This is a genomic window from Streptomyces sp. NPDC042371, from assembly GCF_056437465.1.
This window is the reverse complement of record NZ_JBWKAP010000002.1, coordinates 113083-567145: the sequence shown is the minus strand read 5'-3', so window position 1 is coordinate 567145 and position 454063 is coordinate 113083. Positions and strand designations below refer to the sequence as shown.

Genomic DNA, 454063 nt, shown 5'->3' with positions numbered 1-454063 from the left:
GGACGCATGACACACGAGTCGGAATCAGGACTACCTATCGAACCCGTGTACGGTCCCGATGATCTGGCGGGCTGGGACCCGGCGGAGCAGCTCGGCGCCCCCGGCGCGTACCCCTTCACGCGCGGCGTCTATCCCACGATGTACACCGGCCGCCCCTGGACCATGCGCCAGTACGCGGGCTTCGGCACCGCCGCCGAGTCGAACGCCCGCTACCGGCAGCTGATCGAACACGGCACCACCGGCCTGTCCGTCGCCTTCGACCTGCCGACCCAGATGGGGCACGACTCCGACGCCCCGATCGCGAGCGGCGAGGTCGGCAAGGTCGGTGTCGCCGTCGACTCGATCGACGACATGCGGGTCCTTTTTGGCGGAATCCCGCTCGACGAGGTCTCCACGTCGATGACGATCAACGCCCCGGCCGCGCTGCTGCTCCTCCTCTACCAACTGGTCGCCGAGGAGCAGGGCATCGCGGCGGACCGGCTGACCGGCACGATCCAGAACGACGTGCTCAAGGAGTACATCGCGCGCGGCACGTACATCTTCCCGCCCCAGCCGTCGCTGCGCCTCGTCGCGGACACCTTCCGCTACTGCAGGGCCGAGCTGCCGAAGTGGAACACCATCTCGATCTCCGGCTACCACATGGCGGAGGCGGGCGCCTCGCCCGCGCAGGAGATCGCCTTCACCCTGGCCGACGGCATCGAGTACGTCCGTACGGCGGTCGCGGCCGGGATGGACGTGGACGACTTCGCACCGCGCCTGTCCTTCTTCTTCGTGGCGCGTACGACGATCCTGGAGGAGGTCGCCAAGTTCCGTGCGGCCAGGCGCATCTGGGCCCGCGTCATGCGCGAGGAGTTCGGCGCGAAGAACCCCAAGTCCCTGATGCTGCGCTTCCACACGCAGACGGCGGGCGTCCAGCTGACCGCGCAGCAGCCCGAGGTGAACCTCGTCCGGGTCGCCGTCCAGGGCCTCGGCGCGGTCCTCGGCGGCACCCAGTCGCTGCACACCAACTCCTTCGACGAGGCCATCGCGCTCCCCACCGACAAGTCGGCCCGCCTCGCCCTGCGCACCCAGCAGGTCCTCGCGTACGAGACGGACGTGACGGCGACGGTGGACCCCTTCGCCGGGTCGTACGTCGTGGAGCGGATGACCGACGACGTGGAGGGGGCGGCCCTCGACCTGATGCGGCGCGTCGAAGACCTCGGCGGCGCCGTGCACGCCATCGAACAGGGCTTCCAGAAAGGGGAGATCGAGCGCAACGCCTACCGCATCGCACAGGAGACGGACAGCGGCGACCGCGTGGTGGTCGGCGTCAACCGCTTCCGGCTCGACGAGGAGGAGCCGTACGAACCACTGCGCGTCGACCCCGCCATCGAGACCGAACAGGCCGCCCGCCTCGCCCGCCTCCGCACGGAACGCGACGGCCCGGCGGTGACCACCGCCCTCGCCGCGCTCCAGGAGGCGGCGAAGGGCGAGGCGAACGTCCTGCCACCGATGAAGGAGGCACTCCGGGCGCGGGCCACCGTGGGCGAGGTGTGCGATGCGCTGCGGGAGGTGTGGGGGGCGTATGTGCCGACGGATGCGTTCTGAGGAGTCGCGTTCTGAGGGGCCTGGGCCACCAGGGGACATCGGGACGGTTTCCCCCTCCCGTGTCCGTCAACCGGACACTGACGTCCCCATGCCGTACACGCGTGCGACACTCCGGCCATGCTGGGTGTCACCGATCTTCCGACCTATCTCGTGGGCCTCGCCCTGATCATTCTGCTGCCGGGGCCGAACTCGCTGTACGTGCTCTCCGTCGCCGCACGCCGCGGCATACGCACCGGCTATACGGCCGCCGCGGGCGTCTGGTGCGGCGACACCGTCCTGATGACGCTGTCGGCGGCCGGTGTGGCCTCGTTGCTGCAGGCCAACGCCCTGCTCTTCGGGATCGTGAAGTACGCCGGCGCCGGATATCTGACGTGGCTCGCGATCGGCATGATGCGGGCGGCGTGGAGCATGTGGCGGGCGCGGCGGGAGCAGAGTGCGCAGAGCGCGGGGCAGGACGAGCGGGAGGCGGCGGGGGAGCGGCCGTTCCGCAGGGCCCTGGTGATCAGCCTGCTCAACCCGAAGGCGATTCTGTTCTTCATTGCCTTCTTCGTGCAGTTCGTCGACCCGGCCTACGCCTATCCCGCGCTGTCGTTCGTCGTGCTCGGCGCCCTGGCCCAGCTGGCCAGCGTCCTCTACCTGACCGCCCTGATCTTCAGCGGCACCAGGCTCGCGGCCGCCTTCCGCCGTCGCAAGCGGCTCTCGGCCGGGGCCACCTCGGCGGCGGGTGCGCTGTTCCTCGGGTTCGCGGTGAAGCTGTCGGTCACCAGCGTGTGATGACAGCCTCGGTGAGCGGCGGGTAGCTGTCGCCGCCCATCCGGTCGGCCGCGTCGATGTAGGTGGCCAGGGCCTCGCGGGACTGGGCGATCTTCTCCATCTGGTCGTCGAGGCGCCGCAGCCGCGACCGCATCGCGGTCAGCAGCTCGGGGCAGCCGGGCAGCTCAGGGACCTCCCCGACCGCGCAGGGCAGCACGTACGCGATGTCCTCGGAGGACAGTCCGGCGCCGAGCAGGTGCCGGATCTGCCGCACCCGCAGCACGGCGTTCTCGCCGTACTCGCGGTACCCGTTCGCGCCGCGCTCCGCCTCCAGCAGCCCCTGGGCCTCGTAGTAGCGCAACTGGTGGGCGTTGACGCCCGTCAGGCGGCCCAGTTCCCCGATTCGCATCGAACCTCGCTTGACCTTCATACCGGTATCAACGTTGACGATGCTGACATGAACAACGAACCCGTGATCAAGCATTCCGCGCACGCCGCCCCCGTGACCGTCGTAGGACTCGGCCTGATGGGGCAGGCCCTCGCCGGTGCCTTCCTGCGAGCCGGGCACCCCACCACCGTGTGGAACCGCACGGCCTCCAAGGCCGGGCAACTGGTCGCCGAAGGGGCCCGGTTGGCGCCGACCCTCGGCGAGGCGCTCGGAGCGTCCCCGCTGACGATCGTCTGCCTCACCGACTACGACGCCGTGCGCGACCTGCTCGGCACGAGCGGAGCCGAGCTCGACGGCACGACGCTGGTGAACCTCACCTCCGGCGACTCGGCCCAGGCCCGGGAGGCCGCGCAGTGGGCCGCGAAGCTGGGCGCCCGCTATCTCGACGGCGCCATCATGGCCATCCCGTCGGCCATCGGCACCGCAGACGCCGTGATCCTGCACAGCGGCCCCGCGCCGGACTTCGCGGCGCACGAGCCGACCCTCGCCGCGCTCGGCACCGTCACCCACCTCGGCGCGGACCACGGTCTCGCGTCCCTCTACGACGTGGCGGGCCTGGCCATGATGTGGAGCGTCCTGAACGCCTGGCTCCAGGGCACCGCCCTGCTGAGGACGGTCGGCGTCGACGCCGCGACGTACGCGCCGTTCGCACGGCAGATCGCCGCGGGGGTCGCCGCATGGCTGCCCGGGTACGCCGAGCAGATCGACAGCGGTTCCTTCCCCGCCGAGGTGTCCGCCCTGGAGACCGACGCGCGCGCCATGGCGCACATGGTCGAGGAGAGCGAGGCGGCGGGCGTCAACGCCGAACTGCCGAAGCTGATCCAGGCGATGGCCGCCCGCTCGATCGCCGCGGGACACGGCGCGGAGCAGTACCCCGTCCTCATCGAGGAGTTCGGCAGGCCCTCCGGCGGCTGACGTCAGTGGTGCCAGGCCGCGCCCCCCACGTTGTGGATCATGCGCTGGAGGACCTTCAGCGTGCGGACGTAGTCCTCGTCCGTGATGCCCTCGTGGATCTGTGCGCGGACGGCCTTCTGGCGCTCGGCCACGCGGGCCTGGAGGGCGCGGCCCTCGTCGGTGAGGGCGATGCGGCCCGCGGGGTCCTCGGTGACGAGGCCGCGGTCGCGCAGGGCGCCGATGTTGTGCACCAGGGCGCCCTCGCCGACCTCCAGGTACCCCTTGAGCACGGATACGACCTCGTCGCGGGGGCGCCCCTCCGGTGCCTGGACCAGTTGGCTGAGGGTCCACCACTGGGGCTGGGTGAGGCCCATCTCGGCGAGCATGGTGCGGATGTGGTGGACGACGGCCGTACCTGCTGCCGAACTCCAGTAGCCGATGGGCTGGTTGACCAGGTCCTGATCGCTGTGCGAGTACGCGAAAGCTGTCATGTCCTTGAACGTAGAACCTCAAGGGGGCTTGAGGTCAAGGGGCGCGGAGGGCGGCGCCGCACCGTGCCAGGTACTCGGTGAGGCCGTCCCGGGCGTCCGTGCCCGCCCACCCCACGTACCCGTCCGGACGGATCAGGAAGAGCCCCTTCCCGTACGGCTCGTAAGCGGGGACGGCGTGGGAGTGGACCAACTCGTCGTCCAGTAGGGGCAGTTCCGTGTCCGTGCCCACCGCGAGGAGCGTCCAGTGCGGGCCGCGGAACGCGTCGAACAGGGTCCCGGTGCCGCACGGGCCGTCCGGTGCCCGGTCGCCCGCCCGCAGCGCCTCTTCCGGCCCTCCGCGGGTGTCCACCGCCAGTGAGCCTTCCCGGTAGCCGATGCCGAGCTGCCGGGTGGCGGCGCCGCGGCGCGCCTCGCCGCGGTGGATGCGGGTGGACAGGCCCAGCATCTGCGCGGCGTTGGGCAGCCGCTCCTCCTCGTAGGTGTCGAGGAGGGCCTCGGGGGCGCCGTGCCCGAGCACCGCGCCCAGCTTCCAGCCCAGGTTGTAGGCGTCCTGGACGCTGGTGTTCAGGCCCTGGCCGCCCGCCGGTGAGTGGACGTGCGCCGCGTCCCCCGCCAGGAGGACGCGGCCCTCGCGGAAGCGGTCCGCCAGCGCCGCGCGCGGCCGGAAGTCCGAGGACCAGCGGACCTCGGTCACGTCGTCCGCGGCCAGGTGCGTACGGGCGGCGACGAGGTCGCGTACGCCCTGGAGTGAGAGGTCGGGCGTCGTCCCTGCGGGGAGCTGGACCGTCAGCTGGAAGTCCGGGGTACCGGCCAGCGGGCAGATCGCCGCGTACGGGCCGCCGTCCTCGGCGGCCGGGAACATGTGCCAGTGGTCGCGGTCGAGCGCCGGGATGCGGACGTCCGCCACCAGGACGGGGTTCGGGTCCACGGTCTCGCCCGCCATGGTGATGCCCAGCTCCCGGCGCAGGGCGGAGCGGCCGCCGTCCGCCGCCACGGCGTACGCCGCACGCAGCGTCGCGCCCGTCGACAGCTCGGCGGTGACCCCGTCGGCGTCCTGGGTCAGGCCCGTCACCTCCGCGTCGAACGTGACGTCGCCGCCGAGCTCCCGCAGCCGGGCCAGGAGGATCTCCTGGGTGCGCCACTGGGGGAGCATCCACGGCGTGGTGTACGGCGCGGTCCCGGTCGGCTCCGGGGCGTCGAACATCCGGTGCTCGCCCTGCCGTCGGCCGTCCCGCCACACCATGCCCACGGGGATGGGGCCGCCCGCCGCAAGGACCGCGCCGATGACGCCGAGGTCGTCGAAGACCTCCAGGGTGCGGGGCTGCAGCCCCTTGCCGCGCGAGCCCGGGAACAGGGCGGGGGCCCGCTCGACGACGAGCGCGCGCACATCACGGCGCGCCAGGTCGCAGGCGAGGGCGAGCCCGGTGGGGCCCGCGCCCACGATGAGCACACCGGTTTCCTTAACGCTGTTAAGTGCCATGCCCGGAGGATGCGCTTAACGGTGTTAAATTGTCAAGGTGGCGACGACGAAGCTGGACCGCACCCGAGTGGCGCGCACCGCGCTCGACCTGCTGAACGAGACGGGGCTCGAAGGGCTGACGCTGCGCGCCATCGCCCAGCGCCTCGACGTGAAGGCACCCGCCCTGTACTGGCACTTCAAGGACAAGCAGGCGCTGCTCGACGAGATGGCGACGGAGATGATGCGGCGGATGGGCGAGGAGTTCCTGTCCACGCCGGACGCCGACTGGCGGGCGGCGCTCACCACCGCGATGCGGGGCCTGCGCGAGCATCTGCTGCGCTACCGCGACGGCGCGAAGGTGTTCAGCGGCACGCACTACACGGATCTGTCGTACGCGGCGCCGATGGAGGCCCATCTGCGGGTGCTGGCCGGGGCGGGATTCGCGCCGGGGGCGGCCGCGCGGGCCTGGTTCACCGCGTACAGCTACACGATCGGGTACGTCGTCGAGGAGCAGGCGGCGGGCGGGAGTCCGGGCGACGGTGACGGCGGTGGCTATGACCTCGTTGCGCGCGCCGAGCGCCTCGCCGCGTACCCCCTGGCCGCCGCGGCGGGCGAGGAGATGTTCCGCGCCCACGACCGCGGCTTCGAGGAAGGACTCGCCGCGGTCGTGGCGGGGATCTGCGCGACGCTCGCTCTCCCCGGGCCCGCTGCCCCCGGACCCGCTACCCCCGGGCCTGCTGCTTCCGGTTGAGGCCGTTGCGGATCATGGGGGTGAGCCGCTCCTCGACGTACCGGTTCAGGAGCCACGCGAGGGCCAGCATGGCGACGATCGTCAGGCCGAACGTCGCGTAGGACGGCAGGCCCATGCGCTGGTGCAGCGTCTCCACCGTCACCCAGCCCAGGTGCTCGTGCACCAGGTAGAAGGGGTACGTCAGCGCACCGGCCACGGTCAGCCAGCGCCAGTTCGCCCAGTCGAGGTGGCCGAGCGCGATGAGGAGCACGGCCGCGAAACCCGCCGTCACCACCGCGATGATCCCGAACGAGGTGCGGTAGGAGAAGAAGTCCGGGTTCGGCGCGTGCCAGAGCCGGTCGACCGCGTAGTGCTGGCCGATCAGCCAGCTCACGCCCGTGATGCCCCACGCCGTGAGGTCGCGGCGGTCGCGGTGGATCAGGTAGATGCCGATGCCGCCGATGAAGAACGGGGCGTACTCCGGCATCAGGACCAGGTCGAGCAGCGGCTCGTTCGCGGCCTCCGCCACGGCCGCGGCCAGCGTCCACACCGCGCAGAACAGCACCACCCGCGCGCGGGTCGCGCCCGGCATGACCACGCACAGCGCGAACAGCGCGTAGAAGCGCAGCTCGGCCCAGAGCGTCCAGCACACGCCGAGCACCCGGTCGACGCCCAGCGGCTGCTGCAGCATGGTCAGGTTGACGAGCGCGTCGCTGGGCGAGACCGCCGCGTACGTGACCGCGGGCAGTGCGAAGACCGCCGTGACCAGCACGATCGCCGCCCAGTAGGACGGCAGCAGCCGGGAGGCCCGGGACGCGAAGAACGAGCGCATGGGCCTGCCCCAGCCGCTCATGGAGATGACGAAGCCGCTGATCACGAAGAAGATCTGCACACCGAGACAGCCGTACGCGAACCACTCGCTGGCCGTCGGGAACTGCACCTTGGGCGAGCTGCCCCAGGCCTCGGCGATCTCGCCGTCGCGGCCGCCGTAGTGGTACGCGGCGACCATGAGCGCGGCGACCAGCCGCAGTCCGTCCAGGGCGCGCAGCCGTGGCTTGCCGCGGGTGGGCCGGGGCGCAGGAATCGCATGACCGGTCTGTTCCGTGCCGTGCTCTGTGGCATGTTCCGTGCCGTGTGCCGCGCCCGGTGAGACCTTCGGGAGCGTGGGTCCGGGAGTGGTCATCCGAGGGCGGTCCGCTTGAGCGAGCGCTGCACGGAGCGTGCGCGGCGGGCGACGCGCCGGACGGCCGCGTTGCGCGGGATGAAGGCGAGCTGCGAGGGGACGGCGCCGGGCAGCGCGAGCGCGGTGAGGCGGCGCCGCTTGAAGTAGCGCCAGGTGGTGGCGTCCAGGTTCCGGGCGAGATAGCGCTCGGCGTCGGGGCGCAGCCGGGGGTAGATCTGCGGCTGCATCGCGAAGCCGACGGCCTTGAGGAGGTTCGTCAGCTCGCCGGTGCCGAGGTCCGCCTCCTGTGCGGCGACCGCCGCGCGGTCGGTGAGCTCGGGCAGCAGCGCGTCGACGATCGTGACCGGGACGCGGTTGCTGTTCTGGTAGGGCGCGAGGCGTTCCAGGAGGAGGTCCGTACCGGCGCGGGCGGCGGGCAGGCCGTACAGCGCGGAGGCCGTGAGCAGCGCCGTGGAGAAGCAGCCGATGACGAGCGCGGGCCGCATCCGCTGGTAGAGCACCTCGGCGAGCACCGGGGTGTCGAGCACGGTCAGCTCGACGCCGATCGTCCGCGCCTCCTTCTCCAGGGCGCGCGACCAGCGGGCGGGCGCCGTGGGGTGGGGCTTGAACACCACGTGCGTGTGGCCGAGCGCGGCGGCGCCGCGCACCATGCTGATGTGCAGCTCCTCCTCTTCCTCGGGGGTGAGGATGGAGAGCGCGGAGAGGTACTGGCCGAGGACGAGCGCGGGCGCCTCGATGTCCGGCAACTCGGTCTCGTCCTGGCCGAGTTCGGCGAGCACCTTCACGAACGCGTCGGTCGGCACGACCTCGGGGTCCACCCCGAACTCGGTGAGGAGCAGCGGGGTGAGGCCCGGCACCAGGTCCAGGTGGAGCAGGCGCCGCACCCGCGTGCCGACCAGCGGGTCGATCTTGCTGCGGGTGGGTCCGTAGCTCATCAGGCCGTCGGCGTAGACGTCCACGGGGACGCCCGTGAAGATCTGCGCGAGCGCCAGCGCGGGATTGACCTGGATGGACTCGACGGCCAGCTCGACGTCGTCGTCACCGAGGTCCCACAGCATCCGTACGTAGCGCTCCCACAGCACGACGTCGTCGCCGCGAGGGGCCCAGCCGCCCGGGTGGAAAGGGGAGATGGCCTCGTTCCAGGAGCGCACGTCGTCGAACCGGCCGCGCAGCCGCCCGAAGCCCGGCATCTCGTCGAGGGGCGTCGTCGTCTCGGGGGTCGCTGCGTTGTTGCTGACCAGGAGGATGCGCCGGTCGGCGGGGCCGAAGCGGTCGGCGTCCAGGGCGGCGGCGAGCGTCGCGGCGCCGTACAGCGTGGACGCGAGGAAGATCTGCGTCTTGCGGGGCGTCGTACGAGGCGCAGCCGTAGCCGAAGAGGGCGTGGTCGCGGGCGAGGTCGCCATTACGCGGCCACCTCCGCCGACACCGGGCGCCGCCGCAGCCTGCGCAGCCGCGTCGCCCGCTGGACGTCCATGGAGTCGAGCGCGTCGTCGAGAACGCCCTGCGGCATCCGCTTCAGCGCGGCCGCACTCATTGACTTCAATTTCCGCGCCACGGATGGCTCGAACCTTTCGATGGATCCCAAATGGTGGGAGATGATCGCACAGTAGGTGCGCACGGCCTTCGGCAGGAGTTCGTCCGCGTCCCGGTCCTCCGCGGTTTCCCGTACGACCTGGTCGAATGCCTTGATGAAATCGAGCTGGCGTACGTCGCCGATCTGCGTGAGCGAGGACGCGACACCGCGCCGGTAGAACACCCCGAGAAGGCCGACCGCGGCGAAGGATTCCGCCTCGCGGTGCAGTCGCCAGATCCAGGGCCGGTCCTCCGCGGTGCGCAGACCGTCGGTGAAGTGCAGCAGCCCCGCGTCGGCGAGACGGCGGTGGTAGATGCCCGCCCAGGCGTACGCGTAGTCGACCGAGGTCGACCGGTCGGCGGGCAGTATCACCTCGCGCGGGCTCATCACGACGCCGCGCCTGCCGTGCGGGACGCGGTGCACGGTGCGGGCCCGCGCGGTGCACTGCACATGGTCGGTGCGCACGAAGTCGCAGCCCAACTCCTCGATGGAGGCGACTAGTTGGGAGAAGTAGCCGGGCGCGAGCCAGTCGTCACCGTCCAGGAAGGTGAGGTACTCGCCACGCGCCGCGTCGAGGCCCGTGTTGCGGGCGGTCGCGAGGCCGCCGTTGGTCTCATGTCTGAGGTGGACGGCGCCGGGCAGCTCGCGCGCCGCACGCTCCAGGATGTCCGGAGTCTCGTCGCGCGAGCAGTCGTCGACGAGAATGAATTCGAAGTCGTCACGTGCGTTCGCACGCAGACTCCTCAAGGTGTCGGGCGCGTATTGCTGCACGTTGTAGAACGGCACGATGACGGAGAGCTTAACCACGTGGGTGACGTTAGGTGTCGGCCCGTCATTCGTGTCGACCCGCAGTGGTATGCCAGGTGAACGACGCGTGGCGGAATGGTTAACCGGGCTGCCGAGAAGGCATTTCCCGAGCTGATTCGCCATTCGTCGGCATGCTGTTAACCGTTTGTTGCACCTGAGTTGGGCCGCGAATCGAAATGCCTTCCTAGCGTCTGGGACGTGCAAGGAAGTCATCGAAACCCACTGCGGGTCGCCGTACTCGCCGACTCCGATACGCGATGGAAATGGGGCGCTCTCACCGCGAACCGCATCCTATCGGACAGTCGGCTCAGCGGCTTCCTGCTCCGCGGCCGGGCCACCCCCACCCCCCGGCAGCTCGAAGAGGTGGGCGTGCGCGCGGATTCCCTGCGCGAGGTCACCGCCGTCGAGTTCCTGCGCGAGATGGAGCGGGACGCACCCGACGTGATCGTGCTCGCCCTGGTGGGCGGGGCGGTCCAGGCGATCCTGCACGGACTCGCCCGCGTCACGCAGGACGCCCGCCTCACCGGCGGCCCGGCGCGCCGCTCCGTCGTCGTCACCGGCTACGTCGGCGTCGTCTACGAGAAGCTCGCCGACGGCCTGCTCCTGCGGCACGGCGCGGACGTCGTCCTCGCCAACTCCCGGCAGGACGCCGAGCGCTTCCGCGCGGTGTACGAAGGAGTGGGCGCCGACGCCTCATCGGTGACGGAGGCCGCGCTGCCGTTCCTCGGCGGAGCCTCGTACAGGGAGAACGACCCGGACCGGAAGAACGACCCCTACACCGTCGTCTTCGCCGCCCAGCCCTCCGTCCCCGACACCGGCGCACACCGCACCTACCTGCTGCGCCGCCTCGCCGAGCACGCCAGGCTGCACCCCGACCGCGACGTCCTGCTCAAGCTGCGCAGCAAGCCCGGCGAGCACACCACGCACATCGAGGAGCTGCCCTACCAGAAGCTGGCGCAGCGGCTCGACGGCGGACTGCCCGCCAACTGCCGCCTCGTCTACGGGCACATGGGCGAGGTCCTCGACCGCACCGACCTGCTGGTCACCGTCAGCTCCACGGCCGCGCTCGAATCCCTGCACCGCCGCATCCCCACCGCCGTCCTCACCGATCTCGGGGTGCGCGAGGCGCTCGGCAACCACCACTTCACCGGCTCCGGATGCCTCGCCTCCTGGGACCAGCTGGACGCGGGCCACCTGCCCGTGCCCGACGAGCGGTGGCTGGCACGGCAGGGCGTCGCCGCCGACGGAGCGTACGAGAACGCCTTCGACACGGCGCGCGAGCGGGTCGCCGACCTCCTTGACGCCGCGGCCACGGGCGGACTCCCGCCCATCGCGCCGTACTACAGCCCCAGCACGGCAGGCGGCTATCTGCCCGGCATCCTCGCCCGCCACCATCTCGGCCCCGACGGCGCCCCGCTGCCGGGCGCCCCCACGGCCGACAAGGACCCGGGACCCGTACGGCAGATCGTGCGCCGCGCGGCGCGTGGTGCCTACCGCCACGGAGTGCAGCGCGTGGCCCCCGTCATCCGGCGGATGGGCGAGCTGTGAGCCCTCACCCCCTCCAAGGAGCCCCCATGTCCCACCCCGGCCCCGCAGGTACGCAGGCCCGCCGCGTGCTCGCCGTCATCCCCGCCCGCGGCGGCTCCAAGGGCGTGCCCGCCAAGAACCTCGCCCCGGTCGGCGGCGTGCCGCTGGTGGCCCGCGCCATCCGCGCGTGCCTGGCCGCCCGGCTCGTCACCGACGTCGTCGTCTCCACGGACGACCACGTGATCGCCGAGGCCGCCCGGCTCGCCGGCGCCGAAGTGGTGCTGCGTCCCGCGGCGATCGCCGGGGACACCGCGACCAGCGAGGCCGCCGTGCTGCACGCGATGGACGCCCACGAGGGGCTGCACGGCGCGACCGTGGACGTCGTCCTGCTCGTGCAGTGCACCAGCCCCTTCCTCACCAGTGAGGACGTCGACGGGGTGGCCTCCGCGGTCGCCGAGCACGGCGCCGACACGGCCGTCACGGTGGCGCCCTTCCACGGCTTCATCTGGCGCGACGCGGCGGACGACGCCACGGAGGACGGCACCGCGGGCATCGGCGCGCACGGCAACGGGGCCGCACACCGCACCGACTCCGTGGGTGGCACGGCGACCCTCGCCAACTCCACGCAGACGCGGACGCAGACACAGACGCGCGGCGGTTACGGCGTCAACCACGACAAGTCGTTCCGCCCGCGCCGCCAGGACCGCCCCCAGGACCTCCTGGAGACCGGCGCCGCCTACGCCATGGACGCGGCGGGCTTCCGCGCCGAGAAGCACCGCTTCTTCGGCCGCACCGAGCCGGTCCGCACCGACCCGGCCCGCGTCCTGGAGGTCGACGACCCGCACGACCTCGCCCGCGCCCGCGCGCTCGCCCCCTTCTTCGACGCGGCCCGCCCCGAAGGCGGCGCCGCCCTCCCGACCGCCGCCGACATCGACGCGGTCGTCCTCGACTTCGACGGCACCCAGACCGACGACAGGGTGCTGATCGACTCCGAGGGACGGGAGTTCGTCTCCGTGCACCGCGGGGACGGCCTCGGCATCGCGGCCCTCCGCAGGAGCGGCCTGAACATGCTGATCCTGTCCACGGAACAGAACCCGGTCGTCGCCGCGCGGGCCAGGAAGCTCAAGCTTCCCGTCCTGCACGGCATCGACCGGAAAGACCTCGCACTGAAGCAGTGGTGCGAGGAGCAGGGCATCGCTCCCGAGCGCGTGCTCTACGTCGGCAACGACGTCAATGACCTCCCGTGCTTCGCCCTCGTGGGCTGGCCCGTGGCGGTCGCGAGCGCCCACGACGTCGTACGCGGCGCCGCACGCGCGGTCACCACCGTCCCCGGTGGTGAGGGCGCGATCCGAGAGATCGCCACCTGGATCCTCGGCCCCTCTCTCGACTCCCTCCACAGTTAAGGAATTTCCCCATGAGCAACATCACCTCCATCGGCGCCGACTCCCGCCTCCGCCGCTTCGGCTCGAAGACGGCCGGTCCCGGTCAGCCCGTGTACATCACCGGTGAGATCGGCATCAACCACAACGGCGACCTGGAGAACGCGTTCGCGCTCATCGACGTGGCCGCCGACGCGGGCTGCGACGCGGTGAAGTTCCAGAAGCGCACCCCGGAGATCTGCACCCCGCGCGACCAGTGGGACATCGAGCGCGACACCCCCTGGGGCCGCATGACGTACATCGACTACCGCCACCGCGTGGAGTTCGGCGAGTCCGAGTACCAGGCCATCAGCGAGCACTGCGCCAAGCGCGGCATCGACTGGTTCGCCTCCCCGTGGGACACCGAGGCCGTCGCCTTCCTGGAGAAGTTCGACCTGCCCGCCCACAAGGTCGCCTCCGCCTCGCTCACCGACGACGAGCTGCTCCGCGCCCTGCGCGCCACGGGCCGCACGGTCATCCTCTCGACCGGCATGTCGACCCCGAAGCAGATCCGCCACGCGGTAGAGGTGTTGGGCTCCGACAACATCCTGATGTGCCACGCCACGTCGACGTACCCGGCGCAGGCGGAGGAGCTCAACCTCCGTGTGATCAACACCCTGCAGGCCGAGTTCCCGAACGTCCCGATCGGCTACTCCGGCCACGAGACGGGCCTGCAGACGACGCTCGCCGCCGTCGCGCTGGGCGCCACCTTCGTGGAGCGCCACATCACCCTCGACCGCGCCATGTGGGGCTCGGACCAGGCCGCTTCGGTGGAGCCGCAGGGCCTCACGCGCCTCGTCCGCGACATCCGCACCATCGAGGCGTCCCTCGGTGACGGCGTCAAGAAGGTCTACGAGTCCGAGCTCGGCCCGATGAAGAAGCTGCGCCGCGTCGCGGGCGTCGTGGCCGAGGCCGAGACCGCCGCGGACGCCGAGCCGGTCGCGGTCTGAACACGCGGCCCGCATTAACGGGAGACGGACACACGACGATGAGCCCCCGAGTCGGCCGAGCCGCCGACACCACAGCCGCCCCGGACGGGGCGGCGGAGTCCACGCTCGCCTTCGTGGAGAGCCCGGTCCAGCTGCTGAACGTCCTGGAATGGGCGCACGCCGCGGCCGCGACCGGCCCGGCCGGGGGCCTCACCGTCGTCGTCCTCTCCCCGAACGACCCCATGACGCGAGGCCAGTTGCGCCGCATGGCGCAGCTCGCCCGCGACGAGGGCGTCGAGGTCCGCTGGGAGGAGGCGCGCGGCGGCGCATCGGCACCCTTCCACACCGTCGGCGGCCTCACGGGCGCCCTGCGCAGGGCCGACCGGGTCGTCATCGGCGACCCGTTCTCCCGCTACGTACAACTCCTCCTCACCATCACCCGGGCCCGCTCCCTGGTCGTCGTCGACGACGGCACGGCCACGATGGAGTTCATCGCCCAGCTGGCCCGCGGCGAACGCCTGCAGCGCTGGCACCGCAAGGGCGGCCGCCCCGGCCCCCGCGACCTCGTCTTCGCCCCCGTCTCGGCCGCCGCGCGGCGCCGCCTCACGCCCGGCGGGACGCGGACCGTCGAGGTCTTCTCCTCGATGCCGATCGACAGCGCGCCGGACGGCGTGGAGGTCACGGTCAACGCCTTCGCCTGGACCCGGGAACGCTTCGGCCCGCCCCGCATCACGCGCGGCTCCGACCTGGTCGGCACGTCCCTGGTGGAGACGGGCGTGGTCGACCCGGACCGCTACATCGAAGCGGTCATCGCGCTCTCCCGCACCCACGGCGCCACCCGCTACTTCGCCCACCGCCGCGAGAGCGCCGAGAAGCTCCACCGGCTCGCGGTCGAGACGGGCCTCCAGGTGGTCCGCCCGGACCTCCCGCTGGAACTCATCGCCCGCCGCGGCCCCATCGGCCGTACGATCCTCAGCTTCCCCTCGACCGTCGTCCACACCCTGCCCCTGGCCCTGGCGGGCACGGAGGTCAAGGTGGCGGTCTGCGACATCGACCCGGCCTGGCTCACGGAGACGGCGTCGCCGCGCGCCCAGGGCTTCCTGTCCGGTGTGACGGGAACGGCGAGGGACGTACACCGCCTGACATCAGTACGCCACACGGCACCGGCGCAACTCCTCACCCCTAACCCCTAACCGCTGAACCGCCGGACGTACCGCCGCTGCCAGGGAGTCTCGACCGCATGCCGGTCGTAGTGCGCACGCACAAACGCGACGGCCTTCTCGGCGGGCACCCCGTCGAGCACGGCGACACAGGCGAGGGCGGTCCCGGTCCGCCCGCGCCCACCCCCGCAGGCGACCTCGACGCGCTCGCCCGCCGACCGCGCCCACACCTCGCGCAGCACGTCCCGCGCGAGTTCCCGATCACCGGGCAGCCGAAAGTCCGGCCAAGGCAACCACCGCGCCTCCCACTCCACTTCCGGCGGCCGCTTCCCGAGCAGATACACACCGAACTCGGGCACGTCCCCGTCGGGCAGCGGATGCCGCAGCCCCCGCCCCCGCACGAGCCGCCCGGAGGGCAGCCGGAGTACGCCGGGAGCAGTGGGCTGCCAGGTCGCTGTCGCAGGGCCTCGGTTCTCCGTCATGGCGTCATTCTCACGCTCGGGCCCGTTCGGCGACGACGGTTCCCGGATCGCGTTTCTCAGACCGCGCCTCGCAGCCACTGCCAGGTCCTGGGGCCGACGATGCCGTCGTCGGCCAGGCCACAGGAGCGCTGGAACTTCTTCACGCCGGCGCGGGTGTCCTTGCCGAACTTGCCGTCGACGGCGATGTAGATGGAGTGATAGCGGAGCAGCGCCTGGATCTCCTTGACCTTGTTGCCACTGTCGCCGTAGTCGGCGTAGTCGTTCCAGAGGTCATAGCCGCAGTACATGCCGATGCCGCCCCACCAGGAGCAGTTGGCCGAGACGGACGGGGCGGCGGTGGGGGCGCTGGTGGCCGACGCGGTGGCGGCCGCCCCGGTGACGGCGGTCGCGGCCAGGACTCCGGCGGCCAGGAAGGCCGCGGCCTTTCGGTGTGCGGACATGGCGGACATGGACACTCCTTCGGCAGGGCGGCGCGAGGCCGTCTCGGACAAGGTGGTCCGGACGGCCGTCGACTGGTTCCGCGGACATCGCCCGGACACGATTCACGCTAGGGACCCGGCCGATGCAGCGCGTCCAGCAGGAGGCTGACGTGCGCCTGCACCCACGGGGGCAGGGCGGTCAACCCGCGCGGTAGCGCTACCGCGTGGGGTGGAGAAGAACGCTTGATGAGTGAATGAGGCTGGGAAGGAAAGGACGGCAATAGCGAACAGTGCACTCCTGGTGATGGACGTCCAGCGGGATGTCGTGGCGGGGCGGTACCGGAGGCGGGGGATCGGTGCCGGGCTCGTCGCCCGTGCCGTGCGGGGCGCGCGGGACGCCCGCTGCGAGTGGCTGCACGTCGACTTCGACGACGAGCACCGCGGCTTCTCCTTCGACGCTTGCGGCTTCCGTGAGACGGCGGCTGGGCTCATCACGCTGTGATGCCCTGCAAGTTGCCGCCGCCGGGCACGCGCACCGGCTCCTCCGCCGACAGAATGATCCTGGGCAGTGTCACCGGCCCGTCCACGTAGCGGGCAGTCCGCTTCCTCGTACGTCGGGCTCGTACATCAGCACGCACGAGGGCGCGGCGTGCTGCGCGGGCGCGGCGGTTTCCGTCACGCCGCTGCAGTTTCCACTGCCGGTGCTGGATGCGGTTGGCCTGCATCGCGACGGCGTCCGCGGATTCTCCGGGGTGCATCGCCTTGATGACCTTGGCCACGGCGGCGGCCCCGGCACGAACGAGCAGTACCAGAGCCAGGACCAGCAGGAAAGGGAAGACGAACTTCATCGAGACGCCCGACGCGATGAGCTCGGAGATCAAACCGTTCAACGTTGGCCTCCACGGTCCGAGGCCCTGGGGGAGCGGCTGGCTCACCATCAACTCGGGCCTGTTGCCCACCTTCAGACACGAGAAGGGCCCCCGGTCACCGGGAGCCCTTCTGTAGCGGTGTTCGATCAACGCGAGACCCCCCTTGGACCCACGTCGATCGGCCCGCGCCTACAACCTCACGACCTGGCCGGGAAGATCAGTTCGCACGGCCTCCCCCATCTCCGGCGCGAGGATGACGCGAGGCAGGCGCACGCCGGAATCCGGCGTGATGGCCTTCATGAACCATGAGACGACCGCGCTCCAGATGACTGCTGGGACAGCCATCGCGATAGCGATGCAATTTCGCACTGAGGCTCCTTCGCGGCAGGAGAAGGTTAGCGAGCCGATGCCCTGCCGCTTCATATCGTGGCGGCCTCATCACCCCTCCGACGAGGCCTATCAGTAACTACCCTTCTGGTGTTGGGCGAGCTCCCGGCTCACCCCGCCACCGCACGGGCCGGGGTCGCCGTACCGTGTGGCAGCGGGACGTTCCAATCCCTCGTCATGGAGCAGTTCCTACTTCGGCGGTTCGAACCCCAGGTGCGCGAGCCTGCCGTCGCGATAGGCCCTGTTGATCTTCCGGTTGGCCCGCCACTTGAGCGTCGCGACGGCCCGGGCCGTGGTCGGCGGGTCGAGCCACTCCGCGATCATCTGGTTGTCCTCGCCCAGGATCTGCCCGAGCACGAAGACGTCCATCTGGCGCGGCGTGAGGAGATCGAGCGCGCGGATGCCCCGCACCGTTTCGATCAACTCATGGTTGAGCCGCAGGACGTCGCCCGTCAGGTGGTCGCCCTGACGCGCACGCAGCATGTCCAGAGTCTCGTCGCCGACCAGGATCTCCACTGTGGCGCGCAGCTTGCTCAGCTGGTTGGTGACACAGCAGTTGAGGTACTTGTCGAGGTCTTCAACGGGCCCACGGTTGACGAGCCGCGAGTGCAGACCCCGAAGGACGTTCCCCCACATCTCATCGGCAAGCTCGGGGCCGGCCTTCTTGGCCATACGCCCACGGTGCATGCCTGCCTGCTCCGTGGCACGAAGCAGCTGATCGCGCGCGTCGGGGGACAGCTCGCGCACGACGGTGGATGATGCCGGCTGGCTTCCGCCGCGCATCTCTTCGGGCATCGTTGCTCCCGGAGTGGTTCCGAATGGACACCCACTCTCAGTCGCCGCCGGGGGACCTCATCACGCATCCACGAAATCAGAGTTGCGTGTTCCTGACGGCGCGTATGAGCAAGCCGAGTTGAGTGCGGGTCGCTCTGAGGATGACGTCCGGGTCGTCGCTCTCGCGGAGGCGGATCGTTCCGTCGGGGGCGGTGGCGATGTTGACGCAGGAGGAGGCTTCCGAGCTGTACGTCGATTTCTGCCAGGTGAGTTCGGGCACGGTTCTGTGATCCTTCACTTCTGGGTGGTGGCTGCCTGGGTGATCAGTTCTCGGGACTCGTCAGCTGTGAGCGCGAGCTTCTCCAGGCGGTCGAGGACTGTGGCATAGCGCTCCAACTGGGCTGCTGCATCGAGGAATTCGCTGCCGTGCTCGGTGTCCAGCTGAACCGTGTCGAGCTGGGCGACGGGCCCGTGGGCGTAGTCAATGCCCTGTCCCGAGCCGGGGAAGGCGCCCCGGCCGAAGGGGATGACGAGCACCGAGACGTGGGCCCGTTCGCTCATCTCCACGAGGTGGTGGAGCTGCTCTGCCGCGACGGCCGGACCTCCGACCCGCATGTGGAGCGCCGCTTCATGGATCAGGGCGGTGTACGGGAGCGGAGTGTTCCGGTGCAGTACGGCCTGACGCTTGATCCGGTACGACATCAGGTGCTCGACCTCATGGGGGAGGCGAGGCGGGACGGCGTCTGTGAACAGTGCGCGGGCGTGCTGTGCCGTTTGCAACAATCCTGGGATGTGCAGGGCCTGTGCGACACGCAGTGCGTCGGTGTGGTGTTCGAGTTCTGCGAGGTCCAGCATGCCGTTCGGCAGGTTTCCCCGGTACTCCTCCCACCAGCCACGTGTACGGCCCCCTGTCATGTCGACGAGAGCGCTGATCAGAGCCTCGTCCGAGCAGGCGTAGTTGCGGGCGATCACGCGGACGCGGTCGGCGCCCACCGCGTACCGGCCCGCCTCGATGTTGCTGATGCGTGACTGGTTGACGCCCAGCAGTGCGGCGGCCTGGATGGTGGAGAGTCCGGCGCGCTCGCGCAGTTTTCGCAGCTCGGCACCGAGGCGCTGCTGGCGGAGCGTGGGGATCTTGCTGGGAGGCATTCAGTTCCCTTCGGGCCCGGAACAGGGGAGGCGTGTCACCCACAGGAGTGGCTATGGCCTCCCTTACTCCATACCGATGGAATATAGGCCACTCGCAAGCCTGCGGTGTGACTCGACCCGCTCAACTGCCCCGCCCCGCAAGCCGGAAGCGCACCGCACCCAGAGGCGCGGCATGCCACCGCCGGGCCACGGCAGGGAGCGAACCGAACTCTGCCCCCAAGGAGGCGACATGGAAACCGTATCCCCGCCCCACACCTGGTCGTACGCCCTTCACCTGCCCCACGACCCCCGGGCACCCCGCATCGCCCGCATGACCTCCCGCGCCGTCCTCCCCGCGTACGGGATGTCCGAACTCGTCGACGTCGCAGAGCTGCTGACGGCCGAGCTGGTCACCAACGCCTACCGGTACTCCGAAGGACCCGCCGCGCTGCGCCTGCGCGGTACCGCCGCCCCGTACGGGCTGCGGGTCAGTGTGTGGGACACCAACCCGCACATCCCCGCTCCCTTCGGCAAGCCACCCTGCCGCCGTGGCCCACTGCGCCCCGTCCCGCACGAGGGGGACGGTGGGCGCGGCCTCGATCTGGTGGCGTGGTGGGCCCAGGCGTGGGGCGGCTACCCCCTGGGGGACGACCTCTTCGGGCGAGGCGGCAAGCTGCTCTGGTTCGAGCTGAAGCTGCCCGGCGCGGCAGCCTGAGCCCACGCCCCCGGACGGAGGCTAGGCGACCGCACCCGTCGACGCGCGCTCCTCCGAAGGAAGGCCCTGCGCCACCGGCGTGCTTCCCCTCCTCGTCCGCAGCCCGAACGCGCTGATCGCCGCGGAGAGCAGGGCGGCGGCCAGCGGGACCCACAGGGCGGCCCGGTAGCCGTCCAGGAGCGCGGACGGTGAACTCGACTCCGTGGCCGCGACGTTGACGGCCGTGACCGTCGACAGGCCGAGCGCGGCGCCGAACTGGAAGGACGTGTAGAGGAGCGCGCCCGCCAGGCCCTGCTCCTCCTCGGCCACGCCCTCCGTGGCCACGATGGTGAGCGGACCGTACGCGAGGGAGAAGGCGATGCCGAGGACGATCAGGCTCGGGAACATCATCGCGTACGTCCAGTCCGCGCCGACCGGCAGGAACAGCGCGTACGCCAGCGCGGCGAGCAGCAGTCCGCCGAAGATCACCCGGGCGTTGCCGAAGCGGCTCACCAGCCTGGGGGTCAGGACGGGGGAGAGGAGCGCGTCGACACCGATGACGATCATCGCGAAGCTGGTCTGCAGCGTCGACCACTCCCGCAGTTCCTGGAGGTACAGCACCACCAGGAACTGGAAGCCGAAGAAGCCCGCGGCGAAGAGCAGCCCCGAGAGGTTGGCGCGCACCAGCGGACCGCTCCGCAGGATCCCGAGCCGCACCAGCGGAGCCGCGGCCCGGCGCTCGACCGCGACGAACACGGCAAGCAGCACGAGCCCCGCGCCGATCGTGACCGCGGTCCACACGAACGCGGTGTGCGTGGCGCGCTCCACGCCGAGGACCAGCAGCACGATGGCGGCCGTGATCGTGAACCCGCCCGCCAGGTCGACGCGCTGCCCCGTCCGGTCGGGACGCGGCGACTTCGGTACGAAGGCGAGGGCGGCCAGCAGGATCACGGCGGAGAGCACCACGGGCGCGAAGAACACCCAGCGCCAGCCCACCGAGGCGAGCAGCCCGCCGACGACCAGGCCGACCGAGAAGCCACCGGCGGCGGTGCCGGAGTAGAAGAGCAGTGCCCTGTTGCGCCGCGGGCCCTCCTCGAATCCGGTGGTGATGACGGAGAGCCCGGCCGGGGTCATGAACGCCGCGGCGACGCCCGTGACGAAGCGGGCGACGATCAGCATCCAGCCCTCGGTCGCGAAGCCGCCGAGCCCGGAGAAGAGCAGGAAGACGGAGAGCCAGAGGACGAACATCTGACGGCGCCCGAAGAGGTCGGCCGCCCGCCCGCCGAGCAGCATGAACCCGCCGTACCCGAGGACGTACGCGCTCATGACCCACTGCAACGAGCCGGTGGACAGGCCGAGGTCGGCCCGGATGGAGGGGAGGGCGACGTTGAGCATCGCGACGTCGATGCCCTCCAGGAAGATCGCGCCGCAGAGGACGAGGAGGATGCCCCACTCGCGGCCGGTGAAGGGTCTGTCGGGGGACTCGGGCGCGTGAGGCGCAAGGTTCTGACTCATGCCGTAACCCTCGGCCGGGGCCCCGGTGCGGAACAACGGCGAACATCGCAACGTTCGTTCAGCCAGGCTGACCGATCCGCAACGACCTGGGGGTACGTCGATGGAGCGTGACGAACTGGAGTGCTTTCTCCGGCTCGCGGAGGAGCTGCACTTCGGCCGCACCGCGGAGCGCATGCGGCTGTCCCGGGCCCGGGTGAGCCAGCTCGTACAGCGGCTCGAACGCCGGGTCGGCGCACCGCTGTTCATCCGCAGCAGCCGCCGCGTCGGCCTCACCGCCCTCGGCAGGCAGCTGCGGGCCGACCTCGAACCGCACCACCGCGCCATCGACGCGGCCCTGGAACGCGCCGTGGCCACGGCGCGCGGCATCGACTCCGTGCTGCACGTGGGCTTCGCCAACCCCCTCACCGGCGAGATCGTCATGAAGGCGACGGAGGCCCTGCGCGTCAGCCACCCCGGCCTGGCCGTGGAGGTCTGCGAGGTGCCGCTCGGCGATCCGTACGGGCAGCTGCGCAAGGGCGAGTTCGACGTGCAGCTCACCGAGTTCCCGGTACGGGAGGACGACCTGGGCGGGGGATCGGTGCTGCTCTCGGAGGACCGGGTCCTCGCCCTGCCCGCGGCCCACCCCCTGGCCGCCAGGGCCTCCGTGACCCTGGAGGACCTGGCGGACGTCCCGCTCCTCACCATCGCGGGCGAGGTCCCCGACTACTGGCTGGACCACCACGTCCCCTCCCGCACCCCGAGCGGCCGCCCGATCGGCCGCGGCCCCGCGGTGACGAACATGCAGGAGGCCCTGATGCTGGTGGCGGCGGGCCGGGGCGCGCTGCCCGCCCCCGCCCACACGGCCACGTACTTCGCCCGCCCCGGCATCACGTACGTCCCCTTCGCCGACGCGGAGCCGACGGGCTACGGCCTGGTCTGGCGGCTGGGCCACGAGACGGGAGCGGTGGCGGCGTTCGCACGAACGGCACGAGAAGTCACGGCGCAGGAAGCCACGGAAGGACAAGCGATCGCATGACAACCGGACAGAACAGCGCACTCCTGGTGATGGACGTCCAACGGGACGTCATCGCGCTCGCGGACGACGGCTCCGGATATCTGCCGCGGCTGCGCGCGGCGATCGACGCCGCACGGACGGCGGGCATCCCGGTGATCTACGTGGTGATGGGCTTGCGCCCGGACATCCCGGGTGCCACCCCGCGCACCCACATCCTCGCCAACGTCATACAGGCGGGCCTGTTCACCGAGGGCGCCCACGGCAGCGAGATCCACCCCGACGTGGCGCCCCTGCCCGGCGAGACCGTGGTGACCAAGCGGCGGGGCAGCGCGTTCTCGGGCAGCGACACGGAGCTGGTGCTCAGGGCCCACGACGTCGACCACCTTGTCCTGACGGGCATCGCCACCAGCGGCGTCGTCCTCCACACCGCATGCCGCGCGAACGACATGGACCTGCCCCTCACGATCCTCTCGGACGCCTGTCTGGACCTGGATCCGGAGGTCCACCGCACCCTCACCGAAAAACTGTTCCCCCAATGGGCGGAGGTCACCACGGCCGAGGCCTGGGCGGAGTCGGTGGGCCGGTGATCACGTACTCGTGGCGGGGCGACTTCGCGGACCCCGAGGTCAACGCCCTGCACGCCGAGGGCTTCGGGCACCCGGTGCTGGACATCGGGTGGCGTGAGCAGCTGCACCGGCACAGCCTCGGGTGGGTCTGTGCGCGGGACGAGGGCGGGGAACTCGTCGGGTTCGTCAACGTCGCCTGGGACGGCGGCGTGCACGCCTTCGTCCTCGACGCCGTCGTGGCGGGTCGGTTCCGGCGGCAGGGTGTCGGGGCCGGACTCGTCGCCCGTGCCGTGCGGGGCGCGCGCGAGGCCCGCTGCGAGTGGCTGCATGTCGACTTCGACGACGAGCACCGCGGCTTCTACTTCGATGCCTGCGGCTTCCGCGAGACGGCGGCGGGACTCATCGCGCTGTGAGCCCGTGCAAGTCACAAGTCACCGCTGCCGAGCACGCACCCCGGCCACCTGGTCTTGACGGCGCATATGAGTGCGCTGAGTTGGCTGGGGAGGTGGTGAGGATGACGTCCGGGTCGTCGCTTTCGCGGAGGCGGATGGTTCCGTCGGGAAGCGGCTGAAACGGGGAGTGGCATGTGCCCCTCGTGGCAGCTCGCTCGGAACCAACCGGCGAGGAATGTGGTCAATGCATGTGTAGGCACTGAATGGCCCGATGCTGTTCGAGAACGGGAGTCTTGAGTTGAGGTTCACGGTCCGTCCCCTGTTGTCTGGCAGACCCGCTGTGGCTGTGTTGGCCGCGGTCGGTATCACCGCGGGTGTGCTGATCGGCCGGGAGGGGCTGCGCACTGTGGTGGGCTGCGGCGCGGCCGACGACCCCTACGCCTCCCGGACCGCGGCGGACTGGAAAGCGGGCGCGGACCACGTGGTGGTGGCGGTACCGGCCTCCGAGCGGGAGAGCAACAAACAGGTGGTCGCCAAGGGGGCGGTGCGGTACACCATCGACCGGGCGGTGACGTTCCGGAAGGAGAAGGTGCTGTGGTCCGCTGCCACCCCTCGGCATGAGCTGGGCACCGAGTTCGACATGACCGCCCCGGGCTGGTCGGTGTACCGCAACGGCAAACGGATCAAGCGCACCGCCCCGGAGGCGCCCCGGCTGGAGACCGGTCACACCTACGTCCTCGCCCTGCGCTGGGACGCCGACCAGTGGATCGTCCTCGGCGAGGGCGCGGCCGTGCCGTTCGACGACCATGTGGCGGGGCGAGGGGAGTGGTGCGGCCAGGTGCTGAGCGAGGAGGACTTCGCCAAGGGCGAGCGGTTCTCGCGGCGCGACGACCACAGTCTGGAGCAGGCCGTGCGCGGACAGGACGAACACGCCATCTCCCGCGAACTCGCGAAGGCGAGCGGCGGGAAGGGGTCGTAGCCCAGCTGGGCAAACGCACCAGCTGGGCAAACGCACCGGGCCGTCCGTCAGCTCCCTCGCGGAGGGCCTCAGGCAGACGGTCCCGGAGTGACACCGGACCCGGGACCGAACCGCCAGGCTGGGCAACGGACTTCATTCTGAAACCGTCAGGCAGAGCCGTGCGTTCTTGACGGCGGGTCTCCTAGACGTCTCGGACGAGCTGGGTGATGAAGTCGCGGGACTTGTGCGGCGTGAAGGCGGCACGCTCCATACGGCCCGCCCCGCACCTGGTCGTACGCCCTTCACCTGCCCCACGACCCCCGGGCGCCCCGCATCGCCCGCATGACGTCACGCGCCGTCCTCCCCGCGTACGGGATGTCCGAACTCCTCGACGTCGCCGAGCTGCTGACGTCCGAGCTGGTCACCAACGCCTACCGGCACTCCGAAGGGCCCGCCGCCCTCCGGCTGCACGGTACCGACGACCCGTACGGGCTTCGGGTCAGCGTGTGGGACAGCAACCGCACGAGGCGGACAGCGGACGCGGGCTCGGCCTTGTGGCGCAGTGGGCCCAGGCGTGGGGCGGTCATCCGCTCGGCGACGACCTCTTCGGGCGGGGCGGCAAGCTGCTGTGGTTCGATCTGCGGCTGCCCGGCGCGGCCGCCTGAGCCACCCGGCCTCGGCGGGATCGCGGCTTCCTGGTGGAGACCCGTCTCGGCGGAGACTCGTCCTGGTGGCACGCCGCCTCCCCCACGTGGCGGACCCGCCCCCTCCTGTACGACGACGTGGCGGCGGCCCCGCCGCGCCAGCATCAGAACCATGCTGAAGATCGACGCATTGCCCGACGTGCCCCGCTGGGCCGTCCTCGCCGCCCACGCCGTGCCGCTCGCCACGCTGCCCTCGGGGCTGTGGCGGGTGGCGCTTGTCGCCGGGCTGCCCGTGGCCGCCGAGCCCCAGCAGGGCGCGGGCGAGGCCGCGTACATCCTCATGCTGAGCCTCGTCTCCGAGGGGCTTGCGCTGCTGACGCTCGGGCTCGTGCGAGGGTGGGGCGAGGTCGTGCCGGGGTGGATGCCCGTCATCGGGGGTCGGCCCGTGCGGCCCCTCGCCGCCGTCGTCCCCGCCCTGCTCGGCGCCACCGGGCTGTTCGCGATCATGGGCTGGGCGTTCTACGCGCAGGCCGCGGGCCTGGGCGAAGGGCAGGGCGTCACCGACAGTGCGGCCCAGACGGCGCTCCTGGTGGGGTGCTATGTGCCGCTGCTCGCCTGGCCGCCCCTGCTCGTGGCAGTGACAGTGGCCTATTACAGGCGCCGGGCCGTCCCCGCATCCCCCTTGGCGGCCTAAAAGTTTACCCAGTGCGACCAATGGTCATGCGCCACGAGGCCACGAATTCTTCCCCTATCGGGCTGAACTTTTGTTGATCGTGGGTCAGTTGGCCCCGTCGTCGCCTTACCCTTCACAGGGTGAACCATTTGATGTCCCGCGAGTCCGAAGCCGAGCCGGGAGCCGAGTCCGCCCCCGCGGAAGCACTGCCCGGCGCGCTGCCCGAAGCGCTGCGCGCCGAACTGGTCACCTTCCGCCGTGACTTGCACATGCACCCCGAGCTCGGCAACCAGGAGTTCCGTACGACCGCGGCCCTCAAGGCCCGGCTCGAGGAGGCGGGCCTGGAGCCCCGTGTGCTCGCCACCGGCACGGGGCTCATCTGTGACATCGGCGAGCCCCCGGCCGCGGGGCGCGGAGCGCGGCCCATGCTCGCCCTGCGCGCCGACATCGACGCGCTGCCCATCCCGGACACCAAGCTCGGCGTTCCGTACCGCTCCACCGTCCCCGACCGCGCCCACGCCTGCGGCCACGACGTGCACACCACCGTCGTCCTGGGCGCCGGGCTCGTCCTCGCCGAGCTCGCGAAGAAGGGCCAACTGCCCTTTCCGGTCCGGTTGATCTTCCAGCCCGCCGAGGAGGTGCTGCCCGGCGGCGCGACCGACGCCATCGAGTCGGGTGCCCTCCAGGGGGTCGGCAGGATCATCGCCGTGCACTGCGACCCCCGGGTCGACGCGGGCCGCATCGGTCTGCGGCACGGCGCCATCACCTCCGCCTGCGACCGCCTGGAGGTCTCGCTCGACGGGCCCGGCGGACACACCGCGCGGCCGCACCTCACCACGGACCTCGTCACCGCCGCAGCCAAGGTCGCCACCGAGGTCCCCGTCCTGGTCTCCCGCAGGGCCGACGCCCGCTCCGGGCTCGCCGTGACCTGGGGCCGCATCGAGGCGGGCCACGCCTGCAACGTCATCCCGCAGCACGCCGAGCTCTCCGGGACCGTGCGCTGCCTCGACCTCGACGCCTGGCGGGACGCGCCCGACCTGGTGCACGGCGCCGTCCAGGAGGTCGCCGACCTCTACCGCGCCAAGTCCGAGATCAACTACATCCGCGGTGTGCCGCCCGTCGTCAACGACGCCCTGGTCACCGAGCTGCTGCGGGACGCGATGAGCGAGCGGCGCGGCCCGCACTCCGTCGAGGACACCGAGCAGAGCCTGGGCGGCGAGGACTTCTCCTGGTACCTGGAGCGCGTGCCCGGCGCCATGGCCAGGCTCGGCGTGCGCAAGCCTGGGGAGCGCACCGTGCGCGATCTCCATCAGGGCGACTTCGACGTCGACGAGACGGCGATCACGGCAGGGGTGGAACTCTTCACCGCCGCGGCCCTGTTGGATGCGATGCGTTAGGGGCACGACGGAGACGACGTACGGAACAAAAGCACGAAGAGGTAACGGCACTGCGAAAACCCGTTCCCCTCCCTTTCTACGCGCGTTAATGTGCGCCGAAATCAGCGCCGTTTGCGGCGCGTTGGCGATCAAGGGGTGCTTCCTGTGCGTCGTCTCTCTTCGAAATCTCGGAAATCTCGCGCCACTCACATCACCGCCGCACTCGCCGTCGTCGCCCTCGCGGCGGCAGGCTGCGGCAAGACCAGCAACGAGGCCTCGCAGGACGACGAGGGCAAGGACAAGGGATCCGCGGGCTCGTCGTACAAGGGCAAGGGCATCGGACTGGCGTACGACATCGGCGGGCAGGGCGACCAGTCCTTCAACGACGCCGCCTACGCGGGTTACAAGAAGGCCCGCGCAGAGTTCAAGATCGGCGGCGTGGACATGGAGCCGGGTGACGGCGAGTCCAGCGCCGACAAGGTCCAGCGCCTCGAACAGCTCGCCAGGCAGGGGTACGACCCGGTCATCGGGGTCGGCTTCGTCTACGCGCCCGCGGTGGAGGCCGCCGCCAAGAAGTTCCCCGAGACCAACTTCGGGATCATCGACGACAACACCGTGAAGGCGGACAACGTCGCCGACCTCGTCTTCCACGAGGAACAGGGCTCCTATCTGGCGGGCGTGGCCGCGGCGAAGGCGACCAAGGTCAAGCACGTCGGATTCGTGGGGGGCGTGGACATTCCGCTCATCCACAAATTCGAGGCCGGATTCGTACAGGGCGTGAAATCCATCGACCCCAAGATCAAAATTGAGAAGCGGTATTTGACCGAGAAGCCCGAGGAGGGTGGATTCTCCAGCCCGGACAAGGGGCAGAACGCGGCGAGCGGGCAGATCGAGGCGGGCGCCGACGTGATCTACCACGCGGCCGGTCTTTCCGGTCAGGGCGTCATCCAGGAGGCCGGTTCGCAGAAGAAGTGGGCCATCGGTGTCGACTCGGACCAGTACAAGCAGAAGGCCCTCGCCAAGTACAGGGACTACATCCTCGGCTCGGCGTTCAAGGACGTCGGCGGCGCGGTGTACGACCTGACGGAGTCGGTCGTCGAGGGCAAGCCGATGAGCGGCGAGCAGCGGTACGACCTGAAGTCCGGCCGCGTCGGCTTCTCCGACTCGAACCCGAAGTACCGGGAGATGAAGGACGTCGTCGCCGCCGTGGAGAAGGCGAAGAAGGACATTGTCGGCGGGAAGGTCAAGGTGAAGATCGTTCCGTAGGGCACGGTCCGGGACGTTTTACGTAGTACTGCGTGTGGCGACTGGGCGCCCCCTGTGAAGGGGGCGCCCACCCGTCGTTCGGCCCTCCGACACCCGGTGGCCACAGCTCGATAACGGAGCGGACAGAAGGGTTCTTATGTCAGGTCTACGCGCGTTACGCTGCGGCGAAATCAGCGCCAGGTGAGGCGCTCGTACGTGCTTGTGCTTGCTTGTACTAAGGAGTTCGTCTCTATGCGCCGGGTGTCTCGAATAGCTGTCGCGGGCGCCGCGACCGCCGCTCTTGCCGTAACCGTCTCCGCCTGTGGTGGCACGTCCAGCGACGCCGCCTCCAGCAAGGACGACAAGAACAAGGGCGTCGCCATCGCCTACGACGTCGGCGGCGCCGGCGACCAGTCGTTCAACGACGCCGCGACCGTCGGCATGAAGAAGGCCGCCGCGGAGTTCAAGACCGGCGAGAAGGCCGTCGAGCCGGTCGACGGCGAGTCGGACGCCGACAAGGCGCAGCGCCTGACGCAGCTGGCCAAGAAGGGCTACAACCCGGTCATCGGCGTCGGCTACGCGTACGCGCCCGCCATCAAGGAGGTCTCGGAGCAGTTCCCGAAGACCACCTTCGGCATCGTCGACGACGAGACGGTCAAGGCCGACAACGTCTCCGACCTGGTCTTCAGCGAGCAGGAGGCGTCCTACCTCGCGGGCGTCGTGGCCGCCAAGACGACCAAGTCCAAGACCGTCGGCTTCGTCGGCGGCGTGGACGTCCCGCTCATCCACAAGTTCGAGGCCGGCTTCGCGCAGGGCGTCAAGGACACCAACCCCAAGGTCAAGGTCGTCAAGCAGTACCTGACCGAGAAGGCCGAGGACGGCGGCTTCTCCAGCCCCGACAAGGGCAAGACGGCCGCGCAGGGTCAGATCGAGAAGGGCGCCGACGTGGTCTACCACGCCGCGGGCCTCTCCGGTCAGGGCGTCATCGAGGCCGCCGCCGCCAAGAAGGTCTGGGCGATCGGCGTCGACTCCGACCAGTACAAGCAGGACGCCCTCGCCAAGTACAAGAAGTACATCCTGACTTCGGCGACCAAGGACGTCGCGGGCTCGGTCTACAACCTGGCGAAGGCCGTCGAGGAAGGCAAGGCCAAGGGCGGCGTCGTCCGTGCCGACCTCGCCTCCGGCGGTGTCGCGCTCGCCGACTCGAACCCCGAGTTCCAGAAGATGAAGGATGTCCAGGCGGCCCTGAAGAAGGCCGAAGAGGGCATCAAGGGCGGCAAGATCAAGGTCAAGACCGCTCCGTAAGGCGTAGCCGCCTTGCCGACTGCCGTAACGGCAGCGTGATTCACGTGCAACGGGGTGTGGGGGACGATGGTTCACCCGCGCCCCGTTCGCGCGGACCCATCCCCGACTCCCCACGGCAGTGGGGGAGTCGGGACCGGGGAATTTCAGACCAGGGAAATTCGCCGAGAGCAGGGGCACTGCGCGCGTAGGCGGCCCCTTTCCCTCAGGCCCTTCAGGCCTTCCGGCCCCCGAGGAGAGTGCGCCATCGACGCGTCCACCAGCCCTCCGCCCACCGACAAGGCACCCACCGGCAAGGCGCCGACCGCCGTCGGTGGCACCGCCGTTGAGCTCAACGGCATCACCAAGCGCTTCCCCGGTGTCGTGGCCAACCACGACATCCACCTGACCGTCCGCAAGGGCACCGTGCACGCCCTCGTCGGCGAGAACGGCGCGGGCAAGTCGACCCTGATGAAGATCCTCTACGGCATGCAGAAGCCGGACGAGGGCACCATCACCGTCGACGGCGAGCAGGTCGCCTTCGGCAGCCCCGCGGACGCCATCGTCCGCGGCATCGGCATGGTGCACCAGCACTTCATGCTCGCCGACCAGCTCACCGTCCTGGAGAACATCGTCCTCGGCAGCGAGAAGCTGCACGGCATCGGCGGCGCCGCCCGCCGCCGGATCGCCGAGATCTCCGAGCGCTACGGCCTCGGCGTGCGCCCCGACGCGTACGTGGAGGACCTCGGCGTCGCCGACCGGCAGCGCGTGGAGATCCTCAAGGTCCTCTACCGCGGCGCCACCACGCTGATCCTCGACGAGCCGACGGCCGTGCTCGTGCCGCAGGAGGTCGACGCGCTCTTCGACAACCTGCGCGAGCTCAAGTCCGAGGGCCTGTCCGTCATCTTCATCTCGCACAAGCTGGGTGAGGTCCTCTCCGTCGCCGACGACATCACCGTCATCCGGCGCGGCACGACGGTCGGCACGGCGATCCCCTCCGAGACGACTCCGCGCCAGCTCGCCGAGCTGATGGTGGGCAGCGAACTGCCCACCCCCGAGACGGCCGAGTCGACCGTCACCGACCGCGCGATGATCCAGGTCGAGAGCCTCAAGCTGCTCGCCGACGGCGAGTCGGGGCGCGCGCTGCTCGACGACATCTCCTTCACGATCCACGAGGGCGAGGTCCTCGGCATCGCGGGTGTCGAGGGCAACGGCCAGACCGAGCTGATCGACGCGCTCATCGGCCTCAAGCACGCCGACTCCGGTGTGATCCGGATGGCGGGCGAGGACATCACCGGCACGGCGACGCGCAAGCGCCGCGAGGACGGCATCGGTTACATCCCCGAGGACCGCCACCGCCACGGACTCCTCCTGGAGTCCCCGCTGTGGGAGAACCGCATCCTCGGCCACGTCACCGAGAAGCCGAACGCGGGCAGCAAGCTGGGCTTCTGGCTGGACCTCAAGAGCGCGCAGGCCGACACCCGCCGCATCGTCGAGGAGTACGACGTGCGTACGCCCGGCATCGACGTGACGGCCGCCTCCCTGTCCGGCGGCAACCAGCAGAAGCTGATCGTCGGCCGCGAGATGAGCCACAAGCCGCGCTTCCTGATCGCCGCCCACCCCACCCGCGGCGTGGACGTCGGCGCGCAGTCGCAGATCTGGGACCAGATCCGCGAGGCCCGCCGCGAGGGCCTCGCCGTACTGCTGATCTCCGCCGACCTGGACGAGCTGATCGGCCTCTCCGACACCCTCCGCGTGATCTACCGCGGAAAGTTCGTCGCGGACGCCGACCCGGCCACCATCACGCCCGAGGAGCTGGGGTCGGCGATGACGGGTGCCGCCTCCGGTCACCTGGAACACGTCGAGTCCGGTGACGGCTCCGAGGAGGACGAGACCCGATGAAGAAGTTCGACAAGGAGCGTGTGCTCCTCGCGGTGGCCGGACCGGTCATCGCGCTGATCGCGGCCGTGGCGCTGACCTCGGTCGTGCTGCTCGCCTCGGGCAAGAGCCCGATCGAGCCGTACAGCCTGATGCTGGAGCAGGCCACGTTCTCCGACGTGCAGGTCCTGATCCTCAACCAGGCGGGCATGTACTACCTGGCGGCGCTCGCGGTGGCCATCGGCTTCCGCATGAACCTGTTCAACATCGGTGTGGACGGCCAGTACCGGCTCGCCGCGATGGTGACCGCCGTCGTCGGCACCCACCTCGCGCTGCCGTCCTTCCTGCAGATCCCGATGCTCATGGCGGTCGCCATGCTCACCGGCGCCTTCTGGGCCGGTATCGCGGGCGTCCTCAAGACCACCCGCGGCGTCAGCGAGGTGGTCGCCACGATCATGCTCAACGCCATCGCGACGAGCGTCATCGCCTACCTCACCCTCACCGAGAACTTCGGCGTCCCGGTCGGCAACAACCAGACCACCGGCGTGATGGAGAAGTCCGGCTGGTTCCCCGGCATCGAGGTGGCGGGCGGCGAGATCTACGGCTTCGTGATCATCTCGGTGCTCGCGGGCATCCTGTACTGGCTGGTCCTCAACCGCACCCGGTTCGGCTTCGACCTGCGCGCCACCGGCGCCTCCGAGTCGGCCGCCGCGGCCAGCGGTGTCAACGCCAAGCGCATGGTGCTCAGCGCCATGCTGATCTCCGGCGCGGTCTCGGGCCTCGCGGGCCTGCCGATCCTGCTCGGCGACACCCACACGTACAGCCTCTCCTTCCCCGCGGGCCTCGGCTTCACCGCCATCGGCATCGCGCTGCTCGGCCGCAACAACCCCGTCGGCATCGCCTTCGCGGCGCTGCTGTGGGCCTTCCTCGACAAGGCGTCGCCCGCCCTCGACTACGCCCAGCCGGAGGCGTACGACAAGGAGATCGCGGTGATCATGCAGGGCCTCATCGTGATCGCGGTCGTCGTCTCCTACGAGGAGGTGCGCCGCTGGGGCCTGCGCCGCCAGCAGCGCCGCGTCGGTGAGGAACTGGCCGCCGCCGCCCGCGCGAGCGGCAACAACGGCAACAACGGCAACAACGACTCCGTGAAGGAGGTGGCTGCCCGATGAGCTCGGCAACCGTCGCCAAGCCCCCGGCCAAGCAGCCCGCGCCGGGCCGCCGCCGCATCTCGCTCCCCGTCCTCCTGCTCATCGTCGCGGGTGTCCTGGTGCTGACCTCCGTGGTCCGCATCATCACCGGAGCCGACGGCATCACGTCCACCGGACAGATGTCGACGGCCCTCAAGCTCGCCGTGCCGATCGGCCTCGCCGGTCTCGGCGGCCTCTGGGCCGAGCGCGCGGGCGTCGTCAACATCGGCCTCGAAGGCATGCTGATCCTCGGCACCTGGTTCGGTGCCTGGGCCGGTTTCCAGTGGGGTCCCTGGACGGGCGTCCTGTTCGGCATCGTCGGCGGCGCGCTCGGCGGCCTGCTGCACGCGATCGTCACGATCACGTTCAACGTCAACCACATCGTCTCCGGTGTGGCCCTGAACATCCTCGCCCTCGGCGCCACCCGCTACCTCTCCACCTTCGCCTTCGAGGGCGAGGAGGGCGGTACGTCGAAGCAGTCGCCGCCCGTCGAGTCGCTCGGCAACTTCTCCGTGCCGGGCCTCTCCGACTGGCTGATGGACCTCAACGACAAGCACTGGTTCCTGGTCTCCGACCTCGCGGGCCTGATCGGCGGCCTGATCACCGACCTGTCACCGCTCACCGTGATCGCCGTCGCGATGGTCCCGCTGAGCTGGTGGATCCTGTGGCGCACGTCGTTCGGTCTGCGGCTGCGCTCCTGCGGCGAGAACCCGATCGCGGCCGAGTCGCTCGGTGTGAACGTCTACAAGTACAAGTACCTGGCCGTGGTCATCTCCGGTGGCCTCGCCGGACTCGGCGGCGCCTTCCTCTCGCTGGTCGCCTCCAACATCTACCTGGAGGGGCAGACCGGTGGCCGCGGCTACATCGGCCTCGCCGCGATGATCTTCGGTAACTGGATGCCGGGCGGACTCGCGCTCGGCGCGGGCCTGTTCGGTTACACCGACAGCCTGAAGCTCCGGGGTGGCGGCACGAACGTCCACGCGCTGCTCCTGCTCATCGCGATCCTGCTGGTCATCGGCGCGATCTACCTCGTGTGGCGCAAGCGGATCGTCCCCGCGGCGATCACCGCGGCCGTCTCCGCGCTGATGTTCCTGTGGTACGGCTTGACCGACGAGGTGCCCAACCAGGTCGTCACCGCCACTCCGTACGTGGTGACCCTGCTGGTCCTCTCGCTCTCCGCCCAGCGGCTCCGGATGCCGAAAGCGGACGGAATGCCGTACCGGAAGGGGCAGGGCAAGTGACGACCGCTGCCGCGGACACCGACTGGGACACCCTGCGGGAAGCCGCGCGCGAGGCGATGTCCCGTGCGTACGCGCCCTACTCGGGTTTCCCGGTCGGCGCCGCGGCCCTGGTCGACGACGGCAGGACCGTCTCCGGCTGCAACGTGGAGAACGCCTCGTACGGCCTCGGTCTGTGCGCCGAGTGCGGTCTGGTCTCGCAGCTCCAGCTGACCGGCGGCGGCCGTCTGACGCACTTCACGTGTGTGGACGGCAAGGGCGAGATCCTGATGCCGTGCGGCCGCTGCCGCCAGCTCCTGTACGAGTTCGGCGGCGCGGAGCTCCTCCTGGAGACGTCGTCGGGCGTGCGGTCGCTGGGGGACATGCTCCCCGACGCGTTCGGACCGCAGCACCTCAACTGACGGACGGCCCCGCCCCCTTGGAGATCTCGGGTGCGGGGCCACCTTCATCTCCCGGCTCTATGCGCGTAGAGTCGCGGCATATCTACGTACGTACGCCGTTGTACTGCTGGAAGGACTGCCATGGACGTCATCTCCGTCATCCGCACCAAGCGCGACCGGGGCGAACTCAGCGACGAGCAGATCGACTGGGTCATCGACGCGTACACGCGCGGCACGGTCGCCGACGAGCAGATGTCGTCCCTCGCGATGGCGATCCTCCTGAACGGCATGAACCGCAAGGAGATCGCCCGCTGGACCGCCGCGATGATCGCGTCCGGCGAGCGCATGGACTTCTCCTCGCTGTCCCGCCCGACCGCCGACAAGCACTCCACCGGCGGCGTCGGCGACAAGATCACGCTGCCGCTCGCCCCGCTGGTCGCCGCGTGCGGCGCGGCCGTCCCGCAGCTCTCGGGCCGCGGCCTCGGCCACACCGGCGGCACCCTCGACAAGCTGGAGGCCATCCCCGGCTGGCGCGCGCTGCTCTCCAACGAGGAGATGCTGAGCGTCCTGAACGGCGCGGGCTCCGTGATCTGCGCGGCGGGCGACGGCCTCGCCCCCGCCGACAAGAAGCTCTACGCGCTGCGTGACGTGACCGGCACGGTGGAGGCGATCCCGCTGATCGCCTCCTCCATCATGTCCAAGAAGATCGCGGAGGGCACGGGCTCGCTCGTCCTCGACGTGAAGGTCGGCACCGGCGCCTTCATGAAGAACATCGAAGACGCCCGTGAACTGGCTTCCACGATGGTCGAGCTGGGCACGGACAGCGGTGTCCGCACGGCGGCGCTCCTCACCGACATGTCGACCCCGCTCGGCCTGACCGCGGGCAACGCGCTCGAAGTCCGGGAGTCCGTGGAGGTCCTCGCGGGCGGCGGCCCCGCCGACGTCGTCGAGCTCACCCTCGCCCTGGCCCGCGAGATGCTCGACGCGGCGGGCCTGAAGGACGCGGATCCCGCGAAGGCGCTGGCGGACGGTTCGGCGATGGACGTCTGGCGCCGCATGATCTCGGCGCAGGGCGGCGACCCCGACGCGGAGTTGCCGGTGGCACGGGAGCGGCATGTGGTCACCGCCCCGTCGTCGGGTGTGCTCACCCGCCTCGACGCGTACGACGTCGGCGTCGCGGCCTGGCGCCTCGGTGCGGGCCGGGCCCGCAAGGAGGACGTGGTCCAGGCGGGCGCGGGGGTGGAACTCCACGCCAAGCCGGGCGACTCCGTCGAGGCGGGCGCGCCCCTCCTGACCCTCCACACGGACACCCCGGACCGCTTCGCGTACGCGCTCCAGTCCGTGGAGGGCTCCTTCGACATCGCCCCGTCGGGCACGGCGTTCACCCCGAACCCGATCGTGCTGGACCGGATCGGCTAGGAGCTCGGGGGTGTCCCGGGCACGCCGACTGCTGGGGCGTGGGGGTTGCTCGCGTAGTTCCCCGCGCCCCTGAGGGGCGCTCCGGTGCGGGGTCCGGGGCGGAGCCCCAGGCAGGTGCCCAGCAGCGCCGCGGCCTCATACCGATGAGTTCGGGTCGTTCCGGCAGTCACCCTTGCGTGGCTGCTGACGAAGAGAACCTCATCCGCATCGCGGGGCCGCTGGGCCCCGCCGACGTCCCGCACCTGTGCGAGCGCGTCGCCGAGGCCCGGCACGGGCCTGACGGAGGCGACGTGATCTGCGACGTCGCCGCCGTCACCACCGCCGACCTGCCGACCGTCGACGCCGTCGCCCGGCTGCAGCTCGCCGCCCGCAGGGCCGGGGGCCGGATCCGCCTCAGGAATCCCACCCCCGCCCTGCTGGCCCTGCTCGGCCTCGTGGGCCTCGTCGAACTCCTCGGCCTAGTCGTCGAGATGGAGGGGCATGCCGAACAGCGGGAACCACCGGGGCGTGTCCAGGAAGCAGTGGAAACCGGTGATCCGGCCCTCTGAGATCTCGATGACCTGGATCGCCCACGGAGCGAAGCCGCCGTTGTCCGGGTCGGGCTTGTAGTGCGCGAAGCCCGGGGTGCCGTTCACGTTCACCGGGACCAGGCGGCTGTTGGCACACGATGCGCCCACGGTGGTCATGAAGCCGGTGATGTCCGCCGTGCCGCGCAGCCACAGGTCGAACGGCGGCATCGTCATGACGGCGTCCTCGGCGAGCAGCGCGGTGAGCGCCGCCATGTCATAGCCCTCGAACGCGGTGACGTACCGCTCGAGGAGCTTCTGCTGGTCCTCGTCCAGCGGGTCGGAGACGGCCGTGTCGTCCTCCGGCCGCTCGGCGAGGGTGGCGCGGGCCCGCTGCAGTGCGCTGTTGACCGAGGCGACGGAGGTGTCGATCAGCTCGGCGACCTCGCTGGCCTTCCACGCGAGGACCTCGCGCAGGATCAGCACCGCGCGCTGCTTGGGCGGCAGGCTCTGCAGGGCGGCGACGAACGCGAGCCGCACCGACTCCTTGGCGATCGCCGCCTCCGCGGGGTCGCCGGGGGTGGGCAGGACGCGGGCGTCCGGGATCGGCTCCAGCCAGGTGTTGTCCGGGCGCGGGTTGAGCGCGGCCTGCGCCAGCGGGGCGGCGGCGGTCAGGTCCATGGGACGGGCGCGGCGGTTGCCCGCGTTCAGCATGTCCAGGCAGACGTTCGTCGCGATGCGGTACAGCCATGAGCGGATGCTGGAGCGGCCCTCGAACTTCTCGAAGCTGCGCCAGGCACGGACCATCGTGTCCTGCACGGCGTCCTCGGCCTCGAAGGCGGAGCCCAGCATCCGATAGCAGTACCCGGTCAGCTCGACGCGGTGTTTCTCCAGCGTGACGTCCAGATCGGCCGTCGTCCCTGCGATGTCGCTCATCCCAACCCACCCCTGCGTTGCGAGAAGAGCCCGATGCGAGGCCCAACACATCGGAAGCTACCGCAGCCCACTGACAACGGCCCCCGGAGTGGGAAAACCCGCAGGTGAAATCAGCAGGAGCGAGCCACGAGAGCACGCCGCTCCTGCGCCCGCGCCGCGTGCGAGCCCCACACCGTGACCGACACGACCCCGAGCACCGCGAGGATGCCGAGCCCCACGGTCCCGGCCCAGCCGCCCGCGTGGAAGGCGACCGCGCCGAGCGTGCCGCCCGCGCTGGAGCCCAGGTAGTACGCGGACTGGTAGAGCGCCGACGCCTGCGCCCGCCCGGTCGTGGCCGTCCGGCTCACCGACGAGGACGCGACCGCGTGACCCGCGAAGAAGCCCGCGGTGATCAGCACGAGCCCGAGCAGGACCAGGACGAGCGAGGAGGAGAGGGAGAGCAGCAGCCCGCCCGCCGTCGTGCTCACCGCCAGATACAGCGCGCCGCGCCGCCCGAGCCGGGTCACGAGCCGCCCGGCGGCCGCCGAGGAGACCGTGCCGACGAGGTAGACCAGGAAGATCGAGCCGATGACGCCCTGCGGCAGCGAGAACGGCGCCTCGGTGAGGCGGTACCCGATCACCGTGTAGACCGCCCCGAAGACGGTCATGAACAGCGCCCCGATCGCGTACAGCCTGCACAGGAGCGGGTTCGACAGATGCGTACGCACCGTGCGCGCGAGGGACTTGGGGCTCAGCGGCCCCGGGGCGAAGTGCCGGGGCGCGGGCAGCAGCACGCGGAAGGCGACCGCGCACAGCACCGCGACGACACCGACCACGCCGACCGCCGCGCGCCAGCCCCAGGCCTGCGCGACCCAGCCGGTGACGATGCGCCCGCTCATCCCGCCGATGGAGTTGCCCGCCACGAACAGGCCGATCGCGGCGACCAGCGCCTTGGGCCGCACCTCCTCGGCGAGGAACGCCATCGCGGACGCGGGGAGTCCCGCGAGGGCCGCGCCCTGCACGGCGCGCAGCGCGATCAGGACCTCGACCGAGGGGGAGAAGGGGACGAGGAGCCCGACGGCGACGGCGATGGTCAGCGAGGCGGTCATCATCGTGCGCCGCCCGTAGCGCTCGCTGAGGGCGCTCAGCGGAAGGACGAAGAGGGCCAGCGCGCCGGTGGCCGCCGACACCGTCCAGCTGGCCGTGCTCGCGCTCACGCCGAAGTCGGCGGAGACGAGGGGGAGGAGGGCCTGTGTGGAGTAGAGGAGCGCGAAGGTCGCGACGCCCGCGAGGAAGAGCGCGAAGCTCATCCGGCGGTAGCCGGGCCCGCCCGGGGTCAGCCGTGTGTCGGCGGAGGCGGGGGCGGGGGTGGCGGGGGACGACGGGGCAGGGGCGACCGCGAGGGTGGCGGACGCCCCACTACTGTCAGCAGGCATGCGAAGAACGTACGGCCGGTTTTCTGATGCGTCCAATGCATGGAAACCCCATAATCGTTCCCATGCAGCATCAGCAGAGGTCACAGCGGCGCGTGTCACAGAACAGTGATGCGCAGGACATCGTGACGCTGCTCGCGCCCCGTCTCGCGTACTTCGCGGGAGTCGCCCGCACCGAGCACGTCACGCGCGCCGCCGAGCAGCTGCGGATCCCCCAGTCGACGCTGTCCCGCGCCCTCGTCCGGCTCGAACGGGACCTGGGCGTGGACCTCTTCGCGCGCAGCGGCCGCACGGTCTCGCTCACCCCGGCGGGCCGCACCTTCCTCTCTTCGGTCGAGCGGGCGCTCGGCGAGGTGGAGCGCGCCGCCGAGTCGGTGCGGGCCGACGCCGACCCGGCGTCCGGCAAGGTCGCCTTCGGCTTCCTGCACACGATGGGCTCGGAGACGGTGCCCGGACTGATCCGCGCCTTCCGCGCCGACCATCCGCGCATCCGCTTCAGCCTCGTCCAGAACTACGGCGAGGCGATGCTGGAGCGGCTGCGCGCGGGCGAGCTCGACCTCTGCCTCACCTCACCCGTGCCCGACGCGCCCGACCTGGTCGCCCGCAGGCTCGACGAGCAGCGCCTGCGCCTGGTCGTGCCCGACGACCACCGGCTGGCCTCCCGCAAGCGGGTCCGCCTCGCCGAGACCGCCGAAGAGGCCTTCGTGACCCTGGAGCCGGGGTACGGCCTGCGCCGCATCACGGACGACCTCTGCCGGGAGGCGGGCTTCAAGCCCCGCATCGCGTTCGAGGGCGAGGAGGCGGAGACGCTGCGCGGCCTGGTCGCGGCGGGCCTGGGCGTGGCCCTGCTGCCCCCGCCCGCGGTGCCGCGCCCGGGGGTGGTGGAGCTGACGGTGACGGGGCAGCGGGCGGTGCGCGAGATCGGCGTGGCATGGCTGGACGGCCACCCGGACACGCCACCGGTGGCGGCGTTCAAGGAGTTCTTGCTGAGCAGAAAGGGCAAGCTGCTGCCGGATATCAGCCTGTCCGGCGATTGAGGACGAACTCGGCGAAGCCGGTGATGACAGAGCCCCGTCGCGGGGTCACCTTCGAAGCGACTGCCCAAAGCCGGAGGCAAGAGGCATCCGCAACCCCAACGGCGGCGGAGCCGCCAACGCATCCTCCAAGGGTCGGGCAAAGTCCGCCCCGAACAACGTGCCCATCACGAAGTCCGAGGCCAGCGCCAGGACTTCGGACTGGTGCTGGTGCAACCGGTGCCCGTCCGAGTGCACCTCGAACCGGCACACGTCCCGGTTCGCCTTCTTGGCCCGCTCGGCGAGCCGGAACGACAGCTCGGGATCGGTCCGCTCGTCGTTCGTGCCGTGCACGATGAGCACCCGCCGCCCCGCGAGCTGCTTCACCGGCTCGGGCGGCGCGGCCACGTCGTCCTCCGGCAGCCAAGGGGCCATCGCCAGCACGGAGTTGACCGCCGTGTGCCCGCCCGCGCGGAGCGCCGCGCGGCCGCCCATGTCCACTCCGGCGAGGCAGACGGGGACGTCGCCGTAGAGACGTACGATTTCGTCCACCGCCCAGTTCGTGTCGCGGGCGAGCTCCGCCTGCGCGCCGTTCCAGCCCCGGCAGCGGTAGTGCACGACATGCGTGGCGAGGCCCGCCTCCCGGCCGTCGTGGGCCAGTCTCCGGCCGAGCGCACGCACACCGACTCCCGCCAGCGGCGACGGCTTGCGGCTCGACGTCTCGGCGCCGCCGGGGAGCAGGAGCACCACTCCGCCGACCGCCGAAGGCGCCGTCCCGATCACACGCCCGAGCCTGGCCGCGCCCGCCGGCCCCGCGGTCCCTTCCTCTGCCATGACAGAACAGTGTCAGAAGCCATGGTGTACGCCACCCTTCCGCAGGGTCACTGTTACGTATCGACCAGTGAGTTCTACGCGCGTAGGCGCTAGAGTGCCGAAATGACGAGCCAGACACACACAGCCGGTCACACGGACCGTGAAAAGCCCAGCGCCGAGCAGATCCGCCGCGCCCCCAAGGTGCTCCTGCACGACCACCTCGACGGTGGCCTGCGCCCGGGCACGATCGTCGATCTCGCCCGGGAGAACGGGTACGAGGGCCTGCCCGAGACCGACCCCGACAAGCTCGGGATCTGGTTCCGCGAGGCGGCCGACTCCGGCTCCCTGGAGCGCTACCTGGAGACCTTCGCCCACACCTGCGCGGTGATGCAGACGAAGGACGCCCTCAAGCGCGTGGCCGCCGAGTGCGCCGAGGACCTCGCCGAGGACGGCGTCGTCTACGCCGAGATCCGGTACGCCCCCGAGCAGCACCTGGAGGACGGCCTCACCCTCGAAGAGGTCGTCGAGGCCGTCAACGAAGGCTTCCGCGAGGGCGAGCGCCGCGCGAAGGAGAACGGGCACCGCATCCGCGTGGGCGCCCTGCTCACCGCCATGCGGCACGCCGCCCGCGCCCTGGAGATCGCCGAACTCGCCAACCGCTACCGCGACTTCGGCGTGACCGGCTTCGACATCGCGGGCGCGGAGGCGGGCTTCCCGCCCACCCGTCACCTCGACGCCTTCGAGTTCCTCAAGCGCGAGAACAACCACTTCACGATCCACGCGGGCGAGGCCTTCGGCCTGCCGTCGATCTGGCAGGCCCTGCAGTGGTGCGGCGCCGACCGCCTCGGCCACGGCGTGCGCATCATCGACGACATCGAGATCGCCGACGACGGCACCGTCCGCCTCGGCCGCCTCGCTTCGTACGTGCGTGACAAGCGCATCCCGCTGGAGCTCTGCCCGACGTCCAACCTCCAGACGGGCGCCGCCACTTCCTACGCCGAGCACCCCATCGGCCTGCTGCGCAAGCTGCACTTCCGCGCGACCGTGAACACCGACAACCGTCTGATGTCGGGCACCAGCATGAGCCGCGAATTCGAGCACCTGGTCGGCACGTTCGGCTACACGCTCGACGACATGCAGTGGTTCACAGTCAATGCGATGAAATCAGCATTCATTCCTTTCGATGAACGCCTGGCCATGATCAACGACGTGATCAAGCCCGGATATGCCGAGCTGAAGTCCGAATGGCTGTTCCGTCAGACCGTCTCGACCAGCGCTTCTGTAGAGAGCTGACGTCATTGCGTTCGCGTTGAGCGACGCGTCGGCGGCCGGGGTTTTCGCACCCCGGCCGCTTTTCGTTTGCCCTTGGACCGTGATCCGGGCTGCTTACGGTCGTTGAACCGCTCAAACCCCCCTCCCCACATCCGTAAGCAATGACGCAAGGACACATTGAGATGAAGCAGTCTGTCGCCAAGTCCCTCGGTGTCGCCGCTCTCGGCGCCGCTTTCGCCGCCGCGGGCGCCGGTGCGGCGAACGCCGCCCCCGCCGTCGCCGACCCCGCGGCCGCCCTGGGCCCCGTCTCCTCCGTGGTGCCCGCCGCCGGAGCGACCGAGTCCCTGACCGCCGGGCAGAACGCCCTCGGCACCGGCCTGAACGCCGCCAAGCCCGTGCTCGAGAACGTCGCGAGCCCCAAGCCGGGCGGCCCGACCTCGCCGGTCTCCGGCCTCATCGGCGGCCTGCCCCTCGGCGGCAGCGGCGTCAACGGCCTGCCGCTCGGCTGACCGGACCCCGTCCGAACGCCCGATGGGGCGCCCCTCTCCGGAGGGGCGCCCCATCGTCGTGTCGTGACCACTAGGTGGTGACCACTAGGCCGTGGCCGCGGTCACCAGGCCTGGCGGGCCTTGCTCTCCGAGGGCAGCAGGAACCACAGCGCGATGTAGAGCAGGAACTGCGGGCCGGGCAGCAGACACGAGATCACGAAGATCACGCGCATCGTCGTCGCGGAGGTGCCGAAGCGCCTGGCAAGGGCTGCGCACACTCCGCCGATCATCCGGCCGTTGGTGGGGCGGGCAAGGGCGGTCATGTGGGGCTCCTTCGCGAACCGTGGAAGCGAGGCCTCTCTGTGTGCCTCGATACTTCGACAGTACGTTCACGAAGCAGGTCAAAGCATCGCTCTACGGTGCGATACCGACCCTGGGAATCGTCGGGGTCGGTCCCTGAGGGGCCTCCTCCCGGGGGAGGGCCGTGCGACGCTCCCCGTCATCTCCGCGACGGAGCCGCGCCCTGGCCGCGGGCACGACCGCGACGTGCGCCAGCGCCACCCCGAAGGTGTTCAGGAGCAGCGAGTCGATGTCGACGACCTGACCGGGCACGCCGGTCTGCAGCAGTTCGATGCCGAGCGAGAGCATCGCCCCGGCCGCGACCGTACGCACCAGCGAACCCCATGGTGAAACCACGAGCCTGCCACCGGCCAGCGGAAGCAGCACGCCGAGCGGGGCGAGCAGCAGCACGCTCTCGCCGATCCGGCGGGCCGCCTGCACACCGCCCAGCGCCAGGTCCGCCTTGATCCCGGCGAGCGGCTGCAGATTCGCGGCACTCACCCAGGGGACGTCCAGCGGGCGCAACGTGATCCACCCGACGAGCAGGAGATGTGCGACGAGGAGGAATCCTCCTGTCGCACGGAAGCGGATGGCGGGACTGTGGCCGCCCGAGCCTTGACGCACGTCCCCCAAGACGTCGGGGGCGGCAGGATCGGTTCCGCGTACTCGGTGGTGGTTACCGGACGGTTTTCACCGGGGGCGCCACGGTCCCTGGGCGGGAGCGCACCTCCGGAGTGCACTCGTAGCGCCGCAGCGGACTGCCCGCGGGGCCGCCCATGACGACCGTGCCGTCGTCCGACGACGCGTTGTCGGCCAGTGTGCACACGATCTGTGCGAGCGCGAAGGCGGACAGGTCCTCCGGCGGCGTGCTCAGGCGCAGCGCCTCCGCGGGGTCGCCCTTGCGCGCCCCGGACACGGTGGTGCCGCGGCGCACGTCCGTGGCGAAACCCGCCTGCTTCTCGGCCTCCGAGGGAGGCATCGCCAGCTCGTCGAGGAGGGCCTGCGCGATGCGCACCCGGTCAGTGGTCGCCTTGTCCGTGCGGAGCTGCACGTCGCGGTCGACGGTCACCAGCTGGGCCGCGCACACCAGGAAGACCTGCACCGGCACACCGCTGCCCGACTGCGACGCGATGCTGGAGCCCGACATCACACACGGCACCCGCGACGGCGCAGCGCCGTAGTCGGTCGGCACCTCGGTCGACCTGATCCCGCACCCGGCGAGCACGGCGGTGAGCCCCACGGCGGCGGCCACGGCACGGATACGACGCCCGTTCACGCCTGGTCCCCTTCCGCAGGCTCGTCCTCGTTGCCCTCGGTCTCGCCGCTGTCGCGCGGCAGCCACAGCGTGAAGACCGCGCCGCCCTCCGGCGAGTTGGCGGCGGTGATCTCGCCGCCGTGGATGTGCGCGTTCTCCAGGGCGATGGACAGGCCGAGGCCGCTGCCCTCGGACCGCGGCCGGGACGCGCTCGCCTTGTAGAAGCGGTCGAAGACGTGCGGCAGCACGTCCTCGGGGATGCCAGGACCGTGATCGCGTACGGCGATGACCAGCTTGGCGTCCTCCAGGCGGACCGACACCTCCACCGGGGAGCCGCCGTGCTTCAGGGCGTTGCCGATGAGGTTCGCCAGGATCACGTCGAGGCGGCGCGGGTCGAGGCGGACCATGATGCCGCGCTCGGCGTCCAGCTCCACCGCGTCCAGCCAGGCGCGGGCGTCGATGCACGCGGTGATCTGGTCGGCGATGTCGACGTGGTCCAGGACCAGGCGCGCGGTCCCCGCGTCGAAGCGGGTGACCTCCATGAGGTTCTCCACGAGGTCGTTCAGGCGGCGGGTCTCGCTCACCACGAGCCGTACGGCCGGTTCGATCATCGGGTCCACGGAACCGGTCTCCGCGTCGAGCTCCTCCTCGAGGACCTCGGTCACGGCGGTGATCGCGGTCAGCGGGGTGCGCAGCTCGTGCGACATGTCGGCGACGAAGCGCCGGGACGCCTCGTCACGGGCGCTCATGTCGGCGACCTTCTTCTCCAGGTTCTCTGCGGTCCTGTTGAACGTGCGGGACAGGTCGGCCAGCTCATCGGTGCCGGACACCCGCAGCCGCGTGTCCAGCTTCCCCTCGCCGAGCCGCCGCGCCGCGACACCGAGCCGGTGCACGGGTTTCAGCACGGTCGTCGCCGCGGCCTGCGCGAGCAGCGCCGAACCGATCAGCGCGAGCCCCGTCGCGATGGCCAGGGACCAGCCGAGCGAACTCAGGTCCTTCGCCTCCGGTTCCAGCGACTTGAGCATGTAACCGGTCGGGCCGCCGCCGATCACCTTGGCACCGCCCACCAGATACGGGGTGTTGTGGTCGACGGTCCGCTGCCAGTACAGGTGGTAGGGGCTCTTGTTGCCCGAGGTCAGCGGCTGCTTCTTGGCCACGGCCTTCTGCAGCGTGCCCGGCACCTTGGCCAGCGTGAAGGCGTCCAGGTCGGAGTAGCCGACGAGCTGGCCGCCGCCCTTCTTCTCCGCGACCAGGAGCACGCTGTAGCGCTGGCTGCTGTTCGCCATCTGCTCGGCGGTCGCCTGCAGTTCGGCCTGCGACACGTCGGCGGGCAGCGCGCCCGCACGGTTCTGCATCTGCTGGCGGAAGTCCTTGAGCGCCGCGTCCTGCGCGCGCGTCAGCACGGCCTCGCGGTTGAGCCAGTACGCGATGCCGGACGCGGAGACCGCCGCGGTGAGCGCCACGAGCCCGAACACCACGACGAGCCGCAACCGCAGACTCGTGAAGCGCAGCCCCGCCAGTATCGCCTTGCGCGCCGCGGCCCAGCCGCGGAGCTTGTCGTGCGGTTTGGTCACTGAGGCGTGTCCAGCCGATATCCGACGCCGCGCACCGTACGGATGAGGGTCGGCGACGAGGGCACGTCCTCGACCTTGGCGCGCAGCCGCTGCACACACGCGTCCACGAGCCGCGAGTCGCCGAGGTAGTCGTGCTCCCACACCAGACGCAGCAACTGCTGCCGCGACAGGGCCTGGCCCGGCCTGCGGCTCAGCTCCAGGAGCAGCCGCAGCTCGGTGGGTGTGAGCTGCAGGTCCTCGCCGTTCTTCGTCACGGTCATCGCGGCCCGGTCGATGACGAGCGAACCGAACGTCGCCGCGTCATTGGCCTCGCGCTCACCGCGCCGCAGCACGGCGCGGATCCGGGCGTCGAGCACCCGGCCCTGCACGGGCTTGACCACATAGTCGTCGGCGCCGGACTCCAGTCCGACGACCACGTCGATGTCGTCGTTGCGCGCGGTCAGCAGGATGATCGGCAACTGGTCGGTGCGCCGGATGCGACGGCACACCTCGAACCCGTCGATGCCCGGCAGCATCACATCCAGCACGATCAGGTCCGGCCGCTGCTCGCCGAGCAGCTTCAGGCCGTCCTCGCCGGTGGCAGCAGTGGCCACCCGATGCCCCTGGCGCGTGAGCGAAAGCTCCAGGGCCGTCCGGATGGCGTCGTCGTCCTCGATCAGCAACAGGGAAGGCACGGACGTCATTCTGTCCCATGTCACGGCCCCAGTTCGACTGCTGGAGCCTCCCCGGGCCCGTAAAGGGCAGGTAGATGCCCGCACCCACACGTGACCTTCACAGGTGGAAGGGGTCCCCAACCCCTGTGACAGGCCTGTGACAGTCGACGGACACCGTCATGAAGTGGCTGGGGCAGAGTTCTGGTCACACGGAAGAAGCCGGACTCCACCGACGGGGGGCGCAAGATGAATTCGCTGCACAGCACCAGTTCGAGCGCAGTTGTCACGCGTCTCCACGGCGTCGGGAGGGGGTCTGAGAAGTCCGGTGCCGTGAGCGGGCGGGGGTGCGCTCGCGGCACCGGGCGTCAGCACACCGGTTTGATGACGGTGGTTGACCAGGCTCACGGGGGAGCCGCGTACGGGGAGGGCTCGGGGGAGCGGAAGTCCCTGTCGGAGGCGGAGTTCACCGCCTACGTCCAGGAGCGCCGTGCCTCCCTGTACGCAACCGCCTACCACCTGACCGGCGACCGGTTCGAGGCCGAGGACCTGCTGCAGAGCGCCCTCTTCTCGACGTACCGGGCCTGGGACAGGATCAGTGACAAGGCCGCGGTCGGGGGCTACCTCCGCCGCACCATGACGAATCTGCACATCAGCGCGTGGCGCCGCCGCAAGCTGAACGAGTACCCGACCGAGGAGCTGCCGGAGACGGTCGGCGACACGGACGCGATGCGCGGCACGGAGCTGCGCGCGGTTCTCTGGCAGGCGCTGACCCGCCTTCCCGAACTGCAGCGCACGATGCTGGTCCTCCGTTACTACGAGGGCCGCACCGACCCGGAGATCGCGGACATCCTCGACATCAGTGTGGGCACGGTGAAGTCCAGCATCTGGCGGTCGCTCCGCCGGCTGCGCGAGGACGAGGTCCTCAGCTTCGGCCGTGACCAGGAGGAGTCCTTCGGCGAGTTGGTCGCCTGAGGGGCAGGGGGAAACGGGGGCCGTCGCTCCGGGGGGATGCGGCGGTGGCACGGGGGAAATCACGGGGGAATCAAGTAGAGGACCGGAAGGCCGGGGGGTCTTTCCGGTCCTTCTGCTTTCCCGTTCTGGCCGCACCTCGTGGCCTGCCTACGACGAGGCCTTGGCCTGCGCCTTCACGCACCGGCCCGCCGCCGCGGCGGCGACCCGCCCGAGCGCCTCGTCCTTCGCGCAGGGATGCGCACCCAGCGCCGTCTGCCGCGCCACGATGGCGCGCTCGGCCCGCATCAGCCGCCAGCCGCGCCGCAGCAGGAACGGCACGGACTTGCGCCCCTCCCGCAGATCCCGCAGCAGCCGCCGCCGGAACGTGGTCGAGGGCCGCCCCCGCAGGCAGATCGCGTCGGCGAGCACACCGAGCTCACGGCACCGCTCCACGATGTCCGCCGCGAAGATCCCCTCCGCGACGAAGAGCGGCGTGCGCTCGATGTCCAGGGCCTCCTGCCCGACGCGCGCACTGATCGAGATGTCGTACACCGGCACGTTCGTGCGCCCCGTCCGGCACAGCTCCTCGATGGCGGCGACGGCCACGTCGGCGTCCCAGGAGGCCGGGGAGTCCCAGTCGATGTCCGAACTGCCCGGAACCTGCGGCAACGTGGGGTCGCCCGCCTCCTTGTAGAAGTCGTCCAGACAGAGCACGGGCAGCCCCGAGCGGGCGGCGAACGACGACTTCCCCGAGCCGGAGGGGCCTGTCAGCAGCACGACGCGGGTCGGTATCGGGGGATGGGAACCCAATTCTCTGAGCCTTTGCAGCCGGGGTGGACCGCATCTCCCGACACGGTGTGTCCGCGTGGACGGGAGCCATTATCAACCGAGGCGCCCGGGATCGGACTCCCCCGTCGCCACGCGGGCCGTCCCGCGAGTCGCCCTTTGGTTCCGACGGGGCCGGTCAACTACGCTACGTGCTCGCTCGATTACTCAACGACGCATGGATGTGAGCGGTACCCATGGCACGACACGCAGTGAAGAAGCTTCCCCGGCCCGGCTCGCGCGCGCTGCTGCGGGCGGGGCTCACCGTCACGGCGGCGGGTGCGGCCCTCGGGGTGGGGGGCACGGCGAGTGCCGGTGCGGTGGAGCCGGGGCCCGCGGCGTCTCCGATGCAGGCCCTCACGACGGCGGTGCACCATTCGGCGGCGGGCGGACTCGCGCCGGTCAAGGACCTCCAGCTGGACCCGCTGGCCAACACCGGTGCCGATCCGCTCGACAACACGCTCGGGACGCAGGTCGCGGACTTCAAGCCGGTCGACACGGGCTTCGTCACCGGCCCGCTGACCTCGGGGGCCTCGCTGAGTGAGCTGCCGCTGGTGGGCCGGGCGACGGGGCTGCTGCCGAGTTAGGCGGCGGAGGGGGTGGAGGGGGTGGCCGTCGTCTTCGGCTCCGGCGGCTCCGGCGCTTCCGGCGGCTGTGGTGCCTTCGATCGCAGGGGGACCTCGCGGATCAGCCAGGCCGCCGCGAAGGTGAGTGCGCACAGCACGGCCGTGCCTGCCATGACGCCGTGCAGCCCGCCGGTGACCCCGGCCCGGAAGGCTTCCCGCGCCGGTTCGGGGAGGTCGTGCAGGAGTGCGGGGGTCAGCTCGCCGCCCGCGAGGCGCTCGCCGTCCTGGCCGAGCCGGTCCATGAGGGTGTCGGTCATGCGGCCGGTGTAGACGGATCCGAGCACCGCGACGCCGAGCGAGCCGCCGATGGTGCGCAGGAGCGCGTTGGTGCCGCTGGCGGCCCCCATGTCGCGGAGCTCCGCGCTGTTCATGGTGATCAGCAGCGACGGCTGCAGCAGGCAGCCGAGGCCCGCGCCCAGGACGAACGTCAGCGCGGACGCCACGGCCGTGGCCGTGTCCACGCCCACCGTCAACAGGGCCAGCGCGCCCACCGTGGCGACGGCCCCGCCCACGATCGGATACGCCCGGTACGTGCCGCCGTTGCCGACCACCCGGCCGATGTAGAGCTGCGCGCCCATCATGCCCAGCATCAGCGGGAGCAGCAGGAGGCCGCTCTCCGTCGACGACGTGCCGCGGACGAACTGCACGTACTGCGGCAGATAGCTGGCCGCCCCCATCATCGCCGCGCCCGCGAGGAAGGTGAGGACCTGGGCGAGCGTGAAGTTGCGGTCGTGGAACAGGCGGGGCGGAACGACCGGTTCGGGGGCGCCGCGCTCCACGCGGGCGAAGGCGGCGAGCGAGACCGCCGCGAGCAGCGCGAGGCCGCCGATCTGCGGCGAGAGCCAGTCGTACGTCGTGCCGCCCCAGGTGCCGAGCAGCGTGAGCGCCAGGATGCCCGCCGTGAGGAGGCCCGCGCCCGCGTAGTCGATCCGGGCCGTGCGGCGCTCGCCGGGCAGCCGCACGAGGAGGCCGACGAGCAGGAGCGCGGCGGCGCCGACGGGCAGGTTGACGTAGAAGACCCAGCGCCAGTCCAGCTGGTCGGTGAGGAAGCCGCCGAGCAGCGGGCCGCCGATCATCGCGACGGGCAGCATGACGCCGATCATCGACTGGGAGCGCCCCGCCTGTGCGGGTGTCAGCAGCGTCCCCATGAGGGACATCGCACCCACGAAGAGGCCGCCCGCGCCGAGGCCCTGGAGGGCGCGGAACGCGATCAACTGCTCCATGTTCTGGGCGAGTCCGCAGAGCACGGAGCCGATGAGGAAGGCCGTGATGGAGGTCAGATAGCTGCCCTTGCGGCCGTACAGGTCGCCGACCTTGCCCCAGATCGGGGTGGAGACGGCGGCGGCGAGCAGATAGGCCGTCACCACCCACGAGAAGTGACCGAGGCCGCCGAGGTCACCGACGATCGTCGGGAGCGCGGTGCCGACGATCGTGCCGTCGAGCGTCGCCAGGATGATGCCGAGCAGCAGGCCGAGAATGGCGAGAGGGGAGGGCGGGGCGGTTGTTTCCGTACGCTGGGTCATGGCGTCCTCGATGTGGGTGACGTGGCGTCAGGCGGCGTACGGGCGGGCGGACCTGGCCTCGCGCAGGGACAGCGCCCACCAGGCGAGCTGGTCGAGCATGGTCTTCACCGCGGCGTCGCTCGCCGGTTCCGTCATCTGCTGCGCCTCGTCGAACAGGCCCCACACGTTGTGCAGGCTGACGGTGTTGCGGATCGTCGTCGCGTGCAACTCGGCCATGACGACCCGGAGGTGCTCGACCGCGCGCAGGCCGCCGGAGATGGCGCCGTAGGAGACGAAGCCGATCGGCTTGGCGTGCCACTGCTCGTTGTGCCAGTCGATGGCGTTCTTCAGGGACGCCGGGTAGCTGTGGTTGTACTCCGGCGTGATGAAGACGAAGGCGTCGGCCGCCGCCAGGCGTGGTGTGACCAGCGCGAGGGCCTCGGTGGTGCCGGGGGCGGGCGGCTGCCCGAAGGCGGGCAGGACCATGGGCAGCGGGGTCTCGGCCAGGTCGATGACGTCCACGGTCATGTCGTCGCGCTGGTCGAGGTGGCCCTTGATCCACCGGGTGACGACGGGCGCGAAGCGGCCCTCGCGGGTGCTGCCGACGAGGATCGCGATGCGGAGCGGGGCCGGGATCGAAGTGGAAGTGGAAGTGCTGGTGGTGGTCATGGGGTCCCCCTGGGGTGAATGTGTACGGCGTATCCTTCGCGTACAACGTACACACAGATGTGTACGGCGTCTACAAGAGATACGGTGTACGCATGGCCACACAGAAGAAGGTCGAGCCCGAGGTCTCGCTCTGGGAACGCATGGAGCGCCCGGCCGCCACGCAGCGTGCCGCGCTGACGCCGCAGAAGATCGCGGAGGTCGCGGTGAAGGTCGCCGACGCCGAGGGCTTCACGGCCGTCACCATGCGCCGCCTCGCCACCGAGCTGGGCGTCGCGCCCATGGCCGCGTACCGCCATGTCTCGGGCAAGGACGACCTGTGGGCGCTGATGGTCGACCGGGTCACGGCCGAGGTCGTCGTCCCCGACGACCTGACCGGCTGGCGGGAGGTCCTGCGCGCGTACGCCGTCGGCAGCCGTCGGCTGATGCTGGCGCACCCCTGGCTCGCCCAACTGCCCACGCCGCACTTCGCCCTGACGCCCAACCGGATGGCCATGGCCGACCGGCAGCTGGCGGCACTGGAGCACCACGGCCTCGACGCCGACACGATCATGACGGCCTTCCGTACCGTCGGCGCCTATGTGCACGGCGTCGGGCAGGCGGAGGTGGCACTGAGCCAGTACATGCAGGACAACGGCTGGACCAGCGGCGACGATGCGCGCCGCGGGCTCGCGCCGCAGATGATGTATCTGATGAGCACCGGCCGCTACCCGGCCTACAAGCGCTATGCCCTCGGGGCGGGCCGCAAGGACGACGCCGCCTGGCAGTTCGAGACGGGGCTCGACTGCGTCCTGGACGGCATCGGGGTGCGGCTGGGCCTCGATCCGCGGGCATGACGGAGCCCCGGCCCCCTGGACGGAGGGGGCCGGGGCTCCGGTGCGCGGCGGTTGGCTAGTAGGCCGAGCCGGACGCGCCGAGCGAACCCGTCGGGTGCCAGACCGTCTTGGTCTCCAGGAAGGCCGTCAGGCGGTGCGTGCCGGGGTCGGCCGACCAGTCCACAGGCTGTGGACGGAGCACGCGCTTGAGGTTGTCCGCCGCCGCGACCTCCAGCTCGCGCGCCAGCTCCGCGTCCGCGCCCGTCAGGTCGATCGCGTTGACGTCCTGGTGGGCGGCGAGCGGGGCCGCGATCTCGGCGGTCTTGCCGGTGAGGATGTTGACCACGCCGCCGGGCACGTCCGACGTCGCGAGGACCTCACCGAGCGAAAGCGCGGGGAGCGGGGACTTCTCGGAGGCGATCACGACGACCGTGCTGCCCGTCGCGATCACCGGGGCGATCACCGAGACCAGGCCGAGGAACGACGACTTCTGGGGCGCGGCGACCGCGACCACACCCGTCGGCTCCGGCGTCGACAGGTTGAAGAACGGGCCCGCGACCGGGTTCGCCCCGCCCACGACCTGGGCGATCTTGTCGGTCCAGCCCGCGTACCAGACCCAGCGGTCGATCGCCGCGTCGACCTGGGCGGCGGCCTTGGACTTGGAGATGCCCTCCGCGTCCGCCACCTCCCGTACGAACTGGTCCTTGCGGCCCTCCAGCATCTCCGCGACGCGGTAGAGGACCTGGCCCCTGTTGTACGCGGTCGCGCCCGACCAGCCGCCGAACGCCTTGCGCGCGGCGACGACCGCGTCACGGGCGTCCTTGCGGGAGGAGAGGGGCGCGTTCGCCAGCCACTTGCCCTTTGAGTCGGTCACCTCGTACACCCGGCCGCTCTCGCTGCGGGGGAACTTGCCCCCGACGTACAGCTTGTAGGTCTTGAAAACCGTGAGTCGGTCAGACATCGAGGTACGCCTCCAGCCCGTGCCGGCCGCCCTCGCGGCCGTGGCCCGACTCCTTGTAGCCGCCGAACGGCGACGTCGGGTCGAACTTGTTGAAAGTGTTGGCCCAGACGACGCCCGCCCGGAGCTTGTTCGCGACCGCGAGGATGCGCGAGCCCTTCTCCGTCCAGATGCCCGCGGAGAGCCCGTACTGCGTGTTGTTGGCCTTGGCGACCGCCTCGTCCGGCGTGCGGAACGTGAGGACGGACAGCACCGGGCCGAAGATCTCGTCACGGGCGACGGTGTGCGCCTGCGTGACGTTGGTGAAGAGCGTCGGCGCGAACCAGTAACCGGAGGACGGCAGTTCGCACGGCGCCGACCAGCGCTCTGCGCCCTCCGCCTCACCGGTCTCGGCGAGCGCGGAGATGCGGGCGAGCTGCTCGGCGGAGTTGATGGCGCCGATGTCGGTGTTCTTGTCCAGCGGGTCGCCCAGGCGGAGGGTGGAGAGCCGCCGCTTGAGGGAGTCGAGCAGTTCGTCCTGGATCGACTCCTGTACGAGGAGACGCGACCCGGCGCAGCAGACCTGGCCCTGGTTGAAGAAGATGCCGGTGACGATGCCCTCGACGGCCTGGTCGATGGGGGCGTCGTCGAAGACGATGTTCGCGCCCTTGCCGCCCAGTTCGAGCGTGACCTTCTTGTCGGTGCCCGCGACCTGGCGCGCGATGGACTTGCCGACGGCGGTGGAGCCCGTGAAGGCGACCTTGTTCACGTCCGGGTGGGCGGTCAGGGCCGCGCCCGCGTCGCCGTACCCGGGAAGGATGTTGACGACGCCCTTGGGCAGACCCGCCTGGCGGCAGATGTCCGCGAAGAACAGGGCGCTCAGGGGGGTCGTCTCGGCGGGCTTCAGGACGACCGTGTTGCCGGTCGCGAGCGCCGGGGCGATCTTCCAGGCCAGCATCAGGAGCGGGAAGTTCCACGGGATGACCTGGCCCGCGACGCCGAGCGGCGCCGGGTTCGGGCCGTACCCCGCGTGGTCGAGCTTGTCGGCCCAGCCCGCGTAGTAGAAGAAGTGCGCGGCGACCAGGGGGAGGTCGGCGTCGCGTGTCTCCTTGATGGGCTTTCCGTTGTCCAGGGTCTCCAGGACGGCCAGCTCGCGGCTGCGCTCCTGGATGATCCGGGCGATCCGGAAGAGGTACTTGGCGCGCTCGGCGCCCGGCAGCGCCGACCACTTCTCGAAGGCCTTGCGGGCGGCCTTCACGGCGCGGTCGACGTCTTCGGAGGAGGCCCGCGCGACCTCGGAGAGGACCTCTTCGGTGGACGGGGAGACCGTCTTGAAGACCTTGCCGTCGGCGGCCTCGGTGAACTCGCCGTCGATGAACAGGCCGTACGAAGGGGCGATGTCGACGACGGAGCGGGACTCGGGCGCCGGAGCGTACTCGAAGGGGGAAGTCATGGTGATCAGTCCACCGTCACGTAGTCGGGGCCGGAGTAGCGGCCGGTGGCCAGCTTCTGGCGCTGCATCAGCAGGTCGTTCAGGAGCGACGAGGCGCCGAAGCGGAACCAGTGGTTGTCCAGCCAGTCGGGACCCGCAGTCTCGTTCACCAGCACGAGGAACTTCACCGCGTCCTTGGTGGAGCGGATGCCGCCCGCGGGCTTCACGCCGATCTGCACGCCGGTCTGCGCGCGGAAGTCGCGGACCGCCTCCAGCATGAGCAGGGTGTTGGCCGGGGTGGCGTTGACGCCGACCTTGCCGGTCGAGGTCTTGATGAAGTCGGCGCCCGCGATCATGCCGATCCAGCTGGCGCGCTTGATGTTGTCGTACGTCGAGAGCTCGCCGGTCTCGAAGATGACCTTGAGGCGGGCGGTGCCGCAGGCTTCCTTCACGGCGCGGATCTGCTCGAACACCGTCATGTAGTCGCCCGAGAGGAACGCGCCCCGGTCGATGACCATGTCGATCTCGTCGGCGCCCGCCGCGACGGCCTCGCGCACGTCGCCGAGCTTCACCTCGATGGCCGCGCGGCCCGCGGGGAAGGCGGTCGCGACGGACGCGACCTTCACGCCGCTGGTCCCGACGGCCTCCTTGGCGGTGGCGACCATGTCCGGATAGACGCAGACGGCGGCGGTGCGCGGCGTCTCACGGTCGGTGGGGTCCGGATGCACGGCCTTCGCGCCGAGCGCCCGGACCTTGCCCGGGGTGTCGGCGCCCTCGAGCGTCGTCAGGTCGATCATCGAAATGGCCAGGTCGATGGCGTACGCCTTCGCCGTGGTCTTGATCGAACGGGTACCGAGCGAGGCGGCACGCGCCTCCAGGCCGACCGCGTCGACGCCGGGCAGTCCGTGAAGGAAGCGGCGGAGCGTGCTGTCGGACGCTGTCACGTCAGCGAATGCAGTGGGCATGGTCACGAGGGGAGCATATCTACGCGCGTAGCTGCTGTACAGGGGTGGGGCCCGGGGCCCCGGGCCGGCCTTCAGGCAGAATCAGGGTATGAGCGACCCCCAGAACCCCGTGGCGGAGCCCGCGTACAAGGACCGCACCTTCCGGTCCCCGGCCGGTATCGCCGGCGGTGTCCTGCTGCTCGCCCTGGGCGCCTGGCTCGGCATCGACGCGGCGATCCGCGGCGAGGGCCGCACCCCGTGGCTCGCGCTCGCCGGACTGCTCTTCGCGGTGCCGCTGGTCGTCGCGTTCACCGTGCGGCCCGCCGTGTACGCGAACGACGACCGGATCCGGATCCGCAACCCCTTCAGGACCGTCACGCTGCCGTGGGCGTCCATCGCGACGCTCCGCTCCGGCTACTCCAACGAGGTCCTCACCAACGCCGGAACCAAGTTCCAGCTCTGGGCGATCCCCGTCTCGCTGCGCGGCCGCAAGAAGGCGGCGCGCAGGCATTCGCAGGCCGCGGCGTCCGGCGACCCGACGACGGGCGGCCGCCGCTTCCTCGACCCCAGCGCACCGCCCACCCGCGCGGCGGGCGACCAGTCCATGGACGAGCTCCGCGAACTCGCCGAACAGCGGGCCGACGCGGAGTCCGCGCAGGGCGAGCCGGTGGTCCGCTGGGCCTATGAGGTTGTCGTGCCGTGTGTTGTGGGTGCGGTGTTGCTGGCTGTGTTGCTCGCGGTGACCTGAGGGGGTGCGTGGGGCGCTTGAGGGGGGTGGGTTTTACGGAGGGCCGTGCCACCCCAGGAGCATGTGGCCGCCGAACACCGCCGACATGAGCGCCGCCGCGGTCAGCAGCGTCACGAGCACGTGCGTCCTCGCGCGCGCCAGGGCCACCGCGACCGGCAGCAGCAGTGGGAAGCCGGGCAGCAGGAAGCGGGCCCGGGGGAAGTAGACGCCGCTGCTGCCGAGCACGATCACCAGCAGCAGACCGCTGAAGACCAGCAGCGGCAGCGGCTGCCGGTCGCCCGCCGACAGCACGAAGAGCACGACCGCCCCCAAGAGGACCGCCGTCACCATCGCCACGAACAGCGCGGGGCGCTCGGCCAGGAACAGGTCCCGCATCCGCCGCAGCGTCCCGACGCCGCCGTCCCACTCGTTGCGCCACAGCTTCTGTACGGCGAAGTAGCCGTCCCAGCGGCCGAGGCGCAGGCCCACCCAGCCGACGTACGAGAGCCAGCCGAGGGGGGCGATGAGGGCGCCCAGGAGGGGGCGGGCCGTGGAGGGGCGGGGCGGAGTGGTGGTCTGGCGCTCTGCGAAGGGGCGGTGCGGAGTGAAGGGGCGGTGTACGGCGAGTAGCGCGGTGAGGGACACCGCCGCGGCCACCGCCACGCCCGTGGGGCGGGTGAGCCCCGCCAGTGCGGCGAGGGAGCCCGCCCACAGCCAGCGCCCGCTCAGCACCGCGTACAGCGACCACGCGCAGAGGGCCGTGAACAGCGACTCCGTGTAGCCCATCCACTGCACGAGAGCCACGGGCAGGCTGCCCCAGAGGACGGCGAGGACGACCCCGGCCCTGCGCCCGTACAGCCGGTCGCCCACCGCGAAGATCCCCCACGCGGCGAGGAGCGAGGCGGCCAGCGACACCGACAGGCCCGCGGCGCCCCTCGGCAGCCACGGCATGACGGCGTCCCCTGCCCTGACGAGCAGCGGGTACAGCGGGAAGAAGGCGAGGTTGTTGCCGTCGACGCGGCTGCCGAGCTCGTGGGCGTAGCCGTTCTGGGCGATCTTCAGGTACCAGTCGCAGTCCCAGGACTCTATGAGCAGGTGCCGCACGCCGCGGTGGTCGCGGTGGGCCCACACGGTGAGCACCAGGAGGCCGAGGGCGCGTACGGCCGTGTATGCGGCTAGGGCGGGGGAGGCGTGGCGCAGGGCGTTGGCCGTGCGTGCGGCGAGGCCGTGGGGCGTGCGTGCCGGGTTGTGGGGGTTCCTGGACTCGGGTACGCGGGAGGGGGCTGCGGTTGTGTCTGTCGCTTTGGTCGACTCGGAGATTCCGTACGGCACTGCGGCGGCTCCCGGAACGTGAAAGTGCGCTACCGGTCGTCCCTTCCTGGGAAGACCGGTAGCGCACCGGGTCACTGCGGCAGTCGCGTCAGCGGAACCACTCGGACGGGTGGTTCGGTGCGGTACGCGCTTGGGCTCGGGCTCGGGGTCTTGTCAGATGCCCGCTGCCGCCGACAGGTCGCGCTTGATGGCGGAGAGGAGGTCCGTCGCTCGGGCGTGGGCCGCGGGCAACGCGGCCTTGTCCACCACCGGGACGACCACTTCGAGGTAGCACTTGAGCTTCGGCTCGGTGCCGCTGGGGCGGACGATGACGCGGGCGCCGTCGAGCGTGTAGCGCAGGCCGTCCGTGGGCGGCAGCGTCTCCGTGCCGCGCGTCAGGTCCTCCGCCTTCGTCACGGGCAGGCCCGCGAGCTCCGTCGGCGGCTGCTCGCGCAGGCGGCCCATCGCGTCCGCGATCACGGACAGGTCCTCCACGCGGACCGACAGCTGGTCGGTGGCGTGCAGGCCGTGCTCCACGGCCAGGTCGTCCAGGAGGTCGAGGACCGTGCGGTTCTCCTCCTTGAGCTCGGACGCGAGCTCCATGAGCAGGAGCGCCGCCGTGATGCCGTCCTTGTCGCGTACGCCCTCGGGGTCGACGCAGTAGCCGAGCGCCTCCTCGTAGCCGTAGCGCAGGCCGTCGACGCGGGCGATCCACTTGAAGCCGGTCAGGGTCTCCTCGTACGGGAGGCCCGCCTTCTCGGCGATCCGGCCCAGGAGGGAGGAGGAGACGATCGACTCCGCGAAGGTGCCGTGGGCGCCGCGGCGGACGAGGTGGGCGGCGAGGAGGGCGCCGACTTCGTCGCCTCGGAGCATGCGCCAGTTGTTGCCGTCCCGCACCGCTGCCGCGCAGCGGTCCGCGTCCGGGTCGTTGGCGATGATCAGGTCGGGGGTGGGGGTGGTGCGGGCCGCCGTCGCGAAGGACAGGTCCATCGCGCCCGGCTCCTCCGGGTTCGGGAACGCGACCGTGGGGAAGTCCGGGTCCGGCTCGGCCTGCTCGGCGACGAGCGTGGGCGCGGGGAAGCCTGCGCGGGCGAACGCGGCGAGGAGGGTGTCCTTGCCGACGCCGTGCATCGCCGTGTAGACGGCGCGGGCGGTGCGGGGGGAGCCGGGGGACAGGACGGCGTCCGTGCGGGCCAGGTAGGCCTCCAGGACGCCTTCGTCAAGGGTGTCCCAGCCGGTGTCCGGGCGGGGGACGTCGTGGAGGCTCGCGATGGCGTCGATCTCGGCGGCGATCTCCGCGTCGGCGGGCGGGACGATCTGGGAGCCGTCGCCGAGGTAGACCTTGTAGCCGTTGTCGCGCGGAGGGTTGTGGCTGGCTGTGACCTCTACGCCTGCCACCGCGCCGAGGTGCCTTATGGCGAAGGCGAGGACGGGGGTGGGGAGGGGGCGGGGGAGGACGGCCGCGCGGAGGCCGGCGCCGGTCATCACCGCGGCGGTGTCGCGGGCGAAGTCGGCGGACTTGTGGCGGGCGTCGTAGCCGATGACGACGAGGCCGTCGGTCTGGCCCTTGCTCTTCAGGTACGCGGCGAGACCGGCGGCGGCGCGGATCACCACGGAGCGGTTCATCCGCATGGGGCCCGCGCCCAGTTCGCCGCGGAGGCCCGCGGTGCCGAACTGGAGGGTGCCTGCGAAGCGTGCGGTGAGCTCGGCGAGGTCCTGGGCGTCGATGAGCTTGCCGAGCTCTTCGCGGGTCTCGGGGTCCGGGTCCTCGGCAAGCCAGGACTGGGCCTGCGCGATGAGCTCTGAGGTGGCGGAGGTGTCCTGCACGGGTTCTTCAGCCTCTCGTTACGCGGTGTCTGGCGGGGGCGCCTTGGGCGGGGTGCGCTTGGGGTTCGGTTGTGGGGGCGTCTCGTGCGCGGCTGGGAGCCGGTGGGGCTCGGTGCGCCTGGGGTTCGGTTGTGGGTGCGGGGCCGCGGGGGTATGTACGTACTCGCTATCCCTGCGCCACGTCGGATGTTTCTGAACGTCGGGGTGTGCTCGGTGCTCCGTGCGCACATACCCCCACGTCCCCTCCGGTATCGCTCGCGGCTGCGGACCGGTGGGGGTGCCCGCGGTGTCTGCCGTCTCGCGTGCGCGTACGCGTACGGGGCGGTGGGGGTGCTGCGCTGTGCCCGCGGCCCTTGTTGTCGTATCGCTTGCGGCTGCGGCTGCGGCTGCGGCTGCGGCTGCGGCTGCGGGGCGGGCCGTCGCGTCGCTGCCGCCCCGCCACGTGGCAGGTCGGTTGCCTCTTGCCTCTGCTGCCTCGGTGCGGTGCAACTTCTGGCCCTGGTCTGGTGGATGCGGGGCGAACCGTGCCCGCCCCGGCCCGTCCCGCTTTCGCGGTGCGGTGCGGTGCGGTGCGAGAGAGACCGAGCCTGCCCACCCCGCTCTCGCGGTGCGAGTGGATCCGGTCCGCCCCGCTCTCGGGGTGCGAGTGGATCCGGTCCGCCCCGCTCTCGGGGTGCGAGTGGATCCGGTCCGCCCCGCTCTCGCGGTGCGAGTGGATTCGGTCCGCCCCGCTCTCGCGGTGCGAGTGGATTCGGTCCGCTCCGCTCTCGCGGCGCGGAGCCGGTGCCCCGCTGGCCACGCCCCCGCGGTGCGAAGCCGAGGGGTGCCCGTCCCCACCGCTGCGGTGCGAAGCCGGGTGCCCCGATAGTTCCCACCCCCGCGGTGCGCGGAGTCGAGAGACCCCGCCCCCACCCCCGCGGTGCGCGGAGTCGAGAGACCCCGCCCCCACTCGCGCGGGTGTGGAACTGAGAGACGTCCGCCCCCACTCCGCGGTGCGGGACCGAGGGACGTCCGCCCCCACCCCGCGGTGCGGGACCGAGGGACGTCCGCCCCACCCCGCGGTGTGGAACCGAGGGACGTCCGCCCCACCCCGCGGTGTGGAACCGAGGGACGTCCGCCCCCACTCCGCGGTGCGGAACCGAGTACCCCACCCGCCCCCCCACCCCCGCATGCGGAGCCGGGTGCCCCCCACCCGCCCCCACCCCGCCGTGTGGAGCCGGGTGCCCCCCCGCCCCTACCCCCACCCCGCGGTGCGGGGTAAACGGGTGGGTGGGTGGGGAGCATCCGCCGCGGAGCGGCGGGGCTGGTTGGGCGGGGCTTTGTGGGGCGTGGAGGCTAGGTGGGGGTCGGGCGGGGATGGGGAAGGCGCGCCCCGTCAGGGGAGTCAGACGCGGCCCAGGACCTTGCCGAGGAGTTCGCCCATGCGGGTGGCGCTGTCGCGGCCCGCCTGGAGGACCTCCTCGTGGTTGAGGGGCTCGCCCGTCATGCCCGCGGCGAGGTTCGTGACCAGGGAGATGCCGAGGACCTCCGCACCCGCCTCGCGGGCCGCGATGGCCTCGAGGACGGTGGACATGCCGACCAGGTCCGCACCGATGGTGCGGGCCATGCGGATCTCCGCCGGGGTCTCGTAGTGCGGGCCGGGGAACTGCGCGTAGACGCCCTCTTCGAGGGAGGGGTCGATCTCCTTGCAGAGGGCGCGCAGCCGCGGGGAGTAGAGGTCGGTGAGGTCCACGAAGTTCGCCCCGACGATCGGGGACGTCGCCGTGAGGTTCAGGTGGTCGCTGATCAGCACCGGCTGGCCGGGGCGCATGCCCTCGCGCAGGCCACCGCAGCCGTTGGTCAGCACGATGGTCTTGCAGCCCGCGGCGACGGCGGTGCGGACGCCGTGCGAGACGGCGGCCACGCCACGGCCCTCGTAGTAGTGGGTGCGGCCCAGGAAGACCAGCACACGCCTGTCGCCGATCTTGAAGGAGCGGATGCGGCCGCCGTGCCCCTGGACCGCCGGCGGCGGGAAGCCGGGCAGCTCGGTGACGGCGAAGTCCGCCTCGGGCTCGCCCAGCGCGTCGACGGCCGGCGCCCAGCCGGAGCCCATCACGAGAGCGACGTCGTGGGTCTCTGCGCCCGTGAGCTCGCGCAGGCGCGCGGCGGCGGCGTCGGCGGCGGCGTAGGGGTCGCCCTGGATGTCGTCCGGAATAACTGAAGCGTTCACGCGGACGAGAGTAGCCGCTCATGGCCTACGCGCGTAGATGACGATGCTTACGGGATTGGGATCGTTGTCTTGTCGTTTCCGACGAGGGGGACGGCGGTGGGCCGCTAGCAGGGGCGCTTGCGGAGTTCCATCACGTAGTCGTGGGGGGCACCGGCCGATTCGGCGGCGTCCGCCAGTTCTCCCAGGTAGCGCGCCGAGGGAAGCCCGCCCTCGTAACCGTTGAGGACGTACACCCAGGCGGGTTCCTCGCCCTCCAGGGTGTCCACGCGGACCCGCATGCGCCGGTAGATGTCGAGGCCGACGCCCTCCCAGCGGTCCATGGAGTCCTCGTCCATGGGGGCGATGTCGTACAGGGTGACGAAGACCTGGGAGCGCGGCGCCTCGACGAGCGTGGCGAGCGCGCCTTCCCAGCCCATGTGTTCCCCGCCGAACGTGAGCCGCCAGCCGGTCAGCCACCCGGTCGCGCGCAGCGGTGAGTGCGGTGCGCGGCGTGACATGAGCCGCGGATCCAGATTGCCGGCGTACGCGGCGTAGAGCGACATGTGGTCGAGGGTACGGCAGCAATCAAGTGCACCCCTCCTGGAACGGAAGGACCGCCCGGACGAGGGGCCGTCGCACGAACGGAGGCCCCCGGGGCGTGAGCACCTTGAAGCGTGCGGGACAATGGAGTACGTGACTCGGATCGTGATCATTGGCGGCGGACCCGGCGGATACGAGGCGGCTCTTACGGCCGCCCAGCTCGGCGCGGAGGTGACCGTCGTCGATTGCGACGGTCTGGGCGGGGCGTCGGTGCTCACCGACTGCGTGCCGTCCAAGACTCTGATCGCCACGGCCGAGGTGATGACCACCTTCGATTCGTCGTACGAAGAGCTCGGCATCATCGTCGCGGACGACACCCCGCACATCGACACCCCCGCGCGCGTGGTCGGCGTCGACCTGGGCAAGGTCAACCGCCGTGTGAAGCGGCTCGCGCTCGCGCAGTCCCACGACATCACCGCGTCGGTGACGCGGGCCGGTGCGCGCGTGCTGCGCGGCCGTGGCCGGATCGAGGGGCAGCAGGACGTCGACGGGTCGCGGAAGGTCGTCGTGCGGGCCGCGGACGGGAGTGAGGAGACTCTTGTTGCCGATGCGGTACTGATCGCGACCGGCGGGCATCCGCGTGAGGTGCCCGACGCCCAGCCCGACGGCGAGCGGATCCTGAACTGGACGCAGGTCTACGACCTCGACGAGCTGCCCGAGGAGCTCATCGTGGTCGGCTCGGGTGTGACGGGTGCCGAGTTCGCCGGTGCCTATCAGGCGCTCGGGTCGAACGTGACCCTGGTGTCGAGCCGTGACCGGGTGCTTCCCGGTGAGGACCCGGACGCCGCCGCCGTCCTGGAGGACGTCTTCCGGCGCCGCGGCATGAACGTGATGTCCCGCTCCCGTGCCGCTTCCGCCAAGCGCGTCGGCGACCGGGTCGAGGTCACCCTCGACGACGGACGCGTCATCTCCGGCTCGCACTGTCTGATGGCCGTCGGCGCCATCCCGAACAGCAGCGGCATGGGCCTGGAGGAGGCCGGGGTCAGGCTGAAGGACTCCGGGCACATCTGGACCGACAAGGTGTCGCGGACGTCGGCCCCCGGCGTGTACGCCGCCGGTGACGTGACCGGGATCTTCGCGCTGGCCTCCGTCGCCGCCATGCAGGGGCGCATCGCGATGTACCACTTCCTGGGCGACGCCGTGCAGCCGCTGAACCTGAAGGCCGTGTCGGCGAACGTCTTCACCGACCCGGAGATCGCGACCGTCGGCTACAGCCAGGCCGACGTCGACGGCGGAAAGATCGACGCCCGCGTGGTGAAGCTGCCGCTGCTGCGCAATCCGCGCGCGAAGATGCAGGGCATCCGCGACGGCTTCGTCAAGATCTTCTGCCGCCCCGGCACGGGCATCGTGGTCGGCGGTGTGGTCGTCGCACCGCGCGCTTCGGAACTGATCCACCCCATCTCGATCGCGGTCGACAACAATCTGACGGTCGAGCAGATCGCGAATGCGTTCACCGTGTACCCGTCCCTTTCGGGGTCGATCGCGGAGGTGGCGCGTCAGCTGCACACGCGGAAGACGGCGGGCGAGGGCTGATCGGGCCGACGGCCCGAATCAACTCTTTGCAGGTCACGCACTGTTGTCGCCCATTCGCGCGGCATAGGCGGGGAGAGTAGGCACCTATACCACTTCCCACCCTGCTGTGCGAACAACTTCTGTAATTCGGCGCAAACTGCTGAAAGCAGACGGTCGTTGGGGTTACTGTCAGTTTCGTGTTCGCTGCAGAACGTCGTCAATTGATCCTCGAAATGGTGCGAGCCAACGGGGCGGTATCGCTCCGTGAGCTCGCCCGCGTCGTCCAGACCTCCGAAGTGACCGTACGGCGGGACGTGCGCGCACTGGAGGCAGAAGGACTCCTCGACCGCCGACATGGCGGTGCGGTATTGCCGGGCGGATTCACGCGGGAGTCCGGCTTTCCGCAGAAATCACATCTCGCGACCGCCGAGAAGACGGCCATCGCCGATCTCGCGGCGGGCCTCGTCGAAGAGGGCGAAGCCATCGTCGTCGGGGCGGGTACGACCACGCAGGAGCTGGCCCGACGGCTCGCGCGGGTACCCGGCCTGACCGTCGTCACCAACTCTCTCCTGGTGGCACAGGCGTTGGCCCACGCCAACAGGGTGGAAGTCGTCATGACCGGCGGCACCCTGCGCGGCTCGAACTACGCGCTGGTGGGCAGCGGGGCCGAGCAGTCCCTCCAGGGGCTGCGGGTCTCACGGGCCTTCCTGTCGGGCAGTGGTCTGACCGCCGAGCGCGGCCTCTCCACGTCCAACATGCTCTCCGCGAGCGTGGATCGCGCACTGGTCCAGGCGGCGGCCGAGGTCGTGGTCCTCGCCGACCACACCAAGCTCGGCACCGACACGATGTTCCAGACGGTGCCGACGGACGTCATCACCCGCCTGGTCACGGACGAACCGCCGGGGCACGACGACCGTGCCGCGACGGAACTGCAGGCCCTGGCCGACCAGGGCGTGCAGATCACGGTGGCGGGCGGCGCCACAGGCCCTAACTCCGCGCCCGGTGTCGACTCCGTCCCGGCGGGGCGCCAGCCGCGCCGGGACGTGCCCCTGCCGGGTCAGCGTCGCAATCACGGGGCGGGCCCGGGCCAGCAACTGCGCAGCGCGCTCCTCGGGGAACAGCCCCCCGGGGAACGGGCGGCGCGGGTCGCGGACCTGCGCCGCCGCTGAACCCGGCGGCCGCGGGACCGTCGGGCAGGGTCTCCGTGCCGTCACGGACCGTGACGGCATACCGGGCAGGCACGGGCGTTATGCCGGTGTCTGCCCGTCGGCCTTCAGCCCCCGCAGGGTCAGCGTGAGCAGGCGGTCGGCCAGCTCCGGATCGTCCGGAGTCTCCTCGGCCGCCAGGGAGATCGCGTTGGTCAGCTGGAGCAGGTCGCCGATGGAGACGTCGGGGCGCACCGCCCCCGCCTCCTGCGCGCGGACGAGCAGCGCCGTGCCCGCCTCACGCATGGGCATGCTGCACTGCGCGAGCGCCGAAGTGTCGTCGTGCGACGCCGACATGAGCGCGCTCGACAGGCCGCGATACTCACCCGCATGAGTGATGATGGCGCGCAGCCACGCCACCAGCGCGGAGCAGGGCTGCGGGTCGTCGAGCAGGGCGTGCGAGCGCGTGAGGAGGTCGCACACCGCGTCCTTCCAGACCGCGCTCATCAGCGCGTGCCGGTTGGGGAAGTGCCGGTAGAGCGTGCCGATGCCCACGCCCGCGCGGCGCGCCACGTCCTCCAGGGACGTGCCCGTGCCGTGCTCGGCGAAGGCGGAGCGCGCCTCGGCGAGCAGCCGGTCGTAGTTGCGGCGGGCGTCGGCCCGCATCGCGCGCGCCGACTGTGCCGCCTGCTGCGGCGCTCTCGCCTGCTGGCCCGTGCCGGTCGTCATCCCCGCACCCTTCGTGAACGTACGCGTCCCTCAAGGATGCCACTGCCCGTGCTCAGGGATCCTGGCGGGCGAAGAAGGCGTCCAGCTCCGCGCGGGCCCTGCGCTCGCGGCGGTGCGGCGGCAGCGATCCGCCGCTCACGTTCCGGGTCAGCCACAGGACCAGCGGATACGTGACACAGGTGCCGAGGACCAGGCCGCTCAGCACACCGGTGACCAGCTCACTCATGATCATCAACTCACCTTCGTACGGGACTTCTTGGAGCCGCGCCCGGCTGCCGCGGCGGGACCGGGGTCGCGGAAGCCGTCCCGGGCCGTCGCGATCATCGTGGCGCCGTTGTCAGGGACCACCGCGCCGTAGCCGAGCAGCCGCCAGCGTGCGTCGACGGCATCGCTTTCGTAGTACGGCACCGGGCCCGCGTCCGACGGCACCAGGAGCGGCTCGGGCCCCTTCGCGCAGGCGTGGCAGGCGGCGACCTCCTCGGTGCCTTCCGGGGCGCCGGGCAGCGCCACGCGGGCGTGCCCGCGCTCGTGCAGCGGGTTGAAGTAGCAGGGCGGGTCGGGCCGCAGCGGCCGCTCCGTCACCAGGGCCTCCAGGGCGCGCATCCCGATGCGGCTGAACTCGACCGCCGCCACGAGCTCGCCGAGCGCGTGGGCCGCGTCGTACGCGGGGTCGGGGCTCCGTGGTCCTTCGCAGGGCGGGGCGATCACCGAGTTGCTGGCCTGGATCGACGCCGTGACCGCGAACGAGGCGAGCTCCGCGCGCAGTTGCGGGGTGAGCGAGCAGGTGTGGCGCAGGGTGTCGCCGAGCGCGGACGCGTCGCCGAGCAGCCCGGCCTGCCGCTCGGCGTGCGGGCGCAGGGCCTCCGGGTCGCCCGCCGGGTCCGGCGGCGGGGCCGCCCAGTCGGGCGCGGGCAGCGGCAGGGCGAAGGTGTAGGGGCGGCGTCTGCCCAGCGGAAGGTGGGTGAAGCGGCGCAGGAGCGCGACGGACAGGGCGGCGGACAGGCCTAGGACGAGCCCGGCCTCGTAGCGCTGTCCGGTGTCCGCGGTGGCCGCGAACCAGCCGGTCGTGGTGATGGCGGCCGCCGCTGAGAGCAGCCCTAGTACGTCCCCCGTGCGTTTCACTGAAGTCCCCCCGTGGCCTTCGGTTCTACGCGGGGGAGGACGCGGGGCGGGCCTGGGGCGGTTGCGCTTCTTCCGGCCGGAGTGAAGCCGGAGTGAAGGGACTGCCGCGCGGATCGGTACGGAACGCCGCAGGGCCGGGCTGGAAGAACCAGCCCGGCCCTGCGGCATGTGCGTTGCTGCGGTCAGTCCTTGATCTCGCAGATCACCGCGCCGGAGGTGAGGCTCGCGCCGACCTCCGCGGTGAGGCCCTTGATCGTGCCCGACCGGTGCGCGTTCAGGGGCTGTTCCATCTTCATGGCCTCAAGGACGACGACGAGGTCGCCCTCGTTGACCTCCTGGCCCTCCTCGACCGCGACCTTCACGATCGTGCCCTGCATGGGCGAGGCGAGGGTGTCGCCGGACGCGGCGGGACCGGACTTCTTGGCCGCGCGGCGCTTGGGGCGGGCGCCGCCCGCCGCCGCGGTGCGCGCGATGGTCATGCCGAGCGAGGAGGGCAGCGAGACCTCCAGGCGCTTGCCGCCGACCTCGACGACGACCGTCTCGCGACCGGGCTCCTCGTCCGTCTCGGTGTCCGCGGACGCCGTGAACGGCGGGATCTCGTTGACGAACTCGGTCTCGATCCACCGGGTGTGGACCGTGAACGGGTCGCTGGAGCCGGTCAGCTCGGGCGCGAACGCCGGGTCCGTGACGACGGCACGGTGGAAGGGGATGGCCGTGGCCATGCCCTCGACGTCGAACTCCGCGAGCGCGCGGGCGGCGCGCTGCAGCGCCTGCTCGCGGGTGGCGCCGGTGACGATCAGCTTGGCGAGGAGCGAGTCCCAGGCCGGGCCGATGACCGAGCCGGACTCGACGCCCGCGTCCAGGCGGACACCGGGGCCCGAGGGCGGCGCGAACGTCGTGACGGTGCCGGGCGCGGGCAGGAAGTTGCGGCCCGGGTCCTCGCCGTTGATGCGGAACTCGAAGGAGTGACCCCGCAGTTCCGGGTCTCCGTAACCGAGCTCCTCGCCGTCGGCGATGCGGAACATCTCCCGGACGAGGTCGATGCCCGCGACCTCTTCGGTGACCGGGTGCTCCACCTGCAGACGGGTGTTGACCTCCAGGAAGGAGATCGTGCCGTCGACACCGACGAGGAACTCGACGGTGCCCGCGCCGACGTAACCGGCCTCCTTGAGGATCGCCTTGGAGGCGGCGTACAGCTCGGCGTTCTGCTCGGCGGTCAGGAACGGCGCGGGCGCCTCCTCGACGAGCTTCTGGTGGCGGCGCTGCAGCGAGCAGTCACGGGTCGAGACGACCACGACGTTGCCGTGCTTGTCCGCCAGGCACTGGGTCTCGACGTGCCGCGGCTTGTCGAGGTAGCGCTCCACGAAGCACTCGCCGCGGCCGAAGGCGGCCACGGCCTCGCGCACCGCGGAGTCGTACAGCTCGGGGATCTCTTCGAGGGTGCGGGCCACCTTCAGTCCGCGGCCACCACCGCCGAACGCCGCCTTGATCGCGATGGGCAGGCCGTTCGCCTCGGCGAACGTGACGACCTCGTCGGCGCCGGACACCGGGTCGGGCGTGCCCGCGACGAGCGGGGCGCCCGCGCGCTGCGCGATGTGGCGTGCGGCGACCTTGTCGCCGAGGTCACGGATGGCCTGCGGCGGCGGGCCGATCCAGTTCAGGCCCGCGTCGATGACGGCCTGCGCGAAGTCGGCGTTCTCCGAAAGGAAGCCGTAGCCGGGGTGGATGGCATCCGCCCCCGCGTCCTTGGCCGCTGCCAGCACCTTGGAAAAGTCCAGGTAGCTGGTGGCCGGAGTGTCACCGCCCAGCGCGAACGCCTCATCGGCTGCCCGTACATGCAGAGCGTCCCTGTCAGGGTCTGCGTAGACGGCTACGCTCGCGATCCCTGCATCCCGGCATGCCCGGGCAACGCGGACAGCGATTTCGCCACGGTTGGCGATGAGCACCTTGCGCACGATGGCTCCCTCCTTGAAACAAGCCGAGTTTAGGGACTGCCGACACGGCCTTACGACCCGTCCCCAATGGTGAGCTTGCCCACACGGAGTGTGACTCGAGACCGGCTAGGTTCGCGAAAACCCTTGTCGCACCGCGGTACGCAGGGTCCCTTGACGGCAGCGTAGCCCTCCGGTGTGGCCAAGGTCTCTGTGAGTCAGCGCTGCGGACGCGGGGCTTTCTTTGTGGAGTCCCTACGAATGGCCCAATGATTCTTTGCCTGCGGCACAGCTCTTGTCCCGGGGTTTACCCGTTAGTAGCGTTCGCGATGGCTCGAACGTACTAGGGGTAACAGCAGCGGAAAGTGGGTGGGGCGCCGTGGCGCGCAGACCGGTGGCCTGGGTGGGCGCGATCATTCTCCTGGTGGAGGCGGTCGGCATCGCCCTCTTGAACTGGTTCCTCGGTCTCGTCGTCGACAAGCAGGACATGTCGCTCGCGGGCCTCGACCCGCACGCGATGACCGTGTCCACCTGGATCGCGGGCATCCTCTTCGGCGGCTACCTCGCGCTGTGCGGCATCGTCCTGATCCGCACCGCCGTGCGCGACCGCGCCCCCGGCACCTTCGGAAGGATCCTCCTGATCAGCTGTGCCGTCGTGCACGGGCTGCTCGGGGCCTTCTGCGTCGGCCTGGTGGGCTGGGCCGCGTTCGCGTTCATGATGGTCGTGCTCGGCCTGGTCGTCCTCACGCTCGTGGCGTACGAGAAGAAGGCGCAGCAGGAGGGCGCGGTGGCCGCTCCACAGGCCGCCTGAGCCGGGTTTCTGAGCCGGGTTCCTACTGCTGCCACAACTCCGTGATGCCGACGCCCAGTTCGCCCAGGAGACGGCGCAGCAGCGGCAGCGACAGGCCGATGACGTTGCCGTGGTCGCCGTCGATGCCGTCGATGAACGGCGCCGAGCGGCCGTCCAGCGTGAACGCCCCGGCCACGTGCAGCGGTTCGCCGCTCGCGACGTACGCGGCGATCTCGGCGTCGGAGGGCTCGCCGAAGCGGACCACGGTGGACGCCGTCGCCGACGCGTACCGCCCGGAGACGGTGTCGCGGACGCAGTGGCCGGTCTGCAGGACGCCCGCGCGGCCGCGCATGGACTTCCAGCGGGCGGTGGCCTCCTCGGCGTCGGACGGCTTGCCGAGCGCCTGGCCGTCCAGTTCGAGGACCGAGTCGCAGCCGATGACCAGCGCACCCTTGGCGTCGGGCCGCGCGGCGACCACGGACGCCTTGGCCTCGGCGAGGGCGAGGGCGAGCTCGGCGGGGGTGGGCGCGGACACCTTGTCCTCGTCGACGCCGCTGACGATCACCTCGGGGGCGAGGCCCGCCTGCCGGAGCAGGCCGAGGCGTGCGGGCGACTGGGAGGCGAGGACGAGACGGCGGGGCTGATCACTCATGCGCTCAGCGTAGCGAGCGCCCGCGCGGGCGTGGTTTGCGCGGGCGTGGTTCGCGCGGCCGTCAGTGGAGGCCCAGCACGAACATCGCGACAACCATGGCCAGGGCGAGGACGAGGCCCGCGCGGCGCATCTTCGCCTGCAGGTCCCGCATGTCCTTGGGAGGGTTGTTCTCCGGGTCCGACCACAGCATGCCTTCGATACTGCGGCCGGGTGGGCCGGGGCGCCTGAGTACGCGTACTCAAGTTCCCCCGGCCCACTGGGCTGCTACTGGCCCGCCTACCGCCGGGCGGTCCTAGCCCGGCCAGTAACTGCGGCCCCACGCCGTCGGCGAGGGCGCGGGCAGCCGGTGGCGGGCCACCCGCGCGGGGTCCGCCCAGGAGTCGGGCAGCGCGGGCGCGCCGGACGGCCGGTCCGCCACCGCCGCGGCGCGCACCTGGACCACCGCCAGGGCGGCGGCGAGCTCCTCCGGGGTCGGATTTCCGCGTACGACCTTGATCATGAGGGCTCCTTACGGGATCGCGGCTTACAGGGGGATGTTGCCGTGCTTCTTCGGAGGGAGGGATTCCCGCTTCGTCCGCAGCTGACGCAGGCCGCGCACGAGGTGGGACCGGGTCTCGGACGGCATGATCACCGCGTCGACGTAGCCGCGCTCGGCCGCCGTGTACGGGTTGAGCAGGGCGTCCTCGTACTCCTGGATGAGCCGCGTCCTGACCTCCTCGACGTCGTCCCCGGCCTCGGCGATCGTGCGGCGGTGCAGGATGTTCACCGCGCCCTGCGCGCCCATCACGGCGATCTGCGCGGTCGGCCACGCGAGGTTCAGGTCGGCGCCCAGGTGCTTGGAGCCCATCACGTCGTACGCGCCGCCGAAGGCCTTGCGCGTGATGATCGTGATCAGCGGGACGGTGGCCTCCGCGTACGCGTAGATGAGCTTCGCGCCGCGGCGGATGATGCCCGTGTGCTCCTGCTCGACGCCCGGCAGGAAGCCCGGCACGTCGACGAAGGTGATGACCGGGATGTTGAACGCGTCGCAGGTGCGGACGAAGCGGGCGCCCTTCTCCGAGGCGTCGATGTTCAGGCAGCCCGCGAACTGCGTCGGCTGGTTGGCGACGATGCCCACCGGGTGGCCCTCGACCCGGCCGAAGCCGGTGAGGATGTTCGGCGCGAACAGCGGCTGCGTCTCGAAGAACTCGGCGTCGTCCAGGACGTGCTCGATGACGCCGTGCATGTCGTACGGCTGGTTGGCGCTGTCCGGGATCAGCGTGTCCAGCGCCAGGTCCTCGTCCGTGGGCGCCAGGTCCGCCTCCTCGGGGAAGGCGGGCGGCTCGCTGAGGTTGTTCGAAGGCAGGTAGGACAGGAGGGACTTGACGTACTCGATCGCGTCCTTCTCGTCGCCCGCCATGTGGTGCGCCACGCCCGACGTGGAGTTGTGGGTGCGGGCGCCGCCCAGCTCCTCGAAGCCCACGTCCTCACCGGTGACGGTCTTGATGACGTCGGGCCCCGTGATGAACATGTGCGAGGTCTGGTCGACCATGACGGTGAAGTCGGTGATCGCCGGGGAGTAGACGGCGCCGCCCGCGCAGGGCCCGACGACCAGGCTGATCTGCGGAATCACACCCGACGCGTGCGTATTGCGGCGGAAGATCTCGCCGTACATCCCGAGGGCCATGACGCCCTCCTGGATGCGGGCGCCACCGGAGTCGTTGATGCCGATGACCGGACAGCCGGTCTTCAGCGCGAAGTCCATGACCTTGACGATCTTCTGGCCGTAGACCTCGCCGAGGGCGCCGCCGAAGACGGTGAAGTCCTGCGAGAACACGGCGACCGGACGGCCGTCCACGGTGCCGTATCCGGTCACGACGCCGTCGCCGTACGGCCGGTTCTTCTCCAGGCCGAAGTTGGTCGACCGGTGCTGGGCGAACTCGTCGAGCTCGACGAAGGAGCCTTCGTCGAGCAGGAGTTCAATGCGCTCGCGCGCCGTCAGCTTCCCCTTGGCGTGCTGCTTCTCGACCGCGCGGGCCGAGCCCGCGTGCTTGGCCTCCTCGATGCGGCGCTGCAGGTCGGCAAGTTTTCCCGCGGTCGTATGGATGTCGATGGCGCCGTCTTCGGCGGTGCGGTCTGACGCGGGCACGTTGGGCTCTTCCGGCTCGGACATCGGGATGCGGCTCCCTGCCTGCTCAAAGGTGCTTGTCTACGGCTGTGCGGCTGGCTACTGACCCGTAGCGTATCGGCGCCGATACCGTTCGGCAGTGCGTCGTTTACCACACCTAAGGTGGCTTGCATGACGCCGTCAGATGCTGAAGACAACCGCTGGTCCGACCTCGACAGGCCGCCCCTGAACGCCGCCTCGCTCCGCAGGACCCTGCTGAGGGACGGCGGGCTGTGGTCCTCGCTCGACGTGGTGGCCGCCACCGGCTCCACCAATACGGACCTCGCTGCGCGGGCCGACGAGCTCCCCGAGGGCGCGGTGCTCGTCGCCGAGGAGCAGAGCGCGGGGCGGGGCCGCCTCGACCGCCGGTGGTCGGCGCCCGCCCGCTCCGGCCTCTTCTTCTCCGTGCTGCTCAAGCCCGCCGAGGTGCCGGTCGAGCGCTGGGGGTGGCTGCCGCTGCTCACCGGTGTCGCCGTCGCCACGGGGCTCTCGCGGGTGGCGGGCGTCGACACGGCACTCAAGTGGCCGAACGACCTCCTGGTAACGGTCGGTGAACAGGAGCGCAAGGCGGGCGGCATCCTCGCGGAGCGGGCGGGCTCGGCGTCCGGCGGGGGCATCGTCGTCGGCGTCGGCCTCAACGTCACGCTGCGCGAGGACGAGCTGCCCGTGCCGACGGCGGGGTCCCTCGCCCTGGCAGGCGCGAAGGTCACGGACCGCGATCCGCTGCTGCGGGCCGTGCTGCGCTCCCTGGAGCAGTGGTACGGCGACTGGCGCGCGGCATCCGGCGACCCGGCCGCCTCCCGCCTCCAGGAGGCCTACGCGGCAGGCTGCGCGACCCTCGGCCGCCAGGTCCGCGCGGAACTCCCCGGCGACCGCTCCATCGTGGGCGAGGCGGTAGCGGTGGACGGCGACGGCCGCCTGGTCCTGGCCACGGAGGAGGGCGTGCAGCAGCCGGTAGGCGCGGGCGACATCGTCCACCTGCGCCCGGCGGGGTAGCGAAGCACCTCGCAGGGGCGCGGGGAACGGCGCGGTCGACCACGATGCACCCGCGGGTGTCGGACGGCCTAGGTACGCGCCCCGCAGGGGCGCGGGGAACGGCGCGCCCAGCCACGACGCGCCCGCAGGTCTCCGACGGCGTGGCGTGGTGTGGTGAAGGGGCGCGGGGAACTGCGCGATCAACCACGACGCGCCCGCGGGCGTCGGACGGCCTGGCCGGGCACACGCGCGGAGCGCCTCGCGGGAGTAGGGAGTGAGCTGCGGCACACCTGCCGTGCTGTGTTTGCCCGGGGGCGACCCCCGGACCCCCGGCCGTCAAGAAGCGGGTCGAGGGAGTAGGGAGTGAGCTGCGGCACACCTGCCGTAAAGTTGGCGCCGGTCGATACCTGACCGCGGCAGATCGGAAGGGCAGCAGGCGTGACCGTCGACGACACGGGCTCAGGCGAGGGCGTACACCCCGCCCCCGACGGCGGGTCCGGCCGTACCGCTGGGTCCGTGGCCGCCCGTGACGGCGGGCCGGAGGGCGCGAGGGACATGTCCGGGGTGCCCGAGGTACCCGACGTGGACGAGAAGAGCGAGGACGACGCGGAGAGGGATCCGCTCGCCCTCCGCCTCGAACAGCTCATCCTCGGCGCCGACCGCAGGTACACCCCCTTCCAGGCGGCCCGCAGCGCGGGCGTCTCGATGGAGCTGGCGTCCCGGTTCTGGCGGGCCATGGGCTTTCCGGACATCGGCCAGGCCAAGGCGCTGACCGAGGCGGACGTCCTCGCCCTGCGCCGCCTCGCGGGCCTCGTGGAGGCGGGCCTGCTGAGCGAGGCCATGGCCGTGCAGGTGGCCCGGTCGACGGGGCAGACCACCGCCCGGCTCGCCGAGTGGCAGATCGACTCCTTCCTGGAGGGGCTCACCGAGCCGCCCGAGCCCGGCATGACCCGCACCGAGGTCACGTACCCGCTGATCGAACTGCTCCTGCCCGAGCTGGAGGAGTTCCTCGTCTACGTGTGGCGGCGCCAGCTCGCCGCCGCCACCGGCCGCGTCGTGCAGGCCGCGGACGACGAGGAGATGGTGGACCGGCGCCTCGCCGTCGGCTTCGCCGACCTCGTCGGCTTCACCCGGCTGACCCGGCGCATGGAGGAGGAGGAGCTCGGCGAACTCGTCGAGGCCTTCGAGACGACCGCCGCGGACCTCGTGGCCGCCCACGGCGGACGGCTCATCAAGACCCTCGGCGACGAAGTCCTCTACGCCGCCGACGACGCGGGCGTCGCCGCTGAGATCGCACTCCGCCTCATCGAGACGATGGCCAACGACGAGACGATGCCGGAGCTGCGCGTCGGCATCGCCTTCGGGACCGTGACGACCCGCATGGGCGACGTCTTCGGCACGACGGTGAACCTCGCGAGCAGGCTGACCTCGATAGCGCCCAGGGACGCGGTCCTCGTGGACGGGGCGTTCGCGGAGGAGCTGACGCGCACGGGCGACGCGCCCGCCTCCGAGACCCAGGCCGCGGAGGAGGCCGCCGCGGCGGAGAAGGAGGGCGAGGAGCCCCCCTCCTACCGTTTCGCCCTGCAGCCGATGTGGCAGCGCCCGGTCCGCGGCCTCGGCGTCGTCGAGCCGTGGCTGCTGGCGCGAAGGGGCTGAGGAGTCCCTTCCCCCGGGGCGGGCCCGGTGACATGATCCCCGGGTAACGGTCGTTAACCGGAGGTGGAGGAGCGTCATGGGCGACGAGCAGCGGTACGGGGAGTACGTGGCGGTCAGGCGGCACGGCCACGTCGTCGAGCTCGTCCTGGACCGCCCCAAGGCGATGAACGCCGTCTCCTCGGAGATGGCCCGGTCCATCGCCGCCGCCTGCGCCGCCCTCGCCGAGGACCACGACGCCCGCGTCGTCGTCCTGACCTCCACGCACGAGCGGGCCTTCTGCGTGGGCGCCGACCTGAAGGAGCGGAACTCCTTCAGCGACGACGAGTTGCGCCGCCAGCGCCCCACGACCCGTGCCTCGTACACCGGTGTCCTGGAGCTGCCCATGCCCACCGTCGCGGCCGTGCACGGCTTCGCGCTCGGCGGCGGGTTCGAGCTCGCGCTCTCCTGCGACATGATCGTCGCCGACTCGACCGCGGTCGTCGGACTCCCCGAAGTCTCCGTCGGCGTCATCCCGGGGGGTGGTGGCACCCAGCTCCTGCCGCGCCGCGTGGGCGCCGCCCGCGCCGCCGAGCTGATCTTCTCGGCGCGCCGCGTGGAGGCCGCCGAGGCGCGGGAGTTGGGCCTGGTGGACCTGCTGGCGGAGGACGGCGAGGCGCGTACGGAGGCGCTGGCGCTCGGCGCCCGCATCGCGGCCAACTCGCCGGTCGGCCTGCGCGCGGCCAAGCGCGCCCTGCGCCTCGGGCACGGCCTCGACCTGCGGGCCGGTCTGGAGGTCGAGGACGCGGCGTGGCGCACGGTGGCGTTCTCGGGCGACCGGGCGGAGGGCGTCGCGGCCTTCAACGAGAAGCGGAAGCCGCAGTGGCCCGGGGAGTGACACCCCCCGGCTAGCCGAGCAGCCCTGGGGTAGGTTCGCCATGTCCCGAAGTTCCAAAATGCCGCAAACCTCCTAACCTGGGGAAATGGGTGAGGATGTCCGGCTGCGGGCCGTGGTCGAGCTGGCGCAGGGAATGGCCGCCGCGCACACTCCGCGCGAGTCCTGGCGGGCGGCCGCTCTCGGCACCTGTCGCGCGCTGAGCGGGAGTTTCGCCGCACTGTCCGTCTGGGAGCGGGACATGGGGCGCCTGCGGGTCCTGGTGAACGCGGGCCAACGCGTCCACGGCGAGGAAGAGTTCCCGGAGAACGAGGCGTACCCCGTCCACCAGTTCCCGGAGATCACCGAGTTCCTGCACGAGCACTGGGCGGGCGGCGGCGAACCGCACGCCTGGGTCGAGACCGCCGAGGGCCCCGCGGACGCCCGCGAGCCCGGCTACTGCCACCAGCGCGTCGCCGCCCTGCGCCGCCGGGGCCGCGGCTGCTGCGTGGTCGCCCCGGTCGTGCTGCACGGGCGCGCATGGGGCGAGCTGTACGTGGCGCGTCCGCCGGGCGCGTCGGTGTTCGAGCGGGCCGACGCCGACTTCGCGACGGTCCTCGCGGCCGTGGTGGCCGCCGGGATCGCGCAGACCGAGCGCCTGGAGGAGGCGCGCCGCCTGGCCTTCACGGACGCGCTCACGGGGCTCGCCAACCGCCGCGCGGTCGACCTCAGGCTCGACGAGGCGGTGGAGCGGCACCTCGCCGAGGGGGCCGTGGTGAGCCTGGTCGTCTGCGACGTCAACGGGCTCAAGCGGGTCAACGACACCAAGGGCCATGCGGTCGGCGACCGCCTCCTCGAGCGCTTCGGCTCGGTCCTCTCGCTCTGCGGTGCGATGCTGCCGGGGACGCTCGCGGCGCGTCTCGGCGGCGACGAGTTCTGCCTGGTCGCGGTGGGGCCCACCGCCGACGAGGTGGTGCGGGTCGCCGACGAACTCTGCGTACGGGCTTCGGAGTTGGAGCTCGGCGACGGGGTCGCATGCGGTGTGGCGTCGACCGGGGACCCGATCGGGGCGGTGCGCTCGGCCCGCCGCCTCTTCCGGCTCGCCGACGCGGCGCAGTACCGCGCCAAGGCCGCGCGTGCGGCGAAGCCGGTGGTGGCGGGGCGCGAGGGCGTGGACGACCCGGTGGTACGGCTCGCGGACGCGCCCGCGGGGGCGCACCGGGCGGGGGAGCGGCGCACGTTCAGGGGGCGGGGGTCGCGGCCTGCTGGGGGGTAGTGGGGGTGGCTGACCTCGGCGTAAGTGGCTCTTGCCAATTCCACCCGTGACACCTGGCGATTCAGTCCGTACGCTGCTGAATATGGATATGCACAGCGTGGGTACCGTGGCCCTTGGGACGTCCGGGACGACCGCGGCGGACGTCGTCGCCGTCGCGCGCGGCAACGCACGGATCGAACTCTCCGCCGAGGCGCTGACGGCGCTCGCCGCGGCCCGCGGGATCGTCGACGCGCTCGCGGCCAAGCCCGAGCCCGTCTACGGCGTCTCGACCGGCTTCGGCGCCCTGGCCAGCCGCCACATCGGCCCCGACCTCCGCGCCCAGCTGCAGCGCAACATCGTGCGCTCGCACGCGGCAGGCATGGGCCCGCGCGTGGAGCGCGAAGTGGTGCGCGCGCTGATGTTCCTGCGCCTGAAGACGGTCTGCTCCGGCCACACGGGCGTGCGCCCCGAGGTCGCGCAGACGATGGCCGACGTACTGAACGCGGGCATCACGCCGGTCGTCCACGAGTACGGCTCCCTGGGCTGCTCCGGCGACCTCGCGCCGCTCAGCCACTGCGCGATGACGCTGATGGGCGAGGGCGACGCCGAGGGCCCCGACGGCGAGCTGCGGCCCGCGGGCGAGCTGCTCGCCGCGCACGGCATCACGCCGGTCGAGCTGCGCGAGAAGGAGGGCCTGGCCCTCCTGAACGGCACCGACGGCATGCTCGGCATGCTGGTGATGGCCCTCGCCGACCTGGAGACCCTCTACAAGTCGGCCGACATCACCGCCGCCCTGACGCTGGAGGCCCTGCTCGGCACGGACAAGGTCCTCGCGCCCGAGCTGCACGCCATCCGCCCCCACCCGGGCCAGGCCGCCTCCGCCGCCAACATGCTCGCCGTCCTCGCCGGGTCCGGCCTCACCGGCCACCACCAGGACGACGCGCCGCGCGTCCAGGACGCCTACTCGGTGCGGTGCGCGCCGCAGGTCGCGGGCGCGGGCCGGGACACGATGGCCCACGCGCGGCTCGTCGCCGAGCGCGAGCTGGCCGCCGCCGTCGACAACCCCGTCGTACTGCCCGACGGCCGCGTCGAGTCGAACGGAAACTTCCACGGCGCCCCGGTCGCGTACGTCCTGGACTTCCTCGCCATCGCGGCCGCCGACCTCGGCTCGATCGCCGAGCGCCGCACCGACCGGCTGCTCGACAAGAACCGCTCGCACGGCCTGCCGCCGTTCCTCGCGGACGACGCGGGCGTCGACTCGGGCCTGATGATCGCCCAGTACACGCAGGCGGCCCTGGTCAGCGAGATGAAGCGGCTCGCGGTCCCGGCCTCGGCCGACTCGATCCCGTCCTCCGCCATGCAGGAGGACCACGTCTCCATGGGCTGGTCCGCGGCCCGCAAGCTGCGCACCACGGTCGACAACCTCGCCCGCATCGTGGCGATCGAGCTGTACGCGGCCACGCGCGCCGTCGAACTCCGCGAGGGCCTCACCCCGGCGCCCGCGACGCAGGCGGTCATCGAAGCCGTCCGCAAGGCGGGCGTCGAGGGCCCCGGCCCGGACCGCTTCCTCGCGCCGGACCTGGCGGCGGCGGACGCGTTCGTCAGGTCGGGCGCGCTCGTGACGGCGGTCGAGCCGGTGACGGGGCCGCTGGCCTAGCAGCTCGGGGCCCTAGCGCACCGGGAAGCCGAAGGTGTAGCCCTGCGCCTTGAGCTGCGGGAGCAGTCGGCGCAGGGCCTCGACGGTCTGGGTGCGGTCGCCGCCGGCGTCGTGGAAGAGGAGGGTCGGACCGTTGGGCAGTTCACGCTCGACGGTCGCGACGATGGCGTCCGTGCCCGGGCGTTCGAAGTCCTTGGTGTCCACGTTCCAGCCCAGCGGGCGCATGCCGCGGTCGGCGGCGAGCTTGCGGCTGTAGGGGGTGAACGCCCCGCCGGGCGCCCGGTAGTACATCGGCCGGACGCCGCCGGACGCCTTGGTGATCATGCGTTCGGCGTCGAGTATCTGCTGGGACTGGTAGGCCTGGGTGTCCTTGTCCATGCCGGTGTTGTGCGACACCGAGTGGTCGCACAGCCGGTGCCCGGCCGCGACGACCTTCTTCACGACGTCCGGGTTGGCCTGCGCCTGCGTCCCCACCATGCAGAACGTGGCCTTCACCCCGTTCTCCCGCAGCAGGTCGAGCATTTGAGGGGTCCACTTGGGGTCGGGGCCGTCGTCGATGGTGATGTTGACGCCGCGCTTCCCCTTCTCCGAGGCGTGCGCGATGGTCGACGAGACCGGCTTGACGCCGGGTCGGGCCGGTGCGGTCGCCTCCGGTGACGCGTCGTCCGCGTCACCGGCCTGCGCGGTCCACACCGAGGCGCCGGTGGCGAGCATCGTCACCCCGAGCGCAGCCCCGATCAACTTGCCGTACCAGCCCCGCCCACCGCTGTGCCGTGCCATGCCCGCCCCTTTGCCAAGTCCTCGCCGAACCCCCGGTCGCCGCGTTGCGGCCACCCGGCAGGACGAGTCACGGAGCCGAAGGGATGCGCCTGTTACGGATCACGGACAATTCCGATGAAGATCGCGGACAACTCCCCGCGGGCGGGGGCGCCTCCCGGAGCCGCTAGCCGCCGATCATCGACATCAGCAGCCCGTGGGTCCCGGCGTCGGCCGCCACCACGAGACCGCGGCCCGCAGGCCCCGGCGGGGCGCCGTCAACTCCGGTGACCACGCAGCCCGCTGCCCGGCACAGGGCGATCCCGGCGGCGAAGTGCACGCTCTCGGACAGGTCACCGCCATCGGTGACGTACGCGGCCCGCCTGCCCGCCGCGACCCACGCCAACGCCAGCGTCGTGGACACGACCCGGGGCCGGAACCGCGCCACGAAGCCGGGGTGGGCCAGCAGGTCCACGCCGCGGAATCCGGGCGCACCGGGGAACGGCGGATCGAGGTTGACGTCGACGAGCCGGGTGTCGGGGGTGGGGGCCAACAACGCGTCGACACCCTCGGATCCCTCGTAGTGCCGCACGCGGGCGGACGTGCCGTCCGTGTGGAAGACCTCGCCGCTGAACGGGTCCGCCACCGCCGCCGCCCCGTCGCGCAGCGCCACGTTGACGGCCACGAGCATGGTGCCGACGGCGTAGTTCAACGTTCCGCAGAGGGGATCCACCATCCACTGGCGCGCGGCGTCGGCGGCGCCCCGCTGCCCGCCCTCCTCGCCGAGCACGGAGTCGTCGGGCCGCGCGGCCCGGATGACGTCGAGGATCGCCTTCTCGGCCGCCAGGTCCGCCTCGGTGGCGAAGTCGCCCGCGCCCTTGTCGATACGGGCGAGCCGTCGGCCGTACAGGCCGCGCACGACGTCCGCGCCCGCACGGGCCGCGGCTATCGCGACTTCGGCGTCACCGGATCTACCGGAGTCCGTATACGTGTCTGAGCTGGTCATACGGCGCAGAGTAGCCGTCGGCGGGCTTGGTCCACTTCCCGTGACAGGGTGGACGGATGACAGTGAACCGAGCGTGTCCTTCGGCCGATCTCATGGCGGCGAAGGCACTCGTCTACGACCCCTGCGGGTTCGTCTGGTCGCAGCCGGTGCCCGAGGCGGAGGGCGCCGACTACGCCGCCCAGATATTCACGCTCGACGGTCTGCGCGTCCGCTTCCGCGAGGCCAGGACGACGCCGACCAAGGTCGGCCAGTTCGTCACCGTCTGGCTGAGGTCCGCCGCCGGACCCATCCGGCCCTTCGACGGCACGGACCCCGTCGACCTGTTCGTCATCAGCAGCCGCGATCAGGGCCACTTCGGCCAGTTCGTCTTCCCTGTGGACGCGCTCCGCGCACACGGTGTCGTGGCGACGAACGGCTCCGGCGGCAAGCGCGCCTTCCGCGTCTACCCGCCCTGGGTGGCCACCACCAACCGGCAGGCGGAGAGGGCGCAGTCGTGGCAGGTGGAGTTCTTCCTGCCGGTGTACGAGAAAGAGAACGAGGCCGGGAAAGCGAACGGCTCCACCGACCTCGCCCGAGCCCGGGAGCTCTACCACCCGCAGCGAGGCGCCCTCGGGCCTCAGTAGGCCGCGCTGCCGCGCCCACCGCTCTCGCCGTCGCGTTCCCTGCGTACCGAGAACACCACGAAGCCCGCGCCCAGGCCCAGGAACGCCGTGCCGCCGACGACGTACGGCGTCGTGTCGAAGCCGCCGCCCGTCTCCGCGAGGCGCCCCGAGGCCGCGGAGGCCGTTTCGTGGCGGTTCGAGGGAGCGGAGGGATTCGAGGAATTCGAGGAATTCGAGGAGGGGGCCGCGTCGGGCGACGTCGCGTTGGCGGAGGGGACGAAGCACAGGGCGCCGAGCAGGGCTCCGGCGGCGGCGGTGGTCAGCAGTGATCGGCGTGCGGACACGGAATCGGATCCCCCTTGTGGCGCTGGCGAATTGGCCGTGTGGGGCGATGCTAATGAAAGGTGCGGGTCGCGGGAAAGTCGCGAGCTCCCGGGGCCGTACCCTCCGTCGTATGAGTGGAGACGAGACATCACGGTTTGTACGGCTGCGGGTGGAAATGGTCGTCGAGGTGGGTGACGCCGAGAAGCTGACCGGCGCCGCGCTGGCCCACATCGGCGAGGACGAGCAGATGCCCGGCGAGGAGCGGGCGCACGCCGAGGCCGCCGTCCAGGAGGACGTCGCCGAGGCGCTCGCCTACCTCGTGGACCCCTTCGACCTGGTCAGCCACGTGCCCGGCACCGAGCTCACCCAGGCCTCGTGGAGCAGCGAGTCGATCGACTACGACCCCGATTCGCCGGACTGGGACCCGGACGAGGATGATGGCGAGAACGACGAGTTGTAGCCCGGATTGAAGAATCCGGAACCGGGAACCCCGGGCAGCAACCGCCGCCCGGGGTTCCGTCGTCTCACCCTGCACGGACGGCACGGGGGACGACGCGAGACAATTCCAGTACCGCGAACGTGGTGTTCCCCACACTCTTCGCGGTTGTGGAACGGGACGAACCGGGCAGGACGTTATGCGGGATTGCAGGGGGACTCTCGGGGTTGGCTCTGGGGATTCGGCAACTATGGAGATGCGTGTGATGACGGACAGTAGGCGTCGCGGGCTCGGGCGCGGGCGCAAGAGCGTCGCGGCCGTATCCGCTCTGGTGAGCGGCGTGCTCGTGCTCTCGGCGTGCAGCAGCGACGACGGCGACAAGGCTTCGGGCGGCAAGGAGTCGCAGAACCAGGTCGACGAGGCGGCGGCCAAGAAGACCTCTGCCGCCCAGATCAAGATCGCGCCGAAGAACGGCTCCGACAACGCAAGCATCAACAGCGCGGCCGCTGTCACGGTCAGCGACGGCACGCTCACCGACGTGACGATGAAGAGCGACGGCGGCACCGCCGTGGCCGGAAAAATATCTGCGGACAAGAAGAGCTGGAAGCCCAGCGCCCAGCTCGAGCGCGCCACGAAGTACAAGATCTCGGCGACCGCCAAGGACTCCGAGGGCCGCAAGGCGCACGAGAACTCGTCGTTCACGACCGTCTCGAAGGCCAACAGCTTCATCGGCAGCTTCACGCCCGAGGACGGCTCCACCGTCGGCGTCGGCATGCCCGTGTCGATCAACTTCGACAAGGCGATCACCAACAAGAAGGACGTCCAGTCCTCGATCAAGGTGTCGTCCACCGGCGGGCAGGAGATCTCCGGCCACTGGTTCGGCGCGAACCGCCTGGACTTCCGGCCCGAGGACTACTGGAAGGGCAACACCACCGTCACCCTGAAGCTGGACCTCGACGGCGTCGAGGGCTCCGACGGGGTCTATGGCGTGCAGCAGAAGACCGTCCAGTTCAAGATCGGACGCAACCAGGTATCCGTCGTCGACGCCAAGACGAAGCAGATGAAGGTCATGCGGGACGGCAAGGTCGTCAAGACCATCCCGATCTCCGCGGGCTCGCCCGAGAACAAGACGTACAAGGGCAAGATGGTGATCTCCGAGAAGTTCAAGGAGACCCGGATGGACGGCGCGACCGTCGGCTTCAAGGACGGCGACGGCAAGGGCGAGTACGACATCAAGGACGTGCCGCACGCCATGCGCCTGTCGAACTCCGGCACGTTCATCCACGGCAACTACTGGGGCTCGCCCTCCATCTTCGGCGGCGCCAACACCAGCCACGGCTGCATCGGCCTCCAGGACGCCAAGGGCGCGGGCGACAAGAGCACCCCGGGCTCCTGGTTCTTCGAGAACTCGATCACCGGTGACGTCGTCGACGTCCGCAACACCGGCGACAAGACCATCTCCCCGGACAACGGCCTCAACGGCTGGAACATGGACTGGGCGCAGTGGAAGGCCGGCTCCGCCGTCTGATCCCTGAGCACGGTCGTACGGAAGCGGCCCGCACCCCGTGAAGGGTGCGGGCCGCTTCCTGCGTGCCCGGCTCTCATGCCCCGGTCGGCGTGAAGACCGCGCTGATCGTGTACGGGCGGTCCATCGTCATCGTCACGTTCTCGTCCGTGATGTCGTGGCGCCTGCCGTCGACGATCCAGCCGCTGACGCGGTATCCGGCCGCGGGCTTCGCCGTGACGCCCACCGTGGTCCCGGGTGCGTAGGGGCCGTGGACGGCGGGGCGGACCGTGCCGTTCGGGCTCGCGTCGATCGTGAGCCGGTGCCGGACGCGGTCCACCTTCAGCTCGCGGTAGCCCGCGACGATGGGGGCGGTCCTGCGGGCCAGCGCGGCGTTGTTGTTGTTCTCGTCGCCCAGGGGCTGACCGTCGACCGTGTTCTCGGTGTTCGAGTACTGGTTGACGGGGCTGCACGGCTTGCCGCAGCTGTCCGCGTAGGCCATCAGGGAGTGGTAGTCGCGGCGCGGGGTGATCCACCCCGTTCCCGCGGGGGAGTTGAGCAGCTCGCGGTAGCCGCCCGAGGGGTCCTGCCGGTCGAGGGTGACGCGGTCGTGGAACAGACCCAGGTTGTGGCCGAGTTCGTGCCCGAGGTTGTACCACTCGCTGAGTGACTGGACGTCGACGGCCGAGTAGGCCAGCTCGTCGTCCAGGTGGCCCCTGGTGGGCAGGCTGGCCTGGCCCGAGGAGCCCACGGGCACGTCGTTGATGACGGTGACCAGGTCGACGCCCAGCTCCTCGCGGTGGCGGTGTGCGGTGGCGCCCAGGTCGCGGTCCCGCGGGTCGGAGAGCTTTTCGAGCATGCGGGCGGCGGTCTGGTTGCCGCTGTAGCCGGTGTCGTAGCGGCCCACGACGTCGATCCTGGCCGCGACGTTGCTGTCGGCCAGGGCCTGGTTCATATAGGACTCGGCCATCCCGATGCGGGCCGCCATCGCCTGCTCGCCGCCCACCCGGCGCATCGCGGGCGGGGTGTACCCGGCGAGGACGTCGATGACGACCGGGTTCGCCGGGTCGGCCGGGGCGCGGTCCTCCAGGGAGTCGTGCAGCTCCCGGGCGGCGCGCTCGTCGAGGGTGCCGTTGTCGGGCGCGGGGTGGCGGCGCGCGCCGGGGTTCTCCTCGGTGATCCGCAGTCGCGGGCGCTCTCCCGGCAGGGTGGTGACGTGGTACGTGCGCGCCCCCAGGTCGACCATGGCGTCGACGGCGGGCCGGTTCTGCTGGTTCTGCTGGTTCTTCTGGTTCTGCTGGGCGGGCCGGGACTCGATGACGGGGCGGGTCGCCTTCGTGGGGCGGCACACGTGGCTCGCCGAGATCACCGCCTGCTGCTCAGGGGCCCCCTTGACGTGACCGGTCCACGTGACGGTGTCCTCCTTCGCCTCGCGGCCGTCCTGGACGAGCGTGATCCGCACGCCGGGGAACAGGTCGAGGGCGTGCTCGGTGGCCCGGCCGAAGCCGCCGGCCGAGCACAGCCACCGGTAGTCGGCGACGTCGAGGGCGACCGTGCGCTCTCTGAGGACGTCCTTCTCGTTCGCGGTCGGTCTTGGGCCCGAAGGGTGGGGTTCGGCGACCGCCACGGCCGTGGTGAGGGTCAGGGCGGCGGCGCACAGGCAGGCCAGCCGGATCGCGCCGCGCGGGCGCAGGGAGGGCATCGGGATCATGGCGCTTGTCGTTCCACTGCGGGGGTGTGCGGCAACCGGGGGCCGCGGGTACGTCACCCGAGCGCGCGCCCGTGGCACTCACACGGCTGCGTCCATTCCGGCCACCGGGAAATGGGGAACGCGGTGATCCGCATTTCGGAATTGCCCTGATCCGGCCAATTGCCGTTAAGGCGTCATGAATTTCGGTCAGCCTCAACTCTGTACTTCTGTCCCGCTATTGAGCAGGTGTAGCCCCCTCGGCATACTTCGACATCCAGGGGGCGGGAGCCCCTATACCTCCAGGGGGAGACTTGCGCAGACAAGTGAAGAGAGCATGCGGGGCCAGTATCGCCGCGGCGGTGGCCGTGGCGCTCGCGGCGGGCATGACCAGCCCGGCTGCCGCGGACCCCGCCCCCGCGGGGCACACGGTCCAGGCCGAGGGCGGCCTCGGCAAGGGCGCGGGCAAGACCCGCGTCACGCTGATCACCGGCGACCGTGCCGTCCTCGACGCCAACGGCCGCGTGGTCGGCATCGACCGTGCCAAGGGGCGGGAGCACATCCCCGTACAGGTGCGGCGCAGCGGCGGACACACGCTGCTGATACCCGCCGACGCGCAGCGCCTGATAGCCGACGGCACCCTCGACCGGCGCCTTTTCGACGTCACGGAGCTGAACAAGAAGCGCAACCGTGCGGCCCAGAAGAAGGCCCTGAAGGTCATCGTCGGCTACAAGGGAGCCGCCGCCACGACCAAGGCCGAGGTCCGCGGAGCCGGTGACACCACCGTCCGCAGGAGCCTGAAGGCGCTGAACGCCGACGCGGTCAGCACGCCGAAACAGGACGCGACCGACCTGTGGGCCGCGCTCACCAGCGGCAAGGACGGCGCCCGCACCGCGGCGTCCGGCATCAGCCACGTCTGGTTCGACGGCGTCCGCAAGGCGAGCCTCGACAAGAGCGTCAAGCAGATCGGCGCCGACAAGGCGTGGGCCGCCGGATACGACGGCAAGGGCGTCAAGATCGCCGTGCTGGACACCGGTGTCGACGCCACCCACCCGGACCTCAAGGACCAGGTGATCGCCGAGAAGAACTTCACGGAGTCGGCCGACGCCAAGGACCGCTACGGCCACGGCACCCACGTCGCGTCCATCGCGGCCGGGACGGGCGCCAAGTCCGGCGGGAAGTTCAAGGGCGTCGCGCCCGGCGCCAAGCTGCTCAACGGCAAGGTCCTCGGCGACGACGGCTACGGCGAGGACTCCGGCATCATCGCCGCCATGGACTGGGCGGCCGCAGAGGGCGCCGACGTCGTCAACCTGAGCCTCGGCGGCTCCGACGCCCCCGGCATCGACCCCCTCGAAGCGCAGGTCGACAAGCTCTCCGCGGAGAAGGGCATCCTCTTCGCGATCGCCGCGGGCAACGACGGCGAGCCCGGCTCGGTCGGCTCCCCGGGCAGCGCGGACGCCGCCCTCACCGTGGGCGCGGTCGACGACAACGACAAGCTGGCGGACTTCTCCAGCCAGGGCCCGCGGGTCGGCGACGGCGCGATCAAGCCCGACGTGACCGCGCCCGGCGTCGACATCACGGCCGCCGCCGCGCCCGGCTCCGTCATCGAGAAGGAGGTCGGCCAGAACCCCGAGGGCTATCTGACGATCTCCGGTACGTCGATGGCGACCCCGCACGTGGCGGGCGCCGCCGCCCTGCTCAAGCAGCAGCACCCGGAGTGGAAGCACGACGAGCTCAAGGGCGCGCTCACCGGTTCCACCAAGGGCGGCAAGTACACGGCGTTCCAGCAGGGTTCGGGGCGCATCGCCGTCGACAAGGCCATCAAGCAGACCGTGATCGCCGACCCGGTGTCGGTGAGCTTCGGCACGCAGCAGTGGCCGCACACCGACGACAAGCCGGTCACCAAGAAGGTGACGTACAAGAACCTCGGCAAGGACGAGGTCACCCTCGACCTCGCCGTGGACGCCACCGACCCGAAGGGCAACCCCGCCCCCGCGGGCTTCTTCACCCTCGGCGCGAAGAAGGTGACCGTCCCCGCGGGCGGCACCGCCTCCGTCGACCTGACGGCCGACTCCAAGCTGGGCGGCACGGTCGACGGCTCGTACTCCGCGTACGTCGTGGCGAGCGGCGGCGGCCAGTCCGTGCGCACGGCCGCCGCGGTCGACCGCGAGGTGGAGTCGTACGACCTCACGGTGAAGCACCTCGGCCGTGACGGACAGCCGACGAAGCACTACAACGACTCGGTCCAGGGCCTGACCGGCGCGGCCAGGGGCGCGGACTTCGACACGTACGACCCCTCCGGCACCTTCAAGGTCCGTGTGCCCAAGGGCAGTTACGTCCTCGACTCGAACATCGCGGTCGACCTCGCGGACCTCAGCAAGGGTGTCGACTGGCTCGCCCAGCCGAAGGTGGACGTCACCAAGAACACCACGGTCACGGTGGACGCGCGGACCGCGAAGCCGGTCGACATCAGCGTGCCCGCGACCGATGTGAAGGGCGTCCTCGCCGCACCCGACTACACGGTCGAGACGGCGGACTTCAGCAGCAGCTTCGGCTGGCTGATGGACGAGTACAAGAACTTCCGCACCGGCGCCGTCGGTGCCGCCCCGACCGGCGTCAAGCTCAGCCAGACGTGGTCGGGCGTCTGGACCAAGGGCGACAACACCGAGTACAACGTCCTCTCCGGCACCGCGGTGAAGCACGTCGCCACGGGCTACACCAAGCACTACAAGGCGAGCGAGCTGGCCACGGTCAAGGCCGGGCTCGGCGCGGCCGCGAGCGGCAAGACGGGCTCGCTGCGCGCGGCCGGTGAGCTGCCCGTCGGCAGCGGCACCTGGTCCGTCTCCGTCCCGACGAAGCTGCCCACGGACCGCACGCTGTACGTGTCCACCGGGGACAAGGTCAAGTGGGGCCTGGAGTTCGAGCAGGACGGTCCGGTCGACCCGGAGGGCTGGCCGACCGTCGAGGCCGGGTACTCGCTGGGCACCCCGCAGACCTTCAAGGCGGGCACGACCTACGAGAAGACGTTCAACACGGCCGTCTTCGGCCCCCGCATCGGCGGTCAGTACGGCGTCTACCGGCGCGGCAACGAGATCGAGGGCTACCTCCCGCTCTTCGCCGACGGCAAGACCCACGCGGGCTACTCGAAGTTGACGTCGGTGAAGACGACGCTGTCCCGCAACGGCACCCAGATCGGCGAGAACGACGACCCGCTGGTCGGCGACAAGCCGTTCAAGGTGCCGTCGGGCGACGCCGCGTACAAGCTGTCGACGTCCGTGAAGCGCAGCGTCAAGGTGGGCGCGGCCTCAACGCGGATCGACGCGAGCTTCAGCTTCCGCTCCAAGAAGGTGGACGAGGCGAAGCTGCCGGTCTCCACGGTGCGGTTCGGCCCGAAGGTCGGCCTGGACAGCCGTGCGAAGGCCGACGAGAAGCAGTCGGTGCCGGTCACGGTCCAGGGCGCGGCGGCGGGCTCGAACCTCAAGTCCCTTGCCGTGTACGTCTCCTACGACTACGGCCAGACCTGGAAGAAGGCCACGGTCACCAACGGCAAGATCTCCGTGAAGAACCCGGCGAAGAACAAGGCCATCTCGTTCCACGCCAAGATCGCGGACAAGAAGGGCAACAAGTCGACGCTGTCGATCTACAACGCGTTCTACAGCAAGTAGACGCACCCCCGGCGTCGGCTAACGGCTGACACCTGACGGCGCGGCACCGAACGGACTGTCGATCACATATCGCCAGCACCCGTCGGTGCCGCGTCGTACCACGTCGGTGGCCGTGGACCGGGCCTCACCCGCGCCGATCTCCCAGTCGACGACGAGCAGCGCGACGTCCCCCGCGACGTGCACGTGCCGGGGCCGCACGGAGATCGGCAGGCCGAGGGCGAGGAAGGGCGCGTTCGCGGCGGCGATCTCCGCACCACCGTGCACGGCGTCCCCCGACTCGGGCACGAAGGCGGCCCGCTCCTCGTAGAGCTCGCGCACGGCCTGCGGATCCCCGCTGTTGAACCGCGCCGCGAAGGCCTCGGGGACGTCCTCGGGCCGCGTGGGCAGGGCGGACACCGTCCGGTCGGCCGGGCTTTCGGTCATGCTGTTGCTCATGCTCTCGGTCATGACCGAACCGTAGGAGGCCCCCTCGTGACTCACCGAACGGTAAGCGCCGCACGCCCCGGGCTGCCCGACGACGCCCTGGCCGAGGTCGCCGCCCCGAGCCCCGACTGCCCCGTGGAGATCACGCTTGCGGCGCTGCGCGGCCGCTGGACCACGCTCGTCGTCCGCGAGCTGCTGCGCAGAGACACCCACACGTATGGCGAACTGTCCGCAGCGCTCCCGCAGTTGTCCGACAAGACGCTGACCGAGCGTCTGGCGCAGTTGGTCGCAGCGGGCGCGGTCCACCGCACCCGGACCCCCGGCTGGCCCTCCACGGTGACCTATGAACTCACCGCGCGCGGCCGCGAGCTGGGGCCGGTTCTGCAGGCGCTGTGGGACTGGGGAGAGATCAGCTCCCGGAGCCGTAGGGCCTGGTGATGATCTCCAGGTTGTGGCCGTTCGGGTCGTCCCAGTAGACGCCGCGGCCGCCGTCGTTGGTGTTGGTCTCGTTGACGCGCTGGTGGTACGGGTCGGCCCAGTAGGTGAGGCCGCGGCTCTTGATGCGCCCGAAGATCTCGTCGAACTCGTCCTCGGAGACGAGGAAGGCGTAGTGCTGGGTCGCGATCGGCCCGCCGTCGCTCTCGTAGAAGTCGAGGGTCACGCCGTTGGGGATCTCCACCGGGATGAAGGGGCCGTACTGGGGGCTCACCTCCAGGCCCAGGATGTCCGCGAGGAACTGGGCGGACTCCTTCTTGTCCCGCGCCGCGACGATGGTGTGGTTCAGCTCGATCGACATCGTGTGACCTCCCGGGTCTGCCGTCCTACCGTTGCCCTGTGCCCTGTGGTGGCACGGGCAACGGTAGGACGGCAGAGCGGGCGCCGTATCGGTCGGCGGGTCCGGCGCGGTGCGCCATGGGGCCTAGGCCCCACGGCCGAGACGGCTTCAGGCCACACGGATCGCCGGAAGGCGGATCGCCGACGTCAGATCGTCGCGGTGTCGATCACGAAGCGGTAGCGCACGTCGCTGGCGAGGACCCGCTCGTACGCCTCGTTGATCTGGTCGGCGCGGATCAGCTCGATCTCCGAGCCGAGCCCGTGCGCGGCGCAGAAGTCCAGCATCTCCTGCGTCTCCTGGATGCCGCCGATGCCGGAGCCCGCGAGGGTCTTGCGGCCTGCGATCACGGAGAACAGGTTGAGGGAGACCGGCTCCTCGGGGGCGCCGACGTTCACGAAGGCGCCGTCCGTGCGCAGCAGGCCCAGGTACTTGTCCAGGGGAAGCGGCGCCGAGACCGTCGAGAGGATCAGGTCGAAGGAGCCCGTGAGCTGCTCGAACGTGGCGTCGTCGCTGGTCGCGTAGTAGTGGTCGGCGCCCAGCTTCAGGCCGTCGTCCTTCTTGCGCAGGGTCTGCGAAAGGACGGTGACCTCGGCGCCCATGGCGTGCGCGATCTTGACGGCCATGTGGCCGAGACCGCCGAGGCCGACGACGGCGACCTTCTTGCCGGGGCCCGCGTGCCAGTGCGCGAGCGGGGAGTACGTCGTGATGCCCGCGCAGAGCAGCGGGGCGGCCACGTCGAGGGAGAGCCCGTCGGGGATGCGGACGGTGAACGCCTCGTCCACGACGATGTGCGTGGAGTAGCCGCCGTAGGTCGGCTCGCCGTTCTTGTCGAGCGCGTTGTACGTGCCGATGTTGCCCTGCGCGCAGTACTGCTCCAGGCCTGCCTTGCAGTTCTCGCACTCGCGGCAGGAGTCGACCATGCAGCCGACGCCGACGCGGTCACCCACGGTGAACTTGGTGACACCGGGGCCGACCTCGGTGACGACACCGGCGATCTCGTGGCCGGGCACCATCGGATAGATGCCCTTGCCCCAGCCGTCGCGGGCCTGGTGAATGTCCGAGTGGCAGATACCGGCGTACTTGATGTCGATCAGGACGTCGAACTCGCCGACGGCGCGGCGCGGCACGGTGGTCCGCTCCAGGGGCGCCTCGGGGGCGGGAGCGGCGTAGGCGGAAACGGTGGTGATCTGCTCAGTCATGTCCTCGAGGCTGCCACTGACCTGCGGTGTCACCCAGACACCCGTTCTGCCTACGACCACTGTGCCTACCACTGGCGGGGTCAGGCTCGGGCACGTACGAGCCTGGATACTGGAAGCATGGACGAGAACCCCGCGCTCCTCGACAGCCGGGCCGAGCTGAGCGAATTCCTGCGCACCCGCAGGGCCCGGCTGCAGCCCCAGGACGTCGGCCTGCCGAACTTCGGACGGCACCGCAGGGTGCCCGGCCTGCGCCGCGAGGAGCTCGCGCAGCTCGCCGGGGTCTCCGTCGCGTACTACACCCGGCTCGAACAGGGCAACGGCCGCAACGTCTCCGGCGAGGTGCTCGACGCCATCGCGCGGGCCCTGCGGCTCACCGACGCGGAGCACGCGCACCTGACGCGGCTGGCGAAGCCGAAGACCCTGAAGAAGAAGCGGGCGGCGCGCCAGCAGCACATGCGGCCCGCCCTGCAGCAGCTCCTTGACTCCATCCAGTCCGTGCCCGCGTACGTGGTCGGCCGCCGGACGGACATCCTCGGGTGGAACGCGCTCGCCGCGGCGCTCTTCGGCGACTGGGGCGAGCTCGCGCCGGGCGACCGGAACTGGGCGCGCATCTGCTTCCTCGACCCGCGCTCGCGCGAGCTGTTCGTGAACTGGGAGCAGAAGGCGTCGGACATCGTCAGCTATCTGCGGATGGACGCGGGCTGCTATCCCAACGACCCCGAGCTGTCCGCGCTGGTCGGTGAACTCTCCGTGAAGAGCGAGGAGTTCAGGGGCCTGTGGGCCACGCACGACGTCCGGGAGAAGGGCCACGGCGTCAAGCACATGCGCCACGCCCTGGTGGGCGACCTGACGCTGTCGTTCGAGACGCTGCGGCTGCCGGACGACTGCGACCAGTCCCTGATGATGTACCACGCGGAGCCGGACTCGGCGTCGGCGCAGGGGCTGCGGCTGCTGGCGAGCTGGGGGCGGGACGCGTCATCGGTGGGCTCGTCGAAGACGTAATGGGTGCCTGGCCCCAGGGCAGTTGATCCGGGATTTCGCGGGCGGCGGAACGCTCCGCACTGCGCCGACGGCCGTACCCCTCCTACGCTGGGGAAGTGAGCAGCCAAGAGCGCCAGAAGGCGAACGAAGCCCGCGTCATCCACCTGCGCCCGGTCAAGGCGGCGCCGAACCCCGCCCCGTCCAGGGAGGCAGCGGCGGGCAAGGAACCCCTCTGGCGCGACGTCGTCGGTGACGTCCTGCGTCATGAGCGCCTCGCGCAGGAGCGCACGCTCAAGGACGTGGCCGAGGCCGCCCGGATCTCCATGCCGTACCTCTCCGAGCTGGAGCGCGGCCGCAAGGAGGCCTCGTCCGAGGTCCTTGCGGCCGCCGCCCGCGCACTCGGCCTCGGCCTGCCCGACCTGCTGTCCCTGGCCCAGACCCGGCTGGCCGGCCTTCCCCGCGTGAGGCCGGCCAGGGCTTCGTACCAGGGCGAGGTCCGCCTGGCTGCCTAGGGCAGGGCCTAGGCTGCGGCGGGCAGCGCGCGCCTGCTGAGCACCTGGTCCGCGAGGCCGTACGCGACCGCTTCCTGCGCGGTGAAGAACTTGTCGCGGTCCATGTCGGCGCGGAGCGTCGTGATGTCGTGGTGCGTGTGGTGGGCCAGCACCTCCTCGACCTGCGAGCGGATCCGGAGCATCTCCTTGGCCTGCAGGCTGAGGTCCGACACCGTGCCCTGCTGGCCACGGCTCGCGGGCTGCCCGAGCAGCACGCGAGCGTGGTCGAGCACGAACCGCCGTCCCGGGTCGCCGCCCGCGAGCAGTACGGCGGCCGTCGAGGCGGCCTGGCCGACGCAGAACGTCGAGATCGGCGCGGTGATGAAGCTCATGGTGTCGTAGATGGCCATGAGTGAAGTGAAGGATCCGCCGGGCGAGTTGATGTAGATGGAGACCTCGCGCTCGGGGGCGGACGACTCCAGATGCAGCAGCTGCGCGATGACGACATTGGCGACGCCGTCGTCGATCTCCGTGCCGAGAAAGATGATCCGCTCGGAGAGCAGCCTGCTGTAGACGTCGTATGCGCGCTCGCCGCCCTGCGGAGTGCGCTCGATGACGGTGGGAATGGTGTACTGACTCATTTCTTCCTCCTCCTCAGATTCCCAGTCCGATACGGCGCTTCGACCCGGCGGGCCGCACGTCGTCCAGCGAGGCGACCACGTGGTCGACCATTCCGTACTCCTTGGCCTGCTCGGCGGTGAACCACCGGTCGCGGTCGCCGTCCCGCGAGATCGTCTCCGGGCTCTGCCCGGTGTGCTCGGCGGTGAGCCGCTCAATGGTCCGCTTCGTGAACTCCAGGTTCTCCGCCTGGATGGCGATGTCCGCGGTGGTGCCGCCGATCCCGGCCGAGGGCTGGTGCATCATGATCCGCGCGTTGGGCAGCGCGAACCGCTTCCCGTGCGTGCCCACGCTCAGCAGGAACTGCCCCATGCTCGCGGCGAACCCCATGGCGAGGGTGGCCACGTCGTTCGGGATGAGCCGCATGGTGTCGTAGACGGCGAGCCCGGCGGTGACGGACCCGCCCGGGCTGTTGATGTACAGACTGATGTCGGTCTTCGGGTCCTCCGCCGACAGCAACAGCATCTGTGCGCACACGCGGTTGGCGGACACCTCGTCGACCTGCGTCCCGAGGAACACGATCCGCTGGTTGAGCAGTTGCGCGGCGAGATGGTCGTCGAACCGCGAGGGGGCGGTGTCCCCGTCCTCCCCCCGCGGCCGCGAGCTCTCCCAGCCACTCTCCCGCACTGACATAACGCCTCCCAGGTCCCCAGCGGCACCCAACGCCCCGCTCTCCCTCCACTGTTGCCCGCGCCCCCCGCCCCTGTCCGAAATCTCGGCTGGCGGCAGATTCGCTGAGGGCAGAGGGGCGGGGGGGCGGGGCGTTAGGGTCCTGTCCTCGTGGAGTGGATATCGCCTGTAAGCACGCTGCTCGGCGCGGGAATCGGCATCGGCGCCACGCTCCTGGCCGACCGGATCCGGTGGCGCCGGGAGAGCGGGGAACGCGAGACGGCGACGCGGCGGCAGCTGTACGCGGAGTACACCGCGGCGCTCTCCCGCGTCCGCACGGCGCTGCACGAGGCGGCGCAGGCCGGAGGCGGCCCCGCGCCCGGCAGCGAGGAGCACGCGCGCGGGGTCCGGGACGGCTTCCTCGCGCCGGGCGCCTACGAGATCCGGCACCAGCTGGCGATCATCGCCCCGTCCGACGTCGTCGAGGCGGCCAGATCCGCCTTCATCGCCCTGCGGACGACCCGGGACCGCGTCCTGGAGGGCGTGACGGCCGACAGCGAGGCCTACGCGGAGCTGGAGGCGGGGAACGACGCGGCCGTCGCCGAACTCCGCCGCGTCATGCGGCGTGACCTCGGGGTCGACTGAGGGGCCCGGTGGGAGGAAGGAGGGCGGGGGAGGCGTCGGGTCCCGGTTCCGCCTCCCCGGCACGCCGCGCTCAGCCCTCCGCTCGGGCCACCCCGGTCGGGCAGGAGCGGCCCCAGTTCGTCTCCGACGGGGAGTCGAGCGTCGCGCCCGTGCCGCCGATGCCGCAGTAGCCGTCGGGGTTCTTGTCCAAGTACTGCTGGTGGTATGCCTCCGCGGGCCAGAGCGTGCGGTCGGACGCCGGGAGGATCGTCGTCGTGATCGTGCCGTGGCCCGCGGCCGTCAGGACCTTCTGGAAGGCCGCCAGGGACGCCGTCGCCGTCTCCTCCTGCTCGGGGGAGTGCGTGTAGATCGCCGAGCGGTACTGCGTGCCCACGTCGTTGCCCTGGCGGAAGCCCTGCGTGGGGTTGTGGGACTCCCAGAACAGCTTCAGGAGCTCGGCGTACGTGACCTTCGACGGGTCGAAGACGACGCGGACCGCCTCCGTGTGGCCGGTCAGGCCGGAGCACACCTCTTCGTAGGAGGGGTTTTCCGTGAAGCCGCCCTGGTAGCCCACGTACGTCGTCCAGACGCCCTCGGTCTGCCAGAACTTGCGCTCCGCCCCCCAGAAGCAGCCCAGCGCGAAGTCCGCCACCTCCAGGCCGTCGGGGTAGGGGCCGAGCAGCTGGTTGCCGAGGACCGTGTGGCGGGAGGGGACCTCGAATTCCGGAGTCGCCCGGCCCTTGAGGGCCTGCTCGGCGGTCGGGAGCTCGGGCGTGCGGCCGAAGATCATGGGGTCTCTCCTCGTGCGTGACAGGGGTCTACGACGTCAACGTACGGACGGGGTGACGCATTCCGGCCGGGGCTGCCCCGCTCAGTGCGAGAGCGTCGCCGGGCTGCCGCCGTTCGCCTCGTACCCCGCGACCGCCAGCGCGCGGTACACCGCGTAGTCCGAAGCGGGGTCCTCGGACAGCGTCCAGGGCAGCGCGCCCACGTGGCCGTCCACGTGCACCAGCTGGTTCATCGCCTCCGACCAGCGCTGGCTGCGGACCAGGAAGAAGACCAGGAGATGGCGGACGTGCGCCAGCATCGGGTCGTCCGCGCGCGCGGAGTGCACCGCGAAGAGCGCACCCTCGACGGCCTTGGTGACGACCTCGCTCTCGTAGAAACCGCGCACCAGGTTGACCTCGGGCAGGTGCTCGTAGACCCCGAAGAGGGGGAGCGCCGCGAGCAGGGAGCCGCGGGGCGCGCGGGCGGCCGCGGCCTCCGCGAAGTCGTACGCGAGGTCTCGCGAGCCGTGCCACTTCTCGCACCAGTAGTGCAGCGCCGCGAGATGGGCGCCCATGTGCGCGGGCGCGCGGTCCAGGATCTTGAGCCAGAGCTGCTCGAACTCCTCGCGGGGGTAGGCGAGTCCGCGGGCGATGGAGAGCTCGATGATGTAGGGCACCGGGTCGCCGGGGGAGAGCAGCGCCGCCTGCGCGCAGGCCTCCTTCGCCTCCTCCAGGATGATCCGGAACTCGTCCGTCCCCTGCGCCGCCGTGCGCCACGCCTGCTGCACGAGGAACTCCGCGTGCACCGCCGCGCCGCCCGCGTCCTTGGGCGTCTCGGCACGCCACACCCGCAGCCACTGCCCGCCGGGGTTGTCGCTGACGCCGCCGGGCCGCTGCTGCAGCTCCAGGGAGGCCGCGCCCGCGAAGGCCTGCACGCGCTGCCAGCGCCGCTCGCCGTGCGTCTCCGTGCCCGCGAGGAGCTGGGACGCGGCCTTCCACTCCTGCGTGCGCTGCACGAGGTCGAGCACTTCGAGGAGATCCGCGTCGGGACCCGGCATGCGGATGTCCAGCTCCTCCTGGCGCAGGAAGCCGTAATTCGCCGGGTCCGCGGCGTCCGGCGAGCCGGGGGCTACCTGCCGGATTCCGCCGCGCCTGCGCAGCAGTACGGGCCCCAGGACCGCACCGATCATGATCACCGCGAACAGGAACCAGAGAATCTCCATGACACAAGCGAACCAGACGCGTCGGACAATTGGCCAACCTGCCGGGACGTACCCGGACCGACCCGGCAGAAGGACCCGTGCGCGCACTACGCTCAGGCCGCATGAGTGACTCGCACAGCACGCAGAGCTTCGAGACCGTGGCGATCCACGCGGGCAACACCGCCGACCCCCTCACCGGCGCCGTGGTCCCGCCCATCTACCAGGTCTCGACCTACAAGCAGGACGGCGTCGGCGGTCTGCGCGGCGGCTATGAGTACAGCCGCAGCGCCAACCCGACGAGGACCGCCCTCGAAGAGAACCTGGCCGCACTGGAGGGCGGCCGCCGCGGACTCGCCTTCGCGTCCGGACTGGCGGCCGAGGACTGCCTCCTCCGTACGCTGCTCGCCCCCGGCGACCACGTGGTGATCCCCAACGACGCGTACGGCGGCACCTTCCGGCTCTTCGCCAAGGTCGTCTCGCGGTGGGGCGTGGAGTGGTCCGTCGCGGACACCTCCGACCCGGAGTCCGTGCGGGCCGCGCTGACCGACCGCACGAAGGCGATCTGGGTGGAGACCCCCTCCAACCCGCTGCTCGGCATCACCGACATCGCCGCGGTCGCGCAGATCGCCCGCGAGGCCGGGGTGCGCCTCGTCGTCGACAACACCTTCGCGAGCCCCTACCTCCAGCAGCCGCTCGCGCTCGGCGCGGACGTCGTCGTGCACTCCATGACGAAGTACATGGGCGGCCACTCGGACGTCGTCGGCGGCGCGCTCGTCGTCAACGACGCGGAGCTGGGCGAGGAGTTGGCGTACCACCAGAACGCGATGGGCGCCGTCGCCGGGCCCTTCGACGCCTGGCTGGTGCTGCGCGGCATCAAGACCCTCGCGGTACGCATGGACCGGCACAGCGAGAACGCCACCAAGGTCACCGAGATGCTGACCCGGCACTCGCGCGTGAGCCGCGTCCTGTACCCGGGCCTTCCGGAGCACCCCGGTCACGAGATCGCCGCCAAGCAGATGAGGTCGTTCGGCGGCATGGTGTCGTTCCAGGTCGACGGCGGCGAAGAGGCGGCCGTCGAGGTCTGCAACCGCGCCAAGCTGTTCACCCTGGGCGAGTCCCTGGGCGGCGTCGAGTCCCTGATCGAGCACCCGGGCCGCATGACGCACGCCTCGGTCGTGGGCTCGGCCCTGGAGGTCCCCGCGGACCTCGTGCGGCTCTCGGTGGGCATCGAGTCGGCTGACGACCTCGTCGCCGACCTGCAGCAGGCGCTGGGCGGCTAGGACCTGTCCTGGTCACCAGCGGGTCAGGGGTGGGGTCGTGTCCGTCGGCGGCTCCACCCACGGCCGGGTGACGGACGCCCACACGACGAACGCCACCGCGGCGGCGAAGAGCAGCGTCCACAGGGCCCGCCGCACCGCCCTGCGGCGCCGCAGCGAGCGGCTGCCCCGCCGTACCGCGTCGTGGAGGAGTTCGGGCGGCACGGCGGGCGTCGCGCCCTCCAGGAGCCGCCGGATCGCCTGTTCCTTGCGCTCGTACTGACTCATGAGGGCGCCGCCCCGCTCAGCGTCCGGGCGGGCGCGGGCCCCCGCGGCGGGTGCAGCACCGTCGCGGTGGCGCGGGCACAGACCCCCCGGACCCGCTCGGCGGGCAGTCCGAGGAGCGCCGCCGTCTGCTCCTCGGCCACGCCCTCGTACATCCGCAGGACGAGAATCAGCCGCTCCTGGGGCCGCAGCCGGTCCAGGACCCCGCCGTGGCCGCGGCGGAGGCGCCAGGCCGCACGGCCGAAGCGGAGGGCGACCTGCTGGCGGGTGCGGTCGTAGGGGTCCTCGCCGCGCAGCCGGTCCCACGACGCGTAGGTGTGCGCGAGCGCCGCGGTCAGCAGGGCACGCGCGCGTGGATTGTCGTCCGGGGGCTCGGCGGTGAGCAGGGTCGCGGCATGCAGGAGCCGCCCTGCCGCGCCCGCGACGAACGCCTCGAACTCCCGGGCACGGCGGGCGCTCTGGAGCGCCTGCCGTTCTCGCACCGCACCTCCCGGCCACGAGGAAGGGGGATCCCGGTCTCATATGAGGCCAGAGGCGGGGCCGGGGTCAAGACTCCGGAGTGGCCGGAACCTCTCCCACGGGTGCCGTCTGTGACGTCTGACGCGCACTGAGGGCGGAATTGAAGCGTGTGAGGAGCGCACAGAAGCTCTCGCGCTCCGCCGGGGCCCAGTCCTGCGTCAGCTCGGCCATCAGCTCGCGCCGCGAGGAGCGCACCTCGTCGAGTCTGGCCTGACCGCGCGGGGACAGCTGGAGCACCACGGCGCGGCCGTCCTCGGGGTGCGAGGTCCGCTTGACGAGGCCCGTGTCGACGAGCGGGGCGACCTGCCTGGTGACGGTCGAGGAATCGATGCCCATGCTCGCCGCGAGCGCCTTGACGCCCATCGGCCCCTCCTTGTCGAGGCGGTTGAGCAGCAGATAGGCGGCGCGGTCCATGGAGTTGCGGACCTGGCCGACGCCGCCGAGGCGAGTCTGCTCCGCGCGGCGGGCGAAGACCGCCACCTGGTGTTGCAGGCTGTCCAGGAGGGCGGGATCGCTGGCGGTCGTCATGTCCGGAGTTGTGGGCATGGCCGGGGGCTCACTTCATGCGAGGGCGATGGGTTGGGGGACAGGGTACGCGGCCGCGGCGGGTACCGTACCTGCGCTGCGCAAACCCGGGGGAGAACGGTCTCGTTCCTTGGTCATCCCAGGAGGACCGGGGCGTCGGCTGCAAGACTTGCCGTCATGAGCTACCGCACGCCGCACTCCTTGCCGAAGCCCCTGCCGACGGTGACCCTCGACGATGTGCGCGGTGCGCAGAAGATGCTCTCCGGAGTGGCCCGGATGACGGCGATGGAGGGCAGCAGGTACCTGTCCGGGCTGGTCGGGGCCCCTGTGCACCTCAAGTGCGAGAACCTGCAGCGGACGGGTTCGTTCAAGCTGCGCGGCGCGTACGTACGGATCGCGGGCCTGCTCCCCGAGGAGCGCGCCGCCGGTGTGGTCGCCGCCAGCGCGGGCAATCACGCCCAGGGCGTGGCGCTGGCGTCCTCGCTCCTCGGCGTGCGCTCCACGGTGTTCATGCCGGTCGGAGCGCCGCTGCCCAAGGTCGCCGCGACGCGCGACTACGGCGCGGAGGTGCGGCTGCACGGCCAGGTGGTCGACGAGACGCTGGCCGCCGCGCAGGAGTACGCGGACCGGACGGGCGCGGTCTTCATCCACCCCTTCGACCACGCGGACATCATCGCGGGGCAGGGCACGGTCGGCCTGGAGATCCTGGAGCAGTGCCCCGAGGTGCGCAGCCTCCTCGTCGGCATCGGGGGCGGCGGGCTCGTGGCGGGCATCGCGGTCGCGGTCAAGGCGCTGCGCCCGGACGTGAAGGTGATCGGCGTGCAGGCGGCCGGGGCCGCGGCCTATCCGCCCTCGATGGCCGCCGGGCACCCGGTGTCGGTCAAGAACCCCGCGACGATGGCCGACGGCATCAAGGTGGGACGCCCCGGAGACGTACCGTTTCGGCTGGTGGAGGACCTGGTCGACGATGTCGTCACGGTCTCCGAGGACGAGCTCTCCAGCGCCCTGCTGCTCTGTCTGGAGCGGGCCAAGCTGGTCGTCGAGCCGGCCGGTGCCAGCCCGGTCGCGGCCCTGATGAGCGACCCGAAGGCGTTCGAGGGCCCGGTGGTGGCGCTGCTGTCGGGCGGCAACGTGGACCCGCTCCTGATGCAGCGCATCCTGCGGCACGGCATGGCGGCGGCGGGCCGCTACCTCTCGCTGCGGCTGCGCCTGACGGACCGCCCCGGGGCGCTGGCGACCCTCCTCGGTGTGCTGTCGGAGGTGGACGCCAACGTCCTCGACGTGAGCCACGTGCGCACGGACCCCCGCCTCGGGCTCACGGAGGCCGAGGTGGAGCTGCACCTGGAGACGAAGGGGCCCGAGCACTGCGTCGAGGTGGGCGTGGCGCTGCGGGCGGCGGGCTACACGGTCATCGGCTGAATCCGCGCCACCCGGTCGTGGCCGGAACTTTGGAAAAACAGCTGAGCCAACGCGATGTATCGCGTTATGGTGTGCCTCTCGTCACCTGTCGCCGGGCGCACGAAGTCCGGCAAATCTAAGCTTTTCCGTAGGAACTTCACCCGAAGCAATCCACATCAGGGGAGAACCCACATGCCAGGCGCGATCTACGCCGAAGGTCTGGTGAAGACCTTCGGCGACGTACGGGCTCTGGACGGCGTCGATCTGGATGTCCCGGAAGGAACCGTGCTCGGCCTCCTCGGACCGAACGGCGCGGGGAAGACCACGGCGGTCCGCTGCCTCACGACGCTGCTCAGGCCCGACAGCGGCAGAGCGGTCGTCGCGGGCATCGACGTCCTCAAGCACCCCAACGAGGTGCGGCGCTCCATCGGTCTGTCCGGCCAGTTCGCGGCCGTGGACGAGTATCTGACCGGCCGCGAGAACCTCCAGATGGTCGGCCAGCTCTACCAGATGCGGGCCAAGCAGGCGAAGGCCAGGGCGGCCGAGCTGCTCGACCGGTTCAACCTCGCCGACGCCGCGGACCGCCCCTCCAAGACGTACTCCGGCGGCATGCGCCGCCGCCTCGACCTCGCCGCCGCGCTCGTCGTCTCGCCCCCCGTGATGTTCATGGACGAGCCGACCACCGGCCTGGACCCGCGCAACCGCCAGCAGCTGTGGGAGGTCATCCAGGAGCTCGTCCAGGGCGGCACGACCCTGCTCCTGACCACGCAGTACCTCGAAGAGGCCGACCACCTCGCGCACGACATCTGCGTCGTCGACCACGGCCGCGTCATCGCCCGCGGCACCTCCGACCAGCTCAAGGGCCAGACCGGCGGCGAGCGCGTCGAGGTCGTGGTGCACGAGCGCGAGCACATCGCGACCGCGTCCGAGATCCTGCGCGGCTTCGGCAAGGGCGAGGTCGCCGTCGCCCAGCACACCCGCAAGCTGACCGTCCCCGTCACCGGCGGCGCCAAGCTGCTCGCCGAGGTCATCCGCGAGCTGGACGCCCGCGGTGTGGAGATCGACGACATCGGCCTGCGCCGCCCGACCCTCGACGACGTCTTCATCTCCCTCACCGGGCACGTCGCCGAAGTCGCGGACGAGACCAAGGGAGAGGGCGCCGACGCCGACGCCGAGAGCCAGAAGGAGACCGCCAAGTGAGCACCGTCACCGACGCCGTGCCCACCGCCGGGCCCAGGCCCGCCGGCGGCATCGGCCAGTCCGTCAGGGACTCCCTGGTCGTCGCCAAGCGCAACCTGATCCGCATGACCAGGATTCCCGAGATGATCCTCTTCGGGATCATCCAGCCGGTCATGTTCGTGGTCCTGTTCACGTACGTCTTCGGCGGCTCGATCGCCATTCCGGGCGCGGGCGTCAGCGCCGGGGCGTACAAGGAATTCCTGATGGCGGGCATCTTCGCGCAGACCGTCACCTTCGCCACCGCGGGCGCGGGGGCAGGCATCGCCGACGACATGCACAAGGGCCTCATCGACCGCTTCCGTTCGCTGCCCATGGCGCGCGGCGCGGTCCTCACCGGCCGCACCCTCGCCGACCTCGTGCAGACGGCCATCACGCTCGCGGTGCTCGCGGTGGTTGCCCTGCTCGTCGGCTGGCGCACCCACGAGAACATCGGCAAGGTGCTCCTGGGCTTCGGCCTGCTTCTGCTGCTCGGTTATGCATTCACCTGGATCGGCGCACTGATCGGCCTGTCCGTGCGGACACCGGAGGCGGCGACATCGGGTGGCCTGATCTGGCTGTTCCCGTTGACGTTCATCTCGAACGCGTTCGTGCCGGTCAACGGCATGCCACGGTTCCTGCAGTACGTCGCCGAGTGGAACCCCTTCAGTGCCACGGTGGCCGCGGCCCGTGAGCTGTTCGGCAACACGATCGACGGCGTCCCGAAGTCCGTGACCGGGGCGTGGCCGATGGAGCACCCCGTGTGGGCCTCGCTGATCTGGTCGGTGCTGATCATCCTGCTGTTCCGCACGCTGGCCGTGCGCAAGTACCGCTCGGCGACGGCCTGAGGCACACGGCCCGGGACGGGGCCTGAGACGCGACAGGGCCCCGGCGCTTCACGCGCCGGGGCCCTGTCGTATCCGCGATACGGGTGTCAGGCCGAGTACGGCTTCGCCTTGAGGATCTTCACGGAGGCGAACTTGCCGTTCGGCAGTTCGTACTCCGCGTCCTCGCCCACCCGCTTGCCGTTCACGCCGGTGCCCAGCGGGGACTGCGGTGAATACGTCTCGATGTCGGCGCTCGCGTACTCACGAGAGGCGAGCAGGAACGTCAAGGTGTCGTCCTCGTCGCCGTCGAAGGCGATGGTGACGACCATGCCGGGCTCCACGACGCCGTCGTCGGCCGGGGCCTCGCCCACGCGCGCATGCTCAAGGAGCTGCGTCAGCTGGCGGACGCGGAGCTCCTGCTTGCCCTGCTCCTCCTTGGCCGCGTGGTACCCGCCGTTCTCACGCAGGTCGCCCTCCTCGCGCGCCGCCGCGATCTTCGTCGCGATCTCGGTGCGCGCAGGACCAGACAGGTACTCCAGCTCGGCCTTGAGCTGGTTGTACGCCTCCTGGGTCAGCCAGGTGACGTTGTCGCTGGTCTGGGTCACAGGTGCTCCTCGTAGGTACTGGGAATACAAAGCATCGCCCTACCCAGAAGGATGTTCCTTCTCGGGTGGGCGAAACCACGAGCCTAACAATTCGGGAGGCCGAGGGGGAGGACATAAGCCATCAGATTTGCGTCAACGCAGGTGGGCGCGGTAAAGCCGTCCGACCTCAGTCCGAGTGGCAGCCCAGCAGCTCGACGCTGGTGGCCTTCTTCGTCGTGCGCAGCGTGACGACCTTGTCGATGCGGTCCGTGCGCTGGTCGAAGCGGAAGTCCGCGCGGCCGACCTCGGCACCGGACTCGGCCTGCGAGCGCAGGGTGCAGTAGCCCTTGGCCCCGGTGTCCTTGCGGACCTCCAGATGGGCCTCGACGGCGTGGTCGGAGACGACGTCGAACTTGATGACCTCGCCGCTGACCTTCGTACCGTTGACGTAGTCGTAGCCGAACCATCCGATGACGCCCAGCAGGAGCACGCCGAGCACCGAGCCGATGATCTTCAGCTTGCGGTCGGCGGCTTCGTCGGCCGTGCGCGCGCGGCCGTACCGCCCTTCGGGAAGCCCGCCGGGAGGTCCCGCCGGGAGCCCCTCCGAGTGCCCCTCGGGGAGCTTCGAGCCCGCCGCCGCCATGATCGTCCTCCAGGAACAGGGGATGCCGGAATTTTCCGCCCCCCGGTTCCGTCACTATAGAAGCCGCCTGATGCGCCGGAATCACGAGGGCGCCCAATACCTTGAGGATCGAGTCTTGACTCAGCAGCTGCGACTGATGGCCGTTCACGCCCACCCCGACGACGAATCGAGCAAGGGCGCGGCCACCATGGCCAAGTACGTGTCCGAGGGGGTGGACGTGCACGTGGTGACCTGCACGGGCGGGGAGCGCGGCGACATCCTCAACCCCAAGCTCCAGGGTGACAAGTACATCCAGGAGAACATCCACGAGGTGCGCAGGAAGGAGATGGACGAGGCGCGCGAGATTCTCGGCGTCAAGCAGGACTGGCTCGGCTTCGTCGACTCCGGCCTGCCCGAGGGCGACCCGCTGCCGCCGCTGCCCGAGGGCTGCTTCGCCCTGGAGGACGTCGACAAGGCGGCCGGTGAGCTGGTCCGGCAGATCCGCTCTTTCCGTCCGCAGGTCATCACGACGTACGACGAGAACGGCGGGTACCCGCACCCCGACCACATCATGACCCACAAGATCTCGATGGTGGCCTTCGACGGCGCGGCCGACGCCGAGAAGTACCCCGAGAGCGAGTTCGGCCCGGTCTTCCAGCCGCAGAAGCTCTACTACAACCAGGGCTTCAACCGGCCGCGCACCGAGGCGCTGCACCACGCGATGATCGACCGCGGCCTGGAGTCGCCGTACGGGGACTGGCTCAAGCGCTGGGACGAGTTCGAGCGGGTCGAGCGCACGCTGACCACGCACGTTCCGTGTGCCGACTTCTACGAGACCCGCGACAAGGCCCTGATCGCGCACGCCACGCAGATCGACCCCGACGGCGGCTGGTTCCGGGTGCCGATGGAGATCCAGAAGGAGGTCTGGCCCACGGAGGAGTACGAGCTCGCGAAGTCGCTCGTCGATACTTCCCTCCCCGAGGACGACCTCTTTGCGGGCATCCGCGACAATGCCTAGCGTGAACGCACATCTGGCAATGACGCATCTCGTCCCTCTTGCCAAGGAGGTCGACGACGACAAGGTGACGCCCGGCGTCCTCGGCTTCATCGTCTTCGCGGTGATGGCACTGGCCGTCTGGGGCCTCATGAAGTCGATGAACCGGCACATGCGCAAGGTGGACTTCAAGGACCCCGAGGAGGAGTCGGCGAAGGAGCCTGTCGGCGCGTCGGCGGGCGAGGCCGCCGGTTCCGCGCCGAAGAAGAAGCCGGGCGCCGGGAAGTAGCGCCCGAAAAGACCGGACCCCTCCCGCCCGAAGGCGAGAGGGGGCTGAGCTGTCTGCTGGTGGTGCCGGTCAGACAGATCAGTCGAGGACCATGTCGCCGAAGGACGCGACGTTGACCTCGTGGTGCTCGACGTTGACGGCGTCGTTGTCGACTCCGTAGGGGCCGTCGTTGGCGGAGGCGATGCCCGCCCCGCCGAGGACGGTGATGGCGGCCAGGACAGTGGTGGCTACAGCAGTACGCAAACGCATGAAGCAGTCCTTTCTTGTGGGTGTGAAGATCGCAAGAAGGCTTTTCCGGTCCGTTCGAGCCGTACACGGCCTTCGGGAGAAGCCCACCCGTCCGCATGGTTCATGCGGCCGATGCGCGGAGCGCGTCCGGGGGGCGCACGCGGGGCGTCAGGCCGTTTCGGCCGTCAGCCGTTCTTGCACTGATTGCCGAGGGCCGGGTTGAGCAGGCCGATGACGTCAACGCTGTTGCCGCACAGGTTGAGGCCGAGGTCGACGGGGACCTGCAGCGAGTTGCCGCTGAGGACGCCGGGGGAGTCGCTGACCGTGGCTTCGGCGTTGGCGTCGGGACCCGGGTCCGCGACCGCGGTCGCGGCGCCACCGAGAACGGTGACGAGGGTGAGGGCGGCTGCGGTGACGATGCTGCGCGTACGCATGGATACCTCTTCACAGAAGGAGAAGGCGGTCCATGCGAGCCTCACCCGGGGCGGCCGCGGGCGCTCACGTTCGTAGGCCGTCGGTGCGATCAATGCCCCTATTGGGGGAGATCCGCTCACTCCCGGCCCGGTACGTCCACCCCCATGACCTCCCTCGCGTGCCGACTCGGCACCATGCCCAGACGCCACGCCTGCCAGCCCGTCTCCAGGTCGGCGCCGCGCTCCAGGAGCAGGGCGTACGCCTGGACGCAGTCGGTGAGCTTCCCGTCGCGGGTCGGGTGGTCGGCGCGGGCGAGCTGGCTGAGCTCCTCCTGGGCGACCGCCGTGCCGATCTCCCAGCCGCCCGGCGAGGCGTACGGCAGCAGGGTGCAGCGCAGGAAGCGGGCCCAGTCGGCGCCGCGGCGGTCGCCGTACGAGGTGAAGAGCTCGATGGCCTCGTCGCACAGGGCGAGCGCCTGCTGGCTGCGGTTGTTGCCCGCGTCCACGACCACCAGCTCCAGACACGTCCAGGCCTCGCCGTGCGCGACGCCGATGCGCTGGAAGTCGGCGCGGGCGTCCACCAGGAGCTGGCGGGCGAAGCCGGAGTTGCGCAGCGAGCCCGTCTGCGCCGCGCGCTGGTCGCGGGTGACGCGCGCCGAGTGGTGCCGGGCGCAGGCCAGGCCGTACACGTCCCGCATCCGGGAGAACATCGTGCGGGCCCGCTCCAGGTCGCGCACCGCCTGGTCGAGGCTGCCCGCCTCCTCCAGGGCCTGCCCGAGGTAGTAGAGGGACCAGGCCTCGCCGCGCGCGTCGTCGTTGTCCCGGTGCCGGGAGACCGCCTGGCGCAGCCCGTCGACGGCCGGTGAGGGGTCGCCGTCGACCAGCCGGGCCCGCGCGAGCTGCGTGAGGGCCCAGGCCTCGCCGCGCGGGTCGCGGGTGCGGCCGTACAGGTCGAGGGCGCCCCGCAGCTCCTCCTCCGCGCGGGGTACATCGCCCATGCGCAGGCAGAGCTGGCCGAGCTGGAAGTGCGTCCAGGCCTCGCCGTGCACCGAGCCGCTCTGGTGGTGCAGGGCGAGCGCCGTCTCCAGCATGCCGAGGGCGTGCGCGAGGTGGGCGCGGTCCCGCTCGACCGCCGCGAGCGCGTGCAGCGTCCAGGCGCGGTCGCCCGCCAGCTCGTCGGTGTCCTGCAGATCGAGCGCCTCCGTCAGGCGTGCCGCGGCCTCCGTGAGATTGCCCTGGTGGTGCAGCGTGATGCCGAGGGAGCCGAGCGCGCGGGCGGCGGCCGCGTCCTGGTGGGCCTCGAAGTACAGGTCGACGACGGAGTTCAGCGTCGTACGCGACTGGTCGAGCTCGCCGAGCTGGCGGGCGGCGATGCCGGTGCGCCACTGCACGCTGCGGCCGAGGAGGCCCTGGTCGATGGCCTGGGTGAGTTCGTTGATCTCGCCGAGTCGGTAGAGGTCGCCGCGCAGCAGGCAGTAGTCGCACAGGGCGCCGAGGAGGTTGAGCACGGCCGTCTGGTCGACGCCCTCCGCGTGCCGCAGCGCCGCCGTGATGAACGTCGACTCGTCGTCCAGCCAGCGCAGCGCCGCGTCGAGGGACGTGAAGCCGTGCTGCCCGAACTGGTCGGCGCGCGTGGACGTCTTGCCGTCGACCAGGCGGATCACCGTGTCGGCCAGCTCGCCGTAGCTGGCGATGAGTCGTTCCTGCGCGGCCGTGCGCTCGGCGGGCTCCTCCTCGTCGAGGAGGCGGGTGCGGGCGAAGGAACGTACGACGTCGTGCAGGCGGTAGCGGCTGCCGGGCGGGGCGCCTTCGCCCTCGTGGTCCCGGGGGCGGGGCACTTCGACGAGGCCTGCGCGGGAGAGCGCCGTCAGCTGCCGGTCGGCCTCCTGCTCGTCCGCGCCGAGCAGCGCCGCCGCGGCGGCCGCGCCCAGCGAGGCGCGCCCGGCCAGCGCAAGGCGGCGCAGCAGCCGCCTGGCCTGCTCGGACTGGTCGGCGTAGCGCAGCCACAGGACGCGCTCGACCGGGCCGACCTTCTCGAAGGGCCCGTACGCCGACAGGTCCGAGGCCAGCTGACGCGGCGTACGCGGACCGAGCGAGGAGCCCGCGGCGCGCAGCGCCAGCGGCAGCCCGCCGCACAACTCCCGCACGGAGTCGCCCGATTCGGCGTCGTAGGGCCCGGAGAGGTCCTCGGCGGACTCGCGGAGCAGCCCCTCGGCGGCCGCCTCGTCCAGCGCCTCGACCGGCAGCACGTGCACCCACGCGGGCAGATCGCCGGGCAGCTCCAACGGCTGCCTGGAGGTGACGAGGACGAGGCTGTCCGAGCGCTCCGGGACCAGCGTGCGGACCTGCTCGGCATCGCTTGCGTCGTCGAGCACGATCGTCACCGCGAGGCCGGTCAGATACTGGTGATAGAGCTCGCTGAGCCGCTTGACCTGCTGCTCCTGCGAGGACCGCTCGCGGAAGAGCAACTGCTCGCGGGGCGCGCCCAATCGGTTCAGCAGATGCAGCAGGGCGTCGCGCGTGGACATCGGCGACTCGTGCGTGGCGCCGCCGCGCAGGTCCACCACGCACGCGCCGCGGAACTGGTCCCGCAGGTCGTGCGCCGCCCGCACCGCGAGGGAGGTCCGCCCCGAGCCCGGCACGCCGTGCAGCATGACCACCGTGGGCCGGGTGTCGGTGCTGGCGCGCGCCGCGTGCACCCACTGCGCGATCCGCCCCAGTTCGGTCCTGCGCCCCACGAAGGGGGCCGCCGTCTCGGTGAGTTGGGTGAAGGACTGCCGCAGCACGTTGCGCCTGCGCGCCGCCGCGCTCTTGTCCGTGCCGCGCAGCTGGGGCGCGGGCTTCTTCGCGGCGTGCGCGCCGGTCGACGCGGCGAGGACGCGCTGCTGGTCGAGGAAGGGCCGGATGCCGCGCACCTCAAGCGCCGTCAGCCACTGCAGCCGCAGCTGCTCGGGGCCGCCGGGCCTGCTGAGCTCCCCGGCGCGGCGGCTGGCCGCGGGGACGTGGGCGGCCGTCACCTTCACTACGGTGGCCGCCGCGCCCGCCACGGCGACGACCGCGCCGGTGCCGAGGGCGGTGCCGACGCTGGTGCCGAACGACAGGTCGGACACGCCTGCCGCGAGTGCCGCAACGACCGCCACCAGCAACGGAGTTCCGGCACCCTCCTTCGCGTACCGCTGCCCGAAGGTGAGCAGGCCCGCCTGTGACTCGTCGAGCGCCCCGGTGTACGCGGCGTACTCCTCGTCCGCTGTCTGAGCCATGGCGTCCAACGCGCCGCGCGCCCGCGAGAGCAGCACGCCCCCGTCGACGCGCCCGCCCGAACGACGGACCTCCTCCTCCACGGCCCGTCCCAACAGCCGCTCGGCCTCGGCCCGATGGCTGTCCCGCATATGGGTTCCCCCTCCGAGAGCAACAGTTGCCTGCGGTCACAAGTGTCCTGCGTACGGGGCCCGGGCGCGAGGGCGTCCCCGGATCAGGGCCGGGTGTGCGCGAGGATGGGGGCATGCCGAACCGACTGGCCCATGAAACGTCCCCCTATCTCCTCCAGCACGCCGACAACCCCGTCGACTGGTGGCCCTGGTCGGCCGAGGCCTTCGACGAGGCGCGCGAGCGCGGCGTGCCGGTGCTGCTGAGCGTCGGCTACAGCTCCTGTCACTGGTGCCAGTAGATGTGCACAACCCAGTAGATTTGAACGGGGATTGTTTCGGGGAGTATTGCTATGCATACGCATGGCGAGCTGCTGGAGCAGGACATAGAAGCCGGGTTGAAGGAAAGCTGGTCGCCTCGACCGAGTGGGTGCCCGAGCGGTACGCCACACTCCGTCGGTACTCGGTGGGAGGTGCTACCGCTCCGCCCGGCGTAGAAACTGCCAGCCCAGTACGATCAGGGCGAGCGTCTGCGCGAGAGAAGTGAGCACCAGCAGGGGCTGAACGGTGGGAGAGCACCAGAACGCGGTCGTGCAGACCATTGGCAAGACCAGGTACGCGGACAGGTCCACCACTGTCTGAAGCCGTTTGCGCATGGTGCGGCCTGCAACGCTGCGGTGGTAGACCTCCCAGCCGAACACCGTGCCGTTGGCAGAGGCGAGTTCCCCCAGGCGCGGTCCCAGTTGGTCGCGGACGTAGTAGCTGATCGCTGAGACCTTCTCGTCGTTGACCAGGTAGGTCCATCCCAGGATCAGGCAGATCGCGGGGACGGAGAGCAGCAGTTGGAACTGTCCGCTCTGGACGGTGACCGTCACGACCGCAGTGGCCGCGGCGAGCGTGAAGTAGAGCAGGTTGTCGCGGAACCCTATGCGGGTCTTCTGCTCCTCCTTGAGGCGGTCGTACTCGATCAGCAGGATTTTGCTCTCGGTGACATCGTCCGTGGAAGTCACAGGCATTCCCATACTCGAGTTCAGGATCAGCCAACTACCTGAAAGGGAGTCAGGTTGTTGGGACTGTGTCGTTCGATCCAGCCCTTCCCGTCCGCCGCTACCCCCTCCAGGAGGCGGAACGTGTGGGTGGATCCGGCCGCGCTGAGGTTGATCTCGGAGATTTCCTGAGAATTCTCGTCCGGCGCCAGTTGATGGGCATCGGCGTCCTTGACGCGGATCTTCCTGGCTGGTCCGTTAGTGAGGACGAGTTCCAGTTCGTAGCCTCCATCGGCGTTCTCCGTCACCTGCACGGAAGATAGAGCGTTGAACCGGTAGTTGCTCCGCTGCTCGTTCTTGCGCGTTGCGTCGGAGAAGTTGAACTCGGAGCTCATCTCGCGGATGCCGTCCTGGGTGAACAGGAACAAGCGGAATACGTAGTGCGAGTACCGCCAGGGGCCGCGTCTGACCCGGCCTCGTTTGTAAGAAGGGGCGGGGGACACCAGGATGGTGTGGGTGATCAGGTCGCGCCAGGTGAGCCGGTGGTGCCGGAGTGCTTCATCGACAAACGAAGTCTTGTCGCAGGTGAGCCAGGTCTCCATTTGCCGCTCGCTGGGGCGCGTGGCATCCAGGAGCGACTGCCAGCGCTGGTGTGCGTCCTGTCGTGCGGTCAGCTGCTCACGGTATTTCTGGGTCTCCCGGGTCAGTCGGTATTCCTCACGCTGGACCTCCAGCCACAGGGATGCGGTCGCGTGCCCGGACCAGGCCGCACCGAGCACGGCCAGGAACGCCAACAGCGACCGTGGCGAGGTGGCACCCGAGACTGCCGTGCCGAACGCGGTCAGAGCCGTGACGCCGAGCACGGTCAGGGCCGCCACGGTCAGGGCCTTCGTTCTGAACGGAGTCCGGTCCTGGCGGTCATCTTCGAACAGGGTGCCGTTGGTGTGGCGGTTCCGGGCGTCCTCAGCGAGGTACCGGATCAACCAGGTGATCCGGTCCACACTGACGCGGCTCTCCCGGTAGAGGTCCGCGATCTCGGCGGCGAGGCTGCTGCGGACCTGAGCGGTGTGGGCGAGCCAGGCGTTCGGCGTGAACTCGTGGGGCGTGCGAACGCTGAAGTAGTGATCGAACGAATGGCGGACGCGTTTGGTGAACCCGTCCTCGCCAGAAGACGGATTGTGCGTGTGCGGGACGCGGGTCCCAGCAGTGAGGTCCAACCGGGGTTCCCGGCCCCACCACCGGTCGCTGAATTGGGCCGCAGTCAGACTTGCGCCGACCGCCACCAGCAACTCGACGATCGCCTTGGCCGGATCCGCGAGCAGCGCCAGGGCCCAGAGCAGCACGCTGCTGACGACGAACAGGACCGTCCGGAAAGGGAGAGCCGCCTTGGCGGCGGCAGCGGTGCTCGGGTGGGGCGGAACGGCCCGCGCCCCGATAGGGGCAGGTGCGAAGTAGGCCCAGACCCGCTGCCCCCGGTCGTTGCCGAAGCGCTCCGCCCTGGCTCGTTCGCGGGTCTCCGCCCACAGACCGTCCTTCAGCCCTCCGGTGAGCATGAGGTCGAGGTGGCGGAGGATCGCGTTGTGCTGCCTGAGCGGCAGGTCTTGCAGCTGCTTCAGCACGGGTCCGGTTTCCCCTTCGGCGGTGCTGAGCACCGCCAACAGGCCGAACGTGACGCGCAGGGCTTCCTTCCACTCGTCCTCGGCGAAGTTCCGTACGAGCCCGGAGACGTAGTGCAGCCGTTGGACCTCTTCGGTGCTGAGGTCGTCATAGGTGCGTGCGCTGAGCGCGGCGAGCACCCAGTGGAAACGAACCTCCGCGCTGTCGTACCCGTGGGCGATCGCATTAGTGATCATTTCGCGGGCGCGGCTGGGGATGCCGTCCTCGAGCAACCGCACGCCCACCCTGTACTTCTCCTGCGGCGAAGCGTCCGGGTGGACGAGGTAGACGTTGGAGTTGTGTACGGTCTCAGCCTGGATTCCGACGGTGGAGTCGTAGGCGGCCGAGTTGTATGCGGCATCGTTGCTATGGCTCATGCCAGGTCACCGGCCGCAGCCACCATGGGGGCCAACTCGGCCACCAGTACGGGGCACTCCGCGACCAATCCACGCAACCTTCTGAGCGTCATGGCCGTCCGCTTCCACGATTCAGGGGTGTTCCGCCCGGCCGTCTGGAGGGCGGAGTCCAGATCGTTCAGGGCCTCTCGGTAGGTGTCCTCGTCGAGGGCGCCCTCAGCACGGTGCCGCCCCAACTGCTCGCGGAAACCGTTCAGCTCCGCGATCAGGTCCGTCGTGCCGGGTGCCCTCGGGGCCGAGTTCATGTGGACGCTGCTGCCCGTGACCGAGCTGGCCATGATGCCGACAGTGCTGTGGTGGGCGGTGTTGCTGACGTGTCGGTCGAACTGGTCAGCCGAACGGACGCTGTCGTCCTGGGACATTGCGGTCCCCTCCTGTTCCCCCACCAGCTCCACTGCTAACCGGGTGGCGAACGCAGCCGCGTTCGCTGCGGCCCGCGGCTGCCAGTTGCGGTCCTCCGCGCTGCTTTTCGTGCCGTCCGCCCGGTCGCTGATCCCTCGGACGATGGCCACCGGTGCCCCGTTGAGATGGCCGGCCTGTGCCACACCGGCCGCCTCCATCTCTATGGCGAGTGCGTCGTTGTAGTGCTGTCGGATCCACTTCGCCTCGGCCGAGATCCTCGAGTTCTGGACAACCTCGCCAGCGGCGATTGCCCCGAAGCGCACTTGCGGCACGCCCTCGTGACCGGACACGGGGTCCGCCCAGTCGTTCAGGCGGGCCAGGTGCGAGGCGAGCTGGCTGATGCCGTGCGGTGCTTCCCATACCCGAGGACGGGCTTTGAGTCCGTTGTCCTCGCTGGTGCCGCCGTGGTAGGCGTACACGTGCGTCGCCATCACCACGTCGCCCAGCCTGGCGGTGTCCCACAGGGCTCCGGCGACCCCGACGAACAGCACGGCCGTCGGCGAGAACTCCTGAATCGCGCGTTCGGCGATCACTGCTGCGGAACTGTTCCCCTTGCTCGTCAGGCCGAGTGCGACACGGCACGATGTGCCCTGCACTGTTCCCACCTCGAACCGGGTACCACGCTTGTGGCGATGCACCTGCGTACCCGCGAGCTTCTGGCGCACAGCCTGGTATTCAAGATTGAGGGCGGTGAGAACCACCACCTGGCCACTCGGCATCTATTCCTCTTTCGCGCTCGTGATCTCGTCCATCGCGGATGGCGCGGGTCGGATCAGCGGTGGGAACAGCACAGTCTTCGGACCGGCCCGGTACAGCCGTGCGGGCCGTCCTCCTGTGGTCCTGCGATTCGTGCCGACTGGGACGATGAATCCCTTCGCGGCTTGGACCTTCCGGTAGAAGTTCCGGGTGTCGAGTTCGGTGCCCCAGACGGCTTCGTACACTTGCTGCAGCTCTGCGATGGTGAAGATCTCCCTGCAGAATGCTGTGGCCAGAGCCGAGAACTCAAGCTTGGTGCGCGCGTGCTCGATCCCGTCCGTAGTGATTCGGCGGTGGTCGAAGGCGAGCTCTACCTCGCCGGACAGGACGGCTTCCGCGGGAACCCACGCGGCATCGGTTGCATCCGTTCCCGCGACCGGCTCGGGCAGCCCCGGCGCGATCGCCAGGTGGGCTACGGAGATGACCCGGCCTCGCGGATCACGGCCCGAGTCCCCGTAGACGGCCAACTGTTCAAGGTGCACCCAACCGGCGGTCAGGGCCGTTTCCTCGCTCAGTTCGCGGTGGGCGGCATCCAGAATCTCCTCACCGTCGTGGTTCAGAAATCCTCCGGGTAGGGCGGGCATGCCCCGGAAGGGATCTTCACCCCGCTCCACCAGGAGCACGTGGAGGCGGCTCTCCTTCAGCGTCAGGATCACGAGATCGACCGTCAGTAGTACAGGAGGAGGTGACCACACGTCATCTTGCATGTCCTGCAAGGTACTTCAGTTACTGTCACTTGCACAATAAGAAGGGGTGGGGGTCGCTCTGTCGCTCGACTGTCTGTCGACTGGAGGGAGTGGTCCCCGGAGGCGTTCGAGGAGACGCGGCGACGGAACGTGCCCGTGCTTCTCGCCGTCGGGTACGGCTCGTGCCACTGATGCCAGTGCACTTGTTGAGCCCGTAAGGGCCGACCAGATGTCGCACGCCATGGGCGCCGATGGTGACGAACTCGATGTGAGGATCGACGTCTTGGTGCAGGAGCAGCTTGCCGCGTCACCGGCCTGGTCCAAGGAGGAGGGGGACGCGATCGTGGCGACCTTGGAGCCGGGCGGCGCCTTTGGAGTGCTCCTACAGTCGGCCTGGGATGCGGCTCGGACGGACGCCGACCGTCAGATGGACCCCAGGTCGACAGTGATGGAGAAGGGCACGGCAGCCTTGATCGCGCCAGTGAACATCTCGCCGTCCCTGTAACCCTTGGTCGCGGGGTCGAGGACGTAGGTGTAGACGATGGGAACACCGGTGGCGGCCTGTTCCACCCGCCAGTAGAAGGGGATCCCTCCCTTGGCGTACTGGTCCACCTTCACGATCCGGTCAGTGGTCTCCGAGCCGGGCGACACGACCTCGACGACCAGAAGGACGTGTTCGGGGCGGGTGGGCGTGAGGTCAATGGTCTCTGCCCGGTACACGATGACGTCGGGACGCCGGTTGGTGAGAGGCACGTCCTGCAGGCGGACGTCGAAGTCCGTGTCGGCGTTCCAGTCCGGACCTGCGGCGGCGTCCAGGGCGTTGGCCAGGATCCGGGCCACCCGGTTGTGCCTCTTGGACGCACTCGGGCTCACGACGACCATCCCGTCCACGATCTCAATGCCGGCGCACTGCTCCTCGGACCAGGAGTCGTACTGTTCCGCGCTGATCTGCGTGTGCATCCACGCGGGTGCGACCATCTCGGCGGTCATGGCGTACCTCCTTCGAGGATGCTCATCAGGTCCCGTGCTGCTCGCCTCAGCGTACTGTCCCCTCCCTATCGGGACACCTGATCCAAGCGGGAGCAGAAGCCCATCGTCCACATGGACGACCTGGGCGCAAATAGGGTGATGCACCCATCAGGTGATGGCAGATGAGTGCAAATCGACTAAGCAGGACAGAGGGCCTGCGGGCTGAGCTGTCAGGGTTGGGCGCTGTGAGAGGCTGGATCGCATGAACCGGCTGGCTGGTGTGACCTCGCCTTATCTGCTTCAGCATGCTGACAATCCGGTCGATTGGTGGCCTTGGACACCAAAGGCTTTCGAAGAAGCACGACGGCGCAATGTACCCGTACTGCTATCGGTCGGCTACTCAGCGTGCCACTGGTGCCATGTCATGGCGCACGAGTCCTTCGAGGACGAGGCGACGGCCGCGCTCATGAACCGGAACTTCGTGAACATCAAGGTCGACCGCGAGGAGCGGCCCGACGTCGACGCCGTCTACATGGAGGCCGTGCAGGCCGCGACGGGCCAGGGCGGCTGGCCCATGACCGTCTTCCTCACCCCCGACGCCGAGCCCTTCTACTTCGGCACGTACTTCCCGCCGGAGCCGCGGCACGGCATGCCGTCGTTCCCTCAGGTCCTCGACGGCGTCCAGCGGGCCTGGACGGACCGGCGCGGCGAGGTCGACGAGGTGGCGGGCAAGATCGTGCGCGATCTCGGCGAGCGGCAGCTGACCCACAACGCCGACGAGAAGCCCGGCGAGGACGAGCTCGCCCAGGCGCTGCTCGGCCTGACCCGTGACTACGACGCGGCGCACGGCGGCTTCGGCGGCGCGCCGAAGTTCCCGCCGTCCATGGCGGTCGAGTTCCTGCTGCGGCACTACGCCCGCGTGGGCGCCGAGGGTGCGCTGCAGATGGCCGCCGACACGTGTGAGCGGATGGCGCGCGGCGGCATCTACGACCAGCTCGGCGGCGGCTTCGCGCGGTACTCGGTCGACCGCGAGTGGGTGGTGCCGCACTTCGAGAAGATGCTGTACGACAACGCGCTGCTGTGCCGTGCGTACGCCCACCTGTGGCGGACCACCGGCTCGGAGCTCGCGCGCCGCGTCGCCCTGGAGACGGCGGACTTCATGGTCCGAGAACTCCGCACGAACGAAGGCGGGTTCGCCTCCGCGCTCGACGCGGACAGCGAGGACCCGGCGACGGGCGAGCACGTCGAGGGCGCGTACTACGTATGGACCCCGGAGCAGCTGCGTGAGGTGCTCGGGGAGGCCGACGCGGAGCTGGCGATGTCCTGCTTCGGCGTGACGGCTGAGGGCACCTTCGAGAAGGGCGCCTCCGTCCTGCAACTCCCGCGGACCGAGGGCCCGCTGGCGGACGCCTCACGGCTTGCCGCCATCCGGGAGCGGCTCCTCGCGGCGCGCGCAGGGCGTCCCGCGCCGGGCCGCGACGACAAGGTGGTCGCCGCGTGGAACGGCCTGGCGATCGCCGCGCTCGCCGAGGTCGGCGCGTACTTCGACCGGCCGGACCTGATCGCGGCCGCGGTGGGCGCGGGCGATCTCCTCGTACGTCTCCACATGGATCCGCGCGCCCGGCTCGCCCGCACCTCCAAGGACGGCAGGGTCGGCGCGAACACGGGTGTCCTGGAGGACTACGCCGATGTGGCCGAGGGCTTCCTCGCGCTGGCCGGAGTCACCGGAGAGGGGGTGTGGCTGGAGTTCGCGGGGTTCCTCCTCGACCACGTCCTCGCGCAGTTCGTGGACGCGGAGAGCGGCGCGCTGTACGACACGGCGGCCGACGCGGAGCAGCTCATCCGCCGCCCGCAGGACCCGACCGACAACGCGGCGCCCTCCGGATGGACGGCGGCCGCGGGCGCGCTCCTCTCCTACGCGGCGCACACGGGCGCCGAGCCGCACCGCACCGCGGCGGAGCGGGCGCTGGGCATCGTCAAGGCGCTCGGCCCGCGCGTGCCGCGGTTCATCGGCAACGGCCTCGCGGTCGCGGAGGCGGCGCTCGACGGGCCGCGCGAGGTGGCCGTGGCGGGCGACGTCCTGGGCGACCTGCACCGCACGGCGCTGCTCGGCACGGCGCCGGGAGCGGTCGTCGCGGCGGGCCCGCCGGGCAGCACCGAACTCCCGCTCCTCGCCGACCGCCCCCTGGTCGACGGCCGCCCCGCGGCGTACGTCTGCCGGGGCTTCGTCTGCAGCGCCCCGACGACGGATCCGGCAGAGCTGGCGGAGCAGCTCTCCTAGGCCTGCGGTTAAGGTCCCGGGATGGTGCGTCTGAAGATAGAGATAGCCGTCCCGGAGAGCCATGTGGAGCAGGTGATCGACGCTCTGCACGCGGCCGGTGCGGGCCGGGTCGGGGAGTACGCGCGGTGCGCGAGCTGGTGGCCCGTCAGCGGGACCTGGCTGCCCCTGCCCGGCGCGCAGCCCTACGACGGGGAGGTCGGCGTCGTGCAGCGGGGCGCGGAGTGCCGGGTCGAGTCCGTCTGCGGGCAGGAGCAGGCCCGCGCCGTCCTGGAGGCGGTGCGGGCGGCCCATCCGTACGAGGAAGCGGTCATCAACTTCCTGCCGCTGTACGAGCCGTGACCCCGCCCTCCGCGTCGCCGAACTCCGCGAGCGCCCGCTCCACGATGGCTTCGAGACGGTCGTGGTGGGCGCCCCGCCAGAACACGCGCTCGCAGGTCCCGCACTGGGCGAACACGTCGTACGTGCCGCGGGTGCCGCCCTCCAGGCGGTCCGCCACCTCGTCCTTCGTGGCCGGGCGCAGCGTGCCGTTGCAGGCGCTGCAGCGGGTCCAGGGGCGCAGTTCGGGGGCGAAGCGGCCCAGGACGTCGCGGAGTTGGTCGTCGGGGCGGTCGCTGTAGACGTACGCGCCCGCCCACAGCTCGCGGCGGCGGAGCAGGCCGCGGTCGCGGCTGAGCAGGACGCGGCGTTCGGCGGCCGAGCGCGCCGCCAGGGCCGGGTCGCCGATGTCCGTGCTCTCGTACGCCGTGTCGACGCCCAGCAGCCGCAGGCGCCGCGCCAGCGTGCCGAGATGGACGTCGAGGAGGAAGCGGAGCGGGGCGCCGGGCACCTCCTGGGGGCGGGTGACCGCGCGGACGGTGACGGTTTCGCCCGCCGCGGGGATGTGCCCGACGGCGACCTCGCGGCCGTCGACGACGAGTGTGCCTGCCTCCGTGAGCGGGACGCCGAGCGACTCCACGACGTGCCCGAGCGTGGACACGCCGTCCGTAACGGCCTCCGTGGGGCCGCCCCTTCGCTCGTGCGGGACGAAAATCCCCAGCTCGGGGGCGAAGTCGATGAGGATCTCCGGACCGTTCATGCGGTCAGGATGGCATGCCGGGGGCGGTGACCACCCGGGGTTTTTCCGCCTGCCCTCACGCGTCCGAGGGCTCCGCGAACCCGCTCGTCAGCATGTCCAGCGTCCGGTCGACCAGGGTGGGCAGGTCGTCCTTGTGGCCGCGCTCCGCCCAGTACGCCGTCGTCTCGGTGAGCGCGCCGATCAGGCCCATGGAGAAGGCCCGCACCTCCAGGTCGCCGGGGTCGCGGCCGGTGCGCTCCGCGATGCTCCGGCACAGGATGCCGCCGGTGACCGACATGCTCTCCAGCATCCGGGAGCGCACGGCGGGCACCTCGATCATCAGCTGCGTCCGCAACCTGGTGACCTCGGGCTCCTCCGCGAAGTCGAAGGAGAGGGCCCGGCGCAGCACGACCCGCAGCGACTCCACGACCGGCTCGTCGGCGGGCCGCTCCCGCAGCTGGCGCTCCAGGAACGGGTCGAACTCATCGGTGAGGACGATGTCCTCCTTGGTCGGGAAGTAGCGGAAGACGGTGGACGGGGAGACCTCCGCCGCCTCCGCGATCTGCTCGACGGTCGTCGCCTCGTACCCCTGCTCCCGGATCAGCCAGTACGTCGCGTCCCGGATCGCGATGCGGGTCTTGAGCTTCTTGCGCTCGCGAAGGCCCGGCTGGGGGGCGCTCGCGGGGGCGGAGATCCGTGCGGCCGTCATGACGTCATTGTCGGCCATCGCCCCGCCCCGGCAGGAGAGTCGCCACGAACAGCGCGGTCACCAGCGCGCCGAGCTCCCCCAAGCTCTTAAAGAGAAGGGGGACCCCCTCCCAGCGGCGGGGGTCCTGCCGCGCGACAGTCGGGACAGTGACCGTGGCCATGAAAAAGTGGCCACGGTCGGACCGCGGCCACTGGAGTGGAAAGGGGGGATCAGCCGTGCTGGTAGGCCACCAGGGAGATGCCGACGTAGTGGATGACGAAGGCGGCCAGCGTCAGCGAGTGGAAGACCTCGTGGAAGCCGAAGAACCGGGGGGAGGGGTTCGGGCGCTTGATTCCGTAGATCACGCCGCCCACGCTGTAGAGCACTCCGCCGACGATGACCAGGACGAGGACGGCGATGCCGCCCGTCCGCATGAAGTCCGGCAGGAAGAAGACGGCGGCCCAGCCCATCGCGATGTAGCACGGCGTGTAGAGCCAGCGGGGGGCGCCGACCCAGAAGACGCGGAAGGCGATCCCGGCCAGGGCCGCTCCCCAGATGCCCCACATCAGCCACTGTCCCTTGGCCTCGGGCAGGAGCAGCAGCGTCAGCGGGGTGTACGTGCCCGCGATGATCAGGAAGATGTTGGAGTGGTCGAGGCGGCGCAGGACGGCGTCGGCTCTGGGGCTCCAGTTACCCCGGTGGTACAGCGCGCTGATGCCGAACAGCAGGCAGGCGCTCAGCGCGAAGATGCCGCAGGCCAGCCTGCCGCGGGGGGAGTCCGCGAGGGCGGTGAGCACCAGGCCCGCGACCACTACCGCGGGGAACATGCCTGCATGCAGCCAGCCGCGCATCTTCGGCTTCACGGGGAGCGGCACGGAGTCCGGAGAAGGGACGAGCGAGGGGGTGTCCGCGGAGTGCGGCATCGCTTCAGGGACATGGGCGGTCATGTCGGCATCGTACCTACGGCCTCGTAAGTCGAGCGTCAAACGGACGGATCGTCGCCCAGGCACCCGTACCCGTACAAGTGGCGATGCTCACGCCGCTCAAGTGTGAGGCCCTCTGGACAGATGCGCGAACGCGTCGGATGATCAAATGAGTGCGGTCGGCACCGGATGAGCGCCAAAGTAAGTACACGTGAAGCGTCCGGGTCGCAGCCCCCACGGGGCATACATTCCAAAAACCCCTCGATTAGGAGCAATCGTGGCGCGCGACATCGCGGCTCCCCTTCTCGCAGAGCCCCTGGGCACTGCCCCGACCAACCACCAGGACCTCGTCTCCTGGGTCAACGAGATCGCCGAACTGACGCAGCCGGACCGGGTGGTCTGGTGCGACGGGTCCGAGGCCGAGTACGAGCGCCTGTGCGAGGAGCTCGTCTCCAAGGGCACCTTCAAGAAGCTCGACCCGATCAAGCGCCCGAACTCGTACTACGCGGCCTCCGACCCGACCGACGTCGCGCGCGTCGAGGACCGCACCTTCATCTGCTCCGAGAAGGAGGAGGACGCGGGCCCGACCAACCACTGGAAGGCCCCCGCCGAGATGCGGGAGATCTTCGCGGGGGAGAAGGGTGTCTTCCGCGGCTCCATGCGCGGCCGCACCATGTACGTCGTGCCCTTCTGCATGGGCCCGGTCGGCTCGCCGCTCTCCGCCATCGGCGTCGAGATCACCGACTCCGCGTACGTCGCCGTCTCGATGCGCACCATGACCCGCATGGGCCAGGCCGTCCTGGACGAGCTCGGCGACGACGGCTTCTTCGTGAAGGCCGTCCACACGCTGGGCGCCCCGCTGGCCGAGGGCGAGGCCGACGTGCCGTGGCCCTGCAACTCCACGAAGTACATCTCGCACTTCCCCGAGGACCGCGAGATCTGGTCGTTCGGCTCGGGCTACGGCGGCAACGCCCTGCTCGGCAAGAAGTGCTACGCCCTGCGCATCGCCTCCGTCATGGCCCGCGACGAGGGCTGGCTGGCCGAGCACATGCTGATTCTGAAGCTGACGCCGCCGCAGGGCGAGTCGAAGTACGTCGCCGCCGCCTTCCCCTCCGCCTGTGGCAAGACCAACCTCGCCATGCTGGAGCCCACGATCTCCGGCTGGACCGTCGAGACCATCGGCGACGACATCGCCTGGATGCGGTTCGGCGAGGACGGCCGTCTCTACGCGATCAACCCCGAGGCGGGCTTCTTCGGCGTCGCGCCCGGCACCGGCGAGCACACCAACGCCAACGCCATGAAGACGCTGTGGGGCAACTCCGTCTTCACGAACGTCGCGCTCACCGACGACGGCGACGTCTGGTGGGAGGGCATGACGGAGGAGACTCCGGCGCACCTCACCGACTGGAAGGGCAACGACTGGACCCCCGCGTCCGGCGTCCCGGCCGCGCACCCGAACGCCCGCTTCACCACGCCCGCCTCGCAGTGCCCGATCATCGCGCCCGAGTGGGAGGACCCCAAGGGCGTGCCGATCTCGGCGATCCTCTTCGGCGGCCGCCGCGCCTCGGCCGTGCCACTGGTGACGGAGTCCTTCAACTGGCAGCACGGCGTCTTCCTCGGCGCCAACGTCGCCTCCGAGAAGACCGCCGCCGCCGAGGGCAAGGTCGGCGAGCTGCGCCGCGACCCGTTCGCCATGCTGCCGTTCTGCGGCTACAACATGGGCGACTACATGGCGCACTGGGTGAAGGTCGGCGCGGACAAGCCCGATCAGTCCAAGCTGCCGAAGATCTACTACGTCAACTGGTTCCGGAAGAACGCGGACGGCAAGTTCGTGTGGCCCGGCTTCGGTGAGAACTCCCGCGTCCTGAAGTGGATCGTGGAGCGCCTCGACGGCCGCGCCGAGGGCGTCGAGACCCCCATCGGCATCCTGCCGACGGTCGACTCGCTGGACACCGACGGCCTTGACCTGGCCAAGGACGACCTGGAGTTCCTGCTCACGGTCGACAAGGAGGTCTGGCGCGACGAGGCCTCGCTGGTCCCCGAGCACCTCAACACCTTCGGCGACCACACGCCCAAGGAGCTGTGGGACGAGTACCGCGCCCTGGTGCAGCGGCTCGGCTGACCCCAGTCGTTCCGTTTCCGGCCGGGCCCCCGCACAACGGCGTGCGGAGGCCCGGCCGTGTGACACACCCGCATCTTGAACACCTTGCCTTCACACTCCCCTCACATGTTTCATGGGTCCGCATGACGGCCCGCTGCACCCGGCGGGCCGTCGATCGATCCTGTGGGGGGACGAGTTGAAGAGATCTCAGGGCTTACGACGGGCCACGGGCGCCACGATCGCGGTGGTCCTCGGCTCCGCCGGTCTGGTCGCCCTCGGGGCGCCCGCCGCGTCCGCGGCGACACCCTCGGACGAGGCGGCGAAGCTGCCCGTCTCGTCGTTCGGAGCGATGGTGGTCGACGACGCGCACGAGCGGGTCTACGTCACCGACGGGCGCAGGACCGGCTCCGGGGCGGACAAGGTCCTGGTCTACAACTTCCAGGGGCAGCGGGTCGGTTCGCTCGCCACCGACGAGAACGTGTCCGGCATGGCGCTCAGCGCGGACGGCGCGACGCTGCACGTGTCGCAGTCCAACCGCATCCTGGCGTTCGACACGGCGACGCAGACCAGGACCGGCGCCGCGTTCACGCCGTACGACGTGACCTGCGGCCGTGAGGTGGCGGTCGCGGGCGGCAAGACGTGGTTCACGGAGACGCCGTACTCCGGCTCCTCGTACTGCGACCGGCCCGACAACATGGCCCTGCTGTACGGGGTCAACGGCACGGCCTCGGTCAACACCGGGTGGAGCAGCCAGGGGCGGCTGCGGCTGGAGGCCGGGCCAGGGGCGCCCGACCGGCTGGTGGTGGGGCAGGCGGGTGCGGGTCCCACGGCCGACCCGTTCCTCACTACGTTCGATGCGAGCGGCGACACCCTCGTGCGGGGCCCCTCGCGGCGGTTCGCCGACGCCGAGGGCAAGGGCGCGCTCGACCTGAAGGACATCGCGCAGAGCGCCGACGGCAAGCGCATCGCCGTGGCGGACGCCGCGTACGGCACACGGCTGCTCGACGCCGGTGATCTGGCGGACGCCCCTGCGGGCTATCAGCCGCTGCCCGCGGGCGCGAAGGCGTCGGCGGTGGCGTTCAGCGGCGACGGGAAGTACGTGGCGCGGGGCGCGGCCGCCACCGGCAGCGCGGCGGACCTGCTGATCCAGCCCGCCGACCCGAAGGACGGCACCACGCCGCTGGAGTTCGCCTTCGAAGGGGACCTCGACGGGACGCGGGTCGTGCCGCAGGGGCTCGGCTGGGCCAAGGACGGCTCGCGGCTCTTCGCGGTGACCTCGGACGGCGGCAGCGGCCACTGGCTGCACGTCATCAAGCCGCCCGCCGCCCAGTACGACTCCCGCTTCACCGGCACCCTCACCACCACGCCCTCGAAGCCCGTCGTCGGTGAACCCCTCGGCATCCGCGGCAAGTTGGAGCTCGACGGGCCCGCGCCCGCCGAACCCGTGAAGGTCGCCGCGGTCCGCAAGGACGCCGACGGCACGCAGGAGGTGGCGGCCGCCAAGGTCGCGGCCGACGGCAGCTTCACCGTCCTGGACGTGCCGGACCGGCTCGGCGAGGCGACGTACACGCTGCGGTTCCTCGGCGACGTCACGCACCGCCCGGCCGAGGACGTCACGGTCACGGTGGACGTGGCCAAGGCCCCGACGGCGATCGAACTGACCGCGCCCGCCGAGGCCACCCGCGCGGGTGGCGTCCAGATCACCGGCACGCTGACCGGGCAGGGGCGCGCGCTGCCGTCCGGGATCGGCCTCAAGGTGACGCGGACCGACCGGTTCGGCACGACGGGTGAGCTGACGTCGGCGCAGGTCGCTGCCGACGGCACGTTCAAGATCAAGGACCTGCCCAACAAGCGGGGCAGGACGCTCTACACGGTGAGCTACGAGGGGGACGCCCTGCACCAGGGCTCGTCCGCCGAGACCACCGTCAAGATCACCGGCTAGGCGGCCGGCACCCCCAGCTGTCGCCGGGTTGGTGGCACCCGGTCCGTGGCCTCCCCGGCCGCGGACCGGGGCCGATCAGGGGGCGCCGACCAGGCGCGAGGCGTCCGCGTGGGCGTCCATGCGCCCGGCGGCCAGGATCGCCGCCGCGGTGTCGGCACGGGAGGCCGCCACTACCAGGGCGCGGCCCGCGAGGGCGTGGGCGCGCTGGTGCAGGGCGGCGAGGTGGGGCTCGTGAATCGCGGCCGCGACGGCGGATCGCGGCGGACGCACACCGTCACGCAGGCGCGCCACCTGGTGCGCCAGCTGCTCGGCGGCGTCGTCGAGCGCGGCGGCCGGGGACAGGGCGCGCAGCTCGTCGGTGAGGGCGAGCAGCGCCGCGAGGTGTCCGGCGAGCTGGATGTCCAGCTCCTCCTCGCGGGTGCGGTGCGGATAGCTCGTGTCGTCGGCCATCGTGTGGACCGACTTCGTGCGGATCGGCTCGTACATGGGATGGCCTCCAACCATTGCTTGAAAACCATCCTAGCTTAGATTCTGTCTAAAGTTGAGTCGGAGCCAATTCCGGGTGGTCAGGGCTGGCTGTAGCCGTCCAGGAACGTGCCGATCCGGGTGACCGCCTCGGCGAGGTCCGTCGCGGTCGGCAGCGTGACGACGCGGAAGTGATCGGGCTCGGGCCAGTTGAAGCCCGTGCCGTGCACGACCATGATCTTCTCGGCGCGCAGCAGGTCGAGGACCATCTGCCGGTCGTCCTTGATCTTGAAGACCTTCGGGTCGAGCCGCGGGAAGAGGTAGAGCGACCCCTTCGGCTTCACGCAGGTCACGCCGGGAATCTGCGTCAGCAGGTCGTACGCCGTGTCGCGCTGCTCCAGGAGCCGCCCGCCCGGCAGCACGAGGTCGTTGATCGTCTGCCGTCCGCTCAGCGCGGCGACGACGCCGTGCTGGCCCGGCATGTTCGCGCACAGGCGCATGTTGGCGAGGATCGTGAGGCCCTCGATGTACGAGGACGCGTGCGCCTTCGGGCCCGAGATCGCCATCCAGCCGACGCGGTAGCCCGCCACGCGGTACGCCTTCGACATGCCGTTGAAGGTGAGGGTCAGCAGGTCGGGGGCGATGGCGGCGGTCGGCGTGTGCGTCGCGCCGTCGTAGAGGATCTTGTCGTAGATCTCGTCCGAGCAGACCAGCAGGTTGTGGCGGCGCGCGATGTCGGTGAGGCCGCGCACCATCGCCTCGTCGTAGACCGCGCCGGTCGGGTTGTTCGGGTTGATGATCACGAGCGCCTTGGTGCGGTCGGTGACCTTGCGCTCGATGTCGGCGAGGTCCGGCATCCAGTCCGACTGCTCGTCGCAGCGGTAGTGCACGGCGGTGCCGCCGGACAGGGAGACGGCCGCGGTCCACAGCGGGTAGTCCGGCGCCGGTACGAGGACCTCGTCGCCGTCGTCCAGCAGGGCCTGCATGGCCATCACGATGAGCTCGGAGACGCCGTTGCCGATGAAGACGTGCTCGACGTCGGTCTCGATGCCCAGGGTCTGGTTGTGCATGACGACCGCGCGGCGGGCGGCCAGGAGGCCCTTCGCGTCGCCGTAGCCATGGGCGTCGCCGACGTTGCGGAGGATGTCCTCGAGGATCTCGGGCGGGCACTCGAAGCCGAAGGCCGCGGGGTTGCCGGTGTTGAGCTTGAGGATGCGGTGTCCGGCCGCCTCCAGCCGCATCGCCTCCTCGAGCACCGGGCCCCGGATCTCGTAACAGACGTTGGAGAGCTTCGTCGACTGGATGACCTGCATGTCCGCGAGCTTACGGGCGGGTATCGCGCGCCGCCTCGTGTTTTCGGACACAAGGGGTGTCTCCTCGGCCCTGGCGGAGCGTCTCGTTCCGCTCTCTGGCGTCCTGTCAGCGGTCAGTTGTGTCCGTTTGTGGTCTTGTCCTGACGGCGCGGCACCCCAACAATGCGCATGACAACACCGAAGAAACTTCGGTCACTTAGTCATCAGAGGGGACCCCCACATGAACAAGCCTCTCGTCGGTGCGTGCTTCGCCGCCCTGCTCATCGGAGCAGCCGCGGCGCCCGCGACAGCCGTCGGCGACCAACCGCCCGCCAAGCCGAAGACCAAGGCCGTCGACCTCGCGGGGACGGTGGCGCTCAGCAACTGTTCCGGCTCCGTGGTCCGCGTGCCCGACTCGAAGCCCGGCGACCCGGCCCTGGTCCTGTCCAACGGCCACTGCCTGGAGGACGGCTTCCCCGCGCCGGGCGAAGTCATCGTCGACCAGCCCTCGTCCCGCAGCTTCAAGCTGCTCGACGGCGCGGGCGGCGAACTCGGGAGCATCAAGGCCAGCAAGATCGCGTACGGCACGATGACCGACACGGACATGTCGCTCTATCAGACCACCAGCACCTACAGCGACATCGAGAGCAAGTACGGGATCAAGGCGCTGGAGCTGAACTCGGCGAAGCCCGAGCAGGGACGGGCGATCACCGTCGCGTCCGGCTACTGGAAGAAGCTGTACAAGTGCAGCGTCGACGGCTTCGCGTACCGCCTGAAGGAGGGGAACTGGACCTGGAAGGACTCGGTCCGCTACACCCCCGACTGCAAGACGATCGGCGGCACCTCGGGCTCCCCGGTGATCGACGACGAGACCGGCAAGGTCGTCGCCGTCAACAACACCGGCAACGAGAGCGGTGAGGAGTGCACGGACAACAACCCGTGCGAGGTCGACGAGAACGGCAAGGTCACCGTGCGCGAGGGCATCAACTACGCGCAGCAGACCTACTGGATCGTGCCGTGCGTCGGCGAGGGCAACAAGATCGACCTGAGCCGCGAGGGCTGTGAGCTGCCCAAGCCTTCCGGCGTCCGGGCCCGGTAGTCGCCCGCACGGTTCGCACACTTCACGCAGTCCGTACGAGTGCCGCCCGGACCCGGTCCGGGCGGCACTCGCGTGTCCGGGTCGGTATCAGTGGTCGGAGTAGCTGAGATCCCCCACGGTCCAGGCGCTCACGTCCTGGAGGGCGATGCGGTACATCCCGCCGGTCTCCGGGAGCCCGAGGCTGCCCTGGAGGATCCGGGCCAGGTGGAAGTGGAGATGGGCGGGCGGCGCGGTGTCCCGGGGCGGGCCGGAGTCCGCCTCGGGCGCCGCGAACGCGGCGGCGAAGGGCCCCAGCCGGGAGGAGTCCTTCAGGACTTCGGCGACGCGCCGCCGCCACAGGGCCTCGGGGGCCAGCCGTCCGGTGATGACGGCACCGCCGACGACCACGGTGAGAGACATCTGATTGCTGTGCTCGGACTCCACCAGGGCGGCGATGTCAACGAGCAGCTCGTCAGGCTTCGACATGACTGGTCAGCCTACCGAGGGGCGGGTGGGCACAGGGTGTCGGATCCCCCTTCCCTCGCCATCGAAAATCTATCGTGGCTGAAGTAGACATGCGCGACTCCCGTTGTTAGAGTTCGTGGTATAGCCAACGGCGCCGACATGCGAAGTCGGCGAATGGTGTGAAACCCCTCGGGGCCTGGTGCCGCACGCGCCAGGCCCTTCGACGCGTTCCGGAAAAGGTGCAGATGCCCCCAGAGAGCCCCTCGCGCGGCCAGGACAGGTTCGATGACGACGACTACCCCGCCTACACGATGGGACGGGCCGCCGCGATGATCGGTGCGACCCCCGGGTTCCTCCGGGCGGTCGGCGAGGCCCGTCTGATCACGCCCCTGCGGTCGGAGGGCGGTCACCGCCGCTACTCCCGCTATCAGCTGCGTGTCGCGGCGCGCGTCCGTGAACTCGTCGACCAGGGCACGCCCATCGACTCGGCCTGCCGCATCGTCATCCTCGAGGACCAGCTGGAAGACGCGCTGCGCATCAACGAAGAGCTGCGCCGCCCCACCGCCGGGTCCGAGGGGGCGTCCGCGTCCTGAGGCCGCCCGCGTCCGGGGGCCGCCGCCCGCGAAACGCTGTGCCTGGTGCCGTCGGATATCTGTGACGGCAAATGCAGAATTTCGCGTGATGCGCACTGAGGGTTTATCTCCCGACTGGCGGAGTGATATCGAAACCCCTGCATCGACGGCCGTCGCGTGCTACTGTCGTTATCAGTTGCAGTTGTGGTTTCCAAAGACTCCAAGTGCTCGGCCGACTTTATGTGTCGGCAGGGCACTTTGTTTTGCCGGTCATTTCCGGACAGGGTAATCATCGCGGCGACGTGGAGTCCGCACAGTGTGGGCTTCCGGGCAATGCCCCGAAGGAGATATGACATGGCTACTGGCACCGTGAAGTGGTTCAACGCGGAAAAGGGCTTCGGCTTCATCGAGCAGGAGGGTGGCGGCGCGGACGTCTTCGCCCACTACTCGAACATCGCCACCCAGGGCTTCCGTGAGCTGCAGGAGGGCCAGAAGGTGACCTTCGACGTCACGCAGGGCCAGAAGGGCCCGCAGGCCGAGAACATCGTTCCCGCCTGACGCTGACGCGTACTTCGTAGCTGGGGCCCGCACCTTGGGTGCGGGCCCCAGCTCGTTGTGTTTTCCGGGGAGGAAATCCCCTTTTGTATTACCGGCCCGAACCGGAATCATTTCCCGGCGGCCGGAATTGTTTTTCATTTTTCCCGGCCGTTCCTGCGGTTCTCGGCACCGGACGGTGCTCGGCGAGAATTCCTCGATACGCGCCGCATCGAGGAAGGTTCGAGGTTTACATGAACCGCTCAACTCGCACAAACGGCCGATATGGCAAGGGTCAGAGCCAGAGCCGCCGCCCCGCCGCGCCCCAGGGGGAGTTCACGCTGCCGGTCACGGTCACCCCGGCCCTGCCGCCCGTCGAGGACTTCGCCGCGCTCGGCCTGCCGGACGGCATGCTCAAGACCCTCACCGGCCTCGGCGTCACCACGCCCTTCCCGATCCAGGCGGCCACGCTGCCGAACACCCTCGCGGGCCGGGACGTCCTGGGACGCGGGCGCACCGGATCCGGCAAGACCCTCGCCTTCGGGCTCGCGGCGCTCACCCGCACCGCCGGGCAGCGGGCCGAGCCGCGCCGCCCGCTCGCCCTGATCCTCGTCCCCACCCGCGAGCTCGCCCAGCAGGTGACGGACGCCCTCACCCCGTACGCCAGGTCGGTCAGGCTGCGCATGGCCACCGTGGTCGGCGGCATGTCCATCGGGCGGCAGGCCGGGGCCCTGCGCGCCGGTGCCGAGGTCGTCGTCGCGACGCCGGGTCGGCTCAAGGACCTCATCGAGCGGCGCGACTGCCGTCTCGACCAGGTCGCCGTCACCGTGCTCGACGAGGCCGACCAGATGACCGACATGGGCTTCCTGCCCCAGGTCACCGAGCTCCTCGACCAGGTGCGGCCCGACGGCCAGCGGATGCTGTTCTCGGCCACCCTGGACCGCAACGTCGACCTTCTGGTCCGCCGCTACCTCAACGACCCCGTCGTCCACTCGGTCGACCCGTCCGCGGGCGCGGTCACCACGATGGAACACCACGTGCTGCAGGTGCACGGCGCCGACAAGTACGCCGCCACGACGGAGATCGCCGCCCGCGACGGCCGGGTGATCCTCTTCCTCGACACCAAGCACGCGGTCGACCGCCTCACCACGCACCTGCTGAACAGCGGGGTGCGCGCGGCCGCGCTGCACGGCGGCAAGTCCCAGCCGCAGCGCACCCGCACCCTCGCCCAGTTCAAGTCCGGCCAGGTCACCGCGCTCGTCGCCACGAACGTCGCGGCCCGCGGCATCCATGTCGACGACCTCGACCTCGTGGTGAACGTGGATCCGCCCGCCGACCACAAGGACTATCTGCACCGGGGCGGTCGTACCGCACGCGCGGGCGGCTCCGGCAGCGTCGTCACCCTGGTCACCTCGGCGCAGCGGCGCTCCATGTCGCGGCTGATGATGGCGGCGGGCATCAGCCCGAACACCGCGCAAGTGCGCTCCGGCGAGGCAGAGTTGGCGCGCATCACCGGCGCGCAGGCCCCCTCGGGCATCCCGGTGACCATCCCGGCACCGCCGAAGTCGGCCGCCCCGCGGGGCGAACGGGGCGGCGCCCGCGGCCGACGCCCCCGCGACGGCCGTGCGCGCCGCGCCTACGCCGTCCGCACCCGAACCGAAGCGGCCGCCTGAACCAGGGTTCCAAGTCCCCGCTCCCTCCCCCTCTGCGACTCTGTGAGGCACCATGCGCTGTGTGATCGCCCGCTTCCCCTTCGACCTGTTCAAGAACGAGGTCGAGGAGGTCATGAAGGGCATCAAGCCCGAGACCGTCACGGGTGAGTCCGTGCTCATCGGCCGCCGCCACTACCCCGTCAAGCAGGTGGGGGAAGTGATCACGCGGCAGGACCGGCGTGACTTCTCGGCGCGCGAGGTGACCAGGGCGCTGACCGGCCTCGGCTTCACCTGCAAGGCGGCTCCCGCCCCCGCGGCCCCGGAGCCCGTCCTGGCGGACTGGCCCACCTCGCTCGTCTAGGGCCAGCAGGGCTCTAGGGTCCGTCAGCAGAACCCTGGAGTGAGACCCGGGGCGGCCGCGCTGTCGTCAGCGCCGCCGCCCCGGGCAGCCAGCCGAGCAACACACCCCACAGCGCGCCGAACAGCGCGCCGGTCAGGGGGAGCAGCAGCCACCCCCACAGGCCCGCCTCGACCATGCGGGCCGCGACCATGCCCCGCCAGACGCCCGCCACCGCCGCGCCCGCGATCAGCGCGGTCCAGCCCGCGAGCAGGCGTCGACCCTTGCCCGCGTCAGGGCGTACGCGCAGATGACGGCGGATCCGGGCGGCGGCCGCGGCGATCAGGAGCAGCGCCGCGAAGTTCTCGCAGAGCTGCCAGGGCCAGTCCGTCGTGCCCAGCGGTGTCGCCCGCAGACCCGGCAGCGCGAAGGGCACACCGAGCGCGCTCGGTACGACCGACAGACCCGCCCGCGCCGTGAACGCGGTCAGCAGGGTCGCGCTGCCGTGCGCCAGGACCAGCACGAGACAGACGCACGCCACCACGGCCGTGGCATCCGTCCGCGCCCGCAGCGCGTCCATCGTCGTCCGCATGGCGCGCCACTTTAGGCGGCACCGGTCGCGGGGGACAGGGTCCGGGCCGAAGAAAGTGAACAATGCTCAGGTCTGTTGCGGCACGGGTTCCGCGATCTACCATCCCGGCCATGAAGTCCGTTGCGGCATGGCGTACTTGGGCGGTGGGCGCGGTGGTGCTCGCCGTCGCGGCCGCGCTGCTGGTCGCCGTGGGGCCGCAGGGCGCGGGCGCCGCGCGCGCCGACACCGCGAGCGGCCACCGGTGGATCACCGACCGGCAGGGGCGCGCACTGGTCCTGCGCGGTCTTTCCACGGCGAGCAGCGCCAAGGCGGCGCCCGACGGCATGCCGTGGATCCAGGAGAAGGACGTCGCACGCGAACGACGTGACCTCGGCACCAACTTCGTCCGCTTCCTGCTCCAGTGGCGCAAGGTCGAGCCGTCGCCGGGGACGTACGACAGGACGTATCTGCGGCAGGTCGCCGAGCGGGTGCGCTGGTACGGCGAGCGGGGCTACCACGTCCTGCTCGACATGCATCAGGACCTGTACGGGCCGCGCGTGGGCGGCAATGGCGCCCCCGCGTGGGCCACCGAGACCGACGGGCTGACCTCGGCCCCCACCGACCCCTGGGAACTCGGCTACGTCGAGCCCGGGACCGTCCGCGCCTTCGACCGTTTCTGGGGGACGGTCGAAGGCGACGGGCGCGATCTGCGCGAGCACTACGTCGGCGCCCTGCGCGAGGTGGCCAGGCACTTCGCCGACGACGACACCGTCATCGGGTACGACCTGATGAACGAGCCGTGGGGCGGCAGCGTGCAGGGCCCCGCCTTCGAGTCCGGCCCGCTCGCCCGGCTCTACCAGGACGGCATCGACGCCATCCGCACCGTCGACCGCGACCACTGGCTCTTCGTCGAACCGTCCGCGATCGGCTCCAACTGGGGCTTCGCCACCGGACTTCCCCGCCTGGCCGACCCGCGCGGCGACGGCGACGCGGCACGCATCGCATATGCGCCACATCTCTACCCCCTCCCCATGGACCTCGGCGGCGGCTACACCGGCGGCGCCAAGGAGCAGGTCGACCGGTCGCTGAAGGCCTGGCGCGCACAGACCGAGAAGACCGCGAGACGGCTCGGGGCGCCCGTCGTCATCGGGGAGTTCGGGCTCGACACGGGGCTGCCCGGCGCCATGGAGTACGTCGAGAAGGTGCAGCGCATGGCCGACGACATGGGGGCGGGCTTCGCCTACTGGTCCAACGACCTCGGACCCTGGGCGCCCTGGGACGCGAAGCTGAGGCCGACGAGGCTGCTCCCGGTGCTCGACCGGCCCTCTCCCCTCGCCGTGGCGGGAGATCCGATCGCGTACCGCTGGGACGGCACGAAGAAGACCCTGACGGTGCGCTGGCGGGGGCAGACGGGTGTGCGCGGCGGCACGGAGGTCAGGCTGCCCGCCCGGCACTTCCCGGACGGCGGCCGGGTGGCGGGGGGATCGGAGCGCGCCTGGGACCCCAAGTCCCGCATCCTCACGCTCGGTTCGGGACCCGGCACGCACTCTGTCCGCATCACACCGCGTCGGTGAACTGGAAGAGCTCCCACCCCTTGTCCGGCTGCACAGGCACCCCAAGAATGCCCTCTGACAAACGCACGACACGTGTACGTCGTCATGAGGGGGGCTCCACAGATGGGAAAGAAGAGCTACGCGGTCGCGGGCGGACTGCTCGCCCTGGCACTGGCAGGCGGAGGAGCGGCACCGGCCTTCGCGGGCAACACCCAGCAGGCGGAGGAAAGAGGGCCCGCGGCGAAGACCAAAGCGGTCGACTTCGCGGGGACGGTGGCCCTCAGCAACTGTTCCGGCTCGGTCGTCCGCATGCCCGGGTCCAAGCCGGGCGACCCGGCGCTCGTCCTCACCAACGGCCACTGCATAGAGAGCGGCTTCCCCGCCGCCGGTGAGGTCATCGTCGACCAGCCGTCCACCCGCACCTTCAAGCTGCTCGACGCGAAGGCCAACGACGTCGCCACGCTCAAGGCGTCCAAGGTGTCCTACGCGACCATGACGGACACCGACATCACGATCTACCAACTGACCGAGAGCTACGGCGACATCACGAAGAAGTACGGCATCAAGCCGTTGGAGCTGGCGGACGGCCACCCGGTGAAGGGACGCGCCATCACGGTCGTCTCCGGCTACTGGAAGAAGACCTACAGCTGCAACATCGACGGCTTCGTCTACCGGATGAAGGAGGGCGAGTGGACCTGGAAGGACTCGGTCCGCTACACCTCCGCCTGCCAGACCATCGGCGGCACGTCCGGGTCGCCCGTCATCGACCACACGACCGGCAAGGTCGCCGCGATCAACAACACGGGCAACGAGGACGGCGAGCGCTGCACCCTCAACAACCCCTGTGAGATCGACCGCAAGGGCAAGGTGACCGTCCGCAAGGGCATCAACTACGCCCAGGAGACGTACGGGATCGTGCCGTGCGTCGGCAAGGACAGCAAGATCGACCTGACCCGGAAGGGTTGCAAGCTGCCCCGGCCGACGGCGGCGGCCACGAGGTAATACGCGCCGGTGCGTCAGGGGGTCCGGCGTACGGAGCGTCCCGCGAGGACGTCCGTGCGTCGGCCGTCCCGCATCACGAACCGCCCGTCGATCAGGACGTGCGGGATGCCGACAGGCAGCGTGCGGGGAGCCTCGAAGGTGGAGCCCGCCGCGACCGTGTCCGGGTCGAAGAGGACCAGGTCGGCGCGGTAGCCCTCGCGGACGACGCCCCGGTCGGGCAGGCGGAGGCGGGCGGCCGGGCGCGAGGTGAGGTGCGCGACGGTCTCCTCCAGCGACATGACGCCCAGCTCCCGCGCGTACCGCCCGAGATACTGCGGGAACGTGCCGTACGCGCGCGGGTGCGGCTTGAAGCCCTGCAGGATGCCGTCGCTGCCGCCCGTGTGCACCCGGTGCTGCATGATCGCCCGGACGTTGTCCTCGTGGCCGACGTGCTGGAGGATCGTCGAGCCGAGGTTGTCGTTGATCAGGAGCCTGCGGGCGGTGACCCACGGCTCCTCGCCGCGCTGGGCCGCGGACTGGGCGATGGTCTTGCCGACGCAGGAGGCGAGCCCGGGGTCGCTCACTCCGGAGACCTCGATGGTGTCCCACTCGATGGGCACGCCGTGGCAGCCGTCCGCGCCGATGACCTCCATGTGGTGGCGGATCTTCTCGGCGATCCCGTCGTCCCGCAGCCGGGCGAGGATCGCGTCGGGCCCGCCCTCGCTCGCCCAGCTGGGCAGCATCGCCACGAGCGTCGTACAGCCCGGGGTGTAGGGGTACGTGTCGAGGGTGATGTCCGCCCCGGCCGCGAGTGCGTCGTCGAGGAGGGCGAGCAGATCCGGGGCCTTCCCCTTGTTCACACCGAAGTTCATGGTGGCGTGGGCCAGGTGGAGGGGGCAGTGCGCGGTCCGGGTGAGGTTCACCATCTCCTCGTACGCCTGGAGGGCGCCCGCTCCGTAGCTGCGGTGGTGGGGGCAGTAGTAGCCCTGGTGGGCCGCGACGACCTTGCAGAGCTCGGTGAGCTCGGAGTCGTCGGCGTACATGCCCGGCGTGTAGGTGAGCCCCGACGACATGCCGACGGCGCCCTCCCGCATCCCGTCGGCGACGAGCTGCTTCATCCGGTCCAGCTCGGTGGGGGTCGCGGGGCGGTCGTCCCAGCCCAGCGCGTACATGCGGACGGTGCCCTGCGGGATCAGGTACGCGGCGTTCACCGCGATGCCGCGGCCGCCGTGGGCGGTGTCGAGGGCGTCCAGATACCCACCGACGGTGCGCCACGTGAAGTCGATGTCGCTGCCATCGCCGTTCCAGCCGGTGATGGCCTGGCGGACCTGGGCGAGGGTGCGGTCGTCCACGGGGGCGTAGGAGAGGCCGTCCTGGCCGATGACCTCCAGGGTGACGCCCTGGGCGGCCTTCGCGGAGTGGTCGGGGTCTCTGAGGAGGGCGAGGTCGCTGTGGGCGTGCATGTCGATGAAGCCGGGCGCTAGCGCTAGGCCTTGGGCGTCGAGGTTGGTCTGCCCCGTGGGGCGGGGGCCTGTCGTCTCCCCCTCCCGGTGGATCGTGGTGATCCTGCCCTCGTGTACGCCGACGTCGGCGCGGTAGGAGGCACCTCCGGTGCCGTCTATGACGCGTGCGTCCCGGATCACCAGGTCCATGGGGGGCCTTTCCTCTGCGTTTGGCTGCGACTCGTGTAGTGCTGCACCCGGCCTCCGGCCGGGTCTTTCGCTCCCACCCGCACCACCCGTGCGGCTTTCGTCGCCGGGTGCGGGTGGCCCCTGCGGGGGGCGCCCGCCGTTGGCGGCGAGGGGGTGGGGTGGAGGCTGAGGGGGGGGCCACCCGCACTCACCGTGCGGTGCGGGGTTGCCCCGACCCGGGCCGGGGGGGCCAGGCTCCTACGCCCACCCGGCGTCGCGGGGTGAACGGGTGGGTGGGGATGATCCGTCGCGGAGCGGCGGGACAGGGATGCCACCTCCCGCGGGCGGGAAACCCGGCGCGCCCCGCGCGGAGTCCGCCGCGCAGCGGCGGGGCAGGACACCGCCCAAGACCCCCAGGTCAGAAATACGTTCGGATGTAGTCCGTTACCGTCCCGTCCCCCTCCACCACCGGAATCAACTCCCACTTGTCGAACGACGTGCAAGGGTGCGAGAGCCCCATCCCCAGCCAGTCGCCGACCACGAGATCCGCCTCCGGCGACGTCCGGAGCCACCCGTGCTGGTCGGAGAGACCGGTGACGGTCACCCCCGTCGCGGGCCGCGACACGCCGTCCCGGCGGACGACCTGCGCCTCGGGCAGGTCGAGGTCGTACGCCGCGTCCCGCTTCCCCGCGTTGGTGAACGCCTGCTCGGCGCAGGGCCGCGACACGACCTGCGCCCAGAGGCGGAAGGCGGGTTCGAGGGCGCCCTCCTCGGGGACCCGGTTGAACGGGGTCAGATGCTTGTAGTGGCCGTCGTCGTGCGAGACGTACGCGCCGGAGCGCAGCAGCTTCAGTACGGGCCGCGACAGCTCGGGGATCTCCGCGAAGACCGACGCGACCGCGTCGAACCACGCGCTGCCGCCCGCGCTGACCACGATCTCGGGCAGATCCGCGAACCGCCCGGACCCGTCGAACTCGCAGAGCAGCGAAACGAGGCGGCGCAGCCACGCCGTCACCGTCTCGCTCGACGCCTCCGGCACCTCCCCCTCGTACCCGGCGACGCCCACGAGCCGCAGCGTGTCCGCGGCCGCGACGGCGTTGGCGATGTCGAAGCACTCCGCCTCGGTCCGCGCGCCGGTCCGCGCGCCGTCGCCCGCCGCCAGCTCCACCACCACGTCGACGGGGCGGCTCGCGCCCGCCTCGCCGAGGGCGGCGTGCATGAGCTCGACGCCGCGTACGGAGTCGACGTAACAGACGAAGCGGAAAGAGGGATCCGAATCCAGCTCGCCCGCCAACCAGCGCAGCGCCGCCGCGTCGACGAGTTCGTTGGCGAGGAAGATGCGCTCCACCCCGAACTGCCGGGCCACGCGCACCTGGTGGGGGACGGCGAGCGTGATGCCCCACGCGCCCCGCGCCAGCTGGCGGGCGAAGAGCTGGGGGGCCATCGACGTCTTGCCGTGCGGCGCGAAGGCGAGGCCGTGGCGTTGTGCGTACGTCTCCATGAGTGCGAGGTTGTGTTCCAGGCGCTCGGCGGAGAGGGCGAGGACCGGGGTGGTGAAGCCGTCCGTGAAGAGGTTCCTGCGCTGGGCCGCGAGCTCGCCGACCGTGAGGCCTTCCGCGTCCGGGGGCAGACCCTTGAAGCGGTGGTCGACCCGCTCGTCCGCGAGCGCGGCCAGCGGATCGGCGGACCGGTCGAGGGCGGTGTCGGCGTTGTCGGCGGCCATGGGCGCCTCCTCCAGGAGTGCGTTGCACAATGTGCAACGGTCATTGCGTATGTCGCTTACTGCTGTCTAACATCCGAGCCAACGCCGGGTCAACGGATCCGGACAGTCGGTTGAGGGGTTGGCAGATCGTGACCGCACAGGCAGCAGTGGACGTCGTGGCGCTCGGCGAGTCCATGGTCACCTTCCTGCCCGCCCGGCCCGGCCGCCTCGCCGACGTGCCCTCCTTCGACCGCGGGATCGGCGGCGCCGAGTCGAACGTCGCCTGCGCGCTCGCCGCCGCGGGACACAGCGTCCGCTGGGTCAGCCGCGTCGGCGCCGACGGCTTCGGCGACCACCTCGTCGAGACGATCGGCAGCTACGGAGTCGACACCTCCGCCGTCGGCCGCGACCCGCACCGCCCCACCGGCATCTACTTCCGCACCGCCGACGACCGCGACACCGACGCCCACGAGGTCGTCTACTACCGCGCGGGCTCCGCCGCCTCCGCCATGTCGCCGGGCTCCGTGGACGAGGACGCCCTCGCCGCGGGACGCATCCTGCACCTGTCGGGCATCACGCCCGCGCTCTCCGCCGACTGCCTCGCCCTCGTACGCCACCTCTGCGCCCGGCGCGACGACCGCCCGCTCGTCTCCTTCGACGTCAACCACCGCCCCGGCCTCTGGAAGGGCGCGGCGGCGGGCCCGGACGTCCTGCTCGACCTCGCGCGCGGCGCCGACCTCGTCTTCGTCGGCGAGGACGAGGCCGCCGCGGCCTGGGGCATCACCGGCGGCCCCGACGCCATCCGCGCCGCCCTGCCCGAGCCGGCCACCCTCGTCGTCAAGCAGGGCAGCCGCGGCGCCACCGTCCACCGCCACGGCGAGGACCCCGTCTTCCAGGCCGCCCTGCGCGTCGACGTCGTCGCGCCCGTCGGCGCCGGTGACGCCTTCGCCGCCGGTTTCCTCTCCGCCACCCTGCGCGGCCTGCCCGCCGCGCACCGGCTGCGCCACGGCCACCTGATGGCCGCCGCCGCACTCACCGTTCCCGGTGACCTCGCACCGCCACCTGCCCGCGCACACGCCGACCGCCTCGCCGCCCTGGACGACGCAGCCTGGGAGACACTTCGTCTCGGCCCCGGCTGGACGGAACGCGTCCCGGAGGAAACCGAGGCCGAGGAGGAGGTACGTACCCCATGAGCCAGACCGTCGACCGCGCGCTCTCGATCCTGCCGCTGCTCGCCGAGGGCCCCGCCGACCTGGGACAGGTCGCCGACCGGCTCGGCGTCCACAAGTCCACCGCGCTCAGGCTGCTGCGCACCCTCCACGAGCACGGCCTGGTCTTCCGCCAGTCCGACCAGCGCTACCGCCTCGGCGCGCGCCTCTTCGCGCTCGCCCAGGAAGCCGTCGAGAACCTCGACGTGCGCGAGATCGCCCACCCCCATCTCCAGGCCCTCAACGAGAAGTGCGGCCACACGGTCCACCTCGCCGTGTACGAGGAGCAGGAGGTGCTCTACATCGACAAGGTCGAGAGCCGCTATCCGGTGCGGATGTACTCCCGCATCGGCAAGCCGGTGGCCATCACCGTGGCCGCCGTCGCGAAGCTGCTGCTCTCCGACTTCCCGGAGGCCGAGCGCCGCGCCATCGCGGAGAAGCTCGACTACCCCACCTACACGTCCCGTTCGACGCCCAACGCCGCCGCGTTCCTGAAGGAACTGGCGGCCGTGCGCGAACAGGGCTGGGCCACCGACCTCGGTGGCCACGAGGAGTCCATCAACTGCATCGGGGCCCCCATCCGCGGTGCGGACGGGCGCGTCGTCGCCGCCATGTCGGTCTCCGCACCGAATGTCGTCGTCACCGCCGAGGAACTCCTCACCCTGCTCCCGCTGGTCCGCCGCACGGCGGACGCCATCAGCCGCGAGTACTCCGGCAACGCCCCTCTGAAGGAAGCAAGTTCATGACCGAGAAGACCGCCCTCACCCCGGCCACCCACACCACCCCGCCCGCGAAGTTCTCCCACGGCGTGAAGAAGGGCAACATCCTTCAGGTCGCAGGACAGGTCGGCTTCCTCCCCGCCGAGGAGGGCAAGGCCCCCACCCCCGCGGGCCCGACCCTGCGCGAGCAGACCCTCCAGACGTTTGCCAACGTCAAGGCGATCCTCGAAGAGGGCGGCGCGACCTGGGACGACGTGATGATGATGCGCGTCTACCTCACGGACGTGGACCACTTCGCGGAGATGAACGAGATCTACAACTCCTACTTCGAGGAGCAGGGCCTGAAGGCCCCCGCCTCCGCCCGCACCACGGTCTACGTCGGTCTCCCGGCGGGCCTCCTCATCGAGATCGACGCGCTCGCCGTCCTCGGCTGACGCACATCCCTCTCCACCAGCAAGCCGTACGTCGTCACGGCGCGGCGCCTCTCCCCGGGGCGCCGTGCCGCGATCCCCCCTGCTCCGAAAGTCCCATGCACTTACGAGGTCAACGATGTCCCCGTCCCACACCGCCGTGCTCGCGGCTGCCCCCGCCGCCGAGACGCCACCGCACACCGGCGGCTTCCTCGCCCTGATCGACGGCACGGCCGGTCTGCTGACCGTCGCCGCGCTCGGCATCCTGCTTCTGCTCTTCCTGATCATCAAGGTCAGGCTGCAGCCCTTCGTGGCGCTCCTGGCGGTCTCCATAGCCGTCGGCCTCTCGGCCGGGCTCTCCGTCACCGAACTCTTCGGCACCGTCCAGAAGTCCGACGCCGTCTCGGTCATCGAATCGGGCATGGGCGGGATCCTCGGCCATGTGGCGATCATCATCGGCCTCGGCACGATGCTCGGCGCGATCCTGGAGGTGTCCGGCGGCGCCGAGGTCCTCGCCTCCCGCCTCCTCGGCCTCTTCGGCGAGAAGCGCGCCCCCCTGGCCATGGGCCTGACGGGTCTGATCTTCGGTGTCCCCGTCTTCTTCGACGTCGGCATCTTCGTCCTCGCACCGATCGTCTACGCCGCCGCCAAGCGCTCCGGCAAGTCGATCCTCCTCTACTGCCTCCCCCTGCTCGCGGGTCTCTCCATGACCCATGCGTTCCTGCCCCCGCACCCCGGCCCGGTGGCCGCGGCGGGCCTGCTGAAGGTCGACCTCGGCTGGGTCATCCTCATGGGCATCGTCTGCGGCATCCCGGCCGTCCTCGCCGCCTGGGTCTACTCCGCGTGGATCGGCAAGCGCATCTTCGTGCCCGTGCCGCAGGACATGGTCGAGGCCGCCGACGAGGCCAAGGCGGCGGTCGTCGCCGAGCAGAGCGCGGCCGGTGTGGCCCCACAGGAGAAGCCGGTGCCGCTGGGCATCGTCTTCACGATCATCGGCACGCCGCTGGTCCTGATCCTCCTCGCCACGTTCTCCTCGATCGCCTTCGACCCCTCCACCTTCCGCTCGGTCATCGAGTTCTTCGGCAGCCCCTTCGTCGCCCTGACGATCGCCCTGCTGATGGCGTACTACCTGCTGGGCATCCGGCGCGGCTGGTCCCGCAAGTCCCTGGAGACCGTGTCGACTTCGTCCCTCAAGCCGGTCGGCAACATCCTCCTGGTGGTCGGCGCGGGCGGGATCTTCGGCGCGGTCCTGAAGGCGAGCGGCGTGGCCGCCGCCATCTCGGACACCTTCCAGGACGTGGGCCTCCCCATCATCGTCCTGGCCTACCTGCTCTCCCTGATCCTGCGCGTCGCCCAGGGCTCGGCGACGGTCGCGATCGTCACGACGGCAGGCATCGTCGCGCCCCTCCTCTCCGAGGGCGACTACTCCCAGGCGTTCGTGGCCCTGGTCATCATGGCGATCTCGGCGGGCTCCATCTTCGCCTCGCACGTCAACGACGGCGGGTTCTGGATGGTCGCCAAGTACTTCGGCATCAGCGAGCGGGACACGTTGAAGACGTGGACGGTTCTGGAGTCGGTGCTTTCGGTGGCCGGGTTCGCGGTCGCGGGCGTGGTGAGTCTCTTCGTGTAGGGGGAGCTGGGGTTGCCCCCCTCGAGAGTGGGGGGACAGCCGTAGTGAGTGGGGGTAGTCGCTCCGCTTAGCGTCTGACGGTATGAGACACATACGGATCCCGGCCCTGGGCCTCGCCCTCGCCGCCTGCCTCGGCGCGGCACCCGCCGCGACCGCCACGGCGACCCCTGCCGCGTCGAAGTCCGGTACCGGACTGGACCGTTACTACGACCAGCGGCTGAGCTGGGGCGACTGCGCCAAGGGCCCGGACGACGCCATGGGCCGCGATCTGGACGGGGCCGGTGTGCGGTGCGCGGACGTCACCGTGCCGCTCGACTACTCCAAGCCCAAGGGCCGCACGGTCACCGTCGCGATATCCCGGCTCAAGGCCACCGACACCCGCCACCGCGTCGGTTCGATGCTGCTCAACAACGGCGGGCCCGGCAACGGCGCCGTCCAGTCCCCGCCGGAATTCCACGCGTGGATGAAGAAGACGGGCCCGCGGTACGACATCGTCGGCTTCGACCCGCGCTTCGTCGGCCGCAGCACCCCGCTGGACTGCGGCTGGAACGTCGGCACCACGCTCTTCTCGGCGGGTCTCGGCCGGGCGAGCTTCGAGCGCCAGGTCGACCTCCACAAGGGCCTGGCCGCCAAGTGCCGCGCCACCAACGCCGACGTACTGCCGCACGTGAGCACCCGCAACACGGCCCGCGACATGGACGTCATCCGCGGCGCGCTCGGCGAGAAGAAGATCTCCTACTTCGGCTATTCGTACGGCACTTACCTCGGCACCGTATACACCCAGATGTTCCCCGGCCGTACCGACCGCATGGTCCTTGACGGCGCCATCGACCCGCGCAAGTTCGGCCCCCGGCTGCTGCGGGAGGCCGTCGGCGAGAACGAGCGGGCGCTCGCCGACTGGGCCGCGTGGGCCGCCGCCCGCGACGACACCTACGGACTCGGCCGCACCCGCGCCCAGGTCCTCGCCACCGTCGACCGGGTCATCAAGAAGTCCTCGCGCGGCCCGCTGACCGTCGGCACCGCCCCGGACGCCTTCCGACTCGACGACACCCAGGTCCCGTTCGTCCTCCTCGCCGGGCTCGACAGCGACACCGACACCTCCCGGGCGTCCCTCGGCGAGCAGGTGTCCGTCCTGGCGAAGGCCGCGGCCGGACAGCCGCCGACCGAGCTCTCACCGCAGTTCGCCGGGCTCCTGCGGCTCGCGACGACCGGCGACCAGTCGAACATGGGCAGCTCGCAGACCGCGGTCATCTGCGGGGACGTGGCCGCACCGCGCGACCCCGAGGTCTACTGGCGCGACATCCGGCGCAGCCGCGCCGCGTACCCGCGCTTCGGCGCGGTGAACAACAACATCGGCCCGTGCGCCTTCTGGGACCGGCCCCGCGAGCGGCCCACCCAGGTGAAGCACGACGCCAAGGCGCTGATCGTGTCCGCCACCGGTGACCCGCGCACCCCGCACAAGGGTGCCGTCGCCCTGCACGACCAGCTCCCGAGCTCCAGGCTGATCACCGTCGAGGACGCCAACCGGCACGCGGTCTACGGCCTCTACGAGAACGTCTGCGTCGACAACAAGGTCAACCGCTACCTGGCCACCGGCAAGCTCCCCGCCGACGACCGGACCTGCACCAAGGGGCCGCGGCGCTAGATCGCCGGTGCCGATGCGGAAGCAGGGGGGGCAGCACGGCAGACGGTGCCGTATGCCGGGGGCGTGGCGAAACGATGTGGCAGGGACCGGGCGGGTGACGCGGCAGCGTGTTTGCCGTCGGGGTGTGGATGCCGCACCCAGCATGGGGGCGACCGGCGGTCGCCGGTCGCCCCCATGTCCCGTCTGGAGCCGCCGCATGCGCGTCCGCAACCTGCGAAGCAGACTCTGTGCCACCGTCCTGACCGCCCTGCTCTCGGTCGCCGCGCTGCCGGGGGAGGCGTACGCGAGGGCCGGGACCGTCTCCGTGACCGCCGCCGACGTCCGCGGCGAGGCCGACCGCATCATGGGCCTCAGCAGGCTCGACTTCATCAATCACGACCACATCCCACCGTTCGACTGGGAGACCGACGGCTGCACGTGGTGGCCGGACGGCGTCTTCTACGAGGCCTGTGCTCAGCATGACTTCGGCTACCGCAACTACGGCAACCACGGCGCCACCGGACTCAGGCTGAGTCCGGTCCCGGAGACCAAGGCGTGGCTCGACGAGCGCCTCTGGCATCAGCTGCGGGCCGCCTGCATCGACAACTATCCAGAGGGCAGTGCCGCGCGGAACCTGTGCCTCGGCGAGGCGAAGATCATGTACGACGGGCTCTCGGCGGGCATCGGCAAGGACGCCTTCTACTAGGCCCGGCCCAAGGCGTGCCGCGGCCCCGGACCCCTGTGTGGGCCCGGGGCCGCGCTGCCGCGAGCGTCAACTCGCGCAGTACTGCTGCTCCTTGCCGATGGACCGGTACATGCAGTCGGAGTTCTCCAGGAGCTGGAGCACCGCGTCCCGGTTCCTGGACGTCTCGCGCTCGATCACCTCGTCGGGCGGGTAGAAGCCGCCGCCGCCGGACCGCGGGTACATCTCGAAGGTGTAGCTGAAGATCTTCTGGTTGCCCCACAGCCAGTCGTCGATCGTGCCGTCCGTGATGTAGAGGTCACTGGACTGCTCGGGCGTGTAGCCGTTGCTCGCGGCCATCTTCTTTCCGACGGCGGCGTGCGCGTCACGGTCGTCCTGGGTCAGGCCGGGAGCCGTGTCGTTGTACGTGTAGCCGTACGGCCACAGGACCAGTTCGCTGTACGTGTGGAAGTCGATCGCGGCCTTGATCTGCTGCTTGCCGCCGACGACGCGGCTGCGCACGAAGTTGGAGACGACCTTCACCTCGGGTGCCGACTCGGCGGCCGATCCCCGGTAGGTCTCGGACCCGGGCGTGCCCGAGGAGCCGCCGCAGCAGCCCCACTTGTAGTCCCAGTTGCGGTTCAGGTCGGTGCCGGTGCGGCCGTTGGAGTTGGGCTGCCGGTTCAGCCGCCAGCTGCGGTAGGAGCCGGTCGCGATGTCGTACTCGCCGCCGTCCGGGTTCATGTCCGGGACGATCCAGATCTCGCGCGAGTCCACCATCTTCTTGATGCGCGCGTCGGAGCCGTAGCCCGCGCCGAGTTCGCGGAGCAGGTACAGCGCCATCTCGACCGTCAGGTGCTCGCGGGCGTGCTGGTGGTGGGTGAAGAGGACTTCCGGCTCGGCCTCGTCGGTGCCGATGTTGTCGCTGATCTTGATGGCGACGATGTCCCTGCCGGAGTACGACTTGCCGATGACCTTCTTCGTCATCAGGCCCGGGTACGCCGCGATGCGCTGGTCGATCTCCGCGTTCATCTCGGCGTAGTTGTGGTACCTGGCGTCGGCGGGCGGGAAGTCCTTGACCTTCACCTCCTGGCCGTTCGTCCGCTTCGGGGGCCCGGCGAGCGGCTTGAGCTCGTAGCCCGCCTTCCGGAGCGCCGCCGCCTCGGTCGCGTTCGCCGAGACGACCACCGCGCGGGCGTCGACCTCGTCGATCGAGACGCCGGTGCGGGCGAGGGCGGTGCGCGCTGCGCGGTCGTCGCGCAGGGGGATCTCGTACTGGCGCGTGTCTTCGTCGGCGGCGGTCGCCGCGCTGCGGGGGGCCGGGTCGGCCTGTCCTGTCGAGGCGTTGGCGGTCAGGGGGGCCGCCACGGCCAGGGCGAGAAGGGTCGCGAGGGCCGCGGATCTCCTGCCGCGTATGCGGAGTCGCATGAAGTCTCCTCAGGGGTGGGGGGTTGTTCAGTGCGACGTGCGGGGCTGTCGTCACGTGCGGGTGCGACGTGCGGGTGCACCGTGCGGGTGTGCCGTGCGGACGTGCGGGTTGCGGGCCCATCGTCGACGCATGGCATGCACCGGTCAACGCAGTCTTTGGCCAACCTCTTGTGTCCGGGACCGTGATGCGCTTTCTTGATCGGCATGGCTGAAAGCACAGGCAGTGGCATCACCGCCGACGAAGCGGAACCTCGGCTCCGCAAGGCGAGCTGGAAGTACGTCGGTCCGGGCATCGTCGTCGCGGCCACCGGAGTGGGCGCGGGCGACCTCGTCGCGACCCTGATCGCGGGCAGCAAATTCGGCTACACCCTGCTGTGGGCCGCGATCATCGGCTGTCTGGTGAAGATCTCCCTCGCCGAGGCGACCGGCCGCTGGCATCTGGCCACCGGACGCACTCTCTTCGAGGGCTGGCGCAGCCTCGGCCAGTGGACCACGTACTACTTCGCGGTCTATGTCGTCATCTGGGGCTTCGTGTACGGGGCCACGGCCATGTCGTCCAGCGCCCTGCCGCTGGTCGCGCTCTTCCCGGACGGACCGAGCCTGAAGACCTGGGCGGTCCTCTGCGGCCTGCTCGGCCTCGCCTTCGTCTGGTTCAACCGGTACGCGGTCTTCGAGAAGGCCATGACGGTCGTCATCGGCATGAAGTTCCTGATCGTCGTGTACGTCGCGATCCGCGTCGCCCCCGACCTCGGCAACGCCTTCGCGGGCCTCGTCCCCGCCCTGCCCGACGGCTCGCTGCTCTACACGCTCGGCCTGATCGGCGGCGTCGGCGGCACCATCACCATGGCCGCGTACGGCTACTGGGTGAACTCCAAGGGCTGGACCGACATCAGCTGGCTCAAGGTGATGCGGCTCGACAACCGCGTCGCGTACATCACGACCGGCGTCTTCGTCGTCGCGATGATGATCATCGGCGCCGAGCTCCTGCACTCCACCAACGTCGCCCTCAACTCCGGCGACCGGGGCCTCATCGACCTCGGCAAGGTCCTGGAGGACAAGTTCGGCGCGGTCACCGCCGACCTCTTCCTCATCGGCTTCTTCGCCACGTCCTTCGGCGCCCTGATGGGCGTGTGGCACGGCGTGAGCCTGATGTTCGCGGACTTCGTGGAGCGGCTGCGGCGCGAGCGCGGCGGCTCCGGTGACGCCGCGGCCCGGGGGGACATGGTCGAGGAGGTCGCGGCAGGCAAGCGCGAGAAGTCGGCGCCGTTCCGTGCGTACCTGCTCTGGCTGACCTTCCCGCCGATGGGCCTGCTCTTCCTCGACGAGCCGTTCGGCCTCGTCATCGCCTACGGCGTGCTCGGCGCGTTCTTCATGCCGTTCCTGGCCCTGACGCTGCTCTGGCTGCTCAACTCCTCGCGCACGCCGGGGCAGTGGCGCAACGGCTGGCTCAGCAACGTCATGCTGGCCGCCGCGGGCCTGCTGTTCCTGATCCTCTGCGTCAAGCAGATCATCGACCTGGACTGGGGCGGCATCTTCTGAGCCGTTGCCCCCCGGCCGAGACGTCGCTCCCCGGTACCGGGGGGACGTGGACGTTCCGGGGGGCGGGTTCGGACAACCTCGGTTCCGGGGGCTGTCCCCGCCGGGCGGCCTCAGTACTGTCATGGCCCACTCAAGCCCGGCTGCCGTTCAGCCGGGCGAACGGGGGAGACCATGACCACGAGAGCCACCAGTACGAGAGCCACCAGTACGAGAGCCACCAGAAGGACGTTCCGCCCGGCACGTACGCTCGTCTCGCTCGCCGCGCTGCTCGGCAGCGCTCTGCTGTGGGCCGGACCGACCGCCTCCGCGGACCCGGCCGACCCCGGCACCGCCCCGGCCGCCGCGGCGTCGTACACCATCGGGCAGTTCAACATGGCGGGCGGCAACGCCCAGCACGGCGACGACGGCGACGAGGCGCCGGACGCCCTGGTGCGCAGCGTCCAGGACCGCAAGCCCGCCTTCATGACGCTGAACGAGGCCTGCGCGGACTGGTCGAACCGGCTGCAGTCGCAGCTGGGCGGCGAGTACCAGGTGCTGTTCGACCCGGTGACGAGGAGCGCGGGCGGGCCGAACACCAAGTGCTACCACCCGGTGGGCGTGCCGGACGACCAGCGCACGGACTTCGGCAACGGGCTCCTCGTCCGCAGCGACCTGGGCTTCGACACCTCGACGCTCGTCGGCCACAGCCTGGGCACCTCGGCGGACCGGGAGCAGCGCGAGATGCTCTGCATGACCGCTCCCGCCCGGCAGCTCGCCCTGTGCAGCGTGCACCTCACCCATGACAGCAAGTCCGAACGCCGCAAGGAGTCCGCCCGGGCCAGGGAGATCCTGGACACCACGTACGCCGGATACACGAAGTTCCTGGGCGGCGACCTCAATGCCGAGCCGCTGCACCAGGCGCCGGACAACTTCTACCACTCCGACTACGGGCGGGGCGCGCTCGGCCAGTTCAAGGAGGCCGACAGCCACTGCGGCAACAACCCGCACTGGGGTGACGTGATCGGAGGCTCGCCCTTCCCGGTGTTCCTGTGGTGCCGGGACGGCGAGGCCACGATGGCGGGCGACAACAAGAAGATCGACTACCTCTTCGTGCCGATGTCGACGCACGTCGACTGGGCCGACGCCACGGACGCGCTCCACTCCGACCACAAGCTGCTGTGGGCGGGAGTCACCTTCTGACCCGGCCCGATTCCGATCCGGGCCGACAGTGATCGACAGCGGCGCCTCCGGGGGAGCGGAGGCGCCGCTGTCCGTATCCGTCGTGCTCCGGCTACGGCAGGCCGTGCACGTGCGCGCCCACCGACTTGGACCAGGCGCTGCCCGAAGAGGCGTCCCAGTTGGTGGACCAGGTCATCGCGCCCCGGATGTCGGGGTAGGTCTTGGACGGCTTGAAGGAGCCGCAGCCCGTGCCCTTCGCCAGACAGTCCAGGGCGTTGTTCACGACGTCCGGCGCCACGTATCCGCCACCGGCCGCGCTCGACGACGCGGGGACCCCGATGCCGACCTGCGACGGCGCGAGGCCGCCCTCCAGCTGGATGCAGGCGAGCCCGGTCAGGAAGTCGACCGAGCCCTGGCTGTAGACCTTGCCGTCGCAGCCGAGCATCGAACCGCTGTTGTAGTACTGCATGTTGACGACCGTGAGGATGTCCTTCACGGCGAGCGCGGTCTTGAAGTACTCGGTCGACGTGGACTGCATGTCGATGGTCTGCGGCGCCATCGTCAGGACGAGACCCGAACCGGCCTTGCCCGAGAGCGACTTGAGCGCCTGCGACATGTACGTGGAGTTGACGCCGTTCTCCAGGTCGATGTCGACGCCGTCGAAGCCGTACTCCTGCATGAGCTTGTGCACGGAGTCGGCGAAGGCGTTCGCGGACGCCGCGTCGTTGACCGACACCGCGCCCTTCTCGCCGCCGACCGAGATGATCACGGACTTGCCCGCCGCCTGCTTGGCCTTGATGTCGGCCTTGAACTGGTCGACGGTGTAGCCGCCGAGACCCGCCGAGTCGAGGTTGAAGGTGACCTCACCGGGCGTGCCGGTGGCGTCCGCGAAGGACACCGCGATGATGTCGTACTCGTCCTGCACGTCGCCCAGCTTCTGCACCTGGGCACCGTTGTTGAAGTTCTGCCAGTAGCCGGTCACCGCGTGCTTGGGCACGGCACGCGTCCCGGCGTCGGCGGCGCTCGCGGTGCCGACGGTCAACGGGCCGGACAGGCCGGTCAGGGCGAGGGTGAGGGCGGCGACGGCGCCGGTGAGAGCACCGGTCCTTCTCCTGCGTGTGCGGTCCACTACTGCCTCCGGTGGGGGGAGAAGTACTTCGGAACGGTGGCCACCGCTGCCTTGCTTGGTCGTACAAGCTGGTCCAGACCAATTGAGTTGTCAAGGGCTCAAGCACCACTTGGTTCCCGCCGACCCGTTCCCACCTCCACATGAACAGTGCGAAGTTGGGTGTTGAGGCGACCATGACGTGGATATGGTGCTGAGGCAGGAGTGCACGACCACCGGGGGTGTACGCGTTGCCGACCGCCATAGCCGTCACCGGCCCCGATCTCGTGCTGCCGTCACCCGACCGGCACACCCCGTCGGCCGCCGTCCTCCAGTCCGCCGTGCAGTCCCCGCGGACGTACTCCCTGGACCAGGCGCTCACGGAAATGCACACCCTCATCGAGCACCACGGCTACGTGATCGCGCTGTGCCCGTCCTCCGCGCCCGCCTCCGTCGCCCAGCGGCTGCACGCCGTCCGCTCCGTCCTGGAGAGCGACCGCATCGCCATCGTCCGCTCCGACCTACCGCCGCTCGGCCTGGCCGTACTCGCGCTCCAGCTGCGGCAGTTGTCGGTCTGCGACTTCAGCCCCGGCGTCCTGGCCTCCGCCGCCCGCCTCCTGTCCCACTACATCCACGCGGGCGCCCTGCTCGGCTCCGTCGCCAGGCTCGACCGCGACCGGATCGACGTCAGCCTCCAGTCGCACGCCAAGTCCTGGATGCCCGGCACCCAGTTCGCGGTCCTCGCCACGCCCCGGCCCGAGCTCGTGAAGGTGTCGGGCGGCGAGGAAGTCCACCTGGAGGGCCCCGGATTCGGCACGCGGCTGCTCTACGCCACGGGCCGCCTCGCCCCCGACTGGGTGACCGGCACCCTCGCTCCCGCGTGGAAATCCCAGGAGGTCACCGAGGCCCGGCTGCCCGCCGAGTCCGAACGCTGGTGGGCCACCGGCAAGCTCGTCGAGTTCGCCGCGGCCATCCCGGACATCTCCGTCCTCTACCAGCTGGTGTCCTCCGTGCGCCGCGACGACTGCCACTGGTGCGGCCTCGAACTCATCGGTGACCGCTGCGCGTTCTGCGCGGCGCCCCTGCCGCCGCCCGGCGAGCGCCCCGCGCAGCCGGTGCGCGCCCTCGTCCCCCCGAGCCACCGGCTCCGCCCGGCCGGTACGGGCTCCGCGCCCGGGACGACCGCCCTGCCCCGCGGCGCGACCTAGGCCGGGCCGCCCGCCTCAGCTTCCGCTTCTCGTACGCGACCGACGACCGCACGTGCGCCACCCCGCTCACTGTCCGTAGCCATTCGCTCTCGATCGAGGTAGTCCGGCCCATGAACTCACGCCAGCGCCGCGGCGTCATCCTGCTGGTCCTTTCGGTCCTGTGCGCGTTGGGCGCGTTCGCGGGCGTCCTCTCGGTGATCCGCGACGCGAACTCGAAGGTGGGCCCCGAGGTCCCCGCGTACAAGCTCAAGGGCGACATCGCGCCCTACAAGGAGCTGACCGCCGAACAGTTCGAGAAGGTCGAGATGCCCGAGCGGTGGCTGTCCGACAACGCCGTCACCGACCTCCGCGAGATCCGCGGCAAGATCGCCGTCACCCAGCTGCGCAAGGGCTCGCTGCTGCAGTCAGACATGATCGTCGGACGGCCCGAACTAGGGCCTGGCCAGCAGGAGATCGCCATCATGATCGACGCCGCGACCGGCGTCGCGGGCAAGATCACACCCGGCTCGAAGGTCAACATCTACGCCACCTTCAAGGGGGAGACCGACAAGGCGGAGGACCAGTCCAAAGTCATCGTGGAGGGCGCCAAGGTGCTCGACGTCGGCAAGCTGACCCCGCTCGAACCCGATCAGGACGACCGCACGCGCCGCAGGGCCATGGAAGCGGTCCCGATCACCTTCGCCCTCGGCACCGCCGACGCCCAGCGCGTCGCGTACGCCGAGTCGTTCGCCACCCACGTCCGGCTCGCCCTGGTCGGTGCAGGCGGCGACGCGACCGTGCCGCCCAGGGACCGGACGTACACCCTCGACGAGGACAAGTAGGAGGGCACCGTATGACCACTCGGATCCTCCCCGCCGTCGGCGACATCGACGCGGCCCGCGCACTGTCCACCCTCACCGGCCAGCTGCCCGACACCGAACCCGCGCTGCCCGTCGGCGACTCCACGGCGCTCCTCGACACCCTCGCGCGGCTCGCCGCCGAGTCCGTCGACGAACTGCCCGAGGTCGTCCTCGTCCACGAGCGCATCGGCCCCGTCCCCGCCCTCGACCTCATCCGCGATCTCGTCCTGCGCTTCCCCGCGGTCGGCGTCGTCCTGATCACCGCCGACACCAGCCCCGGGCTCCTCACCGCCGCCATGGACTCCGGCGCCCGCGGCATCGTCGGCCTCCCGCTCGCCTACGACGCCCTCGCCGAACGCGTCCAGGCAGCCGCCGCCTGGTCCACCGGGATGCGGCGGCACCTGGGCAGCGGAAACGGCGGCCTCGAGCTGTACGGGGGCGGCGGCGCCGGGCCCACCGGCGCGGGCACCGTCGTCACGGTCAGCGGCGCCAAGGGCGGCGTCGGCACGACCCTCACCGCCGTCCAGCTCGCCCTCGCCGCCCAGGCGTCGGGCCGCTCCGTCGCCCTCCTCGACCTCGACCTGCAGTCCGGGGACGTCGCCTCCTACCTCGACGTGCAGTTCCGCCGCTCCATCGCCGACCTGGCCGCCATCACCGACATCACGCCCCGCATCCTCCAGGACGCCGTCTACACCCACGAGACCGGCATCGGCCTGCTCCTCGCCCCCGCCGACGGGGAGCGCGGCGAAGAGATCACCGACCGCGTCGCCCGCCAGACCATCGGCGCCCTGCGCGCCCGCTACGACATCGTGATCGTCGACTGCGGCGCCTACGTCACCGCGGCGGGCGCCACCGCGGTCGAACTCGCCGACCAGGCGCTGCTGCTCGTCACCCCCGACGTCGTCGCCGTCCGCGCCGCCAAGCGCATGGTGCGCCTCTGGGACCGGCTGCAGATCCGCAAGGCCGAGGAGACCGTCACCGTCGTCAACCGGCACGGCAAGGGCGCCGAGATCCAGCCCGCCCTCGTCGAACGCGTCACCGGCACCAGGACGGCCCGCGGCACCGTGCCCGCCTGCTTCAAGGAGCTGCAGGCCGCGGTCGACGCGGGCCGCATGCAGGACCTCGACAGCCGCTCCTCCGTGAAGCAGGCCCTGTGGGGCCTCGCGGGCGAACTGGGCCTGGTCGACCCGGACGCGGCGGCCGCGGGCGGGAAGCGGGGCGGGCTCGCCCTGCGGAGGAAGGCGGCGAGCGGCGACCGGGGCGCGGTCACGCTCGAATTCGCCGGGATGTTCCCGCTGCTGCTCGTGGTCATGGCGATCCTCTGGCAGTGCGCGCTGTACGGCTACACGTACTCCCTCGCGGGAAACGCGGCGGACGAGGCGGCCAGGGCGGCCACCGCGGCCTATGCGGCGGGCGAGGGAGCGGCGGGGGCCTGCTCGGATGCCGCCCAGAAGCACCTGCCCGGCGCGTGGCAGGACGCGGCGGTGGCCTGCACGGACGAGGGCGCGGTGTGGAAGGCCCACGTCTCGGTGGACGTACCGGTGTTCTTCCCGGGCTTCGACGCGGGATGGCACGTGGACGGGGAGGCGGGGGCGGCCAAGGAAGGGGAGGACGGGTGAGCCGGTCACGGATACGAGGTGGTCCTCGTCGCAGTCACCGTCATCGTCGCCGTCGCCGCTGGGGCGACCAGGGCGTCTCCATGCTGGAGTTCGCCGGGTTCCTGCCGATCCTGCTGCTCATCGGCCTCGCCACGATCCAGCTCGGCCTGGTCGGCTACGCGGCCAACCAGGCGGGCTCCGGCGCCCGTGCGGCGGCCCGCGCGGCCTCGCAGGGCGACTCCGGCGAGGCCGCGGGCAGCGCCGCCATGGACAGCGGCCTCACCGCGTTCGTCGGCGTCAGCAAGGGCGGCGCCACGACGACAGCGACCGTGGAGGTGCAGGTCCCGACGCTGCTGCCCTTCGTGGACACGGACTGGAGCGTGACCAAGGAGGCCACGATGCCGAACGACGACGCGGCGGACACCGACTGACCCGACTGCCCCGCCCACGATCCCTCGTACCCCCGAAGGAGGTTGAAGGACGACATGAGTCTGCGCGACCGCGTGGCCCCGACCCACCAGACCGAGCCGAGCCGCGACGACGGCCTCGTCGCCGTCTATCGCTCCAAGCTCCTGGAGGAGATCGACCTCGCCGAGATGTCGTCGCTCACGGCCGCGGACCGCCGCGTCCGCCTGGAGCGCGTCCTCGGCCACATCATCAGCCGCGAAGGCCCCGTCCTCTCCACCTCCGAGCGCGCCCAGCTGATCCGCCGCGTCGTCGACGAGGCCCTCGGACTCGGCGTGCTGGAACCGCTCCTCGCCGACACCTCCATCACGGAGATCATGGTCAACGGCCCCGACTCGATCTTCGTGGAGCGCGCGGGCCGCGTCGAACAGCTCCCCCTCCGGTTCGCCTCGAACGACCAGCTGATGCAGACGATCGAACGCATCGTCTCCACCGTCAACCGCCGCGTCGACGAGTCGAACCCCATGGTCGACGCCCGTCTGCCCACCGGCGAGCGCGTCAACGTGATCATCCCGCCGCTCGCCCTGACCGGCGCCACCCTCACGATCCGCCGCTTCCCGCGCGCCTACACGCTCCCCGAACTCATCGGCCTCGGCTCCCTCGACGAGCACATGCTGATGCTGCTCTCCGCGTTCGTGCGCGCCCGCTTCAACCTCATCGTCAGCGGCGGTACGGGCACCGGCAAGACGACCCTGCTCAATGCGCTCTCCGGCCTGATCCCGGCCCACGAACGCATCATCACCATCGAGGACTCGGCGGAGCTCCAGCTCCAGCAGGACCACGTGATCCGCCTCGAATCCCGGCCGCCCAACGTCGAGGGCAAGGGCCAGATCACCATCCGCGACCTGGTCAGGAACTCCCTGCGCATGCGCCCCGACCGCATCATCGTCGGCGAGGTCCGCGGCGGTGAGACGCTCGACATGCTCCAGGCCATGTCCACGGGCCACGACGGCTCGCTCGCCACCGTCCACGCGAACACGGCGGAGGACGCCCTGATGCGCCTGCAGACCCTCGGCTCCATGTCAGAGGTCCAGATCCCCTTCGAGGCACTGAAGGACCAGATCAACTCGGCCGTCGACGTCGTCATCCAGCTCGCCAGGCACGGCGACGGCTCCCGCAAGGTCGCCGAGATCGTGCTGCTCGTCTCCCACGGCCGCCAGCACTTCCGCATCGTGCCGGTCTCCCGCTTCGTGCCGCGCCCGCTCGGCGCCGACCGCGTCGTGCACGGCTACTTCGAGCATCTGCCGCTGCCGCGCGAGATCGCCGACAAGCTGTACGTCGCGAACGAACCGGTGCCTCCGGCGTTCGGCGTGGCGGAGGCCATCGACGTCATGAACACGAGGGAAGCGATCGGATGAACAACCCCGCCCTCCTCGCCCTGGGCGCCACCATCCTGACGGGCACGCTCGCGGTCGCGGGCGTCCACACGTACGCGTCCGGCCGCGCCCAGCGCCAGGCCCTGGTGGACCGCCTCGCGCTCGGCCCCGGCACGGGGGACGGCGGCCCGCCCGCCCACTCCCGCCGCTTCGCCGCCGTCGACCGCCGTCTGCGCCGCACCCGCCTGGGCCGGGCGATCCACCTGCGCCTGTCCGCGACGGGACTCGACCTCACGGCGGGGGAGTTCTTCACCTACGTCGTCGCGGTCGTCGCGGGCCTCTGGCTGGTCGCGGCCGCGACCCTCGCCCCCTTCTTCGGCCCGATCGCGGGCGGCGTCGCCGTGTGGGGCGCGGCGGCCTTCCTCAACTGGCAGCGCCAGAAGCGCATCGAGGCGTTCATCAACCAACTCCCCGACGTGGCCCGCATCCTGGCCAACGCGACGGCGGCGGGCCTGGCCCTGCGTACGTCGCTCGCGATGGCGGCGGAGGAACTGGAAGCCCCCGCAGGCGAGGAACTGTCCCACGTGGCCGACCAGTTGACCCTGGGCCGCTCCATCGACGACACCCTCGGCGAACTGGCCGAACGCCTCCCGTCCCGCGAACTGATAGTCCTCGTCACGACCCTCGTCCTGTCCAACAAGGCGGGCGGCACGGTGGTCAACTCCCTGCGCAACCTCACCCAGACCCTGGAGGACAGGAAGGAGACCCGGCGCGAGGTCCGCACGATGCTGTCGGAGGTCCACGCCACGGCCTTCACGGTCCCGCTGCTCGGCCTCGGCTCCCTGCTCCTCATCAACTCCTCGAACGAGGGGGCGCTGGAGCGGGTGACGGGTTCACCGCTGGGCCAGACGCTGATCCTGATCTCGCTGGGCCTGTACGGCGTCGGATTCTTCGTGATCCGCCGCCTGGGCAAGATCGAAGTCTAGGAGGGAGTGACCGTGCTGAGTCTGCTCCTCGCGGCCGCGATGGGCCTGGCCGTGGCCGGGGTCTGTCAGGGCATCCGCATGTACCGCGCGGACGCGAAGCTGCCCTCCGACCTGGCCGTGGCCCTGGAGGTCGGCGCGACCCGAGTCTCGGTGGCGGGCTCCGCGGTGGACCGCCTCGGCATGCGCTTCGCGCCCGTGGTCCTGCGCCTGATGGGCCCGAAACGCGTCGACGCCAAGCGCCGCAGGATCGACATGGCGGGCAACCCGGGCGGCCTGACGATAGACCGCTACGCGGCACGGCGGGCGGTCTACGGCGTCTTCGGCCTCGTCCTCGGCCTCGTCTTCCTCACCAACGGCTCCCCGCTCTTCGGCCTGCTCACCCTCGCCTTCGGGGCGGTCGCGGCGGACGCGCTGATCTGGCAGGCGATCCGTGAACGCCGCGAGGTCATCGACCGCACGCTGCCCGACTTCCTCGACGTCCTCGCGGTCGTCGTCTCCGCGGGCCTCGGCTTCCGCCAGGCACTGGACCGGGTCGCGGAGCGGTACGCGGGCCCGTGGGCGGACGAACTCCGCATCACCCTGCGCCAGATGGACATGGGAGTCAGCCGCCGCCAGGCCTTCGACGACCTGCGCCGCCGCAACGCGTCCGAGCAGGTCGCCCAGTTCGTCTCCGCGCTCCAGCAGGGCGAGGAGCTGGGCTCCCCGATCGCGGACACGCTGATCCAGCTCGCCACGGACATGCGCCGCACGGACGCGCAGAACTCCCGCCGCAGGGCGGCGAAGACGATCCCCAAGGCCACGATGGTGACCCTGGTCTTCATGCTCCCGGCCACGATGATCCTCATCGCCGCCGGTATGTTCCTCGGCTCCGGATCCGACTTCGGCTCGATTCTGGGCCGTTGAGAAGAACGACTTCGCGAAAGCTCTTCGCGGATGCAACTCGATGTGGGACAGTCAGGGCTGAGTTCACGGTTCGCGTGAGGGGACTTCGTGCATGGTGATCTCAACGAGGGGGAAGAGAACCCGCCAACTTGCGGTTCGGGCACCCCTGATACCGCTTGCGTTGCGCAGAGTTGCTGCCGATGCACGCCGTGTGGCGTACGTTGCCTCTGACCACAAAGGGCGCGGTATCGGGTGGGAGAGAAGGGGCCGTCGTGCTGAAGGAACGCGTGCTCAGAGTCTGGGTCGACTGGACGGTCTCCGTGACGTCCCGGGTCCGGGGGAAGGACCGGGATGCGGGGGCGGGGTTTGTGGAGTATGCGGGGCTGATGATTCTTATTGCGGGGATCTTCACGCTGATCGACCAGCTCGGACTGGACGGCGTGATCTCCAGCGCCATCGGGGACGCGGTCGACGACGTTGTCGGCGGCTGACAGCCGAATGCCTGAAGAGTGACCGAGGGCAGACTCTTCCCATCTACATCTGGTTGACGGGCATTCTGCTCTTCGTCGCGTTCGCCTTCTTTGCCTTCGCCCAGGCCGCTTCCGCGCGCAACGGCGCTCAATCAGCCGCTGACGCAGCCGCATTGGCTGCCGCGCAGGATGCCAGGGACGAACTCATGGACGGGTTGGAACTGTCCATAGGTAAGGATGACGGCTGGCTGGACTGGCTCACGGGTGACAAGTTCACCGGCGTGAGTGCTCGGGATGCCGCGGATGCCCTGGCCGCCGAGAACGACTCGACCGTTATCGGCTTCGGGCCTGATCAGGTAAACGGCTTCCCGGGCTTCTGGGCGAAGATCGAGACCGCGTACACCGTCGGCGACTCGATCATCCCGGGCACCGAGTCGAAGCACGCGAAGGCCGAAGCCACGGCCGTCATCAGACCTCGCTGTGACATCCCTGATTCGGCCGATCCGGCAAAGCCCGTGGAGCTCACGTGTGATGGCGGCGAATCCTTCGAGATCGATCCGGACGACTTCGAACTGGGGGACCTCCCCGATGCGTCCGCTCTCTTCTCCGTGCATTTGGCCGACTGACAAGCGATCGACAAGAGGGGAGCCGTAGCGATGGAGATTCGGCGTACCGCGACGACCCGCAGGGCAATGACCGCTGTGGCGATCACGACTGGGCTGGTCCTCACGGTCGTCGGCTGCGGCGGTGGGGGAGATGACGATAAGCCCGCAAAGGCCGGGCGTTCGTCATCAGCGGAGAAGGACCGTGGAGATGAAGAAGCGGAGAAGGGCGGATCCCCCTCGACCGATGAAGTGTTGGCGGAGACCAAGGACGGCGATGTCGGCGTAAGGATCACTTCGGCTTCCCGGGACGGGGGAGGCTTCGTCACTGTCTCGGGAACGGTGACGAACAACGGCAGTCAGTCCTGGATGGGCGCCAACTGGGCCAGTGACGAACGGGAGCTGCGTTCCAACGGAGGGTCCCTGTCAGGTGCCGCTCTCGTGGATACCGAGGGCAAGAAGAAGTACCTCGTCCTCAGGGATACATCTGGCCGTTGCCTGTGTACCAAGTTCAACGGACGCGTGAAGCAGGGAGAGACGGCAAGCTGGTTCGCCCAGTTCCCCGCCCCACCGGAAGGAACGGACAAGGTCACCTTCCAGGTTGGCTCGATGCCCCCCGCCCCCATCGAGATCTCCGAGGGCGAGTGACCCATGACCCGCCACCTCCGCCTCGCGGGCGCCGCCACCCTCACGACCCTGGTCCTCTTCGCGCCCCCGGCCCTCGCCGACGACGACCCCTCCGCCCCACCCGGCAGCACCACCACCTCCCCACCCCCCGAAGTCGACTCCAACAGCCCGGGGCTCAAGCTTGCCGACGGGGCGACCCTCGCGCCCGCGAAGGTGCTGGACATCAAGTCCGTCGTCGAGGACCTCGGCGGCGAGGAGCGGCGCGAGGACACCAACACCGACGTGAAGTTCGCGCTGCAGGCGGAGGTCCTGTTCCCCAAGGACAGCTCGAAGCTGAACCCGGAGGCGAACGCCCGGATCCAGGCCATCGCGGAGGAGGCCGAGAACCAGAAGGCCACGGACGTCAGGGTGTTCGGCTTCACGGACAGCCTCGGCTCCTACAGCCACGGCAAGAAACTCTCCCGCGAACGCGCGGAAGCCGTGCACGACAAGCTGGCGAGCTACCTCGGCCCGGACGTCACGTTCTCCGTGCGCGGCTACAGCGAGGACTACCCGATCGCGGACAACGGCTCCGAGGAGGGCCGCAAGAAGAACCGCCGCGTCGAGGTCTCGTTCCCACGCGGAGCGGCAGGCACCCCGGACACCCCGGACGCCTCGGATACCGCGGACGCCCCGGACACGGGGGCCGGTGACTCGCTCTGAGAAGGGCGGGACCGGCGAGCGTCTGCGCCCCCGCAGACAGCCCGCACCGCCCCCCTCGGCGAAACTCAGATGTGCCCCACGCACCCCCAATGTCACGATTGCCCCATGAACAGCAACACGGGCCAGGCCCCCCGCACCTTCGAAGACCTCGTATCCGAAGCCGAGGCCGCGCCCACCGAAGGGTGGGACTTCTCCTGGTTCGAGGGCCGGGCCACCGAGGCACGGCCCACCTGGCGGTACGCCGAGGCCATGGCGGGCCGTCTCGCCGCCGCCTCCGCGAGCCTCGACATCCAGACCGGCGGCGGCGAAGTGCTGGCCTCCGCCGCCACGCTGCCCCCGCTCGCCGTCGCCACGGAAGGCTGGCCCGCGAACGTCGCGAAGGCCACCGCCCTGCTGCATCCGCGCGGCGTCGCGGTCGTCGCGTCGCCGGAGGACGCGCCGCTGCCGTTCGCCGACGGCGCGTTCGACCTGGTCACGAGCCGCCACCCGGTCAAGGCCCACTTCGACGAGATCGCCCGCGTGCTGCGCCCCGGCGGTTCGTACTTCGCCCAGCACGTCGGGCCCGCCAGCGTCTTCGAGGTCGTCGAGTACTTCCTCGGACCGCAGCCGGACGACGTCAGGAACGCCCGGCACCCGCAGCAGGAGCGCGCCGAGGCCGAGGCGGCGGGCCTCGAAGTGGCGGACCTCGAGGTGGAGCGGCTGCGGATCGAGTTCCACGACGTCGGCGCGGTCGTCCACTTCCTCCGCAAGGTGGTGTGGATGGTGCCGGGCTTCACCGTGGAGGCGTACCGGCCGCGGCTGCGCGAGCTGCACGACCGGATCCAGGCGGAAGGCCCCTTCGTGGCCCACAGCACACGGCACCTGTTCGACCTCCGCAAGCCGGTAGTGTCGAACACGTGAGTGATCGGGGAAGTGGCCCTGCGGGTTGGGGGAGTTGACCGTGCCCAAGGATAGAGAGCCGTACGCCTGCGGGCTGGAAGCCGCGGTGGACGTCGTCGGCGGCAAGTGGAAGCCGATGATCCTCTGGGCGCTGCACGCGGACACGACCCTGCGCTTCGGCGAGCTCAGGCGGCACATCGTCGGTGTCAGCGAGAAGGTGCTGAGCCAGCAGCTGCGGGAGCTGGAGTCCGACGGCGTCGTGCACCGCGAGGTCCATCGCGAGGTGCCGCCGAAGGTCGAGTACTCGCTGACCGCCCTCGGCGAGTCCCTCAATACGGCCCTGATGCCCCTGGGGCTGTGGGGGGACCAGCACATGCAACAGGTGATGGCGAACAAGGCCGCAGCCGACGGCGGGCCCGACGGCAAAGCCGATAGCGCCGCTTAACTCTTCAATCAGGGTGTGACGGTCGAAGCGGGCTCATGCCTCGTACCGCGACATACGCGGGACATAACCCTCGAAACTGAATCCACGATTCCGCATCGTTATCAATACTGGCTCGTTTCGCCTCCGGGCGTCACGTAAGTTCAGACCAAGGCTAATTCGCGTGAGCAAATCGCGCGTGCGGTGCCGCGCGGTGGAGGGGGCCGCGCGGCACCGCGAGCCGTCACTCCGCACCCCTCCCGGTGTCGCCCACGACGATCCGCGCACCCCGGCGCACGCCCCACCGGGCCATCGCCCCGGCCTCCGCCTCGATCACGTGCCTGGCCCGCAATCGCGGCAGCCCGAGGCGCCCGGGACGCATCGTCCGGACGGACAGCACGCGCCACCCGCGGTCGAGATGCGCCACATCAATGGCGAACCGCATCCGCACGGTGTGCACGCCGCGCGCCGGAGTCAGCAGAAGCGCCCCCGACACGCCCGTGCGCCCGAGCAGTCCCCTCCGTCGCGCCCGCGCCGAGTCCGCGATCTCCAGAGGGATGGCCGCCGGGGTCTCCGAGGGGAGTGTCGGCCCGGAGGCCGGCGGGGGAGCGGACACCGTCATCGTCGCCATGCCCGCGAAGTTAGCGGCCCGGCAGCCCGGGACGTCAAGCACGCGTCCCCGGAGGGGTCCCTCTTGGGGGTTACCGACTCGCCCGGCCGAAAAACGCCCTCGAACCCGTAATTCCGCCGGTAGAACGGGATCGCGCAGTCGTCGGCCGGTCTCGGAGAGTAGTTGTCGGGCGCCAATGCACCCAGCAGCACTTACGAAGGGTTATGGTGGAAACCCCCCCTCGGGCCGGTCCGTCTCCCCCCCACGGACCGGCCCGATTTTTTGTGCCACGGGCGCGAAGGATCCGGACGTCACCGGAAGATCGACATCCGGTTATCGTCAGGGACATGTCGAACCAATTCCCCCCGCCCTCCGCTCCCCAGCCCGGCCAGCCGCCGCACCCCGGCTCCCAGCCCGGCCAGCCGCCCCAGCCCGGCCTCCCCACGTACAACGGTCCCGCCCAGGACCCCGCATCCGCATATGGGCAGGGCTACGGACAGGCCTATGGCTACGGGCAGGGCCCGATGGGTCCGCCGCGGATGCCCGGCGTCGTCCGCGCCGCGCAGATCGTCATCTGGGTGCTCGCCGGTCTCACCGTCCTCGGCAGCATCCTCCTGATAGCCATCTCCAACCCGGAGACCGCGGGCGCCGCGCTCGGCGTGAACATCTGCCTCCTGGTCGCGGCCGGCATGGCCTTCCGCTTCGGCACCGCGGGCCACGGCATCCGCGTCACGTGCATCGTCCTGATGAGCGTGCAGATCCTCTTCGGGCTCGGCGGCGCGGCCTCGGGCAACCCGGGCGGCCTGCTGCCGCTGCTCGGCGCCATCGCCACGGTGATCCTGCTCTCGCAGAGCGCCGCGGGCGCGTGGTTCAAGCGCCCGCGCGTCTGACGGAGCGCGAAGCATCCGGGCGGCGCGCGACAGGCCCGGACATCCGGACAGCGAAGAGCCCCGGGCCGGAACACATCCGGCCCGGGGCTCTCTCGCGTCGGCCCGCCGGGTCAGCCCCGCCCGGCCCAGATGTTGGTGCCGGGCGTCGACACCGCGAACGTGTCGATCGCGGACAGCTCGGCGTCCGTCAGCTTCGGGCCCGCGAGCGCCGCCACGTTCTCCTCAAGCTGTTTGACGCTGGAGGCGCCGATCAGCGCGGAGGTCATCCGCTCGTCGCGGAGCACCCAGTTGAGCGCGAGCTGGGCCAGGGACTGGCCGCGGTCCGCCGCGATGTCGTTCAGGCCGTTGAGGCGGCGTACGACCTCGTCGCTCAGGAGCCCCGGGTCGAGGGACTTGCCCTGCGTCGCGCGCGAGCCCTCCGGAATGCCCTTCAGGTACTTGTTCGTGAGCAGGCCCTGGGCGAGCGGCACGAAGGAGATGCAGCCCATACCGGCCGCCTCCAGGGTGTCGAGCAGCCCGTCGTCCTCGGTCCAGCGGTTGATCATCGAGTACGACGGCTGGTGGATGAGCGCGGGAACGCCCATCTCCCGCAGCAGGCGGGCCGCTTCGGCGGTCTGCTCGCTGTTGTACGACGACACGCCTACGTAGAGCGCCTTGCCCTGCCGCACGGCGGAGGCGAGGGCACCCATCGTCTCCTCGAGCGGGGTGTCCGGGTCGAAGCGGTGGGAGTAGAAGATGTCTACGTAGTCGAGACCCATCCGCTCCAGGGAGGCGTCGAGCGACGAGAGCAGGTACTTGCGGCTGCCCCACTCGCCGTACGGGCCGGGGTGCATGAGGTAGCCCGCCTTGGTCGAGATGACCAGCTCGTCGCGGTGGGCGGCGAAGTCCTGGGCGAAGAGCTTGCCGAAGTTGAGCTCCGCCGAGCCGGGCGGGGGACCGTAGTTGTTCGCCAGGTCGAAGTGGGTGACGCCCAGGTCGAAGGCGCGGCGCAGGATCGCGCGCTGCGTGTCGAGAGCCTTGTCGTCGCCGAAGTTGTGCCAGAGACCGAGCGAGACGGCGGGCAGCTTCAGGCCGCTGCGGCCCGTACGCCGGTACTCCATCGAGTCGTACCGGTCCTGTGCCGCGCGATACATAGACGTGTCGTTCATGGGTACGAAGCTACTTCAGCAGCCTAGCCCCCGACTGTGGAGGGACGCTTGAGCGGCGGTAGGGTGTCGCCCTCGGGGTTGCTCTGGGCGCACCCCTTGAGGATCGCCATCTGCTGGAGGCTGACACACGTGAACCTGCGCGACCTGGTGTACGGACTTTACGCACGCCGGGTGGAAGGCCGCCTCGACCACGACCAGGTGCCCAAGCACATCGGGGTCATCCTCGACGGCAACCGCCGCTGGGCGAAGGCCGCGGGCGGGACCACCGCAGAGGGCCACCAGGCGGGCGCACACAAGATCGAGGAGTTCCTCGGCTGGTGCGCCGAGACGGATGTCGAAGTCGTCACACTGTGGATGCTCTCGACCGACAACTTCGACCGGCCCGAGGACGAGATGAAGCCGCTCCTCGGCATCATCGAGGCCACCGTCCGCTCGCTCGTCGCCGACGGCCGCTGGCGCGTGCACCACGTCGGCGCGCTCGACCTGCTGCCCGCCCACACCCAGATGGTGATGAAGGAAGCGGAAGAGGCGACCCGCACCAACACCGGAATACTGGTCAACGTCGCCGTCGGCTACGGAGGCCGCCAGGAGATCGCCGACGCGGTCCGCTCACTGCTCCTGGAGCGGGCGGAGAACGGCGTCAGCCTGGAGGAGGTCGCGGAGAACGTCGACATCGACCAGATCTCCAAGCACCTCTATACCAGCGGCCAGCCGGACCCCGATCTGGTGATCCGAACGAGTGGTGAGCAGCGTCTCTCCGGATTCATGCTCTGGCAGTCCGCTCACTCCGAGTACTACTTCTGCGAAGTCTTCTGGCCGGCCTTCCGAAAGGTCGATTTCCTGCGTGCGCTGCGTGATTACGCGGCCCGCCACCGCCGTTACGGGGGATGACTCCACAGCGCCCCTGAGGTCGGGGCAACCCAGAGTTAACCAACGCGTCGTCATATGCCCTGGCATGGCTGCGCATGTTCGAGGGAATACCCCTTCCAGGTCGACGTCCGAGCAGTATCCGACAGGGACGTCGTATCTCAGCGGGCGGCATGAGCCGTCCGCCCGGGAGGCCCTTTGCACCAGGACGACCGTGTGAGCAGCGCGGGCGACGTGGAGGGCCGGTGCTCGGCCCGCGCATCGCGGCCCGCGACCGGTCCGGTTCACGCCCGCCGGATCGTCCCCGGTATCCCTCCCGTCGCTCCCCGACCTCATCCGAGGGGGTACGTCCTTCCGTGGTGACCAGCACAAAGCGCCGCATGCCCGACAGGCGCACCTACGTTCTCGACACCAGCGTCCTGCTGGCCGACCCGAACGCCCTGACCCGCTTCGACGAGCACGAAGTCGTGCTGCCGGTCGTCGTGGTGACGGAGTTGGAGGCCAAGCGGCACCATCCGGAGCTCGGCTACTTCGCCCGGCAGGCCCTGCGCCTGCTGGACGACTTCCGCATCCGGCACGGCCGCCTGGACGCCCCGATCCCCATCGGGGACCTGGGCGGCTCGCTGCGCGTCGAGCTCAACCACTCCGATCCCGGCGTGCTCCCGGCCGGCTACCGGTTGGGGGACAACGACTCACGGATTCTCGCCGTAGCACGCAATCTCCAGGCGGAGGGGTACGACGTCACGGTCGTGTCCAAGGACCTGCCGCTCAGAATCAAGGCGTCGTCGGTCGGTCTCCTCGCCGAGGAGTACCGGGCGGAGCTCGCCATCACGGACTCCGGCTGGACCGGAATGTCCGAACTGACCCTCTCCGGTGAGCAGGTCGACCTCCTCTTCGAGGAAGACACGCTGTACGTCCCGGAGGCCGCGGAGCTGCCGGTCCACACCGGCCTCACCATCCAGTCGGAGCGTGGCAAGGCCCTCGGCCGCGTCACGGCCGAGGGCAACGTCCGGCTCGTGCGCGGCGACCGGGAGGCCTTCGGGCTGAAGGGGCGGAGCGCGGAGCAGCGGGTCGCGCTCGATCTGCTCCTCGACCCGGACGTCGGCATCGTCTCGATGGGCGGCCGCGCGGGCACCGGCAAGTCGGCGCTGGCGCTCTGCGCGGGCCTGGAGGCCGTCCTGGAGCGCAGGCAGCACAAGAAGGTGATGGTCTTCCGGCCGCTGTACGCGGTGGGCGGGCAGGAGCTCGGCTATCTGCCCGGCACCGAGGCCGAGAAGATGGGCCCTTGGGCGCAGGCGGTCTTCGACACGCTCGGCTCGGTGGCGGGCAAGGAGGTCATCGAGGAGGTCACCGCGCGCGGGATGCTCGAAGTGCTCCCGCTCACCCACATCCGCGGGCGCTCGCTGCACGACGCGTTCGTGATCGTGGACGAGGCGCAATCCCTGGAGCGGAACGTCCTGTTGACCGTTCTGTCCCGAATCGGGGCGAACTCCCGGGTCGTACTGACCCATGACGTGGCCCAGCGCGACAACCTCCGCGTGGGGCGGTACGACGGGGTGGTCGCCGTCGTCGAGAAGCTGAAGGGGCATCCGCTCTTCGCGCACGTCACGCTCACGCGCTCGGAGCGGTCGCAGATCGCGGCCCTGGTGACCGAAATGCTGGAGGACGGTCACATCTGAGGTAGTTCAGGGCAGTTGCACCACACGAGACGCCGTCCGGCAAAGCGAAGGAGCCTAGCCGGGCGGCGTCTTGCTGCACCCCTGTTTCCGAAAAACTCCTGGGGCAAACGAGGTGTGAGCTTTCCCACGCAACGGAGAATTGCCTTGCGGTGTCGAGCTGGGGCAGAGTCTGGGTCCTGTCAGGCCCCGCATGCGACACACGTGTACCCCCAGCGGTACGACAACTCGAGCACCACAGAACTTCATAGTGACCGTCGCATGCCGCCCGAGCACCACGCGGCGCTCCCACCACGGGAGTTGTCCACCGGGTCCGTGCCTCCCGTGACCGATCAACAGCGGAGGCCAGCGCCAGGGGCACGATTGCGTCCGCGAGGTCACCTATGCGGGCGATGCTGGAAGGAAACCGTGTGAGCCGGATTTCGGTCCGGGGATTCGCCGTGGCTTCTGCCACCGCGGTCACCACCGTCGGCGCTGTCGTGGGTGTTGCCTCGGGCGACACCCAGCCCTCGAACACGAACGACCTCGAGGCAGCGGCAAGCGACGCGACGCTCCTCGCAGACATACCCGCGGGCCAGCAGGCCCAGGTCCAGACCGCGTCCCTGACGCAGCAGGCCGACGCGCAGGCCATGGCCGCCGACACCGCCGCGAAGAAGACCGCCGCGGAGGAGGCCCGCAAGCAGGCCGCCGCCTCGGCGATCGAGAAGCAGCAGGCCGCGGAGAAGGCCGAGGCCGCGCAGAAGGCCGCGGACAAGAAGGAGCGTGAGGAGAAGAAGGCCGAGACCAAGGCCAGCCGCTCCTCCAGCCGCGACGCCTCCAGCTTCGCGCCCCAGGGCTCTTACACGGTCTCTCAGGTCCAGGCGATGGCACGGCAGATGATCCCCGGGGATCAGTTCCAGTGCTTCAGCAACATCGTCAACCACGAGTCCACGTGGAACTACAAGGCGACGAACGCCTCTTCGGGTGCCTACGGCCTCGTCCAGGCGCTGCCCGGTTCCAAGATGGCCTCGGCCGGTTCCGACTGGCAGACCAACCCGGCCACACAGATCAAGTGGGGCCTCAACTACATGAACGACCGCTACGGAAGCCCGTGCGGAGCCTGGAGCTTCTGGCAGGCGAACAGCTGGTACTAGGCCGCATTCCGGCCGTACCGCGCTCAACCTTGCGAGGCCCCTCACCGTCATACGGTGAGGGGCCTCGCCCGTGTACGGTCGGTCCGGACAGCTCCAGGGGGGAGTGGTGGGGAAAGACGGGGGTAAGGGACGGATCATGTCGCGAGTGCCAGGGTGGCTCGGCCGGCTCGGCGCCGGACTGAGTGGATTGGGCGAGCGGTTGGACGAGCGCCGCGACAAGCAGGACCGGGCGGATGCCGACGAACCGCGGGCCGGATTGCGCGTACGGACGCGTGCCGACGACGACGGGCTCGACGAGTCCTTCGCCGAGGACGGGCGCGAAGGCGCGGGGGAGCACGAGCACGTGCCGCCGCCGCCCGCGTACGCGCCCGATGTGGCGGCCAGGCCCGACCCCGTGAACGCCGTGCCGTGGGGCATGCGCGTCGCGGCCGAGGCAGGCTGGCGGCTGCTCGTCCTCGCGGGCACCCTCTGGGTGCTGATGAAGGTCATCAGCGCGGTGCAGCTGGTGGTGCTCGCCTTCGTGGCGGCCCTGCTGATCACCGCGATGCTGCAGCCCACCGTGTCGCGGCTCAAGAAGCTCGGACTGCCACGGGGTCTGGCGACCGCGGTCACCGCGATCCTCGGCTTCGTCATCATGGGCCTGGTCGGCTGGTTCGTGGTGTGGCAGGTCATGGACAACGTCGACGAACTGTCGCGGCAGGTCCAGGACGGCATCGAGGATCTGCGCAAGTGGCTGCTCAACAGCCCCTTCCACGTGACCGAGGACCAGATCAACGACATCGCCAAGAGCCTGCGCGACGCGGTCGGCGCCAACACGGAGGAGCTCACCTCCGCGGGCCTCGAAGGCGTCACGGTCATCGTCGAGGCGATGACCGGCATCCTGCTCGCGATGTTCTCGACGCTCTTCCTGCTCTACGACGGCAAGCGCATCTGGCAGTGGACGCTGAAGCTGGTGCCCGCCGAGGCGCGGCCGGGCATCGCGGGCGCGGGCCCCAGGGCCTGGCGCACGCTCACCGCGTACGTCCGCGGGACGGTGATAGTGGCTCTGATCGACGCCATCTTCATCGGGCTCGGCATCTACTTCCTCGGTGTGCCGATGGCCGTACCGCTCGCCGTGTTCATCTTCCTGTTCGCGTTCATCCCGCTGGTCGGCGCCGTCGTCTCGGGCGCGCTCGCGGTGGTCGTCGCGCTGGTCACGCAGGGCGTGTTCACGGCGGTGATGGCGCTGGCCGTGGTGCTCGCGGTGCAGCAGATCGAGGGCCACATCCTGCAGCCGTTCATCCTCGGGCGTGCGGTGCGGGTGCACCCGCTGGCCGTGGTGCTCTCGGTGGCGGCGGGCGGCCTCGTGGCCGGGATCGGCGGTGCGGTGGTCGCCGTTCCGCTGGTGGCCGTCACGAACACGGTCGTCGGATATCTGCGGGCGTACTCCCGTGAGGCCGCGCTGAAGCAGGCGCCGCAGCCGCGGGGCGCCACGGCGGTGGACGCGTCGCCGGTCGATGCGTCGCCGGTGGATGCGGCGTCCGCGGATGCGGCGTCTTCGGATACGGCGCCTGCGGAGCAGCCGAAGTAAGCAGGTCCCACCAACGCGAAACGCCGGGCGGGCTGGAGGTATCCAGCCCGCCCGGCGTTTGCGGACGAACCCGGCGGAGCCGGTGATCGACGGTGCGGAGAACTACTCCGCGAGGTGTGCCTCGGAGTCCAGCGTGACGCCGACGGCCTGGATGACCGCAGCGATCTTGAAGGCCTCCTGGATCGTCTCGCGGTCGACACCGGCCTTGCGCAGGACCTGCTCGTGCGAGTCCAGGCACTGGCCGCAGCCGTTGATGGCGGAGACCGCGAGGGACCAGAGCTCGAAGTCGACCTTCTCGACGCCCGGGTTGCCGATGACGTTCATCCGCAGACCGGCGCGCATCGTCCCGTACTCCGGGTCGGAGAGCAGGTGGCGCGTGCGGTAGAAGACGTTGTTCATCGCCATGACGGCGGCGGCCGACTTGGCGGCCGTGTACGCCTCGGGGGAGAGGTTCGCCTTCGCCTCGGGCTCCAGCTCGCGCAGCACCTTGGGGGAGCGGGACGCGATGGCGCAGGCCAGCACGGTGCCCCACAGCTGCTGCTGCGGCAGGTCGCTGTTGCCGATGACCGAACCGAGGTTCAGCTTCAGGTCCTTGGCGTAGTCCGGTACGGCGGACTTCAGTTCGTCGAGTGCCATGTCAGAAGGCTCCGTTCACTCGCCGGAGAGCAGCGCGACCGGGTCGAGGGTCTCGTCGCCCTTGCTCCAGTTGCAGGGGCAGAGCTCGTCGGTCTGCAGGGCGTCGAGGACCCGGAGGACCTCCTTGGGGTTACGGCCCACGGAACCGGCGGTCACCATCGTGAACTGGATCTCGTTGTTCTGGTCGACGATGAAGACGGCGCGCTGCGCGAAGCCGTCCTCGCCCTCGATGCCGAGGTCACGCATGAGCTCGTGCTTCGAGTCGGCCAGCATCGGGAAGGGCAGGTCGGTCAGGTCCGGGTGGTCCTTGCGCCAGGCGTGGTGCACGAACTCGGAGTCACCGGAGAAGCCGAGGACCTGGGCGTCACGGTCGGCGAACTCGTCGTTCAGCTTGCCGAACGCCGCGATCTCGGTCGGGCACACGAAGGTGAAGTCCTTGGGCCACGCGAAGACGATCTTCCACTTGCCCTCGTAGGTCTTGTGGTTGATCTGCTCGAACTCCTTGCCGGTCTCCAGGGAGACACAGGCAGTGAGGTCGAACTCGGGGAACTTGTCACCGACAGTGAGCACACGTACTCCTTGCAGCAAAGAAAATCCCTTTTGGGGAGTTTCCTGTGGGGTTGGACTGATGTCGATGGTGGCACAGGGTGCATTGATTAGGGAAATAGCTAGAGTGGGTCGTGTTGATCGGAGGTGGCTATCAGTGCGAGCCATAAATAGGGGCAAGCAGCCCAGCGGCAAACAGCCGAGCCTGGCGCAGCTGCGCGCCTTCTCCGCCGTGGCCGAGCATCTGCACTTCAGGGATGCCGCCTCAGCGATCGGGATGAGTCAGCCCGCCCTCTCGGGGGCCGTGGCCGCGCTGGAGGAGGCACTGGGTGTCAAGCTCCTGGAGCGGACCACCCGAAAGGTGCTGCTCTCGCCCGCGGGCGAACGCCTCGCGATCCGGGTCGAGGCGGTCCTCGACGAGGTCGAGGCGCTGATGGAGGAGGCGGACGCCGTCAAGGCGCCGTTCACCGGGGCGCTGCGGCTCGGCGTGATCCCGACCGTCGCGCCCTACCTGCTGCCGACGGTGATCGCGCTGGTCCACGACAAGTACCCCGACCTGGACCTCCAGGTGCACGAGGAGCAGACCTCCTCGCTCCTCGAAGGGCTCACCGCCGGACGGCTCGACCTGCTGCTGCTCGCCGTGCCGCTGGGCATGCCGGGCGTCACCGAACTGCCGCTCTTCGACGAGGACTTCGTGCTCGTCACGCCCCTCGACCACTGGCTCGGCGGCCGCGAGGGCATCCCCCGCGAGGCGCTGAAGGAGCTGAACCTGCTGCTCCTCGACGAGGGCCACTGCCTGCGCGACCAGGCCCTCGACATCTGTCGGGAGGCGGGCCGCGCGGACGCGCCGGTCACCACGACCGCCGCCGGGCTCTCCACCCTCGTCCAGCTGGTCGCGGGCGGCCTCGGGGTGACGCTGCTGCCGCGCACGGCGGTGCGGGTCGAGACGACCCGCAGCAATCAGCTGCTCACCGGGTACTTCGCGGATCCCGCGCCCACCCGGCGGATCGCGCTCGCGATGCGGACGGGGGCGGCGCGGGCCGCGGAGTACGAGGAGTTGGCGCGGGCGCTCCAGGAGGCGGTGCGGCCGTTGCCGGTGCGGGTCGTCTGAACCCGCACCGGCGTTCCGGGACCGTCCGGAGCTACTCCGTGCGCAGCCCGTCCGGGCGCATCATCCGCCGCAGCGGCGGCAGGCTGAGCAGGGTCACGGCAAGGACCATCGCCGCGCCCGCGCCCGTCAGCGGCACGAACGACCACCAGTCGGTGACGCCCTTGTCGATCATGCGGGTCATCACCACGCCGAGGCCGAGGCCGCCGCCGATCGCGAGGGCGAGGCCCAGGGCGACCGGGATCGCCGTCTGCCACAGGAGCGACCAGCCCATCGACGAGCGGCGCGTGCCGAACGCGGTGAGGACCGCGAGGAGCCGCTTGCGCTCGCGCAGTTGCTCGATCATCGACACCAGCATGGACGCCGCGATCAGCGCCATCGTGGCGCTCGCGCCGATCTGCAGACCGCGCGAGATGGAGGCGTACTGCTTGTCGCGGTCGACCGCCTTCAGCGAGTCCACGCCGACGAAGGGGCCGATCCGGGCCGCCGCGTTGCGCACGTACTCCTCGGCGTCCGGCTCCTTCGGGTCGAGCTTGACCCAGGAGGTCGTCGACGCGTCGTCCAGCTTCTTGATGTCGACGGCGCCGGGCGTGGCGAAGATGCCGTCGATCTTCCGGCCGGACGGGTTGTTCCTGGCCTGGACGGTGGGCGTGCCCTTCGGCAGCGTCCACAGGACCGGCTTCGCGCCCTTGTTGAAGTCGGGGTCGGGTCCGACGTTGATCGGCTTGCCGGGGCGTGCCGTCTCGTCCACCCAGCCGTTCTGCTCCTTGCTGCCCGTGTGCGCGACGAAGGTGTCGCCGTCCTTGCAGGAGCCGAGGTGCGCCAGCTCGCGCAGGGTCGCGCAGGTGCCGATGGTCAGCTCGGTGGTCGGCGTCAGGTCCCTGACCTTCTTGCCGCCGGGCCGGGTGACGTACGCCTGCACGGTCCCGACGACCTTGGTGACGCCCTTGGTCGCGGTGAAGTCGTCGATCATCCGCTGGGCGAGCGGGCCGCTGGCGGTCCCGCTGCGGACCGTGAGCTGGGCGCGCGAGGTGTCCTGGCCCGTGACCTGGTTGAAGTCGTCGTGCATGGACGTGAACATCATCTGTAGTGCCACCGCTCCCGCCACCGCGACGGTGATCCCGCTGACCGCGCGGGACGCCGTGCCGGTGGTCAGCTGCAGCCTGCGGACGGCGAGCTGCCAGGGCACGGGACCGCCGCGGAGCCGTCCCACGACGGCCTCGACGAGCCAGGGCAGCAGCGCGCTGAGCCCGATCAGGGAGAGCGCCGAACCCACCGCGATCGCCGTCACGTTGACGGAGTCGTTCCCCATGTCGCGGTCGATGCGGCCGGAGAAGAGCAGGATGCCGATGCCGAGGACCGGCAGCACCACCCGCCACCACAGGCGGCGCTTGCGCTGCTTGCCGCCCCGGAACACCCCGAGCGGTTCGATGGCGACCGAGCGCAGCGAGATCAGCGTCACCAGGACCGCCGACACCGGCACGGCCACCGCGACCAGCACCGCGAGGCCCGCCGACGGCACCATGTCGGACGGGTAGGCGCTGACGTTCGTCAGGTCGACCACGCCCACGAGCTGGCGGAGCAGCAGGAAGAGTGCGGCGCCCGCGGCGAGCCCGAGGAGCGCGCCGAACAGTGCCTCACCGGCCGCGATCCTGCGCACCGCGCGGGCGTCCGCGCCGACCAGGCGCAGGGCCGCGAGCCGCCGGTCGCGCCGGTCGCCGCCGAACCGCACGGCTGTACCGATGAAGATCGCCACCGGGGTGAGCAGGACGACGCAGATCAGGACGACGAGTGCCATCAGGAACGGGTCGAGGGGCAGCGAGTTGTCCTGCCCGAAGCTCTCGACGCGGTAGTTGTTGCCCGTCGCGGTGATCTTGTCGCTGCCCACGTAGTAGTAGAGCTCGACCGGTGAGAGGAGGCCCGCCTTGCCGATGGTGCCGGTCACACGGAAGTTGCTGAAGCGTTCCTTCAGCAGCTTGTTCGCCGGGTCGTCGAGCAGGTCGCGCATCGCGGGCGAGACGACCATCTCGCCCGGCCCGGGGATCTTGTCGAGTCCCGGCGGCAGCGCCGGGCTCTTGCCGTCGGCACGCAGGAACAGGCCGGTCGGGCTCTTCCCCCGGAAGGTGGTGCCGGTGTTGCGCATGACCACCGTCGAGTCGCTCGCCTTGACCGGCTCGCCGTCGAAGGAGGAGTGCGGTGTGCGCGCGACCGACCGGTCGTCGCGGTTCTGGAGCATGTTCGGCACCGACGCGGCGCCGAGCAGCAGCGCGACGCCGAGGCCGACGCCGAGGGCGGTCAGGATCGTACGGATCCAGCCCTCGCGCCCGCCGCCCGCCGCGAACCGCATGCCCATGCCCAGGTCGCGGATCCAGGCACTCATACGATCCGCTCCATGTCGCGGGACTTGCCGTCGCGGACGATGACTTCGCGGTCGGAGTAGGCGGCGACGCGGGTCTCGTGGGTCACCAGGACGACGGCCGCGTTGGTCGAGCGGGCCGCGTCGGTCAGGAGCTCCATGACGCGCTCGCCGTTGAGGGAGTCGAGGGCGCCGGTCGGCTCGTCGGCGAAGATCACGCGCGGGCCGGTGGCGAGCGCGCGGGCGACGGCGACGCGCTGGCCCTGGCCGCCGGAGACCTCGCCGGGCCGCTTGGCGGCGACGTCGTCGACCTCCAGGCGTGCCATCCAGGTGAGGGCGGTGGCCTCGGCCTCCTTGCGCTTGGCGCCGTTCAGCCGCATCGGGAGCGCGACGTTCTCGACGCAGGTGAGCTCGGGGACGAGCTGGCCGAACTGGAAGACGAAGCCGAACTCGCTGCGGCGCAGGGCGCTCAGATCGGCGTCCGAGAGGCCGGTCAGCGAGCGGCCGTTGTACGTGATGGAGCCCTCGTCGGGGCGGACGATCCCCGCGAGGCAGTGCAGCAGGGTCGACTTTCCGGAGCCGGACGGACCCATGACGGCCACGACCTCGCCGGGATGGATGGAGAAGGCCGCGCCGTCGAGCGCGGTGGTCGGGCCGTACGCCTTGCGGAGTCCGTTGGCCACGAGAAGGGAACCTGCGGGGGTCATGCGGAGCGCACCTCCAGGGCGAGCTTGCCGAGGCGCGCGGCGGTGAGCTCCAGCCAGCGCAGATCGGCTTCGAGGTGGAACAGCGCGTGGTCGCAGATGAGCTGGTCGGCGAGGTCGCCCTTGCGCTTGCGGTCGGTGAGGATGCGCATCAGGCGCAGGTGTTCGGCGCGCTGTACGTCGAGGAGTTCGGCGGCGTCGCGTTCGGTGAGGAGCGCGAGGACGACCTTGGTGTAGAGGGTCGACTGGAGATAGGGCTCCGGCTTCTCCGGGGTGGCGAGCCAGCGCTGGACATCCGTGATCCCGGCTTCGGTGATCGCGTACCGCTTGCGCTCCGGGCCGCCGCCCGCCTCTATGCCGTCGACCTCGACGAGGCCGTTCTTCAGCAGGCGGGACATGGTCGAGTAGACCTGCCCGTAGTGCAGTGGCTTGTCGTGCCCGAACTTCTCGTCGAAGGCGCGCTTGAGGTCGTAGCCGTGTCGGGGGCCGGACTCCAGGAGTCCCAGAAGGGTGTGGCCAATGGACATGCGGAGCACTCTACACGGCGTGTATACGTGCTGTGTATACGCCTCGTGTATACGGCTGACGTGGAGCACACTTGTGCGATGACGAGCAACCATCCAGGCCCTGGGATCGTCGGTTCCTAAGGGCAGGTGCTCATTGTCACGTCCGCAAAAGACCGGATCGGCAGGAGTTTGTCCCAGGGTGCGGTGTTAGCTTCATGAGCTGACTCGACGTACGCATGTTGACTAGACCGAAGCGGAGCACTCTCAGTCATGGGCCGAGCCGAAGAACGACAAGCGCGGCAGCGCGGCGCCCGCCGGGCAGCGCGCAAGCGCCCGTCCGGCGGCAAGCGCACCGGCATACGCCGCTTCTTCACCTGGAAGAAGATCCTCGGGACGTTCTTCGCGTTCTGTCTGCTCGGCATGCTCGGCTTCGTGGTGCTGTACCTCGTGGTGGACATACCCAAGGGCAACGCCGCGGCGAAGATGCAGAGCAACGTCTACAAGTACAGCAACGGCGACGTCATCGCGCGGACCGGCGACGTGAACCGCGAGATCGTCGACCTGGACAAGGTCCCCGAGGACGTCCAGAAGACCTTCGTCGCCGCCGAGAACAAGTCCTTCTACAAGGACGAGGGCATCGACTTCAAGGGCACCGCCCGCGGCGTCCTCAACACGGTGACCGGCAAGGGCAAGCAGGGCGGCTCGACGATCACCCAGCAGTACGTGAAGAACTACTACCTCAGCCAGGACCAGACCGTCAGCCGCAAGCTGAAGGAACTGGTCGTCTCGCTGAAGGTGGACCGCGAGAAGAGCAAGGACGACATCCTCGCGGGCTACATCAACACCAGCTACTACGGCCGCGGCGCCTACGGCATCCAGGCCGCCGCCCAGGCCTACTACAGCGTCGACGCCAAGGACCTGAACGTGCAGCAGGGCGCCTACCTCGCCGCGCTGCTCCAGGCCCCGAGCCAGTACGACTGGTCGTCCGCGACGCCGACCGGCCGCAAGCTCGTCAAGGCGCGCTGGAACTACGTCCTCGACAACATGGTCGAGGAGGACTGGCTGGACTCCGGCAAGCGTGCGGGGCTGAAGTTCCCGAAGCCGCACGACCCCAAGGCACCGCCCGGCCGTGAGGGCCAGATCGGCTACCTCGTGGAGGAGGCCAAGCGCGAGGTCCTGCGCAACAGCAACCTAAGCGAGGCCGAGTTCGAGGCGGGCGGCTACACGGTCACCCTCAACATCGACCCCGACAAGCAGAAGCAGCTCGAGAAGGCCGTCGACGCCAAGCTGAACGACAAGCTCGACCGCAAGAAGAGCAAGGCGGACGCCCGCGTCCAGGCGGGCGCCGCGTCCGTCGACCCCAAGACGGGCAAGGTCCTCGCCATGTACGGCGGCGAGGACTACGTGAAGCACTACACGAACAACGCCACCCGCCGCGACTACCAGTCGGCCTCCACCTTCAAGCCCCTCATCCTCGCCGCGGCCCTGGAGAACGGCTCCAAGACGCAGCAGGGCCTGCCGATCACCGCGAGCACGGTCTACGACGGCACCAGCAAGCGCCCGGTCAAGGGCGGCGACGTCGCCTTCGCGCCGCCCAACGAGGACGACGTCAGCTACGGACCCGTCACCGTCCAGAAGGCGATGAACAAGTCCGTCAACTCCGTCTTCGCGCAGATGGGCGTCGACGTGGGCATGCCCAAGGTCATGGAGACGGCGGGCAAGCTCGGCATGGACGTCAAGGGCCTGCCCGCGGTGCCCGCCCAGACCCTCGGCTCCATGGGCGCGAGCCCGCTGGAGATGGCCGGTGTCTACGCCACGCTCGACAACCACGGCAAGAAGGTCACCCCGGCCCTGGTCGGCTCCGTCGAGCACAAGGACAACACGGTCGACCTGCCCGACCCGATCGGCGACCAGGTCGTCCAGCGCGGCACCGCCGACTCCATCACCTCGGTCCTGACCGGCGTGGTCGACGACGGCACCGGCCGCGCGGTCCGCAACTCCGCCCAGGACGTCGCGGGCAAGACCGGTACCTCCGACGACAACAAGTCGGCCTGGTTCACCGGCTACACGCCCAAGCTCGTCACCTCGGTCGGCCTGTTCGGCGAGGGCGTCAAGGGCGACCAGGTGTCCATGAAGGGGGCGGGCGGCTTCAAGCGCATCAACGGCTCGGGCTTCCCCGCCGACATCTGGGCGGCCTACACGTTCGACGCCATGGGCGCGCCCAGCTCGTTCGACCTCGACACGAACATGGGCGCCGCCATCGCGCCGGTCCCCGACCCGTCGTCGTCGGCCCCGAAGGACCCGTCGAGCACGCCGACGAAGCCGGAGGACGACGACGAGCCGTCCAAGAAGCCGACGAACACGCCGACCCCGACGAAGTCGTCGACGACGCCGACCCCGACACCGACGCCGACCAAGACGACTCCGCCTCCCACGACCGACCCGAACCCGACGGACTCCGACGGGCCGCCGGACGACCCGGAGGACCTGTTCGGCAGGGACTGACCCGCAGGCTCCGTACGAAAGGAAGGCGCCCCGGACCATCGAGGTCCGGGGCGCCTTCCCGTACGTACGTCGGCGGGGCCGGTCAGCTCCGGTTCAGTTCGAACCAGACGACCTTGCCGGTGCTCAGCCGCGTGGCGCCCCAGCGCCGCGCCATCTTGTTGACCAGGTACAGGCCGCGGCCGCCCTCGTCCGTGGCGCGGGCCTGCCGCAGCCGGGGCAGCTGCGGCACGTCGTCGCCGACCTCGCAGCGCAGCACGTCGGTGCGGAGCAGCCGCAGGGTGATCGGCCGCGACGCGTACCGCACGGCGTTCGTCACGACCTCGCTGACCAGCAGCTCCACCGAATCGGTCAGCTCTTCGAGGCCCCAGCGCGCCAGTGCGCTGCGGGCCAGCCTGCGGGCCCGCGACGGCGTCGCGCTCTCCGGTTCCAGGAACCAGTACGCGACGTCGCTCGGCGCGATCCCGTCGAAGCGGGCGGCGAGCAGCGCGATGTCGTCGTCCCGGTCGCCGGGGCCGAGCATGTCGAGCACCTCGTCGCAGAGGGCCTCCAGGGGCGGCGGATGGTCCGGTCCCGTCAGCTGGGCGGTGGCGGCGAGCCGCTCGCGCAGCTGCTCTATGCCGGTCCACACGTCGCGCAGCCGGGACTCGACGAGCCCGTCCGTGTAGAGGAGCAGCGTGGCGCCCGCGGGGGCGTCCAGCTCCACGGCCTCGAAGTCGACCCCGCCCACGCCGATGGGGGCGCCCGGCGGCACCCGCAGGACCTCCGCCCGGCCGCCCAGGTGCAGCAGGACGGGCGGCGGGTGCCCGGCGTTGGCGATGGTGATGCGGTGCGAGACCGGGTCGTACACCGCGTACAGGCAGGTGGCCATGCGGTCGGAGCCGAGCCGCTGGGCCTGCTCGTCCAGGTGGTGCAGGACCTCCTGGGGCGGCAGGTCGAGCCCGGCGAGGGTCTGCGCGGTCGTCCGCAGCTGGCCCATGATCGCAGCGGAGGTCATGGAGTGCCCCATGACGTCGCCGACGACCAGGGCGACGCGGCTGCCGGGCAGCGGGATGGCGTCGTACCAGTCGCCGCCGACCCGGGCGGTCTCGGCGGCCGGGAGATAGCGCGAGGCGAGCCGCACGCCGGTCGGGCGCGGCAGCGTCTCGGGGAGCATGGTGCGCTGCAGCTCGTCGGCGATGTACGCCTCGCGGCCGTACAGGACCGCTTTGTCGATGCCGAGCGCGCTGTGCGTGGCCAGCTGGGCGGCGACCAGCAGGTCGTCCGCCTCGAACGCGGGCCGGTCGGGGCGGCGCAGGAACACGGCCGCGCCGATCACCCTGCGGCGGCCCCGCAGCGGCGCGAGGATGCCCCGCTGTCCGCCCGGCAGGATGCGGCCCTCGCCGAGCAGTTCGGGCAGTGCGGCGCGCGCCGCCGCCGAGTCGGCGAAGACCGGGCGCACCCCGCGCAGCACCTCGGCGAGTGCGCCACCCGGCTGCACCTCGCACAGCTCGGCGCTGCCCATGACGTCGGTGATGTCGGGCTGCACCATCTGCAGCGCGGGCAGGGTGCTGCCGCCGTCGGTGTCCGGCTCCTCGCCGCCCTCCTCGATGGAGCGCAGCCGGTCGGAGCGGCGCAGCCGGAGGACCAGCGGGCCCGTGGGCCGCTCGTCGCCGACCGGCAGCGGATCGCGCAGATAGACCAGGATCGCGTCGGAGAACGTCGGCACCGTCGCCCGGCACAGCCCCATCACGATCTCGTCGAGGTCGATGCCGCGGGCGATGCGCCGGGTCGCGGCGCCCACGAAGCGCAGCCGGTCGCCGTCACGCCGCATCGACACCGGCCCCGCACCCGGCGGCCTCGGCTGCCCGGAGCGCCGCTCCTCGCCGTCCGGCGGGCCCACGGGCCCGGGACCCGACTGCGCGGGCACGCCGTTGTCCGGCACGGGGCGCGGCCGGTGCGGGTCGGGCTCGGCGGCCGAGTGGGCGGAGTACGCGGGGTACGCGGAAGACTGAGAGTGCTCGCCGGACGGCGGCACGTGGGCGTCCGAGGGCACGTCGCCCGCGTGTGCCTGTGCCTCCGCGGCACTGCCGCCGCCGTCCCGCGTGGGTTCGGGGGAACGCAGCAGCGCCCCGCGGGGATCCGCGGGGGCGGTCGTCCTGGCAGCTGGTGCCTTGCGACCCTCGTGGGGGGTGAGGTGCTCCGTCACGCGTTTCGAATCCGTCCGTCCGGGGCTGCGCGCGGTGCGCGCCGTCCAGCGTTGCACGTTGCTCAGCCGCGTCGGCAGTGCAGAAAGACCTGATGCTCGGGTGGTGCGTCGGTGCTTGCGGGGGCGTACGAATACGTGTCCTCGCCGGTGATCTCGAAGCCCGCGTCCCGCACGACCTGCCGCAGTTCGTCCCGCAGGTAACCCGATACCCGGATTGTGTGCCCCAGGAACGGAATTGCCGCGTCGTCCAGGTCCGCCTCGACCATGGACAGCTCCATCAGGCCGCCCGGCCGCAGCAGGCCGTGCAGCAGCCGCAGCGCTTCGGGGATCTCGGCGCGCGGCAGCATCAGGAGGGCGAAGAAGCACGCCACGCCGTCGAACCGGCCGACTCCGCCCGGCCCTTCGGCCCGGAGGTCGGCGATGTCGAGTTGCCGGAACTCGGCTGCCGGGACGTTCTTTCCCGCCAGCTCCAGCATGCCCTCCGAGATGTCCGTGCCGAGGACCGAGTGGCCGGATTCGGTCAGTTGCCTGGCGGTCGGAAGGCCGGTGCCGCAGCCCACGTCGAGGATGCGGGAACCGGCCGGAAGCGCCGCCGCGAGGTGGCGTCCCGCGGCCAGCTGGCCCTCCTTGTGCGGGAAGGCGTCGTCGTAGTGCTGCCCGATGGCGTCAAAGGCCTCGGCCTGACCTCTGCGGTCCTCGCTCACGTTCTGCCGCCCCTCGATGACTTCCTGTCAGGCACCGTGCGGACGCACGGAGTTGCTGCTGTGCGCCCTTGCGGAGGACGATCCTACGTTTGAACCACGGGGGCGCATCAAGGGTCTCATGAGGACACATGCGCGGGCGTACGGTCCCAGTCATCCGGAAGGGACGGTACGACCCAGGACGGATCGGGACGCCAGTGCTGCCAGCCGTCCGAAAACGGCGCCCCCCAGGCGTCGATCACGTCAAGTGCGGCCTGTCCCGCCGCGCGGACGTCAGCGGCCTTGCCCGCGTCCATCAGACCCGCCCTGCGGGCCTCGGCGAACTCGTCCTCGTCGTGCCAGCGCCAGCTGCGGTCCGGGCTCACGGAGATGTCCAGAAAGTGATCCTCGGAATCGACGCCGCCGGACCAACGGGTGCGCGGTTCCTCCAGGTTCACGTACCAGCTCCTGAACTGCCAGCCGGGCTCCCAGAACAGCCAGACCGACCACGGATCGCCCGGCCGGGCCAGCTTCAGGACGCCGGTGCCGAACCAGTGGTCCCTGCGGACGGTGCGCGGCTTGGTGTAGCGGGTGGCCAGCGGCTCGTCGTGGACGGACGTACCGTCGGCGAGCACCGGCTTCACGCACTCGGTGCCGGGCGCCATCCAGACGGCGAGCACCTCGTCGGTGTCCCGCACGACGGTGACGGGGCGACAGATGTGGACGCGGCTCCCGGAGTTCTCCCGGTACCGCCACAGGATGTGGTCCCCGGGCGCCCACCGCACCGCCCCGCCGCCCGTCGTCGTCTGCCCGTCGAGGTCTGTCATGCACAGATACTAGACGCCTCCCGGGACGGGTTACGGGGGGTGCGGCTCAGGGATGCGTCATGCGCAGGACGTCCAGCGCCTCGTCCAGCTGCTCCAGGGTGAGGTCGCCCCGCTCGACGTAGCCGGACGCGAGGACGACCTCGCGGATCGTCTTGCGTTCGGCGAGGGACTTCTTCGCGACCTTCGCCGCCTCCTCGTACCCGATGTACTTGTTCAGCGGCGTCACGACGGACGGCGACGACTCGGCGTACTCCCTGGCCCGCTCGCGATGGGCGGTGATGCCGTCGACGGTCCGGTCGGCCAGCAGGCGCGCCACGTTGGCGAGGAGCCGGACGGACTCCAGTACGTTCTTGGCGATCACCGGCAGCATGACGTTCAGCTCGAAGTTGCCCGCCGCGCCCGCCGCCGCGACCGTGGCGTCGTTCCCCGTGACCTGCGCGGCGACCATCAGGGCGGCCTCCGGGATGACCGGGTTGACCTTGCCGGGCATGATCGAGGAGCCGGGCTGCAGGTCGGGGAGGCTGATCTCGGCGAGGCCGGTGCGCGGGCCCGACGCCATCCACCGCAGGTCGTTCGCGATCTTCGTCAGGCCGACGCCGATCGTGCGCAGCTGCCCGCTGGTCTCGACGATGCCGTCCCGCGCGCCCTGCGCCTCGAAGTGGTCGCGCGCCTCGGTCAGCGGCAGCCCCGTGGCCCGTGCGACCTCGGCGATGACGGCTGCCGAGAAGCCGGGCGGGGTGTTGATGCCGGTGCCCACGGCCGTGCCGCCCAGCGGTAGTTCGGCGAGGCGGGGGAGCGAGGCGCGCAGCCGCTCGACGCCGTACCGCATCTGGGCCGCGTACCCGCCGAACTCCTGGCCGAGCGTCACCGGCGTCGCGTCCATGAGGTGCGTGCGGCCGGACTTCACGACGTCCGCGAACTCCTCGGCCTTGCGCTCCAGGGCGGCGGCGAGGTGTTCCAGGGCGGGGATCAGGTCGTTGCCGACCGCGCCCGTGGCCGCGATGTGGATCGAGGACGGGAAGACGTCGTTGGAGGACTGCGAGGCGTTGACGTGGTCGTTGGGGTGCACGTCGCGGCCGAGGCGCTCGGTGGCGAGCGTGGCGATGACCTCGTTGGTGTTCATGTTGGACGACGTGCCGGAGCCGGTCTGGAAGACGTCGACGGGGAAGTGGTCGTCCCAGCGTCCCTCGGCGACCTCGGCTGCGGCGTCCGCGATGGCCTCGGCGACGTCCTTGTCGACCACCCCGAGCTCCGCGTTGACCTTGGCGGCGGCCGCCTTGATCCGGGCCAGGGCGGCGATGTGGGCGCGCTCCAGGACCTGCCCGGAGATGGGGAAGTTCTCCACCGCGCGCTGGGTCTGAGCGCGCCATTTGGCGTGTGCGGGGACCCGGACCTCGCCCATGGAGTCGTGCTCGATCCGGTACTCGCCGGTCCGGCCGTCGCTGGTGTCGCTGGTCATGCGCTGAACCTACCTCTCCGCTCAAACCCCGTAAAAAGTTGAGCACTTGTCTTGTTCCAGGTATTCCCAAGCCTGCTACTGACCAGTAAAAACCCTGGGTAACACCACACCGGGGAGGCGCAATGAAGCGCATCAGACGCAGCAGCGGCCGGGGTCGGCTGCGATGTTCGTTCGCGGCGGCCGCCGCGCTGACGGTCGTGCTCGGCACGGCCGCGGCCGGGCCCGCCCAGGCGGCCGACGGGAGCGGGGCGAAGGCGCCCGCCGCGACGCCCCTGTCGCCCGAGCTGGAGAAGATCCGGGCGGCGGAGGCCACCAAGCTCTACGGCAGCCCGGCCGAGCGCCCCATGGCCGACCGCAAGACCGGCCTGATCTCGCTCGGCGACAGCGAGATCTCCGGAGAGGGCGTCGGCACGTACGAACCGGGCACGGACGGCCCCGACAACTGGTGCCACCGCTCGCCGGACGCCGCGATCCACCGCACCGGCATCCCGGCCGACGTGACGTACAACGTCGCCTGCTCGGGGGCGCAGACCGTCAACATCAAGATCGGCGGTCAGAAGCAGTACGCGGACGAGCTGGTGCAGAGCGACAACCTCGCCGTCAAGGCGCGCAACACGAAGATCAAGACGATCCTGCTCGTCATCGGCGCCAACGACGACCTCGACTTCTCCGGGGTGATGACGGACTGCGTCACCCGCTTCCTGCTCAGCCAGGGCGCGTGCGCGGGCAAGTACAACGACGGCTGGCAGGCGCGCGTCGACGGGCTTGTGCCCAAGGTCGAGCAGTCCATCCGCGACCTGAAGACCGTCATGAAGGACGCGGGCTACCAGGAGGGCGACTACAAGCTCGTCGCCATGGGCTATCCGAGCCCGATCGGCCCTGACTTCCGCGACAACCCCAAGTTCCCCGGCAAGCTGGCCTGCGGCGGGCTCGGCTACGACTCCGACACCGAGTGGGGCCGCAACTACGCGGTGCCCGCCTTCGGGACCGGCATGCGCAAGGCCGCGCGGAACGCGGGCGCGACCTACCTCGACAACTCGCGGCTCTTCCACGGCCACGAGGTCTGCTCCGAGGACACCTGGGCGCGCGGCCTCTACGTGGACCTGTCGAACCCGTTCCCGCCGGACTCCAACTCGGTGCGCCAGTCCTTCCACCCCAACGCCCGCGGTCACGCCGCCTTCGCGTCCTGCCTCACCCAGATCTACAACTCGGGTCAGCGGGAGGCCGGTTGCGCGGACCCGGCGAGCACGGGCAGCCCGAAGCTGTACGCGGGCGCCTGGGACGACGCGTACAAGCCCCTGAAGAACGAGGCCACCGGGACCTGCGCCGACGTCGACGCCTCGAAGAGCCGCAACGGCACCAAGGTCCAGGGCTGGGACTGCACGGGCAACCGCAACCAGACCTGGTGGTACGACGACGCCCAGCGGTCGCTGCACACCGGCCTGACCCAGGACCGCTGCCTGGACGTGCCGGACAGCGCGTACAAGGAAGGCACCGCGGTCACGCTCTGGAACTGCCACGGCGGCGGCAACCAGAAGTTCGTCCGTGCAGCGGGCACGGTGCGTCCCGCCGCCGACACCGGGCTCTGTCTGACCCTCGCGGGGGCGAAGGAGCCGGTGCGGCTGCAGAAGTGCACGGGGGCGGCGAACCAGCGGTTCGTCTGACCCCGGACATGCGTAGGGGCCCTCTCCGGGAGTGGAGAGGGCCCCTACGTAGTGCTATGCCAGGCCGGGACCCCGCACCGGGATGTGCGTGAACGTCGGCTCCGGAGCCGGGTTCTGGAAGAAGTCGTTGCCCTTGTCGTCGACGACGATGAAGGCAGGGAAGTCCTCGACCTCGATCTTCCAGACCGCCTCCATGCCGAGCTCCTCGTACTCGACGACCTCGACCTTCTTGATGCAGTCCTGCGCGAGGCGCGCGGCGGGGCCGCCGATCGAGCCCAGGTAGAAGCCGCTGTGCGCGTCGCACGCGTCGGTGACCTGCTTGGAGCGGTTGCCCTTGGCCAGCATCACCTTGGAGCCGCCCGCCGCCTGGAACTGCTCCACGTAGGAGTCCATCCGCCCGGCGGTGGTCGGCCCGAAGGAGCCGGACGCGTAACCCTCGGGGGTCTTCGCGGGGCCCGCGTAGTACACGGGGTGGTCCTTCAGGTACTGCGGCATCTCCTCGCCCGCGTCGAGCCGCTCCTTGATCTTGGCGTGCGCGATGTCGCGGGCCACGACCAGCGGTCCTGTGAGCGAGAGACGGGTCTTCACCGGGTGCTTGGTGAGCTCGGCGAGGATGTCGTCCATCGGCTGGTTGAGGTCGATCCTGACGACGTCCGCGGACTCGTCCAGGTGGGAGTCCTCGGTCTCCGGCAGGAAGCGCGCCGGGTCCGTCTCCAGCTGCTCAAGGAAGACGCCCTCGGCGGTGATCTTCGCGGTGGCCTGGCGGTCCGCCGAGCAGGAGACGGCGATGGCGACGGGCAGCGAGGCGCCGTGCCGCGGCAGGCGCACCACGCGCACGTCGTGGCAGAAGTACTTGCCGCCGAACTGCGCGCCGATGCCGATCTTCTGGGTGAGCTCGAAGACCTTCTCCTCCAGCTCCTTGTCCCGGAACCCGTGGCCGGTGGCGGAGCCCTCGGCGGGCAGCTCGTCCAGGTAGTGCGCGGAGGCGTACTTCGCGGTCTTCAGGGCGAACTCGGCGGACGTGCCGCCCACGACGATCGCCAGGTGGTACGGCGGGCACGCGGCGGTGCCCAGCGAGCGGATCTTCTCCTCCAGGAACTTCATCATGGAGGCCTCGTTCAGGACCGCCTTCGTCTCCTGGTAGAGGAACGACTTGTTGGCGGAGCCGCCGCCCTTGGCCATGAAGAGGAACTTGTAGGCGCCGCCGTCGGTCGCGTACAGCTCGATCTGGGCCGGGAGGTTGGAGCCGGTGTTCTTCTCCTCCCACATGTTCAGCGGAGCCATCTGCGAGTAGCGCAGGTTCAGCTTCGTGTACGCGTCGAAGATGCCCTTGGAGAGCGCCTTCTCGTCGCCGCCCTCCGTGAGGACGTTCTGGCCGCGCTTGCCCATGACGATGGCGGTGCCGGTGTCCTGGCACATCGGGAGCACGCCGGCGGCGGCGATGTTGGCGTTCTTCAGCAGGTCGAGGGCGACGAACTTGTCGTTGCCGGATGCCTCGGGGTCGTCCACGATGCGCCGCAGCTGGGCCAGGTGGGCGGGCCGCAGGTAGTGCTGGATGTCGTGGATGGCCTCGGCGGCGAGCTTGCGCAGGGCCTCCGGGTCGACCTTGAGGAACGTCCGCCCGTCGGCCTCGAAGGTGGAGACACCCTCGGCGGTCACCAGCCGGTACGGGGTGGTGTCCTCTCCCAGCGGGAGCAGATCGGAGTATGCGAACGCCGGGATGGGTGGGCGGGGGCTAACTGACATTACGGCCATTCCTCACTCGGCAGACAGCGGCGCGGCCTCCATTGGCGACGCGCCAACCAGCGTAGAGCGCGCTGACCCGGGCGGGTTTGTGAGGTAAGGCTCAGTAACCCGGCAGCCGGTTGTCCACAGGGGTAGTCGCGATCTATCGCGTTTGGGTACGCTGCTCGTGTGGACCTCGAAAAGCAGCAGCCCTCAGCGCTCCGTGCCTCCGACGCCGACCGGGACCGCACCGCGGACATCCTCCGCGAGGCCCTGGCCGAGGGCCGCCTGACCGCCGAGGAGCACTCGGAGCGGATCGACGGGGTCTATGGCGCCAAGACCATGGCCGAGCTGGAGCCGCTGGTGCGGGACCTGCCCGCCGCGCACGAGCAGCCGACCGCCCGCCGCCGCGCCCCCGAGCCCGCACCGTCCAGGCCGTCCCCGGGCGTCGTCCCGCCGGTCGCGGACGAGAACCTCGTCGCGGTGCTGAGCAGTTCCGTGCGCCGCGGCCGTTGGCGCGTGGGTCGGCGCACCCATGCGTATGCCGTGTTCGGCAGCGTCGAGATCGACCTGAGCGAGGCGCTCTTCGAGCAGCGCCAGGTGGTCATCAAGGCGGTCGCGATCTTCGGCTCGGTCGAGGTCCACGTCCCGGAGAACGTCTCGCTGAGAGGCAGCGGCACCGGCATCCTCGGGAGCTATGAGGTGGACACCCTCGACTCCCCCGATCACGACGCCCCGGTCGTCTTCGTGGACGGCACGGCGATCCTGGGCAGCATCGAGGCCCGGCCCAAGCGCGGCAAGCTCGTCCGGGATCTGCATCAGCAGCTGCGCAAACACCTCGGACGCTGAGAGCGCACGGACGGTTACGGGGAGGCCGGACTTCCGGACTCGGAACTCAGTGCATAGGCGCGCACACAGCGGGTAGAGCTTGCTGCATCGTCTCTCGCTCGCGAAGCCGTCGTCAGGAGTAGACCGTGCTGCAACCGTCGTCGCATCAGTCTCTGCAGGTAGCCGCTGTTCCGGCCCAGCGTGAGCCAGTGCGGGATCGGGACGATGACGCCCCGTGGCACACGGAGGCCGTGTGCCGCCGTGACGAGGCGGGCCTGTTCTTCGCCCCGTCCAAGGAACCGACCGCGGCCAGGCTGTCCCGCGAGGAAGCCGCCAAGCGCGTCTGTGCCCGCTGTCCCGTCATGGTCGAGTGCCGCGAGCACGCCCTCCTGCAGCCCGAGCCGTACGGCGTGTGGGGCGGCCTCACCGCCGCCGAGCGCCGCGTGGTCCTGGCCCGCCGCCGTCGGCGCGACCTGGAGCTGCAGAAGGCGGCACACGCAGCGGGCGCCGCGGGGATAGCGGCCGCGGGCTAGAGGTCTGCGTACGTCGATGGGGGCGTCCCCCGCACGGGGCGCCCCCATCGACGTACGGACTGCTTGGTGCTTGGTGCTGCTTCGCGCGGTCGGTGCTACTTCGCGCGGTCGAAGTCGATCGCGCTGTACGCGCGCAGCTTCGAGAGCCGGTGGTCGGAGTCGATCTTGCGGATCGTGCCCGACTTGGAGCGCATGACCAGGGACGACGTCGACGCGGTCGCCGCGCGGTAGCGCACGCCCTGCAGCAGCTCGCCGTCGGTGATGCCGGTCGCCACGAAGAAGACGTTGTCGCCCTTGACCAGGTCGTCCGTGGAGAGCGTGCGGTCCAGGTCGTGGCCCGCGTCGATGGCCCGCTGGCGCTCCGCGTCGTCCTTGGGCCACAGCTTGCCCTGGATCACGCCGCCCAGGCACTTGATCGCGCAGGCCGAGATGATGCCCTCGGGGGTGCCGCCGATGCCCATGAGCAGGTCGACGCCGGTGCCTTCGCGGACGGCCATGACCGAGCCCGCGACGTCGCCATCCGAGATGAACTTGATGCGGGCGCCGGTCTCGCGGATCTCCTTGACGATGCCCTCGTGCCGGGGGCGGTCCAGGATCATGACCGTGACGTCCTCGGGCGAGGAGTTCTTGGCCCTGGCGACGCGGCGGATGTTGACCGATGCGGGCGCGTTGATGTCCACGTAGTCCGCGGCCTCCGGGCCGGTGACCAGCTTGTCCATGTAGAACACGGCGGACGGGTCGAACATGGCCCCGCGGTCGGCGGCGGCGAGCACGGCGATCGCGTTCGGCTGGCCCTTCGCGGTCAGCGTCGTGCCGTCGATCGGGTCGACGGCGATGTCGACCTCGGCGCCCGTGCCGTCGCCGATGCGCTCTCCGTTGAAGAGCATCGGGGCTTCGTCCTTCTCGCCCTCGCCGATGACGACGACGCCGTTCATCGAGACGGTGTGGACGAGGGTCCGCATGGCCCTGACAGCGGCGCCGTCCGCGCCGTTCTTGTCGCCGCGGCCGACCCAGCGGCCCGCGGCCATGGCGGCCGCCTCGGTGACCCGGACGAGCTCCAGGGCGAGGTTGCGGTCGGGAGCCTCGGGAGAAACCTCGAGCTCGGAGGGGAGATGATGCTCGGTCATCGGAGCGCACCTTTCTGCTTGATACGACGACGGCCGGATGAGGGATTGTGAACGACTCTATCCGTAGGCCGACAAAATGAGCAGAGGGCCCCACGCATGAGCGGCGGGGGCGGCCACGGCGAGACCGGGGGAAGGCGCGAACCCGGCGCCTGAGACCATGGGGGCGTGGCAGGAAGACAAGGCACTCAGACCGTCAAGAACATGCTGTGGTCGTTGGTGGTGATCGCACTCGCTGCGGGCGTGATCTACATCTTCATCCCGCACAACGAGTCCAAGAGCTCCGTGAAGCGGGTCGACTACCGCGTGGAGCTCCTGACGGCCCGCCGGGCCGCGGCCTATCCGGTGGCGGCGCCCGAGGGCCTGGCCAAGGCGTGGAAGCCGACGTCCGTGCGGTTCAACGGCGCCGACCACGACACCTGGCACCTGGGCTTCCTCGATCCGGATGAGGAGTACGTGGCGATCGAGCAGTCGACCGACAAGGCGCGCACCTTCATAAAGAAGGTCACGCACAACGCCACGAAGACCAAGGCCACCGAGGAGATCGGCGGCCGCACCTGGCAGCGCTACGAGGGCGACAAGTACGACGCCCTGGTGACCAGCGAGAAGGGTGCCACGACGGTGGTCACGGGCACGGCGTCCTTCGGGCAGCTGACGAAGATGGTCGAGTCGCTGAAGATGTCCTGATTCCTTAGACGCGCGAAGGGCCCCCGGCGGTGTGCCGGGGGCCCTTCGCATGTCGCGTGAGCGGTGCGAGCGGGGTCGCTCAGACCGTGGTGACGACGTCCTCGTAGGACAGGCGCGGGGAGCGCGGGAACCAGGCGTCGTCGCCCGGCTTGCCGATGTTGACGATCATCAGCGGGGTGTGGTCGCCGTCCAGGAACTCCTTCTGGACGCCCGCGGCGTCGTAGCCCGTCATCGGACCGGCGGCCAGACCGGCGGCGCGCACGCCGACGATGAAGTACGCGGCCTGCAGCGAGGCGTTCAGCTGGGCGGCCTGCTCACGGACCGGGCGCTCCGTGAAGAAGGCGTCCTTGGCCTGCGGGAAGTGCGGGAACAGGGCGGGGAGCTCGTTGTGGAACTCGTTGTCCGCGGAGAGGATCGCGACGAGCGGCGCGGCGGCCGTCTTCGGGCGGTTGCCCTCGGCCATGTGCTGCACCAGGCGCTCGCGGGCCTCGGGGGAGCGGACCAGCGTGACGCGCAGCGGCGACTGGTTGAAGGCGGTCGGGCCGTACTTGACCAGGTCGTAGATCGCCTGGACCTGCTCGTCGGTGACCGGCTCGTCGGTGAAGGTGTTCGCGGTGCGGGCCTCGCGGAACAGCAGGTCCTGAGCGGCGGGGTCAAGTGCGAGAGACATGGATCAACCTTCTTGAACGTACGGGGTGTCTGCGAAACCCGTCACCGGGCCCGCGACTACGACAGTACGCCGCCACTGTTCAACTTTCAATCAAAACTGGAGCTGCGTGATCCGGTTCACAAACCGCAGGTCAGCGCTGTTTTGCGCGGAGCCCCGTAGAGGGTGGCCTCAGGAGTCGGGGTCGGCGTGCGCCTCCTCGTCCCCCAACTCCGGGCCCGCCAGGGCCGCGTCGAGGCGGGCGCGGGCGCCGTCGAGCCACCGGCGGCAGATCTTCGCCAGCTCCTCGCCGCGCTCCCACAGTGCGAGCGACTCCTCCAGGGTGGTCCCGCCGGTCTCCAGACGGCGCACCACCTCGATCAGCTCGTCCCGCGCCTGCTCGTAGCCGAGCGTGTCCGTGGCGCCCGTGGAGTCCGTGCCGCCCGCTGCCTCGTCCGTCTTGCTGGTCATGCGCCCACCCTAAATCTCGGCATTGTCGTCATTTTTTGCGGTTTCCGTTGCCGGTGCTGCTCGTACCGCTCGTACCGCTCGTACGGTGAAGGTGCCCTCGGCGACGCGGGCCTGCAGCTCGTCGTCGGCGGTCACCTCCGCGGGCGCCCGGACTACCGTGCCGTCCGGCTTCTGCAGCACCGCGTACCCCCTCTGGAGGGTCGCGGCGGGGGAGAGGGCCACCACGCGCGCGTGGGTGTGCGTCAGCTCCGAGCCCGCCCGGTCGAGAAGGTGCCCGAGCGTGCGCCGACTGCGGTCGACGAGCGCGGCGACCTGCTCCTCGCGCTCCTCGACCATGCGGTGCGGGTGCTCCATGGAGGGGCGGCCCAGAGCGTGCGCGAGGCCGCGGGCCTCCCGGTCGAGGAAGGCGTCCATGCTGCGCCGGGCGCGGTCCCGGAGCCACTGCACGCGCTCGTACTCCTCGCCGACGTCCGGCACGACCTTCTTGGCGGCGTCGGTGGGCGTCGAGGCGCGCAGGTCCGCCACGTGGTCGAGGAGCGGATTGTCCGGCTCGTGGCCGATGGCGGACACGACCGGCGTACGGCACGCGGCCACCGCGCGCACCAGCTGCTCGTCCGAGAACGGCAGCAGGTCCTCCACGCTGCCGCCGCCCCGCGCCACGATGATCACGTCCACCCCGGCGTGCGCGTCGAGCTCCTGCACGGCCTGCACGACCTGGGGCACCGCGTGCACCCCCTGGACGGGGACGTTGCGCACCTCGAAGCGGACGGCGGGCCAGCGGTGCCGCGCGTTCTCCAGGACGTCGCGCTCGGCGGCCGACGCGCGGCCGGTGACCAGGCCGATGAGCTGCGGCAGGAAGGGCAGTGTCTTCTTGCGCTCGGGCGCGAAGAGGCCCTCCGCGCCCAGGTTCTTCTTCAGCTGCTCGATCCGCGCGAGCAGTTCACCGACGCCGACCGGCTTTATCTCGGCGGCCCGCAGCGACAGCTGCCCCCGCCGCTCGTACCACTCGGGCTTGGCGCGTACGACGACGCGGGCGCCCTCGGACACGACGTCCGCCACCGCGTCGAACACCTGGCGGTAGCAGGTGACGCTCACCGAGATGTCGTGGGACGGGTCGCGCAGCGTCATGAAGACGACACCGGCGCCGGGCCTGCGGGACAGCTGCGTGATCTGCCCCTCGACCCAGACGGCACCGAGCCGGTCGATCCACCCACCGATGAGCCGCGACACCTCCCCGACGGGGATGGGCGCGTCCGGGGACGTGTTGAGAGCCATGCGCCGAGCGTAGTCGGCGGTTACGACAACGCGGTGGCGCCCGCGTCCGTCCCCCGGGCGCTTCGGGCGCCCGCCGCCCCGTCTCTCCTGGGCGCCGGTACCCGTCTCCCCGGGCGGCCCCTACCCGTCTCCCCTAGGAGTCGCCCCGCGCACCCACGAGGGTCCGCCCCTGCACCACCAGGACCACCAGCCCCACCGCCAGCCACACCGCGCCGACCACCTGCGCCGAGCCCGACGCCTCCCAGATGACCGCCACCACGATCGCCGCGCCGAGCACCGGGATCAGCACGTGCCGCCACCAGCTGAAGCCGTCGTCGCGGTGGCGCAGCGCGAACCAGCCCACCACGCTCGCGTGCAGCAGCAGGAACGCGGTGAGCGCCCCGATGTCCACCACCGACACCAGATGGTCCATGCCGTCGTCCCGCCGGGCCGCCCACACCGCGGCGACCATCGTGACCACGGCCGCACACAGGAGCGCGATCCGCGGCGTCCCGGAGTCCGTCTTCGACAGGACCTTCGGCAGCCGTCGGTCCCGCGCCATCGCGAAGAGCAGCCGCCCTGCCGCCGCCTGCCCGGCGAGCGCCGCGAAGGCCGCGCCGATCGCCTTGCTGACGGCCACCAGCTTGTGCAGCCACTCACCGGCCGCGGCCTCCGACGTGTCGTAGAAGGCGGTCCCCTGCTTGCCCGGATCCGCCGCGAGCTGCGCCGAGGACAGCGGCTCCAGGAGGGCCACCAGATACGTCTGGAGGATGAACAGGAAGCCCGCGAGCGCCAGACAGACGAGCACCGCCCGCGCGACCTTCGCCGAACCGCCCGTCACCTCCTCGGCGAAGGAGGCGATGGCGTCGAAGCCCAGGTACGACAGGACGGCGATGGACACCGCGCCCACCACCGCCGACAGCGCGAACGAGCCCTGCGAGCCGTCCCCGGTCAGCGGCGAGAGCCAGTCGCGCTCGGCCCCGTCCCTGGCCAGCACCACCACCGCCGCCACCACGAAGACCAGCAGCACCACCACCTCCATGGCGAGCACCGCGAAGCCCACCCGCGCCGCCATCCGCACGCCCCACAGGTTCAGCGCGGTCGTGATGAGCACCGCGAGCGCCGTCCACACCCACCGGGACACCGAAGGCACCAGCGAGTTCATCGCGATCCCGGAGAAGAGATACGCGACCGCCGGAATGAGGAGGTAGTCGAGCATCGCCATCCACCCGGCGATGAATCCGGGGCCCTTCCCGAGCCCCGCGCGCGCGTAGGCGAACACGGAACCCGCCTGGGGGACCACCCGCACCATCTGCGCGTAACTGAACGCGGTGAACGCCATGGCGACCGTGGCGATCAGATAGACCAGCGCGACCGCGCCGTGCGACTTCGCGTCGAGGGTTCCGAAGACACCCACCGGCGCCATGGGGGCGATGAAGAGCAGTCCGTAGACCACGAGGTCACGGAAGCCGAGACTGCGCCGCAGTCCGTCACCCCCCTCGCCTCCGGCGGGCTCGGCACCCTCGGCATGGGCTCCCGTACTGGTGGACTGTCCGGACATGGTGCCTCCGTAGATCAACGCAGGTCACCAGTGTCCCCAACCGGGCGATCTTTGACGCGCTGGATGCGGCCTTACGATGGTGGGCATGACTGCTACGCCTGGCTCCCGCCGTGTCCTGCTCGCCGCTCCCCGTGGCTACTGCGCGGGCGTGGACCGTGCCGTGATCGCCGTCGAGAAGGCCCTGGAGCAGTACGGGGCCCCGATTTACGTACGCCACGAGATCGTCCACAACAAGTACGTGGTGCAGACCCTGGAGAAGAAGGGCGCGATCTTCGTCGACCGGACGGCGGAGGTCCCCGAGGGCTCCATCGTCATGTTCTCCGCGCACGGCGTGGCCCCGACCGTCCACGCCGAGGCCGCCGAGCGCAAGCTCGCCACCATCGACGCGACGTGCCCGCTGGTCACGAAGGTCCACAAGGAAGCGGTCCGGTTCGCCAAGGACGACTTCGACATCCTCCTCATCGGGCACGAGGGCCACGAGGAAGTCATCGGTACGTCGGGTGAGGCGCCCGACCACATCACGCTGGTCGACGGCCCCGATGACGTCGCGAACGTCGAGGTCCGCGACCCGGACAAGGTCGTCTGGCTCTCCCAGACCACCCTCTCCGTGGACGAGACCATGGAGACCGTCGACGCCCTGAAGGGCAAGTTCCCGAACCTGCTCTCGCCGCCCAGCGACGACATCTGCTACGCCACGCAGAACCGTCAGATCGCGGTCAAGAAGCTCGCCGAGGACGCCGAGCTGGTCATCGTCGTCGGCTCCAAGAACTCCTCGAACTCCATTCGCATGGTCGAGGTCGCCCTCGATGCGGGCGCCGCCGCCTCGTACCTGGTCGACAACGCCGAGGAGATCGACGAGGCGTGGCTGGAGGGCGTGACCACGGTCGGCCTGACCTCGGGTGCCTCCGTGCCCGACGTGCTGGTGGACGGCGTCATCGAGTGGCTCGCCGAGCGGGGCTACGGCGACGTGGAGACCGTCAAGACGGCCGACGAGTCCATCACCTTCTCGCTGCCCAAGGAGCTCCGCAGGGACCTGCGCGCCGAGGCTGCCGAGCTGTCACAGCGCTGACCGCGCCGTACCGTGGGGGCCATGCAGATCTTCGGCGTGGACATCGGCGGATCCGGGATCAAGGGCGCACCCGTGGACCTGGACCGCGGAGAACTGACAGAGGAACGGCACAAGGTACTGACCCCGGACCCGGCCACGCCGGACGCCGTGGTCGACGTCGTCTGCGAGGTCGTCCAGCACTTCGGCTGGACTGGCCCGGTCGGCGCCACCTTCCCCGGGGTGATCACGAACGGCACGGCGCGCACCGCGGCCAACGTCGACAAGAGCTGGATCGGCACGGACATCCGCAAGCTGGTCTCGGACCGGCTAGGCGGTGTCCCGGTCACCGTCCTGAACGACGCGGACGCGGCGGGCGTCGCCGAGATGCACTTCGGCGCGGGCCGCGGCCGTACCGGCACGGTCATCCTGCTCACCCTCGGCACCGGCATCGGCAGCGCGCTCTTCACCGGCGGCCACCTGGTCCCGAACACGGAGCTCGGCCACCTGGAGCTGCGCGGCCACGACGCGGAGAAGAAGGCCTCCTCCAAGGCGCGCGAGGACGAGGACCTGAGCTGGGAGCACTGGGCGCGGCGCGTACAGAAGTACCTCGCGCACGTGGAGATGCTGTTCTCGCCCGAGCTGTTCATCATCGGCGGCGGCGTGAGCCGCAAGGCGCACAAGTTCCTGCCGCTCATCGAGGGCATCTCCGCGGAGATCGTCCCGGCCCAGCTGCAGAACAACGCGGGCATCGTGGGGGCGGCGATGGCGGCGGCGGACGAGTGAGGCGTACAGCCGGGGTCGGCTAGGCGGCAGGCAGCCGCTTCCCACGGGCGGGACCGCCCCGCTCCGGCCTGCCCCCCTCCTGCCGCCCCTGCCGCCGCAACACCATCAGCCGAATCTTCCGTACGGTCACGATGAGCCCGGCGACGAGCGTCCCGCCGTACAGCCATCCCGCGTTCAGGGCGAGCGTCGTCACGAGCCCCATGAGCTGACCGCCGAGCCCGGCCGTGCCCTCCGCCACGGGCAGCACCCCGGCGGCGAAGGCGATCGGCACACCCACCGGGGCGGTGACGAGGTCGGCCGGGCGCACCCACAGGGCCGTCAGCGCGGCGACGGGCAGGAACAGCACGCCGTACGCGACGACGGAACCACCCGCGACCAGGCGCAGCAGACAGGCGAGCAGGAACATCACCGCCGTACAGAAGAGTCCGCTGCCGAGCCCCGTCAGGCGGGGGTTCGGAATGCGGCGCAGCGTCCGGTACAGCGGTGTCCTGCGCAGGGCCCGGACGAACGGCGGAACGGGACGGCGCGGACGGGGCGTCGCCCGGTACGTCGTGCCCGACGCGTCGGTCCGTCCCTGCGGGGGCAGCGGGGCGGGCCGGCGGGGCCGGGCCGGGGAGGTGGGCCTGGGGCCGGACTGAGGGGGACGCGTCCTGTGTTGCTCCACTGGACCAACCTAGGCGGGGCGCGGCGCCGAATCCGTCACGGGACACGCCCTTGGGCCGACCTTGGCCATGCGTTCGATGCGGAGACGACGGGCAGGCGGGGGCGGCGGGCGCACGCCGTAGACTGGGGGATCGCCCCACGGTCGCTCCGGCCCTCCGGGCCGTCCACCCACAGCCCTCACGTACGGGAAGTCGCAACGTGTCGCTCACGATCGGAATCGTCGGTCTGCCCAATGTCGGCAAGTCGACCCTGTTCAACGCCCTGACCAAGAACGACGTGCTGGCGGCCAACTACCCGTTCGCCACGATCGAGCCCAACGTGGGCGTGGTCGGTGTCCCCGACACCCGCCTCACGAAACTGGCCGAGATCTTCTCCTCCCAGAAGGTCCTCCCGGCGACGGTCGACTTCGTCGACATCGCGGGCATCGTGCGCGGCGCGAGCGAGGGCGAGGGCCTCGGCAACAAGTTCCTCGCGAACATCCGCGAGTCGGACGCGATCTGCCAGGTCATCCGCGCCTTCAAGGACGAGAACGTCGTGCACGTCGACGGCAAGGTCTCGCCCAAGGACGACATCGAGACGATCAACACCGAGCTGATCCTCGCCGACCTCCAGACCATCGAGAAGGTCCTGCCGCGCCTCCAGAAGGAGTCGCGCATCAAGAAGGACATCGCTCCGAAGGTGAAGGCGGTGGAGGAGGCGAAGGAGATCCTGGAGCGAGGCGACACCCTCTTCTCCCAGGGCATCGTGCAGGGCTCGGGCAACGAGGAGCTCCTCCACGACCTGCACCTCCTCACCACCAAGCCCTTCCTCTACGTCTTCAACGTGGACGAGGACGAGCTGACGGACGACGCGTTCAAGGCGGAGCAGAGTGCGCTGGTCGCCCCCGCGGAGGCGATCTTCCTCAACGCGAAGCTGGAGTCGGACCTCGCGGAACTGGACGAGGACGAGGCCCTCGAACTCCTCCAGTCGGTGGGCCAGGAAGAGCCCGGCCTCGCCACCCTCGCCCACGTCGGCTTCCGCACCCTCGGCCTCCAGACCTACCTCACGGCAGGCCCCAAGGAGTCCCGCGCCTGGACCATCAAGAAAGGCGCGACGGCTCCCGAGGCGGCCGGTGTCATCCACACCGACTTCCAGAAGGGCTTCATCAAGGCGGAGATCATCTCCTTCGCGGACCTGGTGGCAACGGGTTCGGTCGCGGAGGCCCGCTCGGCGGGCAAGGCGCGCATGGAGGGCAAGGAGTATGTGATGCAGGACGGGGATGTGGTGGAGTTCCGCTTCAATGTGTAGCGGGTGACGTTTCACCACTTCGCTGATCTGGCAAACATGCAGGTCAGAAGGGGCTCGACTCTTCGGAGTCGGGCCCTTTGTTTTTTCCCGTGCTGGGATCGTGCTGGGATGGGATGGAGGGCGCCCGTGCTGGGATGTGCGCTGTTCGGTGTCGCGTAGTGGGAGTTCCAGAGCGAAATCCCCTGCACGTCTTCTTCACGGCATAGGGACCGCTTGAGGGATCAACTCAGTACCCGTTCGGAGTGATCGGCCTCCCGGCAGAGGAGGGGAAGGTGTCGAGACTGAAGCTGTTCCGCACGACGAAGAGCGACGTGACCGAGGTCGTGCCGCGTCGGGGTGGAACGGTGCGTCTGTGATCGTGAGGTGCAAGAGCGGTGCGGTGCCGGTGTCGCCGATCAGGGCCTCTGCCGCATGGCCTGGCTGATGAGCCGCCAAGGGCGCCTGCCGGAGATTCACCCCCGGCTCGGGGCGCGGTAGCGTCCCAGATCCTGTGGAGCGTTCTCGGAAGATGCCTCGACCTTGGGGCACTCGGCCGAGGCCAAGCGGGTGCGCTGCCGTGCGCCCGGGGGCTGACGGTTCGGCAGCGGCCGCAACTGGGGCGCGTTGCCGGATGTCGGCGATGCCACTGGGGTCCACTTTCCCCGGGTCGGCGAGGCGGCGTACGCGGCTGGTCTGATCCGCCGTGCCTCCCCCGGCCGGTGACGGCGTCGCGATACCGCACGACGAGCCCGAGTGAGGGAGGAGCGCTACGCGGTGACTGCGTCCGTGGCCGTGGTGTCGTCGTCGAAGGTCATCTCCGGTGCGGGCCGGCGGAAGCCCTTGGTCAGGACGGCCAGGTAGACGACGCCGATCGCCAGCCAGACGCCGCCGATCTGGAGTGCGTCGTCACTGAGCTTCGTGAGCAGGTAGACGGAGACGCCGACGCCGATGGCCGGCATCACCAGGTACGAGAAGAAGTTGAGGGGGCGGCCGTGCCGACGCTCGCGGACCAGGTGGGCGATCACGCAGAGGTTCACCAGGGTGAAGCCGAGGAACGCGCCGAAGTTGATGAACGAGGTGGCGGTGGTCAGGTCGAGTTTCAGGGCGAGGACACCGGCGGCCGCGGTCAGCAGCAGGTTCGGGACGGGTGTGCCGGTCTTCTTCGACAGGTTGCCGAAGACGGCCTTGGGCAGTGCGCCGTCGCGTCCCATGACGTACATGAGGCGGGCGGCGGAGGCTTGCAGGGCGATACAGGAGGCGATGGACCCGGCAATGGTGACGAAGTTGATGATCTCGGCGTACGTCTCGCCGCCGACCTGGACCTTCAAGTGGTAGGCGGCCGCGTCGACGTCGGCGAACTTCGCGCCGGGGTGGACCAGTTGCATCACGAAGGACAGCACGATGAAGATCGCTCCGGCGGCGATGACACAGCCGATGATGCCGCGGCCGATCGTCCTCGCCCCGCCCCTGGCCTCCTCGCCGAGCGTGGAGACGGCGTCGAAGCCGAGGAAGGAGTACGCGGCGATGGCGGCGGCCGCGGTGACCGCACTGATCGACGTGCCTGAGTTCCACACGGCGTCCGCGGCGGGGGCGGAGGAGCCGTGCTTGCCGAGGAAGACGACACACAGCGTGGCGAAGAGGACCAGCGACCCCAGAGCGATGAACATCAGGACCTTGTTGACGCGGTCCGCGAGCTTCATGCCGAAGACGTTGATGGCGGTGGTGAGGCCCACCGAGACGATCAGCCAGACCCACTTGGGGATGTCGGGGAACTGGGCGTGGAAGTAGATCGCCGTGATCAGCCAGCCGACCATCGGGATGAAGAAGTAGTCGAGCAGCATCGCCCAGCCGGACAGGAACCCGATGCGGCTGTCGAGCATCCTGCGGGCGTAGGTGTAGACCGACCCCGCGCCGGGCACGGCGCGCGCCATCTTCGCGTAACTCAGCCCGGTGAGCAGCATCGCGACGGTGGCGATGGCGAACGCGGTCGGGGCCGCGCCGCCGCTGGTGGCGGCGACCACGCCGAAGATCGTGACGACGATGCCGGGCGAGATGTAGGCCAGGCCGAACAGGACGACGGACAGGAGGCTCAGGTCGCCCTTCAGCCTCATGGTGTTCTCTGTGCTCTGTGTGGTCTCGCTGTTCAACATCCCGGCTCCTCGGTGGTGTGGGCGGGGTTCCAGGTGGCGGGGTCGATGCGGCCCCCGTACAGCGGGAGTTCAAGGGCTGGGTCGCCGGGGCGGAACTGGTTCCAGACCCGGTTGAGACCGGCGGTGCCGTAACGGCGTACGTTGCCGACCTCGTCGAGGTCGATCACGTCGGTGAGGGTGCAGTCGCCGGCATCGGCGGTTTCGGCGCGCACCGTGCCCTGGGGATCGATGACGAGGCTGCGGCCGACCCCGGAGGGGGCAGCGGAGTTGACGCTGGCGACGAAGACCTGATTGGTGATGGCGTTGGCGCGGTTGAGGACGACTTCCTGCGCGCGGTCGCTCGTCGGCGTGCGGACCACGTTGACGATCAACTCGGCGCCTATCCAAGACAGTTGGCGGGAGATCTCCGGGAACCAGGTGTCGTAGCAGATGGACAGTCCGATGCGGCCGACCCCGGGGAGATCGACGACCTCGAACCGGCTGCCGGGTGCGGTCGTCTCGTACGGGCGCCACGGGCAGATCTTGCGGTACGCGGCGAGGCGCTCACCCTGGGGTGAGTAGACCGGTGCCGTGTTGTGGACGAGGTCACCGGCGCCTTGCTCGTAGACGCTGCCGGGCATCAGCCAGATGCCCAGGTCCCCCGCGAGCTCGGCGAAGGCCGCATCGCGTTTGCCGTCGAGCGGCTCGGCGGCCTCCTGTGGGGCGGCCGGGACGCCGGGGGCGCTCTCGCCGAGGTGCAGTTCGGGGTAGACGACGAGGGCGCCGGGCGCGCGCAGTTTCACGCGCCGCTCCACGTCGGCGGCAAAGCCCGCGAGGTCGTCGGCCGGGCGACCGGGCGCCTGGGCCAGGATCAGGGGCAGGGGGCGGGCCATGCGGGAACACCAGCCAATCGAGAAGATTGTTGTACGGAGAGACGTCGACGGAGATTCGGTCGCCGATCACCCGGAATTCCGGTGGCACAAGAATGCAGCCAGTCGGCCATAGCCTCAAATACTTGGCAGGGCTGGTTACCATGCCTGCGAGGCATGCGGAGGTCATGCCTCCTCCGTCTCCCGAGGGACCACTGCCATGGAACTCCGAGTGCTGCGCTACTTCCTGACCATCGTGGAGACCGGTTCCGTCACCAAGGCCGCCGAGGTGGTCCGCGTCGCCCAGCCCTCGCTGTCGCGCCAACTGCGTGGCCTGGAAGGGACCTTGGGGATGACGCTCTTCGACCGCGGCGGCAAGCAGATGGTCCTCACGGCGGCCGGCCGGCGCTTCCTGCCCCTGGCCCGCGACCTGGTCGCCCGCGCGGACGCTGCCGAGGCCGCGGTCGGCGCGCTGGCCGCAGGTCGTGCCATGCGGATCACCGTGGCGGCGCCGGCCACCACCATCACCGACGTGATCGCACCGTTCCTGGCCACCTGGGGGCCGGAAGATCCGCTCGTCACCGTGCAGGCGGAGAGCCCGGCACATGCGTACCAGGCCCTTGCCAGGGGCGCCGACGTAGCCGTCTCCTCAGCGCCTCCGAGGAGCCGATTCGCCGGGCTCCCGGTGGCCCGCCTGCCGCTGTGGGCCTACGTCCGTGCCGACCACGCCTGGGCGGGCCGGGACCGCGTCACCATCCGTGAGCTTGCCGCGCATCCCCTCATCGTCCTCACCCCGGCGCACCGCACCCGCCGCATCCTGGACAACGCCGTGCAGGACGCGGACGCCTCGTACGACATCGCGCTCGAATGCGACACCCCGCACGTCGTACAGGCCATGGCGGCGTCGGGCCATGGTGTCGCCGTGGTCTCCGACGATCCCCGATTCGACCTGCACCCCCTGCTGATCCTCGACAACTCGGGCGAACCCCTGCAGATCCACCTCCATGCGGCGTGGGATGCCGACCACTACGCGCTGAACAGCGTCGAGGCGTTCGCGGCCGGGCTGTCACGTTTTTGCGTCGAGCGCTACGGGCCGCAGGTCGCCGCCCGCCTGTGAACTGCAGCGACGACTACATGGAGGTATGCCTAATAGGCAGCCTGACCAGACCAGGAGGGCATTGGACGGTGGCCCGGGCACGCCCCATCATGCGGCGGGATCCCGCCACGCGGCGGGATCCCGCCTCAGTCACCGACCGAGAGGACCTCGGGCCATGTCGAGACCGTTCCCTGTCCGAAGCCTGCGCCGTGCCGCTGTCGTCGCCGCCGTGCTCGCGGGGCTGTTCGCCGTCCCGCCACTGACGACCGCGGCGCCCGCCGCGACCGTATCCGTACCGGGTGATCCGCTCACCGGAAGCGGTGCGGTGAACCGGACCCAACTCACCGCCGCCCAACTCGCCGGGGGCAGTGCCGACGCCACCGTGCCCGACAGCGCCTTCGCCCTGCCGCCGCAAGCGGCGCCCCCCACCCACAGCTTCGAAGGCACCCTCACCCTCGATGGCCTCTCCACCGCCGGCGGATTCCGCGCACTGAAAGACCCGGACGGATACGCAGACGCGGCAGCGACCCGGCACCTGCCACCGGTCGACATCGCCCTCGTGCAGAACGGCAGCCACCTCGTCCCGGCGAAGCGCGGGCTGCAGTACACGGGGAACCCGGCGTGGAACCTGGCGGTGGGACCCGGCCGCGCGTGGAACGAGGACGGCGACGGTCAACGCACGCGCGCCTCATTGCCGTTCGCGCTGATCGAGCGCAACGCCAACTGCGTGCACAACGGCGCCCTGACGTTCCTCTTCGACGACACGTCGGTCTCCGAGGTCCGCTACCAGATCACCACGGAGACCTGCGAGTACTTCCAGTTCGACATGTGGGGACAGGTGCCGGCCCACTACCGGCCCGGCCCCGTCGACGGCGCCGAGAACCTGCGCGACGCCTACGCATCCGAGGCCAAGGACCGGCTCCCGACCGAGCCCATCTCGGCGCTGGCCGGCGACTACCCGGACAGCGGGGTGGACGTGACGAAGTTCGCCTCCGGCGTCACGCCGTCCGCGCTGAGCACCTTCGGCTTCTACTACGGCGGAGTCCACTACGTGGGCAACTGTCGCACCCGACAAGGGAATTACCCATTCTGCGGCCAGATGCTTCTTCCCTCGTACTCGACCGCGAAGTCGGCGTTCGCGGGAACAGCCATGATGCGTCTGGCGGAGCGCTACGGCCCGGCCGTGGCCCAGGAGAAGCTCTCCGACCGCATCCCCGAGGCTGCCGGCAGCAGCGCTTGGAGCGGCGTCACCCTCGACCACACCCTCGACATGGCCACCGGGAACCACACCTCGCCCGGCTACGAGACCGACGAATCGGGCCGCACCATGGCGGACTTCTTCGCGGCCGAGCCCTACGCCGACAAGATGCGTCTCGCCCTGTCCTTCCCGCATAAGGTCAGCCCCGGCAGCAAGTGGGTCTACCACACCTCGGACACCTTCCTCGCCGCCCGCGCGATGAACAACTACCTCCAGGACAAGGCTGGTTCGGGCGCCGACATCTTCAACATGCTCCGCGACGACGTGCTGAAGCCCATCGGCGTCGGCCCCGACTCCTTCGTCTCCTCCCGTACCGACAACAGTCCCGGCGGGGTGCCCTTCGGTGGCTACGGCATGTTCTGGACGCAGGACTCCGTCGCCAAGTTCGCGAAATTCCTCAACAACGACCACGGCGCCGTCAACGGCACGCAGCTGCTCGACCCGACGCTGCTCGCGGCCACCATGCAACAAACACCGGAAGCCCGGGGCATGACCACCACGGGCGCCAAGCCCATGAAGTACCAGAACGGCTTCTGGGGGCGGGAGTTCACCTCCGCCGACAACCCCGCCTACACCAGCCCCTTCTACGTCCCCTTCATGTCGGGGTACGGCGGCATTACCGTCGCGATGATGCCGAACGGCGCCACCTACTACTACTTCAGCGACAACAACGAGTTCAGTTGGAGCGCCGCCGTCGCCGAAGCCGCCAAGCTGGCGCCCATGCCCGGCGCGGCAGCTACTGCGAGGTAGACCCCATCGAACGCGCCCTTGTCGGCCCGGGGTTGCGCTTCGCCTGACCGTGACCGTTGCCGGGGTGTCCCACCCGAACCCCTCCAGGTTCGATAGGAGACTCTTGCCAGCCGACAGTCGCTGATGGGTGGACAGTTCAGCTTCCTTCGTGCGGTCGCGCTCCTGCCCGTCGGGCACTGCAACCGACGGGCAGGAGCGTGTGCCTGGGTGCTTCAGCGGGGCGGGACCGATCAAGCAATGACGCCCCCAGGCTCACCTGACGGCTCGGGAGGGTAGACGCCAAGCTCAGACATCCTTGATCTGTACGCGGTCGCCGCACAGTTGCGACCAGTCGTCGCGGTCCGAGGTCAGCACGAGGACGGGCCCCGGGGAGCGGAGCGCCATCGCGGCGACCAGGGCGTCGATGGCGTACTTGTGGCCGTGCAGGCCGCCGGCGTCGCTCAGCAGTTGCACGGCGGTGAGGCTGTCCGCCTGGGTGACGTCCTGGACCTGAAGGCGGGAGAGCACCCAGTGCAGCCGGGCGGTATCCGTCTTCCCATGGACGGCTTCCACCACCGTCAGGGCCGACACGAGGACGGGCACGCCTGCGCGTCGTGCGGCCTCGATCCGGGTGACCATCTGGCGGTCGTTGCGCAGGAGCAGCGATAGCACCTGGGAGTCCAGCACCAGGGACCTGGCCGGGGGTGTCTTCATGCGGAGCTGTCGCCGGACGCGTACGGCGCCGGTGCGTCACCGAACAATTCGCTCTGTGCAGCCTGGACTTCGGCCTCGCTCAACGGCTCGTGCTCGGCTTCGTAGGCGGCCACGATCTCGGCGAGCCCGTCCATGGCCAGCTGGTGCCGGACCGCCGCGGTCACGTAGGCGGATACGCCGCGCTTGCCGGTGCGCGTGCGCAGAGCGCCGAGGAGGTCCGAGGGCATCGAGACGGAGATGTTCTCCGTGCCTCCGGGGCGGGGTGACTTCATGACGCCAGTCTAGTACAGGAACTATTACATCGGGTGGAATGCTGCACGGCCCGCATTCGGCGGCGTAGTCTCGGCGCCATTGGATCTTCTTGTGCTTTGTCGCGGATCCCGTGCTGGGGCAGCTGACCCCTCGTCACCTGTCATCGCCCCTGCGTATCCCTGGCCTGGCCGCAACCAGCGCGCGGCGCCGAGTGGCGGGCGCGCGCCATTAAGCGTCGTGGTTCACCTGTGCGAGGTGGGTGTCCATGGCGGCGCACATCTCCCCCAGCAAGTTCCTGAACTGGTCGATGAGTTCGGGCGGGTAGCGGCCGACGATGGTGTCCATGGGCGCCGCCAACGGGCGGAAGAACTCATCGGCGCGCTCTTGGATCTGCTGGCTGCTGCGCAGAGTCACCACGCGGCGGTCGCTGTGCTCGCGACTGCGGACGATGTGCCCGGCGCCTTCGAGCCGGTTGAGCAGTGCGGTCGTGGCCCCCGACGAGAGCAGGATGCGTTTGCTGAGGCGGGCCGGGGAGATTGGGGTGCCTCGCTCCTCGGCCGCGATGATCTCCAGCAGGGCGGTCGCGTCCGTGGCGTACAGGCCGAGATGGGCGGCGAAGCTGCGGCTGAGCTCGGCATAGTGCCCGTCGTAGACCCTCAGGGCCTCCACCAGCAGCTCGCGTCGCGCCGTCGCGCCGTCGAGGGCCGATTCCTGCATCACCGGCGGCCGTCCTTTCCCTGCGTGAATATCGCCGGACCCGCACCCGCAGGTCGCCTTTGACAATCTACCCACCTCAATTTACCTTCATCATGGAATTACTTCACCATGGAGGTATCTGACGTGCGTGATCCGTCTCCCACTCCTGACGAGATGACCGAGCCCTACCGGTGGCGATGGCTGATCCTTGCGGTGATGATCGTCGCTGAGGTCATGGATCTCCTGGACGCCTCGATCGTCAACGTCGCCGGACCGGACCTGGAGAAATCCCTCGGTGCCGGTTCCGTCGGACTGCAGTGGGTGATCGGCGGCTACGCCCTCACCCTGGGCGCGGGGCTCGTGCTCGGCGGCCGACTCGGCGACCGCTACGGTCGGCGCCGGATGTTCCTGATCGGCCTCGCGTCCTTCACCGCGACCTCCCTGCTGTGCGCGATCGCGCCGAGCATCGAGTTGCTGATCGCCTTCCGCCTGTTGCAGGGCATCGCCGGAGCGATGCTGTTGCCCCAGGGCCTGGGCCTGCTGCGGGAGAACTTCTCCGGCCCCGAGCTCACCAAGGTCTTCGCGATCTTCGGCCCCGTCCTGGGCCTGGGCGGCATCATCGGCCCGGTCCTGGGCGGCTTCCTCATCGAGGGCGACTTCTTCGGCCTGGGCTGGCGATCGGTGTTCCTGGTCAACCTTCCCATCGGCATCGCGGCACTGATCGTCGCCGCGAAGTTCGTGCCCAAGAAGGCGGGCGACCGCACGGTACGGGTCGACATGACCGGCGCCGCCCTGGTCGTGACGTCCTGCGCCCTGCTGGTGCTGCCGCTCAACCAGGGACAGGAGAACGGCTGGCCACTGTGGACGTGGCTGTCCATGGCCGCCTCGGGGATCGGGTTCGCCCTCTTCGCCCTCCAGCAGCGCCGCACGGCCGCCGCGGGCCGCGAGCCGCTGGTGACCCCGGGCCTGCTGCGCAAGCCGGCCTTCACCGTCGGCCTCGGCGGCATCGCCCTGTTCTTCGGCGGACTGATCGGCACCCAGCTCGTGCTGACCCTGTTCCTCCAGATCGGCCAGCACTTCACCGCCGGTGAGGCGGGCCTTGGCAACCTGCCCCTGGCGGTGGGAACCGCGATCGGCGGCGCGGTCAGTGGCGCGTTCCTCGCCGACAAGATCGGCCGCAAGGTGCTCCAGATCGGACCGCTGGTCCAGTTGGTCGGCGCGGCTGTGCTGTGGTTCGAGCTCGACGGCCTCGATGCCGCCTCGTTCTCGATCTGGGACATCGCTCCCGGCGTGGCGGTGGCGGGCATCGGCGCCGGCATGGTGATCGCCGCCCTGTTCAGCTTCATCCTGGCCGCGGTCGACGATGACGAGATCGGATCCGCCTCCGGTGTCCTGTCGGCGGTCCAGGCGGTCGGCGGCTCCATCGGCGTCGCGGTCTTCGGATCGGTGTTCTTCGCCCAGGCCAAGGCCGGTGACTTCACCGGCGGCTTCCATCGCGCGCTGACCGTCCAGGCGTGCCTGCTGGTGGTCTTCTTCGCGATCACCTTCCTGCTGCCCAAGGAGGGTCGACCCGAAGAAGAGCAGCACGGCATCACCCCCGAGGCGACGGCCGACGACTCCGGTACCAAGGCCGACGACTCCGGCACCAAGCCTCACGCCACCGTGTGAGCCCCGGCCAGGCGCCGTGTGAGCCGAGCGGTCCCCGGCCGGCCCGGACGGCACGGAACGCAGGCCGCGGTCGTCGAGCGGGCTCCCGCCCCGTGGGAAGGCGGACAGGCCGTGGACCTGCGGGGTGCCGGGCGGGACGTCGCCCGCAAGATGGGCCTGGAACGCAGCGTTCGGGCCCGTGGCGCCGGGCGAGACCTACGAGGTCATCTTCAAGGCCGACAACCCCGGCCTGTGGATGGACCATTGCCACAACCTGTTCCACGCCAAGGTCGGCATGATGCTCCATCTCGCCTACGCCGGGGTGACCGCCCCCTACGAGTCCGGCACCGCCACCCCCAACCAGCCCGAAGAGCAGTGCACACTCGCCGTGTCCCGCCGTGTCCCGGCGGATCCGCGTCACAGAAGGCGCTTGCGGACCCAGACGACGATGAAGGCGACCACGGCGGTGGTGGTGGCGAGCATGATCCCCGCTCCCAGCCACTGCATCGTGTCCATCTGCTCGAAGGGGAGGTAGTCCATGCTCCAGCCGACGACGTTCTTGGACTCCAGGCAGGCCGTGTGTGCCTTGTCGTTGTCGATCTTGTCGAGGCACGTCGTCCAGTCCAGGCGGTCGCCGGAGCCGGTGAGGAAGTAGGTGCCCTGTCCCTGCTGGATGGCCATGTCGGGCAGCTCCGGCTGCCTGGCACCGGGGCCGACGCCCTTGTCCGTGCTGACCGACATGACGTGTCCCAGGCTCGAACGGAGCTCGCCCCAGACGAACCCGATCGCCACGACGATGCCGAGCGTGACCACCATCGACACCAGCGTGCGGCGCAGGAGGAGGCCGACCGCCACGCCCACGGAGAACGTGAGCAGGGCGTAGGCCACCGGCATCAGGCCCGTGACGTCGAAGATCGAGCCGCTGCTCCATTCCGCCTGCGTGACCAGCCCCTTGACCGGGCTCCACCACCAGTTGAAGACGGCTCCGAGCACGCCGGTGGACAGCGCGACCAGCGCGGCGGGCATGGCGAGCTTCATGGTGAGCCAGCGCAGCCTGCTGACGGACTGCGAGGTCACCAGCTTGGCGGTGCCGGACTCCAGGTCGCCCGCGAGGAACGGGGCGCCGAGGAGGACGCCTGCCAGGATGGGGAAGTAGCTCAGGTAGCCCCCGATGTCGGTCATCAGGTCGCCGTACTTCTCGAAGTCGGGCGGCGTACTGCCGGGCTTCTTCTGGGCCGGTTCCAGGGTGTTCAGGTAGTCCATCATCTGCCCGCGCAGCAAGACCATGCCGGTCACGCCCAGCACGGTGCCGACGATGATGGTCCAGAACGCGGCGCGGTGCTGGCGCCAGACGAGCCAGGCCGTACCGCTGAGCCGGGGGCCGGTCTGCCGGGAGCCCCGGCCGTTCCGCGGGCTTCCGTCGGGCGCCGTGTGGGCTGCCGGGTCGTGAGTGAGGGTGCTGCTCATGCGTGCACAGCCTTCTGCCGGTCGCGGGTGATGATGTCGTGGATGTCGCCGACCCGGGCGCTGGGGGCGATCAGCGGGGGCGCGTCGGGTGAGCGCAGGTAGGCGAGCAGCAGCTCTTCCAGGGTGGGTGGCTCGGCCGGTCCGCCGTACTGGATCGGTCCGCTCAGCCGCACCAGGACGCCGGGCCTGCCGTCGCCGGGGCCGTGGGACTCGACGACCGTGTGCGGTGCGACGGTGAGGGGTGAGCCGTCGGCCGGGGCGGCGAACAGGGCGTGTGCGGCGCGCAGTTCGTTCACCTCGCCCGCCAGGCGCAGCGTGCCGTTCGCGATGACCAGGAGGTAGTCGCAGATGTGCTCCAGCTCGGCGAGCATGTGCGAGGACACCAGGACCGTCGTGCCGTACTGGGCGGCTTCCGCCTTCAGCGTGGCCATCAGCTCGCGGCGTACCAGCGGGTCGAGATCGGACATCGGCTCGTCGAGGATGAGCAGTTCGGGGCGCTTTCCGAAGGCCAGGGCGAAGGCGACGCGGGTGCGCTGCCCGCCGGACAGCGTGCCGATCTTCGCCGTCATGGGTACGTTGCCCGCGTCGACGATGCCCTCGGCGACCGCTTGGTCCCAGTGGGGATTGAGCTCGCGGCCCAGACGCAGGGTCTCGGCCACGGTGAAGCGCCGGAACAGCGGCTTCTCCTGGGTCAGGAACGCGGTCCGCAGGACCGCCTCCGTCGATCCCGGTACGGCGCCGAACACGCGCAGGTCGCCGGTCGACGGCCGGATCATGTTCGTGGCCAGGCCCATCAGCGTGCTCTTGCCCGCGCCGTTGGGGCCGACGAGGCCGCACACCCGCCCCCTCGGCAGCCGGAAGGAAACGTCCCGCAGCGCCCAGCCGCGCCGGTACCGCTTGCCGACCCCATGGGCCTCGATCGCCGCCTCGCCGACGGGGGGTGCGAACCCCTCGGGGGGCGGTCCGAACCCTCCGGCGGGGGGACCGAACCCGGGTCCGCCGCCGTGGGGTGTCCGGGGTTTCCCCGCCGGGGTGAGGTCGGCCGTGGCCATGACATGCTCCTCGTGCGATGAAGGGTGAGTCGTGCGATGAGGGATGAGTCGTGCGATGAGGGCGAGCGCCGCTCTGTGGGCACGACTCTCCTCCGCCGCGCCTTGCGGCGGATCGGGCGAAAGACAGATCAATCGCGGCCGTCTCCGACTTTCGGCCGGTCCGCGACAGGGATGGTGAGAAAGATGCTGGAGGCGGCGAAAGCAGCGGCCACAGCCACAGCCACGGCCGCAGCCACGGACGGGAAGGGCCTTGCGCGGCAACTGCCCAAATCGGTGTGGCTGCTGCTGTTCGGGGGCCTGGTTTCCCTTGTCCTGCTCGACTCGGTGGGCGGTCTCTACTACATCGAGGCTTACGGCCCCGGCAAGCTGATCGGCGCTCTGCTGGCCGTCGGCTTCGTCGCCGCTACGCCCCGGCTCGACAGCCGGGCACTGCCGATGGCCGCCTGCGTCGTCGCGGGCGTCTCGCTGTGCGTGTCGTTCTGGATGCACCTGGAGATGCGGGCGAGCGGCCTTGCGATGGGATTCGCCGAACTGGCGGCGCTGACGTGGCTCCTGCTGGTGGTCGCGCGACGGGGCAAGCCGTCGTTGGCGGCGCTCGCCGTCCCCCTGCTGGGCATGGCGATCGTCGTGCGGCCGGTGTCGACCTCGACGCGGCAGTCCACCATCATCATGGCGCTGCTCTGGGCCCTGGCAGCTGTCACCGCGTTGGGCATCGGCCTCGGGATGCGCCTGCTCCTGGCGGACCGGCGTCGGCAGGCGGCGGCCCTCAGGCTGGAGCAGCGGACGGAGTTCGCCAGGGACCTGCACGACTTCGTCGCCCACCACGTGACCGGCATCGTCGTACAGGCACAGGGGGCCCAGGCGATCGCGGGCCGACGGCCCGAACTGGTGCCGCCCGCGCTGCAACGGATCGAACAGGCGGGCTCGGAGGCGTTGACCTCCATGCGGCACATGGTGGGGATGCTGCGCGACGCCGACGGAGAGGTGGCGCTGACGCCGCTGTCCGGCATCGCTGAAGTGCGCTCGCTCGTCGAGGAGTTCTCGGCCGTCGGCGGCGCCCGCGCCCGGCTCGACCTGGCAGGAACCTTCGACGACCTGCCGGTGGAGGTGACCACCACCGCGCACCGGGTGGTGATGGAGGCCCTCACCAACGTACGCAAGCACGCCCACGGATGCGCCGAGGTGCGGGTGCGCGTGGAGCGCTCGGGAGACCGGCTCACCGTACGGGTCAGCGACGACGGACGGCAGCGCCACGGCTCCGCCAGCGGCTTCGGCCTCAAGGGCCTGGCCGAGCGGGTGGGCCTGATCGGCGGAAGCATCCAGGCGGGCCCGGTGACGGCAGGCGGCTGGGGCGTCGAGGCGACGCTCCCCGCGTCCCCGGCTGCTTCCCCGGTCGCGCCCCCGTCCGCGTCCCAGGTCGCGCCCCCGTCCGCGTCCGCGTCCCGGACGAAGGCGGCGGTGTCGTGACGATCCGCGTGCTGATCGCCGACGATCAGGCCATGGTCCGTGCCGGGTTCGCGATGATCCTCGCCGCGGAGGACGACATCGACGTCGTCGGCGAGGCCACGGACGGGGTGCACGCCGTGGAACTCTCCGAGCGGCACCGGCCCGACGTCGTGCTGATGGACATCCGCATGCCCCGCATGGACGGGCTGGAGGCGCTGCGAAGACTCACGCGCCCCGGCACCGTGAATCCGCCGAAGGTCGTCGTGGTCACGACGTTCGACGACGACGAGTACGTCCAACGCGCCCTGAGCCAGGGAGCGTCCGGCTTCCTGATCAAGGACTCCGGCCCTGCCCTGCTCGTCGAGGCCATCAGGGCGGCCGCGTCCGGCGAGGCGCTGGTGAGCCCGGCCATCACGGTCCGCCTGCTGCGACAGCTCAACAGCGCCGCGCCCGCCCCTCGGGAGCCGCACACCGCGCTCTCCGAGCGGGAGACGGACCTGGTGCGGCTGGTGGCCAGAGGGCTGACCAACGCCGAGATCGCCACCGAACTGGTCATCTCCGTAGGCACGGTGAAGACGCACCTCACCAACGTGCAGACGAAGCTGTCCGCCCGCAACCGTGTGGAGATCGCCGCCTGGGCCTGGGAGTCGGGCCTGGTCGACGGGCGGGGGTGAGTCGGACCGGGCTCGGTGGGTGCTCGTGGGTGCGCCCCAGTGGGCGCACTGCCCCGCATGGACCTCTGCAACCTCGACGCCACTGAGCTCGCCCGCCTGCTCCGCCGCCGCGACCTCTCCGCCCGCGAGGTGGTCACGCGCTCCGCCTACCTGCACTCCGTCCTCTCCGCGCCCGTCCTCTCCGCGCCCGCGCTCTCCGCGCCCGCCGGGTTCACGTCGGCGGGGCTGCCGGTGGGCCTGCAGATCGTCGGCCCGCCGCGCGCCGAGCGGGCCGTGCTCGCCGTCGGCGCCGCATATGAGGCTGCGACGGGACACGGGCGGCGACGGCCGGGTCCCGTCGAGGTCCCGGCTCACTCGACTCCGCGGGCGGAGTAGCCGCCACCTGGCATCAGCCGACCGCAGTGCCCGCGAGCCCCGTCTTCGCGCCCGCCCCGCACAGCGGGACCACCGCCGTCCGCTCGCCGAGCGCGCCCTCCCGCACGGCCGCCCAGCAGGCGACGCCCGTGGACTCGACGTACAGCCCGCGCGAGGCCAGGTCCTGCTGCGCCGCCACGATCTGGTCCTCCGTCACCGTGAGGAAGCCGCCGCCCGAATCGCGTACCGCGCGAAGGATCTGGCGGGCGCGCGGCGGGCGGGGGATCGCGATGCCCTCCGCGAAGGTGGGCGTCATCGGGGTCTCGCCGACCAGGTCGTCGGCACCGGCCCGCCACGCCTCGGCGAGCGGGGCGACCGCCGCGGACTGCACGGCGTACAGCGCGGGCCGCCGCGCGATGAGCCCCGCCGTGTGCAGCTCCCGGACCGCGAGCGCCGCGCCGAGCAGCAGCGTGCCGTTGCCGACGGGGACGACGAGGGTGTCGGGGAGGCGTCCGCCGAGGTCCTCCCAGAGTTCGTGGACGTACGTCTTGGTGCCGTGGAGGAAGTAGGGGTTGTGGACGTGCGAGGCGTAGAACGTGCCCGGCTCGTCGGCCGCGGCGCGGGCCGCCAGCGCCGTCGACTCCCGGTCGCCGTCGACGACTTGGAGCCGTGCGCCGTGCGCGCCGATCTGCTCCAGCTTCTTCGGCGACGTCCCGACGGGTACGTACACGGTGCAGTCGAGACCGGCCCGCGCGCAGTACGCGGCGACGGCCGTGCCCGCGTTGCCGCTGCTGTCGGCGATGACCCGGTCGGGGCCGAGGCGTCGCGCGAGGGCGGCGAGCATGACCGCGCCACGGTCCTTGAAGGACAGGGTCGGCATCAGGAAGTCCAACTTGGCCGAAATCGGCCCCGCCAGCTCCACGAGGGGCGTGCGGCCCTCACCGAGGGAGATCGCGGGGGCGGGCAGGGGCAGGCACTCCGCGTACCGCCACAGTGAGTTCACCCGGCCCGCGAGCGCCTTCAGAGGGGCGGGCGAGGGAGTGAAGTCCAGGTCGAGGGGGCCTCGGCAGACCGGACACGACCAGGTGAGCGAGCCCCCTGGGACGCGCGTCCCGTCGACCGGGCAGAAGCTGTCGGGCAGGACGGTCGCGGCTGGCACGGCTGGCACGGTTGTCACGGCTGGCACGGTCGTCACGGCTCCTGTTACCGAACCTCGTGCGGCACCTGTCATGTCGTCAGTCACCTCGCCCGTCACCTCGTCAGTCACTTCGCCCGTCACCTCTCCCGTCACCTCGCCCGTCACGTCGTCCGTCATGTCTGTCATGCGCGCAGGCTATGCGTGACGGTTGTTGAAGCCGGGACGTGAGAGGTACGTGGCGGTTGCTGATGGTGCGTCATGACGCCTCCGTGGCAGTCGCGTTACGTCCGGTCCTGACCCTTGTGGGATTCCTATGGATCAGCCAATCTTTCGTCCCGACGGAGTCAAGGACCGGCATGTCGCATTGACACACCATTGACATGCCCCTGCCGCGTGACTCCGCGAGTGTGGGCACCACGGCACCATTCCCCCACCGACGCACCACCTATTGAGGAGGACCCCTCAGATGGCAGTGATGCGTAACAACCGCCGAAGACTGGCCGGGCTCAGCGCGACAGCGGTCGCGGCCCTCGCCCTCGGCGTCGTCTCCGCCCTCCCGGCGAACGCCCAGCCGGACCGGGCGGAAGGCACGATCGAGAACGCCGGTGTCCCCGGCACGATCAAGAACAGCTACATCGTGAGCCTCGACGAGAACGCTCCGAAGGCCCGTTCCGCCGCGGGCAGGGCCCTCGCCAAGGAGTACGGCGCCAAGATCGAGCGGACCTACGACAAGGCTCTCAACGGCTACGCGGTCGAGCTCTCCGAGGCCGAGGCGAAGAAGTTCGCCGCCGACCCCGCGGTCGACGCGGTCGTCCAGAACCGGACGTTCACCGCCACCGCGACCCAGAACAACCCGCCGTCCTGGGGCCTGGACCGCATCGACCAGAAGAACCTGCCGCTGGACCAGAAGTACACCTACCCGGACTCGGCGGGTGAGGGCGTCACCGCGTACATCATCGACACCGGCGTCCGCATCAGCCACACCGACTTCGGCGGCCGCGCCTCCTACGGCTACGACGCCATCGACAACGACAACACCGCCCAGGACGGCCACGGCCACGGCACGCACGTCGCGGGCACCGTCGCGGGCACCCTGCACGGGGTCGCCAAGAAGGCCAAGATCGTCGGCGTCCGCGTCCTGAACAACCAGGGCTCGGGCACCACGGCGCAGGTCGTCGCGGGCATCGACTGGGTGACCAAGAACGCGGTCAAGCCCGCCGTGGCCAACATGTCGCTCGGCGGCGGCGCCGACAGCGCGCTCGACACGGCCGTCCGCAACTCCATCGCAGCGGGCATCACCTACGCGGTGGCGGCGGGCAACGAGTCCACGGACGCCTCGACCAAGTCGCCCGCGCGCGTGGCGGAAGCCATCACCGTCGGTGCCACGACCAACACCGACGCCAGGGCGAGCTACTCGAACTACGGCAGCATCCTCGACATCTTCGCCCCGGGCTCCTCGATCACCTCGTCGTGGAACACCAACGACACGGCGACCAACACCATTTCCGGTACGTCGATGGCCTCCCCGCACGTCGCGGGCGCGGCCGCGATCTACCTGGGCCAGAACCCCACGTCGACCCCGGCGCAGGTCTCCGCGGGCCTGGTCAGCGCCGCCTCGTCGGGCGTCGTCGGCAGCCCCGGCTCCGGCTCGCCCAACCGTCTCCTGAACGTCACCGGCGGCACGACCAACCCGCCCGGCAAGTCGTTCAGCAACACCGACGACTTCGCGATCAACGACAACGCCACGGCCGAGTCGCCGATCAACGTCACCGGCGTCGAGGGCAACGCGCCCGCCTCCCTGTCCGTCCCCGTCGTCATCCAGCACACCTACATCGGCGACCTCCAGGTCCAGCTGGTCGCCCCCGACGGCACCGCCTACACCCTCAAGGGCTACGGAACCGGCGGCAGCTCGGACAACATCAACACCACGTACACCGTGAACGCCTCTTCGGAGACGGCCAACGGCACGTGGAAGCTGCGGGTCAGCGACAACGCGGCGCAGGACACCGGGAAGATCGACTCGTGGGGGCTGCAGTTCTGAGTCCCTGAGTACGCGCGTATGTGAGTGCGTGCGTATGTGAGTACGTGCGTCAGTGATCCTCGTCCTCGCGGTACGGCTCCGGGTCGGTGACCCAGCCCGCCGCGAGGACGAGGCGTGTTCCGCGGTCCAGGGCGAGGAAGCCGAAGGGGCGGTCCACCGTGACCGCGAGCTCGGTCGTGGCGTACGAGGGCAGCCCCATCCAGTCCATGGCGACCGCCGTGACCGCACCGGCCCGGAAGCCCGCTGCACCGAACGTCGCGGTCGCCGTCTGCCGGGCCGACTCCACCGCGAGGGGCCGGTCGGAGATGCCGGGGAACGAGCCGGGGCGCGGGGCGCTCGCCGCTTCCAGGCCGAAGATTCCGGGCGGTGCCTTCAGGTCGTGCTCCGCGTCGAGGGTGAACGCCACGGTGTCCAGCGAGACGTGCGGCGGCTCGTCGGGGGCGTCGGCGAGGGTCTCGCGCAGGACCGCGCCGGGCCCGGCCGGACCCGGCGCCAGCTCGCTGCCCGATGTCGTGGGGACGTCGCCCGTGAGCATGCCGAGGCCCGTCGGCAGGACCTCGCCGGGGCCCATATGAGCCTCACCGAGCAGCAGGTGCACGTCCACGTCCGCGGTGCCGCGCAATGTCACCGCGGTGACGCGACCGGCGGGGCAGCGGCCTATCCGTACGGCGTCCAGGCCGGGGTCCGACCGCCGGAGCCCCGCGATCCGCAGGCCCCGCCACGGGCCGGTGGCGGGCTCCAGCAGGTGCTGCTCGAAGGGCGTCTCCCAGTCCGCACGCAGCGCGAGCGCGCTCGCGAGGACCATCTCGGTGTCCTGCGTGAGCCCCACCGGCATCCGCTCGATCTGCCCACCCGTCCGCTCCGCCGCCCACGCGTCGAGCGTCGCCGCGTCCGTCGTCAGGTCTCCGGTCAGCACGCCCAGCGCGTCCACCGGCACCCCGTCACGCCACGCGTCCCGCAGGGTCAGGGTGCGCCCGGTCCACAGGCCAAGGGCCGCGTCCATGCCCCGTACGCCGTGCAGCGCGGCCAGCAACTCCCGTGCGGCCGCCGCCGCTCCGTCGGCCCGGAGCCCGACCGCGTTCGCGAGCTCCGTGCGGGCCGCCCCGTCCGCGCCGTCCGCGAGGAACGCGAGGAGCGGCCAGACGCCGGGTACCGAGAACACGGTGCCGCGGTCGGCGGCCGCCGTCGCCGCCCATCGCGAGGTCAGGCCGTTGACGGCCTGGATGGCTGCCCCTAGGGCTGTCCGAGTTGTCGAACTTTGCCGCCGCATTACCTTTTCGCCCCCGCCGCGATTACGATGCGCCAAGCTCTGCGCACCGCCCACCAGAAATCCAGGAGCACGCTACCCGTGGACATACCGCCGCCGCCCGGCCCTCCGTACGCGCCCCCTCCCGGGCAGCCGGGGCAGCCGGGTCAGCCGGGGCAGCCGGACCAGTCCTGGCCGCCGTACGGGCACAGCCCCTACCAGCAGTGGCCCGGCCCGTACTCCCCCTACTCCCGGCCGCCGGTGAACGGCTTCGCGATCGCCTCCCTGGTCCTCGGCATCCTGTGCTTCCTGCCCGCCGTCGGCCTGATCCTCGGCCTGGTCGCACTCGCGCAGATCAAGAAGAAGGGCGAGCGCGGCAAGGGCCTCGCGATCGCGGGCAGCATCATCTCCGTGGTCGGCGTCCTGCTGCTCGTCCTCGCCGTCGCCACGGGCGGCGCCCGTGACTTCGCCGAGGGTTTCCGGGACGCGGCCCGCGAGTCCCGGCAGAACGCCGGTGCCTTCCCGATCGACAAGGGCGGCTGCTTCGACGCGCCCGACGGGAAGATCGACTCCATGAAGTACGCCTCCGAGGTCGACGAGCTCCCGTGCTCCCAGGGACACGACGGCGAGGTCTACGCGTCGTTCCGCGTGAACCACACCGGCTACCCGGGCGACGGCGACATGCGCGAACTCGCCGAGACCAGGTGCACCGACCTCCAGTTCGAGTACGTCATGGACAGCTGGGCGGACTTCGGCGACGCCGAGCTCTACTACTTCACGCCCGACCGCAGGACCTGGGGCCGGGGCGACCGTCACGTCACGTGCATCTTCGGCGCCTCGGACCCGAAGCGGCAGCTCGAAGGGTCCCTGCGCAGCGACGCGACGACGCTCGACGCGGACCAGCTCGCCTATGTGAAGGCGGACCGGCCCTTCGACCAGGCGTATCTGCAGGAGGCGCCCGCGGAGGAGCGGATCGAGGACGACCTCGAAGGGCACAAGAAGTGGGCCGCCGGTGTCGACAAGGGCCTCGGCGAACAGGCGCGGCGGCTGCGCGCGCACGTCTGGCCCGCGGCGACGCAGAAGCACGTCGACAAACTCGTGGCCCAGATCGGGAAGAGCCGCAAGGAGTGGGCGAAGGCGGCCGGGGCCTCCGACGCCGACAGCTTCACCGAGCACTACGTGGCGGGCCTTCAGGGACTCGGCGACAAGGAGGCCGCGGCGGCCCGCAAGTCGCTGGACCTGTCGACGATTTCGCCGCGTGACGCGACTCCTGAGGACGGGCCGGAGTCGGGCCTCGACGAGGAGCACGGGGAGGGCGGCGAGACCGAGGAGGCGTGATCCGGCTCCGGAACGCCCGCCCGGTGGCGCCCAGGGGCACGTGCCGTCAGGGGGCGGGCATCCTGAGGAGTTTTTGTCCGCTTCTGTGATAGTTCTTCGGTGTGACGTCCGTCGTGCCGCCGCCCGCCGTGGCCCGGGCCCTGCTCCTGACCACCGGCCTCCTGAACGCGGCGCTCGCCGTCCTCGTCGCCGCCCCGCTGCCCCGCGTCCCGCTCCTGGTGCTCGTCGCCGCCGCGATCACCTCCTGGGGTCTTGTGCTGCTGCCGCCGGGGCTGCTCGGCCTCGCGGGCGCCGCGCTCGCGGGCAGGCGTCACCCCTGGTGCGCGGGGCTCGCCGCGCTCGCCTCCTTCGCGGCCCTCGTCTACGGAGTGATGCCGTACGCCGCCGCGTACGGCACCGCGCGGCAGCAGGGTCAACAGCTCGCACCCGCGCAGTACTTCGACGGTGTCAACTACGCCAAGGTGCCCGACCGCGCCCGGACCCTCACCTACGCGCGCGTGGGCCGCGGTCACGGGGCGCACCGCGGCAGGGGGCAGAAGCTGCGGCTCGACCTGTGGGCGCTGCCCAAGCGGGCCGAGGTGCGGCGCCCGGCCGTGGTGTGGGTGCACGGCGGCGGCTGGAACAAGGGGCACCGCAGTCAGACCCCCCGATGGAACCGGTGGTTCAACGCGCGCGGGTGGTCGGTCTTCGACATCGACTACCGCCTCGCGCCCCGCGCCACCCAGCTCGACCAGATCGGCGACGTGAAGTGCGCCGTCGGCTGGGTGCGGCGGCACGCGCGCGTGTACGGCATCGACCCCGACCGCCTTCTCCTGGCGGGCAGTTCGGCGGGCGGCAACCTCGCCCTCGCCGCGGCCTACACGGAGGGCGACGGCAGGGTCCCGGCGTCCTGTGCGGCACGGGACAGTTCGGTCTCGGGCGTTCTCTCGCTCTACGGGCCCACCGATATGCGGCGTCTGATCGCGGGCACCGCGCTGCGCCGCGACCCCATGATCCCGGTCCTGATGGGCGGTTCGGCCGCCACCGCTCCCGCCCGCTACCGCCTCGGCTCGCCCGTGCGGCTCGTCCGGGGCGACGTACCGCCGACGCTGCTGCTGCACGGGAGCGCGGACCGCGCGGTGCCGGTGGCGCAGGCGCGCGAGCTGGCGCGGCGCCTCAAGGGGGCCGGTGCACCGGCGACGTATGTCGAACTGCCGTGGGCCGATCATTGTTTCGACGTGAACTGGGGAGGCTGGGGCAGTCAGATCGCGCGCGCCGCGACCGAACGTTTCCTCAACGCCCTGGACCGTTCGCTATATCCGGGGAAAGCCCCTGCGTAAAGACCTGCGCCAGGAGAAATCATCACTTCGGGTGATTCCTTGGCCTTGGGTTGCACCCAACAACCCACGGTTGCCAGGCTGTTGCTGTCTGTCAACCTGATGGGAGTGGCCAGTGACTTTCGGTGAACAGCCGGCGTATCTGCGGGTTGCGGGTGATCTCCGCAAGAAGATCGCCGACGGTTCGCTGCCGCCGCACACCCGCCTCCCCTCGCAAGCCAGAATCCGCGAGGAGTACGGGGTGTCGGACACGGTCGCCCTGGAGGCGCGCAAGGTCCTGATGGCCGAGGGTCTGGTCGAAGGGCGCTCCGGATCGGGCACCTATGTGCGCGAGCGCCCCGTCCCGCGCAAGATCGCCCGCACCGGCTACCGCGCGGTGAACGGCGGCTCGACCCCGTTCCGCCAGGAGCAGGCCGCGGACGGCGTGCGCGGCACCTGGGAGTCCCGCAGCGAGCAGATCGAGGCGAACGCGGCGGTGGCCGAGCGCCTCGGCATCCGCGTGGGCGACCGCGTGATGTGCACCAAGTACGTCTTCCGGGACGCCGGGGAGGCCATGATGATCTCCACGTCCTGGGAGCCCCTGGCCGTCACCGGGCGCACTCCCGTGATGCTCCCCGAGGAGGGCCCGCTCGGCGGCTGTGGAGTGGTGGACCGGATGGCGGCCATCGACGTGATCGTGGACAACGTCGCGGAGGAGGTCGGCGCCCGCCCCGGCCTGGCCGAGGAGCTCTCGGCGCTCGGCGGTGTCCCCGGCCATGTGGTCATCGTCGTCCACCGGACGTATTTCGCGTCGGGCCGCCCCGTAGAGGCGGCCGACATCGTGGTGCCCGCCGACCGCTATCGGATCGCGTACCACCTGCCTGTGCGGTAACTCCGGGATTCACCCTCTCAGGGATTCGCCCTTGCCCGCTCCTGACCGATTGTGTGCAGGGGCGGGTTTCGGCTCTCTCCTCACGGCCCGTGAGCCCCTCGCAATGCGGGCGTCGCCCGGGCCGTGGCCGATAGCGGTCCTGTCGCGTACCTCTTTGTGCAAACTCGTATCCGCTGAGTAAAGGTCGGGCGTAGGCTCGGGCATATGCGGATTGCGGTTTCCTTACAGATCGAGGCGTGGGGCGCGCCGGGGGTGGCGAACGGAGGGGCGCGATGAATGACGGGACAGTTCTGCTGCCCTGGTTCGTCATACGGCAGGACGACAACGGCAACCGCTATCGCGTGGGCAGGTACGCGACGAAGGCCGAAGCCCAGAAGATCGCGGACAGCCTCGACGACCGCGGGCACAAGCAGCTCTACTCGATCGAGAGGCTGAGCCAGAACGGCAGCGGACGCTAGACCCTTCCGACGGTCCCCCCTGCCCCTCCTGGCGGTCCGCCCTGTCCCTCCATGGGGCCGTGCCGCCCCTTAGGCTCCGTCGCATGAACGAACGCATCGTGGTGGGCGCCGCCCTGTACGACGGCGGGCGCCTGCTCGCCGCGCGGCGCAGCGCGCCCCCGGAGCTCGCGGGCGGCTGGGAGCTGCCCGGCGGCAAGGTCGAGCCCGGTGAGCGGAGCGAGGACGCGCTGGTGCGCGAGCTCCGCGAGGAACTGGGCGTCGAGGCCGAACTGACCGGCCGGGTGCCGGGGGAATGGCCGCTCCCCAAGGGGTACGTCCTGCGGGTCTGGACGGCCCGTCTGGTGTCGGGCGAGCCCCGGCCCCTGGAGGACCACGACGAGTTGCGGTGGCTCACGCCGGACCTGGTCTGGTCCGTGGACTGGCTGGCCGCCGACGTGCCCGCCGTCGAGGCGGCGCTCGGCCTTCCGCACGCCGCGCACTGATCCCGCCTACGCCGTTCGTGCCACAGTGCGCCCTGATACGCGGTAAACCGGCCTGGATATCGGGTATGTGCCCATTAACCCCATGAAACCGGACAGGTTGCCGGGCGGTTGCCGGGCAGGTTCAGCTACTGGTCTGGAAGTGATCGGCGTGATCGACACCGAAGGCGACTGCGCCGAGTGGGCCTTTCCCGCGGACCCCGGCGCCGTCCGCACCGCCCGCACGGTTGTCCGCAAGCAGCTCGCCGACTGGGGTCTAGAGGCCCTCGGTGACGTCACCGTGTTGCTCGTGAGCGAGCTGGTGACCAACTCCCTGCGCCATGCCTCCGGGCCCATCGGCGTACGTCTCGTACGCCCCGTGGACCCCAACGGCACCCTCCTCGTAGAGGTATCCGATCCGCTCCCGGACCCGCCCCTGGAGCGCACCGCCGCACTCGACGACGAGGGCGGGCGAGGCCTCCAGCTGGTGTCCCGCTCCTCACGGCGCTGGGGTACGCGTCCGGGTCGTACGGGCAGGACGGGGAAGACGGTGTGGTTCGAGCTGGCGTTGCCGGGTTAGAAGACTGGCAGTGTGCGAGAAGCGTCCCGCACAAGGTCGGCACGGGCCAAAAAGCGTCGAGTCCGTGCTGTGATCGTGAACGCCGTGTGGCGCGGCACCGTAGTGCTGGATACTGCGGTCAGCCGTATGCGGTGACCGGTGCCGGACGCGGTGAGCTGGAGGGGACGGTTCGCGTGAGCGAGATACCAGCGAAGGCGACGGAGTTCGACGGACCGTCGGGCGACGCGATGGCCCCCGGGGCCGCGGACGGCGCGACGGGCGACGGTGCCCGTGGCGACGGGCCGGCCGAGGACGTGCCGGTCGGCGGCGTGCCGCTCGACGAGACGTGGCAGAGCAACCCACCCGGTTCGATATACGACTACATCAAGGTCGCCTCGTTCTCGATCGGTGCGGACGGCCTGGTCGATCAGTGGAGCATGCGCGCCGAGCGGCTGTTCGGCGTGGCCGCGCGGGACGCGGTCGGCAAGGACCCCATCGAGGCCTTCGTGCCGCCCGAGCTGCGCGCGGGCGGCCACCGCAAGATGGCGGAGATCCTCGACGGGCGCGAGTGGACGGGCGTGGTGCCCTTCCGGATGCCGGACGACTCCGGGGCGCCGGGCGGGCTCGGGGGCGGTGCGGGTCCCGGCGGGCCCGGCGACCTCGGGGAGCGCCGTGAGCGGGGCACGGGCGGCCTGGAAGGCATCGCCGAGGTGTACGTGATGCCGACCGTGACCGAGGAGGGCGAGCGGGCCGCGGTCTGCATCGTCGTCGACGTCCGGGTGCTCCGGCAGATCGAGACGGACCTCGCCGCTTCACAGGCAATTTTCGGCCAATCTCCGTTCGGCTTCCTTCTGTTCGGTACGGACCTGAAGGTGCAGCGTGCCAACCGCCGATTCGCCGACGTCTTCGGCGGAGGCATCGCGGACCAGCGGGGCCGGACCTGCCACGACTATCTGCCGCGGCACGAGGCCGACCGCATGGCCGCCGCCCTGAAGCGGGTGCTGGAAACCGGCGATTCCGTGACGGACATGCAGATAGTGGGACCTGCGCCCGGCAGCAACGACCGCAGGCACTGGTCGATCAACCTCTACCGCGTGCACAGCGGTTCGGGCCGCCCCATCGGCGTCGCCGGTCTCGGCACCGACGTCACCCGTCGGCACGCCGCCGCCCGCGAGGCCGCCCACGCCCGGCGCAATCTTGCTCTCCTGAACGAGGCAGGGGCCCGCATCGGCAACTCCCTCGACCTGGAGACCACCGCCAGGGAGCTGCTCGACGTCGCCGTGCCGGGCTTCTGCGACCTCGCCTCCGTAGACCTCTACCAAGGCCTCCTCGACGGCGACGAGACGCCGCCCGGGCTCGCCGACGGCAGCGCGGAACTGCGCCGCGTGGCCTTCGCGAGCGCCGTCGCCGACGCCCCGTTCCCGGACGGCAGCGCGCCCATAGACGTGGGTGCCGTCCACCGGTTCGCGTTCACGTCGCCCTGCGCCGACGCCCTGCGTGCCGCCCGGCCCCGCCTGATCACGGCGGACGACGACGAGTCGGCGAGCCGCCTCACCGGCGGCCTCGTCCAGTCGACGCTGGCCGTGCCGATGGTCGCCCACGACACCGTGGTCGGCCTCGCCCAGTTCTCCCGTACGAAGGGCAGCGAACCCTTCGGCGAGCGCGACCGGGCACTGGCCGTCGAGCTGGCCGCGCGCGCCGCCGTCTGCATGGACAACGCCCGCCTCTACCGCCGCGAGCACGAGCGCGCGTTGATACTGCAACGCTCCCTGCTGCCGCCCGGCGACCCCGAGGCGTCCGGCCTCGACATCGCCTGCCGCTATCTGCCGGGCAACGCCGCGACGGAGGTCGGCGGCGACTGGTTCGACGTCATCGAACTGCCCGGCCACCGCACCGCCCTGGTCGTCGGCGACGTCATGGGCCGCGGCCTGCGCGCCGCCGTCGCCATGGGGGAGCTGCGCACCGCCGTGCGCACCCTGGCGCTCCTCGACCTGGAGCCCGCCGAGGTGCTCTCCGCCCTCGACGAGATCGCCCGGGGCCTCGGCAACCCCGCGGGGCCCCAGCAGGCCACCCGGGGGGCACGCAAGGCGGCGGGCGCGGACCTCAGCGAGGTCTACCTCGCCACCTGTGTGTATGCGGTGTACGACTCCGTCACGCGCCGCTGCACCTTCGCCAACGCGGGCCATCTCCCGCCCGTCCTCGTCGAGCCCGGTGAATCCGCGCTCATGCTCGACGTGCCACCAGGCATGCCCCTCGGCGTCGGAGGCGAGCCCTTCGAAGACGTCGAGGTCGACCTTCCCGAGGGCGCCCTGCTCGCGCTCTACACCGACGGCCTCGTCGAATCCCGCGACCACCCGCTGGACGAGGGCCTGAACGCCTTCGTGCGCGCCCTGAACGACGCCCCACCGGCCCTGGAGGACGCCTGCGACCACGTCCTGAGCTCCCTGGACACCCACCACGGAGAGGACGACATCGCCCTCCTGATGGCCCGCGTCGAAGGGCTACCGGCCGACCACGTCGGCGACTGGACGCTGCCGCGCGACCTTAAGTCGGTCGGGCGCGCCCGTGAGCTCGCCTGCGACCAACTGCGCGCATGGGACCTGGAGCGGCTGTGCGACACGGCGGAACTGCTGGTCAGCGAGCTCGTCACCAACGCCCTGCGGTACGGCGAAGGCGACATCAGGCTGCGCCTCCTGCTCGACCGCACGCTGGTGTGCGAGGTGTGGGACGCGAGCTTCGTCCAGCCGCGCCGCCGCCGCGCACGGGACACCGACGAGGGCGGGCGGGGCCTCCAGCTGGTCGGCCTGCTCAGCGCCGCGTGGGGCGCGCGCAGGACACCGCGCGGCAAGACGGTGTGGTTCGAGATGGCGCTGCCGGACGGGGGCACGGAGCCGATGGACGCGGCGGAGGCGCTGCTCAGTCTGTTCTGACGCCGGGTCCCGGGGGAGGTTCCGGCACCAGGCTCCCGGGGCCTATGTGGTCGCTTTGATGGCGGCGAGGCGGGCGGTGATCTCCGCCTCGTCGCCCAGCGCGTCCAGCTCCTCGAACTGCGCGTCGAGCGAGGACGCGGCCAGCTCCTGCTTGCCGAGCGCCCGCGCCTCCTCGCGCCGCACCTTCTCCTCGAAGCGGCTCAACTCGCTGGTCGGGTCCAGTACGTCGATGTTCTGGGCCGCGTCCATCATCTGGTTCTGCGCCTGTGCGGTCTTCGCGCGGGCCACCAACTGATCACGCCGCGACTCCAGTTCGGTCAGCTTCGTCTTCATCCGGTCGAGCCCGGACCTCAGCTTGTCCACGACCTCTGTCTGCGAGGCGATCGTCGGCTCGGCGTCCTTCGCCTCCTTCTCGGACCGCAGCTGCCGTCCGAGCGCCACCTTGGCGAGCCCGTCGAACTTGTCGGCCTCCGTGGCGCTGCCGCCCGCGCGCAGCTCGTCCGCCTTCCTGCTCGCCGCCAGCGCCTTGCCGCCCCACTCGACGGCCGCGTCCCGGTCCTCCTTCAGGTCCTGCTCCAGCATCCGCAGGTTCCCGATGGTGGTCGCGACCGCCTCCTCGGCCTCCCTGATGTTGTTCGAGTAGTCACGGATCAGCTGGTCGAGCATCTTCTGCGGGTCCTCGGCCTGGTCGAGGAGCGCGTTGAGGTTCGCCTTGGCGAGCTGGGTGACACGGCCGAGGATGGTCTGCTTCGTCATGGCCTTGGTCTCCTTGTACGAGGGTTCCTGCGCCGGGGGACGGACGGGGGACGGACGGAGGCTGGTCGTCTTCAGGGGTGCGTCAGAACCTGCCGCCTCCGCCCCTGCGCCCCCGCGTGCCGCCACCGCCGAAGCTGCCGGGCCCGCCGCCCCCGAAACTGCCCCCTCCGTAGCCACCGCCCCCGCCGAAACCGCCTCCTCCGTAGCCACCGCCTCCGCGACCGCCCCCTCCGAAGAGCTCGCCGAGGATGATGCCGCCGAGAACGGCGCCGCCCATGCCGCCACCCCGGCCACCACCTCCGCCGAGGCCTCCATGGGGGTTGCCGTACCCCCGTACGTCCCGCTCGGCGAACTCCTGCGCCTGCCGGGCCAGCGCGTCCGCCTGCTGCGCCGCGGCGAGGGCCGCGGTGGCGTCGCCGTCCTCGGCCGCCTCCGCCTGCGCCAGGTGGCGCTGGGCCTCGGCCAGGCGGGTCCGCGCCTCGCTGCCGACGGCGCCGCGGTGCGTGGTGACGAAGTCCGCGGCCGCCCCGACGGCGCTGCGCGCGGTGAGCAGCGCCTGGGAGAGCAGGGTCCTGGCGCGCCGGTCGGTGACCTCGCGCTCGCGGGCACCCGTGAGGGCCTCGTCGAGCGCGGCGTCGGCCTCCTCGACGCGGCGCAGGGCGTCCAGCGGGTCGTAGGGCCCCGCGGACGTCCGCCCGCGCACCTCGGCGACGACCGACTCCGCGCGGGCCACACGGCCCCTCAGGTCCGCCGTGGAGACCGCTTCGGAGGTGCCCGCGAGGAGCCCGCGCGCGTCGGCGAGATCCGCCTCGGAATCGGCGAGCGCTCCGGGCAGCCTCTCGGCGGCCAGCGCGAGCTCGTCGGCCAGGCGGTCCACGGCGTCCACGAACGTCCCTGCCTGGTCGACGGCGCCCTCGGCGGCGCGCAGGTGGACGGCCGCCTTGCCGCTGTCGCCCGCGTCGACGCTCTGCCGGGCCTGATTGAGGTGGGTGGTGGCGAACACCAGGCGGTCCTTGGCCTGCTCGACGTGGCCGAGCACCGCGGCGGATGCCGTCGGCGCGTACTTCTCGCGGAGGCCGGTCAGGGTCTCCTCCGCGGCGCCGGTACGCCCCGCGACCTGCCGGAACACCGTCTCCGCGTGCTCCAGGGCCTGCGGGGCGCTCTTCTCCAGGGCGCGCAGCTGGTCGAATCCGGCGGTCTCGGCGTCCAGGCGGCGGCCCGCCTCCGTGCAGCGCGCCACGATCTCGTCCAGCATGCGGCGCCTGGTGGGATCGTCCTCGGGGAAGGCGTCGTCGAGCTCCTGGCGCAGCCGGAACGCCGCCGTCAGCTCCGCCTGCGCGTACGCGAGCGCGTCGGCGAAGGGCCTGACCGCGTCCTCGCCGAACTGCGCCGTGGCGAAGCCGAGCTCTTCGGTGCTGGTGCGGACCGCGTCATCGGTGTCCACGAGGAGCAGCCGGGCCTTCTTGTCGAGCTCGGGCAGCGGGGTGGCGTCCTTGCCCGCCCCCTGCCCCCAGCCGCCACCCGGGGTCGTGCGGGTGGTGGCGCGCTTCTTGCGCCGCTTGTACGCGACCGTGGCGGCGACACCGGCCGCGCACGCCGCCGCCACGGGCAGGACCAGATCGCCCGTGACGGAGTCGTCGGCACCGGAGCCTTCGGCCCGGGGGTCGGCCGTGCCCGGCGTGACCGACGGGGCGGGCACGGGACGCCCGGCGAGCACCGCGCGGTAGCCGTCCGCCGCGCCGATCGCGGCCCCTGCCCAGTCGTTCTCGCGCAGGGCGGGCCCGATCGCCGTGGTCGCCACGTCCTGGAGCCGGGCATCGGTGAGCCGCGAACCCTCATCCACGGAGTAGGCGAACTGGCGGTCGTGCGTGGCGACGGCGAGCAGCACGTCGTCGAGCCCGAGGCCGTTGCGGTCGGCTGTGGCGTCCGCCCAGCTCTGGGCGGAACGGCCGGAGAAGTCGCGTACGTAGACGACGAAGAGCTGCACGCGCTGGTCGTCGTAAAGCCGGTCGAGGGCCCGCTCGGCGGCGTCGGCGCGGTCGTCGAGCGCATCCACCTTGTCGGTGATCTGGCCCGAGCGGGAGAGCGTGACCGGGTCGTCGGCGGCCGCGGGGGAGGAGCTCAGCAGCGGGAACCAGGCGAGCAGCACGGCCACCGCGGCCGCTGCTGCCCGCGCGGCTATCGGCGAGGGCGGCGTCACATTGGGGAGCGTATGACCGCTTTCGGGGCGCCGCGACCCGGGGCGGGGGCATGCTCCGGAGGCACCGGGAACCGCCCCGAAGGAGTCGTACGGGGGCCGACCGCTGTCAGGTGCGGCCGACCCCCGAGCTGTGGAAGCGGTGCGGAACCGCCGGGGCTCGCGGAACCGGTGGAGCTAGGCGTTCACGCGCGGCAGTTCACGAGTGCGTCCGAGCCCGCCCAGCCAGTGGGCGGAGGGCTTGGGGGTGCGGGTGAACGTCTCGCGGTCCCAGCCGATGAGCCCGAAAGCGGGCAGGTAGGAGCCCCACTCGTAGTTGTCCAGGGCGCTCCAGGCCAGGTAGCCGCCGATGTTGAGGCCGTCCTCCAGGCAGTCGGCGACCTCGTGCAGCGCGCCCTTGTAGTAGTCGATGCGGCGCTCGTCGCGGTCGGTGGCTATGCCGTTCTCGGTGACGATCAGGGGGATGCCCGCGTCGGCGAGCACCGCCGCGGTGTGCCGCAGCGCGTGCCCGACCGCCGCCGGGTAGTACTCCCACTGGGTCAGCGTGCGTTCGGCGTCCTCGGGCGCGGGGACCGGGCCCTCGGGGCCGATCTTGGTGCGGGTGTAGGACTGGACGCCGATCCAGTCGTCGCCGCGGGCGGCCTCGATGAAGACGTCCTCGCGCGGGTGGCGGTAGGCGGCGGTCACGTCCTCGGCGCCGGGCAGCGCCTGGTAGACCTGGTTGGCGATGGTCCAGCCGACCCGGATCGCGGGGTCGATCGCCCTGACCTCCTTGACGGCGGCGTGGTGCGCGGCGATCACGGCCTGCGTGGTCTCCTCGTCCGGCGTCGGCAGACCGGCGGGCGGGAATCCGATGTCTCCCCGCTTGGCCTGCCCCGCCATGACGGCGATCATGTTCGGCTCGTTGATGGTGCAGACGTACGGCACACCGTCCCCGATGACCGGCGCACAGGCGGCGACGTAGCGCGCGAAGAGCTCCACGGCGCCCTCGGAGGTCCACCCGCCCCGCGCCTCGAACCACTGCGGCACGGTGAAGTGGTGCAGGGTCACCATCGGCTGCAGGCCCCGCTCGATCGCGCCCTCGACCATCCGCCGGTAGTGCGCGAGCTCGGCCCGGGAGAACTGCCCCTCGATGGGCTCGATGCGGGCCCACTCGATGCTGAAGCGGTAGTCCGTGAAGCCGAGCCGGGCCAGCAGGTCCATGTCCTCGGACCAGCGGTGGTAGCTGTCGCAGGCGTCCAGGCTGGGCTCCTGGATGTGGGTGCCCGCGGTGTGCTCCTTCACCCACCAGTCGCTGTTGATGTTGTTGCCCTCGATCTGGTGGGCGGCGGTGGAGGCCCCCCACAGAAAGCCTTCGGGGAACGGGATCGGGGTGTGCGTCATCGCAGATTGTCTTTCTCTTGCGCGGTGGGGGAGCGACCGGTCGGGCTACTTCATGCCGGACGTGGCGATGCCCTGGGTGAAGTACCGCTGCAGCACGGCAAAGACGAGCAGCACCGGAAGGACGATCAGGAAGGCCCCGGCCATCAGCATCCCGTTGGAGCCGGACGACTTGTTGGGGTCGGTCGCGAAGGTGGCCAGCGCGACGGGAAGGGTGTATTTGTCGGGATCGTTGGTTGCGATCAAGGGCCACACGAAGTTGTTCCAGGACCCGAGGAACGTGAAGATCGAAAGCGTCGCGAGGGCGGGCTTCACCAGCGGCATCACGATCCGCCAGAAGATGTACCACTCACTGGCGCCGTCCATCCGCGCCGCTTCGAGCAGCTCGTCCGGGATCGACTGCATGAACTGCCGCATGAGGAAGACCCCGAAGGCCCCGGCGGCGAACGGCAGCACGAGCGCGGCATAGGAGTCGATCAGCTGCAACTTGCTCATCAGCACGAACAGCGGCAGCAGCATCAGGTTGCCGGGCACCATCAGCGCACCGAGCACCAGACCGAAGATCTTGTTCCGTCCGACGAAGCTCAGCTTGGCCAGGGCATAGCCGAGCATCGAGCAGAAGACGAGATTCGCGACGGTGACCAGTACGGCCACGATCACCGAATTCATGAAGTAGAGCGGCAGATCGAGCTTGTCGAGCAGTCGGTGGAAACTGTCGAGCGTCCACTCGGAGGGAATCCATACCGGCGGGCTTGCGGTCAGATCCGTCGAGGTCTTGAAGGCGGAGAGCGCCATCCAGAGGAACGGGGCGGCCATGACGAAAAGCCCGAAGGAAAGCAGCACATAGACGAGCGGCTTCTTCACCGCCACGGACTTGGCGCTCATTTGGTGTTGTCCTTCAGCAGTCGGAGCTGGAGCACCGTGATGGCCATGATCACCACGAAGAGGACGTACGCCATGGCGCTGGCATAGCCCATGTGGAAGAAGTTGAAGCCCTCGCGGTACATGTTGAGCGACACGGTGAGCGTGGAGTCGGAAGGGCCGCCCTGCGTCATGACGAACGGCTCCTCGAAGACATTGAGATAGCCGATCGTGGTGATCACCGTGGTGTACAGCAGCGTGGGCCTCAGCAGCGGGACGGTGATGCGGCGGAACTCCTGCCACCCTCCGGCCCCGTCGAGCCTGGCCGCCTCCCGCACCTCCGTCGGGATGGCCTGCAGACCGGCGATGAAGAGCACCATCACGGTGCCGAGATTGCGCCACACCGCCATCGCGATGAGGGAGGGCATGGCGAGCGCCTCGCTGCCCAGGAAGTCGGGTGCGGTGAGGCCGAGTTCGGAACAGAGTCCGGCGATCAGCCCGTCGCTCGGATCGAGCACGAAACGCCATACGACGGCCACGGCGACGATGGAGGTGACGACCGGCGCATAGAACCCCACGCGGAAGAAGGTCCGGGCCCGGTCGATCCCGTTGTTGAGGAGCACGGCCACGCCGAGCCCGAGACAGATGGTGAGTGGGACGCCGACCACCACGAAGTACCCGGTGTTGAAGAGGGATTTCAGGAACTTCTCGTCGCCGAAGAGCTGCGAGTAGTTCTCGAATCCGATGAAGTTCGCTTCCCAGGGCCGGGTGACGTTGCGCAGCCCGAAGTCGGTGAAGCTCATCGCCAGCGTGGCGACGATGGGGAACGCCATGAAGACGGCGAACAGCACGAGGAAGGGGGTGGAGAAGAGCCACCCGGCAAGGTTCTGCACGCCCAGGGATCCCCGCCTGCGCCGCCCGGCGGACGGCGGCGCCCCATCGGTCTTTCCGGTGGTGGGTTCTCCGGTGGCGGCCTTTTCGGCAGTGGTGCTCATGGTGGCGGCCTACTTCACGAGGTTCTCGACCTCGGACTGCGCCTTGTCGGCGGCGTCCTCGGCGGAGGCCTTGCCCTGGGTCACCGACTCGATGGCCGCGTCGACCTTGGAGGTCACTTCGGTCCACTTGGCCAGCGCGGGCGAGGTCTTGGCGGTCTCCATCTGCTTCTTGAAGACCTGCAGGTCGGGGTTCTCGGCGAGTTCGCCGCTCTCCCACGCCTTGGTGTTGGCGGGCAGATCGCTGGTCCGCTCGTACCAGTCGGACTGTCCCTCGGAGTCCGTCAGGTACTGGATGAACTTCTTGGCGGCGGCCTTGTGCGGGCTGTCCTTGGAGATCACCAGGCTGGACCCGCCCGCCATCGAGGTCGACGTCTTGTCGGTGGGTACGGGAGCGACGCCCCACTTGCCCTTCAGGTCCGGGTACTGGTCCTTGATGAGCGTGGTGATCCAGGGGCCGGAGAAGAACATCGGCACGTCACCGGTGTTGAAGTCCTTCAGCGGGTCGTAGCCGGGCTGGGCGCTCTTGGTGCTGAGCCCGTCCTTCACGTACGAGCCGTACTCCTTGAAGGCCTTCACCGCCGCCGGGCTGTCGATGACCGCCTTGCCGTCCTTGTCGACGATCTCGCCGCCCGCCGAGTACAGGAACGGGTAGAAGGACTGCACCGTGTCGAGCCCGCGCGGCTGCAGGTAGATGCCCCACTTGCTGCCCGCCTTCTCCTTCAGGGCGGAGGCCATGGCGCGCAGCCCCTTCCAGTCGGCCGGGGGCTTGCTGACACCGGCCTTCTCGGCGAGGTCGGTGCGGTAGTAGAGGACGCGGGTGTCCACGTACCAGGGCACGCCGTAGGCGGTGCCTTCCACCTCGCCCTGCTGCCACCCGGCCGGGAAGAAGTCCTTCTTGTCGAAGGTCTTCGTGTCGACCGGTTCCAGGACGCCGAGCTCGGCGAACTCGCCCATGTAACTGCCGCCCATCTGCGCCACGTCGGGCAGCTTGCCCGCGGCGGCGGCCGAGACCAGCTTCTGGTGGGCGACGTCCCAGCCGACGGGGGTGACCTCGACGGTGACGTGCGGGTTCGCCTTCTTGTACGCCTCGGCGACCTCCGCGAGCTTCTCGCCCTCGGCGCCCATGGCCCAGACGGTGAGGGTCTGCTTCTTGTCGGCGGCGACCTCGTCACCGGCGGAGCTGCCGCATGCGGTGACGGCGAACGCCGTCGCGAGTGCGATGGCGGCCGAGGCGGTTCTGGCGGCGCGGTGCATGGACGGCTCCTCCTTGAGCTCCCGGGTCCGGGGCCTCGCGGCGCCGGATGTATGCGCTGTCTGTAAGCGCATACATCACTCTGTTGCAGGCCCCCGGACGACCGCAAGAGGGTCTTGGTCACACTCGCGTAACGGGGGCGACATGGGGCGTGCGCGGGGATGCCGGGTCCTTTGCCCGACATGAGCAAACTAAGCGGAATATTTGCATCCTGAAAGTGAATGTGGCGGCCGCCTCATGGTCGGCAGACCAGTTGCCGGGGGGTGGCATGGGAGGGCGAGCGGCTCTCTTCGGCCGAGGGGGGAGGGGCTCTCTTCGGTCGAAGGGGGGTGGAGCTCTCTTCGGTCGAAGGGTGAGGGGCTCCGCTTGGTGGGGTGGCGCTGGTTAGGGTCGCGGCATGTCCGCGTTCACGCACGGTTTCGGGTTCGACCCGTCGCACGGCCACTCCCTCGACGACCTCCTCGCGGTCCCCGCGCCGCCCGCCCCGGCCGGTTTCGCCGACTTCTGGCGGGCCAGGTACGAGGCCGCCCGTGCGACCGCGACCGCTCCCGTCGTCGGCCCCCTGGAAGAGGAGCGCGACGGGGTACGGGTGCACGGCGTCACGTACACCTCGGTGGGCGGGGTACGGCTCGGGGGCTGGCTGGTCCTGCCCGCGGAAGGCTCGCCCGGCGGCGTGGAGCACGGCTTCGTCGTGGGCCACGGTTACGGGGGCCGCCACGAACCCGGCCCCGATGTCCCGCTCCCGCTGCCCCGCTCCGCCGCGCTCCTGCCCTGCGTGCGCGGCATGGAGATCCGCGGCCGCCACCCCGGCATCCCCGCGGAGGCCGACGCCCACGTCCTGCACGGCATCGGGTCCCGCGACACCTACGTGCTCGCCGAGTGCGTGGCCGACCTCTGGTGCGCTGCGTCGGCGCTGCTCGAACTGGTGCCGGAGCTGAACGGCGGCCCCGGGACGCGGCCCCGCCTCGGCTACCTGGGCGAGAGCTTCGGCGGCGGCCTCGGCGCCCTCGCCCTCCCCTGGGACGACCGCTTCGCCGCGGCCCAGCTGACGGTCCCCACCTTCGGCAACCACCCCCTGCGCCTGACGCTTCCGTGCACCGGCAGCGGGGAGTCGGTGCGCGCGTACCACCGGCAGCACCCCGAAGTCACCGACGTGCTGCGCTACTTCGACGCGGCGACGGCGGCGACGCACCTGCGCGTGCCGACCCTCACCGCGCCCGCGCTCTTCGATCCCGCGGTCCCGCCGCCGGGCCAGTTCGCGGTGCACAACGCCCTGGCGGGCCCGCTCGAACTCCACGTACTGCAGGCGGGGCACTTCGAGCACGCGGGGACGCCCGCGGAGACGGAGGCCCTGCGGAAGGCGCGCGAGGCGTTCTTCGGGGCGACGCTCACTCGCTGACGGAGGCGGGCCCTTTTACCGGTCGCCGTGCGCGGGGGCTCCCGGGGCTCCGGTGCAGCCGCAACTGGCCCGCCGCACCGCGCTCAGCGTCGATGCTCACTCGCTGACGGAGGCGGGCCCTTTTACCGGTCGCTGTGCGCGGGGGCTCCCGGGGCTCCGGTGCAGCCGCAACTGGCCCGCCGCACCGCGCTCAGCGTCGATGCTCACTCGATGGCGGAGGCGGGCCCTTTTACCGGTCGCTGTGCGCGGGGGCTCCCGGGGCTCCGGGGCAGCCGCAACTGGCTCGTCGCACCGCGCTCGCCGTCGATGCTCACTCGATGGCGGAAGCGGGCTCCGAGCTGTCGCCGTGCGCGGGGGCTCCCGGGGCTCCGGGGCAGCCGCAACTGGCTCGTCGCACCACGCTCACCGGCAGCATCAGGTCGACCGGCTCCCGGTCCCGCTCCTCGCCGAGCCGCCGCACGAGCAGTTCGACCGCCTCCTTGCCCAGCTGCCGCATCGGCTGCCGCACGGTGGTCAGCGCGGGCCGCACCAGGCGCCCGAGCGGAATCCCGTCGAACCCGGTGACGGCCACGTCCTGCGGCACCCGCACCCCGCGCCGCTCCAGTGCGTGGAGCGCCCCGATGGCCATCTGGTCGTTGGCGAAGAGCATGGCCTGGAGCGGCGCCGACGCGCTGCCGTCGGGTCCGGCCCGGTCGAGCAACGCGTCGGCGGCCCGCGCCCCCTCCGCCTGCGTCATCATCTCGGCCCGCAGATCGGGCTCGTCGCGCGCGGGAAGCCCGGCCGCCCGGCACGCCTCCTGATACCCGCGGAACCGCGCCTGCGCGTCCGGCGCGCGCTCCTCGCCGCCGACGAAGACGAGCCGCCGCAGCCCGTGGTCCTCGATCAGATGCCGGGTCAGCTCGCGCTGGCCGTCCTCGTTGGCGACCTCGATGTGGTCGAGGTGGTCCAGATGATCGGACTCGCGGGGCCCGGCGAGCATGACGACGGGCAGCCGCCGCGAGATGACGTCGAGGTCCTCCGTCGGCACCGTCCTCGCGAGCACGGCGAACCCGTCGACGCGCCCGGCGACCTTCGCGACCAGGCTCTCCGGGCCGCCCTTGAGCGAGGCGGCGATCAGCAGGGCGTACCCGTGCCGACGCGCGGCCCGCTCCATGCCGCGGATGATCTGGTCGGAGTAGAGCATGAAGGCGTGGTCGTCGTCGGTGTCGGCGGCCTCGGTCTCGGTGTCCGGGTCCGAGTAGTCGGGGAAGCAGAGCCCGAGCACTCCGGTGGAGCGGCTGGCGAGCCCGCGGGCGTTTCCGCTGGGCACGTAGCCGAGCTCGCGGGCCGCGGTGAGGACCCGCTCACGGGTCTTCTCGCGGACCGAGTCCGGGTTGCGGTACACGCGCGACACCGTCGCGATGGAGACGCCCGACCGCTCGGCGACGTCGTACACCGTGGGAGTTGTGCTCACCCGACCGCCTGATTCTCTGGACCTTTGAAAGCGCATTCACACTAGGCGCGTACGGTGACCGTGAGCAAGGCCGGGTCCCTCCGCTGAGGCGGCCCGAACGGGGAGGGGCGCAGGTGGGCGGGGTCTGGACAGGTGTGAGAGCGCGCGTGCTCGCGCTCCGGGACGCGCCGAACCGGCGGGCGGTGTTCGGCGCGTACTTCAGGGAGTACGGCCACCGCTTCGAGCTGTGTCCTGTCCTGACCGAGGAGCAGGTCGACGCGGTGGAGCGGCGGCGCGGGGTGACGTTCCCTGCGGAGTACCGCAGCTTCCTCAAGGAGGTCGGGGCCGGGGGCGCGGGCCCGGACTACGGCGTGTTCACCGTCAAGCCGCCCGAGCCCGAGCCGGTGTCCGAGCCTGAGTCCGAGTCCGAGTCGGCGTCCGCCCCCGCAACGGCCACCACCCCGCCCGACCGCCCCCTCCCGTTCCGCCCCGAGCGCACGGCCGAGTGGGAGGAGCACCAGGCGGCGGAGCCCCGGCGGGCGGCCTACGGTGACTCGGACGAGGACGGGGAGCGGTTCCGCGCCGCCTACGCAGCCTGGGACAAGCGCGACGACGAGCTCCTCGACGCACTGACCGAAGGCGCGCTCTACGTGAGTGAACAGGGCTGCGCCTACTACACGTTGCTGGCCCTGACCGGCCCCGAACGCGGCACGATGTGGCAGGACGTCCGCGCGGTGGGGGAGGGCGTGATCCCGTTCGAGTTCTACGGCAGCACGGACCGGGTCACCTTCGCCGAGTGGTACCTCCACTGGCTGACCCGCGCGGAACGGCTGGCGTGGCAGGAGCCCGAGCACCGCACGGGCAGCTAGCGCCCGCGGGGGAGCGGGCCCGGTCCTCACCCCGCGAACTCCACCTCCGGATACCGCCCGGACGGCGCGTCGAGCAGGCCGTCGTCCGCACCCTTCAGCCAGTGGTCGAAGAACGACGCCACGTACGCCCGCTGAGCCGCCACCGCGCGTGCCGGGTCGACCGTCCCTACGTTCTCCTCGATCACCTTCCGGTCCACTCCGGCCTGGGGGAGGAGCGCGGGCAGGTCCGTGTACGCCTGGTGCAGTGAGCCCCGCAGCGTGAGGTTCCGCTTCCAGCCGGTGCTGTGGGACCAGAACGACCGCCACGACAGCTCGGTCGTGCGGTCGCTGCCCTCGCGGCCCATCAGGAGGAACGGGCGGTCGAGGCCGTGCTCCGCGACCGGCATCAGGTTCGTGCCGTTGGGCTCGGGGTTGAACTCCAGCGTGCCGTCCAGGTCGACGCCCGCCCTGACCCTGCGGTCCTCGTACATCGTCTCGGCCGCGGCGATCCCGCCCGCCGACTGGCCGAACATGCCCACGCGCCGACGGTCGACGACCCGGGACAGGCCGTGCGGCAGCGAACCGAGGCTGTCCAGGACGAACTTGGAGTCGGCGACCCGGACGTCGAGGGTCTTCTTGAGCAGCTCCGTCATCGTGCCGTTCTGCTGCGCCTCCTCCAGCGCCTTCCGCAGCGGTCCGTCGTCCTTGACCGAGCCGTCGGGGAACTGCACTCCCGGGTTTTCGTAGGTGTGGTCGACCGTCACGACGACGTAGCCACGGCTCGCCATCTCCTCGACCAGTGAGGTGCCCCAGGTGCGCGGGTCGCCCGCGCCCGCCGCGTACACGAGCACGGGGCGCCGACCGCCCCGCGTGTCCACGGGTGCCCCTTCGCGGGCGTGTGTGCGCGTGGCGGCGAAGTCGAGGGCGCCCTTGGGGATGCCGTGCGGCGATGTGGCGTCCCAGCGCTCGGCGGCGCCCGGCGCCATGTAGCGCGCGCGGGGGTGTCCGGTGCCGGAGCCGGGCGCGGCCGGGTACCAGACGCTGACCATCAGCTCGCGGAACGGCTGCGAGGGCACCCACGGATCGTGCCGGGTCCGGTCGACGAGGCGGGCCGAGACCGTGCCGATGCCGTACGGCCCGGTGGGCGCGGGGAGGTGGGCCGCGGCGCCGGTTGCGTGGGCCCGCGAGGCCCCGGCCCCAGCCCCCGCGTCAGTCCCGGCCGCGGACGCCGGGAGCGACAGCGTGGTCGCCACCAGCCCCGCGGCCGCGAGCCCGATGAGCGAGCGACGGGTCAAGGAAGCACGTGAGGTCAAGGAAGCACGTGAGGTCAAGAAAGCACGCGAGGTCTCGGAAGCACGTGAAGTCATGCCTCCAGAGTGATCGTCACCCGACCCTCCCCGCCATGGGGGAAATCATGGAAATCCCACCTGGGGGATGTCCCCCAGAGACCCGCACGCGGCCCCGCTACGGGCCCCCGGCGGGCGACCTACTCCGTCCGCCGCCGAATCTTGTTCCCCAGCCACACCAGCGGATCGTACTTCCGGTCGACGGCCCGTTCCTTGAGGGGAATCAGCGCGTTGTCCGTGATCTTGATGCCCTCCGGGCACACCTCCGTGCAGCACTTGGTGATGTTGCAGTAGCCGAGCCCGTGCTCGTCCTGGGCGGTCCGTTTCCGGTCGAGTCCTGACTCCGACGCCGCGTCCAGCGGGTGCATGTCCAGCTCGGCGACGCGCATCAGGAACCGGGGCCCCGCGAAGGCGCCCTTGTTCTCCTCGTGGTCGCGCACCACATGGCACGTGTCCTGGCACAGGAAGCACTCGATGCACTTGCGGAACTCCTGCGGGCGGTCCACGTCCGACTGCTGCATGCGGTACTCGCCGGGCTTGAGGTCCGCGGGCGGCACGAAGGCCGGGACCTCGCGCGCCTTGGTGTAGTTGAAGCCGACGTCCGTCACCAGGTCGCGCACCACGGGGAAGGCGCGCAGCGGCGTCACCGTGACGACCTCGTCGCGGTCGAAGACCGACATCCGCGTCATGCACATCAGCCGGGGCCTGCCGTTGATCTCCGCCGAGCACGAACCGCACTTGCCCGCCTTGCAGTTCCAGCGCACCGCGAGGTCGGGGGCCTGAGTGGCCTGCAGGCGGTGGATGATGTCGAGGACGACCTCGCCCTCGTTGACCTCGATCTTGAAGTCCGCCAGGTCACCGCCGCTCAGGTCCCCGCGCCAGACCTTGAATTGCGCGTCGTACGAACTCATTCGTACAGCTCCTCTTCAGTCAGGTACTTGACCAGCTCCTCCTTGTCGAAGAGGGCGAGCAGGTCCGGGCGGATGGGCTCGGTCGACACGCGGACGAGGTCGATCTGGCCGCGTACGGGATCGGTGGCCGCCAGCCCCCCGGTCGGGTCGGCGAGTTGGCACAGCAGGTTGGCCCGCCGCCACTCGCGGTTCATCGCCGGGTGGTCCTCGCGGGTGTGACCGCCACGGCTCTCCGTGCGCTCCAGGGCGGCCCGCGCGACGCACTCGCTGACCAGGAGCATGTTCCGCAGGTCGAGGGCGAGGTGCCAGCCCGGATTGAACTGCCGGTGGCCCTCGACTCCGGCCCGCCGCGCCCGCACCCGCAGCTCGGCGAGCTTCTCCAGGGCCTGCTCCATCTCCGCCTCCCGGCGGATGATGCCGACCAGGTCGTTCATGGTCTGCTGCAGTTCCTGATGGAGGGTGTACGGGTTCTCGGCCGTCGCCCCGTCCTCCAGGCCCTCGGCGCTGAACGGCCGCAGCGCCTCCGCGGCCGCCGTGTCCACCTGCACCTCGTCGGGCACGGGCCGGACGGTGAGCCCCGCGGCGTACCGGGCGGCGTGCAGGCCCGCGCGCCGTCCGAAGACCAGCAGGTCGGAGAGTGAGTTGCCGCCGAGCCGGTTGGAGCCGTGCATGCCGCCCGCGACCTCGCCCGCGGCGTAGAGCCCCGCCACGCGGCGGGTGGCCGCGGTGTCGGAGTCGACCGCGATGCCGCCCATCACGTAGTGGCAGGTCGGCCCGACCTCCATCGCCTCCGCGGTGATGTCGACGTCCGCGAGCTCCTTGAACTGGTGGTACATGGAGGGCAGTCGGCGCTTGATGACGTCGGCGGGCATGCGCGTCGACACGTCGAGGAAGACGCCGCCGTGCGGGGAGCCGCGACCCGCCTTCACCTCGGCGTTGATGGCGCGCGCGACCTCGTCACGGGGCAGCAGTTCGGGCGGGCGGCGGTTGTGGTCCGGGTCCTCGTACCAGCGGTCGCCCTCCTCCTCCGACTGCGCGTACTTCTCCTTGAAGACGTCGGGGACGTAGTCGAACATGAACCGCTTGCCCTCGGAGTTCCTGAGGACCCCGCCGTCGCCGCGCACGGACTCGGTGACGAGGATGCCCTTGACCGACGGCGGCCAGACCATGCCCGTCGGATGGAACTGCACGAACTCCATGTTCAGCAGGGGCGCCCCGGCGAGCAGCGCGAGCGCGTGGCCGTCGCCCGTGTACTCCCACGAGTTCGACGTCACCTTGAAGGACTTGCCGATGCCGCCGGTCGCAAGGACGACGCTGGGCGCTTCGAGCACGAAGAAGCGGCCCGACTCCCGGTCGTAGCAGAAGGCCCCGCCGACCCGGCCGCCCTCGTCGTCCTGATCGGGCGCCTCGTCCTTCAGGACGCGGGTGACCGTGCACTCCTGGAAGACCTTCAGGCGCGCTTCGTAGTCCCCGAACTCCTTGTAGTCCTCCTGCTGCAGCGCGACGATCTTCTGCTGCAGGGTGCGGATCAGCTCCAGGCCGGTGCGGTCGCCGACGTGCGCGAGCCGTGGGTACTCGTGGCCGCCGAAGTTGCGCTGTGAGATCCGTCCGTCCGGGGTGCGGTCGAAGAGCGCGCCCCAGGTCTCCAGTTCCCACACGCGGTCCGGCGCCTCGCGGGCATGCAGCTCCGCCATGCGCCACTGGTTGAGGAACTTGCCGCCGCGCAGGGTGTCGCGGAAGTGGACCTGCCAGTTGTCGCCGGAGTTCACATTGCCCATGGAGGCGGCGATGCCGCCCTCGGCCATCACCGTATGGGCCTTGCCGAACAGCGACTTGCAGATCACGGCCGTGCGGGCGCCCTGTTCACGCGCCTCGATCGCGGCCCGCAGGCCCGCGCCCCCGGCCCCCACCACGACGACGTCCCACTGTTGTCGCTCCACTTGAGACATCAGAAGGTCCCGTCCATTAGAAGAAGCGCGGATCGTCGAAGACGCCGCTCGCTACCAGGTAGACGTAGAAGTCGGCGAGCGCCACGCTCGCCAACGACGTCCAGGCGAGCAGCATGTGATGGTTGGTCAGCTTTCCCGTCCACTGCCACATGCGGTACCGGACGGGGTGCTTGGAGAAGTGCTTGAGCTTGCCGCCGATGACGTGGCGGCAGGAGTGGCAGGAGAGCGTGTAGATCCAGATCAGGGTGACGTTGACGAGCAGGACGAGCGTGCCGAGCCCCATGTGGCCCCACTCGTAGTTCTCGTCCCGGAAGCCGAGGACGGCGTCGTAGGTGAGGATGCCCGCCACGGGTACGGCGGCGTAGAAGAAGTACCGGTGGATGTTCTGCAGGATCAGCGGGAAGCGGGTCTCGCCCGTGTACTTCTTGTGCGGCTCGGCGACCGCGCAGGCCGGTGGCGACGCCCAGAAGCCGCGGTAGTAGGCCTTGCGGTAGTAGTAGCAGGTCAGCCGGAAGCCGAGCGGGAAGACCAGGATGAGCACCGAGGGGGACAGGCCCCACCAGCTGCCGAAGATCTCCCAGTTGGGCCCGCCGCGCATGGGCTCGCAGTTCTCGGCGACGCACGGCGAGTAGAACGGCGATACGTAGGGCGCGGCGTAGTAGTCCGCGTTCGCGAAGGCCCGCCACGTCGAGTAGACGATGAAGGCGAGCAGCCCGGCGGTGGTCGCCGCGGGCGCGAGCCACCAGCGGTCCGTGCGCAGATGGGCAGCGCTGATGGCGGCGCGTGTGCCGTCGCGCACGCCGCCGCCCGGTGCCGGTCCGCTCTTCGGTTGGGGTTCCGTGCCGGTGGCCAACGAGGCTCCACTCCTTCTTCCTCGGATCGGGGAGAAGCTCAGTGAGTGCGTGAGTGCGTGAGTGCGTGAGTGCGTGAGTGCGTGAGTGCGTCAGTGCATGAGTGCGTGCGTGTGTGAGTACGTACGGCGTGCGGGTCAGGGCGCGTGGCGGTCGCTGCCGCCCAGGCCCTCGTCGTCGAGATCTCCGGTGTTCGTCCACAGCGAGCGGTCGTACGGCGCATCGGGGATGGTCACGAGGTCGTGCCGGTGCGGTTCGGGGCGGGAGGGCGGTGGCGGGGCCGCCGCGCGCAGCAGCGCGACGCTCTCGCGCAGGTGGTCGGTGTCCGTACGCACCCGGCGCACGTCGACGCCCTCGATCTGGTCGCCCGCCTGCTGCTCCAGCCTGCCTACGGTGCGGACGAGGTCGTCCACACATCGTTGAACAGCTGTCAATTCATCGTGCAGAGCCATTACTTGCCCTCACTTCGGGGGTGCGGTGGCAACGCTCATGCGCCTGCGAGTGTCGCGCGTCACATCCCGGCTTGTGAAGGGATCTGCAGTGATTGCCGGATCAGGGGCGGTGAATGCGCCGGATCACGCGCCGATCGCGCCGACCTCGACCGACCTCGACCGGTGCCGACCGACCCCGCCCGGCGCGGGCGACCGACCCCGCCCGGCGGCACCGGGCGCCCCATTGGGCCGCACGAGTGGGATATGGGCGCCCCGCGTCGTGCCTCCCCCGCGGTGCCTGTCCCGTCACCTTCAGTGGGGCGATAGATGTGATCAGCTCCATATACCGCCAAACGTGATCAAACCCGGCCCGGTCCTGGTAGCGGGCGGCCGGGCGAGCCCCGGACCCCGGAGGTACCAGTCATGTCCCACGACCGCGCCAGAGTCAGATCTGTCGTGTTCCTCGCGACAGGGGTGCTGGCTCTGCCCGCCCTCGCCGGATGCAGCTCGAACGACGAGGCGGGCCGCCCGGCCGCGGGCCAGGACGTCGCTCCTGCCGCCCGGGATCTGGTCGCCGACGGGGGGACGGTGAACTGGGCGGTCGACGCGCTCCCGGAAACGTTCAACTCCTTCCAGTCCGACGCGGACGAGGGCACCGCACGGGTCGCGGGCGCGGTCCTGCCGTCCCTGTTCCGCCTCGACGCGCAGGGCAGGGCACAGCGCAACGCCGACTTCCTGGAGTCGGCCGAGGTCGTCGAGCGCGAGCCGCAGCAGGTCGTCCTGTACAAGCTCAACCAGCAGGCGGTCTGGAGCGACGGCCGGGAGATCGGCGCCGACGACTTCGCCGCGCAGTGGCGCGCCCTGTCGGGCAAGGACACCGCGTACTGGACGGCGCGGAACGCGGGCTACGACCGCATCGCGAAGATCGAGCGCGGCGCGAACAACCTGGAGGTGCGGGTCACCTTCGCCAAGCCGTACGCGGACTGGCGCTCCCTCTTCTCGCCGCTGTACCCGAAGCAGGTCATGGGCACGCCCGACTCCTTCAACGACGGCGCGCGCCGCAAGCTGCCGGTGACCGCGGGCCCCTTCGCGCTCGCCGGGGCCGACCGCAAGGCCGGTGACGTGACGCTGGAGCGCAACGCGCGCTGGTGGGGCAGTCCGGCCAAGCTCAACAAGATCGTCCTGCGCGAGGTGGGGCGCGACGAGCGGGCCGAGGCGCTCGCCAAGGGCAGGGTCGACCTCGCCTCGATCGACTCGGCGGAGGCCGGGCGGATCTCCCTGGCCGCCCGGGACAAGGGGGGCCAGGACCCGCTGGCCCACGGCCCCGGCGCCGCACTCACCCCCGGCAGGGCGCTGCGCTCCTGGGCGATCGCGCACGGCTCCGACGAGGAGGCCGCCGACGCGGAGACCGAGGCGCGCGCCAAGTCCCGCAAGGCGGTCAAGCGGTACGCGACCGAGCAGGACGGGCTGCGCGGCTACGTGGTCCGCAAGTCCCTGGAGCCCGCGTACACCCAGCTCGCCCTGAACGGCTCCGAGGGGCCGCTCGCCGACGACCGGGTGCGCCGCGCGGTGGCCCGCGCGCTGAACCGCGAGGAGCTCGCCAAGACCGTCCTCAAGCCGCTCGGCCTGCCCGCCGAGCCGGTCGGCAGCCACCTCGCCCTCGCCGGGCAGCAGGCGTACGCGGACAACAGCGGGGCCCTCGGCGAGCAGGACACGGCCGAGGCGCGGGCGCTCCTCGCGGACGCCGGGTGGACGCCGGGCGCGCTGAAGGAGAAGAAGGAAGAAGCGGGAGAGAAGAAGGGGGAGAAGGGGACCGCGGGCGGCGAGTCCGACGCGAAGGACGCCAAGGACAAGAAGGACGCCAAGAAGGCGAAGGAGTCCGACGACTCCACCGGAGACGGCGACAGCAACAGCGAGGACGACGGCACCTACATCGTCGGCGAAGAGGACGAAAAGCCCGGCGACAACGGCACCAGCGTGCTCGCCCCGGCCCCCGCGGCCGCCTACCAGCGCGCCGTCCTGAACCGCCAGGCCGACGCCCTCGGCCTGGCGCGCGAGGCCGACAAGGAGAAGAAGAAGGAGCCCGGCGACCACGCCAGGCACGCCGGGCAGTCCAGGGACCAGGCGGCCAAGGGCGGCGCCCCGGGTGCGTACGCCCCGAAGGGCACCGCCGCACCAAAGGGAGAGGCCGGAGCCAAGGGCGGTGAAGGAGCCAAGGGAGCGGAAGGAGCCAAGGCAGGCGCCGCCGCCGGACCGCTCGCCAAGGACGGCAAGCCCCTCACCCTCCGCTTCGTGCTGCCTTCCGGAGACGGCTCGGAGTCGCTGCGCGCGGTGGCCGACCGGATCTCCCGGATGCTGCAGAAGATCGGCATCCGCACGGAGACGGCGAAGGTCGCCGACGAGAGCTACTTCAAGGACCACATCGCGTCCGGCCAGTACGACCTCGCCCTCTACTCGTGGCCCGCTTCGGCCTTCCCTGCCACCGACGCCCGCCCGATCTTCGCCAAGCCGGTCCCGGCCGCGGACGGCTCGCTGAACGTCGAGCAGAACTACACGCGCGTGGGCACGGACCACATCGATCAACTGTTCGATCAGGCGGTCGGTGAACTGGACGAGGACACGTCGCGCTCCCTGGTCAAGAAGGCGGACGCCCGCATCTGGGCCGAGGCAGGATCGATTCCTCTCTACCAGCGCCCCCAGCTGGCGGCGGCCCGTCCGAACCTGGCGAACGCCGGGGCGTTCGGGTTCCAGGCCCCGCGATACGAGGACATCGGCTTCCTGAAGCCGGGCGCGAAGCCGTCGGGCGAACCGTCCGCGAAATAGCCCCGCCTCAGATTCCGCTCAACTCTCTTGCCCGCCGGGCCCTCCGGCGGGCAAGCTCGTGCTTACCCATTGACCTGCTGTTTCCCCAGAGTTCCCAAGGCTTTCCCCACCCCTGCGACGCCCCCGCGGAGGCTGCCTCCGCGAAGGACACGTAGACTGGGGTGAGGCCGTGGCGTGTCCAGCCCGGCAGGGTCCGCGTAACTCAGATGTACGCGCGACTGTCCACTCACTCCAGGAGTACGCCGCACTATGGCCACGCGCCACGACATCCGCAACGTTGCCATCGTCGCTCACGTCGACCACGGCAAGACGACCATCGTCGACGCCATGCTCAAGCAGGCCGGCTCGTTCGCCGCGCACGCCGCCGAGTCCCTCGACGACCGCATGATGGACTCGAACGACCTGGAGCGTGAGAAGGGCATCACGATCCTCGCCAAGAACACGGCGGTGAAGTATCACCCCAAGGACGGCGGGGATCCGATCACGATCAACATCATCGACACCCCCGGCCACGCCGACTTCGGTGGCGAGGTCGAGCGTGGTCTGTCGATGGTGGACGCGGTCGTCCTGCTGGTCGACGCCTCCGAGGGTCCGCTCCCGCAGACCCGCTTCGTGCTGCGCAAGGCCCTGCAGCAGCGGCTGCCCGTCATCCTGTGCATCAACAAGACGGACCGTCCCGACTCGCGCATCGACGAGGTCGTCAACGAGACGTACGACCTCTTCCTCGACCTGGACGCCGACGAGGACCAGATCGAGTTCCCGATCGTCTACGCCTGCGGCCGTGACGGCATCGCCTCGCTGACCAAGCCGGACGACGGCACGGTCCCTGCGGACTCCACCAACCTGGAGCCGTTCTTCACCACCATCCTGGAGAGCGTCCCGGCGCCGACGTACGACGACGCCGCCCCGCTCCAGGCCCACGTCACCAACCTCGACGCGGACAACTTCCTCGGCCGCATCGCGCTGCTCCGCGTCGAGCAGGGCGAGCTGCGCAAGGGCCAGACCGTGGCCTGGATCAAGCGCGACGGCACGATCGCCAACGTCCGCATCACCGAGCTGATGATGACCGAGGCGCTCACCCGCAAGCCCGCCGAGATGGCGGGCCCCGGTGACATCTGCGCCGTCGCCGGTATCCCGGACATCATGATCGGCGAGACCCTCGCCGACCCGGAGAACCCGATCGCGCTGCCGCTCATCACGGTCGACGAGCCGGCGATCTCCATGACGATCGGTACGAACACCTCGCCGCTGGTCGGCCGTGGTGGCACCGGCAAGGGCGCGGACGCCAAGGCCGCGGTCAAGGACCGCAAGGTCACCGCCCGCCAGGTCAAGGACCGCCTGGAGCGCGAGCTGATCGGTAACGTCTCGCTGCGCGTCCTGGAGACCGAGCGCCCCGACGCCTGGGAGGTGCAGGGCCGCGGTGAGCTGGCGCTGGCCATCCTGGTCGAGCAGATGCGCCGCGAGGGCTTCGAGATGACCATCGGCAAGCCGCAGGTGGTCACCCGCCAGGTCGACGGCAAGACCCACGAGCCGGTCGAGCGCATGACGATCGACGTGCCCGAGGAGCACATGGGCGCCGTCACGCAGCTCATGGGCGTCCGCAAGGGCCGCATGGACAACATGTCGAACCACGGCTCCGGCTGGGTCCGCCTGGAGTTCGTCGTGCCGTCCCGCGGCCTCATCGGCTTCCGTACGGAGTTCCTGACGCAGACGCGCGGCACGGGCATCGCCCACTCCATCCACGAGGGCCACGAGCCGTGGTTCGGCGAGCTGAAGACCCGCAACAACGGTTCTCTCGTCGCCGACCGCTCCGGCGCCGTCACCGCCTTCGCGATGACCAACCTCCAGGAGCGCGGCGTGCTGTTCACCGAGCCCGGCACCGAGGTGTACGAGGGCATGATCGTCGGCGAGAACTCGCGCGCCGACGACATGGACGTGAACATCACCAAGGAGAAGAAGCTCACCAACATGCGCTCCGCCTCCGCCGACTCCTTCGAGGCGATCGTGCCGCCGCGCAAGCTGTCGCTGGAGCAGTCCCTGGAGTTCTGCCGCGACGACGAGTGCGTCGAGGTGACCCCGGAGGCCGTGCGCATCCGCAAGGTCGTCCTGGACCAGAAGGAGCGCGGCCGTTCCGCGTCCCGCGCCAAGCACAGCTGACCCACTGAGGTAGCCGGTCGGCGGCACACCGCCGCCTGAGAGGCCGATTTCCACCGCTCCCGAGGGAGTTGGGCGGAAGTCGGCCTCTTGTGTTTCTGCTGGCGGGTAGCGTGTGGCCACTGCTGCGCCAGGGGCTCCCGGCAACCGGTTTTTGTCTGCCAAGCGTCCGCTATCCGGACGTCACTGACCGTTAGATGTGTAACACGTCCGTTTCGCAACCATCTATCTCGGATCGGTTTGTCCGGATTTTGGAAGTTGTACGTGCCAGGTGTGATTGAACCGAGACCAAAAGGGTGTGGTCGGGCGGTACCTCATGGCTAATAGTTGACCGCGTATAGCTCGGGTCAATGGGTCACGCGCTGTGGGGAGCGCCGACTCACGAGCACACTGGGGTACTCGATCGTCGCCGTCAGGGGTGTCGGCGCGGTTTCTCGTACCCCCTCTTGTAGTGAACAAGTGGACTCATGAGGAGGAACCCCATGCGTGGTGCCAAGAGCGCCAAGTGGGTCGCGATAGCCGGTGTTGTGGCGCTGACGGCCACCGCTTGTGGCGGCGGCGACAGCGACAGCAATGGCAGCGGCAAGGTCGACCCCAAGGGGATCGTCAGTTACGCCAACGGCGAGCCGCAGAACGCTCTGCAGCCGTCGAACACCATGGAGGCGTACGGCAGCGTCGTCATCGACGCCCTCTTCACGGGCCTCGTGTACTACGACAAGCAGGGCAACATCACCTACGAGAACGCCGAGTCGGTCACCCCCGACAAGGCGAACAAGGTGTGGACCGTCAAGCTCAAGCCGGGCTGGAAGTTCCACAACGGTGAGACCGTCACCGCGAAGTCGTACGTCGACGCCTGGAACTGGGCCGCCGACCCGGCCAACGGTCAGCAGAACAGCTCCTGGTACCGCGACATCGTCGGCTACGACGAGGTCCACCCGGAGAAGGGCAAGGCCAAGAAGAAGGCCATGTCCGGCCTGAAGGTCGTCGACGACAACACCTTCACCATCACGCTGAAGAGCGGCGTTCCGTACTACGCGTACAAGATGGTCTACAAGCCCTTCTTCCCGATGCCCTCGGCCGCGCTGAAGGACCCGAAGAAGTACGGCGAGGCCCCGGTCGGCAACGGTCCCTACAAGTTCAAGAGCTGGGACCACAAGAAGTCGATCCAGGTCACCGCCTGGTCCGGCTACAAGGGCGAGGACAAGCCCAAGAACGGCGGCATCAACTTCAAGGCGTACACGACGCCGCAGGCCGCGTACAACGACCTGCGCTCGGACAACGTCGACACGATGCCGCTGATCCCGGACAGCGAGCTCGCCAACTTCAAGCAGGACTTCGGCGACCGCGCCATCGAGCAGGACTTCTCGGCGATCAACACGGTCAACCCGGCGTTCTACAGCAAGACCTTCAAGGACCTGGACGTCAAGGTCATCCAGGGTCTGTCGATGGGCATCGACCGCGACACCATCGCCAAGACGACCTTCGCGGGCACCCGTGAGTCGGCCACCGGCTGGGTCGCCAAGGGCGTCAAGGGCTACAAGGCCGGCGCCTGTGGCGAGTTCTGCAAGTTCGACCCGAAGAAGGCCAAGCAGTTCGTCAAGGACGGCGGCGGCGTTCCGGGCAACAAGATCTCCATCCAGTACAACGCCGACCAGCCCCACAAGGGCTGGGTCACGGCGGTGTGCAACAGCATCACCAAGTCGACCGGCGTGCAGTGCGTCGGCGACCCGAAGACCGACTTCCAGGCCGACACCGAGGTGCGGGACAAGAAGCAGGTCAAGGCGATGTACCGGTCGGGCTGGGTGCTCGACTACCCGTTCAACGGCAACTTCCTCGCTGACCTCTACGGGACCGGCGTCGACGGCAACAAGGGCGGCTTCTCGGACAAGAAGTTCGACGAGCTGACCAAGAAGGCCGACGCGGCGAAGACGATCGACGAGTCCGCCGAGCTGTACCAGAAGGCCGAGGAGGAGCTGCGCAACACCTTCCCGGGCATCCCGCTCTGGTACAACAAGACGCTCTCCGCGCACTCCAAGAACGTGAAGAACGTGGTGTTCGACCAGGCCGGTGACCCCGTCCTGTCCGACATCCAGGTCTTCGAGAAGTAGTCGACGGAGGTCCGTCCCCAAGCGACGCCCGGTCACCACCGGGCGTCGCTTGGGGCGGCTCCGGATTGGACGGAGGCACCAATGGGGCGTTACGTCGCGCGGCGACTGCTCCAGATGATCCCGGTTTTCATCGGGACAACACTGCTGATCTTCATCATGGTCAATGTCCTCCCCGGCGACCCGGTACGGGCGCTGTGGGGCGACAAGCCGCCGGACCCCACCCAGGTGGCGCAGATCCGGCACGACCGTGGTCTGGATCTGCCGCTCTGGCAGCAGTACCTGCATTACATGGGTGGTCTGCTGCAAGGAGACTTCGGCAACACCATCGCCGGCAACCGGCCGGTGCTCGACGAGATCACCCAGGCATTCCCGGTCTCGATGAGACTGGCCTCGATGGCCTGGACGTTCGAGCTCGTCGTCGGCATCACGCTCGGTGTCCTCGCGGGCATCCGACGCGGACGCTTCGTCGACAACACGGTCACGCTCTTCACCCTTCTGGTGATCTCCGTCCCGATCTTCGTGGTCGGCCTGCTCTGCCAGCTGTTCTTCGGCAACGAGCTGGGCTGGATCACGCCCACGGTCCAGGACTCCGAGAACATGGGCCAGCTGCTCGTGCCCGCCCTGGTGCTCGGAATGGTCGGCCTCGCCTATGTGGCCCGGCTGACCCGCACCTCGATCGCGGAGAACCGCCAGGCCGACTACATGCGCACCGCGGTCGCCAAGGGCCTGCCGCGCCAGCGCATCGTCACCCGGCACCTGCTGCGCAACTCGCTGATCCCGGTGGTCACTTACCTCGGTACGGACGTCGGCACCCTGATGGGTGGCGCGGTCATCACCGAGGGCATCTTCAACGTGACGGGCGTCGGCAACCTGCTCTTCCAGGCGCTGGCCCGCCGTGAGGGCGCGGTCATCGTCGGTGTCGTCACCGTCCTGGTGCTCGTGTACCTCGCAGCCAGCCTGATCGTCGACCTGCTTTACGCGGTCCTGGACCCGAGGATCCGTTATGCCTGACCTGACCAAGACCTCGACCACCGAAGAGACCGCGGCGGCACAGGACGAAGTCGTGGCGGGTTCGGCGGTCTCCGCACCGGCCTCGACGGGCAAGCCCCGCAGCCTGTGGGGCGACGCCTGGCGCGAGCTGCGGCGCAATCCGCTCTTCGTGATCTCCGCGGTCCTGATCCTGATCCTGCTCATGGTGGCGGCCTTCCCCGGCCTGTTCACCGGGACGGACCCCGACACCGGCGACCAGGTCAACCACTTCCTGGGCAAGCCGGAGCTCACCCACTTCTTCCAGGCGGACTGGTTCGGATACGACAGGACGGGCCGCAGCATCTACGCGCGTGTCGTCCACGGCGCGGGGAACTCCATCCTCGTCGGCGTCGGCGTGACCGTGCTCGTCACCCTCTTCGGCGGCCTGTGCGGCATGCTCGCGGGCTACTTCGGCGGGTTCTGGGACAGCCTGATCTCGCGTCTCATCGACGTGTTCTTCGGCATCCCGTTCCTGCTCGGCGCGATGGTCGTCCTGAACGCCTTCACCGAGCGGACCGTGTGGGTCGTCATGGGCGCGCTGGCCTTCCTCGGCTGGACGCAGATCGCCCGCGTGATGCGCGGCGCGGTCATCACGACCAAGCACGCCGACTACGTGATGGCGGCGCGTGCGCTCGGCGCAGGGACGAAGCGGATACTCTTCCGCCACATCCTGCCGAACGCGATCGCTCCGGTGATCGTCGTGGCGACCATCTCGCTCGGCACGTACATCGTGGCCGAGTCGACGCTGTCATACCTGGGCCTCGGCCTCGGTGACGGTGCCATCTCGTGGGGCGGCGACATCTCCGACGCCACGCAGGACATCCGGAACAACCCGCACACGCTGTTCTTCCCGGCAGGAATGCTGAGTATCACGGTGCTGGCGTTCATCATGATGGGTGACGCCGTACGCGAAGCCCTCGACCCGAAGCTGCGCTGAGGGAGGCGTTACGTGACCAGCATCGACCTCAAGACAGACTCTGTCCCCGCCCCCCGCTCGGGCGAGGAGAAGAGCGGCCGTCTCCTGGACGTGAAGGATCTTCACGTCGAATTCCACACCCGTGAGGGCGTGGTCAAGGCCGTCAACGGCGTCAACTACAGCGTGGACGCGGGCGAGACGCTCGCCGTCCTCGGTGAGTCGGGCTCCGGCAAGTCCGTGACCGCCCAGGCGATCATGGGCATCCTCGACATGCCGCCCGGAAAGATCCCGCAGGGCGAGATCCTCTTCCGCGGCCAGGACATGCTGAAGATGTCCAACGAGGAGCGCAGGAAGACCCGCGGCCGCAAGATCGCGATGATCTTCCAGGACGCGCTGTCCTCGCTCAACCCCGTTCTCTCGGTGGGCTACCAGCTCGGCGAGATGTTCCGGGTGCACGAGGGCATGGGCCGCAAGGAAGCCAAGGCCAAGGCCATCGAGCTGATGGACAAGGTCAAGATCCCGGCGGCCAAGGAGCGGGTGAACGACTACCCGCACCAGTTCTCCGGCGGTATGCGCCAGCGCATCATGATCGCGATGGCGCTCGCCCTTGAGCCGGACCTGATCATCGCGGACGAGCCCACCACGGCGCTCGACGTGACGGTCCAGGCGCAGGTCATGGACCTGCTGGCCGAGCTCCAGCGCGAGTACAACATGGGCCTGATCCTGATCACCCACGACCTCGGCGTCGTCGCCGACGTCGCGGACAAGATCGCGGTCATGTACGCGGGCCGGATCGTCGAGACCGCTCCGGTGCACGAGCTGTACAAGCGCCCGGCGCACCCGTACACCCGCGGCCTCCTCGACTCGATCCCGCGCCTGGACCAGAAGGGCCAGGAGCTCTACGCGATCAAGGGCCTGCCGCCCAACCTGCTGAAGATCCCCGGCGGTTGTGCGTTCAACCCGCGCTGCCCCAAGGCGCAGGACATCTGCCGCACGGAGGTCCCGGCCCTCGTGCCGGTCACCGAGCGGGACGGCGCGGAGCTGTCGGGCCGCGGCAGTGCGTGCCACTTCTGGAAGGAGACGATCCATGGCTGAGCCGATCAAGGCTTCGAAGCTCTCGAAGACGGACGAGCCCGCCGACGCGACGCCGAACGTCTCCGAGGTGGAGACGGTGGACGCCGCCACGGCCGACGAGGCCGTCGCGGCGATCGAGGCGCCTGCCGAGCGCGGCGAGCCGATCCTCCAGGTCCGCAACCTGGTCAAGCACTTCCCTCTCACCCAGGGAATCCTGATCAAGAAGCAGGTCGGCGCGGTCAAGGCGGTCGACGGCATCTCGTTTGACCTGTACCAGGGCGAGACGCTGGGCATCGTGGGCGAGTCCGGCTGTGGCAAGTCCACGGTCGCCAAGCTCCTGATGACCCTGGAGCGGGCCACGGCGGGCGAGGTCTTCTACAAGGGCCAGGACATCACCAAGCTGTCCGGGCGCGCGCTGAAGGCCGTCCGCCGCAACATCCAGATGGTGTTCCAGGACCCCTACACGTCCCTGAACCCCCGGATGACGGTCGGCGACATCATCGGGGAGCCCTTCGAGATCCACCCCGAGGTGGCCCCGAAGGGTTCGCGCCGCCAGAAGGTCCAGGACCTCCTGGACGTGGTCGGCCTCAACCCCGAGTACATCAACCGCTACCCGCACCAGTTCTCGGGCGGCCAGCGCCAGCGCATCGGCATCGCGCGCGGTCTGGCCCTCAACCCCGAGATCATCATCTGCGACGAGCCGGTCTCGGCCCTGGACGTCTCCGTCCAGGCCCAGGTCATCAACCTGATGGCGAAGCTGCAGGACGAGTTCAACCTCTCCTACCTCTTCATCGCGCACGACCTGTCGATCGTCCGGCACATCTCGGACCGCGTGGGCGTGATGTACCTCGGGAAGATGGCGGAGATCGGCTCGGACGAGCAGATCTACGAGCACCCGACGCACCCCTACACCCAGGCGCTGCTCTCCGCCGTCCCCGTCCCGGACCCGGAGGCCCGCGAGGGCCGCGAGCGGATCATCCTCTCCGGCGACGTCCCGTCCCCGGCGAACCCGCCCTCGGGCTGCCGCTTCCGCACCCGGTGCTGGAAGGCGGAGGACAAGTGCTCGAAGGAGATCCCGCTGCTCGCGATCCCCGAGCGGTTCAAGGGCCAGGACACTCCGGCGGCTCATGAGTCGGCGTGCCACTTCGCCGAGGAGAAGGACGTCGTGCACGCGGCGTGACCTCTCCGAACAGGTGCCTGTGCTCCGCGAACGAAAGGTTCGCGGAGCACAGGCGTTTTTCTCTCACGGTCACGGTCAGGGGCACGGCCACGGAGGCGGCGCCATGAGCCTGTCCCTGCGCCCCTGGCGGGAGGCGGACGCCGCGGCCGTCCTGGCCGCCTTCGGCGCGCCCGAGATGGCCCGTCAGGCCGACGAGCCGGTCGACTCCCTCGATGCGGCTGCCCGGTGGATCACCCGCAGGGCCCGGGACCGCGGCACCGGCAGGGCGTACGCCTTCGCCGTGTCGGACGAGAACGGCACGGCACTGGGCAACGCCGCGGTGGGCGCGGTGAACAGGACCCACTCCACCGGCTGGGTGTCGTACTGGACGACTCCGGACGCGCGGGGCAAGGGCGTGGCCGCCTACGGGTGCGCGGCGCTGGCCCGCTGGGCCTTCGATGAACTGGGCCTCTTCCGCCTGGAACTGGGCCACCGCACGAACAACCCCGCCTCGTGCCGCGTGGCCCTGGCCGCCGGTTTCGCCGTGGAGGGCCTGCAGCGGCAGAAGCTCTCGTACGACGGGGTGCGCCACGACGTGGAGCTGCATGCCCGCCTCGCCTCGGACCCGGCGCCCGGAACCCGGCTCTGAAAAACGGCTGACGCGTTCTACGCCGGGTCCGCATCCCGACGGAAGGCCCGCACTCCCCAGGGTGCGGGCCTTCCGCGTGTCCCGGCTCCGGGCGCCGCGCCCAGCTCGGGTCAAGAGGGGGAGGGCGGGGCCGGGGCCGGGGGCTGTGCGGGACTACAGCGACTTGCGGGCCCCGGGGACCGCCAACTCCGAGGCCGTCTCCGGGTAGTGGCACGCCGTCAGGTGGCCCTCCCCGTTGCCGTCGATCTGGACCAGCGGCGGGTCCTCCGACGCGCACTTGTCCGTCGCCTTCCAGCACCGCGTGCGGAAGCGGCAGCCCGAGGGCGGGTTCACGGGGGACGGCACGTCGCCCTTGAGCAGGATGCGCTCGCGGCGCGGCACGTCGTCCGGGGTCGCCTCGGGGACCGCCGACAGGAGCGCCTTGGTGTAGGGGTGGCGCGGGTTCCCGTAGAGGCTCTCGCGGTCGGCGATCTCGACGATGCGGCCCAGGTACATCACGGCGACGCGCTGCGAGAAGTGGCGTACGACGGCGAGGTCGTGGGCGATGAAGAGGAACGCGATGCCCAGGTCCTTCTGGAGCTGCTGGAGCAGGTTGACCACCTGCGCCTGGATCGACACGTCGAGCGCGGAGACCGGCTCGTCCGCGACGATCAGCTTGGGTTCAAGGGCCAACGCCCGCGCCACGCCGATGCGTTGGCGCTGGCCGCCGGAGAACTCGTGCGGGAAGCGGTTGAAGTGCTCGGGGTTGAGCCCCACCGTCTCCAGGAGCTCGCGGACCCGGGCCTCCCTGCCGCCCGCCGGGTTGATGTCGTTGACCTCCATCGGACCCGAGATGATCTTGCCGACCGTCTGGCGCGGGTTCAGCGAGGCGTACGGGTCCTGGAAGATCATCTGGATCTCGGAGCGGACCGGCGCCAGCTCCTTGCGCGAGGCGTGCGTGATGTCCTGGCCGCGGTAGGAGATCTTGCCGCCGGTCGGCTCCAGGAGGCGTGTGATCAGGCGGCCCGTCGTCGACTTGCCGCAGCCGGACTCGCCGACCAGGCCCAGGCTCTCGCCCCCGCCGACGGTGAAGTCCAGACCGTCCACCGCCTGCACGGCGCCGATCTTCCGCTTGAACGGGAACCCGCCCATCACGGGGAAGTGCTTGGTCAGCCCGCTGACGTCCAGGAGAGGAGAGGGCGTGGTACTGCTCATCGTCGTGAATTCCCGTCTCTTGTACGTCAGTCGGTGCGCGAGCCCGCGAAGTCCGCGAAGAACTCCGTGCGCTGGTCGGCCGTGAGGTGGCAGGCCGCGCCCCGGCCCCCGGTCAGTTCGAGGAGCGGCAGCTCGCCCGCGCAGCGACCGTCCCCGACCTGCTCGGTGAACGCGCACCGCGGGTGGAAGCGGCACCCGGAGGGCGGGTTGAGGAGGCTCGGCGGGGTGCCCGGAATGGGGGAGAGCGGCACGTCCACGGGGCCCTCGAGCGAGGGCATGGAGCCCAGCAGGCCCCAGGTGTAGGGGTGCTGCGGCGCGCGCAGGACCTCCTTCTTCGTGCCCCGCTCCACGCACCGGCCGCCGTACATCACCAGGACGTCGTCCGCGATGTCGGCGATCACGCCCAGGTCGTGCGTGATGAAGATGATCGCCGTGCCGAACTCCTGCTGGAGGTCCTTCAGGAGGTCCATGATCTGCGCCTGGACCGTCACGTCGAGCGCGGTGGTCGGCTCGTCGGCGATCAGCAGCGTCGGGTTGCAGACCAGCGACATCGCGATCATCGCGCGCTGGCGCATGCCGCCGGAGAACTGGTGCGGGTAGTCGTCCACGCGCAGGTCGGGCTGCGGGATGCCGACCTTCGTCAGCATCTCGATCGACCGGTCCCTGGCCTCCTTCTTGGAGGCACCGGTGTGCTTGCGGAACGTCTCGCCGATCTGCCGGCCGATGGTGTGGTAGGGCGAGAGGGAGGCGAGGGCGTCCTGGAAGATCATCGCCATCTTGTTGCCGCGCAGCTGCTCCAGCTCCCGCTCGGTGGCGGTGAGCAGCTCCTTGCCGTCGAGGAGGATCTCGCCGTCGATGGCGGTGCTGTCCTTGTGGTGCAGGCCCAGGATCGCGAGGTTCGTGACGGACTTGCCGGAGCCGGACTCGCCCACGATGCCGAGGGTCTTGCCCTTCTCCAGCTCAAAGTCGAGACCGTCGACGGCCTTGACCATGCCGTCCTCGGTGGAGAAGTGGACGCGCAGGTCGCGTACGGACAGGAAGGGGGTGGTGCTCATCAGATCTCTCCCTGAGCCCTAGGACAGCCGCACGCGCGGATCGATCAGCGCGTAGAGGGCGTCGACGACGATGTTGAAGATGACGATCGCGGTGGCCGCGACCAGGACCACTCCCAGCAGGAGCGGCAGGTCGCTCGTGTCGACCGCCTTCACCGACAGCTCGCCGATGCCGTGCAGGGCGAAGGTCTTCTCGGTGATGATCGCGCCGCCGAGCAGGACGCCGATGTCCAGGCCGAAGATGGTGACGATCGGGCCCATCGCGCCGCGCCAGGCGAAGCTGAAGAAGACCGTGCGGCGCGAGAGCCCCTTGGCCTTGGCCGTGCGGACGTAGTCCTCGTTCATCGTCTCGACGAGCTGCGAGCGGGCCATGCGGGTGTAGTTCGCGGTGAAGATGAGCGCGAGCACGAGCCAGGGGATCAGCAGCCCGGAGAACCACTGTGCGGGATTCTCGGTGATCGGCGTGTACGAGGGCCGGTCGAGCAGATGCATCTGGTCGGTGAGGAGGTACACGGCGAAGACGCCGACGACGTAGATCTGCATCGAGGAGGCGATGAGCGACGCCGACGAGGCGATCTTGTCGACCGCCTTGCCCTGCTTGACGGCGGCCAGCATGCCGGTGCCCACGCCGGCGACGACGAACACGACCGCGGCGCCGATCGAGAGCGAGACGGTGGTCGGGAAGCGGTCGAGGATGGTGGCCAGGACGGGTTCCCGGTTGCGGAACGAGTAGCCGAGGCAGGGCGCGTCACAGAACCCGTAGGTGTCGTAGTCGCGGCCGACGAACAGACCCTCGAACCAGTGCCAGAACTGCACCGGCAGCGGATCGGCGATCCCCAGGTTGTGCTTCACCAGCGCCAGCGTGTCCGGCGGACAGACCTTGCCGCAGGCCAGGCGCGCGGGGTCGCGCGGAGCGGCGTAGAAGAGGAGGAAGACGATCGCGCTGATGATCAGCAGGATCACCGCGCCGCCGATGACGCGGCGAAGGAGGAAGCGGAGCATGGCAGTTGGGATTCCTGACGGATGCCGTAAGGGAAGTGAGGGTCGGGGCGGGCCCCCGTGGAGAAAACCGGGAGCCCGCCCCGGGGGCGGTCGTCAGCCCTTGACGTACGTCTTGTGGAGCAGCGTCGCGGCGAACTGCGGGTCGTGGATGGCGCCGCCGACCTTGGAGCCGTGCAGGTACCAACGGCGCTGGTAGGTCTCCGGGATGATCGGCACGACCTCCTTCATGATCCGCTTGTCGAGCGCGGCCCAGGCCTTGCCCGCTTCCTTCGGGTCCGCGATGACGGCGTTCTTCTTGATCGCCTCGTTGATCCAGGGGACGTCGCACTGCGAGACGTTGTTCTGGCCGTCACCGATGGCCGTGCCGTCCAACATCGGCTGGATCATGGTGTAGGCGGTCGGCCAGTCCGGCGACCAGCCGAACCACATCACGTCGAACTTGTTGTCCAGGCGCTGTGCCTGGTCGTAGAAGTCCGTCGAGTTGAGCGGCTTGATGACCGGCTCGAAGCCCGCGGCCTTCAGGTTCTTCTCGATGATGATCTTGGTCTTGTCGTACGTGGGGCGCCGCGGGAAGGCGTAAACGATCTTCGTGCCGAGCTTCCCGGCCTTCTTCAGGATCTCGTGGGCCCGCTTCACGTCGCCCTGCGGCTCGTCCAGCTTGTCGTAGAGGTCGAACTTCTCGCGGCCGACGATGTCGGGGCTGAGGATCGTCGTCGCGTAGTCGCCCGCGGTGGTACCGCCGTAGATCTTGCGGCTCTGCTCCAGCGGCCAGGCGATGAGGAGGGCCTTGCGCACCTCGACGTCCGTGACGCGCTTCATGTTGATGGCGAAGTAGTAGGTGCCCGACGACAGGCCGTTGAAGCTGCGCTCCTTGATGTCGGGGGTGGTGAGCACCTTCTGCATGCGCTCGGCCGGGATCGGCTCGTAGATGGCGACCATCTGCTGGTCCTTGCCCTGGTCCGCGATGAAGCGGTCGCAGGACTCGTTGCCGGTCGGCCCGAACTCGAACTCGAAGCTGTCCGGGTAGGCGTTGCGGATGGAGTCGGTCTTCGGGTCCCAGTGCTTGTTGCGCGTCAGCGTCATCGACTTGTCGATGGAGCGGTGCTTGACGATGTAGGGGCCACAGGAGAAGGGCGCCTTGTCGTACTTCTCCTTGGTGTCGTGCTTCACGGGAGCGGCCGCGTACGAGTGCATGGCCAGCGTGAAGTTGAACTCGGGGCGCGACTCCTTCAGGTGGAAGGTGATCGTCTTCTTCGCCTTGTCGGTGACGATCGAGTCCAGGTGCTTGCCCTTGTACGGGCCCTCGTACGCGTCACGCCACTTGGCGCCCTTGCCGGTCAGCGCCTGCTGGACGTAGATGGCGCCCTCGGTGATGAACGGGGCCCAGGCGCGCTCGAAGCCGTGCCGGACGTCGTCGACGGTGAGGTCGCTGCCGTCCTGCCACTTGATGCCGTCCTTCAGCGTGAAGGTCCAGGTCTTGTTGTCGTCCGAGGCCTTGCCGGTGTCCGTGGCGAGGTCGCCGACGAGGATCTGGTGGCCCTCCATGTCGGTCTGGTAGCCGGTGAGGCAGCGCGCGAAGAGGTTGGCGAGGGAGGAGTTGTACGCGAAGTAGATGCGCTGCGGGTCCATGTGCGACACGTCGTCCTCGGCGACGCCGTAGATCGTGCCGCCCTTCTTGCCGCCGGGGACGCCGGGCGCGGGCCCGGTCGAGTCCTTCTCGGTGCCCACCTTCACGCTCGCGTTGGTGTACTCCGTGGCACCGCCGTGCGCGCCGCCCTTCCCTCCGCCCGAGTCGCCGCTGCTGCACGCGGACAGCACGAGCGAGCCGCCCGCCGCGACCGACGTCGAGATGAGGAGGTTTCTGCGTGAGATTGCCATCTGGCTACCAACCCTGTGTGAAGGAAAGAGAGCGAAGAGCGGGCAGACACGGCCCCGTCGCGCGTGCCTGCCCCGGGGAGTGTCAGCGTCGGGTCTTCGGGTCGAGCGCGTCGCGCACCGAGTCGCCGAGGAGGTTGAAGGCCACTACGAAGATCACCATGGCGAGGCCGGGGAAGACCATGAAGGTGATGTCGTCCTGGTAGTACTTCGAGCCGTTCTGGATCATCACTCCCCAGTCCGGCGTGGGCTCCTCCAGTCCGACGCCCAGGAAGGCCAGACCGGCCTCGGCGGTGACGAACAGCGGAAGCAGGAGCGTCGCCTGGATCAGGATCGGCGTCCACAGGTTCGGGAGGAGTTCCTTGAAGATGATGCGCGCCGGTGAGGCGCCGGTGACCTTGGCCGCCTCCACGAACTCCCGCTCGCGCAGGGCGAGTACCTCACCGCGGAGCAGACGGGCCAGGGGGGCCCAGCCGAAGGCGGTCATCACCGTGATGAGGCTGGTGACGGTGAGCCACTGCGGGATCTTGTCCTCGGGGCTGACCAGGACCGAGATCATCACCGGGAAGAACGCGATGTAGAAGAGCGTCGACGGGAAGGCCAGCAGGATGTCGATGACCCGGCCGATGAGGTAGTCCGTCTTCCCGCCGATGTATCCGGCGGTGAGCCCGATGGTGATGCCGAGCAGGGTGACGAGCAGCGTCGTCGCGGTCGCGATCAGCAGGGAGTTGCGGATTCCGTAGAGCAGAAAGGTGAAGACGTCCCTGCCGAGGACCGGCTCCACGCCGAACCAGAAGTCCCCGTCGATGCCGCCGTTCGGCTTGACCGGGTAGTTGAAGTCGTTGAGCAGTCCCGGCTGGTCGAGTCCGTAGGTGTCGTACGGGTTCTTCCCGTACGCCTTCGCGATCAGCGGCGCGCAGAGCGCGATGACGAAGAAGAAGATCACGACACAGGCGGCGATCACGCCGGACTTGTCCCGCTTGAAGCGGGTCCAGGCGAGCCGTCCCGGCGAACGGCCCTTGCTGCCCTGGTCCTTGGGCGGTGAAGGCGTGCCGGGTGTTTTGTCCGTCACTTCAAGCGTGGCGGCAGCGGCGGGAGTTGGGGAGGTCATGGCGCTCCAGGCCCGGAGAGGGTCATCAGGAATCCGCAGGACAACCAGCACCCACGGGCTTGGCGCGACTTTCGCAAGGCGTTTCCCACGCGGTCAATGAATCGTGAGCCGCTTTGAGCCTGTCTTGAGGTCCTTTAATTATTCTTTACTTGAACATGGGCATGCCATTGCGTTGGCGTAATCATGCGTGATGGACAAGGTCCGTCAGTTTTGGGCAAGCCGGGCAATGGGTCCGATATGAGTCCGATATGCGGGCGCAGGCGTCTCGGAATGCGTACATCCGGATGGGCTCGGACTCGTACGGGTGGAGTAAATGTGCGGTTCATTCCTCTTGAGGCGATATTTGGCGGTAAGCGACTCAAGAGGCGCTGAAGACAGCTCAGGGACAGCTCAGGACAGGAGGACTCCATGCGTGGAGCCACGCACGCCAAGTGGGCCGCATGTGCGGTGACCGTCGCTCTCGCGGCGACGGCCTGCGGTGGCGGGGGGAGCAGCGGCGGCGGTGGTGGCGACGGCTCCGGCATCGTGAGCTCCTCCTGGGGCGACCCCCAGAACCCGCTGGAGCCGGCGAACACCAACGAGGTGCAGGGCGGCAAGATCCTCGACATGGTCTTCCGCGGTCTCAAGCGGTACGACCCGAAGACCGGCGAGGCCAAGGACATGATCGCCGAGTCGATCGACACCAAGGACGCCCAGAACTTCACGGTCAAGATCAAGGACAACTGGAAGTTCAGCAACGGCGAGAAGATCACCGCCAAGTCCTTCGTGGACGCCTGGAACTACGGCGCCAACCTCAAGAACAACCAGAAGAACGCCTACTTCTTCGGCTACATCGAGGGCTACGACAAGGTCCACCCCGAGAAGGGCGAGCCCGGCGCGAAGACCCTCTCCGGACTGAAGGTCGTCGACGACAAGACCTTCACGGTCAAGCTCAGCCAGAAGTTCTCCACCTGGCCCGACACCCTCGGCTACCCGGCCTTCGCGCCGCTGCCCAAGGCGTTCTACGACGACCACGACGCCTGGCTCTCCAAGCCCGTCGGCAACGGTCCGTACACCGTGGACTCGTACACCAAGGGCTCGAAGATGTCCCTGCGCAAGTGGGACGGCTACCCCGGCGACGACAAGGCGCAGAACGGCGGTGTGGACATGAAGGTCTACACCGACAACAACACCGCCTACACCGACCTGATGGCGGGCAACCTCGACCTGGTCGACGACGTCCCCGCCTCGCAGCTCAAGAACGCCAAGAACGACCTCGGCGACCGCTACATCAACACCCCCGCGGGCATCATCCAGACCCTCGCCTTCCCGTTCTACGACAGCAAGTGGAACAAGCCGGGCCTGGAGAAGGTCCGGATGGGCCTGTCCCGGGCGATCAACCGCGAACAGATCACCGAAACGATCTTCCAGAAGACGCGGACGCCCGCCTCCGACTGGACCTCTCCGGTCCTCGGTGAGAAGGGCGGCTACAAGAAGGGGCTGTGCGGCGACGCCTGCGAGTACGACGCCGCGGCGGCCAAGAAGCTGGTCGAGGAGGGCGGCGGCATCCCCGGCGGCACCCTCAAGGTCACCTACAACGCGGACACCGGCTCGCACAAGGAGTGGGTCGACGCCGTCTGCAACTCCATCAACAAGGCCCTCGGCAACGACAAGGCCTGCGTCGCCAACCCCGTCGGCACCTTCGCCGACTTCCGCAGCAAGGCCTCCAAGCAGGAGCTGGACGGCGCCTGGCGTGCGGGCTGGCAGATGGACTACCCGCTGATCCAGAACTTCCTGGAGCCGGTCTACTTCACCGACGCCCCGTCCAACGACGGCAAGTTCTCCGACAAGGAGTTCGACAAGCTCGTCAACGAGGCCAACGGGGAGACGGACACCAACAAGGCCATCGGCAAGTTCCAGGACGCCGAGAAGATCCTCGCCAAGGAGATGCCCGCCATCCCGCTCTGGTACCAGAACGGCAGCGCCGGCTACTCGGACAAGGTCTCCGACGTCACGCTGAACCAGTTCAGCGTGCCGGTCTACAACGAGATCAAGGTCAACTGAGACGCCGGGAGCGGTCGTTCGGCCCCCGCGGGGGAGCCGGGCGGCCGCTCCCCTTAATTCCGGAGCCCCCATGGGACGTTATGTGATCCGGCGTCTGCTGCAGATGATCCCGGTCTTCATCGGCGCCACGCTGCTGATCTTCCTGATGGTGAACGTGATGGGCGACCCCGTCGCGGGCCTGTGCGGCGACCGCAAGTGCGACCCCGCCACGGCCGCCCAGCTGAAGAAGGAGTTCGGCCTCGATAAGCCGGTGTGGCAGCAGTACCTCACGTACATGGGCAACGTCTTCACCGGCGACTTCGGCACCGCGTTCAACGGTCAGAAGGTCACCGAGCTGATGTCGGCCGCCTTCCCGGTCACCATCCGCCTGACCGTCGTCGCCATCGTCTTCGAGATCGTCATCGGCATCTCGCTGGGCGTGCTGACGGGCCTGCGGCGCGGGCGCCCCATCGACACCGTGGTGCTGCTGCTCACGCTCGTCGTCATCTCCATCCCCACCTTCGTCACCGGACTCGTCCTGCAACTGCTGCTCGGCGTGCAGTGGGGCGTCATCAAACCCTCGGTGTCGAGCGAGGCGCCCTTCAACGAGCTGCTGATCCCAGGACTCGTGCTCGCCTCGGTCTCCCTGGCGTACGTCACCCGCCTGACCCGCACCTCCATCGCGGAGAACCGGCGCGCCGACTACGTCCGCACTGCCGTCGCCAAGGGCCTGCCCCGGCGCCGCGTCGTCACCCGGCACCTGCTGCGCAACTCCCTGATCCCCGTCGTCACCTTCATCGGCACCGACGTGGGCGCACTGATGGGCGGCGCGATCGTCACCGAGCGGATCTTCAACATCCACGGCGTCGGCTTCCAGCTCTACCAGGGGATCCTCCGCCAGAGCACCCAGACCGTCGTCGGCTTCGTGACCGTCCTCGTCCTCGTCTTCCTGGTGGCCAACCTGATCGTCGACCTCCTGTACGCCGTACTCGACCCGAGGATCCGCTATGCCTGAACCCAAGGAGCCGCAGGGCGCCATCGCCGCGACCGGCATGGGCGGCGCGATGGACCTCGCGGCGAGCGAGGCGACCTCCCTGGACAAGACGCCGGGCGGGCCCGACGGCGGCGGCCCGTCGGCCCCCGCCCGCAGCCTCTGGTCCGACGCCTGGCGGGACCTGCGGCGCAACCCGATCTTCATCGTCTCGGGCCTGGTCATCCTCTTCCTCGTCGTCATCTCCCTCTGGCCCTCGCTCATCGCCTCCGGCAACCCGCTCGACTGCGACCTCTCCAACGCCCAGAAGGGCTCGGCGCCAGGACACCCCTTCGGCTACAACGAGCAGGGCTGCGACGTCTACACCCGGGTCGTGTACGGCACCCGCATCTCGGTCACCGTCGGTGTCTGCGCCACCCTCGGCGTCGCGCTCATCGGCAGCGTGCTCGGCGGGCTCGCCGGGTTCTTCGGCGGGGCGTGGGACGCGGTCCTCTCCCGCATCACCGACATCTTCTTCGCCATCCCCGTCGTCCTGGGCGGTCTGGTGCTCCTGTCGGTGGTCACCAGCTCCACCGTCTGGCCGGTGATCGGCTTCATGGTGCTGCTCGGCTGGCCGCAGATCTCCCGCATCGCCCGCGGCTCCGTCATCACCGCCAAACAGAACGACTACGTCCAGGCGGCCCGGGCCCTCGGCGCCTCCAACTCCAGGATGCTGCTGCGCCACATCACCCCGAACGCCATCGCCCCCGTGATCGTCGTGGCGACCATCGCGCTCGGCACGTACATCGCCCTGGAGGCCACGCTCTCCTACCTCGGCGTCGGCCTGAAGCCGCCGACCGTCAGCTGGGGCATCGACATCTCGGCCGCCTCCCAGTACATCCGCAACGCCCCGCACATGCTGCTCTGGCCCGCCGGAGCCCTGGCCATCACCGTGCTCGCGTTCATCATGCTCGGCGACGCGGTGCGCGACGCCCTCGACCCGAAGCTGAGGTAGGCGCCCATGGCAACCGTGGCATCCGAGGCGGCCGCGTCCGGCACGCCCGCGGCGTCCAAGCTGCTCGAAGTGCGTGACCTGCACGTGGAGTTCCGCACCAGGGACGGCGTCGCCAGAGCCGTCAACGGCGTCGACTACAGCGTCGACGCGGGAGAGACCCTCGCCGTCCTCGGCGAGTCCGGCTCCGGCAAGTCCGTCACCGCCCAGGCCGTCATGGGCATCCTCGACACCCCGCCCGGGAAGATCACCGCCGGTGAGATCCTCTTCCGCGGCCAGGACCTCCTCAAGCTCAAGGAGGAGGAGCGGCGCAAGATCCGCGGCGCCGGGATGGCGATGATCTTCCAGGACGCGCTGTCCTCCCTGAACCCGGTGCTCAGCGTCGGCGAACAGCTCGGCGAGATGTACGTCGTCCACCGCGGCATGTCGCGCAAGGACGCCAAGGCCAAGGCCGTCGAACTGATGGACAGGGTGCGCATCCCGGCCGCCAAGGAGCGGGTCGGGCAGTTCCCGCACCAGTTCAGCGGCGGCATGCGCCAGCGCATCATGATCGCCATGGCGATGGCGCTCGAACCCTCGCTGATCATCGCCGACGAGCCCACCACCGCCCTCGACGTGACGGTCCAGGCCCAGGTCATGGACCTGCTCGCGGAGCTCCAGCGCGAGATGAACATGGGCCTGATCCTCATCACCCACGACCTCGGCGTGGTGGCGGACGTCGCCGACACCATCGCCGTCATGTACGCGGGCCGCATCGTCGAACAGGCCCCCGTCCACGAGATCTACCGGGCCCCCGCACACCCCTACACCCGCGGCCTGCTCGAATCCATCCCGCGCCTGGACCAGAAGGGCCAGGAGCTGTACGCGATCAAGGGGCTGCCGCCCAACCTCATGAACATCCCGCCGGGCTGCGCCTTCAACCCCCGCTGCCCCATGGCCCAGGACGTCTGCCGCACCGACGAGCCGCCGCTCGCGCAGGTGACGTACGAAGGACTGACCGCCGACCGCAGGAGCGCCTGCCACTTCTGGAAGGAGACGCTCGATGCGACACGGTGAAGGCGGCGCGCACATCAGCAAGAAGCAGCTGGCAGAGGAGGGCGAGACCGCGCGGCAGCTGATGGACAAGGCCAAGGGCGAGACGGACTTCGCCGCGCACGGATCGGAGTCGGGGCGCGAGCCCATCCTCCAGGTCCGCGGCCTGGTCAAGCACTATCCGCTGACCCAGGGCATCGTCATCCGCAAGCAGGTCGGCGCGGTCAAGGCCGTGGACGGCGTCGACTTCGACCTCGGGCAGGGCGAGACGCTCGGCATCGTGGGGGAGTCCGGCTGCGGCAAGTCGACGGTCGCTAGGATGCTGGTCAACCTGGAGCGGCCGACCGCGGGCGAGATCCGCTACAAGGGAGAGGACATCACCAGCCTCTCCGGCCGCGCACTGAAGGCGGTGCGCCGCAACATCCAGATGGTGTTCCAGGACCCCTACACGTCCCTGAACCCCCGGATGACGGTCGGCGACATCATCGGCGAGCCGTACGAGATCCACCCCGAGGTCGCGCCGAAGGGCTCGCGCCGCCAGAAGGTGCAGGAGCTGCTCGACGTGGTCGGGCTCAACCCCGAGTACATCAACCGCTATCCGCACCAGTTCTCCGGCGGCCAGCGCCAGCGCATCGGCATCGCGCGCGGCCTGGCACTGCGCCCCGAGGTCATCGTCGCCGACGAACCGGTCTCCGCACTCGACGTCTCCGTGCAGGCCCAGGTCATCAACCTCCTGGAGAAGCTGCAGAACGAGTTCGACCTCAGTTACGTCTTCATCGCGCACGACCTGTCGATCGTGCGGCACATCTCCGACCGGGTCGGCGTGATGTACCTCGGGCGGATCGTGGAGATCGGCTCGGACGCGGAGATCTACGACCACCCCACGCACCCCTACACCCAGGCGCTGCTCTCCGCCGTGCCCGTCCCCGACCCCGAGGCGCGCGAGCACCGCGAGCGGATCATCCTCTCCGGAGACGTGCCCTCGCCCGCCAACCCGCCCTCCGGCTGCCGCTTCCGCACCCGCTGCTGGAAGGCGCAGGAGCGGTGCGCGCTGGAGGTCCCGCTGCTCGCCGTACCGGCGGAGTTCCGGCTCGCCGAAAGCCCCGCCGCGCACGACTCGGCCTGCCACTTCGCCGAGGAGAAGCAGGTCGTGCCGTAGCGGGCGGGGCTGCTCGCGGCTACTTCCCCGGCAGGCCCAGGGAGCGCTTCAGGAAGTCCACCTGGAGCAGGAGCAGGTTCTCCGCGACCTGCTCCTGCGGCGTCATGTGGGTGACGCCGGACAGCGGCAGGACCTCGTGCGGGCGGCCCGCGGCGAGCAGTGCGGAGGACAGCCGCAGGGAGTGCGCCACCACCACGTTGTCGTCGGCCAGGCCGTGCACGATGAGCATCGGGCGGTGCGGCTCGGCCGCCTCCACGAGTCCCTCGTCCCAGATCAGGGAGTTGTGCCGGTACGTCTCCGGGGTCCGGTTCGGATCGCCCAGGTACCGCTCCTCGTAGTGCGTGTCGTAGAGCCGCAGATCCGTGACCGGGGCGCCGACGACCGCGGCGTGGAACACGTCGGGACGGCGCAGCGCGGCCATGCCCGCCAGGTAGCCGCCGTAGGACCAGCCGCGGATCGCCACCCGGGACAGGTCGAAGGGGAACTGCTCGGCGAGCGAGTGGAGGGCGTCGACCTGGTCCTCGAGGGTGAGGGTCTTGTCGTTCTTGATCGACTTTTCCCAGCCGGGGGAGTGGCCGGGGGTGCCGCGGCCGTCCGCGACGAGGACCGCGAAGCCCTGGTCGGCGAACCACTGCGAGGTCAGGAAGATGTTGTGCGCACGCTGGACGCGCTGGCCGTGCGGGCCGCCGTACGGATCGAGCAGTACCGGAAGAGGCCCGTCCGTCTCCTTGTAATCAGTGGGGAGCAGGACGGCGCACGGGATGTTCCGCGTGCCCACTTCGGTGAGCGTCACGCGCGGAGTGAGCCCCGGGCGCTGGGCGTGTGAGGCGACGGTCGCCACCTGCTTGCCCCCGCGCAGCACCTGCACCTGCGCGCCGGGGCGGTCGAGCGTGGCCGACACCAGGACGGTGAGGCCGCCCGCGCGCACCGCCGAGTGCACGCCCGGCTCCTGCGAGACGCGCTCCACCCCCAGCTCGTTGACGCGGTACACGTGGATCTCGCCGGTCTCCGGGTCGGCCGCCGCCGCACCCGCCGACGCCGACACCAGGATGTCCTCCTCGGTGACGTCGAGGACCGCGCGGACGTGCAACTGCGGTCCGGTGAGCGGACGTTCCCCCCACGCGAGGACGCGGGCGCCCCCCTCGTCGACGATCCGCACCAGCTTCCCGCTGGGCGACCAGCACGGCACACCAGGGAAAAGTTCAAGCCATTCTGGATCTTCCTCCGCGTGCACCATCCGCGTGGCACCGCTGTCCGGATCCACCGCGAGATACAGCTGGCTGCCCTGGTCCCTGGACTGCACGAGAAGCAGCGGCGCGCCGTCCGCCGACCAGTGCACCCGGGCGAGGTACGGGAAGCGGGCGCGGTCCCAGACCACCTCGGTGCGCGAGCCGTCCAGGCCGAGCACGCACAGGCTCACGTCCGCGTTGGGCGTGCCCGCGGCCGGGTACGCGACCTGCTCGGGCGCCCGGTCCGGGTGCGCCGGATCCGCGATCCACCACCGCTGCACGGGGGCGTCGTCCACCCGCGCGACGAGCAGCCGCTCCGAGTCGGGCGACCACCAGAAGCCCCGTGACCGGGCCATCTCCTCCGCCGCGATGAACTCGGCGAGACCATAGGTGACGGTCGCCTCCTGGCCCGCCTCAGGCTCCGCGAGGGCCCGGTCGTCCTCCCCGTCCACCCCCGTCACGCGCAGGGCGCCCTGCGCCACGTAGGCGACGTGCCGCCCGTCGGGCGAGGGGCGCGGGTCGATCACCGGCCCCGGCACGGGCAGTTCGCGCGCCGTGCCCGCGCGCAGCTCCGCGGTGAAGAGGCGTCCCGAAAGCGCGAACGCGGCCAGCTCCACCGCCGCGTCCGTCGCGTATCCCACGATGCCCGCGCCGCCCTCACGGCTGCGTTCGCGCCGTGCGCGCTCCTCGGCGGACAACTGCTCGGCGACGCCGCCGAGCAGCACGTGCGGATCGGCCGCGACCCGCTCCGAGCTGGTGTCCGACACGTCGAGGACCCAGAGCCGGTTCGCCCGGTCGGTGCCGTCGGACGAGCGCAGGAAGGCGACGCGCGACCCGTCGGGCGCCACCGTGAACGCACGGGGCGCGCCGAGGGTGAAGCGCTGCGTCCTGGCGTGCTGACGCGGGAAGGAGAGCCGCTGTGCCTGGCTCTCGTCGGGCCTGGGAATTCCGGGGTTCTCGGTGGTCATCCCCCGAGCCTATGGCTCATGCGCCCCCCTGTGCTGCCGTGCTCCGACTCATGCGTCCGCACGGATAGTTATGATCCGTAGCGCTTGGTGGGTATGTACCTGCTGGGGTCCGCACTGGGGTACGACAACGAGTTGGAGGTGACCGCCGTGGCACTCTCGATTTCGGCGGTGGTGCTGCTGGCGATCATCGTCTTCCTGTTGGTCAAGAAGTCAGGACTGAAAGCGGGACACGCGGTCGTCTGTACGCTGCTCGGCTTCTATCTGGCGAGCTCGTCCGTCGCGCCCACGATCAACGAGCTGACGACCAACGTGGCCGGGATGATCAGCGACATCAAGTTCTGACGCGGGCTCGTAGGGTGGTCCCATGACGGAACTGCCCGCCCGGCGCCTGCTGCTCGTGCACGCGCATCCCGACGACGAGTCGATCACCACCGGCGCGACCATGGCCAAGTACGCGGCCGAGGGCGCTCATGTCACGTTGGTGACCTGCACGCTGGGCGAGGAGGGCGAGGTCATTCCGGCCGAGCTCGCCCATCTCGCCGCCGACCGAGAGGACTCCCTGGGCGCCCAGCGCATCGGGGAGCTGGCGGCCGCCATGAAGGAAGTGGGGGTCGCCGACCACCGCTTCCTCGGCGGCACCGGGCGCTACCGCGACTCCGGGATGATGGGCGTCGAGCAGAACGACCGCCCCGGCGCCTTCTGGTCGGCGGACCTCGACGAGGCCGCCGCGCACCTCGTCGAAGTGATCCGCGAGGTGCGCCCCCAGGTCCTGGTGACGTACGACCCGGACGGCGGGTACGGCCACCCCGACCACATCCAGGCGCACCGCGTCGCCATGCGCGCGGCCGAGCTCGCCTCCGAGCCCGCCTTCCGCGCGGACCTCGGCACGCCCCACACCATCGCGAAGATCTACTGGAACCGTGCTCCGCGGTCCGTGGTCGAGGAGCGCTTCCACTGGATGTCGGGCGCGCTGCGGCACTCGCCGTTCGGCACGCCCGCCGTCGTCGCCGACGTGCCCGGCGTCACGGACGACGAGCGGATCACCACGGAGATCGACGGCCGACCGTACAAGGCGGCCAAGGCGGCGGCCATGGCGGCCCACGCGACCCAGATCACGGTGAGCGGTCCGCTCTTCATCCTCTCCAACGAGCTCGCGCAGCCGATTTTCGATGTGGAGTACTACGAGCTGGTGCGGGGAGAAGCGTCGGCAGAAGGAACGTTCCGTGAGACCGATCTCTTCGCGGGACTCGAAAGGGTGACGGATGTGGCTGAGGTGACCGCGCTGTGAGTACGCGTTCCCGTGCGTCGTCAGGGGCCGGTTCCGGGGCCTCCAAGCCCCCCGCTCCGAAGGGGGCAGAGACAGGTCCGACGTCCGGCGCGGGCGCCGCCGGAGCCCCCGGCAGCTTCCTCGCGCAGCCCCTGAGGGCGGGACGGCTCGCCGCCTGTGCCCTGCTCTTCGTCCTCGGCGCCGTCGTCGGCGTCGCCGGGTCGCTCGTCCAAGGGGGCTTCTTCCCCGCGGGGTTGCTGCTCGCGCTCGTCGGTGCCGGTGGCCTCTTCTACGGCGGGTCGCGGGCGATCGGCACCAGGGCGGGGGCCGTTGCGCCCGCCGCAGGCTGGCTGGTCGTGGTCATGCTGCTCACCGCCACCAGACCCGAGGGCGACTTCCTCTTCGGCGCGGGTCTCGGTTCGTACGGCTTTCTGCTCGGCGGAATGGCCGTCGCTGTGATGTGCGCCACGCTCGGGCAGGGGCCGCAACCGAGCGCGCCCGCCGCCCGACTTGGCAAGTGACGTACCACTTCGGCCGGTGTGCCGCACGGGTTTGACACCGGTCACGGGATGAGTGCCGACGGCGGCCAGTATGGTGGTGCGGCCGCCGAGCCTCCCCCAACCTCCGGCCGGGGGGACCCCGGATGAGGTCGAGACGGGCGGCGGAGTCAACCAGGAGAACCTGCCTTGAGTCGTGAAACTGACAGTTCGTCCTCCGGGCCCCAGGGGCGCGGTGGAGCCGCATACCCCTCGGGGACGCCGCCGTACGGCTCCCCGGCACAGGGTGCTCCCGCCGACGGCGGAATGGACGGAGCGCGGCGGCAGGCCGCCGAAGAGCGGCCCGACGAGCCCGAGACCCAGACCACGCTGACCACCCGCATCCGGATCAACATCCCCGGTTCGCGGCCCATCCCGCCGGTCGTCATGCGGACGCCCGTCGGTGACGAGGGTCCGCGCGGGGAGTCCGTGCCCCTGGACGGCGGCCGCCGTGACGGCGGAGCGCCGGGCGCTCCCGGTGCTCCCGGCGCCGGGGAGACGGGCCGGGCGACGGGGGCCGGAGCCCCGGTCGCCGCCGGGTCCGCCGCCCCGGGCGACGGCGGCACGGGATCCTCCTCCCCGGCCGAGGAGAAGACGAGCGACTGGTTCGCGCCGCGCAAGCCCGCCCGGAACGAGGGCGGGAGCGGCACGGGCGGTTCGGGCGGTTCCGGTACGAACGGGTCCGGCACGGGCTCCTTCGACGTGTCCGGCGCCGTGGCGTCGGGCCCCCTCGGCACGGGCGCCCCGCAGGGCGATCCGCAGCGCGGCGACCTGCCGTACTTCTCCGGTGGTACGGGCGGTACGGGCGGCCCCGGCGGCTCCCGGCCCCCGGCAGGGCCGACCGGCGGTCCCGTCACGGGCGACAGCCCGCTGGCGCCTCCGACGCCGCAGGCGGCCCGTCCGTCGGGTCCGGGCGCCCCCGGCGCTCCCGGTGGCCCCGGCGCCCCCGGTGGCCCCGCCAATTCCGGCGCGCGGCCGCCCCGTTCCGGCGCCATGGGCGACGACACCGCGATCCTCACGCCGCAGAAGGCCGGTCCGGTCTCGCCGCCGCCCGGCGGCCCGCGGCCTCCCGTCGGCGGCCCCGGTGGCCCCGGCGGCCCCGGTGCTCCCGCGCCGGGCTCCAACGTCTCCGGCGAGACGCTGACCAGCGGCATCCCCGTCGTACCGCCCGCGCACGACAACTCGCCGTTCGGGACCGGGCCGCAGGGCGAAGGCCCTGTGCCGCACACCCCGCCGAAGCTGCCCGAGCCGGTCCGCTCGGACGTGCCGCCCGCCACCCCCGCGCCGAAGGCGAAGGCCAAGAAGAAGGGCCGCAACAAGCTGGTCCTCCTCGCGGTCGCCGTCGTGGTCGTGGGCTGTGGGGCGTACGGCGCGGGCCTGTTGATGAACCACGCCGACGTCCCGAAGGGCACCACCGTGCTCGGCGTCGACGTCGGCGGCGGCACCCGCGACGAGGCCGTCCAGAAGCTCGACGCGGCACTCGACGAGCGCGTCACCAAGTCCCTGAAGCTCTCGGTGGGCGGTGACACCGTCGACCTCAAGCCGGACCAGTCGGGCCTGACCCTGGACAGCCAGGCCACCGTCCGCGAGGCCGCGGGCAGCGACTACAACCCCGTCTCGGTGATCGGCTCGCTCTTCGGCGGCCAGCGCGTCGTCGAGCCCGTCATGCCCGTCGACGAGGAGAAGCTCGCGGCCGCCCTGGAGCGCGCCGCCGGCGGCTCCGGCACGGCGCAGGAGGGCACGGTCGACTTCGTGCCGGGCAAGGCCGTGCCGGTCTACGGCAAGGTCGGCAAGGGCATCGACCCGCAGGCGTCGACCACGGCGGTCGCCGACGCGTACAAGAAGCAGGTCGAGACGGGCAGCGCTGGCTCGGTCCAGGTGCCGGTCACGACACGCAAGCCCGCCATCTCCAAGGCCGAGGTCGACAAGTTCATGACCCGGTTCGCCAAGCCCGCCATGTCCGCCAACGTCACCATCAAGGCGGGCGCCAAGTCGATCCCCTTCGGCCCGGAGAAGTCGCTGCCGAAGATCCTTGAGACGAAGGCCCTCAAGGACGGCACCCTCCAGGTGCACTACAACCTGGAAGAGCTCAAGAAGCTGTACGGCAACGTCTTCGACGGGGTCCTGATCCAGCGCGGCAACGGCTCCAAGACGCCGGTCCAGCCGACCGACGTGGCCCAGGCGATGGGCAAGGCGCTGACCGGCAAGACGCCCGCGGAGCGCATCGGGGTCATCGAGACGAACGCGAGCTGATCCCGCCCGGCACACGGAGGCCGGACGGTTCACCCGGGCCACTCGGGTGAACCGTCCGGTCTTTTGCATGACATCTGTCATCCCGGAGTCACCACAACCGACACTGCCGCTGCCACCTGCGCTTTTGTGACGATGTTCGGTATGACGACGACCACAGCACCGCCCGCCGCCGACGTGGTGAGCTTCGAGCAGGTGACCAAGAGCTACGGCGACGTCCGTGCCGTCGACGGCCTGACCCTCGACCTCCGCCCGGGCGAGACGGTGGCGCTCCTCGGGCCGAACGGCGCGGGCAAGTCCTCCACCCTCGACCTGCTCCTCGGCCTGCGGCGGCCGGACAGCGGCACGGTGCGGGTCTTCGGGGCCGAGCCGCGCGAGGCGATCACCGCGGGCCGGGTCGGCGCCATGCTGCAGAGCGGCGGCCTGATGGGCGAGGTGACCGTGCGCGAGCTGGTGACGCTCGCCTGCGACCTGCACCCCAGGCCGTACCGGGTCAACGACGTGCTCGCCCACGCGGGCATCACCAAGATCGCCGACCGCAAGGTCGACAAGCTCTCCGGCGGCCAGGAGCAGCGCGTCCGCTTCGCGCTGGCCACTGCGGGCGCCCACGACCTGATCGTGCTCGACGAGCCGACCACCGGCATGGACGTCACGGCCCGCCAGGCGTTCTGGGCCACCATGCGGGAGCAGGCGGACCAGGGCCGCGCGGTCCTCTTCGCCACGCACTACCTGGAGGAGGCCGACGCGATCGCCGACCGCGTCCTGGTCCTGCACCGCGGCCGCCTCCTCGCGGACGGCACCGCCGCCGAGATCAAGGCGAAGGCGGGCGCCCGCAAGGTCGCCTTCGACCTGGCGGAGATCGATCCGGCGCGCACGGAGCAGCTCCGCGAGCTGCCCTTCCTGACCACGCTCGACATCACGGGCCACACGGTCCGCATCCAGTCGACGGACGCCGACGCCACCGTGCACGCGCTGTACGGGCTCGGCCTCTACCCCCGCAACCTCGAAGTCGCCGGGCTCGGCCTGGAGCAGGCCTTCGTGGCGATCACCGAGGCCGAGGAGGCCAGGACCCGATGAACAGTCTGATCAAGCTCGAGATCACCCGCGCCCTGCGCAACCGCAAGTTCCTCTTCTTCTCCGTCATCTACCCCTCGATGCTCTTCGTGATCATCGCGGGCAGCCGGAGCGGCGCCGACAAGGTCCCCGAGACCGGCCTCTCCGTCCCCGCGTTCATGATGGTCTCGATGGCGTCCTTCGGCGCCCTCACCGCCGTACTCATGGGCAACAGCGAGCGCATCGCCAAGGAGCGCGAGAGCGGCTGGGTGCGGCAGCTGCGCCTGACGGCCCTGCCCGGGCGCGGCTACGTCCTCGCGAAGACCGCGAGCGCGGCCGTGGTCAGCCTGCCGTCCATCGTCGTGGTGTTCGCCGTCGCGGCGATCTTCAAGGACGTGCGCTTCGACGCCTGGCAGTGGGCGGCGCTGACCGGCGCGATCTGGGCGGGCAGCCTCTGCTTTGCCGCGCTCGGCGTGGCCATCGGCTACCTCGCGACCGGCGACGCCGTACGCCCGATCACGATGATCATCTACTTCGGCCTGTCCATCCTCGGCGGCCTGTGGATGCCGGTGACGACGTTCCCGCACTGGCTGCGGGAGACCGCGTCCTGGCTGCCCACCCACGCGTACGCTGCCCTCGGGCAGGCCATCGAACTGGGCGAGGCACCGCACGCGAAGGACATCACGCTCCTGGTCGCCTACTTCCTCCTCTTCGCGGGCGGCGCGGCGTGGCTGTACCGGAAGGACACACTGAAGGCGTGAACGTGAAAGACGCTGAGTGCAGCGAACTCCACCCCGTGTACACCTTCGGACGGCCGCCGCAGGGCCGCCGCCAGTTCCTCACGAAGGCGGCCTGGATCGGTGTCTGGCTGGTGTTCCTGAGCGCTCCGGTCAAGGACCTGGCCGAGGGCCGTCACACGCCCCTGGCCACGGTGCTCGGCTCGCTCGGCCTCGCGCTCTTCGTGGCCTGCTACCTGACCCTCGTCTTCCGCTACACCACCAAGGTCCTCCAATGGCGCGCCGTCATCGCCTCGTTCGCGCTGCTCGTGGCCCTCGCCGTGATCCTCGCCTTCAGCTTCGGCGACAGCTGGCTCGGACTCTTCGTGTACGTCTCGGTCTCCGCGGGAGCCGTCCTGCCGGTGCGGTACGCGCTCGGGGTCATCCCCGTGGTCACCCTCCTGATGATCGTGGTCGGCCTGCGCGACGACGGTCTGGGCGACCTGGTCACCAACCTCGGAGTGATCACCCTCCTGGTGGGCTTCGCGATGTCCGGCGTCCGCGAGCTGATCCGCACGACGGTCCAGCTCCGGCAGGCCCGCGCCACCGTCGCGCAACTCGCCGCCAACGAGGAGCGGCTGCGGCTCGCCAGGGACCTGCACGACCTGCTCGGCCACTCGCTCTCCCTGATCACGCTCAAGAGCGAGCTCGCCGGGCGGATGCTCCCCACCGACCCCGACAAGGCCGCCCAGCAGGTCGCCGACATCGAACAGGTCAGCCGCCAGGCCCTGGTGGACGTGCGCGAGGCGGTCTCCGGCTACCGGCGGCGCACCCTCGCCGGTGAGCTCGCGGGCGCGCGCACGGCGCTCACCGCCGCCGGTGTCGACCCCGTGGTGCCGCTGGAGCCGCCCGCCGAACTGCCGGGCGAGGAGGCCGAGGCGGCGCTGGCCTGGGCGCTGCGGGAGGCCGTGACCAACGTCGTGCGGCACAGCGGGGCCCGGCACTGCACGGTGGCGTTCATAGCGCGCCAGACGCTCGAAGGACGGCTTCTGGAGCTCTCCGTGGAGGACGACGGGGTGGGCGGTTCCGGCGCCACGGCGGGCAACGGCCTGACGGGGCTCACCGAGCGCGTGGAGGCGGTCGGCGGGGTCCTGGAGACGGGGCCCGCGGAGCGCCGCGGCTTCCGCCTGGCGGTCCGCGTACCGCTGGCGAAGGCGGCCGTAGGATCCCCTTCATGAGCAGCGGGAGCAGTGGGCACAGCGGGGAAGGCGCCCGTGGCGCGGGCGATGTCATCAGGATTCTGCTGGCCGAGGACCAGGCGATGGTCCGTGAGGCCCTCGCGGCGCTGCTCGGCCTCGAACCGGACATCGAGGTCGTCGCCCAGGTGTCCCGCGGCGACGAGGTGCTCGCGGCGGCCCGCGAGCACGCCGTGGACGTGGCGCTGCTCGACATCGAGATGCCCGGCTGCACGGGCATCGAGGCGGCCGCCGAACTGCGCGCGAACTTCACGGAGTTGAAGGTCGTCGTGCTCACCACCTTCGGCCGCCCCGGCTATCTGCGCAGCGCCATGGAGGCCGGTGCCGACGCGTTCCTGGTCAAGGACGCGCCCGCGGCCCAGCTCGCCGCGGCGGTGCGCAAGGTGCTCGCGGGGGAGCGGGTCATCGACCCCACGCTGGCGGCGGCCGCCCTCGCCGGGGGCGCTAACCCGCTGACCGACCGCGAGCGCGAGGTGCTCCGCGCGGCGGCCGACGGCGCCACCAACGCCGAGCTCGCCACCGCCCTGCACCTCTCCCAGGGCACGGTCCGCAACTACCTCTCGACCGCGATCCAGAAGCTCGCGGTCCGCAACCGCGCGGAGGCGGTCAAGGCGGCGAGGGACAAGGGCTGGCTCTGAAGCACGGCTGGCCCGGCCGCCCCGGTCGCCCCGCCCGCCCCGGCCGTCAGTTCAGCATCGCCCGCGCCCCCATCGCCTGCCGCCGCGCCCGGGCGGCCGTGGTCGGGTCCAGCGCGGCGACCTCGTCGGCGTAGGTGTCGAGCTCCCGTGCGCCCGCCTGGAACTCCCCCTTATGTACGAGGAGTTGGGCGCGTTCGTAATGCAGTCGGGGCGGCGGCGCGGGCAGCAGCAGGCAGAGGTCCACCGCCCAGAGCGATACGTCGGAGCGCTCTGGGCGGGACGCGGCCCAGGCGCGGATGTTGTTGAGGATGCGCGCCACGATCTCCAGCGGCCCCGCGGTGCCCAGCATCGACGCCGCCGTCGGGGTCCCCGTGGCCGCCGCGACGAGCAGCTCCACGTCCATGCCGGACAGCAGCCGCCCGCCGCCGAACGGATCGGCAAGGACCCGGTCCTCCGGAGGACCGAAGCCCACGATGAAGTGCCCGGGCAGCGCCACTCCGTGGACGGAGGCGCCCGCGCGCCGCGCCACCTCCATCCATACGACGGAGAGCAGGATCGGCAGTCCTCTGCGTCGCCGCAGGACCTGATGCAGGAGGGAGGAGTCCAGCCGCTGGTAGTCGCCGGGTCTGCCCTTGAACCCGTGGGTCCCGCCGAGGAGTTCGGACGTGGCCACGGCCCAGGCGAGGGGGCCGCCGGTCCTGCGGGGCCGGTGACCGGACGAGACCTGTTCCGCCAGCCGGTCGAGCAGGCGCCGCGCGGCGTCCATGCCCGCCTCGTCGAGCGAAGGGTCCGCCTCGGTGCCGATCAGCAGGCACAGCAGCGACAGGTCGGGCTGGGGCGACCCGGCCTCGGCCGCGAACAGCCGCCGCCACTTGGTGGTTCCGGGGGGTCGGGGGTGCATACGTCCCTCGTGCCCGGTCGCCTCGATCGATACGTCGGCCGGGGCGGGGCCGCGCTCCCCGGCCGGGGCTCAGTTCAGCATCGCCCGCGCGGCCCGCGCCTGCTGGCGGACCCGCTCCGCCGTGGTCGGCTCCACCGTCGTCACCACGTCCGCGTAGGCGTCGAGCTCCGTCGCGCCCCCGAGGAAGTCGCCCCGCTGTACGAGGAGTTGGGCCCGTTCGTAGCGCAGGCGCGCCGGATGGGCGGGCAGCAGGAGCGACAGCTCAAGGGCCCACAGGGCGACGTCGGAGCGCTCGGGCCTGGCGGCCGCCCAGGCGCGGATGTTGTTGAGGATGCGCTGCACGATGTTCAGCGGGTCGGCGGGCGTCAGCATCGACGGCTGGATGCCCGTGCCCGCCGTACCCGCCACCAGGAGCTCCGCGTCGGCCCCGGTCAGCAGCCGCCCGCCGTCGAAGGGATCGGCGAGTATCTGGTCGTTCTTGGGCCCGAACCCGACGACGAAGTGCCCGGGCAGCGCCACCCCGTACACCGGGGCCCCCGCGCGCCGCGCCACCTCCATCCACACCACGGAGAGCAGGATCGGCAGTCCTCTGCGGCGCCGCAGGACCTTGTGCAGGAGGGAGGAGTCCAGCCGCTGGTAGTCGCCCGGCGTGCCCTCGAACCCGCACTGCTCGCCGAGGAGTTCGGCCATGGCGGCGGCCCAGGCACGGGGTCCGCCGGGGCGGAAGGGCAGCAGGCCCGCGAGGCGGTCGAGCTCGATCTCCGCGGCGTCGATCCCCGCGTCGTCGAGGGAAGGGTCGGCCTCGGTGCCGATCAGCAGGCACAGCGGTGCGAGACCGGGCCGTTCGGACCTTGCCTCTTCGGCGAACCGCCGCCGCCATTCGCCGGACTCCGCGTGCATACGTGCCTCGTGTCTGCCCTCGCCGGGCGCTGTTTCCGTGCCGTGCTCTGCTGTGCCGTGCCGTGTTCCGTCGGTCGTGCCGCTGTGCCGCTCTGCCGCTCCCGCTCAGGCGGGGCCGTACCGGTAGTGGTGATAGGCGTGGTGCGCGGCGAAGCCCATCCCGTCGTACAGCGCCCGCGCGCCGTCGTTGTCGTCCTCGACCTGCAGCCAGGCCGCCGATGCGCCCTCGGCCAGGGCCTGCCGGGACAGCGCGGTCATCACCGCGGTGGCGAGCCCCTCGCGCCGGTGCTCCGGGGCCACCTCGACCGCCATGAAGCCCGCCCAGCGTCCGTCCACCACGCACCGCCCGATGGCGGCCGGAGCGTCACCGCTCCCGGGCACGGAAGCGAACCATACCGAGGGCCCGCCCGCCAGCACCTCGAGCACATGCGGCCCGGGAACCCCGAACCGCTTGTACCGCCGCAGCCACGGCTCGTCGAAGGTCCGGGACAGCGTCACGCGGTCCGTGTCCGCGTCCAGGTCCGCGACCGGGGCGAGAGCGCCGATGTGCAGTTGGGCGCTCACCTCGCGCGTCCAGCCGTGCTCCTCCAGCGCGGCGCAGAGCAGCTCCTGCGTGCCTTCGGCGCCGGTCGCGGTCTGGACGTACGGCGGAAGGCCACGGTCCGCGTACCACTCGCGGACGTACCGGAGCGCGTCCTCCAGCGGCCGCCCGGGATCGCCGAGCGGCAGCACGGAGTTGGCCCGCCTGGTGAACCCCGCCGCCGACCGCAGCTCCCACTCCCCGAGGCGTTCGCTCTCCACGGGCTGCCAGGCCCGGGCGGACACGCGCGCCAGCTCCTCGTACGAGGCGGCGGGGCCCCTGCGGCGGGCCGGTGCGGCAGGCACGACCTTTCCTGCGACCAGGGAGCGTTCCGGGATGCGGACGCTTTCGCCGTCCCGTCGTGTGATGAGCACCACACCGTCGTTCCACGATGCGAGAACACCCACCGTGTCGGTGAACTTCTCACCCGAGATCAAAGCGTCGCTCAAGCGCCGTACAGAGACTCGTTTGCCCACGTCAGCAGGGGTAATGCGGACCTCGAGACGTCCGCCCGCAGTGAATTCCACAGCTCTGTAAGCCCCTCCTGTTCGGATCATGCCCGGGAACGGAGATACTAGGGGTGGGCATCGACGACGCCGCGCTCCCGCGCGCCAGGCGAGCGGAGCCTGAGGACGGCCCGCCAACGCCCGTATCGAGGAGGAACGACAGCGTGACCTACGTCATCGCGCAGCCTTGTGTCGACGTCAAGGACAAGGCGTGCATCGAGGAGTGCCCGGTCGACTGCATTTACGAGGGCTCCCGGTCCTTGTACATCCACCCGGACGAATGCGTCGACTGCGGAGCCTGCGAACCGGTCTGCCCGGTCGAGGCGATCTTCTACGAGGACGACACTCCTGAGGAGTGGAAGGACTACTACAAGGCGAACGTCGAGTTCTTCGACGAGCTCGGTTCGCCCGGTGGCGCGAGCAAGCTCGGTCTGATCGAGCGCGACCACGCCTTCATCGCCGCCCTGCCGCCGCAGAACCAGTAACGGCAGCCCGAGCGTCGCCCCGGTCCCGTACGGCATCTTCGCCGCACGGGACCGAGGCGTTTGCAACGACCAGTACCAGCACGGGAGTCACCACGTGTCCGCAGTCTCCGACCGGCTTCCCACCTTCCCCTGGGACAAGCTCGAGCCGTACAAGGCCACGGCGGCCGCCCACCCCGGCGGCATCGTCGACCTGTCGGTGGGCACCCCCGTGGACCCGGTCCCCGAGCTGATCCAGAAAGCGCTGATCGCGGCCGCGGACTCGCCGGGCTATCCGACCGTCTGGGGCACGCCCGAGCTGCGCGACGCGCTCACCGGCTGGTGCGAGCGGCGGCTCGGCGCCCGTGGCTTCACGCACCGCAACGTGCTGCCGGTCGTCGGCTCCAAGGAGCTGGTGGCCTGGCTCCCGACGCAGCTGGGCCTCGGCCCGGGCGACGTGGTCGCCTACCCGCGGCTCGCCTATCCGACGTACGAGGTGGGCGCCCGGCTGGCCCGCGCGGAGTACGTCGCCTACGACGACCCCACCGAGCTCGACCCGACGAACCTCAGGCTCCTGTGGCTCAACTCGCCCTCGAACCCGACCGGCCGGGTCCTCTCGCGCGAGGAGCTCATCCGTACCGTCGCGTGGGCCCGCGAGCACGGCGTGCTGCTCGTCAGCGACGAGTGCTACCTGGAGCTCGGCTGGGAGGCCGAGCCGGTCTCGGTCCTGCACCCGGACGTGTGCGGTGGTTCGTACGACGGGATCGTCGCCGTCCACTCGCTCTCCAAGCGGTCCAACCTGGCGGGCTACCGCGCGGCGTTCATCGCCGGTGACGAGGCCGCCCTCGGCGACCTGCTGCAGATCCGCAAGCACGGCGGCATGATGACCTCCGCGCCGACCCAGGCGGCCGTCGTGGCGGCGCTGGGCGACGACGAGCACGTGCGCGAGCAGCGCGCGCGGTACACGGCCCGGCGCACCGCCCTGCGCGACGCCCTGGTGAAGCACGGCTTCCGGATCGAGCACAGCGAGGCGAGCCTGTACCTGTGGGCCACCCGCGAGGAGTCCTGCTGGGACACCGTGGGCCACCTCGCCGGTCTTGGCATCCTGGTGGCGCCCGGTGACTTCTACGGCCCTGCGGGCGACCGCTTCGTGCGCGTCGCCCTGACGGCGACGGACGAGCGCGTCGCGGCGGCGGTCGAGCGCCTGGCGTGAGCACGGCAGCCGTGAATCCAGCGGCGTGAGCACGGCGGAGGGCCCGGAGCCAATGGCTCCGGGCCCTCTGTGTGCGTGCCGGGCGATCAGCCGAGGGGGAGGCTCTTGACCGGCAGCTGGTCGGTGGGGAGGCCGCCCTTGGTCAGCGAGTCGGTGGGCAGGCCGCCACCGGTGGCCGAGTCCGCGGTCTCGCCGAGCGCCTTGCCCGCGCCGCCCGCGACGTCACCCGCGGCCTGCTGGGCGACGGGGGTGGCGGTCTTGCCGACCCGGCCCACGGCCTTGCCCGCGGTCGGGACGGACTTCTTCACGGCCTTGCTGCCGGTGTCACCGGCGAGGTTGCTGACGTTCTGGGCCGCATCGTCGACGGTGTTGCCGAGGCCGTCGCCGTCCATGGCGGAGATGCCGCCCAGGTCGGGGCCGGCGGGAAGATCAACGGCGCTCGCGGAGCCGGCCGCACCGACCACGGAAGCTGCACCTGCGGCGCTGAGCAGCGCGGCACGGGCGATCCGGCGGGTCAGGGGGAGGGACATGATGCTCCTTCAGACGGGAGAGAACGTTGGGTTGTCCGGCCGGATCGAATCCGGCGTTTCTCCGGATGGCTTCCGGCGATCGGACGCAGTGACTACCGCTCGAAGTCCGCGAAGGTTTCGGTGCGCCAACGCAAAGAGTTGGCAATGCGTCGCATTATCGGCTGCGGATAAAAACGGGCAAAGAGCTTCAGGGCCGATCCGCTGCAGAAACCTTAATCCCTGGTGATCTCAAGGGATTCGGGGTTTCGGAGGGATGCGGGCGGGAAAGTCGGACAGGGTGTCGGTCCGTAGCACTCGGCATGCCCCCATCGGGGGACCCGTCGCACTACTGGCCGGTCACGATCCGGACCTCGTCCATGGCCCCGCCCGGCCTCGCGGCCCCGTTCTTCTCCGCTTCCGGGTCCGCTCGGCGCCACTTTCCCGGCCCTCCGGAGTGCCACTCCCGCCCGCCGTACGAGACCCGCTCGATGTGCAGCGCCGACGACTGCGCCACGGCCCAGTGCGCCAGCTCCCAGCCGCGCTGCGGCGCCCGGTCGGTGGCCAGGGGAGCGGGCACAGGCACCGTTACCGTGCGCCCCCGGGCCGCGCCCGGGTGCACCTCGCGGCCGAAGTCGCGGAGCAGGGCGGCGCGCACCTTCGCGGGACCGCCGGGGTCCGTGTCCGGGCGCCCCTCGCAGCTGAACGTGGCGGGCGCGCGGCCCGTCAGCGCGGCGGCGAGCAGCGCGGCGTCCGGCTCGTGCTTGGCGTAGGCCTGCGGAAATCCACTGCGCTGCACACGCTGCGCGGCGACCGTGAGGGGCAGCCGCGAATAGCCCGGGACCTCGGCCAGGTGCTCGTAGAAACGGCCCGCCGAATACGCCGGGTCCATGATCTGGCGCTCATTGCCCCAGCCCTGTGACGGGCGTTGCTGGAAGAGGCCGAGCGAATCCCGGTCCCCGTGCGCGATGTTGCGCAGCCCGGACTCCTGCAGCGCGGTGGCGAGCGCGATGGTCACCGCGCGCTCGGGCATCCCGCGCGAGGTACCGGCCACCGCGACCGTCGCGGCGTTCTCCGCCTGCTCGGCCGTGAAGGTGTACGAAGCGCCGTCGCCCTTCCCCGACACCACCGTGCACCGCGGCTCGGGCTTGCCCCCGTACACGTATTGCAGCGCCACATAGCCCACGACGGCGAGCAGCACGGCGGCCGCGGCCCCGATACGCACGAGACGGCCGCGCCGGACGAGGGTGGGGGGCTCAGGCACGCGTCCAAGGTACTGGAGTCCACCGACAGCCAGGACCGACCGCTGGCTTAGGGTCGTCGGCATGCCTCACACACCGCTTGACCTCACGCTCGACGCCGCGGAGCTGACCGCGCGACTGGTCGATTTCCCGTCCCCGAGCGGCGAGGAGAAGGCGCTCGCCGACGCCATCGAGACGGCCCTGCGCGCCCTGCCGCACCTCACGGTCGACCGGCACGGCAACAACGTGGTGGCCCGCACGAACCTCGGCCGCACGGAGCGGGTCATCCTCGCCGGGCACATCGACACGGTGCCGATCGCGGACAACGTGCCGTCCCGCCTCGACGGGGACGGCGTCCTGTGGGGCTGCGGCACCTGCGACATGAAGTCGGGCGTCGCCGTCCAGCTGCGCATCGCGCAGACGGTGACCGAGCCCAACCGCGACCTCACCTTCGTCTTCTACGACAACGAAGAAGTGGCCGCGCACCTCAACGGCCTCGGACACGTCGCCGAGGCCCACCCCGACTGGCTGGCCGGTGACTTCGCCGTCCTCCTCGAACCGACCGACGGACAGGTCGAGGGCGGCTGCCAGGGCACCCTGCGCGTCCTCCTGAAGACCAAGGGCGTACGGGCGCACTCCGCGCGCGCGTGGATGGGCTCCAACGCCATCCACGCGGCCACCCCGATCCTCCAGAAGCTCGCCGCGTACGTGCCCCGCAAGCCGGTGGTGGAGGGTCTGGAGTTCCACGAGGGCCTCAACGCCGTCCGCATCGAGGGCGGCGTCGCCACCAACGTCATCCCCGACGAGTGCACCGTCACCGTCAACTTCCGCTACGCCCCGGACCGCAGCGAGGACGAGGCGCTCGCCTTCGTACGCGACTACTTCGCGGACTGCGGCGTCGACGAGTTCATCGTGGACGACCACACGGGCGCGGCCCGCCCCGGCCTCACCCACCCGGCCGCCGCGGCCTTCATGGCGGCCGTCGGCGGCGAGGCACGCCCCAAGTTCGGCTGGACGGACGTCTCCCGCTTCAGCGCGCTCGGCGTGCCCGCGGTGAACTACAGCCCCGGCAACCCGCTGCTCGCGCACAAGATCGACGAACGCGTCGAGGCGTCGCTGATCCCCCTCGCGGAGGAGAAGCTGCGGTCCTGGCTGACGTCGTAGGCACACGAGGCTCCTGGTGCCGGACATCCCGAGGTCCCTCGTACGTAACCCGCGTAGACCTACGCTGTGACAGACGTACGCATGGAGGGAGCAGACGATGAGCAATTCCGATGACAGTGCTGCCCGCGCTGCAGGCAGGCGTCCCGAGGAGCAGCGGCTCGGCCCGGTGCTGCGCCGGCGGGACCAGGTGCAGGCCGGTACCACCGATCAGCGTCTCCTCGACTCCGACGGACCCTCCGAATGGGTCCACACGGATCCCTGGAGAGTCCTGCGGATCCAGTCCGAGTTCATCGAGGGCTTCGGCACGCTTGCCGAACTTCCGCCCGCGATCAGCGTGTTCGGCTCGGCGCGCACCGGAGAGGGTTCTCCGGAGTACGCCGCGGGCGTGGAGATCGGCAAGGCGCTCGTGGAGGCCGGTTTCGCGGTGATCACGGGCGGCGGACCCGGCGCGATGCAGGCCGCCAACCAGGGCGCCGTCGAGGCGAAGGGCACGTCGGTCGGCCTCGGCATCGAGCTGCCCTTCGAGCAGGGCCTCAACCCCTACGTCGACATCGGCGTGAACTTCCGGTACTTCTTCGTCCGTAAGACGATGTTCGTGAAGTACGCGCAGGGCTTCGTGGTCCTGCCCGGGGGCCTCGGCACCCTGGACGAGCTCTTCGAAGCGCTCACCCTCGTCCAGACCCGCAAGGTCACGCGGTTCCCGATCGTCCTCTTCGGGTCGCAGTACTGGGGCGGCCTGGTCGACTGGCTCAAGAACACGGTCATCGCCCAGGGCAAGGCCTCCGAGGCCGACCTGCTCCTCTTCCACGTCACGGACGACGTCGAGGAGGCCATCTCCCTGGTGACGAAGGAAGTCGGGAAGTAGCAACGGAACTCCCCTTCGGGGAGTTCACGCAGAGGTCTCCGAAGGGGACCTCGACCTCACGCAAGCCCTCGGCGGGCGACCGCCGGGGGCCTCAGGCCAGTCCGCGGCGTGCGACGGCGGGAGCCCGGTGCCCCGCGATCGTCGCCACCATGACCTCTTCTTCGTGCCGCGCTCGCGCCGCTCGGCGCCGGGGGCGCCTCCCGGGCTTCGCCCGGCTGTGCCGGACTCCGTCCGGCCGCGTGCGGGGCCTCAGGCCAGTCCGCGGCGTGCGACGGCGGGAGCCCGGTGCCCCGCGATCGTTGCCACCATGTCCAAGACCTGCTTCGTCTCCGCGACCTCGTGCACGCGGTACACCTGCGCGCCGAGCCAGGCCGAGACTGCCGTCGTCGCGAGGGTGCCGATCACGCGCTCCTTGACCGGCCTGTCGAGGGTCTCGCCCACGAAGTCCTTGTTGGACAGGGAGACCAGGACGGGCCAGCCCGTCTCGACCATCTCCTCCAGCCTGCGGGTGGCCTCCAGGCTGTGCCGGGTGTTCTTGCCGAAGTCGTGGCCCGGGTCGATCATCACCGACTCGCGCGGGACGCCGAGTTCCACCGCGCGCTCGGCCAGGCCGACCGTCACGCGCAGGATGTCCGCCATCACGTCGTCGTACGTGACGCGGTGCGGCCTCGTACGCGGCTCGGCGCCGCCCGCGTGCGTGCAGACGAGACCCGCCCCGTACCGCGCGGCGACCTCCGCGAGCTTCGGATCGACGCCGCCCCACGCGTCGTTGAGCAGATCGGCGCCCGCCTCGCAGACCGCCTCGCCGACGTCGTGCCGCCACGTGTCGACGCTGATCACCACATCGGGGAACCGCTTGCGGACCTCGGCGACGAACCCGACCGTGCGGCGCGCCTCCTCCTCGGCGCTCACCTCGTCGCCCGGGCCCGCCTTGACCCCGCCGATGTCGATGATCGCGGCGCCCTCGGCCACGGCCTGCTCCACGCGCGCGAGGGCGGGTTCGTCGCGGAACGTGGCGCCCTGGTCGTAGAAGGAGTCCGGGGTCCGGTTGACGATCGCCATGATCACCGGCTCGTGCGCGTCGAACTCGCGCCTGCCAAGCCTGAGCATCCCCTGTGGCCCTCCTGGGTCCTAGTCGCGGTGCGGCCGCCTGTGACCTTAACTGTCAGAGCCACGTGGCACGATCGGACCCTGACAGTTTGAGCACGGGCAGTCGAGCGTGAGGGCCTGAAGAGATGGTCTTGTTCTTGTTCCTGGTCATCGCGCTCGTCGTGGTGGTCGGCGCGGTGACCCTCGCCGTGATCGGCGGCGGCGAGAGCGGAGCGCTGCCCGACGCCGCGCCCGAGCGGTTCACCGACCCGCTGCCCCCGGACCGGCCGCTGCGCCGCGCGGACGTCGACGCGGTGCGCTTCCCGATGACCCTGCGGGGCTACCACATGGGCGAGGTGGATGACGTGCTCGGCCGCCTCGGCGCCGAGCTCGCCGAGCGGGACGCCCACATCGCCGAGCTGGAGGCCGCCCTTGCCGGGGCGCAGGCCACCGCGGTGGCGGGCCCCGCCCTCTTCGACGGGCCCGAATCCGGCGAGGCCGAGGACAAGAAGGGCGACGACCAGTGAGCACCGAGAGCGGCGCGGTTCCGGGTCCGGACGGCGGCCTCCGCTGCCCCTGGGGCCTGTCCACCGAGGACTACGTGACGTACCACGACGAGGAGTGGGGCCGCCCGGTCCACGGCGACGACGCGCTGTACGAGAGGCTCTGCCTGGAGGCCTTCCAGTCCGGCCTCTCCTGGATCACGATCCTGCGCCGCCGCGAGGGCTTCCGTGCCGCCTTCGCCGACTTCAGGATCGCCTCGGTGGCGGAGTTCACCGACAAGGACCGCGAGCGGCTCCTCGCCGACCCGGGGATCATCCGCAACCGCGCCAAGGTCGACGCGACCCTTGCCAACGCGCGCGTGCTCGCCGACTGGCCCGAGGGCGAACTGGACTCCCTGATCTGGTCCTTCGCGCCGGACCCGGCGACCCGCGGAATCCCGCGGACCCTCGCCGACGTGCCCGCGATCACCGACGAGTCCACGGCCCTGTCCAAGGCCCTCAAGAAGCGCGGCATCCGCTTCGTCGGCCCCACCACGGCGTACGCCTTGATGCAGGCCTGCGGCCTGGTCGACGACCACCTCGCGGACTGCGTGGCCCGCGAGGCGTCGTAACCGCTGCCGATCAGCGCCCTGAGCGCACTCAGCGCCCCAGGTACTTGGGCTTCTCCTTGGCGATGAAGGCCTGGACGGCGATCGTGTGGTCCTCGGACGCGCCCGCCCTGGTCTGCAGCTCGTCCTCCTTGTCCAGCGCCTCGTCCAGGGAGTGGCCCGCCGCGTAGGCGAGGGACTCCTTCAGCGCCGCGTAGGCCAGCGTGGGGCCCTCGGCCAGGGCGCGGGCCACCTGGGCTGCCTCGGCGGCGAGGTCGGCGGCGGGCACGATCTTGTTGGCGATGCCCAGGTCGTACGCCTCCCGTGCGTCGATGTTGCGCGGGAACAGGAGCAGGTCCGCGGCCCGGCCGGGGCCGATCGCCCGCGGCAGCGTCCAGGAGACGCCCGAGTCGGCGGTCAGCGCGACGCCCGCGAAGGAAGTGTTGAACTTGGCGGTGTCCGCGACCACCCGGTAGTCGGCGGCGAGGGCGAAGCCGAGGCCCGCCCCCGCGGCGACGCCGTTGACGCCCGCCACGACCGGCTTCTGCATGCCCGTGAGCGCCCGGACGATGGGGTTGTAGTGCTCCCTGACCGTGCTCATGGTCTGCCCGGTGCCCGCCTCGCGGTCCGCGGCGAGGAAGCCGATGTGCTCCTTGAGGTCCTGGCCCACGCAGAAGGCGCGGCCCGTCGCGGTGAGCAGCACCGCGCGCACGGCCTCGTCGGCGGCGGCCGCAAGCGCGGCCTCCCGGAGGGCCACCTTGGCCTCCGTGTTCATGGCGTTCATCGCCTCGGGACGGTTGATCGTGATCGTCGCGAGGCCGTCACTCACCTCGTAGAGCACGCTGTCGGCCATGGTGGTCCCCTCCGTTGGTCCAGTGCGTAGGAGCTCAGCATGACGGAGATCATCGGGGTCCGGCATGAGGCCATCTATGTGACCTGCGTCAAAGAATTCCGGGCCCCTGAGGCGTATGGGGCGGCGAAGTATCGCAGCCACATCGCCGAATTGGGTGGTTTTGCGGGCGCGCGTTGCCCAAGCGATGCCGACCGATGTTGGTCATCGGGTCCTGCCATGCGGGATAATGGCCTGGAAGCAATGTGTTCGATGCCGGTGACACCTGGGTTGTCGGCTGCGATGAGCTGGTTTCAGGAAGGGGAACGAGCATGGCGGCCATGAAGCCGCGGACGGGCGACGGCCCGCTCGAGGTGACCAAGGAGGGGCGGGGCATCGTCATGCGCGTTCCGCTCGAAGGCGGCGGACGACTTGTCGTCGAACTGACTCCGGACGAGGCCGACGCGCTCGGCGACGCCCTGAAGAAGGTCGTCGGCTGACGCGGAAGCGCGCACACTCTTTTCACTGCCCCGGCATCGTACGACGATGCCGGGGCAGTGCTGTTTTAGGGGGGTGTGCGGGGTTGTACGGGGGTGTGGGCGGCCCGGTGGGGCCGGGGATCACCGTTTGACGGCGGGCCAGGGGATCACCGTTTGACGGCGCAGAGCAGGCCGTCGCCCACCGGGAGCAGCGAGGGGATCAGGTCCTGGCTCTCGCGCACCGCGCGCAGCAGCTCGCGCAGGCGCAGCACCTCGACGGGCTGGGGTCCCGAGTCGACCGTCCGGCCGTCCGCGAAGACGCCCTCGAAGCAGACGAGACCGCCGGGCCGCAACAGGCGCAACGATTCAGCGAGGTATTCGAGGGACTCCAGTCGGTCGCCGTCGCAGAACACGAGGTCGTACCCGCCGTCCGCGAGACGCGGCAGTACGTCGAGGGCGCGGCCCGGGATGAACCGTGCGCGGTTGCCCGCGAACCCGGCCGCGCGGAAGGCCTGCCGGGCGAACTGCTGGCGCTCGGGCTCGGGGTCGACGGTGGTCAGCACGCCGTCGGGCCGCATGCCGTGCAGCAGATGGATCCCCGACACTCCGGTGCCCGTACCGATTTCGGCCACCGCTTTCGCGTCAGCCGTGGCGGCGAGCATGCGCAGCGCGGCGCCGGTGCCGGGAGACACCGAGGGCAGGCCTGCCTCCCGGGCCCGGTCCCGGGCCCAGCGCACTGCCTCGTCCTCGGCGACAAAGGCGTCGGCGAACGCCCAGCCCGTCTGCCGGTTGCCGGTAATGGCCCTCTCCTGTCCCCGTGGTTGCCTGGCCGTGACTGTATCCGTTGGGGGCGGGAACCCGCAGATGGGACCGCGCGTTTATAGGGGGTGGACGCGCAGCGGGGGTAACGGATGGATCAAGACTTGAAGTGGGCGGCTCGCAGGGGCAGGACACCTGCAGCGAAGCCCGTACCAAATTCACGTAAAAACGCTTATCCGGAGCTAACGGGCGAGGTGGTTATGGTAGGGGCTCCACTGGACACCACCAGAGCCGACAGGGGAGGTGCGGCTGCGTCCGCGGATCGGGGAGGAGTGCTGCGGCGCTTTCTCGGATTGGCGGGTGAGCCGAAATCCGTGACCGACACCGCTGACCGAATCCGTGCCAACGACTCCGCTCAGACCGCGACCTTTGCCGCTGACGCGGAATCGCAGGCGTGGACTCCGCCCACCTGGGAGGAGATCGTCAGCACGCACAGCGGCCGCGTGTACCGCCTGGCGTACCGCCTGACCGGCAACCAGCACGACGCCGAGGACCTCACGCAAGAGGTCTTCGTCCGTGTCTTCCGGTCCCTCTCGACCTACACCCCCGGCACGTTCGAGGGCTGGCTGCACCGCATCACCACGAACCTCTTCCTGGACATGGTGCGCCGCAAGCAGCGCATCCGCTTCGACGCGCTCGGGGACGACGCCGCGGAGCGGCTGCCGAGCCGCGAGCCGTCGCCCCAGCAGGTGTTCAACGACACGCACTTCGACGCGGACGTCCAGCAGGCGCTGGACACCCTTGCGCCCGAGTTCCGTGCGGCCGTCGTCCTCTGCGACATCGAGGGCCTTTCGTACGAGGAGATCGCCGCCACCCTCGGCGTCAAGCTCGGTACGGTCCGCAGCCGTATCCACCGGGGCCGTTCGCAGCTGCGCAAGGCCCTCCAGCACCGGTCTCCCGAGGCCCGCGCCGAGCGTCGTTCGCTCGCGGTCACGGGAGCCGTGGCGCTGGGAGGAGGGGGCGCGACCGAGTGAGTGGATCACGGTCGAATCCTGCCGAGCGGCATGTAGCCGAGGCCGAGCAGCATCTGGGGGACCGGCTCGCAGCCCTTGTGGACGGCGAGTTGGGTCATGACGCGCGCGAGCGCGTCCTCGCACATCTGGCGACCTGTCCGATGTGCAAGACGGAGGCCGACGCGCAGCGTCGCCTGAAGAGCGTTTTCGCGCAGGCGGCACCGCCGCCGCCCACCGAGAGTTTCCTCGCCCGCCTCCAAGGTCTTCCAGGAGGCGGTTCCGGGCCGTCCGGAGGACCCGGCGACGGGGACGGGTTCGCCACCGGAGCGACCGATTCCGCGGGACTTCCGCGGAACGGGATCTTCGGCGTGAGCACCGACCCCTTCGTGGAGTACGCCCCGGCCGGTGCCCATGCCGCGGTGCTCCCCAGTGAGCAGCGCGGCTTCCGTATCCACGAGGTCAACCGGCGGCACGAGACGGAGCGTCCGGTCTGGCGCGGGCGCCGCTTCGCGTTCGCGGCGGCGGGTGCGGTGTCGATGGCCGCGATCGCCCTCGGTGGTGTCACGGTGGGTGTCCCCACGGACTCGGGCGACACCCGCGCGGGCGGCTCGGGGAGCAATGTGACCCCGCAGCGCACCCAGGGTTCGGGCACCGCGGCCACCCCCGACTCCGTGCGCCGTCGCGGCGGCGGCAATCCGCTGTCGGCGCAGGGCCAGCGCCCCGGCGCGCTGTCGGCGCCGGTCGCGCCGACGGAGGTGACGGGACCGCTGCTGCCCGGAGCTCCCACGCAACCCCTGCGCTCCCGCGACTCGGTGTACGAGCTGACGGCTCCGATGCTGGCGGGCACCGCCGTCATCTCCCCGTTGATACGCCCGGCGCCGCCCGGCCGCCACACCGCCGCCATGCCCGGCATCAAGCTGCCGCAGGCGGCGGACGCCATGGTGCCGGGGGACGCGGATCCGGTGCGGACCAGTGCGGCGCCGCCGGGCGCCGGACCGCTGAAGGGCACGTCGCAGATTCACTGACGCGACGGCGCCCTGCGCTTCCGTGGGCGAACCTGGTTGAATCCTCGGTGGGCCGTGCCCGCCGGGGATTCGGCGGTCACGGGGTTGAGCATGCAAACGGCGTCCGCCGCGGGCCAGTTGTGGGGAGAACATGGACGACGGGAAGCCCACGAAGGCGAACTGGTGGAGCCGCCCGCGGCCGGAAGAGCGGGGAGTGCCGGACGAGTCGTCCGTGCCGCCCCCGACCCCCACGCAGCCCCCGCAGGACGCGACACCGCCCGCCCTCGCCGCCCCGGCACAGGGCACCCCGGACGCCCCGCCCCATCCGTCGGACTTCCCGCTGGCCCCGGCTCCGCAGGACGCGCAGCCGCTCGGCCCCGCTGCCCAGTCGCAGGGCATCCCGGACGCCCCGCCCCATCCGTCGGACTTCCCGCTGGCCCCGGCTCCGCAGGACGTGACGCCGCCCGGCCCCGACGCCCCGGCGCCGACCGCCGAGTTCCCGTCCGCCCCGGGCGCCGATCAGGCCCCGCAGAACGCCACGCCCAGTGGGCCCATACCGGGCGCCGACGTCCCGTCCGCACCGGTACCGGCGCAGGGACCCGGCCCCGCGGAGCGGCCCCGCCCACTCCACGACCCGGACCCGTACGGCACCCCGCCCTACGGCGAACCGGGCCCGTGGGCACCCGCGCCTCCGGTGCAGCACCCTGCGGCGACCCCCGCCCACGGCACGCCCCTCTCCACGGCCCCGCACGGCGGCGGCACCCCGCCCCACGGCACGCCCGGGCCGCCCGCCCAGGGCACTCCGCCGCACGGCACGCCTGGTGCCGCCCACGGCATGCCCGCCCAGCCCGCGCACGGCGGCACGCCCGCGCACGCCTCCGGCACCCCGCCGCACGGCACGCCCGCCCAGCCCCCGCACGTCGGCACGCCCGCGCACGCCTCCGGCACCCCGCCGCACGGCACCCCCGGGCCCGCCCAGGGCACCCCGCCGCACGGCACCCCGGGCCCCGCCCACGGCACGCCCGGCCAACCCCCGCACGGCGGCACCCCCGCCCACGGCACCCCCGGCCCCGCCCCACACCTGCCACAACAGCCCCAGCCCCACGCAGCCCAGCCACACGCGCCTCACTCCGACCCCCAGGGCACCGCACCCCCCACACCCCCCACGGCCTCGCAACCCGTGCCGTCCCGGCAGCCCTACGACCCCTGGAACGCTCCCCTTCAGCAGGTTGGCTCGCTGCCGCCCGAGACTCGGGAGAAGCGGGACAAGCGGGGGCGGCGGGTGCTGCTCGTCGGGGTTGCCCTCATCGCGCTGCTGTCCGGGCTCATCGGCGGTGCGACCGGCGCGTATCTGGAGCGCAACGGGAGCGGGGACGTCGAGCTGCGGCAGGCGGATGCCGAGTCCGCCGACCGGCCCAAGGGCAGCGTCGCGGGCATCGCGTCGGCCACCCTGCCCGGCGTCGTGACGCTGCACGTCAGCGGCGACTCCGCGCAGGGCACCGGCACCGGGTTCGTCCTCGACGGCAAGGGCCACATCCTCACCAACAACCACGTCGTCGAGCCCGCGGGCACGGGCGGCGAGGTCTCCGTGACCTTCAGCGGCGGCGAGACCGCCAAGGCCGAGGTCGTCGGCCGCGACTCCGGTTACGACCTCGCGGTCGTCAAGGTCAGCGGCGTCCGCGGCCTGAAGCCCCTGCCCCTCGGCAACTCCGAGAACGTCCAGGTGGGTGATGCCGTCGTCGCCATCGGCGCACCCTTCGACCTGGAGAACACGGTCACCTCCGGGATCATCAGCGCCAAGGAGCGGCCCATCACCGCGGGCGGCGAGAAGGGCGACGGCAGCGACATCTCGTACGTGGACGCCCTGCAGACCGACGCCCCCATCAACCCGGGCAACTCCGGCGGCCCCCTGGTCGACTCCAAGGCCCGTGTGATCGGCATCAACAGCGCCATACGCTCCGCGGACGACGGCTCGGACCAGGGCGGCGGCCAGGCGGGCTCCATCGGCCTCGGCTTCGCCATCCCGATCAACCAGGGCAAGCGCGTCGCCGAAGAGCTGATCAACTTCGGCAGGGCCACACACCCCGTGATCGGCGTCACGCTCGACACGGAGTTCAACGGCGACGGGGCCCGGATAGCGGACAAGGGCAAGAACGGCGGCCCGTCGGTCAACAGGAACGGCCCCGGCGACGAGGCAGGGCTGAAGCCGGGCGACGTCATCACCGAGGTCGACGGCCGCGCGGTGCACTCCAGCGACGAACTGATCGTCAAGGTCCGCGCGCACCGTCCGAAGGACCGCCTGCGGCTCACCGTCGAGCGCGACGGCAACGACCGTGAGGTGACGCTGGTGCTCGGTTCGGCCGGTGGTAGCTGAGTAAAGGACTGGCCACGGTGCTCCGGGTTGTCGTGCAGCGGCTACCGGACATACATCAGCGCCGGGTACCGTGGTCACGGTCCAGACCTCGGACGACGACCTGTTGCCGACGACCTGCTGCGGGCTGAGGACATCGCAAGGAGTTCCAGGTGTTCAATGACATTGGCGCACTCGAGATAGTGACGCTGGTCGTCCTCGCCGTGCTCATCTTCGGTCCGGACAAGCTGCCGAAGGTCATTCAGGACATCTCCCGCACCATCCGCAAGATCCGCGAGTTCTCCGACAGCGCGAAAGCGGACATCCGCGATGAGCTGGGCCCAGAGTTCAAGGACTTCGAGTTCGACGACCTGAACCCCAAGAAGTTCATCCGCAAGCAGCTCGACAACGACGAGCTCGGGCTCAAGGAAATCCGCAACGGCTTCGACCTGAAGAAGGAGATGAACGAGGTCGCGGACGCCGTGCACGGCCGCGACAGCGACTCCTCCGACGCCGGTAAGGAGGCCTCCGCGGCCTCGTCCGGCGCAGCGTCCGGCGGTGCCCGCATCGACATGCAGAAGAAGCCCGCGGAGCCCCAGAAGCTCGACTCCGGCGACCGTCCGCCGTTCGACGCGGACGCCACCTGAGACCTCGCCTGGACTGCCCCCGCCAACAGGTGTGGCTATCCTGCCTTGTTGTCCGGCGTGAGGACGCCCGAGGGGGGCGGGCCGCTCCGGACACACGAGAGCGAGGAGGCGGCCGGGTACATGGAGACGACAAGTCGGGTGGGCGCGCAGGCGCCGACCGCGGAAGGCGCCGCACAAGCGGTGCCGACCGCCCGACGCACGGTCGACGGCTACCTGCTGGCGCCCTTCCCCTGGTACGGCCTCGACGAGGCCTTCACGGGGCAGCGCTGGCTGATGCAGGTCGGCGCGACGGCGGACGGTGCCGTGGAGCACGGTTCGATCGGACACGGTGACGAGCCGTCGGTCCGCGCCGAGGGCAGCCTCGGCAACAGTGACAAGGAGCGCTTCGCGGTCGTGGTGACCGTCGCGGCCAACCCGGTGCGGCGCACCGCGGACGGCACGGGCGTCCTGGAGGCCACCTCGGTCTCCTCGGCGGCCTGGCTCGCCGGGGTCGGTCTGCTGTCCTTCACCTGGCCCGGCCAGATGGACCACACCCTGCGCGACGACTGGCTGGACCAGCAGACGGAGACCGCCTGGGTGCTCGCCGACGACCTGGAGGGCTCCGACTGGTCGACGCTGTCCCTGCCGGTGGACGGGGTGCCGACGCCCTTCCACTACCGCGAGTCCGAGTACGGCTGGGTCCTCGCGGGCTCCACGAAGGAGGGCGTGCACCTGGGCGCCTACGGCCGCGGCATGAGCGCGTACGGCCTGGGCTTCTCGGTCATCAAGGACATCGGGGCGTACGCCTCGTAGGGCTCCATGCATACGCCGATGGGGGCGCCGCTCACGAAGAGCGGCGCCCCCATCGCCGTAACCGGCAAAGACTCAGAACTCAGAACTTGTTGCGCGGCGTGATGCCGAGCGACATGCCCGACAGGCCGCGCTGGCGGCCGCCCAGCTTGCCCGCGATGGCGTGCAGCGCCGCGCCCGCCGGGGAGTCGGGGTCGGTCAGGACGACGGGCTTGCCCTCGTCGCCGCCCTCCCGGAGCCGGACGTCGATCGGGATGGAGCCGAGGACCGGCACCGTCGCGCCCGTCGTCTTCGTGAGGCCCTCGGCGACCCGCTGGCCGCCGCCCGTGCCAAACACGTCGACCATCTCGCCGCAGTGCGGGCAGGGCAGGCCCGACATGTTCTCGACGACGCCGACGATCTTCTGGTGGGTCTGGACGGCGATGGAACCGGCGCGCTCGGCGACCTCGGCGGCCGCCTGCTGGGGCGTCGTCACGACCAGGATCTCGGCGTTCGGGACGAGCTGCGCGACCGAGATCGCGATGTCGCCCGTGCCCGGCGGCAGGTCGAGGAGCAGCACGTCCAGGTCGCCCCAGAAGACGTCCGCGAGGAACTGCTGGAGCGCGCGGTGCAGCATCGGGCCGCGCCACACGACCGGCGCGTTGCCCGGCGTGAACATGCCGATGGAGATGACCTTCACGCCGTTCGCCGACGGCGGCATGATCATGTTCTCGACCTGGGTGGGCTTGCCGTCGGCGCCCAGCATGCGGGGCACCGAGTGGCCGTAGATGTCAGCGTCCACGACGCCGACCTTCAGGCCGTCGGCGGCCATCGCGGCCGCGAGGTTCACCGTCACCGAGGACTTGCCGACACCGCCCTTGCCGGACGCGACCGCGTAGACCCGGGTCAGGGAGCCGGGCTTGGCGAAGGGGACCTCGCGCTCGGCGGTGCCGCCGCGCAGCGCGGCCGCCAGCTCCTTGCGCTGCTCGTCACCCATCACGTCCAGGGTCACGGTGACGTCCGTGACACCCTCGACGGCCGCGACCGCGTCGGTCACGTTCTTCGTGATGGTCTCGCGCATGGGGCAGCCGGAGACCGTCAGGTACACGGTGACCGCTACCGCCCCCTCGGCGGAGATGTCCACCGATTTGACCATCCCCAGTTCGGTGATGGGTCGCTGGATCTCGGGGTCGTTCACCGTCGCCAGTGCTTCACGCACCGCGTCTTCCGTAGCCATGAGACCGATAGTACGGCGCGGTATCCCCGCCCCGGAAAGGTATGTCAGCGGTCGCCTACATCACTTCCGCGCGAGCGCTCCGACGGGAATACCGTGCGCTGCTCCTCCAACTCCTTGACCAGGTCCTGAAGCTCGGAGCGGATCCAGTCGCGCGTCGCCACCTCGCCGAGGCCCATGCGCAGCGAGGCGATCTCCCGGGTGAGGTACTCGGTGTCCGCGATGGACCGCTCGTTCTGCTTGCGGTCCTGTTCGAGGTTGACGCGGTCGCGGTCGTCCTGGCGGTTCTGCGCGAGGAGGATCAGCGGGGCGGCGTACGACGCCTGCAGCGACAGCATCAGCGTCAGGAAGATGAACGGGTACTGGTCGAAGCGCAGGTGGTCGGGGGCGGCGATGTTCCACACCACCCACAGGATGATGACGACCGTCATCCAGACGATGAACCTGCCGGTGCCCAGGAACCGCGCGATGCGCTCCGAGAGCCGCCCGAACGCCTCCGGGTCGTACTCGGGCAGGATCCTGTTGCGCGGCGGCCTCGGCTGGTCGAGGCGGAATCGCGGGGTGCGCGGCTCGGGACGGTTCTCGCGCTCGCGGTCAGCCGCCATGGCCCGCCCCTTCCTCCTCGAAGTGGAACTCCGTCTCGCGCCAGTCGTCCGGCAGCATGTGGTCGAGCACGTCGTCGACGGTGATCGCCCCGAGCAGCGAGCCGCTCTCGTCGACGACGGGGGCCGCCACCATGTCGTACGTCGCGAAGTACCCGGCGACGGCAGGCAGCGTGGTGCCGGGCGCGAGCGGCAGCAGATCGTCGTCCAGGATCGAGCCGACCAGCGTGTACGGCGGATCGCGCAGCAGCCGCTGGAAGTGCACGGTGCCCAGGTACTTGCCCGTCGGCGTCTCGTCGGGCGGGCGGCACACGTACACCTGCGCGGCGAGCGCGGGGGAGAGGTCCTGCTGCCGGACCCTGGCGAGCGCGTCGGCGACCGTAGAGTCGGGCCGCAGCACGATCGGCTCGGTGGTCATCATGCCGCCCGCCGTGCGCTCCTCGTACGCCATCAGACGCCGCACGTCCGCCGCGTCGCCGGGCTGCATCAGCGTGAGCAGCCGCTCCTTGTCCTCCTCGGGCAGCTCGGCCAGGAGGTCGGCCGCGTCGTCCGGGTCCATGGCCTCCAGGACGTCGGCCGCGCGCTCCTCCTTGAGCTTCCCGAGGATCTCGATCTGGTCGTCCTCGGGGAGCTCCTCCAGGACGTCGGCGAGCCGGTCGTCGTCGAGGGCGGCGGCCACCTCGGTCCGCCGTTTGGGGGAAAGGTGGTGCAGGACATTGGCGAGGTCTGCGGGGCGCAGCTGCTCGAAGGTGGCCAGGAGGCTCTCGGCGCCCTGCCCGTGCTCCTCCAGGGAGAAACCGTCCACGGCGGACCAGTCGACGGTGAGCGTCTCGCCCTTGCGCCGGAAGGTGCCGCCCTTGCCCTTCCGCACGAAGACCCGGTCGATCTCCCAGTCGCGGCGGGCGGGGAGCTGCTGAATCGATACGTCGAGGACGGTGACCTTGTTGTCGGGGTTATCGGGGTTGTCGGTCTCAGCGGATTCGTCACTGCCGACGAGCCGCACCCGCCGGTCGAGCATCTCGCCGAGGACGAGCCGCTCGGTGGGCCGCTGCTCGAAGCGCCGCACGTTCACCACCCCGGTGGTGATGACCTGGCCCGACTCGATGCCGGTGACGCGGGTCATCGGCAGGAAGATGCGGCGCCGGGTCGAGAGCTCGACGACGAGGCCGAGGAGCCTGGGCGGCCGCTTGCCGACCCTGAGCATCGCGACCAGATCGCGCACCCGGCCCACCTGGTCGCCGTTCGGATCGAAGACGGGGGTGCCGGCGAGGTGTGAGACGAAGACCCTGGGGGCACCTGCCGCCATGCGAGCGCCTCCTTCAGGCCGGGGGTTTCATGCCGGTTGGTCCGTCAATACGGGCTTCAGGCTAGCCCGTCCCGGTCGGATACGCCCCGGCGGAGGGTCCGGACGGACTGCCGCCGACCGACTGCGCCGACACAGGTACGCTGCCGTACTGCCGAAGCCGTAGAGGTCGTCCGTACGAGAGGCAGCGCCACCTGTGACCGCTCATCCCCTGGCCAGCCGCGCCCGCAGGGCAGCGTTCGTGAGTGCGATGTGCGCGGGCCTGGTCGTGGCGGTGACAAGTCTGGCGGGCTGCAGCAGCAGTGAGGACCCGGACGCGGGCACGAACGGCGTCGGGAAGCTCTCCGCGTCGAAGATCCAGGGCAAGGCGGGCAAGGCGGCAGGGACGGCGTCGGCGGTGCGGCTCTCCGGCACGGTGGTCAGCAAGAGCCACACGTACACCCTCGACATGCGCCTCAAGGGCGAGGGCGGCACCGGCTCGGTCACCTCCAAGGGGCAGACCTTCCAGCTGCTGAGGGTCGGCGAGCAGCTGTATCTGAAGGCCGACACGGAGTTCTGGACGCACGACGGCGGAAAGGGCGACGGAAAGTCCGGGCAGTCGGACGCGACGGCCGCGGCCAAGCTGGACGGCAAGTACGTGAAGGTCCCGCAGGGCGACCCCGCCTACCAGCAGCTGGGCGGCTTCACGGACAAGGACAAGCTCCTGGACGGCATGCTCACGCTCCACGGCAAGCTCGCCGTGGGCGACCGCGGCAAGACCGGCTCGCTGCGCAGCATCAAGATCACCGGCGACGGCGGCGCGGGCGGCACGCTCTCCGTCTCCCTGGACGGCAAGCCGTACCCCTTGCGCCTGGACCGCGGCGGCGACGCGGGCACCCTCAAACTCACCGACTGGAACAAGGACTTCTCCTTGCAGGAGCCGGGCAAGGACGAAATGGTCGACTACGGAAAACAACTCCCGACGTCCTGACGAGGACCGCCTCAGGGGCGCGGGGAACTGCGCGACCAGCCACGACGCACCCGCAGAGCGAAGCAACCGCCCCCTCAACGCCGCTTGCGCTTGAAGAGCAGCCGAGGAAGCCCACCGGGCAACGGCTCACGTGTAGTAGCCCCCGTAGCCAGCGGCGCAGCCGCAAGAGACCCGGACGGCAGCTCCGCCGTCACCTCACGCGGCGCGAGCCGGACCACCCGGCACTGCTCCGCCCACCGCACGGTGACCCGCTCGGCGTCCGGCGCGTTCAACCGCTTCCCCTTGAGCTCGCCGACCGCGGCCTCCCACTCCTCGGAGCCGGGGGCGAGCTCGTGGACCGTCGCCGTCCAGGCGACGACACGCCCGCCCTTGTCCTTGCTGCGCACGGTCACTTCCGCGGTGCCCCCGTCGACGAGTCCCGGCAGCGGCTGCTCACCGGGCCCGTCGCCGACGACGTGCACGGCACCCTCGTACCAGACGTGCCAGAGCGCCCGAGCGGGCGAGCCCGCGCCCTGGACCCAGACGAGGCCGGACTTCTTGGTGGCCTCCTCGACGAGGGCGCGGTCGAGCAGCGGGTCAGCAGTCATGGCGGCAGCCTACCGAGTAGGGGTCACAGCCAGCCGTTGCGCTTCAGGGTCCGGTGGATCGCGAAGCAGACGCCGCCGATGAGGGCGAGCACCATCGGGTAGCCGTAGCGCCACTGGAGCTCGGGCATGTGCTTGAAGTTCATGCCGTAGATCCCGCAGACGGCCGTGGGGACGGCGATGATCGCCGCCCACGAGGTGATCTTGCGCATGTCCTCGTTCTGCGCGACGGCGGCCTGCGCGAGGTTGGCCTGCAGGATCGAGTTGAGCAGCTCGTCGAAGCCGATGACCTGCTCCTGGACGCGCGTGAGGTGGTCGGCGACGTCACGGAAGTACTTCTGGATGTCGGGGTCGACGAGCCGCATCGGCCGCTCACTGAGCAGCAGCATCGGGCGCAGGAGCGGCGAGACGGCCCGCTTGAACTCCAGGACCTCGCGCTTGAGCTGGTAGATCCGCCCGGCGTCGACGCCGCGCGAGGTCCCCTTGCCCTTGCTCGGCGCGGAGAACACCTCGCTCTCCACGTCGTCGATGTCGTCCTGCATGGCGTCCGCGACCGCGATGTAGCCGTCGACGACGTGGTCGGCGATGGTGTGCAGGACGGCGGAGGGGCCCTTGGCGAGCAGCTCCGGGTCGTCCTGGAGACGGCGCCGCAGGGCGCGCAGCGAGCCGTGGCCGCCGTGCCGGACGGTGATGAAGAAGTCCCGGCCGGTGAAGCACATCACCTCGCCGGTCTCCACGACCTCGCTGGTGGCGGTGAGTTCGGTGTGCTCGACGTAGTGGATGGTCTTGAAGACGGTGAACAGCGTGTCGTCGTACCGCTCGAGCTTGGGCCGCTGGTGGGCGTGGACGGCGTCCTCGACGGCGAGCGGGTGCAGCCCGAACTCGGCGGCGATTCCGGCGAATTCGGCCTCGGTCGGCTCGTGCAGGCCGATCCAGGCGAAGCCGCCCCGGCGGCGCACCTCGAGCATCGCCTCGTGCGGCGTGAGGGCGTCGGCGCACTCCAGACGGCTCCCGTCGCGGTAGACGGCGCAGTCGACGACGGCCGACGCGGCGTCGCGGGTGGCGTCGTAGGTGTCGTAGGAGGCGGGGGAGGAGGGATAGGCGGTGCCGTCCTTGCGCAGCGAGGGGCGGACGGCGGCACGAAGGTCGCGGATCATCGACATGGGCAGGCTCCTTCGAAGGAGGCGGCCGGCGACGGTTGGAACTGCCCGGAATGGGGACGTCCTACTGCGGAATGTTTGGCACGTCCACAAAGCGGGGAGCACCGCACCGTCGCGGTGGCAGCTTCGCTACTGACACAGATCAGGAATCTCAGACAGATCAGGTGGGAACGAAGTGCTCTTCCGACGCACACGGCACGAACGGTGCTCGCGGTGCGTGCGTGTGCTCGCGCAGCTACAGGGCTGCGTGAATCACCGGGCGGAAGAGCGGGTGGTACTGCACGGTCGACTTCGGTCCATTGCAGCCCCACCTCCTCCGGCCGGTCCCCCGTAAGGGAAGTCCCATGCGCCCTTCACGCCCGTGGCGCAAAGTCAGTGTCTGTCTGCAGGGCTTGAAAGCGACGCTTCTGCGTGCTGCCCTGAGCCAGCGGCCAACACTATCAGCCGACAGAAGTGTCAAGCCCCCGCTTTGCCCGTCCCTGACGAGTTCTATGCTCGCGTCATGGCTGATGTTCTTGCGCTGGTCGAGGCCCGTTTCCGCACTGGCCTGGGGGAACCCGACGCGCGCGCCGCGGTGACCTTCCTCGGGACCGACCGCATCGAAGTGCTGCGGTTCACGGACGGCGACGTGGTGCGCTATGCCACGCTCGGGATGTCGGCCCAGCCCATGGCCGACCCCACCGCCGCGCTGGCCGATCCGGTCAAGGGGCCGCGCGCCGAGCTGGTGTTGTCGGTACGAGGAGGACTCGCCGACACGGACAAGGCGCTGCGGCCGCTCGCGGTCCTCGCCGCCTCGCCCCAGGTCGAGGGGCTGATCGTGGCGCCGGGCGCGTCGCTTGACGTCGGCGAACCGCTGTGGCCGGGGGCGCCGTTCACCTCGGTGCTCGTGGCGGAGTCCGGCGGCCTGCTCGAGGACCTCGCGCTGGACGACCCGATGGATCCCGTACGTTTCCTGCCGCTGCTCCCCATGACGCCGAACGAGGCGGCGTGGAAGCGGGTGCACGGCGCGGCGGCCCTCCAGGAGCGCTGGCTGAACAGCGGAACGGACCTGCGCGATCCGCTGCGCAAGTCCGTGTCCATGGACTGAAGTCCCGCCGCCGAAAGCTCAGTTGGCGAAGACCGTCACGCTGTCCTCCGTGGCGTGCCGCGGCTCCAGTTCCTCGGCCTCGTGCGTGAGGGCGTCCCTGCGCACCCAGACCACGACCGCGCCGAGCACCGCCGTGACGGCCGCGACCACGAACGGGATGTGGATGTTGCTCCACTCCTCGATCTTCGGCGCGAAGAACGGCGCGGCGGCGGCCGCGAACCAGCGGACGAAGTTGTAGCCCGCACTGGCCACCGGGCGCGGCGCGTCGGAGACCCCGAGGGCGAGCTCGGTGTACACGGTGTTGTTCACGCCGATGAAGGCGCCGGACAGGATGGTGCAGACGACGGCCACGGTGTGGTTGCCGTAGCCGAGCGCCAGTACGTCGGCGGCGAGCAGCACCAGGGAGCCGCCGAGCACCTTCAGCGAGCCGAACCGTGCCTGCAGCCGCGGCGCGACGAGCACCGAGAACACCGCGAGGAGCACGCCCCAGGCGAAGAAGACCGCGCCCGACTTGTACGGGGACATGTTCAGCACGAACGGCGTGAAGGCCAGCACGGTGAAGAACGTGTAGTTGTAGAAGAACGCCGAGGCCGCCGCGGAGGCGAGGCCGCCGTGGCCGAGCGCCTTGACCGGGTCGAGCAGCGAGGTCTTCTTCGCGGGCTTCGGCTGCTCCTTGAGGAACGCCGTGATGCAGAGGAAGCCGATCGCCATCAGCGCGGCGGTGCCGAAGAAGGGGTAGCGCCAGCTGGCGTCGCCGAGCAGGGCGCCGACCAGCGGTCCGCACGCCATGCCGAGGCCCAGCGCCGACTCGTACAGCAGGATCGCGGCCGCGCTGCCACCGGCCGCGGCGCCGACGATGACGGCGAGGGCGGTCGAGACGAAGAGCGCGTTGCCGAGGCCCCAGCCCGCCCGGAATCCGACGAGCTCACCGACCGAGCCCGACGTGCCGGACAGGGCCGCGAAGACCACGACGAGCGCGAGGCCGAGCAGCAGGGTCTTCTTGCCGCCGATGCGGCTGGAGACGAAGCCGGTGACCAGCATGGCGACGGCGGTGATCAGGAAGTACGAGGTGAAGAGGAGGGAGACCTGGCTCGCGCTGGCATCCAGGCCCTTGGCGATGGAGGGCAGGATCGGGTCGACGAGCCCGATGCCCATGAAGGCGACGACGGAGGCGCCCGCCGTGGCCCACACGGCTTTGGGCTGCCGCAGCAGGCTGCCCGCCCCGGCGTCGAACGGGTCCCCTTCGGCGGGACCCCCTGTGCTGCTGTTCATACAGCCGCTCCTTCGCTGCTTCCGCTGCTTCCACGGAAGTCGTTGACGTATACACATATTAAGTTAGAGAGCCTAATTGATGCAAGCTACACGTAATTTTGCCTGGTGACGGCGCCACCGGACGGGTGATCGTCCTTGACGGGGCGCCGACCGGGGAGGACCGTTGGGCGCTATGAGGGGCGAACCCAGTTGCCCGAAGTGTGGTGGCCGGGTCAGGGCTCCCGGTCTCTTTGCCGACTCCTGGCAGTGCGATGTGCACGGCACGGTGCACCCGCTGCAGCCCGTGATCCCGCCCAGCGTCGAGGCCCTCCAGGTCGTGGTGCACCGCACGCAGGTCCCGGTGTGGATGCCGTGGCCCCTGCCGGTCGGCTGGCTGTTCACGGGCGTGGCCTGCGCGGGGGACGACCGGAGTGGCGGCCGTGCGACGGCCGTGGCCTGCTCGGGGCCCGCGCCGCTCGGCGGCGTCGGTGAGCTGGTGCTCGTCGCCGAGGAGCTCGGCGTCGGCCTCGGCGCGCGGTACGCGGGCATCGACGGCCCCGACCCCGGCCCCCACATGAGCGTCGAGAAGCCGCCGCAGACCAAGGTGCTCGCCGCCGGGCGGCCGACGCCGATGTGGCACGTCTCCGGGACGCCGGACGACCGCGCCGTCTTCGCGGGGGAGGCTTGCGGCCTGTGGCTGTGGGCCATCGCGTGGCCGGAGCAGTCGGGCCTGCTCATGTACGACGAGCTGGTCCTCACCGATCTGCGGGACGCGGGCGCCGAGGTGGACCTGCTGCCGTGCGGGGCGCTGTCCCCGCGCCTGCTCATGCCGTGAGCGGGGCGGTCCTGTCGGCCTCGTGAGGAGCGGGCCGCTCGGCACGGTGAGCGATGCCTCTCCGGAGACGGGCCGGGAGACGTCCGACTCCCGTTATCCTTGAGCGTCCCCTCATTCGCCCCGTCAGAGCACTGGAGCCAGCGTCGTGCGCATCGATCTGCACACCCACTCCACCGCATCCGACGGCACGGACACCCCGGCCGAGCTGGTCCGCAACGCCGCGGCGGCAGGCCTGGACGTCGTCGCGCTGACCGACCACGACACCACCCGGGGATACGCCGAGGCGAAGCGGGCTCTGAGCGAGCTCCCGACCGACCTGGCCCTCGTGACCGGCGCCGAGCTCTCCTTCAACCTCGACGGCATGGGCCTGCACATGCTGGCCTACCTCTTCGACCCCGAGGAGCCGGAGCTGGCCCGCGAGTGCGAGCTGGTCCGCGACGACCGGGTGCCGCGCGCGAAGGCGATGATCGAGAAGCTGCGGGGCCTCGGCGTGCCGGTGACCTGGGAGCAGGTCGCGCGCATCGCGGGCGACGGCTCCGTGGGCCGCCCGCACATCGCCGAGGCGCTCGTCGATCTCGGCGTCGTGCCCACCGTCTCCGACGCCTTCACGGCCGAGTGGCTCGCCGACGGCGGCCGCGCGTTCGCCGACAAGCACGAGCTCGACCCCTTCGACGCGATCCGCCTGGTCAAGGCGGCCGGTGGCGTCACCGTCTTCGCGCACCCCGGCGCCGTCAAGCGCGGCAAGGTGGTGTCCGAGAGCGTGATAGCCGACCTCGCGGCGGCCGGTCTGGACGGCATCGAGGTCGACCACATGGACCACACGCCCGAGACCCGCACCCGGCTGCGCGCCCTCGCGGGCGACCTCGGCCTGCTGGTCACCGGGTCGAGCGACTACCACGGCAGCCGCAAGACGTGTGTGCTCGGGGAGTTCAGCACCGACCCCGAGATCTACGGCGAGATCACGCGCCGCGCGACGGGCGCGTTCCCGGTGCCGGGCGCGGGCGGACACTCCGCCGCGTAGCAGCCCGCACCGCGCGGCACTGCCCTTCGCGCCACCTCACTTCACCTCGCTTCACCGCACTCCACCGTTCCGTGACGGCGGTCGCCCGTGCCCCGCGCCCGGGGCCGTCCGTCGCGGGCTCCTTCGTACGACTCTCCGCAAGGCCATCACTGTGTTCGACGTTGCCGTTTTCGGATCCCTCTTTCTCACGCTTTTTGTGATTATGGACCCCCCTGGGATCACCCCGATCTTCCTCGGTCTCACCGCGGGCCGACCCGCCAAGGTGCAGCAGCGGATGGCCTTCCAGGCCGTGTGCGTCGCCTTCGGCGTCATCTCGGTCTTCGGCCTCGTGGGCCACCAGATCCTCAACTACCTGCATGTCTCCGTCCCCGCGCTGATGATCGCGGGTGGGCTGCTGCTGCTCCTCATCGCGCTCGACCTGCTCACCGGCAAGACGGACGAGCCGAAGCAGACCAAGGACGTCAATGTCGCGCTGGTGCCGCTCGGCATGCCGCTGCTCGCGGGTCCCGGCGCGATCGTCTCGGTCATCCTGGCCGTCCAGGACGCCGACAGCGTCGGTACGCAGATCTCCGTCTGGGCGGCGATCGTGGCCATGCACGTGGTGCTGTGGCTGGTGATGCGGTACTCGCTGCTGATCATCCGCGTGATCAAGGACGGCGGCGTGGTGCTCGTGACGCGCCTGGCGGGCATGATGCTGTCCGCCATCGCGGTCCAGCAGATCATCAACGGCGTGACTCAGGTGATCAAGGGCGCCTGAGCGGCGCCCGGGCGCCCGGACCGCGGTCCGGGCCGTCCACGTACATACGAAGGGCCCCCGTACGGAATCCGTACGGGGGCCCTTCGACGTCTGCGTTACGAGGCCGAGGTGTCGGCCGGTCGGATGTAGATGCGCTGGCCGATCGCTGCGGCCTGCTGCACGATCCGATTGACGGAGGCGGCGTCTACGACGGTGCTGTCCACGGCGGAGCCGTCGACGTCGTCGAGTCGCATGATTTCGAAGCGCATAGGGCTTCTCCCTTCGTCTGGTCATCCTCCTGCAAGGAGAACTGCTGTGTTCCTGATGGGTACAACGAGTTGCCCCCTGCAAACATTCCCTACGCTAAAGAAATTTTTCGGTAACCTAATTACTTGCGAGTAGCGAGAGCGGTTGTGTTCGCTGTGTGACCAGCGGGAGACTGGGACCGATATGAACGACGCCGATCCCAGCGCAGTCGACATCAGCGCCCAGCTGGAGCGCACCAACAGCCTGCTGGAGCGAGTGCTCGCCGAGGTGGCGAAGACACCGTCCACGCACGCGATCTTCGTCGATGCCGGGTATCTCTATGCCGCCGCGGGCCGACTGGTCGCCGGAACCGAGGACCGGCGCGCCTTCGACCTCGACGCGGAGGGCCTCATCGAGGCGCTCATCGACAAGGCGCGCACGATCTTCGCGGACAGCCGACTCCTGCGCGTCTACTGGTACGACGGCGCCAGGCGCCGCATCCACACGACCGAGCAGCAGTCGATCGCGGAGCTGCCCGACGTCAAGGTCAGGCTCGGCAACCTCAACGCGAACAACCAGCAGAAGGGCGTCGACTCCCTGATCCGCAGCGACCTGGAGTCACTCGCCAGACACCGTGCCATCAGCGACGCGGCCCTCATCGGCGGCGACGAGGACCTGGTCTCGGCCGTCGAGGCGGCGCAGGGCTACGGCGCGCGGGTCCACCTCTGGGGCATCGAGGCCCCCGACGGCCGCAACCAGGCGGAGGCGCTGCTCTGGGAGGTCGACAGCCAGCGCACGTTCGACCTCGACTTCTTCAAGCCGTACGTGGTGCGGCGCACTGTCGCGGCGTACGAGACGGGCACCGCCGCGCACCGCCCCTCCCGTGACGACGTCCGCTTCGTCGGCGCGCAGATCGCCGCGAAGTGGCTCGGGGCGCGGGGGCGCGAGGCCCTGGTGGGGCTGTTGCCCGGACATCCCTATCTGCCCGGGTCAGTGGACCAGGACCTGCTGGTCGAGGCGGAGCGGCTGCTGCAGTACTCGCTGCGCGGGCAGTCGGATCTGCGCAGGGCGCTGCGGGACGGCTTCTGGGAGCACTTGCAGGCGCAGTACTGAGGAGCCCGGCCCGGGTGGCTTCAGTGCCGGTGCCAGAAGTCGACCAGGGCCGCGGCCGTCTCCGCCGGGCGGTCGGTGTTGGGGGAGTGCTCGGCGCCGTGGATCACCGTGCGGTGGGCCGCCAGGCGGTGGGCCATGTCGTCCATGAGCGGCACGGGCCAGGTGTCGTCGCGCTCGCCCGAGATGACGTGCTTGGGCAGCGGCAGCGCGGCGAGCTCGGCCACGCGGTCCGGTTCCGTGGAGAGCTGCCTGCCGGTGGCGATGAGCTGGGCCGGGCTGTGCAGCAGCCAGCGGGCGTGCAGGGCCGCGCTGTCGTCCTCGTCGTCCGGGTCGCCCTCGCCCTCGCCCGTCTGCGCGTCCTGCGGGGGCGGCGGCTCCATGGCCCGCATCGCCTGCCACACCTCTTCCATGGACAGCGCCGCGAGGGCGTCCGCCAGCATCCTGGCGCGGGACTGCTGGTCGGGGGTGATCGCGGCGGGGCCCGATGACATCAGGGTGAGGGTGGCGAAGGCGCGGGGTTCCAGGAGCACGGCGGCGCGGGCGATCTGGCCGCCGAGGGAGTGACCGAGGAGATGGGGGCGGGCGGCCTCGGACAGGGCGGCCGCCTGGGCCAGCACGTCCCGGGCCAGCTCCGTCTGGGCGTACGCCGACACGTCGTCCGGGCCCGGCGTCTCGTACTGCCCGCGCCCGTCCACGGTCACCGCGCGGTAGCCCGCGTCGGCCAGCGGCTCCAGGAGGGCGATGAAGTCCTCCTTACTGCCGGTGAAGCCGGGGAGCAGGAGGACAGTGCCTCTGCGTCGGACACCCGCCGCCGGAACCGCGTCGAGAACGGCGAAGTCACCCCGCTCGGTGCGCAGTGTCCGCGCGCTGGCGCACGGGGGCGGTACGAAGGTCGGCGGCCTGCTCATGAGCCGAGGCTAACGGGTGACCTGCGCGTCGCGGCAGCGTGGCTCCCCTCCGACGCCAGAAGGCCCGTCCCGGAGGGGACGGGCCTTCTGTGCGGCGGGCCGGTGGAGGACCGGACGGAGGGGACCGAAGGTCAGCCCTCCGGGGTCTCCACGGATTCCGCCTTCTTGCGCGTGCGACGACGCGGCGCCGGGGCGGTCGCCTCGGCCTCGGCCGTGTCCGCCGGGGCGGCAGCGGCCTTGCGCGTACGACGGCGGGGCTTGGGCTCCTCCGTCGCCTGGGCCGGGATCCCGGCCTCGGCGGCCTCGGCCGCTGCCGGAGCCTTGGCCGTGGTCTTGCGGGTGCGGCGCTTGGGCTTTTCGGCTTCGGCGTCGGTTGCGGTGACCTCGGGGGTGGCGGCTTCGGCGACCTTCTCCGCGGCGGTCTTGCGGGTGCGGCGCTTCGGCTTTTCGGCGGCCGGGGCCTCCGTGGTGGCCTCGGCTTCGACGGTGTCGGCGGCCTTGGCCGTGGTCTTGCGGGTGCGGCGCTTGGGCTTTTCGGCTTCGGCGTCGGTTGCGGTGACCTCGGGGGTGGCGGCTTCGGCGACCTTCTCCGCGGCGGTCTTGCGGGTGCGGCGCTTCGGCTTTTCGGCGGCCGGGGCCTCCGTGGTGGCCTCAGCCTCGACGGTGTCGGCCGCCTTGGCCGCGGTCTTGCGAGTACGGCGCTTGGGCTTCTCGGCTTCGGCGTCGGTCGCGGTGACCTCGACGGTGGCCGCCTCGACGACCTTCTCCGCAGCCTTACGGGTGCGGCGCTTCGGCTTCTCGGCCTCGGCCTCCGGCGCGGTGACCTCGGGAGCGGCCGCCTCGGCGACCTTCTCCGTAACCTTCTCCGCGGGCTTGCGGGTGCGGCGGCGCGGCTTCGTGGCCGGGGCCTCCGCCTCGACGGCCGGGGCCGCGGGGGCGGCGGCGACCGGTGCGGGCGCCTCCGTCTCGACGGCCGTGCTCTCGGCCGTGGCCAGAGCCTCGGACGCCCCACCGGAACGCGTCCGCCGACGGCGGCGCGGGGTGCGCGGCTCGGTCACCTCGGCGACCGGGGCGGCCGGGGCGCTCGCCTCGGCCGTCGGAGCGGCGGTCGCCGTCGCGGCGGCGTCGAGCGGGCTGCCCGCACGGGTGCGGCGGCGACGACGCGGCGTGCGCGCGGGGCGCTCGCGCTCCTCGGACGACGCCGGGCCCGAACGGTCCCGGTCGCGGTCACGATTGCGGTCCCTGTCCCTGTCCCGGTCCCGGTCCTGCGTACGACCGCCGGAGCGGCCACCGCGGCCGCGGCCACCGGTCTCGCCGAGGTCCTCGACCTCCTCCGCGCCCAGACCCGCACGGGTCCGCTCGGCGCGGGGCAGCACACCCTTGGTGCCCGCCGGGATGTCCAGCTCCTCATAGAGGTGCGGGGAGCTGGAGTACGTCTCGACCGGGTCGCTGAACCCGAGGTCGAGCGCCTTGTTGATCAGCTGCCAGCGCGGGATGTCGTCCCAGTCGACCAGGGTGATCGCGATGCCCTTGGCGCCCGCGCGGCCGGTGCGGCCGATGCGGTGCAGGTACGTCTTCTCGTCCTCGGGGGACTGGTAGTTGATGACGTGCGTCACGCCACCGACGTCGATGCCGCGCGCGGCGACGTCCGTGCAGACGAGCACGTCCACCTTGCCGTTGCGGAACGCGCGCAGGGCCTGCTCGCGCGCGCCCTGCCCGAGGTCGCCGTGCACGGCGCCCGAGGCAAAGCCACGCTTCTCGAGCTGCTCGGCGATGTCGGCGGCGGTCCGCTTCGTACGGCAGAAGATCATCGCGAGTCCGCGGCCGTCGGCCTGGAGGATGCGCGAGACCATCTCGGGCTTGTCCATGTTGTGCGCGCGGTACACGAACTGCTTCGTGTTCGCGACGGTCTGGCCCTCGTCGTCCGGCGCGGTGGCGCGGATGTGCGTGGGCTGCGACATGTACCGACGGGCCAGGCCGATGACGGCGCCCGGCATGGTCGCCGAGAACAGCATCGTCTGACGCTTCGCGGGCAGCATGTTGATGATCTTCTCGACGTCGGGCAGGAAGCCCAGGTCGAGCATCTCGTCGGCCTCGTCGAGGACCAGGCACTTGACGTGCTTGAGGTCGAGCTTGCGCTGGCCCGCGAGGTCGAGCAGACGGCCCGGGGTGCCGACGATCACGTCGACGCCCTTCTTGAGGGCCTCGACCTGCGGTTCGTAGGCCCGGCCGCCGTATATGGCGAGGACGCGGACGTTGCGCGCCTTGCCCGCGGTCAGGAGGTCGTTCGTCACCTGCTGGCACAGCTCGCGCGTGGGAACGACGACGAGGGCCTGCGGCGCCTCGGTCAGCTGCTCCGGCTTGGCGCGGCCCGCCTCGACGTCGGCAGGCACGGTGACGCGCTCGAGGATCGGGAGCCCGAAGCCGAGGGTCTTGCCGGTGCCGGTCTTGGCCTGACCGATGACGTCCGTCCCCGAGAGGGCGACGGGGAGCGTGAGCTCCTGGATGGGAAAGGGATTGATGATGCCGACGGCTTCGAGCGCCTCGGCCGTCTCGGGAAGGATCCCGAGCTCTCGGAAAGTCGTAGTCAGGGCTATGCCTCTTCTGTGAGACGCGGCGTGAGGCGAACGCTGGGGGTCGTGACCGTGCCACTACCGCCGGCCGCTTGGGGGGCGGGCCGGGGGCGCGGGACCACTGCCGGCGCTCGAGCGCTCTTACCGCTGAGGTTCCCTCCTCGTGCCGCACGCACCTGTGCGTACCGCCCGGAGGGCTGTCGGGTCGGAGCCGATCGGGCCACCGACCGGGCATCCTCATTCGTACGGCCCGTCGAATATTCGGCAGGCGCATTACCACTGTACCGCTAAATCTCGCATGTGTGTCCGGCGAATTGGTCACATGGTCGTCGTCACAGTCACTGACCAGGGCCTTACGACGTCCGGCAAGCGGGCTATTGTGCGCTTCATGGAGACCCCCGACACCGCTGCCGAATCCGCCCCCGAACCCACCGGAATCGCCGCCCAGGACTGGGCGACGGCCGCCACCGAGCCCCAGTACCGCGCCGCGGTCGTGGACCTCCTCGGCGCGCTCGCCTACGGGGAGCTCGCCGCGTTCGAGCGGCTCGCGGAGGACGCCAAGCTCGCGCCGACGCTCGGCGACAAGGCGGAGCTGGCGAAGATGGCGTCGGCCGAGTTCCACCACTTCGAGCAGCTCAGGGACCGGCTGTCGGCGATCGGCGTGGAGCCGACGGAGGCGATGGAGCCGTTCGTCGCCGCGCTCGACGGCTTCCACCGCCAGACCGCGCCGTCCGACTGGCTGGAGGGCCTGGTCAAGGCGTACGTCGGCGACTCGATCGCCAGTGACTTCTACCGCGAGGTCGCGGCCCGCCTCGACGGCGACACCCGCGCCCTGGTGCTTGGTGTGCTCGACGACACGGGCCACGCGAGCTTCGCCGTGGAGAAGGTGCGCGCCGCGATCGAGGCGGACCCGCGCGTGGGCGGGCGGCTCGCGCTCTGGGCGCGGCGTCTGATGGGCGAGGCCCTCTCGCAGTCGCAGCGGGTCGTCGCCGACCGGGACGCCCTGTCGACCATGCTGGTCGGAGGCGTGGCCGACGGGTTCGACCTCGCCGAGGTCGGCCGGATGTTCTCCCGGATCACCGAGGCGCACACCAAGCGGATGGCCGCGCTGGGCCTGGCGGCCTAGCCGGAGAGTGGTCGGCTGCGGCGCCGCGCGGCGACAAAGGCCCTATGCCGTCGCCGAGCGGCGCATTCTGCTGCGGGTCGGGCGGAGCAGCAGGGACAGCAGTGCCACGGATACGGCCACCGCTCCCACGAGGGTCGCGGTGGCGTGGTCGGGGCCGAGTGCGGTGTGCGTGATGAAGGCGCCGATGAGGGCGCCTGCGGGGCCCGTGGCCAGGACCAGGTTGCGCGCGGGCAGTCGGTGCCCGAAGCGGTGCGCGGCGGCCCAGGCCAGGGCGAGGCCGAGCAGTGTGGAGCCGAGTGCTTCCAGAATCACGGTGTGTGCCCTCCCTTTGCGGCCGGTGCAAATCGGTCGTAGCCGGTCTACCCCCGGCGGCCGGAACGCAACCCTCCATGATCGGTCTGCGCCGACATCTCCCGTACCGCACACAAGGACGGTCAACGCGCAGGAACGGCCCGGTGGTTGAGAACCACCGGGCCGTTCCTTCTCAGATCCACCAAGAGCGTCCTACAGGGCGCTGAAGCCCACCTTGCGGGCGGTGGGCTCGCCGAGCTCCACGTACGCCAGGCGGTCGGCCGGAACCAGGACCTTGCGGCCGTGGTCGTCCACGAGGCTCAGCAGCGGCGACTTGCCGGTCAGCGCCTCGGACACCGCGTGCTCGACTTCCTCGGCGCTCTGGCCGCTCTCCAGCACGATCTCGCGGGGCGCGTACTGCACGCCGATCTTGACCTCCACGGCTTTGTCCCTCCGACGGTCAGTCTGTGCGCGGCCGTCCGCGCCGTACCCAGCACACATTAGCCCGGTGAGGGGACGGGGACGGCCGCGGCCATGAACGCCGGTAGCGAACACGGGACGGGAACAAAAGGGCGAGGGGGTCAGTGGCCCTCGGCGCCGTGCAGCGGGAAGCCCGCGATGCCGCGCCAGGCGAGCGACGTGATCAGCTGGACCGCCTTCTCGCGCGGGACCGTGCTGGAGCTCGCCAGCCAGTACCGGGCGACGACCTGGGAGTATCCGCCGAGGCCGACGGCGAGGAGCATCGCCTCGTCCCGGGGCAGGCCGGTGTCCTCCGCGATGACCTCGCAGATCGCCTCGGCGCACTGCAGGGTGACGCGGTCCACGCGCTCCCGCACGGCCGACTCGTTCGTCAGGTCCGACTCGAAGACCAGCCGGAAGGCGCCGCCCTCGTCCTCCACGTACGCGAAGTAGGCGTCCATCGTCGCGGCGACGCGGAGCTTGTTGTCCGTGGTGGACGCCAGCGCCGTGCGCACGGACTGCAGGAGCGACTCGCAGTGCTGGTCGAGCAGGGCGAGGTAGAGGTCGAGCTTGCCCGGGAAGTGCTGGTAGAGCACGGGCTTGCTGACGCCCGCGCGCTCGGCGATGTCGTCCATCGCCGCCGCGTGGTACCCCTGCGCGACGAAAACTTCCTGGGCTGCCCCGAGGAGCTGGTTGCGTCGGGCACGGCGCGGCAGGCGTGTGCCCCGCGGGCGTGCTGCCTCTGTCTGCTCGATGGCTGTCACGCCGCCTCCCAAATCGTCCGGTGTGCGGTGAGCGCCGCGCCGCCATCGTACTTTTCGGTAACAGCGATGTGCGCGGTACGAGCGCAGAATTTCATGGACTGGACCATCGAAGATGGGCTCTCCAACGGTGCGTAGCAGGGCAAACGCGGTCAGGTCGGCGTCGTCGGCCGACGGCTGCCCCGCTCCGTCTCAGCGGTAGTCGTCCTCGTCGATGCCGACGACGCGGGCCTGTTCCGCGAGGTCGGCCTCGCTGGCCGCGGCCGGGTCGGCCTCCTGGAGGGAGTCGTCCCGGCTCGGGGTGAGGTCCGTGTGCTGCTCCGCCGTGTCCGCCTCCGGGGCCTCGACATCGGCCTCGGCCGCGCTGTCGTCCGTCTCGAAGGTGTCGGGATCGGTCGGGTCGACACTCATGTGTGGCTCGCTTCCCTTGCGGTACTGGGTGGCTTGGTGATGCGAGTGCCCCGTACTCCCTCATTCCATGACGGTTCGTGGCTCTCTCTGCAAGTTGTCCCAGGTGATTCGAGCGTAGAAGAGACACGCGTGAGGCGCTACGCGATCTGAGCACAACCTGTGACGGCGAACACGTGAACTACCGCGTGATCGTCTCGTAACATTGCCGCATGTCTTCGACCGAGCTGCCGAGCCTGCTGGCCTCCGCCGTCGCGCCCAAGCCGGGTGCCGTGGCGGTCGCGGACGGCGAGCGGCTCGACTCCGTGGCGCTGCCAGGGCTCTCGCTGACCGTGCGCTCCCGGCCCTCGACCGGTCCAGGACTGCCACCCGCGCTGTACGTGCACGGGCTCGGCGGGTCCTCGCAGAACTGGTCGGCCCTGATGCCGCTGCTGGCGGACATCGTCGACTGCGAGGCGCTCGACCTGCCGGGGTTCGGGGACTCCCCACCACCGGACGACGGGGACTACTCCGTCACGGGTCACGCCCGCGCGGTCATCCGCTACCTCGACGCGAGCGGCCGCGGCCCCGTCCACCTCTTCGGGAACTCCATGGGCGGCGCCGTCACCACGCGCGTCGCCGCGGTCCGCCCCGACCTGGTCCGTACGTTGACCCTGGTCTCGCCCGCCCTGCCGGAGCTGCGGGTGCAGCGCACCGCGGTGCCGACCGGGCTGCTCGCGGTGCCGGGCGTCGCCGCCCTCTTCACCCGGCTCACCAGGGAGTGGACGGCCGAGCAGCGGGTGCGCGGCGTCATGGGGCTCTGTTACGGCGACCCGGGCAAGGTCACGCCGGAGGGGTTCACGGCGGCGGTCCACGAGATGGAGCGCAGGCTCCAGCTCCCCTACTTCTGGGACGCGATGGCCCGCTCGGCGCGCGGCATAGTGAACGCCTACACGCTGGGCGGCCAGCACGGACTGTGGCGGCAGGCCGAGCGCGTGCTCGCCCCGACCCTCCTCGTCTACGGAGGGCGCGATCTGCTCGTCTCCTACCGCATGGCGCGCAGGGCGGCCGCCGCGTTCCGCGACTCGCGGCTGCTCACGCTGCCCGACGCGGGGCACGTGGCGATGATGGAGTATCCCGAGACCGTCGCCACCGGCTTCCGTGAACTGCTCGTCGACACGGGCGAGTCGAGTACCGCGGGCCCTGGTGGCGCGCGCGTGGGTTCGGGGAGCTGAGGCGGGGCGTGGGACGGCACAGCCGCCGGGGTCCGGCAGACACGACTGACAACACCAGCACCTCGGGCATACCGAAGTCGCAGGGCGTGGGCCCGCAGCCGGGGCCCGGCACCGGTCGTCGCAGACGCGCTCGCGGGGCGGACGGCAGGGCGGCGGACGGCAGGGCGGTCGAGGGAACGCCTGCGCATGGCACCCCTGCGCACGGCACTCCCGCGCACGGCACCCCCGCGCACGGCGTGCCCCGGCAGACGCCGCACCACGGTGCGCCGCACGTCCGTGGCGGGCACCCCGAGCAGCGGGAGCCCGGCGGCGGCTGGGGCGATGTCACCGGCACCGGTGGCGGGCCCCGGATCGGGAGCGGCCCCGGCTTTCCGGGTCCCCGCCAGGACTACGTGGCCGCCTTCCCGGACGGCGGCGGCCCCGAGCCGGGCGCGCAGCCGCAGGCTCCCCGCGACCCGTACGCCTCCGTCACCGCCTGGGACGAGGCCGCCGAGCCCCGGCCCGACGACAAGAACAGCGACCTTTCCGACGGCAGCGACGGCGACGGTGACGGCGATGGAGACGGCGACCTAGCCGACGGCCAGGACGGCGACGGCAAGAAGGGCGGCCGCAGCCGCACCTTCACCGGCATCGCGGCCGCCGCCGTGACCACCGTGCTCGCGGTCGTCGTGGCGGGGCAGGTGGCCGGCGGGTCCAAGGACTCGGGCCCGCAGACCCACGCCGCCCCGGGCGGCGCACGTGATACCGAGGATCCCGCCTCCCGCTCGGACCGCCGCCCCACCCCCGCCGACGAGCAGGAAGCGGCCCCGGCGACGTACGAAGAGAAGATGGGCGAGAAGTACCCGCTGGACGCGAAGCTCAAGGCGTCCGGCGACTTCGACGCGATGCCCGGCTTCGAGAAGGCGCCCGGCCGCGGGCAGAAGTTCCGCTACCGCGTCGACGTGGAGAAGGGGCTCGGCCTGGACGGGAAGCTCTTCGCGCAGGCCGTGCAGAAGACCCTGAACGACAAACGGAGTTGGGCCCACGGCGGCGGCCGCACCTTCGAGCGAATATCGTCGGGGAAGCCCGATTTCGTCATTACGCTCGCCAGCCCGGGGACGACCGGCGTCTGGTGCGCGAAATCCGGTCTCGACACGACCCAGGACAACGTGTCGTGCGATTCCGCGGCGACGGACCGCGTGATGATCAATGCCTATCGATGGGCACAGGGCGCGCCCACCTACGGCGACGCGGTCAAGAAGAAGTTCGGCAATGCCATTTATCCGTACCGGCAGATGCTGATCAACCACGAGGTCGGTCACCGGCTCGGCTTCAATCACACGGACTGCAAGAAGAGCGGCGACCTCGCGCCCGTCATGCAGCAGCAGACGAAGTTCCTGGAGCACGACGGGATCAAGTGCAAGGCCAACCCCTGGGCCTTCCCGAAGAGTTGATGCGGACCGGCAGGGGGCGGGAGCCGCGTCCCCGGCCGCCGCTTTGACATTTGTCGGAAGTTCGTTCATATTTCTCCGCATGTCGAACAGTCACGCCCCTTCGAGCGCCGCCATTGAGCTGGCGCTCTTCGGCGTGACCGCGCTCTGCGTGGCCGACATCCACTGTTGCTGACGCCCGCCCCGGCGAGTGCGTCGCTCTCTTCCCAGCCCAGGCCCTCTTCGGCCGCTGTCGGCTGTCCGTAGCTCTTTTCCGCTGCGTTTCCGCGCCTTCTCCGGGGCGAGCTCTGTTTCATCCCCGCTCGTTTCCTGTTGACCCGCCGCCTTTCCGCGGCGACCCCCGAGAGGCCTTCTTCCGATGCGTCAATCGTCCGTCATAGCCCGCCGCGTGGCAGCGGCATCCGTCAGCCTGGTCCTGGCCTCGGGCGCCGTCGCCTGCGCGGGCCCGAAGGACGGCGGCGCCGGGAGCGGCGGCGACGGCAAGCCCGCCGAGGGCGGCACGCTCACCGTCCTCAACCGCGACCCGCAGACCGACTTCGACCCCGCGCGGCTGTACACCTCCGGCGGCGGCAACGTGCCGAGCCTCGTCTTCCGCACGCTGACCACCCGCAACCGCGAGGACGGCGCCAAGGGCACCGAGGTCGTCCCCGACCTCGCGACGGACCTGGGCAAGCCGAGCAAGAACGCCACCGTGTGGACGTACACCCTGAAGAAGGGCGTCAAGTACGAGGACGGTTCGGCGATCACCTCGGCGGACGTGAAGTACGGCATCGAGCGGTCCTTCGCCGCCGAACTCAGCGGTGGCGCGCCCTACTTGAGGGACTGGCTCATCGGCGGCGACAAGTACCAGGGTCCCTACAAGGACAAGAGCGGCAAGGGGCTGGCGTCCATCGAGACGCCCGACGAGCGGACCATCGTCTTCCATCTGAACAAGCCCGAGGGCGAGTTCCCCTACCTGGCGACCCAGACGCAGTTCACGCCCGTCCCGAAGAGCAAGGACAAGGGCACGAAGTACGAGGAGCACCCGGTCTCGTCCGGGCCCTACAAGGTCGTCAAGAACGAGAACGACGGGGAGCGGGTCCGTCTGGAGCGCAACCCGCACTGGTCCGCGAAGAACGACCCGGAGCGCAAGGCCTACCCGGACGTCATCGACGTACGGTCCGGGCTCGACTCGTCCGTCATCAACCAGCGGCTCTCCGCGAGCCAGGGCGCCGACGCCGCCGCCGTCACGACCGACACCAACCTCGGCCCGGCCGAGCTCGCCAAGGTCACCGGCGACAAGGAGCTGGCCTCGCACGTCGGCACCGGACACTTCGGCTACACGAACTACCTCGCCTTCAACCCGAAGGTGAAGCCGTTCGACGACCCCAAGGTGCGCCAGGCCATCTCCTACGCCGTGGACCGCTCCTCGGTCGTCAACGCCGCGGGCGGCTCCTCGCTCGCCGAGCCCGCCACCACGTACCTGCCGAACCAGAAGTCCTTCGGATACACGAAGTACGACCACTTCCCCGCGGGCCCGTCCGGCAACGCGAAGAAGGCCAAGGAGCTCCTGAAGGAGGCCGGTCACAAGGACGGGCTCACCATCACGCTCACGCACTCCAACGCCAAGGACTTCGAGACCAGCCCCGAGATCGCCACCGCGGTCCAGGACGCGCTCAAGAAGGCCGGGATCACCGTCAAGCTGCAGGGCCTCGAGGACAACGACTACCGGGACAAGGTCCACAGCGCCAAGGACGAGCCGGGCCTCTTCCTCGCCCACTGGGGCGCCGACTGGCCCTCCGGCGGGCCCTTCCTCGCCCCGATCTTCGACGGTCGGCAGATCGTCAAGGACGGCGCCAACTTCAACTCCGGCTTCCTCGACGACAAGTCCGTCAACGACGAGATCGACGAGATCAACAAGCTGACCGACCTCAAGGCCGCCGCCGAGCGCTGGGGCGCCCTCGACAAGAAGGTCGGCGAGCAGGCGCTGACCGTGCCGCTGTTCCACCCCGTCTACAAGCGGCTGTACGGCAAGGACGTCAAGAACGTCGTCATCAGTGACTGGACCGGCGTCCTGGACGTCTCCCAGGTCGCGGTGAAGTCGTCGTGACGGTCCGCTCGGTCTTCTGGGGGCGGCTGCGCGAACAGCGCGCCGCCCTCGTGGCGGCGGGCGTCGTCGCGCTGCTCGTCCTCGTGGCGCTCGCGGCGCCGCTGCTCACCGCCCTGGAGGGGCAGGACCCCACCTCGTACCACCCGGACCTCATCGACTCGGCGCGCGGCGGCGTGCCGGTCGGCCCGTTCGGCGGGATCAGCGGGGACCACTGGCTCGGCGTCGAGCCGCAGACCGGGCGCGACCTCTTCGCGCGGCTCGTGTACGGGGCGCGGGTGTCGCTCGGCGTCGCGCTCGCCGCGACCGTCGTGCAGGTGGTCATCGGTGTCGCGGTCGGGATCGCCGCCGGGTTCGGCAGCCGCTGGGTCGACCAGGTGCTCAGCAGGGCCACCGACGTCATCGTGGCCCTGCCGCTCATGGTCCTCGCGCTGGCGCTGATGGCGGTCGTGCCCAGCACCTTCCCTCGGCCCGTGCTCGTCGCCCTCGTCATCGGCCTCGTCGCCTGGGGCAACATGGCCAAGATCGTGCGCGCGCAGACCGTCACGCTCAAGGAGCTCGACCACGTGGCCGCCGCGCGGCTCAGCGGCTGGGGCTCCGTGCGGATCGCCCGCCGTGAACTGCTGCCCGCGCTCGCCGCGCCCGTCATCACCTACGCGGCGCTGCTCGTCCCCGTGAACATCACGGTCGAGGCCGCGCTGTCCTTCCTCGGCGTGGGCGTGAAGCCGCCCACCGCGTCGTGGGGGCAGATGCTCACGGCCGCGGACGTCTGGTACCAGGCCGCGCCGCAGTACCTGCTGTACCCGGCGGGCGCGCTGTTCCTGACCGTGCTCGCGCTCACCGTCCTCGGCGACGGCGTGCGCTCGGCGCTCGATCCGCGGGCCGCCTCGCGGCTGCGGATCGGGACGGGCCGGAAGCGGGAGGCACGAGCATGAGCGGCTTCCCCGGATTCCTGCTGCGGCGCCTGTTCGGCGCCGCCGTCACGCTCCTCGCCATCTCCGTGATCATCTACGTGGTGTTCTACGCCGCGCCTGGCAACGTCGCCCAGATCACCTGCGGCCCGCGCTGTTCCCCCGCCCAAGTGCAGCAGGTCGCCGAGCAGTTGCGACTCGACGACCCGCTGTACGTCCGCTACTGGGACTTCCTGCAGGGCATCTTCGTCGGCCACGACTACTCGACGGGCACCGGCACCGAGCACTGCGACGCGCCCTGCCTTGGGATCTCCTACCAGAGCGACCAGCAGGTCACCGCGCTGATCACCGCGAAGCTGCCGGTCACCGGATCGCTCGCGCTGGGCGCCATGGTGCTCTGGCTCCTCCTCGGGGTGGGCACGGGCGTGCTCTCCGCCTGGCGGCGCGGGCGGCTCAGCGAGCGCGTGCTGACCGCCGTCACGCTCGCGGGCACCGCCACGCCCGTCTTCGTGATCGGCCTGCTCCTGATGATCGTGGTCTGCGGTCAGCTGCAGTGGCTGCCCTTCCCGCAGTACGTGAACTTCGCGGACGATCCGACGCAGTGGGCGTGGAACCTGCTCCTGCCCTGGCTCTCGCTCGCCCTGATCGAGGCCGCCAAGTACGCGCGCCTGACCCGCTCCTCGATGCTGGAGACCCTCGCCGACGACCATGTGCGGACCTTTCGCGCGTACGGCGTGGGGGAGCGGTCGATCATCGGGAAGCACGCGCTGCGCGGCGCCGTCGCGCCCGTCATCGCGCTGACCGCCAACGACTTCGGGTCGATGTTCGGCGGTGCGGTGCTCAGCGAGACGCTGTTCGGCCTGCCCGGCATCGGGCGTGAACTCGTGCACGCGGTCAAGGTCGTCGACCTGCCGGTGGTGGTCGGCATGGTGATGGTCACCGGCTTCTTCGTGGTGCTCGCCAATGCCGTCGCGGACGTCCTGTACGCGGTGGCCGACCGACGGGTGGTGCTGTCATGAGTCTCGTCCGAGTCGAGGACCTGAGCGTCGAGTTCGGATCCGGCGCCGGTGCCGTCCGGGCCGTGGACGGCCTCTCCTTCACGCTGGAGAAGGGCGGCGCGCTCGCCCTCGTCGGCGAGTCCGGCTCCGGCAAGTCCACCGTGGCGTCCGCGCTGCTCGGCCTCCACCGGGGCACGGGCGCGCACGTCGAAGGGACGGTGCTGGTCGACGGCGTCGACGTGGGGGCGGCCTCCGAACCCGAACTGCGGGGGCTGCGCGGCGGCAGGGCCGCGATGGTCTTCCAGGACCCGCTCTCCTCGCTCGACCCGTACTACGCGGTCGGCGACCAGATCGCCGAGGTGTACCGCGTGCACACCGGAGCCTCCCGGCGGGCGGCACGCGCGCGTGCCGTGGAGGTGCTCGTCCGGGTCGGCATCCCCGACGCGGCCCGCCGCTCCCGCTCCCGTCCGCACGAGTTCAGCGGCGGCATGCGCCAGCGCACGCTCATCGCCATGGCGTTGGCGTGCGAGCCCGCACTGCTCGTCGCCGACGAGCCGACCACCGCGCTCGACGTCACCGTCCAGGCCCAGATCCTCGACCTGCTGCACACGCTGCGGACCGAGACGGGCATGGGGCTCCTCCTCGTCACCCACGACGTGGGCGTCGCGGCGGAGAGCGTCGACGAGGTCCTGGTCATGCGGAACGGGCGCGCGGTGGAGCGCGGCGCGGTGCGGGAGGTCCTGGGGGCGCCACGGGAGGCGTACACGCAGGAGCTCCTCAAGGCCGTGCCGCGGGTGGACTCGCCGCTGGTGCCGTCCGCCGGGGAGCCGGGAGACGTCGTGCTCGAAGCCGTCGGCCTCCGGCGGGAGTTCGGGCGCGGGAAGCGCGCGGTCACCGCGGTCGATGACGTCTCGCTCACCGTCCGCCGAGGGGAGACCCTCGGTGTGGTCGGGGAGAGCGGCAGCGGCAAGACCACACTGGGGCGCATGCTGGTCGGCCTCCTGCCGCCGACCGCCGGGCAGCTCCTCCACGGGGGTGTGGAGCAGCCCGGCGGGCAGGTGTCGCCCGGTGTGCAGATGGTCTTCCAGGACCCGGTTTCCTCGCTCAACCCACGGCGTTCCGTCGGCGAGTCCATCGCCGACCCGCTGCGCGCGCGGGGCGAGAGCGACTCCTTCGTACGGGGGCGGGCGCGCGAACTCCTCGAACGCGTCGGCCTCGAACCGGCGCACTACGACCGCTACCCGCACGAGTTCAGCGGCGGACAGCGCCAGCGCGTCGGCATCGCGCGGGCGCTCGCGGCCGAGCCGCGCCTCATCGTGTGCGACGAACCGGTGTCGGCGCTCGATGTGACGACCCAGGCGCAAGTCGTCGGGCTGCTCGCCGAGTTGCAGCGCGAGCTGGGGCTCGCGCTGGTCTTCGTCGCGCACGACCTCGCCGTGGTGCGCCAGGTCAGCGACCGGGTCGCCGTGATGCGGCAGGGGCGGATCGTCGAGCAGGGCTCGGTGGCGGAGGTGTACGGGGCGCCACGGGATCCGTACACGAAGCGGCTGCTCGCGGCCGTGCCCGCGCTCGACCCGGAGGCCGCGGCGCGGCGGCGGACGGCCCGCGAGGAGCTGGCCGCAGCCTGACTCTCGGTGACGAAAAAAGGCTCCTGAACTGCTATAGCGCGACAGAACGCTACCGGCGCAGGAAAGTTACTGCCGTTCACCCCTTTTGGTGGCGCGATGGACAACCGTCCGTCGCGCCACCTGCATGACCGCTTACGTTCGTCCCGCTGCGAGCCGCCGGCCAACGGCGGCTCACCGAACGGGAGATCGGGGGTGCGCTCGTGCGCGTCGGACTGCTTACGGAGGGTGGCTATCCGTATGTGAGCGGTGAGGCGAGGCTCTGGTGCGACCGGCTCGTACGCGGGCTCGGGCAGCACGAGTTCGACATCTACGCACTCAGCCGCAGCGAGCGGCAGGAGGCGCAGGGCTGGGTCGAGCTGCCGCCCCAGGTCGCCCGGGTGCGCACGGCGCCGCTCTGGACCGTCGACGACGAGGCGCTCTGTGCCGCGGGCCCCCGTGGCGGGCGCGGACGGCGGGCCCGGCGGCGGTTCGCCGAGTGCTTCGGAGAGCTTGCGGACGTGGTGTGCCGGGGCGGTCGCGACGAAGTGGCGGACCGTTTCGGCAACGCTCTGTACGGGCTCGCCGAACTCGCCCGCGACGAAGGCGGCCTGGTCGGCGCGCTCCGCTCCGAGTCCGCCGTCCGCGCCCTGGAGAGCGCCTGCCACGCACCCGGCGCACTGCGGGTCGCCCACGCCGCACGCGTCCCCGACCTGCTCGCCGCCGTCGGCCTGATCGAGCGGGCGCTGCGGCCGCTCTCCCTCGACTGGTACGAGTCCGACGGGCTCGGCGCCGTCGACCTGTGCCACGCCACATCCGGCGGGCCCGCGGCCCTCCCCGGGCTGCTGGCGAAGCACTTCGCGGGGGTGCCGCTGCTCGTCACCGAGTACGGCGTGCAACTGCGCGCGCACTACCTCGCCGCGGGCGGCACCGACCTGAGCGCCCCCGCGCGGGCGCTGCTCGCCTCCTTCCACGGCCTGCTCACCGCGGAGGTGTACCGCGCGGCCACGGTCGTGACCCCCGGCAACACCCACGCAAGGCGCTGGCAGGAGCGCTGCGGCGCCGACCGCGCCAAGCTGCGCACGGTCCACCCGGGCATGGAGGCCGACCGCTTCGCGGAGATCGGCGAAGGGGGCTACGACGAATTCGCCGACGCCCCCGACACGCTCCTGTGGGTCGGCCGCGTCGAGCCCGCCAAGGACCTGATCTCGCTGCTGCACGCCTTCGCGGAGATCCGTGAGGAGGTGCCGGGGGCGCGGCTGCGGATCGTCGGGGCGCCCGCCGAGGGGCCCGAGGCCCAGGCCTACCTCGCGCACTGCAGGGCCCTCGCCGCGCAGCTCTTCCCGGACGAGGCGGCGGGCGCGCACGCCGTCGGCGACAACCCCGTCTCCTTCGAGGAGATCGGCGGGCCCGACGTGCCCGGCCTCGCCGACGCGTACGCCTCCGCGGGCGTCGTCGTCCTGTCCAGCGTCGTCGAAGGCTTCCCGATCAGTCTGGTCGAGGCCATGTTCTGCGGACGCGCGACCGTCTCCACGGACGTCGGCGCGGTGGTGGAGGTCATCGGCGGCACGGGGCTCGTCGTGCCGCCGCGCAATCCACGGGCGCTCGCGGAGGCGTGCACGGCGCTCCTGCGCGACCCCGAGCGGTGCGCGCGCCTCGGCGCGGCGGCGCGGGCCCGCGCGCTCGAACTCTTCACCGTCGAGCAGAACATCGAGGCATTTCGAAGCATCTACCTGGAGATCGTCTCGCACTGCCCCGTCCGCAGGGACGCGGTGGACGAGGCGGGCGAACCGGTGCCGTTCGCGCACCCGGCCGAGGCGTACGTCCCGGGTCGCTGGGCGGTCGCGGTGGGGCCCGCGGCCGGGGTGGAGCCGGGGGCGGCCGAGTGCGGGGTGCCGAGCTGGGCCGTGCCGGAGGAGGCCCCGGCGCCCGGAGGCGTCGAGGTGCGGGATCAGTTGAAGGGGGCTGCCGTATGAGCCGGACGAGCCGGACGAGCCGGATAGAGGGACACGAGAGCGCGGACCCGTCCGGCGCCGTGGACGCGCCGCGTGCTCCGGCGGGCGCGAGCGCCTGGGACTCCCGGTCGGAGGAGCTGCTGCACGGGCTGCCCGGACTGCCCGCGCTGCACGGGGCCGCTGCGGCTCCGCTCGGCGACGGCGTGTCCGCCCCCGCCTTCGGCGAGGGCGAGCGCGGCGACGAGGACGGCGACAGCGGCTGGGACGCGCGCGGCAGGGGCAGGCGCGGCGCCGGAACCCGGTCGCCGCTCGCCCGCGTCGCCGCCCGCGCCAGGCCCCCTCGGCGCGGCGCCGCCGACCCCGTGAAGGCCCTCATGCACCGGCACCGGGAGCTGTGCGAGCGTGCCGTCGACCCGCTGGAGATCGCGGCAGGCCTGGAGGCACACGGCGTCACCGACCGGGCCGCCGCGCGCTTCCGGCACCGGGACGTGTTCGCACTGGCCGAGGAGATGTACGCGCGCGTGCCCGGGCTCCCCGGCGGACGCGTGCCGTCGCTCGCCGTACGCCCCGTGACTTCTTCGTCGCGACAAGTCCCCTCCGGCTGGGCCCTGTTCGCGCTGCTGCCCGGCGCCATGTGCGCGGCCGCCGTCGCGGGACTCGCCCTCACCGAGGGCCACCTGCGGCTCGTGGCCGCGCTCGGCGGCGCACTCGCCGTCGCCGTGGCCCTGCGCATCGCCCTGCGGTACGGTCCGCTGCGCGCCGTCACCCGCCCGACGCCTGCCACGCGCGCGTGGGTGTGCTGGCTCCTTGCGTACGCCCTGCTCGGCGACGGCCTGTTGGACGGCGCCGTCGCGGGCGGCCCGGACGGTCCCGGCGACCTCTGGGACCCGGCGGTCGCCGCGCTCCTCGGGCTCTCCCTCGCCGTCGCGCCCGCGATCTGGTGCGCCCGCCTCTTCGCGGTGCGGTCCGGTGGACGCCTCGCCGCGAGCCGCGGACTCGATGAATTCGCCTCCTCCGTAAGGCCGTTGCTCTTCGGCGCCTTCGCGCTGTTCCTTGGCGCGCTCGGATCGCTGCTCGCGGGGGTGCACGCGCTGCTGCGCGACACGGGCGCGGGCCCCGGTCACGGCACACCCGCGATGGCCGGGGCCGCCGGGCTCGGCGCGCTGCTCCTGCTCGCGCGGCTCCTCGGCGTCTACGGCTTCACCCGCGCCCCCGCCCTGCTGCTCGGCGCCGCCGGTGCCTGCGAAGCGGCCGCCCTGGCCCTGGTGTTCGCCGCCCGGCTGCCGGGCTGCGACGCGCTCGCCGCCCCCGTCACGGCCGCCGTCGACGCATGGGGCCCGGGCGTCGTCCCGGCCACCGCGTGCGGCGGCGCCGCCCTCGTCCTCCTCGTCCACGCGGCCAGGACCCTGACCCTGGCCTCGGCCCACGCCGGTTCCCGTGATGCGCCGTGAACGGACAGGTGAACCGACGCGTGAACCGACGCCCCGCAGACCGCCAGGACCACTCTCCCGCGGGGCCGACACCGCGGGCTCATCCCGTGCACCACGGCAACTTCCCGAAGGAGAAACACAGATGACCACCCGCAGCCGTCTCCGCCGCCGAGCGGCCACCCCGGGAGGCCCCCGATGAGGGTGCTGCTGATCGGAGCCAACGGATACCTCGGCCGGTTCGTCGCCGACCGGCTGCTGGCCGACCCGGCCGTGCAGCTCACCGCGCTCGGCCGCGGCGACGACTCGGACGTACGGTTCGACCTCGCCAGTGGAAGCCCCGGCGCGCTCACCCGTTTCCTGGACGCCGTCCACCCGGGCGTCGTCATCAACTGCGCCGGGGCCACCCGGGGCGGTGCCCGCGACCTCACCCGGCACAACACCGTCGCCGTCGCCACCATCTGCGAAGCCCTGCGGCGCAGCGGCTGCGGGGCGCGCCTCGTGCAGCTCGGCTGCGGCGCGGAGTACGGGCCGAGCCAGCCGGGCTCGTCGACGGCCGAGGACGCGGTGCCGCGGCCCGGCGGGCCCTACGGCGTCAGCAAGCTGGCGGCCACGGAACTGGTGCTCGGCTCCGGGCTCGACGCCGTCGTCCTGCGCGTCTTCTCGCCTGCCGGACCCGGCACGCCCGCCGGGTCGCCGCTCGGGCGGCTCGCGGAGGCCATGCGGCGCGCGATGCAGGCGGGGGACGGCGAGCTGAAGCTCGGGGGGCTCGGCGTGCAGCGGGACTTCGTGGACGTACGCGACGTGGCGCGCGCCGTGCACGCCGCCTCGCTCTCCGCGGCCCAGGGTGTCGTGAACATCGGCGCCGGTCGCGCCGTACGACTACGTGACGCGGCCGCCGTCCTGGCCCGCGTCGCGGGGTACGGCGGCGCGTTGCACGAACTCGACCAGGTGCCCGTGCGGGCATCCATCGGCCACCCCCGCGGCGAATCCGAGCACGGGGGACCGGCCGCGGCCGCGTACCCCTACCCGGACGGCTGCGGGAGCTGGCAGCAGGCCGATGTCCGCACGGCGCGGGACCGGCTCGGCTGGCGGCCCCGCATCAATCTCGAAGAGTCACTGGCCGATATCTGGATGGAGGCCGCATGCCGCATCTGACCAGGACCACGAGGGGTACCGCGAGCACCGAGGTACGGATCGGCTTCGGCATCCCGGGCTTCGCCCACCCCCTCGTCGCTCCCGTCGAATGGTCCGAACTCACCCGCCCCGGCATCCCATTGAAGTGGGTTGTCCTGAATGTCGCCAATGGTCCAGGGGAGCGTCCTGACCCGCACTGCCTGGAGGCGGCGGGACGGCTGCGGAACGCGGGCATCCGGGTGCTCGGGCACCTCGACACGACGTACGGAGCACGCGCCTTCGGGGAGCTGATCTCCGACGCGCACCGCTATCTCGACTGGTACCAGGTCGACGGCTTCTCCCTGGACCGCTGTCCGACCGAGCGGGCCGCGCTCCCGGAGGTGCGCAGGACGGTGACGACCCTGCGGGCCCTGGTCGGCGACGCGCACATCGTGCTCGGGCACGGCACCCATCCGTACCCCGGCTATGCCGAGACGGGCGACCAGTTGGTGACCTTCACGGGCCCGTGGAGCGATTACCGCTGGTCGCAGGTTGCCGAGTGGACCGCGGACTACCCGCCCGAGCGCTTCTGCCACTTCGTGCACGGCATGCCGCGCGGGCATCTGGACGAGGCGCTGCGCATCGCCCGCTGGCAGGGCGCCTCGACGATCTACTTCACGGACCGTGTGGACGGGGGTGGCGTGGGTGACCCCTGGGAGTCCATGCCCGGCTACTGGGACGAAATCGTCTCGCGCATCGGAACGGGTGTCTCGGAATGAAGAAGGGCGTGGCAGTGTTACTTGCAGAACAACCGTTCCGCATTACCGACCAACGGAGTCCCCGTGTCGCTGCCACCCCTGGTCGAGCCCGCATCCGAGCTCACCGTCGATGAGGTTCGCAGGTACTCCCGCCACCTGATCATCCCTGACGTCGGGATGGACGGGCAGAAGCGGCTGAAGAACGCCAAGGTGCTGTGTGTCGGCGCCGGCGGCCTCGGGTCGCCGGCGCTGATGTACCTGGCCGCGGCGGGTGTCGGCACGCTCGGCATCGTCGAGTTCGACGAGGTCGACGAGTCCAACCTCCAGCGGCAGATCATCCACAGCCAGGCGGACATCGGCCGCTCCAAGGCGGAGTCCGCGAAGGACTCGGTCCTCGGCATCAACCCGTACGTGAACGTGATCCTCCACAAAGAGCGGCTCGAGGCCGACAACGTGATGGACATCTTCAGCCAGTACGACCTGATCGTCGACGGCACCGACAACTTCGCGACCCGTTACCTGGTCAACGACGCGTGCGTGCTGCTCAACAAGCCGTACGTGTGGGGTTCCATCTACCGCTTCGACGGCCAGGCGTCCGTCTTCTGGAGCGAGCACGGCCCGTGCTACCGCTGCCTCTACCCGGAGCCCCCGCCGCCCGGCATGGTCCCCTCCTGCGCCGAGGGCGGCGTGCTCGGCGTGCTGTGCGCGTCGATCGGCTCCATCCAGGTCACCGAGGCGATCAAGGTCCTCACGGGCACGGGCGACGCGCTCGTCGGCCGCCTGATGATCTACGACGCCCTGGAGATGCAGTACCGCCAGGTCAAGGTCCGCAAGGACCCCGACTGCGCGGTCTGCGGCGAGAACCCCACCGTCACCGAGCTCATCGACTACGAGGCCTTCTGCGGCGTCGTGTCCGAGGAGGCCCAGGAGGCGGCGGCCGGTTCGACGATCACTCCCAAGCAGCTCAAGGAGTGGATCGACGACGGCGAGAGCATCGAGATCATCGACGTCCGCGAGGTCAACGAGTACGAGATCGTCTCGATCCCCGGCGCCAAGCTGATCCCGAAGAACGAGTTCCTCATGGGCAACGCCCTCCAGGACCTCCCGCAGGACAAGAAGATCGTCTTGCACTGCAAGACGGGTGTCCGCAGTGCGGAAGTCCTCGCGGTGCTGAAGTCCGCGGGCTTCGCGGACGCGGTGCACGTGGGCGGCGGCGTGATCGGCTGGGTCAACCAGATCGAGCCCGACAAGCCGATCTACTAGACGTAGCGTCCAGCACGTCTGCTGGACATGGCGTACGAACGGAGAAGGCCCGCACCTCCGAGGTGCGGGCCTTCTCCGCGTCCGGAGCCTCAGGACGAGCAGACCTTGCCGTCCTTCGGGGCCTTGCCGTCCAGCAGGTACGTGTCGACCGTGCCGTCGACACAGGAGCTGCCGTTGCCGTACGCCCCGTGGCCCTCGCCCTTCCAGGTCAGATGGACGCCGACGCCCTTGCCGAGCTCGTCCGCCATCTTGCGGGCGCCCTCGTAGGGCGTGGCCGGGTCGCCGGTGTTGCCGACGACGAGGATCGGGGCGGCGCCGGGCGCGCTCACCTCGGGGGACTCGTGCAGACCGGCCACCGGCCACTCGTGGCACCAGCCCGCCGTGTCCCAGCCCAGGAACTCCCCGAACACCGGCGATATCCCGCGGAACCGGTCCAGGCGCCGCTTGGCCTCCGCCGGAGTGGTCCGCGCCTTGGCGTCCAGGCAGGAGATCGCCCGCTGCGAGTGGCTCTGTGTGCTGTAGCGCCCCGAGGCATCGCGTTCGTTGTAGGCGTCGGCGAGCTGGAGCAGCGCCGAGCCGTCGCCCTTCTCGGCGTCCTCCAGGCCGCGGGTCAGGGAGGGCCAGGTCTGCTTGCTGTAGAGGGTGACCAGGATTCCGGTGTGCGCGAGGGACTCCGTCAGCTTCCGGTCGCTCGACGTGCGCATCGGCTCGGCGTCCAGGCGCTCGAACAGCTTCTCTATCTTCGCGGCGCCCGCCTCGGGGTCCTCGCCGCGGGACTTGAAGTAGTTGTCGAGGGCGCGCTGGAAGCCCCGCGCCTGGTTCTCCGCGTGGCCGATCGAGTCCGCGCTCGGGTCGACGACCGCGTCGAACACCAGGCGGCCGACGCGCCGGGGGAACAAGTGGGCGTACGTGCCGCCGAGTTCGGTGCCGTACGAGACGCCGAAGTAGTGCAGCTTGTCGTCGCCGAGGACCTGGCGCAGGACGTCCATGTCACGGGCGGCGTCGGCCGTCGAGATGTGCCCGATGAGCTTCTTCGAGGCCTGTGCGCAGCCCGCGCCGAAGTCGGCCGCGTCCTTGAAGTACGCCTTCTCCTCGGCCGCGGTGTCCGGCGTGAGGTCGATCTTCTTCTCGGCGGCCTGCGTCGCACCGTCGTCCCGGCAGCGCACGCCCTCGCTGCCCGCGACCCCGCGCGGGTCGAAGCTCACCAGGTCGTACCGCCCGCGCAGCGAGTCGTACGAGTCGGCGAAGGAGGGGAGGCCGGAGACGCCCGAGCCGCCAGGGCCGCCGAAGTTGAAGAGGAGGGAACCGATCCGGTCGCCCTTGCCCGTGCTCTTGGCGCGGATCAGGGCGACCCCGATGGTCTCGCCGCCCGGCTTGCCGTAGTCGAGGGGGACCTTCAGCGTCGAGCACTGCCACTCGGCGCCCGGGGCGCTGCCGCCCTCGGGCGCCTTGCAGCCGGTCCAGTCCAGCTTCTGGGAGGTCAGCGAGGCGGGCAGGGTCGATGAGGGGTCGGGCTTGGGCTTCGGCTCGGGAGCGGTCGCCGAGGGGTTCTTCCCGTCGCTCCCGTCCCCGTCGTCGGACGAACCGCAACCGGCGGCCAGGCCCGCCACCAGCACTCCTGCTGCGGCCAGGGCCGCGGACCGTACGAAACGCTGCATAGAGGCGCTTCCCCCCTCGGAAGACAGTCAGGCCATATTAGGTGGGATCAACGACAGCGCCGGGTCGGGCCCTCACGGGTGGACCCGACCCGGCGCCGGGTCGCAGGACGGTGCAGGTCAGGAGCAGACCGTGCCCGCCTTCGGGGTCGTCCCTGCCAGCAGGTAGCCGTCCACCGCACCGCGTACGCACTTGTTCTTGCTGTCGTACGCCCCGTGCCCCTGGCCCTTGTACGTCAGCTCGACGCCGACGCCCTTGCCGAGCTCGTCCGCCATCTTGCGGGCGCCCTCGTACGGCGTGGCCGGGTCGCCGGTGTTGCCGATGACGACGATGGGCGGCGCGCCCTCGGCGCTCACGTCGGGGTGGTCGGCCTGGCCCTGGACCGCCCAGTCGGTGCAGCCGACCATGCCCCACGCGAGGTAGTCGCCGAACAGGGGAGAGGCCTTGCGGAACTCGGGGAGCCTCTTCTCCACGAACTCCGCGTCGTAACGCGCCTTGTCGTCCGCGCAGTTGATCGAGACGTTGGCGGACTGGATGTTGCTGTACTCGCCGTCCTCGTTGCGCCCGTTCATCGAGTCGGAGAGTGCCATCAGGACCTTGCCGTCGCCGTCGTAGGCCTCTTCGAGGCCCTGGGTGAGGTAGGGCCAGAAGTCCTTGGAGTACAGGGACTGCGCGATGCCGTTGGTGGCGGCGGTCTGTGTCAGCTCGCGCGGCGGGAGGCCGCGGATCGGCTTGCCGTCCAGGTCCTTCAGCAGCTTCGCGATCCGGTCCTTGACGTCCTGCTCGGTGTCGCCGACCGGGCAGTCCGCCATCTGTGACGTGCAGTCCTTCGCGAAGTTGTCGAGCGCGAGCTGGAACCCCTTCGCCTGGCCGAGTGAGCCCTGTTCGGCGGTCTCTGTGGGGTCGACGACGGCGTCGAAGACGGCCCGTCCCACCTTCTTGGGGAACAAGTGTGCGTAGACGCCGCCGAGTTCCGTGCCGTAGGAGATGCCGAAGTAGTGCAGCTTGTCGTCGCCCAGGACCTGGCGCATCAGGTCCATGTCGCGGGCCGCGTCGGTGGTGCGGACGTGCGGGAGGGTCTTGCCCGCGTTCTTGTCGCAGCCGTTGTTGAAACTCCGCACGTTGTCGAGGAGCTTCTGCTGTTCGGCGTCGTCGTCGGGCGTGGAGTCCTGCTGGAAGTACGTGTCGAGGTCGGAGTCGTCCTCGCACTTGATGCCCGCGCTGCGGCCGACGCCGCGCGGGTCGAAACTCACCAGGTCGTAGCGGGTGCGCAGCTTGGCGTAGTCCTCTCCGAAGGCGGGCAGCGTGGTGACGCCCGAGCCGCCGGGACCGCCGAAGTTGAAGACGAGCGAGCCGATGCGGTCGCCCTTGTCGCCGCTCGTGGCCGCCTTGATCAATGCGATGTCGACCGTGTCGCCCTTGGGCTTCGCCCAGTCGAGGGGAGCCTTCATCGTGGCGCACTGCCACTCGGCGCCGCCGGGCAGCGGGGACGGGGCGTCGCCGCCGCCCTCCGCGGCGTCGGGCGCGGGGCAGTCCTTCCAGCTCAGCTTCTGAGCCGACAGATCCTCGTCCTTGGAGTCGTCGCTGCCGCCGCACCCCGCGAGGGTGGCGGACAGGAGCAGGGTGGCGGCGGCCAGAGCGGTCGCGCGCGGCTTGGACTGTGTGGGCATGTGCCCATCCTGCGGCGGGTCCTGACGGGGCGCTCGGGGCGCGGTCCGTGTGGGTGAGGAATCGGCCACTTGGTGCGGGCGCGGAGGAGAGGGGCGGGGTCCTTGTGGGTGGGGATCCCTTGGGGGCGGCCCCATCCGACCCCGCGTCAGCCTTCGGCGATCCGCTGGGCCGCGGCCGTCCCCGTCGCCACGCACGCGGCGACGCCCACGCCCTCGTACGCGGCGCCGCACAGCGCGAGCCCCGGCAGCTTGCCCACGGCCTCGCGGACGCGGGCGACGCGCTCGATGTGCCCGACGCCGTACTGCGGGAGGCCGCGCTCCCAGCGGGTGACGCGGGCCGCGACGGGCTCGCCGATGGAGCCCAGGGCCTGGTGCAGCTCGATGACCGAGCTGCGGACCAGATGGCGGTCGGGGACGGCGAGCCGGTGCTCCTCGGCGACCCGGCCGATCGAGGTGCGCAGCAGGAAGACGTCGGGCGCCGCCTCGCGCTGCCACCGCCACTTGTTGCTGAGGAACGTGGCGGCCTTGAGGGTGCGGCCGTCGACGGCGGGCACCAGGAAGCCGTTGCCCTCGGGAAACGCGTCCCCGGGGCCGTGGCCGGGCCCGCTGCCATCCGCCCGGGTGAGCGCCTGCGCCCGCGGGAACGCCAGGGTCACCACGGCGGTGCTTGCGTGCTGGATCGCGCCGAGGTCGGCGTCGGCGAGCGGCGCGTGCGGCCGCAGCAGCTCCGCGGCCTCGTACGCGGGCACGGCGAGGACCACCGCGTCCGCCTCCAGGAGGAGAGGACCGTCGCCCGTGACGGCGAGGACCCGCCACCGTCCTGCCGTGGTGCGCTGCAGCTCACGCGCGCGCGTGCCGGTGAGCACCCGGGCGCCGCTCGCCTCGGCGACGGCGAGCGGAAGGCGCCCGGTGCCGCCGCGCAGCCCCTGGACGGGGACGGTCCGCGGGGCGCCCGCGCGCGGGGAGGCCCCGCCGCCGGGCGTACGCATCCGGCGCAGGGCCGCAAGGAGGGGCTCCCCGCGCTCCGCGATCGCGGCCACGCGCGGCAGCGCGGCCCGTAGCGAGAGCCGGTCGGGGCGGCCCGCGTAGACCCCGCCGAGCAGCGGTTCCACGAGCCGGTCGACGGCTTCCTGGCCGATCCGGCCGCCCAGGTACTCGGCCACCGACACGTCATCGGCCACCGGCTCCGCGGGCAGCGTGTCCTCGTGGCGCAGCCGGGCCGCCCCCTCGTCGGACAGCAGCCCCGTGCCCGGCAGCGCGTCGGGTTCGGTGGGGACGCCCATGACGTGGCCGGGCGGCAGCGGGCGCAGCGCGCCGTTCGACCACAGGGTGGTGGGCGCGGGGGCCGGGTCGCACAGCGCGTCGCCGAGGCCGACCTCCTGCGCGAGGCGCACGGCTTCCGGACGCAGCGCCATCAGCGACTCGGCGCCCTCGTCGACGGGGACCCCCGCGAGGGTGCCGGTGCGCAGCTTGCCGCCGATGCGAGGGGCACCCTCCAGAACGGTCACCTCCGTGTCGCCGCGCAGCCGCCAGGCCGCGGTCAGCCCGCTGATGCCCCCGCCGACGACGATCACCGAACGCGTCATGCCGCGCTCCCTTCCGTGAGCAGCTCCCGCAGCTCGTCCTGGTAGGGGAAGCTCCCCGGCTCGTACGCGCACCAGGGATCGGCGGCGAGCACCCGGCCCGTCGCCCCGTACGCGCGCGAACGGGAGCCTCCGCACACGGTGTTGAACTCGCAGCGCCCGCACGCGCCGTCGAGCAGCGCGGGGTCGCGCAACGTCGAGAACAGGGCGGAGCCGCGGTAGATGTCGATCAGCGGATGGTGCTTCACGTTCCCCGCCGACAGCGGCAGGAAGCCGCTGGGATGGACCTCTCCGGTGTGCGACACGAAGACGAAGCCGCGCCCCGAGCCGACGTCCATGGGCGGCCTGCGCACCGCACGCCGCTCCCCGTCGTACAGACCGAGCACCCGCGCGCGTGCGGTGAGGCGTGCGTACAGGGGGCCCAACTCGGGCTGTTCCCCGTGCCGTTCCAGCAGCGTGCGCTGGAGTGCCACGCGGCGGAAGTGGTGGCCCTCGGTGGTCTTGGTGGCCAGCACCGCGCCCGTGTCGTACAGGAAGTGCAGGACGTCCTCGACCTCGTCGGGGGTGAGCGAGGAGAGCTGTTCGCCGCGTCCCGTCGGCACGAGCACGAAGCCGCTCCACAGCATCGCGCCCTCCCTGCGCACCAGGGCCGCGATGTCCGCGAGGTCTTCCAGGCTGTTACAGGTGACGGTGGTGTTGATCTGCACCTTCAGGCCGAGTTCACGGGCCGTGCGCCAGCCGTCGAGGGTCCATTCGAAGACGCCGTCCACGCCCCGGAAGGCGTCGTGCCGCTCGGCCGTGGATCCGTCGACGCTCAGGGACAGGGCGACGGCGCCCGCCTCGCGCACCGCGGCCAGGTTCGCGCGGTCCAGCGTCGGTGTCCCAGAGGGGGCGACGGCGACGCGGAGTCCGAGCGCCGTTCCGTACGCGACGAGGTCGGTGAGGTCGGGGCGCTGGAAGGGGTCGCCGCCCGTGATCACGAAGAGCGGGCTCGGCTTTCCGAAGGCGGCGATCTGGTCCATGAGGCGGCGGGCGTCCGCGCCGTCCAGCTCGTGCGGGTCCCGCGCGGGCTGCGCCTCGGCCCTGCAGTGCAGACAGGCCAGCGGGCACGCGCGCGTGGCCTCCCAGATGACGATGAAGGGGCGCTCGGCGACGGCGTGCCGCGGGCGCCGCACGACCCGGCTCACGAGGCCCGCTCCCAGCCCGGCTTCGGCCGCCGGTTCGCGAGCTGCTCCGGGTCCCGGCTGCGGTAGACCACGTACGGCCTGAAGACGTACTTGAAGGGCGCGCTGAAGATGTGGGCGAGCCGTGAGAAGGGGATCAGCGCGAACAGCGCGAAGCCGAAGACGATGTGCAGCTTGAAGGCGAGGGGCGCGGCGCCCATCAGCTGGTAGTCGGGCTGGAGCGTGAACAGGCTCCGGAACCAGACGGAGATGCCTTCGCGGTAGTTGTAGTCGACCGCTCCGGAGGAGTTCAGGACGGTCGCGACGAGCCCGAGCAGCATGGCGCCGAGCAGCACCGTGTACATCACGTGGTCACTACGGAGGGTGGCTTTGCGGACGGCGGGCACCTTGAGGCGCCGGTACACGAGGATGCCGATCCCGACGGCGGCCGCGACGCCCGCGACGGCGCCGGTGGAGACCGCGATCAGGTGGTACGTGTGGTCGCTGACGCCCACCGCGTCGGTCCAGCTGTCCGGGATCACCAGACCCACGACGTGGCCGAGCACCACGAACACCATCCCGAAGTGGAAGAGCGGCGAGCCGATGCGCAGCAGCCGTGACTCCTGCAGCTGCGAGGAGTGCGTGGTCCAGCCGAACCGGTCGTAGCGGGCCCGCCAGGCCAGTCCCGCGATCAGCAGGGTGACGGCGGCATAGGGCATGACACCCCACAGGAGGAGGTCCATTACGCCGGGGTCCTTTCCTGGGCGGCGGGGACGGTGGGCCAGGGGAGGTCCACACCGGGGCCGAAGGGTTCGAGTCCGACGGTCTCGCGGGGCGGCCCGCTGCGGGCGAGGGCCTTCGCCTCGGCACGCGTCTTCGGAGAGGGGCCCGGGAGTGTCCCGCAGACCGCTTCCAGCACGCGCGCGTAGGGGGTGTCCGCGTCGGTGACGGCGAGCCGCAGGAGTTCGAGTCCGGCCCGGTGCTCCTCCAGGAGGGCGGTGCCCGCGGTCTCCTCGCGCGCGGCGAACTCCAGGAGCACCGGCAGGAAGTCCGGCAGCTCTTCGGAGGCGAACTCAAGGCCGTGCTCGCGGTACACCTGCTTGATGCGCACCAGGGAGAGTCCACGGTTGCGGGTGTCGCCGTCCGACCACCAAGTGAGGTACAGGCAGCGGCGGTTGCGGGTGTCGAAGGTGCCCGTGTAGTGCGCGGCGAGGTCCAGGGGGCGCCGCACGCGCGCGTGGGCGATGAATTCCCGCAGCTGCGGGTGGCCGGTCGCCTCGTGGAGCAGGTCCAGGTCCGCGTACAACTGCGCGTCCGGGTACTGCAGGAGCCGCCCGGCGACGAGCCGGACGACGGCGTCGGGGGTCATGCGCTCCTCCGGGTGGGGCTGAGGTTGAGCAGGACGCGCTCTTCGGAGGCACCGCCCGGGGTGTCGGCCACCGGACAGCCGTCGGCCACGTCATTCAGGGGATGCGTCTTTGCGAGGGCGTCCGCGTCGGCGCGGGCGGCGGTCGGGACCACGTACCGGTCCTCGTACTTGGCGATCGCCAGGAGCCGGAACATGTCCTCCATCTCCTGGCCGGTGAGGCCGACCGCCGAGGCGATGGACTCGTCGCGCTCCTGGCCGAGGTTGACGCGGCGCATGTAGGCGCGCATGGCGGCCATCCGGCGCAGCACCGCCTCCACGGCGTAGGTGTCGCCCGCGGTGAGGAGCGCGGCGAGGTACTCCACGGGGATCCGCATCGCGTCGATCGCTCCGAAGAGGTTGCCCGCGTCCTCCCCGTCGCGGCCCGCCGCGGCCACCGCCTCGACCACCGGGGACAGCGGCGGCACGTACCAGACCATCGGCATCGTCCGGTACTCCGGATGCAGCGGCAGCGCCACCTGGTACGTCCTGATCAGGTCGTACACGGGAGAGCGGCGGGCCGCGTCGAGCCACTCGTCGGCGATGCCCGAGGCGCGCGCGGCGGCCACGACCGCCGGGTCGTGCGGGTCGAGGAAGCATTCCAACTGCGCCGGGTAGAGGTCCTGTTCGTCCTCCACGGCGGCGGCCTCGGCGACCTTGTCGGCGTCGTACAGCATCACGCCCAGGTAGCGCATGCGCCCGACGCAGGTCTCCGAGCAGATGGTCGGCATCCCGGCCTCCACGCGCGGGAAGCAGAAGGTGCACTTCTCCGCCTTGCCGGTGGAGTGGTTGAAGTAGACCTTCTTGTAGGGGCAGCCGGTCACGCACATCCGCCAGCCGCGGCACTGGTCCTGGTCGACGAGGACGATGCCGTCCTCCACGCGCTTGTACATCGCTCCGGAGGGGCACGACGAGACGCACGCGGGGTTGAGGCAGTGCTCGCAGATCCGCGGCAGGTAGAACATGAAGCTCTGCTCGAACTCGAAGCGGATCTTCTCGCCCACCTCGTCGCGGACCTTCTCGACCAGCGGGTCCTTCGGGCCGTGCTCCGGGGCGCCGCCGAGGTTGTCGTCCCAGTTGGGGCCCCATTCGAGGGTGCCGATGGGCTCGCCCGTCACCTGTGAGACCGGCTTGGCGACGGGCATGTCGTCGCCCGCCGGGGCGTCGGTGAGGTTCTTGTACTCGTACGTCCAGGGCTGGTAGTAGTCCGACAGCTCGGGCAGCTCGGGGTTGGCGAAGATCTGGCCGAGCCGCTTGAGGCGCCCTCCGGCCCTCAGCCGGAGCCGCCCGGACCTGGTCCGCTCCCAGCCGCCCTTCCACCGCTCCTGGTCCTCCCAGCGGCGCGGATAGCCCTGTCCGGGGAGCGTCTCGACGTTGTTGAACCAGACGTACTCGGTGCCCGCCCTGTTGGTCCAGGTCTGCTTGCAGGTGACCGAACAGGTGTGGCAGCCGATGCACTTGTCGAGGTTCATCACCATCGCCACTTGTGCCATACAGCGTCCGATAGTTCCTTCGTCACGGGGCATCAGTAGGAGACCTCCTGGTCGCGGCGGCGGATGACCGTCACCTCGTCACGCTGGTTGCCCGTCGGGCCCAGGTAGTTGAACGCCCACGTCAACTGGGCGTATCCGCCCACCAGATGGGTGGGCTTGAGCATGATCCGGGTGAGGGAGTTGTGGATGCCGCCGCGGCGGCCCGTCTTCTCCGTCTTCGGGACGCCGACGGTCCGCTCCTGGGCGTGGTTCATGTAGACCGTCCCCGGCGGCATCTTGTGGGACACGATCGCGCGGGCCGTGACGACGCCGTTGCGGTTCACGGCCTCGATCCACTCGTTGTCCTTCACGCCGATCGCGTCCGCGTCCTGCGGGGACATCCACACCGTCTGGCCGCCGCGGCCGAGCGTCATCATGTAGAGGTTGTCCTGGTACTGGGAGTGGATGGCCCACTTGTTGTGCGGGGTCAGGAACCGCACGGCGACCTCGCGGCCCTCCGTCCGGGAGCCCAACCGGGGCTCTCCGTAGAGGCGGTGCATGTCCAGCGGCGGCTTGTAGACGGGCAGTGCCTCGCCGACCTCGTGGATCCAGTCGTGGTCGAGGAAGAAGTGCTGGCGCCCGGTGAGCGTGTGCCAGGGCTTCAGGTGCTCGGTGTTGACGGTGAACGCGGTGTAGCGGCGCCCTCCTGACTCGCTGCCCGACCACTCGGGCGACGTGATGACCGGCACCGGGCGGGCCTGGGTGTCCGCGAAGGTGATCCGCTTCCCCTCGGCCTCGGCGGCCAGGTGCGCCAGCTCCGTGCCGACGCGCTTCTCCAGCGTCTCGAACCCCTGGGTGGCCAGGCGGCCGTTGGAGGTCCCGGAGAGCGACAGGATCGCCTCACAGGCCCGCTGGGCGGTGTCCAGGCGGGGCCTGCCGTCGGCGGTGCCGCCGCGCACCGTGCCGTTCTTCTCCTTCAGGTACGCGACTTCCTCGGCGACATCGAAGGTGACCGCCTTCGTGGTGACCCCGAGCTCGTCGACGAGCGGGCCGAGCGCCGCGAACTTCTCGCCGACGGCTCCGTAGTCGCGTTCCACGACGGCCAGGTTGTACATCGTGCGCCCGGGGACGGGCTCGCACTCGCCCTTCGACCAGTCGAGCGCGACACCGCCGGGCTGGGCCATCTCGCCGCCCGGGGTGTCGTGCTGCAGCGCCGTGGCGACGAGGTCGCGGCGCACGCCCAGGTGCTCGCCCGCCAGCTCGCCGAACCGGCGCGCGACGGCGAGGAACGCGTCGTAGTCGGTGCGCGCCTGCCAGGGCGGGTCCACGGCCGGTGTGAAGGCGTGCAGGAAGGGGTGCATGTCGGTGGACGACAGGTCGTGCTTCTCGTACCAGGTGGCCGCGGGCAGGACGACGTCGGAGAGCAGCGTCGTGGACGTCATCCGGAAGTCGAGGCAGAGCAGCAGGTCGAGCTTCCCCTCGACGTCCTCGGAGTGCCACTTCACATCGCGCGGCGCGCAACGCGGCCCGTCGTCGGGCAGGTTGGAGTGCGTGCCGAGCAGATGCTTCAGGAAGTACTCGTTGCCCTTGGAGGACGAGCCGAGCAGGTTGGCCCGCCATACGTTGAGCACGCGCGGCCAGTTGCCGGGCGCGTCGGGGTCCTCACCGGCGAAGCCCAGCGTGCCCTCCTTGAGCTCCCGCACGGTGTCGGCCACGGGATCCTCGGCCGCTCCCAGGTCCAGCGGGTTGCGGTCGAAGGTCGGATACGACGGCATCCAGCCCATGCGGGCGGAGGCGGCGAGGCAGTCGGCGCCCGTCATCCCCTCGAAGCGGCCCTCTCCCAGCGGGGACGCGAGGGACTCGGCGGGCAGCGTGTCGTAGCGCCACTGGTCGGTGTGCAGGTAGAACCAGCCCGCGCCGATCATGTGCCGGGGCGGTCGCCCCCAGTCGGAGGCGCTCGCGAGCGTCGCCCAACCGGTCACCGGGCGGCACTTCTCCTGCCCTACGTAGTGTCCCCATCCGCCGCCGTTGCGCCCCTGGCAGCCGGTGAGCGTGAGCAGCGCGAGGAACGCGCGGTAGGTGGTCTCCGCGTGGAACCAGTGGTTGGTCCCCGCCCCCATGAGGATCATGCAGCGCCCTTGGGAGGCCTCGGCCGTCTCGCCGAACTCGCGTGCCACGCGCGTGGCCTGCGCCGCGGGCACGGACGTGAGGGTCTCCTGCCAGGCGGGCGTGCCGGGCTGGCAGGCGTCTTCGTAGGAGTCGGGCCACTCGCCGGGCAGCCCCGCGCGCGGGACGCCGTACTGGGCGAGCATCAGGTCGTAGACGGTGGTGACGAGCCGGTCGCCCATGCGCCGGACGGGAACTCCTCGGCGTACGACACCGCCGTCGCCGTGCGTGTCCTCTTCGAAGCGGGGCAGCACGATCTCCGCGGTGTCCTCTCCGTAGAGCGTGAGCCGGGGCACGGTGTCGCCGAGGTCGAGGTTCCAGTCGGGCGTCTCCGACGTGCTCCAGCGGTGGCCGAGCGTGCCGTTGGGGACGGTCGGCTCACCCGTCGCGTCGTCGATCAGGACGGTCTTCCACCGGGCGTTCTCGCTCTCCGCCGCCGTCTCGCCGAGGTCCGCCGCGGTGAGGAACTTGTGCGGCACGAGGCCCTTGTCGGTCTCGTCGAGCGTGACCAGGAAAGGCAGGTCCGTATAGCGGCGCACATAGTCCTTGAAGAACGGCGTCTCCCGTTCGACGAAGAACTCCCGGAGAATGACGTGCCCCATTGCCAGGGCCAGTGCGCCGTCCGTTCCGGGGTGCGGGTGCATCCATTCGTCGGCGAACTTCGTGTTGTCCGCGAAATCCGGCGACACGGTGACGACCTTCTGCCCGCGATAGCGCGCCTCCGTCATCCAGTGCGCGTCCGGAGTCCGCGTCACCGGCACATTGGAGCCCCACATCATCAAATACGCGGCGTCCCACCAGTCACCCGACTCCGGCACGTCCGTCTGGTCGCCGAACACCTGCGGAGAGGCCACCGGAAGATCCGCGTACCAGTCGTAGAAGGAAAGCATCGGGGCGCCGATGAGGGAATGGAAACGGGCGCCCGCGGCATGCGATGCCATCGACATCGCGGGAATGGGGGAGAAGCCCGCGACACGGTCGGGACCGTGCTCCTTGATCGTGTGCACATGCGCCGCCGCCACGATCTCGACGGCCTCGTCCCAACTCGCGCGCACCAGGCCGCCCTTGCCGCGCGCCCGCTGGTACCGCCTGCGGCGCTCGGGGTCGCGCTGGATGTCGGCCCAGGCCAGGACGGGGTCCTTCAGCCGCGCCTTCGCCTCCCGGTACATCTCAAGAAGCGTTCCGCGTACATGGGGGTAGCGGACGCGCGTGGGGGAGTACGTGTACCAGGAGAACGAGGCTCCGCGCGGACATCCGCGGGGTTCGTATTCGGGACGGTCGGGGCCCACAGAGGGATAGTCCGTGGCCTGTGTCTCCCATGTGATGATGCCGTCCTTGACGTACACCTTCCAGCGGCACGATCCCGTGCAGTTCACGCCGTGCGTGGAATACACGACCTTGTCGTGGCTCCACCGGTCGCGGTAGAAGGCTTCTCCGTCCCGGCCGCCGGTGTGCTGCACCCGGTGCAGATCCGCGGAAGTCTCCGCGTCCCGGGTGAAGAAACTCCCGGCCTTCACGAGCGTCTCAGCGATGTCTTTCCTCTGCTGCAACGTCACATCTCCTGGCCGTCCCGAAGAAAAGGCCGCACGGCACGTGCTGCCTGCAACGACCCTAAGTCTGGCGGAGGTTGGGACCCCGGGGACTTAGGTCCTGTGAAGGGGTGACCTCTTTCCGGAATTTCTCGGGCCCTGTGCTGGGATGCTGGTACGCATGGGTAGGAAGAAGCGGAGCGCACCCCGCTCGTGGCTGCCGAACCAGCACGGCGCGTGGGCGATGCTCGCGGTGCCCTTCGCGGTGGGCGTGTTCCTCGGGGACGGCTCGGGCGAAGGGCCGAGGTGGGCCCATCTGCCGCTGTTCGTGGCCTGGTTGGCGGGGTACGTCACCGCCTTCCACGCCCAGCAGTGGCTCCGGCTGCGCCGCCTCTCCCGCAATCCGAGGGCCCCGCGCCGCCATGTGCGCCCCGCCCTCGCCGCCGCGGCGGTCGCTGCGGTGTCCGGGGTGCCGCTCCTGTTCGCGTACCCCTGGCTGCTGCTCGTGGCCGCCTGCGCCGCACCCTTCGTGGCCGTCAACACCTGGTACGCGTGGCGGAACAAGGAGCGGGCCCTGCTGAACGGCCTGGCCGCTGTGGTCCCCGCCTGCGGCATGCTCCTCGTCACGCTGCGGATGGGCGGCGGCACACTCTCCGACGGCTGGCGCCCGGCCCTCGCCTGCCTGCTGTTCTTCGCGGGCACGGTGCCGTACGTGAAGACGATGATCCGGGAGCGCGACTCACGCGCGTACTACCGGGCGTCGGTGGCGTACCACGCGCTCGCCGTGCCCGCGGCGTACGCGATCGGCCCCTGGCTCGCGGTCCTGTTCGCGGCCTACCTCGCGCGCGCGGTGGTGCTGCCGGGGAAGGGCCTCAAGGTGCCGGTGGTCGGGGCGGTGGAGGTCGTCGGAGCGGCGCTGCTGCTCGCCGTGCTCCTGCTGCTGTTCTGAGGCCGCTCCGGGCGGGTCAGAGCAGCCCCTTCCTCGTCAGGTGGTTGAAGAACAGCCACCCCGGAAGCACCGGAAGCCACAGCGTGAGAAGCCGGTAGAGCAGCACCGCGGGCGCCGCCACGTCCTTGGGCACGCCCACCGCGATCAGACCGAGGGTCAGCGTCGCCTCGACCGCGCCCACACCGCCAGGCGTCGGCGCCGCCGACCCCAGGGCGTTGCCCGCGAGGAAGACCACCGCGACGCTCGCGAGGCTGAGCGAGGTCATCTCCTCGTTGCCGAAGGCCCGCACCGAGGCGTCCAGACAGAGCACGAACATCAGGGTGAGCAGCAGCATCCCGCCGATGCCGGTGAGCAGCTTCTGCGGCCGCTGGAGGACGTCCAGCATGCGCGGCACGACACCGGCGAAAAGCGACCGCACGCGCGTGACGACGAATTTCCGCAGGAACGGGATGGCGGTCACCACGAGGACCAGCACCGCGACCGACAGCAGACCGGCGATGACGGTGCGGGACGGCGTGAACGACGGCGTCTTCTCCGTCCCCGTCAGATAGCCGAAGATCAGCAGCAGCAGGATGTGCGAGCCGAGCCCGAAGAGCTGCGATGCGCCGACGCTCGCCACCGCGAGCCCCGAGCGCACGCCGGACCGCTGCAGGAACCGCGTGTTCAGCGCGACACCGCCGACCGCCGCGGGCGCCACGATCTTCACGAACGACCCGGCGACCTGCGCCGCCACCGCCCGCAGGAACGGCACCCGCTCCGGCACGAAGCCCAGCAGGCTCATCGCGGCGGCGAAGTAGCTCAGCATGGAGAAGCCCACGGCCGCCGCCACCCAGCCCCACTCCGCCTCCTGGAAGAGCGTGCCGAACTCGACGTGCGTGAGCTGCGAGAGCAGGAAGTAGGCGCCGATGGCACCGGCGATGAAGCTGATCAGCGTGCGCGGCCTGATCCGCTCCAACTGCGCGGGCTCGACCGGCGCCGTCGGACGGATGAGCAGCACCTGGTGACGGATCTGCGTGAGCAGGTCCTCCTCGCGGGCCTGGTCCAGGGCGTCGTCTATGGCCTGCTTCTCGGCCTGCCGCTCCTGCTTGGCCGCCTGCTTCTCCTGCTTCGAGGACTGCTTGTCGGCCCGGCCGTCCTCGGTCACCTCCGCGCGCACGCTCTGCCGGGACTTGCGGGAGGCCTCCAGGACGGCCTCGCGCTCGCGCTGGGACCGTTCCCGGGCCAGCTTGCTCAGGGTGGAGCGGGTGGAGCGGGTGAGGGCGATGGGCTGCAGCAGCGGCAGACAGTCGGCCACGGCGTCGGGACCGAGGATCTCGACGGCGGTGGCGACCGCGCGCTCGGCGCCCACCCGCAGGCCGAGGGCGGCCAGGAGCTGGGCGATGTCGATGCGCAGGACCAGGTCGCCCGCGGCGATCTCACCGCCCCGCAGATCCGTGAGGATCACGGTGCCGGAACGATCCACCAGAATCGCGTCCCCCGCGAGCCTGCGGTGGGCGATCCGGCGGGACTGCAGTGCCTGTACCTGCCGCCACGTGTCGCACAGCAGTTCGTCGGTGATGTCGTCGTCCGGCAGCGAGTCCAGGGTGCGGCCGCCCGTGTGCTCGTAGACGAGCATCACGGCGTCGGGGCCGAGCTCGGAGGTGGCGATCAGCTTGGGCGCGTTCGCCCCGGCCGCGATGGCCGCGTACGCGAGGAGGGCCTCCTGCTCCAGCGCCTGGCGCAGGGACTGCAGGCTGCGCCGCTGGGTGATGCCCCGCAGGGTGAGCCTGCGCCAGACGCGGTAGAAGAAGCCCTGCGCCTGCTGTTCGCGGTCGATGACCGTGACGTCCAGCGGAGGCCCGTCCTCCAGGGTGACGAAATAGCGGCGGCCGCGATCACCGTGCTCGCTGTCGGGGGACTCCTCGCGGGAGGCGCTCACGGGGTGGAAGCCGACGTGCCGCAGGCCCGCGAGCAGCGTCTGCCCGGTGGGCCGCACGTTCGGCGAGCCGACCGCGTAGAGCGTTCCGTACGCCACGGCCCAGCCGATGAGCACCGTCAGGATGATCGAGAAGGGCGTCGTGTAGCCGGTGACGAGCATCGTGAACGCGTCGAGCAGCAGCACCACGAACAGCACCAGGCGCCAGCGTGGTCTGCGGGACATGCCGACGGCCGTCATGTACGCGATGACGGGCGCGAGATAGCCGTGCACCGGATCGGTGAACGCGTGGAGGTCGGCGGGGGACGGCTTGGTCAGCGCGTCCTGGATGGAGCCGGGGGCGGCCTTGGCGACCCAGAGGTCGGTGGCGAGCGTCACGCCGTGCGCGAGCACGGCAGCCAGGACGCCGTCGGCGATGCGCAGCCCGTCCCGCTTGATCAGCCGCTCGATCGCGAACGCGACGGGGACGAGCAGTACGCCGATGCTGGCGACCAGGCCCGCGACCTTGATCAGCAGGTCCGGCGCCCGGTCCGTGCCCTTGTCGATGTCCTGTTCGAGACCGGACGTCGTGCCGTGCGCGAACGCGGCGATCGAGAGGAGCACGGCGATCGCGAGGACGCCGACGAGGAGCCGCATGAGGTCGGACGGGCGGTGCACACGAGCGGCGAGGAGCGGTTCGTCGCGCTCCACGCGGTCAGTGTGCGCCCCGTCGCCCGCGGCGCAGTCGGAGCCGTCGTCGAACTCGCCCGGTCCGCTCTGTTCGCTCGGTCCGCTCTGTTCGTTCTTCTCGCTCTGTTCGCTCTTCAGGGCGCGCTCACCGGTGTCCAGGTGTGACTCGGACGCAGAGGTGCCCGCCTTCTCATCGGGATGCACGCCCTGCCGTTCCGTCGTCTCTTCTTGATCTCGTATCACCAGTCACCGCCCGCACGATGGTGGCATGTCCTACCCGTGAAGGGGGGCAGCAGGGGGCAACGCAAGGCTGCGAAGTGGTCACGAAACGACACTTTGCGCCCTGCCGGAGGGGCCGCGGCACACTCCGTGCCGTGCCCGTCACCGTGTCGGTGGGGTACGGCAGGATGGTCCGGATGAGCGAGCTGCCGGAGTACGCGGAACGGGTCCTCGAGGTCGCAGAACTGATTCCTCCGGGCCGGGTGATGACCTACGGGGACATCGCCGAGTGGCTGGAGGAAGGCGGCCCACGACAGGTCGGACGCGTGCTGGCCCTCTACGGAGGGGGCGTTCCGTGGTGGCGTGTCGTCCGCTCGGACGGCGTGCTCCTTCCGGGCCACGAACTGAGGGCCCTGGAGCGGTACCGCGAGGAGGGCACGCCGCTGCGGCAGGCTTCGCGCGCCGCGCAGGGGCACGTCCCGAAGCTCGACATGCGGCAGGCGCGGTGGGACGGCGCGGCTCCGGAGGATCACACCTGACAGCTTCCGGCATCCGGCGGCCCGACGGGGGACCAGTGGCCCGTACGGGGGAAGGCACGCGTCCTCCGTGCCCACTGGCGTAGCGTCGACAGCACGCATCCCCCTCACCCCGCGGCCACCGCGCAGCCGCTCATCGACCAGCACACCCACCAGGACCGGCGACCCACGTGAGTTCCCCTTTTTCCACTCGGCACATCCGGCACCCGTCGCACCACCAGGTACGACAGGGGACCCGAGATGGCTACCGACTGGTGCGTACGCCGCCGGAGCTGATGGATCCCCCTCGCATGGACGCAGGTCAGCGCGGTGTGGTTGACCACGAGGGGGGCCCGCTGCTCGTCCTCGCGGGGCCCGGCACGGGCAAGACCACCACCCTCGTGGAGTCCGTCGCCGCGCGTGTCGCCAAGGGCGGGGACCCCGCGCGGATCCTGGTGCTCACCTTCAGCCGCAAGGCGGCGGTGGAGCTGCGCGACCGCATGGCGCTGCGCATAGGGGCGGCGCGCGCCCCGCAGGCCACCACGTTCCACTCCTTCTGCTACGCCCTCGTCCGCGCCCACCAGGACGCCGAGCTGTTCGTCGAGCCGCTGCGGCTCCTGTCGGGCCCCGAGCAGGACGTGGCGGTACGGGAACTGCTCGCGGGACAGATCGACCTCGCGAAGGAGGGGCACGGCCACATCCGCTGGCCGGACGAGCTCCGTGCCTGCCTCACCACCCGCGGCTTCGCCGACGAAGTGCGCGCGGTGCTGGCCCGCAGCCGTGAGCTAGGTCTCGGCCCGGACGCCCTGGACGCCTTCGCGCGCCGCAGCGGCCGTCCCGACTGGGGCGCGGCGGCGGCCTTCCTCGCCGAGTACCTGGACGTGCTCGACCTCCAAGGAGTGCTCGACTACGCGGAACTGGTGCACCGCGCGGTGCTGCTCGCGCAGCGCCCCGAGGTGGCGCGGGCGCTCGGCGCGCAGTACGACGCGGTCTTCGTGGACGAGTACCAGGACACCGACCCGGCGCAGGTGCGGCTGCTGCACGCGCTCGCCGGGGGCGGCCGCACCCTGGTCGCGTTCGGCGACCCCGACCAGTCGATCTACACCTTCCGGGGTGCCGATGTGAACGGCATCCTGGAGTTCCCCGACGCCTTTCCGCGGGTGGACGGGGCCCCGGCGCCGGTCGAGGTCCTCGCGACCTCCCGCAGGTCGGGAGCCCAGCTCCTCGCCGCCACGCGGCTGCTCACCCGGCGCATGCCGCTGACCCGGCTGCCCGCGGAGAAGGTGCGGGCCCACCGCGAGCCGACGCCGGTCAGGGACGGCGGCGGCGTCGAGGTGTACACGTACCCGACGGCCGGTACGGAGCTCGACAACATCGCGGACATCCTGCGCCGCGCGCACCTGGAGGACGGCGTTCCCTGGGGCGACATGGCGGTCCTGGTCCGCGCGGGCGCCCGCACGATCCCCGCGGTCCGCCGCAGCCTCAGCGCGGCGGGCGTCCCCCTGGAGATCGACGGCGACGACATCGCCCTGCGCCACGAACCGGCGGTGACACCGCTGCTCACGGCGCTGCGGGTGGTGGCGATGGCGGTTGATTCGGAGGCGGCGGGGGCTTCTTCGGAGGGGGTTTCGGGGGCGGCAGCTGCCGAGAGGCTGGCGGAGCAGGAGCAGGAGCAGGAGCAGGAGCAGGAGCAGGAGCCGGAGCCGGAGCCGGAGCCGGAGCCGGAGCTGGGGTCGGAGTCAGAGTCGCACCCGGAGAGGGAAGGGGAGCGGCGGCCCGGAAGCGGAGCGACCGTTCCCGCCTGGCTCGACACCGAGACCGCCCTCACCCTCCTGACGTCCCCGCTGGCCGGTATGGACGCCGCCGACCTGCGCCGCCTCGGCCGCGCCCTGCGCGAGGAGGAGCGCGCGGCGGGCAACCACCTGCCGCCGCCCTCCGACGAGCTGCTGGCCCGCGCCCTCGCCGAGCCGGAGCGGCTCGTCGCGCACGACCCGACGTACGCCCGCGGGGCCCAGCGGCTCGGCGCGCTGCTCCGCAAGGCCCGTGAGCGCCTCGCGGGCGGCGGCACGGCCGAGGAGGCGCTGTGGGAGCTGTGGGACGGCACGCCCTGGCCCAAGCGGCTGGAGCGCACCGCCCGGCGCGGCGGCGCGGCGGGCCGCAACGCCGACCGTGACCTCGACGCCGTGTGCGCCCTGTTCGCGGCCGCGGCCCGCGCGGAGGAGCGCACGGGCGGTCGCGGCGCCCTCAACTTCCTGGAGGAGACCGAGGCGCAGGACATCGCCGCGGACACGCTCACGCGCCGGGTGGCCCGCCCCGACGCCGTACGTCTGATGACGGCACACCGGTCCAAGGGCCTCGAATGGCGGCTCGTCGTGGTCGCGGGCGTCCAGGAGGGGCTCTGGCCCGACCTGCGCCGCCGAGGCTCCCTCCTGGAGGCGGACCGCATCGGGCGCGACGGCCTCGCCGAGCCGCTGACCCCCGGAGCGCTCCTCTCCGAAGAGCGCCGTTTGTTCTACGTCGCCGCCACGCGCGCGCGGGAACGACTCGTCGTGACCGCGGTGAAGGCACCCGCGGAGGACGGCGACCAGCCGTCCCGTTTCCTGACCGAACTCGGCGTCGAGCCCAAGGACATAACGGGCCGCCCGCGCCGTCCGCTGTCCGTCGCGGCGCTCGTCGCCGAGCTGCGCGCCACCACCGTCGACCCGCGCGTCTCCGGCCCCCTGCGCGAGGCGGCGGCCCAGCGCCTGGCCCGCCTCGCCGCGCTCGGCGACACCGACGGCCGCCCCCTGGTGCCTGCCGCGCACCCCTACCGCTGGTGGGGCATGTACGAGCCGACGGCGAGCGAGGTGCCCCTGCGGGACCGCGACAAGCCCGTCGTGCTCTCCGGAAGCGCACTGGACCAGCTAGCCAACACCTGTTCCCTGCAGTGGTTCCTGGGCCGCGAGGTGAAGGCGGACGCGCCCGCGACCACCGCCCAGGGCTTCGGCAACGTGGTGCACGTCCTGGCCGACGAGGTGGCCTCCGGCCGGACCCCCGCCGACCTCGCCGTCCTCATGGAGCGCCTCGACTCGGTGTGGGACGCGCTCGCGTTCGACGCGCCCTGGAAGTCGGCGCAGGAGAAGGAGCACGCGCGCGTGGCGCTGGAGCGCTTCCTCCAGTGGCATGTGATGGACCGCGCGAGCCGCACCCCCGTCGCCAGCGAGCACGGCTTCGACGTGACGCTGGAAGCGGGTCCCTACGAAGTACGGGTACGCGGCTCCATGGACCGCGTCGAACAGGACGCCGAAGGCCGTGCCTACGTAGTCGACTTCAAGACCGGCAAGCAGTCCCCGAGCGCCGCCGAGGTCGCCCGCCATCCGCAGCTCGCGGTCTACCAGCTGGCGGTCCGCGAGGGCGCCGCCGACGAGCTCTTCGAAGGCGTACGTCCCGAGCCGGGCGGTGCCGAACTGGTGCAGCTGCGCCAGGGCGCCGCCAAGAAGAACGGCGGCGAAGCCCTCCCGAAGGTGCAGGCCCAGGAGGCCCTCTCCGGAGAGTGGATCGGCGACCTCCTCGCGACGGCCGCGGGCAAGGTCCTCGACGAACGCTTCGCCCCCACGACCGGCCAGCACTGCACGCACTGCGCCTTCCGCGCCTCGTGCAGTGCACGCCCGGAGGGCCGCCATGTGGTGGACTGACCCGCGGACGACCACCCGTGGCGATTGTCACGTCGCTTCACTCGGGGGCATAGCACCCCCTGAAGCAATCTAAAGTCTCCGTAAAGACACCCTGTGCACTGGCTGAAAGTGCACCTTTTCGAGGAGATGCGCGTATATGGCAGCCAACCGGAAGCTCCTGGCAGTGGCCGTCGCCTGTGCCGCCGCCGTCATCGGCGTGACGGGCTGCAGCAGCGACGGGGACAAGGACCCCTTCGACGGCATGAGCGCCGACAAGATCGCCGACAAGGCCTCCAAGGCTTCCAAGGACGCCGGCTCCTTCACCATGCAGGGAAAGATGGAGCAGAAGGGCGAGGTGAGCAACATCAAGTTCTCCGTCGCCGAGTCGGGCGACTGCAAGGGCACGATGGGCTCGCCGAAGAAGGGCACCGCCGAGTTCCTGGCCTCCGGAAAGACCTCGTACGTCAAGGCCGACGACAAGTTCTGGGAGTCCCAGGGCGGCGGCGGCACGGCCGAACTCCTCAAGGGTCGTTGGGTGAAGTCGCCCAACAAGGGGGAGAGCGTCTGTAACCCGGACGACATGTTCAAGTCCGACAAGCTCAAGAACCTGAAGCGTGAGGACGACGCCGACGTCGACGGCAAGAATGCCGCCGTCCTCACCAAGAAGAAGGGCTCCGAGACGACCACGTTCTACGTCGCCATGGAGGGCAAGCCCTACTTCCTGAAGGTCGTGAACAAGGGCAGCGACGAGCCCGGCACGGTGACCTTCAGCGACTACGGCAAGGCCGTCGACGTGAAGGCCCCGCCGGCCAACGAGGTCGTCGACCCGGCGAAGCTCTCCACGGGCTCCTGACCCCCACGCGTCTCATGAGCGGGCGGTGGCCGCCCGGGCCCGGGCCTGCCCCGGATGTCAGCGGCCACCGCTAGCCTCTCTCACGTGTCACCTCGCATCACCGATCCCGAGCAGCTCAAGGAGCTCCTCGGCATCCCGTTCACCCCGGAGCAGACGGCCTGCATCATCGCGCCGCCCGCCCCGCAGGTGATCGTGGCCGGAGCCGGGTCGGGCAAGACGACGGTGATGGCGGCACGCGTGGTGTGGCTGGTCGGGACCGGCCAGGTCGCCCCCGAGCAGGTCCTCGGCCTGACGTTCACGAACAAGGCGGCGGGCGAGCTCTCCGAGCGGGTGCGCCAGGCCCTCGTCAGGGCGGGCGTCACCGACCCCGACGCGGTCGACCCCGACAACCCACCGGGCGAGCCGGTCATCTCCACGTACCACGCCTTCGCGGGCCGCCTCCTGACCGATCACGGCCTGCGCATCGGCCTGGAGCCGACCTCCCGCCTCCTCGCCGACGCCACCCGCTTCCAGCTCGCCGCACGCGTGCTCCGCGAGGCCCCCGGTCCCTATCCCGCGCTGACCCGCTCCTTCCCCGACCTCGTCAGCGACCTCCTCGCCCTCGACAGCGAGCTCGCCGAGCACCTCGTGCGCCCCGAGCAGCTGCACGCGTACGACACCGGGCTCCTGGCAGCCCTGGACGGCGTGAAGCTCACCAACGCCGACCTGCGCAAGGTGCCCGAGACCGCGGCGGCCCGACTCGAACTGGCCGAGCTCGTCGGCCGGTACCGCGCGGCGAAGCGCTCCCGCGACCTCCTCGACTTCGGCGACCAGATCGCCCTCTCCGCGACGCTGGCCCGCACCCGCCCGGAGGTCGGCGAGATCCTCCGCGACGAATTCCGCGTCGTCCTCCTCGACGAGTACCAGGACACGTCGGTCGCCCAGCGCATCCTCCTGTCCGGCCTCTTCGGCGGCGGCACAGGACACCCGGTGACCGCGGTCGGCGACCCCTGCCAGGCCATCTACGGCTGGCGCGGTGCCTCGGTGGCGAACCTCGACGACTTCCCCGAACACTTCGCGCACACCGACGGCAGCCCCGCGGCCCGCCACGCGCTCAGTGAGAACCGCCGCAGCGGCGGCCGCCTCCTGGAGCTCGCCAACGGCCTCGCGGAGCCCCTGCGCGCCATGCACGCGGGCGTGGAGGCGCTGCGGCCCGCCCCGGGCGCCGAGCGGGACGGCGTGGTGCGCTGCGCCCTGCTGCGCACGCACGCCGAGGAGATCGACTGGCTCGGCGACTCGATCGCCCACCTCGTGCGCACCGGCAAGGCACCCGGCGAGATCGCCGTCCTGTGCCGCACGGCCACGGACTTCGCCGAGATCCAGGCCGCGCTCGTCGCCCGCGACATCCCCGTGGAGGTCGTCGGCCTCTCCGGACTGCTGCACCTCCCCGAGGTCGCCGACCTCGTCGCCGTCTGCGAGGTCCTCCAGGACCCCGGGGCGAACGCCTCCCTGGTGCGCCTCCTGACCGGCCCCCGCTGGCGCATCGGCGCCCGCGACCTCGCCCTCCTCGGCCGCCGCGCCCGCCTCCTCGTGCGCCCCGGGCACGCCGCCCCCGACGACCCGGACCGGCGCCTCGCCGAAGCCGTCGAGGGGGTCGACCCGGCCGAGGTGATATCGCTCGCGGACGCGCTGGACACGTTCCTGGAGTCGCCCCTCGCCCCGGACGACCCCTCCGGAGCGGACGACGGACTGCCCTTCTCGGCGGACGCCAGGGTGCGCTTCGCCCGGCTCGCGGCCGAACTGCGCGAGCTGCGCCGTTCGTTGTCCGACCCGCTGATGGACGTGCTGCACCGGGTGCTCGCCGTGACCGGTCTGGAGGTCGAGCTCTCCGCGTCCCCGGGCGCCCTTGCGGCCCGCCGCCGCGAGACGCTCTCGAACTTCCTGGACGTCGCCGCCTCCTTCGCCGCGAACGACGGCGGCGCGACGCTCCTCGCCTTCCTCGGCTTCCTGCGCACCGCCGCCCAGTACGAGAAGGGCCTGGACAACGCCCTGCCGGGCGGCGAGAACACCGTCAAGGTGCTCACCGCCCACCGGTCCAAGGGCCTGGAGTGGGACGTCGTCGCCGTCCCCGGACTGGTCAACGGCACCTTCCCGAGCGCGCAGGGCCGCGAGAAGTGGACCGCCCAGGCCAAGGTCGTCCCGCACGGGCTGCGCGGCGACACGGCCACGCTGCCCGACGTCGACGCGTGGGACGCCAAGGGCATGAAGGCCTTCCACGAAGCGATGAAGGACCACCAGCGCACCGAGGAACTCCGCCTCGGGTACGTGACGTTCACCCGCCCCCGCTCCCTGCTCCTCGGCTCCGGCCACTGGTGGGGCCCCTCCCAGAAGAAGCCGCGCGGCCCCTCGGACTTCCTCCAGGCCCTGTACGACCACTGCGCGGCGGGCCACGGGGAGATCGAGGCCTGGGCCGACGAGCCCGCGGAGGACGAGGAGAACCCCGCCCTGCACGAGGCGACCGCCGACCAGGCATGGCCGCTCCCGCTGGACGACGCGTCCCTGGCCCGCCGCAGGGCCGCCGCGCAGACCGTCCTCGCCCATCTGGACCGCCTGACGGGGGAGGGCACACCGGAGCCCGCCCGCTCCCACGAAGAGGCCCACCCGTCGGCGCACGACGACGTGCCCCCGGCCGACGACCCCGAATGGCCACCCCCTCCGGAGGACGAAGAAGGCGGCTACGAAGACGCCGATTTCCCCGACACCGACCCCGACGCCGACACCGACGCAGATGTCGGCGTCGACCCGGCGGACTGGGACTCCCTGGCGACGGAACGCCCGACGGTCCCGCACCCCGCGGACGCACCGCACCTCGCGGACGCACCGCACCCCGCGGCCGCGCCGGGCCCCGAATCCGCGCACGTGAAACTCCCCGCACCCCGCCCCGACGCCCGCCCCCACCCCGCCCCGGCGGAGCCCGACCCCCGCCTCACCCCGGAGGAGGCCCGCACCCTCGCCTCCTGGGACCGCGACCTGGACGCGCTGACCGGCGAGCTCCTGCGCGCCCGCGAAGCCGTCAGGGACATCCCCGTGCCGCCCTCGCTCACTGCGTCCGAGCTGATGCACCTGGCCGCCGACCCCGACGGCTTCGCACGGGACCTCGCCCGGCCCATGCCGCGCCCGCCGCAGCCTGCGGCCCGCCGCGGCACCCGCTTCCACGCCTGGATCGAGTCCCGCTTCGAAGAGCTCACCCTGCCGATGCTCTCCCCGGACGACCTGCCGGGCGGCGCCCCCGACGAGTCCGAGATCGCCGACGAGCGCGACCTCGAATCCCTCAAGGAAGCCTTCGAACGCACCGAGTACGCCCACCGCGCGCCCCACCGCGTCGAAGTCCCCTTCCAGTTCGTGATCGCGGGCCGTGTCATCAGGGGCCGCATCGACGCCGTCTACAAGGAGGGCGACGGCGCCGACGCGACGTACGAGATCGTCGACTGGAAGACCAGCCGCACCCGCACGGCCGACCCCCTCCAGCTCGCCGTCTACCGACTCGCCTGGGCCGAGCAGCAGGGCGTCCCCCTGGAATCGGTCAAGGCCGCCTTCCTCTACGTACGCAGCGGCGAGACCGCACGCCCGAGGAACCTGCCGGGCCGCGCCCAGCTCGAACGCCTGCTCCTGGAGGAACCGGCCGAGGACCCGGGGGACGAGCCGCAGGACGAGCCCACCCCGGATGGCGGATAGGCTCGTGACCATGAGCGAGACACCGGACAGCGCCGTCCGCACGTACATCGGGAACCACCGTGCCGCCTTCCTCGACGACCTCGCCGAGTGGCTGCGGATCCCGTCCGTGTCGGCTCAGCCCGACCACGCCGAGGATGTGCGCCGCAGCGCCGACTGGCTCGCCGCGGCCCTGAAGAAGACCGGCTTCCCGACCACCGAGGTCTGGGAGACGCCCGGGGCGCCCGCCGTCTTCGCCGAGTGGCCCTCCGACGATCCCGACGCCCCCACCGTCCTCGTCTACGGCCACCACGACGTCCAGCCCGCGGCCCGCGAGGACGGCTGGGACACCGACCCCTTCGAGCCCGTCCTCAAGGGAAACCGCCTCCACGCGCGCGGAGCGGCCGACGACAAGGGCCAGGTCTTCTTCCACACCCTCGGCGTCCGCGCCCACCTCGCCGCCACCGGCCGCACCGCACCCGCGGTCCACCTCAAGCTGCTCGTCGAGGGCGAGGAGGAGTCAGGCTCCCCGCACTTCCGCGCGCTCATCGAAGCCCGCAAGGACCGCATCGCCGCCGACGCGGTGATCGTCTCGGACACCGGCATGTGGTCCGAGGACACCCCGACCGTCTGCACGGGCATGCGCGGCCTCGCCGAGTGCGAGATCGAACTGCACGGCCCCGACCAGGACATCCACTCGGGATCCTTCGGCGGCGCCGTGCCGAACCCCGCCACCGAGGTCGCCCGCCTCGTCGCCGCCCTCCACGACGAGCACGCGCGCGTGGCGATCCCCGGCTTCTACGAAGGCATCACCGAACTCACCGACCGCGAGCGCGCGCTCTTCGCCGAGCTGCCCTTCGACGAGGGGCGCTGGCTGAGCACGGCGCATTCGCACGGCACCCACGGGGAGGCCGGGCACACCACCCTGGAGCGGATATGGGCCCGCCCCACCGCCGAGGTCAACGGCATCGGCGGCGGCTACCAGGGCGTGGGCAGCAAGACGATCATTCCGTCGTCCGCCCTGGTGAAGCTGTCGTTCCGGCTGGTCGCGGGACAGGACCCGGAGCACATCGAGGACGCCGTCCGTGCCTGGGCCGCCGACCGCATCCCCACCGGCATCCGCCACACGGTCACCTTCGCCGCCGCCACGCGCCCGTGCCTGACGCCGCTCGACCACCCCGCCCTGCAGTCCGTCGTGCGCGCGATGGGCCGTGCCTTCGAGCAGAAGATCCGCTTCACGCGCGAGGGCGGCTCGGGACCTGCCGCCGACCTCCAGGACGTCCTCGGCGCCCCCGTGCTCTTCCTGGGCATCTCCGTCCCCTCCGACGGCTGGCACGCGCCCAACGAGAAGGTCGAGATCGACCTGCTGCTCAAGGGCGTCGAGACGACCGCGCACCTCTGGGGCGACCTCGCGGAGAACTGGCGCGACGAACCGCGATGAACACTGAGATCCGCCCGGCCGCCGAGCACGTCCCGCGCCACGCACCGCCGCACGTCCTGCCGCACGCCCTGCTGAACCACCCATTCCATCGGGGGAGTTGGAAGCACCTGTGACCACCTGGACCGACCGCACCGCAGACCGCCCCGTCTCGCTGACCGCGCCGAGCGGTATCGACCGCGCCGCGCACCACCGCATGGACGAGGCGTGGCTCGCCGCCGCCTGGAGCCACCCCACCACCCGGGTCTTCGTGGTCTCCGGCGGCCAGGTGCTCATCGACGAGACGTCCGAGGGGCACACCGAACTGGTGATGACGCCCGCCTTCGAAGCGCCCCTCACCGAGGAGCACCGCTACTTCCTGGGCACGGACGACGACGGCGTCAGCTACTTCGCGCTCCAGAAGGACACCCTGCCGGGCCGCATGGACCAGTCGGCGCGCCCCGCCGGACTGCGCGAGGCCGGGCTCCTGCTGACGCCCCGGGACGCCGGTCTGATGGTGCACGCCGTGGCCCTGGAGAACTGGCAGCGGCTGCACCGCTTCTGCTCGCGCTGCGGCGAGCGCACCGTCATCGCGGCGGCGGGCCACATCCGCCGCTGCCAGGCCTGCGGCGCCGAGCACTACCCCCGCACGGACCCCGCCGTGATCATGGCGGTCAGGGACAGCGAGGACCGCATCCTCCTCGGCCGCCAGGTGCACTGGCCCGAGGGACGCTTCTCCACCCTCGCGGGCTTCGTCGAGCCGGGGGAGTCCATCGAGCAGTCGGTGCGGCGCGAGGTCTTCGAGGAGGCGGGCGTCACGGTCGGCGACGTCGAGTACGTCGCGAGCCAGCCCTGGCCGTTCCCCTCCAGCCTCATGCTGGGCTTCATGGCCGACGCGACGTCCTCGGAGATCAACGTGGACGGCGAGGAGATCCAGGAGGCCCGCTGGTTCTCCCGGGAAGACCTGCGGGCCGCATTCGAGTCCGGGGAGGTCCTGCCTCCCTACGGCATCTCGATTGCGGCCCGGCTGATCGAGCTCTGGTACGGGAAGCCCCTGCCGAAGCCGGGGACCGTGGGCTGAGCCCCACCCGCACCGTGGGTGCTGTGCCTCAGGCGGCCAGCTTCTGCTTGACCTGGGCCAGCGACGGGTTCGTGAGGGTCGAGCCGTCCGGGAAGAGAACGGTGGGGACCGTCTGGTTTCCGCCGTTCGCCTTCTCGACGAAGTCCGCCGACTCCGGGTCCTGCTCGATGTTGATCTCGGTGTAGGCGATGCCCTCACGGTCCATCTGACCCTTGAGGCGGCGGCAGTAGCCGCACCACGTGGTGCTGTACATCGTCACAGTGCCCGGCATGTCTTTAGCGCTCCTTAGTTGCTCGGGGTGCGTCATCGCAATGGATCGAACGTACGCGACCCGGCCACCATTCCCGTATTAGTACGACCGGCTCCGCCTCCCTGTGGACAACGGACTCACCCGCCCCCTGGGACCTGGCAAGCTGGCTGGGTGACATCAGCAACGCACTCCACCCTCTTCCCGCAGGTCCCGGACTCTCCCGACGCGGTGCTCGACGGGCTCGACCCCGAGCAGCGCGAGGTCGCCACCGCCCTGCACGGGCCGGTGTGCGTCCTCGCCGGTGCCGGTACCGGCAAGACACGGGCGATCACCCACCGGATCGCCTATGGAGTGCGTGCCGGGATGCTGCAGCCCGCCAGCGTGCTCGCCGTCACCTTCACCAACCGCGCCGCCGGTGAGATGCGCGGCCGCCTCCGCCAGCTCGGCGCCTCCGGCGTCCAGGCCCGCACCTTCCACTCCGCGGCCCTGCGCCAGCTCCAGTTCTTCTGGCCGAAAGCGGTCGGTGGCCCGCTGCCCCGGATCGTCGACCGCAAGATCAAGCTCGTCGCGGACGCGGCCGCGGCCTGCCGCATCCGCCTGGACAGGAACGAGCTGCGGGACCTGACCAGCGAGATCGAGTGGTCCAAGGTCACCCAGACCGTCCCCGCGGACTATGCGGCCGCCGCCGCGAAGTCCGGCCGCGACGTCCCCCGCGACCCCGCCGAGATCGCCCAGCTCTACGCGGCGTACGAGGACCTGAAGCGCGACCGCGCCGTCATCGACTTCGAGGACGTGCTGCTGCTCGCCGTCGGCATCCTCCAGGACCGCCACGACATCGCCGAGCAGATCCGGTCCCAGTACCAGCACTTCGTGGTGGACGAGTATCAGGACGTCAGCCCGCTGCAGCAGCGCCTCCTGGAGCTCTGGCTCGGCGACCGGGACAGCCTCTGCGTCGTCGGCGACGCCAGCCAGACGATCTACTCCTTCACCGGCGCGACCCCCGACCACCTGCTGAACTTCCGCACCCGCCACCCGGGGGCCACGGTCGTCAAGCTGGTCCGTGACTACCGCTCCACCCCCCAGGTCGTCCACCTGGCCAACGGCCTGCTCTCCCAGGCCCGCGGCCGGGCCGCCGACCACCGCCTGGAACTCATCTCGCAGCGCGACCCGGGCGTCGAGCCGAGCTACACGGAGTACGCGGACGAACCGGCCGAGGCCGAAGGCGCCGCCCGCCGCATCCGCGCCCTCCTCGCCGACGGCGTCCCCGCCAGCGAGATCGCGATCCTCTTCCGTACGAACTCGCAGTCGGAGATCTACGAGCAGGCTCTCGCCGACGCGAACGTGCCCTATCAGCTGCGCGGCGCCGAGCGGTTCTTCGAGCGCACGGAGGTGCGCGAAGCGGGTGCGGCCCTGCGCGGCGCCGCCCGCTTCGGGGGCAACGACGCGCTCCTGGACGACGTGGTCGACCTCCCCTCCCAGGTGCGGGCGGTGCTCTCCACCAAGGGGTGGACGACGGAGCCCCCCGCGGGGTCCGGGGCGGTGCGCGACCGCTGGGAGTCCCTGGCCGCGCTGGTGCGGCTCGCGGAGGACTTCGCGCGGGCCAGGCCGGAGGCGACCCTCGCCGATCTCGTGGCCGAGCTCGACGAGCGGGCGAACGCCCAGCACGCGCCCACCGTCGAGGGCGTCACGCTGGCCTCGCTGCACGCGGCCAAGGGCCTGGAGTGGGACGCCGTGTTCCTCGTGGGCCTCGCCGAAGGCATGATGCCGATCACGTACGCCAAGACGGACGAGCAGATCGAGGAGGAGCGCCGCCTCCTCTATGTGGGAGTGACCCGCGCAAGGGTCCACCTCTCCCTCTCCTGGGCCCTCTCCCGCTCGCCGGGCGGCCGTCCGGGCCGTCGCCCCAGCCGCTTCCTCGACGGGCTGCGGCCGGGCTCCGGAGCGGGCTCCGCGGCCCGGGCGGCGAGCGGGGGCCCCGGTGGCGTCGAGCGCGGCAGCGGCGGGGCCACGGGCCCCGTGGCAGGCCGTCGGCAGCGAAAGAGCCGTACGCCTGCCCGCTGCCGGGTCTGCGGACGGACCCTGACCGAGGCGGGCGAGATGAAGCTCATGCGGTGCGAGGACTGCCCGTCCGACATGGACGAGGGGCTCTACGAGCGGTTGCGGGAGTGGCGATCCGGCCAGGCGAGGGAGCTGGGACAGCCCGCGTACTGCGTCTTCACGGACAAAACCTTGATCGCCATCGCCGAGGCGGTGCCCGACGACGAGGGCGAGCTGGCCCGGATCCCCGGCGTCGGTGTCCGCAAGTTCCACCGCTTCGGTGCCGACGTACTCGCTATCTGTGCAGGTCAGGAGTGTGTAAGGGGCGCCGACGACGAATGATTCAAACTCGTCGAAAAAATAGTTTGCGCATGCGCAAGGAAGACCCATAGGTTCTTAACACGGAAACAGCGGCTTCTCCGAAGCCGAGGTTCCGTGCTGTACTTGATAGTCCGCAGGATCGGTTCCGGCCGATCCCCTAGACGCCGAGAGGAGGCGAATTCCAGTGATCAGCATCAACGAGAGCTTCATCAGCACCGCGAAAATGACCGATCGCTCGGTCGTCGCTTCCTGCCTGCTCGGCTTCTCGAACCAGGGCACCGGTCTGTCCGGCGGCATCCCCGCCATCCGTCCGATGTCCGCCCCGCTGCCTCTCTCCGGTCTTCCCGTCCGCGAGGCCAATGAGGGCAATGAGCGACCGACCAAGGCACCGGAAGCAGCAGTAGCGGAGGCGCAGGCCAAGGCCTATGCCTTTGCGGCAGCCGGTGCCGGATTCCGGAAGCAGACGACGCAGCACCACACGATGTGGGCCTTCCGTGGGCTCGAACCCTGGAGTGATCCAGTCTGATCTTCGATCAGACCGGCGCCTTCAGGGCCGCGGAACCCCACCCGGGATCCGCGGCCCTTCTGTTTTCCCCAGAACAGGGAGAACAGAGCGAAGGGGCCGACAGCAAGACCCGGTACCAGCCGCCAACCGGCCGACCCAGGCCGGCACGACCAGACGAGGAAAACACCACCGTGCAACTCGAAGCGCACGCCCCGTCCGTACCGCCTTCACAGACGCTCCCCCCGCCCGCACCCACGGAGGACCCGACCTTGACTCCCCTCACCGCGCTCACCGCGCTCGACGACGCCATCGAGAACCTCGGCGTACCCGTTCCCTGCCGTGCCTACGACCCGGAGGTCTTCTTCGCGGAGTCGCCGGCCGACGTCGAGTACGCCAAGTCCCTCTGCCGCACCTGCCCGCTGATGGAGGCCTGCCTCGCGGGTGCCAAGGAGCGGCGTGAGCCGTGGGGCGTCTGGGGCGGCGAGCTGTTCGTCCAGGGCGTCGTCGTTGCCCGCAAGCGGCCGCGTGGTCGCCCGCGCAAGAACCCGGTCGTCGCATGAACGCCGCCGGAACGATCGATCGCCCCCTCACGCACGACCCCAAGAAGCAGGCCCCGATGAAGGCAGCCACCAGCGAGCCCGCCGGCTCCGCCACCCCAGACTTCAGCACTACCGGCGCGTACGTTCCGCGCCAGAACAGGACCCGTGAGATGCAACTCATCCCAGAAGCCATGGCTCGTGCGCATATGCACGAACGCATGCGCGAAGCCGAGGCTCAACGCCCGGCCGAGCGCCTGATGGCGGCCCGCCGTATGCAGCGCCGCGCGGAGCGCGCCTCGCTGCGTGCCCGGCGCGCGCTCGCCATGGCGGTCATGCAGTAAGAACCGCGGAACGCGGTTCGGCACGATGACACAACGCACCGCGGGGGACGGTCCGAACGGACCGTCCCCCGCGGTGCGTTGTGCTCACCGATCGTTCCCCTGCGGCGATATGGTCGCCCGGTGGAACAGCAGAACTCCCAGCCCTCGGAGCCGGAGAATCTCGTGTGCTCCCGCTGCGGCACGGTCGCCGAAGGCACGCCGCCGACCTGGACCTGCTCCGTGGAAAACGGCGTCCGCCGCTACTTCTGCGACGCCTGTGCCCGGGACAACCTCAGAGCCATCGAAGGTCGCCTCGACTCCGCCTGGTGGTGAGCCCCGCGACGCTTCAGGCCTCCGCCGCCGCGCCGCCGTCCTCGGCCAGCTCCGCCTCCTCGGCCTCCTCGGCTTCCTCCGTCTCCTCCACGAAGCCGGGCAGCCACTCCTCCAGCTCGTCCCGCATCCGAACCGTCGCGCCCAGCTGACACAGCACCCCGATGGTGCTCACCGTCACGCGGTGTATCAGGAGATACGCGGGCGGCAGATTCAGATACCGGCCCAACTGGTAGGCAGGGGAGCGGACGTCGGCCAGCCGGGCCGCGTGCTTGCGCATCCAGGCACGCGTGAACGTGTACTCGTCGACCGCCATCGGCTCGATGATCGGCAGCAGATAGTCGAGCACCGCCTGCGGTTCCAGGTCGACGGACTCCTTGACGAAGCCCTCCTCGCGCAACATGTCGTAGACCGCGTCGGCCTCGCCCTCCAGCGTCATCCGCAGGGACCTGCCGATGGTCGGGGGCAGCCCGTCGGGCAGCCGGTCGACCGTGCCGAAGTCCAGGACCCCGAGGCGATAGCCCGCCTTCTCGTCGGGCAGCAGCCGGAAGTTCCCGGGGTGCGGGTCGGCGTGCAGCAGTCCTGTGCGCGTCGGACCGGAGAAGAGGAAGCGGGCCAGGAGCTGGCCCGCCCGGTCGCGCTGCTCCTGCGTGCCGTCCGCGATCACCTCAGAGAGAGGCGTCCCGTCCATCCACTCGGTCACCAGGATCTGGTCGCTCTGGTGCACCACGTGCGGCACCACCACGTCGGGGTCGTCCGCGAACTCGTCGGCGTGCGCCTGCTGGGCCTGGGCCTCCAGGGCATAGTCCAGCTCTTCCGAGACCCGGTCGCGCAGCTCCGCGATGAGCGGCTTGATGTCCATCCCCGGGATCAGCGGCCCCAGCAGGCGGGCGAACCGGCTGAGCTGATTGAGGTCGGACAGCAGCGCCTCGCCTGCCCCCGGGTACTGCACCTTGACCGCGACCTCGCGGCCGTCCGACCACACGGCCCGGTGCACTTGGCCGATCGACGCGGCGGCTGCGGGCTTGTCGTCGAACTCCAGGAAGAGATCGCGCCAGTCGGTGCCGAGCCGCTCCTCCAGGACGGAGTGCACGGTCCGGGTGGGCATCGGCGGCGCCGCTTCCTGCAGCTTCGTCAGCGCCGCGCGATACGGTCCGGCGATCTCCTCGGGCAGCGCGGACTCGAAGACGGACAGGGCCTGTCCGAACTTCATGGCACCGCCCTTCAGCTCGCCGAGGACCTTGAAGAGCTGCTCGGCCGTGCGCTGCTGCAGCTCGCGCCCCACGATCTCCGCGGACTTGCCCCCGATCCGCTTGCCCAGGCCCCAGGTCGCGCGCCCCGCGAAGCCGAGTGGCAGCGCGGCCAGTTTGGCGGTACGGGTGACCGCCTTCCGGGGAAGATCAGACATGCGCCCCTCCAAGTCCCAGACAGCCGCGCCTTCTCAGGCGGTTACCCGGCCATTGTTGCGTGCGGCTTCGTGTCAGCGGTGGGCCGATCCCCCTTAACGGACACGCCCGCCCCACAAGAGCATGATGGATGCGGCCAAATCGGGCTTGAGAGCCACTCGAATCCGGTGATGGAGGCTTTCCAGCGGACCCCCGCGCAGGCCGAAGGGCCGCCGTCCAGGAAGGCCAGGGCGTGCCCCGCCGTCAGCCCGGCGACCGAGGCCGCCAGAGCCAGGTCGCACGCGGGCACGTGCCGCGAGTGGCCCGAGCGCCACTGGGCCAGCATCCGCGGCCAGGTGGGATCGCGGTCCGCGCGCTGCCGGAACAGGCACTCGGCACATGCGGTCGTCCCCGGCAGGACCAAGGGGCCCACCACGCCCGTCCCCTCGATCACTCCGGCGTAGAGATGAGGGGTGCCCGAGGCGAGCAGTTCCTCGGCCGCCGCGGGGGCCGGAGCATACGCATCCAGACCGTCCCTCGGGGCGATGATCACAAGGGAAAGCCCCGCCCCTTCCTGCTCCACGGCCTGCGGAGACCGCCGGGCCGGGCGGCCGGGCGCCGCCTGCCGCACTATGCGGCGAGCTGCGGTGTCCCTGCGCTCCCCGACGGACTCGGCGGGCAGCCCGCCCGGCGCGACGTCCCACGGCCGCACATGCCCGCCGTCCCGCACCTCGACCCGGCCGACGCCCGCGCCCGCCAGCAACGAGGCCACGACGGCGCCCACCCGCCCGGCGCCCTGGACCCGCACCCGCATGGCCCGGCGCGCCGCGACCTTCGCGATCGCATCGCCCGGCTTTCTCGACAGGAGCGACAGCGAGGCCACATCGGCCCGCAGCCGGTCCAGGGTCTCGCCCCGCTCGCGCAGCGCGTCGGCCGCCGGGCCGCCGCCGGTCGAGTCGTCGAGGAGCCCGGCCCGCGACAGCTCTCCCAGCAGCCGGTCCACGTGCCCGTCGGGCAGCCCCATCCGCCGCCCCTCCTCGCGCAGCAGAGGCACCCCGCGAGTGCCGTCCAGCAAGGTCAGAAAACTGCTGGTCGCCGTGTCCATCGGGCCGAGCACCAAAGCGTGCGCGGGCGCCACCCCGAACTGCACGGTGCTCAGGTCCCGCCAGCCACGCCGCAGCGCGGGCTTCAAGATCGGATGCATGGTCGTCCCCCGTCGGCCGGTCGGCGCGGATTCGTCCGCCGCGCTCGATCGAATGCCAGAATGCCCGCCCCACCGAACGCCTGCGTCGCGTTGTCCACAGGCGGTGGATATTCGTCGTACTAATCAAACAGACGGGGAGCGGAACAGCGCCGAACCGTCCCGGAGGCGGGACTTCCCCTATGCCCAGCGGGTAACGTCGGGGCGTGCCCGCCGACCCGTCCCCTCGCGTCGCTGGGGAGTCCTCAGCGCGTCGCGCCGGAGCTCCACAGCGCAGCACGACCAGCCCGTCGCCGTCCGGCGCGGGGGCCAGCACGGTCGAGGTCAGACGGAGCGCCCGCCGCCGCAGAACGGTCTCCGCGTACCGGGAGGGCGACCGCACCGTCGTCCTCATCCCCGCCCGCATGTCCGAGGCGGAGGAGCAGCGCTGGGTCAATGTGATGCTCGACAAGCTCGCGGCCCAGGAGAGCAAACGGCTCCTTGGTGACGCGGAGCTCGCCGAGCGCGCGGGGCAGCTCTCCGATCAGTACTTCGGCGGCAGTGCCAGGCCGGAGTCCGTTCGCTGGGTTACGAACCAGAACACCCGCTGGGGTTCCTGCACCCCGGCGGAGGGCAGCATCCGCCTTTCGCACCGGCTCCAGGGCATGCCCGAGTACGTCGTGGACTACGTCCTCGTCCATGAGCTCGCCCACCTCCTCGTCCCCGGCCACGGCCCCCGCTTCTGGCATCTCCTGGAGGCCTACCCCCGCACGGAGCGGGCCAGGGGGTACCTCGAAGGGGTGGTGGCGGCCGGTCGCCTGCCCCATCTGCCCACCGCCCGCGAGGAGTGAACGTCCGCCGGAACCCGTAGTTGTGTAGCGGGTCTGTACCGGCTTCGCTCGCTGTCGGACTTTGCGGTTAGCCTGACGCGACGCATTCACATTCGGGATGGGGGACGGTCGTTACGTATGGCCAGGGAATTCCAACGCGGCCACAAGGCCAAGGTCAGTGACCTCACCGCAGGGACCGATCTGTACGTCGGCGTACAGATCTCGGCGCCGGGACTGACGTTCGACATCAGCTGCTTCGGCCTGGACGCGAGCGAGCGGCTCTCGGACGACCGTTACTTCATCTTCTTCAACCAGCCCAAGTCGCCCGAGGAGTCGATCCAGCTCCTGGGCTCCCAGGCGGGCGACTCCGAGTCCTTCCGCGTCACGCTCGACCGCATCCCGCAGCAGATCCAGCGCCTCTCGTTCACGGCGACGATCGACGGTGCCGGGCAGATGTCGCAGGTCGCGTCCGGGTACGTCCGCATCGTCGCGGGCGGCGAGGAAGTGGTGCGCTACGCCTTCACCGGCGCGGAGTTCTCCACGGAGCGCGCCGTCATGCTGGGCGACTTCTATCTGAAGGACGTCTGGCGGTTCGCCGCGATCGGCCAGGGCTTCGACGGCGGGCTCGACGCCCTGCTGCGGAACTTCGGCGGCGAGGTCGCCGAGGAGGAGCCCGCAGCCCCGGCGCCGCAGGCCGGTGCGCCCTCCTTCGCGCCGCCCGCCCAGGCCGCCGCGCCGCCCTCGTTCGGCGCCCCGGCCGCTGCCGCGCCGCCGCAGGCACCCGCCCCGGCCCCCGCGCAGCACTTCGCGCCGCCACAGGGCACCACTCCGCCCCCGCCCGCCCCCGTGGACCCGTCGGTGCACGCGGCGCAGACCGTCGTGGCCCCGTTGAGCCAGCCGCCGGGCGGGACCGTGCCGCCTCCGCCGGCCCCCGCGCCGTACGGCCAGCCGGGACAGCCCGCTCCGCAGCAGCCGCAGTTCGGCCAGGTGCCCGGCCAGAGCGCGCCGCCGCCCCCGGGATACGGCCAGCAGCCGCAGCCCCCGATGCCTCCGCCCGGTTACGGTCAGCAGCCCGCAGCCCCGATGCCGCCCGGCTACGGCCAGCAGCCTCCGGGCGGCCAGTTCCCCGGTCAGCCCGCCGCCCCCCAGGGCGCGGCACCCCAGGGCGCCGGTGTGGCCGCGGCCCTCCAGAAGTACCGCGAGGCCCCCACGGGCCAGCGCTGGACGCAGCAGAACGAGAAGCTCGTCCGCGTCGACCTCGGCGTCGCCGAGCAGCCGATCCTCGCCCGCCAGGGCAGCATGGTGCTCTACCAGGGCAAGGTCGAGTTCAGCTACAAGGGCGCGGGCTTCGCAGGACGCATCGTGGGCAACGCCACCGGCCAGGAGATGCAGCTGATGCGCTGCTCCGGCCGCGGTCAGGTCTTCCTCGCCGAGGAGGCCACCCACCTGCACCCCATCGAACTCCAGGGCGACGCGATCTGTGTCTCCGCGGAGAACGTCCTCGCCTTCGACGAGACCCTCCAGCACGAGGTGCGCAGGATCGAGGGCCACGGGATTCCCGGCGGCGCGCTGTTCGTCATGCAGTTCCAGGGCACCGGCACGGTCATCGTGAAGACCCACGGTGTGCCCGTCGTGCTGCCCGTCACGCCGACGACGTTCGCGGACTGCCACGCCGTCGTCGCCTGGTCGGCCGCCGCCCAGGCGATCGTCTCCAGCCAGGTCCGGCTGCGCAGCAACGCGTACGCGGGCTCCACGGGGGAGAGCGTGAACCTCCAGTTCCGTGGCGCGCCCGGCAATTTCATCGTCGTCCAGCCGTACGAGGTCTGAGGGAGCCCGTCATGAATCAGCAGCTCGCGGGCTTTGCTCCCGCACCCGTCGCCGCCCGCATGGAGAACCACGGCCATCACATGGTCAAGGTGGCCATGCAGACCGGCAACGACCTCCTCGCGCGCGTGGGCTCGATGGTCGCCTACGAAGGGTTCGTGCAGTACGAGCCGAATCCGCCCGCCGTCCGTCAGGTCGCGCGCGAGTGGATGACCGGCGAGGGCGCACCCCTGATGAAGTGCTCCGGAGACGGCCTCCTCTACCTCGCCGACTACGGAGCGGACGTCGTCCTGATCAACCTGGCGGGCGACTCCCTCTCGGTGAACGGCACCAACCTGCTCGCCTTCGACGCATCCCTCCAGTGGGGCGTCGAGCGGGTCAAGGGCATGGCCAAGTTCGCCGGACAGGGCCTGTGGAACATCAAGATCTCCGGCCAGGGCTGGGTCGCTCTGACGTCCCGCGGCACGCCGATCGTCGTCGACTGCGGCCGCGGCGACGACGAGACGTACGTCGACCCGGACGCCCTGATCGCCTGGTCCCCGAACCTCAAGGTGAAGGGCAAGCGCAGCTTCAAGGCCGGTTCCCTCATCGGGCGCGGCAGCGGCGAGGCCTACCAGATGGGCTTCTCCGGAGAGGGCATCGTCGTCGTACAGCCCAGCGAGGACAGCACCGACCGCCTCCGAGCACGGGGCTGAGGGGGAGCAACACACCATGCAGAGCCCACTTTTCGCGCACGCCGAACAGCAGACCCAGGAGCGCTACTCCGTCCAGAACCCGCAGCTGCTGCGGGTCGCCCTGGAGGGACACGACGACGTCCTCGCCCGAAAGGGCGCGATGGTCGCCTACCAGGGTCTGATCGAGTTCGACGCCGAGTACCAGAGCCGGGGCAACCAGCGGGCCCGCGCGCACACCGGCGAGGGCCTGGACCTGATGCGCTGCCACGGCCAGGGCACGGTCTACCTCGCCAACCTCGCCCAGTACATCCACGTAGTGGATGTGGAGCAGGACGGGCTGACCGTGGACAGCAGCTACGTCCTCGCGATGGACTCGTCGCTGACCCACCAGGTCATCGCCGTGGACAGCCAGTACGGCATCTCCGGCTCCGGCAAGTACCAGCTCAACATCACCGGCCGCGGCAAGGTCGCCCTGATGACGTCGGGCCAGCCGCTGATGCTGCAGGTCACGCCGGAGCGGTACGTCAACGCGGACGCCGACGCGATCGTCGCGTGGTCCAACGGCCTGCGCGTCCAGATGCAGGCCCAGACCCACTCCTCGGGCGTGTGGCGGCGCCGCGGCAACACCGGTGAGGGCTGGGAGCTCAGCTTCATGGGCCAGGGCTACGCGCTCGTCCAGCCGAGCGAGATGCTGCCGCCGCAGAACGCGGTGGTCGGGCGGGGCGCCCAGGCGCAGTTCGGGATGGGCCAGCAGGGGGCCCGGGGGCAGAACCAGGGCAACGTCTGGAGTTAGCCCCCGCACGGGGTGCCGAAGCAGTGACAGGAGCGTGGGGAACTGCGGACCGGTTGTGGCTGGTCGCGCAGTTCCCCGCGCCCTTTCAGGGGCCCGTTCTACAGGCGCGCCCTTGTTGCCTCGACCAGTCGTACGACCGAGTCGTCCGCCACCCCCGCCACCTCGTCGTACGCGAACCAGCGCAGGTCCAGTGACTCGTCGCTGATCGCCTCGACCGCGTCGGCCGGGGCGAGCGCGGCGTACTGCACGTCCAGGTGCTGTGTGCACGGCCCCGGGATCGGGTGCCGGTCCAGGCGGACGGGTCCGCCCGCGAGCAGCGTCAGGCCGGGCACACCGGACTCCTCGGTGGCCTCGCGCAGCGCGGCGGCGGTCAGCGTCGGGTCGCCCGGCTCGCAGTGGCCGCCCATCTGAAGCCACATCCGCAGCTTCTTGTGCAGGGTCAGCAGGACGCGTCCGCGGGACGGGTCGACCACCAGAGCACTGGCCGTCACATGGCCGTCCGTGCAGGACTTCCACATGCCGCCGTCGCCGTGCGCGGCCAAGTGGTCCAGATAGGCCCGGCGCAGCACGGTCTGGTCCTCGTACCCCTTGAGCGCGAGGACCGTGTCGTCGTACAGACTCACTTGCCGTCGGTGTCCTTGCCCTCTTCGCCCTCTTCGCCCTCGTCCTTGGTGAGGTCCGGCTTCGCGGAGCCGCCGCCCGCTGCCTCGCCGAGCATCTTGTCCAGCTCGGAGAAGTCCAGCTGCTCGTGGTGCACGAAACCGTCCGGGTCGTCCAGGTCGGAGGCCGTCGGCAGCATGTCCGGGTGCTCCCACAGGCCGTCGCGGCCGTCGACACCGCGCGCGTCCGTGAGCGAGGCCCACAGGCGCGAGGCGTCCCGCAGACGGCGCGGGCGCAGCTCGAGGCCGATCAGCGTGGCGAACGTCTGCTCCGCGGGGCCGCCCGTCGCACGGCGGCGGCGCAGCGTCTCCCGAAGGGCGTCGGCGGACGTCAGACGCGGCTTGGCGGCGGCGTGGACCACCGCGTCCACCCAGCCCTCGACGAGCGCCAGAGCGGTCTCCAGACGGGCCAGAGCGGCCTTCTGGGCCGGGGTGTCCTCCGGCTGGAACATGCCCTGCTGGAGTGCTTCCTGCAGCTGCTCCGGGTTCTGCGGGTCGAGCTGGCCGACCACGTCCTCCAACTTGGCCGTGTCGACCTTGATCCCGCGCGCATAGCCCTCGACGGCGCCGAACAGGTGCGAGCGCAGCCACGGGACGTGGGCGAAGAGCCGCTGGTGGGCGGCCTCGCGCAGCGCCAGGTAGAGCCTGACCTCGTTCTTGTCGACGCCCAGGTCCTTGCCGAAGGCCTCGATGTTCACCGGGAGCAGCGCGGCCTTGCCCGCGGGGCCGAGCGGCAGGCCGATGTCGGTGGAGCCCACGACCTCGCCCGCGAGCACGCCCACGGCCTGGCCGATCTGCTGGCCGAACATGGCGCCGCCCATGGAGCGCATCATGCCGATCAGCGGGCCCGCCATGGCCTGCATCTCCTCGGGCAGCACATCGCCCATGGCCAGGCCGACGCGCTCGGCGACCGGGTCGACGAGCTCCTTCCAGACCGGCAGGGTCGCCTCGACCCACTCGGCCCTGCTCCAGGCCACGGCCGTGCCGGACCCGGAAGGCAGCGACGTCGCGTCGTCGAGCCACAGGTCGGCCAGGCGCACGGCCTCCTCCACGGCGGAGCGCTCGGCCGGCCCGACGCTGGCGTCCTTGGTGCCGTCCGCCGTGCCCTGCGACACGGTCTGGCGCGCGATGTCCTTGGCCATGTCCCAGTTCACGGGGCCGCCCTCGTACGAGAGCATCTGGCCCAGCTGCTGGAACGCGGCACCCAGGTCGTTCGGGTTCATGGAACCGAACATCGCGGCGAACGGGTTGTCACCGCCTCCGGCGCCGCCGGCTCCGGGGAAGCCCCCGAAACCGAACGGGTTCGCGGGTCCACCTGCGCCCTGTCCCCCGCGCTGTCCCTCTCCAGGGGATTCCTTCTTCTTGCCCTCGTCGCCGTCTTCCGGCTCCTCCGGCGGAAGGCCGAATCCGAATGGGGTGTCACTCACGGGATTCCTCGGCTCGTCAGGCCGCCGGTTTCGTTCCGACGGCGGCTGCCCTACAACACCACCCAGCGTAGACACCGTGACGGGATCGGGCCTCGGTGCTTCGCCGACTCGTGGCCTGCGGCAGGATGGATGCCACCTGGTACGTACGCGTCATTCGCGTACCTACTGAAGACAACCGCTGGAGACGCCCGGTGAGTTCCCCAGATCCACAGGTTCGCGCAGCGCGAAACCCGTCAACCCCGGCGCCCGTCCGGGGGCCCGTAGTCGCCGTCACCGGCGCCGCCTCCGGTGTGGGCGCGCTGCTGACCGAGCGCCTTGCCACGTCGGAGGCGATCAAGCAGGTCATTGCCATCGACGAGCGCAGGGGCGACTGCTCGCAGGCCCAGTGGCACATCCTGGACGTGCGGGACCCGGCCATCGCCGAGAAGCTGCGCGGCGCGGACGTCGTGGTGCACCTGGCGCTCGATCTCGACCTGGAGACCGACGGCGCGGCCCGCACCGCGTACAACGTGCGCGGCACCCAGACCGTCCTGACCGCTGCCGCCGCCGCGGGCGTCCACCGCGTCGTGCTGTGCACCTCGGCGATGGTCTACGGAGCGCTGCCCGACAACGAACTGCCCCTCTCCGAAGACGCCGAATTGCGCGCCACGGCCGAGGCCACCGGCGTCGGCGACCTCCTGGAGGTGGAGCGGCTCGCCCGCCGGGCGCCCCGCGCGCACCCCGGCCTCAACGTCACCGTCGTACGGCCCGCGACGCTGGTCGGCGGCACGGACACGGCCCTCACGCGCTACTTCGAGTCGCCGCGGCTCCTGGTCGTCGCGGGCTCGCGGCCCGCCTGGCAGTTCTGCCACGTCGAGGACCTGTGCAGCGCTCTGGAGTACGCCGTCCTGGAGAAGGTCGAAGGCGAGCTCGCCGTCGGCTGCGAGGGCTGGCTCGAGCAGGAGGAGGTCGAGGAGCTCAGCGGGATCCGGCGCATGGAGCTGCCCTCGGCGGTCGCGCTCGGCGCCGCAGCCCGGCTGCACCGCATCGGCCTCACCCCGTCACCGGCCGGTGACCTGGCGTACACGATGTACCCCTGGGTGGTCAGCGTCAGCAGGCTGCACGACGCCGGATGGCGGCCGCAGTGGACCAACGAGGAAGTCCTCACGGAACTGCTTGAGGAGGTCTCCGGGCGGCGCACGGTGGCCGGTCGGCGGCTCGGACGCAAGGACGCGACGGCCGCGGGTGCGGCGGGCGCGACGGTCGCCCTGCTGGGCGCGGCGGCGGTCGTGCGCAGGGCGCGGAAGGCCCGCCGGAGGATCTGAGGCGCCCGGCGCCCCCGCCTGTAGGGAGCTCCAAGGGGGGACACGCGCGTGCCGGGGGAAAGGTCTATTCCGTGATGCGCGTGCCGTGCGGCACCATGGCGGCATGGCACGCACCACGATGGACCACCCCGGCGAGCAGGCCGCGCAGGACCCGATCCGCCTGCTCGCGATCCGTGACACCCCGCTCTCCCTGGACGAGGTCTTCCAGGCCGTCGGCGACGACGCGGCAGGTGGCACGGCGCTCTTCGTGGGGACCGTGCGCAACCACGACGGCGGCGCGGACGTCGACGAGCTGGGGTACTCGACCCACCCCAGCGCCGAGGCCGAGATGCGCCGGGTGGCCGAGAAGGTCGTCGCCGAGTACCCCGTGCGCGCCCTGGCCGCCGTGCACCGCGTCGGGGACCTCGCCGTCGGGGACCTCGCGGTGGTCGTGGCCGTCTCCTGCCCGCACCGCGCGGAGGCCTTCGACGCCTGCCGCAAGCTGATCGACGACCTCAAGCACGAGGTGCCGATCTGGAAGCACCAGCGCTTCTCCGACGGCAAGGAGGAGTGGGTCGGGGCCTGTTGAGCCGAGGCCCGGCCCCTGGGGCGCGATTGACCCGTGCGGCTCCGGTTGCGTAACCGGACCCCTGCCGTGAGCGTTGACCATGCGGATGGTTAATCTGCTGATCTGTCAGTTGAGATGGCTCATGGGGTCGGGAGGTCGACATGGCATCACTCGCGTGGTTGCTGATTCCGCTCCTGGCTGCCGTCGGTGCGGGTCTTTGGGGCAGCTGGGCCGCCCGGGCCCGCAAGTCCGGACGGACGGGCGACGTCACCGAACTCAACGGCTACGCGGCGTTCCGCGAGGCGATGGAGAAGTCCCACTCCGGGACGTAACGGGGTTCCGCGCCGGGACGTGACCTCCCCGTACGGCCCGGCCCCGGGGGTGCTCTCACAGGCAGGTCCCGTACTGTCGTTCCATGCCACGCCGCACCGCGACGATGCTCGCCTCCACCTTGATGCTGATCGCGCTGCTCTGCGCCGGAGTCCTCATCAAAGTGCCGTACTCGGAGATGTCTCCCGGACCCACGGTGAACACCCTCGGTGACCACGACGGCGAGCCGGTGCTGCAGATCTCCGGACGCAAGACCTATCCCACGACCGGTCACCTCAACATGACGACGGTCAGGGTCACCAGCGCCGACTACAACATGAACCTCGCGGAGGCCGTCTACGGCTGGCTGGCCCACGACAACATCGTGGTGCCGCACGACACGCTCTACCCGGACGGCAAGACCGAGCAGCAGTCCTCCCAGGAGAACGCCGAGGAGTTCAGCCAGTCCCAGGAGAGCGCCAAGGTCGCGGCGCTCAGGCAGCTGGACATCGAGGTGAAGTCCCAGGTCATCGTCTCCACCGTCTTCAAGGGCGACCCGGCGGAGGGCAAGCTGCACGCGGGCGACGTCATCAAGAAGGTGGACGGCAAGCCCGTCAAGGAGATGACGGACGTCGCGAAGCTCGTCACCCAGCGCAAGCCCGGTGATCCCGTCACGTTCACGATCGTCCCGGTCAAGGCCGCGGCAGCCGCCGAGAAGGCGGGCAAGGAAGCGACCGAGACCGAGGAAATCAAGATCACGACGAAGGCCGCGGAGGGCGACCCCAAGCATGCGGTCGTCGGCATCAAGGCGGGCACCGACCACACGTTCCCGTTCACGATCGACATCAAGCTGGCCGACGTCGGCGGCCCCAGTGCCGGTCTGATGTTCGCACTCGGGATCGTCGACAAGCTGACCCCGGACGACCTCACCGGCGGCAATTTCGTGGCTGGTACCGGCACCATCGAGGACAACGGCAAGGTCGGCCCGATCGGCGGCATCGAGATGAAGACCGTCGGCGCGCGCGAGAAGGGCGCCGAGTACTTCCTCACGCCGAAGGACAACTGCACGGCCGCCGCGCGCGACGTCCCCGACGGCCTGCAGCTCGTCAAGGTGGACACCATCGCCGACGCCGTGAAGTCCCTGAAGAAGATCCGCAAGGGCGACACCGCCCACCTGCCGAAGTGCAGCGCGAGCTAGCGCCTGCCCGACGGACGGCCCCGAAACAGCGGTACGCGGGTGGGGAAGCCCCACCCGCGTACTGAACGGAAAAAGACGTACCGCTAGGCGAACGTGGCCGCGAGCGCCTCGGCCAGGCCGGGCACCAGGTCCGAGCCGGTGAGGACCTCGGTCGCCGAGTCCTTCTCGCGCAGCCGCAGCGCGGACTCGCGGGCACCGTCACGGAGCACCGCGACCGTCATGCGGACCTCTTGGCGGTCCGGGTGCTCGGCCACCCACTTCGCGAGCTGCGACTCACTGAGGCCGTCCGGGACGGACGCCTCGGCGGACGGCGGCAGCATCAGGCGCTCCACCGTGAGGGCGCAGCCCGTCACCGCGTCGGGCCAGGCGATGGTGCCGAGGAACTCGTCCAGCGGCTTGCCCGCGGGAATCTCCTCCTGCTCGATGGGGGTGTAGCCGGCGTGCTCCACGCCGTCGTCGAGGCCGAGCTGTGAGGCGAGGCCGGGTTCCTGGGTGCGCAGTCGCGCCGTGTCGACCAGCGCGAAGAGGCGGGCGGGCCGGTCCCAGCCGAGGCCGGATACGTACTCGTCGATCTCGAGGACCGCCCGAGTGAGGGGGCTCGCTGCCATGGGAGTGTTGGACATAGTCACAATCCTGCCTCGTTAGTCCCGAGAAACGGGAACCGAGTAAAGCGTAGGTAAGTTGCATAGGTGTGGGTCCGCGATCTCGGGGGCCTGACGGACCAACAGCGAATCAACAGCGAACTTCGAGGTGCGCACCTTGGCTTTCCAGATGCCGGACCGCGGCGGAGGCCCGACGGGGCCACGGATCAGAGTGGGCCGACCCTCACGGCGCGTCCGGACCCTGCTCATGACACTGGGGGTGCTGGCCGTACTGGCCATGGCCTTCGTCATGTTCTCCGGGTTCTGGACGGACTGGCTGTGGTATCGGTCGGTCCACTATTCGTCGGTCTTCACGACGACCCTGTGGACCAAGATCGGCCTGTTCTTCGTCTTCGGCCTCCTCATGGCGGCCGCAGTCGGCGTGAACATCTGGCTGGCGCACCGGCTGCGCCCGCCGCTGAGCGCCATGTCGATGGAGCAGCAGAGCCTCGACCGGTACCGCATGGGCATCGCCCCGTACAAGAAGTGGCTGCTCATCGGAGTCACCGCTCTGGTGGGGCTGATCGCGGGCGCATCCGCCGCGGGACAGTGGCGCACCTGGCTCCTGTGGGTCAACGGCGTGTCCTTCGGCCAGAAGGACCCGCAGTTCCACATGGACGTGTCGTTCTTCGCGTTCGACCTGCCCTGGTACCGCTTCCTGCTCGGCTTCGGCTTCGCGGCCACGGTGCTCTCCCTGGTCGCCGCCGCCCTGACGCACTACCTGTACGGCGGGCTGCGGATCACCAGCCCCGGCGCGCGCGCGACCGCCGCGGCCACCGGCCACCTCTCGGTGTTGCTCGGTGTCTTCGTGTCGCTCAAGGCCATCGCGTACTGGCTCGACCGGTACGGCCTCGCGGTGAAGTCCAGCGACTTCAAGGCGACCGGTAACTGGACGGGCCTGCGGTACGTCGACGCGAACGCGTACCTGCCCGCGAAGACGATCCTGTTCTGCATCGCCGTCATCTGCGCGATCCTCTTCTTCGCGACGCTCTGGCGGCGCACCTGGCAGCTGCCGGTGATCGGCTTCGGCCTCATGGTGCTCTCGGCGATCCTCATCGGCGGGCTCTACCCCGCGATCGTCCAGAAGTTCCAGGTCCAGCCGAACGAGCAGGCCAAGGAAGCCCCGTACATCGAGAAGAACATCGAGGCCACCCGCGACGCCTACGGCATCAACGGCGTGAAGCCCGAGGAGTACAAGGGCGGCGGCAGGGTCGACGAGGACCCGAAGAAGAAGCGCGAGAACGCGGACACGGCCGCCAACTACCGGCTGAACGACCCGAACATCGTCTCGCCGACCTTCCAGCAGCTGGAGCAGGAGCGCAGCTACTACCAGTTCCCGAAGACGCTGGACGTGGACCGGTACAACGGCCAGGACACCATCGTCGGCCTCCGCGAGATCGACGTGAACAAGCTCGACAAGCGGAACTGGATCAACGACCACTTCGCCTACACCCACGGCTACGGCATGGTCGCCGCCAAGGGCACGGAGACGAAGAAGGGCTCCAAGGGCGCCCCGGCGTTCACCGAGTCCGGCCTGCCGACCAACGGTGAACTCGGTGAGTACGAGCAGCGGATCTACTACGGCGAGAAGACCAGCCAGTACTCGATCGTGGGCGGGCCCCAGAAGGAGCTCGACTACGAGGAGAACGGCGGCGGTCAGAAGACGTACAGCTACAAGGGCGACAGCGGCGTCAACCTCTCCAACCCGATCAACCGCGCCGCGTACGCGGTGTCCTTCGGAGAGCCACAGATCCTCTACTCCGGAGCCATCGGCGACGGGTCGCGGATCCTGTACAACCGCACCCCCAAGGAGCGAGTCGAGGCGGTAGCCCCCTGGTTGACCATCGACGGCGACGTCTATCCGACGGTGGTCGACGGCCGCATCCAGTGGGTCGTCGACGCCTACACGACGAGCAACGGCTATCCGTACGCCTCGCGGACGACGCTCGGCGACACCACGGCGGACTCCCTGTCGCAGGCCGACAGCCAGCGCACGGTGATCGCCCAGCAGAACCAGGTCAACTACATCCGGAACTCGGTGAAGGCGACCGTCGACGCGTACACCGGTGACGTCAAGCTCTACACCTGGGACGACAAGGACCCGGTCCTGAAGACCTGGAAGAAGGCGTTCCCGGGCACCGTCAAGGACAAGAGCGAGATCCCGCCGAAGCTCATGGACCACCTGCGCTATCCGCAGGACATGTTCAAGGTGCAGCGCGAACTGCTGACGAAGTACCACGTCACGGACCCCGGCCAGTTCTACAACGCGAGTGACGCCTGGCAGGTGCCGAACGACCCGACGAAGAAGGACGACAGTGCGGTCCCGCCGTACTACCTGTCCTTGAAGTCACCGGGACAGGCGCAGCAGCAGTTCTCCCTGACGACGACGTTCACCCCGAGCGAGCGACCCAACCTACGGGCGTTCATGACGGTCGACGCCGATGCCAGAAGCAAGAACTACGGCAAGATGCAGCTGCTCAGAGTCCAGGGCGACGTCGACGGACCAGAACAGGTGCAGAACAAGCTGAACTCCATGACGGAAGTCGGCAACTTCGTCCGTGACATGAAGGGCGCCGACTCCGACGTCCTCTACGGCAATCTGCTGACCGTGCCACTGGACGACGGCTTCCTTTACGTCGAACCCGTCTACGTACAGGGACGCAAGTCGGCGTATCCCCTTCTGAAGAAGGTCGCCGTGTCGTACGGCACGGAGACCGCCTTCGCGGACACCCTCGGTGAGGGCCTCAACCAGGTCTTCAGTACGGAGGGCGCCACCAAGCCACCGGGCGACCAGGACGGCGACGGGACGACCAAGCCACCTAAGTCGAACGACCCGACGGTGCAGGCCGCGCTCGACGACGCCCAGAAGGCGTTCGAGGACGGCGAGAAGGCCATGAAGGAAGGCGACTGGAAGAAGTACGGCGAGGCGCAGGACCGCCTTCAGGAGGCCCTTGAGCGGGCCGAGGAGGCCTCACAGAAGGCCACCGAGAAGAGCGACAAGGCCGCCGACAAGAACGCCGACAAGAACGCCGACAAGGCCGCAGACAAGGCCGCAGACAAGGAAGCGGACAAGGACGCAGGTCAGAAGGGGGATCAGACCGGATAGTGGGTGGTCGGGCAGCCCCCTCGCGCCGTGGTACGGTTTGAACACAACGGCGCGGGGTGGAGCAGCTCGGTAGCTCGCTGGGCTCATAACCCAGAGGTCGCAGGTTCAAATCCTGTCCCCGCTACTGCAAGGTGAAGGCCCGGATCCTTACGGATCCGGGCCTTCGTCGTGTGTGCCGGTGCCTGTCGTGTGCGGGAGGCCTATGCCAACACACGCGAACGGTGTTCAGGCGGGGGAGAGTTGAGGGATCTGTGTTTGACTTATCTCTCTGTGGGCATGTCGACAAAACGCTGAAGTGACCTCACTGGCTGCGGTATACCGGATGTACCCAGGTTGCAGGTGGTGCGACGATGGACGTTATGGGGGACAAGGCAACTCTGTTGGAGACAGGGCGGTTTGTGCAGCCGGCCGACCGGGAGGATCCCGGGGCGGCCGCCGAGGAGATGCGCCACCGGCTGGCCGCCGAGGCCGGCGACGTGGACGCGATGAGCGTTCTCGGAAGTCTTCTGCTGCGCCGCGGTGATCTCGACGGTGCCGAATCTCTGCTGCGCGCGGCGACCGCCGAGGGCGACCGCGCCGCCGCCAACAACCTCGGAGTCCTCCTGCACCAGCGCGGGTACGCCGACGAGGCGGCCGGCTGGTGGCGGGTCGCCGCCGTCGCCGGGTCCGCCGCCGCCGCGCACGCGCTCGGACGGCACCACCGCGAGCGCGGCGACGAGCCCGCCGCCGAGTACTGGCTGCGCCAGTCCGCCGAGCAGGGCCACACCCTCGGGGCGTACGCGCTCGCCGACCTCCTGGAGCACCGCGGCGACGTCGGCGCGGAGCGCTGGCTGCGGGTCGCCGCCGAGCGCGGCCACCGCGAGGCCGCCTACCGCCTGGCACGCGCGCTCGACCGGCGTGCCACCACGGAGCGCACCGAACGCGCCGAGCGCACCGACCGCACCGACCGCACGGCCGCGCCCGCGCGCCCCGACCGCTCCGACGGCGCCGCGCGGTCGCCCGCCGACGAGGCCGAGCAGTGGTACCGCCAGGCGGCCGCCCGCGGTCACCGCAGGGCCGCGCTGCACCTCGGCGCGATCCTGGAGCGGCGCGGCGAGCTGAAGGAAGCAGGCCGCTGGTACCTCAACTCCGCCAAGGACGGGGAGTCCAGGGCGGCCTGCGCCCTCGGGTTCCTGCTCCGGGACGCGGGCGACGAGGAGAGCGCCGCCGTGTGGTGGCTCAAGGCCGCCCAGGACGGCGACGGGAACGCCGCGAACGCGCTGGGCGCGCTGCACGCCGAGCGGGGCGAGACGCAGACCGCCGAGCGCTGGTACCGCGCCGCCATGGACGCGGGCGACGTGAACGGCGCGTACAACCTCGGCCTGCTCTGCGCCGAGCAGGGCCGCACCGCGCACGCCGACCAGTGGTACCGCCGCGCCGCGTACGCCGGACACCGCGAGGCGGCCAACGCGCTCGCCGTGCTGCTGCTCCAGGGCGGCGACGCGGCCGGGGCCGAGCCGTGGTTCTCCAAGGCCGCGGAGGCGGGCAGCGTCGACGCCGCGTTCAACCTCGGGATCCTCTACGCGAGCCGGGGCGACGAGGCCGCGGCCCTGCGGTGGTACGAGCGTGCGGCGGCCGCCGGGCACACCGACGCCGCGCTCCAGGTCGGCACCGTGCGGCTGCGCGAGGGCGACGACCAGGAGGCCGAGCGGCACCTGCGGTGCGCGGCGGGCGGCGGCAGCGCCGAGGCGGCGTACCGCCTCGGGACGGTGCTCGACGCGCGTCGCCCCCCGGCGGGCCCGCCGGTCCTCGGCGAGCCCGCGGCGGAGAAGACCGAGTGCGAGGAGTGGTACGAGCGGGCGGCCGAGATGGGGCACCGCCGCGCGCAGGTCCGGGTCGGCATGCTCGCCTCGGCCCGCGGCGACGTCGTTGAGGCCGCGCGGTGGTACCGCAAGGCCGCGGAGGCGGGCAGCCGCAACGGCGCGTTCAACCTCGGGCTGCTGCTTGCCCGCGAGGGCAGCGAGCCGGAGGCCGCGCTGTGGTGGACCCGGGCCGCCGACGCGGGGCACGGGCGGGCGGCGCTGCGGCTGGCTCTGCTCTACGCCCGGCGCGGGCAGCTGGCGCAGGGGCAGCGGTGGGCCTCGCGCGCGGTCGATCTCGGTCCCGCGGAGGTCTCCGAGCGTGCGGGGCGCTTGCGCGAGGCCCTGCACCAGGAGCTCACCGCGTAGGCACGGACGCCCGCCGGGCGCCGCCTGCCGCGCGTGCCCGGACGACCGTGGGGAACGGATTTGCGCTGGTCGTAGCGCTGACGTAGAGTTGTGTTCACCGACGCGGGGTGGAGCAGCTCGGTAGCTCGCTGGGCTCATAACCCAGAGGTCGCAGGTTCAAATCCTGTCCCCGCTACTGACGGTCGAGGGCCGGAAGCCGATTGGCTTCCGGCCCTCGATTCATTTCTGGCCCGCCGCCGGTTTGTGGCCCACCGCTTCCTCGTACAGCGTGCGGTTCACCGCCTTCTTCTCCGGCACCTTGTCGCCCTTGGAGACGCCCGCCGCGCGGTACGCGTCCTGCAGCCGGTCCGTCGTGCCCGCGCGGATCTCCCAGTCCATGCGGAGCGACGGCGTGGACAGCAGGACCTCCTTGTCCGTGCTGAGCAGCTTGGCGAGCTCCGTCGCGAAGCCCTTGTCGGCCTTGTAGTCGCCCGCGAAGTACGTGTTCACCGTCCTGATGTACGCGCGCAGCAGTGCGACGCCCGCATCGGGGTCCTTCTTAAGGAGGTTGGGTCCGAAGAGGAGGCCGCCGAGCGGTTCGGCCTGCGGCTGGCCGCCCAGGAACGCGAACCGCTTGTCGCCGTCGACCTTGCGCCACACCGGATCGAGCAGCCAGGCCGAGTCGGTGCCGCCGTTCTGGAGCGCGGTGAGGACGTCCGCCGAGCCGAGCTGCTGGAACTGGATCTCGTCGAGCCCGCCGCCGTGCTTCGCCAGCGTCTTGTCCATGGGGTACGCGATGACGGACCCCTTGCCGATCATCGTGCCGAGTCTGCGGCCCGCCATGGGGACGCGGTCCGCGCTCTCGCCCTTCTTCAGGCGCACCCACAGGCCGCTCTTGGAGCGGGGGTCGGGGGAGAAGTTGCCTGCCGTCCACTTGATGTCGAACCCGCTGGTGATGCCGTTCATCACGGCGGCCTCCGGGGCGGCCCACTGGGCGTCGATGTCGCCCTTGGCGAGGAGCGGGAGCGCGTCGGGGGTGGGCAGCACCTTCAGGGCGACGTCCAGGCCTTCCTTCTTGAACTCGCCCTTCTCCACGGCCATCTGGAGGGGCGCCGCGTATTCGGCGCTCAGGGTGCCGGTCGCGATGGTGAGCTCGCGCTTCTCGCGGAGCGGCTCGGGCGCCGGGGTGCCCGGGTCGCAGCGCGCCGGTTCGCGGTCGGGGGCGAGGTCGGCGGGGTCGGTCCAGCTTCCCTTGCCGCAGCCTGCCACCGGGCTGACGGCGCGGGGCTTCGTGGGTTCGGCGGGCGGCGCGTCGTCCTCCTTGGCGCAGCCCGCCGCCGCGAGCAGCGAGCCCGCCATGAGCAGAGCGAGAGCGGTGGTGCGGGTACGCATGGGGCCTCCCGGGGGCAGCTTGGTCACGACTGGCTCCTGCCCCGGTCCCGCGGGGCCCACGGCGTCAGGAACCGGCCCGCGATCCGCACCAGTTCGGAGAAGACGACGCCGAGCACCGCGACGCACACGATGCCGACGAACATCACGTCGTTCTGGAAGAGCGCGCGCGAGTCGAAGATGAGGTGTCCGAGGCCGTCGGCCGCCGCGATCTGCTCCGAGGCGACGATCACGAGAACCGCGACCCCCGCGGCGATCCGCGCGCCGACCAGGACGGCGGGCAGGGACGCGGGCAGCAGTACGTGGCGGAACATCTGCCAGGGCGAGGCGCCGAAGACCTGGCCCGCGTCGCGGTGTCCGGAAGGGACGGCGAGGACCGCCGCCATCGTGGAGATCCAGACGAAGAAGAAGACCGTGGCGACGACGAGCGCGATCTGCGGGCCCTCGCCGAGGCCGAACATGTTGAGGAAGACCGGCAGGAGCGCCAGCTTGGGGACGACGTACAGGGCGTCGAGCGTGGGCTCCAGTGCGGCTCGTACGACGGAGAGGGAGCCCATCAGGAGGCCGAGCGCGTAACCGGCGACCGTGCCGATCGCGTATCCGGCGAGCACGCGCTTCAGCGTGGCCCACACGTCCGGCCAGAGCTCGCCGTCGGCGGCCCGGTGCCAGCCGTCCTCCAGGATCGTCTGCGGCGCGGGATAGACGCGGTCGTCGATCCAGCCCTGGACGGCGGCCAGTTGCCAGAGCAGGACCAGGGCGGCGGGCACGCCGACGGCGAGCGACAGCTCCAGGGCGCGGCGGCGGCGATGGGTGCGGACGGGGTGCAGTTCCTGCGGGCCCGGCCTTCTGACCAGTACGTCCTCTCGGGAGGCGGCCCCCGAGTACTCCCCGCCCCCAGAGGCGTCCTGCGGGGATGGGCTCTTGCCGGTAGTGGTGGTCATGCCGCCGCCTCCGTGCCGACCTCGGCCCGCAGCAGTTCCCACAGCTCGCTCTTGAGCGCGGTGAACTCGAGGGCCGCCCGGACCTCTCCGCTGCGGGGACGCGGGAACGGCGGGCGGCGCTCGGCGATGAAGCGGCCGGGCCTGGCCGACATCACCAGGACGCGGTCGCCAAGGACGATCGCCTCTTCGAGACTGTGCGTGATGAACAGGGTCGTGGTCCGGGTGGTCTGCGTGAGGGTGAGCAGCTCATCCTGAAGGATGGTGCGGAGCTGGGCGTCGAGGGCCGCGAAGGGCTCATCCATCAGGAGGACCTCGGGCTCCACCGCCAGGGCGCGGGCGATCGCGACGCGCTGGCGCATGCCTCCGGAGAGGGCTGCGGGATAGGCCCCGGCGAACTCGGCGAGTCCCATGCGGGTCAGCCAGTCCTTGGCCCGGGCGTTGGCCTCTCTGCGGGGGACGCGCTGGATGTCCAGGCCGAACCGCACGTTGGCCTGCACGGTCTTCCAGTCGTAGATGCCGTAGTCCTGGAAGATCATCGCGACGGGCCGCTGGGCGGCCGTGCGGATGCTCAGCTCACCGGAGCTGGGGCGCAGCAGGCCCGCGGCGATGCGCAGGAGGGTCGACTTTCCGCAGCCCGATGGGCCGACGATGCAGGTGAACTCGCCGGGGGCGATGTCCAGGTCGATGGGGCCGAGGGCGTGCACCGCCCCGGCGGCCCGGCCGAAGGTTCTGGTGACTGCGCGGGCATGGAGTTTGGGGTGGGGCGGGGTCGGAGGGCTCGGCGGGTGTGACGGGTGCGGATCTCCCACGGCTTCTCCTTGCGGAGGGCAGGCGGATGTCGGGCGCCGCAGAGAATATGACGGGCCGTCAGATCATGGAAGGGGTGCGAGGGGTGTGCCGTGGCCGAGACTCGCCGTCGCCCGCGGCATGCCGAAGGGGCCCGGCACCGTTCTCGGCGCCGGACCCCTTCGAGCCGTACGGAAAGTGCTCGACGTACGGAAAAACGCTTACGCGGCCGCGCAGCTCGGGCACACGCCCCGGTACGTGACCTCGACGCCCTCGACCATGAAGCCGAAGCGCTCCGAGTCGGGGAGGTCGGACAGGGGGTTGCCCGTGGGGTGCACGTCGCGGATCGTGCCGCAGCGGGCGCAGACCAGGTGCTGGTGGGGGCGGTGCGCGTTCGGGTCGTACCGCTTGGCGCGGCGGTCGGTCGCGACCTCGAGGATCTCGCCGAGGGTCACCAGCTCGCCCAGGGTGTTGTAGACCGTCGCCCGGGAGATCTCGGGCAGCTTGTCCGTGGCGCGGGCGTGCACCTCGTCCGCCGTGAGGTGGACGTGGTCCCCGTCGAGGACCTCGGCCACGACTCGCCGCTGCGCCGTCATGCGCCAACCGCGTCCGCGCAGTCGTTCCAACAGGTCACTCATGCAAGCCAGCCTAACAGGCGGGGGACCTAAATCCCGAACGGGTGTGACTTTGGATGCTCACTTGACTTAGACAAAGTCCATCGTAGGATCGAGTACGGCAGATGCCAAGGACAGGACTTGCAGGTATGACGCAGGAGGCGCACGTGACGCAGGGACCGCTCACCACGGAGGCCGGCGCGCCGGTCGCCGACAATCAGAACAGCGAGACCGCTGGTGCAGGCGGTCCGGTCCTGGTGCAGGACCAGGCGCTGCTGGAGAAGCTCGCCCACTTCAACCGCGAGCGGATCCCAGAGCGGATCGTCCACGCGCGCGGCGCGGGTGCGTACGGCACCTTCACCCTGACCCGGGACGTCTCGCAGTGGACGCGGGCCAAGTTCCTCTCCGAGGTCGGCAAGCAGACCGAGACGTTCCTGCGCTTCTCCACCGTGGCGGGCAACCTCGGCTCGGCCGACGCCGTGCGCGACCCGCGCGGCTTCGCGCTGAAGTTCTACACGGAGGAGGGGAACTACGACCTCGTCGGGAACAACACCCCCGTCTTCTTCATCAAGGACGCCATCAAGTTCCCCGACTTCATCCACACGCAGAAGCGCGACCCGTACACGGGCTCGCAGGAAGCCGACAACGTGTGGGACTTCTGGGGCCTGAGCCCCGAGTCCACGCACCAGGTGACCTGGCTCTTCGGCGACCGCGGCATCCCGGCGACGCTGCGCCACATGAACGGGTACGGCTCGCACACGTACCAGTGGAACAACGAGGCCGGTGAGGTCTTCTGGGTCAAGTACCACTTCAAGACCGACCAGGGCATCAAGAACCTCACCCAGAGCGAGGCCGACAAGCTCGCCGGTGAGGACCCCGACTCCCACCAGCGCGACCTGCGCGAGGCCATCGAGCGCGGCGAGTTCCCGTCCTGGACCGTGCAGGTGCAGATCATGCCCGCGGCCGAGGCGGCCGAGTACCGCTTCAACCCGTTCGACCTCACCAAGGTGTGGCCGCACGAGGACTACCCGCCGATCGAGATCGGCAAGCTGGAGCTCAACCGCAACCCGGAGAACATCTTCGCCGAGGTCGAGCAGAGCATCTTCTCGCCCGCGCACTTCGTTCCCGGCATCGGCCCGTCCCCGGACAAGATGCTCCAGGGCCGCCTCTTCGCCTACGGCGACGCCCACCGCTACCGCGTCGGCATCAACGCCGACCACCTGCCGGTGAACCGCCCGCACGCCACCGAGGCGCGCACCAACTCCCGCGACGGCTACCTGTACGACGGCCGCCACAAGGGCGCGAAGAACTACGAGCCGAACAGCTTCGGCGGCCCCTTCCAGACGGACCGGCCGCTGTGGCAGTCCGTCCCGGTCACGGGCGGCACCGGCAACCACGAGGCGCCCTCGCACGCCGAGGACAACGACTTCGTGCAGGCGGGCACCCTCTACCGGCTGATGTCGGAGGACGAGAAGGGCCGCCTGGTCGAGAACCTGGCGGGCTTCATCTCCAAGGTCTCGCGCGACGACATCGCGGAGCGCGCGATCAACAACTTCCGTCAGGCCGACGGTGACTTCGGCAAGCGGCTGGAAGCCGCGGTCCAGGCCCTGCGCGGCTGACCAGCACCACTTGTCGTAGGAGAGCGGCGGGCCGGTTCCCTCGGGGGGACCGGCCCGCCGCCGCGTCTCACCCCGCCATCGTGGTCGCCGCGGCGCGTCGTGACGGGGCCCAGCTGCGGATGATGTCGCGGACGGAGACGATGCCTGCCGGTTCGCCGCCGTCCATGACGACCAGGTGCCGGAAGCCGCCGTGCGCCATGGCGTCGGCGGCGTCCTCCAGCGTCCAGGACGGTGTGGCGAAGACGACCTCCGTCGTCGTGTGGGTGCCTGCCGTCTCCAGGTCGGGGTTCTGGCCGAGGCCCAGTGAGTTGAGGATGTCGCGCTCGGTGAGGATGCCGAGGCCACAGGTGTCGGGGTCCAGGACGACGGCGGCGCCGACGCGGCGGGCCGCCATCAGCCGGGCCGCCTGCCGGAGGGTGTGGGTGGGGCCGATGGTGAGTACCACCGAGCTCATGGCGTCGCGGACGAGCATGGGCGTGAGCCACCTCCTTGGTGAAACCGAGGCCCCCCGGTGGGCGAAGGATTGCCTCCGCTACCTGCTGGAGAACGGATTCACAAGTTCACAAGTGGGGGGACTCATAGAGTCGCAGCCATGCAGGGGGCCAGCAAGGGGGCGCGTGCGGTCAGTTCGGGTCCGGCGCTTTCTGGCAGTAGCGCGCCAGTTCTAGTAGCGCTGGTTCAGGTAACCGAGCAGCTCGTCGTGGAGCAGGCCGTTCGACGCCGCCGCGTTGCCGCTGTGCGGACCCGGCCTGCCGTCCAGGCCGGTGAAGGTGCCGCCCGCCTCCGCCACCACGATCGCGGTCGCCGCCATGTCCCAGAGCGAGAGCTCCGGCTCCGCGCAGATGTCGACCGAGCCCTCGGCGACCATCATGTACGGCCAGAAGTCGCCGTAGCCGCGCGTGCGCCAGACGGACCGCGTGAGGTCGAGGAAGCCGTCGAGACGGCCCTGCTCCTCCCAGCCGGAGAGCGAGGAGTACGCCAGCGAGGCGTCCGAGAGCCGCGAGACCTTGGAGACCTGGAGCCGCGTCGCGGAGGTGAGGGAACGGCCCGTGTAGGCGCCGCCGCCCTTCGCCGCCCACCAGCGACGGCCGAGCGCGGGCGCCGAGACGACGCCCACCACCGGCTGATAGCCGCCCTCGCCCGCTTCCGTCAGGGAGATCAGGGTGGCCCACACCGGCACACCGCGTACGTAGTTCTTGGTGCCGTCGATCGGGTCGATCACCCAGCGGCGCGGTCCCGTGCCCTCGACGCCGTACTCCTCGCCGAGGATCGCGTCGCGCGGCCTGGCCCGCTGGAGGTTGCCACGGATCAGCTCCTCGGCGGCCTTGTCGGCCTCGCTCACCGGCGTCATGTCCGGCTTGGTCTCGACCTTCAGGTCGAGGGCCTTGAACCGGTCCATGGTCGCGGCGTCGGCGGCGTCGGCGAGGACGTGGGCGAGACGCAGATCATCGTGGTAGTCGGACATGGAAGAACAGTATCGATCTCGATCGACGCGATCCACAGCCCCGTGTCGCCCGCCCACCGTTGACATGCTCGACATGCTGCCGGAGCTATTGACAGTGCTGCTGAGCGCGTCAACTCTGGCACGGGAGCCGCTCTGACCCGGAGGCGACGATGCCTGCAGCACGGGAATCCTTATTGGACGCGGCGTACACAGCGCTCGCACGACGGCCGTGGCCCGGCGTCCGCATGGTCGATGTGGCGGCCACCGCCGGGGTGTCCCGGCAGACCCTCTACAACGAGTTCGGCAGCAAGGACGGCCTCGCCCGCGCCCTGCTGCGGCGCGAGACCGACGGCTATCTGCACGGTGTCGAGCGCGCCCTCGCCGAGGAGCGCGAGCCCGCCGACCGGCTTGCCGCCGTGGCCGCGTGGACGGTGGGCGCCGCCCGCACCAACGTGCTCGTGCGGGCCGCCCTCACCGGCTGCTGGAGCGAGCGGCTGCCCGCGCCGAGCCGGGCCGCCGGGTCCACCTCGTCGGTGCCCGCACAGCGCCGCGCGGACGCGGGGGTGCCCTCGGCGGGGGAGCTGCTCGCCCTCGTGCGGGACCGGACGGTGCTGGCGCTCGGCGGCCGGGGCCGGGTCAGGGACCCCGACCTCGCCCGTGCCTGCGAGAGCGCGGTCCGCCTCGCCCTGTCCTACGTCGTCGCACCCGCCGGAAACGGCGACGACCCCGCGGAGCTGGTCCGCGGGGCCATCGGGCGCTGGGTGGCCGCCAAATAGCGGCCGCCACAGAGGCGTACGTCAGAAGGTGCAGCTCAGTGCGCGGAGCCGGACAGCTGCAGTCCGATCACGCCGATGACGACGAAGGAGATGGAGACGAGCTTGAGCGTGGAGACCAGGTCACCGAGGAAGACCATGCCGTAGATGGCGGTGCCCGCGGCCCCGATGCCCGTCCAGACCGCGTACGCGGGCCCCACGTCCAGCTTCCGCAGCGCGAGCGTCAGCAGACCGAAGCTGCCGAGGGCGAAGCAGGCGAACGCGATCGTGGGCCAGAGCCTGGTGAAGCCGTGCGACAGCTTGAGACAGACGGCGAAGCCGGTCTCGAGGATCCCCGCGACGATGACCAGCAGCCACGCCATGTCCTTGCCTCCCGTACTCGCCCACGTCCCGCGGCCGCTTCGTCTGGCTTGAATCCGGCTTGGTGCGATTATGCATTTACCTTTGCCGTCCCGGCCCAAACACCGAAGAGGTCAGTCGCCCTCGCGCCGCTCCCGCGTGGCGAGCAGCCTGCGCAGGGAGTAGAGGCGGGACGGATCCGCGTGCCCCTCGGCCACCCAGGCGTCCAGCGCGCAGTCCTTCTCGTCGTGGCTGCAGCCGCGCGGGCACTCCGCCGTCCCCGGCTCCAGGTCGGGGAAGGCCAGGATGACGCGGGACGGATCCACGTGGTGGAGCCCGAACGAGCGAACGCCGGGGGTGTCGATCACCCAGCCGCCGGAGCCCTCCAGGGGGAGCGCGAGGGCGGAGGTGGTGGTGTGCCTGCCGCGGCCCGTGACCGCGTTGACATGCCCGGTCGTACGCCGCCGCTCCTCCGGTACGAGCGCGTTGACGAGCGTCGTCTTGCCCACCCCGGAGTGCCCGACGAAGGCGGTGACCTTGCCGTCGAGCAGCTCGTGGACGCGCGCGAGCTCCGCGCCGTCGGTGAACTCCTCGCGGCTGGTGACCACATAGGGGATGTCGAGGGCGGCGTACGTCTCCAGGAGCTTGTCGGCGGAGGCCAGGTCCGACTTGGTGAGTACGAGGATCGGCTCCAGACCGCCGTCGTACGCCGCCACGACGCACCGGTCGATCAGCCGCGGCCGCGGCTCGGGGTCGGCGAGGGCCGTGACGATGGCGAGCTGGTCGGCGTTGGCGACGACCACCCGCTCGTACGGGTCGTCGTCGTCGGCGGTGCGCCGCAGGACGGACGAGCGCTCCGAGATCCGCACGATCCGCGCGAGGGTGTCCTTCTTGCCGGACAGGTCCCCGACGACCGAGACCCTGTCACCCACCACGGCGGCCTTGCGGCCCAGCTCGCGGGCCTTCATCGCCATCACGATGCGGTCGTCGACCAGGACGGTGAGACGCCCTCGGTCGACGGTGAGGACCATTCCCTCGGCCGCGTCCTCGTGCTTGGGCCTGATGTGGGTGCGGGGGCGGTTGCCCTTGCGGTTGGGGCGGACGCGGATGTCGTCCTCGTCGGGGTTCTTGCCGTAGCGACGCATGGTTCTCGATCCGCCCGTCAGTTCCCGAGCATTCCGGTCCAGAGCTCGGGGAAGTCCGGGAGCGTCTTCGCCGTCGTCGCGACGTTCTCGATCTGCACGCCGTCCACCGCGAGGCCGATGATCGCGCCCGCGGTCGCCATGCGGTGGTCGTCGTACGTGTGGAAGATGCCGCCGTGCAGCCGCCGCGGCCGGATGTGCAGGCCGTCGGCGGTCTCGGTGACGTCACCGCCCAGCTCGTTGATCTCCTTGGTGAGCGCGGCGAGTCGGTCCGTCTCGTGCAGGCGCAGATGGGCGACGCCGCGCAGCGTCGAGGGGGAGTCGGCGAGGGCCGCGACCGCCGCGATGCCGGGGGTGAGCTCGCCGACCTCGCTCAGGTCCACGTCGATGCCGTGGACCGAGCCCGACCCGGTGAACACCAGGCCCTGCTCGGTCAGCTCGCAGGAGCCGCCCATCTCGGTGAAGATCTCGCGCAGTGCGTCGCCGGGCTGCGTGGTGTGCGCGGGCCAGTCGGGGATCGTGACCGTGCCGCCGGTGATCAGGGCGGCGGCCAGGAACGGCTGGGCGTTCGACAGGTCGGGCTCGACGGTCAGATCGCGGCCGAGCAGGGCGCCGGGGGCGACCCGCCACACGTTCGGCTCGCCGCCCGCCTCGGGGGTGTCGACCTGGGCGCCGACCGAGCGCAGCATGTCGACGGTCATCCGGATGTGCGGCATGGACGGCAGGGCGCCGCCCACGTGCCGGACCTCCACGCCCTGGTTGAAGCCGGGACCCGAGAGCAGCAGGGCGCTCACGAACTGGGAGGACGACGAGGCGTCGATCTCGACCCGGCCGCCTTCCAGGGCGCCGCCGCCGTGCACGGTCAGCGGCAGCGCGCCGGGGCTGCCCTGCGTGTCGTCGATGCGGGCGCCGAGCACGCGCAGCGCGTCGATGACGCCGTGCAGGGGGCGCTCGTACGAACGGGGGTCGCCGTCGAAGTGGATGGGGCCGTCGGCGAGGGCGGCGACCGGCGGCAGGAAGCGCATGACCGTGCCCGCGTTGCCGACGTCGACCGTGGCCGGGCCGTGCAGGCCCGAGGGGATCACGCGCCATGCCTCGCCGGTGCCGTTCTGACCGCCCGCGACGGAGGAGCTCGACGACACCGTCTCCTCGATGCCGACGCCCATCGCGCGCAGGGCGCCCGCCATCAGCAGCGTGTCGCGGGAGCGCAGCGGGCGGCGCAGCCAGCCGGGCTCGGCGGCCAGCGCGGCCAGGACCAGCGCCCGGTTGGTGACCGATTTCGAACCGGGGACGTGGACCGTCGCGGTGACGGCTCCGCTTGCGTGCGGGGCGGGCCAGAGGGCGGTGTGCGCCGGGGTTTCGGTCATGCCCTCACTTTAGTGGCTGGCAGGGACGCCGCTCAGACGTCAAGGAGCCAGCGGGCCCCGCCCATCAGGGAGCAGAGCGAGACGGCGTGGAAGAGGAAGAGCCACATCCCCGCCGGGACGTGCGTGAGCCGCGAGAGCTGGTCCGCGTCCGAGTCGCCCGCGCCCCCGCGCCTGCGCTTGGACTGCAGCTCGAAGGCGGGACGTACGCCGCCCAGGAGCAGGAACCACACCACCGCGTACGCGAACGCCGCCTGCACGTCCGTATTGGCCAGCCAGGAGACGATCAGGAACGTGCCGCCGGTGAGGATCACCGTCAGGGCGCCGTACGCGTTGCGGATCATCACCAGCATCACGACGAGCAGGGCGGTCGCGATCCACAGGAACGCCGTGATGCGCCCCGAGTCGAGCAGCGCCGCGCCGCCGAGGCCGAGGAGCGGGGGCGCGGTGTACCCGGCGGCCGCGGTGAGGATCATGCCGAGCCCGGTGGGCTTGCCGCGCGAGACGGTGAGGCCCGAGGTGTCCGAGTGGAGCCGGATGCCGTCGAGGCGCCGCCCGGTGAGCAGGGCGACCAGACCGTGGCCGCCCTCGTGCGCGATGGTGATGGCGTTGCGGGCGAGGCGCCATATGTTGTGCGGGACGACGACCGCCAGGGCGACGACGCCCGCCGCGATCACCAGCCACTGCTCGGGCGCGGCCTGTGTGCCGAAGACGCGGTCCCAGAGGTCGGTCAGGCTGGCGTTGGCGGTGCTTTCCATTCCGTGGGCCATTGTCTGGACCGGCTCCTCTGGTTGTACGGGGTCTGGCAGTCTGGCACGTATGTGCGGACGGTATGCATCCAGTCGTGGGCCCGAGGATCTCGCGGGCGTCTTCGAGATCGAGAAGTGGGATTCCGCGGAGGCCCTGGCTCCCGATTTCAACGTGGCGCCGACGAAAGAGGTCTACGCGGTCCTCGACCGCCCTCTCAAAGACGCCGAGGACCCCGCTCCGGTTCGCCAGCTGCGCACGCTGAAGTGGGGCCTCGTGCCCTCCTGGTCCAAGACGCCCGAGGGCGGCGCGCGGATGATCAACGCCCGCGCGGAGACCGTCCACGAGAAGCCCTCCTACCGCCGCGCCTTCACCTCCCGCCGCTGTGTCATCCCGGCCGACGGCTATTACGAGTGGGTGACCGCCCCCGATGAGCGGCAGCTGGAGGTCGAGGGCAAGAAGAAGCGGCCGCGCAAGCAGCCTTACTTCGTGACGCCCGCCGACGGCTCGGTCTTCGCCATGGCGGGGCTCTACGAGTTCTGGCGGGACAAGACCCTGCCCGACGAGCACCCCCTCGCCTGGTGGGTGACGTGCACGGTGATCACCACGGAGGCGGAGACCACGCCCCTCGCGGTCGCCCCCGACGAGGGCCCCGGCACGCTCGCCGAGATCCACCCGCGCATGCCGCTCATGCTGACGCCGGAGCGCTGGGACGCCTGGCTCGACCCGTCCCGCACCGACGTCGAGGACCTGCGCGGCCTCCTGGAGCCGCCGCCGCAGGGTCTGATGCGGGCCTATCCGGTGTCCACCGCCGTCAGCAACGTACGCAACAACGGACCGGAGCTCCTGAAGGAGCTGGAGGGTCCCGAAGAAGGCACGCTCTTCTGACACCCTGCTCAGGTGACCAAGAGCGCCGTGCCCAAGAGCGAGCCCGTCAAGCCCGTCAAGCCCGTCGAGATCGTCGAGCCTGTCGAGACCGACGCCGGTGAGGCGCGGATCACCTGGCACCCGGCCCCCGGCAGGAGCGCCCGCCTCCTCCTCGCCGTCAGCCACGGCGCCGGTGGCGGCATCGAGGCCCGCGACCTCCAGGCCATCGCCGCCGCGCTGCCCGCGCACGGCGTGAGCGTCGCCCTCGTCGAGCAGCCCTGGCGCGTCGCGGGCAAGAAGCTCGCACCCGCGCCGAAGACGCTGGACACCGGGTGGCGCGGCATCTGGCCCGCGCTGGAGAAGCGGGGGCTCCCGGTGATCGCGGGCGGCCGCAGCGCGGGCGCCCGCGTCGCCTGCCGCACGGCCACCGAGTTGGGCGCCGCCGCCGTGCTCGCCCTCAGCTTCCCGTTGCACCCCCCGGGCAAGCCCGAGAAGTCCCGCGCCGACGAGCTGCTCGGCGCCGGTGTGCCCACCCTCGTCGTGCAGGGCGGCAACGACCCCTTCGGCAAGCCCGCCGAGTTCCCCGACGGCGCGTACGACCTGGTGGAGATCCCGTCCGGCGACCACGGGTTCGCCGTGCCCAAGCGCGCGGACATCGGGCAGGACGAGGCAGTGAAGCGCATCACGGACGCAGTCGTCCGCTGGACGGGAATGTTGGGCGGGTGACGTCTGTTGTGGCGGACAGACGGTAAACGCCGTCGGTAGCTGTTCGTACGAGAGGGAGTCCGCCGCATGGGTTCGACCATCTGCCCGAACCGCTCCAGCGCCTCTGACCTGGAGTGGACGGTGCTGAGCGCACCCAAAACCGCATCTATTCGGGCGGCGCGGGGTACGGGTCGTCGTCTATCCTCCGATTCGAGTGGGGCTGCTTTCGGCCTCACCACGTCGTTGGAGGAGGTGGGTCCGGTCACTGGGACCGACGCAGGGACCGAGCACGGCCAGGCGGAGCAGCCCCGAGAGAGCTCGGAGAAGTCCGAGACGGCCGCGGAGCGCACGGCCCGCTTCGAGCGGGACGCGCTGACATTCCTCGACCAGATGTACTCGGCGGCGCTGCGCATGACGCGCAACCCGGCGGACGCGGAGGACCTGGTGCAGGAGACCTACGCGAAGGCGTACGCGTCGTTCCACCAGTTCCGCGAGGGCACCAACCTCAAGGCGTGGCTGTACCGCATCCTCACGAACACGTTCATCAACTCGTACCGCAAGAAGCAGCGCGAGCCCCAGCGCAGTGCCGCCGAGGAGATCGAGGACTGGCAGCTCGCGCGCGCCGAGTCGCACATGTCCACCGGTCTGCGCTCGGCCGAGTCGCAGGCGCTGGACCACCTGCCCGACACGGACGTGAAGCGGGCGCTGCAGGCGATCCCCGAGGAATTCCGCATCGCCGTCTATTTGGCGGACGTAGAGGGCTTTGCGTACAAGGAGATCGCGGACATTATGGGGACACCCATCGGTACGGTGATGTCCCGACTGCACCGGGGCCGTCGCCAACTGCGCGGCATGCTGGAGGACTACGCCCGTGAGCGCGGGCTCGTCCCGGCGGGTGCCGGGGAGTCGAACGGAACGAAAGGCTCGGGCTCATGAGCTGCGGAGAGCCGCACGAGACTGACTGCAGTGAAGTCCTGGACCATCTCTATGAGTTCCTTGACCACGAGATGCCGGACAGCGACTGCACCAAGTTCGAGACGCACTTCGAGGAGTGCTCTCCGTGCCTGGAGAAGTACGGCCTGGAGCAGGCGGTCAAGAAGCTGGTGAAGCGCTGCTGCGGCCAGGACGACGTGCCGGTCGACCTGCGGGCCAAGGTGATGGGCCGCATCGACCTCATCCGCTCCGGGCAGGCCGTGCCCGAGCAGGACATCACGCAGGACACCACGGCCGCCTCCGAGGCCTGAGCACTTCACTCGGGTTCCGCGCGGCCCGTTCTCCCCTCCCATCACTCGAACGTGCTAATTAACGGCGCCCGGGCGCTGGCAGGGGGAGCGCCGTTCTAGTCTCCGGACCGGAACGGGGAGGAGAACTCCATGCGGTCGGTGCCGGTGCGGGCCCGCGTCTACATCCTGTGCGTCGCCCTGGCCGGCGTGGCCTGCGCGGTGCCCGCCCCCGGCGCGCGCCCCTCCTGGCCCGCCGTCGCGTTCCTCGCCGTCCTCTACGCCGGGTGCGAGCAGATCACCCGCTGCCGCCTGGTCGGCCGCCGCGTCCCGCGCGGCCTCGGCACCTTCTTTCCCGTGCTGCTCGCCGGGGTGTTCCTGCTGCCGCCGTCGGCCGCCGCCCTCGTCGCCGTGCCCGGCGCCTTGGTCGCTCGCGTCGACCGGCACCCCCGGTGGGTGCGCCGCATCTGGCGCGCCTCCCAACTCGCCCTGGCCGCCTGGGCGTCGGCGCGCGTGTACGTCGCGCTCGGCGGGCCCGCGGCCACCTCCGGCCCCGACTTCCCGTACGTACTCGGACCCGCCGGGGCCGCCGTCCTCGTCTTCTCCGCGGTGCTCACCGTGCTGGACGGCGGCGTCCTCGTGACCGCCGAACGCGTCCCCGCGCGGACCGCCTGGCGGGGCCTCTTCGCGCGCTCGCTCGCGCCCGTCACCGTCCACGGACTCGCCGGTCTCATGATGGCCGTGCTCTGGACCAGTCCGTACGGCCCCACATCCGCCCTGCTCGTGCTCCTGCCGATGGGCGTCTCCTGCTGGGCCTTCGCGCAGTACCACCGCGAGCGGGCCGCCCACCAGGCCACCATCCGGGCGCTCGTCCAGGCCGTCGACATCAAGGACAAGTACACCCGCGGGCACAGCGAGCGCGTCGGCCGCGCCTCCGTGCTGATCGCGCGCGAGCTGGGCATGGACGACGAGCGCGTCGAGGTGCTCCGGTTCGCCGGGATCCTGCACGACGTCGGCAAACTCGGCGTACCCACAAGGCTGTTGAGGAAGGACGGGCCGCTGACGCCCGAGGAGCGGCGCATCATCGAGCTGCATCCCGAGTACGGCCACGAGATGGTGCGCGGCATCGGGTTCCTCGGCGAGGCGCGGGCGGCGATCCTGCACCACCACGAGCGGATCGACGGCAGCGGATACCCCTACGGGCTCACCGGGCCGCAGATCCCGGAGTGCGCGCGGGTGGTGGCGGTCGCCGACGCCTTCGACGCCATGACGTCCACCCGGTCCTACCGGCGGGCCAGGCCCGTCGAGGTCGCCGTCGCCGAGCTCAACCGGTGCGCGGGCGCGCAGTTCGACCCCGAGATGGTCGGGGCGCTGGCCCGCGCCCTCGACCGGTACGGCTGGCACCCCGAGGTCACGGCGGACGTGCCCGACCAGGGCGCCCCTGACCAGGGCACGGCCGTGCCGTCCCCCGCCCTGCCCGCGCCCGCGGCGGCCCGCCCGGCGGCCCGGTGAGGGCCCCGTCGCGCCTGCCCGCCGCGGTCGCCTGCCTGGCCGGACTGCTCGCCCTCACCTCCCTCGTCTGGACCCTCTGGCACGGCATCACCGAAGGCCGGGCCGCCCTCGCCTTCGGCGTCCTGATCACTCTCGGTGAGCTGGTCAGGTGGGGGAGCGGCAGAGACAGGGAGCCCGCGCCGCTCGGCGCCGCGGGAGCCCTCGCGTACGCCCTGCTGGGCGAGAACTCCGGGCAGGCCACGCACCACGGGGTGCTGCAGGTGCTCGCCGTGGTCGTCGCGGCGGCCCTCGTCGGCGCGGTGCCGAACGTGGCGCTGGGCCGGGGCCCCACGCTCGACCACATGGCGCGGCGCGTGCTGACCGTCGGGTTCGCCGCCGCCTGCTTCCAACCCCTGTACAACTCCGGGAAGTTCGGCGAGTGGGTGGGGCACGGGCCGTACTTCGCGCTCGTCATCGTCGCCCTGCTCGTCCTCACCGCGCTCTGCGACGCCGTCCTCGCCGCCGTGACGGCGCACGCCCGCACCCGGTGGCCGTTCGGGCCGCTGCTGCGGGAGGAGCTGCGGGCGATGCTCGGCATCGGCTCCGCGGTGTGCGCGAGCGGTGCCGTGATGGCGCTCGCGGTGGCCGTGGCGGGGCTGTGGGCGCTGCCCGTGTTCAGCCTCCCGCTGCTGCTCACCCAGCTCTCCTTCCGGCGGTACGCGGCGGTCAGGGCGACCTACCGGCAGACCATCGCCTCGCTGGCCAGGGCCACCGAGATCGCCGGATACACCCCGCAGGGCCACGCGCACCGCGTGGCCGGGCTCAGCCGGGCCGTGGGGCGTGACCTCGGTCTCGGGGAGTCGGACCTCACCGTCCTGGAGCACGCGGCGCTCATGCACGACATCGGCCAGCTCTCCCTGGTCGACCCCGTCCCCGCGGGCGCCACCGCCGCGCTCTCCGAGGCGGAACAGCGCCGAATAGCCCTGCTCGGGGGCGCCGTCGTCCGCCAGACCGGGGTGGACGCCGCCGTCGCCGTCGTCGTGGAGCGGCAGGCCGACCCGTACCGCGAACAGCCGCTCACCGCACGTATTGTGCGCACGGCGAACGCGTACGACGAGATGGCGCGGGGAGAAGGCCCCTCAGGGGCGCTGGGCGGCCCGCTCAACGCCTTGGAGAGGCTCCGCCTGGCCACGGGCCACGACTACCAGCCGGAAGTCGTGGAGTCCCTGGCGAGGGTCCTGTCGAGGGACGGCCTCACCCACGGCCTTACCTCGCGCCCTGCTGGGTAACCCATGGGTAATGAGCGGCCGTCCGACCGTCCGTGGTTGGATGCGAAGAAGACAGGAAAAGGGGCGCACGGGGGTACGGCCCCCGACGCCGCGCCCCGACGAGAAGCTACCTACGGAATACGTGGCAGGCGGGAATCAGGCGGGAATCGTGAGGATCTTCGGCAAGGGACGGCACCGGCCCTCCGCCTCATGGCGGCAGGCGACCGACCGCGCGTTCACGCTGATCGGCGACGGCCGGTACGAGGACGCGGGGGCACTGCTCACGCGTGCGGCGGATCTCGAACCCTGGCTGTCCGAGTCCTGGTTCAACCTGGCCCTGCTGCACAAGTTCCGGCACGACTGGGAGCAGGCGCGGGCCGCCGGGCTGCGCGCCGTCGCGCTCCTCGACCGCTCCGCGGGCGCCCCCGACTGGTGGAACGTCGGCATCGCGGCGACCGCGCTGCAGGACTGGCCCCTGGCCCGCCGCGCCTGGCAGGCGTACGGCCTGCGGGTGCCCGGCGGTGTGGCCGCCTCCGGCGAGCCCACGGGCATGGAGCTCGGCAGCGCGGCCGTGCGGCTCTCCCCGGAGGGCGAGGCCGAGGTCGTGTGGGGCCGCCGCCTTGACCCGGCCCGCATGGAGGTCCTGTCCATTCCGCTGCCCTCATCGGGCCGCCGCTGGGGTGAGGTCGTGTTGCACGACGGCGTCCCGCACGGCGAGCGGACGACGGGGGACGGGCATTCGTACCCCGTCTTCGACGAGATCGAGCTGTGGGCGCCCTCACCCGTGCCGACCTGGGTGGTCCTCCTGGAGGCCGCCACCGAGGACGACAGGGACGCCCTGGAGCGGCTCGCGGCCGACGCGGGCTTCGCCGCGGAGGACTGGTCGTCCTCCGTGCGGCTGCTCTGCCGGATGTGCTCCGAGTCCCGCATGCCGAGCGACGAGGGCGACGGGGAACACCTCGATCCGCACGACCACAGCGAGCCGGGGCACCCGGGCCCGCTCGGCCACCGCAGCCCGGGCGCGCTCTGGGTGCCGGAGCGCGAGTGCGGTCTCGCGGCGCCCGCGGCCCTGGTCCGGGGCCTCCTGGACGGCTGGGTGGCGGACAGCCCGGACTCCCGTGACTGGCGGGATCTCGAAGAGGTCTGCTGACACTTCGCCGTAGGCTGTACCGGCACAAACTCTTGAGGGTTCCAAGGAAGGCGTACGGCGGACATGGCGCAGGACACTGAGCAGCAGGCCATCGACGGGGACGGGGTGCTCCCCGTCGACGACGAGGGCTTCGTCATCGACACCGAGGACTGCGAGGAGCGGGAGACGGCCCACCGCGAGCGCGGCACGTCCCGGCCGATCACGGTCGTCGGCAACCCCGTGCTGCACAAGGAGTGCAAGGACGTCACCGCCTTCGACGACGAGCTCGCCGCGCTGATCGACGACATGTTCGCGACCCAGCGGGTGGCGAACGGCGTGGGTGTGGCCGCCAACCAGGTCGGCGTCGACCTGAAGGCCTTCGTCTACGACTGCATGGACGACGACGGCGTGCGCCACGTCGGAGCGATCTGCAACCCGGTGCTCCGGGACCTGCCCGCCGACATGCGCCGCCTGGACGACTCGGGCGAGGGCTGCCTCTCGGTCCCGACGGCGTACGCCCCGCTGGCCCGCCCGGACTACGCCGAGGTGACCGGCCAGGACGCGAAGGGCAACCCGATCAAGGTCCGCGGCACCGGCTACTTCGCGCGCTGCCTGCAGCACGAGACGGACCACCTGTACGGCTACCTGTACATCGACCGCCTCTCCAAGAGGGAGCGCAAGGACGCACTGCGGCAGATGGAAGAGGGCACCCCGCGCTACCCCGTGGTGGCCAATGACTGACCTCCGCGGCGCCTGAGAGGCGCGGGAACCGTGTGACGCGAGCGGCCCCTGGCACAGGAACTCATCCCTGACCAGGGGCCGTTGGCATGACCGCTCGCGTGTGCGAGCAAATCAAGCTGCCGGTGATCCATATTCAGTCACGTAAGGGGATGTTCTCGGCACTGGGGGGTAGTGAATGGCGCAAATCTGTTCCCTGAACGGTCAGTTGTGGTGCTGAATGGAAAGCGCGGGGATACGCAACGGCGCGCGCCCGGCACGGCGGGAGGGGCGCGTGTCCTCAGGCGGCTGAAAGGGGTTTGTTCGTGCGTGCATATTCCGGGAGCACTTCACAGACACATCCGCACACGCGACCACGTTCACCGGCGGTATCCGTACCACCGGCACTGGCCGTTCCCATGATCGAAGCCGCGTTCCCTCGTCGGCTCCATCCGTATTGGCCAAAGCTTCAGGAGAAGTCCAGGACCTGGCTGCGCGAAATGCGGCTCATGCCGCCGGACAAGGTCGAGCGGTACGCGGACAGCCTCTGCTACACGGATCTGGTGGCGGGCTACTACATTGGCGCGCCGGACGAGTTGCTGACCGCGATAGCGGACCTCAGCAGCTGGTTCTTCGCGTGGGACGACCGGCACGACCGGGACTCGGTGCACGGCAGGGCGCCACAGTGGCGGCGGCTCTGCCGGGGCCTGCACGGCACCCTCAACGAACCCCGGCAGTACCTGCACCACAAGGACCCGTTGGTCGCGGGGTTCGCGGACTGCGTGCTGCGCCTGTACTCGTTCCTCGGTCCCAGCTGGAACGCCAGGTTCGCCCGGCACTTCCACCCGGTGATCGACGCGTACGACCAGGAGTTCAGAAACCGGCGCTGCGGCACCGTGCCGACGGTCGAGGCGTACATCGAACTGCGCCGGCTCACGTTCGCGCACTGGGCGTGGATCGACCTCCTGGAGCCCACCGCGCGGTACGAGCTGCCGGACCCGGTGCGCAAGCACCCCGCGTACCGCAGGGCGGCCCGGGCGACCCAGGACTTCTCGGCCTGGTACAACGACCTGTGCTCACTCCCGAAAGAACTTGCGGGAGACGAACTGCACAATCTCGGAATCAGCCTCATCCAGCACGAGGGAATGACGCTCGAAGAGGCAGTGCGGGAAGTGCACAGGCGCGTCAGTGATTGCGTCACTGAATTCATGCAGGCGGAAAGAGAAGTGCTGCATTTCGCCGATGAATTGGCGGACGCAAGTGAGCGTGACAGGGAACTCGCGGACGCGGTGAAGTCATGCGTCTTCAACATGCGGAACTGGTTCTCTTCCGTTTACTGGTTCCATCACGAATCCGGGCGCTATCGGGTGGACAGCTGGGACGACAGGTCCATGCCCCCGTATGTGACGGAAGAAGCCCTGGCGGAAAACGAACTGGTAGGTGAGGAATGAGCGTCGAATCCGCAATACCCGCGCCCCCCACGTCGGGCCCCGACCCGTTGCGCAATCCACCGCTCGTCCGCGGCGGCGCCCCCTTGCTCGGCCACGCATGGAACCTGGTGCGTGATCCGCTCGGCTTCCTCTCCGCCCTGCGCGACCATGGGGATCTCGTCCGGATCAGGCTGGGACCCAGGACGGCGTATGTGGTGTGCGATCCGGAACTGGTCGGCGCCCTGCTCAAGAACCCCGAGTACGTCGTCGGCGGGCCGCTCTGGGACACCCTCGAAGTGCTCCTCGGCAAGGGCGTGGCGACCAGCAACGGCAAGCTGCACCGGCGCCAGCGCCGCATGATGCAGCCCGCGTTCAGGCCCGAGCGGATCGCCGACTACGCCAAGGTGATGGAGGAGGAGGCCCGCGCCACGGCGGCCCGCTGGCAGCCGGGCGCCACGGTCGACGTGAGCGCCGAGATGTTCCGCACGGCCGTGCGCATCGTCTCGCGCTCGCTCCTTGAGGTCGACTCGATAGCGGACAAGGCGGACCGGATCGCCGACTCGCTGCACACCGTGTTCGACGGGCTCTACCGCCGGATGGTGCTCTCGGTCGGCCCGCTCCACCGCGTGCCGACCCCCGCCAACCGGCGCTTCGAGAGCGCGCTCGCCGACCTGCACGCACTCGTCGACGAGATCATCGCGGAGCGCCGCGCGGCCGGGCCCGGCGGGCCGGACGACCTGCTCGCCGAATTGCTGCGGGCCAGGGACGAATCCGGGGAGCTCATAGCCGACCAGGAGATCCACGACAACGTGGTTTCGCTCGTCGTGGCGGGTGCGGAGAATGTGGCGTCGACGCTGGCCTGGACGTTCCATCTGATGACCGAACACCCGGCGCAGGAAAGGAGGTTGGTTGAAGAGGTAAATGCCGTGGCCCCGGATCGCGCGATCACATTCGCCGATCTCAAGGATCTGCCGCACCTCCGCAATGTCGTCACCGAGGCGATGCGCATACGGCCGGCCGCTTGGATATTCACGCGCCGGTCCGTGGCCGAAACCGAACTGGGCGGCTATCGCATTCCGGCGGACGCCGACATCGTCTACAGCGTGTACGCGATGCAGCGCGACCCGCGTTCCTTCGAGCGGAACCTGGAGTTCGACCCCGACCGCTGGAATCCGGAGCGGGCCCGTGACGTGCCGGAGTTCGCGATGATGCCGTTCAGCGTGGGCAACAGGAAGTGCCCCGGCGACCACTTCAGCCTGGCCGAACTCGCCCTGATCCTCGGGACGGTGGTCCCCAAGTGGCGCCTGGAGCGCGTCGAGGAGACCGACGCCCGCACCCAGGTCGGCATCACCCTGCACCCCAAGCGGCTCGTCCTGCGGGTCACGCCGCGCTGAGCGTCCCGGGACAGCAAGGCGCCCGGCCGCCCCGTCCGGCAGAACGGGGCGGGCGGGCGCAGGCGTCCGGAACTCGTCCGGAACTCGCCCAGAGCTCGCCTAGAACTCGTCGTCGAAGGAGACCGAGCCCTCGACTGCGACCTGGTACGCAGAGGGCCGCCGCTCGAAGAAGTTGGTCAGCTCCTGGACGCCCTGCAGCTCCATGAAGGAGAACGGGTTCTCCGAGCCGTAGACCGGCGCGAAGCCGAGACGCTGCAGCCGCTGGTCGGCGACGCACTGCAGGTACTCGCGCATCGAGTCGGTGTTCATGCCGGGCAGGCCGTCACCGCACAGGTCGCGGGCGAACTGCAGCTCGGCCTCGACGGCCTCCTTCAGCATGTCCGTGACCTGCTGCTGGAGCGCGTCGTCGAAGAGCTCGGGCTCCTCCTTGCGGACCGTGTCCACCACGTCGAAGGCGAAGCTCATGTGCATCGTCTCGTCGCGGAACACCCAGTTGGTGCCGGTGGCCAGGCCGTGCAGCAGACCGCGGCTGCGGAACCAGTAGACGTACGCGAAGGCACCGTAGAAGAAGAGCCCCTCGATGCACGCGGCGAAGCAGATGAGGTTCAGCAGGAAGCGACGGCGGTCGGCCTTCGACTCCAGCCGGTCCATCTTCTCGACGGAGTCCATCCACTTGAAGCAGAACTCCGCCTTCTCGCGGATGGAGGGGATCTCCTCGACCGCGTCGAAGGCCGCCGCGCGGTCCTCGGGATCGGGCAGATAGGTGTCGAGCAGCGTCAGATAGAACTGGACGTGCACGGCCTCCTCGAAGAGCTGACGGCTCAGGTAGAGCCGCGCCTCGGGGGAGTTGATGTGCTTGTAGAGCGTCAGTACCAGGTTGTTCGAGACGATCGAGTCGCCGGTCGCGAAGAACGCGACCAGACGGCCGATCATGTGCTGCTCGCCGGGCGAGAGCTTGGCGAGGTCGGCGACGTCCGAGTGGAGGTCGACCTCCTCGACGGTCCAGGTGTTCTTGATCGCGTCCCGGTAGCGCTCGTAGAAGTCGGGGTAGCGCATGGGGCGCAGGGTCAGCTCGAAGCCCGGGTCGAGCAGGTTCTTCTCGGTGGAGCTCATTACTGGCAGGCCTCGCAGGACTCGGGGTTTTCCAGGGAGCAGGCGACGGCGTCTTCGGCCGTGACCTGCGCGGGGACGGGGGCCGCGGCGGCGGTGTTCGAGCTCCCGGCCGCGCGGGCGATGCGCGTCGCGGGGCGCGAACGCAGGTAGTACGTGGTCTTCAGGCCGCGCTGCCAGGCGTACGCGTACATCGAGGAGAGCTTGCCGATGGTCGGCGTCTCCAGGAAGAGGTTGAGCGACTGCGCCTGGTCGAGGAACGGGGTGCGGTCCGCGGCCATGTCGATCAGGCCGCGCTGCGGGATCTCCCACGCCGTGCGGTACAGCGCGCGGATGTCCGCGGGCACCCAGTCGAAGCCCTGCACCGAGCCGTTGGACTCGCGCAGCGCCTCACGGGTCTTCGCGTCCCACAGGCCGTGCCGCTTCAACTCCTCCACCAGGTAGGAGTTGACCTGGAGGAACTCGCCGGAGAGCGTCTCGCGCTTGAAGAGGTTGGAGACCTGCGGCTCGATGCACTCGTAGACACCGGCGATGGACGCGATGGTCGCGGTCGGCGCGATGGCGAGGAGCAGCGAATTGCGCATGCCGGTCGCGGCGATGCGTTCCCGCAGCGCCGCCCAGCGCTCCGGCCACGTCAGCTCGGCCACGGCCTTCGGATAGTGGTCCGGGTGCAGCACGCCGCGCGCGGTGCGGGTCTTCTCCCAGGCGGGCAGGGGACCGTGGCGCTCGGCGAGGTCCGCGGACGCCTCGTAGGAGGCGAGCATGATGCGCTCGGCGATGCGGGTGGACAGGGCGCGCGCCTCGGGGGAGTCGAAGGCCAGCTTCAGCTGGAAGAAGACGTCCTGGAGGCCCATCGCGCCGAGGCCCACGGGGCGCCACTTGGCGTTGGAGCGCCCGGCCTGCTCGGTCGGGTAGAAGTTGATGTCGACGACGCGGTCGAGGAAGGTCACCGCGGTGCGGACGGTCTCGTCGAGCCGCTCCCAGTCGATGTCCTGCGTGGCCGGGTCGACGAAGGCGCCGAGGTTCACCGAGCCGAGGTTGCAGACGGCGGTCTCCCCGTCGTCCGTCACCTCCAGGATCTCCGTGCAGAGGTTGGAGGAGTGCACGGTGTGGCCGGGCTCCGCCGTCTGGTTGGCGGTGCGGTTGGCCGCGTCCTTGAAGGTCATCCAGCCGTTGCCGGTCTGCGCGAGGGTGCGCATCATGCGGCCGTAGAGGTCCCGGGCCGACATGGTCTTCTTGGCGAGCCCGGCGGCCTCGGCCTTGCGGTAGGCGGCGTCGAACTCCTCGCCCCACAGGTCGACGAGCTCGGGCACGTCGGCCGGTGAGAACAGCGACCACTCCTGGTCGGTGGCGACGCGGCGCATGAACTCGTCGGGGATCCAGTGCGCGAGGTTGAGGTTGTGCGTGCGGCGCGCGTCCTCACCGGTGTTGTCGCGCAGCTCCAGGAACTCCTCGATGTCGGAGTGCCAGGTCTCCAGGTAGACGGCGGCCGCGCCCTTGCGCCGACCGCCCTGGTTCACGGCGGCGACGGAGGCGTCCAGGGTCTTCAGGAACGGCACGATGCCGTTGGAGTGCCCGTTCGTGCCGCGGATGAGGGAGCCGCGGGAACGGATGCGGGAGTAGGAGAGCCCGATGCCGCCCGCGTGCTTGGAGAGCCGCGCGACCTGGTGGTAGCGGTCGTAGATGGAGTCGAGCTCGTCCAGCGGTGAGTCGAGGAGGTAGCAGGACGACATCTGCGGGTGGCGGGTGCCGGAGTTGAAGAGCGTCGGCGAGGACGGCAGGTAGTCCAGTCGGCTCATCAGGCCGTACAGCGCGGCGACTTCGTCGAGGGCGCGGGCGCTCTCGTCCTCCGCAAGACCGGCCGCCACGCGCAGCATGAAGTGCTGCGGGGTCTCGATGACCTGGCGGGTGATCGGGTGGCGCAGCAGGTAGCGGCTGTGCAGGGTGCGCAGGCCGAAGTAGCCGAAGCGGAAGTCGGCGCCGTCGGCGAGCGCGGTGTCCACGAGCGCGTCGAGCCGGGCCGCGTGGGCGCCCACGAAGTCGGCGGTGCGGTCGGCGATCAGGCCCTCGCGGTGGCCGACGACGATCGACTCGGTGAAGGAGCGCACGCCCTGGGAGGCGGCCTCGGCGGCGATGGAGAGGGTGAGCAGCCTGGCCGCGAGCTTCGAGTACGTGGGGTCCTCGGAGATGAGCCCCGCGGCCGCCTCGGTCGCGAGCGTCCGGAGCTCCGCCTCGTCGGCCCTGGCCGAACGGCCGCGCAGCGCCGCGGCGGCGACCCGGCCGGGATCGGCGTCGGGAAGGTCGGCGGTGAGGTCGGTCAGGGTGCGCAGCAGCGCGGTCCCTGGCGCGTCGGTACCCTCGGTGCTGTCGATGGGCTGCGGTGACAGCGCTGACGCAGGTTCGGCAGGCGCGATGGTCACGTGGAGCTCTCCCTCGCTCGGCTCTGGGCCTGGGGGAGGGGATGGCACACACGGGCGCACCCGGGCAGGGCGGCGTACCGCGTCCACCGGCCCATTCCACGAGGCCCGGACGGTCGGCACCCGGGTCGGTCGACACGGGTGCACTGCCGGCAGGTCTTCGGACTCCGCGTACGACAAATGCGTACACGTCTACCGTTGCGGGACAGTTCCGGACTTGCACCGGATTCCCCTGCGGCGACAGCGAGCACGAGCATACATCTTGTGTTGGCTTACTGAAGCAGGCCCACATCTTGTGTCGGATCGCAGAGCTGTACGACGAAGGGCCGCCGGTTTCCCGGCGGCCCTTCGTCGTACGCTGTGCCGTGCGGCAGACGTGCGGCAGACGTACGGCAGACGTGCGGCAGCGGTCGGCTCAGTGGCCGGAGCCCGCTGTCGCCTTCGGCAGTTCCTCCATGACACCGGCGTCACCGGCGTCCGCCGTGTAGTCCTCCGGAGACGTCTCGTCGACGCCGTCGGGGGCCTTCAGCGCCTTCAGGGCGAAGGTGAGGACCACGGTCACGACCACGTTCAGGACGAACGCGGTGAGGCCGATGTAGCCGATCTCGCCGATGCCGGGGATCTCGTCGGACGAGCCGCCGAAGTGCTTCTGCGTGGGCGACGCGACGCCGTACGCGGCGACCGTGCCGTAGACCATGCCGACCGCCCAGCCCGCAAGCAGCGCCCAGCGGTGGAACCACCGCGTGAACAGGCCGCCGACCAGGGCGGGCATCGTCTGCAGGATCCAGATGCCGCCGAGCAGCTGGAAGTTGATCGCTACCGTCTTGTCCATGGTGAGGACGAAGGCGAGCGCGCCCACCTTCACCAGGAGCGAGACCAGCTTGGAGACCTTGAACTCCTGTGCGGGTGTCGCGTCCGGCTTGAGGAAGTCCTTGTAGATGTTCCGCGTGAAGAGGTTCGCGGCCGCGATCGACATGATCGCCGCGGGCACGAGCGCGCCGATGCCGATGGCGGCGAAGGCGACGCCGGTGAACCAGTCGGGGAACATGTTCTCGAACAGTTGCGGGATCGCCAGCTGCCCGTTCTCGACCTTGACCCCGGCCGCGATCGCCATGAAGCCGAGCAGCGCGAGCAGGCCCAGCATCAGCGAGTAGAGCGGCAGGATCGTGGTGTTGCGGCGGATCACGTTGCGGCTCTTGGAGGAGAGCGTCGCCGTGATCGAGTGCGGGTACATGAACAGCGCGAGCGCGGAGCCGAGCGCGAGCGTGGCGTAGGTCCACTGCCCCGTCTCGCCCGGTGCGAGACCCGCGACGGGCTTGCCCGCCGCGTCGTTCGCCGCTGAGAACTTCTCGTTCGCGGCCTGGAAGATCTCGTCGAAGCCGCCGAGCTTGATCGGGATGTAGATGATCGCGACGGCGATGACGAGATAGATCAGACCGTCCTTCACGAACGCGATCAGCGCGGGCGCGCGCAGACCCGACGAGTAGGTGTACGCGGCGAGCACCGCGAACGCGATCAGCAGCGGCAGGTCCTTGATGAACCAGTTGGTGTCCGGGCCGCCGCCGATCCCCATGACGTCGAGGACGGCCTGGATGCCCACCAGCTGGAGCGCGATGTACGGCATCGTGGCGAGGATGCCGGTGACGGCGACCGCGAGCGAGAGGCCCTTGGAGCCGAAGCGCCCGCGCACGAAGTCGGACGTCGTCACGTAGCCGTGCTTGTGCGAGACGGACCACAGGCGCGGCAGGAACGTGAAGATCAGGGGATAGACGAGGATCGTGTACGGCACGGCGAAGAAGCCCGCCGCGCCCGCCGCGTAGATCGCCGCGGGGACGGCCACGAACGTGTAAGCGGTGTAGAGGTCGCCGCCGAGCAGGAACCAGGTGACCCAGGTGCCGAACGAGCGGCCGCCGAGGCCCCATTCGTCCAGGCTCTCCTCGTTGTCCGCCTTGCGCCAGCGGGCGGCCAGGAAGCCCATGACCGTGACGGCGACGAAGAAGAAGATGAAGACCGCGAGGGCGACGCCGTTGACTCCGTCGTTCATGACCGCGCCTCTTCCTTGCGAGCGCGCTGGTCACGCTGCCACAGCTTGTACGCGATCATCGTGAGCGCCGTGGAGATGAGCACCCAGAGCATCTGGTACCAGTAGAAGAACGGGATGCCGATGAAGGTGGGATCGATCTTCGCGTAGGAGCCCACCCAGAGCATTGCCACGAAGGGCGCGACAAGGCAGGCTGCGATGACCACGCGGACCGGCGTGACCACCGGTCTGCTCACTTCAGGCGCATCTGACATATCGCGGCTCCGTTCCCTCACTTATCCCATGCTTAACGTGCGGGAAATCTAAGCCACAGTCTCGCTGTATGGAACCCCCGTCCGGATAACGGACGTGACAAGTTGCCTGTTCAGCAGCAGCGGAACCCCTGACGGGGGTCTGACTCCGCCCGGTCTGTCCGCATGCGTTCAAATGCGCGGCGGCTGGGAACAGTTGCCGCCGGATGCTCCTTGCGCACGTGCGCCACATACCGGTCGTACGCCGACTCGTCCGTCAGCTCGTGGACGTACCACCGCATCCACCGCATCCCGCGCAGCACCCAGGTCACGGCGCCACCTCCCGTCGCTCCGTCCGACTCTCCTCCTGCTTCTCCTCCCGGGTCGCGAAGAGCCCGGCCGGAGCGGTCAACTTCGACTCCACGTACGGCGCTTCGCTCAGCCGCGAGGCACCGGGATTGCGGACGTGCTGCACGCACACCCGTGCCGCGTCCACGATCACGACGACGATGAGCAGGGCGAGTGCCGCCGAAAGGACGCCGTCCACCGTGGAGTTGGTGACGACGGTGTGCATGTCGTCCATCGTCTTGGCGGGCGGCAGGATCTTGCCCTCGTCGATGGCGTCCTGGTAGTTCGCGCGCTGCTGGAAGAAGCCGACGCGCGGGTTGTCGGAGAACACCTTCTGCCAGCTCGCGGTGAGCGTCACCGTCGCGTCCCAGACGAGCGGAATCCCGGTGATCCAGGCCCACTTGAGCCGCCCGGACTTCACGAGCAGCGTGGTGCAGACGGCGAGGGCGACGGCGGCGAGGAGCTGGTTGGCGATGCCGAAGATCGGGAAGAGCTGGTTGATCCCGCCGAGCGGCTCGTGCACGCCCACCCAGAGGAAGTAGCCCCAGAGCCCGGTGACGGCGGCGCTGGTGAGCACGAGCCCCGGCTTCCAGCTCATCCGCCGGAAGGGCTTGTAGATGTTCCCGAGCATGTCTTGCAGCATGAAGCGGCCCACGCGCGTGCCCGCGTCGAGCGCGGTCAGGATGAACAGCGCCTCGAACATGATCGCGAAGTGGTACCAGAGGGCCCGCATCGAGCCCCCCGTGACCTTCGAGAAGATCTCCGAGACGCCGACCGCGAGCGTGGGCGCGCCGCCGGTGCGCGAGAGCAGCGAGGACTCTTCGACGTTCTGGGCGGCCTGCGCGAGGTCGGCCGGTGAGATGGAGTACCCGAAACCCGCGACGGCCCTCGACGCCTCCTGGACGGTGTCGCCGACGACTCCGGCCGGGGCGTTCATCGCGAAGTACAGCCCGGGGTCGATGATCGATGCCGCGACGAGCGCCATCACCGCGACGGACGACTCCATCAGCATGGAGCCGTAGCCGATCATCCGGACCTGCGTCTCCTTCTGGATCATCTTCGGCGTCGTGCCCGAGGAGATCAGCGCGTGGAAGCCGGACAGTGCGCCGCAGGCGATGGTGATGAAGACGAAGGGGAAGAGCGAGCCCGCGAAGACCGGTCCGTCGCCGCGCGAGGCGAAGTCGGTCACCGGGTCCATCTTCAGCGTCGGCAGGGTGACGACGACACCGACCGCGAGGAGCACGATGGTGCCGATCTTCATGAACGTGGAGAGGTAGTCGCGCGGCGCGAGCAGCATCCACACCGGCAGGATCGAGGCGATGAATCCGTACGCCACCAGCCAGATGACCAGCGTCGACGGCGCGAGCGTGAAGGTGTCCGCGAGCGAGGACTCGGCGACCCAGCGCCCGCCGACGAGCGCGAGCAGCAGCAGCGCGATGCCGATCAGCGAGACCTCGCTGACCCGTCCCGGCCGCAGCACCCGCAGGTAGAAGCCCATCAGCAGGGCGATCGGGATGGTCATCGCGATGGAGAAGGTGCCCCACGGCGACTCGGCGAGCGCGTTGACGACGACCAGCGCGAGCACCCCGAGCAGGATGATCATGATGGCGAAGGTGGCGAGCAGCGCGGCGGCCCCGCCGAACGGGCCGATCTCCTCGCGCGCCATCTGCCCCAGCGACTTGCCGTCGCGCCGCGTCGAGAAGAACAGCACGACCATGTCCTGCACGGCGCCCGCGAAGATCACGCCGACGATGATCCAGATGGTGCCGGGCAGGTACCCCATCTGAGCTGCGAGGACCGGCCCCACCAGCGGTCCCGCGCCCGCGATCGCCGCGAAGTGGTGGCCGAGCAGCACCCGGCGGTCGGTCGGGTGGAAGTCGATGCCGTTGTCGAGCCGCTCGGCCGGGGTGGCCCGCTTCTTGTCGACCTTCAGGACCTTGTACGCGATGAACCTGGAGTAGAAGCGGTACGCGACGGCGTACGAGCCGAGGGCCGCCGCCACCATCCAGGCGGCCGACACCTCCTCGTCGCGTGCGAGGGCCAGGACGGTCCAGCCCGCGGCGCCGATCAGCGCGACGAGGGACCAGATGACGATGGATCGGGGGTTCGCTCTGCGCACCGGGTCGTCCTCCCGTTCACCATGCGATGAGATTCATCGTGCGATGAGCTGCGTCGTGCGGTGACGGGAGGAACGTAGAGCAGCGCGGTGGCCCCGCGCCAGACCTCGGGCGGGTGTCAGTCCGTGGGCCGCTTGAGGCGGGCGACGAACTTGTACCGGTCGCCGCGGTAGACCGAGCGCACCCACTCCACCGGCTGGCCGTTCCCGTCAAGCGAGTGGCGGGACAGGAGCAGCATCGGCAGGCCGACGTCGGTGCCGAGCAGGCCCGCCTCGCGCGGGGTCGCCAGGGAGGTCTCGATGGTCTCCTCGGCCTCCGCGAGGTGCACGTCGTACACCTCGGCGAGTGCGGTGTAGAGCGAGGTGTACTTGACCAGGGAGCGGCGCAGCGCGGGGAAGCGCTTGGCCGAGAGGTGCGTGGTCTCGATGGCCATCGCCTCGCCGTTGGCCAGCCGGAGCCGCTCGATGCGGAGCACCCGGCCGCCCGTGGTGATGTCGAGCAGGTCGGCGAGGCGGTCGTCGGCGGTGATGTAGCCGATGTCCAGGAGCTGCGAGGTGGGCTCCAGGCCCTGGGCCCGCATGTCCTCCGTGTACGAGGTGAGTTGCAGGGCCTGCGACACCTTGGGCTTCGCGACGAACGTGCCCTTGCCCTGGATGCGCTCCAGACGGCCCTCGACGACCAGCTCCTGGAGGGCCTGGCGCACCGTGGTGCGGGAGGTGTCGAACTCGGCGGCGAGCGTGCGCTCCGGGGGGACCGGGGTGCCCGGCGGCAGCGTTTCGGTGATGTCCAGCAAGTGCCGCTTCAGGCGGTAGTACTTGGGCACGCGCGCGGTTCGGCCGACGCTCGGGCCTTCCGAAGGCGCGCCCACATCGGTCCCCGTGCTCCCCGCTTCGGTGCCCATGGCTTGCCTTCCCGGCTCCTGTGCTGCTGCCGTCACCGGCTCCTCCGTCTGTCGCGGCTCACATCGTGGCACGGTACGGGCCGAGCAGACTCTGCCTGCTCAGGTGTCGGTCCGATAACGGAGGCGACAGCCCTTCTTATACACCCTTGACACCCCTAAAGGTCTAGGCCAAGCTCCCCGTACTGGTCTACACCATTAAAGACCAGGTTCCAGTCCCACGGGCAGATCTCGGTCCATTTGGTCGCTGCGGGTGGGGGGTTGACTGGCATCCCTTGAGGAGGGTGACGTGAAGCGCAAGCTCATAGCGGCCATCGGTGTCGCGGGCATGTTGGTCTCGATCGCGGCCTGTGGCAGTGACGACGACGACAAGAAGTCCGGGGGAGCCGACGGCTTCAAGGGTGAGACCCTGACGCTCTGGGCGATGGACGGTTCGACGCCCGACAAGTGGCAGAAGGACGTCACGGCCGCCTTCGAGAAGAAGACCGGCGCGAAGCTGAAGTTCGAAGTCCAGCAGTGGAACGGCATCCAGCAGAAGCTGACCACCGCCCTCTCCGAGGAGAACCCGCCGGACGTCTTCGAGATCGGCAACACCCAGACCGCCGCGTACGCCAAGACCGGCGGCCTCGCCGAGCTCGGCGACCTCAAGGAGACGCTCGGCGCCGACTGGACCGAGTCGATGAACAAGGCCTCGGTCATCGACGGCAAGCAGTACGCCGCCCCGTGGTTCGTCCTCAACCGCGTCGTGATCTACAACAAGAAGATCTGGGCCGACGCCGGGATCAAGGACACCCCGAAGACCCGCGACGAGTTCCTCAAGGACCTCAAGCAGATCGGCGCGAAGACCGACGCCGAGCCGCTCTACATGCCGGGCCAGTTCTGGTACCACTTCGTCGGCCTGACCATCGGTGAGGGCGCCGAGCTGGTCAAGAAGGACGGCGACAAGTACGTCTCCAACCTGACGGACCCGAAGGTCACGAAGGCCATGAAGACGTACCAGGAGTTCCAGAAGCTCTCCAAGGCCCCCAAGAACAAGGACGAGGCCACGCCGCAGCAGGGCGAGGTCTTCGGCAAGGGCAAGACCGCCGCGATGATCGCCATGCCGTGGGAGGCCGCCCTGGCCATCAAGACGGACAAGAAGATCGAGAAGGACATCGGCTACTTCACGATCCCGGGCGCCACGGCGGAGAAGCCCGAGGGCGTCTTCCTCGGCGGCTCCAACCTCGCCGTCGCCGCGACCAGCAAGAAGCAGGAGCTCGCCAAGGAGTTCCTGAAGATCGCGCTGTCCGACAAGTTCGAGGGTCAGTTCGCCAAGGAAGGCGGCGTCATCCCGAACAAGAAGTCGCTGGAGTCCTCCCTCGCGGGCAACCCGGCCGCCAAGGCCATGACGCCCGCCACCCCCGGCGGCGGCATCACCCCGCTGATCCCGGAGTGGGGCGCGGTCGAGAACCCGCCGAACCCGATCAAGAACTACATGACCGCGGTGCTCAACGGTAAGTCTCCCGAGGCGGCCGCGAAGCAGGTCGAGGGCGAGCTCAACAAGCGCCTGTCGCAGAAGCAGTAAAGACGCGTCCTCTGGCCGGGGGTGGCGGGTGACGTGACCCCGCCGCCCCCGGCGTACCCATGAGTTCTCCGCGTCCTCCGCGCTGACCTCTGCGTTCTCGGCGCTTTCCAGAGCGCTTCGCGTTGCCCACGAAAGAGATGGCGAGCATGACCGTGCAGAAGACCGAACGGCCGCCCTCCGGCCCGACGGAGGTGCAGACGAAGCAGGACGGCGGGCCACGACGCGACGGCCCGCACACATCCGCGGGACGTCTCGCAGGCCTGACGCCTTATCTGCTCCTTGCCCCCGCGATCATCGCCACCCTGCTGCTGCTCGGCTGGCCGCTGGTCAACAACGGGATCCTGTCGTTCCAGAACCTCAACATGCGGCAGTTCATTCTGCACTTGACCGAGTGGAACGGATTCGACAACTACAAGGAGATCCTCACCGGCGAGGACTTCTGGCGGGTCACCGGCCGCTCGGTCGCCTTCACCGCCGTCAACGTCGTGCTGATCATGTTCCTCGGCACGCTGGTCGGACTGCTCCTGGCGCGCCTCGGCCGGAAGATGCGCACGTTCCTCATGGTCGGGCTCGTCCTCGCCTGGGCGATGCCGGTCGTCGCGTCGACCACCGTCTACCAGTGGCTGTTCGCGCAGCGCTACGGCGTCATCAACTGGGTGCTCGCCAAGATCGGCTTCGAGTCGATGGCCGACCACGACTGGCTCGCCTCGCAGTACTCGACCTTCTTCGTGGTCCTGCTGCTGATCGTCTGGCAGTCGATCCCCTTCGTGGCGATCAACCTCTTCGCCGCCACCACGACCATTCCCAAGGAGCTGTACGAGGCCGCGGCCCTGGACGGCGCCGGTGCCTGGAAGCAGTTCACCCAGGTCACGCTGCCGTACCTGCGGCCCTTCCTCTACGCCACGACGTTCCTGGAGATCATCTGGGTCTTCAAGGCGTTCGTGCAGGTCTTCACCCTCAACGAGGGCGGGCCCGAGCGGCTCACCGAGATCCTTCCCGTCTACGCCTACATCGAGGGCATGGGCAACCAGCACTTCGGGATGGGCGCCGCGATCGCGATGCTCACCATCGTCATCCTGCTGGCCATCACCTCGTACTACCTGCGGATCGTGCTCAAGCAAGAGGAGGACGAGCTGTGAAGCGCTCGCTGCTGGGCCGGCTGTGGCCCAACCTGACCGCGGTCGTTCTCTTCGTCCTCTCGGTCTTCCCCGTCTACTGGATGTTCGCGACGGCCTTCAAGCCGTCCGGCGACATCATCGCCGAGGACCCGGTCTGGTTCCCGACCGACGCCACTCTTGAACACTTCAAGAAGGCGATGAACGCCGACCACTTCTGGACCATGGTCGGCAACTCGGTGACCGTCACGGTCCTCGCCGTGGTCTTCTCGCTCATCATCGGCGTGACCGCGGCGTTCGCCCTCGCGCGCATGCGCTTCAAGGGCCGCCGCGGCTTCATCATCGGCTTCATGCTCGCCCAGATGGCGCCCTGGGAAGTCATGGTCATCGCGATCTACATCATCGTGCGCGACGCGGACATGCTGAACAGCCTGGTCCCGCTGACCCTCTTCTACATGGTGATGATCCTGCCCTTCACCCTCCTCACGCTGCGCGGCTTCGTCGCCGCCGTGCCCAAGGAGCTGGAGGAGTCCGCCATGGTCGACGGCTGCACCCGTATGCAGGCGTTCCGCCGGGTGATCCTGCCGCTGCTCGCGCCGGGCCTGATGTCGACCTCGCTCTTCGGCTTCATCACCGCCTGGAACGAGTTCCCGATGGTCCTCGTGCTGAACAAGGAAGCAGACTCCAAGACCCTGCCGGTGTGGCTGTCCAGCTTCCAGACCGCCTTCGGCGACGACTGGGGTGCCACCATGGCGGCCGCCTCGCTCTTTGCCATCCCGATCCTGATCCTCTTCGTCTTCCTGCAGCGCAGGGCCGTCAGCGGCCTGACCGACGGCGCAGTGAAGGGATAACTCCGCACATGACGACTCTTACGCACGCCGGTGACACGCTCACCCGCAACGCCCTCGCCGTCCTGCAGCCCGGCTTCGACGGCACCACCACCGCACCGGACTGGCTGCGCCGCCGGATCGGCGAAGGCCTCGCCTCCGTCAGCCTGTTCGGCCGCAACGTGCAGACCGCGGAGCAGGTGGCCGCGCTCACCGCGCAGCTGCGCGCCGAGAGCGACGACCTGCTGATCGCCATCGACGAGGAGAGCGGCGACGTCACCCGCCTGGAGGTGCGCACCGGCTCCTCCTACCCGGGCAACCACGCACTCGGCGCCGTCGACGACCCCGCGCTGACCCGCGAGGTCGCCGCGGACCTCGGCCGCCGCCTGGCCGCCTGCGGCATCAACTTCAACTGGGCGCCGTCGGCCGACGTCAACGCCAACCCGGACAACCCGGTTATCGGCGTACGCTCCTTCGGTTCGGACCCCGACCTGGTCGCCCGGCACACCGCCGCCTACGTCGAGGGCATGCAGTCGGCGGGCGTCGCCACCTCCGCCAAGCACTTCCCGGGGCACGGCGACACGGCGATCGACTCGCACCACTCCGTGCCGGTCATCGACGTCGACCGGGACGTCCTGAACTCCCGTGATCTGGCGCCGTTCCGCGCGGCGCTCGCCGCGGGCACGCGGGCCGTGATGAGCGCCCACGTCCTGGCCCCGGCCCTGGACCCGGACAACCCCGGAACGCTCTCCCGCCGCATCCTGACCGGCCTGCTCCGCGAGGAGTTCGGCTACGAGGGACTCATCGTCACCGACGGCATGGACATGCAGGCCATCGCAGGCACGTACGGCTTCGAGCGAGGCTGTGTCCTCGCCATCGCCGCGGGCGCCGACGCGATCTGCACGGGCGGCGGCCCCTCCGACGAGGGGACCGTGCTGCGGCTCCGGGACGCCTTCATCGCGGCGGTGCGCTCCGGCGAGCTGCCCGAGGAGCGGCTCGCCGACGCGGCCGACCGCGTACGGTCTCTCGCCGGCTGGGCCGTGGCGGCGAGGGGGTCGGGCGCGGCCGAGCGTTCGGGGGGCGCGCCCGACACCGGCATCGGTCTGATCGGCGCCCGCCGTGCGCTGACGGTCACCCGCGGCGAGACGTACGCGGCCCCGGTCACCGAGGCCCCCTACGTCGCCACCTTCTCCCCGCTCCCGAACATCGCCGTCGGCAACGAGACACCCTGGGGCGTCACCGACGAGCTGGCGCGCCGCTTCCCCGGCACCGAGTCGGCCACCTACTCCGGCGAAGGCTCGGGCAGCAAGGCCCTCGCGGCGGCGGGCACGCGACGCATCGTGGCCGTCGTCCGCGACGCACACCGCCACGCGTGGATGGCCGAGGCCCTGCAGACCATCGTCTCGGCCCGCCCCGACACGGTCGTGGTCGAGATGGGCGTCCCCCAGTCCGCCCCGATCGGCGGCCTCCACATCGCGACGCGCGGCGCGGCACGAGTGTGCGGCCAGGCGGCGGCAGAGGTCATCGTCGCGGGCTGACCCGCCCACCAAGCAAGAGCCCACCAAGTGAAAGGGGCGCCCCCGGTCGGGGGCGCCCCTTTCACTGTTCGTCGCGTCTGCAGAGTGCCTCTACAGGTTCCTTCTACAGACCCTGCCAGTCCGGCTTGTTCGCATACGTGTGCCGGAAGTAGTCCGCGAGCTTCAGCTTCGACGCCGCCGCCTCGTCCACGACGACCGTGGCGTGCGGGTGCAGCTGCAGCGCGGAGGCGGGCACGACCGAGGCGATCGGTCCCTCTACCGTCGCGGCCACCGCATCCGCCTTGCCCTCACCCGTGGCGAGCAGCACCAGGTGCCGCGCCTCCAGGATCGTCCCGATGCCCTGGGTGATGACGTGGTGGGGGACCTGCTCGATGTCCCCGTCGAAGAAGCGCGCGTTGTCCACCCGCGTCTGCTCGGTCAGGGTCTTGATGCGCGTACGGGAAGCGATCGACGAGCATGGCTCGTTGAACCCGATGTGCCCGTCCGTGCCGATCCCGAGCAGCTGGAGGTCGACACCTCCGGCCTCGGCGAGCGCCTTGTCGTACGCCACGCACGCCGCCTGCACGTCCTCGGCGCTGCCGTCCGGACCCATGAAGGAGGCCTCGCTCAGCCCGAGGGGCTCGACGACCTCACGGAGGACCACGGAGCGATACGACTCGGGGTGCCCGGCGGGCAGCCCCACGTACTCGTCGAGCTGGCAGATGCGCGCCCGCGAGGCATCCACGGAACCGGCCGCGACCTTGGCCGCCAGCGCTTCGTAGATGGGCAGCGGGGTGGAGCCGGTGGCGACACCGAGCAGGGCGTCAGGCTTGCGACGCACCAGGGCGGCCATGGCCTCCGCGATGAGCTCGCCGCCTGCCGTGGCGTCCGGGACGATGACAACTTCCACGCTGGGCCTGCCGATCTGGAGAGGGGCTCAAGAGTGTTGGTGGTATAGACCAATCTAGCAGAGCTGCGCCGCCAGAACAGCAGTGCTGCACCGCCAGAACGGCCGATTCCACCGCTCTCCGATCCATGCTCGGCTCTCGTCCCCGCCTCCGCCCGTCGAACCGTCCGCGGCGCCCGCGAAGCCCCTGGTCACACGCCCAGGACCGACCCTCCCGTCGCGTCGATGTACTGACCGGTGATCCACCGGGCGTCCTCCGAGGCCACGAAGGAGACGATGTCCGCCACGTCGGCGGGCTGGCCTATCCGGTCGAAGGTCGAGTACCCCGCCATGTCCGCCTGCTGGGCCTCGGGGATTCCGTCCATCATTTCGGTCTGGATGATGCCCGGCGCGACGGCGTTGACCGTGATCCCGCGCGGGCCGAGCTCCTGCGCCAGCGTGTGCGTCAGCACGTTCACCGCGCCCTTCGTCATCGAATACGCCACGGTGACCGGGAACGCGATGCGTGTGACGCCCGACGAGATGTTGATGATCCGGCCGCCGTCGCGGAGCCGGTCGAGTCCCTTCTGGACGACGAAGAACAGTGCCTTCGCATTGACCGCGAACACACGGTCGTAATCCGCCTCCGTCACCTCTCCCACGTGGCTGTACAGGCCGATGCCCGCGTTGTTCACCAGGATGTCCAGGCCGTCCGCGTGCCGGTCGAACTCCGCCCAGAGCGCCTCGGCGTCTCCGGGCACCCCCAGCTCGGCGCCGAACGCGAAGGCGGAGCCGCCCGCGGCCTCGATCGCCGCCACCGTCTCCTTCGCGGCCACCTCATTGCTGCCGAAGTGCACGGCGACCCGTGCGCCGTCCCGCCCGAGACGCTCGGCGATGCCTCGCCCGATGCCCCTGCTGCCGCCTGTGACCAGCGCCGTCTTCCCCGCGAGCCTGCCCGTGACTGCATCCATGCCGGACGCCCCCTCTTTCTCTAGTGGTCGCTACAGAAAGAACGCTACCCCACCCCCGAGCTCTTTTTCTAGTGCCCGCTATACAATTCACTCCATGGCGACGAAACAGCGCGGGCGCCCCCGCTCCTTCGACCGTGAGACGGCCCTCGAACAGGCGATCCGCACGTTCTGGGAGAACGGGTACGAGGGGACGTCCGTCTCCGACCTCACGCGCGTCATGGGCATCGGCGCCCCGAGCCTCTATGCGGCCTTCGGCGACAAGCGGACCCTCTTCGACGAGGTCGTCGTGCGGTACGGAGCGACCCACGGAGTCTTCGGCCCCCGCGCCTTCGACGAGGAGCCGACCGCTCGCGCCGCCGTGTCGCGGATGCTGCACGAGGCCGCGGCCGAGTTCACCGACCCCAGCCACCCCCGCGGCTGCCTCGTCATCACCGCGGCCACCAACTGCACGACGCCGGAGGTGGAAGAGGCCCTGCGGGAGCGTCGGAACGCGAACGTGGCGGACATCGAGTCCCGGGTCCGCGCGTCCGTCGCGGCGGGGGAGCTGCCCGACCGCACCGATCCCGCCGCCCTCGCGCGCTACACGGGGGCGGTCTTCCAGGGAATGTCGCAACAGGCCAGGGACGGCGCCACCAGGGAAGATCTGGAGGCGGTGGCCGATCTCGCCATGCTGGCGTGGCCGCAGGCCCGGCCGACCGGGAGCGAGGACTGACCGTCGGCTCCAAAAAGTGGAGGACGTCGGCTCCGAATGTCGGAGAAAGAGACAACAACAAACATCTGTAGACGCATAGACATGGGAGAATGGTCTAGTCCACAATGCGTGGGTAAAGCCTCCGCTCTTCCCGCACAGAAGAGCGGACCGAGGAACCGGCGCTCTCTGCCCTGACCGCGTCGGATCCTCAAGATCGGCTGTTCAGTACCGCACATTCTGGCGGCCGATGCACCTGAAGGGCTGCGGTGCCGTGGGCGGGCTGAGGGTCCCGCCCTGGCGCCGCGGCTCGACGGGAGCCGCCGGACGCGAAAGGTACGCTCCACACGTGCCCTCCATGAACGACCTCGTACGCCAGCACACCGCTCTCGGTGACTCCGATCTCGAGTGGCTGCATCTGCTGGTCTCGGAGTGGCAGCTGCTCTCCGACCTCTCCTTCGCCGACCTGGTGCTCTGGGTTCCCACCCTCGACGGCACCCGCTATGTCTCCGTGGCGCAGATGCGGCCCAACACCGGCCCCACCTCCTACCAGGACGACATGGTCGGCCACCTCGTCCCGCGTGGCCGCCGCCCCCTCCTCGACGCGGCCCTGGACGAGGGGCGCATCGTGCGCGAGGGCGACCCGGAGTGGCGCGAAGAGGTTCCGGTGCGCGTCGAGTCCATCCCCGTACGCAGGGAAGGCCGCGTCCTCGGCGTCATCGCCCGCAACACGAACCTGTTGACGGTCCGCACCCCTTCGCGGCTTGAGCTGACCTACCTCCAGTCGGCGTCCGACCTGGCGCAGATGATCGCCGCCGGGTCGTTTCCGTTCCCGGGCCAGCAGGTCGACATGGACGCCTCCCCGCGCGTGGGTGACGGTCTGCTGCGACTCGATGCCGACGGCGTCGTGCAGTACGCGTCGCCGAACGCGCTCTCCGCGTACCACCGCCTCGGCCTCGCCTCCGACCTCGTGGGGCACCACCTGGGCCGGGCGACGGCCGAACTCGCCCCGTCCCGCGGCCCGGTGGACGAGGCGTTGGCGAAGGTGGCGAGCGGCTGGGCGCCGCGCGAGTTCGAGATCGAGGGCGGCGACGGGGTGATCCAGCTGCGCGCGATCCCGCTCAAGCCCAAGGGGCCGCGCATCGGTTCGCTCGTACTCCTGCGCGACGTCACCGAACTGCGCCGCCGCGAGCGGGAGTTGATCACCAAGGACGCCACCATCCGGGAGATCCACCACCGGGTGAAGAACAACCTCCAGACGGTCGCTGCGCTGCTGCGGCTGCAGGCCCGGCGCATCGACTCGGCCAAGGGCCGCGAGGCGCTCGAAGAGGCCGTGCGGCGCGTGGGTTCCATCGCCATCGTCCACGAGACGCTCTCCCAGAACCTGGACGAGCGCGTGGAGTTCGACGAGATCGCCGACCGGGTGCTCGCGATGGTCGCGGAGATCTCGCCCGGCAAGGTCATCGGCCGGCGCACCGGCCGCTTCGGGATTCTGGACGCCGAGGTCGCGACGCCGCTGTCGATGGTCCTCACGGAGGTTCTGCAGAACGCCCTGGAGCACGGCTTCCGCGAGGGGGACACCGGCACGGTCGAGGTGTCGGCGGTGCGCGGCGGCACCACCAAGGAGGCGCGGCTGCTGATCACCGTCCAGGACGACGGGGTCGGCCTGCCCGAGGACTTCGATCCGCACCGCTCCGGCAATCTCGGCCTGCAGATCGTCCGTACCCTCGTCGAGGGCGAGCTGAGCGGCACTTTCGACATGGTCCGGGCGCCGGAGCGCGGCACGCGGGTGATCCTGGACATCCCGGTTCGCGGCGACAAGTAGCGGCGGAAATCGCGAGGGGCCCGGCGGCGACGGAAAAGGTCGCGGCGGCAGACAGACGAAAGCAGTGAGCCCCGGACCGATTGGTTGGTCCGGGGCTCACTGCTCACGTTGCGTTGCGCATCGGGGGTACTGCGCGGCTGCGGCTCGGGGGCGGGAGTTGCGTACTCGCTGTACGCGCCGCCAAGCTCAGGCTCGTGGGGGGTGTGGGTGTCAGGCGCTGGCCTGGCGTGCACGGTTGCGAGCGGCGCGGCGCTTCATTGCACGGCGCTCGTCCTCGCTGAGGCCACCCCAGACGCCGGAGTCCTGGCCGGACTCGAGCGCCCACTGCAGGCACTGCTCCATGACGGGGCAGCGGCGGCAGACGGCCTTGGCTTCCTCGATCTGCAGCAGCGCAGGACCGGTGTTGCCGATGGGGAAGAAGAGCTCGGGGTCTTCCTCGCGGCAAACGGCGTTGTGACGCCAGTCCATGGCTGCTACCTCTCCTTGGTATTACATGCAGGTTGCTTGTGAATGTGAACGCTTTCACGAATCCCCCCGCACGGGAAGGGCCGACGCCCAGTTACCTGGTGTGGACCTGTGGTGGAGGAGGGGTTCTGGCTCTCTGTGGGGCCGATGTTGCGGGCCGTCCCGATCGCCATGTAGAGATTCGCAAACCTCGGCGGCGGATACAACCCCTTCAGGAAAGTTTTTTTTGATTCCTCAGTGTCGGCTGGGTCACAGCCGTACTTCTATGGGGTGGACCCTGGCCTAAACGTTCGAGTGAAAGGACTTTAGGCCCTTCCACTCACACAATCACACGCAGTGCCCGGCGTACGCCTGTGAACGTCACGCTCGTCCGTAGCCCCAAGTGGTCACCGTCCATCTGGAGGGGCAGAGGAACCTTTGAATGCAAGGTGAAGTCTGTGAGGTCGTGGAGCGTAACTGCGTGCTTACCGTGCGGTCCCCGCTCCGGCGTGGACGTCAGGAGCTGGGTGCCGTACCGGGCCACCGCGGCCGTGGAGAGCTTCTTCAGGCCCAGCACGTCCAGGGCCGTGTCGAAGGAGGCCTGCGGGGATGCGTACAGCGGGCGATTGCCCAGGTAGGAGTACGGAGAGGTGTTGCAGACTATCGACATCACCAGGTCGGTCACCGGGTCCTCGCCGGGCCGCTCCAGGGTGATCATTCCGTGCCTGCGGTGGGGCTCGTCGATGAACTGGCGCAGCACCTGGCGCACATAAAGGGCGTGTGTCGAGCGTCGGCCGAGCTCGCGCTGCTGTTCGACCCTGCCCACCACGCCGCCGTCGAAGCCGAGGCCCGCGCAGAACGTGAACCAGCGCGAGGGCACGGCCTCGTCCTCGGTGCCCGGTGTGCCGCCCGCGATGCCAAGGCCCACCGTGCGCTCACTGCCCTCGCGCAGGGCGTCCAGGAGGGCCCCGGTGGCCTCCACGGCGTCGTTGGGCAGCCCCAGGGCGCGCGCGAAGACGTTGGTGGAGCCGCCGGGGACGACGGCGAGGCGGGGGAGGCGGTCCGGGTCGGGTCCGTGGTGCAGCAGGCCGTTGACGACCTCGTTGACGGTGCCGTCGCCGCCGAGGGCGACGACCAGCTCGATGTCCTTGCTCTCCGCGGCCTGCCGACCGAGGTCCCTGGCGTGCCCGCGGTACTCGGTCGTGACCGCGTCGAGCTTCATCTCGCTCGCCAGCGCGTGGACCAGCACATCACGCGTACGCGCACTGGTGGTGGTTGCCGCCGGGTTGACCACGAGAAGTGCACGCATGCGAAGCAGACTACCTAGCGCTCTTTACACGGCCTAGACCGAGGTGCCGGGGCGGACGCACCCGGAGCTACTCTGCTGGGGTGAGTACTGAGCGGAAAACCACCCCCGAAGCCCCGGAGTCGCCCGAGCCGGGCCCGCGACCCGCGCGGGTGACCGCCGCCGCGGCCCTGGTTGCGCTGGAGGGCCTCGCCCTCGTCGCCGGGGGCGTGTACATGCTCGTGCTGGGCATCACCGGATCGCCCGACGACGCCAAGCAGGCCTGGACGGGTGGCATCACGCTGATCGTCCTCGCGCTGCTCCCGCTGCTCGCCGCGCGCGGGCTGCTGAAGCTGCGCCGGTGGAGCCGCGGTCCCGCGATCATCACGCAGATCATGGCGCTTCCGGTGGCCTGGCAGATGCTGCAGGCCGACAGCGCGGCGATCCCGGCCGGGATCGTGCTCGCGATCTGCGCGGTCGTCTCGCTCGTCCTCGTGATCAATCCGGCGACGACCGAGGCCCTCGGCATCCAGGGCCCCGGCAACGTCCAGGATCAGAAGTAGTACGGCTCAAAAGCGCTGGTACCACTCAAAAACGGCCACTACGGAGAGTGATCACTCCTCGACGAGGAGCTTCTCCCGCAGCTGCGCCAGCGTGCGCGCCAGCAGACGCGAGACGTGCATCTGGGAGATGCCGACCTCCTGCGCGATCTGCGACTGGGTCATGTTGCCGAAGAAGCGCAGCAGCAGGATGCGCTTCTCCCGCGGGGGCAGGTCCTCCAGGAGCGGCTTGAGCGACTCGCGGTACTCGACGCCCTCCAGCGCCTCGTCCTCGGCGCCCAGGGTGTCCGCGACGGCCGGGGACTCGTCGTCCGTGTCGGGGACGTCCAGGGACAGCGTGGAGTACGCGTTGGCGGACTCCAGGCCCTCCAGGACCTCCTCCTCGGAGATGGCCAGCTTCTCGGCCAGCTCGTGCACGGTGGGGGAGCGGCCGTGCAGCTGGGACAGCTCGGCCGTCGCCGTCGTCAGCGCGAGCCGCAGCTCCTGGAGGCGCCGCGGGACGCGGACCGCCCACCCCTTGTCGCGGAAGTGCCGCTTGATCTCGCCGACGACCGTCGGGGTCGCGTACGTGGAGAACTCCACGCCGCGCTCCGGGTCGAAGCGGTCGACGGACTTGATCAGGCCGATCGTGGCGACCTGGGTGAGGTCGTCCAGCGGCTCGCCGCGGTTGCGGAAGCGGCGGGCCAGGTGCTCGACGAGCGGCAGGTGCATGCGGACCAGTTGGTTGCGCAGCTCCGCGTACTCCCGACTGCCGCCGTCCAGGGTGCGCAGCTCGATGAACATCGCGCGTGCGCCGCTGCGGTCCTGCGGATCGTGCCGACCGTGCTCGCTCATGTTTCCCGCCCGTCGCCCGCCGCCCCGGCCGGAGAGCTGCTTCAGCTCGTCCTTGGCGGTCGGCTCTGCCTGCTCCGACACATCGGCCACCCTCAGCGGACCTGACCGGTCCGGCTCCTCCGGGTGCGGTTTGGCCTGCTGTTCGGGGATTCCGGTGGTCATACGGCGCAACCCCTCCCTGCCGTCGGCGGGCAGACCTCGTGTGCCGCGCTCTTCGTCCCGCACCGGCCCGTCCCCGTCCCTCACGCCGGCCCGGGTCCCGCGCCGCGCTTCTTGTAGAGGCTGATCGAGACGGTCTTGTCCTCGGCGACGGTCGAGTCCACCTGGCCCGCGAGGGCCGACAGCACCGTCCAGGCGAAGGTGTCCCGCTCCGGGGCCCGGCCGTCGGTCGTGGGCGCCGAAACCGTCACCTCCAACGAGTCGTCGACGAGGCGGAAGACGCAGCTGAGCACCGAGCCGGGCACGGCCTGCTGGAGCAGGATCGCGCAGGCCTCGTCGACCGCGATGCGGAGGTCCTCGATCTCGTCGAGAGTGAAGTCCAAACGCGCTGCAAGGCCGGCCGTGGCCGTCCGCAGCACCGACAGGTAGGCACCCGCAGCCGGAAGGCGGACCTCCACGAAGTCCTGATTCCCGGGCTCGCCTGCGATCTGGGACACCCTCACCTCCAAGGTGGTACAAGCACTTTCGGGGTTCCGGAGCCGCCGTCCAGCGGCGGTCCGGGCTGCGTCACACGGGTAACGCCCCACGTCGTTCTGCGGTGACGCTACCGCGCTCCCCAGCTCCGTGTCCCGGGGACCCCGGCCTGATGCTGTCACTCATAGTAAGCCTATGAGTACGGACAGTGGCTAGGGGTCGCGCAGGCCCAATTGGAAAGAACGGGCGCCGGGTTGACGTACCCAAACGTCAGACGATCGAACCGTCCACGAAGCACCAGCGCCAGCTCTCGCCCGGCTCGAAGGTCCTCATCACAGGGTGTGAGCTCTCCCTGAAATGTGCCGTCGCGTGCTGGAAAGGGGAAGAGTCGCAACAGCCCACGTGCCCGCACTCCAGGCACAGCCGCAACTGGACGGGGTGGCTGCCGACGGCCTGGCACTCGAGACACGTTTCGCTCAGCGGGGGCACCTCGGGGTGCGGCAGCGCTGTGACGTGCGGGCACTCGTTCATGATTGCCAGGTTACGACGGGAACGCGGAGGGCGGAGGGGTCTGCCGATGGATGTATTGCCGCTGGTGGCACTGATCGCGGCGAGTGCCGTGGTGGCCGGGGCAGCACGCAGGACCCCGGTGCCGGCGCCGCTGCTCCTGGTCGGGGTCGGGCTCATCGCCTCGAACCTCCCCGGCGTGCCCGACTACCACCTCGACCCGCACATCGTGCTGCCGCTGATCCTGCCCCCGCTGCTGCACACGGCCGCCCTGGAGAGCTCCTACCTGGACCTGCGGGCCAACATCAGACCCGTCGCGCTCCTCTCGGTCGGTTACGTTCTGTTCGCCACGGTCGCCGTCGGCTGGCTCGCCTACCTGCTCATCCCCGACCTGCCACTCACCGCCGCGCTCGTCCTCGGCGCCGTGATCGCGCCACCGGACGCGGTCGCCGCGACGGCCATCGCGCGCAAGGTGGGCCTCCCGTCGAGGATCACCACGATCCTCCAGGGCGAGTCCCTGGTGAACGACGCGACCGCGATCACCGCCTACAAGGTGGCCATCGCGGCGGCGGTCGGCGAGGGCGCGAGCTGGTCGGGCGGTGTCCGGGAGTTCCTGGTGGCCGCGGTCGGCGGGGTCGGCGTCGGGCTGCTGCTCATGGTGCCGATCCACTGGCTGCGCACCCACCTGAAGGAGGCGATGCTGCAGAACACGCTGTCCCTGCTCATCCCCTTCGTCGCGTACGCCGCCGCGGAACAGGTCGGCGCCTCCGGAGTGCTCGCCGTGGTCGTCGTCGCGCTGTACCTGGGGCACCGCTCCTGGCAGGTCGACTTCGAGACGCGGCTGCAGGAGGCCGCGGTGTGGAAGGTCGTCGCGTTCATCCTGGAGTCGGCGGTCTTCGCGCTGATCGGGCTGCAGCTGCCCGTCGTGCTCAAGGGGCTTGGCGAGTACAGCGTGGCGCAGGCCGTCTGGTACGCGTTCGGGGTGTTCGTCTTCGTCGTGGTGGCGCGCTTCGTGTGGTCGTATCCGGCGACGTACCTGCCGCGCGGGCTCTCGGCGCGGATCAAGGAGCGCGAGGCCGACATGGACTGGCGGCGGCCGCTGATCGTCAGCTGGGCGGGCATGCGGGGTGTGGTCTCGCTGGCCATCGCCTTCTCGATCCCGCTCGTCACGGACGACGGGGAGCCGTTCCCGGCGCGCAATCTTGTCCTGTTTCTGACGTTCACCACGGTGATCGGAACGCTCGTCGTGCAGGGGCTCTCGCTGCCGTGGCTGATCCGTTTCCTGAAACTGCCGGGCCGTGACGCGCAGGCGGAGACGCTCGCAGAGGCGCAGGCGCAGAACGCCGCCTCGCAGGCCGCGGAGGCCCGGTTGGAGGAACTCATGCAGGACGAGCGCAACCGCCTCCCACAGCCCCTCCAGGACCGTCTGCGCACCGTCCTGGAGCGCCGCCGCAACTCCGTGTGGGAGCGGCTCGGTCAGGCCAACCCGGTGACGGGGGAGTCGGCGGACGGCACCTACCGGCGGCTGGCGCGCGAGGCGATCGCCGCGGAGCGCGAGGTGTTCGTGAAGATGCGGGACGAGCGGCGCATCGACGACGAGATGATGCGGACGCTGCTGCGCAAGCTCGATCTGGAGGAGGCGGCCGCCCATCACGAGATCGAGGACTGAGGCGCCTACCCGCGCGTGCCGGTGATGACCGCGGTGAGTCGGGTGCCGGGCCGGAAAGCGCCCTCTTCGGAGAGGACGGTCAGGGCGTACAGCAGTTTGGCGACGTAGAGGTGTTCGACCAAGAGGCCGGTCGAGGGCCCGTGCCGCTGCTCGAAGTCCTCGGCGAAGGCGATGAGTTCCGGCGGGGTGCGGGCGTAGCCGCCCCAGTGGAAGCGCTCGTCCAGGCGCCAGTTGGCGGTCGGTTCGCCGAACGTGCGCCGTTGCAGGGCGGCTATGTCGTCGCCCAGGAAGCCGCCTTTGAGGACCGGTATGCCGAGGGCCTGCTGTTCCGGGCCGAGCCCCGCGGCGAGGCCCGCGAGGGTGCCGCCGGTGCCGCACGCCACGGCCGCCACGTCGGTGTGCCCGCGCAGTTCCTCGCCGAGCGCCGTGCAGCCCTGGACGGCGAGGGGGTTGCTGCCGCCCTCCGGGATCACGTACGCGTCCTGGCAGCCCGTCTCGCCCAGGAGCGCGGCCAGCGTGCCGGGCTCGGTCTTGCTCCGGTACGTCGACCGGTCGACGAAGTGCAGGCGCATGCCGTCGGCCGCGCAGCGGGCCAGCGAGGGGTTCAGCGGGCGCCCCGCGAGTTCGTCGCCGCGGACGACGCCGACCGTGGCGAGGCCCAGGAGGCGGCCCGCCGCGGCGGTGGCACGCAGGTGGTTGGAGTAGGCGCCGCCGAACGTGAGCAGGGTGTCGTGGCCCGCGTCGGCGGCCTTGCGCAGGTTGAGGACGAGCTTGCGGTACTTGTTGCCCGGCAGGTCCGGGTGGATCAGGTCGTCCCGCTTGAGCGACAGCTCCACGCCATGGCGGCCGAAACGGTCGTCCGCCACGCGCTGCAGCGGCGACGGCAGCCGCGGGAGCGGTTCGAGCGGGGCGGGCGGGGTGTGGTGCACCCCGCCATTGTCACTTGAGGCGCTCCTCGATGCGGTCCCGCATCGAGTCCATCGTGAAGCCGCGCGGGTCGACCTTGCCCGGCTGCCACTCCAGGTGGCCGATGACCGAACGCTCCGTCCAGCCGTGGTGGCGGCAGATCGCCGCCGAGACCTTCTCGATGGCCTCCAGCTGCTCGTCGGGCCACGGGTCCTCGCCGTCGCCGAGGTTCTCGCACTCGAAGCCGTAGAAGTGACGGTTGCCGTCGGTGTTCGCCTCGTTGTCCGGGGGCAGGCGCTTCTCCGCGATGACCGCGCGGAGCACGTCGTCGTCGCCCAGGCCCGCGTGGTTGGCGCGGCCGTACCCGACGAGGTGGACGTGGCCGTCCTTGGTGATGACGCCGTGGCAGAGCGGCCCGGGGAGCGAGGCGAAGCCGTCCCGGCAGATCTCCACCGTGCGCTCGCTGCCCTTGGTCACGGTGTGGTGGATCACCACGCCGTGAACGGGGCCCCAGGGGCCTTTGTGGTTGCGGTTGTGGTGCTCCCAGTCGCCGACTTCGACGACGGTCACGCCTTCGTCTCGCAGGATGTCGAGGAACCGGCCTGCGGACATGGGTGGGGCCATGACCGCCTCCTTTGCAGGGCACGACGGCCGCTGGTCGCGGGCCGTCTCGTATGCCCTGCTTGTACCGGAACTCCGGTGCCCGGACCAGCCGTTCGGAAGCGATCCGTGGCCTGTTCGGGCACCGTGCGAGCCGATCCGGTCAATTGCCGTGCAGGAATCCGTCCCCGTTCGTCGCGATGTGGGACTCCAGGGCCTGCAGCGCCTGCTGGGTGGCCTGCGAGGAGCCGGTGCCCCGGCGCTCGGCGTAATAGGCGGCGCCGAGCTTCTTCAGGAGAGCGTCGCCCGCGCGCTTCTCCTGGACCTCGTCGATCTTCTGCTTGCCCTGGGTGAGGCCCCGCTGGGCCTGCTCTTTGGCGCGATCCAGGAAGCCTGCCATTGCTCTCTCCTGCCGGTTGGTACCAAGGGTTCTGGTGGTGCGGTGTTCCGTATCGGTTCAACGGTCGTGCGGATCTTGTGGTTCCCCGGCCGCCGGGGGCTAGCCGGTCAGCTTGCGCATCAGGCGCACTCCCTGGGACGGCTTCATGTGCGGGAGGTAGGCCTTGCCGATCGCCCGGGTGATGCTGGGAAGGGCCGCCGGGTCGGGGTAGCACATGTACATGGGCCGGTATTCGGGCTGGAACTTCGCCTTGAAGTTGAGCAGCGAACGGAAGCCGTAGACCGGCTCCAGGGTGCGGCCCGCGTAGTCGAGGAGGCGCTGCAGCGCGGCGGGCGGTTCGCCCGTGTCGGAGCGGGCGAGTGGCGCCCCGGAGAGGCTGAGGAACTGGGCGCCCTCCTCCTTGAAGCCGAGTGCCGCGGACGCGATCAGGAACTCCATGGAGCCGCGGAACCCGTCGGAGCGGCGCCGCATGAAGTCCAGGGTCCAGCCCACCGGCCGGGCCGCCACCCCGTCGGCGGCCTCTCCCTCCTCTCCGTCCTCTCCCTCCTTCCTCTCCTCGGCGTGTGCGGAGTCTCCGTAGACCGGCATCCAGCTCGTGATGCCGTGCACGGTGCGGTCCCCGTCGACCGCGAGGAGACACCGCACATGCGGGTCGTCGAGCTCGTCCAGGCCGCCTAGCGTGAAGCCCATCTCGGGGAGCCCCTTGTCGGCGACCCACTCCTCGGAGATCGAGCGGACCTGGTCGGTGAGCGCGATCGGGGCCTTCGGGAAGACGTGCCACTCCGCCGTGATGCCCTCCTTCTTGGCCTTGTTCAGGGCGGTGCGGACGTCCTGCCACTTCTTGCCCGTGAAGGCCAGCTCCGGGAGAGGCACGACCGTGTCCTCGGCGACCTGCACCGAGCTCCAGCCCAGCGCGTCCGTGCGGGCCTTGGCGTCGGCCGTCACGCTGTAGAAGCAGGGCGTCCAGCCGCGCCGGTCGCAGTACGCGGCGAAGCCGTCGATCGCGTCCCCGCGCGCGGACGGCTCCCCGAAGGGGTCGCCCGTGGTGAGCGCGACCGTCGAATGCACGCGGTAGGCGACCGCCGCCCGGCCGTCCGCCGAGAACCAGTAGTGGTTGCCCGGCCACGTCGTCAGATACGAGAGCGTGGCGCCCCCGTGTGCGGCCAGCAGGGCACGCGCGCGTGCGGCGGCGCCGGGGTCCGCGTGCAGCAGGGGCCGCCGGAACGCCACGAAGAGCGCGATCAGAGTGACCACCCAGAAGAGCATCCCGCAGTACTCGTACAGGGCCAGGGCGGTGCCGCCGACCGGCACGGGGGCCCGGCCCTGGAAGAAGAACGGCTCGTAACTCGGCGGCAGGAACAGCGTCGGCAGGCCCGAGACCAGCTTCGCGAACGTCGCGTCGGGCGTGTACTGGTCGCGCACCGCGTACCCGACGCCCACGTACGCGACGCAGGCCAGCAGCAGCGCCCCGCCGACGGTCCCCGCCAGCCACGTCACGGTGGTGCGCGGCAGGACCTCCGCGAAGAGCCTCCGGGTGAGGAAGAGCAGCACCAGGACGAGCAGCGGAAGCAGCATCTGCTCGACGACCGCCTGGATCATCGCCGCCTTCTGGTCGGACAGGTCGCTGCCCTCCAGGACGTACCGGTCCGGGTGCGAGGCGATGTCGCTCAGCAGATACGCCATGAGTCCCAGCCACACCAGCTGCGCGGCCACCGTGATCCGCCAGGACAGCCGCAGCCCGCGCCGCAGCCCCTCGGCGAGCACGAGCAGCAGCAGCGGGATCGCGATCCCCATGAGCATCGCGGGGGAGCCGTAGAAGTGGTCCTGCGCGTGGACTCGGGCGCACTCGGAGCTGCCTGCCTCGGCGCAGGCGTCCGCGATGTCCTGCGGGCTCGGCCCGCCGGAGACGTACAGATCGAGGACGTTGAACGGGCCGAGCGAGTCCTTGTAGAGGGTGGCGATGAGCGGACCGATGGCGGAGGCGGCCACCACCAGGGCCACCAGGACGCGCCCCTCGGCGTGTGAGGCGTGCGGCATCCGCATGCGGTGCGTGTCCCCGTGCGCGAGGGCGCCGAGCGCCAGGCCCACTACGACACCGGCCAGGCGCAGCACCCCTTGCAGGTGTCCGACGTACAGCATGAGCATCAGCGGGAACACGATCAGGCCCAGCTGCAGCCTGCGCCGCCACAGGGCGTCGAGGCGGTAGCTGAGGAAGGCGCCGACGGCGCAGGCGCCGATGCCGGGCGTCGCCGTCAGATTCCGTGAGAGGTCGTCCAGCCAGTCCTCGCCGGCCAGCGCGCCCAGCTTCACGATCCCGGAGCCGAGCAGCGACCCCAGCACCTGGCCGAGGAACAGGACGACCGCCGTGCGCAGGGAGCCCATGCGCTGCTCGGCGGCCGAGCCCAGGAGCAGCAACAGCAGTGTGGAGCCGATGTAGTTGCCGATCCCCGGGCACCACAGGACGGAGGTGAGCGGGGTCCACCAGCGGCCGTCCGCGAGCGCGGGCACGCCCACGCCTATGTCGCTGAGGAGCGTGCCGGACGGACCGGAACCGAGGCTCCCGGTGAAGGCGCCGACGGCCCACAGCGCGACGACGACGAACACGGTCACCGGCGCGCGGCGGACCGGCTCGAACGCCCGGCCGACGGCACGCAACAGCCGCACCGGACCGCGCTCGCCCGGCGGCGCGAGCGGAGCCGCCGGGTCCGGCCCCTGCGCACCGGTGCCGGGAGGGGCCGCGGAGGTGGTCATCTCCCGAGCCCACCAGGCAGCGGAGCCCGACACCTCCCGGGTTGGGCCGAACGAGTGGAAACGCCCCTCCTGCCCCGCCGGAGCGTGATCCATTCCCGCTCGTTTGTGTAATGGCGCCGACACGTTCCGTGCTGGAAGGGTTGGGCGCGCAGATGACCGCTGGTATCCGGGAGGGCATAGCCAATGTCGGTAGGCGAAGAGATCCGTTCTGAGTCGGAGCAGCCGCAGCAGAGTCTCGGTACTTCCGCCGCACGGAATCTGGCCACCACCACCAAGTCCGCGCCACAGATGCAGGAGATCAGCTCGCGCTGGCTGCTGCGGATGCTGCCCTGGGTCCAGGTGCAGGGTGGTACGTACCGGGTGAACCGAAGGCTGAGCTACTCGGTCGGCGACGGCCGGGTGACCTTCGTGAAGACAGCCGACCGCGTGCAGGTCATCCCGGCGGAGCTCGGCGAGCTGCCGGTGCTGCGGGACTTCGAGGACCAGGAGGTCCTCGGCGAGCTAGCGCAGCGCTGCAGGCAGCGGGAGTTCGCCGCGGGAGAGGTCCTGACCTCCTTCGGCAGTCCGGCGGACGAGGTGTTCCTGCTCGCGCACGGCCGCGTCGAGAAGATCGGCACGGGGCCGTACGGGGACGACACCGTCCTCGAGACCCTCGCCGACGGCGCGTACTTCGGCGACCAGGCGCTCGTCGACTCCGAGGCCATCTGGGAGTACACCGCCCGTGCGGTCACCGCATGCACGGTCCTCGCCCTGCCCCGCCAGGACCTCGAACAGGTCGCGGAGCGCAGCGAATCCCTCCAGAGCCACCTCGAGCGCCTGCGGTCGCTCCCGACGCAGCGCACCAACACCTTCGGCGAGTCACCCATCGACCTGTCCGCCGGTCACGTCGGCGAAGCCGTGCTCCCCGGCACCTTCGTGGACTACGAATCGGCGCCGCGTGAGTACGAACTGAGCGTCGCCCAGACCGTCCTGCGCATCCACACGCGCGTGGCGGACCTCTACAACCAGCCGATGAACCAGACCGAGCAGCAGCTGCGGCTCACGGTCGAGGCGCTCAAGGAGCGCCAGGAGCACGAGCTCATCAACCACCGCGAGTTCGGCCTCCTCAACAACTGCGAGTACGACCAGCGGATCCAGCCGCACGACGGCGCGCCCAGCCCGGACGACCTGGACGAACTGCTCAGCCGCAGGCGCGGATCCAAGCTCTTCCTCGCCCACCCGCGCGCGATCTCCGCGTTCGGCCGCGAGCTGAACAAGCGGGGGCTCGTCCCCGAGACCATCGACATGAACGGCAACAGGATCCCCACCTGGCGCGGCGTGCCGATCTTCCCGTGCAACAAGATCCCGGTCACCGAGGCCAGCACGACATCCATCATCTGTATGCGTACGGGCGTGGAGGAGCAGGGCGTCGTCGGCCTGCACCAGACCGGCATCCCGGACGAGATCGAACCGAGCCTGTCCGTCCGCTTCATGGGCATCAGCGAGCAGGCGATCATCTCCTACCTGGTGTCTACTTACTACTCCGCCGCGGTGCTCGTGCCCGACGCGCTCGGCGTCCTGGAGAACGTGGAGATCGGCCGCTGGTGACCCCGCGGCCGTGTCCCCGGTCGTGGCACGGGGTACACCCCCTCCGTACGCGCCCACACGCCGAGGAACAGCCACCGTCCGCATCCTTCCCGGGGTGAGTCCATGACGGACACGACGACGGACACGGCAGGCACAGTGCACATGGAGGGGCGCACCCCGGAGCCCGCTGACGGGCTGGAGGCCACGGACATCCTGGCGTCGACCCGGACGCTCGTCGATCCGGAGCTGCGCAGGGCGATCGACACACTGCCCGGGTCCCTGCGCAGGGTCGCGCGCTACCACTTCGGATGGGAGCACGCGAACGGCACACCGGCCGCGGGGGACGCGGGCAAGGCCATCAGGCCCGCGCTCGTGCTCACCGCGGTGCGTGCGCTCGGCGGGGACCCCACGGGGGCGGTGCGGGCGGCGGCCGCCGTGGAGTTGGTGCACAACTTCACGCTCCTGCACGACGACGTGATGGACCGCGACACCACGCGAAGGCACCGGCCCACCGTCTGGACCGTGTTCGGCGACGCCGACGCGATCCTCGCCGGTGACGCGTTGCAGGCACTGGCGCAGCGGATGCTCGCCGAGGACCCCCACCCGGGGGCCCCGGCGGCGTCCGCCCGCCTCGCCAGCTGTGTCATGGAGCTCTGCGCGGGCCAGCACGCGGACTGCGCACTGGAGCGCCGCGGCCCGGACGAGGTCACGCTGGACGAGTGTCTCGCCATGGCCGAGGCCAAGACGGGGGCGCTGCTCGGCTGCGCCTGCGCGCTCGGGGCGGTGTACGCGGGCGCGGGCCTCGACGAGGTCGACTCGCTCGACGGCTTCGGCCGCGAGGCAGGGCTCGCCTTCCAGCTCATCGACGACGTCATCGGCATCTGGGGCGATCCGGGGCACACCGGCAAACCGGCGGGCGCCGACCTCGCCGCCCGCAAGAAGTCCTTGCCGGTCGTCGCGGCCCTGGCCTCGGGCACACCGGCCGCGGCCGAGCTGGCCGAGCTGTACGAAACCCCGCCCGACAGGACGGAGAGCGCGCCGGAGCAAGCGGCGCGCGCGGCCCGTGCCGTGGAGAGCGCGGGCGGCCGCGACTGGGCGCAGGTGCACGCGGCCGACCGGATGTCCCTGGCGATCGGTCAGCTCGCGAGGGCGGTGCCGGACCCGGAGTCGGCGGGCGGCCTGCTGGCCCTCGCCGAGTTCGTGACGCGGCGTACGCACTGAAGGGCACGACGGAAACAGGTCACTCGAAAGCCGCCACAAGCGGCTCGGCAGAGGCCTGCGATCGGTCGCCGCGCCCTCGCAACGACAAGCTCAGCCGGACCGTGGGCGCCGAGCGGGGCAGCACCGCCCGCAGGGCCCACACGTCCCCGCGATCCGGCCACGCTGCGGGGCTCTCCTGTGCATATGAAGGCGATCACCTACGCTGCAACCCGGCGATGCGCGGCACAGAGTTGGCACATCGGTGGGCGCGCGGTCGGAAGTGGACAAGTGATTAGGGGCGGGCTGTGGGTGTGGCGATCCGGAGAGCCGGGGAGGGCGACCGGGCGGACGTGGTCCGGCTGCTCGACGCGGCGTTGGTGCACGATCCGGTCAGCAGCTGGGTCTTCCCCGACGCGGGGCACCGCCTGCGTACGCACCGTGCCCTGATGTCCGCCTTCCTCGACATCGCGCTCGATGAGGGGTACGTCGACATCACCGAGGACGGCGCGGCCGTGGCCCTGTGGTGGTCCGTTCCCGCGGGCCCGCACGAGGACGGCGGGGGCGACGCAGCGGACGCGGCGAGCGCGGAGGACGGGCCGGTGCTGCTGCGCCGGGCCGTCGACCCGGACAACGAACGGGTCGAACTGATCGGCCGGTTGACCGAAGCGATCCACCCCACCGACCGCGCGCACGAGTACCTGCACCTCATCGCCGTGCACCCGGACCGCCAGGGCGAAGGACTCGGCACGGCACTCGTCTCCGCCGTGCTCGACCGCTGCGACCGCGACGGCCTGCACGCCTATCTGGAGGCAAGCAACGCGCGCAGCCGCGATCTGTACGCGCGCCTCGGCTTCGCCTTCATGGGGACGACGCTCGACCTGCCGGACGGGCCGCCGATGTGGCCGATGTGGCGCGAGCCGCGGCAGGCAGGGGCGGACGGCCGGTGAGCCCGCGAAGCTGACGTAATCGTTCACGACCGGGGAGCGCTGTGGAGTTACTGCAGGACCTGACCGTTCGTTGCGCGGACCTGCTCGGGGTCTCCGCCGCTGCCGTGCTGCTCATCGGTGACCGCGGGGGCGCGGTCGCTGCGGGTGTGACGGCCGTTGTCGAGGCGTCGGACGAGCGGACGAGGGAGATCGAGCTGGCCGCCTTCCTCCGGGGCGCGAGCCCGAGCCGGGACACCTGTCTGTCGGGCACGGCCCTGCCGCACATCGACCTCGACGGGGCGGAGGCGGCCGCGCGGTGGCCCTGGTTCGCGCAGGAGGCGCGGGCCGCGGGGTTCGTGGCCGTGTGCGTGGTGCCGTTGCGGCAGGAGCCGTCGGGCGATGAGCAGGCGGTGGGCTCCGGGTGGGCGGTGGGTGCGGCGCCGGTGGTGGGCGCGCTCGGCCTGTTCGGCGCCAGCCGCGAGGAGCCGCTGAGCGACGAACAGCTGGCGTGCGCGCAGATGTTCGCCGATCTCGCGGCTGCCGCGGTCGCGCGCCAGCGGTCCCTGGAGCGGAGCATCGTGGAGTGCGGCCAACTGCAGGCGGCGCTCACCAGCCGGATCGCCATCGAGCAGGCCAAGGGCGTGCTCGCCGAGCGGTGGCAGTGCTCGGTTGACGAGGCGTTCGGCGCGCTGCGCAAGCACGCGCGGCACCGGCGCCTGCGGCTCGGGGATTTCGCGCGGCAGGTGGTGGCGGGCGAGGTCGACACGACGGAGATCCGCCAGCGGTGACCGGAGGCGGGAGCCGTGGCGGGGGCCGCCGCAGGACTGCCGGGACCGGTTGAACCGGAATAACCTGGAGCCATGGGCAGCGAAGGGCCACGTGAAGGGCCACGGCCCGGCCCCGCCCCGCAGGACGAGCCCGTGTGCGCGGCCTGCGGAGGGCCGGTGGGTACGGCGATCCGGCGGCGCAAGGTGCTCGGGGTGTTCGTCCCCGTGTGGGGCCCCGGGCCGTGCCGCAACGCGCAGTGCGAGGCGTGTGTCGCCGAGGCGGACGAGGACGCGGCAGCGGGCGCACGGGGCGGCGGCAGTGGGAGCGGGCGCGCCATGCGGTCCCGCTCACGGAACGACAAGAGGCATGCGCAGCCCGGTGGCGAGGGGCCTGCGCAGCCCGGTGGTGAGGGGCATGCGCCGCCCGGTGGCGAGAGCAAGTGACGTACTCCGGGCCGCCGGGCCGTCCCTTCGACCGCGGCGGTAAGGTCCCACGGATCGGCGCCACGGCCGTCCGGGAGGGGTCCGATGAAGGTGCGGTGGGGCGTACTCGCCCTGACGGGTGCGGTGTTGGCGGGGTGCGGGTCGGGATCCGGTGCGGGCTCGGAGGGCTCCTCGCTGCCCGGGTACGCGCGGGAGCCCGGCGTGCCGCGAGTGAAGAGCGTGGACGACCTTCCTGAACTCCCCTTGGACCGATACGAGTTCAGCGGCAAGGAGGAGAAGCGCCTGCGGGAGGCGGAGAACCGGTTGCAGCGGGAGTGCATGCGGAGCTTCGGGTTCGACGACTTCCCGCTCGAACCCGACACTTGGATCGGCGGAACCGAGATGGCGAACAGCTTCACCTCGACGCTCGTCTACGTGTCCCCGTACGGGACGCTCGACCTCGACCAGGCCCGCCGCTGGGGCTACGGCAGCGACCCCGACCGTACCGACTCCATGACCGCGGAGCTGCTGCCGAAGGGGCGGGAGGTGACCGCCCGCGAGGACTCCGTGCTGAACGGGACCGAGACGGGTGAAGGCGGCCGTTCGGTGGTGCACGGCCGCAGGGTCCCGGCGGGCGGCTGCTCCGCGGAGGCGACGCGGCGCACCATGGCGACGGTGGGCGACGAGACGCGCCTGTGGACCTACGTCCCCGAGCGCACCGAGAAGATCAACACGGCCGTCGCCAAGGACGAGCGGGTCCGCAGGGCGTTCGCCGACTGGTCGCGCTGCGTCGAGGACAAGGGCTTCGAGCGGTACGCGAGCCCGGCGCAGGCATTCCGCGACAAGGCGTGGCGCAAGGGGCGCGAAGACGGCAGCACCCACCGTACGAAGCGGGAGCTGGGCACGGCCGTCGCCGACGTCGAGTGCAACCGCGACCTGAACGTCGCAGGGGTGTGGTGGGCGGTCGCCGACGAGAAACAGCGCGACGACCTGCGCCGCAACAAGTCCCGGTACGAGGCCGTGCGCAAGGACCAGAACCGGGTGCGGGCGGAGATCCGGAAGGTGCTCGGGTAGGCGAGGGCGGCGGGCAAGCGGTGGGCGGAGGGAGCCGTCCGCTGTCCCGCAGGCGCGTGATAGACACATGGGATGACGATCCGCGGCCGGGCGTTCGACGCCGTACTCACTGACCTCGACGGCGTGATTCGTTTCTACGACATGGCGGAACTGGAGCAGGCGGAGCACTCGGCAGGTCTGCCTGCGGGCAGCACGGCCGAGGTGGCCTTCCGGCCCGAGACCGACCTGCCGCTGATGCGCGGCGAGATCACCAAGGAGCGGTGGATCGAGTCGATCGCCGACGGGCTTGCCGACCGGGTGCCGTGGGCGCGCGGCCACGAGCTCGGGACGACGCTCGCCGAGACGAAGTTCCGGGCCGACGACGTCGTGGTGGGGCTGCTCCGAGGGGTCCGCGCGGCCGGGCTGCCCGTCCTGCTCGTCACGAACGCGACGCCGTGGCTCGCCGACGACCTCGCCCTGCTCGGGCTGACCGGCCCCGACGGCATCCTGGACGATGTGATCAGCAGCGCCGACCTCGGCATCGCCAAGCCGGACCGGCGCATCTACGAGACGGCGGCGGAGCGGGCCGGTGTCGCCCCCGGCCGCTGCCTCTTCGTGGACGACCGCGGGGAGAACGTGGACGCCGCGGTCGCGATCGGGATGAGCGGGCTGCTCTACCGTGAACCGGCGGATCTGCGGGGGGCGTTGGAGGCGTCGGGCTGACCGCAAAGGCCACGGGCGGACCTCAGCAGGAGTCCTCCAGATACGTGCGGGCCAGGGCCGCGGCGCCGGTGAGCCAGTCGGTGATCACCGCGAGCTCGTCCGCCGAGTACTTCGCGCAGAGCTCGGTGAGCAGCGCGGAGTACGGGCCGTAGACGGCCTGCACCCGCTCGGCGGCGGCCGGTTCCGCGGTGACGTGCACCCGGCGCCGGTCGGTGGGGTCGGGCCTGCGCGCCACGAACCCGCCGCGCTCCAGACGGTTGAGGATGCCGGTGACCGCGCCCGTCGTCACGTGCGCGCGGTCGGCCAGGTCGCCCGCGGTGACCGGGGCGTCCGCCTCCAGGACGTGCGCGAAGCAGACCAGGTCCTTGACGCTCAGGTCGAGGTTGCGGGCCAGCTCCTGACGGCCGATGAGGTTCGTGGCGACGAGATCGTCCAGTGCACCGATGGCGTCCGCGGCGGAGGCGGCGGGGTGGGCCTTCCCCTGCATGGAATGCATTGAACTCCCTTACTGCCTAAGATAAATTCCTTACTTGCTAAGACATCGTACGGCGTGCACAGGCAAGAAGGAGGCAGGGACGTGAGTGGACACCACGACGAAGGCCACACCGCCGCGGGGTGGACGGGATCCCTCATCGCGATGCTCGGGACCGTGGCCGTGGGTGTGGGCGTCGTCGGCTGGCGCCCGGGGATCTGGCTGGGGCTGATACTCCTGGTGGCGTCGGTGCTGGTCACATGGGTTCTGCACCTGGCGGGCTGGGGCAAGCCGCCGACGCCGCGCAGCCCCGATCAGTGGCGGTTGTCGACGCGGGACCTCTCCGTGCGGGCCGGGCACGTGAACTGCCTCGGCTGCCGAATGGCTGGTCGGTCCGGCCGGTCCGGCGGGTCCGTCCGGGAGGCCGAGGCGTCCTGAAAGGCTGACGCCTGACGGGCCGCCGAGGGGGCTGAACTCGGGCGGGGCGAGGCCTGACCGCTTGAGGCCCGGTGGAGTCCGGCCACATGAACGTCCGCCTCTGATGCGCCGCCTACCTCCGGCCCACCGCGTCCAGTGCCGGTGCGATGACGGCGAAGACCCGGTCGGTCAGCACGGCCGGGTCCTCCGCCCCGTCGCCCGCGCTCCACCTCTGCAGTACGGCCCCGAAGGCGGACAGGGCGATGCGGGCGGCCAGTTGGGGATAGAGATCCGTGCGCGGATCCAGACCGAGGCGGTGGGCGAGCTCCTCGGTGAGCTCGTCGCCCCACTGCGCCTGGCGCTCCAGGAAGCGGGCGTGCAGGGCGGGGCTCTCCAGTATCAACTGCGCCACGCGCAGCGCCTGTTGGCTCGGCCCGGCGCAGGCGCTCACCGAGACCCAGACGGTGTGGCGCAGCGCCACCGACGGTGGCTCGTCGGCCGGGCGGGACGCCAGCTCCGCGCGCATGCCGGTGCCCACGTCGGCCAGGAACTGGATCACCACGTCCTCTTTGGACGCGAAGTACCGGAAAAAGGTCCGCTTGGACACTCCCGCGACGGCCGCGATCTCGTCGGCCGTGACCGCGTCGAACCCCCTCCGGGTCAGCAGCCGCAGCGCGGCCGACGTCAGCTCGTCCGAGACGAGCTGGCGCTTGCGTTGGGCGAGGCTCACTTCCGGGTGGGTACTCACTGCCTCAGTGTACATTTCGTGCCCTGTTCGGCATCAAGAGTACGTTTCGGCATCGAGGGAACTGCTTGACACCGAGTGCCACATCGGGCAGCTTGTGTCGTATGAGTAATCAGCGTGGCTGGACCGCCGAGCAGATCCCTGACCAGAGCAACCGAGTCATCGTCGTCACCGGGGCCAACAGCGGCCTGGGTCTCGCGACCACCCGGGCCTTGGCGCGCAAGGGTGCGCGCGTGATCCTGGCCGTGCGGGACGAGGCCAAGGGGCGGGCGGCGGTCGAGCAGATCACCGCCGAGGTCCCGGGCGCCGCCCTGGAGGTGCGCCGGGTCGACCTGGCGGACCTGGACTCCGTCCGCGCCTTCTCCGAGGATCTGCACGCGGATCACTCGCGCCTGGACGTGCTCGTGAACAACGCCGGTCTGATGGCGCCGCCGAAGCGCCTCCTCAGCCCGCAGGGCCACGAGGTGCAGTTCGCGGCCAACCACCTCGGCCACTTCGCGCTCACCGGGCTGCTGCTCGACCTCCTCGAGGCCGGGGAGGACCCCCGCGTGGTGACGGTGAGCTCGCCCAACCACCGCCAGGCCGACCTGTTCTTCGACGACATCAACGGCGAGCGCAAGTACTCGCCCATGGGCTACTACAACCAGTCGAAGCTGGCGAACGCCGTCTTCGGCTGGCAGCTCCACCAGAAGCTGACCGCGACCGGCAGCCCGGTGCGCAGCGTGCTGGCCCACCCCGGTTACACGTCCACCAACCTGCAGACGAGCTCGCCTGCGGGCATGGTGAAGTTCCTGTTCGGGCGGCTGCTGCTGCCGCTCGCCCAGACCCCGGCCCAGGGCGCGCTGCCCACGCTCTTCGCGGCGACCGACCCGAGCGTGACGGGCGGTCAGTTCATCGGCCCCGACGGCATGGGCGAGCTGCGCGGCGCGCCGAAGACGGTGGAGCTCGCGCCGCGGGCCTCGGACGCGGACAGCGGCCGCAGGCTGTGGGACCTGTCGGAGGAACTCACCTCCGTGTACTTCGCGTTCCCGGCCGCCGCCTGACCGGCGCAGGACGAGCGACGATGACTGCGAAGACCGCCGGGAGCAGCGCCTGGATCCGCCGGTACCGACCGGCCGAGCAGGCGCGGGCGAGGCTGCTCTGTCTGCCGCACGCCGGCGGCTCCGCTTCGTTCTACCTCCCGTTCGCCCGCGCGTTCGGGCCCGAGATCGACGTGCTGACCGTGCAGTATCCGGGGCGTCAGGACCGCTGGCACGAGCCGTGCGTGGACTCCGTCACCGGCCTCGCCGACGCGCTGGTCGACGAGGTACTGCCGTGGGCCGACCGGCCGTTGGCAGTCTTCGGGCACAGCATGGGCGCGATGGTCGGCTACGAACTGGCCGTCCGCCTGGAGCGGGCCGGGTCGCCGCCGCTCGCGGTGTTCGCCTCCGGCAGGCGCGCGCCGTCCCGGCTGCGCGACAACCCCTCGCCCATCCACCTGCGCGACGACCGCGGCCTGATCGACGAACTGCGGTCGCTCAGTGGCACCGACGCCCGGGTCTTCGAGGACGAGGAACTGCTGCGCAGGGCGCTGCCCGCGATCCGCAGCGACTACAAGGCGGCCGAAACCTACCGGTACGTTCCGCGCCCCCGGCTTTCGGCGCCCGTCCACGTGATCGTCGGCGCCGATGACGGCCGGGTCACGCCGGAGGAGGCGCGCGCCTGGGCCGACCACACCGCGGGCGGCTTCGGGATGGAGACCCGTCCCGGCGGGCATTTCTATCTCACGGAACAGATGTCAAGTGTGGCGGAAGCCGTTTCGAGCCGGATTCTAGCGGGACTTTTGCCGTAATCGAGCGGCGCTATTGCGGAATTGCATTTATGATGTGATCTCGATCACGACAAAATGTATTCCGGTAAACCGCCTTGTTTGAGCCAACCACCTTGTTAGGCTGAATTCCTCTTTCGGATGCGAGTCGTGCGAGGTGCAGGAAAACATGGGGGAAGTGGCCGAGGTAGACATTGCCGGCCTGCCGGCATATCCGTTCATTGGTCCGGACGACAATCCATTCATCCCGGTCACGGGGTCGGACCTGGAACGGCTCGAAGGGCCCGTGGGGAAGGTCAGGCTGCCCTTCGGGGGGTGGGCGTGGCTCGTCACCCGGCACGAGGACGTGCGGCAGCTGCTGCGGCACCCGGGCTTCAGTTCCGATCAGTACAAGCCCGGGTTCCCGGTGCTCAACCCGATCCCGCCGAAGCAGGACGACGCGTCGGGCCTGTTCATCTTCATGGACGGCGACGCGCACAGCCGGTTCCGCAAGATGCTCACCGCCGAGTTCATGATCAAGAACATCCGGCGGATCGAGCCACTCATCGAGGAGACGGTCGTCGAGGCGCTGGAGCGCCTGCAGTCGCTCGGCGCGCCCGCGGACCTGATGGCCGAGTTCGCGCTGCCCGTGCCGTCGATGACGATCTGCCACCTGCTCGGTGTCCCGTACGCCGATCACGACTTCTTCCAGGACCACAGCCGCGTCATCATGGACCGGAACTCGGGCCCCGCGGAGGTCGAGGCGGCCCTCGGCGCCCTGGCCGGTCTCCTCGGCGACCTGGTCGACGCCAAGCGGAAGGATCCGGGCGAGGACCTCCTCAGCAGGCTCACGCTGGAGCGGGTGGACACCGGCGAGCTGCGCAAGGACGAGCTCGTCAGTCTGGCCATGCTCCTGCTGGTGGCGGGACACGAGACCACCGCGAACATGATCGGCCTCTCGGCCCTGGTGCTCCTGCAGCACCCCGAGCACCTCGAAGCCCTGCGCGACGACCCGGAGCTGGCGCCGGGCATGGTCGAGGAGCTGCTGCGCTACCTCACCGTCGTGCGCACCGGGCTGCCGCGCCTGGCCATGGAGGACGCCGAGATCGGCGGTCAGCAGATCCGCGCGGGCGAGGGCGTCGTGGCGATGCTCGCGATGTCCAACCGCGACGAGTCGGTCTTCTCCGACGCCGATACGTTCGATCCGCAGCGGCGCGAGGCGCACCGCCACATGGCGTTCGGCTTCGGCCTCCACCAGTGCATCGGCCAGCCGCTGGCCCGCGCGGAGCTGCGGGTGGCACTCGTCGAGCTGGCCCGCCGCTTCCCGAAGCTGCGCTCCGAGCTCACCCTCGCCGACGTCCCGCAGCGTCCCATGGCGGTGACGTTCGGCGTGGCCGAGCTGCCGGTGACGTGGTGACGTGACGATGCGGATCACGGTGAACAGGGAGCTGTGCGCGGGCGCGGGCAACTGCGTGGCGACGGTGTCGGAAGTGTTCGACCAGGACGAGAAGGAGGGGCTCGTGCTGCTGCAGATCGCGGAACCGCCCCAGGACCTTTACGAACTGGTCGAGACGGCGGCCCAGATGTGTCCGGTGGGTGCGATCGAGATCGAGGAGCGCGTGCCCGCGTCATGACATCCGGCGCCCGCCGGGCGGCACGGCGACCGGCGCCCGCCGGGTGCCGCCCGGCGGGCCGCCGTCTCACGTTTTGGAAAATCTAAATAGGCCGGTTCGTTCTTTTCCGCTGGGTGAAATATGCGCAACGAAAAGAGGGGCCGATCAACGGGGGGTCTTCCACTTGAACCGGGGAATTCAGGCACGAATCATCATTTGTGATCCACACCCTTATGCGCGTCTCGGTATTCGAAGATCGCTGGAGAAGGATCCCACACTGTCCGTCGTGGCCGAGGTCGCCGAGCTCTCGGAGCTCCTTTCGGCGGCGGAATTGTACGATCCGGATGCCGTGGTTCTCGACGGGCAACTGCACATCGGCCACGCCCAGGAACTCGCCGGTGTCGACGCCGCCCTGGTCGTCGTGGGGGACAAGGATTCGGCCACCCGCTGGATCGGCCTCACGCAGGTCAACGTGGGTGCGCTGGTGCACTGCTACGACCCCGTGGAGGACCTCGCCGTGGCGGTCCGCAAGGCGGTCGACGGCACGGGCTACGTCTCGCCGGGCCTCAGCGGCGTACTGCTCAAGCTCACCCGCGCCATGGCCCCGCGCCACCTGTCGGCGGTGCCCACACATGCGCCGCTCACCTCCCGCGAGTCCGAGGTGCTGCAACTGGTGCGCAGGGGGCTCGCGAACAAGGAGATCGCCCGGCGTCTCGGCCTGAGTGAGAAGACGATCAAATTCCACGTCTCCAATGTGCTCGCCAAGGCCCATGTGGCCTCCCGGGCGCAGCTGATCGCGTTGGCTCCTGCCATGTGAGCGCGACGCGCTGCGCCTTGTGAACGGGGGTGCCCGCACGGTTCGTCCGTGCGGGCACCTTCGTCGTTGTACGGGGGCGGGATCCCCGTCGTTGTACGGGGTGGGGACCTGGCCGAAAGTCCAGGTTCCGCCGCCCGTACCTGCACCTAAGCCTGGTCGACGACCACCGTCCTCTGGCCGAAGTCCATACCCGGGTCCGAAACAGATACTCGCCGTATGAAGGCATCCAGGTCAGACGAGCAGAGGACGGGCGAGCCCCGCGACACCGCGATAGCAGTGATCGGAGCCTCCTGCCGAGTGCCCTCGGCGTCGACTCCGGCGGAGTTCTGGCGACTGCTCTCGGAGGGGACCGACGCCGTCTCCGCCTGGCCCCAGGAGCGCGGTCCCGGCAGCCGGTCCTGGCGCGGCGGCTTCCTCGACGACGTCGCCTCCTTCGACGCCGCCTTCTTCGGCATCGGCCCCGACGAGGCGGCCGCCATGGACCCCCAGCAGCGCCTCGCGCTGGAGCTGGTGTGGGAGGCCATGGAGGACGCCGGTGTCCGCGACGAGCGGCTGCGCGGCTCCCGCACCGGTGTCTTCGTCGGCGTCTCCTCCGACGACTACGCGGGCCTCGCCGCCCGCGGCGGTACGCAGGGACCCGGCGGCGCGCACGAGTTCACCGGCCGCCACCGCGCCGTCATCGCCAACCGCGTCTCCTGGCACCTCGGCCTGCGGGGCCCCAGCCTCGCCGTCGACGCCGCACAGGCCTCGTCGCTGGTCGCCGTCCACCTGGCCTGCGAGAGCATCCGCAGCGGGGACGCCGACCTCGCCTTCGCGGCCGGGGTGAACCTGATCCTCTCGCCGGACAGCATGCGGACCACCGCGGCGCTCGGCGCGCTCTCCGCCAAGGGGCGCTGCGCCACCTTCGACGAGGGCGCCGACGGGTTCGTACGCGGGGAGGGCGGGGGAGTCGTCCTCCTCAAGCCCCTGGACCGCGCCCTGGCGGACGGCGACCGCATCTACTGCGTCATCGAGGGCAGCGCCGTCAACAACGACGGCGGCGGCGAGCGCCTCACCGACCCCGACGCCGACGGCCAGCGCGACGTCCTGCGCCGGGCCTACGCGGATGCCGGGGTCAGCCCCGACGCCGTCCAGTACGTCGAACTCCACGGCACCGGCACGCCGGTCGGCGACCCGGTCGAGGCGCAGGCCGTCGCCGACGTCATCGCGCGCGGTGGCGCGGATGGCGACGCGGTCGGTGACGCGGTGGGTGGCCCTGGCGGCGGCGTGGGCCGGGAACCGCTGCGGGTCGGCTCGGTCAAGACGAACCTCGGTCACCTGGAGGCCGCCGCGGGCATCGTCGGCCTGCTCAAGGCCGCGCTGTCCCTGCGCCACCGGCAGCTGCCGCCCACCCTGCACTTCACCGCCCCCAACCCGGCGATCCCGCTGGCCGACCTGAACCTGAGCGTGCAGACCGCGCTGGCCGACTGGCCCGCGCCCGACGAGCAACTCGTCGCGGGTGTCAGCTCGTTCGGGATCGGCGGTACCAACTGCCACGTCGTCCTGACGGAGGCGCCCGAGACGCCCGAGGTGCCTGAGGCCGCGCGCCGCGACGCGCCGGAGCACCGCCCCACGGCCGCCCGCCCCCAGCCCTGGGTCCTGTCCGCCCGCACCGGCGAGGCCCTCGACGCCCAGGCCGCACGCCTGCTCGCCCACATCGAGCAGCACCCGGCCGCCGAAGCGACCGAAGCCGCCGAAGCGACCGAAGCCACTGATGTCGCCGAAGCCACCGAAGCCGCCGAAGCCGCCCATGTAGCCGACATCGCCAAGTCGCTCGCGGCCGGACGGTCCACGTTCGAGCACCGTGCCGTCGTCGTCGGCAAGGACCGGGACGACTTCACGGCGGCTCTGGCGCGCCTGCACGAGCAGGCCGTGAGCGGTGTCGCCGAGCCGGGCCGGACGGCGTTCCTGTTCTCCGGCGTCGGCTCCCACCGCGTCGGCATGGGGCGTGAACTGTACGAGACGTACCCGGTGTTCGCGGCGGCCCTCGACGAGGTGCTCGACCACTTCGTCCCCGGCCTCGACCTGCGCGCGGTGCTGCTCGGCGACGACGGCGACGACGGCGACGACGGCGCGGCGGCCGCGGAGGCGCTCGACGGCATGCGGTACATGCAGCCCGCCCTCTTCGCCTTCCAGGTCGCCCTGTACCGCCTGGTCACCTCCTGGGGCGTCACCCCCGACCTGCTCGTCGGCCACTCCTTCGGCGAGATCGTCGCCGCCCACGTCTCCGGCGCCCTGCCGCTCGCCCACGCCGCCGCGCTCGTCGCCGCCCGCGGTGAACTCATGGAGCAACTGCCGCCCGGTGGCGCCATGATCGCGGTCGAGGCGACCGAGGAGGAGCTGCTCACCGCCCTCGAAGGCGTCGACGACGTCTCGGTCGGCGTCATCAACGGGCCCCGCGCCGTGGTGCTCTCCGGCGCCGACGAGTCGGTCACCCGGATCGCCGGGGTGCTCGCCGCCCGCGGCCACCGCACCAGCAGGCTGCGGGTCAAGAACGCCGCCCACTCGCCGCTGATGGCCCCCATGCTGGACGAGTTCGCCCGCCGCATCCACGGCCTCGACGTCTCCGAGCCCGCCATCCCCATCGTCTCCACCGTCACCGGACAGACCGGCGCCGCGCTCACGGAGGAGTACTGGATCGGGCACCTCAGTGCCACCGTCCGCTTCCACGACGCGCTCACCGCCTGCCGCGCGCAGGGCGTGACCCGGTTCGTCGAACTCGGCCCCGGCAGCGTGCTCACCCCGCTCGTCGCGACGACCGAGACGGAACTCGCGGTGGCGCTGCAGCACCGCGACCACCCCGAACCGCAGGCGCTGCTGACCGGCCTCGCCACGGCCTGGACCGCAGGCACCCCCGTCGACTGGGCGTCGGTCGTCGGCGACGCCCGCACCGTCGACCTGCCCACGTACGCCTTCCGGCGCCGCCGCCACTGGCTCGACGAACGCCCCGCCGCCGAAGAGGCCGAACAGCACCTCAGCTCTGCGACGCTCGCCCTGCGCGACAGCATCCGCAGCGAGCCCGACGGCTTCCTGGTCCGCCGCCTCGCCGACCACCTGACGGACCTCACCGGCACCGCGGCCGTCGACCCCGACGCGACCTTCCGCGACCTCGGCCTGGACTCCGTGCTCTCCGTCGAGCTGCGCAACCGCCTCGTCTCGGCGACCGGACTGCGGCTGCCCGCGAGCATCCTCTTCGACTACCCGACGCTGCGCGACCTCGCCGACCACCTGCACGAACGCATCGTCGGCGCCCTGGACACGGCTCTGGACACCCCGGCCACCGCGACCCCGGGCGTCACCGCCCCGACCGCGGCCGACGACGACCCCGTCGCGATCGTCGGCATGGCCTGCCGACTGCCCGGCGGCATCGACTCCCCGCAGCGGCTGTGGGAGGCGCTCGCCGACGGCGTGGACGCCACGTCCGACTTCCCCGACGACCGCGGCTGGGACCTGGCGAACCTCTACGACCCGGACCCGGCCCACCCCGGCACGACGTACACGCGTCGCGGCGGATTCCTGGCCGGTGCGGGGGACTTCGACGCGGAGTTCTTCGGGATCAGTCCGCGGGAGGCCGCGGCGATGGACCCGCAGCAGCGGCTCCTCCTGGAGACGGCGTGGGAGGCCCTGGAGCGCACCGGCATCGATCCGGACTCCCTGCGCCGCAGCAGGACCGGCGTCTTCGTCGGCGCCACGAACATGGAGTACGGGCCGCATCTCGACGCCCCGACCGACGGCACGGAGGGCTTCCGCCTCACCGGAAACACCTCCAGCGTGGCGTCGGGCCGCATCTCCTACCAGTTGGGTCTTGAGGGCCCGGCGATGACGATCGACACGGCCTGCTCGTCCTCGCTGGTCGCGCTGCACCTCGCCGTGCAGTCGGTGCGCAACGGCGAGTGCTCGATGGCCCTGGCGGGCGGTGCGACGGTGCTGTCCACGCCGGGCATGTTCGTCGAGTTCTCCCGCCAGCGCGGCCTCGCCGCCGACGGCCGCTGCAAGCCGTTCTCCGACGACGCGGACGGCACCGGCTGGGCCGAGGGCGTGGGCATGCTGGTCGTCGAGCGGCTCTCGGAGGCGCGCCGCCTCGGACATGACGTTCTGGCCGTGGTGCGGGGCAGTGCGGTGAACCAGGACGGCGGCAGCAATGGCCTGACGGCACCGAACGGCCCCTCGCAGCAGCGCGTCATCCGTGACGCCCTGGCCAGTGCGCACCTGACGTCCGCGGACGTGGACGTGGTCGAGGCGCACGGCACGGGCACGTCCCTGGGCGACCCGATCGAGGCGCAGGCGCTGCTGGCTACGTACGGTCAAGGGCGGGACAGCGAGCGGCCGTTGTGGCTGGGTTCCGTGAAGTCCAACATCGGGCACACGCAGGCCGCCGCCGGTGTCTCCGGTGTCATCAAGATGGTGCAGGCGATGCGCAACGGCGTCATGCCGCGCTCGCTGAACGTCTCCACGCCGTCCCGGCACGTCGACTGGGAGTCCGGTGCCGTCAGCGTGCTGGAGACCCGCCAGGAGTGGCCCGAGCTGGAGCGGCCGCGCCGCTCGGCCGTGTCGTCCTTCGGCATCAGTGGCACGAATGCGCACGTGATCCTGGAGGCGGCTCCTGCGCCCGAAGGGGCCGTGTCTGAGGGTGAGTTGGGTCCCTCGGGTGAGGGTTCCGCGGTGGTGCCGTGGGTGTTGTCGGCGCGGAGTGAGGCGGCTCTGGCGGAGCAGGCGGAGCGGTTGCTTGCGCGGCTTGATGAGGGCGGGGCGCTGGGTCTGCGTGATGTGGGGTTCACGTTGGCGGGTGGGCGTGCGGTGTTGGAGCACCGTGCTGTCGTACTCGGCTCGGATCTTGATGAACTGAGCACTTCATTGCGTGAGTTGGCCGCTAGCCGTGAGGTTTCCGGGGTGGTGGCTGGGCGCGCGGGTGCGGGTGCTGCTGCTGGCGGTGCGGTGTTCGTGTTCCCGGGGCAGGGCTCGCAGTGGGTGGGCATGGCTCGGGAGCTGTTGGAGTTCTCGCCGGTGTTTGCGGCGCGGATGGCTGAGTGTGGGGCTGCGCTTGAGCCGTTCGTGGACGGCTGGGGTTTGTTGGAGGTCGTCCGGGAGGGCGATGAGGAGTTGCTGCGCCGGGTGGATGTGGTGCAGCCGGTGTTGTTCGCGGTGATGGTGTCGCTGGCGGAGTTGTGGCGTTCGCTGGGGGTGCGTCCTGCTGCTGTGGTGGGGCATTCGCAGGGTGAGATTGCTGCCGCGTGTGTCGCGGGGGCGTTGTCGCTGGAGGATGCGGCGCGTGTGGTGGCTCTGCGGTCGCGGGCGATTGTGCGGCTGGCTGGGCGGGGCGGGATGGTGTCCGTTCTGGCGCCTGAGGCTCAGGTTGTGGGGCGGTTGACCGACGGTCTTCAGGTGGCTGTGGTCAACGGTCCTGAGCAGGTCGTGGTGTCGGGTTCGCCGGGCGAGCTGGATGCGTTCATGGCCGCCTGTGAGGCCGATGGTGTGCAGGTGCGGCGGATCGCGGTGGATTACGCCTCGCACTCTCCCCAGGTCGAGGACTTGCGGGATGAGTTGCTGGAGGTTCTTGGGGAGATCGAGCCGCGCAGTGGTCAGGTTCCGCTGTTCTCGACCGTCACTGGCGACGTGATTGATACGGCGGTGATGGACGCGGAGTACTGGTTCACGAATCTGCGTCAGACCGTCCGGTTCGACTCCGCCCTGCACCGCCTCCTGGAGGCCGGGCACCGCGTCTTCGTCGAGTCGAGTCCGCATCCCGTGCTGGTCGGGGCAGTGACCCAGGCCGCCGAGGGCGACGGGGTTGCCGGTGTGGCGGCCGTGGGGACGCTGCGGCGGGGTGAGGGGGGCCCGGCTCGGCTGTTGCAGAGTCTGGCCGAGGTGTTCGTCGCGGGTGTCGACGTGGACTGGTCGCCGTGGGTGGCGGGTGGTCGGCTGGTGGAGTTGCCGACGTACGCCTTCCAGCGTCGTCGTCACTGGCTGCCCGCGGGGCGGTCCGTGGTGGACGCGGCCGGACTGGGGCTGCGGCCCGCCGGGCACCCGCTGCTCGGCGCCGCCGTGGCCCTCGCGCCGCAGGAAGGTCTCGTCCTCACCGGTCAGCTGTCGCTGAACACGTACCCGTGGCTGGCGGACCACGCCGTCTACGGCACGGTCATCCTGCCCGGCACCGCCTTCGTCGAGCTGGCGCTGCACGCCGGGAGCGAGGTCGGCTGCGCTGTCGTCGAGGAGCTGACGCTTGAGCGGCCGCTCGTGCTGTCGCGGGGCGCGTCGACCTCCGTACAGGTGTCGGTGGGTGCGCCGGACGAGGCGGGCCACCGGGCGATCTCCGTGCACTCGTACGTCCAGAACGCCGACGGGGACCTGGACGCCGGGACGGAGTGGGTCCGGCATGCCGTGGGCGTGCTGGCCGATGGGGCGTCGGCCGGGGTGGAGCGGCTGGAGGGCGTGTGGCCGCCGGTCGGTGCCGAGCGGGTCGACGTCGCGGATGCGTACGAGGCGCTGGCCGGGCTTGGATACGGCTATGGGCCGGTGTTCCAGGGGCTGCGCGCGCTGTGGCGCGACGGCGACGACCTGTTCGCCGATGTGCAGCTTCCGACGGAGGCCGATGAGTTCGGCGTCCACCCCGCGCTGCTGGACGCCGCGCTGCACCCGCTGCTCGCCGGGGAGATCGTCGTCCCCTTCTCGTGGAGCGGGGTGCGGCTGCATTCGGTCGGTGCCTCTGCGCTGCGGGTGCGGTTGTCGCGTGACGCGGATGGTGCCGTGCGGTTGGCGGCGTTCGACGGTGCGGGTCTGCCGGTGGTGTCGGTGGACGAGCTGCGGTTGCAGAAGATGTCGCAGGAGCAGTTGGGTGCGGCGGTCGCCGCCGGGGACCCGCTGTTCGAGGTGCGGTGGGCCGACGTGCCTGGACCGGTCTCAGGGGCGGGGGCGGATGCTTCCGACGTCGTCGTTGCTCATGTCGAGCCCGGCGGGGATGCCGGTGCACGGGTCACCGAGGTGCTGGAGACGGTTCAGCGGTTCCTCGCCGAGTCGGCGGAGGAAGCCCGGCTCGTCGTGGTCACACATGGCGGGATGACGGGCGGCACACCGGATCCGGCGACGGCCGCGGTGTGGGGCCTGCTGCGTTCGGCGCAGGCGGAGCAGCCCGGACGGATCGTGGTCGTCGATGTGCCGGACGGCGCCGAGCGTGAGGCGGCCGTCGCTTCGGCGCTGTCGAGTGGTGAGCCCCAACTCGCCGTAGAAGGCACCAGGTTGCTGGCGCCTCGGGTCATGACTGTCTCCACGGAGGCAGTCAACGCGCCGGAGTGGGACCTGGACGGCACCGTCCTGATCACGGGTGCGAGTGGCGCTCTGGGTGGGCTGTTCGCTCGGCATCTCGTGGCCGAGTACGGCGTACGTCACCTGCTGCTGGTCAGCCGTCGCGGCGCCGAGGGCTCTGAGGAGCTGGCCGCCGAACTGGCCGCGGCCGGTGCGACGGTGACCTTCGCCGCGTGTGACGTGGCGGACCGGGACGGTCTTGCGGCAGCCCTGGCGGGGATAGCGGACGATCACCCGCTCACCGCCGTGATTCACGCCGCGGGCGTGCTGGACGACGGCGTCGTCACCGCGCTCACCGCTGAGCGGGTCGACACCGTGATGCGCCCGAAGGCCGAGGGCGCCAGGCTGCTCGACGAGCTGACGCGGGGCGCCGACCTGGCCGCGTTCGTACTGTTCTCGTCCGCCGCCGGTGTGATGGGCACGGCAGGACAGGGCAACTACGCCGCCGCGAACGCCTACTTGGACGCGCTGGCCCTTGCCCGCCGTGCCGACGGGCTGGCGGCGACGTCGCTGGCCTGGGGTCTGTGGGCCAGCGACAGCGCGATGACCGCGCACCTCGACGAGGCCGACATCGCGCGGCTCTCCCGCAGCGGCCTGGGGGCCATGTCGACGTCCCAGGGCCTCGCCCTGTTCGACGCCGCGCTGGCGGCCGACCGGGCGACCATCGTCCCGGCCCGTTTCGACATGCCCGCGCTGCGCAGCCAGGCGGCCCAGGACCGGCTGCCCGCCGTGTTCAAGTCGGTCGTCCGCGCTCCCGTACGCCGGGCCGTCGCGCCCACCGCGGAGGAAGCGTCGTCGTGGGCCGCCGGGATGGCGGCGCTGGACGACGACGAGCGCCAGGAGGCACTCCTCGAAGTCGTGCGTGGGCAGGTGTCGTTGGTCCTTGGACTCGGTTCGGGTGGGTCGGTGGAGGCGGATCGTGCCTTCCGCGATCTGGGCTTCGATTCGCTGACAGGGCTTGAGCTGCGGCAGCGGTTGCAGACGGTGACGGGGCTGCGGCTGCCGTCGACGCTGGTGTTCGACTATCCGACGCCCACCGCGCTCGTCGGCTTTCTTGAGGAGGAGGTCGGGGGGACGGACGCGGGTCCGGTGGCGCCGGTCGTGTCGGCGGGAGCGGCCGCGGACGACGATCCGATCGTGATCGTGGGCATGGCCTGCCGTTTCCCGGGTGGCATCCGCTCCCCGCAGGAGCTGTGGCAGGCGACTCTCGACGGAGTCGACGGCATCTCCGACTTCCCCGACGACCGCGGCTGGGACCTGGCGAACCTCTTCGACCCGGACCCCGGTCACGTCGGTACGAGCTACTCCCGCCGGGGTGGATTCCTGTCCGGAGTGGGGGACTTCGACGCGGAGTTCTTCGGGATCAGTCCGCGGGAGGCCGCGGCGATGGACCCGCAGCAGCGGCTCCTCCTGGAGACGGCGTGGGAGGCCCTTGAGCGGACCGGTATCGATCCGGACTCCCTGCGCGGCAGCAGGACCGGCGTCTTCACCGGTCTCATGTACCACGACTACGGGACCTGGCTCGGCGAGGCGACCGAGGACGTCGAGGGCCTGATGATCACCGGCAACAGCGGTGGTGTGGCGTCGGGCCGTATCTCGTACCAGCTGGGTCTTGAGGGCCCCGCGATGACGATCGACACGGCCTGCTCGTCGTCGCTGGTGGCGCTGCACCTTGCGGTGCAGGCGTTGCGCAACGGTGAGTGCTCGCTGGCTCTGGCGGGCGGTGTCACGGTGATGTCGACGCCCACGACGTTCGTGGAGTTCTCGCGGCAGCGGGCGATGTCGGTGGACGGCCGGTGCAAGGCCTTCTCCGACGATGCCGATGGGGCGGGCTGGGCCGAAGGCGTCGGTCTGCTGGTCGTCGAGCGGCTCTCGGAGGCGCGTCGCCTCGGGCACCACGTTCTGGCCGTGGTGCGCGGCAGTGCGGTGAACCAGGACGGCGGCAGCAATGGCCTGACGGCACCGAACGGTCCCTCGCAGCAGCGCGTCATCCGTGACGCGCTGGCGGGCGCACGGCTGACCACGGCCGACGTCGACGCCGTCGAGGCGCACGGCACCGGCACCGCACTCGGCGATCCGATCGAGGCGCAGGCGCTGCTCGCTACGTACGGTCAAGGGCGGGACGAGGAGCGGCCGTTGTGGCTTGGCTCCATCAAGTCCAACATCGGGCACACCCAGGCCGCGGCCGGTGTCGCGGGCATCATCAAGATGGTGCAGGCCATGCGGCACGGCGTCATGCCGCGCACCCTGCACGCCGACACTCCCTCCCACCACGTCGACTGGACGTCCGGGCAGGTCAGGCTCCTCACCGAGAACCAGGAATGGCCGGAGCTCGACCGCCCGCGCCGCTCCGGTGTGTCGTCCTTCGGCATCGGCGGGACGAACGCGCACGTGATCCTGGAGGCGGCCCCGGCCGAGGAGACCGTGCCGACCGCGCCCCCGGCTCTGCCCGAGGCGCCCGCGGTCATGGCCGCTCCGGTGGTGCCGTGGATGCTGTCGGCCCGGAGCGAGGCGGCTCTGGCGGAGCAGGCGGCCCGCGTACAGGCACACCTTGATGAGGGTGGGGCGCCGAGTCTTCGGGATGTCGGGTTCACGTTGGCGGGTGGGCGCGCGGTGTTGGAGCACCGGGCGGTCGTGCTCGGCTCGGAGCTTGGTGAACTGTCCTCCGCCCTGGGCGAGTTGGCGGCGGGCCGCGAGGCTTCGGGTGTGGTGACCGGGCGTGCCGGGGCCAATGCCTCCGGCGGTGCGGTGTTCGTCTTCCCGGGGCAGGGCTCGCAGTGGCTGGGCATGGCCCGCGAGCTGTTGGAGTCGTCGCCGGTCTTTGCGGCGCGGATGGCTGAGTGTGGGGCTGCGCTGGAGCCGTTCGTGGACGGCTGGGGTTTGTTGGAGGTCGTCCGGGAGGGCGATGAGGAGTTGCTGCGCCGGGTGGATGTGGTGCAGCCGGTGTTGTTCGCGGTGATGGTGTCGCTGGCGGAGTTGTGGCGTTCGCTGGGGGTGCGTCCTGCCGCTGTCGTCGGGCATTCGCAGGGTGAGATCGCCGCCGCGTGTGTCGCGGGCGCGCTGAGCCTGGGTGATGCGGCGCGTGTGGTGGCTCTGCGGTCGCGGGCGATTGTGCGGCTGGCTGGGCGGGGCGGGATGGTGTCCGTTCTGGCGCCCGAGGCTCAGGTCGTGGGGCGGTTGACTGACGGTCTTCAGGTGGCTGTGGTCAACGGTCCTGAGCAGGTCGTGGTGTCGGGTTCGCCGGGCGAGCTGGATGCGTTCATGGCCGCCTGTGAGGCCGATGGTGTGCAGGTGCGGCGGATCGCGGTGGATTACGCCTCGCACTCTCCCCAGGTCGAGGACTTGCGGGATGAGTTGCTGGAGGTTCTTGGGGAGATCGAGCCGCGCAGTGGTCAGGTTCCGCTGTTCTCGACCGTCACTGGCGACGTGATTGATACGGCGGTGATGGACGCGGAGTACTGGTTCACGAACCTGCGTCAGACCGTCCGGTTCGACTCCGCCCTGCACCGCCTCCTGGAGGCCGGACACCGCGTCTTCGTCGAGTCCAGCCCCCACCCCGTGCTGGTCGGGGCAGTGACCCAGGCCGCCGAGGGCGAAGGCGTGCCCCAGGTGACCGCCGTGGGGACGCTGCGCCGCAATGAAGGGGGTCCGGCCCGGCTGCTGCAGAGTCTGGCCGAGGTGTTCGTGGCCGGTGTCGACGTGGACTGGTCGCCTTGGGTGGCGGGCGGTGAACTCGTCGAGTTGCCGACGTACGCCTTCCAGCGTCGTCGTCACTGGCTGCCCGCGGGGCGGTCCGTGGTGGACGCGGCCGGGCTGGGGCTGCGGCCCGCCGGGCACCCGCTGCTCGGCGCCGCCGTCCGGCTCGCCGGTGGCGATGACGTCGTCCTCACCGGGCGCCTGTCCCGCTCCACTCACCCGTGGCTCGACGACCACGGAGTCTTCGGCACGGTCCTGCTCCCGGGTACCGCGTTCATCGAGATGACGCTCCGCGCCGCCGACGAGGTGGGCTGCGATGTCATCGAGGAGCTGACTCTTGAGCGGCCGCTCGTGCTGTCGGCGGACGCGCAGGTGTCGGTGCAGGTGTCGGTGGGGGCGCCGGACGGCGACGGGCGCCGGACGGTTTCCGTGCACTCGCAGGTCCAGGACGTCGACGACGACGTGACCGGGGGAGCGGACTGGGTGCGGCACGCCGTCGGGGTGCTCGCGGAGGCCGGTCCCGTCCCGTCGGAGGAGCGGCTGGGGGGCGTGTGGCCGCCGGTCGGTGCCGAGCGGGTCGATGTCGCGGATGCGTACGAGGCGCTGGCCGGGCTTGGATACGGCTACGGGCCGGTGTTCCAGGGGCTGCGCGCGCTGTGGCGCGACGGCGGGGATCTGCTGGCCGAGGTCCAGTTGCCCGTGGACGCCGATGAGTTCGGCATCCATCCGGCACTCCTCGACGCCGCCCTGCATCCGCTGCCCTCGGGCGACCTGTGGGTGCCCTTCTCGTGGAGCGGGGTGCGGCTGTACTCGGTCGGCGCCTCTGCTCTGCGGGTGCGGTTGTCGCGTGACGCGGATGGTGCCGTGCGGTTGGCGGCGTTCGACGGTGCGGGTCTGCCGGTGGTGTCGGTGGACGAGCTGCGGTTGCAGAAGATGTCGCAGGAGCAGTTGGGTGCGGCGGTCGCCGCCGGGGACCCGCTGTTCGAGGTGCGGTGGGCCGACGTACCGGTGCCGAACCCGGCTTCGGGGTCGGACGCTTCCGTTGGGCTTCCGTCCGACGTCGTCGTCGCCCATGTCGAGCCCGGCGGGGATGTCCGGACGAGCGTGGCCGGAGTACTGGAGACGGTCCAGGACTTCCTCGCCGCGTCGGCCGACGACGAGGGCTCCCGGCTCGCCGTCGTCACCCGGGGCGACATCGCCACCCGGCCCGACCCGGCCACCGCGGCCGTATGGGGCCTGCTGCGCTCGGCGCAGACCGAGCACCCCGGACGCATCGTGGTCGTCGACGTACCCGCGAAGAGCGAGCCGGAGTCGGCACTCACCACCGCCCTGGCCTCCGGCGAGCCGCAACTCGCTTACAGCGAGGACAAGTTGACCGCGCCACGACTGGTGACGGTCGAGTCCGAAGCAGCGGCGTCTGCATCGTCTGCGTCGTCGGCACCGCCCACGCCGCCTGCCCCCGAGTGGAACCCGGACGGCACAGCCCTGATCACCGGAGCCGGTGGATCCCTGGGCCGACTCGTCGCCCGGCACCTCGTGGTCGAGTACGGCGTACGCAACCTGCTGCTCGTCAGCCGTCGCGGCGCCGAGGGTTCCGAGGAGCTGGCCGCCGAACTGGCCGCGATCGGCGCCACGGTGACCTTCGCCGCCTGCGACGTCGCGGACCGGGACGGTCTTGCGGCGGCCCTTGCGGGCATCGCGGACGACCACCCGCTGACCGCCGTGGTCCACGCCGCCGGTGTCCTCGACGACGGCGTACTCACCGCCCTGACCCCCGACCGCCTCGACACCGTCATGCGCCCGAAGGTCGAAGGAGCCCGCCTCCTGGACGAGCTGACGCGGGGCGCCGACCTGGCCGCGTTCGTACTGTTCTCGTCCGCCGCCGGTGTGATGGGCACGGCAGGCCAGGCCAACTACGCGGCCGCCAACGCCTACTTGGACGCCCTCGCCCACGCGCGCCGCGCCGAAGGACTGACGGCGACCTCGCTGGCCTGGGGCCTGTGGGCAGGCGGCGACAGCGCGATGACCGCGCACCTCGACGAGGCCGACATCGCCCGGCTCACCCGGGGCGGGCTCGCCCCGATGTCCGCCGCGCAGGGGCTCGCCCTGTTCGACGCGGCACTCGCCGCCGACCGCGCCAACCTGTTCCCGGCCCGCCTCGACCTGCCCGCGCTGCGCAGCCAGGCGGCGCAGGACCGGCTGCCCGCCGTGTTCAAGTCGCTCGTCCGCGCCCCGGCGCGTCGCGCGGCGGCCGCCGTCGGGGCCGGGCAGTCCTCGTCGTGGGTCGCCGACATGGCGGCGCTGGACAGCGCGAAGAGGGCCGAGGCGCTGCTCGAACTCGTCCGTGGGCAGGTGTCGTTGGTTCTCGGGCTCGGTTCGGGTGGGTCGGTGGAGGCGGATCGTGCCTTCCGCGATCTGGGCTTCGACTCACTCACAGGGCTTGAGCTGCGGCAGCGGTTGCAGACGGTGACGGGGCTGCGGTTGCCGTCGACGTTGGTGTTCGACTATCCGACGCCCACCGCGCTCGTCGGCTTCCTCCAGGAGGAGGTCGGAGGGACGGACCCGGGTCCGGTGACGCCGGTCCCCGTGGCCGGAGCCGCCGCGGACGACGACCCGATCGTGATCGTGGGCATGGCCTGCCGCTTCCCGGGCGACATCCGTTCTCCGCAGGAGCTGTGGCAGGCGACCCTCGACGGCCTCGACGCCATCTCGGACTTCCCCGTCGACCGCGGCTGGGACATCGCCGACCTCTACGACCCCGACCCCGACCGGGCCGGGAAGACGTACTCGCGACGCGGCGGCTTCCTGCACGACGCAGCCGTGTTCGAGGCCGAGTTCTTCGGGATCAGTCCGCGGGAGGCCGCGGCGATGGACCCGCAGCAGCGGCTGCTCCTGGAGACGGCGTGGGAGGCCCTTGAGCGGACCGGCATCGACCCGGACTCCCTGCGCGGCAGCAGGACCGGTGTCTTCACCGGACTGATGCCGATGGAGTACGGCCCGCCGCTGCACGAGCCCGTCGAGGGCATGGACGGCTTCCGCATGCTGGGCAGCGCGTCCAGCGTGGCATCGGGCCGCATCTCGTACCAGCTGGGTCTCGAAGGCCCGGCGATGACGATCGACACGGCCTGCTCGTCGTCGCTGGTGGCGCTGCACCTGGCCGTGCAGGCACTGCGCAACGGCGAGTGCACCCTTGCCCTGGCGGGCGGTGTGACCGTGATGTCGACGCCCACCACGTTCGTGGAGTTCTCGCGGCAGCGGGCGATGTCGGTGGACGGCCGGTGCAAGGCCTTCTCCGATGACGCCGATGGTGCGGGCTGGGCCGAAGGCGTCGGTCTGCTGGTCGTCGAGCGGCTCTCCGATGCGCGTCGCCTCGGGCATCAAGTCCTGTCGGTCGTACGAGGTTCCGCGGTGAACCAGGACGGCGGCAGCAATGGCATGACCGCCCCCAACGGCCCGTCGCAGCAGCGCGTCATCCGTGACGCGCTCGCCAGTGCGCGCCTGACGTCCGCGGACGTGGACGTCGTCGAGGCGCACGGCACCGGCACCTCGCTGGGCGATCCGATCGAGGCGCAGGCGCTGCTCGCTACGTACGGTCAAGGGCGGGACGAGGAGCGGCCGTTGTGGCTTGGCTCCATCAAGTCCAACATCGGGCACACCCAGGCCGCGGCCGGTGTCGCGGGCATCATCAAGATGGTGCAGGCCATGCGGCACGGCGTCATGCCGCGCACCCTGCACGCCGACACCCCCTCCCGGCACGTCGACTGGGAGTCCGGTGCCGTCAGCGTGCTGGCGTCCCAGCAGGAGTGGCCCGAGCTGGCGCGGCCCCGTCGCTCGGCCGTGTCGTCCTTCGGCATCAGCGGGACGAACGCGCACGTCATCCTCGAAGCGGCACCCGAGGAGGCCTCGGCCCAGGACGACGGGCAGGCCCCGCACGACGGACAGGCTTTGGGCGACGGGCAGGCCCCGGGTACCGAGCTGGCTCAGGAAGCCCCGGTCACCCCCTGGACCCTGTCGGCCAGGACCGCCGACGGACTGCGCCGACAGGCCGCACGCCTGCTCGACCGGGTCGCCGGGGACGACGCCGTCGACCCGCGCGACGTCGGCCACACCCTGGCCACGGGCCGGGCGTTGATGGACCACCGTGCCGTCGTCCTGGGCGCCGGACGCGACGACCTGACCGAGGCGCTGGCCGCCCTCGCCCGTGGCGAGGACACCCCCGCCGCCGTCACCGGGGCCGTTCCGGCCGTCGGGGCGGGCGGGCTCGCGCTGGTCTTCTCGGGGCAGGGCTCCCAACGGGCCGGTATGGGGCAGGAGCTGTATGAGCGGTACCCCGTCTTCGCGGAGGCCTTCGACGCCGTGTGCGCCGCGGTCGACACGCACCTCGACGGGTACGCCGAACACCCCCTGCGTGACGTCGTGTTCGCGCCCGATGACTCGCCGCTCGCGCCGCTGCTGCAGCAGAGCATGTACACCCAGACCGGCCTGTTCGCCCTTGAGGTCGGCCTTCTCGAACTGCTCAGGGACTGGGGAGTCACCCCCGGACACGTCATGGGCCACTCCCTCGGCGAGATCACCGCGGCGTACGCGGCGGAGGTGCTGTCGCTGTCCGACGCCTGCGCCCTCGTCGCGGCGCGCGGACGGCTGATGCAGGCCCTGCCGGAGGGCGGGGCGATGGTGGCCGTCGCGGCGGACGAGGAGGCGACCCGGGCGTACATCGAGCGGGCCGGGCTGACCGACTCCGTCGGGATCGCCGCCGTCAACGGCCCGGAGGCCGTCGTCGTCTCGGGCGACGAGGCAGCCGCCCTCGCCGTCGCCGACCACTTCCGGGCCGCGGGCCACCGCGTGCACCGCCTCGCGGTCTCGCACGCCTTCCACTCGCACCGCATGGACGCCATGCTCGACGAGTTCGCCGAGGCGATCTCCGGTCTGTCGTTCAACGCGCCCCGGATACCCGTGATCTCGAACGTCACCGGCGGTCCTGTCGACGCCGAACGCCTGTGCACCGCCCGGTACTGGGTGGAGCACGTCCGCGGTGCCGTCCGCTTCGCCGACGGTGTGCGCGCCCTCGCCGACCAGGGCGTCCGCGCCTTCCTGGAGGTCGGCGCCGACGCCGCGGTGACCCCGATGGCGCACGCCACGCTCGACGAGTGCCTCGGGGACGACGGATACGTCGCCGTGGCGGCCCTCAAGTCCGGTCAGGACGAGCCCTTCGCCCTGACCCGGGCCGTCGCCGAGACGTTCGTGGCCGGTACGCCGGTGCAGTGGCACCAGCTGCTGCCGGGCGGCCGCCGCACCGACCTGCCGGGCTACGCCTTCGCGGGGCAGCGTTACTGGCAGGACGCCACCACGTCGACGGTCGGCATCCGGGCCGCGGGCCTCACCGGCACCCGGCACCCGCTGCTCGGCGCCGCCGTGCACCTGCCCGACGGGCAGACGGTGCTGACCGGCCGCATCCTGCCCGGCGCCCACCCCTGGCTCGCCGACCACGCGATCGGCGGCACGGTACTGCTGCCCGGCACCGCCTTCCTCGATCTGGCGCTGCACGCGGGCGCCGAGACGGGCTGCCCCGTCGTCGAGGAACTGACCCTCCAGGCACCGCTGGTGCTGCCCGCCGACACCGCCGTCTACCTCCAGGTCGTCGTCGGCGCCCCCGACACGACCGGCCGCCGCACGGTCACCGTCCACTCCTCGGCCGCCCCGGCCTCCGGCACCGAGCCGCAGGTCCAGCACGCGACGGGCACCCTGGCCGACACGCCCGCGGAGCCCGGCGAGGGGTGGGACGCGCCGCCCGCCGACGCCGAGCGGATACCCGTCGACGGCCTCTACGCCGACCTGGCCGCGCGCGGCTACGGCTACGGGCCCGTCTTCCAGGGCCTGCGGACGGCTTGGCGCACGGCGGACGCCCTCTATGCGGAGGCGGAACTGCCCGCGCAGCCGGGCGCGTTCGGGATCCACCCGGCGCTTCTCGACGCGGCGCTGCACGCCGTCACGCTCGGCGTGCCGTCACTGTCCGGTCCCGGGGCCGGGTCCGGGTCCGGGTCCGGAGCCGACGGGTCGAGGCCGTTGCTGCCCTTCTCGTGGACGGGTGTGACGCTGCACGCGGCCGGGGCAGGAGCGGTACGGGTCCGGCTCACCGCCACCGCCGACGGGGCCGTCTCCCTGACCGCCGTCGACAGCGCGGGGCAGCCCGTCGTCACCGTGGAAGCGCTGCTGCTGCGGCCGATGTCCGCGGCCACGGCGCCCGGCAGTGACGGCGGGCTCCACCTGCGCTGGCGTCCGCTGACCGTTCCGGAGACGGGGGCGGGGGCGATCGCGTCCGGCACGCCCGCGTCCGGCGCGCCCGTGCCCGGGGTCACCGTTGTCGGCGTCGAGCCCGGCGGCGACGTACACGCCCGCCTGACCGAGGTGCTCGGACGCGTCCAGCGCTTCTTCGCCGACACGGCCGACGCCGACCACGGCGAAGGACGGCTCGTCGTGGTCACCCGGGGCGACATGACGGGCCGCCCCGACCCGGCCACCGCCGCCGTGTGGGGCCTGATCCGGGCGGCCAGGGCCGAACACCCCGGACGTCTGCTGCTCGTCGATCTCGTCGACGCGGACACCCGGTCCGCCGACGCCGTCGCGGCGGCCGTCGCCACCGGCGAGCCCGAGCTCGCCTGGCGCGACGGGCAGGCGTACGTGCCCCGGCTCAGCCGGACCGCTCCCGACCTGCTCCCACTGCCGGACGACGCGTCCGAGTGGCGGCTTGAGGCGACGACCGGCGAAGGCGAAGCCGGGAATCCCGCAGGCCTCGGTGGTCCCGGTGGTCCCGGTGGGCTCGCCCTCGTACCGGCCCCCGCCGCGCCCCTCGGCCCGCAGGAGATCCGAGTGGCGATGCGCGCCGCCGCCATCGGCCCCGACGACCTGACCGACGGCGACCGGACGCCCGGCGTCGAAGGCGCCGGTGTCGTGACCGAACTCGGCGCGGCGGTCACGGGAGCGGCCG

410 protein-coding genes, 2 tRNA genes, 3 pseudogenes and 1 riboswitch (1 of these 416 cut by a window edge) are annotated in these 454063 nt (G+C 70.7%); of the genes and pseudogenes, 230 read left to right on the top strand and 185 right to left on the bottom strand.

Going from position 1 to position 454063, the window contains the following annotated elements:
* Positions 1–6 precede the first annotated feature (6 nt).
* Both AC068B_RS08315 and leuE read left to right on the top strand, forming a co-directional pair.
* Entirely contained in the window at positions 7–1587 is a 1581-nt protein-coding gene (locus AC068B_RS08315) for an acyl-CoA mutase large subunit family protein (RefSeq protein WP_478669871.1), read from the top strand.
* Positions 1588–1704: 117 nt separating this feature from the next.
* The gene (leuE, locus tag AC068B_RS08310) at positions 1705–2361 is read left to right on the top strand and encodes a leucine efflux protein LeuE (protein ID WP_478669869.1); all 657 of its coding nucleotides are present in this window, start codon (positions 1705–1707) and stop codon (positions 2359–2361) included.
* Here leuE and AC068B_RS08305 read toward each other — a convergent pair.
* On the bottom strand, positions 2348–2749 hold the full coding sequence (locus AC068B_RS08305; RefSeq protein ID WP_478670301.1) for a MerR family transcriptional regulator: 402 nt from the start codon (positions 2747–2749) through the stop codon (positions 2348–2350). The genes leuE and AC068B_RS08305 overlap by 14 nt on opposite strands.
* A 48-nt stretch (positions 2750–2797) precedes the next feature.
* Here AC068B_RS08305 and AC068B_RS08300 point away from each other — a divergent pair, with 48 nt between their 5' ends.
* The gene (locus tag AC068B_RS08300; protein WP_478669867.1) at positions 2798–3703 is read left to right on the top strand and encodes an NAD(P)-dependent oxidoreductase; all 906 of its coding nucleotides are present in this window, start codon (positions 2798–2800) and stop codon (positions 3701–3703) included.
* A gap of 2 nt (positions 3704–3705) precedes the next feature.
* On the opposite strand, the gene AC068B_RS08295 is transcribed toward AC068B_RS08300, so the two are convergent.
* Positions 3706–4173, bottom strand: a complete 468-nt coding sequence (locus AC068B_RS08295) for a MarR family winged helix-turn-helix transcriptional regulator (protein ID WP_478669866.1) — start codon at positions 4171–4173, stop codon at positions 3706–3708.
* 34 nt (positions 4174–4207) lie between these two features.
* On the bottom strand, positions 4208–5653 hold the full coding sequence (locus AC068B_RS08290) for an FAD-dependent monooxygenase (RefSeq protein WP_478669863.1): 1446 nt from the start codon (positions 5651–5653) through the stop codon (positions 4208–4210).
* A 37-nt stretch (positions 5654–5690) separates the two neighbouring features.
* On the opposite strand from AC068B_RS08290, the gene AC068B_RS08285 reads away from it, so the two are divergent.
* Positions 5691–6383 (top strand): TetR/AcrR family transcriptional regulator C-terminal domain-containing protein, encoded by a 693-nt coding sequence (locus AC068B_RS08285; RefSeq protein WP_478669862.1) that lies wholly within the window; start codon positions 5691–5693, stop codon positions 6381–6383.
* Here the strand turns inward: AC068B_RS08285 and AC068B_RS08280 are convergent.
* The 3 genes from AC068B_RS08280 to AC068B_RS08270 are packed head-to-tail and all read right to left on the bottom strand — an operon-like array spanning position 6355 to position 9925.
* Positions 6355–7545: an acyltransferase family protein gene (locus AC068B_RS08280; RefSeq protein ID WP_478669860.1), complete on the bottom strand. Its 1191-nt coding sequence runs from the start codon at positions 7543–7545 to the stop codon at positions 6355–6357. The two genes, AC068B_RS08285 and AC068B_RS08280, sit on opposite strands and share 29 nt — an antisense overlap.
* Positions 7542–8948: a polysialyltransferase family glycosyltransferase gene (locus AC068B_RS08275; protein WP_478669858.1), complete on the bottom strand. Its 1407-nt coding sequence runs from the start codon at positions 8946–8948 to the stop codon at positions 7542–7544. Before AC068B_RS08275 ends, AC068B_RS08280 begins: the two co-directional genes overlap by 4 nt.
* The gene (locus AC068B_RS08270) at positions 8948–9925 is read right to left on the bottom strand and encodes a glycosyltransferase family 2 protein (protein WP_478669857.1); all 978 of its coding nucleotides are present in this window, start codon (positions 9923–9925) and stop codon (positions 8948–8950) included. The genes AC068B_RS08275 and AC068B_RS08270 overlap by 1 nt, the downstream gene beginning before the upstream one ends.
* 222 nt (positions 9926–10147) lie before the next feature.
* Between AC068B_RS08270 and AC068B_RS08265 the strand changes: the two genes are divergently transcribed.
* The 4 genes from AC068B_RS08265 to AC068B_RS08250 are packed head-to-tail and all read left to right on the top strand — an operon-like array spanning position 10148 to position 14992.
* Positions 10148–11473 (top strand): DUF6716 putative glycosyltransferase, encoded by a 1326-nt coding sequence (locus AC068B_RS08265; RefSeq protein ID WP_478670298.1) that lies wholly within the window; start codon positions 10148–10150, stop codon positions 11471–11473.
* 26 nt (positions 11474–11499) lie between these two features.
* Positions 11500–12855 (top strand): cytidylyltransferase domain-containing protein, encoded by a 1356-nt coding sequence (locus tag AC068B_RS08260; protein WP_478669854.1) that lies wholly within the window; start codon positions 11500–11502, stop codon positions 12853–12855.
* Positions 12856–12866: 11 nt separating this feature from the next.
* Positions 12867–13820 carry an N-acetylneuraminate synthase family protein gene (locus AC068B_RS08255; RefSeq protein WP_356251215.1) on the top strand — a complete coding sequence of 318 codons (954 nt, stop codon included), beginning with the start codon at positions 12867–12869 and terminating at the stop codon, positions 13818–13820.
* Between the two features lie 38 nt (positions 13821–13858).
* Positions 13859–14992, top strand: a complete 1134-nt coding sequence (locus AC068B_RS08250; RefSeq protein WP_478669853.1) for a hypothetical protein — start codon at positions 13859–13861, stop codon at positions 14990–14992.
* Here AC068B_RS08250 and AC068B_RS08245 read toward each other — a convergent pair.
* The gene (locus AC068B_RS08245) at positions 14989–15441 is read right to left on the bottom strand and encodes a protein-tyrosine phosphatase family protein (protein WP_478669850.1); all 453 of its coding nucleotides are present in this window, start codon (positions 15439–15441) and stop codon (positions 14989–14991) included. The genes AC068B_RS08250 and AC068B_RS08245 overlap by 4 nt on opposite strands.
* A gap of 56 nt (positions 15442–15497) precedes the next feature.
* The gene (locus tag AC068B_RS08240) at positions 15498–15881 is read right to left on the bottom strand and encodes a peptidoglycan-binding domain-containing protein (protein ID WP_478669849.1); all 384 of its coding nucleotides are present in this window, start codon (positions 15879–15881) and stop codon (positions 15498–15500) included.
* Positions 15882–16182: 301 nt separating this feature from the next.
* Here AC068B_RS08240 and AC068B_RS08235 point away from each other — a divergent pair.
* Positions 16183–16362, top strand: a pseudogene (locus AC068B_RS08235) (GNAT family N-acetyltransferase); the annotation flags it as partial.
* On the opposite strand, the gene AC068B_RS08230 reads toward AC068B_RS08235, so the two are convergent.
* From AC068B_RS08230 to AC068B_RS08215, 4 genes are all read right to left on the bottom strand, one after another.
* On the bottom strand, positions 16352–16750 hold the full coding sequence (locus tag AC068B_RS08230) for a hypothetical protein (RefSeq protein ID WP_478669847.1): 399 nt from the start codon (positions 16748–16750) through the stop codon (positions 16352–16354). The pseudogene AC068B_RS08235 and the gene AC068B_RS08230 overlap by 11 nt on opposite strands.
* Positions 16751–17305: 555 nt before the next feature.
* On the bottom strand, positions 17306–17911 hold the full coding sequence (locus AC068B_RS08225; protein WP_478669846.1) for a hypothetical protein: 606 nt from the start codon (positions 17909–17911) through the stop codon (positions 17306–17308).
* A 76-nt stretch (positions 17912–17987) separates the two neighbouring features.
* Positions 17988–18170 carry a DUF397 domain-containing protein gene (locus tag AC068B_RS08220; RefSeq protein WP_478669845.1) on the bottom strand — a complete coding sequence of 61 codons (183 nt, stop codon included), beginning with the start codon at positions 18168–18170 and terminating at the stop codon, positions 17988–17990.
* A 14-nt stretch (positions 18171–18184) separates the two neighbouring features.
* Positions 18185–19039, bottom strand: a complete 855-nt coding sequence (locus tag AC068B_RS08215) for a helix-turn-helix domain-containing protein (RefSeq protein WP_478669844.1) — start codon at positions 19037–19039, stop codon at positions 18185–18187.
* Positions 19040–19268: 229 nt separating this feature from the next.
* Between AC068B_RS08215 and AC068B_RS08210 the strand changes: the two genes are divergently transcribed.
* The gene (locus tag AC068B_RS08210) at positions 19269–19733 is read left to right on the top strand and encodes an ATP-binding protein (RefSeq protein ID WP_478669842.1); all 465 of its coding nucleotides are present in this window, start codon (positions 19269–19271) and stop codon (positions 19731–19733) included.
* 21 nt (positions 19734–19754) lie between these two features.
* On the opposite strand, the gene AC068B_RS08205 is transcribed toward AC068B_RS08210, so the two are convergent.
* Positions 19755–21227 (bottom strand): MFS transporter, encoded by a 1473-nt coding sequence (locus AC068B_RS08205; protein ID WP_478669840.1) that lies wholly within the window; start codon positions 21225–21227, stop codon positions 19755–19757.
* A 100-nt stretch (positions 21228–21327) separates the two neighbouring features.
* On the opposite strand from AC068B_RS08205, the gene AC068B_RS08200 reads away from it, so the two are divergent.
* From AC068B_RS08200 to AC068B_RS08130, 15 genes are all read left to right on the top strand, one after another.
* Positions 21328–22242: a LysR family transcriptional regulator gene (locus tag AC068B_RS08200; RefSeq protein WP_478669838.1), complete on the top strand. Its 915-nt coding sequence runs from the start codon at positions 21328–21330 to the stop codon at positions 22240–22242.
* The gene (locus AC068B_RS08195; RefSeq protein ID WP_478669836.1) at positions 22239–22808 is read left to right on the top strand and encodes a cysteine hydrolase family protein; all 570 of its coding nucleotides are present in this window, start codon (positions 22239–22241) and stop codon (positions 22806–22808) included. Before AC068B_RS08200 ends, AC068B_RS08195 begins: the two co-directional genes overlap by 4 nt.
* Entirely contained in the window at positions 22757–23200 is a 444-nt protein-coding gene (locus tag AC068B_RS08190) for a GNAT family N-acetyltransferase (protein ID WP_478669834.1), read from the top strand. The genes AC068B_RS08195 and AC068B_RS08190 overlap by 52 nt, the downstream gene beginning before the upstream one ends.
* A 325-nt stretch (positions 23201–23525) precedes the next feature.
* On the top strand, positions 23526–24158 hold the full coding sequence (locus tag AC068B_RS08185) for a hypothetical protein (protein ID WP_478670295.1): 633 nt from the start codon (positions 23526–23528) through the stop codon (positions 24156–24158).
* Positions 24159–24643: 485 nt separating this feature from the next.
* The gene (locus AC068B_RS08180; RefSeq protein ID WP_478669832.1) at positions 24644–24802 is read left to right on the top strand and encodes a hypothetical protein; all 159 of its coding nucleotides are present in this window, start codon (positions 24644–24646) and stop codon (positions 24800–24802) included.
* A 151-nt stretch (positions 24803–24953) separates the two neighbouring features.
* Entirely contained in the window at positions 24954–25475 is a 522-nt protein-coding gene (locus tag AC068B_RS08175; RefSeq protein WP_478669830.1) for a hypothetical protein, read from the top strand.
* Between the two features lie 131 nt (positions 25476–25606).
* A complete protein-coding gene (locus tag AC068B_RS08170; protein WP_478670293.1) occupies positions 25607–26851 on the top strand; it encodes a M20 family metallopeptidase in 1245 nt (414 codons plus the stop codon).
* Between the two features lie 144 nt (positions 26852–26995).
* Positions 26996–28096, top strand: coding sequence for a BMP family lipoprotein (locus tag AC068B_RS08165; RefSeq protein WP_478669829.1), 1101 nt, complete (start codon positions 26996–26998; stop codon positions 28094–28096).
* Between the two features lie 231 nt (positions 28097–28327).
* On the top strand, positions 28328–29380 hold the full coding sequence (locus AC068B_RS08160) for a BMP family lipoprotein (protein ID WP_478669827.1): 1053 nt from the start codon (positions 28328–28330) through the stop codon (positions 29378–29380).
* A gap of 360 nt (positions 29381–29740) precedes the next feature.
* Positions 29741–31258 carry an ABC transporter ATP-binding protein gene (locus AC068B_RS08155; RefSeq protein WP_478669825.1) on the top strand — a complete coding sequence of 506 codons (1518 nt, stop codon included), beginning with the start codon at positions 29741–29743 and terminating at the stop codon, positions 31256–31258.
* On the top strand, positions 31255–32403 hold the full coding sequence (locus AC068B_RS08150; protein WP_478669824.1) for an ABC transporter permease: 1149 nt from the start codon (positions 31255–31257) through the stop codon (positions 32401–32403). Before AC068B_RS08155 ends, AC068B_RS08150 begins: the two co-directional genes overlap by 4 nt.
* On the top strand, positions 32400–33662 hold the full coding sequence (locus AC068B_RS08145; RefSeq protein WP_478669821.1) for an ABC transporter permease: 1263 nt from the start codon (positions 32400–32402) through the stop codon (positions 33660–33662). The genes AC068B_RS08150 and AC068B_RS08145 overlap by 4 nt, the downstream gene beginning before the upstream one ends.
* Complete coding sequence (locus AC068B_RS08140; RefSeq protein WP_356251163.1) at positions 33659–34060, top strand: cytidine deaminase; 402 nt, start codon at positions 33659–33661, stop codon at positions 34058–34060. The genes AC068B_RS08145 and AC068B_RS08140 overlap by 4 nt, the downstream gene beginning before the upstream one ends.
* Before the next feature lie 120 nt (positions 34061–34180).
* A complete protein-coding gene (locus AC068B_RS08135; RefSeq protein ID WP_478669820.1) occupies positions 34181–35458 on the top strand; it encodes a thymidine phosphorylase in 1278 nt (425 codons plus the stop codon).
* A 176-nt stretch (positions 35459–35634) separates the two neighbouring features.
* A complete protein-coding gene (locus AC068B_RS08130; RefSeq protein WP_478669818.1) occupies positions 35635–36006 on the top strand; it encodes an STAS domain-containing protein in 372 nt (123 codons plus the stop codon).
* Here the strand turns inward: AC068B_RS08130 and AC068B_RS08125 are convergent.
* Both AC068B_RS08125 and AC068B_RS08120 read right to left on the bottom strand, forming a co-directional pair.
* Positions 35917–36900: a sigma-70 family RNA polymerase sigma factor gene (locus AC068B_RS08125; protein ID WP_468556289.1), complete on the bottom strand. Its 984-nt coding sequence runs from the start codon at positions 36898–36900 to the stop codon at positions 35917–35919. The two genes, AC068B_RS08130 and AC068B_RS08125, sit on opposite strands and share 90 nt — an antisense overlap.
* Positions 36901–37010: 110 nt before the next feature.
* Positions 37011–38315, bottom strand: a complete 1305-nt coding sequence (locus AC068B_RS08120; RefSeq protein WP_478669816.1) for an MFS transporter — start codon at positions 38313–38315, stop codon at positions 37011–37013.
* 62 nt (positions 38316–38377) lie between these two features.
* Here AC068B_RS08120 and AC068B_RS08115 point away from each other — a divergent pair, with 62 nt between their 5' ends.
* The gene (locus tag AC068B_RS08115; protein ID WP_478669815.1) at positions 38378–39349 is read left to right on the top strand and encodes a LysR family transcriptional regulator; all 972 of its coding nucleotides are present in this window, start codon (positions 38378–38380) and stop codon (positions 39347–39349) included.
* Between the two features lie 45 nt (positions 39350–39394).
* On the opposite strand, the gene AC068B_RS08110 is transcribed toward AC068B_RS08115, so the two are convergent.
* Positions 39395–40159, bottom strand: coding sequence for an alpha/beta hydrolase (locus AC068B_RS08110; RefSeq protein ID WP_356251145.1), 765 nt, complete (start codon positions 40157–40159; stop codon positions 39395–39397).
* 102 nt (positions 40160–40261) lie between these two features.
* On the opposite strand from AC068B_RS08110, the gene AC068B_RS08105 reads away from it, so the two are divergent.
* Together AC068B_RS08105 and AC068B_RS08100 are read left to right on the top strand one after the other, a co-directional pair.
* Entirely contained in the window at positions 40262–41431 is a 1170-nt protein-coding gene (locus AC068B_RS08105; RefSeq protein ID WP_478669812.1) for an adenosine deaminase, read from the top strand.
* Between the two features lie 161 nt (positions 41432–41592).
* A complete protein-coding gene (locus tag AC068B_RS08100; RefSeq protein ID WP_356251140.1) occupies positions 41593–41919 on the top strand; it encodes an ATP-binding protein in 327 nt (108 codons plus the stop codon).
* 101 nt (positions 41920–42020) lie between these two features.
* On the opposite strand, the gene AC068B_RS08095 is transcribed toward AC068B_RS08100, so the two are convergent.
* The 5 genes from AC068B_RS08095 to afsQ1 form a co-directional block, all read right to left on the bottom strand.
* Positions 42021–42221, bottom strand: coding sequence for a PspC domain-containing protein (locus tag AC068B_RS08095; RefSeq protein WP_478669810.1), 201 nt, complete (start codon positions 42219–42221; stop codon positions 42021–42023).
* A gap of 91 nt (positions 42222–42312) precedes the next feature.
* Positions 42313–42870 carry a VanZ family protein gene (locus AC068B_RS08090; protein WP_478669808.1) on the bottom strand — a complete coding sequence of 186 codons (558 nt, stop codon included), beginning with the start codon at positions 42868–42870 and terminating at the stop codon, positions 42313–42315.
* Positions 42871–42913: 43 nt separating this feature from the next.
* The gene (locus tag AC068B_RS08085; RefSeq protein WP_356251130.1) at positions 42914–43513 is read right to left on the bottom strand and encodes a hypothetical protein; all 600 of its coding nucleotides are present in this window, start codon (positions 43511–43513) and stop codon (positions 42914–42916) included.
* A complete protein-coding gene (locus AC068B_RS08080; RefSeq protein WP_478669806.1) occupies positions 43510–45066 on the bottom strand; it encodes an ATP-binding protein in 1557 nt (518 codons plus the stop codon). Before AC068B_RS08080 ends, AC068B_RS08085 begins: the two co-directional genes overlap by 4 nt.
* Entirely contained in the window at positions 45063–45740 is a 678-nt protein-coding gene (gene afsQ1, locus AC068B_RS08075) for a two-component system response regulator AfsQ1 (RefSeq protein WP_033264947.1), read from the bottom strand. Before afsQ1 ends, AC068B_RS08080 begins: the two co-directional genes overlap by 4 nt.
* A 225-nt stretch (positions 45741–45965) precedes the next feature.
* Between afsQ1 and AC068B_RS08070 the strand changes: the two genes are divergently transcribed.
* Positions 45966–46691: a SigE family RNA polymerase sigma factor gene (locus AC068B_RS08070; protein ID WP_478669804.1), complete on the top strand. Its 726-nt coding sequence runs from the start codon at positions 45966–45968 to the stop codon at positions 46689–46691.
* 147 nt (positions 46692–46838) lie between these two features.
* Here AC068B_RS08070 and AC068B_RS08065 read toward each other — a convergent pair whose 3' ends face one another.
* Positions 46839–47480 (bottom strand): uridine kinase family protein, encoded by a 642-nt coding sequence (locus AC068B_RS08065; protein ID WP_468556310.1) that lies wholly within the window; start codon positions 47478–47480, stop codon positions 46839–46841.
* Positions 47481–47692: 212 nt separating this feature from the next.
* Here AC068B_RS08065 and AC068B_RS08060 point away from each other — a divergent pair, with 212 nt between their 5' ends.
* Positions 47693–48082 carry a hypothetical protein gene (locus AC068B_RS08060; RefSeq protein WP_478669802.1) on the top strand — a complete coding sequence of 130 codons (390 nt, stop codon included), beginning with the start codon at positions 47693–47695 and terminating at the stop codon, positions 48080–48082.
* On the opposite strand, the gene AC068B_RS08055 is transcribed toward AC068B_RS08060, so the two are convergent.
* Together AC068B_RS08055 and AC068B_RS08050 are read right to left on the bottom strand one after the other, a co-directional pair.
* Positions 48079–49644 carry an MDR family MFS transporter gene (locus AC068B_RS08055; RefSeq protein WP_478669801.1) on the bottom strand — a complete coding sequence of 522 codons (1566 nt, stop codon included), beginning with the start codon at positions 49642–49644 and terminating at the stop codon, positions 48079–48081. The genes AC068B_RS08060 and AC068B_RS08055 overlap by 4 nt on opposite strands.
* 27 nt (positions 49645–49671) lie before the next feature.
* A complete protein-coding gene (locus AC068B_RS08050) occupies positions 49672–50292 on the bottom strand; it encodes an NADPH-dependent FMN reductase (RefSeq protein ID WP_478669799.1) in 621 nt (206 codons plus the stop codon).
* Positions 50293–50384: 92 nt separating this feature from the next.
* On the opposite strand from AC068B_RS08050, the gene AC068B_RS08045 reads away from it, so the two are divergent.
* Complete coding sequence (locus AC068B_RS08045) at positions 50385–51125, top strand: TetR/AcrR family transcriptional regulator (RefSeq protein ID WP_478669797.1); 741 nt, start codon at positions 50385–50387, stop codon at positions 51123–51125.
* A 55-nt stretch (positions 51126–51180) separates the two neighbouring features.
* Here the strand turns inward: AC068B_RS08045 and AC068B_RS08040 are convergent, their stop codons facing one another.
* The 3 genes from AC068B_RS08040 to deoC are packed head-to-tail and all read right to left on the bottom strand — an operon-like array spanning position 51181 to position 54438.
* Positions 51181–52065 carry an aldehyde dehydrogenase family protein gene (locus AC068B_RS08040; protein WP_356251097.1) on the bottom strand — a complete coding sequence of 295 codons (885 nt, stop codon included), beginning with the start codon at positions 52063–52065 and terminating at the stop codon, positions 51181–51183.
* Positions 52058–53494, bottom strand: coding sequence for an aldehyde dehydrogenase family protein (locus AC068B_RS08035; protein WP_468556322.1), 1437 nt, complete (start codon positions 53492–53494; stop codon positions 52058–52060). Before AC068B_RS08035 ends, AC068B_RS08040 begins: the two co-directional genes overlap by 8 nt.
* Positions 53495–53499: 5 nt before the next feature.
* On the bottom strand, positions 53500–54438 hold the full coding sequence (gene deoC, locus AC068B_RS08030) for a deoxyribose-phosphate aldolase (RefSeq protein WP_356252339.1): 939 nt from the start codon (positions 54436–54438) through the stop codon (positions 53500–53502).
* Between the two features lie 88 nt (positions 54439–54526).
* Between deoC and AC068B_RS08025 the strand changes: the two genes are divergently transcribed.
* Positions 54527–55165, top strand: a complete 639-nt coding sequence (locus AC068B_RS08025) for a PH domain-containing protein (RefSeq protein WP_478669795.1) — start codon at positions 54527–54529, stop codon at positions 55163–55165.
* Between the two features lie 33 nt (positions 55166–55198).
* Here the strand turns inward: AC068B_RS08025 and AC068B_RS08020 are convergent, their stop codons facing one another.
* The 4 genes from AC068B_RS08020 to AC068B_RS08005 all read right to left on the bottom strand — a co-directional run bounded on the left by AC068B_RS08020 (position 55199) and on the right by AC068B_RS08005 (position 61033).
* Entirely contained in the window at positions 55199–56476 is a 1278-nt protein-coding gene (locus AC068B_RS08020) for a hypothetical protein (protein ID WP_478669793.1), read from the bottom strand.
* A 153-nt stretch (positions 56477–56629) separates the two neighbouring features.
* Positions 56630–58282 carry a phospho-sugar mutase gene (locus AC068B_RS08015; protein WP_478669791.1) on the bottom strand — a complete coding sequence of 551 codons (1653 nt, stop codon included), beginning with the start codon at positions 58280–58282 and terminating at the stop codon, positions 56630–56632.
* A 1384-nt stretch (positions 58283–59666) separates the two neighbouring features.
* A complete protein-coding gene (locus AC068B_RS08010; protein ID WP_468556330.1) occupies positions 59667–60491 on the bottom strand; it encodes a purine-nucleoside phosphorylase in 825 nt (274 codons plus the stop codon).
* A gap of 104 nt (positions 60492–60595) precedes the next feature.
* Positions 60596–61033: a gamma-glutamylcyclotransferase family protein gene (locus tag AC068B_RS08005; RefSeq protein WP_055568517.1), complete on the bottom strand. Its 438-nt coding sequence runs from the start codon at positions 61031–61033 to the stop codon at positions 60596–60598.
* 121 nt (positions 61034–61154) lie between these two features.
* Here AC068B_RS08005 and AC068B_RS08000 point away from each other — a divergent pair, with 121 nt between their 5' ends.
* Positions 61155–62603, top strand: coding sequence for an NAD(P)H-quinone dehydrogenase (locus AC068B_RS08000; protein ID WP_478669789.1), 1449 nt, complete (start codon positions 61155–61157; stop codon positions 62601–62603).
* A 176-nt stretch (positions 62604–62779) separates the two neighbouring features.
* Positions 62780–63751, top strand: coding sequence for a DeoR/GlpR family DNA-binding transcription regulator (locus AC068B_RS07995; RefSeq protein ID WP_356251076.1), 972 nt, complete (start codon positions 62780–62782; stop codon positions 63749–63751).
* Positions 63752–63829: 78 nt separating this feature from the next.
* Here the strand turns inward: AC068B_RS07995 and AC068B_RS07990 are convergent, their stop codons facing one another.
* The 4 genes from AC068B_RS07990 to AC068B_RS07975 all read right to left on the bottom strand — a co-directional run bounded on the left by AC068B_RS07990 (position 63830) and on the right by AC068B_RS07975 (position 67533).
* Positions 63830–64393: a TetR/AcrR family transcriptional regulator gene (locus tag AC068B_RS07990; protein ID WP_478670291.1), complete on the bottom strand. Its 564-nt coding sequence runs from the start codon at positions 64391–64393 to the stop codon at positions 63830–63832.
* Positions 64394–64508: 115 nt separating this feature from the next.
* Positions 64509–64682, bottom strand: a complete 174-nt coding sequence (locus AC068B_RS07985; protein ID WP_468556335.1) for a hypothetical protein — start codon at positions 64680–64682, stop codon at positions 64509–64511.
* Between the two features lie 5 nt (positions 64683–64687).
* Positions 64688–65578 carry a hypothetical protein gene (locus AC068B_RS07980; protein ID WP_478669786.1) on the bottom strand — a complete coding sequence of 297 codons (891 nt, stop codon included), beginning with the start codon at positions 65576–65578 and terminating at the stop codon, positions 64688–64690.
* Between the two features lie 182 nt (positions 65579–65760).
* The gene (locus AC068B_RS07975; protein WP_478669785.1) at positions 65761–67533 is read right to left on the bottom strand and encodes an acetyl/propionyl/methylcrotonyl-CoA carboxylase subunit alpha; all 1773 of its coding nucleotides are present in this window, start codon (positions 67531–67533) and stop codon (positions 65761–65763) included.
* Between the two features lie 355 nt (positions 67534–67888).
* Here AC068B_RS07975 and AC068B_RS07970 point away from each other — a divergent pair, with 355 nt between their 5' ends.
* Positions 67889–68320: a hypothetical protein gene (locus AC068B_RS07970; protein ID WP_478669782.1), complete on the top strand. Its 432-nt coding sequence runs from the start codon at positions 67889–67891 to the stop codon at positions 68318–68320.
* 22 nt (positions 68321–68342) lie between these two features.
* On the opposite strand, the gene AC068B_RS07965 is transcribed toward AC068B_RS07970, so the two are convergent.
* From AC068B_RS07965 to AC068B_RS07950, 4 genes are all read right to left on the bottom strand, one after another.
* On the bottom strand, positions 68343–68951 hold the full coding sequence (locus tag AC068B_RS07965; RefSeq protein ID WP_478669781.1) for a nucleoside triphosphate pyrophosphatase: 609 nt from the start codon (positions 68949–68951) through the stop codon (positions 68343–68345).
* Positions 68952–69012: 61 nt separating this feature from the next.
* Entirely contained in the window at positions 69013–69141 is a 129-nt protein-coding gene (gene mmpB, locus AC068B_RS07960; protein ID WP_356251059.1) for a morphogenic membrane protein MmpB, read from the bottom strand.
* A 102-nt stretch (positions 69142–69243) separates the two neighbouring features.
* Positions 69244–69450 carry an acyl-CoA carboxylase epsilon subunit gene (locus tag AC068B_RS07955; protein WP_306335357.1) on the bottom strand — a complete coding sequence of 69 codons (207 nt, stop codon included), beginning with the start codon at positions 69448–69450 and terminating at the stop codon, positions 69244–69246.
* A gap of 24 nt (positions 69451–69474) precedes the next feature.
* Positions 69475–71103, bottom strand: a complete 1629-nt coding sequence (locus AC068B_RS07950) for an acyl-CoA carboxylase subunit beta (RefSeq protein WP_356251056.1) — start codon at positions 71101–71103, stop codon at positions 69475–69477.
* Between the two features lie 126 nt (positions 71104–71229).
* Between AC068B_RS07950 and AC068B_RS07945 the strand changes: the two genes are divergently transcribed.
* The 5 genes from AC068B_RS07945 to hutH all read left to right on the top strand — a co-directional run bounded on the left by AC068B_RS07945 (position 71230) and on the right by hutH (position 77490).
* Positions 71230–72093, top strand: coding sequence for a biotin--[acetyl-CoA-carboxylase] ligase (locus tag AC068B_RS07945; protein WP_478669778.1), 864 nt, complete (start codon positions 71230–71232; stop codon positions 72091–72093).
* Positions 72094–72510: 417 nt separating this feature from the next.
* Complete coding sequence (locus AC068B_RS07940) at positions 72511–73728, top strand: adenylate/guanylate cyclase domain-containing protein (protein ID WP_478669775.1); 1218 nt, start codon at positions 72511–72513, stop codon at positions 73726–73728.
* A 76-nt stretch (positions 73729–73804) separates the two neighbouring features.
* Positions 73805–74602: an enoyl-CoA hydratase/isomerase family protein gene (locus tag AC068B_RS07935; protein WP_478669774.1), complete on the top strand. Its 798-nt coding sequence runs from the start codon at positions 73805–73807 to the stop codon at positions 74600–74602.
* An 85-nt stretch (positions 74603–74687) separates the two neighbouring features.
* On the top strand, positions 74688–75854 hold the full coding sequence (locus AC068B_RS07930; RefSeq protein WP_478669772.1) for a GGDEF domain-containing protein: 1167 nt from the start codon (positions 74688–74690) through the stop codon (positions 75852–75854).
* A gap of 97 nt (positions 75855–75951) precedes the next feature.
* A complete protein-coding gene (gene hutH, locus AC068B_RS07925) occupies positions 75952–77490 on the top strand; it encodes a histidine ammonia-lyase (RefSeq protein WP_478670288.1) in 1539 nt (512 codons plus the stop codon).
* Between the two features lie 12 nt (positions 77491–77502).
* Here hutH and AC068B_RS07920 read toward each other — a convergent pair whose 3' ends face one another.
* On the bottom strand, positions 77503–78270 hold the full coding sequence (locus AC068B_RS07920; RefSeq protein WP_478669770.1) for a polysaccharide deacetylase family protein: 768 nt from the start codon (positions 78268–78270) through the stop codon (positions 77503–77505).
* Positions 78271–78433: 163 nt separating this feature from the next.
* A complete protein-coding gene (locus AC068B_RS07915) occupies positions 78434–79252 on the bottom strand; it encodes an inositol monophosphatase family protein (RefSeq protein WP_478669768.1) in 819 nt (272 codons plus the stop codon).
* A gap of 56 nt (positions 79253–79308) precedes the next feature.
* Here AC068B_RS07915 and AC068B_RS07910 point away from each other — a divergent pair, with 56 nt between their 5' ends.
* Complete coding sequence (locus tag AC068B_RS07910) at positions 79309–79875, top strand: MepB family protein (protein ID WP_478669767.1); 567 nt, start codon at positions 79309–79311, stop codon at positions 79873–79875.
* Here AC068B_RS07910 and AC068B_RS07905 read toward each other — a convergent pair.
* The gene (locus tag AC068B_RS07905; protein ID WP_478669764.1) at positions 79869–80198 is read right to left on the bottom strand and encodes a hypothetical protein; all 330 of its coding nucleotides are present in this window, start codon (positions 80196–80198) and stop codon (positions 79869–79871) included. The two genes, AC068B_RS07910 and AC068B_RS07905, sit on opposite strands and share 7 nt — an antisense overlap.
* Before the next feature lie 110 nt (positions 80199–80308).
* On the opposite strand from AC068B_RS07905, the gene AC068B_RS07900 reads away from it, so the two are divergent.
* Together AC068B_RS07900 and AC068B_RS07895 are read left to right on the top strand one after the other, a co-directional pair.
* A complete protein-coding gene (locus AC068B_RS07900) occupies positions 80309–80638 on the top strand; it encodes a hypothetical protein (RefSeq protein WP_478669762.1) in 330 nt (109 codons plus the stop codon).
* Between the two features lie 241 nt (positions 80639–80879).
* Complete coding sequence (locus tag AC068B_RS07895) at positions 80880–82142, top strand: L,D-transpeptidase (protein WP_478669760.1); 1263 nt, start codon at positions 80880–80882, stop codon at positions 82140–82142.
* Between the two features lie 73 nt (positions 82143–82215).
* On the opposite strand, the gene AC068B_RS07890 is transcribed toward AC068B_RS07895, so the two are convergent.
* The gene (locus AC068B_RS07890) at positions 82216–83829 is read right to left on the bottom strand and encodes an InlB B-repeat-containing protein (RefSeq protein ID WP_478669758.1); all 1614 of its coding nucleotides are present in this window, start codon (positions 83827–83829) and stop codon (positions 82216–82218) included.
* Between the two features lie 290 nt (positions 83830–84119).
* Between AC068B_RS07890 and AC068B_RS07885 the strand changes: the two genes are divergently transcribed.
* The gene (locus AC068B_RS07885; RefSeq protein ID WP_478669757.1) at positions 84120–87470 is read left to right on the top strand and encodes a S8 family peptidase; all 3351 of its coding nucleotides are present in this window, start codon (positions 84120–84122) and stop codon (positions 87468–87470) included.
* An 18-nt stretch (positions 87471–87488) separates the two neighbouring features.
* Here the strand turns inward: AC068B_RS07885 and AC068B_RS07880 are convergent, their stop codons facing one another.
* Positions 87489–87917, bottom strand: a complete 429-nt coding sequence (locus AC068B_RS07880) for a YybH family protein (protein WP_478669755.1) — start codon at positions 87915–87917, stop codon at positions 87489–87491.
* 24 nt (positions 87918–87941) lie between these two features.
* On the opposite strand from AC068B_RS07880, the gene AC068B_RS07875 reads away from it, so the two are divergent.
* The gene (locus AC068B_RS07875) at positions 87942–88331 is read left to right on the top strand and encodes a winged helix-turn-helix transcriptional regulator (RefSeq protein ID WP_478669752.1); all 390 of its coding nucleotides are present in this window, start codon (positions 87942–87944) and stop codon (positions 88329–88331) included.
* Here AC068B_RS07875 and AC068B_RS07870 read toward each other — a convergent pair.
* Positions 88303–88689: a VOC family protein gene (locus AC068B_RS07870; protein ID WP_478669751.1), complete on the bottom strand. Its 387-nt coding sequence runs from the start codon at positions 88687–88689 to the stop codon at positions 88303–88305. The two genes, AC068B_RS07875 and AC068B_RS07870, sit on opposite strands and share 29 nt — an antisense overlap.
* Positions 88690–88874: 185 nt before the next feature.
* The gene (locus AC068B_RS07865; RefSeq protein ID WP_356251015.1) at positions 88875–89927 is read right to left on the bottom strand and encodes an NAD(P)-dependent alcohol dehydrogenase; all 1053 of its coding nucleotides are present in this window, start codon (positions 89925–89927) and stop codon (positions 88875–88877) included.
* A gap of 117 nt (positions 89928–90044) precedes the next feature.
* Between AC068B_RS07865 and AC068B_RS07860 the strand changes: the two genes are divergently transcribed.
* Both AC068B_RS07860 and AC068B_RS07855 read left to right on the top strand, forming a co-directional pair.
* On the top strand, positions 90045–90929 hold the full coding sequence (locus AC068B_RS07860) for a helix-turn-helix transcriptional regulator (protein ID WP_478669748.1): 885 nt from the start codon (positions 90045–90047) through the stop codon (positions 90927–90929).
* A 95-nt stretch (positions 90930–91024) separates the two neighbouring features.
* The gene (locus AC068B_RS07855) at positions 91025–91420 is read left to right on the top strand and encodes a helix-turn-helix domain-containing protein (RefSeq protein ID WP_478669746.1); all 396 of its coding nucleotides are present in this window, start codon (positions 91025–91027) and stop codon (positions 91418–91420) included.
* An 8-nt stretch (positions 91421–91428) separates the two neighbouring features.
* On the opposite strand, the gene AC068B_RS07850 is transcribed toward AC068B_RS07855, so the two are convergent.
* Positions 91429–92040 (bottom strand): ClpP family protease, encoded by a 612-nt coding sequence (locus AC068B_RS07850; RefSeq protein ID WP_478669745.1) that lies wholly within the window; start codon positions 92038–92040, stop codon positions 91429–91431.
* A gap of 13 nt (positions 92041–92053) precedes the next feature.
* Positions 92054–92710, bottom strand: a complete 657-nt coding sequence (locus AC068B_RS07845; protein ID WP_468556376.1) for a ClpP family protease — start codon at positions 92708–92710, stop codon at positions 92054–92056.
* Positions 92711–92857: 147 nt separating this feature from the next.
* Between AC068B_RS07845 and AC068B_RS07840 the strand changes: the two genes are divergently transcribed.
* Positions 92858–93331: a hypothetical protein gene (locus AC068B_RS07840; RefSeq protein ID WP_478669742.1), complete on the top strand. Its 474-nt coding sequence runs from the start codon at positions 92858–92860 to the stop codon at positions 93329–93331.
* A 70-nt stretch (positions 93332–93401) separates the two neighbouring features.
* On the opposite strand, the gene msrA is transcribed toward AC068B_RS07840, so the two are convergent.
* Together msrA and AC068B_RS07830 are read right to left on the bottom strand one after the other, a co-directional pair.
* Positions 93402–94100, bottom strand: a complete 699-nt coding sequence (msrA, locus tag AC068B_RS07835; RefSeq protein ID WP_478669741.1) for a peptide-methionine (S)-S-oxide reductase MsrA — start codon at positions 94098–94100, stop codon at positions 93402–93404.
* Between the two features lie 81 nt (positions 94101–94181).
* Positions 94182–95300 carry a hypothetical protein gene (locus AC068B_RS07830; protein ID WP_356251000.1) on the bottom strand — a complete coding sequence of 373 codons (1119 nt, stop codon included), beginning with the start codon at positions 95298–95300 and terminating at the stop codon, positions 94182–94184.
* Positions 95301–95401: 101 nt separating this feature from the next.
* Here AC068B_RS07830 and AC068B_RS07825 point away from each other — a divergent pair, with 101 nt between their 5' ends.
* The gene (locus AC068B_RS07825; protein ID WP_478669739.1) at positions 95402–96559 is read left to right on the top strand and encodes a cystathionine gamma-synthase; all 1158 of its coding nucleotides are present in this window, start codon (positions 95402–95404) and stop codon (positions 96557–96559) included.
* A gap of 12 nt (positions 96560–96571) precedes the next feature.
* Here AC068B_RS07825 and AC068B_RS07820 read toward each other — a convergent pair whose 3' ends face one another.
* The 3 genes from AC068B_RS07820 to AC068B_RS07810 form a co-directional block, all read right to left on the bottom strand.
* The gene (locus AC068B_RS07820; RefSeq protein WP_478669737.1) at positions 96572–96823 is read right to left on the bottom strand and encodes a hypothetical protein; all 252 of its coding nucleotides are present in this window, start codon (positions 96821–96823) and stop codon (positions 96572–96574) included.
* Positions 96820–97302 carry a sigma factor-like helix-turn-helix DNA-binding protein gene (locus AC068B_RS07815; RefSeq protein WP_478669736.1) on the bottom strand — a complete coding sequence of 161 codons (483 nt, stop codon included), beginning with the start codon at positions 97300–97302 and terminating at the stop codon, positions 96820–96822. The genes AC068B_RS07820 and AC068B_RS07815 overlap by 4 nt, the downstream gene beginning before the upstream one ends.
* Positions 97303–97366: 64 nt before the next feature.
* Positions 97367–97885 carry a MarR family winged helix-turn-helix transcriptional regulator gene (locus AC068B_RS07810; RefSeq protein WP_478669733.1) on the bottom strand — a complete coding sequence of 173 codons (519 nt, stop codon included), beginning with the start codon at positions 97883–97885 and terminating at the stop codon, positions 97367–97369.
* 156 nt (positions 97886–98041) lie between these two features.
* On the opposite strand from AC068B_RS07810, the gene ilvA reads away from it, so the two are divergent.
* The 3 genes from ilvA to AC068B_RS07795 all read left to right on the top strand — a co-directional run bounded on the left by ilvA (position 98042) and on the right by AC068B_RS07795 (position 101325).
* Positions 98042–99283, top strand: coding sequence for a threonine ammonia-lyase (ilvA, locus tag AC068B_RS07805; RefSeq protein WP_478669732.1), 1242 nt, complete (start codon positions 98042–98044; stop codon positions 99281–99283).
* 171 nt (positions 99284–99454) lie between these two features.
* On the top strand, positions 99455–100462 hold the full coding sequence (locus tag AC068B_RS07800; RefSeq protein ID WP_356250983.1) for an ATP-binding cassette domain-containing protein: 1008 nt from the start codon (positions 99455–99457) through the stop codon (positions 100460–100462).
* Positions 100459–101325: an ABC transporter permease gene (locus AC068B_RS07795; RefSeq protein WP_478669730.1), complete on the top strand. Its 867-nt coding sequence runs from the start codon at positions 100459–100461 to the stop codon at positions 101323–101325. The genes AC068B_RS07800 and AC068B_RS07795 overlap by 4 nt, the downstream gene beginning before the upstream one ends.
* 86 nt (positions 101326–101411) lie before the next feature.
* Here the strand turns inward: AC068B_RS07795 and greA are convergent, their stop codons facing one another.
* Positions 101412–101909 (bottom strand): transcription elongation factor GreA, encoded by a 498-nt coding sequence (gene greA / locus AC068B_RS07790; RefSeq protein ID WP_468556427.1) that lies wholly within the window; start codon positions 101907–101909, stop codon positions 101412–101414.
* Positions 101910–102075: 166 nt separating this feature from the next.
* Positions 102076–102531 carry a DUF4307 domain-containing protein gene (locus tag AC068B_RS07785; protein ID WP_478669727.1) on the bottom strand — a complete coding sequence of 152 codons (456 nt, stop codon included), beginning with the start codon at positions 102529–102531 and terminating at the stop codon, positions 102076–102078.
* Between the two features lie 115 nt (positions 102532–102646).
* Here AC068B_RS07785 and mca point away from each other — a divergent pair, with 115 nt between their 5' ends.
* Positions 102647–103528, top strand: coding sequence for a mycothiol conjugate amidase Mca (mca, locus tag AC068B_RS07780; protein ID WP_478669726.1), 882 nt, complete (start codon positions 102647–102649; stop codon positions 103526–103528).
* Positions 103529–103547: 19 nt separating this feature from the next.
* Complete coding sequence (locus AC068B_RS07775) at positions 103548–103793, top strand: hypothetical protein (RefSeq protein ID WP_468557733.1); 246 nt, start codon at positions 103548–103550, stop codon at positions 103791–103793.
* A gap of 78 nt (positions 103794–103871) precedes the next feature.
* On the opposite strand, the gene AC068B_RS07770 is transcribed toward AC068B_RS07775, so the two are convergent.
* The 3 genes from AC068B_RS07770 to AC068B_RS07760 all read right to left on the bottom strand — a co-directional run bounded on the left by AC068B_RS07770 (position 103872) and on the right by AC068B_RS07760 (position 107823).
* Positions 103872–104042 (bottom strand): hypothetical protein, encoded by a 171-nt coding sequence (locus AC068B_RS07770; protein WP_478669724.1) that lies wholly within the window; start codon positions 104040–104042, stop codon positions 103872–103874.
* 164 nt (positions 104043–104206) lie between these two features.
* Complete coding sequence (locus tag AC068B_RS07765; RefSeq protein ID WP_478669722.1) at positions 104207–104455, bottom strand: chaplin; 249 nt, start codon at positions 104453–104455, stop codon at positions 104207–104209.
* Between the two features lie 116 nt (positions 104456–104571).
* Entirely contained in the window at positions 104572–107823 is a 3252-nt protein-coding gene (locus AC068B_RS07760) for an AAA family ATPase (RefSeq protein ID WP_478669719.1), read from the bottom strand.
* 113 nt (positions 107824–107936) lie between these two features.
* On the opposite strand from AC068B_RS07760, the pseudogene AC068B_RS07755 reads away from it, so the two are divergent.
* A pseudogene (locus tag AC068B_RS07755) lies at positions 107937–108095 on the top strand (DUF255 domain-containing protein); the annotation flags it as partial.
* Positions 108096–108275: 180 nt separating this feature from the next.
* Here AC068B_RS07755 and AC068B_RS07750 read toward each other — a convergent pair.
* From AC068B_RS07750 to AC068B_RS07735, 4 genes are read right to left on the bottom strand one after another with little or no spacing between them, the layout of a single operon-like run.
* Positions 108276–108815 (bottom strand): hypothetical protein, encoded by a 540-nt coding sequence (locus tag AC068B_RS07750; RefSeq protein WP_478669718.1) that lies wholly within the window; start codon positions 108813–108815, stop codon positions 108276–108278.
* 20 nt (positions 108816–108835) lie between these two features.
* Positions 108836–110818 carry a hypothetical protein gene (locus tag AC068B_RS07745; protein WP_478669717.1) on the bottom strand — a complete coding sequence of 661 codons (1983 nt, stop codon included), beginning with the start codon at positions 110816–110818 and terminating at the stop codon, positions 108836–108838.
* A complete protein-coding gene (locus AC068B_RS07740; RefSeq protein ID WP_478669715.1) occupies positions 110815–111978 on the bottom strand; it encodes a 5'-methylthioadenosine/S-adenosylhomocysteine nucleosidase family protein in 1164 nt (387 codons plus the stop codon). The genes AC068B_RS07745 and AC068B_RS07740 overlap by 4 nt, the downstream gene beginning before the upstream one ends.
* Entirely contained in the window at positions 111979–112722 is a 744-nt protein-coding gene (locus tag AC068B_RS07735; RefSeq protein WP_478669714.1) for an NUDIX hydrolase, read from the bottom strand.
* A gap of 36 nt (positions 112723–112758) precedes the next feature.
* On the opposite strand from AC068B_RS07735, the pseudogene AC068B_RS07730 reads away from it, so the two are divergent.
* Positions 112759–112890 (top strand): annotated as a pseudogene (locus AC068B_RS07730) (DUF255 domain-containing protein); the annotation flags it as partial.
* Positions 112891–113124: 234 nt separating this feature from the next.
* On the opposite strand, the gene AC068B_RS07725 reads toward AC068B_RS07730, so the two are convergent.
* Positions 113125–113691 carry a Uma2 family endonuclease gene (locus AC068B_RS07725; RefSeq protein WP_478669713.1) on the bottom strand — a complete coding sequence of 189 codons (567 nt, stop codon included), beginning with the start codon at positions 113689–113691 and terminating at the stop codon, positions 113125–113127.
* Between the two features lie 241 nt (positions 113692–113932).
* Between AC068B_RS07725 and AC068B_RS07720 the strand changes: the two genes are divergently transcribed.
* The gene (locus AC068B_RS07720) at positions 113933–115951 is read left to right on the top strand and encodes a thioredoxin domain-containing protein (protein WP_478669711.1); all 2019 of its coding nucleotides are present in this window, start codon (positions 113933–113935) and stop codon (positions 115949–115951) included.
* Positions 115952–115972: 21 nt separating this feature from the next.
* Positions 115973–116290, top strand: a complete 318-nt coding sequence (locus tag AC068B_RS07715) for a hypothetical protein (protein ID WP_478669710.1) — start codon at positions 115973–115975, stop codon at positions 116288–116290.
* On the opposite strand, the gene AC068B_RS07710 is transcribed toward AC068B_RS07715, so the two are convergent.
* The 3 genes from AC068B_RS07710 to trhA all read right to left on the bottom strand — a co-directional run bounded on the left by AC068B_RS07710 (position 116262) and on the right by trhA (position 118640).
* The gene (locus AC068B_RS07710) at positions 116262–117026 is read right to left on the bottom strand and encodes a Mut7-C RNAse domain-containing protein (RefSeq protein WP_478669709.1); all 765 of its coding nucleotides are present in this window, start codon (positions 117024–117026) and stop codon (positions 116262–116264) included. The two genes, AC068B_RS07715 and AC068B_RS07710, sit on opposite strands and share 29 nt — an antisense overlap.
* A gap of 55 nt (positions 117027–117081) precedes the next feature.
* A complete protein-coding gene (locus AC068B_RS07705) occupies positions 117082–117714 on the bottom strand; it encodes a TetR/AcrR family transcriptional regulator (RefSeq protein WP_478669707.1) in 633 nt (210 codons plus the stop codon).
* 209 nt (positions 117715–117923) lie between these two features.
* Entirely contained in the window at positions 117924–118640 is a 717-nt protein-coding gene (gene trhA / locus AC068B_RS07700) for a PAQR family membrane homeostasis protein TrhA (RefSeq protein WP_478669706.1), read from the bottom strand.
* Between the two features lie 253 nt (positions 118641–118893).
* On the opposite strand from trhA, the gene AC068B_RS07695 reads away from it, so the two are divergent.
* Together AC068B_RS07695 and AC068B_RS07690 are read left to right on the top strand one after the other, a co-directional pair.
* Positions 118894–120738 (top strand): phosphoenolpyruvate carboxykinase (GTP), encoded by a 1845-nt coding sequence (locus tag AC068B_RS07695; protein ID WP_478669705.1) that lies wholly within the window; start codon positions 118894–118896, stop codon positions 120736–120738.
* A 112-nt stretch (positions 120739–120850) separates the two neighbouring features.
* Positions 120851–122659, top strand: a complete 1809-nt coding sequence (locus AC068B_RS07690; protein WP_478669703.1) for a YncE family protein — start codon at positions 120851–120853, stop codon at positions 122657–122659.
* Between the two features lie 75 nt (positions 122660–122734).
* Here the strand turns inward: AC068B_RS07690 and AC068B_RS07685 are convergent, their stop codons facing one another.
* Both AC068B_RS07685 and AC068B_RS07680 read right to left on the bottom strand, forming a co-directional pair.
* A complete protein-coding gene (locus AC068B_RS07685; protein WP_478669702.1) occupies positions 122735–123145 on the bottom strand; it encodes an SCO4983 family protein in 411 nt (136 codons plus the stop codon).
* A gap of 80 nt (positions 123146–123225) precedes the next feature.
* Complete coding sequence (locus AC068B_RS07680) at positions 123226–124437, bottom strand: pyridoxal phosphate-dependent aminotransferase (protein WP_478669701.1); 1212 nt, start codon at positions 124435–124437, stop codon at positions 123226–123228.
* Positions 124438–124657: 220 nt separating this feature from the next.
* On the opposite strand from AC068B_RS07680, the gene AC068B_RS07675 reads away from it, so the two are divergent.
* The gene (locus AC068B_RS07675) at positions 124658–125515 is read left to right on the top strand and encodes a trypsin-like peptidase domain-containing protein (RefSeq protein WP_478669699.1); all 858 of its coding nucleotides are present in this window, start codon (positions 124658–124660) and stop codon (positions 125513–125515) included.
* A gap of 87 nt (positions 125516–125602) precedes the next feature.
* On the opposite strand, the gene AC068B_RS07670 is transcribed toward AC068B_RS07675, so the two are convergent.
* Positions 125603–125980, bottom strand: a complete 378-nt coding sequence (locus AC068B_RS07670) for a hypothetical protein (protein WP_356250912.1) — start codon at positions 125978–125980, stop codon at positions 125603–125605.
* 224 nt (positions 125981–126204) lie between these two features.
* On the opposite strand from AC068B_RS07670, the gene AC068B_RS07665 reads away from it, so the two are divergent.
* From AC068B_RS07665 to AC068B_RS07650, 4 genes are all read left to right on the top strand, one after another.
* The gene (locus AC068B_RS07665; protein ID WP_478669697.1) at positions 126205–126552 is read left to right on the top strand and encodes a helix-turn-helix domain-containing protein; all 348 of its coding nucleotides are present in this window, start codon (positions 126205–126207) and stop codon (positions 126550–126552) included.
* A gap of 333 nt (positions 126553–126885) precedes the next feature.
* Positions 126886–127089, top strand: a complete 204-nt coding sequence (locus tag AC068B_RS07660) for a cold-shock protein (protein WP_030788646.1) — start codon at positions 126886–126888, stop codon at positions 127087–127089.
* 230 nt (positions 127090–127319) lie between these two features.
* The gene (locus AC068B_RS07655; RefSeq protein ID WP_478669696.1) at positions 127320–128738 is read left to right on the top strand and encodes a DEAD/DEAH box helicase; all 1419 of its coding nucleotides are present in this window, start codon (positions 127320–127322) and stop codon (positions 128736–128738) included.
* Between the two features lie 52 nt (positions 128739–128790).
* Positions 128791–129078: an SCO5918 family protein gene (locus AC068B_RS07650; RefSeq protein ID WP_478669695.1), complete on the top strand. Its 288-nt coding sequence runs from the start codon at positions 128791–128793 to the stop codon at positions 129076–129078.
* Positions 129079–129091: 13 nt separating this feature from the next.
* Here AC068B_RS07650 and AC068B_RS07645 read toward each other — a convergent pair whose 3' ends face one another.
* Positions 129092–129646 (bottom strand): hypothetical protein, encoded by a 555-nt coding sequence (locus tag AC068B_RS07645; protein WP_478669693.1) that lies wholly within the window; start codon positions 129644–129646, stop codon positions 129092–129094.
* Positions 129647–129756: 110 nt separating this feature from the next.
* On the opposite strand from AC068B_RS07645, the gene AC068B_RS07640 reads away from it, so the two are divergent.
* Positions 129757–131199 carry a cellulase family glycosylhydrolase gene (locus tag AC068B_RS07640; protein ID WP_478669692.1) on the top strand — a complete coding sequence of 481 codons (1443 nt, stop codon included), beginning with the start codon at positions 129757–129759 and terminating at the stop codon, positions 131197–131199.
* Positions 131200–131301: 102 nt separating this feature from the next.
* Entirely contained in the window at positions 131302–132180 is an 879-nt protein-coding gene (locus tag AC068B_RS07635) for a trypsin-like serine peptidase (RefSeq protein ID WP_478669691.1), read from the top strand.
* Between the two features lie 14 nt (positions 132181–132194).
* On the opposite strand, the gene AC068B_RS07630 is transcribed toward AC068B_RS07635, so the two are convergent.
* Together AC068B_RS07630 and AC068B_RS07625 are read right to left on the bottom strand one after the other, a co-directional pair.
* Positions 132195–133811, bottom strand: coding sequence for an N-acyl-D-amino-acid deacylase family protein (locus AC068B_RS07630; RefSeq protein ID WP_478669690.1), 1617 nt, complete (start codon positions 133809–133811; stop codon positions 132195–132197).
* 397 nt (positions 133812–134208) lie between these two features.
* A complete protein-coding gene (locus tag AC068B_RS07625; RefSeq protein WP_478669689.1) occupies positions 134209–135513 on the bottom strand; it encodes an amino acid deaminase in 1305 nt (434 codons plus the stop codon).
* Positions 135514–135686: 173 nt separating this feature from the next.
* On the opposite strand from AC068B_RS07625, the gene AC068B_RS07620 reads away from it, so the two are divergent.
* The 6 genes from AC068B_RS07620 (at position 135687) to AC068B_RS07595 (ending at position 141789) form a co-directional block, all read left to right on the top strand.
* Positions 135687–136685: a sugar kinase gene (locus AC068B_RS07620; RefSeq protein ID WP_468557735.1), complete on the top strand. Its 999-nt coding sequence runs from the start codon at positions 135687–135689 to the stop codon at positions 136683–136685.
* Positions 136682–137446 (top strand): IclR family transcriptional regulator, encoded by a 765-nt coding sequence (locus AC068B_RS07615; RefSeq protein ID WP_468556482.1) that lies wholly within the window; start codon positions 136682–136684, stop codon positions 137444–137446. Before AC068B_RS07620 ends, AC068B_RS07615 begins: the two co-directional genes overlap by 4 nt.
* Positions 137443–137853 (top strand): RidA family protein, encoded by a 411-nt coding sequence (locus AC068B_RS07610; RefSeq protein WP_361715834.1) that lies wholly within the window; start codon positions 137443–137445, stop codon positions 137851–137853. The genes AC068B_RS07615 and AC068B_RS07610 overlap by 4 nt, the downstream gene beginning before the upstream one ends.
* A 115-nt stretch (positions 137854–137968) precedes the next feature.
* Complete coding sequence (locus AC068B_RS07605; RefSeq protein WP_478669687.1) at positions 137969–139459, top strand: GntP family permease; 1491 nt, start codon at positions 137969–137971, stop codon at positions 139457–139459.
* 82 nt (positions 139460–139541) lie between these two features.
* Entirely contained in the window at positions 139542–141104 is a 1563-nt protein-coding gene (locus AC068B_RS07600; RefSeq protein WP_478669686.1) for an alpha/beta hydrolase, read from the top strand.
* A 196-nt stretch (positions 141105–141300) separates the two neighbouring features.
* Complete coding sequence (locus tag AC068B_RS07595) at positions 141301–141789, top strand: phospholipase A2 (protein ID WP_478669684.1); 489 nt, start codon at positions 141301–141303, stop codon at positions 141787–141789.
* Positions 141790–141855: 66 nt separating this feature from the next.
* On the opposite strand, the gene AC068B_RS07590 is transcribed toward AC068B_RS07595, so the two are convergent.
* Positions 141856–143193: a M14 family metallopeptidase gene (locus AC068B_RS07590; protein ID WP_478669683.1), complete on the bottom strand. Its 1338-nt coding sequence runs from the start codon at positions 143191–143193 to the stop codon at positions 141856–141858.
* Between the two features lie 204 nt (positions 143194–143397).
* Between AC068B_RS07590 and AC068B_RS07585 the strand changes: the two genes are divergently transcribed.
* Positions 143398–144732 carry an Nramp family divalent metal transporter gene (locus AC068B_RS07585; protein ID WP_478669682.1) on the top strand — a complete coding sequence of 445 codons (1335 nt, stop codon included), beginning with the start codon at positions 143398–143400 and terminating at the stop codon, positions 144730–144732.
* 171 nt (positions 144733–144903) lie between these two features.
* Complete coding sequence (locus tag AC068B_RS07580) at positions 144904–145911, top strand: endonuclease/exonuclease/phosphatase family protein (RefSeq protein WP_478669680.1); 1008 nt, start codon at positions 144904–144906, stop codon at positions 145909–145911.
* A gap of 91 nt (positions 145912–146002) precedes the next feature.
* On the opposite strand, the gene AC068B_RS07575 is transcribed toward AC068B_RS07580, so the two are convergent.
* Positions 146003–147019 carry a chitinase gene (locus tag AC068B_RS07575; protein ID WP_478669678.1) on the bottom strand — a complete coding sequence of 339 codons (1017 nt, stop codon included), beginning with the start codon at positions 147017–147019 and terminating at the stop codon, positions 146003–146005.
* Between the two features lie 227 nt (positions 147020–147246).
* Between AC068B_RS07575 and AC068B_RS07570 the strand changes: the two genes are divergently transcribed.
* The 13 genes from AC068B_RS07570 (at position 147247) to AC068B_RS07510 (ending at position 158014) form a co-directional block, all read left to right on the top strand.
* A complete protein-coding gene (locus tag AC068B_RS07570; RefSeq protein WP_478669677.1) occupies positions 147247–148203 on the top strand; it encodes a hypothetical protein in 957 nt (318 codons plus the stop codon).
* Positions 148204–148313: 110 nt separating this feature from the next.
* Complete coding sequence (gene cpaB / locus AC068B_RS07565; RefSeq protein ID WP_478669675.1) at positions 148314–149024, top strand: Flp pilus assembly protein CpaB; 711 nt, start codon at positions 148314–148316, stop codon at positions 149022–149024.
* A gap of 11 nt (positions 149025–149035) precedes the next feature.
* Positions 149036–150661 (top strand): CpaE/TadZ family protein, encoded by a 1626-nt coding sequence (locus AC068B_RS07560; protein ID WP_478669674.1) that lies wholly within the window; start codon positions 149036–149038, stop codon positions 150659–150661.
* Positions 150662–150741: 80 nt separating this feature from the next.
* Positions 150742–151071, top strand: a complete 330-nt coding sequence (locus tag AC068B_RS07555; protein ID WP_356250821.1) for a TadE/TadG family type IV pilus assembly protein — start codon at positions 150742–150744, stop codon at positions 151069–151071.
* A gap of 54 nt (positions 151072–151125) precedes the next feature.
* Positions 151126–152463, top strand: a complete 1338-nt coding sequence (locus tag AC068B_RS07550; protein ID WP_478669672.1) for a CpaF family protein — start codon at positions 151126–151128, stop codon at positions 152461–152463.
* Positions 152460–153407, top strand: coding sequence for a type II secretion system F family protein (locus AC068B_RS07545; protein WP_478669671.1), 948 nt, complete (start codon positions 152460–152462; stop codon positions 153405–153407). Before AC068B_RS07550 ends, AC068B_RS07545 begins: the two co-directional genes overlap by 4 nt.
* Positions 153408–153419: 12 nt before the next feature.
* Complete coding sequence (locus AC068B_RS07540; protein WP_478670285.1) at positions 153420–154310, top strand: DUF5936 domain-containing protein; 891 nt, start codon at positions 153420–153422, stop codon at positions 154308–154310.
* Between the two features lie 266 nt (positions 154311–154576).
* Positions 154577–154780: a hypothetical protein gene (locus AC068B_RS07535; protein WP_478670282.1), complete on the top strand. Its 204-nt coding sequence runs from the start codon at positions 154577–154579 to the stop codon at positions 154778–154780.
* Between the two features lie 53 nt (positions 154781–154833).
* A complete protein-coding gene (locus AC068B_RS07530; RefSeq protein WP_478669670.1) occupies positions 154834–155385 on the top strand; it encodes a pilus assembly protein TadG-related protein in 552 nt (183 codons plus the stop codon).
* A gap of 30 nt (positions 155386–155415) precedes the next feature.
* Positions 155416–156009, top strand: a complete 594-nt coding sequence (locus AC068B_RS07525) for a hypothetical protein (protein ID WP_478669668.1) — start codon at positions 155416–155418, stop codon at positions 156007–156009.
* 3 nt (positions 156010–156012) lie between these two features.
* The gene (locus tag AC068B_RS07520; protein WP_478669667.1) at positions 156013–156690 is read left to right on the top strand and encodes an OmpA family protein; all 678 of its coding nucleotides are present in this window, start codon (positions 156013–156015) and stop codon (positions 156688–156690) included.
* A gap of 105 nt (positions 156691–156795) precedes the next feature.
* Positions 156796–157590 carry a class I SAM-dependent methyltransferase gene (locus AC068B_RS07515; RefSeq protein ID WP_478669666.1) on the top strand — a complete coding sequence of 265 codons (795 nt, stop codon included), beginning with the start codon at positions 156796–156798 and terminating at the stop codon, positions 157588–157590.
* A 40-nt stretch (positions 157591–157630) separates the two neighbouring features.
* On the top strand, positions 157631–158014 hold the full coding sequence (locus tag AC068B_RS07510; protein ID WP_478669664.1) for a winged helix-turn-helix transcriptional regulator: 384 nt from the start codon (positions 157631–157633) through the stop codon (positions 158012–158014).
* Between the two features lie 220 nt (positions 158015–158234).
* Here the strand turns inward: AC068B_RS07510 and AC068B_RS07505 are convergent, their stop codons facing one another.
* Positions 158235–158612: a DUF192 domain-containing protein gene (locus AC068B_RS07505; RefSeq protein ID WP_478670280.1), complete on the bottom strand. Its 378-nt coding sequence runs from the start codon at positions 158610–158612 to the stop codon at positions 158235–158237.
* 335 nt (positions 158613–158947) lie between these two features.
* On the opposite strand from AC068B_RS07505, the gene AC068B_RS07500 reads away from it, so the two are divergent.
* Positions 158948–159490 (top strand): hypothetical protein, encoded by a 543-nt coding sequence (locus tag AC068B_RS07500; protein WP_478669663.1) that lies wholly within the window; start codon positions 158948–158950, stop codon positions 159488–159490.
* Between the two features lie 110 nt (positions 159491–159600).
* Here AC068B_RS07500 and mgrA read toward each other — a convergent pair whose 3' ends face one another.
* A complete protein-coding gene (gene mgrA, locus AC068B_RS07495) occupies positions 159601–160638 on the bottom strand; it encodes an L-glyceraldehyde 3-phosphate reductase (protein WP_468556530.1) in 1038 nt (345 codons plus the stop codon).
* 129 nt (positions 160639–160767) lie between these two features.
* Here mgrA and AC068B_RS07490 point away from each other — a divergent pair, with 129 nt between their 5' ends.
* The 4 genes from AC068B_RS07490 (at position 160768) to AC068B_RS07475 (ending at position 165884) form a co-directional block, all read left to right on the top strand.
* Positions 160768–161529 carry an isoprenyl transferase gene (locus AC068B_RS07490; RefSeq protein ID WP_468556532.1) on the top strand — a complete coding sequence of 254 codons (762 nt, stop codon included), beginning with the start codon at positions 160768–160770 and terminating at the stop codon, positions 161527–161529.
* A 332-nt stretch (positions 161530–161861) separates the two neighbouring features.
* Positions 161862–163184, top strand: a complete 1323-nt coding sequence (locus AC068B_RS07485) for a PhoH family protein (protein WP_478669662.1) — start codon at positions 161862–161864, stop codon at positions 163182–163184.
* Between the two features lie 407 nt (positions 163185–163591).
* Positions 163592–164314: an aggregation-promoting factor C-terminal-like domain-containing protein gene (locus AC068B_RS07480; RefSeq protein ID WP_478669661.1), complete on the top strand. Its 723-nt coding sequence runs from the start codon at positions 163592–163594 to the stop codon at positions 164312–164314.
* A 136-nt stretch (positions 164315–164450) separates the two neighbouring features.
* A complete protein-coding gene (locus tag AC068B_RS07475; protein WP_478669659.1) occupies positions 164451–165884 on the top strand; it encodes an AI-2E family transporter in 1434 nt (477 codons plus the stop codon).
* Between the two features lie 102 nt (positions 165885–165986).
* Here AC068B_RS07475 and AC068B_RS07470 read toward each other — a convergent pair whose 3' ends face one another.
* Together AC068B_RS07470 and AC068B_RS07465 are read right to left on the bottom strand one after the other, a co-directional pair.
* Positions 165987–166520, bottom strand: coding sequence for an alkyl hydroperoxide reductase (locus AC068B_RS07470; RefSeq protein WP_055568864.1), 534 nt, complete (start codon positions 166518–166520; stop codon positions 165987–165989).
* 15 nt (positions 166521–166535) lie between these two features.
* Positions 166536–167090: a peroxiredoxin gene (locus tag AC068B_RS07465; protein WP_164321132.1), complete on the bottom strand. Its 555-nt coding sequence runs from the start codon at positions 167088–167090 to the stop codon at positions 166536–166538.
* A 133-nt stretch (positions 167091–167223) separates the two neighbouring features.
* Between AC068B_RS07465 and AC068B_RS07460 the strand changes: the two genes are divergently transcribed.
* Positions 167224–168177 carry a hydrogen peroxide-inducible genes activator gene (locus AC068B_RS07460; RefSeq protein ID WP_468556540.1) on the top strand — a complete coding sequence of 318 codons (954 nt, stop codon included), beginning with the start codon at positions 167224–167226 and terminating at the stop codon, positions 168175–168177.
* A 31-nt stretch (positions 168178–168208) separates the two neighbouring features.
* On the opposite strand, the gene AC068B_RS07455 is transcribed toward AC068B_RS07460, so the two are convergent.
* From AC068B_RS07455 to AC068B_RS07445, 3 genes are read right to left on the bottom strand one after another with little or no spacing between them, the layout of a single operon-like run.
* A complete protein-coding gene (locus AC068B_RS07455) occupies positions 168209–170554 on the bottom strand; it encodes an FtsX-like permease family protein (RefSeq protein ID WP_478669658.1) in 2346 nt (781 codons plus the stop codon).
* A complete protein-coding gene (locus tag AC068B_RS07450) occupies positions 170551–171237 on the bottom strand; it encodes an ABC transporter ATP-binding protein (protein ID WP_478669656.1) in 687 nt (228 codons plus the stop codon). Before AC068B_RS07450 ends, AC068B_RS07455 begins: the two co-directional genes overlap by 4 nt.
* On the bottom strand, positions 171234–171761 hold the full coding sequence (locus AC068B_RS07445) for a PadR family transcriptional regulator (RefSeq protein ID WP_150185977.1): 528 nt from the start codon (positions 171759–171761) through the stop codon (positions 171234–171236). Before AC068B_RS07445 ends, AC068B_RS07450 begins: the two co-directional genes overlap by 4 nt.
* A gap of 249 nt (positions 171762–172010) precedes the next feature.
* On the opposite strand from AC068B_RS07445, the gene AC068B_RS07440 reads away from it, so the two are divergent.
* Positions 172011–174245: a transglycosylase domain-containing protein gene (locus AC068B_RS07440; RefSeq protein WP_478669655.1), complete on the top strand. Its 2235-nt coding sequence runs from the start codon at positions 172011–172013 to the stop codon at positions 174243–174245.
* Between the two features lie 82 nt (positions 174246–174327).
* Here AC068B_RS07440 and AC068B_RS07435 read toward each other — a convergent pair whose 3' ends face one another.
* From AC068B_RS07435 to AC068B_RS07420, 4 genes are all read right to left on the bottom strand, one after another.
* A complete protein-coding gene (locus tag AC068B_RS07435) occupies positions 174328–176430 on the bottom strand; it encodes an ATP-binding SpoIIE family protein phosphatase (RefSeq protein ID WP_478669653.1) in 2103 nt (700 codons plus the stop codon).
* A gap of 62 nt (positions 176431–176492) precedes the next feature.
* The gene (locus AC068B_RS07430; protein WP_478669652.1) at positions 176493–177134 is read right to left on the bottom strand and encodes a class I SAM-dependent DNA methyltransferase; all 642 of its coding nucleotides are present in this window, start codon (positions 177132–177134) and stop codon (positions 176493–176495) included.
* Between the two features lie 116 nt (positions 177135–177250).
* A complete protein-coding gene (gene fomD, locus AC068B_RS07425) occupies positions 177251–177937 on the bottom strand; it encodes a cytidylyl-2-hydroxypropylphosphonate hydrolase (RefSeq protein WP_478669650.1) in 687 nt (228 codons plus the stop codon).
* Between the two features lie 46 nt (positions 177938–177983).
* On the bottom strand, positions 177984–179396 hold the full coding sequence (locus tag AC068B_RS07420) for a class II fumarate hydratase (protein ID WP_478669649.1): 1413 nt from the start codon (positions 179394–179396) through the stop codon (positions 177984–177986).
* Positions 179397–179518: 122 nt separating this feature from the next.
* On the opposite strand from AC068B_RS07420, the gene AC068B_RS07415 reads away from it, so the two are divergent.
* Positions 179519–181060: a ricin-type beta-trefoil lectin domain protein gene (locus tag AC068B_RS07415; RefSeq protein WP_478669648.1), complete on the top strand. Its 1542-nt coding sequence runs from the start codon at positions 179519–179521 to the stop codon at positions 181058–181060.
* Positions 181061–181114: 54 nt separating this feature from the next.
* Here AC068B_RS07415 and AC068B_RS07410 read toward each other — a convergent pair whose 3' ends face one another.
* Positions 181115–182806, bottom strand: a complete 1692-nt coding sequence (locus AC068B_RS07410; protein WP_478669646.1) for a fumarate hydratase — start codon at positions 182804–182806, stop codon at positions 181115–181117.
* A 168-nt stretch (positions 182807–182974) separates the two neighbouring features.
* On the opposite strand from AC068B_RS07410, the gene AC068B_RS07405 reads away from it, so the two are divergent.
* Both AC068B_RS07405 and AC068B_RS07400 read left to right on the top strand, forming a co-directional pair.
* Positions 182975–183634, top strand: coding sequence for a DUF1707 SHOCT-like domain-containing protein (locus AC068B_RS07405; RefSeq protein ID WP_478669645.1), 660 nt, complete (start codon positions 182975–182977; stop codon positions 183632–183634).
* Between the two features lie 125 nt (positions 183635–183759).
* Complete coding sequence (locus AC068B_RS07400) at positions 183760–184146, top strand: WhiB family transcriptional regulator (RefSeq protein ID WP_478669643.1); 387 nt, start codon at positions 183760–183762, stop codon at positions 184144–184146.
* A gap of 95 nt (positions 184147–184241) precedes the next feature.
* Here the strand turns inward: AC068B_RS07400 and glpX are convergent, their stop codons facing one another.
* On the bottom strand, positions 184242–185273 hold the full coding sequence (gene glpX / locus AC068B_RS07395; RefSeq protein WP_356250758.1) for a class II fructose-bisphosphatase: 1032 nt from the start codon (positions 185271–185273) through the stop codon (positions 184242–184244).
* Positions 185274–185438: 165 nt separating this feature from the next.
* On the opposite strand from glpX, the gene AC068B_RS07390 reads away from it, so the two are divergent.
* Positions 185439–185957, top strand: a complete 519-nt coding sequence (locus tag AC068B_RS07390) for a DUF4245 domain-containing protein (RefSeq protein ID WP_356250756.1) — start codon at positions 185439–185441, stop codon at positions 185955–185957.
* 79 nt (positions 185958–186036) lie between these two features.
* Here AC068B_RS07390 and AC068B_RS07385 read toward each other — a convergent pair whose 3' ends face one another.
* The 4 genes from AC068B_RS07385 to AC068B_RS07370 form a co-directional block, all read right to left on the bottom strand.
* A complete protein-coding gene (locus tag AC068B_RS07385) occupies positions 186037–186627 on the bottom strand; it encodes a malonic semialdehyde reductase (RefSeq protein ID WP_356250754.1) in 591 nt (196 codons plus the stop codon).
* 168 nt (positions 186628–186795) lie between these two features.
* Positions 186796–187074, bottom strand: a complete 279-nt coding sequence (locus AC068B_RS07380; RefSeq protein ID WP_478669641.1) for an exodeoxyribonuclease VII small subunit — start codon at positions 187072–187074, stop codon at positions 186796–186798.
* Between the two features lie 9 nt (positions 187075–187083).
* On the bottom strand, positions 187084–188349 hold the full coding sequence (gene xseA, locus AC068B_RS07375; protein ID WP_478669640.1) for an exodeoxyribonuclease VII large subunit: 1266 nt from the start codon (positions 188347–188349) through the stop codon (positions 187084–187086).
* A gap of 133 nt (positions 188350–188482) precedes the next feature.
* Positions 188483–189889, bottom strand: coding sequence for an APC family permease (locus AC068B_RS07370; protein ID WP_478669638.1), 1407 nt, complete (start codon positions 189887–189889; stop codon positions 188483–188485).
* 85 nt (positions 189890–189974) lie between these two features.
* Here AC068B_RS07370 and AC068B_RS07365 point away from each other — a divergent pair, with 85 nt between their 5' ends.
* Positions 189975–190958 carry a 4-hydroxy-3-methylbut-2-enyl diphosphate reductase gene (locus AC068B_RS07365; RefSeq protein ID WP_478669637.1) on the top strand — a complete coding sequence of 328 codons (984 nt, stop codon included), beginning with the start codon at positions 189975–189977 and terminating at the stop codon, positions 190956–190958.
* Between the two features lie 21 nt (positions 190959–190979).
* On the top strand, positions 190980–191720 hold the full coding sequence (gene ppgK, locus AC068B_RS07360; protein ID WP_306337823.1) for a polyphosphate--glucose phosphotransferase: 741 nt from the start codon (positions 190980–190982) through the stop codon (positions 191718–191720).
* Between the two features lie 19 nt (positions 191721–191739).
* Here ppgK and AC068B_RS07355 read toward each other — a convergent pair whose 3' ends face one another.
* Positions 191740–192384 carry a DUF6542 domain-containing protein gene (locus AC068B_RS07355; RefSeq protein ID WP_478669635.1) on the bottom strand — a complete coding sequence of 215 codons (645 nt, stop codon included), beginning with the start codon at positions 192382–192384 and terminating at the stop codon, positions 191740–191742.
* A 197-nt stretch (positions 192385–192581) separates the two neighbouring features.
* Here AC068B_RS07355 and ychF point away from each other — a divergent pair, with 197 nt between their 5' ends.
* Positions 192582–193670, top strand: a complete 1089-nt coding sequence (gene ychF / locus AC068B_RS07350; protein WP_478669634.1) for a redox-regulated ATPase YchF — start codon at positions 192582–192584, stop codon at positions 193668–193670.
* 746 nt (positions 193671–194416) lie between these two features.
* Here the strand turns inward: ychF and AC068B_RS07345 are convergent.
* Together AC068B_RS07345 and AC068B_RS07340 are read right to left on the bottom strand one after the other, a co-directional pair.
* Positions 194417–195799: an APC family permease gene (locus AC068B_RS07345; RefSeq protein WP_478669633.1), complete on the bottom strand. Its 1383-nt coding sequence runs from the start codon at positions 195797–195799 to the stop codon at positions 194417–194419.
* Positions 195793–196671 carry a carbon-nitrogen hydrolase family protein gene (locus tag AC068B_RS07340; RefSeq protein WP_478669631.1) on the bottom strand — a complete coding sequence of 293 codons (879 nt, stop codon included), beginning with the start codon at positions 196669–196671 and terminating at the stop codon, positions 195793–195795. The genes AC068B_RS07345 and AC068B_RS07340 overlap by 7 nt, the downstream gene beginning before the upstream one ends.
* Positions 196672–196867: 196 nt before the next feature.
* Between AC068B_RS07340 and AC068B_RS07335 the strand changes: the two genes are divergently transcribed.
* Both AC068B_RS07335 and AC068B_RS07330 read left to right on the top strand, forming a co-directional pair.
* Positions 196868–197764: a LysR family transcriptional regulator gene (locus AC068B_RS07335; protein WP_478669630.1), complete on the top strand. Its 897-nt coding sequence runs from the start codon at positions 196868–196870 to the stop codon at positions 197762–197764.
* 154 nt (positions 197765–197918) lie between these two features.
* Complete coding sequence (locus AC068B_RS07330) at positions 197919–199751, top strand: serine hydrolase domain-containing protein (protein ID WP_478669628.1); 1833 nt, start codon at positions 197919–197921, stop codon at positions 199749–199751.
* A gap of 285 nt (positions 199752–200036) precedes the next feature.
* Here the strand turns inward: AC068B_RS07330 and AC068B_RS07325 are convergent, their stop codons facing one another.
* From AC068B_RS07325 to AC068B_RS07315, 3 genes are all read right to left on the bottom strand, one after another.
* Positions 200037–200444 carry a type II toxin-antitoxin system VapC family toxin gene (locus tag AC068B_RS07325; protein WP_478669627.1) on the bottom strand — a complete coding sequence of 136 codons (408 nt, stop codon included), beginning with the start codon at positions 200442–200444 and terminating at the stop codon, positions 200037–200039.
* Entirely contained in the window at positions 200441–200716 is a 276-nt protein-coding gene (locus AC068B_RS07320; protein WP_478669626.1) for a hypothetical protein, read from the bottom strand. Before AC068B_RS07320 ends, AC068B_RS07325 begins: the two co-directional genes overlap by 4 nt.
* A gap of 208 nt (positions 200717–200924) precedes the next feature.
* Complete coding sequence (locus AC068B_RS07315; protein WP_478670278.1) at positions 200925–201413, bottom strand: MarR family winged helix-turn-helix transcriptional regulator; 489 nt, start codon at positions 201411–201413, stop codon at positions 200925–200927.
* A 123-nt stretch (positions 201414–201536) separates the two neighbouring features.
* Here AC068B_RS07315 and AC068B_RS07310 point away from each other — a divergent pair, with 123 nt between their 5' ends.
* Both AC068B_RS07310 and AC068B_RS07305 read left to right on the top strand, forming a co-directional pair.
* Positions 201537–203060 (top strand): MFS transporter, encoded by a 1524-nt coding sequence (locus AC068B_RS07310; protein ID WP_478669624.1) that lies wholly within the window; start codon positions 201537–201539, stop codon positions 203058–203060.
* 124 nt (positions 203061–203184) lie between these two features.
* Entirely contained in the window at positions 203185–203574 is a 390-nt protein-coding gene (locus tag AC068B_RS07305) for a multicopper oxidase domain-containing protein (protein ID WP_478669622.1), read from the top strand.
* Here the strand turns inward: AC068B_RS07305 and AC068B_RS07300 are convergent.
* Together AC068B_RS07300 and AC068B_RS07295 are read right to left on the bottom strand one after the other, a co-directional pair.
* The gene (locus AC068B_RS07300) at positions 203457–204506 is read right to left on the bottom strand and encodes an ABC transporter permease subunit (protein WP_478669621.1); all 1050 of its coding nucleotides are present in this window, start codon (positions 204504–204506) and stop codon (positions 203457–203459) included. The two genes, AC068B_RS07305 and AC068B_RS07300, sit on opposite strands and share 118 nt — an antisense overlap.
* Positions 204503–205558, bottom strand: coding sequence for an ABC transporter ATP-binding protein (locus tag AC068B_RS07295; RefSeq protein ID WP_478669619.1), 1056 nt, complete (start codon positions 205556–205558; stop codon positions 204503–204505). The genes AC068B_RS07300 and AC068B_RS07295 overlap by 4 nt, the downstream gene beginning before the upstream one ends.
* 183 nt (positions 205559–205741) lie before the next feature.
* Between AC068B_RS07295 and AC068B_RS07290 the strand changes: the two genes are divergently transcribed.
* The 3 genes from AC068B_RS07290 to AC068B_RS07280 are packed head-to-tail and all read left to right on the top strand — an operon-like array spanning position 205742 to position 208053.
* Complete coding sequence (locus AC068B_RS07290) at positions 205742–207025, top strand: sensor histidine kinase (protein WP_478669618.1); 1284 nt, start codon at positions 205742–205744, stop codon at positions 207023–207025.
* On the top strand, positions 207022–207678 hold the full coding sequence (locus AC068B_RS07285) for a response regulator (protein WP_478669617.1): 657 nt from the start codon (positions 207022–207024) through the stop codon (positions 207676–207678). Before AC068B_RS07290 ends, AC068B_RS07285 begins: the two co-directional genes overlap by 4 nt.
* A gap of 39 nt (positions 207679–207717) precedes the next feature.
* The gene (locus tag AC068B_RS07280) at positions 207718–208053 is read left to right on the top strand and encodes an amidase family protein (protein ID WP_478669615.1); all 336 of its coding nucleotides are present in this window, start codon (positions 207718–207720) and stop codon (positions 208051–208053) included.
* Positions 208054–208066: 13 nt separating this feature from the next.
* Here the strand turns inward: AC068B_RS07280 and AC068B_RS07275 are convergent, their stop codons facing one another.
* Positions 208067–209356 carry a threonine synthase gene (locus tag AC068B_RS07275; protein ID WP_478669613.1) on the bottom strand — a complete coding sequence of 430 codons (1290 nt, stop codon included), beginning with the start codon at positions 209354–209356 and terminating at the stop codon, positions 208067–208069.
* 280 nt (positions 209357–209636) lie between these two features.
* Here AC068B_RS07275 and AC068B_RS07270 point away from each other — a divergent pair, with 280 nt between their 5' ends.
* The gene (locus AC068B_RS07270; protein ID WP_478669612.1) at positions 209637–211211 is read left to right on the top strand and encodes a S8 family peptidase; all 1575 of its coding nucleotides are present in this window, start codon (positions 209637–209639) and stop codon (positions 211209–211211) included.
* Positions 211212–211260: 49 nt separating this feature from the next.
* Here AC068B_RS07270 and AC068B_RS07265 read toward each other — a convergent pair whose 3' ends face one another.
* Positions 211261–212481 carry a serpin family protein gene (locus tag AC068B_RS07265; RefSeq protein WP_478669611.1) on the bottom strand — a complete coding sequence of 407 codons (1221 nt, stop codon included), beginning with the start codon at positions 212479–212481 and terminating at the stop codon, positions 211261–211263.
* 78 nt (positions 212482–212559) lie between these two features.
* Here AC068B_RS07265 and AC068B_RS07260 point away from each other — a divergent pair, with 78 nt between their 5' ends.
* The 7 genes from AC068B_RS07260 (at position 212560) to AC068B_RS07230 (ending at position 220387) form a co-directional block, all read left to right on the top strand.
* Positions 212560–213795, top strand: coding sequence for a DUF4190 domain-containing protein (locus AC068B_RS07260; RefSeq protein ID WP_478669609.1), 1236 nt, complete (start codon positions 212560–212562; stop codon positions 213793–213795).
* A gap of 101 nt (positions 213796–213896) precedes the next feature.
* The gene (locus AC068B_RS07255; protein ID WP_478669608.1) at positions 213897–215114 is read left to right on the top strand and encodes an alpha/beta hydrolase fold domain-containing protein; all 1218 of its coding nucleotides are present in this window, start codon (positions 213897–213899) and stop codon (positions 215112–215114) included.
* Positions 215115–215226: 112 nt separating this feature from the next.
* The gene (locus tag AC068B_RS07250) at positions 215227–215982 is read left to right on the top strand and encodes a GntR family transcriptional regulator (RefSeq protein ID WP_478669607.1); all 756 of its coding nucleotides are present in this window, start codon (positions 215227–215229) and stop codon (positions 215980–215982) included.
* Between the two features lie 272 nt (positions 215983–216254).
* Positions 216255–216440, top strand: a complete 186-nt coding sequence (locus AC068B_RS07245) for an SPOR domain-containing protein (RefSeq protein ID WP_478669605.1) — start codon at positions 216255–216257, stop codon at positions 216438–216440.
* Positions 216441–216523: 83 nt separating this feature from the next.
* Positions 216524–216922, top strand: coding sequence for a (deoxy)nucleoside triphosphate pyrophosphohydrolase (locus AC068B_RS07240; RefSeq protein ID WP_468556607.1), 399 nt, complete (start codon positions 216524–216526; stop codon positions 216920–216922).
* 139 nt (positions 216923–217061) lie between these two features.
* The gene (locus tag AC068B_RS07235) at positions 217062–217478 is read left to right on the top strand and encodes an ATP-binding protein (RefSeq protein ID WP_478669604.1); all 417 of its coding nucleotides are present in this window, start codon (positions 217062–217064) and stop codon (positions 217476–217478) included.
* Between the two features lie 173 nt (positions 217479–217651).
* On the top strand, positions 217652–220387 hold the full coding sequence (locus AC068B_RS07230; protein WP_478669603.1) for a SpoIIE family protein phosphatase: 2736 nt from the start codon (positions 217652–217654) through the stop codon (positions 220385–220387).
* Between the two features lie 42 nt (positions 220388–220429).
* Here the strand turns inward: AC068B_RS07230 and AC068B_RS07225 are convergent, their stop codons facing one another.
* The 6 genes from AC068B_RS07225 to AC068B_RS07200 form a co-directional block, all read right to left on the bottom strand.
* Positions 220430–221143, bottom strand: a complete 714-nt coding sequence (locus tag AC068B_RS07225; protein WP_478669601.1) for a PspA/IM30 family protein — start codon at positions 221141–221143, stop codon at positions 220430–220432.
* A gap of 82 nt (positions 221144–221225) precedes the next feature.
* Positions 221226–223343, bottom strand: coding sequence for a TPM domain-containing protein (locus AC068B_RS07220; protein WP_478669600.1), 2118 nt, complete (start codon positions 223341–223343; stop codon positions 221226–221228).
* A 174-nt stretch (positions 223344–223517) separates the two neighbouring features.
* Positions 223518–224723: a glycoside hydrolase family 1 protein gene (locus AC068B_RS07215; RefSeq protein ID WP_478669599.1), complete on the bottom strand. Its 1206-nt coding sequence runs from the start codon at positions 224721–224723 to the stop codon at positions 223518–223520.
* Positions 224724–224768: 45 nt separating this feature from the next.
* On the bottom strand, positions 224769–225605 hold the full coding sequence (locus AC068B_RS07210; RefSeq protein ID WP_356250433.1) for a carbohydrate ABC transporter permease: 837 nt from the start codon (positions 225603–225605) through the stop codon (positions 224769–224771).
* Positions 225602–226576 carry a carbohydrate ABC transporter permease gene (locus AC068B_RS07205; protein WP_478669597.1) on the bottom strand — a complete coding sequence of 325 codons (975 nt, stop codon included), beginning with the start codon at positions 226574–226576 and terminating at the stop codon, positions 225602–225604. The genes AC068B_RS07210 and AC068B_RS07205 overlap by 4 nt, the downstream gene beginning before the upstream one ends.
* 9 nt (positions 226577–226585) lie before the next feature.
* Positions 226586–227830, bottom strand: a complete 1245-nt coding sequence (locus tag AC068B_RS07200; protein ID WP_478669596.1) for a sugar ABC transporter substrate-binding protein — start codon at positions 227828–227830, stop codon at positions 226586–226588.
* A gap of 395 nt (positions 227831–228225) precedes the next feature.
* Here AC068B_RS07200 and AC068B_RS07195 point away from each other — a divergent pair, with 395 nt between their 5' ends.
* Positions 228226–229227, top strand: a complete 1002-nt coding sequence (locus tag AC068B_RS07195) for an acetylxylan esterase (RefSeq protein WP_478669594.1) — start codon at positions 228226–228228, stop codon at positions 229225–229227.
* Between the two features lie 310 nt (positions 229228–229537).
* Here AC068B_RS07195 and AC068B_RS07190 read toward each other — a convergent pair whose 3' ends face one another.
* Positions 229538–230716: a LacI family DNA-binding transcriptional regulator gene (locus AC068B_RS07190; RefSeq protein WP_478669593.1), complete on the bottom strand. Its 1179-nt coding sequence runs from the start codon at positions 230714–230716 to the stop codon at positions 229538–229540.
* Between the two features lie 110 nt (positions 230717–230826).
* Here AC068B_RS07190 and AC068B_RS07185 point away from each other — a divergent pair, with 110 nt between their 5' ends.
* A complete protein-coding gene (locus AC068B_RS07185) occupies positions 230827–231528 on the top strand; it encodes an SMI1/KNR4 family protein (RefSeq protein ID WP_478669591.1) in 702 nt (233 codons plus the stop codon).
* Positions 231529–231554: 26 nt separating this feature from the next.
* Here the strand turns inward: AC068B_RS07185 and AC068B_RS07180 are convergent, their stop codons facing one another.
* The 5 genes from AC068B_RS07180 to AC068B_RS07160 all read right to left on the bottom strand — a co-directional run bounded on the left by AC068B_RS07180 (position 231555) and on the right by AC068B_RS07160 (position 237016).
* Positions 231555–232802: an alpha/beta hydrolase family protein gene (locus AC068B_RS07180; RefSeq protein WP_478669590.1), complete on the bottom strand. Its 1248-nt coding sequence runs from the start codon at positions 232800–232802 to the stop codon at positions 231555–231557.
* Positions 232803–232993: 191 nt separating this feature from the next.
* Positions 232994–233764 (bottom strand): succinate dehydrogenase/fumarate reductase iron-sulfur subunit, encoded by a 771-nt coding sequence (locus AC068B_RS07175; protein WP_478669589.1) that lies wholly within the window; start codon positions 233762–233764, stop codon positions 232994–232996.
* Complete coding sequence (locus AC068B_RS07170) at positions 233761–235713, bottom strand: fumarate reductase/succinate dehydrogenase flavoprotein subunit (RefSeq protein WP_478669587.1); 1953 nt, start codon at positions 235711–235713, stop codon at positions 233761–233763. The genes AC068B_RS07175 and AC068B_RS07170 overlap by 4 nt, the downstream gene beginning before the upstream one ends.
* A gap of 16 nt (positions 235714–235729) precedes the next feature.
* Complete coding sequence (locus AC068B_RS07165) at positions 235730–236566, bottom strand: hypothetical protein (protein WP_478669586.1); 837 nt, start codon at positions 236564–236566, stop codon at positions 235730–235732.
* A gap of 135 nt (positions 236567–236701) precedes the next feature.
* Positions 236702–237016 (bottom strand): hypothetical protein, encoded by a 315-nt coding sequence (locus AC068B_RS07160; protein ID WP_478669585.1) that lies wholly within the window; start codon positions 237014–237016, stop codon positions 236702–236704.
* Positions 237017–237418: 402 nt separating this feature from the next.
* Here AC068B_RS07160 and AC068B_RS07155 point away from each other — a divergent pair, with 402 nt between their 5' ends.
* The 8 genes from AC068B_RS07155 (at position 237419) to AC068B_RS07120 (ending at position 248907) form a co-directional block, all read left to right on the top strand.
* Positions 237419–239818, top strand: a complete 2400-nt coding sequence (locus tag AC068B_RS07155; RefSeq protein WP_478669583.1) for an ABC transporter family substrate-binding protein — start codon at positions 237419–237421, stop codon at positions 239816–239818.
* A gap of 249 nt (positions 239819–240067) precedes the next feature.
* Positions 240068–241975, top strand: a complete 1908-nt coding sequence (gene typA, locus AC068B_RS07150) for a translational GTPase TypA (RefSeq protein ID WP_468556644.1) — start codon at positions 240068–240070, stop codon at positions 241973–241975.
* Positions 241976–242454: 479 nt separating this feature from the next.
* Complete coding sequence (locus AC068B_RS07145) at positions 242455–244080, top strand: peptide ABC transporter substrate-binding protein (protein ID WP_356250408.1); 1626 nt, start codon at positions 242455–242457, stop codon at positions 244078–244080.
* Between the two features lie 81 nt (positions 244081–244161).
* On the top strand, positions 244162–245091 hold the full coding sequence (locus tag AC068B_RS07140) for an ABC transporter permease (protein WP_356250406.1): 930 nt from the start codon (positions 244162–244164) through the stop codon (positions 245089–245091).
* Positions 245084–246046: an ABC transporter permease gene (locus tag AC068B_RS07135; RefSeq protein WP_356250404.1), complete on the top strand. Its 963-nt coding sequence runs from the start codon at positions 245084–245086 to the stop codon at positions 246044–246046. The genes AC068B_RS07140 and AC068B_RS07135 overlap by 8 nt, the downstream gene beginning before the upstream one ends.
* Before the next feature lie 12 nt (positions 246047–246058).
* Positions 246059–247120 (top strand): ABC transporter ATP-binding protein, encoded by a 1062-nt coding sequence (locus tag AC068B_RS07130; RefSeq protein ID WP_478669582.1) that lies wholly within the window; start codon positions 246059–246061, stop codon positions 247118–247120.
* Entirely contained in the window at positions 247113–248279 is a 1167-nt protein-coding gene (locus AC068B_RS07125) for an ABC transporter ATP-binding protein (RefSeq protein ID WP_478669580.1), read from the top strand. The genes AC068B_RS07130 and AC068B_RS07125 overlap by 8 nt, the downstream gene beginning before the upstream one ends.
* 103 nt (positions 248280–248382) lie before the next feature.
* On the top strand, positions 248383–248907 hold the full coding sequence (locus tag AC068B_RS07120) for a GNAT family N-acetyltransferase (protein WP_478669579.1): 525 nt from the start codon (positions 248383–248385) through the stop codon (positions 248905–248907).
* A gap of 153 nt (positions 248908–249060) precedes the next feature.
* On the opposite strand, the gene AC068B_RS07115 is transcribed toward AC068B_RS07120, so the two are convergent.
* From AC068B_RS07115 to AC068B_RS07095, 5 genes are all read right to left on the bottom strand, one after another.
* Positions 249061–250101 (bottom strand): ABC transporter ATP-binding protein, encoded by a 1041-nt coding sequence (locus AC068B_RS07115; RefSeq protein ID WP_478669578.1) that lies wholly within the window; start codon positions 250099–250101, stop codon positions 249061–249063.
* 26 nt (positions 250102–250127) lie between these two features.
* Positions 250128–251156 (bottom strand): ABC transporter ATP-binding protein, encoded by a 1029-nt coding sequence (locus AC068B_RS07110; RefSeq protein WP_478669576.1) that lies wholly within the window; start codon positions 251154–251156, stop codon positions 250128–250130.
* Positions 251157–251174: 18 nt separating this feature from the next.
* Positions 251175–252155 carry an ABC transporter permease gene (locus AC068B_RS07105; RefSeq protein ID WP_478669575.1) on the bottom strand — a complete coding sequence of 327 codons (981 nt, stop codon included), beginning with the start codon at positions 252153–252155 and terminating at the stop codon, positions 251175–251177.
* Positions 252156–252248: 93 nt separating this feature from the next.
* Positions 252249–254033, bottom strand: a complete 1785-nt coding sequence (locus AC068B_RS07100) for an ABC transporter substrate-binding protein (protein ID WP_478669574.1) — start codon at positions 254031–254033, stop codon at positions 252249–252251.
* A gap of 82 nt (positions 254034–254115) precedes the next feature.
* Positions 254116–255141: an ABC transporter permease gene (locus AC068B_RS07095; RefSeq protein WP_478669572.1), complete on the bottom strand. Its 1026-nt coding sequence runs from the start codon at positions 255139–255141 to the stop codon at positions 254116–254118.
* 408 nt (positions 255142–255549) lie between these two features.
* On the opposite strand from AC068B_RS07095, the gene AC068B_RS07090 reads away from it, so the two are divergent.
* The 5 genes from AC068B_RS07090 to AC068B_RS07070 all read left to right on the top strand — a co-directional run bounded on the left by AC068B_RS07090 (position 255550) and on the right by AC068B_RS07070 (position 261336).
* Positions 255550–257184 (top strand): peptide ABC transporter substrate-binding protein, encoded by a 1635-nt coding sequence (locus tag AC068B_RS07090; protein ID WP_478669571.1) that lies wholly within the window; start codon positions 255550–255552, stop codon positions 257182–257184.
* A gap of 70 nt (positions 257185–257254) precedes the next feature.
* Positions 257255–258178, top strand: coding sequence for an ABC transporter permease (locus AC068B_RS07085; RefSeq protein WP_356250380.1), 924 nt, complete (start codon positions 257255–257257; stop codon positions 258176–258178).
* The gene (locus AC068B_RS07080; protein ID WP_478669570.1) at positions 258171–259148 is read left to right on the top strand and encodes an ABC transporter permease; all 978 of its coding nucleotides are present in this window, start codon (positions 258171–258173) and stop codon (positions 259146–259148) included. Before AC068B_RS07085 ends, AC068B_RS07080 begins: the two co-directional genes overlap by 8 nt.
* 6 nt (positions 259149–259154) lie before the next feature.
* Positions 259155–260201 carry an ABC transporter ATP-binding protein gene (locus AC068B_RS07075; protein WP_478669569.1) on the top strand — a complete coding sequence of 349 codons (1047 nt, stop codon included), beginning with the start codon at positions 259155–259157 and terminating at the stop codon, positions 260199–260201.
* A 61-nt stretch (positions 260202–260262) separates the two neighbouring features.
* Positions 260263–261336, top strand: a complete 1074-nt coding sequence (locus AC068B_RS07070) for an ABC transporter ATP-binding protein (RefSeq protein WP_478670275.1) — start codon at positions 260263–260265, stop codon at positions 261334–261336.
* A gap of 19 nt (positions 261337–261355) precedes the next feature.
* Here AC068B_RS07070 and AC068B_RS07065 read toward each other — a convergent pair whose 3' ends face one another.
* Complete coding sequence (locus tag AC068B_RS07065; RefSeq protein ID WP_478669567.1) at positions 261356–263533, bottom strand: S9 family peptidase; 2178 nt, start codon at positions 263531–263533, stop codon at positions 261356–261358.
* A 147-nt stretch (positions 263534–263680) separates the two neighbouring features.
* Here AC068B_RS07065 and AC068B_RS07060 point away from each other — a divergent pair, with 147 nt between their 5' ends.
* From AC068B_RS07060 to AC068B_RS07025, 8 genes are all read left to right on the top strand, one after another.
* A complete protein-coding gene (locus tag AC068B_RS07060) occupies positions 263681–263875 on the top strand; it encodes an SH2 domain-containing protein (RefSeq protein ID WP_478670273.1) in 195 nt (64 codons plus the stop codon).
* 22 nt (positions 263876–263897) lie between these two features.
* Entirely contained in the window at positions 263898–264821 is a 924-nt protein-coding gene (mshB, locus tag AC068B_RS07055; protein WP_478669566.1) for an N-acetyl-1-D-myo-inositol-2-amino-2-deoxy-alpha-D-glucopyranoside deacetylase, read from the top strand.
* Between the two features lie 131 nt (positions 264822–264952).
* Positions 264953–265321, top strand: a complete 369-nt coding sequence (locus tag AC068B_RS07050) for a DUF6113 family protein (protein ID WP_478670270.1) — start codon at positions 264953–264955, stop codon at positions 265319–265321.
* Positions 265322–265486: 165 nt separating this feature from the next.
* Entirely contained in the window at positions 265487–267589 is a 2103-nt protein-coding gene (locus AC068B_RS07045) for a hypothetical protein (protein WP_478669565.1), read from the top strand.
* 132 nt (positions 267590–267721) lie between these two features.
* On the top strand, positions 267722–268663 hold the full coding sequence (locus AC068B_RS07040) for an ABC transporter ATP-binding protein (RefSeq protein ID WP_478670267.1): 942 nt from the start codon (positions 267722–267724) through the stop codon (positions 268661–268663).
* A complete protein-coding gene (locus AC068B_RS07035) occupies positions 268660–269400 on the top strand; it encodes an ABC transporter permease (protein WP_478669563.1) in 741 nt (246 codons plus the stop codon). The genes AC068B_RS07040 and AC068B_RS07035 overlap by 4 nt, the downstream gene beginning before the upstream one ends.
* Positions 269397–270593, top strand: a complete 1197-nt coding sequence (locus tag AC068B_RS07030) for a sensor histidine kinase (RefSeq protein WP_478669562.1) — start codon at positions 269397–269399, stop codon at positions 270591–270593. The genes AC068B_RS07035 and AC068B_RS07030 overlap by 4 nt, the downstream gene beginning before the upstream one ends.
* Positions 270590–271249 carry a response regulator gene (locus AC068B_RS07025; protein WP_478669560.1) on the top strand — a complete coding sequence of 220 codons (660 nt, stop codon included), beginning with the start codon at positions 270590–270592 and terminating at the stop codon, positions 271247–271249. Before AC068B_RS07030 ends, AC068B_RS07025 begins: the two co-directional genes overlap by 4 nt.
* A gap of 46 nt (positions 271250–271295) precedes the next feature.
* Here the strand turns inward: AC068B_RS07025 and AC068B_RS07020 are convergent, their stop codons facing one another.
* From AC068B_RS07020 to AC068B_RS07010, 3 genes are all read right to left on the bottom strand, one after another.
* A complete protein-coding gene (locus AC068B_RS07020; protein ID WP_478669559.1) occupies positions 271296–272150 on the bottom strand; it encodes a transglutaminase family protein in 855 nt (284 codons plus the stop codon).
* A 69-nt stretch (positions 272151–272219) separates the two neighbouring features.
* On the bottom strand, positions 272220–273050 hold the full coding sequence (locus tag AC068B_RS07015; protein ID WP_478669557.1) for a transglutaminase family protein: 831 nt from the start codon (positions 273048–273050) through the stop codon (positions 272220–272222).
* 105 nt (positions 273051–273155) lie between these two features.
* A complete protein-coding gene (locus AC068B_RS07010; RefSeq protein ID WP_478669556.1) occupies positions 273156–274157 on the bottom strand; it encodes a GNAT family N-acetyltransferase in 1002 nt (333 codons plus the stop codon).
* A gap of 143 nt (positions 274158–274300) precedes the next feature.
* Between AC068B_RS07010 and fdxA the strand changes: the two genes are divergently transcribed.
* Positions 274301–274621, top strand: a complete 321-nt coding sequence (fdxA, locus tag AC068B_RS07005; protein WP_030573070.1) for a ferredoxin — start codon at positions 274301–274303, stop codon at positions 274619–274621.
* 94 nt (positions 274622–274715) lie between these two features.
* Positions 274716–275810 carry a bifunctional succinyldiaminopimelate transaminase/glutamate-prephenate aminotransferase gene (locus tag AC068B_RS07000; protein WP_478669555.1) on the top strand — a complete coding sequence of 365 codons (1095 nt, stop codon included), beginning with the start codon at positions 274716–274718 and terminating at the stop codon, positions 275808–275810.
* 86 nt (positions 275811–275896) lie between these two features.
* On the opposite strand, the gene AC068B_RS06995 is transcribed toward AC068B_RS07000, so the two are convergent.
* Together AC068B_RS06995 and AC068B_RS06990 are read right to left on the bottom strand one after the other, a co-directional pair.
* Positions 275897–276340: an ATP-binding protein gene (locus AC068B_RS06995; protein ID WP_468556691.1), complete on the bottom strand. Its 444-nt coding sequence runs from the start codon at positions 276338–276340 to the stop codon at positions 275897–275899.
* A 325-nt stretch (positions 276341–276665) separates the two neighbouring features.
* Positions 276666–277580 carry a heavy metal transporter gene (locus tag AC068B_RS06990; RefSeq protein WP_478669553.1) on the bottom strand — a complete coding sequence of 305 codons (915 nt, stop codon included), beginning with the start codon at positions 277578–277580 and terminating at the stop codon, positions 276666–276668.
* Positions 277581–277641: 61 nt separating this feature from the next.
* Here AC068B_RS06990 and dapE point away from each other — a divergent pair, with 61 nt between their 5' ends.
* Together dapE and AC068B_RS06980 are read left to right on the top strand one after the other, a co-directional pair.
* Positions 277642–278721, top strand: coding sequence for a succinyl-diaminopimelate desuccinylase (gene dapE / locus AC068B_RS06985; RefSeq protein ID WP_478669552.1), 1080 nt, complete (start codon positions 277642–277644; stop codon positions 278719–278721).
* Between the two features lie 97 nt (positions 278722–278818).
* Complete coding sequence (locus AC068B_RS06980; protein WP_306333015.1) at positions 278819–279586, top strand: LOG family protein; 768 nt, start codon at positions 278819–278821, stop codon at positions 279584–279586.
* Between the two features lie 249 nt (positions 279587–279835).
* On the opposite strand, the gene folP is transcribed toward AC068B_RS06980, so the two are convergent.
* Positions 279836–280696: a dihydropteroate synthase gene (gene folP / locus AC068B_RS06975; protein WP_478669550.1), complete on the bottom strand. Its 861-nt coding sequence runs from the start codon at positions 280694–280696 to the stop codon at positions 279836–279838.
* Between the two features lie 125 nt (positions 280697–280821).
* Between folP and AC068B_RS06970 the strand changes: the two genes are divergently transcribed.
* Entirely contained in the window at positions 280822–281202 is a 381-nt protein-coding gene (locus AC068B_RS06970; RefSeq protein WP_478669549.1) for a DivIVA domain-containing protein, read from the top strand.
* A complete protein-coding gene (locus AC068B_RS06965; protein WP_356250346.1) occupies positions 281199–281789 on the top strand; it encodes a DNA-3-methyladenine glycosylase I in 591 nt (196 codons plus the stop codon). The genes AC068B_RS06970 and AC068B_RS06965 overlap by 4 nt, the downstream gene beginning before the upstream one ends.
* Before the next feature lie 28 nt (positions 281790–281817).
* Here the strand turns inward: AC068B_RS06965 and chcB are convergent, their stop codons facing one another.
* A complete protein-coding gene (gene chcB / locus AC068B_RS06960) occupies positions 281818–282618 on the bottom strand; it encodes a 2-cyclohexenylcarbonyl CoA isomerase (protein WP_356250344.1) in 801 nt (266 codons plus the stop codon).
* A 39-nt stretch (positions 282619–282657) separates the two neighbouring features.
* Here chcB and AC068B_RS06955 point away from each other — a divergent pair, with 39 nt between their 5' ends.
* Together AC068B_RS06955 and AC068B_RS06950 are read left to right on the top strand one after the other, a co-directional pair.
* Positions 282658–282939: a hypothetical protein gene (locus tag AC068B_RS06955; protein WP_306333019.1), complete on the top strand. Its 282-nt coding sequence runs from the start codon at positions 282658–282660 to the stop codon at positions 282937–282939.
* Complete coding sequence (locus AC068B_RS06950; protein ID WP_003966491.1) at positions 282927–283094, top strand: DUF3117 domain-containing protein; 168 nt, start codon at positions 282927–282929, stop codon at positions 283092–283094. The genes AC068B_RS06955 and AC068B_RS06950 overlap by 13 nt, the downstream gene beginning before the upstream one ends.
* A 146-nt stretch (positions 283095–283240) precedes the next feature.
* Here AC068B_RS06950 and AC068B_RS06945 read toward each other — a convergent pair whose 3' ends face one another.
* A complete protein-coding gene (locus AC068B_RS06945) occupies positions 283241–283939 on the bottom strand; it encodes an O-methyltransferase (protein ID WP_468557745.1) in 699 nt (232 codons plus the stop codon).
* Between the two features lie 153 nt (positions 283940–284092).
* Between AC068B_RS06945 and sigE the strand changes: the two genes are divergently transcribed.
* The 5 genes from sigE (at position 284093) to AC068B_RS06920 (ending at position 289638) form a co-directional block, all read left to right on the top strand.
* Entirely contained in the window at positions 284093–284866 is a 774-nt protein-coding gene (gene sigE, locus AC068B_RS06940) for an RNA polymerase sigma factor SigE (RefSeq protein WP_356250340.1), read from the top strand.
* A gap of 77 nt (positions 284867–284943) precedes the next feature.
* The gene (locus tag AC068B_RS06935; protein ID WP_478670264.1) at positions 284944–285870 is read left to right on the top strand and encodes a zf-HC2 domain-containing protein; all 927 of its coding nucleotides are present in this window, start codon (positions 284944–284946) and stop codon (positions 285868–285870) included.
* A 130-nt stretch (positions 285871–286000) separates the two neighbouring features.
* Positions 286001–288223 carry a S1C family serine protease gene (locus tag AC068B_RS06930; protein WP_478669547.1) on the top strand — a complete coding sequence of 741 codons (2223 nt, stop codon included), beginning with the start codon at positions 286001–286003 and terminating at the stop codon, positions 288221–288223.
* A 149-nt stretch (positions 288224–288372) separates the two neighbouring features.
* Positions 288373–288846, top strand: coding sequence for a sec-independent translocase (locus AC068B_RS06925; protein WP_478669546.1), 474 nt, complete (start codon positions 288373–288375; stop codon positions 288844–288846).
* A gap of 120 nt (positions 288847–288966) precedes the next feature.
* A complete protein-coding gene (locus tag AC068B_RS06920) occupies positions 288967–289638 on the top strand; it encodes a hypothetical protein (protein ID WP_478669544.1) in 672 nt (223 codons plus the stop codon).
* Positions 289639–289717: 79 nt separating this feature from the next.
* Here AC068B_RS06920 and AC068B_RS06915 read toward each other — a convergent pair whose 3' ends face one another.
* From AC068B_RS06915 to AC068B_RS06905, 3 genes are read right to left on the bottom strand one after another with little or no spacing between them, the layout of a single operon-like run.
* Entirely contained in the window at positions 289718–290851 is a 1134-nt protein-coding gene (locus AC068B_RS06915; protein WP_478669543.1) for an Mrp/NBP35 family ATP-binding protein, read from the bottom strand.
* A 44-nt stretch (positions 290852–290895) separates the two neighbouring features.
* Entirely contained in the window at positions 290896–291453 is a 558-nt protein-coding gene (locus tag AC068B_RS06910; RefSeq protein WP_478669541.1) for a DUF1003 domain-containing protein, read from the bottom strand.
* Entirely contained in the window at positions 291443–292756 is a 1314-nt protein-coding gene (locus tag AC068B_RS06905) for a magnesium transporter MgtE N-terminal domain-containing protein (protein WP_478669540.1), read from the bottom strand. The genes AC068B_RS06910 and AC068B_RS06905 overlap by 11 nt, the downstream gene beginning before the upstream one ends.
* A gap of 193 nt (positions 292757–292949) precedes the next feature.
* Between AC068B_RS06905 and AC068B_RS06900 the strand changes: the two genes are divergently transcribed.
* Entirely contained in the window at positions 292950–293723 is a 774-nt protein-coding gene (locus AC068B_RS06900) for a hypothetical protein (RefSeq protein ID WP_478669538.1), read from the top strand.
* Positions 293724–293797: 74 nt separating this feature from the next.
* On the opposite strand, the gene AC068B_RS06895 is transcribed toward AC068B_RS06900, so the two are convergent.
* Both AC068B_RS06895 and AC068B_RS06890 read right to left on the bottom strand, forming a co-directional pair.
* The gene (locus tag AC068B_RS06895) at positions 293798–294310 is read right to left on the bottom strand and encodes a hypothetical protein (protein WP_478669537.1); all 513 of its coding nucleotides are present in this window, start codon (positions 294308–294310) and stop codon (positions 293798–293800) included.
* A gap of 23 nt (positions 294311–294333) precedes the next feature.
* Positions 294334–295470, bottom strand: a complete 1137-nt coding sequence (locus AC068B_RS06890) for a magnesium and cobalt transport protein CorA (protein ID WP_356250322.1) — start codon at positions 295468–295470, stop codon at positions 294334–294336.
* A 499-nt stretch (positions 295471–295969) separates the two neighbouring features.
* On the opposite strand from AC068B_RS06890, the gene AC068B_RS06885 reads away from it, so the two are divergent.
* Positions 295970–296554: a suppressor of fused domain protein gene (locus tag AC068B_RS06885; protein WP_478669536.1), complete on the top strand. Its 585-nt coding sequence runs from the start codon at positions 295970–295972 to the stop codon at positions 296552–296554.
* A gap of 18 nt (positions 296555–296572) precedes the next feature.
* Here the strand turns inward: AC068B_RS06885 and AC068B_RS06880 are convergent, their stop codons facing one another.
* Positions 296573–297826, bottom strand: a complete 1254-nt coding sequence (locus AC068B_RS06880) for an MFS transporter (RefSeq protein WP_478669534.1) — start codon at positions 297824–297826, stop codon at positions 296573–296575.
* A 172-nt stretch (positions 297827–297998) separates the two neighbouring features.
* Between AC068B_RS06880 and AC068B_RS06875 the strand changes: the two genes are divergently transcribed.
* The 3 genes from AC068B_RS06875 (at position 297999) to AC068B_RS06865 (ending at position 300418) form a co-directional block, all read left to right on the top strand.
* Positions 297999–298640, top strand: coding sequence for a DUF6758 family protein (locus AC068B_RS06875; protein ID WP_356250317.1), 642 nt, complete (start codon positions 297999–298001; stop codon positions 298638–298640).
* A 145-nt stretch (positions 298641–298785) separates the two neighbouring features.
* Complete coding sequence (locus AC068B_RS06870) at positions 298786–299661, top strand: PHP domain-containing protein (protein WP_478669533.1); 876 nt, start codon at positions 298786–298788, stop codon at positions 299659–299661.
* Between the two features lie 151 nt (positions 299662–299812).
* A complete protein-coding gene (locus AC068B_RS06865; RefSeq protein WP_356250313.1) occupies positions 299813–300418 on the top strand; it encodes a MarC family protein in 606 nt (201 codons plus the stop codon).
* A gap of 95 nt (positions 300419–300513) precedes the next feature.
* On the opposite strand, the gene AC068B_RS06860 is transcribed toward AC068B_RS06865, so the two are convergent.
* Positions 300514–300666: a hypothetical protein gene (locus tag AC068B_RS06860; protein ID WP_266659153.1), complete on the bottom strand. Its 153-nt coding sequence runs from the start codon at positions 300664–300666 to the stop codon at positions 300514–300516.
* Between the two features lie 181 nt (positions 300667–300847).
* Here AC068B_RS06860 and AC068B_RS06855 point away from each other — a divergent pair, with 181 nt between their 5' ends.
* Entirely contained in the window at positions 300848–301756 is a 909-nt protein-coding gene (locus tag AC068B_RS06855; protein ID WP_468556725.1) for an NYN domain-containing protein, read from the top strand.
* A gap of 20 nt (positions 301757–301776) precedes the next feature.
* Here AC068B_RS06855 and AC068B_RS06850 read toward each other — a convergent pair whose 3' ends face one another.
* A complete protein-coding gene (locus AC068B_RS06850; protein WP_478669531.1) occupies positions 301777–302664 on the bottom strand; it encodes an alpha/beta fold hydrolase in 888 nt (295 codons plus the stop codon).
* Positions 302665–302795: 131 nt separating this feature from the next.
* A complete protein-coding gene (locus AC068B_RS06845) occupies positions 302796–305261 on the bottom strand; it encodes a DEAD/DEAH box helicase (RefSeq protein ID WP_478670261.1) in 2466 nt (821 codons plus the stop codon).
* A gap of 364 nt (positions 305262–305625) precedes the next feature.
* Between AC068B_RS06845 and AC068B_RS06840 the strand changes: the two genes are divergently transcribed.
* The gene (locus AC068B_RS06840) at positions 305626–306363 is read left to right on the top strand and encodes a ferritin-like fold-containing protein (protein ID WP_468556729.1); all 738 of its coding nucleotides are present in this window, start codon (positions 305626–305628) and stop codon (positions 306361–306363) included.
* A 42-nt stretch (positions 306364–306405) separates the two neighbouring features.
* Here the strand turns inward: AC068B_RS06840 and AC068B_RS06835 are convergent, their stop codons facing one another.
* The 4 genes from AC068B_RS06835 to AC068B_RS06820 all read right to left on the bottom strand — a co-directional run bounded on the left by AC068B_RS06835 (position 306406) and on the right by AC068B_RS06820 (position 308285).
* Positions 306406–306675: a hypothetical protein gene (locus AC068B_RS06835; RefSeq protein ID WP_468556731.1), complete on the bottom strand. Its 270-nt coding sequence runs from the start codon at positions 306673–306675 to the stop codon at positions 306406–306408.
* A gap of 192 nt (positions 306676–306867) precedes the next feature.
* Positions 306868–307095 carry a DUF3107 domain-containing protein gene (locus AC068B_RS06830; RefSeq protein ID WP_055565193.1) on the bottom strand — a complete coding sequence of 76 codons (228 nt, stop codon included), beginning with the start codon at positions 307093–307095 and terminating at the stop codon, positions 306868–306870.
* A 140-nt stretch (positions 307096–307235) separates the two neighbouring features.
* Positions 307236–307877 (bottom strand): TetR/AcrR family transcriptional regulator, encoded by a 642-nt coding sequence (locus AC068B_RS06825; protein ID WP_356250303.1) that lies wholly within the window; start codon positions 307875–307877, stop codon positions 307236–307238.
* 189 nt (positions 307878–308066) lie between these two features.
* Positions 308067–308285 (bottom strand): hypothetical protein, encoded by a 219-nt coding sequence (locus AC068B_RS06820; RefSeq protein ID WP_478669529.1) that lies wholly within the window; start codon positions 308283–308285, stop codon positions 308067–308069.
* Between the two features lie 209 nt (positions 308286–308494).
* Here AC068B_RS06820 and AC068B_RS06815 point away from each other — a divergent pair, with 209 nt between their 5' ends.
* The 12 genes from AC068B_RS06815 to moeZ all read left to right on the top strand — a co-directional run bounded on the left by AC068B_RS06815 (position 308495) and on the right by moeZ (position 323044).
* Positions 308495–309496, top strand: a complete 1002-nt coding sequence (locus AC068B_RS06815) for an alpha/beta fold hydrolase (RefSeq protein WP_478669527.1) — start codon at positions 308495–308497, stop codon at positions 309494–309496.
* Positions 309497–309504: 8 nt separating this feature from the next.
* On the top strand, positions 309505–310929 hold the full coding sequence (locus tag AC068B_RS06810; RefSeq protein WP_478669526.1) for a DUF3152 domain-containing protein: 1425 nt from the start codon (positions 309505–309507) through the stop codon (positions 310927–310929).
* A gap of 79 nt (positions 310930–311008) precedes the next feature.
* A complete protein-coding gene (locus AC068B_RS06805; protein WP_317987152.1) occupies positions 311009–311101 on the top strand; it encodes an Ms4533A family Cys-rich leader peptide in 93 nt (30 codons plus the stop codon).
* A 183-nt stretch (positions 311102–311284) separates the two neighbouring features.
* A complete protein-coding gene (locus AC068B_RS06800) occupies positions 311285–313015 on the top strand; it encodes an ABC transporter substrate-binding protein (RefSeq protein ID WP_478669524.1) in 1731 nt (576 codons plus the stop codon).
* The gene (locus tag AC068B_RS06795) at positions 313012–313947 is read left to right on the top strand and encodes an ABC transporter permease (RefSeq protein ID WP_478669523.1); all 936 of its coding nucleotides are present in this window, start codon (positions 313012–313014) and stop codon (positions 313945–313947) included. The genes AC068B_RS06800 and AC068B_RS06795 overlap by 4 nt, the downstream gene beginning before the upstream one ends.
* Positions 313944–314942, top strand: a complete 999-nt coding sequence (locus AC068B_RS06790) for an ABC transporter permease (protein ID WP_478669522.1) — start codon at positions 313944–313946, stop codon at positions 314940–314942. Before AC068B_RS06795 ends, AC068B_RS06790 begins: the two co-directional genes overlap by 4 nt.
* Positions 314939–316549 carry a dipeptide ABC transporter ATP-binding protein gene (locus AC068B_RS06785; RefSeq protein ID WP_478669520.1) on the top strand — a complete coding sequence of 537 codons (1611 nt, stop codon included), beginning with the start codon at positions 314939–314941 and terminating at the stop codon, positions 316547–316549. Before AC068B_RS06790 ends, AC068B_RS06785 begins: the two co-directional genes overlap by 4 nt.
* A 200-nt stretch (positions 316550–316749) precedes the next feature.
* Positions 316750–318501, top strand: coding sequence for a DUF3492 domain-containing protein (locus AC068B_RS06780; RefSeq protein WP_478669519.1), 1752 nt, complete (start codon positions 316750–316752; stop codon positions 318499–318501).
* Positions 318498–319931: a hypothetical protein gene (locus AC068B_RS06775; RefSeq protein ID WP_478669518.1), complete on the top strand. Its 1434-nt coding sequence runs from the start codon at positions 318498–318500 to the stop codon at positions 319929–319931. The genes AC068B_RS06780 and AC068B_RS06775 overlap by 4 nt, the downstream gene beginning before the upstream one ends.
* Positions 319932–320105: 174 nt before the next feature.
* Entirely contained in the window at positions 320106–321065 is a 960-nt protein-coding gene (locus tag AC068B_RS06770; RefSeq protein ID WP_306333045.1) for an NAD-dependent epimerase/dehydratase family protein, read from the top strand.
* Positions 321053–321802 carry a spherulation-specific family 4 protein gene (locus AC068B_RS06765; RefSeq protein ID WP_478669516.1) on the top strand — a complete coding sequence of 250 codons (750 nt, stop codon included), beginning with the start codon at positions 321053–321055 and terminating at the stop codon, positions 321800–321802. The genes AC068B_RS06770 and AC068B_RS06765 overlap by 13 nt, the downstream gene beginning before the upstream one ends.
* A 63-nt stretch (positions 321803–321865) precedes the next feature.
* Entirely contained in the window at positions 321866–323044 is a 1179-nt protein-coding gene (moeZ, locus tag AC068B_RS06760; RefSeq protein WP_478669515.1) for an adenylyltransferase/sulfurtransferase MoeZ, read from the top strand.
* 89 nt (positions 323045–323133) lie between these two features.
* On the opposite strand, the gene AC068B_RS06755 is transcribed toward moeZ, so the two are convergent.
* From AC068B_RS06755 to AC068B_RS06720, 8 genes are all read right to left on the bottom strand, one after another.
* Entirely contained in the window at positions 323134–324702 is a 1569-nt protein-coding gene (locus AC068B_RS06755) for an alpha/beta hydrolase (protein ID WP_478669513.1), read from the bottom strand.
* Between the two features lie 117 nt (positions 324703–324819).
* The gene (locus tag AC068B_RS06750) at positions 324820–326370 is read right to left on the bottom strand and encodes an alpha/beta hydrolase (protein ID WP_478669512.1); all 1551 of its coding nucleotides are present in this window, start codon (positions 326368–326370) and stop codon (positions 324820–324822) included.
* A 146-nt stretch (positions 326371–326516) separates the two neighbouring features.
* Complete coding sequence (gene hemG / locus AC068B_RS06745; RefSeq protein ID WP_478669510.1) at positions 326517–327956, bottom strand: protoporphyrinogen oxidase; 1440 nt, start codon at positions 327954–327956, stop codon at positions 326517–326519.
* Entirely contained in the window at positions 327953–329140 is a 1188-nt protein-coding gene (locus tag AC068B_RS06740; protein WP_478669509.1) for a TIGR04053 family radical SAM/SPASM domain-containing protein, read from the bottom strand. Before AC068B_RS06740 ends, hemG begins: the two co-directional genes overlap by 4 nt.
* Positions 329137–329859, bottom strand: coding sequence for a respiratory nitrate reductase subunit gamma (gene narI, locus AC068B_RS06735; RefSeq protein ID WP_478669508.1), 723 nt, complete (start codon positions 329857–329859; stop codon positions 329137–329139). The genes AC068B_RS06740 and narI overlap by 4 nt, the downstream gene beginning before the upstream one ends.
* On the bottom strand, positions 329859–330485 hold the full coding sequence (gene narJ / locus AC068B_RS06730; protein ID WP_478669506.1) for a nitrate reductase molybdenum cofactor assembly chaperone: 627 nt from the start codon (positions 330483–330485) through the stop codon (positions 329859–329861). Before narJ ends, narI begins: the two co-directional genes overlap by 1 nt.
* Entirely contained in the window at positions 330482–332014 is a 1533-nt protein-coding gene (gene narH / locus AC068B_RS06725; RefSeq protein ID WP_478669505.1) for a nitrate reductase subunit beta, read from the bottom strand. Before narH ends, narJ begins: the two co-directional genes overlap by 4 nt.
* A gap of 32 nt (positions 332015–332046) precedes the next feature.
* On the bottom strand, positions 332047–335709 hold the full coding sequence (locus tag AC068B_RS06720; RefSeq protein ID WP_478669504.1) for a nitrate reductase subunit alpha: 3663 nt from the start codon (positions 335707–335709) through the stop codon (positions 332047–332049).
* A gap of 160 nt (positions 335710–335869) precedes the next feature.
* On the opposite strand from AC068B_RS06720, the gene AC068B_RS06715 reads away from it, so the two are divergent.
* On the top strand, positions 335870–336637 hold the full coding sequence (locus AC068B_RS06715; RefSeq protein WP_478669502.1) for a YwiC-like family protein: 768 nt from the start codon (positions 335870–335872) through the stop codon (positions 336635–336637).
* Between the two features lie 16 nt (positions 336638–336653).
* Here the strand turns inward: AC068B_RS06715 and AC068B_RS06710 are convergent, their stop codons facing one another.
* A complete protein-coding gene (locus AC068B_RS06710) occupies positions 336654–339425 on the bottom strand; it encodes a lysylphosphatidylglycerol synthase domain-containing protein (RefSeq protein ID WP_478669501.1) in 2772 nt (923 codons plus the stop codon).
* Positions 339426–339637: 212 nt separating this feature from the next.
* Here AC068B_RS06710 and AC068B_RS06705 point away from each other — a divergent pair, with 212 nt between their 5' ends.
* The 6 genes from AC068B_RS06705 to nudC all read left to right on the top strand — a co-directional run bounded on the left by AC068B_RS06705 (position 339638) and on the right by nudC (position 350649).
* On the top strand, positions 339638–339979 hold the full coding sequence (locus AC068B_RS06705; RefSeq protein ID WP_356250264.1) for an MGMT family protein: 342 nt from the start codon (positions 339638–339640) through the stop codon (positions 339977–339979).
* A gap of 167 nt (positions 339980–340146) precedes the next feature.
* Positions 340147–343629, top strand: coding sequence for an ATP-dependent helicase (locus tag AC068B_RS06700; protein WP_478669500.1), 3483 nt, complete (start codon positions 340147–340149; stop codon positions 343627–343629).
* A gap of 136 nt (positions 343630–343765) precedes the next feature.
* Positions 343766–344461, top strand: coding sequence for a hypothetical protein (locus AC068B_RS06695; RefSeq protein WP_478669498.1), 696 nt, complete (start codon positions 343766–343768; stop codon positions 344459–344461).
* An 84-nt stretch (positions 344462–344545) separates the two neighbouring features.
* Complete coding sequence (locus tag AC068B_RS06690; protein ID WP_478669497.1) at positions 344546–348175, top strand: UvrD-helicase domain-containing protein; 3630 nt, start codon at positions 344546–344548, stop codon at positions 348173–348175.
* 10 nt (positions 348176–348185) lie between these two features.
* Positions 348186–349592 carry a dipeptidase gene (locus AC068B_RS06685; protein WP_478669496.1) on the top strand — a complete coding sequence of 469 codons (1407 nt, stop codon included), beginning with the start codon at positions 348186–348188 and terminating at the stop codon, positions 349590–349592.
* Between the two features lie 109 nt (positions 349593–349701).
* Positions 349702–350649 (top strand): NAD(+) diphosphatase, encoded by a 948-nt coding sequence (gene nudC, locus AC068B_RS06680; RefSeq protein ID WP_478669494.1) that lies wholly within the window; start codon positions 349702–349704, stop codon positions 350647–350649.
* A 28-nt stretch (positions 350650–350677) separates the two neighbouring features.
* On the opposite strand, the gene AC068B_RS06675 is transcribed toward nudC, so the two are convergent.
* The gene (locus tag AC068B_RS06675; protein ID WP_468556781.1) at positions 350678–350920 is read right to left on the bottom strand and encodes a mycoredoxin; all 243 of its coding nucleotides are present in this window, start codon (positions 350918–350920) and stop codon (positions 350678–350680) included.
* Positions 350921–350989: 69 nt separating this feature from the next.
* On the opposite strand from AC068B_RS06675, the gene AC068B_RS06670 reads away from it, so the two are divergent.
* The 5 genes from AC068B_RS06670 (at position 350990) to AC068B_RS06650 (ending at position 354954) form a co-directional block, all read left to right on the top strand.
* On the top strand, positions 350990–353278 hold the full coding sequence (locus tag AC068B_RS06670; protein ID WP_478670258.1) for an ATP-dependent DNA helicase UvrD2: 2289 nt from the start codon (positions 350990–350992) through the stop codon (positions 353276–353278).
* A 163-nt stretch (positions 353279–353441) separates the two neighbouring features.
* Positions 353442–353783: a hypothetical protein gene (locus AC068B_RS06665; protein WP_478669493.1), complete on the top strand. Its 342-nt coding sequence runs from the start codon at positions 353442–353444 to the stop codon at positions 353781–353783.
* 170 nt (positions 353784–353953) lie between these two features.
* Positions 353954–354322 (top strand): WhiB family transcriptional regulator, encoded by a 369-nt coding sequence (locus tag AC068B_RS06660; protein ID WP_055565619.1) that lies wholly within the window; start codon positions 353954–353956, stop codon positions 354320–354322.
* Positions 354319–354642: a hypothetical protein gene (locus AC068B_RS06655; protein WP_478669491.1), complete on the top strand. Its 324-nt coding sequence runs from the start codon at positions 354319–354321 to the stop codon at positions 354640–354642. Before AC068B_RS06660 ends, AC068B_RS06655 begins: the two co-directional genes overlap by 4 nt.
* Positions 354643–354762: 120 nt before the next feature.
* Positions 354763–354954, top strand: coding sequence for a hypothetical protein (locus AC068B_RS06650; RefSeq protein WP_478669490.1), 192 nt, complete (start codon positions 354763–354765; stop codon positions 354952–354954).
* 13 nt (positions 354955–354967) lie between these two features.
* Here the strand turns inward: AC068B_RS06650 and AC068B_RS06645 are convergent, their stop codons facing one another.
* Complete coding sequence (locus AC068B_RS06645) at positions 354968–356359, bottom strand: ABC1 kinase family protein (protein ID WP_478669489.1); 1392 nt, start codon at positions 356357–356359, stop codon at positions 354968–354970.
* 41 nt (positions 356360–356400) lie between these two features.
* Complete coding sequence (locus tag AC068B_RS06640) at positions 356401–357540, bottom strand: ThiF family adenylyltransferase (RefSeq protein WP_478669487.1); 1140 nt, start codon at positions 357538–357540, stop codon at positions 356401–356403.
* Positions 357541–357743: 203 nt separating this feature from the next.
* On the opposite strand from AC068B_RS06640, the gene AC068B_RS06635 reads away from it, so the two are divergent.
* From AC068B_RS06635 to AC068B_RS06620, 4 genes are all read left to right on the top strand, one after another.
* Positions 357744–358367, top strand: coding sequence for a M48 metallopeptidase family protein (locus AC068B_RS06635; protein WP_478669485.1), 624 nt, complete (start codon positions 357744–357746; stop codon positions 358365–358367).
* 117 nt (positions 358368–358484) lie between these two features.
* Complete coding sequence (locus AC068B_RS06630; protein WP_478669484.1) at positions 358485–360173, top strand: TerD family protein; 1689 nt, start codon at positions 358485–358487, stop codon at positions 360171–360173.
* An 11-nt stretch (positions 360174–360184) separates the two neighbouring features.
* Positions 360185–360865: an AIM24 family protein gene (locus AC068B_RS06625; protein ID WP_055563679.1), complete on the top strand. Its 681-nt coding sequence runs from the start codon at positions 360185–360187 to the stop codon at positions 360863–360865.
* 16 nt (positions 360866–360881) lie between these two features.
* On the top strand, positions 360882–361637 hold the full coding sequence (locus AC068B_RS06620) for an AIM24 family protein (RefSeq protein ID WP_478669482.1): 756 nt from the start codon (positions 360882–360884) through the stop codon (positions 361635–361637).
* A gap of 98 nt (positions 361638–361735) precedes the next feature.
* Here AC068B_RS06620 and AC068B_RS06615 read toward each other — a convergent pair whose 3' ends face one another.
* Positions 361736–362260: an NUDIX hydrolase gene (locus tag AC068B_RS06615; RefSeq protein ID WP_478669481.1), complete on the bottom strand. Its 525-nt coding sequence runs from the start codon at positions 362258–362260 to the stop codon at positions 361736–361738.
* Complete coding sequence (locus tag AC068B_RS06610) at positions 362257–363723, bottom strand: zinc-dependent metalloprotease (RefSeq protein WP_478669480.1); 1467 nt, start codon at positions 363721–363723, stop codon at positions 362257–362259. Before AC068B_RS06610 ends, AC068B_RS06615 begins: the two co-directional genes overlap by 4 nt.
* Before the next feature lie 191 nt (positions 363724–363914).
* Here AC068B_RS06610 and AC068B_RS06605 point away from each other — a divergent pair, with 191 nt between their 5' ends.
* The 4 genes from AC068B_RS06605 (at position 363915) to AC068B_RS06590 (ending at position 367081) form a co-directional block, all read left to right on the top strand.
* The gene (locus tag AC068B_RS06605; protein WP_478669479.1) at positions 363915–365027 is read left to right on the top strand and encodes an SDR family oxidoreductase; all 1113 of its coding nucleotides are present in this window, start codon (positions 363915–363917) and stop codon (positions 365025–365027) included.
* A gap of 103 nt (positions 365028–365130) precedes the next feature.
* On the top strand, positions 365131–365595 hold the full coding sequence (locus tag AC068B_RS06600; RefSeq protein WP_468556801.1) for a molybdenum cofactor biosynthesis protein MoaE: 465 nt from the start codon (positions 365131–365133) through the stop codon (positions 365593–365595).
* 140 nt (positions 365596–365735) lie between these two features.
* Positions 365736–365906 (top strand): hypothetical protein, encoded by a 171-nt coding sequence (locus AC068B_RS06595; protein WP_356256124.1) that lies wholly within the window; start codon positions 365736–365738, stop codon positions 365904–365906.
* 83 nt (positions 365907–365989) lie between these two features.
* The gene (locus tag AC068B_RS06590; RefSeq protein ID WP_478669477.1) at positions 365990–367081 is read left to right on the top strand and encodes a YlbL family protein; all 1092 of its coding nucleotides are present in this window, start codon (positions 365990–365992) and stop codon (positions 367079–367081) included.
* A gap of 83 nt (positions 367082–367164) precedes the next feature.
* On the opposite strand, the gene AC068B_RS06585 is transcribed toward AC068B_RS06590, so the two are convergent.
* Positions 367165–367704, bottom strand: coding sequence for a PPA1309 family protein (locus AC068B_RS06585; protein WP_356256128.1), 540 nt, complete (start codon positions 367702–367704; stop codon positions 367165–367167).
* Positions 367705–367852: 148 nt separating this feature from the next.
* Here AC068B_RS06585 and AC068B_RS06580 point away from each other — a divergent pair, with 148 nt between their 5' ends.
* The 4 genes from AC068B_RS06580 to AC068B_RS06565 all read left to right on the top strand — a co-directional run bounded on the left by AC068B_RS06580 (position 367853) and on the right by AC068B_RS06565 (position 373210).
* On the top strand, positions 367853–370828 hold the full coding sequence (locus tag AC068B_RS06580; protein ID WP_478670255.1) for a UPF0182 family membrane protein: 2976 nt from the start codon (positions 367853–367855) through the stop codon (positions 370826–370828).
* 50 nt (positions 370829–370878) lie between these two features.
* A tRNA-Met gene (locus tag AC068B_RS06575) sits at positions 370879–370952 on the top strand.
* Positions 370953–371178: 226 nt separating this feature from the next.
* On the top strand, positions 371179–373035 hold the full coding sequence (locus AC068B_RS06570) for a tetratricopeptide repeat protein (RefSeq protein ID WP_478669476.1): 1857 nt from the start codon (positions 371179–371181) through the stop codon (positions 373033–373035).
* A gap of 101 nt (positions 373036–373136) precedes the next feature.
* Positions 373137–373210 (top strand) — tRNA-Met (locus AC068B_RS06565).
* A gap of 44 nt (positions 373211–373254) precedes the next feature.
* Here AC068B_RS06565 and AC068B_RS06560 read toward each other — a convergent pair.
* The 4 genes from AC068B_RS06560 to AC068B_RS06545 form a co-directional block, all read right to left on the bottom strand.
* Entirely contained in the window at positions 373255–374406 is a 1152-nt protein-coding gene (locus AC068B_RS06560) for an ABC transporter substrate-binding protein (RefSeq protein ID WP_478670252.1), read from the bottom strand.
* Between the two features lie 23 nt (positions 374407–374429).
* Positions 374430–375344 (bottom strand): ABC transporter permease, encoded by a 915-nt coding sequence (locus AC068B_RS06555; RefSeq protein ID WP_478669474.1) that lies wholly within the window; start codon positions 375342–375344, stop codon positions 374430–374432.
* Entirely contained in the window at positions 375341–376153 is an 813-nt protein-coding gene (locus tag AC068B_RS06550; RefSeq protein ID WP_478669473.1) for an ABC transporter ATP-binding protein, read from the bottom strand. The genes AC068B_RS06555 and AC068B_RS06550 overlap by 4 nt, the downstream gene beginning before the upstream one ends.
* Before the next feature lie 198 nt (positions 376154–376351).
* Entirely contained in the window at positions 376352–376768 is a 417-nt protein-coding gene (locus AC068B_RS06545; protein WP_478669471.1) for a Fur family transcriptional regulator, read from the bottom strand.
* A 125-nt stretch (positions 376769–376893) separates the two neighbouring features.
* Here AC068B_RS06545 and AC068B_RS06540 point away from each other — a divergent pair, with 125 nt between their 5' ends.
* Complete coding sequence (locus tag AC068B_RS06540) at positions 376894–378363, top strand: catalase (RefSeq protein WP_478669470.1); 1470 nt, start codon at positions 376894–376896, stop codon at positions 378361–378363.
* A gap of 67 nt (positions 378364–378430) precedes the next feature.
* On the opposite strand, the gene AC068B_RS06535 is transcribed toward AC068B_RS06540, so the two are convergent.
* On the bottom strand, positions 378431–378835 hold the full coding sequence (locus tag AC068B_RS06535) for a CBS domain-containing protein (RefSeq protein WP_478669468.1): 405 nt from the start codon (positions 378833–378835) through the stop codon (positions 378431–378433).
* Positions 378836–379027: 192 nt separating this feature from the next.
* Complete coding sequence (gene hisN / locus AC068B_RS06530) at positions 379028–379828, bottom strand: histidinol-phosphatase (protein WP_468556820.1); 801 nt, start codon at positions 379826–379828, stop codon at positions 379028–379030.
* A 149-nt stretch (positions 379829–379977) separates the two neighbouring features.
* On the opposite strand from hisN, the gene AC068B_RS06525 reads away from it, so the two are divergent.
* Positions 379978–380583, top strand: a complete 606-nt coding sequence (locus tag AC068B_RS06525) for a TetR/AcrR family transcriptional regulator (RefSeq protein ID WP_356256150.1) — start codon at positions 379978–379980, stop codon at positions 380581–380583.
* A gap of 35 nt (positions 380584–380618) precedes the next feature.
* On the opposite strand, the gene AC068B_RS06520 is transcribed toward AC068B_RS06525, so the two are convergent.
* The 4 genes from AC068B_RS06520 to AC068B_RS06505 form a co-directional block, all read right to left on the bottom strand.
* Complete coding sequence (locus AC068B_RS06520; protein WP_356256153.1) at positions 380619–380942, bottom strand: DMT family transporter; 324 nt, start codon at positions 380940–380942, stop codon at positions 380619–380621.
* A 111-nt stretch (positions 380943–381053) separates the two neighbouring features.
* The gene (gene rsgA / locus AC068B_RS06515; RefSeq protein ID WP_478669466.1) at positions 381054–382064 is read right to left on the bottom strand and encodes a ribosome small subunit-dependent GTPase A; all 1011 of its coding nucleotides are present in this window, start codon (positions 382062–382064) and stop codon (positions 381054–381056) included.
* Positions 382065–382081: 17 nt separating this feature from the next.
* Positions 382082–383428, bottom strand: a complete 1347-nt coding sequence (gene aroA, locus AC068B_RS06510) for a 3-phosphoshikimate 1-carboxyvinyltransferase (RefSeq protein WP_478669465.1) — start codon at positions 383426–383428, stop codon at positions 382082–382084.
* A 32-nt stretch (positions 383429–383460) separates the two neighbouring features.
* On the bottom strand, positions 383461–384183 hold the full coding sequence (locus tag AC068B_RS06505) for a M50 family metallopeptidase (protein WP_356256161.1): 723 nt from the start codon (positions 384181–384183) through the stop codon (positions 383461–383463).
* Positions 384184–384244: 61 nt separating this feature from the next.
* Between AC068B_RS06505 and AC068B_RS06500 the strand changes: the two genes are divergently transcribed.
* From AC068B_RS06500 to AC068B_RS06455, 10 genes are all read left to right on the top strand, one after another.
* Complete coding sequence (locus AC068B_RS06500; RefSeq protein WP_478669464.1) at positions 384245–385060, top strand: SOS response-associated peptidase; 816 nt, start codon at positions 384245–384247, stop codon at positions 385058–385060.
* 69 nt (positions 385061–385129) lie between these two features.
* Positions 385130–385765 (top strand): alpha/beta hydrolase family protein, encoded by a 636-nt coding sequence (locus tag AC068B_RS06495; protein ID WP_478670249.1) that lies wholly within the window; start codon positions 385130–385132, stop codon positions 385763–385765.
* 231 nt (positions 385766–385996) lie between these two features.
* A complete protein-coding gene (locus AC068B_RS06490) occupies positions 385997–386680 on the top strand; it encodes a sigma-70 family RNA polymerase sigma factor (protein WP_055563701.1) in 684 nt (227 codons plus the stop codon).
* Entirely contained in the window at positions 386677–386988 is a 312-nt protein-coding gene (gene rsrA / locus AC068B_RS06485; RefSeq protein WP_150216284.1) for a mycothiol system anti-sigma-R factor, read from the top strand. Before AC068B_RS06490 ends, rsrA begins: the two co-directional genes overlap by 4 nt.
* A 129-nt stretch (positions 386989–387117) precedes the next feature.
* Positions 387118–388476, top strand: a complete 1359-nt coding sequence (locus AC068B_RS06480; RefSeq protein ID WP_478669462.1) for an HD-GYP domain-containing protein — start codon at positions 387118–387120, stop codon at positions 388474–388476.
* Positions 388473–389744, top strand: coding sequence for an HD-GYP domain-containing protein (locus tag AC068B_RS06475; protein WP_478669461.1), 1272 nt, complete (start codon positions 388473–388475; stop codon positions 389742–389744). The genes AC068B_RS06480 and AC068B_RS06475 overlap by 4 nt, the downstream gene beginning before the upstream one ends.
* Before the next feature lie 148 nt (positions 389745–389892).
* Positions 389893–390873 carry a tetratricopeptide repeat protein gene (locus AC068B_RS06470; RefSeq protein WP_055563704.1) on the top strand — a complete coding sequence of 327 codons (981 nt, stop codon included), beginning with the start codon at positions 389893–389895 and terminating at the stop codon, positions 390871–390873.
* A 63-nt stretch (positions 390874–390936) separates the two neighbouring features.
* The gene (gene def, locus AC068B_RS06465; RefSeq protein ID WP_478669459.1) at positions 390937–391593 is read left to right on the top strand and encodes a peptide deformylase; all 657 of its coding nucleotides are present in this window, start codon (positions 390937–390939) and stop codon (positions 391591–391593) included.
* Between the two features lie 302 nt (positions 391594–391895).
* Complete coding sequence (gene cyc1 / locus AC068B_RS06460) at positions 391896–393020, top strand: epi-isozizaene synthase (RefSeq protein ID WP_478669458.1); 1125 nt, start codon at positions 391896–391898, stop codon at positions 393018–393020.
* Entirely contained in the window at positions 393017–394393 is a 1377-nt protein-coding gene (locus AC068B_RS06455) for a bifunctional albaflavenone monooxygenase/terpene synthase (protein ID WP_478669456.1), read from the top strand. The genes cyc1 and AC068B_RS06455 overlap by 4 nt, the downstream gene beginning before the upstream one ends.
* 99 nt (positions 394394–394492) lie before the next feature.
* On the opposite strand, the gene AC068B_RS06450 is transcribed toward AC068B_RS06455, so the two are convergent.
* The 7 genes from AC068B_RS06450 to AC068B_RS06420 all read right to left on the bottom strand — a co-directional run bounded on the left by AC068B_RS06450 (position 394493) and on the right by AC068B_RS06420 (position 403557).
* On the bottom strand, positions 394493–395506 hold the full coding sequence (locus tag AC068B_RS06450) for a ribonucleotide-diphosphate reductase subunit beta (protein WP_356256181.1): 1014 nt from the start codon (positions 395504–395506) through the stop codon (positions 394493–394495).
* A complete protein-coding gene (locus tag AC068B_RS06445; protein WP_478669455.1) occupies positions 395506–397923 on the bottom strand; it encodes a ribonucleoside-diphosphate reductase subunit alpha in 2418 nt (805 codons plus the stop codon). The genes AC068B_RS06450 and AC068B_RS06445 overlap by 1 nt, the downstream gene beginning before the upstream one ends.
* 131 nt (positions 397924–398054) lie before the next feature.
* Positions 398055–398177: riboswitch (cobalamin riboswitch) on the bottom strand.
* A gap of 158 nt (positions 398178–398335) precedes the next feature.
* Positions 398336–399964 (bottom strand): monocarboxylate uptake permease MctP, encoded by a 1629-nt coding sequence (mctP, locus tag AC068B_RS06440; protein WP_478669453.1) that lies wholly within the window; start codon positions 399962–399964, stop codon positions 398336–398338.
* Positions 399961–400215 carry a DUF3311 domain-containing protein gene (locus AC068B_RS06435; RefSeq protein WP_356256191.1) on the bottom strand — a complete coding sequence of 85 codons (255 nt, stop codon included), beginning with the start codon at positions 400213–400215 and terminating at the stop codon, positions 399961–399963. Before AC068B_RS06435 ends, mctP begins: the two co-directional genes overlap by 4 nt.
* 110 nt (positions 400216–400325) lie before the next feature.
* Complete coding sequence (locus tag AC068B_RS06430; RefSeq protein ID WP_268775789.1) at positions 400326–400502, bottom strand: YbdD/YjiX family protein; 177 nt, start codon at positions 400500–400502, stop codon at positions 400326–400328.
* A 17-nt stretch (positions 400503–400519) separates the two neighbouring features.
* Positions 400520–402658, bottom strand: a complete 2139-nt coding sequence (locus AC068B_RS06425; RefSeq protein WP_478669452.1) for a carbon starvation CstA family protein — start codon at positions 402656–402658, stop codon at positions 400520–400522.
* Positions 402659–402774: 116 nt separating this feature from the next.
* Positions 402775–403557 carry a GntR family transcriptional regulator gene (locus AC068B_RS06420; RefSeq protein ID WP_359348475.1) on the bottom strand — a complete coding sequence of 261 codons (783 nt, stop codon included), beginning with the start codon at positions 403555–403557 and terminating at the stop codon, positions 402775–402777.
* A 286-nt stretch (positions 403558–403843) separates the two neighbouring features.
* Between AC068B_RS06420 and AC068B_RS06415 the strand changes: the two genes are divergently transcribed.
* The 4 genes from AC068B_RS06415 to AC068B_RS06400 all read left to right on the top strand — a co-directional run bounded on the left by AC068B_RS06415 (position 403844) and on the right by AC068B_RS06400 (position 408598).
* Positions 403844–405118 (top strand): extracellular solute-binding protein, encoded by a 1275-nt coding sequence (locus AC068B_RS06415; RefSeq protein ID WP_478669451.1) that lies wholly within the window; start codon positions 403844–403846, stop codon positions 405116–405118.
* Between the two features lie 146 nt (positions 405119–405264).
* The gene (locus tag AC068B_RS06410; protein WP_478669450.1) at positions 405265–406257 is read left to right on the top strand and encodes a carbohydrate ABC transporter permease; all 993 of its coding nucleotides are present in this window, start codon (positions 405265–405267) and stop codon (positions 406255–406257) included.
* A complete protein-coding gene (locus AC068B_RS06405; RefSeq protein WP_356256202.1) occupies positions 406254–407084 on the top strand; it encodes a carbohydrate ABC transporter permease in 831 nt (276 codons plus the stop codon). The genes AC068B_RS06410 and AC068B_RS06405 overlap by 4 nt, the downstream gene beginning before the upstream one ends.
* 8 nt (positions 407085–407092) lie before the next feature.
* Entirely contained in the window at positions 407093–408598 is a 1506-nt protein-coding gene (locus AC068B_RS06400) for a glycoside hydrolase family 3 protein (protein ID WP_478669448.1), read from the top strand.
* 103 nt (positions 408599–408701) lie between these two features.
* On the opposite strand, the gene nagB is transcribed toward AC068B_RS06400, so the two are convergent.
* Positions 408702–409487: a glucosamine-6-phosphate deaminase gene (gene nagB / locus AC068B_RS06395; protein ID WP_478669447.1), complete on the bottom strand. Its 786-nt coding sequence runs from the start codon at positions 409485–409487 to the stop codon at positions 408702–408704.
* A 188-nt stretch (positions 409488–409675) separates the two neighbouring features.
* A complete protein-coding gene (locus AC068B_RS06390) occupies positions 409676–410434 on the bottom strand; it encodes an SDR family oxidoreductase (RefSeq protein ID WP_478669445.1) in 759 nt (252 codons plus the stop codon).
* A gap of 94 nt (positions 410435–410528) precedes the next feature.
* On the opposite strand from AC068B_RS06390, the gene AC068B_RS06385 reads away from it, so the two are divergent.
* Together AC068B_RS06385 and AC068B_RS06380 are read left to right on the top strand one after the other, a co-directional pair.
* Positions 410529–411146 carry a TetR/AcrR family transcriptional regulator gene (locus tag AC068B_RS06385; protein ID WP_478669444.1) on the top strand — a complete coding sequence of 206 codons (618 nt, stop codon included), beginning with the start codon at positions 410529–410531 and terminating at the stop codon, positions 411144–411146.
* 334 nt (positions 411147–411480) lie between these two features.
* A complete protein-coding gene (locus AC068B_RS06380; protein WP_478670247.1) occupies positions 411481–412947 on the top strand; it encodes a sensor histidine kinase in 1467 nt (488 codons plus the stop codon).
* Between the two features lie 210 nt (positions 412948–413157).
* Here the strand turns inward: AC068B_RS06380 and AC068B_RS06375 are convergent, their stop codons facing one another.
* Positions 413158–413415 carry a WhiB family transcriptional regulator gene (locus tag AC068B_RS06375; RefSeq protein WP_016639615.1) on the bottom strand — a complete coding sequence of 86 codons (258 nt, stop codon included), beginning with the start codon at positions 413413–413415 and terminating at the stop codon, positions 413158–413160.
* 316 nt (positions 413416–413731) lie between these two features.
* On the bottom strand, positions 413732–414700 hold the full coding sequence (locus AC068B_RS06370; RefSeq protein ID WP_055563721.1) for a diacylglycerol/lipid kinase family protein: 969 nt from the start codon (positions 414698–414700) through the stop codon (positions 413732–413734).
* Between the two features lie 80 nt (positions 414701–414780).
* Between AC068B_RS06370 and AC068B_RS06365 the strand changes: the two genes are divergently transcribed.
* Positions 414781–415239, top strand: a complete 459-nt coding sequence (locus AC068B_RS06365) for a hypothetical protein (RefSeq protein ID WP_478669443.1) — start codon at positions 414781–414783, stop codon at positions 415237–415239.
* A 51-nt stretch (positions 415240–415290) separates the two neighbouring features.
* Here AC068B_RS06365 and AC068B_RS06360 read toward each other — a convergent pair whose 3' ends face one another.
* From AC068B_RS06360 to AC068B_RS06350, 3 genes are all read right to left on the bottom strand, one after another.
* On the bottom strand, positions 415291–416316 hold the full coding sequence (locus tag AC068B_RS06360; protein WP_356256220.1) for an RNA polymerase sigma factor SigF: 1026 nt from the start codon (positions 416314–416316) through the stop codon (positions 415291–415293).
* Complete coding sequence (locus tag AC068B_RS06355; protein ID WP_356256223.1) at positions 416313–416726, bottom strand: ATP-binding protein; 414 nt, start codon at positions 416724–416726, stop codon at positions 416313–416315. The genes AC068B_RS06360 and AC068B_RS06355 overlap by 4 nt, the downstream gene beginning before the upstream one ends.
* Positions 416727–416973: 247 nt before the next feature.
* On the bottom strand, positions 416974–417234 hold the full coding sequence (locus AC068B_RS06350) for a UBP-type zinc finger domain-containing protein (RefSeq protein ID WP_468556868.1): 261 nt from the start codon (positions 417232–417234) through the stop codon (positions 416974–416976).
* Between the two features lie 46 nt (positions 417235–417280).
* On the opposite strand from AC068B_RS06350, the gene AC068B_RS06345 reads away from it, so the two are divergent.
* Complete coding sequence (locus AC068B_RS06345; RefSeq protein WP_478669441.1) at positions 417281–418879, top strand: Na+/H+ antiporter; 1599 nt, start codon at positions 417281–417283, stop codon at positions 418877–418879.
* 5 nt (positions 418880–418884) lie between these two features.
* Here the strand turns inward: AC068B_RS06345 and AC068B_RS06340 are convergent, their stop codons facing one another.
* From AC068B_RS06340 to AC068B_RS06325, 4 genes are all read right to left on the bottom strand, one after another.
* Positions 418885–419808 carry a 1-aminocyclopropane-1-carboxylate deaminase/D-cysteine desulfhydrase gene (locus tag AC068B_RS06340; protein WP_478669439.1) on the bottom strand — a complete coding sequence of 308 codons (924 nt, stop codon included), beginning with the start codon at positions 419806–419808 and terminating at the stop codon, positions 418885–418887.
* Between the two features lie 10 nt (positions 419809–419818).
* Positions 419819–420409: an N-acetylmuramoyl-L-alanine amidase gene (locus tag AC068B_RS06335; RefSeq protein WP_478669438.1), complete on the bottom strand. Its 591-nt coding sequence runs from the start codon at positions 420407–420409 to the stop codon at positions 419819–419821.
* A gap of 139 nt (positions 420410–420548) precedes the next feature.
* On the bottom strand, positions 420549–420785 hold the full coding sequence (locus AC068B_RS06330; RefSeq protein ID WP_478669437.1) for a hypothetical protein: 237 nt from the start codon (positions 420783–420785) through the stop codon (positions 420549–420551).
* A gap of 99 nt (positions 420786–420884) precedes the next feature.
* On the bottom strand, positions 420885–423536 hold the full coding sequence (locus AC068B_RS06325; RefSeq protein ID WP_478669435.1) for a rhomboid family intramembrane serine protease: 2652 nt from the start codon (positions 423534–423536) through the stop codon (positions 420885–420887).
* 183 nt (positions 423537–423719) lie between these two features.
* Between AC068B_RS06325 and AC068B_RS06320 the strand changes: the two genes are divergently transcribed.
* The 7 genes from AC068B_RS06320 (at position 423720) to AC068B_RS06290 (ending at position 430194) form a co-directional block, all read left to right on the top strand.
* Positions 423720–425123, top strand: coding sequence for a family 2B encapsulin nanocompartment shell protein (locus AC068B_RS06320; protein ID WP_478669434.1), 1404 nt, complete (start codon positions 423720–423722; stop codon positions 425121–425123).
* Positions 425124–425225: 102 nt separating this feature from the next.
* Entirely contained in the window at positions 425226–426323 is a 1098-nt protein-coding gene (locus AC068B_RS06315) for a family 2 encapsulin nanocompartment cargo protein polyprenyl transferase (RefSeq protein ID WP_478669433.1), read from the top strand.
* Between the two features lie 284 nt (positions 426324–426607).
* Complete coding sequence (locus AC068B_RS06310) at positions 426608–427249, top strand: GNAT family N-acetyltransferase (protein WP_478669431.1); 642 nt, start codon at positions 426608–426610, stop codon at positions 427247–427249.
* A gap of 41 nt (positions 427250–427290) precedes the next feature.
* Positions 427291–428016, top strand: a complete 726-nt coding sequence (locus AC068B_RS06305; RefSeq protein ID WP_478669430.1) for an ANTAR domain-containing protein — start codon at positions 427291–427293, stop codon at positions 428014–428016.
* Positions 428017–428172: 156 nt separating this feature from the next.
* On the top strand, positions 428173–428439 hold the full coding sequence (locus AC068B_RS06300) for a hypothetical protein (RefSeq protein WP_478669428.1): 267 nt from the start codon (positions 428173–428175) through the stop codon (positions 428437–428439).
* An 84-nt stretch (positions 428440–428523) separates the two neighbouring features.
* Positions 428524–429492: a hypothetical protein gene (locus AC068B_RS06295; protein ID WP_478669427.1), complete on the top strand. Its 969-nt coding sequence runs from the start codon at positions 428524–428526 to the stop codon at positions 429490–429492.
* Positions 429493–429564: 72 nt separating this feature from the next.
* Complete coding sequence (locus tag AC068B_RS06290; protein WP_478669426.1) at positions 429565–430194, top strand: HAD-IA family hydrolase; 630 nt, start codon at positions 429565–429567, stop codon at positions 430192–430194.
* Between the two features lie 22 nt (positions 430195–430216).
* Here AC068B_RS06290 and AC068B_RS06285 read toward each other — a convergent pair whose 3' ends face one another.
* Positions 430217–430681, bottom strand: coding sequence for a MarR family winged helix-turn-helix transcriptional regulator (locus AC068B_RS06285; protein ID WP_478670244.1), 465 nt, complete (start codon positions 430679–430681; stop codon positions 430217–430219).
* A 90-nt stretch (positions 430682–430771) separates the two neighbouring features.
* Here AC068B_RS06285 and AC068B_RS06280 point away from each other — a divergent pair, with 90 nt between their 5' ends.
* A complete protein-coding gene (locus AC068B_RS06280) occupies positions 430772–431104 on the top strand; it encodes an HGxxPAAW family protein (RefSeq protein WP_478669424.1) in 333 nt (110 codons plus the stop codon).
* A 112-nt stretch (positions 431105–431216) separates the two neighbouring features.
* On the opposite strand, the gene AC068B_RS06275 is transcribed toward AC068B_RS06280, so the two are convergent.
* Positions 431217–431846: an acyl-CoA-like ligand-binding transcription factor gene (locus tag AC068B_RS06275; protein WP_478669423.1), complete on the bottom strand. Its 630-nt coding sequence runs from the start codon at positions 431844–431846 to the stop codon at positions 431217–431219.
* A gap of 86 nt (positions 431847–431932) precedes the next feature.
* On the opposite strand from AC068B_RS06275, the gene AC068B_RS06270 reads away from it, so the two are divergent.
* From AC068B_RS06270 to AC068B_RS06245, 6 genes are all read left to right on the top strand, one after another.
* On the top strand, positions 431933–432871 hold the full coding sequence (locus AC068B_RS06270) for an oxidoreductase (protein WP_478669421.1): 939 nt from the start codon (positions 431933–431935) through the stop codon (positions 432869–432871).
* A gap of 20 nt (positions 432872–432891) precedes the next feature.
* Complete coding sequence (locus tag AC068B_RS06265; protein ID WP_478669420.1) at positions 432892–433659, top strand: thioesterase II family protein; 768 nt, start codon at positions 432892–432894, stop codon at positions 433657–433659.
* 262 nt (positions 433660–433921) lie between these two features.
* The gene (locus AC068B_RS06260; protein ID WP_478669419.1) at positions 433922–435031 is read left to right on the top strand and encodes a cytochrome P450; all 1110 of its coding nucleotides are present in this window, start codon (positions 433922–433924) and stop codon (positions 435029–435031) included.
* A gap of 7 nt (positions 435032–435038) precedes the next feature.
* Positions 435039–435248 (top strand): ferredoxin, encoded by a 210-nt coding sequence (locus AC068B_RS06255; RefSeq protein ID WP_478670241.1) that lies wholly within the window; start codon positions 435039–435041, stop codon positions 435246–435248.
* Positions 435249–435513: 265 nt separating this feature from the next.
* Positions 435514–436044 carry a response regulator transcription factor gene (locus tag AC068B_RS06250; protein ID WP_468556898.1) on the top strand — a complete coding sequence of 177 codons (531 nt, stop codon included), beginning with the start codon at positions 435514–435516 and terminating at the stop codon, positions 436042–436044.
* Positions 436045–436260: 216 nt separating this feature from the next.
* Positions 436261–454063, top strand: partial view of an SDR family NAD(P)-dependent oxidoreductase gene (locus AC068B_RS06245; RefSeq protein ID WP_478669417.1) — the 5' portion only. Its footprint extends 2159 nt past the window's final position; only the first 17803 of its 19962 coding nucleotides appear in the window; it begins with the start codon at positions 436261–436263; its stop codon lies off the right edge, out of view.

What these genes read in the sequence shown, in the direction of transcription:
- AC068B_RS06895 (WP_478669537.1), bottom strand. Translation starts at nt 294,310, where the DNA reads ATGACTGCTGACCCGCTGCTCGACCGCGCCCTCGTCGAGGAGGCCACC.
- AC068B_RS06840 (WP_468556729.1), top strand. Translation starts at nt 305,626, where the DNA reads ATGGAGACCCCCGACACCGCTGCCGAATCCGCCCCCGAACCCACCGGA.
- AC068B_RS07195 (WP_478669594.1), top strand. Translation starts at nt 228,226, where the DNA reads ATGTCCGCGTTCACGCACGGTTTCGGGTTCGACCCGTCGCACGGCCAC.
- AC068B_RS07800 (WP_356250983.1), top strand. Translation starts at nt 99,455, where the DNA reads ATGCCAGGCGCGATCTACGCCGAAGGTCTGGTGAAGACCTTCGGCGAC.
- AC068B_RS06535 (WP_478669468.1), bottom strand. Translation starts at nt 378,835, where the DNA reads ATGCTCGTCCGCGACGCCATGAGCTCGGTGGTACTCACCATCGGCCCC.
- AC068B_RS06880 (WP_478669534.1), bottom strand. Translation starts at nt 297,826, where the DNA reads ATGAACAGCAGCACAGGGGGTCCCGCCGAAGGGGACCCGTTCGACGCC.
- AC068B_RS08190 (WP_478669834.1), top strand. Translation starts at nt 22,757, where the DNA reads ATGGGCGGAGGTCACCACGGCCGAGGCCTGGGCGGAGTCGGTGGGCCG.
- AC068B_RS07950 (WP_356251056.1), bottom strand. Translation starts at nt 71,103, where the DNA reads ATGTCCGAGCCGGAAGAGCCCAACGTGCCCGCGTCAGACCGCACCGCC.
- AC068B_RS07455 (WP_478669658.1), bottom strand. Translation starts at nt 170,554, where the DNA reads ATGAGTGCCTGGATCCGCGACCTGGGCATGGGCATGCGGTTCGCGGCG.
- AC068B_RS07675 (WP_478669699.1), top strand. Translation starts at nt 124,658, where the DNA reads ATGAACAAGCCTCTCGTCGGTGCGTGCTTCGCCGCCCTGCTCATCGGA.
- AC068B_RS07770 (WP_478669724.1), bottom strand. Translation starts at nt 104,042, where the DNA reads ATGCGTTTGCGTACTGCTGTAGCCACCACTGTCCTGGCCGCCATCACC.
- AC068B_RS07445 (WP_150185977.1), bottom strand. Translation starts at nt 171,761, where the DNA reads ATGTCCATTGGCCACACCCTTCTGGGACTCCTGGAGTCCGGCCCCCGA.
- AC068B_RS07640 (WP_478669692.1), top strand. Translation starts at nt 129,757, where the DNA reads ATGAAGTCCGTTGCGGCATGGCGTACTTGGGCGGTGGGCGCGGTGGTG.
- AC068B_RS07070 (WP_478670275.1), top strand. Translation starts at nt 260,263, where the DNA reads ATGGACAAGGCCAAGGGCGAGACGGACTTCGCCGCGCACGGATCGGAG.
- narJ (WP_478669506.1), bottom strand. Translation starts at nt 330,485, where the DNA reads ATGACCCCCGACGCCGTCGTCCGGCTCGTCGCCGGGCGGCTCCTGCAG.
- AC068B_RS07545 (WP_478669671.1), top strand. Translation starts at nt 152,460, where the DNA reads ATGAACAACCCCGCCCTCCTCGCCCTGGGCGCCACCATCCTGACGGGC.
- AC068B_RS07810 (WP_478669733.1), bottom strand. Translation starts at nt 97,885, where the DNA reads ATGCCCACAACTCCGGACATGACGACCGCCAGCGATCCCGCCCTCCTG.
- AC068B_RS06645 (WP_478669489.1), bottom strand. Translation starts at nt 356,359, where the DNA reads ATGTCTGATCTTCCCCGGAAGGCGGTCACCCGTACCGCCAAACTGGCC.
- AC068B_RS07830 (WP_356251000.1), bottom strand. Translation starts at nt 95,300, where the DNA reads ATGGAGATTCTCTGGTTCCTGTTCGCGGTGATCATGATCGGTGCGGTC.
- AC068B_RS06625 (WP_055563679.1), top strand. Translation starts at nt 360,185, where the DNA reads ATGAATCAGCAGCTCGCGGGCTTTGCTCCCGCACCCGTCGCCGCCCGC.
- AC068B_RS07155 (WP_478669583.1), top strand. Translation starts at nt 237,419, where the DNA reads ATGTCCCACGACCGCGCCAGAGTCAGATCTGTCGTGTTCCTCGCGACA.
- AC068B_RS08225 (WP_478669846.1), bottom strand. Translation starts at nt 17,911, where the DNA reads ATGCCCGAAGAGATGCGCGGCGGAAGCCAGCCGGCATCATCCACCGTC.
- glpX (WP_356250758.1), bottom strand. Translation starts at nt 185,273, where the DNA reads ATGACCGAGCATCATCTCCCCTCCGAGCTCGAGGTTTCTCCCGAGGCT.
- AC068B_RS06410 (WP_478669450.1), top strand. Translation starts at nt 405,265, where the DNA reads ATGACCGTGCAGAAGACCGAACGGCCGCCCTCCGGCCCGACGGAGGTG.
- AC068B_RS06630 (WP_478669484.1), top strand. Translation starts at nt 358,485, where the DNA reads ATGGCCAGGGAATTCCAACGCGGCCACAAGGCCAAGGTCAGTGACCTC.
- AC068B_RS08150 (WP_478669824.1), top strand. Translation starts at nt 31,255, where the DNA reads ATGAAGAAGTTCGACAAGGAGCGTGTGCTCCTCGCGGTGGCCGGACCG.
- AC068B_RS07385 (WP_356250754.1), bottom strand. Translation starts at nt 186,627, where the DNA reads ATGTCTCTCGCACTTGACCCCGCCGCTCAGGACCTGCTGTTCCGCGAG.
- AC068B_RS06255 (WP_478670241.1), top strand. Translation starts at nt 435,039, where the DNA reads ATGCGGATCACGGTGAACAGGGAGCTGTGCGCGGGCGCGGGCAACTGC.
- AC068B_RS07105 (WP_478669575.1), bottom strand. Translation starts at nt 252,155, where the DNA reads ATGCTCCGCTTCCTCCTTCGCCGCGTCATCGGCGGCGCGGTGATCCTG.
- AC068B_RS07325 (WP_478669627.1), bottom strand. Translation starts at nt 200,444, where the DNA reads ATGAAGACACCCCCGGCCAGGTCCCTGGTGCTGGACTCCCAGGTGCTA.
- AC068B_RS06855 (WP_468556725.1), top strand. Translation starts at nt 300,848, where the DNA reads ATGAACGACGCCGATCCCAGCGCAGTCGACATCAGCGCCCAGCTGGAG.
- AC068B_RS07625 (WP_478669689.1), bottom strand. Translation starts at nt 135,513, where the DNA reads ATGGCCGCCGACAACGCCGACACCGCCCTCGACCGGTCCGCCGATCCG.
- rsgA (WP_478669466.1), bottom strand. Translation starts at nt 382,064, where the DNA reads ATGCGTCGCTACGGCAAGAACCCCGACGAGGACGACATCCGCGTCCGC.
- AC068B_RS07725 (WP_478669713.1), bottom strand. Translation starts at nt 113,691, where the DNA reads ATGACCGCCGAGATGGTCGCACCCGCGTGGATGCACACGCAGATCAGC.
- AC068B_RS06995 (WP_468556691.1), bottom strand. Translation starts at nt 276,340, where the DNA reads ATGTCCCTCCCCCTGACCCGCCGGATCGCCCGTGCCGCGCTGCTCAGC.
- AC068B_RS08105 (WP_478669812.1), top strand. Translation starts at nt 40,262, where the DNA reads ATGACGAGCCAGACACACACAGCCGGTCACACGGACCGTGAAAAGCCC.
- AC068B_RS08110 (WP_356251145.1), bottom strand. Translation starts at nt 40,159, where the DNA reads ATGGCAGAGGAAGGGACCGCGGGGCCGGCGGGCGCGGCCAGGCTCGGG.
- AC068B_RS07365 (WP_478669637.1), top strand. Translation starts at nt 189,975, where the DNA reads ATGACTGCTACGCCTGGCTCCCGCCGTGTCCTGCTCGCCGCTCCCCGT.
- AC068B_RS07380 (WP_478669641.1), bottom strand. Translation starts at nt 187,074, where the DNA reads ATGACCAGCAAGACGGACGAGGCAGCGGGCGGCACGGACTCCACGGGC.
- AC068B_RS08175 (WP_478669830.1), top strand. Translation starts at nt 24,954, where the DNA reads ATGCTGAAGATCGACGCATTGCCCGACGTGCCCCGCTGGGCCGTCCTC.
- AC068B_RS07910 (WP_478669767.1), top strand. Translation starts at nt 79,309, where the DNA reads ATGACAGTGAACCGAGCGTGTCCTTCGGCCGATCTCATGGCGGCGAAG.
- AC068B_RS06695 (WP_478669498.1), top strand. Translation starts at nt 343,766, where the DNA reads ATGGCAGCCAACCGGAAGCTCCTGGCAGTGGCCGTCGCCTGTGCCGCC.
- AC068B_RS06915 (WP_478669543.1), bottom strand. Translation starts at nt 290,851, where the DNA reads ATGGCTACGGAAGACGCGGTGCGTGAAGCACTGGCGACGGTGAACGAC.
- AC068B_RS06885 (WP_478669536.1), top strand. Translation starts at nt 295,970, where the DNA reads ATGGCTGATGTTCTTGCGCTGGTCGAGGCCCGTTTCCGCACTGGCCTG.
- sigE (WP_356250340.1), top strand. Translation starts at nt 284,093, where the DNA reads ATGGTAGGGGCTCCACTGGACACCACCAGAGCCGACAGGGGAGGTGCG.
- AC068B_RS06520 (WP_356256153.1), bottom strand. Translation starts at nt 380,942, where the DNA reads ATGGCGTGGCTGCTGGTCATCGTCGCGGGGATCCTCGAGACCGGCTTC.
- aroA (WP_478669465.1), bottom strand. Translation starts at nt 383,428, where the DNA reads ATGACCGAAACCCCGGCGCACACCGCCCTCTGGCCCGCCCCGCACGCA.
- AC068B_RS08025 (WP_478669795.1), top strand. Translation starts at nt 54,527, where the DNA reads ATGAGCGACCCCCAGAACCCCGTGGCGGAGCCCGCGTACAAGGACCGC.
- AC068B_RS07420 (WP_478669649.1), bottom strand. Translation starts at nt 179,396, where the DNA reads ATGACCAGCGACACCAGCGACGGCCGGACCGGCGAGTACCGGATCGAG.
- AC068B_RS06285 (WP_478670244.1), bottom strand. Translation starts at nt 430,681, where the DNA reads ATGCAGGGGAAGGCCCACCCCGCCGCCTCCGCCGCGGACGCCATCGGT.
- AC068B_RS06385 (WP_478669444.1), top strand. Translation starts at nt 410,529, where the DNA reads ATGGCGACGAAACAGCGCGGGCGCCCCCGCTCCTTCGACCGTGAGACG.
- AC068B_RS06390 (WP_478669445.1), bottom strand. Translation starts at nt 410,434, where the DNA reads ATGGATGCAGTCACGGGCAGGCTCGCGGGGAAGACGGCGCTGGTCACA.
- AC068B_RS07035 (WP_478669563.1), top strand. Translation starts at nt 268,660, where the DNA reads ATGAACAGTCTGATCAAGCTCGAGATCACCCGCGCCCTGCGCAACCGC.
- AC068B_RS07660 (WP_030788646.1), top strand. Translation starts at nt 126,886, where the DNA reads ATGGCTACTGGCACCGTGAAGTGGTTCAACGCGGAAAAGGGCTTCGGC.
- AC068B_RS08210 (WP_478669842.1), top strand. Translation starts at nt 19,269, where the DNA reads ATGGAAACCGTATCCCCGCCCCACACCTGGTCGTACGCCCTTCACCTG.
- AC068B_RS08255 (WP_356251215.1), top strand. Translation starts at nt 12,867, where the DNA reads ATGAGCAACATCACCTCCATCGGCGCCGACTCCCGCCTCCGCCGCTTC.
- AC068B_RS07665 (WP_478669697.1), top strand. Translation starts at nt 126,205, where the DNA reads ATGCCCCCAGAGAGCCCCTCGCGCGGCCAGGACAGGTTCGATGACGAC.
- mgrA (WP_468556530.1), bottom strand. Translation starts at nt 160,638, where the DNA reads ATGAACGACACGTCTATGTATCGCGCGGCACAGGACCGGTACGACTCG.
- AC068B_RS07685 (WP_478669702.1), bottom strand. Translation starts at nt 123,145, where the DNA reads ATGTACGAGCCGATCCGCACGAAGTCGGTCCACACGATGGCCGACGAC.
- AC068B_RS06500 (WP_478669464.1), top strand. Translation starts at nt 384,245, where the DNA reads ATGTGCGGACGGTATGCATCCAGTCGTGGGCCCGAGGATCTCGCGGGC.
- AC068B_RS07125 (WP_478669580.1), top strand. Translation starts at nt 247,113, where the DNA reads ATGGCTGAGCCGATCAAGGCTTCGAAGCTCTCGAAGACGGACGAGCCC.
- AC068B_RS08305 (WP_478670301.1), bottom strand. Translation starts at nt 2,749, where the DNA reads ATGCGAATCGGGGAACTGGGCCGCCTGACGGGCGTCAACGCCCACCAG.
- AC068B_RS08215 (WP_478669844.1), bottom strand. Translation starts at nt 19,039, where the DNA reads ATGCCTCCCAGCAAGATCCCCACGCTCCGCCAGCAGCGCCTCGGTGCC.
- AC068B_RS06350 (WP_468556868.1), bottom strand. Translation starts at nt 417,234, where the DNA reads ATGAACGAGTGCCCGCACGTCACAGCGCTGCCGCACCCCGAGGTGCCC.
- AC068B_RS07880 (WP_478669755.1), bottom strand. Translation starts at nt 87,917, where the DNA reads ATGACCGAGAGCATGAGCAACAGCATGACCGAAAGCCCGGCCGACCGG.
- AC068B_RS07040 (WP_478670267.1), top strand. Translation starts at nt 267,722, where the DNA reads ATGTTCGGTATGACGACGACCACAGCACCGCCCGCCGCCGACGTGGTG.
- AC068B_RS08275 (WP_478669858.1), bottom strand. Translation starts at nt 8,948, where the DNA reads ATGGCGACCTCGCCCGCGACCACGCCCTCTTCGGCTACGGCTGCGCCT.
- AC068B_RS07920 (WP_478669770.1), bottom strand. Translation starts at nt 78,270, where the DNA reads ATGGCACGGCACAGCGGTGGGCGGGGCTGGTACGGCAAGTTGATCGGG.
- AC068B_RS08115 (WP_478669815.1), top strand. Translation starts at nt 38,378, where the DNA reads ATGCAGCATCAGCAGAGGTCACAGCGGCGCGTGTCACAGAACAGTGAT.
- AC068B_RS07605 (WP_478669687.1), top strand. Translation starts at nt 137,969, where the DNA reads ATGTCCCCGTCCCACACCGCCGTGCTCGCGGCTGCCCCCGCCGCCGAG.
- AC068B_RS06320 (WP_478669434.1), top strand. Translation starts at nt 423,720, where the DNA reads ATGTCGGTAGGCGAAGAGATCCGTTCTGAGTCGGAGCAGCCGCAGCAG.
- AC068B_RS06315 (WP_478669433.1), top strand. Translation starts at nt 425,226, where the DNA reads ATGACGGACACGACGACGGACACGGCAGGCACAGTGCACATGGAGGGG.
- AC068B_RS07240 (WP_468556607.1), top strand. Translation starts at nt 216,524, where the DNA reads ATGAACGAACGCATCGTGGTGGGCGCCGCCCTGTACGACGGCGGGCGC.
- AC068B_RS07650 (WP_478669695.1), top strand. Translation starts at nt 128,791, where the DNA reads ATGCGCTGTGTGATCGCCCGCTTCCCCTTCGACCTGTTCAAGAACGAG.
- AC068B_RS07300 (WP_478669621.1), bottom strand. Translation starts at nt 204,506, where the DNA reads ATGAGCAGCACCCTCACTCACGACCCGGCAGCCCACACGGCGCCCGAC.
- AC068B_RS07100 (WP_478669574.1), bottom strand. Translation starts at nt 254,033, where the DNA reads ATGGCAATCTCACGCAGAAACCTCCTCATCTCGACGTCGGTCGCGGCG.
- AC068B_RS06270 (WP_478669421.1), top strand. Translation starts at nt 431,933, where the DNA reads ATGAGTAATCAGCGTGGCTGGACCGCCGAGCAGATCCCTGACCAGAGC.
- AC068B_RS06955 (WP_306333019.1), top strand. Translation starts at nt 282,658, where the DNA reads ATGACGGAGATCATCGGGGTCCGGCATGAGGCCATCTATGTGACCTGC.
- AC068B_RS07560 (WP_478669674.1), top strand. Translation starts at nt 149,036, where the DNA reads ATGACCACTCGGATCCTCCCCGCCGTCGGCGACATCGACGCGGCCCGC.
- AC068B_RS07620 (WP_468557735.1), top strand. Translation starts at nt 135,687, where the DNA reads ATGGTCACCTTCCTGCCCGCCCGGCCCGGCCGCCTCGCCGACGTGCCC.
- AC068B_RS07505 (WP_478670280.1), bottom strand. Translation starts at nt 158,612, where the DNA reads ATGACGGTGTCCGCTCCCCCGCCGGCCTCCGGGCCGACACTCCCCTCG.
- AC068B_RS06905 (WP_478669540.1), bottom strand. Translation starts at nt 292,756, where the DNA reads ATGGCGGCAGGTGCCCCCAGGGTCTTCGTCTCACACCTCGCCGGCACC.
- AC068B_RS07915 (WP_478669768.1), bottom strand. Translation starts at nt 79,252, where the DNA reads ATGACCAGCTCAGACACGTATACGGACTCCGGTAGATCCGGTGACGCC.
- AC068B_RS08000 (WP_478669789.1), top strand. Translation starts at nt 61,155, where the DNA reads ATGGAGTACGTGACTCGGATCGTGATCATTGGCGGCGGACCCGGCGGA.
- AC068B_RS07850 (WP_478669745.1), bottom strand. Translation starts at nt 92,040, where the DNA reads ATGAGTCAGTACACCATTCCCACCGTCATCGAGCGCACTCCGCAGGGC.
- AC068B_RS07095 (WP_478669572.1), bottom strand. Translation starts at nt 255,141, where the DNA reads ATGACCTCCCCAACTCCCGCCGCTGCCGCCACGCTTGAAGTGACGGAC.
- AC068B_RS06860 (WP_266659153.1), bottom strand. Translation starts at nt 300,666, where the DNA reads ATGCGCTTCGAAATCATGCGACTCGACGACGTCGACGGCTCCGCCGTG.
- AC068B_RS07720 (WP_478669711.1), top strand. Translation starts at nt 113,933, where the DNA reads ATGAACCGGCTGGCTGGTGTGACCTCGCCTTATCTGCTTCAGCATGCT.
- AC068B_RS06820 (WP_478669529.1), bottom strand. Translation starts at nt 308,285, where the DNA reads ATGAGTGTCGACCCGACCGATCCCGACACCTTCGAGACGGACGACAGC.
- AC068B_RS07340 (WP_478669631.1), bottom strand. Translation starts at nt 196,671, where the DNA reads ATGGCCCGCCCCCTGCCCCTGATCCTGGCCCAGGCGCCCGGTCGCCCG.
- AC068B_RS08195 (WP_478669836.1), top strand. Translation starts at nt 22,239, where the DNA reads ATGACAACCGGACAGAACAGCGCACTCCTGGTGATGGACGTCCAACGG.
- msrA (WP_478669741.1), bottom strand. Translation starts at nt 94,100, where the DNA reads ATGATCTTCGGCCGCACGCCCGAGCTCCCGACCGCCGAGCAGGCCCTC.
- AC068B_RS06705 (WP_356250264.1), top strand. Translation starts at nt 339,638, where the DNA reads ATGAGCGAGCTGCCGGAGTACGCGGAACGGGTCCTCGAGGTCGCAGAA.
- AC068B_RS07845 (WP_468556376.1), bottom strand. Translation starts at nt 92,710, where the DNA reads ATGTCAGTGCGGGAGAGTGGCTGGGAGAGCTCGCGGCCGCGGGGGGAG.
- AC068B_RS07290 (WP_478669618.1), top strand. Translation starts at nt 205,742, where the DNA reads ATGCTGGAGGCGGCGAAAGCAGCGGCCACAGCCACAGCCACGGCCGCA.
- AC068B_RS07320 (WP_478669626.1), bottom strand. Translation starts at nt 200,716, where the DNA reads ATGAAGTCACCCCGCCCCGGAGGCACGGAGAACATCTCCGTCTCGATG.
- AC068B_RS06805 (WP_317987152.1), top strand. Translation starts at nt 311,009, where the DNA reads ATGTCGAACAGTCACGCCCCTTCGAGCGCCGCCATTGAGCTGGCGCTC.
- AC068B_RS07190 (WP_478669593.1), bottom strand. Translation starts at nt 230,716, where the DNA reads ATGCGCTTTCAAAGGTCCAGAGAATCAGGCGGTCGGGTGAGCACAACT.
- AC068B_RS07090 (WP_478669571.1), top strand. Translation starts at nt 255,550, where the DNA reads ATGCGTGGAGCCACGCACGCCAAGTGGGCCGCATGTGCGGTGACCGTC.
- AC068B_RS07965 (WP_478669781.1), bottom strand. Translation starts at nt 68,951, where the DNA reads ATGAGTGATCAGCCCCGCCGTCTCGTCCTCGCCTCCCAGTCGCCCGCA.
- AC068B_RS08280 (WP_478669860.1), bottom strand. Translation starts at nt 7,545, where the DNA reads ATGACCACTCCCGGACCCACGCTCCCGAAGGTCTCACCGGGCGCGGCA.
- AC068B_RS08300 (WP_478669867.1), top strand. Translation starts at nt 2,798, where the DNA reads ATGAACAACGAACCCGTGATCAAGCATTCCGCGCACGCCGCCCCCGTG.
- AC068B_RS08050 (WP_478669799.1), bottom strand. Translation starts at nt 50,292, where the DNA reads ATGACCACCACCAGCACTTCCACTTCCACTTCGATCCCGGCCCCGCTC.
- AC068B_RS07200 (WP_478669596.1), bottom strand. Translation starts at nt 227,830, where the DNA reads ATGCACCGCGCCGCCAGAACCGCCTCGGCCGCCATCGCACTCGCGACG.
- AC068B_RS06910 (WP_478669541.1), bottom strand. Translation starts at nt 291,453, where the DNA reads ATGGCGGCTGACCGCGAGCGCGAGAACCGTCCCGAGCCGCGCACCCCG.
- AC068B_RS06775 (WP_478669518.1), top strand. Translation starts at nt 318,498, where the DNA reads ATGAGCCGGACGAGCCGGACGAGCCGGATAGAGGGACACGAGAGCGCG.
- AC068B_RS06555 (WP_478669474.1), bottom strand. Translation starts at nt 375,344, where the DNA reads ATGACCACCACTACCGGCAAGAGCCCATCCCCGCAGGACGCCTCTGGG.
- AC068B_RS07330 (WP_478669628.1), top strand. Translation starts at nt 197,919, where the DNA reads ATGTCGAGACCGTTCCCTGTCCGAAGCCTGCGCCGTGCCGCTGTCGTC.
- AC068B_RS07680 (WP_478669701.1), bottom strand. Translation starts at nt 124,437, where the DNA reads ATGCAGGTCATCCAGTCGACGAAGCTCTCCAACGTCTGTTACGAGATC.
- AC068B_RS07825 (WP_478669739.1), top strand. Translation starts at nt 95,402, where the DNA reads ATGAGTGACTCGCACAGCACGCAGAGCTTCGAGACCGTGGCGATCCAC.
- AC068B_RS07275 (WP_478669613.1), bottom strand. Translation starts at nt 209,356, where the DNA reads ATGACAGACATGACGGACGACGTGACGGGCGAGGTGACGGGAGAGGTG.
- AC068B_RS07760 (WP_478669719.1), bottom strand. Translation starts at nt 107,823, where the DNA reads ATGCGGGACAGCCATCGGGCCGAGGCCGAGCGGCTGTTGGGACGGGCC.
- cpaB (WP_478669675.1), top strand. Translation starts at nt 148,314, where the DNA reads ATGAACTCACGCCAGCGCCGCGGCGTCATCCTGCTGGTCCTTTCGGTC.
- hemG (WP_478669510.1), bottom strand. Translation starts at nt 327,956, where the DNA reads ATGACGCGTTCGGTGATCGTCGTCGGCGGGGGCATCAGCGGGCTGACC.
- AC068B_RS07370 (WP_478669638.1), bottom strand. Translation starts at nt 189,889, where the DNA reads ATGTCCGGACAGTCCACCAGTACGGGAGCCCATGCCGAGGGTGCCGAG.
- AC068B_RS06755 (WP_478669513.1), bottom strand. Translation starts at nt 324,702, where the DNA reads ATGCAGCGTTTCGTACGGTCCGCGGCCCTGGCCGCAGCAGGAGTGCTG.
- AC068B_RS07715 (WP_478669710.1), top strand. Translation starts at nt 115,973, where the DNA reads ATGGTGCGTCTGAAGATAGAGATAGCCGTCCCGGAGAGCCATGTGGAG.
- AC068B_RS07990 (WP_478670291.1), bottom strand. Translation starts at nt 64,393, where the DNA reads ATGCGGGCCGACGCCCGCCGCAACTACGACCGGCTGCTCGCCGAGGCG.
- AC068B_RS06505 (WP_356256161.1), bottom strand. Translation starts at nt 384,183, where the DNA reads ATGGAAAGCACCGCCAACGCCAGCCTGACCGACCTCTGGGACCGCGTC.
- AC068B_RS07900 (WP_478669762.1), top strand. Translation starts at nt 80,309, where the DNA reads ATGAGTGGAGACGAGACATCACGGTTTGTACGGCTGCGGGTGGAAATG.
- chcB (WP_356250344.1), bottom strand. Translation starts at nt 282,618, where the DNA reads ATGGCCGACAGCGTGCTCTACGAGGTGAGTGACGGCCTCGCGACGATC.
- narI (WP_478669508.1), bottom strand. Translation starts at nt 329,859, where the DNA reads ATGGACCTCCTCCTGTGGGGTGTCATGCCCTATGCCGCCGTCACCCTG.
- AC068B_RS06790 (WP_478669522.1), top strand. Translation starts at nt 313,944, where the DNA reads ATGAGCGGCTTCCCCGGATTCCTGCTGCGGCGCCTGTTCGGCGCCGCC.
- AC068B_RS07415 (WP_478669648.1), top strand. Translation starts at nt 179,519, where the DNA reads ATGAAGCGCATCAGACGCAGCAGCGGCCGGGGTCGGCTGCGATGTTCG.
- AC068B_RS08145 (WP_478669821.1), top strand. Translation starts at nt 32,400, where the DNA reads ATGAGCTCGGCAACCGTCGCCAAGCCCCCGGCCAAGCAGCCCGCGCCG.
- AC068B_RS08125 (WP_468556289.1), bottom strand. Translation starts at nt 36,900, where the DNA reads ATGAGCGACATCGCAGGGACGACGGCCGATCTGGACGTCACGCTGGAG.
- AC068B_RS08005 (WP_055568517.1), bottom strand. Translation starts at nt 61,033, where the DNA reads ATGTCGCTCTACGCCGCGTACGCCGGCAATCTGGATCCGCGGCTCATG.
- AC068B_RS07615 (WP_468556482.1), top strand. Translation starts at nt 136,682, where the DNA reads ATGAGCCAGACCGTCGACCGCGCGCTCTCGATCCTGCCGCTGCTCGCC.
- AC068B_RS07820 (WP_478669737.1), bottom strand. Translation starts at nt 96,823, where the DNA reads ATGAGTCAGTACGAGCGCAAGGAACAGGCGATCCGGCGGCTCCTGGAG.
- AC068B_RS07225 (WP_478669601.1), bottom strand. Translation starts at nt 221,143, where the DNA reads ATGACGAAGCAGACCATCCTCGGCCGTGTCACCCAGCTCGCCAAGGCG.
- AC068B_RS07120 (WP_478669579.1), top strand. Translation starts at nt 248,383, where the DNA reads ATGAGCCTGTCCCTGCGCCCCTGGCGGGAGGCGGACGCCGCGGCCGTC.
- AC068B_RS08040 (WP_356251097.1), bottom strand. Translation starts at nt 52,065, where the DNA reads ATGTCTGACCGACTCACGGTTTTCAAGACCTACAAGCTGTACGTCGGG.
- AC068B_RS06875 (WP_356250317.1), top strand. Translation starts at nt 297,999, where the DNA reads ATGAGGGGCGAACCCAGTTGCCCGAAGTGTGGTGGCCGGGTCAGGGCT.
- AC068B_RS07205 (WP_478669597.1), bottom strand. Translation starts at nt 226,576, where the DNA reads ATGAGCACCACTGCCGAAAAGGCCGCCACCGGAGAACCCACCACCGGA.
- AC068B_RS06850 (WP_478669531.1), bottom strand. Translation starts at nt 302,664, where the DNA reads ATGAGCAGGCCGCCGACCTTCGTACCGCCCCCGTGCGCCAGCGCGCGG.
- AC068B_RS07865 (WP_356251015.1), bottom strand. Translation starts at nt 89,927, where the DNA reads ATGACTGAGCAGATCACCACCGTTTCCGCCTACGCCGCTCCCGCCCCC.
- def (WP_478669459.1), top strand. Translation starts at nt 390,937, where the DNA reads ATGGCGCAGGACACTGAGCAGCAGGCCATCGACGGGGACGGGGTGCTC.
- typA (WP_468556644.1), top strand. Translation starts at nt 240,068, where the DNA reads ATGGCCACGCGCCACGACATCCGCAACGTTGCCATCGTCGCTCACGTC.
- AC068B_RS08045 (WP_478669797.1), top strand. Translation starts at nt 50,385, where the DNA reads ATGGCCACACAGAAGAAGGTCGAGCCCGAGGTCTCGCTCTGGGAACGC.
- AC068B_RS06375 (WP_016639615.1), bottom strand. Translation starts at nt 413,415, where the DNA reads ATGGACTGGCGTCACAACGCCGTTTGCCGCGAGGAAGACCCCGAGCTC.
- AC068B_RS06595 (WP_356256124.1), top strand. Translation starts at nt 365,736, where the DNA reads ATGGCATCACTCGCGTGGTTGCTGATTCCGCTCCTGGCTGCCGTCGGT.
- AC068B_RS08315 (WP_478669871.1), top strand. Translation starts at nt 7, where the DNA reads ATGACACACGAGTCGGAATCAGGACTACCTATCGAACCCGTGTACGGT.
- AC068B_RS08095 (WP_478669810.1), bottom strand. Translation starts at nt 42,221, where the DNA reads ATGACCGCCCTTGCCCGCCCCACCAACGGCCGGATGATCGGCGGAGTG.
- AC068B_RS07590 (WP_478669683.1), bottom strand. Translation starts at nt 143,193, where the DNA reads ATGCGACTCCGCATACGCGGCAGGAGATCCGCGGCCCTCGCGACCCTT.
- AC068B_RS06890 (WP_356250322.1), bottom strand. Translation starts at nt 295,470, where the DNA reads ATGTCGATGATCCGCGACCTTCGTGCCGCCGTCCGCCCCTCGCTGCGC.
- mctP (WP_478669453.1), bottom strand. Translation starts at nt 399,964, where the DNA reads ATGAACGACGGAGTCAACGGCGTCGCCCTCGCGGTCTTCATCTTCTTC.
- xseA (WP_478669640.1), bottom strand. Translation starts at nt 188,349, where the DNA reads ATGGCTCTCAACACGTCCCCGGACGCGCCCATCCCCGTCGGGGAGGTG.
- AC068B_RS07895 (WP_478669760.1), top strand. Translation starts at nt 80,880, where the DNA reads ATGACGGACAGTAGGCGTCGCGGGCTCGGGCGCGGGCGCAAGAGCGTC.
- AC068B_RS07450 (WP_478669656.1), bottom strand. Translation starts at nt 171,237, where the DNA reads ATGACCCCCGCAGGTTCCCTTCTCGTGGCCAACGGACTCCGCAAGGCG.
- AC068B_RS06980 (WP_306333015.1), top strand. Translation starts at nt 278,819, where the DNA reads ATGAGCAATTCCGATGACAGTGCTGCCCGCGCTGCAGGCAGGCGTCCC.
- AC068B_RS06580 (WP_478670255.1), top strand. Translation starts at nt 367,853, where the DNA reads ATGCCGGACCGCGGCGGAGGCCCGACGGGGCCACGGATCAGAGTGGGC.
- fomD (WP_478669650.1), bottom strand. Translation starts at nt 177,937, where the DNA reads ATGACAGACCTCGACGGGCAGACGACGACGGGCGGCGGGGCGGTGCGG.
- AC068B_RS06330 (WP_478669437.1), bottom strand. Translation starts at nt 420,785, where the DNA reads ATGGCAGGCTTCCTGGATCGCGCCAAAGAGCAGGCCCAGCGGGGCCTC.
- AC068B_RS07630 (WP_478669690.1), bottom strand. Translation starts at nt 133,811, where the DNA reads ATGGACCTGGTGATCCGGGACGCACGCGTCATAGACGGCACCGGAGGT.
- leuE (WP_478669869.1), top strand. Translation starts at nt 1,705, where the DNA reads ATGCTGGGTGTCACCGATCTTCCGACCTATCTCGTGGGCCTCGCCCTG.
- AC068B_RS06545 (WP_478669471.1), bottom strand. Translation starts at nt 376,768, where the DNA reads ATGAGTGACCTGTTGGAACGACTGCGCGGACGCGGTTGGCGCATGACG.
- AC068B_RS07080 (WP_478669570.1), top strand. Translation starts at nt 258,171, where the DNA reads ATGCCTGAACCCAAGGAGCCGCAGGGCGCCATCGCCGCGACCGGCATG.
- AC068B_RS07955 (WP_306335357.1), bottom strand. Translation starts at nt 69,450, where the DNA reads ATGATCAAGGTCGTACGCGGAAATCCGACCCCGGAGGAGCTCGCCGCC.
- AC068B_RS06785 (WP_478669520.1), top strand. Translation starts at nt 314,939, where the DNA reads ATGAGTCTCGTCCGAGTCGAGGACCTGAGCGTCGAGTTCGGATCCGGC.
- AC068B_RS08205 (WP_478669840.1), bottom strand. Translation starts at nt 21,227, where the DNA reads ATGAGTCAGAACCTTGCGCCTCACGCGCCCGAGTCCCCCGACAGACCC.
- AC068B_RS07705 (WP_478669707.1), bottom strand. Translation starts at nt 117,714, where the DNA reads ATGACGGCCGCACGGATCTCCGCCCCCGCGAGCGCCCCCCAGCCGGGC.
- AC068B_RS06435 (WP_356256191.1), bottom strand. Translation starts at nt 400,215, where the DNA reads ATGTCAGATGCGCCTGAAGTGAGCAGACCGGTGGTCACGCCGGTCCGC.
- AC068B_RS06295 (WP_478669427.1), top strand. Translation starts at nt 428,524, where the DNA reads ATGAAGGTGCGGTGGGGCGTACTCGCCCTGACGGGTGCGGTGTTGGCG.
- AC068B_RS07175 (WP_478669589.1), bottom strand. Translation starts at nt 233,764, where the DNA reads ATGAGTTCGTACGACGCGCAATTCAAGGTCTGGCGCGGGGACCTGAGC.
- AC068B_RS07075 (WP_478669569.1), top strand. Translation starts at nt 259,155, where the DNA reads ATGGCAACCGTGGCATCCGAGGCGGCCGCGTCCGGCACGCCCGCGGCG.
- AC068B_RS06655 (WP_478669491.1), top strand. Translation starts at nt 354,319, where the DNA reads ATGAACGCCGCCGGAACGATCGATCGCCCCCTCACGCACGACCCCAAG.
- AC068B_RS07315 (WP_478670278.1), bottom strand. Translation starts at nt 201,413, where the DNA reads ATGCAGGAATCGGCCCTCGACGGCGCGACGGCGCGACGCGAGCTGCTG.
- AC068B_RS06345 (WP_478669441.1), top strand. Translation starts at nt 417,281, where the DNA reads ATGGATGTATTGCCGCTGGTGGCACTGATCGCGGCGAGTGCCGTGGTG.
- ppgK (WP_306337823.1), top strand. Translation starts at nt 190,980, where the DNA reads ATGCAGATCTTCGGCGTGGACATCGGCGGATCCGGGATCAAGGGCGCA.
- AC068B_RS07775 (WP_468557733.1), top strand. Translation starts at nt 103,548, where the DNA reads ATGACGCATCTCGTCCCTCTTGCCAAGGAGGTCGACGACGACAAGGTG.
- AC068B_RS07475 (WP_478669659.1), top strand. Translation starts at nt 164,451, where the DNA reads ATGTCGCGAGTGCCAGGGTGGCTCGGCCGGCTCGGCGCCGGACTGAGT.
- AC068B_RS07645 (WP_478669693.1), bottom strand. Translation starts at nt 129,646, where the DNA reads ATGCGGACGACGATGGACGCGCTGCGGGCGCGGACGGATGCCACGGCC.
- AC068B_RS07085 (WP_356250380.1), top strand. Translation starts at nt 257,255, where the DNA reads ATGGGACGTTATGTGATCCGGCGTCTGCTGCAGATGATCCCGGTCTTC.
- AC068B_RS07860 (WP_478669748.1), top strand. Translation starts at nt 90,045, where the DNA reads ATGGACGAGAACCCCGCGCTCCTCGACAGCCGGGCCGAGCTGAGCGAA.
- AC068B_RS06570 (WP_478669476.1), top strand. Translation starts at nt 371,179, where the DNA reads ATGGACGTTATGGGGGACAAGGCAACTCTGTTGGAGACAGGGCGGTTT.
- trhA (WP_478669706.1), bottom strand. Translation starts at nt 118,640, where the DNA reads ATGACCGCCCATGTCCCTGAAGCGATGCCGCACTCCGCGGACACCCCC.
- hisN (WP_468556820.1), bottom strand. Translation starts at nt 379,828, where the DNA reads ATGTCCGACTACCACGATGATCTGCGTCTCGCCCACGTCCTCGCCGAC.
- AC068B_RS08055 (WP_478669801.1), bottom strand. Translation starts at nt 49,644, where the DNA reads ATGACCCAGCGTACGGAAACAACCGCCCCGCCCTCCCCTCTCGCCATT.
- AC068B_RS06585 (WP_356256128.1), bottom strand. Translation starts at nt 367,704, where the DNA reads ATGTCCAACACTCCCATGGCAGCGAGCCCCCTCACTCGGGCGGTCCTC.
- AC068B_RS06675 (WP_468556781.1), bottom strand. Translation starts at nt 350,920, where the DNA reads ATGCCGGGCACTGTGACGATGTACAGCACCACGTGGTGCGGCTACTGC.
- AC068B_RS08160 (WP_478669827.1), top strand. Translation starts at nt 28,328, where the DNA reads ATGCGCCGGGTGTCTCGAATAGCTGTCGCGGGCGCCGCGACCGCCGCT.
- AC068B_RS07670 (WP_356250912.1), bottom strand. Translation starts at nt 125,980, where the DNA reads ATGTCGAAGCCTGACGAGCTGCTCGTTGACATCGCCGCCCTGGTGGAG.
- AC068B_RS07440 (WP_478669655.1), top strand. Translation starts at nt 172,011, where the DNA reads ATGGGCCGAGCCGAAGAACGACAAGCGCGGCAGCGCGGCGCCCGCCGG.
- AC068B_RS07890 (WP_478669758.1), bottom strand. Translation starts at nt 83,829, where the DNA reads ATGATCCCGATGCCCTCCCTGCGCCCGCGCGGCGCGATCCGGCTGGCC.
- AC068B_RS06715 (WP_478669502.1), top strand. Translation starts at nt 335,870, where the DNA reads ATGGGTAGGAAGAAGCGGAGCGCACCCCGCTCGTGGCTGCCGAACCAG.
- folP (WP_478669550.1), bottom strand. Translation starts at nt 280,696, where the DNA reads ATGCTCAGGCTTGGCAGGCGCGAGTTCGACGCGCACGAGCCGGTGATC.
- AC068B_RS07870 (WP_478669751.1), bottom strand. Translation starts at nt 88,689, where the DNA reads ATGTCGATCGAGCTGAACCACACCATCGTCGCGGCGCGGGACAAGAAG.
- AC068B_RS07335 (WP_478669630.1), top strand. Translation starts at nt 196,868, where the DNA reads ATGGAACTCCGAGTGCTGCGCTACTTCCTGACCATCGTGGAGACCGGT.
- AC068B_RS06930 (WP_478669547.1), top strand. Translation starts at nt 286,001, where the DNA reads ATGGACGACGGGAAGCCCACGAAGGCGAACTGGTGGAGCCGCCCGCGG.
- AC068B_RS06325 (WP_478669435.1), bottom strand. Translation starts at nt 423,536, where the DNA reads ATGACCACCTCCGCGGCCCCTCCCGGCACCGGTGCGCAGGGGCCGGAC.
- AC068B_RS08035 (WP_468556322.1), bottom strand. Translation starts at nt 53,494, where the DNA reads ATGACTTCCCCCTTCGAGTACGCTCCGGCGCCCGAGTCCCGCTCCGTC.
- AC068B_RS07550 (WP_478669672.1), top strand. Translation starts at nt 151,126, where the DNA reads ATGAGTCTGCGCGACCGCGTGGCCCCGACCCACCAGACCGAGCCGAGC.
- AC068B_RS07115 (WP_478669578.1), bottom strand. Translation starts at nt 250,101, where the DNA reads ATGAGCAGTACCACGCCCTCTCCTCTCCTGGACGTCAGCGGGCTGACC.
- AC068B_RS08200 (WP_478669838.1), top strand. Translation starts at nt 21,328, where the DNA reads ATGGAGCGTGACGAACTGGAGTGCTTTCTCCGGCTCGCGGAGGAGCTG.
- AC068B_RS08135 (WP_478669820.1), top strand. Translation starts at nt 34,181, where the DNA reads ATGGACGTCATCTCCGTCATCCGCACCAAGCGCGACCGGGGCGAACTC.
- AC068B_RS08100 (WP_356251140.1), top strand. Translation starts at nt 41,593, where the DNA reads ATGAAGCAGTCTGTCGCCAAGTCCCTCGGTGTCGCCGCTCTCGGCGCC.
- AC068B_RS07020 (WP_478669559.1), bottom strand. Translation starts at nt 272,150, where the DNA reads ATGCACCCCCGACCCCCCGGAACCACCAAGTGGCGGCGGCTGTTCGCG.
- AC068B_RS06770 (WP_306333045.1), top strand. Translation starts at nt 320,106, where the DNA reads ATGAGGGTGCTGCTGATCGGAGCCAACGGATACCTCGGCCGGTTCGTC.
- AC068B_RS07785 (WP_478669727.1), bottom strand. Translation starts at nt 102,531, where the DNA reads ATGGCGGCGGCGGGCTCGAAGCTCCCCGAGGGGCACTCGGAGGGGCTC.
- AC068B_RS06640 (WP_478669487.1), bottom strand. Translation starts at nt 357,540, where the DNA reads ATGCATCCGATCTTGAAGCCCGCGCTGCGGCGTGGCTGGCGGGACCTG.
- AC068B_RS07735 (WP_478669714.1), bottom strand. Translation starts at nt 112,722, where the DNA reads ATGCAAGATGACGTGTGGTCACCTCCTCCTGTACTACTGACGGTCGAT.
- AC068B_RS06265 (WP_478669420.1), top strand. Translation starts at nt 432,892, where the DNA reads ATGACTGCGAAGACCGCCGGGAGCAGCGCCTGGATCCGCCGGTACCGA.
- AC068B_RS08120 (WP_478669816.1), bottom strand. Translation starts at nt 38,315, where the DNA reads ATGCCTGCTGACAGTAGTGGGGCGTCCGCCACCCTCGCGGTCGCCCCT.
- AC068B_RS07410 (WP_478669646.1), bottom strand. Translation starts at nt 182,806, where the DNA reads ATGTCAGTTAGCCCCCGCCCACCCATCCCGGCGTTCGCATACTCCGAT.
- mshB (WP_478669566.1), top strand. Translation starts at nt 263,898, where the DNA reads ATGACGGAACTGCCCGCCCGGCGCCTGCTGCTCGTGCACGCGCATCCC.
- AC068B_RS07945 (WP_478669778.1), top strand. Translation starts at nt 71,230, where the DNA reads ATGACGCCGTCAGATGCTGAAGACAACCGCTGGTCCGACCTCGACAGG.
- mmpB (WP_356251059.1), bottom strand. Translation starts at nt 69,141, where the DNA reads ATGCTGTGGTCGGACCCGGAGAACAACCCTCCCAAGGACATGCGGGAC.
- AC068B_RS06765 (WP_478669516.1), top strand. Translation starts at nt 321,053, where the DNA reads ATGCCGCATCTGACCAGGACCACGAGGGGTACCGCGAGCACCGAGGTA.
- AC068B_RS06335 (WP_478669438.1), bottom strand. Translation starts at nt 420,409, where the DNA reads ATGGCCCCACCCATGTCCGCAGGCCGGTTCCTCGACATCCTGCGAGAC.
- AC068B_RS06750 (WP_478669512.1), bottom strand. Translation starts at nt 326,370, where the DNA reads ATGCCCACACAGTCCAAGCCGCGCGCGACCGCTCTGGCCGCCGCCACC.
- AC068B_RS07600 (WP_478669686.1), top strand. Translation starts at nt 139,542, where the DNA reads ATGAGACACATACGGATCCCGGCCCTGGGCCTCGCCCTCGCCGCCTGC.
- AC068B_RS08295 (WP_478669866.1), bottom strand. Translation starts at nt 4,173, where the DNA reads ATGACAGCTTTCGCGTACTCGCACAGCGATCAGGACCTGGTCAACCAG.
- dapE (WP_478669552.1), top strand. Translation starts at nt 277,642, where the DNA reads ATGCCTCACACACCGCTTGACCTCACGCTCGACGCCGCGGAGCTGACC.
- AC068B_RS07170 (WP_478669587.1), bottom strand. Translation starts at nt 235,713, where the DNA reads ATGTCTCAAGTGGAGCGACAACAGTGGGACGTCGTCGTGGTGGGGGCC.
- AC068B_RS07215 (WP_478669599.1), bottom strand. Translation starts at nt 224,723, where the DNA reads ATGACGCACACCCCGATCCCGTTCCCCGAAGGCTTTCTGTGGGGGGCC.
- AC068B_RS07580 (WP_478669680.1), top strand. Translation starts at nt 144,904, where the DNA reads ATGACCACGAGAGCCACCAGTACGAGAGCCACCAGTACGAGAGCCACC.
- AC068B_RS06685 (WP_478669496.1), top strand. Translation starts at nt 348,186, where the DNA reads ATGAGCGAGACACCGGACAGCGCCGTCCGCACGTACATCGGGAACCAC.
- AC068B_RS06455 (WP_478669456.1), top strand. Translation starts at nt 393,017, where the DNA reads ATGAGCGTCGAATCCGCAATACCCGCGCCCCCCACGTCGGGCCCCGAC.
- AC068B_RS08240 (WP_478669849.1), bottom strand. Translation starts at nt 15,881, where the DNA reads ATGTCCGCACACCGAAAGGCCGCGGCCTTCCTGGCCGCCGGAGTCCTG.
- AC068B_RS06970 (WP_478669549.1), top strand. Translation starts at nt 280,822, where the DNA reads ATGGTCTTGTTCTTGTTCCTGGTCATCGCGCTCGTCGTGGTGGTCGGC.
- AC068B_RS07500 (WP_478669663.1), top strand. Translation starts at nt 158,948, where the DNA reads ATGTCGAACCAATTCCCCCCGCCCTCCGCTCCCCAGCCCGGCCAGCCG.
- AC068B_RS07750 (WP_478669718.1), bottom strand. Translation starts at nt 108,815, where the DNA reads ATGCCTGTGACTTCCACGGACGATGTCACCGAGAGCAAAATCCTGCTG.
- AC068B_RS07635 (WP_478669691.1), top strand. Translation starts at nt 131,302, where the DNA reads ATGGGAAAGAAGAGCTACGCGGTCGCGGGCGGACTGCTCGCCCTGGCA.
- narH (WP_478669505.1), bottom strand. Translation starts at nt 332,014, where the DNA reads ATGGCACAAGTGGCGATGGTGATGAACCTCGACAAGTGCATCGGCTGC.
- AC068B_RS07745 (WP_478669717.1), bottom strand. Translation starts at nt 110,818, where the DNA reads ATGAGCCATAGCAACGATGCCGCATACAACTCGGCCGCCTACGACTCC.
- AC068B_RS07345 (WP_478669633.1), bottom strand. Translation starts at nt 195,799, where the DNA reads ATGTTGAACAGCGAGACCACACAGAGCACAGAGAACACCATGAGGCTG.
- AC068B_RS08245 (WP_478669850.1), bottom strand. Translation starts at nt 15,441, where the DNA reads ATGACGGAGAACCGAGGCCCTGCGACAGCGACCTGGCAGCCCACTGCT.
- AC068B_RS07690 (WP_478669703.1), top strand. Translation starts at nt 120,851, where the DNA reads ATGGGTCCGCATGACGGCCCGCTGCACCCGGCGGGCCGTCGATCGATC.
- AC068B_RS06560 (WP_478670252.1), bottom strand. Translation starts at nt 374,406, where the DNA reads ATGCGTACCCGCACCACCGCTCTCGCTCTGCTCATGGCGGGCTCGCTG.
- AC068B_RS06800 (WP_478669524.1), top strand. Translation starts at nt 311,285, where the DNA reads ATGCGTCAATCGTCCGTCATAGCCCGCCGCGTGGCAGCGGCATCCGTC.
- AC068B_RS06540 (WP_478669470.1), top strand. Translation starts at nt 376,894, where the DNA reads ATGACGCAGGAGGCGCACGTGACGCAGGGACCGCTCACCACGGAGGCC.
- AC068B_RS07065 (WP_478669567.1), bottom strand. Translation starts at nt 263,533, where the DNA reads ATGACCACCGAGAACCCCGGAATTCCCAGGCCCGACGAGAGCCAGGCA.
- AC068B_RS07015 (WP_478669557.1), bottom strand. Translation starts at nt 273,050, where the DNA reads ATGCACGCGGAGTCCGGCGAATGGCGGCGGCGGTTCGCCGAAGAGGCA.
- AC068B_RS08290 (WP_478669863.1), bottom strand. Translation starts at nt 5,653, where the DNA reads ATGGCACTTAACAGCGTTAAGGAAACCGGTGTGCTCATCGTGGGCGCG.
- rsrA (WP_150216284.1), top strand. Translation starts at nt 386,677, where the DNA reads ATGAGCTGCGGAGAGCCGCACGAGACTGACTGCAGTGAAGTCCTGGAC.
- AC068B_RS06450 (WP_356256181.1), bottom strand. Translation starts at nt 395,506, where the DNA reads ATGAGCTCCACCGAGAAGAACCTGCTCGACCCGGGCTTCGAGCTGACC.
- AC068B_RS07265 (WP_478669611.1), bottom strand. Translation starts at nt 212,481, where the DNA reads ATGCGGCGGCAAAGTTCGACAACTCGGACAGCCCTAGGGGCAGCCATC.
- AC068B_RS07470 (WP_055568864.1), bottom strand. Translation starts at nt 166,520, where the DNA reads ATGGCACTCGACGAACTGAAGTCCGCCGTACCGGACTACGCCAAGGAC.
- AC068B_RS06950 (WP_003966491.1), top strand. Translation starts at nt 282,927, where the DNA reads ATGGCGGCCATGAAGCCGCGGACGGGCGACGGCCCGCTCGAGGTGACC.
- AC068B_RS07610 (WP_361715834.1), top strand. Translation starts at nt 137,443, where the DNA reads ATGACCGAGAAGACCGCCCTCACCCCGGCCACCCACACCACCCCGCCC.
- AC068B_RS06430 (WP_268775789.1), bottom strand. Translation starts at nt 400,502, where the DNA reads ATGCGGTGGATGCGGTGGTACGTCCACGAGCTGACGGACGAGTCGGCG.
- AC068B_RS07520 (WP_478669667.1), top strand. Translation starts at nt 156,013, where the DNA reads ATGACCCGCCACCTCCGCCTCGCGGGCGCCGCCACCCTCACGACCCTG.
- AC068B_RS07140 (WP_356250406.1), top strand. Translation starts at nt 244,162, where the DNA reads ATGGGGCGTTACGTCGCGCGGCGACTGCTCCAGATGATCCCGGTTTTC.
- AC068B_RS06370 (WP_055563721.1), bottom strand. Translation starts at nt 414,700, where the DNA reads ATGCGTGCACTTCTCGTGGTCAACCCGGCGGCAACCACCACCAGTGCG.
- AC068B_RS06920 (WP_478669544.1), top strand. Translation starts at nt 288,967, where the DNA reads ATGGAGACGACAAGTCGGGTGGGCGCGCAGGCGCCGACCGCGGAAGGC.
- AC068B_RS07270 (WP_478669612.1), top strand. Translation starts at nt 209,637, where the DNA reads ATGGCAGTGATGCGTAACAACCGCCGAAGACTGGCCGGGCTCAGCGCG.
- AC068B_RS07595 (WP_478669684.1), top strand. Translation starts at nt 141,301, where the DNA reads ATGCGCGTCCGCAACCTGCGAAGCAGACTCTGTGCCACCGTCCTGACC.
- AC068B_RS07515 (WP_478669666.1), top strand. Translation starts at nt 156,796, where the DNA reads ATGAACAGCAACACGGGCCAGGCCCCCCGCACCTTCGAAGACCTCGTA.
- AC068B_RS07935 (WP_478669774.1), top strand. Translation starts at nt 73,805, where the DNA reads ATGGGCGACGAGCAGCGGTACGGGGAGTACGTGGCGGTCAGGCGGCAC.
- AC068B_RS08250 (WP_478669853.1), top strand. Translation starts at nt 13,859, where the DNA reads ATGAGCCCCCGAGTCGGCCGAGCCGCCGACACCACAGCCGCCCCGGAC.
- AC068B_RS08070 (WP_478669804.1), top strand. Translation starts at nt 45,966, where the DNA reads ATGAATTCGCTGCACAGCACCAGTTCGAGCGCAGTTGTCACGCGTCTC.
- AC068B_RS06590 (WP_478669477.1), top strand. Translation starts at nt 365,990, where the DNA reads ATGCCACGCCGCACCGCGACGATGCTCGCCTCCACCTTGATGCTGATC.
- AC068B_RS07525 (WP_478669668.1), top strand. Translation starts at nt 155,416, where the DNA reads ATGGAGATTCGGCGTACCGCGACGACCCGCAGGGCAATGACCGCTGTG.
- ilvA (WP_478669732.1), top strand. Translation starts at nt 98,042, where the DNA reads ATGAGCTACCGCACGCCGCACTCCTTGCCGAAGCCCCTGCCGACGGTG.
- AC068B_RS07740 (WP_478669715.1), bottom strand. Translation starts at nt 111,978, where the DNA reads ATGCCGAGTGGCCAGGTGGTGGTTCTCACCGCCCTCAATCTTGAATAC.
- AC068B_RS07655 (WP_478669696.1), top strand. Translation starts at nt 127,320, where the DNA reads ATGAACCGCTCAACTCGCACAAACGGCCGATATGGCAAGGGTCAGAGC.
- AC068B_RS07025 (WP_478669560.1), top strand. Translation starts at nt 270,590, where the DNA reads ATGAGCAGCGGGAGCAGTGGGCACAGCGGGGAAGGCGCCCGTGGCGCG.
- AC068B_RS06525 (WP_356256150.1), top strand. Translation starts at nt 379,978, where the DNA reads ATGCCTGCAGCACGGGAATCCTTATTGGACGCGGCGTACACAGCGCTC.
- AC068B_RS07930 (WP_478669772.1), top strand. Translation starts at nt 74,688, where the DNA reads ATGGGTGAGGATGTCCGGCTGCGGGCCGTGGTCGAGCTGGCGCAGGGA.
- AC068B_RS06480 (WP_478669462.1), top strand. Translation starts at nt 387,118, where the DNA reads ATGCGGTCGGTGCCGGTGCGGGCCCGCGTCTACATCCTGTGCGTCGCC.
- AC068B_RS07160 (WP_478669585.1), bottom strand. Translation starts at nt 237,016, where the DNA reads ATGGCTCTGCACGATGAATTGACAGCTGTTCAACGATGTGTGGACGAC.
- AC068B_RS07710 (WP_478669709.1), bottom strand. Translation starts at nt 117,026, where the DNA reads ATGAACGGTCCGGAGATCCTCATCGACTTCGCCCCCGAGCTGGGGATT.
- AC068B_RS07210 (WP_356250433.1), bottom strand. Translation starts at nt 225,605, where the DNA reads ATGAGCGCCAAGTCCGTGGCGGTGAAGAAGCCGCTCGTCTATGTGCTG.
- AC068B_RS08060 (WP_478669802.1), top strand. Translation starts at nt 47,693, where the DNA reads ATGGCACGACACGCAGTGAAGAAGCTTCCCCGGCCCGGCTCGCGCGCG.
- AC068B_RS06815 (WP_478669527.1), top strand. Translation starts at nt 308,495, where the DNA reads ATGTCTTCGACCGAGCTGCCGAGCCTGCTGGCCTCCGCCGTCGCGCCC.
- AC068B_RS07135 (WP_356250404.1), top strand. Translation starts at nt 245,084, where the DNA reads ATGCCTGACCTGACCAAGACCTCGACCACCGAAGAGACCGCGGCGGCA.
- AC068B_RS07245 (WP_478669605.1), top strand. Translation starts at nt 216,255, where the DNA reads ATGAATGACGGGACAGTTCTGCTGCCCTGGTTCGTCATACGGCAGGAC.
- AC068B_RS07765 (WP_478669722.1), bottom strand. Translation starts at nt 104,455, where the DNA reads ATGCGTACGCGCAGCATCGTCACCGCAGCCGCCCTCACCCTCGTCACC.
- AC068B_RS07555 (WP_356250821.1), top strand. Translation starts at nt 150,742, where the DNA reads ATGCTGGAGTTCGCCGGGTTCCTGCCGATCCTGCTGCTCATCGGCCTC.
- AC068B_RS08260 (WP_478669854.1), top strand. Translation starts at nt 11,500, where the DNA reads ATGTCCCACCCCGGCCCCGCAGGTACGCAGGCCCGCCGCGTGCTCGCC.
- AC068B_RS07110 (WP_478669576.1), bottom strand. Translation starts at nt 251,156, where the DNA reads ATGAGCACCACCCCCTTCCTGTCCGTACGCGACCTGCGCGTCCACTTC.
- AC068B_RS06400 (WP_478669448.1), top strand. Translation starts at nt 407,093, where the DNA reads ATGACGACTCTTACGCACGCCGGTGACACGCTCACCCGCAACGCCCTC.
- AC068B_RS08170 (WP_478670293.1), top strand. Translation starts at nt 25,607, where the DNA reads ATGTCCCGCGAGTCCGAAGCCGAGCCGGGAGCCGAGTCCGCCCCCGCG.
- AC068B_RS06275 (WP_478669423.1), bottom strand. Translation starts at nt 431,846, where the DNA reads ATGTACACTGAGGCAGTGAGTACCCACCCGGAAGTGAGCCTCGCCCAA.
- AC068B_RS07985 (WP_468556335.1), bottom strand. Translation starts at nt 64,682, where the DNA reads ATGAGTGAGCTGGTCACCGGTGTGCTGAGCGGCCTGGTCCTCGGCACC.
- AC068B_RS06290 (WP_478669426.1), top strand. Translation starts at nt 429,565, where the DNA reads ATGACGATCCGCGGCCGGGCGTTCGACGCCGTACTCACTGACCTCGAC.
- deoC (WP_356252339.1), bottom strand. Translation starts at nt 54,438, where the DNA reads ATGCCCACTGCATTCGCTGACGTGACAGCGTCCGACAGCACGCTCCGC.
- AC068B_RS07585 (WP_478669682.1), top strand. Translation starts at nt 143,398, where the DNA reads ATGGCTGAAAGCACAGGCAGTGGCATCACCGCCGACGAAGCGGAACCT.
- AC068B_RS06420 (WP_359348475.1), bottom strand. Translation starts at nt 403,557, where the DNA reads ATGGGCACCGAAGCGGGGAGCACGGGGACCGATGTGGGCGCGCCTTCG.
- AC068B_RS07145 (WP_356250408.1), top strand. Translation starts at nt 242,455, where the DNA reads ATGCGTGGTGCCAAGAGCGCCAAGTGGGTCGCGATAGCCGGTGTTGTG.
- AC068B_RS06380 (WP_478670247.1), top strand. Translation starts at nt 411,481, where the DNA reads ATGAACGACCTCGTACGCCAGCACACCGCTCTCGGTGACTCCGATCTC.
- AC068B_RS06620 (WP_478669482.1), top strand. Translation starts at nt 360,882, where the DNA reads ATGCAGAGCCCACTTTTCGCGCACGCCGAACAGCAGACCCAGGAGCGC.
- AC068B_RS06600 (WP_468556801.1), top strand. Translation starts at nt 365,131, where the DNA reads ATGGCACGCACCACGATGGACCACCCCGGCGAGCAGGCCGCGCAGGAC.
- AC068B_RS07295 (WP_478669619.1), bottom strand. Translation starts at nt 205,558, where the DNA reads ATGGCCACGGCCGACCTCACCCCGGCGGGGAAACCCCGGACACCCCAC.